427 protein-coding genes, 5 tRNA genes, 1 other RNA gene, 6 pseudogenes and 1 riboswitch (1 of these 440 running past the window's edge) are annotated in these 461373 nt (G+C 59.6%); of the genes and pseudogenes, 156 read left to right on the top strand and 283 right to left on the bottom strand.

All coding sequences use genetic code 11. From position 1 onward, the window contains the following. Both sthA and ACA049_RS10115 read right to left on the bottom strand, forming a co-directional pair. A protein-coding gene (gene sthA / locus ACA049_RS10120) for a Si-specific NAD(P)(+) transhydrogenase (protein WP_007907752.1) crosses the window boundary here: on the bottom strand, window positions 1-114 show its 5' portion. 1281 nt of this gene lie to the left of the window's left edge; the window shows 114 of its 1395 coding nt (coding positions 1-114); the start codon lies at window positions 112-114; the stop codon falls past the left edge of the window. 207 nt (window positions 115-321) lie between these two features. After that, a complete protein-coding gene (locus ACA049_RS10115) occupies window positions 322-1371 on the bottom strand; it encodes an FAD:protein FMN transferase (RefSeq protein WP_497335066.1) in 1050 nt (349 codons plus the stop codon). Between the two features lie 134 nt (window positions 1372-1505). On the opposite strand from ACA049_RS10115, the gene ACA049_RS10110 reads away from it, so the two are divergent. Continuing rightward, window positions 1506-2804 carry an MFS transporter gene (locus ACA049_RS10110; protein WP_497335064.1) on the top strand — a complete coding sequence of 433 codons (1299 nt, stop codon included), beginning with the start codon at window positions 1506-1508 and terminating at the stop codon, window positions 2802-2804. Window positions 2805-2989: 185 nt separating this feature from the next. Here ACA049_RS10110 and ACA049_RS10105 read toward each other — a convergent pair whose 3' ends face one another. Next, window positions 2990-4453 (bottom strand): glyceraldehyde-3-phosphate dehydrogenase, encoded by a 1464-nt coding sequence (locus ACA049_RS10105; RefSeq protein WP_497335062.1) that lies wholly within the window; start codon window positions 4451-4453, stop codon window positions 2990-2992. A 362-nt stretch (window positions 4454-4815) separates the two neighbouring features. Between ACA049_RS10105 and mfd the strand changes: the two genes are divergently transcribed. The 3 genes from mfd to ACA049_RS10090 are packed head-to-tail and all read left to right on the top strand — an operon-like array spanning window position 4816 to window position 11546. Then, complete coding sequence (gene mfd / locus ACA049_RS10100) at window positions 4816-8265, top strand: transcription-repair coupling factor (protein WP_497335060.1); 3450 nt, start codon at window positions 4816-4818, stop codon at window positions 8263-8265. Window positions 8266-8275: 10 nt separating this feature from the next. Further along, a complete protein-coding gene (locus tag ACA049_RS10095; protein WP_497335058.1) occupies window positions 8276-8842 on the top strand; it encodes a CsiV family protein in 567 nt (188 codons plus the stop codon). A 10-nt stretch (window positions 8843-8852) separates the two neighbouring features. Beyond that, a complete protein-coding gene (locus ACA049_RS10090) occupies window positions 8853-11546 on the top strand; it encodes an SNF2-related protein (protein ID WP_497335056.1) in 2694 nt (897 codons plus the stop codon). Window positions 11547-11663: 117 nt separating this feature from the next. Here the strand turns inward: ACA049_RS10090 and ACA049_RS10085 are convergent, their stop codons facing one another. The 3 genes from ACA049_RS10085 to ACA049_RS10075 all read right to left on the bottom strand — a co-directional run bounded on the left by ACA049_RS10085 (window position 11664) and on the right by ACA049_RS10075 (window position 14290). Further along, window positions 11664-12401, bottom strand: coding sequence for an S-methyl-5'-thioinosine phosphorylase (locus ACA049_RS10085; RefSeq protein ID WP_497335054.1), 738 nt, complete (start codon window positions 12399-12401; stop codon window positions 11664-11666). Between the two features lie 12 nt (window positions 12402-12413). Beyond that, window positions 12414-13412, bottom strand: coding sequence for a beta-N-acetylhexosaminidase (gene nagZ, locus ACA049_RS10080; protein ID WP_497336805.1), 999 nt, complete (start codon window positions 13410-13412; stop codon window positions 12414-12416). Window positions 13413-13582: 170 nt separating this feature from the next. Beyond that, window positions 13583-14290, bottom strand: coding sequence for a TetR/AcrR family transcriptional regulator (locus ACA049_RS10075; protein ID WP_497335052.1), 708 nt, complete (start codon window positions 14288-14290; stop codon window positions 13583-13585). Window positions 14291-14519: 229 nt separating this feature from the next. On the opposite strand from ACA049_RS10075, the gene lexA reads away from it, so the two are divergent. Together lexA and sulA are read left to right on the top strand one after the other, a co-directional pair. Further along, the gene (gene lexA, locus ACA049_RS10070) at window positions 14520-15128 is read left to right on the top strand and encodes a transcriptional repressor LexA (protein ID WP_046026989.1); all 609 of its coding nucleotides are present in this window, start codon (window positions 14520-14522) and stop codon (window positions 15126-15128) included. Window positions 15129-15138: 10 nt separating this feature from the next. Next, a complete protein-coding gene (sulA, locus tag ACA049_RS10065; protein ID WP_497335050.1) occupies window positions 15139-15612 on the top strand; it encodes an SOS-induced cell division inhibitor SulA in 474 nt (157 codons plus the stop codon). Window positions 15613-15705: 93 nt separating this feature from the next. Here the strand turns inward: sulA and ACA049_RS10060 are convergent, their stop codons facing one another. The 7 genes from ACA049_RS10060 to ACA049_RS10030 form a co-directional block, all read right to left on the bottom strand. Then, complete coding sequence (locus ACA049_RS10060) at window positions 15706-15939, bottom strand: hypothetical protein (RefSeq protein ID WP_010456352.1); 234 nt, start codon at window positions 15937-15939, stop codon at window positions 15706-15708. A 106-nt stretch (window positions 15940-16045) separates the two neighbouring features. Next, on the bottom strand, window positions 16046-16570 hold the full coding sequence (locus ACA049_RS10055) for a DUF6586 family protein (RefSeq protein WP_497335048.1): 525 nt from the start codon (window positions 16568-16570) through the stop codon (window positions 16046-16048). 143 nt (window positions 16571-16713) lie between these two features. After that, window positions 16714-19341, bottom strand: coding sequence for a type I DNA topoisomerase (gene topA / locus ACA049_RS10050; protein ID WP_497335046.1), 2628 nt, complete (start codon window positions 19339-19341; stop codon window positions 16714-16716). 114 nt (window positions 19342-19455) lie between these two features. Further along, a complete protein-coding gene (locus ACA049_RS10045) occupies window positions 19456-19692 on the bottom strand; it encodes a DUF1653 domain-containing protein (protein WP_046047845.1) in 237 nt (78 codons plus the stop codon). 100 nt (window positions 19693-19792) lie between these two features. Further along, window positions 19793-20968, bottom strand: a complete 1176-nt coding sequence (gene fadA / locus ACA049_RS10040; RefSeq protein WP_010456360.1) for an acetyl-CoA C-acyltransferase FadA — start codon at window positions 20966-20968, stop codon at window positions 19793-19795. A gap of 32 nt (window positions 20969-21000) precedes the next feature. Next, window positions 21001-23148, bottom strand: a complete 2148-nt coding sequence (gene fadB, locus ACA049_RS10035) for a fatty acid oxidation complex subunit alpha FadB (RefSeq protein ID WP_497335044.1) — start codon at window positions 23146-23148, stop codon at window positions 21001-21003. Window positions 23149-23688: 540 nt separating this feature from the next. Beyond that, a complete protein-coding gene (locus tag ACA049_RS10030) occupies window positions 23689-24126 on the bottom strand; it encodes a hypothetical protein (RefSeq protein ID WP_219096429.1) in 438 nt (145 codons plus the stop codon). Between the two features lie 104 nt (window positions 24127-24230). On the opposite strand from ACA049_RS10030, the gene ACA049_RS10025 reads away from it, so the two are divergent. Further along, on the top strand, window positions 24231-24668 hold the full coding sequence (locus ACA049_RS10025) for a universal stress protein (RefSeq protein WP_008151425.1): 438 nt from the start codon (window positions 24231-24233) through the stop codon (window positions 24666-24668). Between the two features lie 191 nt (window positions 24669-24859). Here ACA049_RS10025 and ACA049_RS10020 read toward each other — a convergent pair whose 3' ends face one another. After that, window positions 24860-26779, bottom strand: a complete 1920-nt coding sequence (locus ACA049_RS10020; protein WP_497335042.1) for an ATP-binding cassette domain-containing protein — start codon at window positions 26777-26779, stop codon at window positions 24860-24862. A gap of 213 nt (window positions 26780-26992) precedes the next feature. Here ACA049_RS10020 and ACA049_RS10015 point away from each other — a divergent pair, with 213 nt between their 5' ends. Next, window positions 26993-28921 carry a transglycosylase SLT domain-containing protein gene (locus tag ACA049_RS10015; protein WP_497335040.1) on the top strand — a complete coding sequence of 643 codons (1929 nt, stop codon included), beginning with the start codon at window positions 26993-26995 and terminating at the stop codon, window positions 28919-28921. A 73-nt stretch (window positions 28922-28994) separates the two neighbouring features. Here the strand turns inward: ACA049_RS10015 and ACA049_RS10010 are convergent, their stop codons facing one another. Together ACA049_RS10010 and ACA049_RS10005 are read right to left on the bottom strand one after the other, a co-directional pair. Continuing rightward, on the bottom strand, window positions 28995-30029 hold the full coding sequence (locus tag ACA049_RS10010; protein ID WP_497335038.1) for a Fic family protein: 1035 nt from the start codon (window positions 30027-30029) through the stop codon (window positions 28995-28997). 68 nt (window positions 30030-30097) lie between these two features. Next, on the bottom strand, window positions 30098-31864 hold the full coding sequence (locus tag ACA049_RS10005) for an ABC transporter transmembrane domain-containing protein (RefSeq protein ID WP_497335036.1): 1767 nt from the start codon (window positions 31862-31864) through the stop codon (window positions 30098-30100). 257 nt (window positions 31865-32121) lie between these two features. On the opposite strand from ACA049_RS10005, the gene ACA049_RS10000 reads away from it, so the two are divergent. Further along, window positions 32122-32301, top strand: coding sequence for a PA1571 family protein (locus tag ACA049_RS10000; protein ID WP_497335034.1), 180 nt, complete (start codon window positions 32122-32124; stop codon window positions 32299-32301). Window positions 32302-32485: 184 nt separating this feature from the next. Here the strand turns inward: ACA049_RS10000 and pdxB are convergent, their stop codons facing one another. Continuing rightward, window positions 32486-33628 carry a 4-phosphoerythronate dehydrogenase PdxB gene (pdxB, locus tag ACA049_RS09995; protein ID WP_497335032.1) on the bottom strand — a complete coding sequence of 381 codons (1143 nt, stop codon included), beginning with the start codon at window positions 33626-33628 and terminating at the stop codon, window positions 32486-32488. Window positions 33629-33925: 297 nt separating this feature from the next. On the opposite strand from pdxB, the gene ACA049_RS09990 reads away from it, so the two are divergent. Next, window positions 33926-35329, top strand: a complete 1404-nt coding sequence (locus ACA049_RS09990) for an MATE family efflux transporter (RefSeq protein WP_497335030.1) — start codon at window positions 33926-33928, stop codon at window positions 35327-35329. A 107-nt stretch (window positions 35330-35436) separates the two neighbouring features. Here ACA049_RS09990 and tusA read toward each other — a convergent pair whose 3' ends face one another. Both tusA and rlmM read right to left on the bottom strand, forming a co-directional pair. Then, complete coding sequence (tusA, locus tag ACA049_RS09985; protein ID WP_095052036.1) at window positions 35437-35688, bottom strand: sulfurtransferase TusA; 252 nt, start codon at window positions 35686-35688, stop codon at window positions 35437-35439. Between the two features lie 99 nt (window positions 35689-35787). Beyond that, window positions 35788-36861 (bottom strand): 23S rRNA (cytidine(2498)-2'-O)-methyltransferase RlmM, encoded by a 1074-nt coding sequence (rlmM, locus tag ACA049_RS09980; RefSeq protein WP_497335028.1) that lies wholly within the window; start codon window positions 36859-36861, stop codon window positions 35788-35790. Between the two features lie 222 nt (window positions 36862-37083). Here rlmM and acnA point away from each other — a divergent pair, with 222 nt between their 5' ends. The 4 genes from acnA (at window position 37084) to ACA049_RS09960 (ending at window position 43783) form a co-directional block, all read left to right on the top strand. Continuing rightward, complete coding sequence (acnA, locus tag ACA049_RS09975) at window positions 37084-39825, top strand: aconitate hydratase AcnA (RefSeq protein WP_497335026.1); 2742 nt, start codon at window positions 37084-37086, stop codon at window positions 39823-39825. A 234-nt stretch (window positions 39826-40059) separates the two neighbouring features. After that, on the top strand, window positions 40060-40851 hold the full coding sequence (locus ACA049_RS09970) for a CPBP family glutamic-type intramembrane protease (RefSeq protein ID WP_497335024.1): 792 nt from the start codon (window positions 40060-40062) through the stop codon (window positions 40849-40851). 103 nt (window positions 40852-40954) lie between these two features. Further along, window positions 40955-42520 carry a methyl-accepting chemotaxis protein gene (locus ACA049_RS09965; RefSeq protein WP_497335023.1) on the top strand — a complete coding sequence of 522 codons (1566 nt, stop codon included), beginning with the start codon at window positions 40955-40957 and terminating at the stop codon, window positions 42518-42520. Between the two features lie 729 nt (window positions 42521-43249). Beyond that, complete coding sequence (locus ACA049_RS09960) at window positions 43250-43783, top strand: hypothetical protein (RefSeq protein WP_497335022.1); 534 nt, start codon at window positions 43250-43252, stop codon at window positions 43781-43783. Between the two features lie 117 nt (window positions 43784-43900). On the opposite strand, the gene ACA049_RS09955 is transcribed toward ACA049_RS09960, so the two are convergent. Beyond that, a complete protein-coding gene (locus tag ACA049_RS09955) occupies window positions 43901-44578 on the bottom strand; it encodes an alpha/beta family hydrolase (RefSeq protein ID WP_497335020.1) in 678 nt (225 codons plus the stop codon). A gap of 99 nt (window positions 44579-44677) precedes the next feature. Here ACA049_RS09955 and ccoN (ACA049_RS09950) point away from each other — a divergent pair, with 99 nt between their 5' ends. The 8 genes from ccoN (ACA049_RS09950) (at window position 44678) to ccoP (ACA049_RS09915) (ending at window position 51580) form a co-directional block, all read left to right on the top strand. Continuing rightward, window positions 44678-46102 carry a cytochrome-c oxidase, cbb3-type subunit I gene (gene ccoN / locus ACA049_RS09950; protein WP_497335018.1) on the top strand — a complete coding sequence of 475 codons (1425 nt, stop codon included), beginning with the start codon at window positions 44678-44680 and terminating at the stop codon, window positions 46100-46102. A gap of 10 nt (window positions 46103-46112) precedes the next feature. After that, on the top strand, window positions 46113-46721 hold the full coding sequence (gene ccoO, locus ACA049_RS09945; protein WP_109628942.1) for a cytochrome-c oxidase, cbb3-type subunit II: 609 nt from the start codon (window positions 46113-46115) through the stop codon (window positions 46719-46721). Window positions 46722-46724: 3 nt separating this feature from the next. Beyond that, the gene (locus ACA049_RS09940; RefSeq protein WP_497335016.1) at window positions 46725-46925 is read left to right on the top strand and encodes a cbb3-type cytochrome oxidase subunit 3; all 201 of its coding nucleotides are present in this window, start codon (window positions 46725-46727) and stop codon (window positions 46923-46925) included. After that, entirely contained in the window at window positions 46922-47875 is a 954-nt protein-coding gene (ccoP, locus tag ACA049_RS09935; protein WP_497335014.1) for a cytochrome-c oxidase, cbb3-type subunit III, read from the top strand. The genes ACA049_RS09940 and ccoP (ACA049_RS09935) overlap by 4 nt, the downstream gene beginning before the upstream one ends. Before the next feature lie 483 nt (window positions 47876-48358). Then, complete coding sequence (gene ccoN / locus ACA049_RS09930; protein ID WP_109628938.1) at window positions 48359-49801, top strand: cytochrome-c oxidase, cbb3-type subunit I; 1443 nt, start codon at window positions 48359-48361, stop codon at window positions 49799-49801. Beyond that, complete coding sequence (gene ccoO / locus ACA049_RS09925; RefSeq protein ID WP_010456412.1) at window positions 49801-50409, top strand: cytochrome-c oxidase, cbb3-type subunit II; 609 nt, start codon at window positions 49801-49803, stop codon at window positions 50407-50409. Before ccoN (ACA049_RS09930) ends, ccoO (ACA049_RS09925) begins: the two co-directional genes overlap by 1 nt. Before the next feature lie 5 nt (window positions 50410-50414). Beyond that, window positions 50415-50600 (top strand): CcoQ/FixQ family Cbb3-type cytochrome c oxidase assembly chaperone, encoded by a 186-nt coding sequence (locus ACA049_RS09920; protein WP_003175465.1) that lies wholly within the window; start codon window positions 50415-50417, stop codon window positions 50598-50600. After that, on the top strand, window positions 50597-51580 hold the full coding sequence (ccoP, locus tag ACA049_RS09915; protein WP_497335012.1) for a cytochrome-c oxidase, cbb3-type subunit III: 984 nt from the start codon (window positions 50597-50599) through the stop codon (window positions 51578-51580). The genes ACA049_RS09920 and ccoP (ACA049_RS09915) overlap by 4 nt, the downstream gene beginning before the upstream one ends. An 82-nt stretch (window positions 51581-51662) precedes the next feature. On the opposite strand, the gene ACA049_RS09910 is transcribed toward ccoP (ACA049_RS09915), so the two are convergent. Continuing rightward, a complete protein-coding gene (locus tag ACA049_RS09910; RefSeq protein WP_497335010.1) occupies window positions 51663-52652 on the bottom strand; it encodes a metallophosphoesterase family protein in 990 nt (329 codons plus the stop codon). 455 nt (window positions 52653-53107) lie between these two features. Here ACA049_RS09910 and ccoG point away from each other — a divergent pair, with 455 nt between their 5' ends. The 8 genes from ccoG to ACA049_RS09870 all read left to right on the top strand — a co-directional run bounded on the left by ccoG (window position 53108) and on the right by ACA049_RS09870 (window position 61619). Further along, complete coding sequence (gene ccoG, locus ACA049_RS09905) at window positions 53108-54523, top strand: cytochrome c oxidase accessory protein CcoG (protein ID WP_497335008.1); 1416 nt, start codon at window positions 53108-53110, stop codon at window positions 54521-54523. 11 nt (window positions 54524-54534) lie between these two features. Continuing rightward, on the top strand, window positions 54535-55074 hold the full coding sequence (locus tag ACA049_RS09900; RefSeq protein WP_149417176.1) for a FixH family protein: 540 nt from the start codon (window positions 54535-54537) through the stop codon (window positions 55072-55074). Window positions 55075-55197: 123 nt separating this feature from the next. Then, window positions 55198-57648 (top strand): heavy metal translocating P-type ATPase, encoded by a 2451-nt coding sequence (locus tag ACA049_RS09895; protein WP_497335006.1) that lies wholly within the window; start codon window positions 55198-55200, stop codon window positions 57646-57648. Between the two features lie 22 nt (window positions 57649-57670). Further along, window positions 57671-57889 carry a cbb3-type cytochrome oxidase assembly protein CcoS gene (ccoS, locus tag ACA049_RS09890; RefSeq protein WP_497335004.1) on the top strand — a complete coding sequence of 73 codons (219 nt, stop codon included), beginning with the start codon at window positions 57671-57673 and terminating at the stop codon, window positions 57887-57889. Then, window positions 57882-58565 carry a sulfite exporter TauE/SafE family protein gene (locus ACA049_RS09885; RefSeq protein WP_497335002.1) on the top strand — a complete coding sequence of 228 codons (684 nt, stop codon included), beginning with the start codon at window positions 57882-57884 and terminating at the stop codon, window positions 58563-58565. The genes ccoS and ACA049_RS09885 overlap by 8 nt, the downstream gene beginning before the upstream one ends. Before the next feature lie 190 nt (window positions 58566-58755). Next, complete coding sequence (hemN, locus tag ACA049_RS09880) at window positions 58756-60138, top strand: oxygen-independent coproporphyrinogen III oxidase (RefSeq protein ID WP_497336803.1); 1383 nt, start codon at window positions 58756-58758, stop codon at window positions 60136-60138. Window positions 60139-60256: 118 nt separating this feature from the next. Next, on the top strand, window positions 60257-60991 hold the full coding sequence (fnr, locus tag ACA049_RS09875; RefSeq protein ID WP_109628922.1) for a fumarate/nitrate reduction transcriptional regulator Fnr: 735 nt from the start codon (window positions 60257-60259) through the stop codon (window positions 60989-60991). 79 nt (window positions 60992-61070) lie between these two features. Beyond that, window positions 61071-61619 (top strand): adenine phosphoribosyltransferase, encoded by a 549-nt coding sequence (locus ACA049_RS09870; RefSeq protein WP_497335000.1) that lies wholly within the window; start codon window positions 61071-61073, stop codon window positions 61617-61619. Window positions 61620-61747: 128 nt separating this feature from the next. Here ACA049_RS09870 and ACA049_RS09865 read toward each other — a convergent pair whose 3' ends face one another. The 5 genes from ACA049_RS09865 to dnaX form a co-directional block, all read right to left on the bottom strand. Next, window positions 61748-62896 (bottom strand): acyl-CoA dehydrogenase family protein, encoded by a 1149-nt coding sequence (locus tag ACA049_RS09865; protein ID WP_497334998.1) that lies wholly within the window; start codon window positions 62894-62896, stop codon window positions 61748-61750. Between the two features lie 174 nt (window positions 62897-63070). After that, window positions 63071-63673: a recombination mediator RecR gene (gene recR, locus ACA049_RS09860; protein ID WP_497334996.1), complete on the bottom strand. Its 603-nt coding sequence runs from the start codon at window positions 63671-63673 to the stop codon at window positions 63071-63073. A 65-nt stretch (window positions 63674-63738) separates the two neighbouring features. After that, a complete protein-coding gene (gene curA, locus ACA049_RS09855; RefSeq protein WP_497334994.1) occupies window positions 63739-64773 on the bottom strand; it encodes an NADPH-dependent curcumin/dihydrocurcumin reductase in 1035 nt (344 codons plus the stop codon). 265 nt (window positions 64774-65038) lie between these two features. Then, entirely contained in the window at window positions 65039-65377 is a 339-nt protein-coding gene (locus tag ACA049_RS09850) for a YbaB/EbfC family nucleoid-associated protein (RefSeq protein ID WP_109628912.1), read from the bottom strand. A gap of 65 nt (window positions 65378-65442) precedes the next feature. After that, complete coding sequence (gene dnaX / locus ACA049_RS09845; protein ID WP_497334992.1) at window positions 65443-67524, bottom strand: DNA polymerase III subunit gamma/tau; 2082 nt, start codon at window positions 67522-67524, stop codon at window positions 65443-65445. Between the two features lie 144 nt (window positions 67525-67668). On the opposite strand from dnaX, the gene ACA049_RS09840 reads away from it, so the two are divergent. After that, the gene (locus ACA049_RS09840; RefSeq protein ID WP_497334990.1) at window positions 67669-68418 is read left to right on the top strand and encodes a substrate-binding periplasmic protein; all 750 of its coding nucleotides are present in this window, start codon (window positions 67669-67671) and stop codon (window positions 68416-68418) included. Window positions 68419-68561: 143 nt separating this feature from the next. On the opposite strand, the gene ACA049_RS09835 is transcribed toward ACA049_RS09840, so the two are convergent. After that, entirely contained in the window at window positions 68562-70262 is a 1701-nt protein-coding gene (locus tag ACA049_RS09835; RefSeq protein ID WP_497334988.1) for a putative bifunctional diguanylate cyclase/phosphodiesterase, read from the bottom strand. A 303-nt stretch (window positions 70263-70565) separates the two neighbouring features. Here ACA049_RS09835 and ACA049_RS09830 point away from each other — a divergent pair, with 303 nt between their 5' ends. After that, window positions 70566-70880: a helix-turn-helix domain-containing protein gene (locus ACA049_RS09830; RefSeq protein WP_497334986.1), complete on the top strand. Its 315-nt coding sequence runs from the start codon at window positions 70566-70568 to the stop codon at window positions 70878-70880. Between the two features lie 179 nt (window positions 70881-71059). On the opposite strand, the gene ffs is transcribed toward ACA049_RS09830, so the two are convergent. The 6 genes from ffs to ACA049_RS09800 form a co-directional block, all read right to left on the bottom strand. Next, an RNA gene (gene ffs, locus ACA049_RS09825) (signal recognition particle sRNA small type) lies at window positions 71060-71156 on the bottom strand. A gap of 289 nt (window positions 71157-71445) precedes the next feature. Then, on the bottom strand, window positions 71446-72612 hold the full coding sequence (locus ACA049_RS09820) for a zinc-binding metallopeptidase family protein (RefSeq protein WP_497334984.1): 1167 nt from the start codon (window positions 72610-72612) through the stop codon (window positions 71446-71448). Window positions 72613-72788: 176 nt separating this feature from the next. Further along, the gene (ligA, locus tag ACA049_RS09815; protein WP_497334982.1) at window positions 72789-75146 is read right to left on the bottom strand and encodes an NAD-dependent DNA ligase LigA; all 2358 of its coding nucleotides are present in this window, start codon (window positions 75144-75146) and stop codon (window positions 72789-72791) included. 128 nt (window positions 75147-75274) lie between these two features. After that, window positions 75275-76129 (bottom strand): cell division protein ZipA, encoded by an 855-nt coding sequence (gene zipA / locus ACA049_RS09810; protein ID WP_497334980.1) that lies wholly within the window; start codon window positions 76127-76129, stop codon window positions 75275-75277. 258 nt (window positions 76130-76387) lie between these two features. Continuing rightward, the gene (gene smc / locus ACA049_RS09805) at window positions 76388-79876 is read right to left on the bottom strand and encodes a chromosome segregation protein SMC (RefSeq protein ID WP_497334978.1); all 3489 of its coding nucleotides are present in this window, start codon (window positions 79874-79876) and stop codon (window positions 76388-76390) included. 2 nt (window positions 79877-79878) lie between these two features. Continuing rightward, window positions 79879-80538, bottom strand: coding sequence for a GntR family transcriptional regulator (locus tag ACA049_RS09800; RefSeq protein WP_461957980.1), 660 nt, complete (start codon window positions 80536-80538; stop codon window positions 79879-79881). 266 nt (window positions 80539-80804) lie between these two features. Between ACA049_RS09800 and xdhA the strand changes: the two genes are divergently transcribed. From xdhA to guaD, 4 genes are all read left to right on the top strand, one after another. After that, a complete protein-coding gene (xdhA, locus tag ACA049_RS09795; RefSeq protein WP_497334976.1) occupies window positions 80805-82259 on the top strand; it encodes a xanthine dehydrogenase small subunit in 1455 nt (484 codons plus the stop codon). Then, a complete protein-coding gene (xdhB, locus tag ACA049_RS09790; RefSeq protein WP_497334974.1) occupies window positions 82252-84651 on the top strand; it encodes a xanthine dehydrogenase molybdopterin binding subunit in 2400 nt (799 codons plus the stop codon). The genes xdhA and xdhB overlap by 8 nt, the downstream gene beginning before the upstream one ends. A gap of 134 nt (window positions 84652-84785) precedes the next feature. Beyond that, complete coding sequence (gene xdhC / locus ACA049_RS09785; protein ID WP_497334972.1) at window positions 84786-85631, top strand: xanthine dehydrogenase accessory protein XdhC; 846 nt, start codon at window positions 84786-84788, stop codon at window positions 85629-85631. An 8-nt stretch (window positions 85632-85639) separates the two neighbouring features. Further along, window positions 85640-86944, top strand: coding sequence for a guanine deaminase (gene guaD, locus ACA049_RS09780; RefSeq protein WP_497334970.1), 1305 nt, complete (start codon window positions 85640-85642; stop codon window positions 86942-86944). 181 nt (window positions 86945-87125) lie between these two features. Here the strand turns inward: guaD and ACA049_RS09775 are convergent, their stop codons facing one another. Beyond that, window positions 87126-87890 carry a GntR family transcriptional regulator gene (locus ACA049_RS09775; protein ID WP_010456474.1) on the bottom strand — a complete coding sequence of 255 codons (765 nt, stop codon included), beginning with the start codon at window positions 87888-87890 and terminating at the stop codon, window positions 87126-87128. Window positions 87891-88247: 357 nt separating this feature from the next. Here ACA049_RS09775 and ACA049_RS09770 point away from each other — a divergent pair, with 357 nt between their 5' ends. Next, entirely contained in the window at window positions 88248-89438 is a 1191-nt protein-coding gene (locus ACA049_RS09770) for a benzoate/H(+) symporter BenE family transporter (protein ID WP_109628864.1), read from the top strand. 144 nt (window positions 89439-89582) lie between these two features. Here the strand turns inward: ACA049_RS09770 and ACA049_RS09765 are convergent, their stop codons facing one another. Beyond that, window positions 89583-89927: a YggL family protein gene (locus ACA049_RS09765; protein ID WP_007896965.1), complete on the bottom strand. Its 345-nt coding sequence runs from the start codon at window positions 89925-89927 to the stop codon at window positions 89583-89585. A 234-nt stretch (window positions 89928-90161) separates the two neighbouring features. Here ACA049_RS09765 and dacB point away from each other — a divergent pair, with 234 nt between their 5' ends. After that, window positions 90162-91622 carry a D-alanyl-D-alanine carboxypeptidase/D-alanyl-D-alanine endopeptidase gene (gene dacB, locus ACA049_RS09760; RefSeq protein ID WP_497334968.1) on the top strand — a complete coding sequence of 487 codons (1461 nt, stop codon included), beginning with the start codon at window positions 90162-90164 and terminating at the stop codon, window positions 91620-91622. 137 nt (window positions 91623-91759) lie between these two features. On the opposite strand, the gene ACA049_RS09755 is transcribed toward dacB, so the two are convergent. Then, complete coding sequence (locus tag ACA049_RS09755; protein ID WP_497334966.1) at window positions 91760-94162, bottom strand: sensor domain-containing diguanylate cyclase; 2403 nt, start codon at window positions 94160-94162, stop codon at window positions 91760-91762. 141 nt (window positions 94163-94303) lie between these two features. Beyond that, complete coding sequence (gene rlmKL / locus ACA049_RS09750; RefSeq protein WP_497334964.1) at window positions 94304-96574, bottom strand: bifunctional 23S rRNA (guanine(2069)-N(7))-methyltransferase RlmK/23S rRNA (guanine(2445)-N(2))-methyltransferase RlmL; 2271 nt, start codon at window positions 96572-96574, stop codon at window positions 94304-94306. A 532-nt stretch (window positions 96575-97106) separates the two neighbouring features. Here rlmKL and rmf point away from each other — a divergent pair. Then, complete coding sequence (rmf, locus tag ACA049_RS09745) at window positions 97107-97322, top strand: ribosome modulation factor (protein ID WP_003223300.1); 216 nt, start codon at window positions 97107-97109, stop codon at window positions 97320-97322. A 264-nt stretch (window positions 97323-97586) separates the two neighbouring features. On the opposite strand, the gene ACA049_RS09740 is transcribed toward rmf, so the two are convergent. Continuing rightward, a complete protein-coding gene (locus ACA049_RS09740) occupies window positions 97587-98606 on the bottom strand; it encodes a quinone-dependent dihydroorotate dehydrogenase (RefSeq protein ID WP_497334962.1) in 1020 nt (339 codons plus the stop codon). Between the two features lie 231 nt (window positions 98607-98837). Here ACA049_RS09740 and ACA049_RS09735 point away from each other — a divergent pair, with 231 nt between their 5' ends. The 7 genes and pseudogenes from ACA049_RS09735 to cobA all read left to right on the top strand — a co-directional run bounded on the left by ACA049_RS09735 (window position 98838) and on the right by cobA (window position 109069). Then, complete coding sequence (locus tag ACA049_RS09735; protein ID WP_497334960.1) at window positions 98838-100049, top strand: CmpA/NrtA family ABC transporter substrate-binding protein; 1212 nt, start codon at window positions 98838-98840, stop codon at window positions 100047-100049. A 15-nt stretch (window positions 100050-100064) separates the two neighbouring features. Then, window positions 100065-100640: an ANTAR domain-containing response regulator gene (locus ACA049_RS09730; protein WP_008146285.1), complete on the top strand. Its 576-nt coding sequence runs from the start codon at window positions 100065-100067 to the stop codon at window positions 100638-100640. Between the two features lie 357 nt (window positions 100641-100997). Continuing rightward, window positions 100998-102209, top strand: a complete 1212-nt coding sequence (locus ACA049_RS09725) for a nitrate/nitrite transporter (protein ID WP_403100710.1) — start codon at window positions 100998-101000, stop codon at window positions 102207-102209. 7 nt (window positions 102210-102216) lie between these two features. Then, the gene (locus ACA049_RS09720; RefSeq protein ID WP_497334958.1) at window positions 102217-103887 is read left to right on the top strand and encodes a bifunctional protein-serine/threonine kinase/phosphatase; all 1671 of its coding nucleotides are present in this window, start codon (window positions 102217-102219) and stop codon (window positions 103885-103887) included. A 418-nt stretch (window positions 103888-104305) separates the two neighbouring features. Beyond that, a pseudogene (locus ACA049_RS09715) lies at window positions 104306-105562 on the top strand (NAD(P)/FAD-dependent oxidoreductase); the annotation flags it as partial. A gap of 2 nt (window positions 105563-105564) precedes the next feature. Next, window positions 105565-108279, top strand: coding sequence for a nitrate reductase (locus tag ACA049_RS09710; protein WP_497334956.1), 2715 nt, complete (start codon window positions 105565-105567; stop codon window positions 108277-108279). 10 nt (window positions 108280-108289) lie between these two features. Next, on the top strand, window positions 108290-109069 hold the full coding sequence (gene cobA / locus ACA049_RS09705) for a uroporphyrinogen-III C-methyltransferase (RefSeq protein ID WP_497334954.1): 780 nt from the start codon (window positions 108290-108292) through the stop codon (window positions 109067-109069). A gap of 114 nt (window positions 109070-109183) precedes the next feature. Here cobA and ACA049_RS09700 read toward each other — a convergent pair whose 3' ends face one another. The 8 genes from ACA049_RS09700 to ppsA form a co-directional block, all read right to left on the bottom strand. Beyond that, a complete protein-coding gene (locus ACA049_RS09700) occupies window positions 109184-110218 on the bottom strand; it encodes an OmpA family protein (RefSeq protein ID WP_497334952.1) in 1035 nt (344 codons plus the stop codon). Window positions 110219-110325: 107 nt separating this feature from the next. After that, entirely contained in the window at window positions 110326-110916 is a 591-nt protein-coding gene (gene sigX, locus ACA049_RS09695; RefSeq protein ID WP_131062998.1) for an RNA polymerase sigma factor SigX, read from the bottom strand. 87 nt (window positions 110917-111003) lie between these two features. Next, window positions 111004-111828 carry a mechanosensitive ion channel family protein gene (locus ACA049_RS09690; RefSeq protein WP_008027407.1) on the bottom strand — a complete coding sequence of 275 codons (825 nt, stop codon included), beginning with the start codon at window positions 111826-111828 and terminating at the stop codon, window positions 111004-111006. A 2-nt stretch (window positions 111829-111830) separates the two neighbouring features. Next, window positions 111831-112079, bottom strand: a complete 249-nt coding sequence (locus ACA049_RS09685; protein ID WP_007944521.1) for a hypothetical protein — start codon at window positions 112077-112079, stop codon at window positions 111831-111833. Window positions 112080-112142: 63 nt separating this feature from the next. Next, window positions 112143-113138, bottom strand: coding sequence for a divalent cation transporter CmaX (gene cmaX, locus ACA049_RS09680; RefSeq protein WP_497334950.1), 996 nt, complete (start codon window positions 113136-113138; stop codon window positions 112143-112145). A 26-nt stretch (window positions 113139-113164) separates the two neighbouring features. Beyond that, window positions 113165-113656, bottom strand: a complete 492-nt coding sequence (rraA, locus tag ACA049_RS09675; protein WP_027922555.1) for a ribonuclease E activity regulator RraA — start codon at window positions 113654-113656, stop codon at window positions 113165-113167. Window positions 113657-113777: 121 nt separating this feature from the next. Then, entirely contained in the window at window positions 113778-114767 is a 990-nt protein-coding gene (locus ACA049_RS09670) for an alpha/beta fold hydrolase (RefSeq protein ID WP_497334948.1), read from the bottom strand. A gap of 91 nt (window positions 114768-114858) precedes the next feature. Further along, window positions 114859-117234 (bottom strand): phosphoenolpyruvate synthase, encoded by a 2376-nt coding sequence (gene ppsA, locus ACA049_RS09665; protein ID WP_497334946.1) that lies wholly within the window; start codon window positions 117232-117234, stop codon window positions 114859-114861. A 174-nt stretch (window positions 117235-117408) separates the two neighbouring features. On the opposite strand from ppsA, the gene ppsR reads away from it, so the two are divergent. Continuing rightward, window positions 117409-118227, top strand: a complete 819-nt coding sequence (gene ppsR / locus ACA049_RS09660; protein WP_090181892.1) for a posphoenolpyruvate synthetase regulatory kinase/phosphorylase PpsR — start codon at window positions 117409-117411, stop codon at window positions 118225-118227. 112 nt (window positions 118228-118339) lie between these two features. Here the strand turns inward: ppsR and ACA049_RS09655 are convergent, their stop codons facing one another. Then, window positions 118340-119749 carry an aminotransferase-like domain-containing protein gene (locus tag ACA049_RS09655; RefSeq protein WP_497334944.1) on the bottom strand — a complete coding sequence of 470 codons (1410 nt, stop codon included), beginning with the start codon at window positions 119747-119749 and terminating at the stop codon, window positions 118340-118342. A gap of 91 nt (window positions 119750-119840) precedes the next feature. Here ACA049_RS09655 and ACA049_RS09650 point away from each other — a divergent pair, with 91 nt between their 5' ends. Continuing rightward, window positions 119841-120773 (top strand): DMT family transporter, encoded by a 933-nt coding sequence (locus tag ACA049_RS09650; protein WP_497334942.1) that lies wholly within the window; start codon window positions 119841-119843, stop codon window positions 120771-120773. A gap of 139 nt (window positions 120774-120912) precedes the next feature. Here ACA049_RS09650 and prpD read toward each other — a convergent pair whose 3' ends face one another. From prpD to ACA049_RS09620, 6 genes are all read right to left on the bottom strand, one after another. After that, the gene (gene prpD / locus ACA049_RS09645) at window positions 120913-122397 is read right to left on the bottom strand and encodes a 2-methylcitrate dehydratase (protein ID WP_497334940.1); all 1485 of its coding nucleotides are present in this window, start codon (window positions 122395-122397) and stop codon (window positions 120913-120915) included. Window positions 122398-122568: 171 nt separating this feature from the next. Continuing rightward, window positions 122569-123759, bottom strand: a complete 1191-nt coding sequence (prpF, locus tag ACA049_RS09640) for a 2-methylaconitate cis-trans isomerase PrpF (protein ID WP_497334938.1) — start codon at window positions 123757-123759, stop codon at window positions 122569-122571. 52 nt (window positions 123760-123811) lie between these two features. After that, the gene (acnD, locus tag ACA049_RS09635; RefSeq protein WP_497334936.1) at window positions 123812-126406 is read right to left on the bottom strand and encodes a Fe/S-dependent 2-methylisocitrate dehydratase AcnD; all 2595 of its coding nucleotides are present in this window, start codon (window positions 126404-126406) and stop codon (window positions 123812-123814) included. A gap of 203 nt (window positions 126407-126609) precedes the next feature. Continuing rightward, window positions 126610-127737, bottom strand: a complete 1128-nt coding sequence (gene prpC / locus ACA049_RS09630; RefSeq protein ID WP_497334934.1) for a bifunctional 2-methylcitrate synthase/citrate synthase — start codon at window positions 127735-127737, stop codon at window positions 126610-126612. A gap of 139 nt (window positions 127738-127876) precedes the next feature. After that, complete coding sequence (prpB, locus tag ACA049_RS09625) at window positions 127877-128767, bottom strand: methylisocitrate lyase (RefSeq protein ID WP_008146328.1); 891 nt, start codon at window positions 128765-128767, stop codon at window positions 127877-127879. After that, window positions 128764-129483, bottom strand: coding sequence for a GntR family transcriptional regulator (locus ACA049_RS09620; RefSeq protein ID WP_178082343.1), 720 nt, complete (start codon window positions 129481-129483; stop codon window positions 128764-128766). The genes prpB and ACA049_RS09620 overlap by 4 nt, the downstream gene beginning before the upstream one ends. 302 nt (window positions 129484-129785) lie before the next feature. Between ACA049_RS09620 and rloA the strand changes: the two genes are divergently transcribed. From rloA to pabB, 4 genes are all read left to right on the top strand, one after another. Continuing rightward, entirely contained in the window at window positions 129786-130322 is a 537-nt protein-coding gene (rloA, locus tag ACA049_RS09615) for a retropepsin-like aspartic peptidase RloA (protein ID WP_438660844.1), read from the top strand. A gap of 5 nt (window positions 130323-130327) precedes the next feature. Beyond that, window positions 130328-131863, top strand: coding sequence for an osmotic stress tolerance membrane protein RloB (rloB, locus tag ACA049_RS09610; protein ID WP_497334932.1), 1536 nt, complete (start codon window positions 130328-130330; stop codon window positions 131861-131863). After that, complete coding sequence (locus ACA049_RS09605; protein WP_497334930.1) at window positions 131863-132849, top strand: alpha-L-glutamate ligase-like protein; 987 nt, start codon at window positions 131863-131865, stop codon at window positions 132847-132849. Before rloB ends, ACA049_RS09605 begins: the two co-directional genes overlap by 1 nt. Window positions 132850-133088: 239 nt before the next feature. Further along, on the top strand, window positions 133089-134426 hold the full coding sequence (pabB, locus tag ACA049_RS09600) for an aminodeoxychorismate synthase component I (RefSeq protein ID WP_497334928.1): 1338 nt from the start codon (window positions 133089-133091) through the stop codon (window positions 134424-134426). A gap of 113 nt (window positions 134427-134539) precedes the next feature. Here pabB and thrH read toward each other — a convergent pair whose 3' ends face one another. Further along, window positions 134540-135157 carry a bifunctional phosphoserine phosphatase/homoserine phosphotransferase ThrH gene (thrH, locus tag ACA049_RS09595; protein WP_033055708.1) on the bottom strand — a complete coding sequence of 206 codons (618 nt, stop codon included), beginning with the start codon at window positions 135155-135157 and terminating at the stop codon, window positions 134540-134542. Window positions 135158-135330: 173 nt separating this feature from the next. Between thrH and ACA049_RS09590 the strand changes: the two genes are divergently transcribed. The 3 genes from ACA049_RS09590 to ACA049_RS09580 all read left to right on the top strand — a co-directional run bounded on the left by ACA049_RS09590 (window position 135331) and on the right by ACA049_RS09580 (window position 138964). Further along, a complete protein-coding gene (locus ACA049_RS09590) occupies window positions 135331-136071 on the top strand; it encodes a phosphoadenylyl-sulfate reductase (RefSeq protein ID WP_010456562.1) in 741 nt (246 codons plus the stop codon). Between the two features lie 571 nt (window positions 136072-136642). Beyond that, window positions 136643-138178, top strand: a complete 1536-nt coding sequence (locus ACA049_RS09585) for an NCS1 family nucleobase:cation symporter-1 (protein ID WP_497334927.1) — start codon at window positions 136643-136645, stop codon at window positions 138176-138178. A 57-nt stretch (window positions 138179-138235) separates the two neighbouring features. Continuing rightward, entirely contained in the window at window positions 138236-138964 is a 729-nt protein-coding gene (locus tag ACA049_RS09580) for an aspartate/glutamate racemase family protein (RefSeq protein ID WP_497334925.1), read from the top strand. Window positions 138965-139094: 130 nt separating this feature from the next. Here ACA049_RS09580 and ACA049_RS09575 read toward each other — a convergent pair whose 3' ends face one another. After that, on the bottom strand, window positions 139095-140018 hold the full coding sequence (locus tag ACA049_RS09575) for a LysR family transcriptional regulator (RefSeq protein ID WP_497334923.1): 924 nt from the start codon (window positions 140016-140018) through the stop codon (window positions 139095-139097). Between the two features lie 126 nt (window positions 140019-140144). Here ACA049_RS09575 and ACA049_RS09570 point away from each other — a divergent pair, with 126 nt between their 5' ends. Further along, window positions 140145-140891, top strand: coding sequence for a 3-oxoacyl-ACP reductase family protein (locus ACA049_RS09570; RefSeq protein ID WP_497334921.1), 747 nt, complete (start codon window positions 140145-140147; stop codon window positions 140889-140891). Window positions 140892-141016: 125 nt separating this feature from the next. Here the strand turns inward: ACA049_RS09570 and ACA049_RS09565 are convergent, their stop codons facing one another. Then, the gene (locus ACA049_RS09565) at window positions 141017-141712 is read right to left on the bottom strand and encodes an HAD-IA family hydrolase (protein WP_497334919.1); all 696 of its coding nucleotides are present in this window, start codon (window positions 141710-141712) and stop codon (window positions 141017-141019) included. Window positions 141713-141963: 251 nt separating this feature from the next. On the opposite strand from ACA049_RS09565, the gene ACA049_RS09560 reads away from it, so the two are divergent. The 3 genes from ACA049_RS09560 (at window position 141964) to ACA049_RS09550 (ending at window position 147879) form a co-directional block, all read left to right on the top strand. Further along, on the top strand, window positions 141964-146820 hold the full coding sequence (locus tag ACA049_RS09560; protein WP_497334917.1) for an RHS repeat-associated core domain-containing protein: 4857 nt from the start codon (window positions 141964-141966) through the stop codon (window positions 146818-146820). Window positions 146821-146822: 2 nt separating this feature from the next. Further along, on the top strand, window positions 146823-147218 hold the full coding sequence (locus tag ACA049_RS09555) for a hypothetical protein (RefSeq protein WP_497334915.1): 396 nt from the start codon (window positions 146823-146825) through the stop codon (window positions 147216-147218). A 358-nt stretch (window positions 147219-147576) separates the two neighbouring features. After that, window positions 147577-147879, top strand: coding sequence for a hypothetical protein (locus ACA049_RS09550; RefSeq protein ID WP_497334913.1), 303 nt, complete (start codon window positions 147577-147579; stop codon window positions 147877-147879). Window positions 147880-148452: 573 nt separating this feature from the next. Here ACA049_RS09550 and ACA049_RS09545 read toward each other — a convergent pair. The 9 genes from ACA049_RS09545 to ACA049_RS09505 all read right to left on the bottom strand — a co-directional run bounded on the left by ACA049_RS09545 (window position 148453) and on the right by ACA049_RS09505 (window position 153644). After that, complete coding sequence (locus tag ACA049_RS09545; protein WP_109628803.1) at window positions 148453-148665, bottom strand: hypothetical protein; 213 nt, start codon at window positions 148663-148665, stop codon at window positions 148453-148455. Between the two features lie 106 nt (window positions 148666-148771). Then, on the bottom strand, window positions 148772-148954 hold the full coding sequence (locus ACA049_RS09540; protein WP_438660683.1) for a hypothetical protein: 183 nt from the start codon (window positions 148952-148954) through the stop codon (window positions 148772-148774). A 126-nt stretch (window positions 148955-149080) separates the two neighbouring features. Then, window positions 149081-149509 carry a glycine zipper domain-containing protein gene (locus tag ACA049_RS09535; RefSeq protein WP_497334911.1) on the bottom strand — a complete coding sequence of 143 codons (429 nt, stop codon included), beginning with the start codon at window positions 149507-149509 and terminating at the stop codon, window positions 149081-149083. A 192-nt stretch (window positions 149510-149701) separates the two neighbouring features. Next, on the bottom strand, window positions 149702-150073 hold the full coding sequence (locus ACA049_RS09530) for a bacteriocin (protein ID WP_497334909.1): 372 nt from the start codon (window positions 150071-150073) through the stop codon (window positions 149702-149704). Window positions 150074-150409: 336 nt separating this feature from the next. Further along, entirely contained in the window at window positions 150410-150595 is a 186-nt protein-coding gene (locus tag ACA049_RS09525) for a hypothetical protein (RefSeq protein ID WP_497334907.1), read from the bottom strand. 187 nt (window positions 150596-150782) lie between these two features. Continuing rightward, complete coding sequence (locus ACA049_RS09520; protein WP_497334905.1) at window positions 150783-151103, bottom strand: YbjQ family protein; 321 nt, start codon at window positions 151101-151103, stop codon at window positions 150783-150785. A 126-nt stretch (window positions 151104-151229) separates the two neighbouring features. Then, complete coding sequence (locus tag ACA049_RS09515; protein ID WP_497334903.1) at window positions 151230-151412, bottom strand: hypothetical protein; 183 nt, start codon at window positions 151410-151412, stop codon at window positions 151230-151232. Window positions 151413-151742: 330 nt separating this feature from the next. After that, window positions 151743-151832 (bottom strand) — tRNA-Ser (locus ACA049_RS09510). Between the two features lie 459 nt (window positions 151833-152291). Then, complete coding sequence (locus ACA049_RS09505; protein WP_497334901.1) at window positions 152292-153644, bottom strand: hypothetical protein; 1353 nt, start codon at window positions 153642-153644, stop codon at window positions 152292-152294. Window positions 153645-154192: 548 nt separating this feature from the next. Between ACA049_RS09505 and ACA049_RS09500 the strand changes: the two genes are divergently transcribed. The 4 genes from ACA049_RS09500 (at window position 154193) to ACA049_RS09485 (ending at window position 156819) form a co-directional block, all read left to right on the top strand. Beyond that, complete coding sequence (locus ACA049_RS09500) at window positions 154193-154444, top strand: hypothetical protein (protein WP_497334899.1); 252 nt, start codon at window positions 154193-154195, stop codon at window positions 154442-154444. Between the two features lie 9 nt (window positions 154445-154453). After that, complete coding sequence (locus ACA049_RS09495) at window positions 154454-154750, top strand: hypothetical protein (RefSeq protein WP_497334897.1); 297 nt, start codon at window positions 154454-154456, stop codon at window positions 154748-154750. A gap of 62 nt (window positions 154751-154812) precedes the next feature. After that, on the top strand, window positions 154813-155619 hold the full coding sequence (locus ACA049_RS09490) for a hypothetical protein (RefSeq protein ID WP_497334895.1): 807 nt from the start codon (window positions 154813-154815) through the stop codon (window positions 155617-155619). A gap of 42 nt (window positions 155620-155661) precedes the next feature. Next, complete coding sequence (locus ACA049_RS09485; RefSeq protein ID WP_497334893.1) at window positions 155662-156819, top strand: HEPN/Toprim-associated domain-containing protein; 1158 nt, start codon at window positions 155662-155664, stop codon at window positions 156817-156819. Between the two features lie 142 nt (window positions 156820-156961). Here ACA049_RS09485 and ACA049_RS09480 read toward each other — a convergent pair whose 3' ends face one another. The 28 genes from ACA049_RS09480 to ACA049_RS09345 form a co-directional block, all read right to left on the bottom strand. Further along, window positions 156962-157885: a chromosome segregation ATPase gene (locus ACA049_RS09480; RefSeq protein ID WP_497334891.1), complete on the bottom strand. Its 924-nt coding sequence runs from the start codon at window positions 157883-157885 to the stop codon at window positions 156962-156964. Between the two features lie 175 nt (window positions 157886-158060). After that, complete coding sequence (locus ACA049_RS09475) at window positions 158061-158270, bottom strand: hypothetical protein (RefSeq protein WP_497334889.1); 210 nt, start codon at window positions 158268-158270, stop codon at window positions 158061-158063. 107 nt (window positions 158271-158377) lie between these two features. Next, the gene (locus tag ACA049_RS09470) at window positions 158378-159103 is read right to left on the bottom strand and encodes a hypothetical protein (protein WP_497334887.1); all 726 of its coding nucleotides are present in this window, start codon (window positions 159101-159103) and stop codon (window positions 158378-158380) included. Window positions 159104-159122: 19 nt separating this feature from the next. Next, on the bottom strand, window positions 159123-161027 hold the full coding sequence (locus ACA049_RS09465) for an SGNH/GDSL hydrolase family protein (RefSeq protein WP_497334885.1): 1905 nt from the start codon (window positions 161025-161027) through the stop codon (window positions 159123-159125). A gap of 1 nt (window position 161028) precedes the next feature. Beyond that, complete coding sequence (locus ACA049_RS09460) at window positions 161029-161979, bottom strand: hypothetical protein (protein WP_497334883.1); 951 nt, start codon at window positions 161977-161979, stop codon at window positions 161029-161031. After that, window positions 161952-162662 carry a hypothetical protein gene (locus ACA049_RS09455; RefSeq protein ID WP_497334881.1) on the bottom strand — a complete coding sequence of 237 codons (711 nt, stop codon included), beginning with the start codon at window positions 162660-162662 and terminating at the stop codon, window positions 161952-161954. The genes ACA049_RS09460 and ACA049_RS09455 overlap by 28 nt, the downstream gene beginning before the upstream one ends. Continuing rightward, entirely contained in the window at window positions 162659-163201 is a 543-nt protein-coding gene (locus ACA049_RS09450; RefSeq protein WP_497334879.1) for a baseplate complex protein, read from the bottom strand. The genes ACA049_RS09455 and ACA049_RS09450 overlap by 4 nt, the downstream gene beginning before the upstream one ends. After that, window positions 163198-164118, bottom strand: a complete 921-nt coding sequence (locus ACA049_RS09445; RefSeq protein ID WP_497334877.1) for a hypothetical protein — start codon at window positions 164116-164118, stop codon at window positions 163198-163200. The genes ACA049_RS09450 and ACA049_RS09445 overlap by 4 nt, the downstream gene beginning before the upstream one ends. Beyond that, window positions 164115-164825, bottom strand: a complete 711-nt coding sequence (locus ACA049_RS09440) for a phage tail protein (RefSeq protein WP_497334875.1) — start codon at window positions 164823-164825, stop codon at window positions 164115-164117. Before ACA049_RS09440 ends, ACA049_RS09445 begins: the two co-directional genes overlap by 4 nt. Window positions 164826-164833: 8 nt before the next feature. Then, the gene (locus ACA049_RS09435; protein WP_497334873.1) at window positions 164834-166435 is read right to left on the bottom strand and encodes a phage tail-collar fiber domain-containing protein; all 1602 of its coding nucleotides are present in this window, start codon (window positions 166433-166435) and stop codon (window positions 164834-164836) included. Beyond that, a complete protein-coding gene (locus ACA049_RS09430) occupies window positions 166425-167036 on the bottom strand; it encodes a phage tail protein (RefSeq protein ID WP_497316701.1) in 612 nt (203 codons plus the stop codon). Before ACA049_RS09430 ends, ACA049_RS09435 begins: the two co-directional genes overlap by 11 nt. Beyond that, on the bottom strand, window positions 167029-168204 hold the full coding sequence (locus ACA049_RS09425; protein ID WP_497334871.1) for a baseplate J/gp47 family protein: 1176 nt from the start codon (window positions 168202-168204) through the stop codon (window positions 167029-167031). The genes ACA049_RS09430 and ACA049_RS09425 overlap by 8 nt, the downstream gene beginning before the upstream one ends. Continuing rightward, entirely contained in the window at window positions 168201-168518 is a 318-nt protein-coding gene (locus tag ACA049_RS09420; protein ID WP_497334869.1) for a DUF2590 family protein, read from the bottom strand. The genes ACA049_RS09425 and ACA049_RS09420 overlap by 4 nt, the downstream gene beginning before the upstream one ends. Beyond that, window positions 168515-170497, bottom strand: coding sequence for a phage tail tape measure protein (locus ACA049_RS09415; RefSeq protein WP_497334867.1), 1983 nt, complete (start codon window positions 170495-170497; stop codon window positions 168515-168517). The genes ACA049_RS09420 and ACA049_RS09415 overlap by 4 nt, the downstream gene beginning before the upstream one ends. A gap of 6 nt (window positions 170498-170503) precedes the next feature. Continuing rightward, window positions 170504-170644 (bottom strand): DUF6890 family protein, encoded by a 141-nt coding sequence (locus ACA049_RS09410; protein ID WP_185045103.1) that lies wholly within the window; start codon window positions 170642-170644, stop codon window positions 170504-170506. Window positions 170645-170667: 23 nt separating this feature from the next. Next, window positions 170668-170955 (bottom strand): putative phage tail assembly chaperone, encoded by a 288-nt coding sequence (locus tag ACA049_RS09405; protein WP_497316696.1) that lies wholly within the window; start codon window positions 170953-170955, stop codon window positions 170668-170670. Window positions 170956-170987: 32 nt separating this feature from the next. Then, window positions 170988-171455, bottom strand: a complete 468-nt coding sequence (locus ACA049_RS09400; protein ID WP_497334865.1) for a lysis system i-spanin subunit Rz — start codon at window positions 171453-171455, stop codon at window positions 170988-170990. Further along, the gene (locus tag ACA049_RS09395) at window positions 171452-171979 is read right to left on the bottom strand and encodes a lysozyme (RefSeq protein WP_497334863.1); all 528 of its coding nucleotides are present in this window, start codon (window positions 171977-171979) and stop codon (window positions 171452-171454) included. Before ACA049_RS09395 ends, ACA049_RS09400 begins: the two co-directional genes overlap by 4 nt. Next, entirely contained in the window at window positions 171976-172182 is a 207-nt protein-coding gene (locus ACA049_RS09390) for a hypothetical protein (RefSeq protein WP_497334861.1), read from the bottom strand. Before ACA049_RS09390 ends, ACA049_RS09395 begins: the two co-directional genes overlap by 4 nt. Continuing rightward, window positions 172179-172391 (bottom strand): TraR/DksA C4-type zinc finger protein, encoded by a 213-nt coding sequence (locus ACA049_RS09385; protein ID WP_497334859.1) that lies wholly within the window; start codon window positions 172389-172391, stop codon window positions 172179-172181. Before ACA049_RS09385 ends, ACA049_RS09390 begins: the two co-directional genes overlap by 4 nt. Continuing rightward, complete coding sequence (locus ACA049_RS09380) at window positions 172391-172840, bottom strand: phage protein (RefSeq protein WP_221106928.1); 450 nt, start codon at window positions 172838-172840, stop codon at window positions 172391-172393. Before ACA049_RS09380 ends, ACA049_RS09385 begins: the two co-directional genes overlap by 1 nt. Window positions 172841-172845: 5 nt before the next feature. Beyond that, complete coding sequence (locus tag ACA049_RS09375) at window positions 172846-173961, bottom strand: DUF2586 domain-containing protein (protein ID WP_497334857.1); 1116 nt, start codon at window positions 173959-173961, stop codon at window positions 172846-172848. Window positions 173962-173972: 11 nt separating this feature from the next. Continuing rightward, on the bottom strand, window positions 173973-174653 hold the full coding sequence (locus ACA049_RS09370) for a virion morphogenesis protein (protein WP_497334855.1): 681 nt from the start codon (window positions 174651-174653) through the stop codon (window positions 173973-173975). Next, entirely contained in the window at window positions 174643-175086 is a 444-nt protein-coding gene (locus tag ACA049_RS09365; RefSeq protein ID WP_497334853.1) for a phage tail protein, read from the bottom strand. The genes ACA049_RS09370 and ACA049_RS09365 overlap by 11 nt, the downstream gene beginning before the upstream one ends. Next, window positions 175083-175544: a head completion/stabilization protein gene (locus ACA049_RS09360; RefSeq protein WP_497334851.1), complete on the bottom strand. Its 462-nt coding sequence runs from the start codon at window positions 175542-175544 to the stop codon at window positions 175083-175085. The genes ACA049_RS09365 and ACA049_RS09360 overlap by 4 nt, the downstream gene beginning before the upstream one ends. A gap of 98 nt (window positions 175545-175642) precedes the next feature. Beyond that, window positions 175643-176356: a phage terminase small subunit gene (gene gpM / locus ACA049_RS09355; RefSeq protein WP_497334849.1), complete on the bottom strand. Its 714-nt coding sequence runs from the start codon at window positions 176354-176356 to the stop codon at window positions 175643-175645. Then, window positions 176356-177372, bottom strand: a complete 1017-nt coding sequence (locus ACA049_RS09350) for a phage major capsid protein, P2 family (RefSeq protein ID WP_221106935.1) — start codon at window positions 177370-177372, stop codon at window positions 176356-176358. The genes gpM and ACA049_RS09350 overlap by 1 nt, the downstream gene beginning before the upstream one ends. A gap of 1 nt (window position 177373) precedes the next feature. Next, window positions 177374-178276, bottom strand: coding sequence for a GPO family capsid scaffolding protein (locus tag ACA049_RS09345; RefSeq protein WP_497334847.1), 903 nt, complete (start codon window positions 178274-178276; stop codon window positions 177374-177376). 162 nt (window positions 178277-178438) lie between these two features. On the opposite strand from ACA049_RS09345, the gene ACA049_RS09340 reads away from it, so the two are divergent. From ACA049_RS09340 to ACA049_RS09330, 3 genes are all read left to right on the top strand, one after another. After that, window positions 178439-180502, top strand: coding sequence for a terminase large subunit domain-containing protein (locus tag ACA049_RS09340; RefSeq protein WP_497334845.1), 2064 nt, complete (start codon window positions 178439-178441; stop codon window positions 180500-180502). Beyond that, window positions 180414-181280: a phage portal protein gene (locus tag ACA049_RS09335; RefSeq protein WP_497336801.1), complete on the top strand. Its 867-nt coding sequence runs from the start codon at window positions 180414-180416 to the stop codon at window positions 181278-181280. The genes ACA049_RS09340 and ACA049_RS09335 overlap by 89 nt, the downstream gene beginning before the upstream one ends. An 80-nt stretch (window positions 181281-181360) precedes the next feature. Then, entirely contained in the window at window positions 181361-181621 is a 261-nt protein-coding gene (locus ACA049_RS09330) for an ogr/Delta-like zinc finger family protein (RefSeq protein WP_497334843.1), read from the top strand. Here ACA049_RS09330 and ACA049_RS09325 read toward each other — a convergent pair. The 7 genes from ACA049_RS09325 to ACA049_RS09295 form a co-directional block, all read right to left on the bottom strand. Beyond that, window positions 181606-181809, bottom strand: a complete 204-nt coding sequence (locus ACA049_RS09325) for a hypothetical protein (RefSeq protein ID WP_221106939.1) — start codon at window positions 181807-181809, stop codon at window positions 181606-181608. The genes ACA049_RS09330 and ACA049_RS09325 overlap by 16 nt on opposite strands. A gap of 516 nt (window positions 181810-182325) precedes the next feature. Beyond that, window positions 182326-182559: a hypothetical protein gene (locus ACA049_RS09320; RefSeq protein WP_497334841.1), complete on the bottom strand. Its 234-nt coding sequence runs from the start codon at window positions 182557-182559 to the stop codon at window positions 182326-182328. Beyond that, window positions 182553-182831: a hypothetical protein gene (locus ACA049_RS09315; protein ID WP_497334839.1), complete on the bottom strand. Its 279-nt coding sequence runs from the start codon at window positions 182829-182831 to the stop codon at window positions 182553-182555. The genes ACA049_RS09320 and ACA049_RS09315 overlap by 7 nt, the downstream gene beginning before the upstream one ends. A 62-nt stretch (window positions 182832-182893) precedes the next feature. Then, window positions 182894-183145 (bottom strand): hypothetical protein, encoded by a 252-nt coding sequence (locus tag ACA049_RS09310; protein ID WP_497316665.1) that lies wholly within the window; start codon window positions 183143-183145, stop codon window positions 182894-182896. Window positions 183146-183159: 14 nt separating this feature from the next. Continuing rightward, complete coding sequence (locus tag ACA049_RS09305) at window positions 183160-183453, bottom strand: hypothetical protein (protein WP_497334837.1); 294 nt, start codon at window positions 183451-183453, stop codon at window positions 183160-183162. Window positions 183454-183923: 470 nt separating this feature from the next. Beyond that, window positions 183924-186575: a toprim domain-containing protein gene (locus tag ACA049_RS09300; protein ID WP_497334835.1), complete on the bottom strand. Its 2652-nt coding sequence runs from the start codon at window positions 186573-186575 to the stop codon at window positions 183924-183926. A gap of 11 nt (window positions 186576-186586) precedes the next feature. Then, window positions 186587-186826, bottom strand: a complete 240-nt coding sequence (locus tag ACA049_RS09295) for a hypothetical protein (RefSeq protein WP_497334833.1) — start codon at window positions 186824-186826, stop codon at window positions 186587-186589. Window positions 186827-186891: 65 nt separating this feature from the next. Here ACA049_RS09295 and ACA049_RS09290 point away from each other — a divergent pair, with 65 nt between their 5' ends. The 5 genes from ACA049_RS09290 to ACA049_RS09270 all read left to right on the top strand — a co-directional run bounded on the left by ACA049_RS09290 (window position 186892) and on the right by ACA049_RS09270 (window position 191106). Next, window positions 186892-187152: a helix-turn-helix domain-containing protein gene (locus ACA049_RS09290; RefSeq protein WP_245006776.1), complete on the top strand. Its 261-nt coding sequence runs from the start codon at window positions 186892-186894 to the stop codon at window positions 187150-187152. 55 nt (window positions 187153-187207) lie between these two features. Next, on the top strand, window positions 187208-188320 hold the full coding sequence (locus ACA049_RS09285; RefSeq protein WP_497334831.1) for a phage integrase: 1113 nt from the start codon (window positions 187208-187210) through the stop codon (window positions 188318-188320). A gap of 41 nt (window positions 188321-188361) precedes the next feature. Further along, window positions 188362-189051, top strand: coding sequence for a crotonase/enoyl-CoA hydratase family protein (locus ACA049_RS09280; RefSeq protein ID WP_497334829.1), 690 nt, complete (start codon window positions 188362-188364; stop codon window positions 189049-189051). 214 nt (window positions 189052-189265) lie between these two features. Further along, a complete protein-coding gene (locus ACA049_RS09275) occupies window positions 189266-189988 on the top strand; it encodes a lysophospholipid acyltransferase family protein (RefSeq protein ID WP_497334827.1) in 723 nt (240 codons plus the stop codon). A 146-nt stretch (window positions 189989-190134) separates the two neighbouring features. Continuing rightward, window positions 190135-191106 carry a magnesium and cobalt transport protein CorA gene (locus ACA049_RS09270; RefSeq protein ID WP_497334825.1) on the top strand — a complete coding sequence of 324 codons (972 nt, stop codon included), beginning with the start codon at window positions 190135-190137 and terminating at the stop codon, window positions 191104-191106. Between the two features lie 99 nt (window positions 191107-191205). On the opposite strand, the gene ACA049_RS09265 is transcribed toward ACA049_RS09270, so the two are convergent. From ACA049_RS09265 to ACA049_RS09255, 3 genes are all read right to left on the bottom strand, one after another. Continuing rightward, window positions 191206-191928, bottom strand: coding sequence for an amidotransferase (locus tag ACA049_RS09265; RefSeq protein ID WP_497334823.1), 723 nt, complete (start codon window positions 191926-191928; stop codon window positions 191206-191208). Between the two features lie 95 nt (window positions 191929-192023). Then, window positions 192024-194168 carry a 3-hydroxyacyl-CoA dehydrogenase NAD-binding domain-containing protein gene (locus ACA049_RS09260; protein ID WP_497334821.1) on the bottom strand — a complete coding sequence of 715 codons (2145 nt, stop codon included), beginning with the start codon at window positions 194166-194168 and terminating at the stop codon, window positions 192024-192026. A gap of 25 nt (window positions 194169-194193) precedes the next feature. After that, complete coding sequence (locus ACA049_RS09255; RefSeq protein ID WP_497334819.1) at window positions 194194-195399, bottom strand: acetyl-CoA C-acetyltransferase; 1206 nt, start codon at window positions 195397-195399, stop codon at window positions 194194-194196. A 592-nt stretch (window positions 195400-195991) separates the two neighbouring features. On the opposite strand from ACA049_RS09255, the gene ACA049_RS09250 reads away from it, so the two are divergent. Beyond that, window positions 195992-196813, top strand: a complete 822-nt coding sequence (locus ACA049_RS09250; RefSeq protein WP_497336799.1) for a c-type cytochrome — start codon at window positions 195992-195994, stop codon at window positions 196811-196813. 117 nt (window positions 196814-196930) lie between these two features. Here the strand turns inward: ACA049_RS09250 and ACA049_RS09245 are convergent, their stop codons facing one another. The 10 genes from ACA049_RS09245 to ACA049_RS09200 all read right to left on the bottom strand — a co-directional run bounded on the left by ACA049_RS09245 (window position 196931) and on the right by ACA049_RS09200 (window position 206122). After that, complete coding sequence (locus ACA049_RS09245) at window positions 196931-197746, bottom strand: transglutaminase family protein (protein ID WP_219095559.1); 816 nt, start codon at window positions 197744-197746, stop codon at window positions 196931-196933. Beyond that, complete coding sequence (locus ACA049_RS09240; protein WP_010456611.1) at window positions 197743-198693, bottom strand: alpha-E domain-containing protein; 951 nt, start codon at window positions 198691-198693, stop codon at window positions 197743-197745. The genes ACA049_RS09245 and ACA049_RS09240 overlap by 4 nt, the downstream gene beginning before the upstream one ends. Before the next feature lie 12 nt (window positions 198694-198705). After that, the gene (locus ACA049_RS09235) at window positions 198706-200115 is read right to left on the bottom strand and encodes a circularly permuted type 2 ATP-grasp protein (RefSeq protein ID WP_017337349.1); all 1410 of its coding nucleotides are present in this window, start codon (window positions 200113-200115) and stop codon (window positions 198706-198708) included. A gap of 465 nt (window positions 200116-200580) precedes the next feature. Continuing rightward, complete coding sequence (locus ACA049_RS09230) at window positions 200581-200922, bottom strand: ribonuclease E inhibitor RraB (RefSeq protein ID WP_497334817.1); 342 nt, start codon at window positions 200920-200922, stop codon at window positions 200581-200583. Between the two features lie 214 nt (window positions 200923-201136). Next, window positions 201137-201370, bottom strand: coding sequence for a hypothetical protein (locus tag ACA049_RS09225; protein WP_497334815.1), 234 nt, complete (start codon window positions 201368-201370; stop codon window positions 201137-201139). Between the two features lie 220 nt (window positions 201371-201590). Further along, window positions 201591-202466, bottom strand: a complete 876-nt coding sequence (speE, locus tag ACA049_RS09220) for a polyamine aminopropyltransferase (protein WP_497334813.1) — start codon at window positions 202464-202466, stop codon at window positions 201591-201593. 246 nt (window positions 202467-202712) lie between these two features. After that, window positions 202713-202904 (bottom strand): PLDc N-terminal domain-containing protein, encoded by a 192-nt coding sequence (locus tag ACA049_RS09215; protein ID WP_008148797.1) that lies wholly within the window; start codon window positions 202902-202904, stop codon window positions 202713-202715. Window positions 202905-202968: 64 nt separating this feature from the next. After that, window positions 202969-203499, bottom strand: a complete 531-nt coding sequence (locus ACA049_RS09210; RefSeq protein ID WP_497334811.1) for a hypothetical protein — start codon at window positions 203497-203499, stop codon at window positions 202969-202971. Window positions 203500-203665: 166 nt separating this feature from the next. Next, window positions 203666-204184, bottom strand: a complete 519-nt coding sequence (locus tag ACA049_RS09205) for an ankyrin repeat domain-containing protein (protein WP_403100834.1) — start codon at window positions 204182-204184, stop codon at window positions 203666-203668. A 111-nt stretch (window positions 204185-204295) separates the two neighbouring features. Then, entirely contained in the window at window positions 204296-206122 is a 1827-nt protein-coding gene (locus ACA049_RS09200; protein WP_497334809.1) for a long-chain-acyl-CoA synthetase, read from the bottom strand. Between the two features lie 344 nt (window positions 206123-206466). Between ACA049_RS09200 and ACA049_RS09195 the strand changes: the two genes are divergently transcribed. Then, entirely contained in the window at window positions 206467-206745 is a 279-nt protein-coding gene (locus ACA049_RS09195; protein WP_497334807.1) for a DUF3509 domain-containing protein, read from the top strand. A gap of 204 nt (window positions 206746-206949) precedes the next feature. On the opposite strand, the gene mtnC is transcribed toward ACA049_RS09195, so the two are convergent. From mtnC to aroC, 5 genes are read right to left on the bottom strand one after another with little or no spacing between them, the layout of a single operon-like run. Next, window positions 206950-207633 (bottom strand): acireductone synthase, encoded by a 684-nt coding sequence (mtnC, locus tag ACA049_RS09190; RefSeq protein WP_497334805.1) that lies wholly within the window; start codon window positions 207631-207633, stop codon window positions 206950-206952. A 4-nt stretch (window positions 207634-207637) separates the two neighbouring features. After that, entirely contained in the window at window positions 207638-208183 is a 546-nt protein-coding gene (locus ACA049_RS09185) for a 1,2-dihydroxy-3-keto-5-methylthiopentene dioxygenase (protein WP_497334803.1), read from the bottom strand. Between the two features lie 20 nt (window positions 208184-208203). After that, entirely contained in the window at window positions 208204-208830 is a 627-nt protein-coding gene (locus ACA049_RS09180; RefSeq protein WP_497334801.1) for a methylthioribulose 1-phosphate dehydratase, read from the bottom strand. Next, entirely contained in the window at window positions 208827-209993 is a 1167-nt protein-coding gene (locus tag ACA049_RS09175) for an MFS transporter (RefSeq protein ID WP_497334799.1), read from the bottom strand. Before ACA049_RS09175 ends, ACA049_RS09180 begins: the two co-directional genes overlap by 4 nt. A 12-nt stretch (window positions 209994-210005) precedes the next feature. Continuing rightward, complete coding sequence (gene aroC, locus ACA049_RS09170; RefSeq protein ID WP_497334797.1) at window positions 210006-211097, bottom strand: chorismate synthase; 1092 nt, start codon at window positions 211095-211097, stop codon at window positions 210006-210008. An 83-nt stretch (window positions 211098-211180) separates the two neighbouring features. On the opposite strand from aroC, the pseudogene ACA049_RS09165 reads away from it, so the two are divergent. Both ACA049_RS09165 and ACA049_RS09160 read left to right on the top strand, forming a co-directional pair. After that, window positions 211181-212180 (top strand): annotated as a pseudogene (locus ACA049_RS09165) (alpha/beta hydrolase). A gap of 99 nt (window positions 212181-212279) precedes the next feature. After that, window positions 212280-213071, top strand: coding sequence for a hypothetical protein (locus ACA049_RS09160; RefSeq protein WP_497334795.1), 792 nt, complete (start codon window positions 212280-212282; stop codon window positions 213069-213071). A 107-nt stretch (window positions 213072-213178) separates the two neighbouring features. Here ACA049_RS09160 and prmB read toward each other — a convergent pair whose 3' ends face one another. Next, window positions 213179-214087 carry a 50S ribosomal protein L3 N(5)-glutamine methyltransferase gene (gene prmB / locus ACA049_RS09155; protein WP_219095565.1) on the bottom strand — a complete coding sequence of 303 codons (909 nt, stop codon included), beginning with the start codon at window positions 214085-214087 and terminating at the stop codon, window positions 213179-213181. 238 nt (window positions 214088-214325) lie between these two features. On the opposite strand from prmB, the gene ACA049_RS09150 reads away from it, so the two are divergent. From ACA049_RS09150 to ACA049_RS09120, 7 genes are all read left to right on the top strand, one after another. After that, window positions 214326-214916 carry a cysteine hydrolase family protein gene (locus tag ACA049_RS09150; protein WP_497334793.1) on the top strand — a complete coding sequence of 197 codons (591 nt, stop codon included), beginning with the start codon at window positions 214326-214328 and terminating at the stop codon, window positions 214914-214916. A 130-nt stretch (window positions 214917-215046) separates the two neighbouring features. Beyond that, a complete protein-coding gene (locus ACA049_RS09145) occupies window positions 215047-215367 on the top strand; it encodes a hypothetical protein (RefSeq protein WP_010456650.1) in 321 nt (106 codons plus the stop codon). Window positions 215368-215454: 87 nt separating this feature from the next. Next, window positions 215455-216012 (top strand): Smr/MutS family protein, encoded by a 558-nt coding sequence (locus tag ACA049_RS09140; RefSeq protein ID WP_131062440.1) that lies wholly within the window; start codon window positions 215455-215457, stop codon window positions 216010-216012. A gap of 77 nt (window positions 216013-216089) precedes the next feature. Then, window positions 216090-216635 carry a GTP cyclohydrolase I FolE gene (gene folE, locus ACA049_RS09135; RefSeq protein WP_003204506.1) on the top strand — a complete coding sequence of 182 codons (546 nt, stop codon included), beginning with the start codon at window positions 216090-216092 and terminating at the stop codon, window positions 216633-216635. A 101-nt stretch (window positions 216636-216736) separates the two neighbouring features. Further along, window positions 216737-217108 (top strand): glutathione S-transferase N-terminal domain-containing protein, encoded by a 372-nt coding sequence (locus tag ACA049_RS09130; RefSeq protein WP_497334791.1) that lies wholly within the window; start codon window positions 216737-216739, stop codon window positions 217106-217108. A 407-nt stretch (window positions 217109-217515) separates the two neighbouring features. After that, window positions 217516-218865, top strand: coding sequence for an NCS2 family permease (locus ACA049_RS09125; RefSeq protein ID WP_109628747.1), 1350 nt, complete (start codon window positions 217516-217518; stop codon window positions 218863-218865). A gap of 79 nt (window positions 218866-218944) precedes the next feature. Next, on the top strand, window positions 218945-219571 hold the full coding sequence (locus tag ACA049_RS09120; RefSeq protein ID WP_497334789.1) for a LysE family translocator: 627 nt from the start codon (window positions 218945-218947) through the stop codon (window positions 219569-219571). Between the two features lie 198 nt (window positions 219572-219769). Here the strand turns inward: ACA049_RS09120 and uraH are convergent, their stop codons facing one another. Then, the gene (gene uraH, locus ACA049_RS09115) at window positions 219770-220123 is read right to left on the bottom strand and encodes a hydroxyisourate hydrolase (protein WP_010456673.1); all 354 of its coding nucleotides are present in this window, start codon (window positions 220121-220123) and stop codon (window positions 219770-219772) included. A 420-nt stretch (window positions 220124-220543) separates the two neighbouring features. Here uraH and puuE point away from each other — a divergent pair, with 420 nt between their 5' ends. The 8 genes from puuE to ACA049_RS09075 all read left to right on the top strand — a co-directional run bounded on the left by puuE (window position 220544) and on the right by ACA049_RS09075 (window position 228655). Continuing rightward, a complete protein-coding gene (gene puuE, locus ACA049_RS09110) occupies window positions 220544-221470 on the top strand; it encodes an allantoinase PuuE (protein WP_059404690.1) in 927 nt (308 codons plus the stop codon). After that, window positions 221467-221982, top strand: a complete 516-nt coding sequence (uraD, locus tag ACA049_RS09105; RefSeq protein ID WP_497334787.1) for a 2-oxo-4-hydroxy-4-carboxy-5-ureidoimidazoline decarboxylase — start codon at window positions 221467-221469, stop codon at window positions 221980-221982. The genes puuE and uraD overlap by 4 nt, the downstream gene beginning before the upstream one ends. An 86-nt stretch (window positions 221983-222068) precedes the next feature. Continuing rightward, complete coding sequence (alc, locus tag ACA049_RS09100) at window positions 222069-223064, top strand: allantoicase (protein WP_497334785.1); 996 nt, start codon at window positions 222069-222071, stop codon at window positions 223062-223064. A 118-nt stretch (window positions 223065-223182) separates the two neighbouring features. Beyond that, window positions 223183-223686, top strand: coding sequence for an ureidoglycolate lyase (locus ACA049_RS09095; protein ID WP_150702853.1), 504 nt, complete (start codon window positions 223183-223185; stop codon window positions 223684-223686). A gap of 50 nt (window positions 223687-223736) precedes the next feature. Further along, on the top strand, window positions 223737-225029 hold the full coding sequence (locus tag ACA049_RS09090) for a urate hydroxylase PuuD (RefSeq protein ID WP_219095573.1): 1293 nt from the start codon (window positions 223737-223739) through the stop codon (window positions 225027-225029). Between the two features lie 165 nt (window positions 225030-225194). After that, the gene (locus ACA049_RS09085) at window positions 225195-226547 is read left to right on the top strand and encodes a nucleobase:cation symporter-2 family protein (RefSeq protein WP_497334782.1); all 1353 of its coding nucleotides are present in this window, start codon (window positions 225195-225197) and stop codon (window positions 226545-226547) included. A 161-nt stretch (window positions 226548-226708) separates the two neighbouring features. Continuing rightward, on the top strand, window positions 226709-227494 hold the full coding sequence (locus ACA049_RS09080) for an outer membrane protein OmpK (RefSeq protein ID WP_497334780.1): 786 nt from the start codon (window positions 226709-226711) through the stop codon (window positions 227492-227494). 375 nt (window positions 227495-227869) lie between these two features. Then, window positions 227870-228655, top strand: coding sequence for an outer membrane protein OmpK (locus tag ACA049_RS09075; RefSeq protein ID WP_497334778.1), 786 nt, complete (start codon window positions 227870-227872; stop codon window positions 228653-228655). Between the two features lie 131 nt (window positions 228656-228786). Here the strand turns inward: ACA049_RS09075 and ACA049_RS09070 are convergent, their stop codons facing one another. Beyond that, window positions 228787-229959, bottom strand: a complete 1173-nt coding sequence (locus ACA049_RS09070) for a patatin-like phospholipase family protein (protein ID WP_497334776.1) — start codon at window positions 229957-229959, stop codon at window positions 228787-228789. Window positions 229960-229994: 35 nt separating this feature from the next. Continuing rightward, window positions 229995-230927: a lipid A biosynthesis lauroyl acyltransferase gene (locus ACA049_RS09065; protein ID WP_497334774.1), complete on the bottom strand. Its 933-nt coding sequence runs from the start codon at window positions 230925-230927 to the stop codon at window positions 229995-229997. Between the two features lie 118 nt (window positions 230928-231045). Between ACA049_RS09065 and minC the strand changes: the two genes are divergently transcribed. The 8 genes from minC to ACA049_RS09025 all read left to right on the top strand — a co-directional run bounded on the left by minC (window position 231046) and on the right by ACA049_RS09025 (window position 239000). Next, a complete protein-coding gene (gene minC, locus ACA049_RS09060; protein WP_497334772.1) occupies window positions 231046-231783 on the top strand; it encodes a septum site-determining protein MinC in 738 nt (245 codons plus the stop codon). A gap of 191 nt (window positions 231784-231974) precedes the next feature. Then, complete coding sequence (gene minD / locus ACA049_RS09055) at window positions 231975-232787, top strand: septum site-determining protein MinD (protein WP_219095579.1); 813 nt, start codon at window positions 231975-231977, stop codon at window positions 232785-232787. Beyond that, window positions 232787-233041, top strand: coding sequence for a cell division topological specificity factor MinE (gene minE, locus ACA049_RS09050; protein WP_007898843.1), 255 nt, complete (start codon window positions 232787-232789; stop codon window positions 233039-233041). The genes minD and minE overlap by 1 nt, the downstream gene beginning before the upstream one ends. Window positions 233042-233220: 179 nt before the next feature. Further along, complete coding sequence (locus tag ACA049_RS09045; RefSeq protein WP_030131660.1) at window positions 233221-233856, top strand: RluA family pseudouridine synthase; 636 nt, start codon at window positions 233221-233223, stop codon at window positions 233854-233856. A gap of 50 nt (window positions 233857-233906) precedes the next feature. Then, on the top strand, window positions 233907-235013 hold the full coding sequence (locus tag ACA049_RS09040; RefSeq protein ID WP_497334770.1) for a hypothetical protein: 1107 nt from the start codon (window positions 233907-233909) through the stop codon (window positions 235011-235013). A gap of 76 nt (window positions 235014-235089) precedes the next feature. Further along, window positions 235090-236379: a M18 family aminopeptidase gene (locus ACA049_RS09035; RefSeq protein ID WP_497316603.1), complete on the top strand. Its 1290-nt coding sequence runs from the start codon at window positions 235090-235092 to the stop codon at window positions 236377-236379. Between the two features lie 197 nt (window positions 236380-236576). After that, window positions 236577-236753: a hypothetical protein gene (locus ACA049_RS09030; protein ID WP_178082289.1), complete on the top strand. Its 177-nt coding sequence runs from the start codon at window positions 236577-236579 to the stop codon at window positions 236751-236753. A gap of 78 nt (window positions 236754-236831) precedes the next feature. After that, a complete protein-coding gene (locus ACA049_RS09025; RefSeq protein ID WP_497334768.1) occupies window positions 236832-239000 on the top strand; it encodes a mechanosensitive ion channel family protein in 2169 nt (722 codons plus the stop codon). 124 nt (window positions 239001-239124) lie between these two features. On the opposite strand, the gene ACA049_RS09020 is transcribed toward ACA049_RS09025, so the two are convergent. Beyond that, window positions 239125-239838 (bottom strand): UTRA domain-containing protein, encoded by a 714-nt coding sequence (locus ACA049_RS09020; protein ID WP_008030372.1) that lies wholly within the window; start codon window positions 239836-239838, stop codon window positions 239125-239127. A gap of 350 nt (window positions 239839-240188) precedes the next feature. On the opposite strand from ACA049_RS09020, the gene ACA049_RS09015 reads away from it, so the two are divergent. The 6 genes from ACA049_RS09015 (at window position 240189) to ACA049_RS08990 (ending at window position 245504) form a co-directional block, all read left to right on the top strand. After that, window positions 240189-241253, top strand: coding sequence for an ABC transporter substrate-binding protein (locus tag ACA049_RS09015; protein ID WP_497334766.1), 1065 nt, complete (start codon window positions 240189-240191; stop codon window positions 241251-241253). 141 nt (window positions 241254-241394) lie between these two features. Further along, on the top strand, window positions 241395-242201 hold the full coding sequence (locus ACA049_RS09010) for an alkaline phosphatase family protein (protein ID WP_497334764.1): 807 nt from the start codon (window positions 241395-241397) through the stop codon (window positions 242199-242201). Between the two features lie 5 nt (window positions 242202-242206). Further along, on the top strand, window positions 242207-243043 hold the full coding sequence (locus tag ACA049_RS09005; RefSeq protein WP_497336797.1) for an ABC transporter permease: 837 nt from the start codon (window positions 242207-242209) through the stop codon (window positions 243041-243043). Further along, window positions 243030-243830, top strand: a complete 801-nt coding sequence (locus ACA049_RS09000) for an ABC transporter permease (RefSeq protein ID WP_497334762.1) — start codon at window positions 243030-243032, stop codon at window positions 243828-243830. Before ACA049_RS09005 ends, ACA049_RS09000 begins: the two co-directional genes overlap by 14 nt. Then, window positions 243827-244816 carry an ABC transporter ATP-binding protein gene (locus ACA049_RS08995; RefSeq protein WP_497334760.1) on the top strand — a complete coding sequence of 330 codons (990 nt, stop codon included), beginning with the start codon at window positions 243827-243829 and terminating at the stop codon, window positions 244814-244816. Before ACA049_RS09000 ends, ACA049_RS08995 begins: the two co-directional genes overlap by 4 nt. Window positions 244817-244850: 34 nt before the next feature. Beyond that, window positions 244851-245504, top strand: coding sequence for an HAD family hydrolase (locus ACA049_RS08990; RefSeq protein ID WP_497334758.1), 654 nt, complete (start codon window positions 244851-244853; stop codon window positions 245502-245504). A 122-nt stretch (window positions 245505-245626) separates the two neighbouring features. Here ACA049_RS08990 and ACA049_RS08985 read toward each other — a convergent pair whose 3' ends face one another. Next, window positions 245627-246589, bottom strand: coding sequence for a zinc-binding dehydrogenase (locus ACA049_RS08985; protein WP_497334756.1), 963 nt, complete (start codon window positions 246587-246589; stop codon window positions 245627-245629). A gap of 139 nt (window positions 246590-246728) precedes the next feature. Between ACA049_RS08985 and ACA049_RS08980 the strand changes: the two genes are divergently transcribed. Together ACA049_RS08980 and ACA049_RS08975 are read left to right on the top strand one after the other, a co-directional pair. Beyond that, complete coding sequence (locus tag ACA049_RS08980) at window positions 246729-248810, top strand: carboxy terminal-processing peptidase (RefSeq protein ID WP_497334754.1); 2082 nt, start codon at window positions 246729-246731, stop codon at window positions 248808-248810. Window positions 248811-248944: 134 nt separating this feature from the next. Next, entirely contained in the window at window positions 248945-250735 is a 1791-nt protein-coding gene (locus ACA049_RS08975; RefSeq protein ID WP_497334752.1) for a bifunctional diguanylate cyclase/phosphodiesterase, read from the top strand. A 137-nt stretch (window positions 250736-250872) separates the two neighbouring features. On the opposite strand, the gene ACA049_RS08970 is transcribed toward ACA049_RS08975, so the two are convergent. The 7 genes from ACA049_RS08970 to bamJ form a co-directional block, all read right to left on the bottom strand. Then, on the bottom strand, window positions 250873-251199 hold the full coding sequence (locus ACA049_RS08970; protein ID WP_497334750.1) for a hypothetical protein: 327 nt from the start codon (window positions 251197-251199) through the stop codon (window positions 250873-250875). 863 nt (window positions 251200-252062) lie between these two features. Then, complete coding sequence (locus tag ACA049_RS08965) at window positions 252063-252389, bottom strand: hypothetical protein (RefSeq protein ID WP_131062168.1); 327 nt, start codon at window positions 252387-252389, stop codon at window positions 252063-252065. Between the two features lie 497 nt (window positions 252390-252886). Further along, window positions 252887-253294, bottom strand: coding sequence for an SEL1-like repeat protein (locus ACA049_RS08960; protein WP_497334748.1), 408 nt, complete (start codon window positions 253292-253294; stop codon window positions 252887-252889). Further along, window positions 253295-253666: a hypothetical protein gene (locus tag ACA049_RS08955; RefSeq protein ID WP_003223109.1), complete on the bottom strand. Its 372-nt coding sequence runs from the start codon at window positions 253664-253666 to the stop codon at window positions 253295-253297. It abuts the gene before it with no gap. Further along, a complete protein-coding gene (locus ACA049_RS08950; RefSeq protein ID WP_497334746.1) occupies window positions 253663-254004 on the bottom strand; it encodes a helix-turn-helix domain-containing protein in 342 nt (113 codons plus the stop codon). The genes ACA049_RS08955 and ACA049_RS08950 overlap by 4 nt, the downstream gene beginning before the upstream one ends. 114 nt (window positions 254005-254118) lie before the next feature. After that, a complete protein-coding gene (locus ACA049_RS08945; protein ID WP_497334744.1) occupies window positions 254119-254574 on the bottom strand; it encodes a YkvA family protein in 456 nt (151 codons plus the stop codon). A gap of 293 nt (window positions 254575-254867) precedes the next feature. Further along, the gene (gene bamJ / locus ACA049_RS08940; RefSeq protein ID WP_497334742.1) at window positions 254868-255581 is read right to left on the bottom strand and encodes a BamJ family beta-barrel-assembly machinery protein; all 714 of its coding nucleotides are present in this window, start codon (window positions 255579-255581) and stop codon (window positions 254868-254870) included. A 269-nt stretch (window positions 255582-255850) separates the two neighbouring features. Here bamJ and ACA049_RS08935 point away from each other — a divergent pair, with 269 nt between their 5' ends. Beyond that, entirely contained in the window at window positions 255851-257662 is a 1812-nt protein-coding gene (locus tag ACA049_RS08935) for a di-heme-cytochrome C peroxidase (RefSeq protein WP_497334740.1), read from the top strand. Further along, entirely contained in the window at window positions 257659-258792 is a 1134-nt protein-coding gene (locus tag ACA049_RS08930; RefSeq protein ID WP_497334738.1) for a catalase family protein, read from the top strand. The genes ACA049_RS08935 and ACA049_RS08930 overlap by 4 nt, the downstream gene beginning before the upstream one ends. Before the next feature lie 85 nt (window positions 258793-258877). On the opposite strand, the gene ACA049_RS08925 is transcribed toward ACA049_RS08930, so the two are convergent. From ACA049_RS08925 to ACA049_RS08910, 4 genes are all read right to left on the bottom strand, one after another. Further along, a tRNA-Asp gene (locus ACA049_RS08925) sits at window positions 258878-258954 on the bottom strand. A 19-nt stretch (window positions 258955-258973) separates the two neighbouring features. Beyond that, window positions 258974-259049 (bottom strand) — tRNA-Val (locus tag ACA049_RS08920). 199 nt (window positions 259050-259248) lie between these two features. Beyond that, a tRNA-Asp gene (locus ACA049_RS08915) sits at window positions 259249-259325 on the bottom strand. An 18-nt stretch (window positions 259326-259343) separates the two neighbouring features. Continuing rightward, a tRNA-Val gene (locus tag ACA049_RS08910) sits at window positions 259344-259419 on the bottom strand. 160 nt (window positions 259420-259579) lie between these two features. On the opposite strand from ACA049_RS08910, the gene rdgC reads away from it, so the two are divergent. From rdgC to sugE, 3 genes are all read left to right on the top strand, one after another. Beyond that, window positions 259580-260500 (top strand): recombination-associated protein RdgC, encoded by a 921-nt coding sequence (gene rdgC, locus ACA049_RS08905; RefSeq protein WP_017340046.1) that lies wholly within the window; start codon window positions 259580-259582, stop codon window positions 260498-260500. A 143-nt stretch (window positions 260501-260643) separates the two neighbouring features. After that, window positions 260644-261609, top strand: coding sequence for a bile acid:sodium symporter family protein (locus ACA049_RS08900; RefSeq protein ID WP_497334736.1), 966 nt, complete (start codon window positions 260644-260646; stop codon window positions 261607-261609). A 119-nt stretch (window positions 261610-261728) separates the two neighbouring features. After that, window positions 261729-262043, top strand: coding sequence for a quaternary ammonium compound efflux SMR transporter SugE (gene sugE / locus ACA049_RS08895; protein ID WP_208671936.1), 315 nt, complete (start codon window positions 261729-261731; stop codon window positions 262041-262043). A gap of 110 nt (window positions 262044-262153) precedes the next feature. Here the strand turns inward: sugE and ACA049_RS08890 are convergent, their stop codons facing one another. From ACA049_RS08890 to ACA049_RS08875, 4 genes are all read right to left on the bottom strand, one after another. Further along, entirely contained in the window at window positions 262154-264028 is a 1875-nt protein-coding gene (locus ACA049_RS08890; RefSeq protein WP_497334734.1) for an MFS transporter, read from the bottom strand. A 99-nt stretch (window positions 264029-264127) separates the two neighbouring features. After that, window positions 264128-265279: a TDT family transporter gene (locus ACA049_RS08885; protein WP_497334732.1), complete on the bottom strand. Its 1152-nt coding sequence runs from the start codon at window positions 265277-265279 to the stop codon at window positions 264128-264130. A gap of 105 nt (window positions 265280-265384) precedes the next feature. Next, a complete protein-coding gene (locus ACA049_RS08880) occupies window positions 265385-265696 on the bottom strand; it encodes a cupin domain-containing protein (protein ID WP_497334730.1) in 312 nt (103 codons plus the stop codon). A gap of 42 nt (window positions 265697-265738) precedes the next feature. Then, the gene (locus tag ACA049_RS08875) at window positions 265739-266932 is read right to left on the bottom strand and encodes an MFS transporter (protein WP_497334728.1); all 1194 of its coding nucleotides are present in this window, start codon (window positions 266930-266932) and stop codon (window positions 265739-265741) included. Between the two features lie 91 nt (window positions 266933-267023). Between ACA049_RS08875 and ACA049_RS08870 the strand changes: the two genes are divergently transcribed. Together ACA049_RS08870 and ACA049_RS08865 are read left to right on the top strand one after the other, a co-directional pair. Beyond that, the gene (locus ACA049_RS08870; RefSeq protein ID WP_497334726.1) at window positions 267024-267563 is read left to right on the top strand and encodes a TetR/AcrR family transcriptional regulator; all 540 of its coding nucleotides are present in this window, start codon (window positions 267024-267026) and stop codon (window positions 267561-267563) included. Window positions 267564-267810: 247 nt separating this feature from the next. Continuing rightward, the gene (locus ACA049_RS08865) at window positions 267811-271281 is read left to right on the top strand and encodes a hybrid sensor histidine kinase/response regulator (protein ID WP_497334724.1); all 3471 of its coding nucleotides are present in this window, start codon (window positions 267811-267813) and stop codon (window positions 271279-271281) included. Window positions 271282-271883: 602 nt separating this feature from the next. On the opposite strand, the gene ACA049_RS08860 is transcribed toward ACA049_RS08865, so the two are convergent. Both ACA049_RS08860 and ACA049_RS08855 read right to left on the bottom strand, forming a co-directional pair. Further along, a complete protein-coding gene (locus ACA049_RS08860) occupies window positions 271884-273248 on the bottom strand; it encodes a DNA recombination protein RmuC (RefSeq protein WP_497336795.1) in 1365 nt (454 codons plus the stop codon). Window positions 273249-273423: 175 nt separating this feature from the next. Next, window positions 273424-273747, bottom strand: coding sequence for a sel1 repeat family protein (locus ACA049_RS08855; RefSeq protein WP_497334722.1), 324 nt, complete (start codon window positions 273745-273747; stop codon window positions 273424-273426). A gap of 940 nt (window positions 273748-274687) precedes the next feature. Here ACA049_RS08855 and ACA049_RS08850 point away from each other — a divergent pair. From ACA049_RS08850 to ACA049_RS08840, 3 genes are all read left to right on the top strand, one after another. Beyond that, complete coding sequence (locus ACA049_RS08850) at window positions 274688-274912, top strand: hypothetical protein (protein WP_008031832.1); 225 nt, start codon at window positions 274688-274690, stop codon at window positions 274910-274912. A 277-nt stretch (window positions 274913-275189) separates the two neighbouring features. Beyond that, a complete protein-coding gene (locus tag ACA049_RS08845) occupies window positions 275190-275672 on the top strand; it encodes a hypothetical protein (RefSeq protein ID WP_140670565.1) in 483 nt (160 codons plus the stop codon). Window positions 275673-275818: 146 nt separating this feature from the next. After that, window positions 275819-277090 carry an OmpP1/FadL family transporter gene (locus ACA049_RS08840; RefSeq protein ID WP_497334720.1) on the top strand — a complete coding sequence of 424 codons (1272 nt, stop codon included), beginning with the start codon at window positions 275819-275821 and terminating at the stop codon, window positions 277088-277090. 89 nt (window positions 277091-277179) lie between these two features. Here ACA049_RS08840 and ACA049_RS08835 read toward each other — a convergent pair whose 3' ends face one another. From ACA049_RS08835 to cobO, 14 genes are all read right to left on the bottom strand, one after another. Continuing rightward, window positions 277180-277731, bottom strand: coding sequence for a glutathione peroxidase (locus ACA049_RS08835; RefSeq protein WP_497334718.1), 552 nt, complete (start codon window positions 277729-277731; stop codon window positions 277180-277182). Between the two features lie 55 nt (window positions 277732-277786). Continuing rightward, on the bottom strand, window positions 277787-277909 hold the full coding sequence (locus ACA049_RS08830) for a hypothetical protein (RefSeq protein WP_497334716.1): 123 nt from the start codon (window positions 277907-277909) through the stop codon (window positions 277787-277789). Then, window positions 277906-279114: an MFS transporter gene (locus tag ACA049_RS08825; RefSeq protein ID WP_497334714.1), complete on the bottom strand. Its 1209-nt coding sequence runs from the start codon at window positions 279112-279114 to the stop codon at window positions 277906-277908. The genes ACA049_RS08830 and ACA049_RS08825 overlap by 4 nt, the downstream gene beginning before the upstream one ends. Before the next feature lie 52 nt (window positions 279115-279166). After that, the gene (locus ACA049_RS08820) at window positions 279167-279571 is read right to left on the bottom strand and encodes a MarR family winged helix-turn-helix transcriptional regulator (protein ID WP_497334712.1); all 405 of its coding nucleotides are present in this window, start codon (window positions 279569-279571) and stop codon (window positions 279167-279169) included. A 138-nt stretch (window positions 279572-279709) separates the two neighbouring features. Then, window positions 279710-280444 carry an adenosylcobinamide-GDP ribazoletransferase gene (locus ACA049_RS08815; protein WP_497334710.1) on the bottom strand — a complete coding sequence of 245 codons (735 nt, stop codon included), beginning with the start codon at window positions 280442-280444 and terminating at the stop codon, window positions 279710-279712. 2 nt (window positions 280445-280446) lie between these two features. After that, window positions 280447-281022: an alpha-ribazole phosphatase family protein gene (gene cobC / locus ACA049_RS08810; protein WP_497334708.1), complete on the bottom strand. Its 576-nt coding sequence runs from the start codon at window positions 281020-281022 to the stop codon at window positions 280447-280449. Further along, a complete protein-coding gene (gene cobT / locus ACA049_RS08805) occupies window positions 281019-282074 on the bottom strand; it encodes a nicotinate-nucleotide--dimethylbenzimidazole phosphoribosyltransferase (RefSeq protein ID WP_497334706.1) in 1056 nt (351 codons plus the stop codon). The genes cobC and cobT overlap by 4 nt, the downstream gene beginning before the upstream one ends. Continuing rightward, window positions 282071-282592: a bifunctional adenosylcobinamide kinase/adenosylcobinamide-phosphate guanylyltransferase gene (cobU, locus tag ACA049_RS08800; protein WP_497334704.1), complete on the bottom strand. Its 522-nt coding sequence runs from the start codon at window positions 282590-282592 to the stop codon at window positions 282071-282073. The genes cobT and cobU overlap by 4 nt, the downstream gene beginning before the upstream one ends. Window positions 282593-282710: 118 nt before the next feature. Further along, window positions 282711-284162, bottom strand: a complete 1452-nt coding sequence (locus ACA049_RS08795) for a cobyric acid synthase (RefSeq protein WP_497334702.1) — start codon at window positions 284160-284162, stop codon at window positions 282711-282713. After that, window positions 284159-285151 carry a threonine-phosphate decarboxylase CobD gene (cobD, locus tag ACA049_RS08790; protein ID WP_497334700.1) on the bottom strand — a complete coding sequence of 331 codons (993 nt, stop codon included), beginning with the start codon at window positions 285149-285151 and terminating at the stop codon, window positions 284159-284161. Before cobD ends, ACA049_RS08795 begins: the two co-directional genes overlap by 4 nt. Further along, window positions 285144-286052, bottom strand: coding sequence for an adenosylcobinamide-phosphate synthase CbiB (gene cbiB / locus ACA049_RS08785; RefSeq protein WP_497334698.1), 909 nt, complete (start codon window positions 286050-286052; stop codon window positions 285144-285146). Before cbiB ends, cobD begins: the two co-directional genes overlap by 8 nt. Then, window positions 286049-286699: a 5,6-dimethylbenzimidazole synthase gene (gene bluB, locus ACA049_RS08780; RefSeq protein WP_497334696.1), complete on the bottom strand. Its 651-nt coding sequence runs from the start codon at window positions 286697-286699 to the stop codon at window positions 286049-286051. Before bluB ends, cbiB begins: the two co-directional genes overlap by 4 nt. Further along, window positions 286696-288078 (bottom strand): cobyrinic acid a,c-diamide synthase CobB, encoded by a 1383-nt coding sequence (locus tag ACA049_RS08775; protein WP_497334693.1) that lies wholly within the window; start codon window positions 288076-288078, stop codon window positions 286696-286698. The genes bluB and ACA049_RS08775 overlap by 4 nt, the downstream gene beginning before the upstream one ends. Window positions 288079-288088: 10 nt before the next feature. Then, a complete protein-coding gene (cobO, locus tag ACA049_RS08770) occupies window positions 288089-288700 on the bottom strand; it encodes a cob(I)yrinic acid a,c-diamide adenosyltransferase (protein WP_497334691.1) in 612 nt (203 codons plus the stop codon). 81 nt (window positions 288701-288781) lie between these two features. Beyond that, a riboswitch (cobalamin riboswitch) is annotated at window positions 288782-289014 on the bottom strand. A gap of 155 nt (window positions 289015-289169) precedes the next feature. Here cobO and ACA049_RS08765 point away from each other — a divergent pair. Beyond that, entirely contained in the window at window positions 289170-289754 is a 585-nt protein-coding gene (locus ACA049_RS08765; RefSeq protein ID WP_497334689.1) for a hypothetical protein, read from the top strand. A 67-nt stretch (window positions 289755-289821) separates the two neighbouring features. Then, window positions 289822-291135: a PQQ-dependent sugar dehydrogenase gene (locus ACA049_RS08760; RefSeq protein WP_497334687.1), complete on the top strand. Its 1314-nt coding sequence runs from the start codon at window positions 289822-289824 to the stop codon at window positions 291133-291135. A gap of 102 nt (window positions 291136-291237) precedes the next feature. Here the strand turns inward: ACA049_RS08760 and ACA049_RS08755 are convergent, their stop codons facing one another. From ACA049_RS08755 to ACA049_RS08730, 6 genes are all read right to left on the bottom strand, one after another. Beyond that, window positions 291238-291891 carry an O-methyltransferase gene (locus tag ACA049_RS08755; protein ID WP_497334685.1) on the bottom strand — a complete coding sequence of 218 codons (654 nt, stop codon included), beginning with the start codon at window positions 291889-291891 and terminating at the stop codon, window positions 291238-291240. A 22-nt stretch (window positions 291892-291913) separates the two neighbouring features. Beyond that, window positions 291914-292450, bottom strand: a complete 537-nt coding sequence (locus ACA049_RS08750) for a C40 family peptidase (protein WP_109628654.1) — start codon at window positions 292448-292450, stop codon at window positions 291914-291916. Between the two features lie 221 nt (window positions 292451-292671). Next, complete coding sequence (locus ACA049_RS08745; RefSeq protein WP_497334683.1) at window positions 292672-293313, bottom strand: C40 family peptidase; 642 nt, start codon at window positions 293311-293313, stop codon at window positions 292672-292674. A gap of 226 nt (window positions 293314-293539) precedes the next feature. Next, window positions 293540-294244, bottom strand: coding sequence for a DnaA regulatory inactivator Hda (gene hda / locus ACA049_RS08740; RefSeq protein ID WP_010456804.1), 705 nt, complete (start codon window positions 294242-294244; stop codon window positions 293540-293542). A gap of 230 nt (window positions 294245-294474) precedes the next feature. Continuing rightward, complete coding sequence (locus ACA049_RS08735; protein WP_497334681.1) at window positions 294475-295548, bottom strand: AI-2E family transporter; 1074 nt, start codon at window positions 295546-295548, stop codon at window positions 294475-294477. A 38-nt stretch (window positions 295549-295586) separates the two neighbouring features. Beyond that, the gene (locus tag ACA049_RS08730; RefSeq protein WP_497334679.1) at window positions 295587-296648 is read right to left on the bottom strand and encodes a DUF2066 domain-containing protein; all 1062 of its coding nucleotides are present in this window, start codon (window positions 296646-296648) and stop codon (window positions 295587-295589) included. A gap of 383 nt (window positions 296649-297031) precedes the next feature. Between ACA049_RS08730 and purM the strand changes: the two genes are divergently transcribed. Genes purM through ACA049_RS08715 form a run of 3 tightly spaced genes read left to right on the top strand, consistent with a single transcriptional unit; the run spans window position 297032 to window position 299462 of the window. Then, complete coding sequence (gene purM, locus ACA049_RS08725; protein ID WP_497334677.1) at window positions 297032-298090, top strand: phosphoribosylformylglycinamidine cyclo-ligase; 1059 nt, start codon at window positions 297032-297034, stop codon at window positions 298088-298090. Continuing rightward, window positions 298090-298740, top strand: a complete 651-nt coding sequence (gene purN, locus ACA049_RS08720) for a phosphoribosylglycinamide formyltransferase (RefSeq protein ID WP_077749781.1) — start codon at window positions 298090-298092, stop codon at window positions 298738-298740. Before purM ends, purN begins: the two co-directional genes overlap by 1 nt. A gap of 8 nt (window positions 298741-298748) precedes the next feature. Continuing rightward, window positions 298749-299462, top strand: coding sequence for a DUF3108 domain-containing protein (locus ACA049_RS08715; protein WP_497334675.1), 714 nt, complete (start codon window positions 298749-298751; stop codon window positions 299460-299462). 63 nt (window positions 299463-299525) lie between these two features. Here ACA049_RS08715 and ACA049_RS08710 read toward each other — a convergent pair whose 3' ends face one another. The 3 genes from ACA049_RS08710 to ACA049_RS08700 all read right to left on the bottom strand — a co-directional run bounded on the left by ACA049_RS08710 (window position 299526) and on the right by ACA049_RS08700 (window position 303238). Beyond that, the gene (locus tag ACA049_RS08710; RefSeq protein ID WP_438660779.1) at window positions 299526-300704 is read right to left on the bottom strand and encodes a trans-sulfuration enzyme family protein; all 1179 of its coding nucleotides are present in this window, start codon (window positions 300702-300704) and stop codon (window positions 299526-299528) included. Further along, window positions 300701-302077 (bottom strand): pyridoxal-phosphate dependent enzyme, encoded by a 1377-nt coding sequence (locus tag ACA049_RS08705; protein WP_497334673.1) that lies wholly within the window; start codon window positions 302075-302077, stop codon window positions 300701-300703. The genes ACA049_RS08710 and ACA049_RS08705 overlap by 4 nt, the downstream gene beginning before the upstream one ends. 147 nt (window positions 302078-302224) lie before the next feature. Then, window positions 302225-303238, bottom strand: a complete 1014-nt coding sequence (locus ACA049_RS08700) for an amidohydrolase family protein (protein WP_497334671.1) — start codon at window positions 303236-303238, stop codon at window positions 302225-302227. Between the two features lie 142 nt (window positions 303239-303380). Here ACA049_RS08700 and ACA049_RS08695 point away from each other — a divergent pair, with 142 nt between their 5' ends. Together ACA049_RS08695 and ACA049_RS08690 are read left to right on the top strand one after the other, a co-directional pair. Continuing rightward, on the top strand, window positions 303381-303797 hold the full coding sequence (locus tag ACA049_RS08695) for an OsmC family protein (RefSeq protein WP_219095619.1): 417 nt from the start codon (window positions 303381-303383) through the stop codon (window positions 303795-303797). A gap of 61 nt (window positions 303798-303858) precedes the next feature. Then, window positions 303859-304719, top strand: a complete 861-nt coding sequence (locus tag ACA049_RS08690) for a pirin family protein (RefSeq protein ID WP_497334669.1) — start codon at window positions 303859-303861, stop codon at window positions 304717-304719. 134 nt (window positions 304720-304853) lie between these two features. On the opposite strand, the gene ACA049_RS08685 is transcribed toward ACA049_RS08690, so the two are convergent. From ACA049_RS08685 to ACA049_RS08670, 4 genes are all read right to left on the bottom strand, one after another. Next, window positions 304854-305582 (bottom strand): dienelactone hydrolase family protein, encoded by a 729-nt coding sequence (locus ACA049_RS08685; RefSeq protein WP_497334667.1) that lies wholly within the window; start codon window positions 305580-305582, stop codon window positions 304854-304856. Window positions 305583-305648: 66 nt separating this feature from the next. Continuing rightward, window positions 305649-307553, bottom strand: coding sequence for a molecular chaperone HtpG (htpG, locus tag ACA049_RS08680; protein ID WP_497334665.1), 1905 nt, complete (start codon window positions 307551-307553; stop codon window positions 305649-305651). An 81-nt stretch (window positions 307554-307634) separates the two neighbouring features. After that, a complete protein-coding gene (locus ACA049_RS08675; RefSeq protein ID WP_497334663.1) occupies window positions 307635-308087 on the bottom strand; it encodes a PaaI family thioesterase in 453 nt (150 codons plus the stop codon). Next, window positions 308084-308560, bottom strand: coding sequence for a PaaI family thioesterase (locus ACA049_RS08670; RefSeq protein WP_497334661.1), 477 nt, complete (start codon window positions 308558-308560; stop codon window positions 308084-308086). The genes ACA049_RS08675 and ACA049_RS08670 overlap by 4 nt, the downstream gene beginning before the upstream one ends. 157 nt (window positions 308561-308717) lie before the next feature. Here ACA049_RS08670 and ACA049_RS08665 point away from each other — a divergent pair, with 157 nt between their 5' ends. Next, on the top strand, window positions 308718-308951 hold the full coding sequence (locus ACA049_RS08665; protein WP_064679026.1) for a hypothetical protein: 234 nt from the start codon (window positions 308718-308720) through the stop codon (window positions 308949-308951). 76 nt (window positions 308952-309027) lie between these two features. Here the strand turns inward: ACA049_RS08665 and ACA049_RS08660 are convergent, their stop codons facing one another. The 14 genes from ACA049_RS08660 to sdhC form a co-directional block, all read right to left on the bottom strand. After that, window positions 309028-309657, bottom strand: coding sequence for a hypothetical protein (locus tag ACA049_RS08660; RefSeq protein ID WP_497334659.1), 630 nt, complete (start codon window positions 309655-309657; stop codon window positions 309028-309030). Between the two features lie 35 nt (window positions 309658-309692). Next, window positions 309693-310565 (bottom strand): hypothetical protein, encoded by an 873-nt coding sequence (locus tag ACA049_RS08655; protein ID WP_497334657.1) that lies wholly within the window; start codon window positions 310563-310565, stop codon window positions 309693-309695. Between the two features lie 79 nt (window positions 310566-310644). Further along, window positions 310645-311046 (bottom strand): MAPEG family protein, encoded by a 402-nt coding sequence (locus ACA049_RS08650; protein ID WP_497334655.1) that lies wholly within the window; start codon window positions 311044-311046, stop codon window positions 310645-310647. Beyond that, window positions 311046-311783, bottom strand: a complete 738-nt coding sequence (locus ACA049_RS08645; RefSeq protein ID WP_461957848.1) for a DUF599 domain-containing protein — start codon at window positions 311781-311783, stop codon at window positions 311046-311048. The genes ACA049_RS08650 and ACA049_RS08645 overlap by 1 nt, the downstream gene beginning before the upstream one ends. A gap of 249 nt (window positions 311784-312032) precedes the next feature. Next, the gene (gene brnQ / locus ACA049_RS08640; RefSeq protein WP_008148607.1) at window positions 312033-313346 is read right to left on the bottom strand and encodes a branched-chain amino acid transport system II carrier protein; all 1314 of its coding nucleotides are present in this window, start codon (window positions 313344-313346) and stop codon (window positions 312033-312035) included. Between the two features lie 363 nt (window positions 313347-313709). Next, complete coding sequence (gene sucD / locus ACA049_RS08635) at window positions 313710-314591, bottom strand: succinate--CoA ligase subunit alpha (RefSeq protein ID WP_008148605.1); 882 nt, start codon at window positions 314589-314591, stop codon at window positions 313710-313712. Next, a complete protein-coding gene (gene sucC / locus ACA049_RS08630) occupies window positions 314591-315757 on the bottom strand; it encodes an ADP-forming succinate--CoA ligase subunit beta (RefSeq protein ID WP_008148602.1) in 1167 nt (388 codons plus the stop codon). Before sucC ends, sucD begins: the two co-directional genes overlap by 1 nt. Window positions 315758-315957: 200 nt before the next feature. Then, window positions 315958-317394 (bottom strand): dihydrolipoyl dehydrogenase, encoded by a 1437-nt coding sequence (gene lpdA, locus ACA049_RS08625; protein WP_497334653.1) that lies wholly within the window; start codon window positions 317392-317394, stop codon window positions 315958-315960. 110 nt (window positions 317395-317504) lie between these two features. Then, entirely contained in the window at window positions 317505-318725 is a 1221-nt protein-coding gene (gene odhB / locus ACA049_RS08620; RefSeq protein WP_010456848.1) for a 2-oxoglutarate dehydrogenase complex dihydrolipoyllysine-residue succinyltransferase, read from the bottom strand. Window positions 318726-318767: 42 nt separating this feature from the next. Then, window positions 318768-321599 (bottom strand): 2-oxoglutarate dehydrogenase E1 component, encoded by a 2832-nt coding sequence (locus ACA049_RS08615; protein WP_109628636.1) that lies wholly within the window; start codon window positions 321597-321599, stop codon window positions 318768-318770. 259 nt (window positions 321600-321858) lie between these two features. Continuing rightward, window positions 321859-322563: a succinate dehydrogenase iron-sulfur subunit gene (locus ACA049_RS08610; RefSeq protein ID WP_010456852.1), complete on the bottom strand. Its 705-nt coding sequence runs from the start codon at window positions 322561-322563 to the stop codon at window positions 321859-321861. Window positions 322564-322574: 11 nt separating this feature from the next. Beyond that, window positions 322575-324350, bottom strand: a complete 1776-nt coding sequence (sdhA, locus tag ACA049_RS08605) for a succinate dehydrogenase flavoprotein subunit (protein WP_008032662.1) — start codon at window positions 324348-324350, stop codon at window positions 322575-322577. Window positions 324351-324353: 3 nt separating this feature from the next. Then, window positions 324354-324722, bottom strand: coding sequence for a succinate dehydrogenase, hydrophobic membrane anchor protein (gene sdhD / locus ACA049_RS08600; RefSeq protein ID WP_007945134.1), 369 nt, complete (start codon window positions 324720-324722; stop codon window positions 324354-324356). Further along, on the bottom strand, window positions 324716-325090 hold the full coding sequence (sdhC, locus tag ACA049_RS08595) for a succinate dehydrogenase, cytochrome b556 subunit (RefSeq protein ID WP_082555868.1): 375 nt from the start codon (window positions 325088-325090) through the stop codon (window positions 324716-324718). The genes sdhD and sdhC overlap by 7 nt, the downstream gene beginning before the upstream one ends. Before the next feature lie 363 nt (window positions 325091-325453). On the opposite strand from sdhC, the gene gltA reads away from it, so the two are divergent. Next, window positions 325454-326743 carry a citrate synthase gene (gltA, locus tag ACA049_RS08590; protein ID WP_010456856.1) on the top strand — a complete coding sequence of 430 codons (1290 nt, stop codon included), beginning with the start codon at window positions 325454-325456 and terminating at the stop codon, window positions 326741-326743. A 1098-nt stretch (window positions 326744-327841) separates the two neighbouring features. Here the strand turns inward: gltA and ACA049_RS08585 are convergent. The 3 genes from ACA049_RS08585 to ACA049_RS08575 form a co-directional block, all read right to left on the bottom strand. After that, window positions 327842-329500 (bottom strand): cation acetate symporter, encoded by a 1659-nt coding sequence (locus tag ACA049_RS08585; RefSeq protein ID WP_497334650.1) that lies wholly within the window; start codon window positions 329498-329500, stop codon window positions 327842-327844. Then, complete coding sequence (locus ACA049_RS08580) at window positions 329497-329808, bottom strand: DUF485 domain-containing protein (RefSeq protein ID WP_017337238.1); 312 nt, start codon at window positions 329806-329808, stop codon at window positions 329497-329499. The genes ACA049_RS08585 and ACA049_RS08580 overlap by 4 nt, the downstream gene beginning before the upstream one ends. Before the next feature lie 270 nt (window positions 329809-330078). Beyond that, window positions 330079-330930, bottom strand: coding sequence for a glycine betaine ABC transporter substrate-binding protein (locus tag ACA049_RS08575; RefSeq protein WP_438662588.1), 852 nt, complete (start codon window positions 330928-330930; stop codon window positions 330079-330081). Window positions 330931-331229: 299 nt separating this feature from the next. Between ACA049_RS08575 and ACA049_RS08570 the strand changes: the two genes are divergently transcribed. Continuing rightward, window positions 331230-332825 (top strand): glycoside hydrolase family 17 protein, encoded by a 1596-nt coding sequence (locus ACA049_RS08570; protein ID WP_497334648.1) that lies wholly within the window; start codon window positions 331230-331232, stop codon window positions 332823-332825. 120 nt (window positions 332826-332945) lie between these two features. Here ACA049_RS08570 and ACA049_RS08565 read toward each other — a convergent pair whose 3' ends face one another. Continuing rightward, entirely contained in the window at window positions 332946-333314 is a 369-nt protein-coding gene (locus ACA049_RS08565) for a hypothetical protein (protein ID WP_497334646.1), read from the bottom strand. A 224-nt stretch (window positions 333315-333538) separates the two neighbouring features. Here ACA049_RS08565 and ACA049_RS08560 point away from each other — a divergent pair, with 224 nt between their 5' ends. Together ACA049_RS08560 and ACA049_RS08555 are read left to right on the top strand one after the other, a co-directional pair. Next, a complete protein-coding gene (locus ACA049_RS08560) occupies window positions 333539-334837 on the top strand; it encodes a serine protein kinase PrkA (protein WP_010456866.1) in 1299 nt (432 codons plus the stop codon). Next, complete coding sequence (locus tag ACA049_RS08555) at window positions 334830-335618, top strand: MlaA family lipoprotein (protein WP_497334644.1); 789 nt, start codon at window positions 334830-334832, stop codon at window positions 335616-335618. Before ACA049_RS08560 ends, ACA049_RS08555 begins: the two co-directional genes overlap by 8 nt. Before the next feature lie 190 nt (window positions 335619-335808). On the opposite strand, the gene ACA049_RS08550 is transcribed toward ACA049_RS08555, so the two are convergent. Beyond that, a complete protein-coding gene (locus ACA049_RS08550; RefSeq protein WP_497334642.1) occupies window positions 335809-336723 on the bottom strand; it encodes a DUF808 domain-containing protein in 915 nt (304 codons plus the stop codon). Window positions 336724-336857: 134 nt separating this feature from the next. Here ACA049_RS08550 and ACA049_RS08545 point away from each other — a divergent pair, with 134 nt between their 5' ends. Then, a complete protein-coding gene (locus ACA049_RS08545; protein ID WP_497334640.1) occupies window positions 336858-337466 on the top strand; it encodes a TetR/AcrR family transcriptional regulator in 609 nt (202 codons plus the stop codon). A 127-nt stretch (window positions 337467-337593) separates the two neighbouring features. Here the strand turns inward: ACA049_RS08545 and ACA049_RS08540 are convergent, their stop codons facing one another. Next, entirely contained in the window at window positions 337594-338052 is a 459-nt protein-coding gene (locus ACA049_RS08540) for an REP-associated tyrosine transposase (RefSeq protein WP_497334638.1), read from the bottom strand. Between the two features lie 217 nt (window positions 338053-338269). Further along, a complete protein-coding gene (locus ACA049_RS08535) occupies window positions 338270-338710 on the bottom strand; it encodes a GlcG/HbpS family heme-binding protein (protein ID WP_497334636.1) in 441 nt (146 codons plus the stop codon). Window positions 338711-338977: 267 nt separating this feature from the next. On the opposite strand from ACA049_RS08535, the gene gcl reads away from it, so the two are divergent. From gcl to ACA049_RS08495, 8 genes are all read left to right on the top strand, one after another. Continuing rightward, entirely contained in the window at window positions 338978-340753 is a 1776-nt protein-coding gene (gcl, locus tag ACA049_RS08530; protein ID WP_109628623.1) for a glyoxylate carboligase, read from the top strand. Window positions 340754-340893: 140 nt separating this feature from the next. Beyond that, window positions 340894-341676, top strand: a complete 783-nt coding sequence (hyi, locus tag ACA049_RS08525; protein ID WP_497334634.1) for a hydroxypyruvate isomerase — start codon at window positions 340894-340896, stop codon at window positions 341674-341676. A gap of 147 nt (window positions 341677-341823) precedes the next feature. Next, complete coding sequence (locus tag ACA049_RS08520; RefSeq protein WP_109628621.1) at window positions 341824-342714, top strand: 2-hydroxy-3-oxopropionate reductase; 891 nt, start codon at window positions 341824-341826, stop codon at window positions 342712-342714. 162 nt (window positions 342715-342876) lie between these two features. Then, window positions 342877-344157: a glycerate kinase type-2 family protein gene (locus tag ACA049_RS08515; protein WP_497334632.1), complete on the top strand. Its 1281-nt coding sequence runs from the start codon at window positions 342877-342879 to the stop codon at window positions 344155-344157. Further along, a complete protein-coding gene (gene pyk / locus ACA049_RS08510) occupies window positions 344147-345562 on the top strand; it encodes a pyruvate kinase (protein WP_497334630.1) in 1416 nt (471 codons plus the stop codon). Before ACA049_RS08515 ends, pyk begins: the two co-directional genes overlap by 11 nt. A 145-nt stretch (window positions 345563-345707) precedes the next feature. Beyond that, on the top strand, window positions 345708-346622 hold the full coding sequence (locus ACA049_RS08505; RefSeq protein WP_497334628.1) for an urea transporter: 915 nt from the start codon (window positions 345708-345710) through the stop codon (window positions 346620-346622). Window positions 346623-346643: 21 nt separating this feature from the next. Next, window positions 346644-347468, top strand: a complete 825-nt coding sequence (locus tag ACA049_RS08500; RefSeq protein WP_109628617.1) for an ion transporter — start codon at window positions 346644-346646, stop codon at window positions 347466-347468. Window positions 347469-347572: 104 nt separating this feature from the next. Then, a complete protein-coding gene (locus ACA049_RS08495; RefSeq protein WP_150702741.1) occupies window positions 347573-348571 on the top strand; it encodes a sulfate ABC transporter substrate-binding protein in 999 nt (332 codons plus the stop codon). Between the two features lie 183 nt (window positions 348572-348754). On the opposite strand, the gene ACA049_RS08490 is transcribed toward ACA049_RS08495, so the two are convergent. After that, a complete protein-coding gene (locus ACA049_RS08490; protein WP_497334626.1) occupies window positions 348755-349384 on the bottom strand; it encodes a hypothetical protein in 630 nt (209 codons plus the stop codon). 234 nt (window positions 349385-349618) lie between these two features. Between ACA049_RS08490 and ACA049_RS08485 the strand changes: the two genes are divergently transcribed. The 3 genes from ACA049_RS08485 (at window position 349619) to ACA049_RS08475 (ending at window position 352735) form a co-directional block, all read left to right on the top strand. Beyond that, window positions 349619-350824 (top strand): MFS transporter, encoded by a 1206-nt coding sequence (locus ACA049_RS08485; RefSeq protein ID WP_497334624.1) that lies wholly within the window; start codon window positions 349619-349621, stop codon window positions 350822-350824. A 171-nt stretch (window positions 350825-350995) separates the two neighbouring features. Then, entirely contained in the window at window positions 350996-351715 is a 720-nt protein-coding gene (locus ACA049_RS08480) for an SDR family oxidoreductase (protein ID WP_497334622.1), read from the top strand. Window positions 351716-351847: 132 nt separating this feature from the next. Then, on the top strand, window positions 351848-352735 hold the full coding sequence (locus ACA049_RS08475) for a LysR family transcriptional regulator (protein WP_497334620.1): 888 nt from the start codon (window positions 351848-351850) through the stop codon (window positions 352733-352735). Window positions 352736-352792: 57 nt separating this feature from the next. On the opposite strand, the gene phnP is transcribed toward ACA049_RS08475, so the two are convergent. From phnP to ccmA, 23 genes are all read right to left on the bottom strand, one after another. Continuing rightward, entirely contained in the window at window positions 352793-353542 is a 750-nt protein-coding gene (phnP, locus tag ACA049_RS08470; RefSeq protein ID WP_497334618.1) for a phosphonate metabolism protein PhnP, read from the bottom strand. Beyond that, window positions 353533-354102, bottom strand: coding sequence for a phosphonate metabolism protein/1,5-bisphosphokinase (PRPP-forming) PhnN (gene phnN, locus ACA049_RS08465; RefSeq protein WP_497334617.1), 570 nt, complete (start codon window positions 354100-354102; stop codon window positions 353533-353535). The genes phnP and phnN overlap by 10 nt, the downstream gene beginning before the upstream one ends. Further along, entirely contained in the window at window positions 354102-355247 is a 1146-nt protein-coding gene (locus ACA049_RS08460) for an alpha-D-ribose 1-methylphosphonate 5-triphosphate diphosphatase (RefSeq protein ID WP_497334615.1), read from the bottom strand. Before ACA049_RS08460 ends, phnN begins: the two co-directional genes overlap by 1 nt. After that, window positions 355237-355956, bottom strand: a complete 720-nt coding sequence (gene phnL, locus ACA049_RS08455; RefSeq protein WP_497334613.1) for a phosphonate C-P lyase system protein PhnL — start codon at window positions 355954-355956, stop codon at window positions 355237-355239. Before phnL ends, ACA049_RS08460 begins: the two co-directional genes overlap by 11 nt. Before the next feature lie 29 nt (window positions 355957-355985). Next, window positions 355986-356795 (bottom strand): phosphonate C-P lyase system protein PhnK, encoded by an 810-nt coding sequence (gene phnK, locus ACA049_RS08450; RefSeq protein WP_497334611.1) that lies wholly within the window; start codon window positions 356793-356795, stop codon window positions 355986-355988. Beyond that, on the bottom strand, window positions 356792-357664 hold the full coding sequence (locus ACA049_RS08445; protein ID WP_497334609.1) for an alpha-D-ribose 1-methylphosphonate 5-phosphate C-P-lyase PhnJ: 873 nt from the start codon (window positions 357662-357664) through the stop codon (window positions 356792-356794). Before ACA049_RS08445 ends, phnK begins: the two co-directional genes overlap by 4 nt. Next, complete coding sequence (locus ACA049_RS08440; protein WP_497334607.1) at window positions 357657-358733, bottom strand: carbon-phosphorus lyase complex subunit; 1077 nt, start codon at window positions 358731-358733, stop codon at window positions 357657-357659. Before ACA049_RS08440 ends, ACA049_RS08445 begins: the two co-directional genes overlap by 8 nt. After that, window positions 358733-359332: a phosphonate C-P lyase system protein PhnH gene (gene phnH, locus ACA049_RS08435; protein ID WP_497334605.1), complete on the bottom strand. Its 600-nt coding sequence runs from the start codon at window positions 359330-359332 to the stop codon at window positions 358733-358735. Before phnH ends, ACA049_RS08440 begins: the two co-directional genes overlap by 1 nt. Continuing rightward, a complete protein-coding gene (phnG, locus tag ACA049_RS08430) occupies window positions 359332-359778 on the bottom strand; it encodes a phosphonate C-P lyase system protein PhnG (protein ID WP_497334603.1) in 447 nt (148 codons plus the stop codon). Before phnG ends, phnH begins: the two co-directional genes overlap by 1 nt. A gap of 14 nt (window positions 359779-359792) precedes the next feature. Then, window positions 359793-360497, bottom strand: coding sequence for a phosphonate metabolism transcriptional regulator PhnF (phnF, locus tag ACA049_RS08425; protein WP_497334601.1), 705 nt, complete (start codon window positions 360495-360497; stop codon window positions 359793-359795). Window positions 360498-360533: 36 nt separating this feature from the next. Then, complete coding sequence (gene phnE / locus ACA049_RS08420; RefSeq protein ID WP_212626853.1) at window positions 360534-361316, bottom strand: phosphonate ABC transporter, permease protein PhnE; 783 nt, start codon at window positions 361314-361316, stop codon at window positions 360534-360536. Between the two features lie 126 nt (window positions 361317-361442). After that, window positions 361443-362459 carry a phosphonate ABC transporter substrate-binding protein gene (gene phnD, locus ACA049_RS08415; RefSeq protein ID WP_497334599.1) on the bottom strand — a complete coding sequence of 339 codons (1017 nt, stop codon included), beginning with the start codon at window positions 362457-362459 and terminating at the stop codon, window positions 361443-361445. A gap of 44 nt (window positions 362460-362503) precedes the next feature. Continuing rightward, window positions 362504-363337: a phosphonate ABC transporter ATP-binding protein gene (phnC, locus tag ACA049_RS08410; protein ID WP_497334597.1), complete on the bottom strand. Its 834-nt coding sequence runs from the start codon at window positions 363335-363337 to the stop codon at window positions 362504-362506. A 902-nt stretch (window positions 363338-364239) separates the two neighbouring features. Further along, window positions 364240-364647 (bottom strand): hypothetical protein, encoded by a 408-nt coding sequence (locus ACA049_RS08405; RefSeq protein WP_109628612.1) that lies wholly within the window; start codon window positions 364645-364647, stop codon window positions 364240-364242. 31 nt (window positions 364648-364678) lie between these two features. Beyond that, window positions 364679-365881, bottom strand: a complete 1203-nt coding sequence (ccmI, locus tag ACA049_RS08400; RefSeq protein ID WP_497334595.1) for a c-type cytochrome biogenesis protein CcmI — start codon at window positions 365879-365881, stop codon at window positions 364679-364681. Beyond that, window positions 365874-366347: a cytochrome c-type biogenesis protein gene (locus ACA049_RS08395; protein ID WP_497334593.1), complete on the bottom strand. Its 474-nt coding sequence runs from the start codon at window positions 366345-366347 to the stop codon at window positions 365874-365876. The genes ccmI and ACA049_RS08395 overlap by 8 nt, the downstream gene beginning before the upstream one ends. Continuing rightward, window positions 366344-366880: a DsbE family thiol:disulfide interchange protein gene (locus ACA049_RS08390; RefSeq protein ID WP_403099509.1), complete on the bottom strand. Its 537-nt coding sequence runs from the start codon at window positions 366878-366880 to the stop codon at window positions 366344-366346. The genes ACA049_RS08395 and ACA049_RS08390 overlap by 4 nt, the downstream gene beginning before the upstream one ends. After that, a complete protein-coding gene (locus ACA049_RS08385) occupies window positions 366877-368865 on the bottom strand; it encodes a heme lyase CcmF/NrfE family subunit (protein ID WP_497334591.1) in 1989 nt (662 codons plus the stop codon). The genes ACA049_RS08390 and ACA049_RS08385 overlap by 4 nt, the downstream gene beginning before the upstream one ends. 3 nt (window positions 368866-368868) lie before the next feature. Further along, complete coding sequence (gene ccmE, locus ACA049_RS08380) at window positions 368869-369324, bottom strand: cytochrome c maturation protein CcmE (RefSeq protein ID WP_497334589.1); 456 nt, start codon at window positions 369322-369324, stop codon at window positions 368869-368871. Next, window positions 369321-369497 (bottom strand): heme exporter protein CcmD, encoded by a 177-nt coding sequence (ccmD, locus tag ACA049_RS08375; RefSeq protein ID WP_008145547.1) that lies wholly within the window; start codon window positions 369495-369497, stop codon window positions 369321-369323. The genes ccmE and ccmD overlap by 4 nt, the downstream gene beginning before the upstream one ends. Continuing rightward, entirely contained in the window at window positions 369494-370249 is a 756-nt protein-coding gene (locus ACA049_RS08370; RefSeq protein ID WP_497334587.1) for a heme ABC transporter permease, read from the bottom strand. The genes ccmD and ACA049_RS08370 overlap by 4 nt, the downstream gene beginning before the upstream one ends. A gap of 76 nt (window positions 370250-370325) precedes the next feature. Next, entirely contained in the window at window positions 370326-370994 is a 669-nt protein-coding gene (gene ccmB, locus ACA049_RS08365; protein WP_090188533.1) for a heme exporter protein CcmB, read from the bottom strand. After that, window positions 370991-371626 carry a cytochrome c biogenesis heme-transporting ATPase CcmA gene (gene ccmA, locus ACA049_RS08360; RefSeq protein WP_497334585.1) on the bottom strand — a complete coding sequence of 212 codons (636 nt, stop codon included), beginning with the start codon at window positions 371624-371626 and terminating at the stop codon, window positions 370991-370993. The genes ccmB and ccmA overlap by 4 nt, the downstream gene beginning before the upstream one ends. Window positions 371627-371823: 197 nt before the next feature. Between ccmA and fliK the strand changes: the two genes are divergently transcribed. The 6 genes and pseudogenes from fliK to ACA049_RS08330 form a co-directional block, all read left to right on the top strand. Continuing rightward, complete coding sequence (gene fliK, locus ACA049_RS08355) at window positions 371824-373398, top strand: flagellar hook-length control protein FliK (protein ID WP_497334583.1); 1575 nt, start codon at window positions 371824-371826, stop codon at window positions 373396-373398. Then, a complete protein-coding gene (locus tag ACA049_RS08350) occupies window positions 373395-373724 on the top strand; it encodes an EscU/YscU/HrcU family type III secretion system export apparatus switch protein (protein ID WP_497334581.1) in 330 nt (109 codons plus the stop codon). Before fliK ends, ACA049_RS08350 begins: the two co-directional genes overlap by 4 nt. Before the next feature lie 90 nt (window positions 373725-373814). Next, window positions 373815-373931: pseudogene (locus tag ACA049_RS08345) on the top strand (EscU/YscU/HrcU family type III secretion system export apparatus switch protein); the annotation flags it as partial. Window positions 373932-374021: 90 nt separating this feature from the next. Next, window positions 374022-374138: pseudogene (locus ACA049_RS08340) on the top strand (EscU/YscU/HrcU family type III secretion system export apparatus switch protein); the annotation flags it as partial. Window positions 374139-374228: 90 nt separating this feature from the next. Continuing rightward, window positions 374229-374345: pseudogene (locus ACA049_RS08335) on the top strand (EscU/YscU/HrcU family type III secretion system export apparatus switch protein); the annotation flags it as partial. Between the two features lie 90 nt (window positions 374346-374435). Further along, window positions 374436-374552 (top strand): annotated as a pseudogene (locus ACA049_RS08330) (EscU/YscU/HrcU family type III secretion system export apparatus switch protein); the annotation flags it as partial. 114 nt (window positions 374553-374666) lie between these two features. On the opposite strand, the gene ACA049_RS08325 reads toward ACA049_RS08330, so the two are convergent. From ACA049_RS08325 to flhA, 14 genes are all read right to left on the bottom strand, one after another. Then, window positions 374667-375059 carry a DUF2802 domain-containing protein gene (locus ACA049_RS08325; protein WP_109628604.1) on the bottom strand — a complete coding sequence of 131 codons (393 nt, stop codon included), beginning with the start codon at window positions 375057-375059 and terminating at the stop codon, window positions 374667-374669. Then, window positions 375060-375545, bottom strand: a complete 486-nt coding sequence (locus tag ACA049_RS08320; protein ID WP_008155806.1) for a chemotaxis protein CheW — start codon at window positions 375543-375545, stop codon at window positions 375060-375062. 89 nt (window positions 375546-375634) lie between these two features. After that, window positions 375635-376540 (bottom strand): CheW domain-containing protein, encoded by a 906-nt coding sequence (locus tag ACA049_RS08315; RefSeq protein ID WP_497334579.1) that lies wholly within the window; start codon window positions 376538-376540, stop codon window positions 375635-375637. A gap of 120 nt (window positions 376541-376660) precedes the next feature. Then, the gene (locus tag ACA049_RS08310) at window positions 376661-377449 is read right to left on the bottom strand and encodes a ParA family protein (RefSeq protein ID WP_109628602.1); all 789 of its coding nucleotides are present in this window, start codon (window positions 377447-377449) and stop codon (window positions 376661-376663) included. Window positions 377450-377492: 43 nt separating this feature from the next. Then, the gene (gene motD, locus ACA049_RS08305; RefSeq protein ID WP_497334577.1) at window positions 377493-378383 is read right to left on the bottom strand and encodes a flagellar motor protein MotD; all 891 of its coding nucleotides are present in this window, start codon (window positions 378381-378383) and stop codon (window positions 377493-377495) included. 15 nt (window positions 378384-378398) lie between these two features. Continuing rightward, window positions 378399-379139 (bottom strand): flagellar motor protein, encoded by a 741-nt coding sequence (locus ACA049_RS08300; protein ID WP_438662303.1) that lies wholly within the window; start codon window positions 379137-379139, stop codon window positions 378399-378401. Beyond that, window positions 379139-380290, bottom strand: a complete 1152-nt coding sequence (locus tag ACA049_RS08295) for a protein-glutamate methylesterase/protein-glutamine glutaminase (protein ID WP_497334575.1) — start codon at window positions 380288-380290, stop codon at window positions 379139-379141. The genes ACA049_RS08300 and ACA049_RS08295 overlap by 1 nt, the downstream gene beginning before the upstream one ends. Window positions 380291-380340: 50 nt before the next feature. Next, a complete protein-coding gene (locus tag ACA049_RS08290) occupies window positions 380341-382572 on the bottom strand; it encodes a chemotaxis protein CheA (RefSeq protein ID WP_497334573.1) in 2232 nt (743 codons plus the stop codon). Window positions 382573-382626: 54 nt separating this feature from the next. Further along, window positions 382627-383415: a protein phosphatase CheZ gene (locus ACA049_RS08285; RefSeq protein ID WP_403099478.1), complete on the bottom strand. Its 789-nt coding sequence runs from the start codon at window positions 383413-383415 to the stop codon at window positions 382627-382629. A 22-nt stretch (window positions 383416-383437) separates the two neighbouring features. Next, on the bottom strand, window positions 383438-383809 hold the full coding sequence (locus ACA049_RS08280; protein WP_003183998.1) for a chemotaxis response regulator CheY: 372 nt from the start codon (window positions 383807-383809) through the stop codon (window positions 383438-383440). Between the two features lie 167 nt (window positions 383810-383976). Next, complete coding sequence (fliA, locus tag ACA049_RS08275) at window positions 383977-384717, bottom strand: RNA polymerase sigma factor FliA (RefSeq protein WP_007894214.1); 741 nt, start codon at window positions 384715-384717, stop codon at window positions 383977-383979. Then, complete coding sequence (gene fleN / locus ACA049_RS08270; RefSeq protein ID WP_003222917.1) at window positions 384714-385544, bottom strand: flagellar synthesis regulator FleN; 831 nt, start codon at window positions 385542-385544, stop codon at window positions 384714-384716. Before fleN ends, fliA begins: the two co-directional genes overlap by 4 nt. A gap of 116 nt (window positions 385545-385660) precedes the next feature. Beyond that, entirely contained in the window at window positions 385661-386995 is a 1335-nt protein-coding gene (flhF, locus tag ACA049_RS08265; protein ID WP_497334571.1) for a flagellar biosynthesis GTPase FlhF, read from the bottom strand. Window positions 386996-387006: 11 nt separating this feature from the next. Next, window positions 387007-389136 (bottom strand): flagellar biosynthesis protein FlhA, encoded by a 2130-nt coding sequence (flhA, locus tag ACA049_RS08260; protein WP_438662298.1) that lies wholly within the window; start codon window positions 389134-389136, stop codon window positions 387007-387009. A gap of 348 nt (window positions 389137-389484) precedes the next feature. On the opposite strand from flhA, the gene ACA049_RS08255 reads away from it, so the two are divergent. Continuing rightward, window positions 389485-390531 (top strand): YncE family protein, encoded by a 1047-nt coding sequence (locus tag ACA049_RS08255; protein WP_497334569.1) that lies wholly within the window; start codon window positions 389485-389487, stop codon window positions 390529-390531. Window positions 390532-390667: 136 nt separating this feature from the next. On the opposite strand, the gene ACA049_RS08250 is transcribed toward ACA049_RS08255, so the two are convergent. Further along, window positions 390668-391336: a hypothetical protein gene (locus ACA049_RS08250; protein ID WP_497334567.1), complete on the bottom strand. Its 669-nt coding sequence runs from the start codon at window positions 391334-391336 to the stop codon at window positions 390668-390670. Between the two features lie 263 nt (window positions 391337-391599). On the opposite strand from ACA049_RS08250, the gene ACA049_RS08245 reads away from it, so the two are divergent. Then, window positions 391600-392712 (top strand): hypothetical protein, encoded by a 1113-nt coding sequence (locus ACA049_RS08245; RefSeq protein ID WP_497334565.1) that lies wholly within the window; start codon window positions 391600-391602, stop codon window positions 392710-392712. A 35-nt stretch (window positions 392713-392747) separates the two neighbouring features. Here the strand turns inward: ACA049_RS08245 and flhB are convergent, their stop codons facing one another. From flhB to ACA049_RS07990, 51 genes are all read right to left on the bottom strand, one after another. Then, window positions 392748-393887, bottom strand: a complete 1140-nt coding sequence (gene flhB / locus ACA049_RS08240; RefSeq protein ID WP_497334563.1) for a flagellar biosynthesis protein FlhB — start codon at window positions 393885-393887, stop codon at window positions 392748-392750. A 3-nt stretch (window positions 393888-393890) separates the two neighbouring features. Next, window positions 393891-394676 (bottom strand): flagellar biosynthetic protein FliR, encoded by a 786-nt coding sequence (gene fliR, locus ACA049_RS08235; protein WP_497334561.1) that lies wholly within the window; start codon window positions 394674-394676, stop codon window positions 393891-393893. 3 nt (window positions 394677-394679) lie between these two features. After that, entirely contained in the window at window positions 394680-394949 is a 270-nt protein-coding gene (gene fliQ, locus ACA049_RS08230; protein ID WP_497334559.1) for a flagellar biosynthesis protein FliQ, read from the bottom strand. After that, window positions 394946-395704, bottom strand: a complete 759-nt coding sequence (gene fliP, locus ACA049_RS08225) for a flagellar type III secretion system pore protein FliP (protein ID WP_027922366.1) — start codon at window positions 395702-395704, stop codon at window positions 394946-394948. The genes fliQ and fliP overlap by 4 nt, the downstream gene beginning before the upstream one ends. Continuing rightward, window positions 395704-396153 carry a flagellar biosynthetic protein FliO gene (gene fliO, locus ACA049_RS08220; protein ID WP_094471240.1) on the bottom strand — a complete coding sequence of 150 codons (450 nt, stop codon included), beginning with the start codon at window positions 396151-396153 and terminating at the stop codon, window positions 395704-395706. Before fliO ends, fliP begins: the two co-directional genes overlap by 1 nt. Then, entirely contained in the window at window positions 396154-396612 is a 459-nt protein-coding gene (gene fliN / locus ACA049_RS08215) for a flagellar motor switch protein FliN (protein ID WP_411740787.1), read from the bottom strand. 64 nt (window positions 396613-396676) lie between these two features. Continuing rightward, window positions 396677-397645 carry a flagellar motor switch protein FliM gene (gene fliM, locus ACA049_RS08210; protein WP_219095679.1) on the bottom strand — a complete coding sequence of 323 codons (969 nt, stop codon included), beginning with the start codon at window positions 397643-397645 and terminating at the stop codon, window positions 396677-396679. A 9-nt stretch (window positions 397646-397654) separates the two neighbouring features. After that, window positions 397655-398152 (bottom strand): flagellar basal body-associated protein FliL, encoded by a 498-nt coding sequence (fliL, locus tag ACA049_RS08205; protein WP_497334556.1) that lies wholly within the window; start codon window positions 398150-398152, stop codon window positions 397655-397657. Window positions 398153-398363: 211 nt separating this feature from the next. Continuing rightward, window positions 398364-399752, bottom strand: a complete 1389-nt coding sequence (locus tag ACA049_RS08200) for a flagellar hook-length control protein FliK (protein WP_497334554.1) — start codon at window positions 399750-399752, stop codon at window positions 398364-398366. Window positions 399753-399857: 105 nt separating this feature from the next. Then, window positions 399858-400205, bottom strand: a complete 348-nt coding sequence (locus tag ACA049_RS08195; RefSeq protein ID WP_497334552.1) for an Hpt domain-containing protein — start codon at window positions 400203-400205, stop codon at window positions 399858-399860. 30 nt (window positions 400206-400235) lie between these two features. Next, window positions 400236-401939 carry an ATP-binding SpoIIE family protein phosphatase gene (locus ACA049_RS08190; protein ID WP_497336793.1) on the bottom strand — a complete coding sequence of 568 codons (1704 nt, stop codon included), beginning with the start codon at window positions 401937-401939 and terminating at the stop codon, window positions 400236-400238. Between the two features lie 5 nt (window positions 401940-401944). Continuing rightward, window positions 401945-402250, bottom strand: coding sequence for an STAS domain-containing protein (locus ACA049_RS08185; RefSeq protein WP_497334551.1), 306 nt, complete (start codon window positions 402248-402250; stop codon window positions 401945-401947). 216 nt (window positions 402251-402466) lie between these two features. Next, entirely contained in the window at window positions 402467-402916 is a 450-nt protein-coding gene (fliJ, locus tag ACA049_RS08180) for a flagellar export protein FliJ (protein WP_438662287.1), read from the bottom strand. A 6-nt stretch (window positions 402917-402922) separates the two neighbouring features. After that, window positions 402923-404281 (bottom strand): flagellar protein export ATPase FliI, encoded by a 1359-nt coding sequence (fliI, locus tag ACA049_RS08175; protein ID WP_497334550.1) that lies wholly within the window; start codon window positions 404279-404281, stop codon window positions 402923-402925. Beyond that, entirely contained in the window at window positions 404271-405071 is an 801-nt protein-coding gene (gene fliH, locus ACA049_RS08170) for a flagellar assembly protein FliH (protein WP_497334548.1), read from the bottom strand. Before fliH ends, fliI begins: the two co-directional genes overlap by 11 nt. A 7-nt stretch (window positions 405072-405078) precedes the next feature. Continuing rightward, complete coding sequence (gene fliG / locus ACA049_RS08165; RefSeq protein ID WP_007894195.1) at window positions 405079-406098, bottom strand: flagellar motor switch protein FliG; 1020 nt, start codon at window positions 406096-406098, stop codon at window positions 405079-405081. Then, complete coding sequence (fliF, locus tag ACA049_RS08160) at window positions 406091-407878, bottom strand: flagellar basal-body MS-ring/collar protein FliF (RefSeq protein WP_497334546.1); 1788 nt, start codon at window positions 407876-407878, stop codon at window positions 406091-406093. The genes fliG and fliF overlap by 8 nt, the downstream gene beginning before the upstream one ends. Before the next feature lie 14 nt (window positions 407879-407892). Next, window positions 407893-408222, bottom strand: coding sequence for a flagellar hook-basal body complex protein FliE (gene fliE / locus ACA049_RS08155; RefSeq protein WP_497334544.1), 330 nt, complete (start codon window positions 408220-408222; stop codon window positions 407893-407895). A 264-nt stretch (window positions 408223-408486) separates the two neighbouring features. Next, window positions 408487-409866: a sigma-54-dependent transcriptional regulator gene (locus tag ACA049_RS08150; protein WP_497334542.1), complete on the bottom strand. Its 1380-nt coding sequence runs from the start codon at window positions 409864-409866 to the stop codon at window positions 408487-408489. A 5-nt stretch (window positions 409867-409871) separates the two neighbouring features. After that, window positions 409872-411095, bottom strand: coding sequence for a sensor histidine kinase (locus ACA049_RS08145; RefSeq protein ID WP_497334540.1), 1224 nt, complete (start codon window positions 411093-411095; stop codon window positions 409872-409874). A 110-nt stretch (window positions 411096-411205) separates the two neighbouring features. Continuing rightward, window positions 411206-412681 carry a sigma-54 dependent transcriptional regulator gene (locus ACA049_RS08140; protein ID WP_131061623.1) on the bottom strand — a complete coding sequence of 492 codons (1476 nt, stop codon included), beginning with the start codon at window positions 412679-412681 and terminating at the stop codon, window positions 411206-411208. Between the two features lie 173 nt (window positions 412682-412854). After that, window positions 412855-413151: a flagellar protein FliT gene (gene fliT / locus ACA049_RS08135; protein WP_497334538.1), complete on the bottom strand. Its 297-nt coding sequence runs from the start codon at window positions 413149-413151 to the stop codon at window positions 412855-412857. Window positions 413152-413161: 10 nt separating this feature from the next. Then, complete coding sequence (fliS, locus tag ACA049_RS08130) at window positions 413162-413557, bottom strand: flagellar export chaperone FliS (RefSeq protein ID WP_094471224.1); 396 nt, start codon at window positions 413555-413557, stop codon at window positions 413162-413164. A gap of 128 nt (window positions 413558-413685) precedes the next feature. Further along, a complete protein-coding gene (gene fliD, locus ACA049_RS08125) occupies window positions 413686-415089 on the bottom strand; it encodes a flagellar filament capping protein FliD (protein ID WP_497334536.1) in 1404 nt (467 codons plus the stop codon). 82 nt (window positions 415090-415171) lie between these two features. After that, window positions 415172-415537, bottom strand: coding sequence for a flagellar protein FlaG (locus ACA049_RS08120; protein WP_497334534.1), 366 nt, complete (start codon window positions 415535-415537; stop codon window positions 415172-415174). A gap of 74 nt (window positions 415538-415611) precedes the next feature. Then, a complete protein-coding gene (locus tag ACA049_RS08115) occupies window positions 415612-416463 on the bottom strand; it encodes a flagellin domain-containing protein (protein WP_497334532.1) in 852 nt (283 codons plus the stop codon). Window positions 416464-416716: 253 nt separating this feature from the next. Further along, window positions 416717-416986: a hypothetical protein gene (locus ACA049_RS08110; RefSeq protein WP_497334530.1), complete on the bottom strand. Its 270-nt coding sequence runs from the start codon at window positions 416984-416986 to the stop codon at window positions 416717-416719. Then, window positions 416983-418275 carry a motility associated factor glycosyltransferase family protein gene (locus ACA049_RS08105; RefSeq protein WP_497334528.1) on the bottom strand — a complete coding sequence of 431 codons (1293 nt, stop codon included), beginning with the start codon at window positions 418273-418275 and terminating at the stop codon, window positions 416983-416985. The genes ACA049_RS08110 and ACA049_RS08105 overlap by 4 nt, the downstream gene beginning before the upstream one ends. A gap of 96 nt (window positions 418276-418371) precedes the next feature. Further along, window positions 418372-419298: a ketoacyl-ACP synthase III gene (locus ACA049_RS08100; RefSeq protein ID WP_497316424.1), complete on the bottom strand. Its 927-nt coding sequence runs from the start codon at window positions 419296-419298 to the stop codon at window positions 418372-418374. A 228-nt stretch (window positions 419299-419526) separates the two neighbouring features. After that, window positions 419527-420579, bottom strand: a complete 1053-nt coding sequence (pseI, locus tag ACA049_RS08095; protein WP_497334526.1) for a pseudaminic acid synthase — start codon at window positions 420577-420579, stop codon at window positions 419527-419529. Continuing rightward, the gene (gene pseG / locus ACA049_RS08090) at window positions 420572-422077 is read right to left on the bottom strand and encodes a UDP-2,4-diacetamido-2,4,6-trideoxy-beta-L-altropyranose hydrolase (protein WP_497334524.1); all 1506 of its coding nucleotides are present in this window, start codon (window positions 422075-422077) and stop codon (window positions 420572-420574) included. Before pseG ends, pseI begins: the two co-directional genes overlap by 8 nt. Next, entirely contained in the window at window positions 422074-422769 is a 696-nt protein-coding gene (pseF, locus tag ACA049_RS08085) for a pseudaminic acid cytidylyltransferase (protein WP_497334522.1), read from the bottom strand. The genes pseG and pseF overlap by 4 nt, the downstream gene beginning before the upstream one ends. A 6-nt stretch (window positions 422770-422775) precedes the next feature. Next, window positions 422776-423939, bottom strand: a complete 1164-nt coding sequence (gene pseC / locus ACA049_RS08080; RefSeq protein WP_497334520.1) for a UDP-4-amino-4,6-dideoxy-N-acetyl-beta-L-altrosamine transaminase — start codon at window positions 423937-423939, stop codon at window positions 422776-422778. Then, entirely contained in the window at window positions 423936-424937 is a 1002-nt protein-coding gene (pseB, locus tag ACA049_RS08075) for a UDP-N-acetylglucosamine 4,6-dehydratase (inverting) (RefSeq protein ID WP_497334518.1), read from the bottom strand. The genes pseC and pseB overlap by 4 nt, the downstream gene beginning before the upstream one ends. Before the next feature lie 29 nt (window positions 424938-424966). Next, window positions 424967-427900 (bottom strand): TIGR00180 family glycosyltransferase, encoded by a 2934-nt coding sequence (locus ACA049_RS08070; protein ID WP_497334516.1) that lies wholly within the window; start codon window positions 427898-427900, stop codon window positions 424967-424969. 51 nt (window positions 427901-427951) lie between these two features. Continuing rightward, on the bottom strand, window positions 427952-428689 hold the full coding sequence (locus tag ACA049_RS08065) for a cephalosporin hydroxylase family protein (protein ID WP_497334514.1): 738 nt from the start codon (window positions 428687-428689) through the stop codon (window positions 427952-427954). A gap of 17 nt (window positions 428690-428706) precedes the next feature. Continuing rightward, window positions 428707-429777 carry a class I SAM-dependent methyltransferase gene (locus ACA049_RS08060; RefSeq protein WP_497309166.1) on the bottom strand — a complete coding sequence of 357 codons (1071 nt, stop codon included), beginning with the start codon at window positions 429775-429777 and terminating at the stop codon, window positions 428707-428709. Then, the gene (locus ACA049_RS08055) at window positions 429767-430624 is read right to left on the bottom strand and encodes an NAD-dependent epimerase/dehydratase family protein (protein WP_497334512.1); all 858 of its coding nucleotides are present in this window, start codon (window positions 430622-430624) and stop codon (window positions 429767-429769) included. Before ACA049_RS08055 ends, ACA049_RS08060 begins: the two co-directional genes overlap by 11 nt. Continuing rightward, a complete protein-coding gene (locus ACA049_RS08050) occupies window positions 430621-431847 on the bottom strand; it encodes a methyltransferase domain-containing protein (RefSeq protein WP_497334510.1) in 1227 nt (408 codons plus the stop codon). The genes ACA049_RS08055 and ACA049_RS08050 overlap by 4 nt, the downstream gene beginning before the upstream one ends. Beyond that, window positions 431844-432404: a dTDP-4-dehydrorhamnose 3,5-epimerase family protein gene (locus tag ACA049_RS08045; RefSeq protein WP_497334508.1), complete on the bottom strand. Its 561-nt coding sequence runs from the start codon at window positions 432402-432404 to the stop codon at window positions 431844-431846. The genes ACA049_RS08050 and ACA049_RS08045 overlap by 4 nt, the downstream gene beginning before the upstream one ends. Further along, on the bottom strand, window positions 432401-433483 hold the full coding sequence (gene rfbG, locus ACA049_RS08040; protein WP_497334506.1) for a CDP-glucose 4,6-dehydratase: 1083 nt from the start codon (window positions 433481-433483) through the stop codon (window positions 432401-432403). Before rfbG ends, ACA049_RS08045 begins: the two co-directional genes overlap by 4 nt. Next, a complete protein-coding gene (gene rfbF / locus ACA049_RS08035) occupies window positions 433465-434238 on the bottom strand; it encodes a glucose-1-phosphate cytidylyltransferase (RefSeq protein WP_461957774.1) in 774 nt (257 codons plus the stop codon). The genes rfbG and rfbF overlap by 19 nt, the downstream gene beginning before the upstream one ends. A 2316-nt stretch (window positions 434239-436554) precedes the next feature. Continuing rightward, on the bottom strand, window positions 436555-440127 hold the full coding sequence (locus ACA049_RS08030) for a glycosyltransferase (protein ID WP_497334504.1): 3573 nt from the start codon (window positions 440125-440127) through the stop codon (window positions 436555-436557). Between the two features lie 93 nt (window positions 440128-440220). Then, window positions 440221-441786: a flagellar hook-associated protein 3 gene (locus ACA049_RS08025; protein WP_497334502.1), complete on the bottom strand. Its 1566-nt coding sequence runs from the start codon at window positions 441784-441786 to the stop codon at window positions 440221-440223. A 13-nt stretch (window positions 441787-441799) separates the two neighbouring features. Then, the gene (gene flgK, locus ACA049_RS08020; RefSeq protein WP_497334500.1) at window positions 441800-443866 is read right to left on the bottom strand and encodes a flagellar hook-associated protein FlgK; all 2067 of its coding nucleotides are present in this window, start codon (window positions 443864-443866) and stop codon (window positions 441800-441802) included. Between the two features lie 23 nt (window positions 443867-443889). Continuing rightward, window positions 443890-445188, bottom strand: a complete 1299-nt coding sequence (gene flgJ / locus ACA049_RS08015) for a flagellar assembly peptidoglycan hydrolase FlgJ (protein ID WP_497334498.1) — start codon at window positions 445186-445188, stop codon at window positions 443890-443892. A gap of 11 nt (window positions 445189-445199) precedes the next feature. After that, window positions 445200-446288 carry a flagellar basal body P-ring protein FlgI gene (locus ACA049_RS08010; RefSeq protein WP_438659492.1) on the bottom strand — a complete coding sequence of 363 codons (1089 nt, stop codon included), beginning with the start codon at window positions 446286-446288 and terminating at the stop codon, window positions 445200-445202. 27 nt (window positions 446289-446315) lie between these two features. Next, on the bottom strand, window positions 446316-447011 hold the full coding sequence (gene flgH, locus ACA049_RS08005; RefSeq protein WP_497334496.1) for a flagellar basal body L-ring protein FlgH: 696 nt from the start codon (window positions 447009-447011) through the stop codon (window positions 446316-446318). 51 nt (window positions 447012-447062) lie between these two features. Continuing rightward, on the bottom strand, window positions 447063-447848 hold the full coding sequence (flgG, locus tag ACA049_RS08000; protein ID WP_219097700.1) for a flagellar basal-body rod protein FlgG: 786 nt from the start codon (window positions 447846-447848) through the stop codon (window positions 447063-447065). Between the two features lie 45 nt (window positions 447849-447893). Beyond that, window positions 447894-448634 carry a flagellar basal body rod protein FlgF gene (locus ACA049_RS07995; RefSeq protein WP_010457018.1) on the bottom strand — a complete coding sequence of 247 codons (741 nt, stop codon included), beginning with the start codon at window positions 448632-448634 and terminating at the stop codon, window positions 447894-447896. Between the two features lie 257 nt (window positions 448635-448891). Further along, the gene (locus ACA049_RS07990) at window positions 448892-450454 is read right to left on the bottom strand and encodes a sigma-54-dependent transcriptional regulator (protein ID WP_497334494.1); all 1563 of its coding nucleotides are present in this window, start codon (window positions 450452-450454) and stop codon (window positions 448892-448894) included. A gap of 403 nt (window positions 450455-450857) precedes the next feature. Here ACA049_RS07990 and phhA point away from each other — a divergent pair, with 403 nt between their 5' ends. The 6 genes from phhA (at window position 450858) to ACA049_RS07960 (ending at window position 455303) form a co-directional block, all read left to right on the top strand. Then, window positions 450858-451646, top strand: coding sequence for a phenylalanine 4-monooxygenase (gene phhA / locus ACA049_RS07985; RefSeq protein WP_497334492.1), 789 nt, complete (start codon window positions 450858-450860; stop codon window positions 451644-451646). A 104-nt stretch (window positions 451647-451750) separates the two neighbouring features. Next, a complete protein-coding gene (locus tag ACA049_RS07980; protein ID WP_008030478.1) occupies window positions 451751-452107 on the top strand; it encodes a 4a-hydroxytetrahydrobiopterin dehydratase in 357 nt (118 codons plus the stop codon). Beyond that, complete coding sequence (locus ACA049_RS07975; protein ID WP_497334490.1) at window positions 452107-453300, top strand: amino acid aminotransferase; 1194 nt, start codon at window positions 452107-452109, stop codon at window positions 453298-453300. Before ACA049_RS07980 ends, ACA049_RS07975 begins: the two co-directional genes overlap by 1 nt. A 277-nt stretch (window positions 453301-453577) precedes the next feature. After that, a complete protein-coding gene (locus tag ACA049_RS07970; RefSeq protein WP_497334488.1) occupies window positions 453578-453709 on the top strand; it encodes a hypothetical protein in 132 nt (43 codons plus the stop codon). Window positions 453710-453786: 77 nt separating this feature from the next. Next, window positions 453787-453987: a hypothetical protein gene (locus ACA049_RS07965; protein WP_497334486.1), complete on the top strand. Its 201-nt coding sequence runs from the start codon at window positions 453787-453789 to the stop codon at window positions 453985-453987. Between the two features lie 101 nt (window positions 453988-454088). Continuing rightward, window positions 454089-455303: an MFS transporter gene (locus ACA049_RS07960; RefSeq protein ID WP_497334484.1), complete on the top strand. Its 1215-nt coding sequence runs from the start codon at window positions 454089-454091 to the stop codon at window positions 455301-455303. Here the strand turns inward: ACA049_RS07960 and arfB are convergent. Continuing rightward, complete coding sequence (gene arfB / locus ACA049_RS07955; protein ID WP_123409224.1) at window positions 455300-455713, bottom strand: alternative ribosome rescue aminoacyl-tRNA hydrolase ArfB; 414 nt, start codon at window positions 455711-455713, stop codon at window positions 455300-455302. The two genes, ACA049_RS07960 and arfB, sit on opposite strands and share 4 nt — an antisense overlap. Before the next feature lie 216 nt (window positions 455714-455929). Continuing rightward, a complete protein-coding gene (locus tag ACA049_RS07950; RefSeq protein WP_497334482.1) occupies window positions 455930-457345 on the bottom strand; it encodes an amino acid permease in 1416 nt (471 codons plus the stop codon). Between the two features lie 930 nt (window positions 457346-458275). Here ACA049_RS07950 and ACA049_RS07945 point away from each other — a divergent pair. Further along, window positions 458276-458413, top strand: coding sequence for a hypothetical protein (locus tag ACA049_RS07945; RefSeq protein ID WP_010461921.1), 138 nt, complete (start codon window positions 458276-458278; stop codon window positions 458411-458413). Between the two features lie 69 nt (window positions 458414-458482). Continuing rightward, the gene (locus tag ACA049_RS07940) at window positions 458483-459448 is read left to right on the top strand and encodes a M29 family metallopeptidase (RefSeq protein ID WP_497334480.1); all 966 of its coding nucleotides are present in this window, start codon (window positions 458483-458485) and stop codon (window positions 459446-459448) included. A 183-nt stretch (window positions 459449-459631) separates the two neighbouring features. On the opposite strand, the gene rluB is transcribed toward ACA049_RS07940, so the two are convergent. After that, window positions 459632-460924, bottom strand: coding sequence for a 23S rRNA pseudouridine(2605) synthase RluB (rluB, locus tag ACA049_RS07935; protein WP_497334478.1), 1293 nt, complete (start codon window positions 460922-460924; stop codon window positions 459632-459634). A 169-nt stretch (window positions 460925-461093) separates the two neighbouring features. After that, the gene (locus ACA049_RS07930; RefSeq protein ID WP_109628541.1) at window positions 461094-461285 is read right to left on the bottom strand and encodes a DUF1289 domain-containing protein; all 192 of its coding nucleotides are present in this window, start codon (window positions 461283-461285) and stop codon (window positions 461094-461096) included. Window positions 461286-461373 lie beyond the last annotated feature (88 nt).

Below are 461373 nucleotides of genomic sequence, written 5' to 3'. Positions count from 1 at the left end.
GCGACGGCTATCGACCATCGCCACCTTGCGCCCTGCTTTGGCGGCGTTCATTGCCGCGCCTTCTCCCGCTGGGCCGGAACCCAGTACCACCACGTCGTAGTTGTAGACAGCCATGCGTACTCCTCAGAACAGGCCGCGGCGCCCTCGGCACCTGCGGCTAAATCACGCCGATCTGCGGCGTGAAGGAACAATTTGGGGCCAGTACAGAACCCGGACACAGTCTATAGAAGCGTCAACGCCGGGCACATTAACCCTTGGTCGCGTCGTAGGCTAGTTTTGCCTGCACTACAACGCCAGTCTTCAATGCATGAATCGCCGTAATCATTCGGTTTTGCCGCCACTGAGGCGCTCAAAAGCCTGATTGGTTCGTGTGACGAAACCTGTATCGGCACGAATCACAAAAAATGCGCCGATATCGTGTTTTTCTGCGTAGTCCCAACCGCGCTCCGGGCCGAGAATCAGCAACAGCGTCGATAGGCCATCGGCCATTAACGCAGAAGGATTAATCACCGTGACTGACGCCAGGGTGTGTGCGACCGGCGCCCCGGTGCGGGCATCGAAAGTGTGGGAATAGCGCTTGCCGTCCTGCTGAAAATAATTGCGGTAGTCGCCGGAGGTGGACAGGCCGTAGCCATCGACCGCGATGATTCTTTGCGCCACTTGTTGGTCGTCACGGGGTTCTTCCAGCGCGATCTTCCAGGCTGAGCCATCGAGCTTTTTGCCCGCAGCCTTCAGCTCGCCGGTGACTTCGGCGAGGTAGTTGTGGATCCCCAGCGCTTCGAGTTTGTCGGCAATGGTGTCGACGGCGTAACCGGCGGCGATGCTGTTGAAGTCGACTTCGACGGCGGCGTCCTTGCACAACTGATCACGGTCGATGCGCAGGTGTTGGTAGCCGACCCGCTGCCTGACGTCGGCCAGCGCCCGAGCGGCGGGGACTTTTTCCTCACGGGACTGCGGGCCAAAACCCCACAGGTTGAGCAGCGGTTCGACGGTCAGGTCGTAGGAGCCTTCGCTTTGTTCCGAGAGTTGTTCACCGACGCGGACCAGTTTGAGGATCGACGCTGGCATTTTCTGACAGCGGTTGGCAGGCAAGTCGTTGAAGCGCTCGATGTCGGAGTCGCTGCGATAGGTCGACATTTGCTGATCGACGTCGGCGAGGATTTTTTCTACCTCGGCCTGCAGCGCTTTCGGCCCGGGCGAGGAGGAATGCCTTACGTATTGAATGGAATAACGACTGCCCATGGTCGGGCCGTCGAAGCGTTCCAGGCTGTCGCCGTTGCCACAACCAGACAAAACGCCGGCCAGCACCACAAGTCCACTCCACCGTCCAGTTAACAAATCTTCATCTCCCCTTAAAACCGCGCCCGCCATTATGGGCCTCAGAGCGCACGGGAGCGAGGTCTGCCAGTGCCCGTCAGCAAGACGCAAAACCTGTTGGGGCAAGTCGGTCTCACTCCTACAGGTCCAGCGTTTCAAACAAGATTTACCAGCGTGAGTACCTGAAAATGTCTTCCAATACGAGCAAAGGCAAAGCGATCTTTCGCGTTGTCAGCGGTAATTTTCTCGAAATGTTCGACTTTATGGTCTACGGCTTTTACGCCACGGCCATCGCCAAAACCTTCTTCCCTGCCGACAGCGCTTTCGCCTCCCTGATGTTATCGCTGGCCACGTTCGGTGCAGGCTTCCTGATGCGTCCTTTGGGGGCGATTTTCCTCGGCGCCTACATCGACCGTCATGGCCGCCGCAAAGGCTTGATCATTACCCTGGCGATGATGGCTGCCGGGACGGTGCTGATTGCCTGCGTGCCAGGTTATGCCACCCTCGGCGTCGCCGCGCCTTTGCTCGTGTTATTCGGCCGCCTGCTGCAAGGCTTCTCGGCCGGCGTGGAACTGGGCGGCGTGTCGGTGTATCTGGCGGAGATTTCCACGCCGGGTCGCAAGGGCTTCTTCGTCAGTTGGCAGTCCGCCAGCCAGCAAGCCGCGGTGGTATTCGCCGGTCTGCTCGGCGTTGGCTTGAACCATTGGCTCAGCCCGCAAGAGATGGGTGACTGGGGCTGGCGCGTGCCGTTCCTGATCGGCTGCATGATCGTGCCGGTGATTTTCGTGATTCGTCGTTCACTGGAAGAAACACCGGAATTCCAGGCGCGCAAGCACCGCCCTACCCTGCGGGACGTCGTCCGCTCGATCAGCCAGAACTTTGGCATCGTCATCGCCGGCATGGCGCTGGTGGTAATGACCACGGTGTCGTTCTACCTGATCACCGCCTACACCCCGACCTTCGGCAAAGCCGAACTGCACCTGTCGGATCTGGATGCGTTGCTGGTGACGGTGTGTATCGGACTGTCGAACTTCTTCTGGCTGCCGGTGATGGGTGCTGTGTCCGACAAGATCGGGCGTAAACCCCTACTGCTGGCGGCGACCATTCTGGCAATCCTCACCGCCTACCCTGCCCTGTCATGGCTGGTGGCGAACCCGAGCTTCAGCCATTTGCTGATCGTCGAACTGTGGCTGTCGTTCCTGTACGGCTCTTACAACGGTGCCATGGTCGTGGCGCTGACCGAGATCATGCCGGTGGAAGTTCGTACGACCGGTTTCTCATTGGCCTACAGCCTGGCGACTGCAACGTTCGGCGGGTTTACACCGGCGGCCTGCACGTACCTGATCCACGTACTGGACAACAAGGCTGCGCCGGGGATCTGGCTCAGTGGCGCGGCGGTGTTGGGGTTGATTGCGACGCTGGTGTTGTTCAAAGGCAATCGGCATGAGCTGCGCACGGCGCAGGCAGCGGTGGCTGGCGGCGACTGACAGATCGCTTTCGCGGGCAAGCCTCGCTCCTACAGGTTTTGTGCGATTTCAGAGTTGACGCATAACCTGTAGGAGCGAGGCTTGCCCGCGAAGAGGCCAGCACAAACAACACATCTCCAACTGACAACCGCCACAAACAAAAACGCCCCGACCTAAGTCGGGGCGTCTTCATGTGCAGCTAAGGCTTAGCGCGGGAATGCTGGCGGGTTTACACCGGCCATGTCTTCCATCACGCGAACCACCTGGCAGCTGTAACCGAACTCGTTGTCGTACCAAACGTACAGAACAACGCGGTTGTCTTGGCTGATGGTCGCTTCAGCGTCCACAACGCCTGCGTGGCGCGAGCCAACGAAGTCGGTGGAAACCACTTCCTGCGAATTGACGTAATCGATTTGCTTATGCAGATCGGAGTGCAACGCCATGTAGCGCAGGTAATCGTTCATCTCTTCACGGGTGGCGGCTTTCTCAAGGTTCAGGTTGAGAATGGCCATCGACACGTTTGGCGTCGGAACGCGGATCGCGTTACCGGTCAGCTTGCCGGCCAGCTCAGGCAGAGCCTTGGCAGCAGCGGTGGCGGCACCGGTCTCGGTGATAACCATGTTCAACGCGGCGCTACGGCCACGGCGATCGCCCTTGTGGAAGTTGTCGATCAGGTTCTGGTCGTTGGTGTACGAGTGAACCGTTTCAACGTGACCGTTGATGATGCCAAACTTGTCGTTGACAGCCTTCAACACCGGCACGATGGCGTTGGTGGTGCAGGAAGCGGCCGAAACGATCTTGTCATCAGCGGTGATTTCACCGTGGTTGATGCCGTGAACGATGTTCTTCAGCTTGCCTTTGCCCGGCGCGGTCAGAACAACGCGATCGATGCCAGGGCAAGCCAAATGCTGGCCCAGGCCGTCGGCGTCACGCCATACACCGGTGTTGTCCACCAGCAGCGCGTCTTTGATGCCGTACTGGGTGTAATCCACTTCAGTCGGGTTCTTCGCGTAGATAACCTGGATCAGGTTGCCGTTGGCGGTGATGGTGTTGTTGGCTTCATCAATGGTGATGGTGCCATCGAACGGACCATGAACCGAGTCACGACGCAGCAGGCTTGCACGCTTGACCAGATCGTTCTCGGCGCCCTTGCGGACAACGATGGCGCGCAGACGCAGGCCGTCGCCACCACCGGTTTTCTCGATCAGGATGCGCGCCAGCAGACGGCCGATACGACCGAAGCCGTAAAGGACAACGTCGGTGCCTTTGCGAGCGGAAACGTTTTGCTGACCAACGACGTCAGCCAGTTCTTCGCGGACGAACTGCTCGGCAGTGCGGCCATTGCCTTCGGCTTTGAACTTGACGGCAAGCTTGCCCAGGTCAACCGAAGCGGCGCCGAGCTTGAGCTCGCTCATCGCCTTGAGCAGCGGGAATGTTTCGTGGACGGACAATTCGCTGTCATCGGACTGACGATGACGAGCAAAGCGGTGAGCTTTGAGAATCGCAATGACTGAACGATTGATCAGGCTGCGGCCATAGATCGAGCTCACCACGTTGTTATTGCGGTAGAGCTGACCGATAAGCGGAATCATCGCTTCTGCGAGTGCTTCACGGTCGATCCATTCACCAAGACACTGGTCGGGCTTCTGAGTCACGGGAACCTTCCACATGTAGGGGCAGAAAAAAGGGGCTACATTATGCCGCCGAGTGCCTCCCGTAGCAATGCGCGCCTGTCGTGCGATCCGTAACAATTTCTTGTTCAAAAAAATCACGCACTGCCGCAGCCCAGCAAAACCGCGGCTTTCAGCGCAGTCAATTTTTTGGAGACACCGCTGTCTTATCCGTAACCCTCCGTAACACTCGATCGTTTTGCCACTACATAATCATCAATTTTCAGTAAAAAACCGGCGGATTTTGTCTTTACCACTACATTTCGCCAAACCGGCGTAATAGACATATCTGCAACTGACAGGCGGCACCCGGGGCCGCTACAATTACCGACTTTGTCGCAACGCTTGGAGCTCAACCTTCCGTGCCCGTTCTGCGTCTACCGCTTCTCCCTGCCGCGGCAGGTAAACAGCACTGGGGCAACCTGCCCGGTGCCGCCCTGAGCCTGGCCATCGCCGAGGCTGCCAGCGCTGCCAAGCGCTTTACCCTGCTGCTGACCGCCGACAGCCAAAGTGCCGAACGGCTGGAACAGGAGCTGAGTTTCTTCGCCCCGGATTTGCCCGTACTGCATTTCCCGGACTGGGAAACCCTGCCCTACGATCTGTTTTCGCCTCACCAGGACATCATTTCCCAGCGCATTGCGGCCTTATATAGACTGCCCGAGCTGAGTCATGGCGTGCTGGTCGTGCCGATCACCACCGCGCTGCATCGCCTGGCGCCGACCAAATTCCTGCTCGGCAGCAGCCTGGTGCTGGACGTCGGCCAGAAGCTCGATGTCGAGCAGATGCGCACCCGACTCGAAGCCAGCGGCTATCGCTACGTCGACACGGTGTACGAACACGGCGAATTCACCGTCCGCGGCTCGCTGATCGACCTGTTCCCGATGGGCAGCAAACTGCCCTTCCGTATCGACTTGTTCGACGACGAGATCGAGACGCTTCGTACCTTCGATCCAGAAAACCAGCGCTCCATCGATAAAGTCGACACCGTTCGCCTGCTGCCCGCGCGGGAGTTCCCGCTGCAGAAAGACGCGGTCACCCGCTTCAAGGCGCGCTTCCGCGAGCGTTTCGACGTCGACTTCCGCCGCTGCCCGATCTTCCAGGATCTGAGCAGCGGGATTACGCCGGCCGGTATCGAGTACTACCTGCCGCTGTTCTTCGACGAAACCTCGACGCTGTTCGATTACCTGCCCCAGGACACGCAAGTGTTTTCCCTGCCGGGCATCGAGCAGGCCGCGGAAAACTTCTGGAACGACGTGCGCAATCGCTATGAAGAACGCCGCGTCGATCCAGCCCGTCCTTTATTGCCACCGGCCGAGCTGTTCCTGCCGGTGGAAGACTGCTTTGCCCGCCTGAAGAACTGGCCGCGTGTGGTGGCCAGTCAACAGGACGTGGAAACCGGCGTCGGCCGCGAGCGCTTCCCGGCGCGCGAACTGCCGAACCTGGCCATCGAAGCCAAGGCCACCCAGCCATTGGCGGCGCTGGCCGGTTTCCTCGACGAGTTTCCCGGGCGCGTACTGTTTACCGCCGAGTCCGCTGGCCGTCGTGAAGTGCTGCTGGAATTGCTCGAACGCCTGAAGCTGCGACCGAAAACCGTAGACAGCTGGCCGGACTTCGTCGCGAGCAAGGAGCGCCTGGCGATCACCATCGCACCGCTCGACGAAGGTCTGGTACTCGATGACCCGGCCCTGGCCCTGGTGGCCGAAAGCCCGTTGTTCGGTCAGCGCGTGATGCAGCGTCGTCGCCGCGAAAAACGCGCCGACGCCAACAACGATGCGGTCATCAAGAACCTTACCGAGCTGCGTGAAGGTGCGCCGGTGGTGCACATCGATCACGGCGTCGGTCGCTACCTCGGGCTCGCGACCCTGGAAATCGACGATCAAGCTGCCGAGTTCCTCACGCTGCAATACGCCGAAGGCGCCAAACTTTACGTGCCGGTGGCCAACCTGCACCTGATCGCCCGTTACACCGGCAGCGACGATGCCTTGGCCCCGTTGCACCGTCTCGGCTCGGAAACCTGGCAGAAAGCCAAACGCAAAGCCGCCGAACAGGTGCGCGACGTCGCCGCCGAATTGCTCGACATCTATGCCCGTCGCGCCGCTCGCGAAGGTTATGCCTTCGAAGACCCGAAAGCCGATTACGCGACGTTCAGCGCCGGGTTCCCGTTCGAAGAAACCCCGGACCAGCAAACCACCATCGATGCCGTGCGCGCCGACATGCTCGCACCGAAGCCGATGGACCGCCTGGTCTGTGGCGATGTCGGTTTCGGCAAGACCGAAGTGGCCATGCGCGCGGCGTTCATCGCGGTGCACGGCGGTCGTCAGGTGGCGATTCTGGTGCCGACCACCCTGCTCGCCCAGCAGCATTACAACAGCTTCCGCGACCGCTTCGCCGACTGGCCGGTGAGCGTGGAAGTGATGAGCCGCTTCAAGTCGACCAAGGAAGTAAACGCCGCAGTCGCCGATCTCGCCGAAGGCAAGATCGACATCGTCATCGGCACGCACAAGCTTCTGCAGGACGACGTGAAGATCAAAAACCTCGGGTTGGTGATCATCGACGAAGAGCACCGATTTGGTGTCCGTCAGAAGGAACAGCTCAAGGCCCTGCGCAGTGAAGTCGACATCCTCACCCTGACCGCCACGCCGATTCCGCGCACGCTGAACATGGCGGTGTCGGGCATGCGCGACCTGTCGATCATCGCCACGCCGCCGGCCCGCCGCCTGTCGGTGCGGACCTTCGTCATGGAGCAGAACAAGAGCACGGTCAAAGAGGCCCTGCTGCGTGAGTTGCTCCGTGGCGGCCAGGTCTACTACCTGCACAACGATGTGAAGACCATCGAGAAATGCGCCGCCGACCTCGCCGAACTGGTGCCGGAAGCGCGGATCGGCATCGGCCACGGGCAGATGCGTGAACGCGATCTCGAACAGGTGATGAGCGACTTCTACCACAAGCGCTTCAACGTGCTGATCGCCTCGACCATCATCGAGACCGGCATCGACGTGCCGAGCGCCAACACCATCATCATCGAGCGTGCCGACAAATTCGGCCTGGCGCAGTTGCATCAGTTGCGCGGCCGCGTCGGTCGCAGTCACCACCAGGCGTACGCGTACCTGCTGACGCCGCCGCGCCAGCAAATCACTCCGGATGCGGAAAAGCGTCTGGAAGCGATCGCCAACACCCAGGACCTCGGCGCGGGCTTCGTGCTCGCGACCAACGACCTGGAAATCCGTGGTGCCGGCGAATTGCTGGGCGACGGGCAGAGCGGGCAGATCCAGGCCGTCGGCTTCACTCTGTATATGGAGATGCTCGAACGCGCGGTGAAGTCGATCCGCAAGGGCGAACAACCGAACCTCGATCAGCCGCTGGGCGGTGGTCCGGAAGTCAATCTGCGCGTCCCGGCGCTGATTCCCGAAGACTACTTGCCGGACGTTCACGCCCGACTGATTCTCTACAAACGCATTGCCTCGGCCACCGATGAGGAAGGCCTCAAGGACCTGCAAGTGGAGATGATCGACCGTTTCGGCCTGCTGCCGGAGCCGACCAAGAACCTGATGCGCATCACGGCGTTGAAGCTGCAAGCCGAACTGCTGGGCATCAAGAAAGTCGACGGTGGCCCGCAAGGCGGCCGGATCGAGTTCGCGGCGCAGACGCCGGTCGACCCGCTGACCCTGATCAAACTGATCCAGGGCCAGCCCAAACGCTACAAATTCGAAGGTGCCACGATGTTTAAATTCATGGTCCCGATGGAGCGCCCGGAAGAGCGCTTTAATACTGTAGAGGCGCTGCTTGAGTGCCTCATTCCAAAAACTGCTTGAAGGACGCCGCATGCGCCTGTTTCGTTTACTGACTTTGCTGACCACCCTGGTCGCCCCAACGGCGTTTGCCGATGACCTGTATCAGATTGAAATGATTCTGGTCCGCCAGAACGCCGTGCCCGCCATTGTCAGCAGAGCGGCCCCGGAAGACTGGGCTGCCGGTGCCCAGCCGATCAGCCCCGACAGCCTGCGCACGCCGAGCCTCAATGGCGAAGTGGAAAAACTGACGGCCAGCAACGAATACACGGTGTTGCTGCACAAAGCCTGGCAGCAGACCCTCGGTGAAGAAGCCACCAAAGTTGCGATCAGCGAAGGCACCGAACAATTTGGCCAGTTCCCGATCGAGGGCACGTTGAGTTTGAAACTGGGGCGCTTCACCGACGTCGACGCCGACTTCTGGGTCAACCAGATCGACGCCAACGGCATGGTCACCGCCAGCGAACGCATGAAGCAGGAAAGCCACACCAAAAACGGTCAGCTGAACTTCCTCGACAACGGCCATTTGGGCATGTTGATCAAGATCACCTCGCTGACCGCCCCGGCACCTCGGCCAGTCCCCGATGAAATTCCGGACTGATTGAGTCCTTATGTCAGCGACCCTGAGCAAACCCCTGGCACCTTCCTGGGTCAGCCGATTCAAGGAACAGAGCCTGGAGCGTGGCCGTCGCTACGCGCTGGAGAACCGCGTCAGGATCGTCGAGGCCGGCGACTCTACAATCATTGCCGCTTGCGAAGGCTCTGGCGGCAACGTTTACCGTCAGACCATTCGCCTGCGTGAGTCAGCCAAAGCGACCTTGCTGATGGTCGACGCCACGTGCACCTGCCCGGTTCACGCCAACTGCAAACATTGCGCGGCGGTGCTGCTGAAGGTGCAGGAAACCCTCGCCTACCCCGCCGCCGCCCAAGACGCCGAACTGCTGGAAAAACTTCAAGCCGTGCTGGAAAATCGCAGTCCGAAGGCGCCACCCCAAGTGCTTGTGGATAACGTGCAACCGGTGCCGCGCCTGTGGCTGGCGAGCATCGAATTCAGCGCCTTCGAACCGCGTAACGGCAAGATGCAGCGCTACATCCAGCACCGTGCGGCGCTGTCTTTCAGTTACCTCGATGAATACGTATCCGGGCAGAAGAACGCCGACGTGCTGATTCGGCAGGAAACCCAGACGCTGCGGATAAAACGTCACCCGGAAGTCGAACAGGCCTACAGGGAACAGCTGCGAATCCTCGGTTTCAAAGTTGCCACCCGCCAAAGCAAAGCCTTGCCGGAAAGTGCCGGCGAACTCTATGAAATGGTCAACGACAGCGCCTGGCTGACCTTCACCCTCAACGAATTGCCGAAGTTGCGCACCCAAGGCTGGGAACTGCAGATCGATGAGGATTTCGGTTTCGACCTGACCGCCGTGGACGATTGGTACGCCACCGTCGAGCAGGCGCCGGAGCGCGATTGGTTTGATCTGGAACTGGGGATCATCGTCAACGGCGAGCGCCTGAGTTTGCTGCCGATCCTGTTGAACCTGATGCGCTCCCACACCGAAATCCTCAATCCGGAACGCCTCGCCCGCCGGCGCGACGACGAACTGATTCTGGTGAACATCCCCAACCGCCCGAATTCCGAGTACGGCCCCTTGCAGGTCGCCCTGCCCTTCGGCCGATTGAAACCGGTGCTGGCGACCCTGGGCGAGTTCTACCTGCAAGAGCCTGGCGAAACCACACTGCGCCTGAGTAAAGCCGACGCCATACGCCTGAATCCACTGGAAGGCATGCCGCTGCTGTGGGAAGGCGGAGAACAGATCCGCACGTTTGCCCAGCGCCTGCGGGACATCAAGGATTACACCGCGACGGCCCCCGAAGGCTTGAACGCAACCTTGCGCCCGTATCAGCTGGAAGGCTTGAGCTGGATGCAGTCGTTGCGGCAACTGGAAGTCGGCGGAATTCTCGCGGACGACATGGGCCTGGGTAAAACCCTACAGACGCTGGCGCATATTCTCAGCGAGAAAATCGCCGGGCGCCTCGACCGGCCGTGCATGGTGGTGATGCCCACCAGCCTGATCCCGAACTGGCTCGACGAGGCCGCGCACTTTACGCCGCAGCTCAAAGTGCTGGCGCTGTATGGCGCCAGTCGCAAAAAGCACTTTGATCACCTGGCCGATTACGACCTGATCCTCACCACCTATGCGCTACTGCCCAAAGACGTCGAACGTCTGGCGGCGCAGCCTCTGCATGTGCTGGTGCTGGACGAAGCGCAATACATCAAGAACCCCAACAGCAAGGCGGCCCAGGCGGCGCGCGAGCTGAATGCGCGTCAGCGTCTGTGCCTGAGTGGCACGCCGCTGGAAAACCACTTGGGCGAACTGTGGTCGCTGTTTCATTTCCTGCTGCCCGGCTGGCTCGGCGACGTTAAAAGTTTCAACCGCGATTACCGCGTGCCGATCGAAAAGCGCGCCAGCGAAGTCAGACTTCAGCACCTTAACGGTCGGATCAAACCGTTCCTGCTGCGCAGGACCAAGGAACAGGTCGCAACGGAATTGCCACCCAAGACCGAAATCATCCATTGGGTCGAACTCAACGAAGCCCAACGCGATGTGTATGAAACCATGCGCCTGGCGATGGACAAGAAAGTCCGCGACGAGATCACTCGCAAAGGCGTGGCGCGCAGCCAGATCATCATTCTTGAAGCGCTGCTGAAGCTGCGCCAGGTGTGCTGCGACCTGCGCCTGGTCAACGATGCCGTGCTGCCGACTCGCGGCAGTACTTCGGGCAAGCTCGACAGCCTGATGGAAATGCTGGATGAGTTGTTCGAGGAAGGTCGGCGGATTCTGCTGTTTTCGCAGTTCACCTCAATGCTGGCGCTGATCGAGGTCGAACTGAAGAAACGCGGCGTTGAATATGCGTTGCTGACGGGACAGACCCGCGACCGACGGGCACCGGTGAAGGACTTCCAGAGCGGCAAGCGTCAGATCTTTCTGATCAGCTTGAAGGCCGGCGGTGTCGGCTTGAACCTGACCGAGGCGGATACGGTGATCCACTACGATCCGTGGTGGAACCCGGCCACGGAAAACCAGGCCACTGACCGGGCATATCGCATCGGCCAGGAGAAACCGGTGTTCGTCTACAAGATGATTGCCCGCGGCACGGTGGAAGAGAAAATTCAGCACCTGCAGAAGGAAAAATCCGACCTGGCGGCCGGCGTGCTGGATGGGCGCAAGACCGGGGACTGGAAGTTGCAGAGTGATGATATTGAAGCGTTGTTTGCGCCGTTGCCGGATAAGTTGGAGAAGCGCTGAGATCTTCTGCCCCTGGTAGACCGTCTTCGCGGGCGAGCCTCGCTCCTACAGGGTGATCACTGTACCTGTGGGAGCGTGGCTTGCCCGCGATGGGGTCAACTCGGTACAGCGCCTGGCTCAGCCCTTGAGTACCCGCGCCAACGTCGACTTAACCTTGCCTATCCCGTCATGCAACGCCTGCTCGATCTCGGCCATGGTGATCACCGCCGCGGACTTGCCCGCAGCCGGGTTCACCACCAGTGCCAGACACGCATACTCCAGTTCCAGCTCACGGGCCAACGCCGCTTCCGGCATGCCGGTCATACCGACGATGTCGCAACCGTCACGCTCCAGCTTCGCGATTTCAGCGACGGTTTCCAGACGCGGGCCCTGGGTGCAGGCGTACACGCCTTGGCTGCTGTAATCGACGCCTTCAGCTGCCAGCGCCGCAATTAATTGCTGACGCAGTGGCTCGCTGTAGGGATAGCTGAAGTCGATGTGGGTGACGTGCTCCAGGTTATCGGCGAAATAGGTGTGTTCGCGACCGCTGGTGTAGTCGATCAGTTGATGCGGCACGCAGAAATGTCCGGTGCCCATGGCGGCATGGATTCCGCCCACGGCGTTGACCGCAAGGATCGCTTCGGCGCCGGCCTGTTTCAGCGCCCAGAGGTTGGCGCGGTAGTTCACCTGATGCGGCGGAAAACGGTGCGGGTGACCGTGACGCGCGAGGAACAGCACTTCCTTGCCGGCGTATTCACCGATCTGCACGTCAGCCGAAGGCGCGCCATAGGGCGTATCCACCGCCAGTGACTGACGAATGTTCAGGCCTTCGAGTTGAGTCAGGCCGGTGCCACCGATAATCGCGTAAACCGTCATAACGAAAAGTCCTTATTCAATCAGTTGAGCTTCTTTGAGCGCGCCGATGGCGGTCAGCCAGCGCGGGTTCTGACGGTATTCAGTGTTGGCGTACGACTGGCCACGCATCCGCGCAATGCGCTCGGACGGTGTGACCTTCAAACGCTGAGCGGCGCTCAACGCCAGCTCCGCAGCAGCGCGGTCGTTGCACACCAGGCCCATGTCGCAACCGGCGGTCAGCGCAGCTTCGATACGGCTGGCGGCATCGCCAACCACGTGGGCGCCGGCCATGGACAGGTCGTCGCTGAAGATCACGCCATCGAATTGCAGCTCGCCACGCAGGATGTCCTGCAACCAGCGGCGTGAGAAGCCTGCGGGCTGGGAATCGACTTGTGGATAAATAACGTGGGCCGGCATGATGGCGGCCAGTTGTTTGCTCAACTTGGCGAAAGGCACCAGGTCGTTGGCGCGGATTTCGTCGAGGCTGCGTTCGTCGTTCGGGATCGCAACGTGGGAATCTGCCTCGGCCCAGCCGTGACCGGGGAAATGCTTGCCGGTGGCAGCCATGCCGGCGCTGTTCATGCCGCGGATGAATGCACCCGCGAGCAAGGCTGCGCGTTCTGGATCACCCTCGAACGAGCGGGTGCCGACGACGGCGCTGCGCTGGTAATCCAGGTCCAGCACCGGGGCGAAGCTCAGGTCGAGGCCGACGGCCAGCACTTCGGTGGCCATGATCCAGCCGCATTGTTCGGCCAGGTACTCGGCGTTGGGGTTGTCGGCGATGGCGCGCATGGCCGGCAGTCGCACGAAGCCCTGGCGCAGACGCTGAACACGACCGCCTTCCTGATCTACCGCCAGCAGCAGGTCGGGACGAATGGCGCGGATCGCAGCGCTGAGCTCGCGCACCTGGCGCGGGCTTTCGATGTTGCGGGCGAAAATGATCAGGCCGCCCACTTCGGGCTGACGCAACAATTGGCGATCTTCGGCCGTCAGCCAGGTACCGGCGACGTCCACCATCAACGAGCCTTGCAGGCCAGCAGTCATAGAGATTCCTTGAGAACGAAAAACCCGGCTCGCGCGAATACGCCGCCTTGGGCGATGCCCGGCAGGTCGGCGATATCATTGGGGAGCGGGTTCAGAACGAGAGTCGGCATGGGCGGCTAGCTTAGCGGATGTCAGCCGCCGCGCCCACCCGTGCGGCGTTAAACCTTGGCGGCGGCCGGGGCCGATTTGCTGCGCGGACGCAATTGCGCGGTGGCCATGGCCGCGTCGGTGACGCCGCTTTCGGCGCGCATGCCTGCAGCCAGAAACGGCACCATCAGGCGCATCACCTGCTCAATGGAGGTGTTGACGCCGAAATCGGTCTCGGCAATCGCCCGCAACGCCTTGATACCCGACATGCTGAACGCCGCGGCACCCAGCATGAAGTGCACGCGCCAGAACAGTTCGATCGGCGGAATGCGCGGCGCGGCTTCGTTAACCAGCATCATGTAGCGGCGGAACACCTTGCCGTACATGTCTTCCAGATAACGACGCAGGTGGCCCTGGCTCTGACTGAAAGCCAGCCCCAGCAAACGCATGAAGATAGACAGATCGTTGCCGCTACGCGGCTGCACGACGAGGGCTTGCTCAACGAGAATCTCGAGCAGCTCTTCGAGTGTCGGCTTGTTTTCAGGCTTGGACTGACGCCGTTCCAGCTCTTTATCAAGACTCAGGCAAAACGGCCCGAGAAAGCGCGAGAAGACCGCCTGGATCAGCGCTTTTTTCGAACCGAAATGATAGTTGACCGCCGCCAGATTGACACCGGCCTTGCTGGTGATCAGACGCAACGAGGTTTCGGCGAAACCTTTTTCCGCGAACAACTGCTCGGCAGCATCAAGAATGCGTTCAACGGTTTCCGACTGGGCCATGGCTACTCCGCCTGACAAACACTTGTTTGAAACATACGTTTCAGCCTGTGCGTTGTCAAGCCTGCCGGTTCGTTTTGGGAATGGTCGGTCAGCTATTTAACCATACAAAGGCGAGGCTTCAATCAGCCGGTGGACTGACCGTCCAGCGGCCAGCAAAAAAAGGGGCATTGCCAAGACCGTTTCACTGTATATAATCCCAGTCACTGTATAAAAAGACAGAGCGATCAATATGCTAAAGCTGACGCCACGCCAAGCAGAGATTCTGGCCTTCATCAAACGCTGCCTCGAAGACAACGGCTACCCGCCGACCCGTGCGGAAATCGCTCAGGAACTGGGTTTCAAGTCGCCCAACGCGGCGGAAGAGCACCTCAAGGCGCTGGCCCGCAAGGGTGCGATCGAGATGACCCCGGGCGCTTCCCGCGGCATTCGCATTCCGGGCTTCGAAGCCAAGGCCGACGACTCCACCCTGCCGATCATTGGCCGAGTGGCTGCCGGTGCGCCGATTCTGGCCCAGCAGCACATCGAAGAGTCCTGCAACATCAACCCTGCCTTCTTCCATCCGCGCGCTGATTATCTGTTGCGCGTTCATGGCATGAGCATGAAGGACGTCGGCATTTTCGATGGCGACCTGTTGGCCGTCCACACCACCCGGGAAGCTCGCAATGGCCAGATCGTCGTGGCGCGGATCGGTGACGAAGTGACCGTCAAGCGCTTCAAGCGCGATGGCAGCAAGGTCTGGTTGATTGCCGAAAACCCTGAATTTGCCCCAATCGAAGTCAACCTGAAAGATCAGGAACTGGTGATCGAAGGCTTGAGTGTCGGCGTCATTCGCCGCTAAAGGAGGCTTTATGCAGTTCCCACACACATCACAGCAAGCCCAACTGCCGTTGTTCGAGGCATTCATGGTGCAACCGTTAGCGCCAATCCTGAAAGACGTGGTCGAATCGCCCTGGAGCGCCGAACCCGAAGTTTTCAGCGAGCTTTCACTGCGTGGTGCGGCCGGGAACTGCCTGAACCTTTTGGCGCCGATCCTCCGGGAATTGAGCCAGGATCAGGACGCGCGGTGGCTGACACTGATCGCCCCACCCGCCAGCCTGACCCAGGCGTGGCTGCGGGACGCCGGCCTTAACCGCGAACGCATCCTGCTGCTGCAACCTCGCGGCACCCAGAGCGCCCAGCAGTTGACCTGCGAAGCCTTGCGCCTGGGCCGCAGCCACACCGTTGTCAGCTGGCTAAACCCGTTGAACACTAATTCACGGCAACAGTTGATCAGCGCAGCCCGAACCGGGGATGCGCAGAGCCTGAATATTCGCTTGGGTTAACGTGTAAACAATGCGCGCAATGAATGGCGCAGGGCTTCTCAAAGGATAGAGAAGCCGGTTCGTAGCCGTATCAGCAAAAAGCGACGAATGGGATCAATGGAGGACCCGCGAACTCTCATCCGTATTGAATTCGCCTTCAACCAGACGTCCTGCCATCTGAACACCGACGCTCAACATCGCCTTGGCGACTTCCACGTGCTGGCCCTGCAGGAATGCTTTGGCATCCTCGGAGAAATCCAAAGTAACCAGAGAACCCTCGTCCTCAGCCCTGCGCAGCTCGATTCGGCCGTCTGGTAACTCGACAATTTCTAGAAAGGACGTTGGCATAAAGGTCTGTTCTCCACGAAAGGCGGGGATTATATAGGCATCGGTCAGGATTCGCTCGGTAACTTGACCAGCAGCGCTTTTAATCGCGCCGCCGGCTCTCAGTCGATCAGCACTCGTTCAAGCCTTCGCGAAACCGGATCGCCAACCCTTTCAGGTTCTGGCGCCAACTCTCCAATTCCTCACGACTCAACGCCTCAGGTGCCTCTTCTTCATCCAGGTTAACGGCCAGGATGAGCGGTTGGGTCACGTCACCCTTAGGCTTGTGCGGAGCGCGCGGTGGTTGGAACATCGCCGCGTGAGCTGCCAGTAGCTTGGCCAGCCAGGTTTCCGGATTCTGAGCCAGCTCAACCATCTCAGCCATTTCGGGAATGGCGATGGATTCCAGCACTTCGCGAGTCAGCAACATTTCTGCCCGAGGTGCGCTGGCCTGAGGCAAGCGATAGAAGCCGGCAATTTCATGGCACAGCCCCAACAACGCTCCGTACAGGTGAAACAACGCCGACTCGCGCCCTGCCTGAATCAGCGCCAGGGAATTCATCGCCCGCCCCTCTTCGGCTCTGGCGAGCGCTTCCAGCGACAGGCCGGCGAAATAAATCTTCTGGTTGGTACGGGTATAGAGTTCGTGGGCCATGACGGCAGCCTCCACAACGAAATAATTGCTTCACGCAGGTCAGACAGTGTCGTGGATCAGCCGATCTGACCGCAAGCACAAAACAAAAAGGCCGCATGAAAACCCGAGGGTTGTCATGCGGCCTTTTGTGTACAGCCTGTTTTTTACGCTTTGGCTGCCGGACGCTTGTCTTCAACCGTCCATTTGCCGCCGTCGTAGTACGCCTTCCAGCCAGTCGGCTTACCGTCGACTTCAGTCTGCACGTACTGCTCTTTGGTCTTGCGGCTGTAACGGATCACCGCAGGCAGGCCGTCCGGATCTTTCTTCGGTGCTTCGCAGAGGAAGTGGTACTTCGGATCGATCTCATCCTTGTGCGGCACAATTTCGATAACCAGCGGAGCGCGCGTCTCGCGGTTTTTCGGGAATTGGCTGGCCGCCAGGAACAGGCCGGAAGCACCGTCACGCAGGATGTAGGTGTCGTTGACCTTTTCGCATTTCAGCTCAGGCATCTTCACCGGGTCCATCTTCGGCGGCGCTGCATCACCGCTTTTCAGCAGCTTGCGGGTGTTCTTGCACGTTGCATTGGTGCAACCGAAGAACTTGCCGAAACGGCCGGTCTTGAGCTGCATCTCGCTGCCACACTTGTCGCATTCCAGGCTCGGACCTTCATAGCCCTTGATGCGATAGGTGCCCTCTTCGATTTCGTAGCCCGAGCAATCCGGGTTGTTACCGCAGATGTGCAGCTTGCGCTTCTCATCCAGCAGGTAAGCATCCATCGCCGTGCTGCAGATCGGGCAGCGGTGCTTGCCACGCAGCACCAGCGATTCCGATTCACCCTCGTCGTCCGCCGCGATTTCATCGCCCGGCACCAGGTTGACGGTGGCCTTGCAGCGTTCTTTCGGCGGCAGGCTGTAACCCGAGCAACCGAGGAACACACCGGTCGACGCGGTACGAATCTGCATTGGACGTCCGCACAGCACGCACGGAATATCAGTCATGACCGGCTGGTTGGCACGCATGCCACCTTCGGCGCTTTCAGCTACTTCGAGCTTCTTCTTGAAGTCGCCGTAGAACTCATCGAGCACGTTTTTCCAGTCGCGTTCGCCCTGAGCCACGTCATCGAGGTTCTCTTCCATGCCGGCGGTGAAGCCGTAGTCCATGAGATTGGAGAAGCTCTCGGCCAGACGCTCGGTGACGATGTCGCCCATCTTTTCCGAGTAGAAACGACGGTTGTGCAGCGCAACGTAGCCACGATCCTGAATGGTCGAGATGATTGCTGCGTAGGTCGAAGGACGACCGATGCCGCGTTTTTCCATCTCTTTTACCAGGCTCGCTTCCGAGTAACGCGCCGGCGGTTTGGTGAAGTGCTGGGTCGGATCAAGCTTGATCAGCTTCATCGCGTCGCCCTGGGCCATGTCCGGCAACACATCGTCATCGCCCGGCTTGGCAATTTGCGGCATTACGCGGGTATAGCCGTCGAATTTCAGGATGCGGCCTTTGGCGCGCAGCTCGAAATCACCGGCACCGACGGTGACCGTGGTCGACAGGTATTGGGCCGGCAGCATCTGGCAAGCGAGGAACTGGCGCCAGATCAGCTCGTAGAGCCGCTCTGCATCACGCTCCATGCCCGACAGCTTGCTTGGCTCGGTGTTGGCGTCAGACGGACGAATCGCTTCGTGAGCCTCTTGTGCGCCTTCCTTGCTGCTGTAGACGTTCGGGGTTTCCGGCAGGTACTTCTTGCCGAACTCGCCTTCAATATAGGTGCGCGCCATCGTCACGGCATCGGCCGAGAGGTTGGTGGAGTCGGTACGCATATACGTGATGTAGCCGGCTTCGTACAAACGCTGGGCCATCATCATGGTTTTCTTCACGCCGAAGCCCAGGCGGTTACTCGCGGCCTGTTGCAGGGTGGACGTGATGAACGGAGCCGACGGCTTGCTGCTGGTAGGCTTGTCTTCGCGCTTGACGATGCTGTAGCTGGAAGCCTTGAGCTTCTCCAGCGCGGCCATGGCCTGGGCTTCGTTGAGCGGCTTGAAGGCCTCGCCTTTTTCGCGAGCCACGTCAAAGCGCACGGTCGCGCCCTTGGCGGTGCCGAGGTCGGCGTGGACTTCCCAGTACTCTTCAGGGTTGAACGCGCGGATTTCACGCTCACGCTCAACGACCAGTTTTACCGCAACCGACTGCACGCGACCGGCGGACAGGCCACGGGCAACCTTGGCCCACAGCAGCGGCGAAACCATGTATCCCACCACGCGATCGAGGAAACGACGCGCCTGCTGGGCATTTACACGATCGATGTCCAGCTCGCCCGGTTTGGAGAAGGCTTCCTGGATCGCTTTCTTGGTGATTTCGTTGAACACCACGCGCTTGTAGCGGCTGTCATCACCACCGATGGCTTCGCGCAGGTGCCAGGCAATGGCTTCCCCCTCGCGATCCAAGTCGGTTGCGAGATAGATGGTGTCAGCATCTTTGGCGAGCCGGCGCAGCTCTTCGATGACCTTTTCCTTGCCCGGGAGGATCTCGTACTTGGCTTTCCAGCCATGATCGGGATCGACACCCATGCGCGAGACCAGCTGCTTGCGCGCTTTCTCTTTCGGCGTGAGCACCGGACCTTCACCCGCGGCGGCCTTGCCGCGCTTGGCGGCTGGCTCTTTGCTGGCGCTAGCCGAACCGCTGGTGGGCAGGTCTCGGATATGGCCGATACTCGACTTCACCACGTATTGGTTACCCAGATACTTGTTGATGGTCTTGGCCTTAGCCGGGGATTCCACAATGACCAGCGATTTGCCCATGGATCAGAAAATTCCTGAATTCTAGAAGTGAAAGGCGGTTGGCGCCTGACGCGGCACCGCTATATATAGTGGCTACAAGGTGAGGTCAAGCGCAGGGTCTTGCGCGCACTCAGCTTATGGCTTGGAAAAAAGGCTCGGTTCGGCTTGCACCAAAGCAAAGCGTGGCACCTGTTCGCCGTCAACCTCGACCGACTCCAGGAACATGCTCAAGGGACGTACCCAAAAGCCGTAATCGCCATACAGGGCTTGGTAGAAGACCACTTCTTCTTCGGTTTCCGAATGCCGCGCGATGCTGAATACGCGGTACTGCGGACCTTTGTAATGCTGGTAGAGCCCAGGTTGTATCGGCATGGTTTGGCCCTCACTCAAATCTTTTAAAAATAAAAACAAAAAATAAATTCAGAAAAACAAAAACCGGGGCACTTGGCCCCGGCTTCCATCAACGAGACGCTTAAACGCGTTCGAAGACGGTGGAGATGCCTTGGCCGAGACCAATGCACATGGTGGCTACCCCGAAGGTGCCGCCATTCTGCTTCATCACGTTCAACAGGGTGCCGGAGATACGGGCACCGGAGCAACCGAACGGGTGACCCAGGGCGATCGCGCCGCCGTGCAGGTTAACCTTCTCGTTCATCTTGTCGAGAACTTTCAGATCTTTCAGCACTGGCAGGGCCTGTGCAGCGAAAGCTTCGTTGAGCTCGAAGAAGTCGATATCGTTAATGCCGAGGCCCGCACGCTTCAGTGCTTTTTGAGTGGCCGGTACTGGACCATAGCCCATGATTGCCGGATCCACACCTGCCACTGCCATCGAGCGGATAACCGCCAGCGGCTGGATGCCCAGGTCCTGAGCACGCTGCGCCGACATCACGATCATGCACGAGGCACCATCGGTGATCTGCGACGAAGTACCGGCTGTCACGGTGCCGCCCTTCGGGTTAAACGCTGGCTTCAGAGCGGCCAGGCTTTCCAGGGTGGTTTCCGGACGAATGGTTTCGTCGTAGTCGAACAGTTTCAGGAAACCGTTCTCGTCGTAGCCCTGCATCGGGATGATTTCGTCTTTGAACTTGCCTTCCAGGGTCGCCTTGTGAGCGAGCTGGTGGGAGCGCACGCCGAAAGCGTCCTGTTGTTCGCGAGTGATGCCGTGCATTTTGCCCAGCATTTCAGCGGTCAGGCCCATCATGCCCGAGGCTTTCGCCGCGTACAGCGACATGTGCGGGTTCGGATCGACACCGTGCATCATGCTCACGTGGCCCATGTGCTCGACGCCGCCGACGACGAACACGTCACCGTTGCCGGTCATGATCGCTTGTGCGGCAGTGTGCAGCGCGCTCATCGACGAACCACACAGACGGCTGACGGTCTGGCCGGCGGCAGTGTGCGGGATCTGTGTCATCAGCGACGCCATGCGAGCGATGTTCCAGCCCTGCTCCAGGGTCTGGTTTACACAGCCCCAGATCACGTCTTCGACTTCGTTCGGATCAACCTTGACGTTGCGTTCCAGCAATTTGCTGATCAGGTGCGCCGACATGTCTTCGGCGCGGGTGTTGCGGTGCATGCCGCCCTTGGAGCGGCCCATCGGAGTACGACCGAAGTCGACAATCACGACGTCTCTTGGATTCAAGCTCATAAAATTTCACTCTCGCTCAAAAGTTGGGACGCTTAACCGAAGAACCGTTGGCCGGTTTTGGCCATTTCACGCAGTTTTGCGGTCGGGTGGTACAGCGCGCCCAAATCAGCGTACTGGTCAGCCAGGGCAACGAACTCGGCAACACCGATCGAATCGATGTAGCGCAGCGCACCGCCACGGAATGGAGGGAAACCAATACCGTAGACCAGACCCATGTCGGCTTCGGCGGCGGTTTCGACAATGCCGTCTTCCAGGCAACGCACGGTTTCCAGGCACAGCGGGATCATCATCCAGTTGATGATGTCTTCGTCAGTGACTTCGCGCTGCTCGTAAACGATCGGCTTGAGCACTTCCAGCACCGACGGATCGGCCACTTTCTTCTGCTTGCCGCGCTTGTCGGTCTCGTAAGCGTAGAAACCCTTGCCATTCTTCTGGCCCAGGCGCTTGGCTTCGTAGAGCACGTCGATGGCCGAACGGCGATCATCTTTCATGCGGTCCGGGAAGCCTTCAGCCATGACGTCACGACCGTGGTGGCCGGTGTCGATGCCGACCACGTCCATCAGGTATGCCGGGCCCATCGGCCAGCCGAATTTTTCCATTACCTTGTCGATGCGAACGAAGTCCACACCGGCGCTGACCAGCTTGGCGAAACCGCCGAAGTACGGGAACAGGACGCGGTTGACCAGGAAGCCCGGGCAGTCATTGACGACGATCGGGTTCTTGCCCATTTTCTTGGCGTAGGCAACGGTGGTGGCAACAGCCAGTTCGCTGGACTTCTCACCACGGATCACTTCAACCAGCGGCATCATGTGCACCGGGTTGAAGAAGTGCATGCCGACGAAGTTTTCCGGACGCTTGAGGGCTTTGGCCAGCAAGGTGATGGAGATTGTCGAGGTGTTGGACGCGAGGATGGTGTCCTCTTTGACCTTGTCTTCGACTTCGGCCAGAACGGCTTGCTTGACCTTCGGGTTCTCGACGACCGCTTCGACAACCAGATCCACGTGACCGAAATCACCGTAGGACAGGGTCGGTCGAATGCCGTTAAGCACTTCGGCCATCTTCGCCGGGGTCATGCGACCTTTATCAACGCGGCCGACCAGCAGCTTGGCGGCTTCAGCCAGGCCTTGCTCGATACCGTGCTCGTTGATGTCCTTCATCAGGATCGGCGTGCCTTTGGAAGCCGACTGATAAGCGATACCGCCACCCATGATGCCGGCGCCCAATACGGCAGCCTGCTTCACGTCTTTGGCGATTTCGTCGTAGGCCTTGGCCTTTTTCTTCAGCTCCTGATCGTTCAGGAACAGACCGATCAAGCTCTGCGCGGCAGAGGTCTTGGCCAGTTTGACGAAACCGGCGGCTTCGATTTCCAGCGCCTTGTCACGACCGAAGTTCGCGGCTTTCTGGATGGTCTTGATCGCTTCAACCGGCGCCGGGTAGTTCGGGCCGGCTTGACCTGCCACGAAACCTTTGGCGGTTTCGAAAGCCATCATTTGTTCGATGGCGTTCAGTTTCAGCTTTTCCAGCTTCGGCTGACGCTTGGCCTTGTAGTCAAACTCGCCGGAGATGGCGCGTTTGATCAGTTCCAGGGCCGCTTCCTGCAGTTTCTCAGGGGCAACCACGGCATCGACGGCGCCGACTTTCAGCGCGTCTTCAGGACGGTTTTCCTTGCCGGCGGCAATCCACTCGATGGCGTTGTCGGCACCGATCAGGCGCGGCAGACGCACGGTACCGCCGAAGCCCGGGTAGATGCCCAGCTTGACTTCCGGCAGACCGATCTTGGCCTTGGTGGACATGACGCGGTAGTCCGCCGCCAGGCACATTTCCAGACCGCCGCCCAGCGCGATGCCGTTGATCGCGGCGACAGTCGGGACGTTAAGGTCTTCGAAATCGCTGAAAATCTTGTTGGCTTCGAGGTTGCCAGCGACAAGCTCTGCATCAGGCAGCTTGAAGTTCTCGACAAATTCGGTGATGTCGGCGCCGACGATGAAGACGTCCTTGCCACTGCTGACGATCACACCCTTGATCGAAGCATCTGCCTTGATAGTGTCTACGGCCTGACGCAGTTCGTTCAGGGTTAGACGGTTGAACTTGTTGACGGACTCACCCTTGAGGTCGAATTTCAATTCGACGATGCCACTTTCAAGAGCCTTAACCGTGATGGCTTTACCTTCGTAAATCATCAACTGATCTCCACGATATGGAAGCTGAACAGTACACGTCGGACGCAGGCGAATGGCTCGGCAGGACGCTTATCGTCGATGCTAACGCCAATCCACCCGGCACACCCGCCAACGCGATAGTCGGGATTCTGTAGGAGCGGTCTGAAATACAAACGCTCAATTCATACGCCCGTTTGATTTGGGTACGCCACCTTCACGGAATTTCCGGCAATTGTCAATCGCCCAAAATACTGGTTGAAACGCGACTTTGCGGTCACTTCCGTACTGCGAAGATCTTCAACACGCCTCTGCATGTGAAGCCATTCATAGGATCAATAGTTAGAAAAGTCGCCCTAATTCGCTGCAGCCTTTGTTTAACAGGCTACGCTGGCGGGACCTCGAGAAAAAAATGTGAACACTTTTGGCGAGCGCCAAGCGTAAGATCAGCCGCACAAAGAATTACCGGCCTGCCTGGCCAACCCCAGCCCGATGATGATGTCGGGCTTTTTATTGCCTGTCTGTCAGACATCGCGCGCCATTGCAGCGCGAAATGTCCACGAGTCATGCCAGCGCTTTCAGCACTGCATCGATGTCCTGCAAAACCGTCGCCTCGCCCTTCTCGCCCCAATACAGGGTGATCATCTGTTTGTCCGCCTCGACCTTGTAGACGTTGGCCGGCAATTTTTCGAAATGATTGAGCAGCGCTTGATCTTCGCAGACCTCCTGCCACTGGTTCACCCACACACCCGGCGACTTTTGCCAGTAACTCCAGCACGCCGGCTGATTGCCACGGCGCGGCCGATGGTACTGGGCGCAGGGGCTTGGTGGCTCCTGGCTCAGCCAGTGCGGCCACTCCTGGGGCGCAAGCTGCATGGCCAGGCCAATGCGCCGCGCCTCCATGCGCAGGGCCATGCGCCCGCTCTGACCGCGGGACGGTCGCAACCATGCCAGCGGACTCAGGACCACCAGCAGGATTGACACCACTATCCAGACCGTCATATCTGTACTCCCGATTCTTGATGAGCGCTTTGAGTCACTTTGGAACCATTGCGCTTGAAACCAGCCATACTTACCAATATTGCAATCCTCAGGAGGAGCACCTCATGCCCTACAACCACATTCTGGTCGCTGTAGATCTAACCGAAGAGTGCGACCCTGTAATCCACCGTGCTCGCGAGCTGTCGGTGAGCAACGGCGCGAAATTGTCCCTGGTCCACATCGTCGAACCGATGGCCATGGCCTTTGGCGGTGACGTCCCCATGGACCTGTCACAACTGCAACAACAGCAGTTCGACCAGGCCAAGGAACGCCTGGACCGACTGATCGTGAAATATCCGGAACTCTCCAAAGAATACAGCCACCTGACCTACGGCCAGCCACGCCAGGAGATTCACCACCTGGCCAAGGAACAGACCTGCGACCTGATCGTGGTAGGCAGCCATGGCCGACACGGCCTGGCATTGCTGCTGGGCTCGACGGCGAATGACGTGCTGCACGGTGCGCCATGCGATGTACTCGCGGTGCGCCTGATCAAAAGCTGAAAACACAAAACCAATGTGGGAGCGGGCTTGCTCACGAAGGCGGACATTCAGTCGACATCGATGTTGAATGTAAGTCCCTCTTCGCGAGCAAGCCCGCTCCCACAGGGATTTGCGTCAATCTGTAGACCGCATTTCATACGAAAAGCCCGGCGCTCATCACTGAGCGCCGGGCTTTTTTATTGCAGGATCAATCAGGCATCCAGCTCGGCCCAACGCTCGACCATTACGTCGAGCTCAGCCTGCAACTGCTCAAGCTGAGCAATCACGGCAGCGGTCTCGGCCGCAGGACGCTGATAGAAACCGGCATCAGCCATTTGCGCCTCAACGGCTGCGATCTGCTGTTCCATGGCTTCGATCTGCGCCGGCAACATTTCCAGCTCACGCTGCAACTTGTAGCTGAGCTTCTTCTTCGCCACCGGCGCTTCGACTGCCACAGCAATCGGTGCCGCTTCCGCCGTCACGACCGCTGAGGTCAGGTCAGCCTTGCCGGACTTGCTCTCGGTCACGCCCAACAGACGCGGCGAGCCGCCCTGACGCAGCCAGTCCTGATAACCACCGACGTATTCGCGAACCTTGCCTTCACCTTCGAAGACCAGGGTGCTGGTGACCACGTTGTCGAGGAATGCCCGGTCGTGACTGACCATCAGCACGGTGCCGTTGAAGGTCAGCAAGACCTCTTCCAGCAACTCGAGGGTTTCGACGTCGAGGTCGTTGGTCGGTTCGTCGAGGACCAGCAGGTTCGCCGGCTTGCTGAACAGTTTCGCCAGCAACAGACGCGCACGCTCACCACCCGACAGCGCCTTGACCGGCGTGCGGGCACGCTGCGGGCTGAACAGGAAGTCGCCGAGGTAGCTCAGCACGTGGCGGCTTTGACCATCGATATCGATGAAGTCGCGACCTTCGGCCACGTTGTCGATCACGGTCTTTTCCAGGTCCAGCTGATGGCGCAACTGGTCGAAGTAGGCCACGTCGATGCGCGTCCCCTCTTCCACTGTGCCGCTGGTTGGCTGCAGACCGCTGAGCATCAGCTTCAGCAGCGTGGTCTTGCCGGTACCGTTGGCGCCCAGCAGACCGATACGGTCGCCGCGCGTCAGGACCATCGAGAAATCCTTGATCAGGAACGGGCCGCCCGGGTGAGCAAAGCTCACGTTCTCGAGCACCATCACCTGCTTGCCGGACTTGTCGGCGGTGTCCAGCTGAATGTTGGCCTTGCCGGTGCGCTCACGACGCTCGCTACGCTCGACGCGCAAGGCTTTCAATGCGCGCACGCGGCCTTCGTTACGGGTGCGACGGGCCTTGATGCCCTGGCGGATCCAGACTTCTTCCTGGGCCAGCTTTTTGTCGAACAGCGCGTTGGCGGTTTCTTCAGCAGCCAGCGAGGCTTCCTTGTGCACCAGGAAGCTGGCGTAGTCGCCGTTCCAGTCGATCAGGCCGCCGCGATCCAGTTCGAGAATGCGGGTCGCCAGGTTCTGCAGGAATGAACGGTCGTGCGTGATGAACAGCACGGCGCCCTGGAAATCCTTCAGCGCTTCTTCGAGCCAGGCAATTGCACCGATGTCCAGGTGGTTGGTCGGTTCGTCGAGCAGCAGCAGGTCCGGTTCGGAAACCAGGGCCTGGGCCAGCAGGACGCGACGACGCCAGCCGCCCGACAACTCGGCGAGGGTCTTGTCGGCCGGCAACTGCAGACGGCTCAAGGTGCTGTCGACCAGTTGCTGCAAACGCCAGCCATCGCGGGCTTCGAGGTCGTGCTGGACGTGCATCAGCTTGTCCAGGTCGGCGTCGGTGACGATGTTCTGACTCAGGTGGTGATACTGCGCGAGCAGCTCGCCGACACCGTCCAAGCCTTCGGCCACTACGTCGAACACGGTCCGCTCGTCGGCTACCGGCAATTCTTGCGGCAATTCGCCAATCTTGAGGCCGGGGGCGCGCCAAACGGAGCCTTCGTCAGGCTTCTGGTCGCCCTTGACGAGCTTCATCATGCTGGACTTGCCAGTGCCGTTGCGGCCGATGATGCACACCCGCTCACCACGGGCGATCTGCCAGGACACCTTGTCCAACAACGGCATAGCGCCGAAAGCAAGGGACACATCGCTGAATTTGAGCAGGGTCATGAGCTTCTCCAAAAACCGGGCGCGCATTCTACCTGACTTGAGGCTTCAGAAGGCCGGCAATTTCAATGTCGAAGCACTCTGCATGACAATTGTTGCGAACTTGTGCAGAGAGGCCGGCAAAGCTTTCGCCCGTTGCTGGCAAAAGGCTAAGCTACAGACAATTCAGTGCAGGTTAAGCCTGCACTTGTCGTGATTTCTCTGCCCGGACGTCTCATGCGCAGTCGCCTTTTCAGTCTTTTATCTTGCTTGCTTCTTTCTGCCACTGCCGTTCAAACCGCCCAGGCGGTGGACCTGTCCACCCAGCGCCAATATTACGATGAGGCCAAACGCGCCCTGGCCAAGGGCGATACCGGGCCTTATTTCCGTTACAGCCAGGCCCTCAGCGATTATCCGCTGGAGCCGTACCTGGCTTACGACGAGCTGACTGCGCGGCTGAAATCCGCCAGCAATGCCGAAATCGAAAAATTCCTCGCCGAACACGGTGACCTGCCCCAGGCCAACTGGATGAAGCTGCGCTGGTTGCGCTGGCTGGCGGAGCGCGGCGACTGGGCGACCTTCGTCAAGTACTACGACCCCAAGCTGAATTTCACCGAGCTGGACTGCCTGAACGCGCAGTACCAGATCGGTCACAACCAGAAAACCGAAGGCTACGCCAACGCCAACAAACTCTGGCTGACCGGCAAATCCCAACCCGCCGCTTGCGACGCGCTGTTTGGACAGTGGGCCGCCGAAGGTCAACTGACCGAACAAAAACGCTGGGAACGCGTCAAGCTCGCTGCCCAGGCGCGCAACTATCCGCTGGCCAACAGCCTCGTGAACGGCCTGACCACCCTCGCCCCTCGCGGTCGCTTGCTGGTGGATGTGGCGCAGAAACCTGAACTGCTGAACCAGCCATCCCGCTTCACCCCGGCCGACGAACCGATGTCCGACGTGGTCAGCCTCGGCCTGCGCCGCCTGGCCCGCCAGGACCCCGACAAGGCGATGGACCTGCTCGACGGCTATGCCAGCAGCATGCACTTCTCCCGCGATGAAAAAGTGGCGATCGCCCGTGAAATCGGACTGACCCTCGCCAAACGCTTCGATCCTCGCGCACTGGACATGATGACCAGGTACGACCCGGAGCTGCGCGACAACACCGTGTCCGAATGGCGTATGCGCCTGCTGTTGCGTCTGGCCCGCTGGGACGACGCCTATCAGCTGACTCGCCGCCTGCCGCAGGATCTGGCGACCACCAACCGCTGGCGCTACTGGCAGGCCCGCAGCCTGGAGCTGGCGCAGCCGCAGAATCCGGAAGCGCAGACGCTGTACAAGAACCTTGCCCGTGAGCGCGACTTCTATGGGTTCCTCGCCGCCGATCGTTCGCAGTCGCCGTATTCGCTGGTCAACAAACCGCTGGTGCTGAGCCAGGCGTTGATCAACAAGGTGCGCAATACGCCGGGGGTGCGTCGCGCCCTGGAATTCCACGCCCGCGGGCAGATCGTTGACGGTCGTCGCGAGTGGTACCACGTCAGCCGTCACTTCAATCGCGACGAAATGGTCGCCCAGGCGAAACTGGCCTACGACCTGAAATGGTATTTCCCGGCAATCCGCACCATCAGCCAGGCGCAATACTGGGACGATCTGGACATCCGCTTCCCGATGGCCCACCGCGAAACCCTGGTGCGTGAAGCCAAGGTCCGTGGCCTGCACTCGAGCTGGGTGTTCGCCATCACCCGCCAGGAAAGCGCCTTCATGGACGACGCCCGCTCCGGCGTCGGCGCCAGCGGCCTGATGCAGCTGATGCCCGGCACCGCCAAGGAAACCGCGCGCAAGTTCAGCATCCCGCTGGCTTCGCCACAGCAAGTGCTCGACCCGGACAAGAACATCCAGCTCGGCGCCGCGTACCTGAGCCAGGTCCACAGCCAGTTCAACGGCAACCGCGTCCTCGCCTCCGCCGCCTACAACGCCGGCCCCGGCCGTGTGCGCCAATGGCTACGCGGTGCGGACCACCTGAGCTTCGACGTGTGGGTGGAAAGCATCCCGTTCGACGAAACCCGCCAGTATGTGCAGAACGTGCTGTCGTACTCGGTGATCTACGGCCAGAAACTCAACTCCCCGCAGCCGCTGGTGGATTGGCATGAGCGGTACTTCGACGATCAATGATCCTGATGTGAAGTGAGAATAAAAAATGCCCGCATCGATTGATGCGGGCATTTTTTTTGGCGCATCCAGAGCACTATGCAGATTTGAACCGTGCGGCAGTCTGTTTGCCATGCTGGGTCAGACGATATTTTTGAGCCGGACTGCTTGGCGTTTCGGGATGGGTCATTTCAATAAAATCGGCAGCCAATGCGGGCCTGAGGTAGTTAGCCCGAAAGGTCGCCTTGTGAGCCAAACCGACCTCAGCCATCAAGTCGCTGATTTTGAGCGGACCATTAACATGGAGCGCTGAAAGCAATTTCCCTACTGGGTCGGTTACTGGGTCGGTTACTGGGTCGGTTGCTGATTCAGTATCGCCAGCCTCCTCAAGTGCAACGCTCAACGCTTGCAGCATGAACTCAACAAAAGGCGTCGACTCAGCCAACTGATCGGCTGCTGACAACGCAGCGTAATAAGCGTCCTGCTGCTCTCGAATCACCGCTTCGACAGGCAGATAAGCCAACACTGGCCGCCACTGACTGAGTATCAAGGTTTGCCAGAGCCGCCCCATCCGCCCATTTCCATCGGCGAACGGATGGATAAACTCGAACTCGTAGTGGAAGACACAGCTGACGATCAATGGATGCCAATCCGAATTGCCGAGCCACGCCAGCAAATCGTCCATCAAATGCGCAACACGACTCGGAGGCGGCGCCATGTGGACCAGCTTCTCGCCACGATAAATGCCCACACCGGCCCGGCGAAACTGCCCACAGTCGTCAATCAATCCGCCCATCAGTAACTCATGCGCCCGTAGCAGGTCAGCCCGGCTGCTCGAACACCATTCAGGCATGGCTTCATAAGCCGCAAAAGCATTACGCACTTCCTGGATTTCTCGCGGCAGGCCAAGAACCCGTCGCCCAGCCAGAACAGCGGCCACCTGCTCAACACTGAGGGTATTGTTCTCGATTGCCAACGAAGCCTGAATCGTACGAATTCGATTACTGCGACGCAGTTGAGGCGTCTGCAGACGTTCGTCCACAGCCGACAGTTGACCGATTTGTTCGCTGATTCCTGCGATCAACGCCAGCATTCTTGTGGTCAGGGTCAACGGTGGTTGATAACGGCTCATATCCTCATCCAGGCTAGCAACTGAGGCCGACATAATGCCCGAACCTCGCAGCATTCAGCAGCTCTCATTCATGCCGCTTCGTGCCCATCACTAAACTGCAACGCCGCCAACCGCGCATACAGCGCATTGCTCGCAATCAACTCCTGATGTGTGCCGATGGCCACCAGTTTCCCTTGATCCATCACCGCGATCCGGTCGGCGTTTTTCACCGTGGCCAAGCGGTGGGCGATGACCAGTGTGGTGCGGTTTTTCATCAGGCTCGGCAGGGCTTGCTGGATCAGGTGTTCGCTTTGTGCGTCGAGGGCGCTGGTGGCTTCGTCCAGCAGCAGGATCGGTGCGTCCACCAGCAACGCCCGTGCGATGGCCAGGCGCTGGCGCTGGCCGCCGGATAAACCAAGACCGCCATCGCCGAGGTGAGTCTGGTAGCCGTTGGGCATTTGTTCGATGAAGTCGTGTGCGTAGGCGATTTTTGCCGCGTCTTGAACCTGGGCCAGGGTCGCCGTCGGGTTGCCGTAGCGGATGTTCTCTTCGATGCTGCCGAAGAACAGTGCCGGGTTTTGCGAGACCAGAGCGAAGCAGCGGCGCAGGTCGAGCGGATCGAGCTGGGTCAACGGCACGTCATCGAGCAGGATCTGTCCTGAGGCGGGATCGTAAAAACGCAGCAGCAGGTCATACACGGTGGACTTGCCGGCACCGGACGGGCCGACCAAAGCGAGGGTTTCGCCCGCATTGATGGTCAGGTTCAAGCCATCGACGGCGTAGCTTTCCGGACGTGACGGGTAGGAAAAGCGCACGTCTTGCAGCACCAGATTACCCTTCACCCGATCAGGCAAGGTCACCAGACCTGAGGTCGGTGGCTGGATAATGTTTTCCGAGCGCAGCAACTCGGCAATCCGCTCGGCCGCGCCCGCCGCTCGCTGCAATTCGCCGATCACTTCGCTCAACGTGCCAAAGGCGCTGCCGACGATCAGGCTGTAAAAGACGAAGGCCGCCAGCTCACCTGCCGAGATCCGCCCGGCGATCACGTCCATGCCGCCGACCCACAGCATCACGCCCACCGCGCCCAGCACCAGCACGATCACCAGCGTGATCAGCCAGGCCCGTTGGAAGATGCGTTTGCGCGCCGTGTTGAATGCCTCTTCCACGGTCACGGCAAAGCGCTGCTCGTCCTGGATCTGGTGGTTGTAGGCCTGCACGGTTTTGATCTGGCCGAGGGTTTCGGACACATAGCTGCCGATGTCGGCAATCCGGTCCTGACTCAGGCGCGACAAGCTGCGTACCCGACGGCCGAAAATCAGGATCGGCGCGATCACCAGTGGCAACGCCACGACCACGATGCTGGTGAGTTTGGGGTTGGTGATGAACAGCAGGACGATCCCGCCGATCACCATCAGCAAATTGCGCAGGAACAGAGACAGCGAAGAGCCGATCACCGATTGCAGCAACGTGGTGTCCGCAGTCAGTCGTGACTGGATCTCGGAGCTGCGATTGTCTTCATAGAAACCGGGATGCAGATAAACCAGGTGGTTGAACACTTGCTTGCGGATGTCCGCGACCACGCGCTCGCCAATCCACGACACCAGATAGAAGCGCGCAAAAGTGCCAATCGCCAGCCCGACCACCAGCACCATGAACAGACCAATCGTCTGGTTGAGCAGATGCGCCGATTGAGTCATGAAGCCCTGATCCACCAACAAGCGAATGCCCTGCCCCATCGACAAGGTGATGCCGGCGGTGATGATCAGGGCGAGCAAGGCGCCGAAGGCCGGCCAGCGATAAGGTGCAAGAAAGCGACTGGTCAGGCGAATCGCGCGGCGGTGACGGGCAGAGAGCATCGGGTTATCCAGTACGCAAGTGATGGGGCCAGCCTATACCGCTTAAGTGGGGTGGAACTCTGTAAATCACAATGAGTCAGGTTAATTATGACCACACCGACTAGCACCTAGACGCTATTGGTCTAAAGTCCGGGTGGCAACACTGCGGTATTTCTGGTGGACTGATATTGCCGCTCTGGATTGATCGCAGGGAGTTGTCACAGCCCGGTCACCTGGCGGTTTTAAAGTGGGTACACAACCTGATGAGGAGACAGGCCATGTCCTTGCAAAACAGCAGCGAAGACAAAATTGAAGTGATCCGCACGCAGCCAAACCAGTCTCTGGGTTGCTCGATTATCGATGAGGAAGGGCGCGAAGTACCGATCACTGAAGACATGATCCAGCAAGCCTGCAGCGAACTGGATAAGCGATTGGTCAAGCCTGCCGAACAAGAGTGATATAGCCACCGTCTTCTTGACCCGGCCCTGATGGCCGGGTTTTTTATGGGTGATTATCCGGAAATTGCGGCGCGGCCATTCGCGGGCAAGCCTCGCTCCTACAGGTTTTGGGTCGTTCGCTAAATATGTGTACGACTCAAAACCTGTGGGAGCGAGGCTTGCCCGCGAATGGGCCAACTCGGTCTCAGACAGCCATTGCGCCCAATGCCACCACAATCTTCAGCAACTCAGGCGAATTCCCCTCAATCCGCACCGTCAACCCATCAATCTCCCGACGCTGCGGGTAATGCTTGCGCAACGCATCAAACGCCGCACGCTGCTCGCTCACATTGCCTACAAGGCTACGACGGAAATCCGCATCGTCACGGCGCGGGTCGTACACGCCTCGGCACAACATCGCCAGCGCCCAGGCCGGATCGCTCTCAGCGTGCAGGGTCACGTGCGACAACCACGGCGCCGGCAGCAGATCGCTCAAGTTGACCTGGGCCGGCTGCCCGATAAATTCGCAATACGCCTGATAGATCTGCGCCGTCCCCCGCTGCTTACCATCGAGGCTGTAACCGGCAATGTGCGGTGTCGCCAGCACGCAGAGTTCGGCTAGCGCCACATCGACTTCAGGTTCGCCTTCCCACACGTCGAGCACCGCTTGCAGGTCTTCGCGCTGCAACAACACCTGGCGCAGGGCGGCGTTGTCCACCACCGGGCCTCGACTGGCGTTGATCAACCAGGTGCCGGGCTTGAGCTGATTCAGGCGATTTCTATCAAACAGGTGCCAGGTCGACTGGGAGCCGTGTTTCTTCAAAGGGGTGTGCAGGCTGATGACATCGCATTGCTCGATGATCTGTTCGAGGCTGACGAAATCGCCTCCTTCAGCGGCTTGCCGCGGCGGATCACACACCAGCACGTTCCAGCCCAGACCTTGCAGCACCTTGACCAGGCGACCGCCGACTTCACCGGCACCGACCACGCCGTAAGTGCGCTGAGTCAGGTCGGCGCCTTCGATCTCGGCCAGGGTCAGCAGGCTGCCGAGCACGTAATCGACCACGCCCCGGGCGTTGCAGCCGGGCGCACTGGACCAGGTAATGCCGGCCTGCTGAAAATAATCCAGATCCAGGTGATCGGTGCCGATGGTGCAGGTGCCGACAAAGCGCACCTTGCTGCCTTCGAGCAATGCACGATTGACGTTGGTCACGGAACGCACCAGCAGCACATCGGCCTGCTCGACGGTGGCGCGGTCGATGGAGCGTCCCGGCACCCGGCGGATTTCGCCGAAACCTTCGAAGAAGGCATCGAGCAGCGGAATATTTTCGTCGGCAACAATCAGCATGGCAGGCTCCTTTGGCGGGTTGGCAGTGTAGGCGTAGATGACCGGTCACGCCTAGCATGCATCCCCAGCATCCCCCTGTAGGAGCTGTCGAGTGAAACGAGGCTGCGATCTTTTGACTTTAGTTTTTTAAAAGCAAGATCAAAAGATCGCAGCCTCGTTTCACTCGACAGCTCCTACAGGGGACCGTGTGCCAGGGGGGAAAGGATTACAAATCCCTAACACAGGACTTTTCCTGACCACTGCGTCAAGGCGTAGAATGCGCCGCCTCGTGCATCAAAATCTTTGGACGTTTCGCCCTTGAATTCCGTGACTGACCGCCCCGCCGCTATTTCCCTCACCCGCCCGGCCCGGGTTCGCCTGGAGCTGAAAAACCTGCTCGCCCTGGCGTTGCCGATCATGGTCGCGCAACTGGCGACCACTGCCATGGGCTTCGTCGATGCGGTGATGGCGGGTCGGGTCGGCCCGCGCGATCTGGCGGCTGTGGCACTCGGCAACTCGATCTGGGTGCCGGTGTTTCTGTTGATGACCGGCACCTTGCTGGCCACCACCCCGAAAGTCGCCCAGCGTTTCGGCGCCGGCACCCACAGCGAGATCGGCCCGATTGTGCGTCAGGCGTTATGGCTGGCCTTGGTGGTGGGCTTGATGGCGACCGGCATGCTGTTCAGCGCCGAACCGATCCTGCACCTGATGAAGGTCGATCCCGAACTCATCGGCCCGTGCATGCAGTACCTGCACGGCATCGCCAGCGGCCTGCCCGCCGTCGCCCTCTACCATGTGTTGCGTTGTTTCAGTGATGGCCTGGGCCGTACGCGTCCGGCGATGGTCCTCGGCCTGTGCGGGTTGGCGCTGAACATTCCGCTGAACTACATCTTCATTTATGGCCACTTCGGTGTGCCGGCCATGGGCGGCGTCGGTTGCGGCTGGGCCACGGCGATCGTGATGTGGGTGATGGCGCTGGGCATGGCCGGCTGGGAGCGCTGGGCACCGGCGTATCAGTCGAGTCAGTTGTTCAGCCGTTTCGACTGGCCGAAATGGTCAGTGATCAAACGCCTGCTGGGCATCGGCCTGCCGATCGGCATCGCGGTGTTCGCCGAGTCGAGCATCTTCGCGGTGATTGCGCTGCTGATCGGCAGTCTCGGCGCCACCGTGGTCGCAGGCCATCAGATCGCCCTGAACTTCAGCTCGCTGGTGTTCATGATCCCCTACTCCCTCGGCATGGCCGTGACCGTGCGGGTCGGCCAGGCGCTCGGTCGTCAGGAACCGCGTGAAGCGCGCTTCGCCGCCGGCGTCGGCATGGGCACGGCGCTGGCCTATGCGTGTATTTCGGCGAGCATGATGCTGTTGCTGCGTGAGCACATCGCAACGATCTACACGGCTGATCCGACGGTAATCCGCGTGGCGGCAATGCTGATTGTGTATTCGGCGCTGTTCCAGTTTTCCGATGCGATCCAGGTCACGGCGGCCGGTGCACTGCGCGGTTATCAGGACACGCGGGTGACGATGATCCTGACCCTGTTCGCCTACTGGGGGATTGGTTTGCCGGTGGGCTACGCGCTGGGCCTGACCGACTGGTTCGGCACCCCGAGCGGCCCGAGCGGGCTGTGGCAGGGTTTGATCGTGGGCTTGAGTTGCGCGGCGCTGATGCTGTCGATCCGCCTGACGCGCAGTGCACGCAAGCGGATCCGCAACGGGCTGAGTTGACCCTGTGGGAACCAGCCTGCTGGCGATGGCTGATTCAAACTCAACATCATTGTTGACTGAATCACCGCAATCGCCAGCAGGCTGGCTCCCACAGTAGTTTTTGTGGGTTAAGCGAGTTTCTTGCGGATCCAGTAGAGGTAGGTGCCTGCCTCTTCGTGCTGCGCGACCAGTTCGTGGTCGAGAAACACGCAAAACTTGGGAATGTCGCGACGGGTCGACGGGTCGGTTGCGATCACCTTGAGCAGGCCGCCGGGCGCCAGGTCACGGATGTGCTGGTGCAGCATCATTACCGGCTCAGGGCAGTTGAGGCCGGTGGCGTCGAGGGTGCCGTCTACCGGCGTATCAATCATTTCACTCATGATTCACTCCTGAAACTGGCCGGCATTGTCGCGCATTGCCGGGTTAAACGTCATCTATGGCGTCACGCCGCCCCCTGTAGGACTGTAGGGGCCAATCTGCTATCGGGACTTGGGTTTTTTCGTGTCCAGTCGGCGCAGGTGGCAGGTCACTTCTTCGCGATCGTGATACAGCTGCTTGCAGCCAATCTCAACCCGAATACCACGCTCCTTGAAGCCGTCGGCAATCCGTTCCAGCAAGCGTTTCACTTCGGCGTAACGCTGTTTCATCGGCAGTTTCAGGTTGACCACCGCTTCACGGCAATGCCCCTCGCCAATCCATTCTTCCAGCATCGCGGCGTTGCGCGCCGGTTTCTCGACGATGTCGCAGACCATCCAGTCCACCGGTTGCCGCGGCTTGAAGGTGAAACCGTCGGCCATCAAATGCTGCACCAGACCGGTGTCCATCAGGCTTTCAGCCATCGGGCCGTTGTCGATCGCGGTCACCAGCATGCCGCGGTTGACCAGTTGCCAGGTCCAGCCGCCGGGTGCGGCACCGAGGTCAACACCGGTCATGTCGCTGTGTAGACGTTCATCCCACTGATCGCGAGGGATGAAGTGGTGCCACGCCTCTTCCAGCTTCAGCGTCGAACGGCTTGGCGCTTCACGCGGGAACTTCAGGCGTGGAATGCCCATCGGCCACATCGCCGAGTTGTTGGATTCGGCCAGGCCCATGAACACTTCGCGGCCGCTTTTGAAGGTCAGCAGCAGACGCGGCTTGTGCTCGTCTTCCACCAACTTGCCGGCGGCCATCAGGGCTTTACGCAGGTGGACTTCGAACTTTTTGCAGAAGTTCGACAGTTCCTTGCCATCGTTGGTGTCGACCATTTCCAGCCACAGGCTGCCGCACAGCGGGAAGTCCGCCATGTGCGCGAGGATCACGCTGATGCGGTCGGTTTCCGGCAGATCGATGAAGATCCCGCGCGCCCATTGGCGCGGGAAGATCAGTTCGGCGAAACGCTGGCCGCGCATCAGGCGCTCGGCGCCGTCTTCTTCGGTGCAGATGAATTCGGCGCAGGCGCTGGCGGTCTTGGCCTTGGCATAACCGGCCACGTTCAGCCGTGCGGCGTGTTCGGAAATCTCGGAACAGACTTCGCCTTCGAAGCCCGGCCGGCAGTGCATAAAGAGGGTGTTCATTCTTACTCCTGGGCAGTTGGCGAAGAATTCAGCCACTGCGCGATGCCCAGGCTTGCGTTGAAGCAAAGCCTGTCACGAAAACCGGCGCATGATAGCCGAGTTCGGAACCTCGGACTTGTCGATAGAGTCCAGTTATTAGCCAGCTACTTAAAACAGGGCTAGTTTTAATGCTCTGTCCGTCCCCTCAGTCCGTAGCCGTGCGGACTCAAAGGAGTGATCGCAATGCCGTCCCTCGATAGCCTGAACACCCTTAAAACCCTGCAAGTCGACGACAAGACCTACCATTATTTCAGTCTGCCCGACGCTGCCAAGAGTCTCGGTGACCTCGACAAGCTCCCCATGTCGTTGAAAGTGCTGCTGGAAAACCTGCTGCGCTGGGAAGATGAAAAAACTGTCACCGGCGCCGACCTTCGGGCGATTGCCGCCTGGCTCAAGGAGCGTCGCTCCGACCGCGAAATCCAGTACCGCCCTGCCCGCGTCTTGATGCAAGACTTTACCGGCGTGCCTGCCGTGGTCGACCTGGCCGCCATGCGCGCCGCCATGGCCAAGGCCGGCGGTGACCCGCAGCGGATCAATCCGCTCTCCCCCGTGGACTTGGTGATCGACCACTCGGTGATGGTCGACAAGTTCGGCAGTTCCAGCGCCTTCGAACAGAACGTCGACATCGAAATGCAGCGCAACGGTGAGCGTTATGCGTTCCTGCGCTGGGGCCAGAGCGCCTTCGACAACTTCAGCGTGGTGCCGCCGGGCACCGGTATTTGCCACCAGGTCAATCTGGAATACCTCGGTCGCACGGTCTGGACCAAGGAAGAGGACGGCCGCACCTACGCCTTCCCCGACACCCTGGTCGGCACTGACTCCCACACCACCATGATCAACGGCCTCGGCGTGCTCGGCTGGGGCGTCGGCGGGATTGAAGCGGAAGCAGCGATGCTCGGCCAACCCGTATCGATGCTGATTCCGGAAGTGATCGGCTTCAAACTCACCGGCAAGCTCAAGGAAGGCATCACCGCCACTGACCTGGTGCTAACCGTCACGCAGATGCTGCGCAAGAAAGGCGTGGTCGGCAAATTCGTCGAATTCTACGGTGATGGCCTCGCCGATCTGCCGCTGGCCGACCGCGCGACCATTGCCAACATGGCACCTGAATATGGCGCCACCTGCGGGTTTTTCCCGGTGGACGACATCACGCTGGAATACCTGCGCCTGTCCGGTCGCCCGCTGGCAACCGTGAAACTGGTCGAGGCCTACAGCAAAGCCCAGGGCCTGTGGCGCCTGCCGGGCCAGGAACCGGTGTTCACCGACACCCTGGCGCTGGACATGGCCAGCGTCGAAGCCAGCCTGGCCGGGCCGAAACGCCCACAGGACCGGGTCTCGCTGCCGAATGTCGCGCAAGCGTTCAGTGATTTCATCGACCTGCAATTCAAACCCACCAGCAAGGAAGTCGGTCGCCTCGAAAGCGAAGGCGGCGGAGGCGTGGCGGTGGGCAATGCCGATATGACCGGTGAAGCCGACTACGAATACGACGGTCAGACCTATCGGTTGAAAAACGGCGCGGTGGTGATCGCCGCGATCACCTCCTGCACCAACACCTCCAACCCGAGCGTGATGATGGCCGCCGGGCTGGTGGCGAAAAAAGCCGTGGAGAAAGGCCTCAAGCGCAAACCGTGGGTCAAGAGTTCGCTGGCCCCGGGCTCGAAAGTGGTCACCGACTACTACAAGGCTGCCGGCCTGACTCAATACCTGGATGAACTGGGTTTTGATTTGGTCGGCTACGGCTGCACCACCTGCATCGGCAACTCCGGCCCCTTGCCGGAACCGATCGAGAAGGCCATCCAGGCCGCCGACCTGACCGTCGCCTCGGTACTCTCGGGCAACCGTAACTTTGAAGGTCGCGTGCATCCGCTGGTGAAAACCAACTGGCTGGCGTCTCCGCCACTGGTCGTGGCCTATGCGTTGGCCGGTACGGTGCGCACCGACATCAGCAGCGAACCGTTGGGCAACGACAAGGACGGCAATCCGGTGTACCTGCGGGACATCTGGCCGAGCACCAAAGAGATTGCCGACGCCGTGAATCAGGTCAACACCGCCATGTTCCACAAGGAATACGCCGAAGTGTTTGCCGGCGATGAGCAATGGCAAGCGATTGAAGTGCCGCAAGCGGCGACCTATGTGTGGCAGGACGATTCGACGTACATCCAGCATCCGCCGTTCTTCGATGACATCGGCGGGCCGCCGCCGGTGGTCAAGGACGTCGCCGGGGCCAGGGTTCTTGCGCTGTTGGGTGACTCGGTGACCACCGACCACATCTCCCCCGCCGGCAACATCAAGGCCGACAGCCCGGCCGGCCATTACCTGCGCGAGAAAGGCGTGGAGCCACGAGACTTCAACTCCTATGGTTCCCGTCGCGGCAACCACGAAGTGATGATGCGCGGCACTTTCGCCAATATCCGCATTCGCAACGAAATGCTCAGCGGCGAAGAAGGCGGCAACACGATTTACATCCCGACCGGGGAAAGGATGCCGATCTACGACGCGGCCATGCGCTATCAAGCGTCGGGCACGCCGCTGGTGGTGATCGCCGGGCAAGAATACGGCACCGGCTCGAGCCGCGACTGGGCGGCCAAGGGCACCAATCTGCTGGGTGTGAAAGCAGTCATCGCCGAGAGCTTCGAGCGGATTCACCGTTCCAACCTGGTGGGCATGGGCGTGCTGCCGTTGCAGTTCAAACTGGATCAGAACCGCAAGAGCCTGAACCTGACCGGCAAGGAAACTGTGGATATCCTCGGTTTGACCGGCGTCGAGTTGACGCCGCGGATGAACCTGACACTGATCATCACCCGTGAAGACGGCAGCCGCGAGAAGATCGAGGTGCTGTGCCGGATCGATACGCTCAATGAAGTGGAATACTTCAAGTCAGGGGGGATTTTGCATTACGTGTTGCGGCAGTTGATTGCGTCGTAACCACCTGCTGACAAAAACACCGCCTTCGGGCGGTGTTTTTATTTGTGTCGCATACGTCCCTATACTCCTGCGCCCAAAGTGCAAACAACGCCGATCAAAATGTGGGAGCGGGCTTGCTCGCGAAAGCGGTTTAGCTGTCGACGATGATGGTGAATGTTATGGCCTCTTCGCGAGCAAGCCCGCTCCCACAGTGGATCGAGTCAAACCGAAAAATTTCGGACACAAGGATTTTCAATGATTGCCCTGCCATGGACTTACCTGGCCCTTCTCTCCCTCGGCTACGCCCTCGCCCTGACCTACGGCCAACTCGGCTGGCTCGCCAGCATCTCCGTCGCGTTGCTGCTCGTGGCCGGTTTCGCAGTCCGTCAGCAAAAAATCCCTGTCGCTCGTTACCTCGGTCACGCCCTGTTCATCTTCATGGCCCTGGCGCTGGCGATGCACTGGCTCCCCGGTTTCTACAACGGTCGCGGCATCGCCCCACAACGCTTCACCGTCGATGCCGTGCCGTTTTCCATGTACCTGAATCAGGACAAACCCCTGATCGGCTTCTGGCTGTTGCTGGTGTGTCCGTGGATTATCGGCCGCCGTTCGCTGCGCCTTTCCCTCTATGCCACCGCTATGGCGCTAACCCTGAGCGCCTTGCTGGCCTTGGGTGGTGCGCTCTTGCTGGGGGTGATCAGTTGGGCACCGAAGTGGCCGGACGAAGCCGGCCTGTGGGTGCTGAACAATCTGTTGCTGGTAACGCTAGTGGAGGAAGCGCTGTTTCGCGGGTACGTCCAGGGCGGTCTCAGCCGTTTCTTCAAACACCTGCCCTACGGTGAAAACCTGGCGTTGCTGCTCGCCTCGCTGTTATTCGGTCTGGTGCATGTGGGTGCGGGTTGGCACTGGGTGCTGCTGGCAGGACTGGCAGGTGTCGGCTATGGTCTGGCCTACCGTTTTGGCGGTTTGGGGGCGGCCATCGCCACCCATTTCGGCTTGAACCTGCTGCATTTCGCCCTGTTCACCTACCCGATGCTCGCCGGCTGAGGCAATCTCCGTTTTGCGACGTGCTGCCGATTATTGAAAAATAATTTCAATAAAATCCTGACGCCGCCGACAACCTCTCAAAGCCTTGCGGATTGAAAAAGCCATGCGTAACAACCAGCCCACCACACAACGCGAACGGACCTTCCCGGCTCAGCAACGGTTGATTTCCACCACCGATGCCAAGGGCGTGATCACCTACTGCAACGACGCCTTCGTCGAAATCAGCGGGTTTTCTCGTGAGGAGCTGATCCGTGCGCCGCATAACCTGGTCCGTCACCCCGACGTCCCGGCCGCGGTGTTCGCGCACATGTGGGCCACGCTGAAACAAGGCTTGCCATGGATGGGCATTGTCAAGAATCGCTGCAAGACCGGTGATCACTACTGGGTTAACGCCTATGTCACGCCGGTGTTCGAAGGCAATCAGGTGGTCGGCTACGAATCGGTGCGGGTCAAACCCACCGCCGAGCAGATCCGCCGTGCCGAAGCGCTCTACCAACGCATCAACCAGGGCAAGTCGGCCATTCCTTCGACAGACAAATGGTTGCCGGTGCTTCAGGACTGGCTGCCGTTCATTCTGGTCAGCCAACTGAGCTTCATGATCGGTGCCACGCTGACGTCCCAGTGGGGCTTCGCCCTCGCCGCCGGACTTTCGGTGCCGCTGGGCCTGTTGGGCTTGAGCTGGCAACAGCGTGGCCTCAAGCGCTTGCTGCGCCTGGCCGAGCAGACCACCTCCGACCCGCTGATCGCGCAGATGTACACCGACAGTCGTGGCGCCCAGGCGCGTCTGGAGATGTCGATCCTCAGCCAGGAAGCGCGTCTGAAAACCTGCCTGACCCGTTTGCAGGACACCGCCGAGCACCTGACCGAGCAAGCCAAGCAGTCCGACGCCCTGGCCCACAACAGCTCCACTGGCCTGGAACGTCAACGCGTCGAAACCGAGCAAGTGGCCACCGCCGTCAATCAGATGGCCGCCACCACGCAGGAAGTCGCCAGCCACGTACAGCGCACCGCTGACGCCACTCAGGAAGCCAATCGCTTGACCGGTCGCGGCCGCGACATCGCAGGCGAAACCCGTGAAGCCATCCAGCGCCTGTCGGTGGTGGTCGGTGAAACAGGGGCGACCGTCACCCAACTGGCCAAGGACAGCGACGAAATCGGCGGCGTGGTCGATGTGATCAAAGGCATCGCCGACCAGACCAATCTGCTGGCGCTGAACGCTGCCATTGAAGCAGCACGTGCCGGCGAGATGGGCCGTGGTTTTGCGGTGGTGGCTGACGAAGTGCGTCAACTGGCGCAACGCACCAGCGAATCCACCGGGCAGATCCACGCGCTGATCGCCAAACTGCAGCAAACCGCCAGCACTGCGGTGCAAACCATGGAAGCCGGGCATCGCCAGGCGGAAGAAGGCGTGGCGCGGGTACTGGAAGCGGATCAGGCACTGGTGGGCATCAGCGAAGCGGTGGCCAACATCACCGACATGACCACCCAGATTGCGGCGGCGACTGAAGAGCAAAGTGCAGTGGCTGAGGAAATCAGCCGCAACATCAGCAACATCTCGCAATTGGCGGATCAGACGTCGGAACAGGCGCAACACTCGGCGTTGTTGAGTGAAGAGCTGACGAAGACTGCCAACACGCAGTACTCGTTGGTGGAGCGGTTTAATCGCTGATTGGATTGGTGATTCAAAAAACCCGGATAGCGAGAGCTTCCGGGTTTTTTATTGTGGCTCACCGCGTGACTACACATAGGAGCGCCATGCCCTACAAGCACGCCAGAATCCGCTGACTGGTGCACTTTTTGGGTCGGTTCTATCGTTTGCCGGTAGAAACCCAATCCCTTAAGCTGGTCAGTATGAATACATCTCCTTTGGAGGCTCCGATGGCCACCACCAGAAAGATCGACAAGCCGGTCAAAAAGTCATTCGCGATGAACTGACTTTTCTTGATGTCCGGCAAGCCGCGCGTGATGGGCAGAAAGCGTTCGATAAATATGTGATCACTGGCAAGCTACCCATAACAAAGTAGCCATAGATGCCAGCAGTCAAAATCTCTGCGCTTTTCGAACAAATCAAAAACTGGAGTAACTTCGCCGCTCATTTTTATAACTACAAAGTGTGCGGTGAACTGCCCGCTATTTTCGGGTTGGTGGAGCGGTTTAGCCGCTGATCTCTACAAGCTGTGCAAAAACCCGGAAGGTGATGCTTCCAGGCTTTTTATTGCCTCATGGAAAGCAATACCGGGATGCACGATTGGCCGCTAGCCAGTGCACCCACATTTGAAATCCGGCGTCTAGCTGTCAGGTCTGACAGTAGACGCACCCGTACGGGCGGGATATCAATTGAGTGCCGGTATAGCCCGTCGGCATTTACTTCATACCCATTCCAGAGAAGGATTTCGCAATGACCACTAAAGATTTTTTCATCCCTAAGGAAAATACTATTCAGGTGCCGGGAGACGAATTTAACTGGAACTTCGAAGGTAAACCGATTCATGCAAAAGACACCTCTTTTTACCGAAGCCTATTCGAACCTACCGGCGAAGAAAGCTGGGTTTTCGCCGGCTCGATCGGATCAGGCGATGAAGAGAACTACTTCAGCTTTCTTCTTATGGTGCCTTACATCGATGACAACCAGTTGGAACAGACCTACAAGCTTGGGGACGGGCAGGATCTGCATGTGTCACACACCCACTCGATTCCCGCCCCTCCAGGGTTCAACGGCTTTAGGGTTGTCTACGCAGATGATGCCGAACTGACAATCACACTAGATCCGGTCAAGGGAACTGTAAAAGGTGACTACAACGCCAAATTCAAAACCTATCGTTTGAGTCCCAACGGCACTTTCAATCTGAAAAGAGACAATCAAAAAGCTAAAACAAAAACACTTGATGTACTTTCGTTGTTTATTACCAGATCGTTGATCAATGGCGCCTGACTGATCGCCTTCGCGGGCAAGCCTCGCTCCTACCGGGGTTATCGGTGGCCGTTCAATAGCATACGACCTGTAGGAGCGAGGCTTGCCCGCGAAGGGCCTTGAGCAGCACCACAAAAATCACTGAGGGAATGAGGCCACTTTCATCGCCGCAGCCGCCAGATGCTGCTCATGGGTAAACCCCGAAGCCTTCAACGGCTTCAAATCATGATCTCCCGCCACCAGCCAGAACATTTCGATACTCGGCGATAGCGCGTACCCCTCGACCGTCTCCCGATTACCCAGAGCATCGCGCTCGCCCTGCACGATCAACGTCGGCGTCTTGAGCCCGGCCAAATGCTCGACCCGAGGCCTCCCTGGTTTGCCCACCGCATAAAACGGATAACCGAGGCACACCAAGGCATCCGCACCAAACTCATCCGCCAACAGACTGGCCATCCGCCCGCCCATGGACTTGCCGCCAATGGCCAGGCGCCCAGTGACATGGCGTCGCACCTCGGCATACACCTCACGCCAGCATTCCAGCAGTTTCGGTGCCGGATTCGGTGGACGCTTGCCCCCGTCAACACGCCGTTGCGCCATGTACGGAAACTCGAAGCGCAACACGTTAACGCCTTGATCGGCGAGGCGTGCAGCCATGTCGTTCATCCAGCCGCTGTCCATTGGCGCGCCTGCGCCGTGGGCGAGGATCAGCGTCGTCGATGCAGGTCCTGAGGCGGCATTCCACAACCATCCATGATCGCGCGCACACTGCGCCCATTGATCCCCGTCAATACTGGCCTTGTGCTGTTTGTCCATGCTTGCCTCGCTTTTAGTCTGCCTATAACTCCAGGCGAAGGACGCGCTGCCTTTTTGTCGCAAGCGCGCTCACTTCGGCTGAACCGTGGATGGGGAACCATGAACACTTCTATCAGTACCGCCTACAACTACAAGGTGGTCCGCCAATTCGCCATTATGACGGTGGTGTGGGGCATCGTCGGCATGGGGCTCGGGGTTTTTCTCGCGGCCCAATTGGTCTGGCCTCAACTCAACTTCGATTTGCCGTGGACCAGTTTCGGCCGGTTGCGCCCGCTGCACACCAACGCAGTGATCTTCGCCTTCGGCGGTTGCGCCCTGTTCGCCAGTTCGTTCTATTCGGTGCAACGCACCTGCCAGACACAATTGTTTGCGCCAAAAATCGCCGCGTTCTGCTTCTGGGGCTGGCAAGTGGTGATCCTGCTGGCGGCGATCAGCCTGCCGCTGGGTTACACCAGTTCCAAGGAATACGCCGAGCTGGAATGGCCGATCGACATTCTGATCACCATCGTCTGGGTTGCCTACGCCATCGTGTTCTTCGGCACATTGGCAAAGCGCAAGACCAAGCACATCTACGTCGGCAACTGGTTCTTCGGTGCGTTCATCATCACCGTGGCGATTCTGCATATCGTCAACAACGTTGAGTTGCCGGTGAGTTTCACCAAGTCCTACTCGGTGTATGCCGGTGCGACCGATGCCATGGTGCAATGGTGGTACGGCCACAACGCCGTAGGCTTTTTCCTCACCGCCGGTTTCCTCGGGATGATGTACTACTTCGTGCCGAAACAGGCCGAGCGTCCGGTGTATTCCTATCGCTTGTCCATCGTGCACTTCTGGGCGCTGATCACCCTGTACATCTGGGCCGGTCCGCACCACTTGCACTACACCGCGCTGCCGGACTGGGTGCAGTCGCTGGGCATGGTGATGTCGCTGATCCTGCTGGCACCGAGCTGGGGCGGCATGATCAACGGGATGATGACCCTGTCGGGCGCCTGGCATAAGTTGCGCAGCGACCCGATCCTGCGCTTCCTCGTGGTCTCGCTGGCGTTCTACGGCATGTCGACCTTCGAAGGGCCGATGATGGCGATCAAGACGGTCAACGCCCTCTCCCACTACACCGACTGGACCATCGGCCACGTTCACGCCGGGGCACTCGGCTGGGTGGCGATGATTTCCATCGGCGCGCTGTACCACATGATCCCGAAAATCTTCGGTCGAGCGCAGATGCACAGCATCGGCCTGATCAACGCGCACTTCTGGCTCGCCACCATCGGCACCGTGCTCTACATCGCGTCCATGTGGGTCAACGGCATCGCCCAGGGCCTCATGTGGCGCGCAGTCAACGAAGACGGCACGCTGACCTACTCCTTCGTCGAAACCCTGGTGGCCAGCCACCCAGGCTTCGTCGTGCGACTGGTGGGCGGTGCGATCTTCCTCAGCGGCATGTTCCTGATGGCTTACAACACCTGGCGCACCGTGCGGGCCTCGCAGCCTGCCGAAGTCGCCGCTGCCGCGCAGATGGCCTGAGGAGTCCGCCATGAAACACGAAACAATCGAGAAAAACGTCGGCCTGCTGATGCTGCTGATGGTCCTGGCCGTGAGCATCGGCGGTCTGACCCAGATCGTCCCGCTGTTCTTCCAGGACGTGACCAATAAACCGGTGGAAGGCATGAAGCCCTATACCGCGCTGCAACTGGAAGGTCGCGACATCTACATCCGCGAAGGTTGCGTCGGCTGCCATTCGCAGATGATCCGGCCGTTTCGCGCCGAAACCGAACGTTACGGGCACTATTCGGTGGCCGGTGAAAGCGTCTGGGATCACCCGTTCCTCTGGGGCTCGAAACGCACCGGTCCGGACCTGGCCCGGGTCGGCGCGCGTTACTCGGATGACTGGCACCGCGCGCACTTGTACAACCCGCGCAACGTCGTACCCGAGTCGAAGATGCCGGCCTACCCATGGCTGGTCACGCAAGCGGTCGACAGCAGCCACACCGAAACCAAGATCCGCACGATGCGCACCCTCGGTGTGCCGTACAGCGATGACGACATCAGCGGCGCGGTCGCCAGCCTCAAGGGCAAGACCGAAATGGACGCACTCGTTTCTTACCTGCAAGTGCTCGGCACTGCCATCAAGAGCAAGAGGTGAGCCATGGTCATTGAAATGAGCACAGGCCTGATCCGTGGCCTCGGCACGGTTGTGGTGTTCGTGGCCTTCGTCGGCCTGACGCTGTGGGTGTTCAACAGCAAGCGCAGTCCGGAATTCGCCGAAGCGCGCTTGCTGCCGTTCGCCGACGAACCACAACCCGACAGCACCCAAGAACCTGCAACAACAAGGAGTACCCGGCCATGACCACCTTCTGGAGTACGTGGATCTGCGTACTGACCATCGGCAGCCTGATCGGCCTGACCTGGCTGCTGATCGGCACCCGCAAGGGCGAAACCAAGGGCAGCGTCGACCAGACCATGGGCCACAGCTTCGACGGCATCGAGGAGTACGACAATCCGCTGCCGCAGTGGTGGTTCATGCTGTTCGCCGGCACGCTGGTGTTTGCCGTGGGCTACCTGATTCTTTATCCCGGCCTGGGCAACTGGAAAGGCATCCTGCCGGGTTACGAGGACGGCTGGACCGGCGTCCACGAATGGGAAAAGGAGATGAACAAGGCGGACGCCAGGTTCGGGCCGATCTTCGCCAAGTTCGCCGCCATGCCGGTGGAAGAAGTGGCCAACGACCCGCAAGCGCTGAAAATGGGCGGTCGCCTGTTCGCCTCGAACTGCTCCGTATGCCACGGCTCGGATGCCAAGGGCGCTTTCGGCTTCCCGAACCTGGCCGACAGCAACTGGCGCTGGGGCGGCGATGCCGAGATGATCAAGACCACGATCATGGGCGGTCGCATGGCGGCCATGCCAGCCTGGGGTGAAATCCTCGGCGAGGCCGGCGTGAAGAACGTGGCCGCGTATGTGCGTCACGAACTGGCCGGCCTGCCATTGCCGGCTGACGACACCGCCGATCTGCACGCCGGACAGCAAGCGTTCAGCACTACGTGCGTAGCCTGTCATGGGGCAACCGGCAAAGGCACTGAAGCTATGGGCGCGCCGAACCTGACGCAACCGGCCGGATTCATCTACGGCACCAGCCTGGCACAACTGCAACAGACCATTCGCCATGGCCGCCAGGGCCATATGCCGGCGCAGAACGAACTGCTCGGCAACGACAAGGTGCAATTGCTGGCTGCTTACGTGTACAGCCTGTCCCACGGCTTGAACACCGAGCGTTTGCAAGCCGAAGGCAAACGCGAATAAATCTCGACCGCTCTACTGCCGCATTCTCCCGGATGCGGCAGTTCCCTGCCTCTTTGCGACCAAGTGTCGCACCCCTCCGTTGGTCCTCCTTTCGGTTCACCTGATTCGGGTCTAAGCTTGCTCCGATGCGAACTGGCATGAGCCGGTTCCAGGTCGACTCAACCCGATGTGTTCGACGAATCTGCTCGATGACAGGCCGCAAAGGCTGGTAGATACCGGCTGTCGTGCCAATTGCCATCGGTCACCCGATCGTTGTGTTTGAACACACCCCGTAACAACTGACCTGACCCCCTCATCATTTTCGTTTGCTGCGACATTTTGTCCGAGGTCGATTTTGTCCTTACGCGGCGCATGGAAAGGCCGCAGAATCAGCTTTTGAAAGCATTGACCCAGGTCATGGCGCGTTGCAATGACCCCCCGCTTTCTACATACTTGCGGCCGATTTTTACTCCTAATAAAACACCCAAACCGTGGAACCTTAGAATGAGCACAGCAATCAGTCCGACTGCTTATAACTATAAGGTAGTCCGCCAGTTCGCCATCATGACGGTGGTCTGGGGGATCCTTGGCATGGGGCTTGGTGTCTTCATCGCCTCACAGCTTGTATGGCCGGAATTGAACTTCGGTCTGCCGTGGACGACTTTTGGACGCTTACGCCCGTTGCACACCAACCTGGTGATTTTCGCCTTCGGTGGTTGTGCTCTGTTTGCCACTTCTTATTACGTCGTGCAGCGAACCTGCCAAACGCGACTGATTTCCGACAGCCTCGCAGCCTTCACCTTCTGGGGTTGGCAAGCGGTGATCGTCGGCGCGATCATTACCTTGCCGCTGGGTTACACCACCACCAAGGAATACGCGGAACTGGAATGGCCCCTGGCTATTCTGCTGGCCATCGTCTGGGTGTCCTACGGTCTGGTGTTCTTCGGCACCATCACCAAGCGCAACACCAAGCACATCTATGTGGGTAACTGGTTCTACGGTGCCTTCATCGTCGTGACGGCGATGTTGCACATCGTTAACCACGCCTCCCTGCCGGTCAGCTTCTTCAAGTCCTACTCGGCCTACGCCGGTGCGACTGACGCGATGATCCAGTGGTGGTACGGCCACAACGCGGTGGGTTTCTTCCTGACCACCGGCTTCCTGGGGATGATGTATTACTTCGTTCCGAAGCAGGCCGAGCGTCCGATCTACTCCTATCGCCTGTCGATCGTGCACTTCTGGGCGCTGATCACCCTGTACATCTGGGCCGGTCCGCACCACCTGCACTACACCGCTCTGCCGGACTGGGCTCAGTCCCTGGGCATGGCGATGTCGATCATCCTGCTGGCTCCGAGCTGGGGCGGCATGATCAACGGCATGATGACCCTGTCGGGCGCCTGGCATAAGCTGCGCACCGACCCGATCCTGCGCTTCCTGGTGGTGTCGCTGGCCTTCTACGGCATGTCGACCTTTGAAGGCCCGATGATGGCCATCAAGACCGTGAACTCGCTGTCGCACTACACCGACTGGACCATCGGCCACGTACACGCCGGTGCCTTGGGCTGGGTAGCGATGATCTCGATCGGCGCCATCTACCACATGATCCCGAAACTGTTCGGTCGCGCCCAGATGCACAGTATCGGCCTGATCAACGCGCACTTCTGGCTCGCGACCATCGGCACCGTTCTATACATCGCTTCGATGTGGGTCAACGGCATCACCCAGGGTCTGATGTGGCGTGCAATCAACGACGACGGCACCCTCACCTACTCGTTCGTCGAAGCGCTGCAAGCCAGCCACCCCGGTTTCATCGTTCGCGCCCTGGGCGGTGCGTTCTTTGCCAGCGGCATGCTGTTCATGGCCTACAACGTATGGCGGACCGTACGTGCCTCGAACCCGGCTGAAGCCGAAGCCGCCGCTCAGATTGCTGTAGTTGGAGCTCACTGATGAAGCATGAAGCAGTCGAGAAGAATATTGGCCTGCTGGCCTTCTTCATGGTTATCGCCGTCAGCGTCGGCGGCCTGACCCAGATCGTTCCGCTGTTTTTCCAGGACGTCACCAACAAGCCGGTCGAAGGCATGAAGCCTCGCACCGCCCTTGAACTGGAAGGCCGCGACATTTACATCGCCAACGGTTGTGTCGGCTGCCACTCGCAGATGATTCGCCCGTTCCGTGCTGAAACCGAACGTTACGGCCACTACTCGGTCGCCGGTGAAAGCGTCTGGGACCACCCGTTCCTGTGGGGTTCCAAGCGTACCGGTCCGGACCTGGCCCGTGTCGGCGGCCGTTACTCCGATGACTGGCAGCGTGCGCATTTGTACAACCCGCGCAACGTAGTGCCCGAGTCGAAAATGCCGGCCTACCCGTTCCTCGTGGAAAACAAGCTCGACGGCAAAGACACCGCCAAGAAAATGGAAGTCTTGCGCACGCTCGGCGTCCCTTACACCGATGAAGACATCGCCGGTGCCAAGGATGCTGTGAAGGGCAAAACCGAAATGGACGCGCTGGTGGCCTATCTGCAAGGCCTGGGCACCATCATCAAAAGCAAACGGTGATTTAGATGGATATCGGGATGATTCGTGGCCTGGGCACCGTTGTTGTGATGGTGGCCTTCATCGGTCTGGCGTTGTGGGTGTTCAGCCCCAAGCGCAAGTCGGAGTTTGAAGACGCGACCTTGCTGCCTTTCGCGGATGATCCCGAAGCCATCAAGCACGTCGAGCAAGCTTCTAGGAGTAACAAAGAATGACTACGTTCTGGAGTCTGTACGTCACAGTCCTCAGTCTCGGCACCATCTTCGCCCTGACCTGGCTGCTGCTGTCCACCCGCAAGGGCCAGCGCAGCGAAGCCACCGAAGAGACGGTTGGCCACTCCTTCGACGGGATCGAGGAGTACGACAACCCACTGCCGAAATGGTGGTTCATGCTGTTCGTGGGCACCATCATCTTCGCCCTGGGCTATCTGGTGCTGTACCCGGGCCTGGGCAACTGGAAAGGCCTGCTGCCGGGTTACAACTACCTGGATAACGAGAAGCAGACCGCGTTCGCCAACGGCCAGACCGGCTGGACCGGCGTTCACGAGTGGGAAAAGGAAATGGCCAAGTCGGACGCCAAGTTCGGTCCGATCTTCGCCAAGTTCGCTTCCATGCCGATTGAAGAAGTCGCCAAGGACCCGCAAGCCCTGAAGATGGGTGGCCGCCTGTTCGCCTCCAACTGCTCGGTCTGCCACGGCTCCGACGCCAAGGGCGCTTATGGCTTCCCGAACCTGACCGACGCCGACTGGCGCTGGGGCGGCGAAGCGGAAACCATCAAGACCACCATCATGGGTGGCCGTCACGCGGTCATGCCGGCGTGGGCCGAGGTGATCGGCGAGCAAGGCGTTGCGGACGTTGCTTCGTTCGTACTGACCAACCTCGATGGCCGCAAGCTGCCGGAAGGCACCAAGGCTGATCCGGTTGCCGGCCAGAAGCTGTTCGCCGCCAATTGCGCGGTATGCCACGGTCCGGAAGGCAAAGGTACGCCAGCGATGGGCGCACCTAACCTGACTCACCCGGCCGCGTTCATCTACGGTTCGAGCTTCGCTCAACTGCAGCAGACCATCCGTTACGGCCGTCAGGGCCAGATGCCTGCGCAAGAACAGCTGCAAGGCAACGACAAGGTTCACCTGCTGGCCGCTTACGTCTACAGCCTCTCTCACGGTGAGAAAGCGCCGGTGGCGGACACCCAGTAAGGCAAACGCTTGATGTAACAAAAAACGGCCCCGCCAATGTGAATTGGCGGGGCCGTTTTGGTTGACGGTAGACAGCGAAGGTTTACCTGACTGGAATCGTTTTCAAGAAGGTACGGCTCGGCCAGTGGTTGCCTTTGACAAGGTCAACGGTCACGGATTTCCGGTCTTTCGAAATGCGGGCAATCAAGTACGTCTGTTGTGAAGCTGCGCCGCTAAGGAACAAGGGCACATCGCCAAAATAGTATCCACCCCGATAGGCCCCGGCGTCCTGGTGTATATGACCTGCGAAGACAGCGGTGACCTTATAGTCTGCGATCATCTTGCGGAATCTGTCGACCTGCTCCGAACTGCCTTTCCAATGACCGGGTTTATGCATATTAAGAAGGATGATCTGACCTTTGGCATATGCTGCTTTCAAATCCTTTTCCAACCAATCCAGCGAGTCCGTGATTTCGAACGTAGTCGGGTTCAGGGAATGGGAAATTCGATCCGAGTACGTCGGCTCGTTGTTCAACTGAACAAAATGCACATCTCCAACATCTCTGGACCAGGCGAGACTTCCGGAATACAGCTTATTATAGAAAGGACCACTGATCTTTAAATCGAAATTCCCGACTTTATCGCGATGATGCTCCTCGAAGTCTGTAATACTGCCCGCCGCGCAATTAGCGGAAAAACAATCGAGGTTTTCAAAATCATGATTACCCAGCCCGTATACAAATTCACTACCGAAATACTTCTTCTGCACCGAGCGTATATAAGAACGCTGCCAGCCATGACCATATGCCGTGATATCACCGTTGATCATGACAGGAACTTCCATCTCCGGACGGCTCTTCCTGAAGTGAGCAATATCGGAGTACTGACTTTCGATTAGTGTTCGGGATCGGGCTTCCTTTTCAGAACTCGACTCCTCTACACCCGCGTCCGTTTTATCTGTCCAGGGGTATTGCGGATCAGATGTAAATATCGCGAACTCAGGATTGTTCGTGCTCGGCACATACGCCGCATAACTGACTACCGAGATCATTGCGAAACCAACAAACAAAAAACTTTTTGCTAACAACTTCATAGAATTCCATTTCCATTAAAACCAAATAATAGCGGCGAATAATCGCCGAAAGCAAACTTATGCTAAAACATTGAAAAATAAAATACGCCACTACCATCCAATTAATTAATAGTGTTTCAATCAATGGAAGTTCTCACGCCATTAAAGTCGCCTGTTTTTATAGCCAAACAGCTAAGCGGGAGCCAAGACAATGAGAGCGAAACGTTTGCTCTCCCTTCCCTCGCATGAAATCGGGCCTTGCTCACCCAAAATTCGTCCATACTTCACAAGTCAATTGATCTGCATCACGATTTGTTACATTTGCTACACCATTCGGGTTTTTTCCCCAACGCGACCAAAGGTCGCACCCTTGACCTAGAGCGACAGGCGTATCATTACGCCACTGCAACACCTCTTTTTGACCGCGGTCGGCACGTACTGACCGGGGCATTTTTCCACTGCCGTGGGATGCAATGATGAGTAACCAGATTCCGGTACACGACGTCACACCGCCAGCCAAGAACGCGAACAACAGCGTCGACCTCTACGCCTCTCGAGAAAAAATCTACACTCGTGCCTTCACCGGTCTGTTCCGCAACCTGCGGATGATGGGCGGTGCCGGGTTGTTTCTGCTGTATTTCGGTACGGTCTGGCTGAGCTGGGGTGGCCATCAGGCCGTCTGGTGGAACCTGCCGGAACGCAAGTTCTTCATCTTTGGTGCAACCTTCTGGCCTCAGGACTTCATCCTGCTCTCGGGGATCCTGATCGTCAGCGCCTTCGGCCTGTTCTTCATTACCGTGTACGCCGGGCGGGTCTGGTGCGGCTATACCTGCCCGCAGAGTGTCTGGACCTGGATTTTCATGTGGTGCGAGAAGGTCACCGAAGGCGACCGCAACCAGCGCATCAAGCTCGACAAAGCGCCCATGAGCGCCAACAAATTCCTGCGCAAATTCAGCAAACACTCGATGTGGCTGTTGATCGGCTTCGTGACCGGCATGACCTTCGTCGGTTACTTCTCGCCGATCCGCGAACTGACCATCGACTTCTTCACCGGCGAAGCCGATGGCTGGTCGTATTTCTGGGTCGGCTTCTTCACCCTCGCCACCTACGGCAATGCCGGCTGGTTGCGCGAGCAGGTGTGCATTTACATGTGCCCGTACGCGCGCTTCCAGAGCGTGATGTTCGACAAAGACACCCTGATCGTTTCCTACGACCCGCGCCGTGGTGAAAGCCGCGGCCCGCGCAAGAAAGGCGTCGACTACAAGGCCGTGGGCCTGGGCGACTGCATCGACTGCACCATGTGTGTCCAGGTCTGCCCGACCGGTATCGACATCCGCGACGGCCTGCAAGTCGAATGCATCGGCTGTGCGGCCTGCATCGATGCCTGCGACAGCATCATGGACAAGATGGATTACCCGCGCGGCCTGATCAGCTACACCACCGAGCACAACCTGTCCGGGCAAAAAACCAATAAACTGCGCCCGCGCCTGATCGGCTACGCCACGGTGCTGCTGGCGATGATCGCCTTGCTGATGACCGCGTTCTTCATGCGTTCGCTGGTCGGTTTCGACGTCAGCAAGGACCGCGTGCTGTACCGCGAGAACGCCGAAGGCCGGATCGAAAACGTCTACAGCCTGAAGATCATGAACAAGGATCAGCGCGACCACACCTACGTGCTCGAAGCCGCTGGCCTGCCGGACCTCAAGCTGCAAGGCAAGCGCGAGATCAAGGTCGCCGCCGGGGAGATTTTCAGCCAGCCGGTCGAACTGTCCAGCGCACCGGAGAAACTGCCATCGAGCACCAACGAGGTGAAATTCATCCTCAAGGATGCCGATGACGACAGTGTCCACATTGAAGCCAAGAGCCGGTTCATCGGCCCACAAGTTCGTTGAGAGAAGTGATCATGCCCGCAGCAAATGCCGCAAGTCCCTGGTACAAGCACCTTTGGCCGTGGATCATCATCGCCATCCTGGCGTGTTCCGTGACCCTGACCTTGTCCATGGTGACGATCGCAGTGAACAACCCGGACAACCTGGTCAACGACAACTATTACGAGGCCGGCAAAGGCATCAACCGCTCCCTCGACCGTGAGTTGCTGGCGCAGACCCTGCTGCTGCGTGCCAGCGTTCATCTGGACGACGTGACCGGTGAAGTCGACCTGCGCCTGAGCGGCAACAGCCAACCGAAAACCCTGGAGCTGAACCTGATCTCGCCGACCCAGCCGGAGAAAGATCGCAAGATCACCCTGGCACGCAGCGAAACCGAACAGGGCCGTTACATTGGCCAGTTGAGCGACAAGGTCGACGGTCGCCGCTTTGTAGAACTGCTGGGCGTACAGGACGACAAGACCTGGCGCATGTTCGAAGAAGAACAGGTCAGCCATGACAAGGATCTGCTGCTCGGTGATGAACCGCTGCAAGGCGCCGAAGACCTGAAGAAGTAAAAGCCAGCGCTTCGCGCATCGCGAGCAAGCTCGCTCCCACAGGGTTTTGTGAACGCCACAAATCCAATGTGGGAGCGAGCTTGCTCGCGATGAGGCCCTTCCGGACGATATAGACTTCACCTCATGACCACTCCACTCCCCTGCTACCACTGCGCCCTGCCCGTCCCGGCCGGCAGCCGCTTCACCGCCGCCGTCCTCGGTGAAACCCGTGAGTTCTGCTGCCCGGGTTGCCAGGCCGTGGCTGAGGCGATTGTGGCCGGTGGTCTGGAAAGCTATTACCAGCATCGCAGCGAATCATCGGCCAACCCCGAAGCCTTGCCGGTGCAGTTGGTGGATGAGTTGGCGCTCTACGACCGTGCCGACGTGCAAAAGCCCTTCGTACGCCACGACGGCGAGCTCGCCGAAACCACCCTGTTGATGGAAGGCATCAGCTGCGCCGCTTGCGGCTGGCTGATCGAGAAGCACCTGCGCGCCTTGCCGGCGGTGGCCGAGGCGCGACTGAACCTGTCCAACCATCGCCTTCACGTACGCTGGGCCGACGCGCAATTGCCGTTGAGCCAGGTACTGAGCGAATTGCGGCATATTGGCTACGCCGCGCACCCCTATCAAGTCGACCGCGCCAGCGAACAATTGGCCAGCGAAAACCGCCTGGCCTTGCGCCAACTTGGCGTCGCCGGGCTGCTGTGGTTCCAGGCGATGATGGCGACCATGGCCACCTGGCCGGAATTCAACATCGACTTGAGCCCCGAGCTGCACACCATCCTGCGCTGGGTCGCGCTGTTCCTGACCACGCCAATCGTGTTCTACAGCTGTGCGCCGTTCTTCAAAGGGGCGATGCGCGATTTGCGCACCCGCCACCTGACCATGGATGTGTCGGTGTCATTGGCGATCGGCAGTGCCTACATCGCCGGGATCTGGACCTCGATCACCGGCGTCGGCGAGCTGTACTTCGATGCGGTGGGGATGTTCGCGCTGTTCCTGCTGGCCGGGCGTTATCTGGAACGTCGCGCCCGGGAACGCACCGCCGCCGCCACCGCACAGCTTGTAAACCTGTTGCCCGCCTCGTGCCTGCGCCTGAGTGCCGATGGCCAGAGCGAACGAATCCTGCTCAGCGAACTGCGCGTCGGCGATCAAGTGCTGGTGCACCCGGGCGCGATCCTCCCGGCCGACGGCAAGATCCTCGAAGGCCAGTCGAGCATCGACGAATCCCTGCTCACCGGCGAATACCTGCCGCAACCGCGCACCCAGGGCGATGCGGTCACCGCCGGCACCCTGAACGTCGAAGGCGCGTTGACCGTGGAAGTGCTGGCGCTGGGCCAGGACACGCGGCTGTCAGCCATCGTCCGCCTGCTGGACCGCGCCCAGGCCGAAAAGCCGCGACTGGCGGAAATCGCCGACCGCGCCGCGCAATGGTTCCTGTTGCTGTCATTGATCGCAGCAGCGGCGATCGGCCTGTTGTGGTGGGAACTGGATTCGTCGCGAGCCTTCTGGATTGTCCTGGCGATGCTCGTTGCAACGTGCCCGTGCGCCTTGTCGCTGGCCACGCCGACCGCCCTCACCGCCGCCACCGGCACCCTGCACAAGCTTGGTCTTTTGTTGACACGCGGTCATGTGCTGGAAGGTCTGAACCAGATCGACACAGTGATTTTCGACAAGACCGGCACGTTGACCGAAGGTCGCCTGGCGTTGCGCTCGATCCGCCCGCTCGGCGCGCTCGACAGCGATCAATGCCTGAGTCTCGCCGCCGCCCTGGAAAACCGTTCCGAACACCCGATCGCCCGCGCATTTGGCCGGGCACCGCTGGCAGCCGAGGAAGTCCTCAGCACGCCGGGGCTTGGCCTCGAGGGCCTGGTCGGCACGCAACGCTTGCGCATCGGCCAGCCGGGTTTTGTCTGCGAACTCAGCGGCGCTGTCGTGCCGGAGATGCCCGACGAAGCCGGCCAGTGGCTGCTACTCGGCGACAGCCAAGGGCCACTGGCGTGGTTTGTCCTCGATGACCGTTTACGCGCCGATGCCCCAGCGCTAGTGGAAGCCTGCAGGGCCCGTGGCTGGCGCACATTGCTGCTGTCGGGCGATACCTCACCGATGGTCGCCAGCGTCGCCGCGGAACTGGGCATCGACGAAGCCCGGGGCGGTTTGCGCCCCGATGACAAATTGCAGGTCCTGCAACAGCTGCACAAGGAAGGCCGCAAGGTGTTGATGCTCGGTGACGGGGTCAATGATGTGCCGGTGCTGGCCGCTGCCGACATCAGCGTGGCCATGGGTTCGGCCACCGACCTGGCGAAAACCAGTGCCGATGCCGTGTTGCTGTCCAACCGTCTCGATGCGCTGGTGCAAGCCTTCAGCCTGGCGCGGCGCACCCGCCGGGTAATCATCGAGAACCTGCTGTGGGCCGGGCTGTACAATGGCCTCATGTTGCCGTTCGCCGCCCTCGGCTGGATCACCCCGGTATGGGCTGCGGTCGGCATGTCCATCAGTTCGTTGACCGTGGTGCTGAACGCCCTGCGCCTGACTCGCCTGCCGAGCGCGCCTGCCGCCCGCACCACGCCAGAAACCCGCCCGCTGCCGGCCTGAGCCGCGCGGGCATGGAGTCCAGATGCCAGCTCTCTACGTGATGATCCCGGCCGCGCTGCTGATCGTGGCCATCGCTATTTATATCTTCTTCTGGGCGGTCGACAGCGGTCAGTACGACGACCTCGACGGCCCGGCCCACAGCATTCTGTTCGACGATCAGGACCCGAATCACAAGGCAGCCGTCGACGAAGCCAGCGGTCATCCGGTCAAACCGGACGAAAAGGCACCGCCTCATGCTTGAGTTGGCGCCACTGCTGGTGTCTGCGGTGATTCTCGGCCTTCTCGGCGGCGGGCATTGCCTGGGCATGTGCGGCGGCCTGATGGGCGCGTTGACCCTGGCGATTCCCAAGGAGCAGCGCAGCCGCCGCTTTCGACTGTTGCTGGCGTACAACCTGGGGCGAATTCTCAGCTATGCCACGGCCGGTCTTTTGATCGGCTTGGCGGGTTGGGCGGTGGCCAACAGCCCGGCCGCCATGTTTATGCGTGTAATCGCCGGATTGCTGTTGATCGCCATGGGCCTGTACCTCGCCGGTTGGTGGAGCGGCCTGACCCGGATCGAAAGCCTCGGACGCGGCCTGTGGCGGCATATCCAGCCGGCTGCCAACAAACTGCTGCCAGTGTCGAGCCTGCCCCGCGCTTTGCTGCTGGGCGCGCTGTGGGGCTGGTTGCCGTGCGGGCTGGTTTACAGCACGTTGCTGTGGGCGGCGAGCCAGGGTAATGCGCTGGACAGTGCATTGCTGATGCTCGCATTCGGCCTCGGCACCTGGCCGGTGCTGCTGGCCACCGGGCTGGCGGCGGAGCGGGTTACGGCGTTGTTGCGCAAACGCAGTGTGCGCATGGCGGGTGGGTTGCTGGTGATGCTGTTCGGGATATGGACGTTGCCGGGGCCGCATCAGCATTGGTTGATGGGGCATTAAGATCAAAAGATCGCAGCCTCGTTTCACTCGACAGCTCCTACATTGACCGCGTGTCTCTTGTAGGAGCTGTCGAGTGAAACGAGGCTGCGATCTTTTGATCTAGACACCCGTTGATGCAAATCAAGATGCCTCACCGCCCCACCCCATAGACTCGCTGACACTGCCAGCCTATCCGGGGAATGCCCGCATGATGCTCGACGCCATTCGTTGGGACACCGATCTGATCCGCCGTTACGACCTGGCGGGGCCGCGCTACACCTCTTACCCCACCGCCGTGCAATTCGACGGACAGGTCGGCACCTTCGACCTGTTCCACGCCCTGCGCGACAGCCGCAAAGCCCTGCGCCCATTGTCGCTGTACGTGCACGTGCCGTTCTGCGCGAACATTTGCTACTACTGCGCCTGCAACAAAGTCATCACCAAGGACCGTGGCCGCGCCCTGCCCTACTTGCAGCGCCTTGAGCAGGAAATCCAACTGATCGCCTGCCACCTCGACCCGGCACAGAAAGTCGAGCAACTGCACTTCGGCGGCGGCACCCCGACTTTTCTCAGCCACGACGAACTGCGCCAGTTGATGGCTCATCTGCGCAAGCACTTCAACCTGCTGGACGACGATTCCGGCGACTACGGCATCGAGATCGACCCGCGCGAAGCCGATTGGTCGACCATGGGCCTGCTCCGGGAACTGGGCTTCAACCGGGTCAGCATTGGCCTGCAAGACCTCGACCCGGCGGTGCAGCGGGCGGTCAATCGCCTGCAAAGCCTGGAAGAAACCCGCGCCGTGATCGACGCCGCCCGGACCCTGCAATTTCGTTCGATCAACATCGACCTGATCTACGGCTTGCCGAAGCAGACACCGGACAACTTCGCCCGCACGGTCGACGAAGTCATCGCGCTGCAACCGGATCGGCTCTCGGTGTTCAACTACGCGCACCTGCCGGAACGCTTCATGCCGCAACGGCGGATCAACAGCAACGAGCTGCCGACGCCGGCGCAGAAGCTGGAAATGCTCCAGCGCACCATCGAACAACTGACTGCTGCCGGTTACCGCTACATCGGCATGGACCACTTCGCCCTGCCCGACGATGAACTGGCGATCGCCCAGGAAGAATCGACCTTGCAGCGCAACTTTCAGGGCTACACCACTCACGGTCATTGCGATCTGATCGGTTTAGGGGTGTCGGCCATCAGCCAGATCGGCGACCTCTACTGCCAGAACAACAGCGATTTGAACCAGTATCAGAACACGCTGGCCTCCGCCCAACTGGCAACCAGCCGTGGTCTGCTGTGCAACGCCGATGACCGCGTGCGGCGTGCGGTGATTCAGCAGTTGATCTGTACGTTCAACCTGGAGTTTGCAGACATCGAACAGGCGTTCAACATCGATTTTCGCGGTTACTTCGGTGACCTGTGGCCTCAGCTACAGACCATGGCCGACGACGGCTTGATCAGCCTCGACAATGAGCGAATCAACGTACTGCCCGCCGGTCGCTTGCTGGTGCGATCGGTGTGCATGGTCTTCGATGCCTATCTGCAACAACACAATCACCAGCGGTTTTCGCGAGTGATCTAGCTTGCCGGATAGCAAAATGCTGGCTTTACGACCCTGCGGCAAAATCGCCGCGTGCCTGAATGTCCTCCCGTGAGTTACCCTTACGGCTTATGTGTGTTTTCCCACAAGGATTGAAGAAATGTCCGAGCCAGTAAAACTGCGCGCTCACAGCCAGGCCCATTGCAAGGACTGCAGCCTGGCCCCCCTCTGCTTGCCACTTTCTCTGAATCTGGAAGACATGGAAGCGCTGGACGAGATCGTCAAACGGGGCCGCCCGCTGAAAAAAGGCGAGTTCCTGTTCCGCCAGGGCGACACCTTCGATTCCGTTTATGCAGTACGCTCCGGGGCGCTCAAGACCTTCAGCCTGAGCGACGGCGGTGAAGAACAGCTCACCGGTTTCCACTTGCCGAGCGAACTGGTCGGCCTGTCCGGCATGGACACTGAAAAACACCCGGTTTCGGCGCAAGCCCTGGAAACCACGTCGGTGTGCGAAATCCCCTTCGAACGCCTCGACGAACTGGCCCTGCAACTGCCGCAACTGCGTCGTCAGCTGATGCGGGTCATGAGCCGCGAGATTCGTGACGATCAACAAATGATGTTGCTGCTGTCGAAGAAAACCGCCGACGAGCGTATCGCCACGTTCCTAGTCAACCTCTCGGCACGCTTCCGCGCTCGCGGTTTCTCGGCCAACCAGTTCCGCCTGAGCATGTCGCGCAACGAAATCGGCAATTACCTGGGCCTGGCGGTGGAAACCGTGTCCCGGGTGTTCACGCGCTTCCAGCAAAACGAACTGATCGCCGCCGAGGGCAAGGAAATCCACATCCTCGACCCGATCCAGCTCTGCGCCCTGGCCGGTGGCTCGCTCGAAGGCTGATGGCAACAATTGCGGCTGAGCGAAACGGTTCAGCCGCCGTTATACTGCGACGTTTGCAGCCTGCCAGGACACCTTGACGATGGTCTTCGACTCCTTCGACATCAAATCCCTGATCCGCCCCGTGATCGACTTCCCCAAGCCGGGCGTGATCTTTCGCGACATCACGCCGTTGTTCCAGTCGCCCACGGCCCTGCGCTTTGTGATGGACAGCTTCGCGCATCGTTATGTCGAGGCGGACTTCACGCATATCGGCGCCATGGATGCCCGTGGTTTCCTGATCGGCTCGGTGCTGGCCTATCAGTTGAACAAGCCGTTGGTGCTGTTCCGCAAGCAAGGCAAACTGCCGGCCGACGTGTTGGCCGAAGGTTACGCCACCGAGTACGGTGAAGCCTTTCTCGAAGTGCACGCCGACAGCTTGTGCGAAGGCGACTCGGTGGTGATGTTTGATGATTTGATCGCCACCGGCGGCACGCTGATCGCAGCGGCGAACCTGATTCGGCGCATGGGCGCGCGGGTTCATGAAGCGGCGGCGATTATTGATTTGCCGGAACTGGGTGGGTCGCAGCGGCTGGAAGAGATGGGGATTCCCACGTTCTGCCTGACGCAGTTTTCGTTGAGCGAGAAGTAAGGAGGCGCCTTCAAGGGCCTCTTCGCGAGCAAGCCCGCTCCCACAATTGATCGAGTTGTCCAAGCGGACGCGGTCTAAATGTGGGAGCGGGCTTGCTCGCGAAAGCGCCCTCTGCAACACCGCAGGACTCAAAGCCCCATCTGCTTGCTGATGATCTCGTTCATCACTTCCCGCGTCCCGCCGCCGATCGACAGAATCCGGTTATCCCGGTACAGCCGCTCCACCAGGCTTTCCCGCATGTAACCCAAGCCACCCAACATCTGCACCGCATCCGTGGTAATCCGGTCAGCCGTGTCGGTCGCGAAGTTCTTGGCCATGGAAATCTCCTTGATCACGCTCTGCCCCGCCGCCATCTTCGCTGCCTGACGGTAAGTGAACTCCCGTGACACCTCCAATGCCGTGGCCATTTCCGCGAGCCGATGTTTGAGCACCTGGAATTTGCCGATGGGTTTGCCAAAGGCTTCACGCTGACGCGCCCACTTCAGGCTTTCCTCCAGCGCCAGCTGCGCCGTCATGTTGGCCATCAATGCCAACGCCAGGCGTTCACTCTGGAAGTTGCCCATGATGCAGGCGAAGCCCATGTTTTCGGCGCCGATCAGATTTCCTACAGGCACCCGGCAATCATCGAAGAACAATTCGGCCGTGTCCGACGCCCACCAGCCCATTTTCTTCAACTGCCGGCCGACAGTGAAACCCGGCGTGCCCTTTTCGATCAGCAGCAGACTGATGCCGCCGAAACCCGGCTCACCGGTACGCACCGCAACGGTATAGAAATCGGCGCGAACGCCACTGGTGATAAAGGTTTTACTGCCGCTGACCCGGTAGACGTCGCCGTCACGCATGGCGCGGGTTTGCAGGTTGGCGACGTCGGAGCCACCGCTGGGTTCGGTGACGGCCAGTGCGCTGATCTTCTCGCCGGCCAGCACGGGCGGCACGACGCGGTCACGGACTTCAGGCCTGGCCCACTTGAGAATCGGTGGCAGGCCGATGTCCAGCGAACCGAGGCCGGCCACCAGACCGCCAGAGCCGCAACGCATCAGTTCTTCGCTGGCCGCGACCTTGGCAAACAGATCACCTTCATGGCTGCCGCCCAGAGATTCGGGATAACCGATCCCCAGGATCCCCGCCGCACCGGCCTTGAGGTAGAGCTCGCGGGGAAAGCTTTCAGCTTCTTCCCACTGGTCGATGTCCGGAAGGATCTCGCGTTCGACGAAACGTCTGACGCTGTCACGGACCAATTGGTGGCTGGGATCGAAGTATTCCTGAAAGGCAGGCATCGGCGAACTCCACTGAAGGTTCAGCGAAGTTAACCGAGCGCTTGCTTGGTTTTCAACAGGATTGTGTGAATCAGATGGACCGAGTTGCGCCCTTCGCGGGCAAGCCTCGCTCCTACAGGGTCACCGGCACCTCTGTAGGAGCGAGGCTTGCCCGCGATGGCGCCAGTTCAAGCACTACAAGGCAATCGGCTTACGCCCCGCAAACGAATGCGCCAACGTCCCGCCATCCACCAGTTCCAGCTCGCCACCCAGCGGCACACCGTGGGCAATACGCGAGGCAATCAAACCTTTGTTGCTCAGCAACTGCGCGATGTAATGCGCCGTCGCCTCACCTTCCACGGTCGGGTTGGTGGCCAGGATGACCTCGGCAAACGTGCCCGCCTCTTCAATCCGCGCAAGCAGCTGCGGAATACCGATGGCCTCCGGCCCCAGCCCGTCAAGCGGCGAGAGATGGCCCTTGAGTACAAAGTAGCGACCACGGAAACCAGTCTGCTCCACGGCGTAGACGTCCATCGGACCTTCCACCACGCAGAGCAAGGTGTCGTCACGGCGCGTGTCAAAACATTGCGGGCAGAGGTCGTCTTCGGTCAGCGTGCGGCACAACCGGCAATGCCCCACCCCTTCCATGGCCTGGCTCAGCGCCGACGCCAGTCGCGAACCACCGCTGCGATCACGCTCCAGCAGTTGCAGCGCCATGCGCTGGGCGGTTTTCTGACCGACACCCGGCAAAATTCGCAGGGCGTCGATCAGTTGGCGAATCAAAGGGCTGAAGCTCATGGGGAAACGTCCGACAAATCAACGAGACGCGGTTTATACCCGCGCCTCTGTATAGCGTCAATTATTCAGTCCTGCGCGACCCGCACCACCAGTTTGCCGAAGTTGCGTCCTTCCAGCAGACCGATGAAGGCCTCGGGGGCATTCTCAAGGCCATCGACCACGTCTTCGCGGAACTTGACCTTGCCGTCCCGCACCCACGGCGCCATGGCACTGACGAACTCTGGCTGACGATCACCGTAGTCGTCGAACACGATAAAACCCTGGATGCGCACGCGCTTGGTCAGCAACGTGCGTTGCAATTGCGGCAGGCGATCCGGGCCGGTCGGTGCTTCGTGGGAGTTGTAGGAAGCGATGAGGCCGCACAGTGGAATCCGCGCCTTGGCATTCAGCAGCGGCACCACCGCGTCGAACACCTTGCCGCCGACGTTCTCGTAGTAGATATCGATCCCTTCGGGGCAGGCCTGAGCCAGTTCCTCGGCGAAGTTCGGGCTCTTGTGGTCGACACAGGCATCAAAGCCCAATTCCTCCACCACGTAGCGGCATTTTTCTGCACCACCCGCCACGCCCACGACGCGCAGGCCTTTGATCTTCGCCACCTGGCCGACCACCGAACCCACCGCGCCCGACGCGGCCGCGACCACCAGGGTTTCGCCGGCGTTGGGCTGGCCGATGTCCATCAGGCCCATGTACGCGGTCATGCCCGGCATGCCCAGCACACCCAAGGCCATCGACGGGCTCGGCAACCCGGACGGCACCGGAATGATATTGCGGCCATCGCTGATGCTGTGGCTTTGCCAACCGGTGGCGCCCACCACCAGGTCGCCTTCGTGGAATTTCGGATTCAGCGAACGCTCGACGCGACTGACAGCGCCACCGGTCATCACCTCGCCGATTTCCACCGGAGCGGCGTAGGACGGCGCGTCACTCATGCGACCACGCATGTAGGGATCCAGCGACAGGTATTGCGTCTTGAGCAGGATCTGACCGTCGGTCAGGTCCGGCAGTGCTTCCCGTTCCAGGCGGAAATTCTCCGGCGTCGGTGCGCCGACGGGGCGGGACGCCAGGACGATACGTTGGTTGAGGGTCAATGCGTCTGGCATGTGAGCGTCTCCTGTGATCGATGAATTCGGCGGTATAGGGGAGCAGACCTTTGTGATGGTGTGGCGTTCGATGTTTCGTCAGTTGTACCGAAGTGAATTCTTCGCGGGCAAGCCTCGCTCCTACAGGTTCACCTGCGCTTCTGTAGGAGCGAGGCTTGCCCGCGAAGGCTGCCTTACAGGCACTACATTTCCAACTGACAGAAACAAAAATGCCAGGCGCACTGCCTGGCATTTTTTTGTAGCTCATCCGACGCGCTTTGGCGAATCAGAACGGCAGTTTCATACCCGGTGGCAGTTGCATGCCAGCGGTCATGTTGCCCATTTTGTCTTGGCTGTTGGCTTCGATCTTGCGCACGGCGTCGTTGACGGCGGCGGCGAACACGGCCTCCAGCATTTCCTTGTCGTCTTCGCTCAGGCCTTCAACCAGGCTTGGGTCGATGGTCACGCGCTTGACGTCGTGACGACCGGTCATCACCACGGTGACCATATCGCCGCCGGCTTTGCCGGTGACTTCGGCGTTGGCCAGTTCTTCCTGCATCTTGGCCATTTTTTCCTGCATCTGCTGCGCCTGCTTCATCAGGCCGGCCATGCCACCTTTCATCATGGGAATCACCTCAAAAGTACTTGGATTAAACAGCGCCCGGCCCTTGGGCCAAACGCCTTCAGTTATTAGCCCTGACTGACCAGGGCTTCGACAGGTTCAATAGTATCGTTGCGGACCACCGCACCGAACTGCTGCATCATTTGCTGGATGAACGGATCACCGTGGATCGACTCCTCGGCCTCGCGCTGACGGTTCGCACGACGACGGGACGCAGCCTGGGCCGGGGTTTCCTGCTCAGGCTTGATCAGCTCCATGTTCAGGGTCAGCGTACGCCCGTGAAACTGGTTCAACGCATCGTTGAGACGGCGTTGCTGGGTCGCGTTGAACAAGGCGCTGTGGGCCGGGTCCAGGTGCATCAGCCAGTTGTCGCCATCGACCGCGATCAGGGTGCAGTTGGCGGCGATGCTGCCGGTCATGCCGGAGATCGGCAGTTTCGGAAACAACTCCAGCCATTGCAGGGCCAGACCGGTAGCGGGCATGGCGGCCGGCTCGGGCTCGGGTTCCGGCACGGGTTCGGCGGTGTGTTCGCTGGCCAGTTCATCGAGGTAGCTGTAGGCCGAATCCATGTCTGGCTCGATGTAGTCTTCGTCCAGCGGCGGCTCGTCATCCAGGTCCACGCCCGGAGTAGCGGCGTCGACGTCGGCCACCGAGGGTTCCGGGATCGGCGCAGCGGCCCACTCCGGCGCGTCCGGCACCACGCTGTCAGGCGTCGGCAACGGCATCGGCGGCAGATCGGGCTGTTCGCTGGCGGTTTCCAGGACCGGCTCGACGGCGGGTTGCTGGACGGGCTCCGGTTCGACCGGGTCATTCCACGGCAAGTCGACCACTGCTTCGACCGCGACGGGCTCAACCACAGGCTCGGCCACGACAACGGGTGCAACCGGTTCAGGCGCTGGAGCAGCAACCACCGCAGCAACGGGTTCAGGCACAGGCGCAACGGGTGCAACTGCCGCAGCGACTACCGGCGCCACAACCGGCGCGGCAGCCACTGAATTTGCGGAATCAACTGTGGCCTGGCTGATCCCCACTGGCTTTAGCGGTTGCCTCGGGGCGTCGGCCGTGTCCGCCGGTCGGAACGCGAGCATTCGCAACAGGACCATCTCGAAGCCACCACGCGGGTCCGGCGCCAGCGGCAAATCGCGGCGGCCGATAAGGCCCATCTGGTAATAGAACTGCACGTCTTCGGCCGGCAAGGCTTGAGCCAGCGCCAACACTCGATCACGGTCGCCGTGGCCATTGTCGACGCCTTCAGGCAAGGCCTGGGCGATAGCGACACGGTGCAGCACGTTGAGAATTTCCGAGAGCACGCCGTTCCAGTCCGGGCCTTGTTCAGCCAAATGGCGGACGGCTTCGAGCAGCGCCTTGGCGTCGCCTTCGATCAACGAATGCAGAACATCGTAGACCTGACCGTGATCGAGCGTGCCGAGCATGGCCCGCACGTCGGCGGCCATGACCTTGCCTTCACCGAAGGCGATGGCCTGGTCGGTCAGGCTCATGGCGTCACGCATCGAGCCGTCAGCGGCACGACCCAGCAGCCACAGTGCGTCGTCTTCGAACGGCACGTTCTCGACGCCCAGCACATGGGTCAAATGCTCGACCACGCGCTCCGGCGTCATGTTCTTCAGGGAGAACTGCAGGCAGCGCGAGAGAATGGTTGCAGGAAGTTTCTGCGGGTCAGTCGTCGCCAGGATGAACTTGACGTAGGGCGGCGGCTCTTCAAGGGTTTTCAACAGCGCATTGAAGGAATGGCTGGAGAGCATGTGCACTTCGTCGATCAGGTAGACCTTGAAGCGCCCGCGGCTCGGCGCGTACTGCACGTTGTCGAGCAGTTCGCGGGTATCTTCGACCTTGGTCCGGCTCGCGGCGTCGATCTCGATCAGGTCGACAAAGCGGCCTTCATCGATTTCGCGGCACACCGAACACTCGCCGCAAGGCGTCGAAGTGATACCTGTTTCACAATTCAGGCATTTGGCGATGATGCGCGCGATGGTGGTCTTGCCGACCCCGCGTGTACCGGTGAACAGGTAGGCGTGGTGCAGCCGCTGGCTGTCCAAGGCATTGATCAGAGCCTTGAGCACATGGGTCTGGCCGACCATTTCGCGGAACGAGCGCGGACGCCATTTACGTGCAAGAACCTGATAACTCATCGAAAACCGTCGCAACGAAGGAACAGAAGCGGCTAATGCTAGCGGAGCAAGGCCAAAATTGCATCCGGTGCGCTCGTCTAATCTGGCTAAGATGCACTTTGGGGGGCTTTTATCGGCTCAGGTTTGCGACGTACCGGAGCGTTTATGCGTTTTGCCTTGGGGGCACTGCTGTGGATAAGCCTGAACGTCGCCGCCGCCGAGGCGCCGCTGCGTTTCGTAGTGCCCGACAGTTGGGCGATGCCGATGGTGCACCTGGAACGCGGGCAAGTGACCCAGGGCATCCTGTTTGACGTGATGCTCAGCCTCGCGACCCAGGTCGGCGTGCCGGCCGAAATTCATGTGCTGCCGCGGGCGCGGGTGCAAAGCGCCATGGAACACGGCGAGGTCGACGTGCGCTGCTATGCCGCGCAGTCCTGGCTGCCGAATCAGTCCGGCGACTACATCTGGAGCATTCCACTGTGGTTTCAACGCGACATGCTGATCAGCCGGCAAGATCCGCTACCCTCGGTTGTGCCGGCGAACTTGTCGCGACAAGCCATCGGCACCGTACTCGGCTACAGTTACCCGACGTTGCAACCCTTTTTCGATGCCGACCGACTGCACCGCGAAGACGCGCGAAACCAGGAACAGGTGCTGGAAAAACTCCACGCCGGGCGCTATCGCTATGCCGTGAGCAATCAATGGACGCTGGACTGGTTCAATCAACGCCTGCTGCCCGACCGACAACTCAAAGGCGTGGCAGTGCTGCAGGAACAGAGCGTCGGCTGCTACGTGCGTAACGACCCCAAGGTGCCGGTGCAACGTATATTGCGCACGCTGCTGCGGATGAAAATGTCGGGGGAGATTGATGACATTATTCGGCTTTATATAGGCTCGGAACCCGGTACACCGTAAGCGATCTTTCTGAAAGACAGTGGACCATTGTGGGAGCGGGCTTGCTCGCGAAAACAGTGTGTCATTCAACATTGGTGTCGACTGATACACCGCTTTCGCGAGCAAGCCCGCTCCCACAGGGGTTCAGCGGTGGTCGAAAAAGTTCAGCCCACCTGATCCAGCGCCTGCCATTGCGGCGGCGCGACAAACCCGGCGACCCACGCCGGCACATCGGCAGGCGGCATTGGCCGGGCAATGAAATAGCCTTGAGCCACTTCACACCCCAGTCGCAACAGCAACTCCCCGTGCTCGATACTTTCCAGCCCTTCGGCAATCACCTGTCGGCCAAACGCCCGGGCCAGACCGATCACCGCGGTGGTCAGCGCCAGGTCATCGCGATCATCCAGAATGTCGCGCACAAACGATTTATCAATCTTGATGGTTTGGGTGCGCAAACGCTTGAGGTAACTGAGCGACGAATAGCCGGTGCCGAAATCGCCCAGAGAAAACTGCACCCCCAATGCCTGACAGGCCTGCAAGCAGGCGCTGACGTGCTGGATATTCTCGATCGCGACTGACTCGACGATCTCCAGGTCGAGCATCTGCGGCGCAACGTTGGCATGCCGGGCGAGGACGTGCTTGAGCCGGTCGACGAAATCGGCGCGCTGAAAATGCCGTGCCGCGATATTAATGCTGATCGGCCAGCCCTGCCCCGCCTGCTGCCAGCGGTGCAACTGCGTCAGCACCTGATCCATCACCCATTCACCGATGTCGACAATAAGGTCGGTCTCTTCCACCAGTGGCAAAAACTCCCGGGCCGGCACCATGCCGTTCTGCGGATGTTCCCAGCGCAACAGCGCCTCGAAGCCGACCACCACACCCAGGCGCATATTGACCTTGGGCTGGAAATGCAGTCGCAACTCATCGGCAGCCAGCGCCTGGCGCACGCGCTCGACCGTCTGGTGAGTGGCCTTGACCTCCTGATCCCGGGACACATCGAACAGATGGAATCGGTTGCGCCCGCGCTGCTTGGCCACGTACATGGCCTGATCGGCGTGACGCAACAGGGTTTCGGCATCTTCTTTGTCGAAGGGAAACAGCGTGACGCCGATGCTGGCGTATACATTGATGTCCTTGCCATGCAAGGTGTACGGCGCCGAAATTGCCCCCAGCACCCGGTTCAGCGCCGCGCGCAATTCCGGCAGGTCCCGCACGTAACGCAACACCAGAACGAACTCGTCGCCGGCCAACCGCGCCACCACATCTTCGCCACGCACGATCTGGCGCAAGCGCTTGGCCACTTCTACCAGCAATTGATCGCCACTGGCGTGACCGTAGCCGTCGTTGACCGCTTTGAAGCCGTCGAGGTCGAGCATGCACACGGCGAGCGGGATGTTTTCCTGCCGGGAAAACTCCAGCGCCTGGTCCAGCAGATCCGAGAGGAACGCACGATTGGGCAGCCCGGTCAGCACGTCGTGCCCGACCCGCCATTGCAGTGAGTGCAACAACTGGCGTTTTTCGCTGACGTCGAAACGAATCGACAAGTATCGATCAACCCGTCCAGTGGCGTCGTCGAGTACCGGCACCATGGTGCTTTCGACCCAGTACAGGCTGCCGTCCTTGGCGCGATTGCAGATATCGCCCTTCCAGACCTCGCCCAGCGCGATGGTGCGCCACATGCCGGCGAAGAACTCCGTGGTGTGCACGCCGGAATTGAGGAGACGATGGTTTTGCCCGAGCAATTCGTCGCGGCTATAGCCGGACACGGCGCAGAACTGATCATTGACGTGGGTGATCCGGCCGCTCAGGTCGGTCTCGGAAAAAATGGCGGCGGCATCCACGGCCCTGCGGTATTTCTCATCCATGAATCAGGCTCGCTGTCGCTAGCGGTGGGACTGCGCAAACACGTTTTCACTCCATGACCCGCATTTGATGACCGCGCAGAACCGAAGATCAGCTAGTCTCAAAAACCTCGTGCAAGGCTGGCAAAGGAGCGCAATGCTGGCGGATTTACATCGCCCATTTTCGGGAAACAGGTCACCAAACACCCCTTATTGGCGGCGATTCTACGAAACGCATCACATTTTGCAAAGCAAGGTGATGGATCATGCAGTTGTCTAATGCAAAAATCTATCGTTAAGTTCTTGATTCTAAATGGGAATTGAGCGATGCAAATTTCAAGTTTGGGTCCAGCCATCCGACGCTACCGCAAGGTCGCGGGGCTTACTCAGGCTGAACTCGGCGAAAAAACCGGTTTTGACCCCAAAACCATCAGCCGCTTTGAAACCGGAACCTATACCCCCAGCGTTGAAGCCTTGTTCCTGCTTGCCGACGTGCTGGACGTAAAGCTGAAAGCCTTTTTCGCGGATTCAGGCGATGAAGATGAACAGCGGGCGTATCTGTTCGGTGTCATCCACAAAGCCACCCCGAAGGATCTGGGAAAGCTGATCGCAGCGGTTGACCAGGCCTTGTCCAAGCCTTAGTGGCGGAAATGAAAAAGGAGGCCGATGTGTCTGATACGACACATCGGCCTCCTTTTTCGCGTGCATTCTGTAAATCGGAAACAACAAAAAACCGCCCGGAACGAACGCCGTGGCAGCACAACAACAGTCTTTTGGAATAGATAACGCGAGAGAGGATTCGCGGTGCGTTATGGAGGCAACCCCACCAGCCACACCCCGGCACACAATGTTCCCGCTGTGGCTGCTTCCTTCCGGATCTGACCAGGTTCACGGGTAATCGTTGCGGGGGGACCGATGGGGTCACCATAACGACGCTCACCTGACGGCGAGCCGCGCCATTGTACCTATCTGAGACGAAGTTACAACCGTTCGGGGGGATTAAAAAATATGTGCTGCTTCAATGACATGCAAATTCTGCACAACACCGTAGCTATGTAGCAGCTGTCGAGCCTGCGAGGCTGCGTTCGGCTGCGAAGCAGTCGCAAAATCAGACGACGCGGTTTTGCAGGTAAAACTGCGTGTGCCGGATTGACGACTGCTGCGCAGCCTCGCAGGCTCGACAGCTGCTACAAGCGGACGGAGTTGGCTAGAGGTCTTGCAGCACTTCATCCGCCCGGCCGCCCTCTTGCTGGATGACCAGGTGGATGAAGTGCAGCTTGGCAATCACTGCCGGCGGCAGCACGAAGGGGTAGAAATCCGGCTGCCCCATGCTGCGTGATAGTTCATTGAGCATGCCGGCCAGCTCGATCCACGCGTTGACGAACGACAGGAACGCCGCGCCGCCGGGATGTTGCGGATCGTAGAGCGTGTCTGACGGAAACGGCTGGTAGTCGAAATCCATCTCGCGCGCGCTCATGCCAAACCCCAGCGCCGTGTCCACCGCGTCCATCATGTGCAGGTAATGCGCCCAGGTTTCCGCCCAGTCTTCCCACGGATGCATGGTGGCGTAGGCGCTGACGCACTGTTGCTGCCAGTCGAGCGGCGCGCCTTGCTGATAATGGCGTTCGAGGGCATCGGCGTAACTGGAACGCTCATCGCCGAACAGGCTGCGGAACGGTTCCAGCCAGTGACTGTTGGCGATCAGCCGGTCCCAGTAATAGTGCCCGACCTCATGACGAAAATGCCCGAGCAACGTGCGATAAGGCTCGTGCATTTGCACCCGGAGCTTTTCGCGGTGGGCGTCGTCGGCTTCCTTGATATCGAGGGTAACCAGGCCGTTGGCGTGACCCGTGGTCGGCGGCTTGCCTTCAAGGTCGACACCTATAAAGTCGAAGGCCAGACCGGTTTGCTCATCGACGGTTTTGGGGATCACCTGCAACCCCAAGCTGATTAACTGGGCGACCAGGCGACGCTTGGCGGTCTCGACCTTGCGCCAGCGTTCGTGGTTTTCGCCAATCGACAGGTCGGGGATGGTGCGATTCAGGCTACAGGCGATGCACAACGCATCATGGTCATTGGCTGGCAGCAGCCAATTGCACGCGGCAGGGGAATCGAGATTGGCGCAGCGCCGGAACAGACCGGCTTCGGGGTCGACGTCGAGCAACCAGGTATCCGCTTGCAAGCCGGGTTGCAGCGACGACAAGCGACTCTGCTCCGGCTGATACCCCAACGCCGCCGAACAGGCCAGGCACTGGCTGTTGCGAAAGAACAGCGACTGCCCGCAGCGGCAATGCCAGACCTTGCTGTTGCGCGAACTTTCACCCACAAAGGGCGCGGCGATGCGTGAACTGAGCTGTTCGAAGTAGCGGTACATGACAATCTCTCCCTGGGGCTTGCCAAGACTAGATCATTCCCGCCCTGAGATCGTTCCCGCGTTTTTCGTGGGTGAAATCAAAAGATCGCAGCCTCGTTTTACTCGACAGCCCTACATGGAATCGTATTCCCCCTGTAGGAGCTGTCGAGTGAAACGAGGCTGCGATCTTGGCAATCTTAAACGTCGATACCGTGCTTCTTCAGAAACTCGACAAACGCCTCTTCATCAAGCACTTTCAACCCCAGTTCATTGGCCTTGGCCAACTTCGAACCGGCACCCGGCCCGGCCACCACGCAATGGGTCTTGGCCGACACCGAACCCGCCACCTTGGCCCCGAGGCTTTCGAGTTTGTCCTTGGCGACATCACGGCTCATCAACTCCAGCGAACCGGTCAGCACCCAGGTCTGCCCCGCCAGCGGCAAGCCTTCGACAACTTTCTTCTCGCTCTGCCAGTGCATGCCGAACTCGCGCAACTGCTTTTCAGCGGCCTCAGCTATCTGGCGGTTTTCTGCCACTGCAAAAAACTCGCGAACCGAATTCGCCTGCTTCTCCGGCAAGGCCTGACGCATGTCCAGCCAGTCAGCGCTCATGACCGATTCCAGCGAACCAAACTTGTCCGCCAACTTCTGCGCCCCGCCCGGCCCGACCGACGGAATGTGCAGCTTGTCGAGGAAACCGCCCAGCGTGGTACTGGCAGCAAACTCGGCACCCAACTCGCCCTGATCCTGAATCTGCAGGCCGTGCTTGAGCAGCTCCTTAATGACCTGCTGGTTATGCGCATCTTCAAAGAAGCTGTGAATCTCGTGAGCCACTTCCAGGCCGACATCCGGCAAGTACGTCAGCACTTGCGGCAACGCCCGCTGAACCCGCTCCAGCGAGCCAAGAGAGCGCGCCAGTACCTTGGCCGTCTCTTCGCCGACATCCGGAATGCCGAGGGCGTAGATGAACCGCGCCAGGCTCGGTGTCTTGCTGTCTTGGATCGCGGCGAGCAGTTTGTTGCTCGACAGTTCGGCAAAGCCTTCCAGATCGACAATGTCATCGAACTTCAGCGCATACAGATCGGCCGGCGAACTCACCAGGCCTTCATCGACTAACTGCTCGACGCTCTTGTCACCCAGGCCTTCAATGTCCATCGCGCGACGGGAGACGAAGTGAATGATCGCCTGCTTGAGTTGCGCACCGCAGGCCAGACGACCGACGCAGCGATACACCGCGCCCTCGCTGACGGTCTCGCGCCCCTTGCTGCGCTTGACCAGTTGCGTGCGCTCGACATGCGAGCCGCAGACCGGGCACTTCTCGGGAATCTGCACCGGACGCGCATCATCCGGACGACGCTCCATGACCACTTGCACCACCTGCGGAATCACGTCGCCCGCGCGGCGAATGATCACGGTGTCGCCGATCATCAGGCCCAGACGCGCCACTTCGTCCATGTTATGCAACGTCGCATTGGCCACGGTGACACCGGCGACCTTGACCGGTTTCAGGCGCGCCACAGGCGTCACGGCGCCGGTGCGGCCGACCTGAAATTCGACGTCGAGCAGCTCGGTGAGCTCTTCCATGGCCGGGAATTTGTGGGCAATCGCCCAGCGCGGTTCGCGAGCGCGGAAACCCAGCTCACGCTGGGATGCGATGCTGTTGACCTTGAACACCACGCCGTCGATTTCATAGGCCAGCCCGTTACGGCGCTCACCGATGTCGCGGTAGTAATCCAGGCACTCATCGATGCCGTGCGCCAGTTTCAGCTCGCGACTGATCGGCATGCCCCACGCCTGGAGCTGTTTCAGATTGCCGATGTGGGTGTCGGCAATGTCTGCCGAAATCTGGCCGATCCCGTAGCAGCAGAATTCCAGCGGACGGTTGGCGGTGATCTTTGAATCGAGCTGGCGCAAGCTGCCGGCCGCCGCGTTACGCGGGTTGGCGAAGGTCTTGCCGCCGACTTCCAGTTGCGTGGCGTTCAGGCGTTCGAAACCGGCCTTGGACATGAACACTTCGCCGCGCACTTCCAGGGTCGCTGGCCAGCCCGTGCCTTGCAGCTTCAACGGAATATTGCGCACGGTGCGCACGTTGACGCTGATGTCTTCGCCAGTGGTGCCATCGCCGCGCGTTGCGCCGCGCACCAACACGCCGTCCTGATAAAGCAGGCTGACCGCCAGGCCATCGAGCTTCGGTTCGCAGCTGTATTCCACCGCCGCGCCGCCGCCAAACAAGTCACCGGCCGGCAGGTCCAGGCCTTCAGTCACCCGGCGATCGAACTCGCGCATGTCGGTTTCTTCGAAGGCGTTGCCGAGGCTGAGCATCGGCACTTCGTGGCGCACCTGAGTGAACGCCGACAACGCCGCGCTGCCGACACGCTGGGTCGGCGAGTCGCTGGTGATCAGGTCGGGGTTGGCCGCTTCAAGGGCCTTGAGCTCGTGGAACAACCGGTCGTACTCGACATCCGGAATGCTCGGCTCGTCGAGTACGTGATAACGGTAGTTGTGCTGATCCAGCTCAGCGCGCAGCTCTAGAATGCGGGTTTTGGCGGCGGTCATGGGTGTTCTCTCATAAAGCAAAAGAGCAGCCGAGGCTGCTCAATCTGTAGATTTTTTTTGTAGGAGCCAGGCTTGCCGGCGAAGGCGTACTTGAGATCGCCTTCGCCGGCAAGCCTGGCTCCTACAGATCAGCGCTTCTGGGTCAGGGCGCGACGTTCGAATTCAACGATGCGCTGACGGTAATGCTCAATCGTCTGGGCGGTCAGCACGCTGCGCTGGTCGTCTTTCAGTTCGCCATTCAGCTCCTGGGACAGTTTGCGCGCCGCAGCCACCATCACGTCGAAGGCTTGCTTCGGATGACGCGGGCCTGGCAGACCGAGGAAGAAGCTCACCGCCGGGGTGCTGAAGTGGTCGATGTCGTCCAGATCGAAGATGCCCGGCTTGACCGCATTGGCCATGGAGAACAGGACTTCACCGTTGCCGGCCATGCTTTCGTGGCGGTGGAAAATATCCATCTCGCCAAAACGCAGACCGCTTTCCAGAATGTTCTGCAACAGCGCCGGGCCCTTGAAGCCGGCAGCGTCGCGGCAGATCACGCTGATCACCAGCACTTCTTCGGCTTGCGGTTGCTCCTTGTCGCTGACCGAAGGCGAGGACTTGGTGTCATCCGGGAAATCGTCGTCACGGCTGCTGAAGCTCGGGCCGCCGTCCAGGTCCAGGCTGAGGTTCATGTCGCCCTGGGAAGGCTCGCCATGGCTACGCTTGCCGCGCTTGGAACCCGATTCACGCGGTTCACGGGCAGGCATGCTCACCGACGGCAGATCGTGCTCGTCCAGTTGCGGTTCTTTATGCGTGTCCAGTACGCGGGGCGGGCCCAACAGCTCGGCGCTGGTGTCCTCGTCCGGCAGATTGGACAAACTTCGGTCAAGACGGAATTTCAGTTTTCCCTTGCCGCCGCGCATGCGACGCCAGCCATCGAAAAGAATACCGGCAATGACAATAATGCCGATGACGATCAGCCACTCGCGCAGACCGATTTCCATGTAATCCCGTGCCTCTATAAAAAATGCTGAAAAATAAGGGGTTTACAACTCGCAAACCGCTTTAAAACGTGGCGCCAACTCTATGTTCTGACAGGCGTTTTGCCCACGTATACGAAAAATTGACATTAAACTAGCACGACCAAAGGCAACTTTACACCGTCTGTCACAATGGCTTGCGCGAATATGTCGATTGGCCAGCAAGTCGAGACAGGTAAAAAAGTCCTACAGACCAAAAATACTTGCCTTACACGCGCCGACTCAGGCCTCCACCATCGCCATCGCCTCCTCGACATCCACTGCCACCAGACGCGAGCAACCCGGTTCGTGCATCGTCACACCCATCAGTTGATCGGCCATTTCCATGGCGATCTTGTTGTGGGTGATGTAGATGAACTGCACCGTCTGCGACATCTCTTTGACCAACCGTGCGTAGCGTCCAACGTTAGCGTCATCCAGCGGTGCATCCACTTCATCGAGCATGCAGAACGGTGCCGGATTCAACTTGAAGATCGCAAAAACCAGGGCCAATGCGGTCAGGGCTTTTTCGCCACCGGAGAGCAAATGGATGGTGCTGTTCTTCTTTCCGGGCGGCTGCGCCATGATCGTTACCCCTGTATCGAGTAGATCTTCGCCCGTCAGTTCCAAATAGGCGCGTCCTCCACCGAAAACTTTTGGGAAAAGCGCCTGTAAACCGCCATTGATCTGATCAAAGGTATCCTTGAAGCGGTTTCGGGTTTCCTTGTCGATCTTGCGAATCACGTTCTCAAGCGTGTCCAGTGCTTCCACCAGATCGTCGTTCTGCGCATCCAGATAACGTTTACGCTCGGATTGTTGCGTGTATTCGTCGATGGCCGCCAGGTTGATCGCACCGAGACGCTGAATACGCGTGGCAATGCGTTCGAGTTCTTCTTCGGCGTCCTTCTCGCTGGCCTCGGCAGTCAGCGTGGCAAGCACGCCGTGCAGGTCGTAGCCGTCTTCCAGCAACTGATCTTCCAGCGTCTTGCGGCGCACGGTCAGGGCTTGCCATTCCATGCGCTGGGTTTCCATCTGGCCGCGAATCAACTGCGATTGCTGCTCGGCCTGGTTGCGACGTTTTTCTGCATCGCGCAATTCACGGTCAGCGTCTTCCAGAGCGATTTGCGCGGTCTTGAGTTCTTCGTCGACGGTCATGCGCTTGTCGAGCAACTCTTCGAGTTTCAGACGCAATTCTTCCAGCGGCGCCTCGCCCTCCTCCAGATTGAGGCTCAGCTGTTCGCGCTTCTCGGTCAGGCGCTCGGACTGCATTTCCAGGCGTTCCAGCGCCTGACGTGTCGAGTCATGTTGCGCCTTGAGCGAACCCAGACGCACCGCCAATTGATGCGCGTGATCCTTGTGCTGCCGGGCTTCCTGACGCACCCGGTCAAGTCGCTCGCGCAGGCTGTCGCGCTGGGCCAGCAGCAACTCACGCTGCTCGGTGTCCAGCGCCATGGCGTCGAGGGCTTCTTGCAATTGCAGACGCGCTTCGCCGATGTTTTCGTGCTCAAGCGCCCGCTGTTCGGCCAGTTCGGTGAGTTCTTCATCGAGGCGCGTACGACGCAACGTCAGTTGTTCAACCTTGGCTTTGCCGGCAGACAACTGGGCTTTCAATTCGCCTTGCTGACGCGCTTCGTCTTGCAGCAATCGACGCAGATGTTCGCGACCGTTTTCCTGTTGACGCTGTTGCGCCCGCAGGTTTTGTAATTGGGTTTCCAGGGTTTCGACCGTGGCTTCGCGCTCTTCACGTTCAAGGCCCAGACGCTGGATTTCCTGGCCGCGGGCGAGCACACCGCTTTCCGCTTCGCTTGCCCGGCGTACGCGCAAGAAATGCCGACCGACCCAGTAACCATCGCGACTGATCAGGCTTTCGCCGGCCGCCAGTTGACCGCGCAGGGCTAATGCCTCTTCGAGACTTTCGACCGGTTTGACCTGCCCCAACCACGGCGACAGATCGATCTGCGCTTCGACTTTATCGAGCAGGCTTCCGGGCACGCGCACGCCATCACTGGCGGGGCTGAGCAAACGCAAATCGCCCTGGGCAAACCCGGCCAGATCGAAATCACCGAAATCATCCACCAGCACCGCTTGCAGGTCGGCGCCGAGCACGGTTTCCACCGCCAGCTCCCAACCCGCTTCAACTTTCAAACCTTCGGCCAGACGCGGACGGTCTGCCAGATGCTGTTCGCGCAGCCATTCGGCGGTGCCGGTGCCCGGATCGAGCGCGGCTTGCTGCAAGGCTTCGAGGGACGCGAGTCGACCGTTAAGGCGCTGCAAATCGCCCTGGGCTTGCTGTTGCGCGGTCAGCGCGTGCTGCAATTCCTGACGCAGTTGCTCAAGCTTTTCGACCTGAGCTTGTTCACTGGTCTGCAAATCCTCAAGCGTCGCTTCGGATTCAGCGAGCTGCTCGCTGAGTTCCATGATCGCGGCGTCTTCCGGGTCAGCCGAGAGCAACGCGCGCTCTTCACCGAGGCGCTTCTGCCGGTCGGCCAGACGCTCCATGCTGGTTTCGAGTTGCTGAATCCGCGATTGCTGAACCTCGGACTGGCGACGCGGCTCGGCGGCCGTGAGGTTGAACGTGTCCCACTGCTCCTGCCAGGCGTGCATGGTGGTTTCGGAGTCTTCCAGCGCGGCAGCGGCCTCTTCGGCGGCGGCGCTGGTGACTTCCTGTTCCGGCGTGTGCATGTCCAGCTCTTCGCCGAGGGTCAGCAGCAAGGTACGGTCGTGGCCCAGGTGCGATTCGGTTTCCAGACGAGCGCGCTCGGCTTCTTTCAGATCGTCCTGCAACTGGCGCAAGCGCTGCTGACCGTGCTGGATGCTCTGCTCGACCCGGGCGATGTCGCCACCGACCGAATAGAAGCGCCCCTGCACCAGATTGAAGCGCTCTGACAGGTCATGGTGCCCGTCACGGAAGCGTTCGATAGCCGCATCGGCATTGCGCTGTTCGGCGACCAACGCTTCGAAGGTGACTTCCTGATTGCCGATGATCGCTTCGCGCTGCCCGACCTGTTCGTTCAGCGCCTGCCAGCGCAGGGCCGACAGCTGAGCCTTGAGTTGACGTTCCTCGCCTTTGTATTCCTGATACTTCTTGGCAGCCTCGGCCTGGCGGTGCAAACGTTCCAGCTGCCGCTCAAGCTCTTCGCGAAGGTCGGTCAGGCGCGCAAGGTTTTCGTGGGTGCGGCGGATGCGGTTTTCGGTCTCGCGCCGGCGTTCCTTGTACTTGGAGATGCCCGCCGCTTCTTCGATAAAGTTGCGCAGGTCTTCGGGCTTGGACTCGATCAGCTTGGAGATCATCCCCTGCTCGATGATCGAGTAGCTGCGCGGGCCGAGGCCGGTGCCGAGGAAGATGTCGGTGATGTCGCGACGACGGCATTTGGTGCCGTTGAGGTAATAGGTGGTCTGGCTGTCGCGGGTCACTTTGCGGCGAATGGAAATTTCCGCGTAGGCGGCGTACTCGCCGAGCAGGGTGCCGTCGGAGTTATCGAACACCAGTTCGATACTCGCCTGGCTCACCGGTTTACGACTGGTCGAACCGTTGAAGATGACGTCGGTCATCGACTCGCCGCGAAGGTTCTTCGCCGAACTTTCGCCCATCACCCAGCGAACGGCGTCGATGATGTTCGACTTGCCGCAGCCATTGGGCCCGACTACCGCCGCCATGTTGCTGGGGAAGTTCACCGTGGTCGGGTCGACGAAGGATTTGAACCCTGCCAGTTTTATGCACTTGAGCCGCACGCTTAAGCGTCCGTCAGGGCAGAAACCACCAGATCGCAGCTGCGCTGGGCGTAGGCCGTCAGCACTTCGCGGATCTGCGGAAAGTCACGGGCCAGCACGGCCGCGAGCAAGCGTTCGAACAGTTCGAGGAACTCGCTCATCGACGCCTTGCGTTGGTCCAGGGCGAGGAAATACGCGCGGCTCATGGCCGGCTGCAGGTTCTCGACGGTTTCCTGCAAGTACGGATTGTTGGCAAACGGGTACGCGGCGCGCATCACGTTGAAGCTGTCGTCGACGAAGGTGCGGATGTCCTGACGTTCGTAGCTGGCGGCCAGGCGCTGCTGGATCTGCACGAACGGCGCCATGTCGGCCTGGACCTGCCAGCCCTTGGCCACGGCATTGCCCAACAGAATATAGAGCTCGCTCATCAGTGTGCACAGGCTCTGCACCTTGTGGGCGGTGAGCTCGGTGACGTGGGCACCGCGTCGCGGCAGGATCGCGATCAGGTGGCGGCGCTCGAGAATCAGCAAAGCCTCGCGGACCGATCCGCGGCTGACATTGAGGGCCAGCGTGACCTTCTGTTCCTGGATGCGCTCCCCGGGCTTCATTTCGCCACGAATGATGCGTTCGGCGAGGTGGTGAGCAATTTGCTCGGCGAGGCTGTCCGGCGCCTTGAACGTCATGGTTGTCCTTCAAACTCTTCGATCTGCACAAGCGGCGCAGTGTAGCGCACATGAAGGGTCATGGCGGAGTGCCCACTCAGCGGTTTTTGGCACGAATCACGCAAAAAGCAGGCTATCCCGTGAGGGTCAATAATGAAGGAACGAGTCGTTGATCGACAAAATGCTGTTTCCTGACCTTTAAGTCAGAAAATCATTGACCGCAAAGTCAGACCTGATAAATTCGGTCCAAGTCGGTTAACAACAATAATGAGTCTGCGAGGCCTTCCGTGATCCAGTTTTTACTTAACCAGGAACTCCGTAGCGAGCACGCCCTGGACCCAAACCTGACCGTGCTCAATTATCTGCGCGACCATGTGGGCAAACCCGGCACCAAAGAAGGCTGCGCCAGCGGTGACTGCGGCGCCTGCACCGTGGTGGTCGGCGAGCTGCAAACGGATGACGATGGCCGCGAACACATTCGCTATCGCAGCCTCAACTCGTGCCTGACGTTCGTTTCGTCATTGCACGGCAAACAACTGATCAGTGTCGAAGACCTCAAGCACCAGGGCGAACTGCACAGCGTGCAGAAAGCCATGGTCGAGTGCCACGGCTCGCAATGCGGCTTCTGCACCCCGGGCTTCGTAATGTCGCTGTTCGCGCTGCAAAAGAACAGCGACGAACCGGACGCCCACAAAGCTCACGAAGCACTGGCCGGCAATCTCTGCCGCTGCACCGGCTATCGGCCGATTCTCGCCGCCGCCGAACAATCCTGCTGCGGCAAGCAAACGGACCAGTTCGATGCGCGCGAAGCCGACACCATCGCCCGCTTGAAAGCCATCGCCCCCACCGACATCGGCGAACTCAACAGTGGCGACAAGCGCTGTCTGGTGCCGCTGACCGTGGCCGATCTGGCCGACCTCTACGACGCTTATCCACAGGCCCGGCTGCTGGCCGGCGGTACGGATCTGGCGCTGGAAGTCACCCAGTTCCACCGCGCATTGCCGGTGATGATCTACGTCGGCAACGTCGCAGAAATGAAACGCATCGAACGCTTCGACGATCGCCTGGAGATCGGCGCCGCGACTGCGCTCTCAGATTGCTACGAAGCCTTGAAAGCCGAATACCCGGACTTCGGCGAATTGCTGCAACGCTTCGCTTCATTGCAGATCCGCAACCAAGGCACCCTCGGCGGCAACATCGGCAACGCCTCGCCGATTGGTGACTCGCCTCCCCTGCTGATCGCGTTGGGCGCGCAGATCGTTTTGTGCAAAGGCGAAACCCGTCGCACCCTGGCGCTGGAAGATTACTTCATCGATTACCGGGTCACCGCGCGCCAGGAAAGCGAGTTCATCGAAAAGATCATCGTGCCGCGTGCCAGCGCCGAACAACTGTTCCGTGCGTACAAGGTTTCCAAACGCCTTGACGATGATATTTCCGCCGTCTGCGCCGCGTTTAACCTGCGCATCGACAACGGCGTGATCGCCGACGCCCGCGTGGCGTTCGGCGGCATGGCCGCGATTCCGAAACGTGCGAACAACTGCGAAACCGTGTTGCTCGGCGCGCCGTTCAACCACGCCACCGTCGAACGCGCCTGCGCCGCACTTGCCGAAGATTTCACGCCGCTCTCGGACTTCCGCGCCAGCAAGGAATATCGCCTGCTCAGCGCGCAAAACCTGCTGCGCAAATACTTCATCGAACTGCAAACGCCGCACATCGAGACTCGGGTGACCGCTTATGTCTAACCATCACGCCGTAGAGAAGACCCAGGCCGAACTGGCTGAACTGTTCGCCAAGGACCTGACCACCGGTGTCGGCCGCAGCGTCAAGCACGACAGCGCCGCCAAGCATGTGTCGGGTGAAGCGCAGTACATCGACGACCGGCTGGAGTTTCCCAATCAGCTGCACCTTTACGCACGCCTGTCAGACCGTGCCCACGCGAAAATCATCAGCATCGACACCAAGCCTTGCTACGCCTTTGAAGGCGTACGCATCGTCATCACCCACGAAGACGTGCCGGGCCTGAAAGACATCGGGCCATTGCTGCCGGGCGATCCATTGTTGGCGATTGATGACGTGCAATTCGTCGGTCAACCGGTGCTGGCCGTTGCTGCAAAAGACCTGGAAACCGCACGCAAAGCCGCGATGGCCGCGATCATCGAATACGAAGATCTCGAGCCGGTGCTGGACGTGGTTGAAGCATTGCGCAAACGCCACTTCGTGCTCGACAGCCACACCCATCAGCGCGGTGATTCGGCCGGCGCATTGGCGACTGCCGAACATCGCATCCAGGGCACGCTGCACATCGGCGGCCAGGAGCATTTCTACCTCGAAACCCAGATCTCTTCGGTGATGCCGACTGAAGACGGCGGGATGATCGTCTACTGCTCGACCCAGAACCCCACCGAAGTGCAGAAACTGGTGGCCGAAGTGCTGGACGTGTCGATGAACAAAATCGTCGTCGACATGCGCCGCATGGGCGGTGGTTTTGGTGGCAAGGAAACCCAGGCCGCGAGCCCGGCATGCCTGTGCGCAGTGGTCGCCCATCTCACCGGCCAGCCGACCAAGATGCGCCTTCCGCGCGTCGAAGACATGCTGATGACCGGCAAGCGTCACCCGTTTTACGTCGAGTATGACGTCGGCTTCGACAGCACCGGTCGCCTGCACGGCATAGCCCTGGAACTGGCCGGCAACTGCGGTTGCTCGCCGGACCTGTCGGCGTCGATTGTCGACCGCGCGATGTTCCACGCCGACAACTCGTACTACCTGGGCGATGCGACCATCAACGGTCACCGCTGCAAGACCAACACCGCGTCGAACACCGCTTACCGTGGTTTCGGCGGCCCGCAAGGGATGGTCGCCATCGAGGAAGTGATGGACGCGATCGCCCGTCACCTGGCCCTCGATCCACTTGCCGTGCGCAAGGCCAACTACTACGGCAAGACCGAGCGCAACGTCACCCATTACTACCAGACCGTCGAGCACAACATGCTCGAGGAAATGACCGCCGAACTGGAAGAAAGCAGCCAGTACGCCGAGCGTCGTGAAGCGATCCGTCGCTACAACGCCAACAGCCCGATCCTGAAAAAGGGCCTGGCGCTAACCCCGGTGAAATTCGGTATTTCCTTCACAGCCAGCTTCCTCAACCAGGCCGGTGCGCTGATCCACGTCTACACCGACGGCAGCATCCACCTGAACCATGGCGGCACGGAAATGGGTCAGGGTTTGAACACCAAGGTTGCGCAGGTGGTGGCCGAAGTGTTCCAGGTGGAAATGGACCGCGTGCAGATCACCGCGACCAACACCGACAAGGTGCCAAACACCTCGCCGACCGCAGCGTCCAGCGGCGCCGACCTCAACGGTAAAGCGGCACAGAACGCGGCTGAAATCATCAAGAAACGCCTCGTGGAATTCGCTGCGCGCCAGTACAAGGTCAGCGAAGAAGACGTGGAATTCCACAACGGCCACGTACGGGTTCGCGATCACATCCTGACGTTCGAAGCGCTGATCCAGCAGGCGTATTTTGCCCAGGTGTCGCTGTCGAGCACTGGCTTCTACAAGACCCCGAAAATCTTCTACGACCGCAGTCAGGCGCGCGGTCGGCCGTTCTACTACTACGCGTTCGGGGCAGCGTGCTGCGAGGTCATCATCGACACCCTGACCGGCGAGTACAAAATGCTCCGTACCGACATCCTCCACGACGTCGGCGACTCGCTGAACCCGGCCATCGACATCGGCCAGGTCGAGGGCGGTTTCATCCAGGGGATGGGTTGGCTGACCATGGAAGAACTGGTGTGGAACAACAAAGGCAAACTGATGACCAACGGCCCGGCCAGCTACAAGATCCCGGCCGTTGCCGACATGCCGCTGGACCTGCGGGTGAAGCTGGTGGAAAACCGCAAGAACCCGGAAGACACGGTGTTCCATTCCAAGGCCGTGGGTGAGCCGCCGTTCATGCTCGGCATCGCGTCGTGGTGTGCGATTAAGGATGCCGTGGCGAGCCTCGGTGACTACAAGCATCAACCGAAGATCGATGCGCCGGCGACCCCGGAGCGGGTGTTGTGGGGGTGTGAGCAGATGCGGCAGTTGAAGGCGGCGAAGGCCGTTGAGGCGGAGGCCGAGTTGGCTTCGCTCTAGACCGCGGCGCGCCCTTTGCGGGCAAGCCTCGCTCCTACAGGATTGATAGCGGTCAAACGATCACCGCCAACATGTAGGAGCGAGGCTTGCCCGCAAAGAGGCCCGAACAGACAACAGAAATGTTGAGGTGAAACATGTACAACTGGATCGACGCCCTCGCCGACCTGCAATCCCAGGGTGAACCCTGCGTGTTGGTGACCATCATCGAAGAGCTCGGCTCGACGCCGCGCAATGCCGGTTCGAAAATGGTCATCAGCGCTAACCAGACCTTCGACACCATCGGTGGCGGGCACCTGGAATACAAAGCCATGCAGATCGGCCGCGAGATGCTCGCCAGCGGCAAGCAGGACACGCACCTGGAGCGCTTCAGCCTCGGCGCCAGCCTGGGCCAGTGTTGCGGCGGCGTGACCGTGTTGCTGTTCGAACCGATGGGCCAGGTCCAGGCGCAGATCGCCGTGTTCGGCGCCGGCCATGTCGGCCGGGCGCTGGTGCCGCTGCTCGCCAGCCTGCCCTGCCGGGTGCGCTGGATCGATTCGCGGGAAGCCGAATTCCCCGAACAGATCCCCCACGGCGTGCGAAAAATTGTCGCCGAAGAACCGGCGGATGAAATCGACAACCTGCCCGCCGGCAGCTACTGCATCGTCATGACCCACAACCACCAGCTCGACCTCGAACTCACCGCCGCGATCCTCAAGCGCAACGACTTCGCCTACTTCGGCCTGATCGGTTCGAAGACCAAACGCGTGAAGTTCGAACACCGCTTGCGTGACCGTGGTTTCGACAGCGCCGTGCTGCAACGCATGCGCTGCCCGATGGGCATCGGCGAAGTCAAAGGCAAATTGCCTGTGGAAATCGCCATCTCCATCGCCGGCGAAATCATCGCCACCTATAACGCCAGTTTCGGCCAGCAAACTGCCAGCGCCGGATCATCGATCGCCAAACTGCTGCCTGCTTCACGCCGCAGCCAAGCCACCAGTTGAGAAATCACATGCCTTTGACTCGCAAAGCCTACCGCGCCGCCATTCTGCACAGCATCGCCGACCCTGCCGAAGTGGGTATCGAAGCCTCGTACGAGTATTTCGAAGACGGCCTGCTGGTGGTCGATAACGGCCAGATCAGCGCCCTCGGTCACGCCAGCGAATTGCTGCCTACCCTGCCGGCCGACATCGAGATCACGCATTATCAGGACGCGTTGATTACCCCCGGTTTCATCGACACCCACATTCACCTGCCGCAAACCGGCATGGTCGGCGCCTACGGCGAGCAATTGTTGGACTGGCTCAACACCTACACCTTCCCGTGCGAAAGCCAGTTCGCCGACAAAACTCACGCTGATGAAGTCGCGGACATTTTCATCAAGGAACTGCTGCGCAACGGCACCACCACCGCGCTGGTGTTCGGCAGCGTGCACCCGCAATCGGTGAACTCGTTCTTCGAGGCCGCCGAGCAGCTGGACCTGCGAATGATCGCCGGCAAGGTGATGATGGACCGCAACGCGCCGGACTACCTGACCGACACCGCCGAATCCAGCTACGTCGAAAGCAAGGCGCTGATTGAGCGCTGGCACGGCAAGGGCCGCCTGCACTACGCGGTCACCCCGCGCTTCGCCCCGACCAGCACCCCGGAACAACTGACCCTCGCCGGCCAGCTGCTCAGCGAATATCCGGACCTGTACATGCAGACCCACATCAGTGAAAACCTGAAGGAAGTCGAGTGGGTCAAGGAGCTGTTCCCGGAGCGCAAGGGCTACCTGGACGTTTACGATCATTACCAATTGCTGGGCGAGCGCTCGGTGTTCGCCCACGGCGTGCACCTGTGCGACGACGAATGCGCGAGGCTGGCGGAAACCGGTTCGGCGATTGCGTTCTGCCCGACTTCCAACTTCTTCCTCGGCAGCGGCCTGTTCAACCTGCCGATGGCCGAGAAGCACAAACTCAATGTCGGGCTGGGCACGGACGTGGGCGGCGGCACCAGTTTCTCGCTGCTGCAAACGTTGAACGAGGCGTACAAGGTCATGCAACTGCAAGGTGCGCGCCTGAGTCCGTTCAAATCGCTGTACCTGGCGACCCTCGGCGGTGCGCGTGCGCTGCGTCTTGAAGACAAGATCGGCACCCTGCAACCGGGCACTGACGCCGACTTCCTGGTGCTGGATTACAACGCCACGCCGTTGCTGAGCTATCGCTTGAAGCAGGCGAACAACATTGCCGAGACGTTGTTTGTGTTGATGACGCTGGGGGATGACCGGGCTGTTCTGCAGACGTATGCGGCGGGGAATCAGGTGCATCAGCGTTAAGGTTTTTCGAGCATAAAAAAATCCCCCGTTGCTTTATCGCACCGGGGGATTTTTGTTGGCTGTCAGAAAGATCAAAAGATCGCAGCCTCGTTGCACTCGACAGCTCCTACACGGGTACGCGTTCCAATGTAGGAGCTGTCGAGTGCAACGAGGCTGCGATCTTTTCAGCAACAACTGACAATCAGAGCTTGACCGCTGGCCGCCCTGGCTTCTTGGTCTGCAACAAATGCGAGAACACCGCATGCAAATCATCCGACGCACTTTCTTCGTCGAGGTTGAGTTTGCTGTCGATATGATCCATGTGATGCATCATCAAATTCACCGCCAACTCACCGTTACGCGCTTCGATGGCGTCGATCAGTTGGGTGTGTTCGTCATAGGAACAGTGGGAACGGTTGCCGCTTTCGTACTGGGCGATGATCAGCGACGTCTGGGACACCAGGCTGCGCTGGAAGCTGATCAGCGGTGCGTTCTTCGCCGCTTCGGCCAGTTTCAGGTGGAACTCGCCCGACAAACGGATACCGGCACCGCGATCGCCACGGGAGAAGCTGTCGCGTTCGTCGTTGACCATCTGCCGCAACTCGGCAATCTGCTCGGCAGTGGCGTGCTGAACTGCAAGTTCAGTGATTGCGCGCTCTACCAGACGCCGCGCCAGGAACACCTGACGGGCCTCTTCAACACTTGGGCTGGCGACGACAGCACCGCGATTCGGACGCAGCAGCACGACGCCTTCATGGGCCAGGCGCGACAGCGCGCGGCGAATGATGGTGCGACTGACCCCAAAAATTTCCCCCAGCGCTTCTTCGCTCAACTTGGTGCCGGGCGCCAGACGCTGTTCGAGGATGGCCTCGAAGATATGCGCGTAGACAATATCGTCCTGGGTACCGCTGCGGCCGGCTTTGCCTGCTCGCGGTTGTTTCTTGAGGGGCTGCAACTGTTCGTTCATGGGCACTCGAGTCGGGAGAACTGCGGCGAATTGACCGTGACTGTAATACGGCACAGTGGGTCGCTGGCAAGTATCGCGTAAAAAACACCGCGATTGTACACAATGGATGGTGGCAACACGACTGTACGGCTGTTTGTCGCTTCTGCTGTATCGCAACGGTTGGTTACTTTTGAGTTTAGGCTTGATCGCAGAATCCGCTGCCTGAACACGATACCTGTAGGAGCGAGGCTTGCCCGCGAAGGCGTGGTGTCAGTCAACATTGATATCGACTGATACGACGCCTTCGCGGGCAAGCCTCGCTCCTACAGGGTTCAGCGTTGATCCGATGTCTTTAACCGAACAAGGAACACCGCTGTCATGAACGACGCCACGCACACGCAGCTCCGCCCTCTGGCCGATACGTCACCGTCGGCGATCGTTGCCGGCTTCATCGCGATGATGACCGGTTACACCAGCTCCCTGGTCCTGATGTTTCAGGCCGGACAAGCGGCGGGCCTGACCAGCGGGCAGATTTCGTCGTGGATCTGGGCGATCTCGATTGGCATGGCGGTGTGCTCGATCGGCCTGTCCCTGCGTTACCGCACGCCAATCACCATCGCCTGGTCGACGCCCGGCGCGGCGTTGTTGATCACCAGCCTGGGCGGCGTGAGCTACGGCGAAGCCATCGGTGCCTACATCACTTGCGCAGTGCTGGTGACCATTTGCGGCCTGACCGGTAGCTTCGAACGACTGGTGAAAAAGATTCCGGCGTCATTGGCCGCAGCGTTGCTGGCGGGGATTCTGTTCAAAATCGGCAGTGAAATCTTCGTCGCTGCGCAACATCGCACCGGGCTGGTGCTGGGGATGTTCTTCACTTATTTGCTGGTCAAACGCCTGTCGCCGCGTTACGCGGTGCTCGCGGCATTGCTGATCGGCACGGCGTTGTCCGGGTTCATGGGGTTGCTGGACTTCAGCGGTTTCCATCTGGAAGTGGCGACGCCGGTCTGGACCACGCCGCACTTCTCCCTGGCCGCGACCATCAGCATCGGTATTCCGTTGTTTGTGGTGGCGATGACCTCGCAGAACATGCCCGGCATCGCCGTATTGCGCGCCGACGGCTACACCGTGCCCGCCTCGCCGCTGATCACCACCACCGGCATCGCCTCGCTGCTGCTGGCGCCATTTGGCTCCCACGGGATCAACCTGGCGGCCATCAGCGCGGCAATCTGCACCGGGCCGCATGCCCATGAGGATCGCAACAAGCGCTACACGGCGGCGGTCTGGTGCGGGATTTTCTACGGGATTGCCGGGGTGTTCGGCGCAACGCTGGCGGCGTTGTTCGCGGCGCTGCCTAAAGAGCTGGTGCTGTCGATTGCGGCGCTGGCGCTGTTCGGCTCGATCATCAATGGCCTGAGTATTGCCATGACCGAAGTGAAGGAACGCGAGGCGGCGTTGATTACCTTTATGGTCACGGCGTCGGGGCTGACGCTGTTTTCCATTGGTTCGGCATTTTGGGGGATTGTGGCGGGGGTGTTGACGCTGGTGATTCTGAATTGGCGTAAAGCCTGAAAAGCAAAAGATCGCAGCCTCGTTGCACTCGACAGCTCCTACAGGGAAAGCGCATTCCAATGTAGGAGCTGTCGAGTGCAACGAGGCTGCGATCTTTTGCTCTTAAAAAAAACGGCGACCCTTGGGTCGCCGTTTCTTATGACATCAAGCTACCGGATTGATCGGCTTTTCCGGGTACCAGACGTCGATCAGCGGGCTGACGGTTGCTTCGGTCAGTTCGCTGCGGCCTTTGAGCCAGGCTTCAACAGCAGCGCGCTGCTCTTCGGATACCGAGCCACGTTTCTGCAGGCAAACCAGACCGAAGTCGTCGCCGCCAACATAGCCCAGACCGTTGGCTTCCATGGCTTCTTTCAGGAACGCGTCGAGGAAAGCATCAATGGCTTCATCAGCCAAATCTTCTTTGAAATCCAGGTTCAGTTCGAAACCCAGCTCTTGAAATTCATCGACGCACAGTTTTTTGCGCAGACGCTGGGAACGGTTAGTCGCCATTGGAACAATCCTCATAAGTAATAACGGGCGGCACTTTAGCAGTTTAAGCCGCTAATTGCCCGACTCTCTGGGGCGCGTCGCTGACCGTCGGTAAAAAAATTGCGGATTAGAAGGCCACGGCAAGGCACAAGCCGTTACACCTTGGGGCATAATGCCGACACTTTCATGACCACTGAGGGAATTTATCTTCATGCCCTCGTCTTTTTTCCCCTCGAATGTAGGGTTTTATTTCACATGATCAAATCTTTGCGTCCATTGTTGCTGGCCGGTTTTATTCTTCCTCTGGCCTTCTCCGTTTCCGCCGCCCCTATCAACACCGGTCTGTCACCCAACGTCGAAAAAGCCCTCAAAGCCAGCAAGCTTCCGGACAACGCCCTGTCGCTGGTGATGATTCCGTTGAACGGCCCGGGCACCCCGACCATTTACAACGCTGACGTGTCGGTCAACCCGGCCTCGACCATGAAACTGGTGACCACCTATGCCGCGCTGGAAATGCTCGGCCCGAATCACCAGTGGAAAACCGAGTTCTACACCGACGGCACCCTCAGCGGCGGCATCCTCAACGGCAACCTCTACCTCAAGGGTGGCGGCGATCCGAAACTGAACATGGAAAAGCTCTGGCTGCTGATGCGTGACCTGCGCGCCAACGGCGTGACGCAAATCACCGGTGACCTGGTGCTGGACCGCGGTTTCTTCGTGCAACCGCAACTGCCCGAATTCAACGATGACGGCAATGACGACAACAAGCCGTTCCTGGTCAAGCCAGACTCGCTGATGGTCAACCTCAAGGCCCTGCGCTTCGTGGCGCGCAACGACAACGGCCGGGTCCTGGTGTCGGTGGAACCGCCGATTGCCAGCATCAACATCGAGAATCAGGTCAAAGCAGTCAACTCCAAGCAATGCACCGGTGGCGTGCGCTACAACCCGGTGACCCAGCCCGATGGCAGCGTGACCGTGACGGTCGGCGGTCAATTGGGCGATGGCTGCAGCTCGCAGACGTATCTGTCGCTGCTTGACCACGCGACCTACACCGCCGGTGCCGTGCGCGCGATCTGGAAGGAACTGGGCGGCAGCATCCAAGGCAAGGATCGTCTGGCGCCGACGCCGAGCAACGCCAAAGTGCTGGCCCGTGCCTACTCGCCGGATCTGGCGGAAATCATTCGCGACATCAACAAATACAGTAACAACACCATGGCTCAGCAGCTGTTCCTGAGCCTGGGCCAGAAATTCCGCACCGACGCCGACGGTGACGACGCCAAGGCTGCCCAGCGCGTGGTGCGTCAGTGGCTGGCGAAAAAAGGCATCACCGCGCCGCACCTGGTGATGGAAAACGGCTCCGGCCTGTCCCGTGCCGAACGCGTGAGCGCCCGTGAAATGGCGGCGATGCTGCAAGCCGCATGGCGCAGCCCTTATTCCGCCGAGTTCATCAGTTCGATGCCGATTGCCGGCACCGACGGCACCATGCGCAAACGCCTGAAAACCACGGCGATGCGCGGCGAAGCCCACGTCAAGACCGGCACCTTGAACACCGTACGCGCAATCTCCGGTTTCAGCCGTGACGTCAACGGCAACACCTGGGCGGTGGTGGCGATCCTCAATGACAAGGCCCCGTTTGGCGCATCGTCGGTGCTGGATCAGGTGCTGCTGGACCTGTATCGCCAGCCGAAAGTGCCGGAAACGGCTTCGGTGCTCTAACCCCGTTCCTCAAAACACCACAGATCCAAATGTGGGAGCGGGCTTGCTCGCGAATACGGAGTATCAGTCGACATTGATGCTGACTGACACACCGCATTCGCGAGCAAGCCCGTCCCACAGGGGTTTTGCATGCACCTTTAGCTGGTTTGCGGCTCGACCCGATCCCGTCCCGCCTGCTTCGCCGCGTAAACCCCCGAATCCGCCCGCAGCAACAGCGCGTCCGCGCCCTCCCCGACTCGCCAACTGGCAATCCCGAAACTCGCGGTCACGGTCCCCACGCCTTCGATCGGTGAGCTGCGCAATCCTTGCCACAGCTGCAAGGCCAGCACCTGCGCCTGTTCGCCGTCGATGTCCGGGCACAGCACCATGAATTCCTCGCCACCCAGGCGACAGAACACGTCGGTACGTCGCAGACGATGGCCGATGCGCTCGCACACGGCTTGCAACACCCGATCGCCCACGGCGTGTCCATGCAGGTCATTGATGCGTTTGAAGTGGTCGATGTCGAGCATGATCACCGACAACTCGCCGCCACCGCGCTCGACCCGGGCCATTTCGGTGGTCAGGCGTTCCTGGAAATAGCGGCGGTTGTGGATCCCGGTCAGCGAGTCGGTGATCGACAGCGCCCGCAGCTCTTCTTCCACCCGCTTCAGGTCGGAAATGTCCGAGATGTAGCCATGCCAAAGCACTCCGCCGCCCGGCAATTCCTCCGGAGTCGCCTCGCCGCGCACCCAGCGCAGGCCACGCTGCGGCAGTTGCACACGGTATTCCTCACGCCACGGGCTGAGCGTGTCCGCCGAGGCGCGGATCGAGGCGCGTACGCGGGTGGTGTCCTGTGGATGAATCCGCGTGAAAATCGCTTCCGCGTTGAGCAGCAGCACATCCGGTTCGAGCTCGTAGATTTCGCGAATCCCGTCGCTGGCGTAGATCACACTGAAACGACCGTCGAATTCCATCTTGAATTGATAAATGCCACCGGGCACATGGGCGCTGAGCTTTTTCAGCAACAGATCCCGTGCGGCCAAAGCCTCGTGAACGCGTTTACGTTCGGTGATGTCGATGCAAACCGCCAGATGCCCGACCCACAAGCCTTGCTCGTCGAGTACCGGGGTCGCGAGCATGTTCACGGTCAAATGGCTGCCGTCCTGACGGACCAGCGTCCACTCCCGCGCTTCGTGACCGCCCTCTTCTCCGCCTTCGACCAACATCGCCTGACAGGTCGGGATCGGCTTGCCATAGCGCGCGCTCAACTCCGCCGAGCGAGCCACCAGCTCCCGGGGAAAGTGCAGATTTTCCAGGGTCATGTGCCCCACCACGTCAGCGCTGGAGTAACCGAGCATTTGTTCGGCCCCGGCATTGAAGGTGCTGATGACGCCACGCAGGTCGGTGGCAATGATCGCCACTTGCGTCGCGGCATCCAGCACGCCGCGCAACTGGCCGTGAGTGCCGCGCAATTCCTGCTCGCGGGCGTGCAATTCCTGGGTGCGCTGCTCGACCATTTTCAACGCGCGCTGACGCTGGCTGACCAGCACGTAGAGCAACGCACTGAGCAGCACGCTGAGCAAGCCACCGAGCACCACCAGGCTGCTCACCGAGGAATGGTTGGCCTTCAGAAAGGCTTCGCTGGGCAGGATGTCGACTTGATAGTCGTGGTCGGCCATGCGCAACAGGCGTGTCGCGGACAATTCACTCGGCGCAGGCGGGTTATAGGACTCGTAAAGCACTTCGTGCTGATCGTCGGTGGACAGGTCAAGGATGCGTACCGAAAGATAGTCATAACTGGCCTCCGGCAACCCGTCCGCCAGCAACTGGCGCATGCTGATCACCGCCATGACATAACCGTAGGGTTTGGCGCTCGGCGTTGCCGCATCACTCTGACGCTTCACCGGCGCCACCAGCAGCACCCCCCGCGCATAGGCCGGCTCGATGCTGACCAGATGCATCGGCTGCGACACCGCCATGCTGCCCGATTTGTCGGCCCGATCCAGGGTGGCGCGGCGCAACGGCTGGGCAAACAAGTCGTATCCGAGCGGCGAGCCGAGGCGGCTTCGGGTCTGGCTGTAGAGCACCGCCACGTATTCATCCCGTTCGGCCGCCAATTGCAGTTGGCCCTCGGCATTGAGCTCACGCAGGGTGAAGTTGCTCAAACCTTCTTCTTCGCGCACTTTGCGCTCGAACTCTGCCCGCTCGGCACGGGTGACCCGCGCCGCGAATGAATACGCCTGAGTGCGGTGCAGCAAGGGTTGGGTGTAGCCGTCGAACTCCTCGCGGGAGACCGACTCGGAATTGGAGAAGAACCGGCGCAGGCCGTCGAGACGCTGCTCCTGATCTTCGAAACGTTCTTCGATACGGCTGTAACGTTCGCTGGCGAGCAGCTGGAAACGTTGCCGCAATTGATGGTGATACAGATTCAGCGTCGACCAGGCCAGCAATCCGGTAAGAATCCCGCCGACGAGCAATACCAGCAGCGCGACCAGCCAGGCCGAGACATCTTCACTGATAAAACCCAGGATCTTGGGACGCACGGCGTGCAACGACATAGACGCAACTCAAAACGCCAGGTGCGGGAAAGCCCATTGGCCATGAGTTGAGTTATAGCTATTAGCCACTAATTTGACCAGCACAGAAAGAACCAAAGAGCCTTTAAAAATCAAGGCTCTGTGGATCCAATCACTTTTCTGTCAACGGGCCGTGATTTTCCAGGCACGGTGGATCTTGCCGTTACGGGCGAAATCCGGATCGATGGTCTGGGCGGTGATTTCTTCAACGGCATAACGCGCGGCGAGGTTTTCCTCGAGCGTGAACTTGCGGAAGTTGTTGGAGAAATACAACACGCCGCCCGGCGCCAGGCGCGCCATGGCCAGGTCGATCAATTGCACCTGATCGCGCTGCACGTCGAAGATCCCTTCCATGCGCTTGGAGTTGGAGAATGTCGGCGGGTCGATGAAGATCAAGTCGTACTCGTCACGGCTGGCGTCGAGCCAGGCCATCACGTCACCCTGCTCCAGACGGTTCTTGTCAGAGAAACCGTTCAGCGACAGGTTGCGACGCGCCCAGTCCAGGTAGGTTTTCGACAGGTCGACGCTGGTGGTGCTGCGCGCGCCGCCCTTGGCCGCGTGAACGCTGGCGGTCGCGGTGTAGCAATACAGGTTGAGGAAGCGCTTGCCGGCGGCCTCTTTCTGGATGCGCATACGCATTGGGCGGTGATCGAGGAACAGCCCGGTGTCGAGGTAATCGGTGAGGTTGACCAGCAGCTTCACGCCGCCTTCGCTGACCTCGACGAACTTGCCCTGCGCCGCTTGGCGTTCGTATTGCTTGGTGCCGCTCTGACGCTCGCGACGCTTGACCACCACGCGGCTCTTGTCGATGTTCAAGGCCTGCGGAATCGCCGCCAGGGCATCAAACATGCGCGCCGAGGCTTTTTCCGGGTCGATGGACTTCGGTGCAGCGTATTCCTGGACGTGGACCCAATCCTGATACAGGTCGATGGCCATGGAATATTCCGGCATGTCGGCATCGTAGACGCGGTAGCAATCAATGCCTTCACGCTTGACCCACTTGCCCAACGCCTTGAGGTTCTTTTGCAGACGGTTGGCAAACATCTGCCCGCCTTCGCTCAAGCGCGGTTGCTCGATCACCACCGGGGCCGGTTTGATCGGGTTGCCGTTCTTGTTGTACTTCTCGTACTTGCCGGGTGCTACGTCGTTGTCGGCGACTTCGACTTCAGCCTGCTCACGCTCGACCTGACGCTGCTCCGGAGTGCGACGTTCACCGGTGACGAACTGGTCCGGAGTGACTTTGATCAGCAGCAGTTTGCACGGCAAGGCGCCGTTCCAGAACGAATACTGTTTGTGGCTGCGGATGCCCATGCGCTTGCCCAGGTCCGGCGCGCCGGTGAATACGGCCGCTTCCCAATTCAGGCAAGCCTGACGCAGACGCTCGCCGAGGTTCTGGTAGAGATAAAGCAAGCTTGCTTCGTCGCCCAGACGCTCGCCGTAAGGAGGGTTGCAGATCACCAGGCCTTTCTGGTTCTGGTCCGGGCGCGGCTCGAAGGTGCCGACTTCACCCTGGTAGATTTTGATCCACTCGCTCAGACCGGCGCGTTCAACGTTGTTGCGGCCCGGTTGAATCAGGCGCGGGTCGGCTTCGTAACCGCGAATCCACAGCGGTGGCTTGGCCAGACCGGCCGCGGCGCGTTCGGTGGCTTCTTCGTGGAGCTTTTTCCACAGCGCCGGCACGTGACCAAGCCAGGCAGTGAAACCCCACTGCTCGCGACGCAGGTTCGGCGCCATGTCGGCAGCGATCATGGCCGCTTCGACGAGGAACGTACCGACACCGCACATCGGGTCAGCCAGTGCGCCGCCCTCGGCGGCGATGCGCGGCCAGCCGGAACGGATCAGGATCGCGGCCGCGAGGTTTTCCTTCAGAGGCGCCGCGCCCTGCTGCAAGCGATATCCGCGCTGGTGCAGGCTGTGGCCGGAGAGGTCAAGGGACAGGATCGCTTCGCCACGGTCCAGGCGCAGGTGAATGCGCAGGTCCGGGTTGAGCTTGTCGATGGACGGGCGGTCGCCTTGCGGGGTGCGCAGTTTGTCGACGATGGCGTCTTTGACTTTCAGGGCGCCGAAGTGGGTGTTGTCGATGCCCGAGCCGTGACCGCTGAACTCGACGGCCAGGGTGCCGTCGTTGAGCATGTGGTCTTGCCACTCGATGTCGAGCACGCCGTGGTACAGGTCTTCGGCGTCTTTCATCGGGAACCGCTTGAGCACCAGCAGCACCCGGTTCGCCAGACGCGACCACAGGCACAGGCGATATGCGGTTTCCATGGTAGCCATGCCGCGCACAGCCGAGGTGTGCTCACGCGCTTCTTCAAGGCCAAGCCCGACGGCTTCCTCGATAAGCAGGCCTTCAAGGCCTTTTGGGCAAGTGAGGAAGAGTTCGAAACGATCGGACATGGTAATTCCAGAGCCTTTAGCTAAGTGAACCGGCAACGCATTGCCGGCCCGGTTTTCAATCAGGCGCTTTTCTAAAAGAGCGCCCGCGTGGCACGAAGGTGTGCCGTCCCACCCGTGCTGCTCAGGTTAGAAGAGCTTAGATGCACAGGCAGATAAAAAAGTTGATGCAACAAAATGTCATAAGCCGACCCTTCGTCGAATAGTCGTCCTGCTCAACAGGAGCCATTCTCACTAAAGGATTAACCCCATCATCCTGCGGGGGGCCGATCATACAGGGCTTTGACCAATAAACACGGGACAAACATCGTGTTACTTATGGCCTTAGCATCTTTATGGTTACGTTCTTATGACAAAACGATCATTCCCTCGATGTGACGCATTGGTTAGAACTCAATACAGGTTGACGCCGCAACGACGTCAACACCTTGGCTCGCGACGCCGGCAGCGAGCCCCAACGGCAGGAGTTTTTTTCTGCCAGACCTCAATTGAGGTCGACGCGATAAATACAGTCAACAAGTGAGGGCAACACCCTATGAGAAGACTTAAGCGTGATCCGTTGGAAAGAGCATTTTTGCGCGGATATCAATATGGCGTTGGTGGCAAATCCCGTGAGCTTTGCCCATTTACTCTACCGTCGGTACGCCAAGCCTGGATTAACGGCTGGCGAGAAGGACGCGGCGACAACTGGGACGGTATGACCGGCACTGCGGGAATCCACAGACTCAACGAACTTCACGCCGTCGGCTAACACAGGGCACAACACTCCGACACGACAATCTGATTACGTAACGACTTACCACGCACGCCCCATCCGGGCGGCGGGCTCCGGCCCAGGGGCACCTTCGAGGTGCCCTTTTTTATGCCTGTTCTTCCAGTACCCACACATCCCTTGTAGGAGCTGTCGAGTGAAACGAGGCTGCGATCTTTTGATCTTGATCTTTTTAAAAGCAAGATCAAAAGATCGCAGCCTCGTTTCACTCGACAGCTCCTACACAGCTCCTACATTGACCGGTCAGCGCAGGGCGGCGATGGCGTCCACTGATTCACGAATCAACGCCGGGCCTTTGTAGATGAAGCCGGAGTAGATCTGCACCAGGCTCGCGCCTGCGGCGATTTTCTCGGCCGCGTGCTTGCCTTCGGTGATGCCGCCCACGGCGATGATCGGCAAGCGACCGGCCAATTCCGCCGCCAGCACCTTCACGGTGTGGGTGCTCTTCTCGCGAACCGGTGCGCCGGACAGACCGCCCGCCTCGTCACCGTGTTCCATGCCTTCGACGCCCACGCGGCTAAGGGTGGTGTTGGTGGCAATCACCGCGTCCATCCCGGTTTCGATCAACGCCTGCGCAACCTGCGCGGTTTCTTCGTCGGTCATGTCCGGCGCGATCTTGATCGCCAGCGGTACATGTTTGCCGTGGCGCAGGGCCAGTTCGGCGCGACGGGTCGCCAGATCAGCCAGCAATTGCTTGAGCGAATCGCCGAATTGCAGGCTGCGCAGGCCCGGGGTGTTCGGCGAGCTGACGTTGACCGTCACGTAGCTGGCGTGGGCGTAGACCTTGTCCAGGCAGATCAGGTAGTCGTCGACGGCGCGCTCAACCGGTGTATCGAAGTTCTTGCCGATGTTGATGCCCAGCACGCCCTTGTACTTGGCCGCCGCCACGCGGGCCAGCAGGTGATCGACACCGAGGTTGTTGAAACCCATGCGGTTGATGATCGCCTCGGCATCCGGCAGACGGAAAATCCGTGGTTTCGGGTTGCCCGGCTGAGGGCGTGGCGTAATGGTGCCGATTTCGACAAAGCCAAAACCGAGTTGGGCAAAACCGTCGATGGCCGCGCCGTTCTTGTCCAGACCGGCCGCCAGACCCACCGGGTTCGGGAATTCCAGGCCCATGACGTTCACCGGCATTTTCGCCGGCGCCTTGCACAGCAAACCGTTGAGGCCCAAACGTCCGCCCGCGCCGATCAGGTCCAGGGACAGATCGTGGGAGGTTTCCGGGGAAAGTTTGAACAACAGCTGACGGGCCAGGGTGTACATGGGCGGTTTTGACTCGAATGGCGGCGAAATGAGGCGGCGATTATAGCCGGGCATCGGGGTTGCAAGCGAGGCGCGCAACAAAATCAGCGGGCGATGGCATATGCCTTGCACCGACAAAGACATCAGCACTCATGCCAACGGCGGGATGAGTCGAAAGACAAAGGCGTCGTCACCTGGCCTTGCCCCGGCAAGCAGCCCGGTACGGCGCTTTTTTTTGGAAGGTGTTTAGCCATGAATGAAACCACAGCGGGCCCATTGGCCTGGGTCAATGGCAGCGATGCCCCGGAAAAGACTGAAATCAACCTCGGCTTTATGGCCCTGAGCGACTGCGCCTCGGTAGTGGTCGCGGCCACGCAGGGTTTCGCCCAGCCTTACGGCCTGACGCTGAACCTCAAGCGTCAGTCGTCCTGGGCCAACCTGCGGGACAAACTGGTCAGCGGCGAACTCGACGCCGCCCACAGCCTGTACGGACTGATTTACGCCGTGCACCTGGGCATCGGCGGCGTGGCGCCGACCGACATGGCGGTGCTCATGGGCCTGAACCAGAACGGCCAGAGCATTAATCTCTCTCACGGCTTGCAGGCCTTGGGGGTGACCAGTCCTGAAGCACTCGACCGGCACGTGCACCAAAGTCGCCCAAAACTGACTTTCGCCCAGACATTTCCCACGGGCACCCACGCCATGTGGCTGTATTACTGGCTCGCGAGTCAGGGCATTCATCCGTTGCAGGACGTCGACAGCGTGGTGGTGCCGCCGCCGCAAATGGTCGCGCACCTGCAAGCCGGGCGTATCGATGGCTTCTGCGTCGGCGAGCCGTGGTCCGCCAGCGCGGTGAAACAGAATCTGGGGTTCACCATGGCGACGAGCCAGACCATCTGGCCCGACCACCCGGAAAAAGTCCTCGGCTGCACCCGCGCCTTTGTCGAGCAGTACCCCAACACCGCTCGGGCGCTGGTGATGGCGATCCTCGAAGCCAGTCGCTTCATCGAAGACAGCAGCGAAAACCGCCGCAGCACCGCGAAGCTGTTGAGCGCGCCGGAATACCTTGATGCGCCGCTCGATTGCATCGAACCGCGCTTGCTCGGCGACTACGCCGATGGCCTCGGCAATCGCTGGCAAGACCCGCACGCGCTGCGCTTCCATGCGAGCGGCGAGGTCAACGTGCCGTACTTGTCCGACGGTATGTGGTTCATGACCCAGTTCCGTCGCTGGGGCTTGTTGCGCGACGACCCGGATTACCTCGGCGTGGCCCGCCAGGTCCAGCAACTAGACTTGTACCGTGAGGCCGCCAGCGCAGTCAGTGTTGCCGCCGGGAGTCAGGAGATGCGCAGCAGCCAGTTGATCGACGGCAAAATCTGGGACGGCTCCGACCCGACCGGCTATGCCCGCAGTTTCAAGCTGCACGCCATGAGCGACAGCTCGCCCCTCATCGCCAGCCGCTGACAGGAGACTGCGAATATGTTGCGTATCCTGCTGATCAACGACACGGCGAAGAAAGTCGGTCGCCTGAAAGCGGCGCTGACCGAGGCCGGGTTCGAGGTTATCGACGAATCGGGCCTGACCATCGACCTGCCCGCGCGCGTCGAAACGGTGCGTCCGGACGTGATCCTGATCGATACCGAGTCACCGAGCCGCGATGTGATGGAGCAAGTGGTGCTGGTTTCCCGCGATCAGCCGCGGCCGATTGTGATGTTTACCGATGAACACGATCCCGATGTGATGCGTCAGGCGATCAAGTCCGGCGTCAGCGCCTACATCGTCGAAGGCATTCACGCACAACGCTTGCAGCCGATTCTCGACGTGGCCATGGCCCGCTTTGAAAGCGACCAGGCCCTGCGCGCCCAACTCAATGCCCGCGACCAGCAACTGGCTGAGCGCAAGCGCATCGAGCTGGCCAAGGGGTTGCTGATGAAAATGAAGGACTGCAACGAGGAAGAGGCCTACACCCTGATGCGCCGCCAGGCCATGAGCCGGCAGCAGAAGCTGATTCAGGTGGCGGAGCAGATTATTGCCATGAGTGAGTTGTTGGGCTGAGGCCTTGCGCAGCCTGTGAAGACGCCTTCGCGGGCAAGCCTCGCTCCTACAGGTTTTGTGTCGCCCACAACATCTGATCCCACCACAAAACTCGTAGGAGCGAGGCTTGCCCGCGAATGGCCGCAACTCGGTATCAAGGTGTTGGCACAGATCTCGCTAAGTAATCCATACAGGTAACCAACGGCGGTTGCCCCACCTACGACAAAGACGTCGCTCACCTCATTTGCCCATGGCGAATCGGGTGGCGGCGTTTTTTCGTTTTGGCCCCAGAGATCGGGGCCGGTGGTGCGGCCGAGGCGGCGCCCCACCTGCAAGCTCCTGACTCCTTCTCGAGACTCCCTACAGCTGAGGTGCGCGATGAATTCAAGCTTCTGGAAATCCGGTCATACGCCGACATTGTTCGCAGCGTTCCTCTATTTCGACCTGAGCTTCATGGTCTGGTACCTGCTCGGCCCCTTGGCGGTGCAAATCGCCGCCGACCTGCACCTGACCACCCAACAGCGCGGGCTCGTAGTCGCCACGCCGATTCTGGCCGGCGCCGTGCTGCGCTTTGTGATGGGCTTGCTGGCTGATCGACTGTCGCCAAAAACTGCCGGGCTGATCGGCCAGGTAATCGTTATCTGTGCGTTGTTCGGTGCCTGGAAACTCGGCATCCACAGCTACGAGCAGGCGCTGGTGCTGGGCCTGTTCCTCGGTATGGCCGGTGCGTCGTTCGCCGTCGCGCTGCCGCTCGCCTCGCAATGGTATCCGCCGCAACATCAAGGCAAGGCCTTGGGCATCGCCGGTGCCGGCAACTCGGGCACCGTGCTCGCCGCATTGATCGCCCCGGTGCTGGCGGCCGCCTTCGGCTGGAGCAACGTGTTCGGTTTCGCCCTGATCCCGCTGATCCTGACCATCATCGTGTTCGCCTGGCTGGCCAAAAACGCCCCTGAGCGGCCGAAAGCCAAGTCCATGTCCGACTATTTGAAAGCACTGGGCGACCGCGACAGTTGGTGGTTCATGTTCTTCTACAGCGTGACCTTCGGCGGCTTCATCGGCCTGGCCAGCGCCCTGCCCGGCTACTTCAACGACCAATACGGCCTGAGCCCTGTGACCGCCGGCTACTACACCGCGGCCTGCGTGTTCGGTGGCAGCCTGATGCGTCCATTGGGCGGCGCACTGGCTGACCGTTTTGGTGGTATCCGCACGTTGCTGGGCATGTACACGGTCGCAGCGGTCTGCATCGCGGCGGTGGGTTTCAACCTGCCGAGTTCCTACGCGGCACTGGCGCTTTTCGTCTGCACCATGCTCGGTCTGGGTGCGGGTAACGGCGCGGTTTTCCAATTGGTGCCGCAGCGTTTTCGTCGGGAGATCGGCGTGATGACCGGTTTGATCGGCATGGCCGGCGGCATCGGCGGTTTCGCCCTGGCGGCGGGCATGGGTGCGATCAAGCAAAGCACCGGCAGCTATCAACTGGCCTTGTGGTTGTTCGCCAGCCTCGGCGTACTCGCCTGGTTCGGTCTGCACGGGGTGAAACGTCGCTGGAGAACCACTTGGGGTTCGGCCGCTGTGACCGCTGCCCGGGTCTGAGACCGCAATGAGCCTGCAACTGAGTTTTGCCGAAGCGAGCGCCATCGGCCCTCGCGAGGAAAATCAGGACGCCCTGCGCCTGGTCACTCCGGCCCCGGCGCTGGCGGCGAGCAAGGGTTACCTGTTCGCCATCGCCGACGGGGTCAGCCAGTGCGCCGACGGCGGGCTCGCCGCCCGTTCGACCTTGCAGGCCCTGGCGCTGGACTATTACGCCACCCCGGAAACCTGGGGTGTCGCGCAAGCGCTGGACCGCCTGCTGCTGGCGCAAAATCGCTGGCTGCAGGCCAATGGCGGTGGGCAACCGCTGCTCACCACGGTCAGTGCCTTGGTCATGCGCGGCAGGCGTTTTACCTTGGCGCATGTGGGCGATTGCCGGGTTTATCGCTGGCACGCCGACACCTTGCAACGGGTCAGCGAGGATCACGTCTGGGATCAACCGGGCATGCAGCATGTGCTCAAGCGTGCGCTGGGGCTCGATCAGCATCTGGTCCTGGATTTTCTCGACGGTGAATTGCGCCTCGATGAGAGCTTTGTGCTGCTCAGCGATGGCATCTGGGCGGTGCTGGGCGACACGGCTATTGCGGCGATTCTGCGCGATCAACCGGACTTGCACAGCGCTGCGCAAACCTTGGTCAGCGCTGCGCATCTGGCTGGCAGCCAGGACAATGCCAGCGCCCTGTTGGTGCGGGTCGATGCCCTCGGTGAAACGAGCATCGGCGACGCGCTGATTCATTTGCAGCAATGGCCGCTGCCTCCCGCGCTGAAACCGGGTCAGACGTTCGAGGGTTGGCAGGTCGAAGGGATTCTCGGCCAGAGCCAGCAATCGTTGCTCTATCGGGTTCGCGACAGCCAACAACAACCCTGGCTGCTGAAAACCTTGCCCGCTGCGCTGCGCGACGATCACTTGGCCGGGCAGGCATTGCTGTCGGAGGAATGGTTTCTCAAACGCGTGGCCGGACGGCATTTTCCTGAAGTCCATGCCGCCAGTCAGCGTCAGCATTTGTACTACGTGATGCGCGAATATTCCGGATCAACCCTGGCGGAGTTGCACGAACGTGTTGCAGCGCTGCCGCTGGCGCAATGGCAGGATCTGGCCGAACGCCTGCTGAAGGCCGTCGGCATGCTGCATCGCCGACAGATTCTTCATCGTGATATCAAACCGGAGAACCTGTTGCTGGGCGACGACGGTGAGTTGCGCCTGCTGGATTTCGGCCTCGCCTACTGCCCAGGTTTGTCCGAAGATCAGCCCTCTGCCCTGCCGGGAACCCCCAGCTACATAGCACCGGAAGCCTTTGGCGGTGAGGCTCCGACACCGCAACAGGATTTGTACGCCGTCGGTGTGACCCTGTATTTACTGCTGACCGGGCATTATCCCTACGGTGAAATTGAGGCCTTCCAGCGTCCACGGTTTGGCGTGCCTGTCAGCGCCAGCCGCTACCGCCCCGACCTGCCGGACTGGATCGCGCAAAGCCTGGAGCGCGCGGTGGCGGCGGATCCGGGTCAGCGCTTTGAAACGGCGGAAGAATGGTTGCTGCTATTGGAACAGGGCGAGCGGCGCAGTTTGAGTGTGCGGCCCAGACCGTTGCTGGAGCGTGAGCCGTTGAAGGTCTGGCGGACGTTGGCGCTGGTGTCGTTGGTGGTGAATCTGGTGCTGTTGGTTTTCGTGTTTCATGGTTGATACCCAGTCGCGCCCTTCGCGAGCAAGCCCGCTCCCACAAGGTGAGCGCATTGCCAATGTGGGAGCGGGCTTGCTCGCGAAGGCGCAATTACGGACACGAAAATCTAAATAAAGGCCGCTCCATTAATGGGCGACGCGCTTTGATTCGGTGCAATAAGTCGGACGCTTTGACTCAAAACTGTTATTTCCCTCTTTAAATACGGGTTCTGGCAACTTGGCACAACCACTGCATTACCTCTCCCAACAGACATAAAGCCCAGCCTTCAACGACGAAGGATGCGCTCCCCGAGAGAACGGGACCAGGACAAAGGCGTCCTCGCTAGGTAACTAGCGGGACGCCTTTTTTTGTTTGCGCAAAATTTGTCGAGCAAGACCCGAAAGCCCTGTTGAGGCGGGTCCGAGCTCCCCGGAGAACCTGATGAAAAAACTAAAACTGGTGATGATCGGCAACGGCATGGCCGGGGTCCGCACCCTGGAAGAGCTGCTCAAGCTGAGCAATGAGCTGTACGACATCACGGTCTTCGGCGCCGAACCCCATACCAATTACAACCGCATCCTGCTGTCGCCGGTGCTGGCTGGCGAACAGACCTTTGAAGAGATCGTGCTCAACGAGCTCGACTGGTACCTGGACAACAACATCAAGTTACTGCTCAACCGCAAAGTGGTGGAGATCGACCGGATCAAACGTCGCGTGATCGCCGATGACGGCACCGAAGCCGAATACGATCGCCTGCTGATCGCCACCGGCTCGACCCCGTTCATCCTGCCGATTCCCGGCAATACCTTGCAGGGCGTGATCGGCTACCGCGACATCGCCGACACCCAGGCCATGATCGACACCGCGAAAACCCACAAGCACGCCGTGGTGATCGGTGGCGGCCTGCTCGGCCTGGAAGCCGCCAATGGCCTCATGCTGCGCGGCATGCACGTCACGGTGGTGCACATCGGCGAATGGCTGCTGGAGCGGCAACTGGATAAAACCAGCGGTGAACTGTTGCAAACTGCGCTTGAAGCCCGCGGCCTGCATTTTCGCCTGCGCGAACAAACCCAGGCCCTGCACGATGCCGGTAACGGCCGGGTCGGGTCGGTTGAATTCAAGAACGGCGACATCATCCCCGCCGACCTGGTGGTGATGGCTGCCGGCATCCGCCCCAGCACCGAACTGGCGGAAAAATCCGGCATCCCCTGCAACCGCGGGATTCTGGTCAATGACACGATGCAAACCTACGACCCACGGATCTACGCGATTGGCGAGTGTGCCAGCCACCGTGGCACCGCCTACGGCCTGGTCGCGCCGCTGTTCGAGCAAGCCAAGGTCTGCGCCAACCACCTCGCGCAGCTGGGCTTCGCCACCTACAAGGGCTCGGTCACCTCGACCAAACTGAAAGTCACCGGCATCGACCTGTTTTCCGCCGGCGACTTCATGGGTGGCGAAGGCACCGAGACCATCACCCTCTCCGACCCGATTGGCGGCATCTACAAAAAACTGGTGATCAAGGACGACGTACTGGTCGGCGCCTGTCTGTACGGCGATACGGAAGATGGCGGTTGGTATTTCCGGCAGATCCGTGAGAATCACGCCATCGACGAGATCCGCGATCACCTGATGTTTGGCAGCTCTTCGTTTCTGGGGCTGGCCCTCGGCGACGCAAAACACCCTGGTCGGGAAGCAAGCTGATGAACCAGATCACCGCTTCCACCTGCTGCTACTGCGGGGTCGGCTGCGGCGTGCTGATCGAGCATGACGGCGAGCAAATCCTCGGCGTCAGCGGCGATCCGAGCCACCCGGCCAACTTCGGCAAATTGTGCAGCAAGGGTTCGACCCTGCACCTGACCGGCGACCTGACGGCGCGAGCGCTGTACCCCGAATTGCGCCTGGGCAAAGGCCTGGCCCGCAGCCGCACCGACTGGGACACCGCCCTCGATCACGCGGCCAATGTCTTCGCCCAGACCATCACCGAACACGGCCCGGACAGCGTAGCGTTCTACATTTCCGGGCAGTTGCTGACCGAAGACTATTACGCCTTCAACAAACTGGCGCGAGCGCTGGTGGGAACCAACAACATCGACAGCAATTCGCGGTTGTGCATGTCGTCGGCGGTGGTCGGTTACAAGCGCAGCCTGGGCGCCGATGCGCCGCCGTGCAGCTACGAAGACCTGGAGTTGAGCGACTGCGTGATGATCGTCGGCAGCAACATGGCCTACGCCCACCCGGTGCTGTTTCGTCGCCTCGAAGAAGCCAGATCCCGTCGTCCGCAGATGAAAGTCATCGTCATCGACCCTCGTCGTACCGACACCTGCGATTTGGCTGACCTGCACCTGGCGATTCTTCCCGGGACCGATGTCGCCTTGTTCCATGGGATTTTGCACCTGTTGCTGTGGGAAGACTGGATCGACCGCGACTTCATCCAGGCTCACACCGAAGGTTTGGCCGAGCTGAAGAACCTGGTGCGCGATTACACGCCACCGATGGTGTCGCAGCTGTGCGGGATCAGCGTCGAGCAATTGCAGGAATGCGCCGAATGGGTCGGCACCTCCAAAACGTTTCTGTCGCTGTGGTGCATGGGGCTGAACCAGTCCACCGCCGGCAGCGCCAAAAACAGTGCGCTGATCAATCTGCACCTGGCCACCGGGCAAATCGGCCGTCCCGGCGCAGGACCTTTCTCCCTGACGGGTCAGCCAAACGCCATGGGCGGACGGGAAACCGGCAGTCTGTCGAATTTGCTGCCAGGCCACCGCGAAGCGGCCAATGCCGAACATCGCGCGGAAGTGGCGGCTTACTGGGGCGTTGATCAACTGCCGGAAAACACCGGGCTCACTGCGATCGAGCTGTTTGAGCAGGTTCGCAGCGGAAAAATCAAAGCCCTGTGGATCGCCTGCACCAACCCCGCCCAATCGCTGCCGGACCAGACCGCTGTGCGCGCCGCCCTGGAAGCCTGCCCGTTTGTGGTATTGCAGGAAGCCTTTCGCACCACCGAAACCGCGGCATTTGCCGACCTGCTGTTGCCCGCTGCCAGTTGGGGCGAAAAGGACGGCACGGTGACCAACTCCGAGCGGCGTATTTCCCACGTTCGCCAGGCCATCGTCGCACCGGGTGAAGCGCGTTCCGACTGGGCAATCACCGTGGATTTCGCACAACGCCTGGAACACCATCTACGCCCCGGCCAAGACAGCCTGTTTACCTTTGAAACGCCGGCGCAGGTCTTCGACGAATACAAACACCTGACCCACGGGCGCGATCTGGACTTGTCCGGCATCAGTCATGAGCTGATCGACCGCCTCGGCCCACAGCAATGGCCCTTCCCCGCTGGCGCCAGCATCGGCACTGCCCGCCTGTACCTCGACGGCATATTCCCGACCGCCAACGGACGCGCCCGGTTTGTGGCCGATCCGTATTGCGCCGCCAAGGAACAGCGCGACACACACTTCCCGCTGACGTTGATGACCGGTCGCTTGCGCGATCAATGGCACGGCATGAGCCGCACCGGCACCGCTGCGCAGCTGTTCGGACATGTCAGCGAAGCCGTGTTGAGCCTGCACCCGGATGAACTGATCCGGCATCGCTTGCAACCCGGCGATCTGATCAACCTGGAAAGTCGGCGTGGCGCGGTGATCGTGCCGGTCGCCAGCGACGACTGCGTGCGCCCCGGCCAGGCGTTTCTACCAATGCATTTTGGTGACCGTTTTCTCAAGGGCGGCGTGAATACGCTCACCCTGCCCGCCTTCGATCCGCTGTCGAAACAGCCAGAACTCAAACACAGCGGCGTGCGACTTGAGCCTGTTGAGTTGCCGTGGCGGCTATTCGCCCTGATCGAAGGCAATGTTCAACAGCATTTTGAGACGCTACGACCGCTCTGTGAGGCGTTTTCCTACGCGAGCCTCAGCCTAATCGGTCGCGAACGCCCCGCGCTGCTGATACGCGCTGCCAGCGCCATCGCGCCTGATCCGCAACTTTTGCGTGATATTGACCAACACCTGGCGCTCAACGACGGTCCGGTACTGGCCTATGACGACCCACGGCGTTCCATTGGCAAACGCGTGCGGATCGAGAACGGCCGGATCACCGCGATTCGCCTGGCCGGTGAAACCCTCGCCCAACACTGGCTGCAAAACCTTTGGCTTGAGGGCCGCGCCGACCAACAACTACGGCGCTTGCTGCTGGCACCGCTGAGCGCGCCTCCGGGCAACGCCGAAACAGCGGCAGTCGGCACAAAAACCCTGTGCAACTGCAAAAACGTCAGCCAACGCGCGGTCTGTGCCGGCATCAGCCGTGGCCTGGACTTGCAGGGCTTGAAACAGGAATTGGGCTGCGGCACGCAATGCGGTTCCTGCGTCCCGGAAATCAAGCGTTTGCTGGCTGCCGCTGCGCAGCCGATCGCCGTCATCTCGTGAGGAAAATACGATGAGCGCAAAAGTCTGGCTGGTGGGTGCGGGTCCCGGCGACCCTGAATTGCTGACCCTCAAGGCTGTTCGGGCGTTGAGAGAAGCGCATGTGGTGCTGATCGACGATCTGGTCAATGACGCGGTGCTGGAGCATTGTCCCGGCGCGCGGATCATTCCCGTGGGCAAGCGCGGCGGCTGTCGCTCTACCCCTCAAGCCTTCATTCATCGCCTGATGCTGCGTTATGTCCGCCATGGCAAATGCGTGGTGCGGCTCAAGGGCGGCGATCCGTGCATCTTCGGTCGCGGCGGTGAAGAAGCGCAGTGGCTGCGCGAGCGCGGGGTTGAGGTCGAACTGGTCAACGGCATCACGGCCGGGCTGGCGGGTGCCACGCAATGCGATATTCCGCTGACCCTGCGGGGCGTTGCCCGCGGCGTAACGCTGGTCACCGCCCACACTCAGGATGGCAGCAGTCTGAATTGGCAGGCCCTGGCGCAAGGCGGCACGACGTTGGTGGTTTATATGGGTGTGGCGAAGCTGAGCGAGATTCGCGAGCAACTGCTGGCTGGGGGGATGGCGGCGGATACGCCGGTGGCAATGATAGAAAACGCTTCCCTGCCGCACCAACGGGAATGTTGGAGCGATCTGACGGCCATGGAAGAAGATGCCCACAGCTTCGAACTCAAAAGCCCGGCGATCCTGGTGATCGGCGCTGTAGCGGCCAGTGATGAGATCAAAAGATCGCAGCCTCGTTGCACTCGACAGCTCCTACAGGAAGATGCGCTCCAATGCAGGAGCTGACGAGAGCAACGAGGCTGCGATCTTTTCGGAATACCGCCCGAACTCGCAGAAACCCAAATCGCAGACAAAGAAAAGCCCGGCCTAAGCCGGGCTTTTCTCAGAGCTGCGGGCTAATTACTTAGCTTGAGCTTCAACCTGCGCTTCTACGCGACGGTTTACAGCGCGGCCAGCTTCAGTTTTGTTGTCAGCAACTGGGCGGGATTCGCCGTAGCCAACAGACTGAACGCGGGACGATTCAACACCGTACTGGTTGGTCAGAACTTGCTTAACGGCGTTTGCACGACGCTCGGACAGTTTCTGGTTGTAAGCGTCAGGACCGACGGAGTCAGTGTGACCTTCAACAGTGGTGCTGGTGGATGGGTACTGTTTCATGAAATCAGCGAGGTTTTTGATGTCGCCGTAGCTGTTAGGCTTGACTACCGACTTGTCGAAGTCGAATTTCACGTCCAGCTCAACACGAACAACTTCAGCAACTGCTGGGCAGCCATCAGCGTCAACAGTTACGTTGGCTGGGGTGTCCGGGCACTTGTCAACGTTGTCGCACACGCCATCGTTGTCGCTGTCGGAGCAGACTTCAGCTGGTGCTGGAACTGGAGCAGCAGCAGGCTTGGAGCCGCCACCGAAGTTCACACCGATACCGACGCTTGGAGCCCACTCGGTGTCGCCTTGGTCGATGTTGTACTGAGCTTCAACGCCGGCACGAGCGTAGAAGTTTTCGGTGAAGTACAGTTTTGCACCGCCGCCAACGTTGGCGAAGGTGGAACGGTTACGACCGTTGCTGCCGTTCTGACCGATGCTCTGATCAGAGAAACCAGCCGATACGTACGGACGCAGCATGTCACCTGGGTTGTTGAAGTGGTACAGAGCGTCCAGAGCGGTGTTGGCGCCCTTGATGTTCTTGCCGTCGTCGGAACGAACGTTGTGCACTTCGTCGTAGCCCAGACGCAGTTCTACGTCGTCGGTCAGGAAGTAACCAACGGAACCGCCGAAGAGGTTGCCGTTGTTCTTGAAGTTACGAGCGCTGTCGAATTGTTCTTTCTTTGCGAAGCCTTCGATTTCAACTGCGCCTTGGCCTTGTGCCAGAGCGCCGAAAGAAGTGGCGGCAATCAAAGAACCAATGGCCAAGCCCAAGGTGTTTTTCAGTTTCATCCGTTAAATCCCCATCTGGTGATTGTGAAGCAGTCCCGCAAACCGGGGGACAACTCGGCGGCAAGTCTATCAGAACTTGCCTACACGTAAGAGATATTTGCGCCGAACTAAGTTTCAGCAATGCCTGCAAATTTCTCACGCAATTTATCTAGAGCACGTTTGTACCGCATTTTTGTCGCACTCAAGCCCATATGCATGATGTCTGCGATCTCCTGAAACTCCAGCTCTGCGACAAATCGTAGCACCAGAATTTCACGGTCAATCGGGTTCACATACACCAGCCAGCGATCAAGTCCACCCTTATCCTCGGGTTTCGGCATCTTTTCTTCAGATGCTTCCTCGAGGGGGTCCAGACTCAAAGCGTCCATCAAGCGACGCTTTCGCCGTTCTTTCCGATACTGTGTGATGCATTCGTTGTACGTGATGCTGTACAGCCACGTCTTGAACTTCGATTTCCCCTCGAAGTTCTTCAGGCCATACAGCACCTTCAACATCACTTCCTGACAGACATCGTCCGCGTCGCGATCGTTCCCCAGATATCGTGCGCAGACGTTAAATAATGTTCGTTGGTAACGCCGCATCAGTTCTTCATAGGCGCGCGTTACGTGAAACAGCTCGGTATGCGAGCGCGCGACCAACTCCTCATCAGAGAGCTCGCGGGGGTCGTAGCGCGTGGAGAGCGATTGAGCTTTATTCAAAACAAGTCGGGCCGACAGTCAGGTCAATGTCCGCCGCAGCCCTTACAGGGCACTTTGCGGCGGCATACATTAGCAGGGTTTGCCGGATTAGCGGCTACTCACATGCTGTTCCAGCAGGATCCGATTGGAGAGAGAGACTAGCTCACCCTCATCGGTCAGCAATGTGGTTTTAACCGTGCCGATCTCTTCGATCTGACCTTCGACCTCGCCAACACGCACTTGTTGCCCAACCTGATACAACTCACGCACATAGATTCCCGCAAGAATCTGACCGGCAATTTCCCGGCTTCCCAACCCCATGGCCAGCGCAACTGCCAGACCAACGGTAATCAAAACGATCACAATCACGTGGTTGAGCAGGTCAGTCTTGACCTCCAACTGGCTGATCGCGACCGAAATACTGATGATGATCACCAGGCCCTGGGCAATACGCCCCAGACCTGCGGCGTAATCCAGCCCCACGCCCTCTGCTGCTCCACGCACCAGCCCATTGGCCAGTTGCGCCAGCAAAACACCCACCAGCAGCACCAGCGCGGCGCCAAATACTTTCGGCAAATACAGCGCAAGCATGTCCAGCGTAGCCGAAACTCGCTCAAGTCCAAGGGATTCTGCGGCAGAAACCAGAAAAATCAGCAGAACGAACCAATAGACAATCTTGCCAATCAAGGTCGAGATCGGCACCTGGAGGCCGGCCCGGGACAGTAATTTAGTCAGACCGGTGCCACCCATCAGGCGATCAAGGCCCAGCTTGGCGAGCAACTTGGACAACAAAGTGTCCAAAAGTTTCGCAACGACGAAACCCAACAGCAGCACAACCAGTGCGCCGAACAGGTTCGGAATGAAATTTGCCACCTTTGTCCATAACGCAGTCATTGCAGTGACGAGGCTCTGAGTCCAGAGGTCGAGTTCCATATTCAATCAGCCTTATCAGCGGTGCGAACGGTAGGTTTACGGTGACGGGATACCGGCGAGACGTGGGCCGAGCCGTTATTGAGGGCAATCATCAGCGCGGGCAGCCAGCGGCCCAGCAGGCTGAACAGATCACCGGCGCCGACCTGGCGGTTGGCGGTTTTCAGGACACGCCCAAGGCACGCATCGTCGTCTCGGGTGGACGGCGAAGCGTTCAGCATGTCGCGCAAAGACTGTTCAAACGGATCGTGCATACGCACCTCTCGTGATGTCTGTGAAAGACGCGGTCAAATTTGCCCGGGTCACATGAGTCATCGTCACACCCAGCGCAAACGTCGAAATAACCACCACTGCCCGAGCGCCACCGAGACCATCATCAGGCACGCGATCAGGAAGCCATAAGGGCTCGCCGAGAACGGAATGCCACCGACGTTGATACCCAGAAGTCCGGTCAGAAAACTCATCGGCAAAAAGATTCCGGTGATGATCCCGAAGCGGTACATCGTGCGGTTCATGCGCACGCTCAAACGCCTGTCTTCGGCCTCGAGGACCAGCCCCACCCGCTCCCGGGTCAATTCCAGCTCCTCGAGATAACGGGTCAGGCTGTTGTTCAATTCGTTCCAGTAATCGCCATCGTCTTCGACAAACCACGGCAGTTTGATCCGCGTCAGCTGTCCAAAAATTTCCCGCTGCGGAGCAAGGAAACGCTTCAGTGCAGCAGCCCGGCGACGGATCTGCAAAATGGATCCGTGCTCGGGTGTATACCGTTCGTCGGCATCCAGTTTTTCTTCTTCCTCATCGACGACTTCCGAGAGGCAACTGACCAGATCCTGCACCTTGTTGGTGAGGTACTGAGCCATATAAAGGATGAGTTCGGAGGCGGTTTTCGGCCCTTTGCCTTCGCCGAGCTGCACCAGCAACTCATCGGTGGCGCGCAATGGACGCAAACGCAGGGAAATGACCCGTTGGGCGGAGGCGAAAATGCGCACCGAGACCATGTCTTCCGGTTCTGCGCCCGGGTTCAGGTTGACCCCACGCAGAAACAGCAGCAGTTCGGAGTCCGGCAGCGGCAGAAGACGCGGCCGGGTGTTCTCTTCAAGCAGCAGGTCACAGCTGAATTCACTCAAACCGCTGGATTTACGCAGCCAGGTCTGGGTTTGCGGGTGACTGCGATCCCAGTGCAGCCACAGGCTTTCATGGGCCTGCAGCTGCAAGTCATCGAGTTCAGTCCGGGCTATCGAACGCGCACCGCCTTTACCATCCAGCACCAGGGCATGCACCAGCCCCCACTGCGCGTTGTCTTCCTCGAACATCCTCACCCCTTTGTTGATTCGCGACTTTATTCAGGCATCTTCAGCGGGCTTGGCGAGATGATCACGCCGTTGTTGTCCGCATAGATGTAATGGCCCGGATGGAAGGTCACGCCTGCAAAGGTCACCGCCACGTTGAGATCGCCGATTCCGCGCTTGTCGGTCTTCATCGGGTGGCTGGCCAGGGCCTGAACCCCCAGGTCGGTCTGCGCGATGACGTCGACGTCACGGATGCAACCATAGATCACCAGCCCTTCCCAACCGTTCTTCGCGGCTTTCTCGGCGATCATGTCGCCCAGCAGCGCACGACGCAGGGAACCGCCACCATCGACCACCAGCACCTTGCCATTGCCCTTGAGCTCGGCTTGTTCCTTGACCAGCGAGTTGTCTTCGAAACACTTGATGGTCACGATTTCGCCGCCGAATGAGTCACGGCCGCCGAAATTGCTGAACATCGGTTCCAGCACCTGCACCAGCTCCGGATAGGCGTCGCACAGGTCGGGCGTGAGGTAATGGTTCATCGAGAAACTCCTGTAAAGAGGAAGACAATCGAGTGTGTCGCAAAGTGACCGGAACAGCACAATGCGTCATATCTTAGCCTCAAGCCGAACAGAGCGAAATGCCCTTGTCAGAGCATCAGGCTCAGATTGCCGCGGCCAAATCCGGCTTTTCTCCCAGCAAAGGCGTTTGCTGATCCACCAGCCAACGCGCCACCAACGGCCAGACTTCGGCTTGAGCGGCTTTGCTGACGAGCATTTCCACGTGGCCAAAATTATCGCCAAAGCCCTGCTCGCGGCCAAGGTTGATGAATTGCTTGTGTTCGGAGCCGACCTGATCGAACAGCTTGCGGCACGCCCACGCCGGATCCTGATGATCGCCGGCGGCACTCACGGCCAGCACCGGCAATTGAACCCCGGCCAAGCCCGCCCACCAATCCTTGTCGGCATCGCCGAAACGCCCGAACAGGCCATACCAGCGCATGCTTTCCAGGGCCAGGCCAATCGGCTCGTCCTCCGGACCGCGCTTGAGCCGTGAACCGGACAGCTGGGCAAAACGCTTGAGAATGAAGCGCCCGCTCCACTCCACCGGTGGAATCTTCAACGGCCAGTAGGTGCGACTGACTTGCGTACCGAAGAACGCCGCAGACGCAACGACAGGCTCGCCGATGTATTCCCCACCCAGTGCCGCCGCCAGCGTGATGCCACCCAGCGAGTGACCGATCCAGTGCGGGACCTGGCCGCTCTGCTCACGCACGAATGCGCCAATGGCCGGCAGATCGTAACGGGCATAGTCGCTGACGCGGTTCTTGCGGTAGTCCTGGTTGCGCTGGGACAGGCCGTGGCCACGCATCTCCGGAATCCAGACATCGAAGCCCAGGCGCGTCAGGTAGGCGCCCAGCCCCAGCCCTTTCGGCGAGAACCAGAACCGGCGATTGGAAAAGCTGCCGTGCAACAGGATCACCGGCACGCCACCGTGCGCGGGCTCGTCCGCCATGCCCAAACGGGTCACAGCCAACTCCACAGTGCCATCAGGACTGTTGCCGGGTTTCAAACGATAGACATCTTCGCTCAGATCGCCGCGCCGCTCGGCGCTGATCAGGGCGACAGGAAATAGGTTGCTGCTGCTTTGCATAATGCTCTTGCACAAAAAAGGGCGGCTTCCAGAGGAGCCCGCCCTACTTGAATCTTAAAGCCTCGGCCACATGACCGAGGCTTCATTCACATCAAGCCGATGCTTGACCTTCAGCCAGGAAGAACCAGGTTTCCAGTACGGAATCGGGGTTCAGCGAAACGCTTTCGATGCCCTGCTCCATCAGCCATTTGGCCAGGTCCGGGTGGTCCGAAGGGCCCTGACCGCAAATGCCGATGTATTTGCCGGCCTTGTTGCACGCGGCAATGGCGTTGGCCAGCAGCTTCTTGACCGCCGGATTACGCTCGTCGAACAGGTGAGCGATGATCCCGGAGTCACGGTCCAGGCCCAGCGTCAGCTGAGTCAGGTCGTTGGAGCCGATGGAGAAGCCGTCGAAGAACTCGAGGAACTCTTCAGCGAGGATCGCGTTGGACGGCAGTTCGCACATCATGATGATGCGCAGACCGTTCTCGCCGCGGGCCAGGCCATTTTCGGCCAACAGATCGATCACCTGGCTCGCTTCGCCAAGGGTACGGACGAACGGCACCATGATTTCAACGTTGGTCAGGCCCATCTCGTTGCGCACGCGTTTGATCGCGCGGCATTCGAGTTCGAAGCAGTCACGGAACGCTTCGCTGATGTAACGCGAGGCGCCGCGGAAGCCCAGCATCGGGTTTTCTTCTTCCGGTTCGTAGAGTTTGCCGCCGATCAGGTTCGCGTATTCGTTGGACTTGAAGTCCGACAGACGCACGATGACCTTTTTCGGGGTGAACGCAGCGGCCAGGGTGCTGATGCCTTCGACCAGCTTCTCGACATAGAAACCGACCGGATCGTTGTAACCGGCGATGCGCTTGTCGACGCTGTCCTTGATGTCCTGCGGCAGGCCGTCGTAGTTCAACAGCGCTTTGGGGTGAACACCGATCATGCGGTTGATGATGAATTCCAGACGGGCCAGGCCCACACCGGCGTTCGGCAGTTGCGCGAAGTCGAAGGCGCGGTCCGGGTTGCCGACGTTCATCATGATCTTGAACGGCAGATCAGGCATGGCGTCCACGGAGTTTTTCTTGATGTCGAAGCCCAGTTCGCCTTCGAAGATGTAGCCGGTGTCGCCTTCAGCGCAGGAAACAGTCACGCCCTGGCCATCTTTCAACAGCTGGGTGGCGTTGCCGCAACCGACCACGGCCGGGATACCCAGTTCGCGAGCGATGATCGCCGCGTGGCAGGTACGACCGCCACGGTTGGTGACGATGGCGCTGGCGCGTTTCATGACCGGTTCCCAGTCCGGGTCGGTCATGTCGGAGACCAGTACGTCGCCTGGCTGGACCTTGTCCATCTCGGACACGTCCTTGATGATGCGGACCTTGCCGGCGCCGATGCGCTGGCCGATGGCGCGACCTTCAACCAGCACGGTGCCGGTTTCTTTCAACAGGTAGCGTTCCATGACGTTGGCCGAGGTGCGGCTCTTCACGGTTTCAGGGCGGGCCTGAACGATGTAGAGCTTGCCGTCGTCGCCGTCTTTGGCCCATTCGATGTCCATCGGGCACTTGTAGTGCTTCTCGATGATCATCGCTTGCTTGGCCAGCTCGCTGACTTCGGCGTCGGTCAGGCAGAAACGGGCGCGATCAGCCTTGTCGACGTCGATGGTCTTGACCGATTTACCGGCCGTGGCGACTTCGCCGTAGATCATCTTGATGGCCTTGCTGCCCAGGTTGCGACGCAGGATGGCCGGACGACCGGCAGCCAGCGTGCCTTTGTGGACATAGAACTCATCCGGGTTCACCGCGCCTTGTACGACGGTTTCACCCAGGCCGTAGGCGCCGGTGATAAACACCACGTCACGGAAGCCCGATTCGGTATCGAGGGTGAACATCACGCCGGCGGTGCCGGTTTCGGAGCGGACCATGCGTTGCACGCCAGCCGACAGGGCCACCAGCTTGTGGTCGAAGCCCTGGTGGACGCGGTAGGAAATCGCGCGGTCGTTGAACAGGGAGGCGAACACCTCTTTGGCGGCGCGAATGACGTTTTCGACACCACGGATGTTCAGGAAAGTTTCTTGCTGACCGGCGAAGGAAGCGTCCGGCAGGTCTTCGGCGGTAGCGGAAGAGCGCACGGCCACGGCCATGTCAGGGTTGCCGGCCGACAGCGTGGCGAACGCGGTGCGGATCTCGGCGTTGAGCTTCTCGGGGAATTCGGCTTCCATGATCCATTGACGGATCTGGGCGCCGGTCTTGGCCAGGGCGTTGACATCGTCGACGTCCAGGGCGTCGAGGGCGGCATGGATCTGATCGTTCAGGCCGCTCAGTTCCAGAAAATCACGATAAGCCTGAGCTGTCGTGGCGAAGCCACCGGGCACCGATACACCGGCACCTGCGAGGTTACTGATCATCTCGCCCAGGGATGCGTTCTTGCCCCCTACGTGCTCTACATCATGGACGCCGAGCTTATCGAGGGAAACTACGTACTCTACCAAGGTGATCTCTCCACTAACTGTGTTGGAAAAGCTCAGAAGCCGGCGGCTCGGGGGAGCGTTTACCGGCTGTATGGCCTGGACCTGGAAAATAAGTGAGAATGCGGGCCACTGGCGGCCGGCAAATCGCGCCTATCATATCCAGAAATCTTCACTAGCTTAAGGCCCAAGGTGCAAATGAAACGATCTGCTTTCTTTATTTCCGACGGCACCGGCATCACAGCCGAAACCCTCGGCCAAAGCCTCCTGGCGCAGTTCGAAAACATTACCTTCAGCAAATTCACGCGTCCGTACATCGACAACGTGGATAAAGCGCGGGCCATGGTACAACAAATCAACAAAGCCGCCGAAACCGACGGCTTCCGGCCGATCATCTTTGACACCATCGTCAATCAGGACATCCGTGAGATCCTCGCTACGTCCAATGGTTTCATGATCGACATTTTCTCGACCTTCCTGGCGCCGCTTGAACAGGAACTGACCGAGCATTCTTCCTACACCGTCGGCAAGTCCCACTCCATTGGCACCAACTCCAATTACATGGAGCGCATCGAGGCGGTGAACTTCGCCCTCGACAACGACGACGGTGCGCGCACGCATTATTACGACAAGGCGGACCTGATCCTAGTGGGCGTGTCGCGTTGTGGTAAGACGCCGACGTGCCTGTACATGGCCATGCAATTCGGCATCCGCGCGGCCAACTACCCGCTGACCGAAGACGACATGGAACGCCTGCAACTGCCCGCCGCCCTGCGCGCCCATCAGCACAAGCTGTTCGGCCTGACCATCGACCCGGACCGCCTCACCGCGATCCGCAACGAGCGCAAGCCCAACAGCCGCTATTCGAGCTACGCCCAATGCGAGTTCGAGGTGCGCGAGGTGGAGAACCTGTTCCGCCGGGAGAACATCCCGAACATCAATTCCACGCATTTTTCGGTGGAAGAGATTTCGGCGAAGATCCTTGTGGAGAAAGGGGTTGAGCGGCGGTTCAAGTAGTTATTGCGCGATAGTTACACCGCCTTCGCGAGCAAGCCCGCTCCCACATTCGACCGAGTCGTGACAGAGGAACACGGTCAAATGTGGGAGCGGGCTTGCTCGCGAAGAACGATCACGCGGTCTCCCTCAACGCCCCCACCAACGCTTCAAACCCTTCCATCAACAACCGATCATCCCCCGCCGAATTACACACACTCGCCCGAATGAACTGCGGCACCGCCCCATGCCCGACCGCAAACGCCTCCGCGGTGGCCACCAGATAATTATTCTGCTTGAGCTCCGCCGCAATTTGCGACGCTCGCCACGGCTCGGGCACTTCGATCCAGAAGTGTGGGCTATGGGGATGAGTCTTGTATCCGACCTCTTCTAACACTGCGCTGACCAACTGCTTGCGGCGGCTGATTTCGACAATCTGCTGCCCCAGCAACTGCTCGGCGATACCGTTTTCGATCCACGCCGTCGCCAGCTCCATCGACAGCGGACTCGCCATCCAGCACGTCCCGCGAACCGCGGCGCTCAAACGTCCGATCAACGGTTGCGGTGCATGCAGATAACCCGCCCGCAAGCCTGCCGAGACCGCTTTGCTCAAGCTGCCGATCAACACCGAGCGCTCCGGGGCAAAGTGGCTCAAGGGTAACGGACGCTGCTGAGCCAGCACGGCATGGGCTTCGTCCTCGATGATCAGCAGATTGTGCTGGCGACAGACCTCGGCGACGGCCTCGCGCCGTGGGACCGACATCACCGCCGCCGTAGGATTCTGGATGGTCGGCGTGCAATACACCGCTGACACCCGATGATGCTGGCAAACGTCCGACAGCGCGTCGGGCAGCAATCCTTCGTCATCCATCCCGACGCCGATCAGCTTTATGCCGAGCATGCGGGCGACGCTGATCAGCCCGGGGTAAGTCAACTGCTCCGTCACCAGTGTGTCGCCGGGCCTGAGCAGCGCCATCAACACGCAGAGCAAGCCGTGCTGGCCGCCATTGACGCAAATGACCTGCTCGGCGCTCGGCACGAATGCCTGATGCCGCAGCCAATGGGCGCCTGCCGCACGGTGGCGCGGTAATCCGCCATCGGTCGTATAACCGCTGATGGTCTGCAAGGTGTGAGGGTCACTGGCCAAGGCCTGCAGGCTCTGACTCAGAAAAGCGGCTTCCTGCCCCGGAATCGGCTGATTCCGACTCATATCGAAGAACGGCTGTGGCTCGTCGCTGACATTGCGAAAGCCGGAATCGCGCGGTCGTTCCATCCCGCGCTGACGCACATAGGTGCCATCTCCTACACGAGCCACGACCAACCCTACCCGCTCCAGTTCTCCATACGCACGGCTGATGGTGCCGATGGTCACGCCCAGGCTGTCCGCCAATAAACGATGGGGCGGCAGCTTGCTGCCGGGCTCGATCAAGCCTTCGCCGATGCTTTTTTCCAGCGCCTCGGCCAGACGTTTGTACTTCACGCCGCGCCCATGACTCAGGCCCTCGCGCAGGATTGACACCGTGGCAATACTTACTTTGACAGTCATTTACATCCCGAATAGCGTGCTTAAAACAGGTTCAATCAGGGATAGACCTATTTCTTAATCAGGTCAATTTCGACGGCGAAGGAGCACGATCATGTCAACGGCCCTCAGCGCCTCTTCACGCATCCGAAAGCCCTGGCTCGCCGGACTGGTCACCAGCGTGCTGTTCCTGATCGTGTGCCTGAGTTGGGGCACCACGTGGCTGGGGATCAAGATCGCCGTCGAAAGCGTGCCGCCGCTGACCGCCGCAGGGCTGCGTTTTCTGATCGCCTTTCCGCTGTTTTTAAGCTTCGCCCTGCTGCGCCGCGAGCCGCTGCTGTTTCCACGACAAAGTCGCTGGTTTTTCGTGTTCGTCACGTTGTCGTATTTCAGCCTGCCGTATTACTTGCTCAACTACGGCGAGATGCACGTCTCATCTGGCCTGACTGCACTGCTGTTCAGTTGCATGCCGGTGTTCATCCTGATGTTTTCCGCCGTGTTTCTGCGGGAGAAAATTCACCCCTCGCAAGTGATCGGAATCGCCATCGGTTTTGGCAGTCTGTTCATGATTATCCGCAGCCAGGGTCTACACCTGGATCAGGCCGAATTCTTCGGAGTGCTGGCGATTCTGGCGGCGGCGCTCATGCATGCGCTGTGTTACGTGATCACCAAGAAGCAAGGCAGTGCAATCAGCGTGATTACCTACAACACGCTGCCCATCGGCCTGGCCGGTTTGATGCTGTTTGTGGCGGGGTTGAGCGTTGAAACCCCGGTGTTCGATGACATCACTGCCCGTTCTTGGGGAGCCTTGCTGTATCTGGGATGGGTGGCTTCGGTGGGTGGATTTATCGTTTACTTTTTGCTCCTCAAACGCCTGAGCCCGATCATTTTGTCGTTCGTGTTTATTATTTTTCCGGTGTTCGCGGTGGTGATTGGTGCGTGGTACGAAGGGCAAGCCTTGTCCCGAGAACTGGTGATGTATTCGGCGATTTTGCTGACGGGTTTTGCCATCACCAAACTACCCGTCGAGAAATGGATCAAGGGCTGAACACGCTCTTGTAGGAGCTGTCGAGTGAAACGAGGCTGCGATCTTTTGATCTTGCTTGTAAAAAACAAAGTCAAAAGATCGCAGCCTCGTTTCACTCGACAGCTCCTACAGGGTTTGCATGTCCAATCGGGTGTGCCGGTCAGATCACGAACAGGTCGACGAAGCGGTTGACGGGCGTTGCTTCCAGCGCAGCCTGATCCTTGCACAGCTCAAAAATCTCGGCGCTGCGCTGCGCGGTGAAGCGCGTTGCCAGGTTGGCCTTGAACTTGTCTTCCAGCAGCGGAATGCCATCGACACGGCGACGACGGTGGCCGATCGGGTACTCGACCACCACGTTCTCGGTGCTGGAGCCGTCCTTGAAAAACACCTGGATCGCGTTGGCGATGGAGCGCTTGTCGGCTTCCAGGTATTCGCGGGTGAAGCGCGGCTCTTCGACGATGACCATTTTTTCCCGCAGCACGTCGATGATCGGGTGCGCCGCATGGAAGTCGTCTTCGTATTGTTCGGCCACCAGGTTGCCGAACGCCAGCGGCACGGCGGTCATGTACTGAATGCAATGATCGCGATCTGCAGCATTGGCCAACGGGCCGACTTTGGAAATGATGCGGATTGCCGATTCGTGAGTGGTGATGACGATTTTGTCGATCTCATGCAGACGATTCCTGACCTGTGGATGCAGGGTCACTGCCGCTTCACAGGCGGTTTGCGCGTGGAATTCGGCGGGAAAGCTGATTTTGAACAGCACGTTTTCCATCACATACGTGCCGTAGGTGCGAGAGAAGCTGAACGCGCGCCTGTCTTCCGGCTTGAGCGCCAGATCGTTGTTGGTGTGGCTGAACAACACGTCGTAGAAGCCCCACTGCTTGGCCGTCAGCACGCCGGGGATGCCCATCTCGCCGCGCATCGCAATGTCCGCCAGGCGCACGCCACGGCTGGACGCATCGCCGGCTGCCCAGGACTTGCGCGACCCGGCATTTGGCGCATGCCGATACGTGCGCAGCGCCTGACCGTCGGCGAAGGCGTGGGATAGCGCTGACAGCAGTTGCTCGCGATTGGCGCCCATGAGTTTGGCGGTGACGGCGGTCGAGGCGACTTTCACCAGAATGACGTGATCAAGGCCTACACGGTTGAAGGAGTTTTCCAGCGCGATCACGCCTTGAATCTCGTGGGCCATGATCATCGCTTCGAGCACTGTGCGAACGGTCAGCGGCGCATCGCCATTGGCCAGGCGCTTTTGCGACAGGTGGTCGGCCACCGCGAGAATCCCGCCGAGGTTATCGGACGGATGGCCCCATTCGGCGGCGAGCCAGGTGTCGTTGTAATCGAGCCAGCGCACGATGCAGCCGATGTCCCAGGCCGCTTTGACGGGATCGAGACGGAAACTGGTGCCGGGAACCCGCGCGCCGAACGGAACGACGGTGCCTTCGACGATGGGACCGAGGTGTTTGGTGCATTCGGGAAAGCGCAGGGCCAGCAGGCCGCAGCCGAGTGTGTCGATCAGGCAGTTGCGGGCGGTGTCCAGCGCTTCTTTGGAGTCGATTGTGAAGTCGAGGACGTAATCGGCAATGTCCTGCAGGACGGTGTCGTAGTCGGGGCGGTTGTTAAGGTCGACGTTGGCGCTCATGTTCGATTCACTCTTGAAGTGGTTCGTTGATGGGACCTCGGTTCAGGGCAATCTCAGTGGGTTACAGATTCTTATTGTTGAAATAGGTCCTGTAGGAGCCAGGCTTGCCGGCGAAGGCGATCTTGAGGTCGCCTTCGCCGGCAGCCTGGCTCCTACAGGGGATAGGTGTCGTTAGAAAGAATCACCCGGCACGCGGACGTAACCCTCCATCAACACCCGCGCACTGCGGCTCATGATGGCTTTGTTCACGGTCCACTCACCGTTCACCTGGCTGGCCTCGGCGCCCACGCGCAACGTGCCGGACGGGTGTCCGAAGCGCACGGCGTTGCGTTCGATACCGCCCGCCGCGAGGTTGACCAACGTCCCGGAAATCGCTGCGGCAGTGCCGATGGCAACCGCCGCCGTGCCCATCATCGCGTGGTGCAATTTGCCCATCGACAGCGCGCGTACCAGCAGGTCGACATCGCCCGCCGCGACGGTTTTTCCGCTGGACGACACGTAGTCCGCCGGCTTGGCCACGAAGGCTACCTTCGGCGTGTGCTGACGCTTGGCCGCTTCGTCCAGGTCCTTGATCAAACCCATGCGCAACGCGCCATACGCGCGGATGGTCTCGAACATCAGCAAGGCTTTCGGGTCGCCATTGATCGCGCCCTGCAACTCGGTGCCGGTGTAACCGATGTCTTCGGCATTGACGAAAATCGTCGGGATGCCGGCATTGATCATGGTCGCCTTGAAGGTGCCGACGCCGGGCACTTCAAGTTCATCCACCAGATTGCCGGTGGGGAACATCGAACCACCACCGCCCTCTTCTTCCGCCGCCGGGTCCATGAATTCGACCTGCACTTCGGCAGCCGGAAAGGTCACACCGTCGAGTTCGAAATCACCGGTCTCTTGCACTTCACCGTTGGTGATCGGCACGTGGGCGATGATGGTTTTGCCGATGTTGGCCTGCCATACGCGCACCACGGCGATGCCGTTCTGCGGAATGCGGCTGGCGTCCACCAGACCGTTGCTGATGGCGAACGAACCGACGGCGGCCGACAGGTTGCCGCAGTTGCCGCTCCAGTCCACGAATGGCTTGTCGATGGAGACCTGACCGAACAGGTAGTCGACGTCGTGATCGGCCTTGATGCTTTTCGACAGGATCACGGTTTTGCTGGTGCTGGACGTCGCGCCGCCCATGCCGTCGATTTGCTTGTCGTACGGGTCGGGGCTGCCGATCACGCGCAGCAACAAGGCATCGCGTGCGGGGCCGGGAATCTGTGCCGCTTCGGGCAGGTCTTTCAGGCTGAAGAACACGCCTTTGCTGGTGCCGCCGCGCATGTAGGTGGCGGGGATTTTGATTTGAGGTACGTGAGCCATGTCATTCCTCTATGGGCCACAGGGGATTGGAAATCCCCTGTGGCCTTGCGTGTTAAACGGCGACGGCCGATTCCAGGAAGTCCTGCGCGAAGCGCTGCAACACGCCACCGGCCTCGTAGATCGACACTTCTTCGGCGGTGTCGAGGCGGCAAGTCACCGGCACTTCGACGCGTTCGCCGTTCTTGCGGTTGATCACCAGCGTCAGCTCGGCGCGCGGCGTACGCTCACCGATCACGTCATAGGTTTCGCTGCCGTCGATGGCCAATGTGTGACGATCAGTGCCCGGCAGGAACTCCAGCGGCAACACGCCCATGCCCACCAGGTTGGTGCGGTGGATACGCTCGAAACCTTCCGCGGCAATCGCTTCCACACCCGCCAGACGCACACCCTTGGCCGCCCAGTCGCGGGACGAACCCTGACCATAGTCGGCGCCGGCAATGATGATCAGCGGCTGCTTGCGTTCCATGTAGGTTTCGATGGCTTCCCACATACGCATGACCTGGCCTTCCGGCTCGACGCGAGCCAGCGAACCCTGTTTGACCTTGCCGTTTTCCTGGACCATTTCGTTGAACAGTTTCGGGTTGGCAAAGGTGGCGCGCTGGGCGGTCAAGTGGTCACCGCGATGGGTCGCGTAAGAGTTGAAGTCCTCTTCCGGCAGACCCATTTTCGCCAGGTATTCGCCGGCGGCGCTGTCGAGCATGATCGCGTTCGACGGCGACAGGTGATCGGTGGTGATGTTGTCCGGCAGCACCGCCAGCGGGCGCATGCCCTTGAGCGGACGGGCGCCGGCCAGTGCGCCTTCCCAGTACGGCGGACGGCGGATGTAGGTGCTCATCTCGCGCCAGTCGTACAGCGGCGTGACTTTCGGGCCGGTGTCTTCGTGGATGGCGAACATCGGAATGTAGACCTGACGGAACTGCTCCGGCTTGACCGACGCTTTAACCACTGCGTCGATTTCTTCGTCGCTCGGCCAGATGTCTTTGAGGCGGATTTCCTTGCCGTCGGCATCGAGGCCCAGCACGTCTTTCTCGATGTCAAAACGGATGGTCCCGGCGATGGCGTAAGCGACCACCAGTGGCGGCGAAGCCAGGAATGCGTTTTTGGCGTACGGGTGAATCCGGCCGTCGAAGTTGCGGTTACCGGAGAGCACGGCGGTGGCGTACAGGTCGCGGTCGATGATCTCTTGCTGGATCACCGGGTCCAGCGCGCCGGACATGCCGTTGCAGGTTGTGCAGGCAAAGGCCACGACGCCGAATCCGAGTTGCTCGAGTTCGTCGGTCAGGCCCGCTTCGTCAAGGTACAGCGCCACGGTTTTCGAACCCGGAGCCAGGGACGATTTGACCCACGGCTTGCGGGTCAACCCGAGCTTGTTGGCGTTGCGCGCCAGCAGGCCGGCGGCGATCACGTTGCGCGGGTTGCTGGTGTTGGTGCAGCTGGTGATAGCGGCGATGATCACCGCGCCATCCGGCATCTGGCCTGGAACGTCGTCCCACTGCCCGGAGATGCCTTTGGCGGCTAGGTCCGATACCGCCACACGGGCGTGCGGGTTGCTCGGGCCGGCCATGTTGCGCACCACCGAAGACAGGTTGAAGGTCAAGCCGCGCTCGTATTGCGCATTCTTCAGGCTGTCAGCCCAGAGGCCGGTGGTCTTGGCATAGTTCTCGACCAACTGCACTTGCTCGTCTTCACGGCCGGTGAGTTTGAGGTAGTCGATGGTCTGCTGGTCGATGTAGAACATCGCGGCAGTGGCGCCGTATTCCGGGGCCATGTTGGAGATGGTGGCGCGGTCGCCGAGGGTCAGCGCGGCAGCGCCTTCGCCGAAGAACTCCAGCCATGCGCCGACGACTTTTTGCTGACGCAGGAACTCGGTCAGCGCCAGCACCATGTCGGTGGCGGTGATGCCCGGTTGCAGCTTGCCGGTCAGTTCAACACCGACGCTTTCCGGCAGACGCATCCACGACGCGCGGCCAAGCATCACGCTTTCAGCTTCCAGGCCACCGACACCGATGGCGATCACGCCCAGCGCATCGACGTGCGGGGTGTGGCTGTCGGTGCCGACGCAGGTGTCGGGGAACGCCACGCCGTCGCGCACCTGGATCACCGGAGACATTTTCTCCAGGTTGATCTGGTGCATGATCCCGTTGCCCGGTGGAATCACATCAACGTTCTTGAAGGCTTTTTTGGTCCAGTTGATGAAGTGGAAACGGTCTTCGTTACGACGGTCTTCGATGGCGCGGTTCTTCTCGAACGCTTCCGGATCGAAGCCACCGCGCTCGACGGCCAGGGAGTGGTCGACGATCAATTGCGTCGGCACTACCGGGTTCACTTGCGCCGGGTCACCACCTTGCAGGGCGATGGCGTCACGCAGGCCGGCGAGGTCGACCAAAGCGGTCTGGCCGAGGATGTCGTGGCAGACAACGCGGGCCGGGAACCACGGAAAATCGAGGTCGCGCTTGCGCTCGATGAATTGCTTCAGGGATTCAGTGAGCGTGGCCGGGTCGCAGCGACGCACCAGGTTTTCCGCCAGCACGCGGGAGGTGTACGGCAGAGTGTCGTAGGCGCCAGGCTGGATGGCTTCGACAGCCGCACGGACGTCGAAGTAATCCAGATGGCTGCCGGGCAGCGGTTTGCGGAATTCAGTGTTCATCGTCAGGACTCGGTCACGGTGATTTCAAAGGGTGGGGCCTGTCGCCGATGCTGAAATGAACTCGGTCAAATGTGGGAGCGGGCTTGCTCGCGAATGCGGTGTATCAGTCGACATCAATGTTGAATGTCAGTCCGTCTTCGCGAGCAAGCCCGCTCCCACAGTGGTTCTCGGTTCATTCAGCAACCGGTGACGGTGCCCACCGGTCAGCGTTGTTCGATTGGCACGAACTTGCGCTGTTCGACGCCGACGTACTCGGCGCTCGGGCGGATGATGCGGTTGTTGGCACGTTGTTCGAACACGTGCGCTGCCCAGCCGGTCAGGCGCGAGCAGACGAAGATCGGTGTGAACAACTTGGTCGGAATGCCCATGAAGTGGTACGTCGACGCATGGTAGAAGTCGGCGTTCGGGAACAGTTTTTTCTGCTCCCACATGGTCTTGTCGATGGCTTCGGAAACCGGGAACAACACGGTGTCGCCCACTTCGTCAGCGAGTTTTTTCGACCAGCCCTTGATCACTTCATTGCGCGGATCGTTGTCCTTATAGATCGCGTGGCCGAAGCCCATGATCTTGTCCTTGCGCTCGAGCATGCCGAGGGTGCCTTTGATCGCCTCTTCCGGCGAGCTGAAGCGCTCGATCATTTCCATCGCCGCTTCGTTGGCGCCACCGTGCAGCGGACCGCGCAACGAACCGATGGCCGCCGTCACGCAGGAATACATATCCGACAGTGTCGAGGCGCAAACGCGTGCGGTGAAGGTCGAAGCGTTGAACTCGTGTTCCGCGTAGAGGATCAGCGACACGTTCATCACTTTGACGTGCAGCTCGCTTGGCTTCTTGCCGTGCAGCAGGTGCAGGAAGTGGCCACCGATGGATTGCTCGTCGCTCACGCATTCGATGCGCTTGCCCTCGTGGCTGAAGCGATACCAGTAGGTCATGATCGCCGGGAACGCGGCCAGCAGGCGGTCGGTCACGTCGTGCTGTTCGGAGAAGTCTTTCTCCGGTTCGATGTTGCCCAGGAACGAGCAACCGGTGCGCATCACGTCCATCGGATGGGCGTCGGCGGGGATGCGTTCCAACACTTCTTTGAGTGCTTGCGGCAGGTCGCGCAGCTTGCCCAGTTTGCTGATGTAAGCGGCGAGTTGCGCCTTGGTCGGAAGTTCGCCGTAAAGCAGCAGGTAAGCGACTTCTTCGAATTGCGCGTCAGCCGCCAGTTCGCGAACGTCGTAGCCGCGATAGGTCAGGCCTGCGCCCGACTGGCCCACGGTGGACAGAGCGGTTTGCCCGGCAACCTGGCCACGGAGCCCGGCGCCACTGAGTACTTTTGCTTCGGCCATTGCTGTCTCCAGTTTTTCTTGAATTTGTCAGGGAAACTTGTAGGAGCGATGCTTGCTCGCGAAGACGGACTGACATTCAACGTTAATGTCATCTGATACACCGCTTTCGCGAGCAAGCTTCGCTCCTACAGGGCTTTCGTTACTTCTTCGCGGCAAACAACGCATCGAGCTTCTGCTCGAAGGTGTGGTAGTCGATGCGATCGTAAAGCTCCATGCGGGTTTGCATGGTGTCGATGACGTTCTGTTGCGTGCCGTCGCGGCGGATTGCGGTGTAGACGTTTTCCGCGGCCTTGTTCATGGCGCGGAAGGCCGACAGCGGATACAGCACCAGCGACACGTCGGCAGCGGCGAGTTGCTCGGTGGTGTACAGCGGGGTCGCGCCGAATTCAGTGATGTTGGCCAGGATCGGCGCTTTCACGCGGCTGGCGAACAGCTTGTACATGTCCAGTTCAGTGATGGCTTCCGGGAAAATCATGTCGGCGCCGGCCTCGATGCACGCCGCGGCGCGATCCAGTGCGGATTCCAGACCTTCCACCGCCAGCGCATCGGTGCGGGCCATGATCACGAAGCTGTCATCGGTGCGCGCATCGACGGCCGCCTTGATCCGGTCGACCATTTCCTGCAGCGACACGATCTCTTTATTCGGACGGTGACCGCAGCGCTTGGCGCCAACCTGGTCTTCGATGTGAATCGCCGCCGCGCCGAACTTGATCATCGACTTGACGGTGCGCGCGACGTTGAACGCCGACGAACCAAAACCGGTGTCCACGTCCACCAGCAGCGGCAGGTCGCACACGTCGGTGATGCGACGCACGTCAGTCAGCACGTCATCCAGGCCGGTGATGCCCAGGTCCGGCACACCGAGGGAGCCGGCAGCCACGCCGCCACCCGACAGGTAAATAGCCTTGAAGCCGGCGCGTTTGGCCAGCAGCGCGTGGTTGGCGTTGATCGCGCCGACCACCTGCAAAGGATGCTCGCTGGCGACCGCGTCGCGGAAACGCTGGCCTGGAGTGCTCTTGTTGGAACTCATGACTCACCTCGTTCAGTGGCTGTCTGGTTAGCGCCGTCCTGGTAGTGACGGGCGATATTGCGTTTGGAGGCGCCGATGTGACGGCGCATCAACAACTCGGCTAGCTCACCGTCACGGTCGGCGATGGCGTCGAGAATTCGGTGGTGCTCGGCAAAGGCCTGGTGCGGGCGATTGGGTGTGGTGGAAAACTGGATGCGGTACATGCGCACCAGTTGATAGAGCTCGCCGCAGAGCATTTGCGTGAGGGTGCGGTTGCCGCTGCCCTGGATGATCCGGTAATGGAAGTCGAAATCGCCTTCCTGCTGGTAGTAGCCAACGCCTGCCTGAAACGCCTCATCGCGCTCGTGGGTTTCGAGGACCCGGCGCAGTTCGTCGATTTCTTCGACGGTCATGCGCTCGGCTGCCAGGCGACAGGCCATGCCTTCAAGGGATTCGCGAATCTCGTAGAGTTCCAGCAGCTCGGCATGGCTCAGGGAAACCACTCGCGCCCCGACGTGCGGCACACGAACCAGCAGACGCTGGCCTTCCAGACGGTGGATCGCCTCGCGCAGCGGTCCGCGGCTGATGCCATAGGTGCGCGCCAGTTCCGGCTCGGAAATCTTGCTGCCCGGGGCGATCTCGCCTTTGACGATGGCCGCCTGAATACGGCGGAAGACGTTTTCGGACAGTGTCTCCGAATCGTCTTGCGTGATCACCGGGGGATCGAGTTGATCCAGCATATTGTCGACACCTTGAAAGCCAATGCCGCAAAAACTAGCGAAAACAGGCGCAACAGTCAAAGGATAAATAGGTATTGTCGACAATCGTCTAATAACCGGCTGCACCACAACGAAGCAGCCCCTCTGTTTATAGCCGCCCGCCAGCGGTGGCGCCATAAACCCACCGTGCTAGAATGCCGCCCGCATTTGTTTGTGACATCTGCACGGCTTGTCATAAATAGTTGATAGGCATACGAGGGAGCTTGCGCAGCGATGCCAGGGCCTTGAATCGAAGTACGGACCGCTGCGCACCAGGATTTATGAGACTCAAGCCCTTCCCCACCTTCCTTTATCTTCTTTGCCTGCCCGGTTTCGCCGCGGCGGGGGAAAAGACCGTGTACGGCCTCAACGAGTACGCTTCCCTGAATGGCATCGACCTCGAAGTCGCCGCCAAACTCGACACCGGGGCGAAAACAGCGTCCTTGAGTGCCCGCGACATCAAACGCTTCAAACGCAATGGCGAATCCTGGGTGCGCTTCTATCTGGCCATCGACGCCGCCCATTCGCACCCTATCGAACGGCCACTGGCCCGCGTCAGCAAGATCAAGCGTCGTGCCGGTGACTACGACCCGGATGAAGGCAAGAAGTACACCGCCCGTCCGGTGATCGAGCTGGACATCTGCATGGGTTCGGCTTTACGCAGCATCGAAGTGAACTTGACTGACCGAAGTGCCTTCCAATATCCGCTCTTGATCGGCTCCGAAGCACTGAAACGCTTCGACGCGCTGGTCGACCCCAGTCTTAAATACGCTGCTGGCAAACCCGCCTGCGCCACCGACGCACATACCGCAGAGTAATTCCAATGCGCTCTCTTACCCTCCATCTGAAACTGCTGATCGCCATCCTGGTGGTGCTGGGCATTTCAGTTACGGCCTATCAGATTTTCGTGCTCGGCATTCCCGTGACCGAAGACGCCACCGACGACTTGTGGAACATCGACGCCAAGGTCGAGTTCGTCGCCAGTGCCAAAGACCCGGTCAAGATCCAGATGTTCGTGCCGCCGCTGAGCCGCGATTACGTCAGCCTCAACGAGAGTTTCATTTCCAATAACTACGGCGTGGCCGTGAACCGCGTCGACGGCAACCGCAAGGTTACCTGGTCGGCGCGTCGGGCCAAGGGCAATCAGACCCTTTATTACCGTCTGGTGTTGACCAAGCGCTACACCGGCGAAAAATCCAAGGTCAAGGGCCCGACCTTCCGCGACAGCATCGCCGTCGAAGGCGCGGAAAAAGTCGCCGCCGAAGCCCTGCTCGCGCCGATCCGCCAACACTCGGCCGACGTTGAAACCTTCATCGGCGAAGCCATCAAGCGTGTCAACAATCTCAACGACGACAACGTGAAGCTGTTGCTGGGCGGCGATCCATCCCCTGGGCACAAGGCAAAAATCGTCGAACTGGTGCTGTCCATCGCCCACGTACCGGTGGAAAAGGTCCACACCATCCGCCTGGTGGCCGACCAACCGCAGATTCCTGAACTGTGGCTGCGCAGCTTCAACGGCACCGACTGGCTGTACTTCAACCCGGAAACCGGCGAACAGGGCCTGCCGACCGACCGCCTGCTGTGGTGGACCGGCGACGAAAACCTGATCACCGTCGACGGCGGCAAGAAAGCCAACGTGACGTTCAGCCTGAACAACAGCGAAATGAACGCGATTCGCCTGGCCAAGCTGACCGACGAAAATACCGACGCCAACTTCCTCGAATACTCGCTGTACGGTTTGCCGCTGCAAACCCAGCAGACCTTCATGATCATGGTGATGATCCCGATCGGCGTGCTGGTGATCCTGATCCTGCGCAACCTGATCGGCTTGCAGACCCTCGGCACCTTTACCCCGGTGCTGATCGCCCTCGCCTTCCGCGAAACCCAACTCGGCTTCGGCATCGTGCTGTTTACGATCATCACGGCGCTGGGGCTGTCGCTGCGCTCCTACCTTGAACACTTGAAGTTGCAGATGCTGCCGAGGCTGTCGGTGGTGCTGACCTTTGTGGTGGTGCTGATCGCAGCGATCAGCCTGTTCAGCCATAAACTCGGGCTGGAACGCGGGCTGTCGGTGGCGCTGTTCCCGATGGTGATTCTGACCATGACCATCGAACGCCTGTCGATCACCTGGGAAGAACGCGGTTCCGGGCACGCCATGAAAGTGGCCATCGGCACACTCTTCGCCGCCTCCCTGGCGCACCTGATCATGAGCGTGCCGGAGCTGGTGTACTTCGTGTTCACCTTCCCGGCGATCCTGCTGATCCTGGTGGGCTTCATGCTGGCGATGGGTCGTTATCGCGGTTACCGCCTGACCGAACTGGTGCGCTTCAAGGCTTTCCTGAAGAAGGCTGACGCCTGATGTTCGGCTTCTGGAAGACCTGGAAGGCCCTGGAAGCCCGGGGCATCATGGGGATCAATCGGCGTAACGCCGACTACGTGCTCAAGTACAACAAGCGCAGCCTGTACCCGATTGTCGATGACAAGATCATCACCAAGGAACGCGCGATTGCCGCCGGCATTCATGTGCCGGAACTGTACGGGGTGATCTCCACCGAAAAGGAAATCGATAACCTCGACAAGATCATCGGCGGGCGCACCGACTTCGTGATCAAACCGGCCCAGGGCGCGGGCGGCGACGGCATCATTGTGGTGGCCGACCGTTTCGAGGGCCGCTATCGCACGGTGTCCGGCAAGATCATCAGCCATGAGGAAATCGAGCACCATGTCTCCAGCATCCTCACCGGCCTGTATTCCCTGGGGGGTCACCGCGACCGCGCGTTGATCGAATACCGCGTGATCCCGGACCAGATCTTCAAAAGCATCAGCTACGAAGGCGTCCCGGACATTCGCATCATCGTGTTGATGGGCTACCCGGTGATGGCGATGCTGCGCTTGCCGACGCGTCAGTCCGGCGGCAAGGCCAACCTGCACCAGGGCGCCATCGGCGTCGGCGTCGACCTCGCGACCGGGCAGACATTGCGCGGCACCTGGCTGAACAACATCATCACCAAACACCCGGACACCACCAACGCGGTGGACGGCGTGCAACTGCCCTACTGGGACGGTTTCATGAAACTCGCTGCCGGCTGTTATGAGCTCTGTGGCCTGGGCTACATCGGTGTCGACATGGTGCTCGACCAGGAAAAGGGCCCGCTGATCCTTGAACTCAATGCCCGGCCTGGTTTGAATATCCAGATTGCCAACGATTGCGGCCTGACGCTGCGCACCCATGCGGTTGAAGCGCGGCTGGAAGAATTGAAGGCTCGCGGGATTGTTGAGACGGTTCAGGAGCGGGTTGAGTTTGTTCAGGAGATGTTTGGGCATATTCCTGCGGTTGAGGGCTGATCTGGAACCGAGTCGCTGCCTTCGCGGGCAAGCCTCGCTCCTACAGATTTAGCGTCGTTCACATTTTCGGCGAACGGCACAAACCCGTAGGAGCGAGGCTTGCCCGCGAAGACTGACTAATAGTCACCAAACCTCGCAACCCTGTCCCCAATCTACCAATCCCCGACATCCCCTCTAGGAGCAAATCCTGCAGAGGACTACAATCGCCACCCCGCCTCGATGGCTGATCTGCCCCGCCCATGTTGACCTGTTCCGTACACCCGCTGCCCTATCGCGCCAACCCCGCCGAGTACTTCGCGGCGATTCGTCATGCCCCCGGCGCCGTGCTGCTCGACAGCGGCCGGCCCACTGCTGATCGCGGGCGTTATGACCTGCTCAGCGCCTGGCCGCTGGAGCAATTGGCGGTGTTGCCGGACGAGAGCGGTAGCCATTTCCTGCAGCGCCTTCGCGACAATCTGAAACGACTTGGTAAAGCGGCCGTTCCCGATGAGCTGCCGTTCGCCGGTGGCCTGATCGGTTATCTGAGTTATGACTTCGGCCGGCATCTGGAGCAGCTGCCGAGCCAGGCGCAGGACGATCTGCAATTACCCGATGCACGTTTCGGCCTGTATGACTGGGCATTGATCAGCGACCACCACTTGGCAACCAGTCAACTGGTGTTCCACCCGACACTGATCGACAGCGAGCGCCAACGCTTGATCGCCTTGTTCAGTCAGCCCGCAGTTGAACCGATCGAGTCGTTCAAACTGAAAGCGCCGATGAAGGCCGACCTGAGCGCAGATGAATATCGCCACGCCCTGGAACGTATTCAGCAATACATTCAGGCCGGCGACTGCTACCAGGTCAACTTCGCCCAGCGTTTCCGCGCTCAGTGCCACGGCGATCCGTGGGCCGCCTACGTCGCGCTGCGTGCTGCGTGCCCGACACCGTTTTCCGGTTTCCAGAACCTGCCCGACGGCGGTGCTGTGTTGAGCCTGTCGCCTGAGCGTTTCGTCAAAGTCAGCGAACGTCATGTGGAAACCCGCCCGATCAAAGGCACCCGCCCCCGCGGCCTGACCGCTGCCGAAGACGCCGCGAACGCCGCCGAGCTGCTGGCCAGCCCCAAGGACCGCGCGGAAAACCTGATGATCGTTGATCTGCTGCGCAACGACCTGGGCCGCACCTGCCGCATCGGCTCCGTACGAGTGCCGGAGTTGTTCAGCCTGGAAAGCTATCCGAATGTGCATCACCTGGTGAGCAGCGTGACCGGCGAGCTGGCGGATGACCGCGATGCGCTGGACCTGATCGCCGGCAGTTTCCCGGGTGGCTCGATTACCGGCGCACCAAAGATTCGGGCCATGCAGATTATTGATGAGCTGGAACCGACCCGGCGTGGGCTGTATTGCGGTTCGTTGCTGTACCTGGATGTGCGCGGTGAGATGGACAGCTCCATCGCCATTCGCAGCTTGCTGGTCAAGGATGGGCAGGTGTGTTGCTGGGGTGGTGGCGGGATTGTTGCGGACTCGGAGTGGCAGGCCGAGTATCAGGAGTCGATTACCAAGGTGAAGGTCCTGCTCGATACGTTGCAGAACCTTTAAGAGCTTCGCGGGCAAGCCTCGCTCCTACGGTTTTTTGGGTGTTCGCCGAGAATGTAAACGCCGCAACAACCTGTAGGAGCGAGGCTTGCCCGCGAAGGCGTCCTCAAGAACGACTACAAACTCAAAGCGCGGTTGGAGGCTTTGATGAACTCCTGCTTCAAATCCTCAAAGGTGTGTACCGCAGGGAACTGGGGAAACTCGCGAATCACGTTATCCGGCGCATGAAACAGAATCCCCGCGTCCGCCTCACCCAGCATCGTGGTGTCGTTGTAGGAATCCCCCGCCGCAATCACTCGGTAGTACAGACTCTTGAACGCCAGCACCGACTGCCGCTTCGGATCTTTCTGACGCAACTGATAGCTCGTCACCCGCCCCGAGTCATCGGTAATCAGGCGATGGCACAGCAACGTCGGGAAACCCAGCTGACGCATCAGCGGCTGGGAAAACTCGTAGAACGTGTCTGACAGAATCACCACCTGAAAGCGCTCACGCAGCCAGTTGACGAACTCGATGGCGCCGTCCAGCGGCTTCAGCGTGGCGATCACTTCCTGAATGTCGGTGAGTTTCAGGCCGTGTTCGTCGAGGATCCGCAGGCGCTGTTTCATCAGCACGTCGTAGTCGGGAATGTCCCGGGTGGTCGCCCTGAGGGATTCAATACCGGTTTTTTCAGCGAACGCGATCCAGATTTCCGGGACCAGTACACCTTCGAGATCCAGACAGGCAATTTCCACAAGACACTCCCATTTGTATTGATTATTGAGTCGAGCGAGTAAAAGGACTGCCGAACTCTAGCGACTCGGGCGGCCCCGCGCAACGCAGAGGGCGCGCCCGCCGCCGCAGGATTTTGTTACCATCAGCCCTATATAGAGCGCCCAGCGCCACCGACCTGTAGGAAGCCGCCCTGATGAGCCCATCGTTCGATGTCGTGGAACTCGCCACGACCTATGCCAACAAATCCGCCCAGGACATCCTGAAACTCGCGTTTGCCGAGTTTGGCGATGACCTGTGGATATCTTTCAGCGGCGCCGAGGATGTGGTGCTGGTGGACATGGCCTGGAAGCTGAACAAGAACGTCAAGGTGTTCAGCCTCGACACCGGCCGTCTGCATCCGGAGACCTACCGCTTCATCGATCAGGTGCGCGAGCACTACAAGATCGACATCGAACTGGTGTCGCCGGACTACACCAAACTTGAACCGTTCGTGAAGGAAAAAGGCCTGTTCAGTTTCTACAAGGACGGCCATGGCGAGTGCTGCGGCATCCGCAAGATCGAGCCGCTGCGCCGCAAGCTGTCGGGCGTGAGCGCCTGGGCCACCGGCCAGCGCCGGGACCAGAGCCCGGGCACCCGCAGCGCCGTCGCGGTGATGGAAATCGACACCGCCTTCTCCACCCCGGAACGCACACTCTACAAGTTCAACCCGCTGGCGCAGATGACCAGCGAAGAGATCTGGGGTTACATCCGCATGCTCGAACTGCCGTACAACAGCCTGCACGAGCGCGGCTTCATCAGCATTGGCTGCGAACCGTGCACACGCCCGGTGTTGCCGAACCAGCATGAGCGCGAAGGCCGCTGGTGGTGGGAAGAAGCGACGCAGAAAGAATGCGGATTGCATGCGGGGAATATCATCAGCAAGTCGAAGGCATAACCTCCAGCCTTGTGGAGATCCAAATGTGGGAGCGGGCTTGCTCGCGAATAGGGCGTTTCAGTCGACATCAACGTTGGCTGACCCACCGCTTTCGCGAGCAAGCCCGCTCCCACAGGTTCTGTGACCTGACTCAAAAATGTGTACACACGAATGTCACCATAGGTGCCATTTATGTGTGCACTTTTCGTTTCAGCGCCCCAAAAAGTTACATCCTCCTGTCCTGACTTCCCCAGTCGAGCTTTCCCACAATCTCCGCCGAAAAATAAATACCTGTTCAACCGGTCAATTTATATCGCCTTTTTTTCAGACACTTACTGCGCGCTGCCAACAAAAAGAAATTAGAACCGAATTTCATAGATCCGTCGCTGGCATGGATCTGGCTTAAGTGCATGCATGTTTTGTATACAATCAACTCAAAACATACACACACTTAGATCCGCAAGCCTGAAGCGCCCTATCCCGTACAGGCTGCAGATGCCCCGTAACCAATGATGCTTTTGCCCGCGACGAAGATTTGTCGAGCCACCGCTCATGCACAGTCATCGCGACGCCAAGCTCGGAGCCTGCCGGAATGCGTACTAGCCTCTCCAATAACAACATCGCGCTGGATCTGCCCTCCTTTCCACCCACCGCTCACGATCAAACCTTTCAAGAACCCGTGGTACTCAGCCCGCGCCTGCACAACAAGGACTTGGCGCCGACCAAAGCCGAAGGTCGACGCTGGGGCCGCTACAGCATCTTCGCCCTGTGGACCAACGACGTTCACAACATCGCCAACTATTCCTTCGCCATCGGCCTGTATGCGTTGGGTTTGGGTGGCTGGCAGATTCTGTTGTCGCTGGGGATCGGCGCGGCGCTGGTGTATTGCTTCATGAACCTCTCCGGCTACATGGGGCAAAAGACCGGCGTACCGTTTCCCGTCATCAGCCGGATCAGTTTCGGCATCCACGGGGCGCAGATTCCTGCATTGATCCGTGCCGTTATCGCCATCGCCTGGTTCGGCATTCAGACGTACCTGGCGTCCGTAGTGTTTCGCGTGTTGCTGACGGCGGTGCACCCCGGATTCGCCGATTACGATCACAACTCGATCCTTGGCCTGTCGAGCCTGGGCTGGGTGTGTTTCGTGGCAATCTGGCTGGTGCAACTGGGCATCCTCGCCTACGGCATGGAAATGGTTCGGCGCTATGAAGCATTTGCCGGCCCGGTGATTCTGGTGACCGTCGCCGCCCTCGCCGCCTGGATGTACACCCAAGCCAACGCGACCATTGCCTGGTCGATCCGCGAACCGCTGACCGGTGGCGAGATGTGGCGCAACATCTTTGCCGGCGGTGCGTTGTGGCTGGCGATCTACGGCACGTTGATCCTCAACTTCTGCGACTTCGCCCGCTCTTCACCGTGCCGCAAAACCATCAAGGTCGGAAATTTCTGGGGCCTGCCGGTAAATATTCTGGTGTTCGCGGCCATCACCGTCCTGCTCTGCGGTGCGCAATTTCAGATCAACGGACGGATCATCGAAAGCCCGACCGAGATCATCGCCTCGATCCCCAACACCTTCTTCCTGGTGCTCGGCTGTCTGGCGTTCCTGATTGTCACCGTGGCGGTGAACATCATGGCCAACTTCGTCGCCCCGGCATTCGTACTCAGCAACCTGGCGCCGAAATACCTGACGTTCCGCCGCGCCGGGCTGATCAGCGCGACCATCGCGGTGCTGATCCTGCCGTGGAACCTCTACAACAGCCCGCTGGTGATCGTGTATTTCCTGTCCGGCCTCGGCGCCCTGCTCGGGCCGTTGTACGGCGTGATCATGGTCGACTACTGGCTCGTACGAAAAGGCCAGATCAACGTGCCGCAGTTGTACAGCGAAGACCCCAACGGCGCTTATTACTACAGTCGCGGAGTCAATTTACGCGCCGTTGCGGCGTTCATTCCTGCCGCATTGATCGCCATCGTGCTGGCGCTAATGCCGGGTTTCCACAGCGTCTCGCCCTTCTCCTGGCTGATTGGTGCGGGCATTGCCGGGATGCTCTACCTGATCATCGCCAAGCGGCAGCCTCACTACGCCGACGTCAGCGGTGAAAGCATCGCGGTCGACAACGTCAGCCACTAATCCACTGGCGGCCCGGCAACATCGGGCCGCAGAACCACCGCGCAATAAGGACTTCTCATGCGAATTCTCGTGGTCAACGTCAACACCACCGAATCCATCACCCAGGCCATCGCCCGTTCCGCACAAGCCGTGGCCGCGCCCGGAACGGAAATCATCGGCCTGACGCCCTACTTCGGCGCCGACTCGATCGAAGGCAACTTCGAAAGCTACCTGGCCGCCATTGCGGTAATGGACCGGGTGATGGCCTACGATCAGCCCTTCGACGCCGTGATCCAGGCCGGTTATGGCGAGCACGGTCGCGAAGGTTTGCAGGAATTGCTCAACGTACCCGTGGTGGACATCACCGATGCGGCGGCCAGCACGGCGATGTTCCTTGGCCATGCCTACTCGGTCGTCACCACGCTGGATCGCACCGTGCCGCTGATCGAGGATCGACTGAAACTGTCCGGGCTCTGGGACCGCTGCGCGTCGGTGCGGGCCAGTGGCCTGGCGGTGCTGGAACTGGAGTCCGATCCGCCGCGGGCGCTGGAAGCGATTGTGCGTCAGGCGGAACTCGCGGTATTGGAGGACAAGGCCGAAGTGATTTGCCTGGGCTGCGGCGGGATGGCCGGGCTGGATGAACAGATTCGCCAGCGCACCGGGGTTCCGGTGGTGGATGGGGTGACGGCGGCAGTGACGATTGCCGAGTCGTTGGTGCGGTTGGGGTTGTCCACGTCCAAGGTGCGGACGTATGCGACGCCGCGGCCCAAGACCATTATTGGTTGGCCGGGGCGGTTCGGGCGTTGAGTTTACAAAGGTAAACCGAGTCGACCCATTCGCGAGCAAGCCCGCTCCCACAGGGGATTTGTGGACCACATAGATCAACTGTGGGAGCGGGCTTGCTCGCGAATGGCAACACTTCGGTCCAAAGCCAGGCTCAAACCGCACTAAACCGCTGCCCCAACCCCCGCTCCGCAAACTGCTCAATAATGAAATCCACAAACGCCCGGGTCTTGCCCGGCAGCAGTTTGTGTTCGGCGTAATAGATAGAAATGTTGCCATCGTCGACATACCAGTCCGGCAACACCCGCTGCAACGTCCCGGCCTCCAGATACCCCGCAGCAAACGGCATGCTCACCAAGGCAATGCCCAACCCCTGCGCCGCCGTCGCGCACGCCGCTTCAGAATCGCTCATGGTCATCCGCGCCTTGAGCATCAGCGGGTTGTGTTGCTGAGTGCGACTCGTCAATTGCCAGGAACGCACACGGCCAGTCTGCGGGGAGCGGATCAGGATGCCATCGTGGTCCTTGAGCTGATCGGGCTCGATGATCACAGGCCGCGCAGCCAGATAATCAGTTGACGCCACCAACACCCGATGCGCCGGGGTCAGCTTGCGCGCGACCACGCCTTGGGGCAGCTCGAATCCCCCGCCGATCGCCGCATCGAAACCCTGAGCGATCAGATCGACCTGACGGTTATCGAAATGCCAGTCCGGGTTGATCGCCGGAAAACGCCGCAAAAACTCGCCCAGCAAGGGCACGATATACAAACGCCCGAACACCGTGCCCATGCTGACCTTCAACGTTCCCGCCGGCCGCCCTTCGGCGCTGGCGAGGTTGGCCACCGCATTCTGAATCGTGTGCAGGCTGGAACTGACTTCACCGAGAAACAGATGACCGGCCTCAGTCAGCGTCAGGCTGCGCGTACTGCGCTGGAATAGCCGCACACCCAGCCGTGCCTCAAGTTTTGCGACACTTTTGCCCACCGCCGCCGGGGTCAGGCTCAAGCGTCGAGCGGCTTCGGCGAAGCTGCCAACTTCGGCGCTGCGCACAAAGCATTCGATACTGCTGAAGGTTTCCATAGGCGCCACTATAAACTTCTGGTTTACACAGACTATCGCAATTACCGGCTACTCAGCGTGCAATCCTGAATCAATACTAGGCTCCATCAACCGAGACAATCTCGCCTCGGGACTTCGGAGATCGACATGACTACTCAGAACCTCAGCGGCAAAGTGGCTTTGATTCAAGGCGGATCCCGTGGCATCGGCGCAGCCATTGTCCAACGCCTGGCCGCTGAAGGCGCGACCGTTGCCTTCACTTACGTCAGCTCCACGGCCAAAGCCGAAGCCTTGCAAGACAGCATCATCGGGAACGGCGGCAAAGCCCTCGCGATCAAGGCCGACAGCGCCGACGCCGAGGCCATTCGCAGCGCCGTGAACGCCACGGTAGAAGCCTTTGGCCGCCTGGACATTCTGGTCAACAACGCTGGCGTGCTGGCTGTTGCACCACTGGAAGATTTCAAACTCGAAGATTTCGACCAGACGCTGGCCATCAACGTGCGCAGCGTATTCATCGCCACCCAGGCCGCCGCCAAACACATGACTGAAGGCGGTCGCATCATCAACATCGGCAGCACCAACGCCGACCGCATGCCCTTCGCCGGTGGCGGCCCGTACGCCATGAGCAAATCGGCGCTCGTCGGCCTGACCAAAGGCCTGGCACGGGACCTCGGCCCACGCGGCATCACCATCAATAACGTGCAACCGGGCCCGGTCGACACCGACATGAACCCGGCCAGCGGTGACTTCGCCGACAGCCTGATCCCGCTGATGGCGGTGGGCCGTTACGGCAAAGCTGAAGAAATCGCCAGCTTCGTTGCCTACCTGGCAGGGCCGGAAGCCGGTTACATCACCGGGGCGAGCCTGACCATCGACGGTGGTTTTGGCGCCTGATACGGCCCGTCAACGCACATCTGAATGTGGGAGCGGGCTTGCTCGCGAAGGCGTTGTGTCAGTCGACATTAATGTTGTCTGACACTCCCTCTTCGCGGGCAAGCCCGCTCCCACATTTTCCGTCGTTAAGCCCATTCGAGCGCTGGCAAACCACAGGCACTCGGCTTGAATGCCTTCAACGTACGAAGAATCCCATCGGCATGTGCGTACTTTTCGTCAGCCATTGCCGCATCCGGGATCGCAATCGCCGTCATCCCCGCCGCTTTCGCCGCCGTAACCCCGAACGGCGAATCTTCGAACACCAGGCAATCCTCAGGTGCAACGCCCAGGCGTCGTGCTGCCGTAAGGAAGATATCCGGCGCCGGTTTGGCTGCGCCGACTTCAGGGTCATCGGCCGTCACAATAAAATCGAACAGCGCGAACCAGTCTCGGTGCAAGGTGGTTTTCTGGCCGAACGACTGACGCGAAGAACTGGTGCCGACGGCGATCGGGATGTTGTTGGCTTTCAAGTGCCGGACCAGTTCCTCGGCGCCGGGCATCGCCAGCGCTTGCGGAAAACGCTCGCGCATCAGCGGTTCGCGAATCACCAGGAACTCTTCGGCGGTGATCGGCAACTCCAGCGCCTCGACCACGTAACGCGCCAGATCACCCGCGCCACGGCCGATGATGTTCTGCTTGATGCTCCAGTCGAAAACCCGACCGTAGCGCGCAGCAATCATGGACGTGACCTCGGTATAGATGCCCTCGGTGTCCAGCAGCAAGCCGTCCATATCGAAAATCACGGCCTTGATCGGGCCGAATTCATTCAGCGGTGCATTCATCGCATCTGATCCGTTTTCTAATGACATCCCAGAGGCGGCTCAGGTGCGGCCGGGTCCGTGATCGATTAAAGGATTCAGCAGCATAACGAGCGCGGCGGCCATCGAGCAACGGGCAATCCCTCACGGATACAAAAGTGTTCGTCGTCATTTAGCGATTTTCCCTACATAAAACGCCTCTTTTCCCGACTTCTTTACCCGTTGATCCCAAGCAAAGTCTCGCGCTCAAACTTGATCTGCGCGAGGGACTGCGAATGTTCGTACCTGACAAGGTACTGGCCCTGAATAACGTCATCGGCCTGCTGGTGGTCGCCGCCATGGACCCCGAGCAGCCGGACGTCGAAGCGCTGCTCGACGACTTTCGGCTTTGCCTCAATGAATACGACGCCTGGGCTGAAAGTTTCTGGACCGGCAAGGCACTGGATATCGAGCAGGTGTTCAAGGTCGGCAACGAAGTCCGGCTGGTCGCGCCGAAGAACTCCACTACGCCCGTCAGTTCGACCGTCGCCGCGTGCCCGGCAGTTGGCCCCCTGACACTGGTGCACATGTTCGACGCAGCGCGGTTCGTGCCGATCGGCAACACGCCGGTGATGCTTGAGCCTTTGAACGCTGACGGCAGCTTTGGCGAGCCGGTCCATCACGAGATCGGCCCCAGCGGCATCCTCGAAATTCCCGAGTGCGAACGCAGCCTGCGTCACCGCATCACCTTCTTCCCGAACGTTTCTGCGGATCATGTCAAAGCGCTCTACGCCTCCTATCAAGGCGTTATCAGCGATCTGGAAGGCTGGCTGCGCGACGAGTGGGCGAACGAATTCAAACCTTCGTGGGGCGAGTTCGCCGAGGCTGGTTTCATCAAACGATACGGCCTGCTGCAACAGGCCGACTGGCGCGGTTTCGAGAATTCGCTGAACGGGTTGTGGGATGACGTGAAGCAGATCTACGGGCTGATCGCGGACCTGCAAGCCAACAGTGAAAAGCTCCTTGAGTACCTGACCGAAGCCGAACTTGAAACGCTGCTGGAGGCTTCAGCGGAATCCATCGCCAATCTGTTGCTGGTGTTGAGTGATGAGCCGTTGATGTTCATTCATCTGGCGGCGATCACCAGTTGGCTGAGGATGTTGCCGCCGCAGTTCATTGCCGAAGTCGTGGCGGAGATTCGTACGGGAATATTGATCGGCTTCCTGCTCGCGCGCTTCTCGGGTTTTGCCGGGTTGAAGCTTGGCATCAGCGCCAGGGTGCTGGACAAGGTCAAATCCGACCGCGCGCGCAACTGGCTGGCCGCCGCGAGCCAGAGGTTGGCCGGGATTGGCGCCAGTTCCGACCTGACAACCCACGCGGGCGTACTCAAACCCCTTGCGGTCAATGTCCGAAATGCTCCGCTGAACCCTGCGCCCGCCGTGCCGCTGCAGATCAGCACGGGCGCTACGCCGGTTTTGCTGGTGCAGAATCCGGTCGCCATTGCTCGCGACAAATCCGCCGCCATGACCCGATTGGGCCGGCAGGAACACCGTGATGATGTCCCCGACCAAGCGAAAAACCCCAACGGCGACAGCGCCGATTGCGGGCCACTGACCTGCACCAACGGTTGCCCGGTGTCGATGGTCACTGGCGAAGAATTACTGACTCTCGACGATGGATCGCTTAGCGGCTTGTTGTCTTTTGCGTTTACCCGGTTGTACCGAACCAGCGCCGTGGAATTGGATTGCGGGCTGGGTTGGGGCTGGAGTCACTCGTTGGCGCATCGGCTGGAACTGAACGCGGAACGCGTCGTCTGGACCGACCACGAAAACCGTCGTACGACGTTTCCGCTGCCCAGTCTTTCGCGTCCGGCGATTCATAACAGCCTGTCGCGGGCCGCGATTTACCTGGGAAACAAGCCTGAAGAATTGGTGCTCGCGCTGGCCGGTGCCGAGGCGCGGTTTTATCACTTTGTGAATGGTCGGCTGACGACCATCAGCGACGCCTACGACAACCGGTTGCACATCACCCGCGACCGCCAGGATCGCATTCAGCGCATCGACAACGGCGCGGGCCGTTCACTGCTGTTGCGTTACGAGCGCAGGCACATCGTGACGGTCGAGTATCAGTCGTTTCAGCCCGCCGAGGGCTTGGTGGATGCCTGGCATACAGAGCAAACGCTGATTGCCTACCGCTACGACGCCCGTCACCGCCTGATCGAAGCGACCAACGCCGCTGGCGAAAGCGAACGCTACGACTACGACGATCAGCACGTGATTCTCCAGCGGCAATTGGCCGGTGGGGCGAGTTTCTTCTGGGAGTGGGAAAAGTCCGGCAAGGCGGCCAGATGCGTCAGGCACTGGGCGACTTTTTCACAGATGGACACACGCTATGTCTGGGATGACGACGGCGGAGTGTTGGTCAAGAACGCCGATGGCAGCGAGGAAGTTTATGTCCATGACGACAAGGCGCGGTTGGTGCGTCGGGTCGAGCCGGATGGCGGCGAGTATCTAAAGGCGTACGACCACAAAGGCCAGTTGATTGCCGAGCAAGGGCCGCTGGGGGCGATTACTGAATACCGCTACGACGAGATTGGCCGGCTCATTGCGCTGATTCCTCCTGAAGAAGAACCAACGTCCTACGAATATCGCAACGGTTTCCTGCATGCGCGCTATCACGGCAAAGCGGTTTGGAAATATCTGCGTAATGCTCAGGGTGATGTCACAGAGGCCACCGATCCCGACGGTCACATCACGCACTACCACTACGATGCTCAAGGACGGTTGCTGTCTATCCGCTACCCGGATAACAGCCGTCATGTGTTCGTGTGGGATGCAATCGGGCAGTTGGTTGAAGAGACCTTGCCGGATGGCGGTCAGCGGCGTTTTTCCTACGATGTATTGGGTCGGCAGATTACCCGTCAGGACGAACACGGTGCTGTCACTCACTACCAATGGGACGCCGTTGGCCGACTGATTCAAACGATTCTTCCTACAGGCGCCAGCCGCGCGTTCAGCTACAACGCCTACGGCAAGATCACCGCTGAACGCGATGAATCGGGGCGCGTCACCCGTTTTGAATACAACGATGACCTGCACCTGGTCAGCCATCGGATCAACTCCGACGGCACGCAGCTTCGTTATCGCTACGACAACGCACGGCTGTTACTGACAGAAATCGAAAACGAATCCGGCGAACATTACCGGCTGGACTACACGCCCGGCGGATTGATCCGGCAGGAAACCGGCTTTGATGGCCGCCGCACGGCGTATGCCTACGACCTCAACGGCCATCTCCTGGAAAAAACCGAGTTCGGCGATGACGGCTCGCAGCTGTTCACGAGTTACCAACGGGACGCGGCCGGACGACTGCTGGTCAAAAACCTGCCCGATGGCGTCAACGTCGAGTATCGCTATGACAGCCTCGGCCGATTGGTCAGCGTCGATGACGGCCAAGACCATCCGTTGGAGTTCGAGTACGACAAACACAATCGCCTGATCACCGAGCATCAGGGTTGGGGCACGCTGCGCTACGCCTACGACGCCTGCGGCAAGCTCAACCATCTGCGTCTGCCGGACAACAGCAAACTCGACTATCACCACGCCAAGGGCGGTGTGCTAACAGCCATTGATCTTAACGGCACACGACTTACAAGCCACACGTATGAAGCCGGCCGCGAACTGCAGCGCCAGCAAGGCTTATTGTCGAGCCGGTACAACTACGATGAACAGGGTCGTCTGAAAGCCCACGCCGTCAGCCAACACCAGCAACCCCTGTATCGCCGCGACTATACCTACAGCGCCAACGGCAATCTTGAACACATCGCCGACACCCGTCATGGCCAACGCAGCTATCAATACGATCCACTTGACCGCCTGATCCGCGTCCGCCACTCCCGCGAACAACAACCCGAAAGCTTTGCCCACGACCCCGCCGGCAACCTGTTGATGCAGGACCGGCCCGGCCCGGCCACCCTCAAAGGCAATCGCCTGCTGATGCAAGGCGATCGCCATTTCGACTACGACGCCTTCGGCAACCTGATCCGCGAACGCCGCGGCACCGCACAAAAACTCGTCACCGAATACCGCTACGACTGCCAGCATCGATTAATCGGCGTCACTCTCCCGAACGGCATCACCGCCAGCTATCGCTACGACGCCTTCGGCCGCCGCATCAGCAAAACCGTCGACGGTCACACCACCGAGTTCTTCTGGCAGGGCGACAACCTCGTCGCCGAAAGTGGCCGCGAGCATTACCGCAGCTACGTCTACGAACCGGGCACCTTCCGCCCACTGGCCATGCTCGACAGCAAAGGCCCTCGCCTGGCCTGCCCGTTCTACTACCAACTCGACCACCTCGGGACACCGCAAGAACTCACCGACTACAGCGGCGACATTATCTGGGCCGCGCAATACACGGCCTATGGCCGCCTGACTCGACTCAATCGCGATACCCATCAGGTGCTGGACCAGCCGTTGAGGTTTCAGGGGCAGTATTACGATGCGGAGACGGGGCTGCATTACAACCGGCATCGGTATTACAACCCGGATGTGGGACGGTATCTGACGCCGGATCCGAGTGGGTTGGCAGGTGGGTTAAACGGGTATCAGTACACGCGCAATCCGACGGGGTGGGTTGATCCGCTGGGGTTGAGTGATTGTCCTGGAGGGGATGGGTGTAAGAGGCCTTCGTCTGGGGATGAGGATCCGGCGGGGAAGGCGAAGGTTGATGAGGGTGAGCCCAGTCCCCCGTCCCCTAAACCCAAAAATCGGTACCTATATCGCGGCGATTCACGGGAATCCTGGGAGATATTTGAGGCTGGCTTTGAGCCGTTGGGAGACAGCATGGACCTCTATTTACACGCGCTGGACAATCGAAGCCCTCCCAGCTTCTTTGTCAGCACTTCAACCTCAGAAAAGGCAGCTATAAAGTTTGCAACGGGTTACGGATATGAAGACGGCTTCGTCTACGTAATAAAAAATATTCGCGGGATAGATGTGAATAAAAAACTCGGCATAATTTCGCCACATAAAGGTGAGGCTGAGATAGCTATGCCTGGAGGAGTAGACACTCGATACATTCTTGGTGTTACCCCCGTCAACGCCGATGGCAGCTATAAGGGCTACTCAATTCCTAACCCTCGCAGGAAGTGATCATGAAAAAAACGATAGAAATCTCCATAAACACCTGCGGAGTTACTGAAAAAACCTCAATCGAATGCGACCGGAAAAATCTGACGTTAGCGTTCAAAATGAAAAGTGGCCTGAGTAAAACTTACACAGCTCAAGATCTTTACGAATGCTTTGGGCTATTACGAGCCGACTTTCCAGAGATAAATTTTCTATGCAAAGGTGCCAAACTCAATGTGCATCCATCACGCATGGCATCGCAAATGGCTGGAGGAATAGTTGCGTATGAACTTCATATGGGACAACCAACTGATACAGAAGACGTGGTTAATATCTTCGATTTCGAAGAGACAGATATCACAAATGACATACAAGAACAAAGGGATTTCTATAAGCGCTGGCTCGAATCATTAGCGCATTAGCATGGGGTGCTAGGGACCATAAAAACCAACCCGTACAAAAATAAAAGCCCGAGCGACAAATTAAAGGGCAGTTGAAGCTAGCCATACACCTTTACTGAAAAAGCCCAGTTAAAACTGGGCTAATCTTCCAATAACAAATTGGATTTACCCACCCGAACCACCAGGAGAGAGTTAAGGGGACAGATTTATTTAATACGTCGACTATCTCGACTAATGGAAAATCTTGGAAAATCAAAGAGTACGAGACCGACATAGGTGCTAGCGAAGGAAAACCCAGCCAATGGATTCGGATCGAGCTAAGTGCCAGAACGATTCATGGACATCCAATTTCAGAGATCGAATATAGGAGACTGACAAAGTGATTGACCTAACATTCATCACGGGAAAAATCACTTACGATGAGCTTTCCGTATTGAAAAATATCGATCTCTCAAATCAGACCGACTTACTGAAAGAAGACATGCTTCAGGTGGATTATCAAGGCACACACTTGCTAGATGTCGGCTGGTATCCCTCATTCGATGTAAACGGTTCTTTTCAAATCAGAGTTATCAAGGGTTACGACTGGGACGCGCCATTTGTGTACTCAAAGGCCGATACGATTCGATCACTTATCGAAGAGATAAATGGTGCTCAGAATTTGATCAACAAGGAACATTAGCCAACTTCACCCATCAATTTTTACAATCTGCTCGCCAATTCAACAAAAGCCCAGCTCGTTGCTGGGCTTTGATTATTGAATAACAACCTGGCTAACCACCCGAACCACCAGTCCCACCCCCAGCACTCCCCGTCCCTCCTCCCGCACTCCCCGAACTCCCACCGCTCCCTCCACCACTCATTCCTGAACCACCAGAACTACCGGATCCTCCAGACCCACCGCCAGAACCGCTCCCAGTCGAACTTCCACCGCTCATCGACCCGCTTCCCGCCCCCGGGCTTGTGCTACTCCCGTTCGCATCACCCGCATTCCCTCCGCCAATAGAGCCAGGCGGCAGCGCCTTCCCATCTCCCGAACCCGCATTCATTTCAGTAGACGGCGGCATCCCGCCCTTATCAACCGGCGCGCCGGAAGATTGAGCAAACGCCGCCATTGAACTGATCGACAACACGCCGCTCACCGTCAGGACCATCAATTTTGACCTGATCATGGTGCATCTCCTTAAAAAGGTGCGTACCTGATTTCTGGCAGCGTTGGCTTTTTAAAGGTGCCGCTCAACCGACAAATGGTTTTTCAGCTGGGTTCACCGGAGCCATCGTTACCAGCAATGTCCGGATCTTCGGGGATCGCCTCGACATCGCCGCGCTTCACATCATCAGTCGGCACTTGCTCCACCGCAGTGTCGTCGTCAGGCGGACGCTGATCGCGACTCAAGGAGTCGGTGGGCGAAGGCAGCGGGTATTCAGGGGTATCGTCGACATCGTCGACTTTCGGATCAGCGTTCATAAAGCACCTCTCGAGGGGCCTGAAAAGCAGGCCCTGAAATTTCGAGGGCTAGGCAATGCTCGCGTTCGATCAGAGGGACGATCGGTAGATTGCTCGACCACGCAGGTCAGTCTTCGTCTTCTTCCTCTTCTTCATATTCGAGGTTTCCCACATCGCCGGCGTCATCGGAATCGTTGAGCGGTACTGTCGCGTCATCCATCAAGGAACCCGGATCTTCATTGCCAGGGTCATTGATGAAAGGAAGCCCACTCGGGCCTTTTTCTTCTTTGCCTTCGGTTTCAGGAGTCATGGCAGTCCTCATAACGTTTGGGGTGTATGACGTTCGAGGCGGCCTGGGGCCAAACGTTCCGGAGCGCTGCAGTCAGATACGAAAAACCCGGCCTGGGCCGGGTTTCTGGAATCACTCTATTTCGAATCAGTGATTTTTATTTCTGTGTTTGTTTTTGTGTTTATGCTTGTGGCCGCCGCCGGAATGAGAGCCGCCGCTGTCGGTACCAAGATTGTTGCCCACTGCCCCGCCCGCTGCGCCACCGAGGCCTGCGCCAATAGTAGACCCGGTAGAACCGCCAAGGCTGTTGCCGATCACCGATCCGCCCGCCGAGCCTAATCCGCCGCCAACGGCCGCCGCTGTCCGGCTGCCCTTGGGCGCGCCGACTGCGCTACCTGCGGCGCCGCCGACACCAGCGCCGATCGCTGCGCCTGTGCTGCCGCCCATTTGCCGCCCAACTACGTCACCGAGTGCACCGCCAATACCACCGCCAACTGCCGCAGTGCCGTCACCGGCAGCCATTGCACCTTGAGCGACCAAAAGTCCGAGAAACAACGTGGACAATGTCAAACGCATGATATGAACCTCAAATTCCGCATCGGGGGTGAAAGTACGCCTTGCGGATGGGCGTGAGTCTAGCACCTGCACTCACTGAATCCGGCCAGCGATGAAGGTTGGACAGCTATAAATTCGAAGTCAGTGAAAAAGAAACATCCAGATACGAAAAGCCCGGCATTTAGCCGGGCTTTTCGGTCCGATCGATCGGGATCAGTGGCGCTTGTGACCTTTGGCCAGATTGCTGCCCACGCCGCCGCCCAATGCGCCGCCCAAGCCAGCGCCGATGGTCGAACCGGTCTTGCCGCCCAGGCTATTGCCGATTACCGAACCACCGGCCGCGCCGACACCGCCACCAATGGCCGCTTTGGTGCGGCTGCCTTTGCGTGCGGCTACCGCGCTGCCGGCTGCGCCCGCAACACCCGCGCCGATTGCCGCGCCAGTGCTGCCGCCCATGCTCTGGCCGACGACGTTACCCAACGCACCACCCAGACCACCACCGATCGCAGCAGTGCCATCACCGGCAGCCATCGCACCTTGAGTCACCAGAAGTCCCAGAGCCAGAGCAGGCAGTGTTAAACGCATGACGAAAAACCTCAAAAATAGGGAATACCGAAAAGCCGGGGATTGAATGCTTTCGAGGAGGAAACGTCCACACAAAATCGCCCCCCTTCTCGCAATTGGCGACGGTTGGACAGCTTTTATGGAAAAGGTTTTATGACAGGCAAAAAAAAGCCCGCTGGGGAACGGGCTAGGGTACTGCTTTCTAACGGATGAGCTGAGACTACGTAGGCGGGTGTGAAAACTTTGTGAAAAAACATCAACAGGAAAATTAACGTCGGTCTGTGGGCCATTTCCGAGTGTCGAGCCCCTCTAAAAATAAAAAACCCCACTCATTGGCGGGGTTCGTCCGGTTGATCGTTACTTCGTGGGTGGCACCACTTTGGGCCTGAATTTGGATTTGAACACTTTGGTCGCTGCGGATTTCACTTTGCTGGTCTCGAGCTGATCCTCACCAAAGCCCGCCACATACTCCGTCTGGCCGCACTGCACGCAATTGTTGATTGGAAATTCTGCCCCGTCGTCTTCGATATACGGATCAGCCATAGCTCTTCCCCTCTCAAAGCGGGATCGATACCGGCAACCCCGATTGCCTGAAAAATATCGACCACCAAGGCTTTTGAGACTAGCCGGTCATTACCGGACTTGTAATTCAGATTTCCGCATGCCCGACGAATGGACCACGCCGCTTCCTACATAACCCACTGGCGATTAAACAGACTTCAGGCCTCACTCACCTCAGCTTGACCGCCGTCCCGGTCACAAACACTACGACCATCCCGCCTTTGCCGGCCGGCATGCTGATCTCAAAATCGAGCCCGACCACCGCATCCGCCTGAAGCGCCCGTGCCCGCTCCTTGATCTCCTCGGTCGCCTGAATCCTTGCCTCCTTCAACGCCCGCTCCAGCGTCTGAGAACGCCCACCGAAAAAGTCCCGCATACCGGCGAACATGTCGCGGATCACGTTAACGCCCTGCACCGACTCGGCGCTGACGATGTCCAGGTAAGCGGTTATTTGGCGGCCTTCGATGGTGTGGGTGGTGGTCGTGATCATGGGGATTCCCTCTTCATTCAGGCGCGCATTATTCCTAGGCGGCCAATCGTTGAAAACAAAAAAACCCAGCAGTGGCGCTGGGCTTCGAAACTCATGTATCGCTAATCTTCAGGCGTATTGGCAGAGTCAAAGAAGCTTGATCAACACCGTCGTGATGGTTGCCACCGTGCCTATCAGTCCCGTCGCAACCGCCACTGGATACCAAAAGGTTTCAAGGGTCATCTTGCCGGCTTCAGCGTTCAGCTTTCGCTGCTCAGCCATCAGCTTGACGATTTCCACATGAACCTTTTCCAGCTCTGCCTGTTTCATGGTCATTTCCTGCATAACGTACGTCTGTCCATTCCGGATAGTGGGGGGCGCCATATGCGCTGCCCTTTGATTCATTTTGTACCCCATAGGTGCAAAACGAATGCCCCTTCCGAGATGGCTCATTTGTGGCGCTTGAACCTACAGAAGCCCCCATCCGCCTGGCGTTCCTGCATTACTTCCCACACGCCTCTCACTATTCCTACATCATTTTCAGAAGTGACTTCGCTCATTCGCTTGAGCCAACAACGGAGTCATGATTCAAATTCTAACGCCAAAAACCACAAAACCCCTGATTTCTCTCGAAATCAGGGGTTCTGGTTACATCGAATTTGGCGGTGAAGGAGAGATTCGAACTCTCGATACAATTTCTTGTATACACACTTTCCAGGCGTGCTCCTTAAGCCACTCGGACACTTCACCGTATCTCGTCAAACATGTTCTGTCTGTCGAGGCGCGCTAATGTAGTCGAAAGCTTTTCTGATGGCAAACTTTTTTTGCAGAATTTTCATGCGCTTAGCGTTTTAGTTGTTCCTGTCGATTCCGGGCGATGGCAAACCTGCCAATCTCCGGCTTCACGCCCTCTCCTATAAGGAGAAGAATGCACGGCGGGAGTGGCGGGTTACGCTTGCCCGGCGTGGAAACGGTGACTGGCGGGTCAGTCACGGCGCTTTACCTGGCTTGCGGCGGTGCGTAACGTCTGCCCAACTTTCATACAAGGAATAGCGTCATGAGTGAGTTGATTTCCTATCAACCCATAAACCCCACGGATGCGAGATACACCTCTCTAAATCAGTGCTTTCCGGGATATTCTCAATCATTTTCCGAATAAATGCCCGGCACCTGTGGACACAATGTGGACACTGCGTAGCCAGTGATAGCTCATGACTCGTCCTGAATAAGGCTACCGCACGTAGGGCATTTTTCTTTCGCTTTCGCTGGGGTGCCCTGCTCTCGGAGCAGTTCAAACCAATAGTCAGTTTGAATCTTAATCTGTGCCCTGGTTTGAAATCCGGCGGCAGCCAGACCCGCGACCTCGATCATTACCCAAGCAGCCCATTTGCTTACCGTAGCGACATCCCGCTCTGTCACATGGTTGTGTTTTGCGTCATGTACCGCACCACAACGAAGCTTGTACAGCTGATCGATTTCCTTACGCAAACGCGTCTTGTCTTTGGGATCGACGAGCCTGTACCCCCCTAGGATAAGCATCCCAGTCATTCCGTTTTTTATTGATTTTGTCGTCTCTACGCCCAGGAACGAAAAAATGCACTCTATGCAGCTCCAGAACTTAACCATCTGCATTTCAAGCGAGGTGTCCAGCTGAGCGTCAAAAAACCAGTAAATTCCGCGTCGGACTGCCTGCTCTACCTCAGACTGACCACCACCCTGAATTATTTGCGTCAAATTCTGGAACCAGTCCCTGTCTAAAAGATCGGCCGCTACAATGTTTTTGAGAGGCAAAACTTGGGCGCCTTTCCAAGAGGAACTGACGCACAGAACCTTGGAATTAGTGGGGAAAGAGAACCAGCTGGAGGTGCTGGGTCTAGCACGAGCTTCCATGCATGGAGTGAGCCGTATGCCATTGGCGCCCCAATCCGCGGCCATGGTGAACGACAGCGAAAGTAGCCCGCAGACAGATCTAACGCTTTCAAAAAAACGTCGCTCGCATTCTTCGCGGCTCCCCGTGATGTCCTCAGTTATCCATAGACCACGATCCACCCTTTTCCAGAGATGATCACGTGTCTCTGAGTGCGCTTCGCTCCCCTGAAGAATGGCCAAATCTGGCCTTTGTATTACCAGTCGACCTATCCTGAGCTCTGTGAAATCTTCGAATTCTAGACCGTCCAAGGTCGTGTAAAACCTATGTGTCTCAATGGTCACAGCGACGAGTTCCTCAACGGCAGAAATGAAGGACTCTACGTCTACTTTTCGATGGCCTTCCTCGCAAAGCTTGCCCAAGACGGCCTTGCACGCTCTGAAAACCTCTATGTCACTCACAAGATCTTTGCTGGGTAGGTATTCGTCTAACGCATCTACCAACCTTAAAAAACTCGTGTTAGCGGCGGCCGACAGGTACACCTTCCCACCACTTGGCTTCCTTACCTCCCTGTATAGCCGCTCCATGAACTCGAGCTCCTTCAACGCCTGAAGCTCTGTCATTTGCCCTTTAGGGTTCAGCGCAGTCGCTATATCGCATTCGATCGCCCTTCGCTTTTGCGCGTGTATTTCCATCGTGGGGTTCCTAAGTTTTCGCGCTGACGTGGTGTGCAATGGTCAAGATCGCCTGAAAGCCACGACCAGCTAGGCCTGTGCGCCGATTAGCAATTACCCCGACACATATCTGTAACGAGTCGGTGTGCGCTATTCAAAAAATTAAAACATCAAAAAACACCAGTTTTGAAAGCTACACCCTTTTAAACCAGGCCTTCAAAAATCCTATCTATACCTCCCGATCACACCCTTGCGATGCGACCTTTTTTCATTTTTTTGCAAAACCTTGCTCTCAATGAAATCTCCAATTACCCCATAGAGCCCATGGTAGGCATGGGCAGCAGTGACGTTTGCACTACTTTCGAAGTTGCACAAAAAAAAGACGCGAAGCCCGTCGGCGGGAGGGGGATAAGTGCTTTTTCAGCAGTTTTTTTCTTACCCTCTAAAATTTTCGATCCTCGGCTGACCCACCGTCCTGGTTGTCATTCATCGGAGGAAACTGGCCAATGGGAACATAGCGCTATACTGTCTATGCATACAGTACTATTACCTCACGCATGGTGCGACACATGAACAAAAAATCGGCCGAATCCTTGACCACCAAGTCGACAGCAATGGCGCACTGGAAAACCATGCTACGCGATGACGTAGCGCTACTGAGGATGCCCGGTGCCCACCACAAAATGCTGCTTAGGCAGGCCCATGTGATGCACCGGAGTCAGATTATTGATAACAACGATTTAAGCGATTTGCTGGAATTGGCGGATGGGGCATTGGCTTTTGCCGTGGAATCACTCCTTGATTTTGATCGCGAGGAATAGGGCCATCCCATGCACGTACTAATCACTCCGATGCGCCAATACGGCATTGCCCTCGATCCGAAAGCCAGGCGCCACTATCCTGCGATTAAGGGCAATGTGATGGTGAGTTCAACGGTCAGTAAGGAGCTGGGGCGTGCAACGAATATCGCCCGTGTGGAAGTGGGCATGCCCTTAGATCCGGATCCTTTGCCACCGTTGATGGACGCAACGCTTGCAGGAATGGCAGTAACCGGTTTCGTGCTAAGTGGCATTGAATACATTGATGGCTGCGCTTATGCGCAGTCTTGGTGGTGCCGACAGGGCTAAAAATGCTACGTTGTCACTACTTTGTTAAGTACATGTAGCAAAAGCCAAAAAGGACATAGTTGATGCTGTACGAGAAACCTAGTGCTATAAAAAGAAAACTAAACAAAACCAACATAATTATCGCAGTGTTCTGCTCAGTCTTAATAATAGAAATTGCATATATATTTTTTCCTTCGGAGTTCTGGGGGCCAATTAAGCTTATCGACGTTATCAATGCAATAGCACAATTCGCAACTGCCGGCGCATTCTATCTAGGCTTCCATCAATATCATAAGAACAAAACAACCGAGAGGCAAACAGTCTTAGTAAACGAAAGTAAAGCACTCATAGAAAAAATGCAAAAAACAATAGAGCAAGTAAAAACCGGTGACGAAACCGAAATTTCAAATCTATCAACATGCATAACAAAGCTAGCCAATACTGCAACCGACTTTAATGCAATATTCGAGGCCCTTAACGAAGACATTCACAAAGCAGTTGTAAGAATGCATTGGCAAGGAATGTACTTTAATAGCTTTTTGCACGTATTCAAGAACATCAACCTAGGAAACATACTTTGCAGCTGCGGAGTTTCCCCTCCCGACTATATTGGTAGTCTTGCGTATGCATCCGAAGTAACCGAGCGAGAGCCAAGGCAACTTTATCCCGAATATGCAATGATGAAGAAGATCATTGAAACTGAAGCGATTCATAACACCTTCAATCCAAAAGGCAAAATGGAAAGCACTTTTTTATTCCAGCACTATTTTTTCGACAACAACGGACTGAACGATCAATTATATGGCTGCATGAACATCATTGATATTCGCGCAAGAGCGCCCGCTTTAGCAATACTATTTGAAAAGCTAAAGCTAATTGGAGAAGTATAAGCAACGCCACGCAAAACGAAAACTCAGACACAAGGAGTATGTATGTCCAGTTGGTATAACGTAAAAATCGGAAACTACCAAGTCCACGAAAACTCCAGCCTCTGTTTCTCTGAGTGGTACTTCAAAAAATCAGATCGAGTTATAGTTCAGGATGCGGAATCTGAAAAAAAGAAGTATCTTTATATTACTTCCGCCGAAAACCTCAGAAGGAGGCTGGCCCTAAATGGGTGGGATCGAAATTCGCTAGAGCTTGAATTCCAGCAAGAGCTGCCGCTTGTTCTGGCTGATCTTGAATATGCAAAAGATTACTTCCCGAAAGAAGCAGAAGAACTAATTCGCATCGTAAACGATATGAGTCTTGACGACTGGATTGAAAAATTAAAACAGATAGAAAACAACAAACTAGATACATATCTTTATGATGGAGAGGACATATACGGCGACCCAATAATTGATTACCTTTTATGTGTTAACAAATGGTATTCCGACAGAAATCAAAGCTTTCCTTGTACTACGGACGAATGTTTGGCCGTTGCACTATTTCAATTCCTTCCTAATGACGTCCTCGCGGTTCAAGACTGTACCGATTTGGTAAGAGCTGGCAGCACCGATGTTTTTGTAGATCTGATTGAGCATCACCAAGAAAGAACCAACCTTTTCAACATATATCTTACTTCGACCTCTGAAACAGAAGACATCATCCATACAACACAAGAAAACCCGACGATTGCAAAGCTTCTATTTGCGGGCATTATCACAGCAATGGAAACCTATCTATCCGATACGTTAAAAAAGCTGATATCAAAAAATCCAACAATAAAAAGAAAATACGTAGAGCATGAAAAATTCTTCGAAGAAAAAATAAAAATACAAGACATCTTCAGAAAACTAGAACGACTAGACAAAGAAATTAACAACGCGATAGACCAAACAAGTTTTCACAATGTAGATATTGCAGTAAAAATTTACCAAGAAGTTTTATTAGTAAATTTCCCGGAAAACGACATACCCGAATTAAAGAAATCCGTTGCTGCCAGGCATGACATCGTGCACAGAAACGGTAAAACATTTTCGGGCAAGCAGCGCATCTTTACATTCGACGAAGTACTAGAACTTGCTCAATTAGTCACTCAAATACTTACAGAAGTCGATCTCCAAATAAAAGACGCCCTATTGATACCTGACGATGTTGACTTTTAGTTCGTATCGCTTGCGCCGTTTCGATCGAATGGTCGCTCTTGGCTGTGATTCAACCAGACGCCAAGGGCCGCTATCGAGCCGAAGCAGCCTTCACTAACGCGAACTTTACCATGTGGGAGCGTCTGGCACTGAAGAGTATTAATTAGGCAACACCTTGACCCACCCGTTGCAAAAAGTCTTTAAATACCCGCTTACCCTCCTCCATATTTGCATTAATAATATCCAGATAATCCTCACTCTCTATATTTAGGTCAAGTTCTCTTCTGATAGCCAAAACAGCTGGAGGGAGCAGCATAGAGATTTCAAAATATCTGTCCATACACTCTCTGGTGAACTCTATGTGCTCCTTACTCTGAATACTCCAATGCGCATCAAGCTCCGCTTGATGTTTGTCACGCTGCTCCCGCTCGAACTCTATACTGCTATTCACTGTAGCCCATAGAGATTGATCTGTACTCCCCTGCAAGTTTAGACTCTTCATAATCTCTACATATCTATCAATCTCCTGCTGCGCTCGATCTCGCAAAGACTCATATATATGGATTGAATTTTTTCTCAGCATCAATTCACTTCTTTTAAGCATCAAATCTAAAAAAGACTTTCCAATTCCAGCCATGAACTCGGTAACAGCTTTTACAGTTTCCTTGTCACCTACCACGTGAATTTTTGCTATTTTCCCCGCATCAACACTCATACTCGAGGTGATATCATCCTCATTAAAATTCAGATTGCAAAATCTAGTTATTAAATTTTGGCACCGCGTTATAGATTCGACCGCATCCATGTACACTTCTTTTTTGGTGTTTTTCTCACGTTCTATGGCCGCAAATTTCAATTGATAACTGCTTCTAATCTCCTCTAACAGGTGGGTGTAGTCCGACTTCACCGACTCAACTTTTTCTGTAATTAACTCTATATCTTCTTTCGATGCAAGATTCTTTGCTTTTTCAGACAAATATGAAGGGAGATAGGACTTAATGAGTAAATATATTATCCCTACGCCTAGCATAGCGCCAACACCGCCACCAAGAATGGAAGTCAATTTTTCAATCTCCGAGTAATCCATAGTATCGAATGTTCCTAAAAGCACAGTAGATGCAAGAGTCGGGAACCGGGCGAATCAGCGCGCAAGGCAACACCTACGTGCGTATCTTGCTAAATGGAAAAGCGTAACTCACCGTTTACGGCGGAAGCTCATACATGCGTTGTTCAGCTTCTACCCGATTGCTGCCCGCAAGTTCTCACTCCGGCACCATGAGTACAGCGAGGCTCATCTTGATGAATTCCTCATTCCTGTCGATCGTTTGCAGGGCCGCACGGACATTGCCGCCGACCTCGTCTGATCCGCGCTGCTCAACCCAAAGCGTCAGCTCCATGATGGCAGCCTCAAGAGCAAGCTGATTTTCGTTGATTTTGAATAGCAGAGAAGGGAGCAGGTCTGAGTTGGGCATAGCGGATCCTCCGTGGAGGCTTCAGCTTAGCAGTAGAAATATTGAGGCGTAACGGCGCCTGCTGTTACGAGTTAAAAGGCCCCGGCGATGCGGGGCCTGACGTGAGTTTAAGGAATCACGTAGGCTCGATGAAGCTCGATTGAGGCTGCTTCAATGTCCGAATTGTTCAGCGCTCGATCGTAAGTCCTGATAAAGGCGTATCCACCCACCAATCCCGCTGTGGCCAGCGCCGATCCTTGCCCGCCCAGAATATTTCGTCCGCTGAGAGACACACCGGTCGCGCCTTCGACGATGGGGCTGGTGCCGACTTTGATTTTGGACGTGGGTCCGTCGAACACGGCGAGGATGACCGTCCACTCTGTCGATTTATCACCGCTTTCCAGTCGACTGGCCGCCGAGATACTTTCATAAAAGCCATTCGCACCTGGTGCGAGGATCTGGGCGCCCGAAGCCATCAGACGCGCCTGATTCGCCGCAAAGACAGATGCCTTCACGACCATCGCATACGTCATCGACTGCGCGACTGCCACCGTGCCCGCGCCGTTTCCGATCTGCTGTGTCCCGTCAAATAAAACGGCAGGGTTACCCCCTGGCCCGCCGGTCAGCGAAAACGTCGGTTTCCCCCAGCCCGTGTACTGGAAGTTGAAGGTGCGGTTGACGATCGGTGCCGGCCCGTTTGCCAGCCAGGTGTCTACGGCGGCGCCGTCGGCCAGTGCGGCCAGGCTCGCTGCATCGAGCTCGTAGATGATGTTCGACTGCACATCAGGGATGGTCGGCGTATCGGGCAGCGGGTTGGACAACACACCAGGTGCGCTAATCACGAGAGAAAACATTTGATGCTCCTTACTGCGTTCAGCGCAGGGCGGTGTAGAAAAATTCAGAAATCACTGGGGCGCCCTTCGCCGGATCCGGATGGATCTTGTCATCACTGATCAGCGGGGTTTGGCCGGTGCTGGCGTACTTCGCGGGGTCGCCCATGGCGGCGTATTGCATGTCCATAAAGGCAATGCCCTGCGTCCAGCACCAAGCGGCGGCGAGCTTGGTGTAGGCACTCATGGGGTACTGACTGGATCGCGTGGTGTCCCAACGCATGGCGACGATGAAGGACGCCCCGGGATGGACTTCCAGGTGAGTCGCGACCACGCCCTGCAGGTTGGCGAGAAAGGTCGCCGGCGTAACCGATGCGCCCTGATCGTTGCCGCCCAGCATCACCAGCACGGCGTCAGCAGGAATGAAGCCCGTGGCGGTCTTCTGCTGCGTTAACCAGGTCGCATCGTTCTTGTACCAGTCACCCGATGCCGAACCGCTGGCCGCGCACTTGGAGACGACCACCCCCGACGCACTGTTTTCGGTGTAGATGCCAAACAGCGTCGGCGTGCCGGTGACGACTTCCATGCGGAACTTCCAATTGCTGCCGGCAGGCAACACCGGGAAGGCCAATTGCTGGGGACCCACCCCGGACAGCGACAGCGTGTTCCACTCCAGGGCATCACCCCAGCGATACCGCAGGGTTGAACTCGCGCCATCGCCCAGGAACAGCAGCTTCGCCAGCGTCGCGGCGGTCGAGATATCCGCGGTGTCGAAGGCGGTGATACTCACGTAATCACCGGCAGCCCCCGCCTTGATCGTCCTGTTATCGGGACTGGCCGCGCCCAATGGCGACAGCGTCCAGCTGCCGCCGAAGTAAGTAAGGCTGCCATTGGTGTACAAGAAGTTTTTCGTGCCCAGGGACGAGCCGTGGTTGAAGCCGATGTAACCCGAACCGCCAAAGCCAAAGTCTTTGGCTAAAAACCGGGTGAGGTCGTTCATGTAGAAGTTGTGGCTGGCGGAATAGGAGTCGCCGATGATTTTCAGGTACAGCTTTACCCCAGGCACACCGGCGCGAATCTGGCCTTGCTTCATTCGCAACTTAGGCAGGTTGGCAATGTTGTTGTAAGCAGTTTTGGGATGGCTGTCGTCACTACCGATCAGCGGTTTCAGCCGCTTTGCCCAACGAAAAATCACCCAGTCCGGCACCTGACCGTCAGTATCGCGGATCGACAAATCAGTCAGGCGCCCCAGGGCATCAGGAAACGCATACAGCAGGCCCGGGACATACGCCGGTTTGACGCCCAGGTACTTGTACAACATTTTCAGCGCCCAATTGCTCGGCCCGCCATCCCGGTTGTTGATGCCCATCCACGTTTCATGTCCAGCAGAGTCACGCACAGCAACCAATGTGTCATTGACGCTCTGAACTTTGAATTTGCTCTGTACAAAGCTATTGATCGTTTCGACGGCGGTCGAACTCGGGTACCGCGTTTGCTCAACCGCCACCCCCGCTTCATTTTTAAACAGAATCAGCGACTGGGCGTTCTCGGGTGAAACCACGGTGAAGAACATGCCGTCGGTCGTCGTGCGCAACCCTTCCGCCGTGCTGGCTTTCACGCCGGCGGCCAACTGGGCAGCGTCTCTTGCCGATTCTGCGCGTAACGCCGCGCCATTCGCTTCGGCCAGGGATTCGCTGACGTCCAAGAACTGGACAGGCAAACGGTAATCCCGTTTACCTTTGGTGATGCGCAGGTCATACAGCCCGTTCGGCGCGGCAAACTGCGCCAGTCCGTTTGCATCGGCCAGGAACGGGTTGAGCAACCCTAAGCCGTTGCTCTTACGCAAACCAAACACGATGTTCTCGGTACCGCGCTCGTACAGGTAGCAGGTCGCAGCGGGCAACGCGTTGCCCAGGTCATCCTGTGCAAAGAAACTCTTGAGTTCCAAATTAGGCTCCGGTGATGGGCTTGAGCTGCCCAGTAAGCTGTAGGCCGGTACCGGCGTTGGTAGTGAAGCTAGCAGCGTTGGCGGGAACTGGGCTCGGTCCGTGGACGTGGGCCGCCAGTTCGGTGTTCATCTGCGTGACCAGGTCGATCAGATCGCACAGCACCTGCAGTACGTTCACCGACTCAGAACCCAGCCAGGTCTTGGGGGCGATGCTGCGGCGGGCGCCTTCGATGCGCTCGAGCATCTCGCCTCCCACCGTCAGATTGAGTTTTTGGCCCACCACCTGATTGAGGTCGCGCCCGCTGGCCAGGTGCAGGTCATCCAGCGCGGCCAGGCTGACGGATCCGCCGGACAGCAGCTTGAGCGCGCCGATCGCTTCGATCGTCTTGATGCCCCCGACCGACTCAGTCGAATGGTTGTCCACCTCCACCGTGCTGCTCTGGTAGCGCTCGACGTTGCTCAGGCTCTCAACCTCGCGCTCGATCGACTTGTCCAAAATCCGGCCATCGGTCTGGCGCAGCCAGTTGCCGTCCGCATCGGCGCGCTGCTGGGCGGCTTCGCTGTGCTGCCACACCTGGTCACCTTTCGGCACCTTCGGCAGGCTCAGGCCGTGCGGCAGGATCGCCTGGATAAACGGCTTGCTTGGCAGGCCGTAGGCGAAAGACACGACGACCCGTGTACCTTCTTCAGGGAACGCGAAAAAGCCCATCTCATCGCCGCCCATGGGCATGGGCAGCGGCACGCCGGCCAGTACCGGCAAGTCCGGATCCGGCTCGTCGTCCTCACCCAACAGTTCGAGGTCCACCGCAAAGCGCGGACGGAAGTCGTCGCAGATCCCGGCGCCGGCGGGAGCATCGGCCACACCCACCACACGGGCGAAGCGCGGCAGGTGATAACCGCCAGTGAGTTCGGGAAATTGCCGCTCTACGCTACGGCGGATTGCGTCTTCCATCGGATCGCCATTTGGTTGCCGGTGAGTGTCACGTTGGTGATCCGCTCGCCTTGGTTGATGGATGCACCTGGTCGCAACCCGGGAAGGGCCGCGATCATCGCGCTCTGATTGTTTTGGTAGCCATTGAACAGTTCGACGGGCAGCTGCAGCGGCGATCGGGAACCGAAAAAACCGTCAGCCCAACTGCCCACAAACACTTCGCCGTCGCCTTGCTGTTGCCAGATAAAGTCGGGGATCCCGAACACCCGGGCCAGGCTGTCCATCGCCTGGTAGCCGGCGGCCAGGTTGTAGAAGAACGGGGCTTTGACTTTGGCGTAGGCCTTGTCCGGCACTCGAAAGCTCAACCCGGTTTTCTGGTTGATCTCGCCCAGCACAGTCGTCAGATCCGCATGGCGCAGGTTGAGCGGCAAAGGGTTGGCCAGGATCGCCGCCAGTTCACGACAGAACAGCACTTGCTCGATCACGTTGGACGGTGTGCAACGCTCGACATAGCCGATGAAGTGGCGCTGCAGCGGGCTGTCGTTGTAGCCGATATCCAGCGTCACCAGCCCCTTCACCGGCGCTGCCGCTTGAATCGTCAGCGTGGCGCGGCCGGGGGTGCGCAGTTCAAGGCGAACGTCATCGGCGATCAGGGGATAGACCACGCCACCGATGGTTAGCACCTTGTGCAGCTTCATGCTCATGCCCCACCGCCCAGGTAGTTATCCAACTTTTTCAGGGTGGCTTCGAAGCCGCTCAGCTCCTGTCCTGGTGCGCCGGTTTCAGCTGCACCTGGTGCAGTCACTGACTGCCCCGGGGCGCCTTGTTGCGTCACATCCTTGGACGCTCGACGCGTCTCGACCCGCTCGGGGTTGGAAAGCTTTTCCGACAGAGTGAATTGAACGAGCCAGGCGCGAAGCGAGTCGTCCTCCCGGGCGCTGACGCCATCGGAAAATTGCACCTGGCGCACGCCGAACGCCGACGCGGTGTCGTTGACCAGTCGATAGGTTTTAAGCTGGCCACCGGTGCCGGTCGCCTCGGCCAGGCGCATCAAGTTGCGCAGCTGCGACTCATCGACAAAGGGGATCAGCAACGTGACGGCCAGCGTCTTGGGCTTAAACCCTTTGTGGGCCGAGTCGGTGTTGCTGGTCTGTCCGGACAAATCGTCACTTTCGATTCGCAGGTTGGCGGTGACTTTGAGGTTTTTGCCGCGTACCTGTTCGCCATCGAGCAATAAGGTCATAGGCCCACCAGTTCCCGAACAAAGCCCAACCCTTTCAGGGAGCCGACCAGCAGCACGCCCGCCGACAATCCCCACTCGTGCCCCGGTGCATCGCCCTGCAGCAGCTGGTGCCGCAACTCGGCGGCATTCCCCGGACCGATCAGGCGGGCGCGCATGGTGTCGTCGGCAGTGCCGCCGGCGAACTGCGATTTGAGGTCGGCCATCTGCTGGGCCTGAGCCTGGGCCTGGCTGGCTTTACGAGTAGCCAGCCTCCCCAGATCGGCCATCGGCGAGCTGTCCGCGTAGCTTTCCAGTGCCGACAGCTGACTGTTCAAGGTTTGCGTGGCGGCCTTGGTCAGAGTGCAACGCTCAAGGGGCAGCGCCCCCCAGCGCGGCAGTGTTCCGGCGGTGGGCAGTTCCCACTTTTCAGCGTCCAGCGCGAACAGGTTTTTCGCTCGGCGTTCGGCGCGCTGCAGGTCGGGCATGGGCAGCACGGCATTGAAGCGGGACAAGGTCGCCGCGAACTTGTCGTAGCGCGTGCCCAGGAACATCACCGCCAAGGCGTATTGCGCCCCGGCAGGACGACCGTCGTCGCCGGTGTCTTCTAGCTTCTCGCCCAGCTGCTGCAGCAAGTTCGGCGCGGACAGATAACGCTGGTTACCGCGTCCCTGCCCCACCCCACTTTGAAAGGGCGTCACCACCAGGCAGGCCGGCACCTCGCCCAAGGCATCGCTGAGCCCGGCGCGACCAGCGGCCACAGCCGCTTCTGCAGCGGCGCCGACCGGCCCCGGTGAGGTGGTGGCCAAGTCGGCGAGACTTGCCAAGCGTTGCCCGGTGCTGGTCAGTTCGCTGTTCGCCAGATCCTTGGCCGCCTCGAGGTCGGCGAGCCACTGGGTGGACTGCTCTGGCCAGCGCATGGTGATGGGAGCCCAATTCATACCGGCGCGGACTCCCACACCACGGCGTTGAGTGCGTTTAGGTCCGACGTCGACCGCGCCGCGGCCAAGGCCTGCTTGAGGTCGTTAGCTTTGAGCAGACGCTGCAGTTTAAAGTCGGTGAACTCGTCGCCGATCTGGCGCAGTTGATCGCTGGTGTGTTCCAGAAAGGCCTTCACCCCGGCTTGATCTTGGCAGGGGTATACGCCACCAAAGCCGCGCAAAATCATGCTGGTCAGGTTCAACTGATCCTGAAGCTGGGTCTCGTAGAAAAAGCGATCGCCCAACACCGACGACCAGAACCCGCCGGTGATCTCCTGCAGACAAGCCGTGTTGACCGTCGACAGTTGGGCGACGTAGCGCAGCTCGATCACGGCCGGGATGTCGTCAACCCAGTGGCCATTGCCCCAGATCTGGCCCGGGCCTGGCACTTCCAGCGTGTAACCGGTCGGCAGCGAACCCGCCCGTTCGATGACCAGGGGCTCACGGGTCAGGATGTTGTAAGCCGTCAGTCCTTGATAAGAGTCAACCAACTGCCAGCGTCGACCATCCCAAAACGCCGCCTTTCTTTCCGGTACCGCCGGCGGCGCAACTTCGACACACCCGCCGGGAATCAACCAAACATCAGGTTCCAGCGGCGAGCGATCGGCCACGGTCTTGCCGGTGAAGATGCCCAGGTGATCGGTTTGAAAGACGGTTTTGGTATCCATGACGGGTCTCAGTACTTAATACAGGCAAGGAAAGCGATGTTTTGCGGGCGTGTTTCCGCGCCCCCGGAATAGCCGACGGTGATGACGTGGCTATGCGCGGCCACTGCGTTCACGCTGATGTTGTGGGCGTGTAAGCCATCGGCGGAGGTCGTCGAATAAGAGCCGGCCGCCTGTGTCACGTCATCACCTGAAGCCAAGATCTCGCCACCCGGCATGCTCGGGACCGCTGACCCTTCTTTCACCTGGTGGCTGTGGGAACCCTGAGCATCGCTTGATGCGGTGTGGTTGTGCGCGCCCGCTGCGCTGGCACTTCCCGTGTGGTTGTGGTTACGAACTTCGTCGGCTTGAGAGCTACCCAATACCCGGCCGGCGTCGATGCCGCGACCGTCATCCAGAACGCGAATGAACTTGCCGCGTGGGTCCGGCAGGTTGAACGTGTTGACGCCGTCACCGGCGCCGTAAATGGTGCCGATCTTGGCGAACAACGCGGCATACACCGTGCGCGAGACCGCCGCGCCATTGGCCCGAAACCATCCCGGCGGTGGGGTGGCCATCGCAAAGGTGCCGATACGACCGACCTCCGAATCAGCGATAACCTTGCGCAGGGCGTTGAGTGCCTTGGTGGTCGCCAGAATCTCGCTGCTGTCCGTGCCTGGGTCATCGCTTTTCGCGTTGGGCAGCTCGCCCAGGTCGACATCGTCTTTGGTCGTCGCCCGGGCGCGCAGGTTTTCGTAGTCGCCATTGCGTAACGCGAACTGCTTGACCAGGGCGCCGGTGATCGGCTCGCTTTGGCGCAGATCCGTGATGTCCTCGGACACAGACACCTGGGCCAGCTCCACCAGGTAATGCGCGGTGCCGTTGCTGTCGACGTAGTCCGTCTTCGCGGCACCGAACACCACCTTCCACGCGGCGACCGCGTCGCTGCCCTCACGGGCCAGCGCAACGTCGAGCCAGGCTTTGACGGGCAGCGCCGGCAGTTGCACCTGGACCGGCTCAGCCAGCTCGACGCGAATCCCCTCCACGTAGGCAATGCCCGCTTTCACCTGGTACAGGTCAAAACTGCGTTCCATCTGCAGGCTGTCGGCCAGGTAGCAGACACGACCGAAGACGTCGCGGTTGCTCAAGCGCTCGCGCAGATCGATGCCGTTCAGGCGAATCGTGAAGTCGTGCTGCCAGGTGCTGGCGTCGACGGTGATGCCCGTCAGTGCCTGGGCACCGTTGAACTCCACCAGGAAGTTGCGGGTGACGTTGTTGCCGATCTGCAGCGGCGGAATGTTCTTGCGCTTCTGCTGCACCGGCACGGTCGCGACCGCGAGCAACACGCCTTCCGATGCTTCCAGACCGATCCAGTTAAAGTCCCAGTCGCCCACGTCGGAGCCCACCATCAGGCTGTAGATCACCTGATTGGGGCTGACGTAGCCTTTGCGGTCGTAGGCTTTGGTGAAGACGATCTGCGACGCTGGCGGCTTGCCAGCGGCGCGATCAACCGGGGCGTTCGGGTCAAGGCCTGGCACAAGCGCCAGGACGAAGCGAGCAACCTCGAGCCTCTCCCCAGCGCCTTGCTTCTGGGCAATCAGACTCTCGCCGGCAAGGGTGATGCTAGCTCCCATGGGTGCTCCTAAACGGGTTGTTCAAAAAGGTGAGCAATGCGAGCTCGTTGATCACGACCAGGCGACTGGCGCTGTCGTCCAGGGTGGCAATCAGGGTTTGTTGGTCGTCGTTGAGATCGGCCACGCCGATGTTCAGCTTCACGGGGGTGATCGTGACGAAGTCATAACGCCGGCACGTGCGCCCGTATTGCTGCATCAGGACGCGCAGCAATACCGGGTTTTCGCTCAGCTGCGTGTCGGACAAGTGCAGCAGGACCACGTCCCAATCGAGGTGCGGCAGTCGCTCCTGGATTTCCACATAACCGACGCCCAGGCGTTCGAAAATACGGACCATGCCAGCGGTGCTGCCCGCGTCCACGGCATTGATAAAGGCGTACTTCACCCGCCGGCGATAGAGCTTTTCGGGCTCGCCGTGAAAGCGCTGGATGTCGCGCTGCCAGGCCAGCAGATCGAGCACGCTCAGGTGGCAGGTCTCGGCGTCCATCTGCAGCAACGGCCAGTGCAGCCAGTCTTCGACCTTGATCCACCAGGCTTGCGCGGCCGCTTTCAGCTTGGCCAGCTCCGGCCCGTCCAGCCAGAACGGGAGGCTCAACTTAAGCATTCAACATCACCTCAACCCCGGACAGGCGCGGGATGGTCAGCTTTGAAATGATGTCCGCGTTGTCAAAGTCCAGCGAATCAATGCCTGGGAATTGCTGGTGCAGTTCCTCGCCCAAGCGGCTAAAGGAAAAACGCGATTGGGGGTGAGTCAGGGTTGGCTGGTAGTCGCTGGCGGTGCTCTCACGAAACGCGGCACGGATGTACAGCTCGATGTCAGATTTCAGCGCAGGCCAGCGCTCGGCACCGACTTCGGCCTTGGGCCAGACCGTCAACCTCACGGTGTGCAGCGTGGCGGGCATCTCCAACACCAGCAGGTCGTCACCGTGGCCATGGTTGCCCTGGTCGCGGATGTAGTGGTTGATTTCAGCCAGGAAGGTATCCGCCGGCGAGTCGGCTTCGAACAGCACGAACGCGTTGGCACTGCCGGGGCCCCGGGGCGCGTTGTGCTCAAAGTAAACGCCGTCGGGCTGCACACCGGGGAACACGGCGATCATGGCGCGATACACGGCATCGGTGTGCCATTGGTTGACGGCTGAGAACTGGTTGCGCACGCGCAAACGCAGCTCGTCGTCAGGCTCAGTGTCGGCGCCGGGTTGGCTCAGCCAGCCGTCAGCGTTCACCACCTGGACCACCCCGGGCACCGGCTCCGGCAAAATGGAAAAGTAACCGGGTGCGAGATTGAATCCGCTGCCGGCCTGCTTGGCCCGGGCCAACACCCGGATCTGGGATTCGCCATCGGCAAAGCTGGCCGTTGCCACCGTCACCAGCTCGTACACGTTGCCGTTGATCGCGATCGACTGCACCCGAGTGCCGGCCGGCACTTCCAGCAACCCAGCCAGCGCGCTGCGGGTGAACAGCAGCAACCCTTCGGCCTTGGTCGCTGGCTTGCGGGTGACGTTCACCGCCCAGGCCAACATGTCCAACCAGGCGCCGGTGGCGGTCTTCACGAAGAAGTTCGGCAACACGGTGCCGGCGATAAAGTCGATCAGCCACATGACCGGCTTGGTCACCAGGGCAGTGATCACCCGCCAGAACGGTGACCAGGCACTGGTGTTGCTCAACTTGCTGCCCTGGGCGACGACTTCCAGTTCCCAGGCAGCGCGCAGCTTGGCCTCGGTCGTCGGAATACCGGCGTCACTCAACGCCTGTTTGAAATCTACGTCACTCACAGCACTACCTCGACAGATCCGAATTCAACGGTTTTGGCGGTAACCAGGTACCGGCCCTTCCCTTCTTCAAGGATCCGCACGGTGCCTGGTACCAGGCGCACGTCCGCCTCAACCAGCAGTTCCAGTTGCTGGATGCAGTCGGCTTGTCGGAAGCGATCGCGCTCGGCGACCTGCGTCACCAACAGCCCGCTTTCGCGAATCATGTGACCGATGTCCTGGGCGATGCTGGCCCGGTCGTCCACCAGCAGCGGCTGACTGGAGGGGTCAAGGGTCAGGTCGTTACCGGTGATCAGCAGATCGATGTAGAGACTCATCCGCCTACCCCCATCGCGACCATGTTTTCCAGCTCCAGCGGGGTCAGCGGCTTGGCGGTGTGGATGTTCACGTTTTCAACGTGGGTGCCCTTATTCTGGCTGCTGGTGTTCTGAATGCTGGTCAGCAACCCGCCCGGGGGCACAGCGGAGGCCCGCGACGGCGAAAGGCTGGGGATCGCCGCATTGATGGTCTGCTGGGTTTTCTGCGCGGTGCTGGCGGCGTTGGCTGCGCTCACCGCCGCATCGACTCCCGGCACTTCTGGCATGCCGCCAAAACGTGCTTCGATGTTCACGCCCGGGATGCTGTTGATCATCTCGATCAGGCTGTTGATGGCCTTGTAAAAGACGCCGACGATGCTGTCCCACGCGCCCTTGGCCATGCTCGACCAGCCGCCCATGGAGCCGAACCAGTCGGACAGCGTTTTGAACTGATCACTGACCCACTTGAACGCCTCGCTGTTGAGCAGCGCGGCAGTCCATTCGTCCCAGTAGTAGACGGCGGCGATGACCAGCGCGACCAGGGCAGCGATCCCCATCACCACGACGCCGATCGGGTTGGCGGTCAGGGCAAAGTTGACCAGCCAGATCGCGCCCTGCCACAGCAGCATGGCGCCCCGAATGACTGCCAGGCCGGCGCTCAGACCATAGATCACGGCGGTATAGGCCAAGATGGCCAGCTTTTGCAGGACGAAACCTGCAGCGGTGCGCAGGTTGAGCAGCTGCACCACTTTCCACACAGTGACCAACCCAAGCCAAGTGGTCCTGGCGATCCCGACCACAAGGGTGAGCAACGACATGCTGGCCACGATCCCCAAAATCGTCAGGGTGGTGATGCCGATCACGCGGGTGATGTTCGGAAAAATCTGCGTCCAGCGGCTAAGGGTTTTCCCGATGCCCACCAGCTTATCCATGAGTGGCGCCAGGATCGGAATCAGCACCTGGCCGAAGGCAATGCGCAACGCCTCGACGGCAGCGGCGAACTGTTGCCATGGATCGACCATGGCTTTGGCCATGTTCTCGGCGTTCTCCAGGCCTCGGACTTTGCCCAGTTGGTCCATGCCGTTGCGCAGGCGATCGGTGTCCTTGGTCAATGCGGTGATGACGCGGGCGCCCTCCCCGCCGAAGGCTTCGATCAGCTTGGTCCCGGTACTCGCGCTGTTCAGGTCGCCAAACTTGCCCTCGAGCTTGCCAAGGATGTCGAGCATCGGCAGCAACTTGCCGTTCTGGTCGACGAACTTCATTCCCAGCTTTTCCGAAGCACCGCCGATGTTCTCGAAAAATGATTTGTAGATGCCGCCAGCGTCCCCGCCTTCCATGGTGCTGCTGAGTGAGCCGATCACGGCGAACTGCTCGGCCAGGTCCACACCGGCGGTGGTGGCGATCGAGCCGACTTCCTTGAACGCGTCCTTCAACTGCGCGCCGTCAGTGCGAAACAGCTGCACCGCCAGCGCAGTTTGGCCGCCGAGTTTTTCCACCCATTCGCCCTTGCCCATGGCGTCGGCCTGGCCCTTGAACAGGTTGTACATGGTGCCCACGTAATGCCCCATCGTTTCGGCGTCGGTCCGGGTCGCCTTGGCCATCACGTCGGAAGCATTGGTGAACACCGCCAACTGGTTGCCGGTCAGCCCCTTGATGGCCCCCTCCACGGTGGTCGCCGAGGCAACAAAGTCCCGGGCGCTTTCGCCGTAGGTAACCGAGAACTCCAACGCCTTTTGATTGAGTGCGGACAACGCATCCTCTGCCACGCCCAACGAGCGGACCTCGCCGAGGGCGCGGTTCATCTCCAGTGCCGGCGCCAAAGATTCGGTAATGGCCACACCCGCACCGACCATGCCACCCAGCCCCAGGCCCATCGTCTTGATGTTTTTTTCGCTCTTTTCGGCAAGGTCGGAAAACCCCATTTTCACTTTGCCCAGGGGCGCGGTGACCTTGTCGGTCAGACTCAAGATGAAGGCCAGGCGAGCAGCGCGGTCAGCCATGTGTATTTATCCATTCAGTGCATGAGCGATGCCGTTAGCGACGGCGATTTCCATGCGTCTCCAGTGTTCGTCCTCCAACCACTTGGCCGCGCCCATCACCTCCGGTGTGGGCTCAGCGCCAGGCAGCCAGCGACTGGACAAGGTCATCAGTTGACCCAGTCCGTCCTCACTCAGGCGCTCAGCGTGCTCGAGTGCTTTTTTACGATGATTTCAACGTCCGGCGCGTACTCCTCGAGCAGCGCGCCGGAGATCTGCATCGTCATCACCGGATTGGCCAACAGCGTGCGCAGCTCGGTGCGTTGATCGGCCGCCACGGTGTTGCTGAGCAGGTTGTGCGATGGCGAGACCTTGTTGTTGGCGGTCATCGCGTTGAAGTACTTGGTCACGTCCTGCGGGGTCATGGAGAAGGTGAATTCTTTGTCGCCGACTTCCAGGGTGATATCGCGTTTCTCGGTCATGTCGTTGTTCCATTCAGGTTTAAAGGTGACAGTCAGCGCAGGCAGATCCGGCGCACGTGGTCCTGCAGGCCCAGGATCATTTGCCGACTGAGGGCAAGTTGATTTCTGAGGGTGAAATAATCCGATCGAGCGTCTGCTGTGAGTTCGGCGGTGCCTGCATCAGCCAGGCGGCCGGCGCCGGTTTGGGCGGGCGTTGCGGTGCTGCAGGTGGCGGCGATGCGCAGCCGCTGACGGCCATCGTCAACAGCGCGGCGCAGGTCATCGTTTTGATTGAGCGCATGGCTCAGCTCCTGGGTACGTTGAAGATCGATCGCATCGCGGTCGGCCAACATTTCACCGCTGACGCGGGCCGCTTCGCGCAGGCCTGTCACCTCAAGCTGCACGCCGTCGCGTTCGCGGCGAGCGGACTCGAGCTGATCGCGCAGCTGGTCAAACGCGATCCAGACCAGCAACCCGGACAGCAGAAGAAGAAGGACGAGACGCAACGGAGGGATGGTCATTGCGCGCACAGGCTCGATTCCGCCAGGCGCCGCGCATGCAGTCCGCGAACGAACTGTTTACGGCCCTGGGCGTCGGTAACGAAGGCCCACACCGGTGTCTTGCCATCCGGGGCCCAGGCCATCGCCTTGCAGCCGTCCGCAATGCGTCCGGCGTTGATCAGGCCGACCGCGCGACTGGCGCACGTCGTCGGCACGCCGAAGTTGTGCGCGTGGCTACTCAGCGCGTCGAAGGTGTTCTGCCCCACGTGCTGATTGGTGATGCAATCGGCCAGCTGCAGCTGCCCTTTCTCGATCACCAGCTGCTCCACCTGGTCACAGCGAGCGTCCGACCAGTAGTCGCCAATCACGACCGGGTAAGGGCTCGTGTGGCGGGTGATGCCTTTGCACACCGTCGGCAGTCCCCGGGCCAGTTGGTCGGCGTACACGACGTTCTGGCCCTCTCCTTCCCATTGGCCTAGAAAACCGAGCAAGGAAGCGCTGACCAGCGCAATGGCGCCGGTGGCGATCTTGGTGCGCAGGTTCATAACTTGCCCTTCCAGTCGCGCAGCATCTGACGGTACTTGGGGACCAGCAGCACGATCTGCAGCACCATGTAGAGCGCGGTCAGCATGTAGGCTACCGCTGACCAGTCGATGGCACCTGTCACACCGGTAGCGGCCACGCCGATTGCCGGTGACGCCTTGACGAATACAATGGCGGTGTCCTGAGCGGCCTGATTCGTGCTCATCGGCGAGCCTCTTTTTCAAAAGTTGACTGGCATGGCACGCAACGCAAGATCCCGCCAAGCGCCTGGCGCGCAGCTGGAATCTCGTTGTCGCAGTCATCACAATGGGACCGGCTCGGCCCCGATGGCCGCGGTTTGGCGAGCTGGGCAGCGATTGAACGCTCACGCTCCAGCTCCTCGATCGCTTTGGCGTTGTCGAGCCAGTCCCCCATCAGCGCAGCCCCTCGATCTCGGCGGCGGCCAGGTACGGCACACCGTTGATGCGGATGAAGTCCGGACTGGTGACGTCAAACGGCACCTTGTGCTTGGACTTTTCACCGCCTTTCGGGTCGATGCTCAGCAGGCTCGATACCTTCAACTTGCAACCGAACGCCTCGATACGCAGTTCCTCATCGCCGGCCTTGGCGAAGAAAATCGAGTCGAATGGCTCGAGCTCGCGAAAGCTGCCGGCCGTGCGAGCGGCTTCGATCAGCAGGTTGAAGTTGCTGGTGTCGAACTCCATTTCCCCACTGCCCGACACGTCGCCGTCGACGTGTCCGTTGGGTACCCCGCCGCTCTGCGCCACGGCGGTGTTGTCCGTGATATCCAAGGTGCAGCTTTCGACGTGAACCAGCAGATCGCCCAGGTTCACGTCGAAGTTCTTGCCGCCAATACGTGACATAGGGGTTACTCCGAATCGTCGGTGGAAAGGTCGAGGGCGATGTTGGCCGTCAGGTCTTTCGGGCAGTTGAGCGGCCGGATCTTGATGTAGATCTCAACCTTGGTTTTGCTGTGCCACACCAGGACGATGTCGCCATCCTTCGGCGCCTCGATCTCACCTGGGAACACCTGGCCGGCGAACGTGGCGGACTTGGCCATCTGGCGCAGTGGTTTCATGAACGCGCTGATCGCGGCGGCCATGCTGTTGGGGGTGTTGTTGAGGCGACGGTCACCCACGCGACGGATCAACAGTGGACGCACCTGGCGCGCTGCCTTGTCGGCCAGACGCAGGTACTCGATCACCAGGAAGTCACTCGCCGGCGCATCGAGCATGTTGCCGTCGCCCCAAAACACGCCCGGGTAATCCGGGTAGGTTTGCGTCACGGAGAAACGTGCCTTGTCCAACTCGGCACGGGTCGCCGATGGCAGCGGTACGCCTTCGACGTCAGCGGGCACAGGGCCCAAGCCCAGCACCGCACCGGACGCCACGCGCATTGGGCTGTCGGCAATGCTCACAGCGGCGTTGGCCAGACGGCCGGCCAGCACGCCCAGGTCATTGCCATGCAGCTGGGGTACGACCAGGACACGCGGCGCGGCCAGACCGGTGGTGATCGCCCGCTGCTCGACCAGGTATTGATCCCAGGTCTGCAGCACGGTGATGCCGGCACTCGCCGCCATCACGAAGGCCCGACGGCCGTAGGTGTTGTTCAGCGCTATGGCCGCGTCATGCATGGCCGACAGTTGGGCCGCCGTGGTCACCGGTTTGGTGATCACCACCGCCTCAACCGAATAGCCTTGTTGCTGGGCGTTTTCTAACGCTTCAGGCCAATCACCCTCGGCCGCTATCGGGGCCGCCAGACAGGCCCAGCGATCGCCGCCGTTCAGTCGAGCGGCAGTGATCTGGGTTTTCAGGTCACTGGCCGGAATGCCCAGGGCGCTGTCCAGGTCACTGTCGTTGTTGAGGGGGATCAGTTGGCCGATGCTTTTCGCGCCGGTGCCAATGAAAAGGAAATAGCGCTCGATCTCAGTCACGGCGCCTTGGCCCAAATTGAGATTGTTTACGCTGACTTTGCCGAGTGCCATGCAGTGCCTCGCTAGCGGGGAGAATTAAGGATTTGTTGGAGCACCTGGTTCAGCAGCAAGCCGGTGTCTCGCTCGGTGCTGACGCCGATGAACTGGCGTTTGGGCAAAGTGATTTCCCAGCTCTGCGCGCCACTGCTCTCGGCTTTTTCGTCATCCAGGATGCGGATCAGCAGGCCAGCTTTGGCGTAGTTCACATGCTCTTGAATCCACGCCACGGACGGGCGCGTGAGACTCTTTTTGCCTTGTTGGCGAACCTTGAAGCCCAGCCGACGCAGACGCTTGGCCTGCTTTTCGGTGGCGGCCAGGCCAACGGGAACGGTGTTCCACTTGCGCATTTGCGCGGCTGTGCGGCGCTCGCTGGCACCGTTGTGTTGCTGCGCCGCGACCCAACTGGTCAGCGCGTTACGCCATCCCAGTTCGGCTTCGTCGGCACTCACGCGGGTGACCTGCATCAGCTTGGCCAAGCCGGCTTCCATCTTCTTTTTGCCTTTGCCAGAACCCTTGCGTGCCTCAAACGGCGAACCGTCCAAGTTCTGCTGATCACGCACACGCTTACGGCTCATCGTCCGCACGCGCTTGGTGACGTTGTTCAGCAGGCGACGGCGCAGCTGTGGCGGGAGGCTGAGCAACGCCAGTTGCTCGCGCACACCCAGATAGCCCCGGGCATCGAGCTCGAAAGTGCTACGCCCCACCACTGCCTACCTCGCCGTGTTCGGCAACCCACAGGTCGAATGGGACAAACGCCCAGGACTTGCCGAAGGCCTCGATCTCACCGGCGGGATCCTCGGCCAGGTATTGCGGCTCGTTGAATTCCAGGGTGATGTCGACGTCGGCCAGATCGTTGTCGAGCATGGTGATGTCGAACTTCGCCGCCGGCAGGTCGTCACGGTCCAGGTCATTGCCCTCGAGCCAGCTGCCCACCAACGCCATCAGGCGCCCCGGATGATCGGCGAAACGCTCCAGTGCGATCGTGGCGCTGTAACGCATGTCACCCATGCGCAGGCCGTCGAGGTCCGGCTTCCAGATCAGCTCCAGGTTCACCTGGTCGGTCCAGCTGTCGAGCTGTTCCGGCTCTACAAGCCGGCGCTCAATCAGGTAGGTGGTCAGGGCACGGAGTTTGATCACAGCAACGCCGCCGTAATGCGGCCACGGCCCTGCAGCGAGCGGACGGCCTGCTGGCTGAATTCCAAAAAGGCTTCGCCACGCTCGGGCAGTTCTTTGCCGGTGTTTTCGGCACTTTCACGGCGGGTGACCGTAGCGAACTGGGTCAGCAGGCTGGCCTTGGCGCGGCAGTAAACGGCGCGTTTGTACGTCGCTACGTGAAATGTGCGCTCGGGCAGCACCGTGGTGTCCGCAGATTCCACGGTGGTGACGCCGACGTTCTGCCATTGGCTTTTGCGCTTGGCCAGATCGCGATTGACCTCGGTCATCGCCGTGGTCAGTTCAGCGGCCAGCATGTCTACCAGGTACTCCGCCGGCAGGCGGTAACCCTTCTGAAACTCGGCCACGGAGAGGTCCGGCCAGAAGCCGTCGTTCTCGATCGCCTGTTCCACAAAGGTCGTGGGTTTCCCGGAAAAGCTCATTGCTGGGCACTCGAATAGGGGCGGGAAAACTGTTTCAGTGGGTCAGGCCATAAATGGTTGGCTCACATCCACAGTTTCTCGCCGGGGGGGGTAGTCGGTTATTCGGCGGCTGTCACAGCCAGTTGTTTGGCCAAGGCCTTGCGAGCGCCTTCCAGGCGGGTGCCTACACCGACACCGGCGTGCAACTCAGTGGCGCGCTCAAAGTGAGTGATGGCCTTGGTCCACTCCTTGGCATCCAGGGCACGGATGCCCACCAACTTGTGGTACTTGGCCGGGATCTGTTCGGTGAGCTGCCATTCATCGTCGACACGCGGCAGCAGGTCGGACACATACGGCTCAGGACTGCGACCAGCTTTTTGCTCGGCCTCGGCCCACTCGATCACCGCATCCGCGACAAAGGTCTGCACGTTGCGTTTGAAGCGCTCGGGCATCGGCTGGCCTTGTTCCATGGCGAAGTCCGCCAGGTCCAGGCCCGCTTCGAACTGCTCGGTGTCGAACAGCCACACCAGGACCTGCATCACCACCGGGTTCGGGAAACTCAATCCGGAATCGCGATAGCGCTGCACGTAGTCCAGGTACTTGGGCACCAGCTCGTCACGCTTGAGTTGTTGGCGCAATCCGAGGTTATCGATCGCGCTCAGTCGTTCGAGGTCCTGCGCCAACGCGTCTTCCATCAGCTTCAAGTGTTTTTTGGCGTTGGCCGGGCTGGCCAGCGCGGTGGCAGCGGAATACACCACCGATACGGCACTGGCACCTTCAGCGGCGGGACCTTCGGCCTGAATGCGGCGCTTGTGCGCCAGGGCCAGGCTCATCAGATCAGCTCCACGTTTTCAGCGGCCGCGAATTTCTCCAGCTGCTCGATCACGTAGCCTTCGTTGCGGCCGTTGTAATCCTCGACGCGGGAGCGCTTCGGGTTCTCGATCAGGTGACGGCGCCAGCTGCTGTCCTGGAAGTAGATCGACAGGTTGTCCCAACTGGTGACGACCACGGCGTTAACCGGGAAGTGCGGCACGGTGAAGGTCGGCAGACCGCCATAGGTCGCGATGACCTGGGCACTTTCAATGCGTTCTTTCTCGGTGGGTTTGCCGGCCTGGTTCGAATACAACTTGGCCTTGTCGCTGGCCAGCAGGTCACTGCCGACAATGGCGATCAGGTCGCCGCCGTCGCGGAAAACGGAATCGATCATCTGCTTGGTGTCATGCACCAGGGCATCGAGGTTTTCATAATCGCCGCCGGCGCCGAGGGTGATTTTCCCGGCCGTTTTGCCTTCGTGTAGCACCTGCTCAGGAATCTGTTCACGGGCCAATTGCAGCCAACCCTTGTTCACGTCCTGCAGCATCGGGCTGGTGGCCAGATTGGTCTGAATGGCAGCGGTCAAACCGTGCCAGCCGATCATGATGCGATCCAGGGCGATCTGTTTCTGCACGGCCGCCGAGTAGCGATCGGCGAAGTCCGGGAACTTCGCCCAGCTGTCGATCTTGGCGAACGGCAGGCCGACATCCGACTCAGTGTGAAACAGTTCGTAGCCCAGGCCGTTCAGATCGGAAACGTCTTTGGCTTCGCGGTCGGTGGTCTTGGTGTTGGTGCGACTGGTCACGGGACCATTCACGCCAAACATGACCTTTTCGCCCTTGATCTCGGTCACCGGCACCACGTTGATGCGCTCGAGGAAATCCGCACGCTCGGTGATCTTGTCGTTCAGTTCCTGGGCAATGCTCGGCTCGACATTGAACTGGCGAGAGACGTCGACACTGTAGGTCTCGGCGATCGCTTCACGCAGCGCGGCGTATTGCTTCAGAGCGCGATTGCTCAAAGATTGCTGGCTCATGTCACAGCACCCGCTTTTTAGTGTCGGTGGAACCGGTGGTTTTCGGCAGCGGCAGACCGGTGGTGGTGTTGAAGGCTTTTTCCAGCAGCGCTTCGATACGATCGAGACGCTTGTTGTCGCCGCCCTGCTTGGCGAATTCACGATCCGTTTCGGCCTGGGTCACGATCGCGTCAACGGCTTCTTTGACGTCATCGACTTCAGTGGTAGCCGGGGCGGTGACCTCAACAGTCACGGGCTCGATCACGGCGGCGAGGCCGGTGACGACAAGGCCGAGTTGTTCGTTCAAGGCCTTCAACGCCTTGGCTGTAGCTTCATCCATTGGGGGTTTGCTCTCGGTGGGAGTGGTCGTTTCGGTGGCGGTGTCGTCAACAGCGAAGCGCTTGAACAGGCGGGCCAGCAGGCTGGTCAACTTGCCGATTTCGCCCTTCGGCTCCTCATCACCCAACTCGCCGAGAGGAACAGATGCGGCGTAATGCACGGGCTCGCCGGTCTTGCGGGAAAAGTAGAGTTCCTGGGTACCCAGGCTGGCCGGGGAATCGGTCACGGCGAGGCCGGACAGGTAGGCTTTGCCGCTGTTCGCGAAGTTCGGGGTAATTTCAATGCTGGTGAACAGCTTCTCGCCCTGGTCATTGAGGCAGAGCAACTTGTCATTAGGCTTGAGCTGGGCTTCCAAACCGACTTGACCCTGTTCCAGATCGTCCGCTTCTTCCACCAGACGTACTGCGAAGACGGTCCCGTAGGCACCGGGCCAGCGTTCGTGCTCACACCAGATCACCGCCGTGTATTTGGTTGGGCTGTAGGTCTCAGCGATATCGCGCAGTTCCTGGGGAAGGATTTCACGACCGTCAGCGGTGGTGCCGCTGGTGGCGACACGTTTCCAGAACGAAACAAGGGAACGGGGCATGGGCGATAACTGCGCTCAATCGGTGATTTGAGCCGCCACGATAGGCACCGGCCGACCACCAAACAAACGGTTCACTTTTGCGCTGGTCCTATTTCGCAGATATAGGACGAACACGGATTTTAACCCCGCGTTTCAAGCGTTTTCGCCGCATAGACTGCGGCCATGCAATACGCCCCCGAACTAAAAGAAGCCGCCAAACGCCTTTATTTGCGCCGCTGCAAGCCGCGTGAAATTCAGGCGCAATTGTCCCTGCCCAACATCCGGATCATTTACTACTGGATCCGCCAAGGTGAGTGGGACGACATGCTGTCGGATGAAGAACCGCTGACCGCGGTCGGACGCCGGATCACCCTCCTCCTGGATAAAGCCACGTCGCTGACCAAGGGCGACCTGGACGAACTCGATCGACTGACGACCATTCGCGATCGGCTGTTGAAGCAATCCGTAAAACCGGTACCGGCGCCGATCGGTGATCCGCCGGCGGACGATGGCCAGCGCCGTGAAGGGCAACGCAGCCAGCGCCGAGAGCGAGGCGATCGTTCCGACAAGGGCGGGAAAAAGCGTGAGAAGAAGGCTAAAAACGAAGTCGGCGAACTGACCGAAGTCGACTTTCTCGACAAGTTCATCAGCAAAATGTACGGCTACCAAAAGGAGCTATTTGCCGCCAAACAGAATCCGCTGACGAGTCGGATCCGCAACATCCTCAAAAGCCGTCAGGTGGGCCTGACCTACTACTTCGCCGGCGAAGCGTTCATGGACGCCGTGCTGACCGGCGACAACCAGATTTTCCTGTCGGCAAGCCGCGCCCAGTCCGAGATTTTCCGTAGCTACATCGTGTCGTTCGCCCAAGAGTGGTTCGGCCTGGAGCTGACCGGCAACCCGATCGTCTTGAGCAAAGACGGCAAGCCATGGGCCGAGCTGCGTTTCCTCAGCACCAATAGCAGCACCGCCCAGGGCCACCATGGCCACGTCTACGTTGACGAATATTTCTGGATCCGCGACTTCGAAAAACTGAACACCGTCGCCAGCGCCATGGCCACGCACAAGAAGTGGCGCAAGACCTACTTTTCCACGCCCAGCGCCGTGTCGCACCAGGCTTATCCGTTCTGGACCGGCGAGAAATTCCGCAACAGCAAACGCAAAAACGCCAAGGATCCGTGGCCCAGTGAGGCGCAAGCGGCGGCGGGTTCGCTGTGTCCGGACGGGCAATGGCGCAAGGTCATTACGATTCTCGACGCCATCACCGGTGGCTGTGATCTGTTCGACCTCGAGCAGCTGCAGCTGGAGTACGACGAAGACAAATTTCAGCAGCTGTTCATGTGCAAGTTCATCGACAGCACACAAAGCGCTTTTTCCCTGGCAGACCTGGAGCGTTGCTACTCCGACCAGTCGTTGTGGACCGACTACGACCCCGACGACCCGCGTCCGTTTGGCAACAGCCCCGTCTGGATCGGCTACGACCCGAGCCGCACCCGCGACGATGCCAGTTGCGTGGTCATCGCCCCACCGCTCGAGAACGGTGGCAAGTTCCGAATTCTGGAAAAGCACAGCTGGCGTGGGCAGTCGTTCAAGTACCAGGCCGAACAGGTCAAGAAACTCACCGAGCGCTTCAACGTGCAGCACATCGGCATCGACACCACCGGCATCGGTTACGGCGTGTTCGACCTTGTGCGCGACTTCTACCCGCGTGCGACCTCGATCCACTACAGCCTTGAAACCAAAAACACCCTGGTGCTCAAGGCACAGGACACGATCCAAGGCAGCCGCATCGAGTGGGACGCCGGCTGGAACGATATTGCGCAGGCCTTCCTGACGATCAAGCGCGGCACCACCGGCGGTGGTCAAGTGACCTACAGCGCATCGCGCACCGACGCCTCCGGCCACGCCGACATTGCCTGGGCGATCATGCACGCCCTCGCCCATGAACCCCTCAACACCAACAAACAGCGGCGCAGCCGCTACACATTTAGCGGATCAAGCACCCATGGGCAAACCAGCAAAAAATCAGCAGCAACCACCGGCAACCGGTCCGATGCGGGCCTTTTCATTCGGTGCGCCGGAACAGGTACTGAGCGAAAACATCGGACATTACCTGGGCGTGTTCGCCACCCACGACGGGCGAACCTACACCCCGCCGGTGTCACGCCAAGGCCTGGCCAAACTGCTGCGCGCCAATGCGCACCACGGCGCCATTCCGGGATTCAAACGCAACCTGTTGCTGCGTGAGTTCGTATCCTCCAAAGGCTGTTCGATCAAGACCATGAGCTGCGCAGCACTGGACTTTATGGTGTTCGGCGAGGCGTATTTCCGCCGCAACCGCAACGCTTTCGGCCAGGTGCTGGAGATGGATCACCTACCGGCGATCAACATGCGGGTAAAGGTGGGTGGCGGGTTTGTGATGCTGCAGAAAGACGGCAAAGAGCTGGAGTTCAGCGAAGACGAGGTTGAGCACGTCATGAACTATGACGTGGAACAAAACATCTATGGCGTCCCCGAGTACCTGGGCGGCATGCAGGCGCTGCTGCTCAATGAGGCCGCTACCCTCTTTCGCCGGCGCTACTACAGCAACGGGGCACACGCGGGCTACATCTTCTACACCAACGACCCGAACCTGACCGAGGAAGACGAAGTATCGCTGCGCGATCAGATCAGTGCGAGCAAGGGTGTGGGTAACTTTCGATCGCTGTTCGTGAACATCCCGGGCGGTACCGAGAAAGCGATTCAGATCATCCCGGTGGGGGACTTCCAGGCCAAGGACGAGCTGGAGAAGGTCAAGAACATCACGCGTAACGACGTGATCGCCGCGTGGCGGATGAACCCCGCGTTGGCGGGCATCATTCCGGAAAACAACGCAGGCTTTGGCGATATCGAAAAGATCGATCGCGTGTACACCAGCAATGAAATTCGCCCGATCTGCCAGTTATTCAATCAGCTCAACGACTCATTGAGACCAGATCGGTGGATTGGCTGGCGGGAGTCTCCAGCCGTTGAGGAGTCCCCTTGATATCAGGGACAGGAAATGAGTAAAGCACTACTTGCTGTGGCAAAATAGTGCCTTATATGGAACCTTGGGGAAGGGGCGTTATGCGGGTGTATTGCAAAGAGTGTGGCAGTAAAGGACGAATCGCTTCGCGAGATGATCTTTCGAAAGAGTTTGCCAAGCTTTACTGCCAATGTGGTGACGCGGTGTGCGGTCATACGTGGGTTGCTAACCTCACTTTTTCTCACACCTTGAGCCCTTCTGCCCAATCGTGTGATCGCCTGGTGTTTGATCGACTTCGCGACCTTACCCGCGCCCAACAACGCGAGCTATTCGATCAGCTTGGCACTCAACTCGCCCTATAGTTTTTTAACTTAATCTCAAATTCGCTGAAATTTTTTATAACATCAGCACTCATTTCTAAAAAGCCATTTCTAGCGCGCTCAGATAACTGAAGCTCTGAGGCTGACGCACCCATCAAAAATATGAACTTATTTCCGAGACTATGCGCCTCATCGATCAGCTCTGTTTTTTTTGGTCCGGCGTCCATCATTGTAAAACTTCCTGTTTGGCGGTTCTCGATGGGCCGAAGTTTAGTTAGTGGCTTTTTGAATCGTCAAGCGCTTTTTTTAATCCTTGTAAAACTTTCAAGATAGGTCATTTTATTTTTATGGGGGCCGCCGACATACGAAAATCAGTGACTTCACCCCGTGCCTGTTAGGGCTAGGGTGTATGCGGTTGTGCCTTTGAGGTTTCAAGAGAGTCAGTACAAAAGTACAAACTCCCACTTTTTAACTTATTCAAACACCCATAACCTTCAGAGGCACTTAACACAAAAACGTTAAAGCGCTAATACACTAAAACCGTAAGGCGCCATAACGCTAAGTATAATGATATTGCACAAAACCAGGCACACTGCAAATCCTGAAGAGCCGAACAGCACCTGCTGCAATATATAAATAAATCGACCTTTGAGTATTGACTCATCGGACTTGTAAAAAGGGCGCCTACAAGGCGCCCTTTACGTTCAGGATATGGGAGTGTTAACGGCTAAGTGTTTCGCACCTCATCACACCAAACCATCAATTTTGATCACGCCGTAGCGTCGGCGGCCATCAGCGGTTTCGAAAGCTGCAACGACGTGCCCACCAGGCAGCGGGATTTGCACTAGGCCATTGCCGGTTTCGTGTTGAAGCAATCGAGTCGCCTCGACTAAATGGAAGTCAGTCGGCAGTTCCAGTTGCTGGCGAGCCTTTTGCTCTTGGTCGTCCGAAACGGCAATGAATTGTCTGTCGATCAGCATAGGGATACATCCTGTGATTCCGAAGGTTTGGCGAGTAACTGCGCGACTACGGCGGCATCGCGATCAGATAATTCACCCGAGGCTTGCGCCATGTCTGCCAGGCTTTCTAGGCGCTCACGGGCTTCGGGGGTTTTGTGAATAAGGTAACCAATCAGCGCCGCACCGATCACGGCGACGGCCAACATTGGACGCGTTGTGTTAATGGTGCCGCGGCGTTGCTCTGGCTGTGTGATAGCCTTGTGGCTGCTGCTGCTCGGGTGCTGTGCTTGCATGGTGTTGCTCCTCTTGTAGTGGTTGGTGTCGGGGAGGTGCGAACTCCTCGACACCGTCTTTCTCACGCTTGCCGCAATCGGCTCGCCGTGAATACCGGGCGCTGTTCACAGCGCACTTCAAACAACCCCAAGTCATCACCGTCAACGTCCTGCATGTGCACGACGGTGATAAACGTCGGGGCGTCTTCTGGGTGATCCCTCCAATGTGCGGCGGCCGCCAGTTCGGCTAGGTCTTCGGCTGTGCGCTGCGCCACGTAATCGGACGGCAGCGGCAACTGGCCGGGCAAAGTGTTCGCGCGGTAGCGAAGAATCATTGCAACTTTCCCCCTCAGGCCTGGCGCACCAGGTGCACCACGAAATCAGATGGGATACCCGAGTGAATGCCCCGCGCTTTCAACTCCATAACGGCTTGGATCTGGAACCTGGTGCAGTCGTCTGCCAGAAATTGCTTGTTACCGGCCATGGCCTGATCGGCAATTCGAGTGATGAAGAACGGGGTTGTGCAGTGTTCGCCGACGATGATTGGCGCCTTGATCCCCTGGCCTTTCAATTCGGCTTGGATGGCTCGCAATCGCGTGGTTTTGCCGGTGCGCTGCTCACCGGTGATGACTTGTACCTGCATGGTGTTGCTTCCTTTTCTACTGGTTGAATCGGGCTCCTGGCCCAAAAAATACCGCGTGTGCCCGGGTGCCCCCCGGAACATCCAGAACGACTAAAAGTTGAAAATGGCAAACCCCCTGTTTACGGGGCTTTCAGGGTGATTACTGCTATCGACCCAGAGCCGGAACATCGCAGAACGGGATTTCTTAGAAATCTGCTGTAGGCCCTGATCTACAAGGGCTGGCGAGGTGTTCCGGCAAATGGCCTTGGCGGAACACTTACGGAACATGGATCGGAAAGATGTTCCGGTGTGATCCAGCGTGTTCCGGTCTTGATTGATGGGGCATGTTGTTTATCTATATGTTTTTTATAGATATTTTCCTTATAGATATTCATGTTCCAGATGTTCCGGCCATTGAGTGGCCACACTCGCATTCCTTCAAAAACACTGGTTTGCCCCCCCTACACGCCTTTTTATCCACAGGACCTTCATCAGGATTTACTCCCCTTCCGGAACAGCCAGCAGTTGAGCGAGCGCTTCTCAATGACCGAGCGAACTTTTCGAGTCTCTACAAAGGTGTGTGAGGTGCTGAGCGGCAGTGCGCGGTGCAGCTGTGTCGCGTGAATGACTTCTTGGCCCGCGAGGCGACAGGCGTTGTGGAAATGCTCGATGTTGATAGCAATCAGGTCTTTGTCAGCGCTGTGATTGAGCGTTTCCTGAATGACTTCACGATCGCCAGCTTCGTCGCTGATCGAAACCACTCTTTCATTGAGGTAGTGATAGATCTGCCAGAAGCGTCCGGCCGTTGGGTTCTCGGTACTGACGCGTTGTTGCCGATCGATGGCGCGGCGCTCAATGTGCTTGATGACCTGTTCCAAAGCGTCGTCACCCCAGTCGGGAAACAATCCCTGAGTGGCTTTCGCGGCAGCCATCATCTGCGCATGACAGAGAACAATCCGTTGATGCTGAATCACCGGGTTGGCCTGCAGACGTTGCTCATACATTGGGAACGCATCGAAATAGCGCTGCAGCCAGGCTGATTCCTGCCCGAGGCAATGCCCCAGGTAACCCGACAGCTGTTCGACAGGAAATCCGTTCAAGCGGGTGGCGAGCGCCTTCAACGCCGGGGTGTGGTGTGCCCGGGTTGCATGAAGGTGGCCGATCCGGGTCAGGATCGCTTCTGAGCCCTCAACACTGGCGTTTTGCGAAATGCACAACGCGGCCAGGAAGATCAAACTGTCGGTGTCATTGCTCGAGGACTTCACCCCCACCGTGCGAAGCGTGGCGTTGTGGTCAAACAGCGGTTTCCACTTTTCCCAGTTGTACTGGCTGATAACGGTGCGGCCCTGGGCGTCAACGCTCTGGCTGTCGGACTCAATCAATACCACCGGAAAGTTACTGACCTGGGACAGCGCACGGGTCAGGCCAATGGCACTGGCACCGTCGCTGTTGGGTTTGATGCCTTCATAGTTGGAGCGCCCGAGCAAGCGCCACAGGAAGCGCAGCAAGCTGGACTTGCCGGCACCGGCGTCCCCCGTCAGCTCCAGAAATAACCAGGACTCTTGTTTGCTGCGGATCTGCTGGACGAACAACGTCGCGGTCCACCACGACAACACGGCGAGCCCGTTCAAGTGATGCACTGCAAAGAAGTCAGAAAACCAACTCGGATCGAAATCAGAACCGCGCACGATGGCTAGGCTATTGAGCGAGGTTTTTAGGCCCGCTTTTCCAATCTCCAGGTAGCCGTGATTGTTGGCCATGTACTCACGCCCCTTGTGATACCCAAACTTCTGATAGCAGTAGGTCTTACTGGCTGCGTCGTAGCCGACGAAGGGCAGCGATCGGACGGTCAGTGCGTTATCCAGCCACTTGCTGCGCAGCATGGCCAAGACCTTTTCCCCGCCTTCGAAGTTGCCGCCTGGGGTGCGTTCCAGCAGCGATTTGGCGAAGCTCCGCGGATCACCGATAGAGTTCGGTGCCAACGGTTCCTTGCAGTTTTGCGCCGCGTTGGGGAAGTTGAATTGGAAGAAAAACTGCTGGTCACCGCTGATCGCATCACGCTGGATGTATTCGAACTGCGGCACGCAGTTGGCCACCTGCTTAATGTCGCAGTATTTGTAGAACAGCTGCTCGCGAGGGACCGCCTCTTCATCTTCCCGTGGCTTGTTCAGGTCTGAGTTCACCTTGGCGGAGTACAGCCGTTCGCCGAAGTCCAGCAGGAAGAAGTTGAGCGGTTTTTTCTTGTGCAGCAGGTAAGCCTTTTTTGCAGGACTCTCGGCAACAAAGATGCGCCCCTGGTAATTGGCCTCTTGCATAAATTGATCATTCAACTGACCGTCGCGATACACGTCGTCCCAATCGCGGTCGTTGCCGGCAAGGGCTACCCATGCCAGTTCATCACGGGCAAGCAACTGGCTGCGGTACTTCGGAATAACTGAGTGGCCGGCCGCGTCATCGTCCAAGGCGATGATCCAGCGCACCTTCAGACCTTTGTGTGCCTCGATGATGTCCCAGGGAAAGTTGTTGGCTGAGATAGACGCAACGGCCTTGTAGCCAGCCAGAAACAAAGCGATCGCATGGAAGATGCCCTCAACGACATAGACGGTATCCCCTTGCTCGATCGACATGCCTGGCGGAACCCAAGCGCCTCCCTTGTAGGACATCTTGTACTTGATGCCGGCTTTGTCCCCGCCATTGGCCGTGACCATCGTCGCGTCAATGATTCGTTCCCAATAGCCGTCGCAGAGCGGGAAACGGACTGTGTCCGCCCACTGATCATCCTTCATTTTGCGTCGGCTTTGCTCGTACCAGCCTTTCATCTTGCTGATATCGAAACCGCGATTACGCTGTAGGTAAGCGTCGGCTGTAGCGTTCGGATTTGTCTCGGTACGCGGAAACCGTTCACTGAGGTTTTCGAACAGATGGCTGTAGCGTTCGCGGGTCTTTTCTTCGAACTGGCACTGATTCAGGCGGTTGCACTTGAGTTGGTAGGGCTGCTTGCGGGCAATGTACAGCGTGCGTTCGCTACAACCTGGGCAGACTCCCTTTTGGAAGTAGGTACTGCCAATGTCCTTAAAATCCAGCTCGTGGTCATGTTCCAACGCGGCGACCACTTCCAGGCGATAGATGTCTTCGAATTGCATTCCCTGGCCCCTTACTGCTCGCCAGTCTTGCTCTTACTTTTCCCACCCCGAACACGCTCGGCCTGTTCCGTCGCCTCCATAGCCAGGTAGATCATGTTGATGAAGACCGTGCCTTTCTTTTGGCCTGGCTCTTTCTCCCTGACCAGAATCATCCCTTGGTCTATTTTGTGACGCACAGAGCGCTCCGAGAGCCCAGCACGACGCGCAAACTCATCTGGGGTCACGTATGGCGTGTCGATTACAACCTGCATTTGGTATTCTCCGTGGGTATATATTCTGAAAAAGTTCCAGATATGGAACTATCTTGGTTCCATGCATGGAACTTGTCAAGGGAGACATCGTGGAAATTCCAGCGAAGCTGAAGGCGATCAGGGCGAAGGAAGCGCTCACTCAAAATGAGTTCTGCGAGGTGATGGAAATCAGCATCAGCAGCTACAAAAAATACGAGGCAGGCATTGCTGAAATGGGCGCCCCACCCATTTTCAAGATCGTCAACCACCCGCGTTTCAAGAAATACACGCTTTGGTTAATGACCGGCGACGTAGCACCAGAATGCGGCCAGATCAGCCCTCTCTAACCTCTGACAAGGATTGTCCTGTGAGCCTTTTTTCCATCCGACTTGTGTGCGGCTTATGTCATTAAAAAAGCTTGAGTCTGGTGAATGGCTCGTGGACTGTCGGCCGGATGGCCGCGCAGGCGCACGTGTTAGGAAAAAGTTTCGAACCAAAAACGAAGCAATGGTTTACGAACGTCGCTTGATGGGGGACGGTGCCAAAGGCGAGTTTGAAAAGAAGCCAAAACAGGACGAACGCCGGCTTTCAGACCTCGTTTCTCTATGGTTCAGGCTCCACGGCTGCCACCTCAAGAGAGGTGAAAAATGCCTAGCCTTCCTTGAGCGCATGGTCAAAAACCTGAGCGATCCTCGGGCTACCGACTTCACCGCGAGTAGCTTTACCCAATACCGATCAGATCGGCTCGCCGGTAAATGGGGCCGCGCAAAAGTAGACGAAGATGGCAAACGGAACGGAGCCACGACGCCGATTACAGCGAACACGGCAAACCACGAACTGAGCTACTTGCGTGCTGTGTTCAATGAACTGGAGCGCTTGGGGGAGTGGTCAGGGGAAAACCCGTTATCCAAGGTCCGGGCCTTGAAGTTCGATCAAAGCGAGATGGCCTATCTGTCCAGCGATCAAATATCGCTGCTGCTGACGCGACTTGACGAAGACGAGTCAGACGTTAGCGCCATCGCACGCGTCTGCCTTTCAACTGGCGCACGGTGGGCAGAAGCGGCAAATCTGGAGCCAGGGCAAGTGAGGGACGGTCGCATTCACTTCACTCGAACGAAGTCAGCTAAAAACCGCACGGTTCCAATCTCGCCGGCGCTGGAGAAATTGCTTACAGAATCTATGCCGTTCAAGTCTTCCTACCGGGAAACCTGGTACACCTTTTCCGATGTCGTAAACGAATTAGACCTTGGCTTACCAAAGGGCCAGGTTACGCATGTCCTTCGTCATACCTTCGCCAGTCACTACATGATGAACGGCGGGGACATCCTCACATTGCAGCGGGTGCTTGGACATTCAACACTGGAAATGACTATCCGTTATGCCCACTTCAGCCCCGGCCACCTTGCGGAGGTTGTCAATTTGAACCCTCTCGCTGGCAGCCGTGGACACTTTGTGGACACCACACAAAGAAAAGCTGTACAGATCCAACCCAAAGAAATTAACCAAACCCTTTAAATAAAAGGGTTTCAGCCTATTAAAAACAAAAGGAACACAAGATGAGCGACCTGATTTCCTACCATCTCGAAGACGGTATCGCGACCCTGACCTTGAGCAATGGCAAGGTCAATGCCATCTCCCCGGACGTGATTGCTGCGTTTAATGCTGCGCTGGATCAGGCGGTGACTGATCGTGCGGTGGTGATCATTACCGGCACGCCGGGGATTCTGTCCGGCGGTTATGACTTGAAGGTGATGACCTCAGGCCCTAAAGAAGCGGTCGCGCTGGTGACGGCCGGTTCGACGCTGGCCCGTCGCCTGTTGTCGCACCCGTTCCCGGTGATTGTGGCGTGCCCTGGGCATGCGGTGGCCAAGGGTGCGTTCTTGCTGTTGTCGGCGGATTACCGCATCGGTGTCGACGGCCCGTTCAGCATCGGCCTGAACGAAGTGCAGATCGGCATGACCATGCACCACGCCGGTATCGAGATCGCACGTGATCGTCTGCGCAAGTCGGCGTTCCACCGCTCCGTCATCAACGGCGAGATGTTTAATCCGCAGAGTGCCGTGGATGCCGGTTTCCTCGATGTGGTGGTGTCGGCCGAAGAGCTGCAAGGTGCTGCGCTGGCGGCGGCGCGTCAATTGAAGAAGATCAACATGACCGCGCACAAGAACACCAAGCTGAAAGTGCGCAAGGCGCTGCTCGATACGCTGGACAACGCGATCATCCTGGATCAGGAACACATGGGTTAAGCCCAGACACGCTGCACCGAAAAGCCCGACCGTCGTGTCGGGCTTTTTCGTACGTTCGCTGTTGAAAATCCCACAACCGCTCTAGCACGCGTCTGACCCACAAGTCGGAAACATGCGCACAAACATCGCCTATCTCCACCCTCTATAGCGGCAATTGCCGAAAACAGTGCACATCCGTACACTGCGCCACCTTTTGTCCCGGTGGGGCCTGTAAATGCTGTTTGTGTTTCGTATGTTACTGATGGGCCTGCACTTTATTCTGGCCGGTGTGCTTGGGGTCATTCTGGGCCTGTGTCGCCCGTTCAACCCGGATAACAGCCGTCTGTGCGCACGCCTGTATGCGTGGCCGGCGATGTGTATTTTACGTTTGCGGGTGAAGGCCGATGTCGAGCCATTGATGAACAAGCCCGACAGCTGCGTGATCATCGCCAACCACCAGTCCAACTACGATCTGTTTGTGTTCGGCAACGTGGTGCCCCGCCGTACCGTGTGCATCGGCAAGAAGAGCCTGAAGTGGGTGCCGCTGTTCGGGCAGTTGTTCTGGCTGGCGGGCAATGTGTTGATCGATCGCGGCAATGCGCACAAGGCGCGTCAGTCGATGTTGACCACCACGCACACCTTGCAGCATGAAGACACATCGATCTGGGTCTTCCCCGAAGGCACGCGCAACCTCGGTGAAGAGTTGCTGCCGTTCAAGAAAGGCGCGTTCCAGATGGCGATCGCCGCGGGGGTGCCGATCGTGCCGGTGTGTGTCAGCAGTTACGTCAAGCACATGCGATTGAACCGCTGGCGCAGTGGGAAAATTCTGATCCGCTCGCTGCCAGCGATTCCTACGGCTGGATTGAGCCTGGACGACATGCCCCTGTTGATGGCCCAGTGCCGCGAGCAGATGCGCGAGTGCATCGAGTCAATGGATCGGCAGCTGCAAGCCGCTTAACAAAAAACCCGCCGAGTGCGGGTTTTTTTCGCCTGCGAGCTTCTGCCGGCGAACTCGACAGATTTCACTGACTCTCAAGCAGCAGACAAGGCTAAGCTGAGCACTGCCTGCCACTGCCACCTGCAAATAAGAAGTGAACCTGAATCATGGGTAGAGTTGTTGCTGCTGCGGTTTACAGCGCTGGTAAAAAAGTCACCAATATTACCCTCGACGAAGGCGCTGCCTGGGCTGCAAAGCCTGGCCACTTTGTCTGGATCGGCCTTGAAGAGCCGGACGCCCAAGAGCTGGCCAACCTGCAGCGTCAGTTCAACCTGCACGAACTGGCCATCGAAGACGCCCTGGAAAAGCACAGCCGACCGAAGCTCGAAACCTTCGGCGACGCCCTGTTTATCGTCACGTATTCGCCGATCCGGCACGAAGGCAAACTGGAGTTCATCGAGACTCATATCTTTGCCGGCAACGGTTACATCATTACCGCCCGCAACGGTCACTCGGCGTCCTACGCCCTGGTCCGCCAGCGCTGTGAGGCGCGTCCGATCCTGCTGGAGCACGGGGAAGATTTCGTCCTCTATGCCATCCTCGATTTTGTGATTGAAAACTACCAGCCGGTGGGCGAAGCGATCCATGCCGAGATCGATGAGCTGGAGCGCAACGTGCTGTGCAGCGCGCTGAATGAACACGACATCCAGAAGCTCCACGGCTTGCGCCGCGACGTCTTGCGCCTGCGTCGTTATGCGGCGCCGATGGTGGAGATTGGTGAGGAGCTGCAGAAGCTGAACTTTCCGTTTATCGACAAGAACATGCGCCCGTATTTCCGCGATGTGCAGATTCATGTCACGCGGCAGATGGAAGACCTGACGACCCTGGCGGATATTGCCAGCCAGACCATTGAGGTCGGGGTGTTGCTGGAAGCGTCACGCCAGAGCGTGGTACAGCGCAAGTTTGCGGCGTGGGCAGCGATTCTGGCGTTTCCGACGGCGGTGGCGGGGATTTACGGGATGAATTTCCAGAACATGCCGGAGCTGACCTGGCACTACGGGTATTTCGGGGTGTTGGGGTTTATTGCGGTGGGGTGTGTGAGTTTGTGGACGAGTTTCAAGAAGTCGGGGTGGTTGTAGTCGTTATCGCGGCGTCTGGTAAATTCGCGGGCAAGCCTCGCTCCTACAGATCACCAAAATCCTGTAGGAGCGAGGCTTGCCCGCGAAGCTTCTAAAGGTTTAAACAGCCTCTGGCTTGTGCGCCACAAAACGCATCATCCACTCCGCAACGGTCGTGCCGTGATGCTCCTGCTCAAGGCTCGCCACGCCTTTCGTATAAATCTGCTCGCCCAGCGCTTCCTGGCGAATCTCCAGCAGCGCTCGGGAATAATCGTGAATGAATTCCGGATGCCCCTGGAAGCACAGCACCTGATCGTTGATGTGGTACGCGGCGAACGGGCAGAAATCGCTGGAGGCGATGACCGTGGCGTTTTCCGGTAGCGATGTCACCTGATCCTGGTGGCTGATCAACAGTGTCAGCTCTTCGCGCACCGGACTCATCCACGGCGCCTTGGCGGCGAGCTTGTATTTGTGAGTGCCGACGCCCCAACCCTGGGTCGCCCGTTCACTCTTGCCACCCAACAACAGCGCCAGCAACTGGTGGCCGAAGCACACGCCCAGCAATTTTTCGCCGCGCTCATAGCGAGTCAGCAGATAAGCCCTGAGGGTTTCAATCCACGGATCGGTACCGAAGGAATCGGCCTTGCTGCCCGTGACGAGGTAAGCGTCGAACTTCAAATCATCACTCGGATACTCGCCCTGCATCACGTTGTACACGGTGAACTCGGCAGCGATCGGTTGCTGCGAAAACAGATGCTGGAACATCTGCCCGTAACCCTGATATTGATCGACCAGTTCCGGACGCAGGATGTCGGTTTCCAGAATGCAGATGCGTAACGACATAAAAAATACCTGACACGTGATGGGAATAATGCACACCCCAGAGCCTGCCTCGAAACACCGTGACAAGGCAAGCCCCGGAAGGCGTCATACGTCCCTTAGAAAGCCTCCTCTTTGGCGGCTTTCTCCAGCAATAACGCCGGCGGCGCAAAACGCTCGCCATATTGCTGGGCCAGGTATTGGGCGCGGGCGACGAAGTCTTTTACGCCGTACTGGTTGATGAACTGCAGCGCTCCGCCGGTCCAGGCCGCAAAGCCGATCCCGAAGATCGAGCCGACGTTGGCGTCCGCCGTTGAAGTCAGCACGCCCTCCTCCACGCAACGCACGGTTTCGATGGCTTGCACGAACAGCAGGCGATCGCGCACATCCTTTGGCGAAATCTGCCCGTCGACTTTCTCGAAACGGGTTTTGAGCTCGGGCCACAGATGTTTCTGGCCACCGGCCGGGTACTCGTAGAAACCGCCTCCTGCGGCTTTACCGGGCCGCTTGTATTCGTTGAGCAGCAAGTCAATCACGGCAAACGCCGGGTGCTCAATCAGCGGTTTCCCTTCGGCTTGCAGGTCTTTGGCGGTTTGCTGGCGGATATGGCTCATCAGGCTGAGGGAAACTTCGTCGGAGATCGCCAGAGGCCCGATCGGCATGCCGGCCTTGCGCGCTTCGGTTTCGATCATCGGCGCACTCACGCCCTCGCCGAGCATGGCGATGCCTTCGTTGGTGAAGGTGCCGAACACCCGTGAGGTAAAAAAGCCGCGACTGTCGTTGACCACAATCGGGGTTTTCTTGATTTGCAGGACGAAATCGAAGCCGCGTGCCAGGGTTTCGTCGCTGGTGTGGGCGCCCTTGATGATTTCCACCAGTGGCATTTTCTCCACCGGGCTGAAGAAATGCAGGCCGATGAACTTCGTTTGGTCCGGCACCGCAGTGGCCAGGCCGCTGATCGGCAAGGTTGAGGTGTTGGAGGCGATCACGGCGGTCGGGCCGACGACTTTTTGCGCCGCCGAGGAGACTTTGGCTTTCAGCTCGCGGTCTTCGAAAACCGCTTCAATGATCAGGTCGCAACCGGCCAGGTCGGCATCGCTTTCGCTGGTACGGATTCGCGCCAGAATCGCCTCTCGCTGTTCCGGGAGCATCTGGCCGCGCGCGACTTTCTTGTCCAGCAGCGCTGCCGAGTGGGCCTTGCCCTTCTCCGCCGCCGCGAGGTTGATGTCCTTGAGCACCACTTCGATGCCGGCCGAGGCGCTGACAAAGGCGATGCCGGCGCCCATCATCCCGGCACCAAGTACGCCGATTTTCTGTGTGACGTAAGGTGCAAACCCTTTGGGCCGCGAGCCGCCAGCGTTGATCTCGTTGAGCTGGAACCAGAAGGTGCCGATCAGGTTTTTCGAGATCTGGCCGGTGGTCAATTCCGTGAAGTAGCGGGTTTCGATCAGGTGAGCGGTGTCGAAATCCACTTGAGCGCCTTCGACAGCCGCGCAAAGAATCTTCTCCGGCGCAGGCATGCAGCCCTGGGTTTTGCTGCGCAGGATCGACGGCGCGATGGCGAGCATTTGCGCGACTTTCGGGTTCGACGGCGTACCACCGGGAATCTGATAACCCTTCACGTCCCAACGCTGCACGGCCGATGGATTGGCCACAATCCAGGCCCGCGCTTTGCTCAGCAATTCATCACGATCCGCTGCCAGCTCATCGATCAAACCTGCTTGCAACGCCTGTTGCGGCCGGACTTTTTTGCCTTCGAGCAGGTACGGCAAGGCTTTTTCAATGCCCAGCATCCGCACCATCCGCACCACCCCGCCGCCGCCCGGCAGCAAGCCGAGGGTCACTTCCGGCAGGCCGAGTTGTACGGATGGGTTGTCCAGCTCCACGCGGTGATGGCAGGCGAGGCAGATTTCCCAGCCACCGCCCAGCGCCGCGCCATTGATCGCGGCCACCACCGGTTTACCGAGGGTTTCCAGGGTGCGCAGCTGGCCTTTGAGCGTCAGGACCATGTCGTAAAAGGCCTTGGCCTCGGGTTTGCCCACCTTGATCAGTTCATTGAGGTCGCCGCCGGCAAAGAAGGTTTTCTTGCCCGAGGTGATGATCACGCCGGCAATGCTGTCCTTTTCGGCCACCAGACGGGTGACGCAGGCGGCCATGGCCTCGCGATAGACCGCGTTCATGGTGTTGGCGCTCTGGCCCGGCATGTCGATGGTCAGGACGACGATCTGGTCCTGACCTTTTTCGTAACGAATGGCTTCGGTCATGTCACTTGTTCCTTAAGGTCGGGGCTCAGAGGCGTTCGATGATGGTGGCAATGCCCATGCCGCCGCCGACACACAGGGTCGCGAGGCCATAGCGCAGGCGCCGGGTTTCCAATTCATCGAGCAGCGTGCCGAGGATCGCGCAGCCAGTGGCGCCCAGCGGGTGGCCCATGGCGATGGAGCCGCCGTTGACGTTGACCTTGTCCGGGTCGATGGCCATGTCCTTGATGAATTTCAGCACCACCGAAGCGAAAGCTTCATTGACCTCGAACAGGTCGATGTCTTCGACCCGCAGCCCGGCCTTGGCCAATGCCTTGCGGGTGGCCGGCGCCGGGCCGGTGAGCATGATGGTCGGATCGGTGCTAGTGACGGCGGTGGCGACAATTCGCGCCCTAGGCTGCAGACCCAGCGCCCGGCCCTTCGCCTCGGAGCCGATCAGCATCAGGGCGGCGCCATCGACGATACCGGAGCTGTTGCCCGGCGTGTGGACGTGATTGATCCGCTCCACCTGGCTGTAAACGCGCAACGCGGTGGCGTCGAAGCCCATTTGCCCCATCATCTCGAAGCTCGGCTTGAGCTTGCCCAGGCCTTCCAGGGTGGATTCGGCGCGGATGAATTCATCGTGATCGAGCAAGATGATGCCGTTCTGATCCTGCACCGGCACCAGCGATTTGTTGAACGAGCCGTTCGCCCGCGCTCGTGCTGCTTTTAGCTGGGAGTGCAGCGCGTAGGCATCGACGTCCTGGCGGCTGAAGCCTTCAATCGTGGCGATCAGGTCGGCGCCGACGCCTTGCGGGGTGAAATGGCTGTGCAGGTTGGTTTCCGGGTCCAGCGCCCAAGCGCCGCCATCGCTGCCCATCGGCACGCGGGACATGGACTCGACGCCGCCGACCACCACCAGGTCTTCGAAGCCGGAACGGACTTTCATCGCGCCGAGGTTCACGGCTTCAAGCCCCGAAGCGCAGAAGCGATTGATCTGCACGCCAGACACGCTGACGTCCCAATCGGCGACTTGTGCCGCGGTCTTGGCGATGTCCGAGCCCTGATCGCCGATCGGCGTGACGCAGCCAAGCACCACGTCATCGACCTGACTGGTGTCCAAAGATGTGCGCTGCTGCAACGCCGTGAGCAGCCCGGCCACCAGATTCACCGGTTTGACGCTGTGCAGGGCGCCATCGGCCTTGCCTTTGCCACGGGGCGTGCGTAACGCGTCGAAAATCAAAGCTTGGGTCATGACGTCCTCGAAACTGGGCGAAATACTGAGCTTCCACCTTAGGCCGAGCCGCCATGGATTCAATGACCGCAATGCTCACTGGCGTTGACGGACACGCTCAGACGGACGGTCGCCCACGGCCGGATTAACCGATTCACGTCACCAAGCTGTCTAGCAAACGGGCGCCCAAGAAGCTGGCAATAGGCCTCATGCTTTTTTAAAAGCTTTAAGTGCGCGAGCCATACGAAATGGATCTAAACCAAGCGTGACGCGGGCTCTAAGGTGAACATGTACGAAGTTGTCGTCGGGTTTTGCCGAGGCACTCGTCTTACAGGAAGTTCAGCGCTCTGCCGTCATGGAGATATGCAGGCAGGCATCAGGAAATAACAAAAAAGGCGGTCAAGCCATGTTCAAGCATTCGAAAGTACGTCAAGCCGGGCTCATTCTTTTCGCCACTACGCTGTTGTTGATTTTGCCGAACCTGACCAAGGTGATCGGCTAGTCGGACTTCAAATAATACGGCGCCAGGTTTTTACATCGCCCTCTTAAAAATGTGACTGGCTCGCTACCCGGGCCAGCGTGGGTGTGCCAACCTTTGCGGCACTTCCACGACATGGACGGCGATCATTTGAAAACGCTCATTCTGTTCGGGGCCTTGCTGCTCAGCACGCCCTTGTATGCCGCACAGCTGAACCTCGAGCTGGGCGCGAGCAGTCGCACCTGGCAGACCGAGGAGTTGCTCAAACACCCTCAGGCCCAGACCATCACCATCAGCGACGACGTTTCCTATAAGCGGGAGATGAGCTATCGCGCAGTCCCGCTGGCGGCATTGTTGACCGGCATTAAACCTGAAGACCATCTGCAAGCCGTGGCGCTCGACGGGTTTGCCGCAGAGCTGTCGGCGGCGCCGTTGCTGAATACCAAGGGTGCGCGCGCGTGGCTGGCGGTTGAAGACCCGGCCAAGCCGTGGCCTGCGTTATCTGAAGGCAAACCGGGCGCCGGGCCGTTCTATCTGGTTTGGGTCGATCCGCAAGCCGGCAACATCAGCCCCGAGCAATGGCCGTTTCAAGTGGCGAGTATCAAGCGCATGGCGCCGGTGGCCGAGCGCTTCCCTGCCCTGCTGCCTGATCCTGCGTTGAAGGCGGATGATCCGGTGAACAAAGGCTTTGCGCTGTTTCAGAAAAATTGCCTGGCCTGCCATCGATTGAACGGTGCCGGGGATGCGCAGTTCGGGCCGGATTTGAACATTCCATTTAGCCCGACCGAGTACTTTGGGGCGGAGTTTCTGAAGCGCTACATTCGAGATCCGCAGAGCTTGCGGCAGTGGCCTCAGGCGAAGATGCCGGGGTTTGCGCCGACGGTGTTGCCGGATGGCGATCTGGACATGTTGGTGGGGTATTTGAAGCATATGGCCGGGCGCAAGGTTAAGCCCTGAACCCATTCCCTGTAGGAGCGAGGCTTGCCCGCGAAGGCGTAGTGTCAGTCGCCATCAATGTGAATGACACTACGCCTTCGCGGGCAAGCCTCGCTCCTACAAGGGGTGGTGTTGCGGTTATTGCTGCTGGACGGAGATAACCGGCGCGGGCATCGGCGTCGGCGACACAAACACCTTCGCATGCATCTGCTCGCACCCACCGCCCCGGCGCATGCCACGCACCGGGCAGGCGTCCAGATAATCCAGGCCCACCGCCAGTTTCAAATGCCGCTCCGGCCGGGCCAGTTCGTTGGTCACATCGAAGCTGTACCAGGCGTCATCGAGCCAGGCTTCGGCCCAGGCGTGGCTGGCCAGGTGTTCGCTGTTCTCGCTGTACAAATACCCCGACACATAACGCGACGGAATGCCCAGGCTGCGGGCGCAGGCGAGAAACGCGTGCGTGTGATCCTGGCAGACGCCGGATCGGCCAGCGAAAGCCTGAGCGGCGCTGGTGTCGACTTCAGTGGAACCCGGCGTGTAGGTCATGTGCGAATTCAGGCCATGCATCAAGTCGATCAGCGCCGTACGATCCCGGCGTTTTTTGCATTCCTTCTCGGCGAATGCACGCAGCGCCTCGTCGGCTTCGGTCAGCCGGGTGAAGCGCAGGAACGGCAGCGCCGACTGGCTTTCATGTTCGGCTTCGCGCAGTTCGTCGATGTCCACCTGGCCACGGGCGCCGATGATGATCGCCTCGTGCGGCTCATCCATGGTCAGCACATGCAGGATGTTGCCGAACGGATCGAGTTGCGCACGCACCGGGCGCGGCAGGTCGAGTTGCCAGCTGAGTACGTGCTGACGCTCGCTGTCGTGGGGTGTCAGTCGCAGGTACTGGATGCTCGCCCGCACCTGATCTTCGTAGTGATAGGTGGTTTCGTGGCTAATGGAAAGTCTCATGCAGCCTCCAGGTAGGAACTGTGAATGGCGTTACCCAACTGGCGCACCAGCGGGATGAATTCGGTCAGCCAGGCGTGCAGCCCTTCGTCGAGAATTTCGTTGATGCCGGTGTAGCGCAGGCGCGCGTCCATTTCCGCCGCCAGACGCTGCGCGGGACGGCCATTGGCCCCCGGCAGTTGGGCGAGGATCTGGTCGATTTCTTCGGTGCAGGCCCTTAACGAACGGGGAACGTCAGCGCGCAGTAACAACAATTCGGCCACGTGCCGGGCGCCGGGTGCGTCGCGATAGATCTCGGTGTAGGCCTCGAAAGAGGACAACGCTCGCAGCAACGCGCTCCACTGGTAATAGGCGTGCGCCGTGCCATCGCTGACCGCTTCGGCCTGATCGCCGGCCATTTCGTAGCGGGCGTCGAGCAGGCGCAAGGTGTTGTCAGCCCGTTCGATAAACGTCCCCAGACGAATGAAACGGAACGCATCGTTGCGCATGATCGTGCCGTAGGACGCGCCACGGAACAGGTGGGAACGTTCCTTGATCCACTCGCAGAAACGGCTCATGCCGTAGCGACTCAAGCCTTGCTCGGCGATCCCGCGAATTTCCAGCCAGGTGGCGTTGATGTTTTCCCACATATCGGCGGTGATTCGCCCACGCACCGCATGGGCACTGGCCCGCGCCGCGCCGAGGCAACTGTAGATGCTCGCCGGGTTGGCCGCGTCCAGGGCAAAGAAATGCAGCAGCCGTTCGGCGTGCAAATCACCGTGGCGCTCAAGGTAATCGTCCAGGGTGCCGGTAATCAGCAGCGGCATGGCCAGTTCGTGCAGACCGTCACCGCGACCATCCTGCGGCATCAGCGACAGCGAATAACTGATGTCGAGCATCCGTGCGAGGTTTTCCGCCCGCTCCAGGTAACGCGACATCCAATACAAATCCGAGGCAGTTCTACTTAACATGGCAAGCTTCCTTCAATCCTCGACCACCCAGGTGTCCTTGGTGCCGCCGCCCTGGGAGGAATTCACCACCAGGGAGCCTTCACGCAGGGCAACACGGGTCAAACCACCGGGTACAACCCGGGTTTCGCGGCCAGACAATACAAACGGACGCAGGTCGATGTGGCGTGGCGCGATGCCGTTTTCGACAAAGGTCGGACAGGTCGACAGGGACAACGTCGGTTGCGCGATATACGCATGAGGCTTGGCTTTGATCCGCGCGCGGAACGACTCGATTTCCGCCGCCGTTGCCGCCGGCCCCACCAGCATTCCGTAACCGCCGGAGCCCTGGGTTTCCTTGACCACCAGGTCGGGAAGATTGGCCAGTACGTGGGAAAGTTCAGAAGGGTTGCGACACTGGAACGTCGGCACGTTTTTCAGGATCGGTTCTTCGTCCAGGTAGAAACGGATCATGTCCGTGACAAATGGATACACCGACTTGTCGTCCGCGACCCCGGTGCCGATGGCATTCGCCAGCACTACATTGCCGGAGCGATAGGACGACAGCAGCCCAGGAACGCCGAGCATCGAGTCCGGGTTGAACGCCAGCGGATCGAGGAATGCATCGTCGAGGCGACGGTAGATCACATCGACGGCTTTCGGCCCGTCCGTGGTGCGCATGAACACCTTGTCGTCACGTACGAACAGGTCCGCGCCCTCGACCAACTCGACGCCCATCTCACGCGCCAGGAAGGCATGCTCGAAAAACGCGCTGTTGAAGCGACCCGGCGTCAGCACCACCACGCTCGGGTTATCGATCGGGCTGGAGCTTTTCAGGGTGTCGAGCAGCAGGTTTGGATAATGGTCGATCGGTGCGATGCGCTGGGCCGAGAACAACTCGGGAAACAGCCGCATCATCATCTTGCGGTCTTCGAGCATGTAGCTCACGCCGCTGGGTGTACGAAGGTTGTCTTCGAGCACGTAGTACGTGCCGTCGCCATCGCGTACCAGGTCGACGCCGGAAATGTGCGAATAGATGTCGCGGTGCAGATCGAGCCCTTGCATCGCCAACTGGTATTGCTCGTTGGCCAGCACTTGCTCGGCCGGGATGATGCCGGCCTTGATGATGCGCTGCTCGTGATAGAGGTCGGCGAGGAACATGTTCAACGCCTTGACTCGCTGGATACAGCCGCGCTCGACAATCCGCCATTCACTGGCGGGGATGCTGCGCGGGATGGTGTCGAAAGGAATCAGGCGCTCTGTGCCCTGCTCATCGCCGTAGAGCGTGAAGGTAATCCCGGCGCGATGAAATAACAGATCGGCCTCGCGTCGCCGTTGTGCCAAGAGCTCGTCAGGCGTCTCGGCCAGCCAACGGGCAAACTCCCGATAATGCGGGCGGACCTGGCCGCCGGCATCGTACATCTCATCAAAATAGGTGCGGATCATGCCGTACTCCTTGTCACCCGGACATCTAGGCTTCGCAAGGCCCGTGCCATCGGCAGAAACGCTTTGTTATCAACCAGTTGGATAATCACGCCATTTGCACCGCACCAATCCTGTGCAGCAAACGCCCCAACCTGATCGCCCCCGCTTCATTGCAAGGCGACGTTGTCGCCTATCACCAGCATAGTCAGAGTTGATTTCACTGCCCGGCCGGCGCTGCGGATAATCCGCGCATCTGCTGTAAAAACGACCAAAACTTCCCTTTAGCCGCCTGCTCAGGCGGTTTTTTTTGCTTTCTTGAAATGTTATGAAGCAAAAACGGGATCAAAAGATCGCAGCCTCGTTGCACTGTAGAAGCTGTCGAGTGCAACGAGGCTGCGATCTTTTGATCTTGATCTTCAAAACCCACAAACGAAAACGGCCAACCCGAAGGTCAGCCGTTGCTGAGCGTTGTCACTGTTCATAAGGTTATGCGAGTAGCCCTCGTATCTCCTGCTTGACGCCCCACCCTTCGATGATGCCGCCCAGAGGCTCGACCACCGCCTCGAAACCCTGCTCGAAGTCGCCGATATCATCGTAGGTGGCATACATGACTTTGCTCAGTTCGAGCGCCCATGCGCCGTCATCGCGCACACTGATCTGCGCGTTCAAGGATTCACCCTTGTATTGCCCTGCCGCCCTGCGTGCCCGCTCCTCGTCCGGGAAAATGGCGTAGAACTCGATGGGATGGAACCGTGAAAAATCGAAACCGCCTTCTTTCATGCGGCGCAACACGCTGCTGCTGATGTCTTCTTGATAGGCTGTGCTCATGAAACGTCCCCCTCAATCATGATGGATAGACTTTCCGTATTCCCGGCACGCGCAACCGATTGGTGCGAGCGATGCGGCAACAACGTTGCCGGTGGGAAGCAAGCATGTAGCTGACAAGACCAGACCTTAGCGATCCGTTCGCTGATCTCGCTTGCAGAGTAGCCCCAAGACAGAGGCGCTGCCAAGGCCTGGATAAGAATGAGACAGGTGTTGTTCAGATTGGCGTGATGCCGAGGATTTGTATGCTGTTCTGGGTCTTGAGACTTTTGACGCTCGCGTCGTCGGTTCGCCCTTCCAGATCATTCAGATCCAGTTCGGCGGCGACAGGAAGGAGCCGGGCCTTGATGAGCTTGGCGGCTTGCTCGTTGTCCGGGCACTCGTCGCACTCAAAGACTTCATCGACTGTTTCACCGTGATCATCCACGAAAGTGATTTTCCACTTTTGCATCAGTGCCTCCTCGAACAAACCCGCAAATGGGCTTACAACCATCTGGACTTTTGGCCTGAGTGATCGTTCAAACGGATTACCGCACGCAGGTATGAAAAATTACTGAAACCTGTAGGAGCGAAGCTTGCTCGCGAAAGCGGTTTATCAGTCAACTTGTGTATTGCCTGATACACCGCTTTCGCGAGCAAGCTTCGCTCCTACAAGGGGTGGTGCGTACAGTTTAGTCGTTGCTTGGCTTGTTGATCGCTTGCAGCACGTATTGCGGCAAGGCGAAGGCGCCGATGTGGATTTCCGGGTTGTAGTAGCGGGTGATGATGCCGCTGCCGGCGAAACGCTGTTGCAGGGTTTCACGGGACAACTTGCGATAAGCCGTGTTGGTCGCGCCCCAGGCAAAGGTCATCGAGCCGCCGATGTAGGTCGGCACCGCGGCCTGATAGAAGTGCCAGTCCGGGAACAGGCTGCGCAAGCGACCGGCCGTGGTTTTGACTTCTTCGATCTGCATGAACGGCGTGCCGTTCTGGGTCACCAGGATGCCGCCTTCGTTCAGGCAGCGACGGCAGGCCTGGTAGAAGTTTTCCGAGAACAGCACTTCACCCGGACCGATCGGGTCGGTGGAGTCGGAAATGATCACGTCGAATTTTTCGGTGGTGGTGGCGACGAAACGCATGCCGTCGTCGATCACCAGGTTCAGGCGCGGATCATCGAACGCACCCTTGGAGTGGTTCGGCAGGAATTCCTTGCACATGTCGACCACGGTGCCGTCGATCTCGACCATGGTGATGTGCTCGATGCTGCGGTGCTTGGCCACTTCACGCAACATGCCGCCGTCGCCGCCACCGATGATCAGCACGCGCTTGGCGGAGCCATGGGCGATGATCGGCACGTGGGTGAGCATCTCGTGGTAGATGAATTCGTCGGCTTCGGTGGTCTGAATCACGCCGTCCAGCGCCATCACGCGGCCCATGCGCGGGTTCTCGAAAATCACCAGGTGCTGGTGTTCGGTGCGCACTTCGTGCAGCAGTTTTTCCATGCGAAAACGTTGGCCGTAGCCTTCGTAGAGGGTTTCCAGGTAGTCGCTGGGGGTGATGTTGCTCATGGGAAGTGCTCCGATGAATGCGGTGGCAACGGACGGTTACCCGCCCATGATGGCCAATCGATCGGCTCGATTAACCGGGAAAGGCGCGCATTCTACGTTGCGGAAGATGACAGGTCGAACCTTCTGACATGCAAGGACCTGTAGGAGCGAGGCTTGCCCGCGAAGAACGATAACGCGGTCTTTCTGTTAAACCGTGTGAACGTTCTTCGCGGGCAAGCCTCGCTCCTACAGGGATCGGTGTTGGGATCAGATCCGGACATTGCCCCGTGGCCCGGCGATGGCCCAGATGATCAGGCCCAGGACCGGCAGCAGCAGGATCAGCAGCACCCAGATGATTTTCATCCCTGTGTCGGCGCCACTTTTGAGTACGTTGATGATTGCCCAGATATCCAGGGCAAGAATGATCAGGCCAATCAGACCGTTGAACGTGGAACCCATGGTGTCGCTCCCTAAGAGTGATATGCACCCTTAGGATAGCCGGGCCTGACGAGGGTTCCGTTTTTTAAACGTGGACCGCGATTTTCAGCGCTTCGAGCGATGGCGCGGCGGTGATACCCACTTCGGCGCACAACTCGAGGACGCGCGGCACGTCGTTGCCAAAGACCAGCACCACTTGCAGTTCGTCGTCGAGCAACTGGCTGAAGTTCATCAGCGTGTAACCGCCGTTTTCCTTGTTCATGCTGCCCATCTGCACCTGAATGCGATTGAGCGCGGTCAGGGCCTCAGTCTTGGCCAGTTGCTTGGGTTTGATATTGAAATCAACACCGGGACCGAACGAAGCGACGATCTGGGCGAACAGGTCGACGTAGGTGTCAGCCTGGAACAGCACGGTTTCCGGCAGGCTGCCGACAACCACCCACTCACCCAGTGGAATCGGGAACGTTTCGTCGTAGTTGATATCCGGATTGGCCGTCAGAAAAGCCTCGGGATCGGCGTAGGCCTGGGCCGCTTCGTCAGCGACTTTGAGGATTTCGTCATCGCTCATGCACCCGGAGCTGATTTTAGTGATGAGTTCGACGAGTGCGGCTTTCATGGGGCGGATCCTGTAGCGAGTGAATTTTGAGGGCGCGAAGGATAGCGCAATAATCCCGATGTTTGCTTTTTGTAGGAGTGAGGGTAGCCCGCGAAGGCGTAGTGTCATTCACGTTGATGTCGACTGACACTGCGCCTTCGCGGGCTACCCTCACTCCTACAGGGCGTTACGCCAGCAATTTCTCTAACTGCGCGGTGGTGTCGACGGCGCCCAGGGTTTTGGCGGCGTCCAGCGCGGTGACGCCATTGGCATCCTTGGCTTTCGGGTCAGCGCCTTTGCTGATCAGGTAATCAACGATTTCAACGCGGTTGAACATCGCCGCCATCATCAGCGCCGTGCGGCCATCGAAGGACGAACCTTCCACCTGCGCGCCACCCTCGACCAACGCCTTGACCACTGCGAGGTCGCCCTTGAACGCGGCGCCGGCAATCGGGCTTTGGCCATTGTCGTTGCGGATTTCCGGATCGGCCTTGTGTTCCAGCAGCACTTTTACCGTCTCCACATGGCCGTGGTAGGCGGCGAGCATCAGCAAGGTGTCGCCCTTGTGGTTACGCAGGTTCGGCGGCAGGCCTTTGGTCAGCAGCGCAGCCATCATGGCCGCATCGCCCTCGCGCGCCTTGTTGAATACCTGTTCGGCGAATTCAGCGGCTTCTTCGGGGGTCATCTGGCGGCTTTGGTCTGACATCGGGGACTCCACTGTCTGTCATTTGGAAAGCCGACAGTTTCCCGAGCAGCCCCGAGGCTGTCACTTCTTTTTTCTCAAGAGCCGCCATAGCCACATTCAATAGCGCTGCTTTCAATAACGAAAAGCGCCGCCGTGAATATCCGCCAGCAACTGCGGAGTGACTTGCACGTAAGTCTGGGTGCCGGGCAGCCAGGCGTAGATTGGGTCATCGCCGGTTTTGCTGGGGTCGAAGGCTTCGTCCTTGAGTCGGGTCTTCTGGTATTTGAAGGTCCCGGTGGTTTCCATTTTCACTTTCACCCGCAGGAAAAGCGGCACCGCATACGCGGGCATTTGCTGACGGGCAAAGTCCAGCAGCTCGCTGAAATCCAGAGTCGCCAGGGATTCTGCCGGGGTGATGGCGGCCATGCCGGCACGTCCATTGGTGTTCTGGATTTCCACGCCATACGCCACGGCTTCTGAAATGTTCGGGTGTTGCAGCAGGATATTTTCGACCTCGGTGGTCGAGACGTTTTCACCCTTCCAGCGGTAGGTGTCGCCCAATCGATCCACAAACTGGGCATGACCAAAACCAATGTTGCGCAGCAGGTCGCCGGTGTTGAAGTAGCGGTCGCCCTGGGTGAACACGTCGTGCAGCACGACTTTTTCGGTCTTCTGCGGATCGGTGTAACCGTCCAGTGGCGCCTTGTCGTCGATTCTCGCCAACAACAGGCCCTGCTCGCCTTTGGCGACTTTACGCATGAAGCCTTTGGCATCCCGAATCGGCAGGCCGCTGTCGTGGTCGTAGGCCACCAGCTCCCAGGCCATCAGGGAAAAACCGATGGTGTTGTCGAAGTTGAGGATGTTGGTGAACCCGATATTGCCGTCGCTGGCGGCATACAGCTCACAGATGTGCTCAACGCCAAAGCGCGTCTTGAACTCGCGCCAGGCACCGGGGCGCAGGCCATTGCCGATCATCTTGGTGACGTGGTGTTTGTTGTCATCGGCGCTTGGCGGCTGATCCACCAAATAGCGGCACAATTCGCCGACGTAGCCGAGGGTGGTCGCCCGGTATTTACGCACGTCGTTCCAGAACTGGCTGGCGCTGAATTTGCGGCGGATGGCAAATCCTGCGGCGCCGCTGATCGCCGAGCCCCAGCACACACAGAGCCCGGTGGCGTGGTACAGCGGCAAGGTGCAATAGACGACATCCTCGGGCTGCATATTCAGGGCGATCTGGCCGAAACTCGCCGAGCTGCGCATCCAGCGACCGTGTTTGAACACGCCCGCCTTGGGCAATCCGGTGGTGCCTGAGGTGTAGATGTAGAAACAAGGATCGTCGAAAAAAACCTGCTGGCTGCTGGCCGGATTCTCGCTGGACGCCTGGGCGCTGGCGCTCATCAGATTGATAAAACCGTCGGGCGCATTGCCCGGATGACGGTAGGTATCTTGATCGGCGACAAACCAGGTGCGCGTCGGTGCGATCGACACCCGCTCGCGGACTGCACTGAAAGCCGGGACCAGTTCTTCGCCAACAATGATCGCCGCTGGCGCCACCAGGTTCAGGCTGTGGGCCAGGGTGTCGCGGGTTTGCGAGGTATTGAGCAAAGCACTGATCGCGCCGACCTTGGCCACCGCCAATATCGTCACCAGCAGTTCCGGGCGGTTCTCGAGAAAAACCGCCACCACATCGCCCTTTTGGATGCCTTGGGCAATCAAGTGATGGGCGATGCGATTGGCCCACTGGTTGACCTGTGCATAACTCAGCGTCACGTCGCCCTGCATTAACGCCGGCCCGTCGGGGTGGCGCAAAGTCGCCTGCTCGAAGGTCCAGCCGAGGCCACACGGTTGGGTCGGGTCCTTGACGTTGGCGACTTTCATGCCTCTCACCACGCGCGGAATGGCTTTGGCAATGGAAGGCAGCTTGCGGAGCATCATGCCCCAGGTAATCGTGTCGCTCATGCTTGCTCCCGTTCGATCTTTTTATTGTCGGGCGGCGGTCTATGAGTCCGAAAATACGTCAGCGGTTCTTGAGCTGTACACGCGGTTTTTGAAATGTTTTGTATCCGCGCCCCGTGCGTTCGAGATCGCGAACCTCAGCGCGAGTGATTGGTTCCATCGAATCATGGCCGACCACGCAAAATGCAGGATGCACGATGGCTATTCATGCAGTTTGCACGAAAGCAAAAAATCACCAAAAACATAAGCTATTGATTTATAACGACTTTAAAAATATCAGGTGCTGGCACAATCACTGCAACTACCTCTCCATGCTTGCCAATCAAGTGCTAACGGAGCTGATAGACATGAGCCTGATCCAAGAAAAATTTACCTCCCTGTTCTCCAACTTCGAAGTGAACACCCAGTCGCGTCCTGACGGCGGCATTCTGCTGACCCTGCGCAGCGCCGAAGGCAAAGTGTTCAAGCGTTCGATTTCGTACCAGCAATTGCACGCCGGCGATCAGCTGTCGTGGGTGATCAGTGCCATTCGCCGTGACCTGGCCGAACAGGCCAGTGAACTGCCGCAGATCTCCATGCTGCAAAGCCAGCAACGGTTTGCCCTGCCGACCTATCACTCGGCGTGAACCCTGCGGTTGTGTAAATAAATACGCTGCACACAAACAGGCCGTGAGAGCTTTCGCTCCACGGCCTGTTTTGATTTCTGACATAGCACGATTCCCTGTGGGAGCGGGCTTGCTCGCGAAAGCGGTGTGTCAGTCGACAGATGTATAACCTGACACACCGCTTTCGCGAGCAAGCCCGCTCCCACAGGGTATGGGCGTTGTGGCTTAGAACGTGGAAAGATCGATCCGCGCAAAACTGTCGACGGTCACATGCCCTGCCAGCTCTCCACCCTCTCGGGCCAGCCCGCACGTGCCCATGCCGGCCGCGCGCGCCGCGTCCAGTTCCTCGACGATATCGGACAGAAACACAATCTGTGCAGCTTCCACCCCGATGGCTTGAGTAATGCGTTCGTAAGATTGCGCTTCTCGCTTGGGCCCCGACGTGGTGTCGAAGTAGCCGCTGAACAGCGGCGACAAATCCCCCGCCTCCGAGCAGCCGAAGATCAGCTTTTGCGCCTGGATCGAGCCTGAGGAATAAACAAACAGTTTGAATCCGTCCTGATGCCAGCGCTTGAGCGCTTCAACGGCATCCGGGTAAACGTGGCCTTTCAACTGCCTGGCCTGATAGCCCTGCTCCCAGACCATGCCTTGCAACGCTTTCAGCGGTGTGGCTTTGCGGTCTTCGGCAATCCAGCCCAACAGGATGTCGATTGCCCGCTCAACGTCGGCGTCCGGCTCATTGCTGTCGCGGCGCACGGCGGCCAGTTGCTCGGCGACATCGGCGCGTTCGGCATGCTGGCGAACGAAGTCCGGCAGGTGTTTGGCGGCGTACGGAAACAGCACGTCGAACACAAAACTTACCGCGCTGGTGGTGCCTTCGATGTCGGTGAGAATCGCTTTGATCGGCATCGGCTCAGTCCTCAAGACGCGGGAAGCGGCTGGCGATGTCTTCGCCGGTGAAGTTGGCCACCCAGCCTTCAGGGTTGTTGAACAGTCGGATCGCGACGAAATGCGGATGTTCGCCCATGTCGAACCAGTGCGGCGTACCGGCCGGGACCGAGATCAGGTCGTTCTTCTCGCAGAGAACCGCGTAGACGTAATCGTCGATGTGCAGGGTGAACAGCCCACGGCCGGCGACGAAAAATCGTACTTCGTCTTCGCCATGCCGGTGTTCGTCGAGGAACTTGGCGCGCAGCTCGGCTTTTTGCGGGTGATCGCTGTTCAGGCTGATCACGTCGACGGTGAGGTAACCGCGCTCGGTCATCAGCTTGTCGATCTGTTCCTGGTACGCGGCGATCACTTCTTCCTGACTGGCGCCCGGCTGGATTTTCGCCGTGGCTTGCCAGCGATCGAAACGCACGCCCTGTTCGGCCAGGGTCGCGGCGATGTCTTCGAAATGGGTCAGCACCTTGTTCGGAAGGTCAGGGCTTGAGACGTGGTAAACGGACAGGCTGCTCATCAGGGCAACTCCTTAACGGTTCAGCTTTTATGGTTCAAGAGTGAGCGCATCTTCAACTCGCACTCGAACAGAAATTCAAACGCCTCGATCTGCCGCAGCGCGTCGCTCATGCGCGCGCCCCAGGTGTAGAGACCGTGGCCGCGAATCAGGTAGCCGACGCAATCGGGGTGAGCTTCGAGCCAAGGCTGCACCTTGGCGGCGAGACGCGCAATGTCCTGATCGTTGTCGAAAATCGGCACGCGCACCCGGGACTCATGAGTCGAGACGCCGCTGAAGGCTTTTTGCAGTTCGTAATCTTCGAACTCGATGAACGCTTCCGGCGTCAGGCGCGACAGCACCGTGGCGTTCACCGAATGGGTATGCAACACCGCGCCGATTTCCGGGCGCCAGCTGTAGAGCTGGGTGTGCAGCAGGGTTTCGGCGGACGGCTTTTTGCCCGGTTCCAGGCTGTTGCCCGACAAGTCAGTGGCCAGCACATCATCCGCACCCAACTGGCCTTTGTGCTTGCCGGACACAGTCAGCAGCGCTTCGGTTGCCGACAGGCGGGTCGAATAATTGCTGCTGGTGGCCGGCGACCAGCCGCGACCATACAGAAAACGCCCGGCATCGATGATTTCCTGGGCGAGGTGTTCACGGGTAAGGCTCATGGCCTGTCCTCTTGCATGCGTGTGGCAATGATAACGGCAGCGGCGAAGGCTGCGAGACTGGCAATACTAAAGGTGAACGTGGCGCCGAGGGCGTTCCAGCTGTAGCCGGAATACAACGCGCCCAATGCGCCACCGGTGCCGGCCAGCGCGGCATAAAGCGCCTGGCCCTGCCCTTGCTGGCGCGCACCGAAGCTACGTTGCACGAATTGGATGGCAGCGGCGTGAAAGCTGCCGAACGTTGCGGCGTGCAGTACCTGGGCGAACAACAAGACCCAGAGGAATTCGGCCAACGATCCCAGCAGCAACCAGCGCACGGCCGCCAACAGAAAGCTTACAAACAGGACCCGACGCACCGAAAAACGCGCGAGGATCTTGCTCATGGCCAGGAACATCAGGACTTCGGCGACCACGCCGACCGCCCAGAGCATGCCGATCACGCCTCGGCTGTAACCGAGCCGTTCAAGGTGCAGGGTCAAAAAGGTGTAATAAGGCCCGTGACTCACCTGCATCAGCGCCACGCAGCCGTAAAACGCCAGCACACCGGGATTGCGCAACTGCCGGAGAAATCCGTCTCCGGCAATTCGCTCGCCCTGAACCGGTTGCGCATTGGGCACCCACAGGCTGCTGATGACGATGCCGGCCATGATCAGCACCAGCGCCACCGGATAGATGTCGAGGCTCAGCCATTCGAACATGCGGCCGAGCGCGACCACGGTAATGATGAAACCGATGGAACCCCAGAGGCGGATCTGACTGTAGCGCGAGGTCTGCCCGTTCAAGTGAGCGAGGGTGATGACTTCGAACTGCGGCAACACCGCGTGCCAGAAGAACGCGTGCAGGGCCATGACCATCGCCAGCCAGGCGTAGGTCTTGCTGACGAAAATCAGCGAGAACGTCAGCAACGTGCAGACGGCGCCGAAGCGCACGATGGCCAGGCGTCGGCCGGTGTAGTCACCGAGCCAGCCCCAGATGTTCGGCGCCACGCAACGCATCAGCATCGGGATCGCCACCAGCTCGCCGATGCGCGCACTGGAAAAGCCCAGGTGATCGAAGTACAGCGCCAGAAACGGCGCTGTCGAACCGAGCAAGGCGAAATAGAACAGATAGAAACTGGAAAGCCGCCAGTACGGGAGCGCCGCCACGTCGTCAGACCGCAGCGGCATTAAGGTCAGCCATTAAAGCTGACCCAGCACCGGCGTGCTCACGCGCACGTCGGCATTCTGCCCGCGATGACGCAACAGGTGATCCATCAGCACGATGGCCATCATCGCTTCGGCGATCGGCGTGGCGCGGATGCCGACGCACGGGTCGTGACGGCCCTTGGTGATGACATCGACCGGGTTGCCATGAACGTCGATCGAGCGGCCCGGCGTAGTGATGCTCGAGGTTGGCTTGAGCGCCAGGTGCGCAACGATTGGCTGACCGGACGAGATGCCGCCCAAAATGCCGCCGGCGTTGTTGCTGAGGAAACCTTCCGGGGTCATTTCGTCGCGGTGTTCGGTGCCGCGCTGGGCGACGCTGGCGAAACCGGCGCCGATTTCCACGCCTTTGACCGCGTTGATGCTCATCAGCGCATGGGCCAGTTCAGCGTCGAGGCGGTCGAAGATCGGCTCGCCGAGGCCGGGCATCACGCCTTCGGCGACGACGGTGATCTTCGCACCGACCGAATCCTGATCACGGCGCAACTGGTCCATATAGGCTTCCAGTTCCGGGACCTTATCCGGGTCAGGGCTGAAGAATGCGTTCTCTTCCACCGAGTCCCAAGTCTTGAACGGGATTTCGATCGGGCCGAGCTGGCTCATGTAGCCGCGAATGACGATGCCCTGGGTGGCCAGGTATTTCTTGGCTATCGCGCCGGCCGCCACGCGCATGGCGGTTTCCCGCGCCGAGCTGCGACCGCCGCCGCGGTAATCGCGCTCGCCGTACTTGTGGTGGTAGGTGTAGTCGGCGTGGGCCGGGCGGAACAGGTCCTTGATCGCCGAGTAGTCCTTGGACTTCTGGTCGGTGTTGCGGATCAACAGGCCGATGGCGCACCCGGTGGTGCGACCTTCGAACACGCCGCTGAGGATTTCGACTTCGTCGGCTTCCTGGCGCTGGGTGGTGTGGCGGCTGGTGCCGGGCTTGCGGCGGTCCAGGTCGCGCTGCAAATCCTCAAGGGAGATCTCCAGCCCCGGCGGGCAGCCGTCGACAATGGCGACCAACGCCGGACCATGGCTTTCGCCCGCGGTGGTGACAGTGAACAGCTTGCCGTAGGTATTGCCGGACATGCAGGACGCTCCGTGAAATGAACCTGAATACGTAATGCGCGCCAGTATACGCAGGCTACCCAAGTAGTTCATCCTCGAACCTTATGGGTGCCCGCGAGTCCAACCGGCACCTTTGTGAATGATGGCGTGATGATGCTGCGAGTTCTAGCCTTGAGCCTTACCCTGTTTACCGGCTTTGCCCAGGCCACTGTCCTGCAACGCCCGATCACGCTGGATACCGGCACCGGAGAGCTTTTCGGCTCGCTGTTGCTGCCGAAATCCGAGACCCCGGTGCCGGTTGTCCTGATCATTTCCGGCTCCGGTCCTACGGATCGCGACGGCAACAACCCCGACGGCGGACGCAACGACAGCCTCAAGCGGCTGGCCTGGGTGCTGGCCAAACACAACATCGCCAGCGTGCGTTACGACAAGCGCGGCGTGGCGGCGAGCCTCGCGGCGACGCCGGACGAGCGCAATCTGTCGGTGGAGGCCTATGTGGCCGATGCCGAAGCCTGGGGCCGCAAGCTCAAAACCGATCCGCGCTTTGGCCAGCTGATTCTGCTGGGCCATAGCGAAGGCGCCTTGATTGCCAGCCTCGCCGCACCGAACGCCGATGCCGCAGCGGTTATCTCCATGTCCGGCAGCGCTCGCCCGATCGATGAGGTGTTGCGTCAGCAATTGAGCAATCGCCTGCCACCGCCGCTGATGCTGCGCAGCAATGAACTGCTCGACAGCCTCAAGGCCGGCAAAACCGACGACAACGTGCCACCGCAGTTGCAGGTGATCTTCCGCCCGAGCGTGCAGCCTTATCTGATTTCGCTGTTCCGCCAGGACCCGGCGGCGGCGTTCGGCAAATTGAAGATGCCGGCGCTGATCATTCAGGGCAGCAACGACATTCAGGTCGGCGTCGGTGACGCCCGGATGCTCAAGGCCGCCAAACCGGACGCCGAACTGGCGCTGATCGAAGGCATGAACCACGTCATGCGCATCGTGCCCAACGACGTGAAACGGCAAATGGCCTCTTACAAGGATCCACAATTGCCCCTGGCCGCCGAACTTGGCGCGCGCATCCTCGGGTTTATTGACGGACTTCGCGCCAGTTAAGAGGCTTTTACCCTCCAGTCCTGAAAAAAACGGCCGATAAGCCTTTGTCGCCAGCGCTATGACTGGCGACAAGCAGAGCTTGGACAGGATCTCGCCGTTATGACTGATACCCAGACTTCACCCGACACGACCGCTGAAAAAGACGCACCGCCAGCGGTCGAGCTGCCGTGGGCGGATGTCCATGTCGAGCACCACAAGATGCTCCGTCTGGCGCCGCTGCAGACCGACCGCAATACCGGTGGGCGGCCGCTGCGCTTTGTCGAATTCGGTTACGCCGACCGCAACAGCAAGGAACACAGCCTGATGCGCATGAGCATCAAGCTGCCCGGCCAGCGCGTGCGCAAAGAGCAGAATCACCTGGACGTGTGGGTCAATCACACCACCAAACGTGTGCATTTCGAGCCTGAAAGCGGCTTGCAGATTGAACCGATGAACCGCGGCATCGGCCGGTTCATGGCCGCTCAGGGCATCGCTTGGGCGAAGAAGCGCTGGCCCGGCTACACCGTCGACGGCACGGATCTGAACAATAAAGATGCGTTGAACGAAGACACCCGCCTGCGCCGTGATCACTTTCTCAAGGCCCATGGCTTTGAGGTGGTCTACGCCGACGCCCAGCATTTGAAGGGCAGCGTCAAAGAAGTAAAGGTCGAAGACCTGGTGGGTGACTGGAACACCGAAAAGCTGCAACTGGTGGAAATCCTTGAAGCGGCGCAGATGCTCCAGCAGGCCGAGCAGAATCTGGCCGAGCAGGAAGTGAAGCTGAAGAAACACGAAGAGAAGGTCAGCAAGTACAAGCGTGAAGACGCCGGGCTGCGCTTTACCATTACGTGCCTGGTGGCGTTTGCGGTGTTTCAGGCGGGGTTGTTGATCTGGATTGCGACACACCGTTAGATCAAAAGATCGCAGCCTCGTTGCACTCGACAGCTCCTACATTGGAATGCGTCCATCCTGTAGGAGCTGTCGAGTGCAACGAGGCTGCGATCTTTTGCTTTTAAGGGTCAGACGCGGGAAGCGAACAAAGCCTGATGATCGCGGCACTGCTCCGCGCTCAGCATGAACACACCGTGCCCGCCGCGCTCGAAATCGAGCCAGGCGAAGTCGACTTCCGGGTACAGCGCCTCGACGTGAACCTGGCTGTTGCCTACTTCAACAATCAACAAGCCCTTCTCGGTCAAATGATCCGCCGCCTCGGCGAGCATCCGTCGCACCAGGTTCAGACCATCATCACCGCAGGCCAGGCCCAGCTCAGGTTCATGCTGGTATTCATCCGGCATGTCAGCGAAATCTTCCGCATCGACGTAAGGCGGGTTCGACACGATCAGGTCGAAACGCTGACCCGGCAAGCCATCAAACCCATCGCCCTGAACGGTGTACACCCGCTCATCAACGCCGTGGCGCTCGATGTTCTGGTTGGCCACTTCCAGCGCTTCGAACGACAGATCGGCCAGCACCACTTCGGCGTTCTGGAACTCGTAGGCGCAGGCGATGCCGATGCAACCGGAACCGGTGCACAGGTCGAGAATCCGCGCAGGCTCGGCGCCCAACCACGGTTCAAAGCGTTTTTCGATCAGCTCGCCAATCGGTGAACGCGGGATCAGCACGCGCTCGTCGACGATGAATGACATGCCGCAAAACCACGCTTCGCCCAGCAGGTAAGCAGTGGGAATGCGTTCTTCGATGCGGCGCTTGAGCATGCGCTGCAAGTTGACCAACTCGTCCTCTTCCAGATTGCAGTCGAGGTAGCTGTCGGCGATTTCCCACGGCAAGTGCAAGGCACCCAACACCAATTGACGGGCTTCGTCCCAGGCGTTGTCGGTCCCATGGCCGAAAAACAGATCCTCCCCATGGAAGCGGCTGACGGCCCAACGGATATGGTCACGCAGGGTACGAAGGCGGGAAGTGATCACGGGGGTAAACTCCAGAAAAAACGACTGGCGATTCTAACAGCCAAAACGCGCCACGACGACGCGGGAAAACAGCGGATCAGATGTAGGACATATCCATTTTTGCTGTTGGCTATTGAACAAAACCTGCATCTTGACAAGGCTGCACGCCAGCAACGACGGCGCCTACGATAGTAGCGATTCACAGAACCGCTCAGCCAGAGGACAATGTCGCAAAAGCCCCACTCCAAGGAGCCCCAGAATGTCCGTTCCAAAAACGATGTTTCAACTCAGCGGCCGCGGTTACGCAGCAGCCAATCTGGGTCATGCGACCCTTGTCATCATCGATGCCCAGAAAGAATACCTCAGCGGCCCGCTGGCCCTGAGCGGCATGGATGCTGCCGTCGCGAACATCAAGCAACTGGTCGCCGCTGCCCGTGCAGCCGGCCGTCCGATCGTGCATGTGCGCCATCTCGGCACCGTCGGCGGGCTGTTCGATCCACAGGGCGAACGCGGTGAGTTCATCCCGGGCCTTGAGCCACAGGCGGACGAAACCATCATCGGCAAACTGCTGCCGAGTGCGTTTCATGGCACCGAATTGCTGGAACGCTTGCAGAACCTGGGTTCCCTGGACCTGATCGTATGCGGCTTCATGAGTCACTCCAGCGTCAGCACCACCGTGCGTGCAGCGAAGAACCTGGGCTTTCGCTGCACCTTGGTTGAAGACGCCTGCGCAACGCGCGATTTGCCCTACAAGGGTGGCGTACTCACGGCCGAGCATGTTCAACAGACTGAAATGGCGATCATGGCGGACAACTTCGCCACCCTCGCCCTCACTCACGAACTGATCTGATCGGCCACGAAGAGCGGTCAATACCGCCGCTCATCCGCAAAAGCCTCTCATTTGCTGCAATTGACTTAGCCTCAGGAACAACCCGGACAACTCCCGGTCGAAGGGCCGATACCCATTGAGGAAGGTCGGAATGAAGTTATCCGATGGTTTTGATGCACGCCGCTTGCGGCCCAAGGGCCAACGCAATTGGCGTTTTCGATTCGGCGCAGCCTTTGCTGCCTTGCTGGCGACGTGCGGTGTGTTGCTGGCAATGGCCGGTGCCGCCAGCCTGCTGGGTCGCCCCCCGGCCCTGGGCGAGTTGAATGCCAGCCCGCTGGGCTCGGCGATCATTCTGGCGGTTGGCCTGTTCGTGCTTTATATCGGGGTGTGGCTGTGGCGTCGCTGCCGTCGCCGCTCGCGCCAGTCGCGAGAGCTGAACATGTCCCCGCACCTGATGAAAAAACACGATTGAATCAAAGGCCCGGCGCTCAGGCGGGCCTCAATTGTTATGGATAGCGCCTCGACTTGGGTAAACTGGCCGCCCTTCGCGGAGGCTGACATGCAAGACGACGATTTTTCCCTGTTCAAAAGTGCGATCCAAGGCGTCAAGCCGATCAAGCACGATCGCGCCGAAACCGGCAAACCCAAGGCCGACCGCGCGCAAATCGCCAAGCTGCGCCAGGCCGCGACCGTTCGCACCGATGCCACCACCGTTGACGGTCTGTCCGATCAGTTCGTGATCGATGTCGGCCCGGAAGACGAGTTGATGTGGGCCCGTGACGGTGTTCAGGAAAGCCAGATGCGCAAGCTCAAGATCGGACAGATTCCGTTCGAAGGCAGCCTCGATCTGCATGGGATGACAGTGGAGAAAGCACGGGAGACCCTCTGGGCATTCCTCGCCGAAGCAACCAAATTTGAAATCCGCTGCGTGCGCGTCACCCACGGCAAGGCCGTGCGTCTGGACGGCAAGCGGCCGATGATCAAAAGCCACGTCAACACGTGGTTGCGTCAGCATTCCCAAGTACTCGGCTTCACCTCGTGCCAACCGAAACACGGCGGCGCCGGCGCGGTTTATGTGATGCTCAAACGGACCATGATGGAAGGTCGTGACGAGTAAAGCTGTCGCTTCACGCTTGCAGCGCCGTGTTTGCCACCGTACCCTTGCCCTTTGCGAAAATCCCCACAGGTAGTTTCATGTCCCTGGAACAGAATTACACCGCGATTCTCGGCCAATTGGGCGAGGACGTCTCCCGCGAGGGCCTGCTCGACACGCCAAAGCGTGCCGCCAAAGCCATGCAGTACCTTTGCCGCGGCTATGAACAGACACTGGAAGAAGTCACCAACGGTGCCTTGTTCAGCTCCGACAACAGCGAAATGGTGCTGGTCAAGGACATCGAGCTCTACTCGTTGTGCGAACACCACCTGCTGCCGTTTATCGGCAAGGCCCACGTCGCCTACATCCCGAGCGGCAAAGTGTTGGGCCTGTCGAAAGTCGCGCGGATCGTCGATATGTACGCCCGCCGCCTGCAGATCCAGGAAAACCTCAGCCGCCAGATCGCCGATGCGGTCCAGCAAGTCACCGGCGCCCTGGGCGTTGCGGTGGTGATCGAGGCCAAGCACATGTGCATGATGATGCGCGGTGTGGAGAAACAGAATTCGTCGATGATCACCTCGGTGATGCTGGGTGAGTTCCGCGAAAACGCGGCGACTCGCAGCGAGTTTCTCAGCCTGATCAAGTAATTTGTTACACGAAGAAAACCGGCATTCATCGCCGGTTTTTTTTCGCCTGAGAAAAATCAGGTAAGCTGCGCGCCTTCCGTTCGCCCTGTGAGGCTTATTCCGTGTTCGTAAAAGCGCTTCGTGTCGGCCTTGGCCAACTGATCATCTTCATCGACTTCATCACCCGCCCAAGCAAGAAGCAGCGCCCCGCCGCCGCTCAAGCCCAGGTCGAAACGGCCGCCAAGGACCTGACGCTGTATCAGTTTCATGCCTGCCCGTTCTGCGTGAAAACCCGCCGCACCCTGCGTCGCCTGAATGTGCCAGTGGCGTTGCGCGATGCGAAGAACAGCGAACTGGACCGCCAGACCCTGCTGGAGCAAGGCGGCAAGATCAAGGTGCCGTGCCTGCGTATTGAAGAGAATGGGCAGACCACTTGGATGTATGAGTCCAAGGTGATTATTGATTATCTGGACAAGCGATTTGCTACGGCCTGATGGTTTTGTGGTGGTTTGACTGACGCCATCGCGGGCAAGCCCGCTCCCACAGTGATCTGTGGTGCTTACAAAACCAGTGGGAGCGAGCTTGCTCGCGATGAGGCCCGCACCAACATTGCAAATCCCGAACAGAAAATAAACCGGCCGATCGCCGGTTTTTTTTCGCCCGCACACCGACGATAGACGGCTCGCGAAAGCATCCCTCCCGGCGATATATCCCTATTACCAATCTTTTCGTCTACAAAACCAAAAACATTATTTGCTTTATTTGTATACAAAAGCATAATCCACTTCGTGCGAGTTCCTGACCAACCGGTCAACAAATTCGCAAGTGCCTCAAAGGGCCGCTGCCACCCTCATGGGTCCGGCCCTGGAAATAAAAATAAAACTCTTGAGGAGTACTCGCTGTGGAAAGCCGCAAATCCGAAGCCCCGACGCTGGAACTCTCGCCGCCGTTACGCAATGGCTGGCTGGAGCGCATCTTCAAACTCAGCTTGCATGGCACCACGGTGAAGACCGAGCTGATTGCCGGTCTGACAACCTTCATTACCATGGCGTACATCATCTTCGTTAACCCCAACATCATGGCCGATGCCGGGATCGATCATGGCGCCGCGTTCGTCGCGACCTGCATCGCGGCTGCCCTGGGTTGCCTGTTGATGGGCCTCTACGCCAACTGGCCGGTCGGCCTGGCACCGGGCATGGGCTTGAACGCATTCTTCACCTACACCGTGGTCGGCACCATGGGCTACAACTGGGAAACCGCCCTCGGCGCGGTGTTTGTTTCCGGTGTGCTGTTCATGTTCCTGACCTTTTCCCGAATTCGCGAATGGCTGCTCAACAGCATTCCGGTGAGTTTGCGTTATGCCATGGGCGCCGGCGTAGGTCTGTTCCTGGGGTTGATCGGTCTGAAAACCGCCGGCATCGTCGTCGATAGCCCGGCCACCCTGATCAAGCTCGGCTCCCTGCGCGAACCCGGCCCGCTGCTGGCCGCCATCTGCTTCCTGATGATCGCCGTACTCAGCTACCACAAAGTGTTCGGCGCGATTCTCATCAGCATCATCACCGTGACCCTCGCGGGCTGGGGCCTGGGCCTCGTCCACTACGAAGGCATCATGTCTGCCCCGCCGAGCCTGGCGCCGACCTGGATGGCCATGAACGTCGCCGGCGTGTTCAACGTCAGCATGATCAGCGTGGTGCTGGCCTTCCTCTTCGTGCACATGTTCGACACCGCCGGCACCCTGATGGGTGTGGCCCAGCGCGCCAACCTGGTGAACGCTGACGGCCGTATCGAAAACCTCTCCCGCGCCATGAAAGCCGACAGTGCTTCCAGTGTGTTTGGTGCGGTGGTCGGTGTACCTCCCGTCACAAGTTATGTGGAAAGTGCCGCGGGTGTAGCGGCGGGTGGTCGGACTGGTCTTACCGCCGTGACCGTAGGTGTGCTATTTATTGCCGCAATGTTTTTCGCACCGCTGGCCGGCATGATTCCCGCTTACGCGACTGCCGGTGCGCTGATTTACGTGGCGATGTTGATGATGGGCGGTATGGCGCACATCGAATGGGACGAGGCGACCGACAGCATTCCGGCGATCGTCACCGCGATCATGATGCCGCTGACCTTCTCGGTCGCCGACGGTATTGCGCTGGGCTTCATCACTTACGTGGTGCTGAAGGCCTTCACTGGCAAGCACAAGGAAATTTCCGTCAGTCTGTGGGTACTCTGCGCGATCTTCATCGCCAAGTTCATTTTCTTGTAACCCGTATACGTTTCAAAAACAGTGTTTCAAAACAGCCTCACCCCGCCGGGTGGGGCTTTTGCACAAATGGAGGAAAGTGATGAGTCTGGAAACCTGGCTGCTGTTCAGCGGCGCTGCGCTGGTGGTGATCCTGATCCCGGGGCCCCTGTCGTTGCTGATGATCAGCAACAGTCTGAATTACGGTTTGCGCCGCTCATACCCGGCGTTTCTGGGTGGCGTGTTTGCTTCGATCTGCCTGTTGAGTGCTTCCGCGCTTGGCTTGGGTGCGTTGCTGCTGGCATCGGAACAGCTGTTCAGCGCGCTGAAAATCGTCGGTGCCCTGTACCTGTTCTACCTCGCCTGGCAGAGCTGGCAGCAATCACGCCAGCCATCGGTCGGCGCAGAAGTGCCCGAAGCCGCGCCGGTTCCGCGTTTTCGCGCACTCTTTGGACGCGCGTTTGTACTGGGCGCGAGCAATCCTAAGGACATTCTGTTCTTCGCCGCTTTCCTGCCTCAGTTCCTCAGCGCCGAACAGCCATTCCTGCCGCAGTTGCTGGTGATGATTGCGACGTGGACGGTGTTGGATCTGCTGTGCAAGTTGGCTTATGGGCTGGGTGCGCACGGCGCGGCGCGGTATTTGCGCAGCGGCAAGGGGCAGAGTTGGTTTAATCGGGTGAGTGCGGGGTTGTTCAGTGGGGCAGGCGCTGCATCGTTGTTGAGCCGCTAAGATCAAAAGATCGCAGCCTCGTTGCACTCGACAGCTCCTACAGGCGGAATGCGTTTCCATGTAGGAGTTGTCGAGTGCAACGAGGCTGCGATCTTTTGACTTTCCAGCCGGCAAAAAAAAGCCCGCAGTGTGAGCGGGCAAAAGACCAAAGAAGCTATATGCGCAGTCGCTTCCAGGTTGAGGCAGCTGCTTGGGGGATCAGCTGCCGCGGTACGTGGAATAGCTGTAGGGCGAAATCAGCAGTGGCACATGGTAGTGATCCTGTTCCGCAGAGATGCCAAATCGCAGCACCACCACGTCCAGGAACGCCGGCTCCGGCAGCTGAACGCCACGGGCGCGGTAGTAATCGCCCGCATGAAACTGAACCTGGTAGACCCCGGAACGGTAGTCATCGCCTTGCAGCAACGGTGCATCGACCCGGCCGTCGCTGTTGGTGATCGCGCTGGCGACCAATTCCAGCTGCGAGCCTTCAACGCGGTACAACTCGACCTTGATCGAGCTGCCCGGGCAACCGTGTGCAGCGTCCAAAACGTGTGTAGTCAAACGTCCCATTGATTCTGCGCGCCTGCCTGCGTGGAGCAGTCAGACCTCGCGCCTCCCGAAGTCAGTTGAAAAGGAGACCGCACCGTTTCGAAGCACGAAACGCTGCGGCGAGCGACTGATTAAGACACTTTTCAAAAAAATTGTACACAATAAAAACGACATTTTTAGCGTTACCCCCGCCATTCAGGGTTTAGCGGCGAATCCATCGCCAAACCTTACGCTCAAAGGACCTTCCACCCACAAGCTGACCAATCAGGCAGGTTTCTTGCAATAACATGAAAAGATGACAGCTCATCAAAAATGCAAAAAATCAGGCTTACAAAGTGAATATAAAGTTGTATACAATCAGCCCATCGCTGTGACGCCAGCCTGACTTCCCATCTGCAGGCACGCCACACAACCTGTCAACGAATAAGAAGGAAGACTGCAGTGAGCGCTGACTACCCACGCGACCTGATCGGTTACGGCAGTAACCCTCCTCACCCACACTGGCCGGGCAATGCCCGCATCGCCCTGTCGTTCGTGCTCAATTACGAAGAAGGCGGCGAGCGCAATATCCTGCACGGCGATAAAGAATCCGAAGCCTTCCTCTCGGAGATGGTCTCGGCGCAGCCGCTGCAAGGCGCGCGCAACATGAGCATGGAATCCCTTTACGAGTATGGCAGCCGTGCCGGCGTCTGGCGGATTCTGAAACTGTTCAAGGAATTCGACATTCCGCTGACCATCTTCGCCGTGGCCATGGCCGCCCAGCGTCACCCGGACGTGATCCGCGCGATGGTCGATGCCGGCCATGAAATCTGCAGCCACGGCTACCGCTGGATCGACTATCAGTACATGGATGAAGCGCAGGAGCGCGAGCACATGCTCGAAGCGATCCGCGTCCTCACCGAAATCACCGGCGAGCGTCCACTGGGCTGGTACACCGGCCGCACCGGCCCGAACACCCGTCGTCTGGTGATGGAAGAAGGCGGTTTCCTCTACGACTGCGACACTTACGACGACGACCTGCCCTACTGGGAACCGAACAACCCGACCGGCAAGCCGCACCTGGTGATCCCGTACACGCTGGACACCAACGACATGCGCTTCACCCAGGTCCAGGGTTTCAATAAGGGCGATGATTTCTTTGAATACCTCAAAGACGCATTCGACGTGCTGTATGCCGAAGGCGCCGAAGCACCGAAAATGCTCTCGATCGGCCTGCACTGCCGTTTGATCGGCCGTCCGGCGCGCCTGGCCTCGCTCAAGCGCTTTATCGAATACGCTAAAAGTCATGAACAGGTGTGGTTCAGCCGTCGCGTCGACATCGCTCGCCACTGGCACGAAACCCACCCGTACCAAGGGGCTGCCAAATGAGCACCTTTCAAACGCTGAAACCCTCGTCCTTGAACCGCGACGCGTTTGTCGCCGCTTTCGCCGACATCTACGAACATTCGCCATGGGTGGCCGAGAAGGCTTTCGACCTGGGCCAGGACGCTTCGATCGACGAGATCGAAACCCTGCACCAGCGCATGAGCGACATCCTGTTGAGCGCCGATCAGCAAAGCCAACTGGCCCTGATCAACGCTCACCCGGACCTGGCCGGCAAAGCCGCCGTCCAGGGCCAGTTGACCGAAGCCAGCACCAATGAGCAGGCTGGCGCCGGTATTCACCAATGCACGGCCGAAGAGTTTTCTCGCTTCACCGAGCTGAACGACGCCTACAAGGCCAAGTTCAAGTTTCCCTTCATCATGGCGGTAAAAGGCAGCAACCGGCATCAGATCCTCGCGGCGTTCGAAACGCGCATTCACAATTCGGCGGATACCGAATTCAAATGCGCGCTGGCGGAGATCAACAAGATCGCCCTGTTCCGTTTACTGACCCTATAGCGAGCCTTGCCCGAGTGTTTAAAGCGCGAAGACACCCAGGGCACTGCAAGCATCCCAAGCCAACTAATTAAAGGCAGACAAGAAGAATGAAAGCTTACGCCGTACCTTTCGAGAAGTTCGTCAACCTGGCCGACACCCGCCTGGGCACCAAAATCATCTCGGTCACCGATGACTGGTTCGCTGATGCCAACCGCCTGTTCCAGCCGACCCCGGCTGTGTGGAAAGAAGGCGTGTTCGATGACAACGGCAAGTGGATGGACGGCTGGGAGTCGCGCCGCAAGCGCTTCGAAGGCTACGACAGCGCCGTGATTCGCCTGGGCGTACCGGGTTCGATCAAAGGCGTGGACATCGACACTTCATTCTTCACCGGCAACTTCCCGCCGTCGGCCTCCCTGGAAGCCTGCTTCCTGGCCTCGGGCGAGCCGGACGACAACACCCAGTGGACTGAAGTGCTGTCGGCCGTAGAGCTGCAAGGCAACAGCCACCACTACCACGAAATCAGCAACGACCAGGCGTTCAGCCACCTGCGCTTCAACATCTATCCGGATGGTGGCGTAGCCCGTCTGCGTGTGTACGGTGTTCCGTTCCGCGACTGGTCCGCTGTCGGCGACAACGAGCAGGTCGACCTGGCTGCAGCCCTCAACGGTGGCCGCGCCCTCGCCTGCTCCGACGAACACTTCGGCCGCATGAGCAACATCCTCAACCCGGGCCGTGGCATCAACATGGGCGATGGCTGGGAAACCGCACGTCGTCGTACACCGGGCAATGACTGGGTCATCGTCGCGCTGGGTCATGCCGGCGAGATCGAAAAAGTCATCGTCGACACCCTGCACTTCAAGGGCAACTACCCGGACACCTGCTCGATCCAGGGCGCGTTCGTGAAGGGCGGCACCGACAGCCAGATCGAAACCCAATCGCTGTTCTGGCGCGAATTGCTGCCGGCGCAGAAACTGGAAATGCACGCCGAACACACCTTCGCCGAGCAGATCAAGGCGCTGGGCCCGATCACCCACATCCGCCTGAACGTGTTCCCGGATGGTGGTGTGAGCCGCCTGCGCGTTTTGGGCAAGGTCGCTAAATAAGCGGCGCGCCCTTCGCGGGCAAGCCTCGCTCCTACGGTCAGTGATACCTGTAGGAGCGAGGCTTGCCCGCGAAGGCGCCAGATCAAACAACACAGAACTCAACGAAAAGAAGACCAGCATGCGCACACTGACGATTGAACCGCTGACCAAAGAAGCCTTCGCCCCTTTCGGTGACGTGATCGAAACCGACGGCAGCGATCACTTCATGATCAACAACGGTTCGACCATGCGCTTCCACAAACTGGCGACGGTGGAAACCGCCAAGCCAGAGGACAACGCGATCATCAGCATCTTCCGCGCCGATGCGCAGGACATGCCGCTGACCGTCTGCATGCTGGAGCGTCACCCGCTGGGCAGCCAGGCTTTCATTCCGCTGCTCGGCAACCCCTTTCTGATCGTGGTCGCGCCACTTGGCGATGAACCTGTATCAGGCTTGGTCCGCGCCTTCGTCACCAACGGCAGGCAGGGCATTAATTACCATCGCGGCGTTTGGCACCATCCGGTGCTGACGATCGAAAAGCGGGATGACTTCCTGGTGGTTGATCGCAGTGGCACAGGCAATAACTGCGATGAGCATTTTTTCAAAGAGGATGAGCGTTTGATCCTTGCCCCCCACCAATAAGAGAAGGTCTGATCACTCGACAACAGAGTGACAGGCGAGAGGTAAAGACTGTGGAAGCACATCTGTTGGAATGGCTGAACCTGAGCGTGCGCTGGGTTCACATGATTACTGGCGTGGCCTGGATCGGTGCGTCGTTCTATTTCGTCTGGCTGGAAAACAACCTCAATCGGGTCAACCCGAAAAGCGGTCTGGCCGGCGATCTGTGGGCGATCCATGGCGGCGGTATCTACCACCTGGAAAAATACAAACTGGCTCCACCGACCATGCCGGACAACCTGCACTGGTTCAAATGGGAAGCCTATTTCACCTGGATGTCGGGGATCGCGCTGCTGTGCGTGGTGTTCTACTCCAACCCGACGTTGTACCTGCTGGCACCCGGCAGCAGCCTGACCGGCCCTGAAGGGGTCGCACTGGGCATTGCTTCGTTGTTCGTCGGCTGGTTCGTCTACTCCTTCCTCTGCGACTCGGCCCTGGGCAAACGCCCTGCCCTGCTCGGTTTCATCCTGTTCGTGCTGATCATTGGCGCCGCCTACGGCTTCAGCAAAGTGTTCAGTGGTCGCGGTGCGTACCTGCACGTCGGCGCGATCATCGGCACCATCATGGTCGGCAACGTGTTCCGCATCATCATGCCCGCCCAGCGTGCATTGGTTGCTGCAATTGCCGAGAACCGCACGCCGGATCCGGCGCTGCCTGCCAAAGGCTTGCTGCGCTCACGTCACAACAACTACTTCACCTTGCCAGTGCTGTTCATCATGATCAGCAACCACTTCCCGAGCACTTACGGCAGCCAGTACAACTGGCTGATCCTGGCCGGGATCGCGGTGCTGGCGGTGTTGGTGCGTCACTACTTCAACACCCGTCATGACAGCCACAAGTTCGCCTGGACTCTGCCCGTTGCGGCAGTGGGCATGATTTGCCTGGCTTACGTGACTGGCCCGGCGCAAATGCCGAGCGCACCTGAAGTGGCCAAGGCCCCTGGCACCATCGAGTACCAGCCGCTGCCGGAAACTGCCGTCGGCGGTGGTGCCAAACCTGCCGCTGCAAAACCTGCTGAAGCACCGGTCCAGGCGTCAAACGCCGGCCCGAGTTTCGACAAGGTGCACAGCGTGATCCAGGAACGTTGCTCGGTCTGCCATTCGGCCAAACCGACCAGCCCGCTGTTCAGCGCGGCACCCGCCGGTGTGATGTTCGACACCCCCGAGCAGATCCGCCAGAACGCCGCGCGGATCCAGGCGCAAGCGGTCACCAGCCAGATCATGCCACTGGGCAACATCACCCAGATGACCCAGCAGGAACGTGACCTGATCGGTGCGTGGATTGTTCAGGGAGCGCCCACCAACTAATCGTTGAAAAGCTTCGCGGGCAAGCCTCGCTCCTACAGATTTATGTCGTTCACACATGATGCGACCGACCCAATACCTGTAGGAGCGAGGCTTGCCCGCGAACGGCCGCGCCGCGGTCGCCCTGATGCACAAAATCACAAGAATAAAAAAGATCCGAGGTGTTGCATGTCCGAGCTATCCGAAGCGCGCATCCCCGACGCACCCGCTATTCAGCGTTTGCCCCTTTTGCAACTGATCCTTGTCGGTCTGCAACACGTTCTGCTGATGTACGGCGGAGCCATCGCGGTGCCGCTGATTATCGGACAGGCCGCCGGCCTGAGTCGTGAAGAAATCGCCTTCCTGATCAATGCCGACCTGCTGGTCGCAGGCATCGCCACCATCGTGCAATCGCTGGGCATCGGCCCGATGGGTATCCGCATGCCGGTCATGATGGGCGCCAGCTTCGCCGCCGTCGGCAGCATGGTCGCCATGGCCGGCATGCCGGGCATCGGTCTGCAAGGGATCTTCGGCGCAACCATCGCCGCCGGTTTTTTCGGCATGATCATCGCCCCGTTCATGTCCAAGGTCGTGCGCTTCTTCCCGCCGCTGGTGACCGGCACAGTCATCACCTCGATCGGTTTGTCGCTGTTCCCCGTCGCCGTCAACTGGGCCGGCGGCGGTGCTGGCGCCACGCAATTCGGTTCACCGATTTACCTGGCCATCGCCGCGCTGGTGCTGGCCACCATTCTGTTGGTCCACCGCTTCATGCGCGGGTTCTGGGTCAACATTTCCGTGCTGATCGGCATGTGCCTGGGCTACGTGATCTGCGGGGTGATCGGCATGGTCGACCTCAGCGGCATGGCGGATGCGCCCTGGCTGCAGATCGTCACCCCGCTGCATTTCGGCATGCCCAAGTTTGAACTCGCACCGATCCTGTCCATGTGCCTGGTGGTGGTGATCATCTTCGTCGAGTCCACCGGGATGTTCCTCGCGCTGGGCAAAATCACCGGCCAGGAAGTCTGCCCACGGATGCTGCGTCGCGGCTTGCTGTGTGATGCCGGCGCCTCGTTCTTCGCCGGTTTCTTCAACACCTTCACCCACTCTTCCTTCGCGCAGAACATCGGCCTGGTGCAGATGACCGGCGTGCGTTGCCGCTCGGTGACCATCGTTGCCGGTGGTTTGCTGGTGGTGCTCAGTCTGTTGCCGAAAGCGGCGTTCCTGGTGGCCTCGATTCCGCCGGCGGTACTGGGCGGCGCGGCGATTGCGATGTTCGGCATGGTCGCCGCCACCGGGATCAAGATTCTCCAGGAAGCCGACATCGGTGACCGTCGCAACCAGTTGCTGGTGGCGGTGAGCATCGGCATGGGGCTGATTCCGGTGGTCCGTCCGGAGTTCTTCGCTCACCTGCCGTTGTGGATGAGTCCGATCACCCACAGCGGCATTGCGATGGCGACGCTAAGTGCGCTGTCGCTGAACCTGCTGTTCAACATCCTCGGCGGCCGCGAACGCGCGACGATCAACGACTGCCACGCCCACTAACAGGTAACGACACAAAACCCTGTGGGAGCGGGTTTGCTCGCGAAGAGGTCGTCACATCCAACATCAATGTTGACTGGCAAACCGCTTTCGCAAGCAAGCCCGCTCCCACAGGGTTGGGGGTTGCCTGTGCCTCAAACAATAAAAACAAGAGGGAGCAACAGATGATTCGGACTCAAAAAAACCTGCTGTTGGCCAGCAGTCTCCTGGCTGCAAGCCAGGCCATGGCCGGCGATTTATTGCTGTGGCAGACCAACAGCCTGAGTTATTTGTACGGCAAGGATTTCGCGGTCAACCCGTCGATCCAGCAGACGATCACCTTTGAACATGCCGACCGCTGGAAGTACGGCGACAACTTCCTGTTCGTCGACAGCACTTACTACAACGGCGAGAAAGACCGGAACAAAGGCGTTCACGCCTATTACGGCGAGTTCAGCCCGCGCCTCTCCTTCGGCAAAATCCTCGACCGCCGTTTCGAATTCGGCCCGATCAAGGACGTGTTGCTGGCCATGACCTACGAGAATGGCGAAGACGACACCGAAGCCTATCTGATCGGCCCCGGTTTCGACCTCGCGGTACCGGGCTTCAATTTTTTCACCTTGAACTTCTACTATCGCCAGACCGAAGGCTCGCGCCCCGGCGACGATGTCTGGCAGATCACGCCGGCCTGGTCCTACACCCTGCCATTGGGCAACTCGAACCTGTTGCTCGACGGCTACATCGATTGGGTGGTGGATAACGACCAGAACTCACAGGGCACCTACCACGCCAACCTGCACGTCAATCCGCAGATCAAGTACGACCTGGGCAAGGCCCTGGGCTGGCGGGAGAAACAGGTGTACATCGGCGTCGAGTACAGCTATTGGAAAGACAAGTACGGCATCGAAAACAACGGCAACTTCGACACCAATGAAAACACCACCAGCCTGCTGGTGAAGGTGCACTTTTAAGATGGCCCGCAACCGTGCTCCAAACCTGTCGTCGGTGCGCTGTTGCGGGGCACTTGAGACCTGGCCAAGGAGTCAGTATTCTCCGCGGCCGCCTGAATCCGCTTTAAAAAAAAGCCCGGATTTAATTCCTGACCAGAAAGCCAACTTATCCCGGCTCTGGACGGTTCCAAGGCACTCCAACCCCCCTCTCAATCGACTGTTCTTGAGCAGCCGAGCGGGAGTTTTTTTGCTTTTTGAAAGCCTTGGCGCAGCTCTTGCTAACAGCACTGAAGCTGACCGAATGGATGATTTTTTACCGTTACAGAAAAAGGCGCCACACCAGAGCGTCGACCTTAGAAAAATAACGTGGAACCACTACTTTTTGGGAGCAACCGAATGAAACGCATGTGCACCAGCCTGATGCTCGCGGGATCGCTGCTGGCCGGGGGCCAGGCCATGGCCGGCGACTTGCTGCAATGGCAGAACAACAGCCTGACTTACTTGTATGGCAAGGACTTCCAGGTCAACCCGCGCATTCAGCAGACCGTGACCTTCGAACACGCCGATGGCTGGAAATACGGCGACAATTTCTTCTTCATCGACAAGATCTTCTACAACGGCAAGGAAGACGCCTTCGCCGGTGAGAACACCTACTACGGTGAGTTCAGCCCACGCTTGTCGTTCAACAAGATCTTCGACCAGAAATTCTCGTTTGGCCCGGTCAAAGACGTGCTGCTGGCCATGACGTATGAGTTCGGTGAAGACGATACCGAGTCCTACCTGATCGGTCCTGGTTTCGACCTGGCCATTCCAGGTTTCGACTACTTCCAGCTGAACTTCTACAACCGTCACACCGAAGGCGACCGTCCGGGTGACAATATCTGGCAGGTCACTCCGGTCTGGTCCTACACCATCCCGGTGGGCGATTCGAACATCCTGATTGACGGTTTCATGGACTGGGTGGTCGACAACGACGTCAACAAAAAAGGCGAATATCACGCCAACCTGCACTTCAATCCGCAGGTCAAATACGACCTGGGCAAGGCACTGAACCTGGGCGAAAAGCAGTTGTACGTCGGCGTCGAGTATGACTACTGGAAAAACAAGTACGGCATTGAAGACAGCCAGGGTTTCAAGACTGATCAGAGCGTGACCAGCTTCCTGGTCAAGGTTCACTTCTGATTCGGCGGCGTCTGTAAGGACGCCTTCGCGGGCAAGCCTCGCTCCTACAGGTTTTGTGTCGTTTGTTGATTATGTGAACGACACAACACCTGTAGGAGCGAGGCTTGCCCGCGAAGGCCGCACCGCCAATCTCAAGCCGGGACCACAGACTCCGACAACCCAAGAAACCGACACAACTCCCCCCGCTTGGCCAACGCATCCCGCCGTCCAAGATCAATCAATTCGCTGCAATACCCCGCCTCGAACAGCAGATAACTCAACACCCCCGCCCCGCTCGTCTTGGTCGCCCCCGGCCCACGCAGAAACAGACGCAATGCCGCTGGCAATTCCTGCCGATGCCGCGCCGCAATCTCATCGATCGGCTGACTCGGCGAAATCACCAGCACTTCCACCGGCGCCACGCCCAGCGCACGGGTCGGCGTGCCATCGGGCAGCAAGTGGCTGAACTGATTCAGACGCTGCAGCAACTCGATATCACTTTCCAGACTGTCAATGAACGTACTGTTGAGCATGTGCCCGCCGATCTGCGCCAAGGTCGGCTGCTGACCGGTGTAGGCGCGTTGCAGCGGCTGCTCCGGGTCGACGCCGCGCGGATTGCCGCTGACGCCCACCACCAGCACGCGGCTGGCGCCCAGGTGCAGGGCCGGGCTGATCGGCGCTGATTGGCGCACGGCGCCATCGCCGAAATACTCCTCGCCGATTTTCACCGGCGCGAACAACAGCGGAATGGCTGAACTGGCCAGCAAGTGGTCGACGGTCAATTGCGTGGGGACGCCGATCCGTCGATGGCGCAACCAGGCATCGATGGTGCCGCCGCCCTGATAGAACGTGACGGCCTGCCCGGATTCGTAACCGAACGCCGTCACCGCCACCGCCTGCAACTGCTTCTGGGCGATGGCTTCGGCGATGCCGTTCATGTGCAGTTTGTCGTTAAGCAACCCGCGCAGCGGCGAGCTGTTGAGCAACGCCACCGGCACCTGAGCACCGATGCCGAGCAAGCTGTGGCTGACGAAGCGGCTGGCCTGATGGATCACGCCCGGCCAGTCGCTGCGTAGAACCAAATGGCTGCGAAAGCCTTGCCAGAAGGCGGTTAGACGTTCGATGGCGCCGCGAAAATCCATCGCCCCACTGGCCAGGCTGACCGCGTTGATCGCCCCGGCCGAGGTGCCGACGATCACCGGGAACGGATTGTCTGCGCCCACCGGCAACAACTCGGCAATCGCCGCCAGCACGCCCACTTGATACGCCGCCCGAGCCCCGCCGCCGGAAAGAATCAACCCTGTAACCGGTTCAGCAGGACTCATCGCAACACTCCATGGTGCTTAAAGGGATGGGTGACTCAAGCGCGTTTCTTGTACAACTTCGGCTCGCCCGGTGGACGGCTCTTGAAGCGGCGATGGGCCCAGAGGTATTGCTCCGGACATTCGCGCAAGGCGCCTTCGACCCACTGATTAATGCGGATGCAATCGGCCTCTTCGGTCTCGCCTGGGAAACCCTCGAGCGGCGGGTGGATCATCAACCGATAACCGCTGCCGTCCGCCAGACGCTCCTGGGTGAACGGCACCACCAGCGCCTTGCCCAGACGCGCAAATTTGCTGGTGGCTGTGACTGTCGCCGCCTGAATGCCGAACAGCGGCACAAAAATACTCTGCTTGGCGCCGTAGTCCTGATCCGGTGCGTACCAGATTGCCCGACCGGCCCGCAGCAACTTGAGCATGCCGCGCACGTCATCGCGCTCCACCGCCAGCGAATCGAGGTTGTGGCGCTCGCGGCCCCGGCGCTGGATGTAGTCGAACAACGGATTTTTGTGCTCGCGGTACATGCCGTCGATGGTGTGCTGCTGCCCCAACAGCGCCGCGCCGATTTCCAGCGTGGTGAAATGCACCGCCATCAGGATCACGCCCTTGCCTTCACGCTGGGCCTTTTTCAGGTGCTCCAGGCCTTCGACATGGGCCAGCTTCGCCAGCCGCTGACGCGACCACCACCAGCTCATGGCCATTTCAAAGAAAGCGATGCCGGTGGAGGCGAAGTTTTCCTTGAGCAGGCGCTTGCGCTCGTCGGCGGACTTTTCAGGGAAACACAGTTCCAGATTGCGCTTGGCAATGCGCCGTCGGTCGCCGGCCAGCCGATACATCAGTGCGCCGAGCAGGCGACCGATAAACAGCAACGCCGGATACGGCAACTGAACAATCAGCCACAACAGCCCCAAGCCACACCACAACGGCCAGAAACGCGGCATAAGAAATGTTTTTCGAAAACGCGGGCGATCCATTAAAGGTTCCGGAAAGACAATGGCCGCGCATTCTACATCGTTCGACCCGGCTTGCGGCTTGCGGGCGTTCTCGTTATAAGTCTCGGCACTTTTAGTGACAAGCCGTTGTATGCCGACCATGAGCCAAACCGAACCGCAAGACCAGGATCCCGTGTTCCAGTTGAAGGGCAGCATGCTCGCCATTACGGTGCTGGAACTGGCCCGCAACGACCTCGAGAGCCTTGATCGGCAATTGGCCGCCAAGGTTGCCCAGGCGCCTAATTTCTTCAGCAACGCGCCGCTGGTGCTGGCCCTGGACAAACTCCCGGCCAGTGAAGGCGCCGTTGATCTGCCGGGCCTGATGCGCGTGTGCCGCCAGCATGGCCTGCGCACCCTGGCGATCCGAGCCAGCCGCATCGAAGACATCGCCGCCGCCATCGCGGTCGATTTGCCGGTGCTGCCGCCGTCCGGCGCCCGTGAGCGCCCTCTGGAACCGCTCGAAGGCGCCGTCAAGAAAAAACCGGAAAAACCGCCCGAGCCGACCATCAAACCGACGAAAATCATTACGTCGCCCGTACGCGGTGGCCAGCAGATTTATGCCCAGGGCTGCGATCTGGTGGTGATCTCCTCGGTCAGCCCGGGTGCGGAACTTCTCGCCGATGGGAACATCCATGTATACGGTCCGATGCGCGGTCGCGTGTTGGCCGGGGTCAAAGGCGATACGAAAGCCAGGATTTTCTGTCAGCAGATGAGCGCTGAACTGGTCTCCATCGCCGGCCACTACAAGGTTTCCGAGGATCTGCGCCGTGACCCTTTGTGGGGTGCGGGCGTGCAAGTCAGCCTGTCAGGCGACGTGTTGAACATCATTCGGCTTTAACGGATACTGCCGCATTTTCCAAGCATCTCTAAAACGTAGCGAAAACGGCTCAAACGAAGTAGGGAAAAGGCCAAACGCAGTGTTTATCGCTGTTCTGGACCGGATTCCAGCCAAGGCTGTCCGACTGCAGTAGTTTTACAAGAGATGTTTTTCAGGGGCTAAAAGTCCTTTTTCCTTAGGGGTGAAACACCTTGGCCAAGATTCTAGTGGTTACATCCGGCAAGGGTGGTGTGGGTAAGACCACCACCAGCGCCGCTATCGGTACCGGCCTCGCACTGCGCGGCCACAAAACAGTGATCGTCGACTTCGACGTCGGTTTGCGTAACCTCGACCTGATCATGGGTTGCGAGCGCCGCGTGGTGTATGACTTCGTCAACGTTGTGAACGGCGAAGCCAACCTGCAACAAGCCCTGATCAAAGACAAACGCCTGGAAAACCTCTACGTCCTGGCCGCCAGTCAGACCCGCGACAAAGACGCGCTGACTGTGGAAGGCGTGGAAAAAGTCCTGATGGCGTTGAAAGAAGACTTCGAATACGTAGTCTGCGACTCCCCGGCCGGCATCGAGAAAGGCGCCCACCTGGCGATGTACTTCGCTGATGAAGCGATCATCGTGACCAACCCGGAAGTGTCCTCGGTACGTGACTCGGACCGCATGCTGGGCCTGCTGGCCAGCAAATCCCGTCGCGCCGAAAACGGCGAAGACCCGATCAAGGAACACCTGCTGCTGACCCGCTACAACCCGCAGCGTGTGAGCGATGGCGAAATGCTGGGCGTCGAAGACGTCAAGGAAATCCTGGCGGTCGCCCTGTTGGGTGTCATTCCGGAATCCCAAGCGGTACTGAAAGCTTCCAACTCGGGCGTGCCCGTGATTCTCGACGACCAGAGCGACGCCGGTCAGGCGTACAGCGATGCGGTCGATCGTCTGCTGGGCAAAACCGTGGAACATCGTTTTCTCGATGTGACGAAGAAGGGCTTCTTCGAGCGCCTGTTTGGAGGTAGATAATGAATCTTTTTGACTTCTTTCGTGCCAGCAAAAAGGTCAGCACCGCGTCGGTAGCGAAAGAGCGTCTACAGATCATCGTGGCGCATGAACGCGGCCAGCGCAGTACGCCGGACTACTTGCCAGCCTTGCAGAAGGAACTGGTGGAAGTGATCCGCAAGTACGTCAATATCGGGTCCGACGACGTTCACGTTGCACTGGAAAACCAGGGCAGCTGCTCGATTCTGGAACTCAATATCACCCTGCCGGATCGCTAGTCGATCCAGCGGGAGCCACGGCGGCTCAGGCTCTTACGCTTCTGTAGGAGCGAAGCTTGCTCGCGAAGCAGGCAACCCGGTTTATCTGATAGACCGGGGTGATGCGTTCGCGAGCAAGCTTCGCTCCTACTGATGCGGGGGCCTGAGTCGCCGTTGGCGTTTGTTACGAGGCTGTTTTAATGCCGTTGTCCAACATCCGCATCATCCATCAGGACGCCGCCGTACTGGTGGTGGATAAACCGACCCTGCTGCTCTCTGTCCCTGGCCGGGCCGATGACAACAAGGACTGCCTGATCACCCGCCTGCAAGAAAACGGCTACCCGGAAGCGCGAATCGTCCATCGCCTGGATTGGGAAACGTCCGGCATCATTCTGTTGGCCCGTGACCCGGACACTCATCGCGAGTTGTCTCGGCAATTTCACGACCGCGAAACCGAAAAAGCCTACACCGCCCTGTGCTGGGGACAACCGGAACTGGACAGCGGCAGCATCGACCTGCCCTTGCGCTACGACCCGCCGACCAAGCCACGCCACGTGGTGGACCACGAGTTCGGCAAGCACGCCCTGACCTTCTGGCGAGTACTGGAACGTTGTGGCGACTGGTGCCGCGTCGAACTGACGCCAATCACCGGCCGCTCCCACCAGTTGCGCGTGCACATGCTCTCCATCGGCCACCCGCTGCTGGGTGACGGTCTCTACGCCCACGAGCAGGCCCTGGCCGCCTGGCCGCGTTTGTGCCTGCACGCCAGCATGCTCAGCTTCACCCATCCGCAAACCGGTGAACGCTTGCGCTTCGAATGCCCCGCACCGTTTTAAGCACTGCCTGACACGCAGTCGCCTGCTTTAGCAAAAGGATCCCCATCCCGATGAGTTGTACCGATTCCCTGGCAACACCCGTCAAGAAAACCCGCCACCAACTGCTTTACCTGATCTACGGCAACCAGGACGTTTACCGGCGCGAAGCCAAATTCAGTATTTTGACGGCGCTCTCCCATGCCAGGAACGGCAAGCTCCCGAGCATCCGAATCCTCACGGATCGCCCTCAGGATTACGCCGGCTGGCCGGTTGAAACCGTCACGCTGACCCAGGAAACCCTGACCCTGTGGCAAGGCGAAAACGGCTATCACCATCGCCGCAAGGCCTGCGCGATGGCTGCCGGTCTCACGCTGGCGGAAAAAACCCTGTTCGTCGATACCGACACGCTGTTCACCAGCGACCCGAACCTGATCTTCAACCAGATCCAGCCGCAGCACTACTTGATGGATCGTTTCGAGTACGACTGGCAGGACGTGTGTGAACGCCCCGACTACGTGAAGCTGGGCGGTTGCCTGCACGCTCACGGCGTCACTGCGCAGAACGGTTTCAAGCTGTACAACAGCGGATTGTGTGGCGTGACCGACCGCGACGCCGCGCTGTTCGAAGAATCGATCAAGCTCATCGACGAATGGACCCGGGACGGCTTCGATATCCATACCATCGAGCAGATCGCCCTGTCGTTCGCCATGCGCGACAAGCCGGTGCATGAAGCCCGAAAATACATCTATCACTACTTCGCGGAAAAACGCTTTTTCCATGCGATGCAGGCGTATTTCTTCTCTCAGCACGGCGAGAAGTTCAGCGCTGAGCTGGTCGAACTGTGCCGGGACGTGCCGCGGGTCAAACCCTTTCCTTCGGCGTGGCAGCGGCTGAAAATCAAATGGAAGCTGCGTCATCAGAGCGGCGCCCTGCGAAAAGTCGGCCGCGATCTGCTCTACGGCAGCGCGGCGCCCGATCACCCGTACTACACGGCCTGCCGTCACGAATGGTGGGAATGTGCCTCGCGGGAGATTCTTCGATGGGACCAGTCTCGTCAGAAAAAGCTGCTGGAGACTCATCAGAACGGCTGGCCCCGGCAATTGCCCAAGCCCGAAAAGCCTGAAGATGTGCGGATCATCATGAAGTACCTGAAAAAGCGGGTAGCGGCTGCCAACTGACGTGACCGGTTCACGTCATGCCCAAAGGCCCCAGCCAATACGTTAAACTCCCGCCCACTGCTGTCTGGAGCTTCTTATGCGCGAAGAGTTGAACCAAGGCCTGATCGACTTCCTCAAGGCCTCCCCTACCCCGTTCCATGCCACTGCCAGCCTTGTTCAGCGTCTGGAAGCGGCGGGTTTTGTGCGCCTTGACGAGCGCGAGCCCTGGACCACCGAAGCCAACGGTCGTTACTACGTCACCCGTAACGACTCGTCCATTGTCGCGGTCAAGATGGGACGTCACTCGCCGTTGCATGGCGGTATTCGCCTGGTCGGCGCCCACACCGACAGCCCGTGCCTGCGGGTCAAACCGCAGCCTGAATTGCAGCGCCAGGGTTTCTGGCAACTGGGCGTCGAAGTCTATGGCGGTGCGCTGCTGGCGCCGTGGTTTGACCGCGATTTGTCCCTGGCCGGCCGCGTGACGTTCCGCCGCGACGGCAAGGTCGAGAGCCAGCTGATCGACTTCAAGGCACCGATTGCCACCATCCCGAACCTGGCGATTCACCTCAATCGTGAAGCCAATATGGGTTGGGCCATCAACGCCCAGACCGAACTGCCGCCGATCCTCGCGCAATTTGCCGGCGACGAGCGCGTGGACTTCCGCGCCGTGCTCACCAATCAGCTGGCGCTGGAACATGGCTTGAATGCCGACGTGGTGCTCGACTACGAGCTGAGCTTCTACGACACGCAAAGCGCTGCGATCATCGGCCTGCACGGCGACTTCATTGCCGGCGCGCGTCTGGACAACCTGCTGTCGTGCTACGCCGGCCTGCAAGCCTTGCTGACCGCCGAAACCGACGAAACCTGCGTGCTGGTCTGCAACGACCACGAAGAAGTCGGCTCCTGCTCGGCTTGCGGTGCCGATGGCCCGATGCTTGAGCAAACCTTGCGTCGTTTGCTGCCTGAAGGTGACGAATTTGTACGGACCATTCAAAAGTCCCTGCTGGTCTCGGCCGACAACGCTCACGGCGTGCACCCCAACTATGCGGAAAAGCACGACGCCAACCACGGTCCGAAACTCAACGCCGGCCCGGTAATCAAGGTCAACAGCAACCAGCGCTACGCCACCAACAGCGAAACCGCCGGGTTCTTCCGCCATCTGTGCATGGCCGAAGAAGTGCCGGTGCAAAGCTTCGTGGTGCGCAGCGACATGGGCTGCGGCTCGACCATCGGCCCGATCACCGCCAGCCACCTGGGCGTGCGCACCGTGGACATCGGCCTGCCGACGTTCGCCATGCACTCGATCCGCGAGCTGTGCGGCAGCCATGACCTGGCCCACCTGGTCAAAGTACTGAGCGCGTTCTACGCCTGCCAGGAATTGCCGTAACCCTGCAGGAACCCTGTAGGAGCTGTCGAGTGAAACGAGGCTGCGATCTTTTGATCTTGATCTTGATCTTTTAAAAGCAAGATCAAAAGATCGCAGCCTCGTTTCACTCGACAGCTCCTACAGGCTCCTACACAACTCCTACACATCGCCTACCAGCTCCTACACTTCAAATATCCTTTCCGACAAGGCAGTCACCCATGATCTCGATGTCCTCCTTCCACGCCATGCTGATCCCCATTCTTGCCGGGATGATCATGCTGGCCATCGGCTTCAATTTTCGCGATAAAAACGCCGGCGTGTTCGCCATGTGGATCGGCATGCTGACGATCCTCGCCACCGTGGTGTTCAAGATCCTCGCCAAACTCAACGAATAAATCCTCCCCCTTGGCTCGCATTGATTTTGACGGGCTCGTACACTCGGCCGATCTGCTCATCCCGAGGTTGACCGCCTAGTGTTCGCTCGTCTTTTCGCCCTGCCATGTTTCCTCCTTGTCTGCCTGATGACGCTGCTGCCGATGGCGCCTGCCCAGGCGGTCGGTTTGCCGGGGCTGCTCGGCAGCTCGGCAAAAGCCCAGCCCGAGGCGCAAGAGCCGCTGGGGCAATCGCTGGATGAAGTCATCAAGTCGCTGGAGAACGATCAGCAGCGCACCAAACTGTTGGCGGATCTGAAAAAGCTGCGCGACGTCACCAAAAAAGCCCAACCGACCGCTGAACAAGGCGTACTCGGCCTGATCGGCGGCACGCTGGCCACCTTCGAAAAGCAGTTCTCGGGGGCTGGCAGTCCGCTCACGCGCTGGTCCGAGGAGTTTGATCTGGCCAAGGATGAACTCGCGGCACTGATGCTGCCGGCCAGCGAGTGGCTGCCGATCATCTTTGCCTTCGCGATGATTCTGATGGTCTGGAGCCTGCTGGCCGCTGCGCTGATCTGGGTCAGTCACCGGGTGCGCATGCGCTTCGGCCTGACCGAAGAATTGCCGCAACACCCCAAGGCCCTGGACATGTTGCGCTTCGCCCTGCGCAAACTCGGGCCGTGGCTGATTGCCTTGGTCATCACGGTCTACATGAGCTACGCCTTGCCTTCGTCACTGGGCAAAAGCCTGGCCATGGTGCTGGCCTATGCGCTGGTGGTCGGCACCTGTTTTTCGGCGATCTGCGTGATCGCGTTTTCCCTTCTCGACGGCCCCCATCGCCACCGCGCCTTGTACATCCTGCGCCATCAAGCCTTTCGGCCGCTGTGGCTGATCGGCAGTTTTGCCGCGTTCGGTGAGGCACTGAGCGATCCGCGCCTGGTCGCCAGCCTCGGCAGTCACCTGGCTCACACCGCTGCCACTGTCGCCAACGTGCTGGCGGCGCTGTCCACCGGGTTGTTCATCCTGCGCTTCCGTCGGCCGATCGCCCACCTGATCCGCAACCAGCCGCTGTCCCGACGCCTGACACGCCGCGCACTCAGCGACACCATCGATATCCTCGGCACCTTCTGGTACGTGCCAGCCCTGGTGTTGGTGGGCATCTCGCTGTTCGCCACGTTTGTTTCGGCCGGCGACACCAGCACCGCGCTGCGCCAGGCGTTGATCTGCACCGTGTTGCTGGTGTTGTGCATGGTCATCAACGGCCTGGTACGCCGCCATTCGCTGAAACCGCAACGGGGCGTGAAGCGTCATGCGCTGTATTCGGAACGCCTGAAAAGTTTCTTCTACACCCTCGCCCATCTCGTGGTCTGGCTGGTCTTCATCGAACTGGGCCTGCGGGTCTGGGGCATGTCGCTGATCGCCTTCACCGAGGGCGACGGCCATGAAGTCAGTGTCAAACTGTTCAGCCTCGCCGGCACGCTGATTTTTGCCTGGCTGATCTGGATCCTCAGCGACACCGCGGTGCATCACGCCCTGACCCGTTCGCGCAAAGGCCTGGCCAACGCCCGCGCGCAGACGATGATGCCGCTGATCCGCAACGTGCTGTTCGTGGCGATTTTCATCATTGCGCTGATCGTCGCGCTGGCGAACATGGGCATGAACGTCACGCCGCTGCTGGCAGGTGCCGGTGTGATCGGCCTGGCCATCGGTTTCGGTGCGCAGTCGCTGGTCGCGGACTTGATCACCGGCCTGTTCATCATCATCGAAGACTCCCTGGCCATCGACGACTACGTGGATGTCGGCGGTCACTTGGGCACCGTCGAAGGCCTGACCATTCGCACCGTGCGCCTGCGGGACATCGACGGCATCGTCCATACCATTCCGTTCAGCGAAATCAAAAGCATCAAGAACTACTCCCGGGAGTTCGGCTACGCGATCTTCCGGGTGGCGGTGCCCGCCAGCATGGACATCGACGAGGCGATCAAACTGATGCGCGAAGTCGGCCAGAAAATGCGCACCGACCCGCTGCAACGGCGCAACATCTGGTCGCCGCTGGAGATCCAGGGCGTCGAGAGTTTCGAGTCGGGCAATGCGATTCTGCGGGCGCGGTTCAAGACTGCACCGATCAAACAGTGGGAGGTTTCGCGGGCGTTCAATTTGTCGCTGAAGCGGCATCTGGACGAGGCCGGAATGGATCTGGCGACACCGCGGATGAGTGTGCAGGTGATTACGGCCGGTGGTGGGCCGCAGAAGGATGTGTCTGCTACTTGATTGATTGGGTGGCTGTCAGGGCCCCTTCGCGAGCAAGCCCGCTCCCACATTGGATCGCGGTCTAATGTGGGAGCGGGCTTGCTCGCGAAGGGGTCGACACGGTCATACAGACAAACCACGCCAGTCAGACCACATCAACGCCCACATGAATCGCATCATGCCGCCAAAACTCCAGGTCACAATCGATCAACCGCTCATGCTGATCGTAATTGACCCGGGCAATCCGCAACCCCGGGCTTCCCACCGACACCCGTAACGCCGCTGCCGCATCCACCGACAACGCCGTTGGCACGATCTCGAAACGCACCCGCCCGTAGTGCAAGTCGTAATGCCTGGCGTACAGCTCGGTGATCGACTGATTCAGGTCGAACTCCAGAATCCCCGGAAAGTATTGCGGATTCAGGTAGTGCTCCACATAAAGCACCAGCCGCTCATCAATGCGCCGTGCCCGGCAAATCTGGATCACGCTGGACAACGCCGGCAACTGCAACCACGCACACACCGCGGCCGACGCCGGTTGCAACCGTGCCGAAATCACCTCGGTCGAAGGCACCCGCCCTTGCGCACTGACCATCGCGTGAAAGTGACTGCGCTGCATCAGGTTGTAAGCCAGACGCGGTGGCGACACGAACCAGCCACGGCGTTCCTCCCGGTAAATCTGCCCTTGAGCTTCCAGTTGCAACAATGCTTCACGCACGGTAATGCGCGTGGTACCGAACAACTCACTGAGCTTGCGCTCGGCCGGCAGTTTGCTCCCGGGCGCCAACAGGCCATGGTCGAGCTGTTCCTGAAGAACCTGCCCGATGGCTGTCACCGCTTTAGTGGTCTCGATGCGCATCAACGTTACCTATCTGGACTAGACCAGCACTGTTTCGGGGCAGAACCGTGATTCAAAACCGGCTCCATCAACTCCCTGCAAGCCTAGGCACTGCGTGTGACTGGCAGATGACAAAGCCGCCGAACGGTTGAACCAGACGCCTGCAAAATTACGGCCAAGTCCTTTTGTATCAGCCCTTTAGCCATGGTCTACGCTTACTCCGAAGCCTGGGCATTACAGCGCAAAAAATATAGGCAGACCGCTCATCGACATCAAAATGTCATCAGCGACGCCTAAATTGGCTCAGGTATTGCTGACCTAGACCAACACAACCGCAATCGCAGCGTTGAAAACGCCCAAAGGAGCTTCGGATGAAAAAGCTTTTCCTGGCATCACTGTTAGGCTCGACCATTGCTATGTGCAGCGCCGCCATGGCCGCTGATGATTTGAAAACCCTGGAAGCCGCTGCGAAAGCGGAAGGCGCGGTCAATAGCGTCGGCATGCCCGATGACTGGGCCAACTGGAAAGGCACCTGGGAAGACCTGGCCAAGACGTACGGCCTGAAACACATCGACACCGACATGAGCTCGGCGCAGGAAATCGCCAAGTTCGCCGCCGAAAAAGACAACGCCAGTGCCGACATCGGTGACGTCGGCGCCGCTTTCGGCCCGATCGCGGTCAAACAAGGCGTGGTGCAACCTTACAAGCCAAGCACCTGGGATCAGGTCCCGGACTGGGCCAAAGACAAGGATGGCAACTGGGCGCTGGCGTACACCGGCACCATCGCGTTCATCGTCAACAAGAAGCTGTTGCACGGCTCCGAAGCCCCGACCAAATGGGCTGACCTGAAAACCGGCAAATACAAAGTCTCGATCGGTGACGTGAGCACCGCCGCCCAGGCTGCCAACGGTGTACTGGCCGCGGCACTGGCCAACGGTGGCGACGAGAAAAACCTGCAGCCAGCGCTGTTGCTGTTCGCAGATATTGCCAAACAGGGCCGCCTGTCCATGGCCAACCCGACCATCGCCACGATGGAAAAGGGTGAAATCGAAGTCGGCGTGGTCTGGGATTTCAACGGCCTGAGCTACAAGGCCAAGATGGCCAACCCGGATGACTACGTGGTGCTGATCCCTTCCGACGGCTCGGTGATTTCCGGCTACACCACCATCATCAACAAATACGCGAAGAACCCGAACGCCGCCAAGCTGACCCGCGAATACATCTTCAGCGATGCCGGTCAGATCAACCTGGCGAAAGGCAACGCCCGTCCGATCCGCGCCGAGCACATCAAGCTGCCGGCAGACGTGCAGGCCAAGTTGCTGCCTAACGAGCAGTACAAAAAGGTCACGCCGATCAAAGACGCGGATGCGTGGGAAAAGACTTCCAAGGCTTTGCCGCAGAAGTGGAACGAAGAAGTCCTCGTCGAAATGAAGTAATGCTTCATCTGTAGGAGCGAAGCTTGCTCGCGAAGGCGGACTGTCAGCCAACATCATTGTTGAATGCAAATCCCTCTTCGCGGGCAAGCCTCGCTCCTACAGGTTTTCACGATATCCAATGTTTCGCGGAGTTTTGCCCCTATGAAGCACAACGTCATCCTTGTCGTGCTCGACGGCCTCAACTTTGAGGTCGCGCGCCACGCCATGGGGCACCTGCAGGCTTACGTCGGCGCAGGACGCGCGGCACTCTACAAACTGGAGTGCGAACTGCCGGCCCTTTCCCGACCGCTTTACGAATGCATCCTCACCGGCGTGCCGCCGATCGAGAGCGGCATCGTCCACAACAACGTCTCGCGCCTGTCCAACCAGCGCAGCATTTATCACTACGCCACGGATGCCGGCCTGACCACCGCCGCCGCGGCCTATCACTGGGTCAGCGAGCTGTATAACCGCTCGCCCTTCGTGGCCGCCCGGGATCGTCACACTGACGACCCGAAACTGCCGATCCAGCACGGTCACTTCTACTGGAGCGATCACTACCCGGATGCGCACCTGTTCGCCGACGCCGAAAACCTGCGCCTGCGCCATGATCCGGCGTTTTTACTGATCCACCCCATGAACATCGACGACGCCGGGCACAAGCACGGCCTCGACACCCCGCAATACCGCAACAGTGCCCGCTCGGCCGACATCATCCTCGCCGACTACCTGCAAGGCTGGCTCGACAGCGGCTATCAGGTGCTGGTGACCGCCGACCACGGCATGAACAACGACCGCTCGCACAACGGCCTGCTGCCGGAAGAACGCGAAGTGCCGCTGTTCGTCCTCGGTGGCGCTTTCAGCCTCAACCCCGACGCCACGCCGAAACAGACTGAAATCTGCGGCACCGTCTGCGAACTGCTGGGCGTGGCCCACGACAAACCTGTCTGCCGGGAGCTGCTCAAGTGAACGCCATGACCCGCGGCAAATGGCTGGCAGCGTTATGCCTGGTGCCTTTCACCCTGTTCTTTATCGTGTTCGAGATCGCCCCGCTGGTCTGGGTGATGATCAACAGCCTGCAATCGGAAGAGTTCGGCTGGGGCCTGGCCAACTTCACCAAGATCTTCAATTCGAAGTTCTATCTACAGGCGATCCAGTACAGCCTCGAGATCAGTTTCTGGTCCAGCGTATTCGGCATCATCATCGCCGTGCTTGGCGCCTACTCCCTGCGCCGGGTCGATTCGAAACTGCGCAATTTCGTGAATGCTTTCGCCAACATGACCAGCAACTTCGCCGGCGTGCCCCTGGCCTTCGCGTTCATCATCCTGCTGGGCTTCAACGGCAGCTTCACCATCATGCTCAAGCAGGCCGGGATCATTCAGGACTTCAACCTCTACTCGAAAACCGGGTTGATCATTCTCTACACCTACTTCCAGATTCCATTGGGTGTGCTGCTGCTCTACCCGGCCTTCGACGCCTTGCGCGAAGACTGGCGTGAGTCCGCCGAATTGCTCGGTGCCAGTGGCTGGCAGTTCTGGCGGCACATCGGTTTGCCGGTGTTGACCCCTGCGTTGTTGGGCACTTTCGTGATCTTGCTGGCCAACGCCCTTGGCGCCTACGCCACGGTCTACGCGTTGACCACCGGCAACTTCAACGTACTGCCGATCCGTATCGCGGCGATGGTCTCCGGCGACATTTCCCTTGATCCGAACCTGGCCAGCGCCCTGGCCGTGGTGCTCGTGGCGTTGATGACCCTGGTGACCATCGTGCATCAGCTGCTGTTGAAGAGGAGCTACCATGTCTCGCGCTGAACTGGGCCCCGTCGGTGTCTATCACCGCGTCGTGGTGTATGTGCTGTTTGCCATTCTGTTGCTGCCGCTGGCCGGGACGTTGATCTACTCGATCGCCAGCAGTTGGTCGGCGACGATTCTGCCCAGCGGTTTTACCTTCAAGTGGTACATCCAGCTGTGGAGCGATCCGCGTTTTCTGCATGCCTTCGGGCAGTCGCTGCTGGTGTGCGTCGGCGCGCTGGTGCTGTCGGTGGTGCTGATCCTGCCGCTGCTGTTCGTGGTGCATTACCACTTCCCGAAACTTGATGCGCTGATGAACATCCTGATCCTGCTGCCCTTTGCGGTGCCGCCGGTGGTGTCGTCGGTGGGGCTGTTGCAGCTCTACGGTTCCGGACCGTTTGCGATGGTCGGGACGCCGTGGATTCTGATCGGCTGCTACTTCACCATCGCGCTGCCGTTCATGTACCGGGCGATCACCAACAACCTGCAAGCGATCAACCTGCGCGACCTGATGGACGCTGCGCAATTGCTCGGCGCCAGCACCTGGCAAGCGGCATTCCTGGTGGTGTTGCCGAACCTGCGCAAGGGCTTGATGGTGGCGTTGCTGCTGTCCTTCTCGTTCCTGTTCGGTGAGTTCGTGTTTGCCAACATTCTGGTCGGGACCCGCTACGAAACCCTGCAGGTCTACCTCAACAACATGCGTAACAGCAGCGGCCACTTCACCAGTGCGCTGGTGATTTCCTACTTCTTCTTTGTGCTGGTTCTGACCTGGGCGGCCAATATCTTGAACAAGGACAAAAGCGAATGAGCTATGTCAGCGTCCAACATCTGCAAAAAAGCTATGCCGGCACCACGGTATTCAGCGACATCGACTGCGAAATCCAGAAGGGCGAATTCGTCACCCTCCTCGGCCCGTCCGGTTGCGGCAAATCCACCCTGCTGCGTTGCATCGCCGGCCTGACGTCGGTGGATGGCGGCAAGATTCTGCTCGATGGCGTCGACATCGTGCCGTTGAGCCCGCAGAAACGCGGGATCGGCATGGTTTTCCAGAGCTATGCGCTGTTCCCGAACATGACCGTGGAGCAGAACGTCGCCTTCGGTTTGCGCATGCAGAAGGTCAACGCCGACGACAGCCAGAAGCGCGTCGCCGAAGTGCTGGGACTGGTGGAGCTCAAGGACTTCGCCGCGCGATATCCGCATCAACTGTCGGGCGGCCAGTGCCAGCGCGTGGCCCTCGCCCGCTCCTTGGTCACGCGGCCACGGCTGTTGTTGCTGGATGAACCGCTGTCGGCCCTCGATGCACGGATTCGCAAGCACCTGCGCGAACAGATCCGTCAGATCCAGCGCGAACTCGGCTTGACCACGATCTTCGTCACTCACGATCAGGAAGAAGCCCTGACGATGTCTGACCGGATTTTCCTGATGAATCAGGGAAAGATCGTACAAAGCGGCGACGCAGAAACCCTCTACACCGCGCCAGTGGATGTGTTTGCCGCCGGTTTTATCGGCAACTACAACCTGCTGGACCCCGAAAGCGCCTCGAAACTGCTGCAGCGGCCGATCAGCCATCGCATTGCGATTCGCCCGGAAGCCATCGAGCTGAGCCTCAATGGCGAACTCGATGCGCAAGTGCGCAGCCACAGCTTGTTGGGCAACGTGATTCGTTATCGGGTTGAAGCCCGGGGCGTGGAATTGGTGGTGGATGTGCTGAACCGCTCGGCGGCCGACCTGCATCCCGATGGTCAGCGCCTGGCACTTTCCATCGATCCGACGGCCCTGTGTGAGGTAGCCTGATGCCTTTGTTGATGTCGAAGAGAGAACTGCACTGATGGCCCTGGCAATTTTTGATCTGGACGAAACCCTGATCCACGGCGACTGCGCCACCCTCTGGAGCGAGCAAATGGGCCGCCTGGGCTGGGTCGATCCCGAGTCGTTCATGCGACAGAACAACGAACTGATGGACGCCTACAGCCACGGCAAGCTGCGGATGGAGGAGTACATGGACTTCAGCCTGGAGCCGATGATCGGGCGCACACCGGAAGAAGTCGACCATTTGGTCGGGCCTTGGGTGGAAGACTATATCGAGCCGATCATTTTCAGTGACGCCACCAAAGCCATCGCGGCCCACCGCAAGGCCGGCGACCGGATTCTGGTGATCTCGGCGTCGGGCACGCACCTGGTCAGGCCGATTGCCGACCGTTTGGGCATCGACGAGATTCTCGGCATCGAACTGGAAGTGGCGCATGGTGTTTATAGCGGCCACACCGTTGGAACCCTGACTTACCGCGAAGGCAAGATCGTCCGGTTGCTGGAGTGGCTGGATGCGGAAGAGGAAAACCTGGAAGGTGCGAGTTTCTATTCGGATTCGCGCAACGACTTGCCGCTGCTGTTAAAGGTGGATTTCCCACACGTAGTGAACCCGGATCCGGTGCTGCTCGAGCACGCCGAAAAAGCCGGCTGGCCGATCCATATCTGGAAATAACGCAGAACCTTGTAGGAGCGAGGCTTGCCCGCGAAAGCTGACTATCATTCAACGCATTAGTTGGCTGATACACCGCTTTCGCGAGCAAGCCCGCTCCCACAAGGATTTCATTTAGCCAGGGATCAAGTCAGGCTTGGATCGATCACCAGGACCAACTTCCCGGCCACCTTATTGCTCGCCAACTCCGCAAACGCCGCTTCGGCGTCCTTGATCGGGAATGTCTTGGCTAGCTGCGGGCTCAACCGCCCTTCAGCAAACAACGGCCACACATGCTGGCTCAGATCACTGAACAAATCCGCCTTGAACTGATCGTCGCGACTGCGCAAGGTCGACCCCAGCAGTTGCACGCGCTTGGCCAATACCTGCGCCAGATCCAGCTTCGCCTCACGACCGCCCATCAAACCGATCAGCACCCAACGGCCATCGAGTGCCAACAGTTTCAGGTTCAGTGCAGCGTAGTTGCCACCGACCGGGTCGAGAATCACGTCGAACGGGCCCAAATCCCTCAAGCTGTCCAGGTCAGTTGTGCGCACCGCACCGCCCTGCGCACCCAGCGCTTCGCAATACGCCAGACGCTCGGCGGAACCGACGCTGACCCAGCATGGGTTGCCAAAGGCCTTGCACAGCTGAATGGCGGCTGAACCAATTCCACTTGCTCCGGCGTGCAGAAGAACTTTCTCACCCGGTTTGAGCGCAGCCAATTGAAACAAATTCAGCCAAACGGTCGCGTACACTTCCGGCAACGCCGCCGCCTCGGCCAGGGACAAACCTTCGGGTACCGGCAGCACGTGCCGTCCGTCGACAACTACCTCCTCGGCCATCCCGCCCCCGGCCAGCAAGGCGCAAACCCGATCGCCGACCTGCCAGGACGACCCCGGACCGACCTCGCTGATCACCCCCGAACACTCAAGACCCAGCACCTGACTGGCTCCCGGGGGTGGCGGATAAAGCCCTGCTTTCTGTAACAAATCGGCGCGATTGAGGCCCGCTGCCGCCACTCGAATCCGAACTTGTCCTACATCGCATGTAGGACTGGGCTCTTCAACCCACTCCACTTGACCTTCCACGCCTTGCAATGCCTTCACAGTGCCTCCATAGTGAGTCTGGACTGAGCCCGTAGCTGTAGCGCCGGGCTTTCTTGCATTATGCGACCGGCTCTCGTAGATCCGGCGACTTCAAAGACGGCCTAATATGCGTGATCAATTGTCCCCGCGTCGAATCAGCATGAAGCATTTTTTACCCAGCACCGCCCTAGCCCTATTCATTGGTATCGGCCTGTTGCCGATGTCGAGCAATACATTCGCAGCCAATAGCTGGGACAAGCTTCAGCCTGATCGTGACGAAGTGATCGCCAGCCTGAACGTCGTCGAGTTGCTCAAGCGCCATCACTACAGCAAGCCGCCGCTCGATGACGCGCGCTCCGTGATCATCTATGACAGCTACCTCAAGCTGCTGGATCCGTCGCGCAGCTACTTCATGGCCAGCGACATTGCCGAATTCGACAAGTGGAAGACCCAGTTCGACGACTTCCTCAAAAGCGGCGACCTCAATGCCGGGTTCACCATCTACAAGCGCTACCTGGACCGCGTCAAAGCGCGTCTGGACTTTGCCCTTGCCGAGCTGAACAAAGGCGTCGACAAAATCGACTTCACCACCAAGGAAACCTTGCTGATCGATCGCAAGGACGCCCCTTGGCTCAAGTCCACCGCCGAACTCGACGACCTGTGGCGCAAACGCGTCAAGGACGAAGTCTTGCGGCAGAAGATCGCGGGCAAGGATTCCAAGCAGATTCAGGAAACCCTGACCAAGCGTTACAAGAACCAGTTGGCGCGCCTGGACCAGACCCGTGCGGAAGACATCTTCCAGGCGTACATCAACACCTTCGCCATGTCCTACGACCCGCACACCAACTATCTGTCGCCGGATAACGCGGAGAACTTCGACATCAACATGAGCCTGTCCCTCGAGGGCATCGGCGCCGTGTTGCAGAGCGATAACGACCAGGTAAAAGTCGTGCGTCTGGTGCCTGCGGGCCCGGCCGACAAGACCAAGCAGGTTGCACCGGCCGACAAGATCATCGGCGTTGCCCAGGGCAACAAAGAGATGGTCGACGTGGTCGGCTGGCGCCTGGACGAAGTGGTCAAGCTGATCCGTGGTCCGAAAGGCACCGTGGTGCGCCTGGAAGTGATTCCGGCCAGCAATGCGCCGAACGACCAGACCAGCAAGATCGTGCCGATCACCCGCGAAGCGGTGAAGCTTGAAGACCAGGCGGTGAAGAAGTCGGTCCTCAACCTGAAACAGGATGGCAAGGACTACAAGCTCGGCGTCATCGAGATTCCGGCCTTCTACCTCGACTTCAAGGCGTTCCGTGCGGGCGATCCGGACTACAAGAGCACCACTCGCGACGTCAAGAAACTGCTGACCGAGTTGCAGAAAGAGAAAGTCGACGGCGTGGTCATCGACCTTCGCAACAACGGCGGCGGCTCCTTGCAGGAAGCCACCGAGCTGACCAGCCTGTTCATCGACAAAGGTCCGACCGTACTGGTGCGTAACGCCGACGGCCGGGTTGATGTGCTGGAAGATGAAAACCCGGGCGCGTTCTACAAAGGCCCGATGGCACTGCTGGTCAACCGCTTGTCCGCCTCGGCTTCGGAGATTTTTGCCGGCGCCATGCAGGACTACCACCGCGCGCTGATCATCGGCGGCCAGACCTTCGGTAAAGGCACCGTGCAGACCATTCAGCCGCTGAACCATGGCGAACTGAAACTGACCCTGGCCAAGTTCTACCGGGTTTCCGGCCAGAGCACCCAGCATCAGGGCGTACTGCCGGACATCGATTACCCGTCGATCATCGACACCAAGGAAATCGGCGAAAGCGCCCTGCCGGAAGCCATGCCGTGGGACACCATCCGTGCGGCCATCAAGCCGGCGGTCGATCCGTTCAAACCGTACATCACGCAACTCAAGTCCGAGCATGACGTACGTTCGGCCAAGGACGCAGAGTTCGTGTTCATCCGCGACAAGCTGGCCCTGGCCCAGAAGTTGATGGCGGAAAAAACCGTCAGCCTCAATGAAGCCGATCGTCGTGCGCAACACGCCGATATCGAAGCCAAGCAACTGGTCATGGAAAACATCCGTCGCAAGGCCAAGGGCGAAGAGCCGCTCAAAGAACTGAAGAAAGAAGACGAAGATGCGATCGCGGCCGAGCCGGACAAGACCAAGCCGGAAGATGATGCCTATTTGAGCGAGACCGGGCGGATTCTGCTGGACTACTTGAAACTCAACACCGCGGTAGCCAAGCACTAAGTGGTTACCAGCAAGATGATGGCAAATTAATGCTGACGCTCTTCGGAGCGTCATCATACAGTCATCATTCTGTCGTGAAATAAAGGACTGGGAGCGCTTTGCTCCCAGTCCTTTTTTTATCGCCAGAGAACGCCATGACCACTACCGAACAGCTGAGTGCGTTGAGTTCAATACTGACTCAAAGCGGCTTGCACAGTCTGTTCCAGCCGATCATTTCCCTCTCCGAGCGACGCATTCTCGGCTACGAAGCCCTGACTCGTGGCCCCTCGAACAGTCCGCTGCACTCCCCCATCGCGTTGTTCGCGGTCGCCCGTCAGGCCGGCCGCTTGAGCGAGCTGGAAATCGCCTGCCGTGAAAGCGCTTGCCGACGTTTCAACGAACAACAGCTGCCCGGCAAACTGTTTCTCAACGTCTCTCCAGAATCCCTGCTCGAAGCCGCTCACCAACCGGGGCGCACCCTGCAATTGCTGCAGGATTTCGGCATTCCGCCGAGCCAGGTCGTAATCGAACTCACCGAACAGACCCCGACCGACGATTTCCAGTTACTGCAAAACGCCCTGCATCACTACCGGGCGATGGGGTTTTCCATTGCGCTGGATGATCTGGGCGCCGGTTATTCGAGTTTGCGGTTGTGGTCAGAACTGCGTCCGGACTATGTGAAGATTGATCGGCATTTCATCGACGGCATTCATCAGGATGCGCTCAAGCGTGAGTTCGTCGGCTCGATCCTGCAAATCGCCAAGGCCTCGCGGGCGCAGGTGATTGCCGAAGGTATCGAGCGGCCGGAAGAGCTCGCGGTGTTGACGGAGATGGGCGTGGATCTGGTCCAGGGTTACCTGCTCTGTCGCCCTCAGGAACATCCACCTCGTGATGCCAGGACCCTGATGCCCAAACGGGAAAGCACAGCGGTCGCCTTGAATGATGAAGTCAGTGACCTCAGCGCCTTGCTCAACGACCAACCGGCCGTGGCCCGGGACACACCGACGGCCACGGTGCTGGAAGCCTTCCGCCGCCAGGCCAACCTAAACTCACTGGCGGTACTCGACGAGCAAGGCCACCCCTGCGGCATCGTCCATCGTCATTCGCTCTCGGACGCACTGCTCAAGCCCTTTGCGACCGATCTGTTCGCACGCAAGCCGATCAGCCGGCTGATGAACGACGACTTCCTCGCCGTGGAGATGAGCCAGTCGCTGCAACAGGTCAGCCGCTTGATCACCAGCCGCGCACGGCAACGCATCGAGGAAGATTTCATCATCACCCTCAACGGTGGTTATCTGGGGCTGGGCCGGGTGATCGATGTGCTGAAGTTGATTACCGAACTGAAAATCCAGCAGGCCCGCTATGCCAACCCGCTGACTCTGTTGCCGGGCAACGTGCCCATCCAGCAATGCCTGACGCGGTTGCTGCAACAGGAGCGGGAATCGGTGATCTGCTACGTCGACATCGACAGTTTCAAACCCTTCAACGACATCTATGGCTACGGCCGTGGGGATGAAGTTTTGCTGTGTCTGGCGCAATGCCTGAACGATCGCGTCGACCCGGCCCGCGACTTCGTCGGCCATATCGGCGGCGATGACTTCCTGCTGGTGCTTGGCCCGGAAGACTGGCGCAAACGTTTGAACCAGCTGCTGGACGACTTCCAGAGCCAGTGCCGACGCTTCTACCGCAGCGAGCACCTGGAAGCCGGCTGCTTCATCGCACCGAATCGCCAGGGCGTGCGTCAGGAGTTTGCGCTGCTGTCATTGTCGATCGGCGTGGTGCATTTGCATCCACAGGCCTGTGGACAACTCGATGCGAGCCAGTTGGCGGAGATGGCATCGCAGGCCAAGCATCACGCGAAAAACGTGCAGGGGTACAGCGTGCATGTGATTGATAGTTTGGTGGTGCCGGTGCACAACGAGGACTTGCTCATTGGGCAGCGGTGATTGAACGGACGCTTTCGCGGGCAAGCCTCGCTCCTACAGGGGTTTGTGTCATCCGCAATGATTGTGAACAACACAACCCCTATAGGAGCGAGGCTTGCCCGCGAAGAGGCCCGACCAGACAACCAAAATCTGCGGATCTAATCAGCCGCTGACCGCGCCCCCAACCGCCGCCCGACCACATCCAGCACATCACAGCCATCGCGCAATGGAATCGCGCAGAGCAACGCGAAGTCGCTGAGAATCATGGAATCGCACTCAATCGAACCGCGCATGGACAGGTTTTCCAGCACTTGGGTGACGGCTCGGATTCGATAGCGGGCGGCGTCGGTCAGGATATCGAGCGGCGCGTGGGTGTCGACGAACAAGGTGGGCATGTCGCTGCAGTTGCTGGTCAGCGCCATGAAGCGGTTGTCAGGATGAGGCGTCAGAGGGGTGCAAGGCGGATCTGGCGTAAGCGTTTTCATTGTTTTACTTCCTAACGTATGGATTGGAGCCGCCAGAAATCACTTCCACGCGATAGGTGGCGGCTGAACGCGGGTGTGGAAGACCGAGACGTTAGGCACTCGGCGCACTCGAAAGCGCCCCGCGCACAGCCACCATAAAACACAGACGAAAAAACGCCGAACTGGTGGCGCTTGACGCGCCTAACGATAGAAGGGCTTCCACGCCCTGTCACTGAATTTGCAGTGACAGCCAGAAGACTATCGATGAGACACGTCGCGCACCAGTTCATGAAAGCCGCTAGAACTCGAAGGAAATCTCCGATGAATTTACACAGCAATAAACGCGCAGGACTTTGAGGGGGATCAATCAGGAAAGAAGTCAGGAACGGACGATGTTGGTGTAGGGCAATTCTCTAATACGTCGCCATAAAAAAACGAAACCTCAGAAACGCAAGCGTGGGGAGAGGTTTCCCTCACACCAAGCTTGTTCTTCGGACACCGATGGTTTACTTCGCAGCATCACGAGGCGCCAATACTTTCAGCTTTATCTCAAAAAAACGGTGCGGATATATTTTCTCGTGCATTTGCATCCACAGGCCTGTGGACAACTCGATGCGAGCCAATTGGCGGAGATGGCATCGCAGGCCAAGCATCACGCGAAAAACGTGCAGGGGTACAGCGTGCATGTGATTGATAGTTTGGTGGTGCCGGTGCACAACGAGGACTTGCTCATTGGGCAGCGGTGATTGAACGGACGCCTTCGCGGGCAAGCCTCGCTCCTACAGGGGTTTGTGTCATCCGCAATGATTGTGAACAACACAACCCCCTGTAGGAGCGAGGCTTGCCCGCGAAGAGGCCCGGCCAGACAACCAAAATCTGCGGATCTAATCAGCCGCTGACCGCGCCCCCAACCGCCGCCCAACCACATCCAGCACATCACAGCCATCACGCAACGGAATCGCGCAGAGCAACGCGAAGTCGCTGAGAATCATGGAATCGCACTCAATCGAACCGCGCATGGACAGGTTCTCCAGCACTTGGGTGACGGCTCGGATTCGGTAGCGGGCGGCGTCGGTCAGGATATCGAGCGGCGCGTGGGTGTCGACGAACAAGGTGGGCATGTCGCTGCAGTTGCTGGTCAGCGCCATGAAGCGGTTCTTGGGATGGGAAACCGGCTTTTCATAGGGTGGATCAGGATGAAGTGTTGGCATTTGAGACCTTCCGATGACAATGGGAGCTGCCAAAAGCCTTCCTACAGGCTTGGGTGGCAGCTATACGCGGGGTAGGAATACCGAGCATCGGAGACTCGACCACGCCGAAGCGTGCCCGCGCACAGCCGCCGCAACAGATCTTACGGACGCACATAGACGGCCGCAAATCAGGTTTCGACGCTTACGCAATACCGATGCTGAAAGGGTTCCTACACCCCACCACTGAGTTTTCAGTGACCATCAAAGGCTATCGGGTGAACTCCCTTCGCACCAGTTCATGAAAGCCGCTAGAACTCGAAGGAAATCTCCGATGAATTTACACAGCAATAAACGCGCAGGACTTTGAGGGGGATCAATCAGGAAAGAAGTCAGGAACGGACGATGTTGGTGTAGGGCGATTCTCTAATACGTCGCCACTTATTAACGAACGGTCAGAAACGCAAACGTGGCGAGAGGTTTCCCTCACGCCACGTTATGTCTTTCAGAAAACGCTGGGGCTACCTGGAAGCATCACCAGACGCCAACTCTTTCAGTTTCATCTCGGCCAGCGGGTGCCCCGCCTTCGCCGCCATCTCCCAGAACCTCGCCGCTTCAGCCGGATCCGGCGCCTTGCTCGGCGAACCCGCCAAACTGATCACCCCCACCTGATACGCCGCTTTGCCATCCCCCGCCAGCGCCGCAAGGCGCAGCAATCGAACACCTTCCTCACGAGCCCCAAGGCCGACGCCGCGGAAGGTCAGGATGTGGCCATAGAAGCTTTGCGCACCGACGTCACCCAGGTTGGCCATGCGCGCGAACTGGCCTTCGAGCCAGCTCCAGCCGCGCGGCTGTCGCACGAACCATGACCAGTGAAACAACCGGCGGGCCAGCCAGTAACCGGCCCGTGCCTTGAGCTTCAGAAACACTCAGGCCTCCGCCGATTCCGGGTACTCGTATTCGAACACGCGCACCACTTCCGAGGCGTGCCACGAGGCGGCGGCAACGCCATCGGATGGCCCGGAGAAACGCCCCAGACGTTCGACGCATTCGAAGAAACCGGTGCGGGGCAGGCGGCTGGCGCCCTGGCTGATCACCAGCGAGCTGCGTAGCGGCTGCTCGGCCTTGGCGTCCAGCGCGGCCAGATGCTCAAGCGCAGCGGTGAGGGTTTGCATGGCCGGCGTGGGCAACTGCAAACGTTCCAGCAAGGCTCGATAAGTCAGCAGATGGCGCTGACGGCGGGCCTGATCCAGCTCACCCAGCAACCCGTCCCAATGTTGACGACTGATGCGTACGCTCACGATTCATCCCTCCACCCTGGCACCGTCAGTTCCCAGGCCAGACTGCGGCGAATCGCAGCGTCGGGTTGACGCTCGCCACTTTCGATCAGGGCCAGATAAGACGGGCTGATGCCTACCGTGCGGGCGAGCGCCTCAATGGCGATGCCCTTCCCTTCGCGCAAACTGCGTAGTTGATCCAGACCCGGAAGAATCGGGTCTGGTGATGTTGCTTGACGCGCCGGCGTGTCGGGCGCCGGTTGTTGGTTGATGCCTGCTGCTTTCAGTAGAGCCTGGTACTGAGCCCACGGCAACACCGCGTATTCGGGCTCGCCTTCGCGTGTGATTATCTGAATATCCATGACTTCCCCGTAGGACAACGACACTTAGCGAGTCGGCACTTTTCCCTAGAAGTGTAATCCTAACAGCGGCCACGGTCGCGGGGGGTATGAATATAAGGACGAACCTCAATCAAATCAGGTTTTTTTCGGCCCCTGAAGCTGAAGTTGCTCCGGGGTATCGGGGAGACGCTCGACCACCGCAAGCTTCTCCGGCAACTGGCGTTTGCGCCAGGCACGGAAGGCATTGAGTTCGTCGTCGAGGACTTTCATCAACCAGGCCAGCACGGCGATGTCATCGAGCATGCCGAACATCGGGATGAAGTCCGGAATCGCATCCACCGGGCTCAGGAAATACATCAGGCCGGCCACCACCGAGATGATTGCCTTCGCGCTGATGGCGCGGTATTCGCCACGCCAGTAAGCCAGGCACAGTGCCTGCAACAGGCGCAAATCGTCCTTGAGCTTGCCCAGGCGGTTGCCTTGACTGGCACCTTTGCTGGCGACGGCGAACAGCAGGGTCGGCAAACGCCCACGAGCGAGCAGGCGTCCGGCGAGTGGCAGGAAACGAGCGAAATTCCAGGGTGCTTTCATCATTCCTCCCGCTGAAATGTTATCCACACAAATTGTGGATAACCTTGTGAACAGAGCTACATTTCACGGCTGAAAGCCCCGTTTCATAAGGGCTCAACTCAGATCGGGCGTTTTTTACTCACATAAAAAAACCCAAGATTTCATTGACTTGGCGCGCCGGCGCGGCTAGCACGGCGTCCTCAATGGCTATGACTGCAACGTATAGCGTCCGTTCGCTTTGTTTACCCTCGCTGAACGCCAGATGCAACAACGCCCCGCATAAAGCGAGGCGTTGTTTTTAAAGCAGACGCTGATTACTTGGCGGCGTCTTCTTTTGCTGGATCCTTGATCGCCAGCAGTTCCAGGTCGAATACCAGCACCGAGTTGGCTGGAATCGCCGGGCTTGGGCTTTGAGCGCCGTAGGCCAGCTCGCTAGGAATGAACAGTTTGTACTTCTCGCCAACGTGCATCAGTTGCAGGCCTTCGACCCAACCCGGAATCACGCCGCTGACTGGCAGATCGATCGGGCTGCCACGGTCGACGGAGCTGTCAAAGGTAGTGCCGTCGGTCAGCTTGCCGGTGTAGTGAACAGTCACTACGTCGGTCGGCTTAGGCTGTGCGCCATCGGCTTTCTTGACCACTTCGTATTGCAGGCCCGAAGCAGTGGTGGTGACACCGGCTTTCTTGGCGTTGTCTTCGAGGAATTTCTTGCCGGCGGCTGCCGACTCTACGCTCATTTTGGCCATACGCTCTTCAGCACGCTTCTGCAGTGCTGCGAAGGCTTCGACCAGTTCGTCATCCTTCAGCTTCTGTTCTTTCTTGCCGACGGCATCTTCGATGCCTTGTGCTACGGCTTTGGAGTCCAGGTCATCCATGCCTTCCTGAGCCAGGCTCTTGCCCATGTTCAGGCCAATCCCGTAGGAAGCTTTTTGCGCCGGGGTTTTCAGCTCTACGCTGGTCTGCGAATCACAACCCGCAAGTACCAGGCTAACCAGGGCCACCGCCGCCGCCAACCGATGCTGTTTCATGCTATTTCCTTGTTCATGCGCCTAAAGGGCAATCGAGTAAAGCCGCGAGCTTATCAGGCGGCCACGACCAATGGCTACCGGCATGAGAGCAGGAAACTTCTGATAAGTTCAGGTGTTTTAACGCATTTGGGGATTGGAATGATGAAGCTTCTGTCATCTTGGGCCTACAGAGAGGGATGCCGGATGACCCGGCATCTGGCGTAATGGCCACTTGCCGCACCTCAAGCGCTGAGGCATAAGAGAGCTACAAATCGACAAGGATGTTTATCTTGCGCCTCTTATTCCGCCTGCTGGTGTTGTTTGCTGTGCTGTTGGGGCTGGGCCTGGCCGTGGTGCTGTACTACGTCGCCAACCCGAAACTGCCGACTTGGTCGCCCGCGCAACAGGTGCATTACCTGGAACAGTGGAGCGCCGCCGACCGCCAGACTTATTACTTCACCCCTCAGGGCACGCAGGTCAAAGGCTTGCGCTATGACTGGTTCAAGAAACTCGAACTGCCCTTCTCGGAACAACGATTCGCCGCCCCCGAGCATCTCGCGCGCTTTGGTTTCCTGATCGACCGCGACCAGAAAAAAACGCCGAACAACAACCCTGGCAACTTGCCCGTGGGTTTTGCCCGCCATCAAAACCCCGGCAGCCAGGACGAGTTCCTCGACATCACCTGCGCCGCCTGCCACACCGGTGAATTGCGCTTCAACGGCCAGGCCGTGCGCATCGATGGCGGTTCGGCACAGCATGTCCTGCCTTCCAGTGTTCCTACACTGCGCGGTGGCAGTTTCGGACAAGCGCTGGTCGCCAGTCTGATCTCGACGTACTACAACCCGTGGAAATTCGAACGTTTCGCCCGCAACGTACTCGGCGAGGACTACGACAGCCGCCACGAACAACTGCGCAAAGACTTCAAAACCTCGCTCAACACCTTCGTAAAAGTGGCCTGGAACGACACCCATCGCGGCCTCTACCCGACCGAGGAAGGCCCCGGCCGCACCGACGCCTTCGGACGCATCGCCAACGCCAGCTTCGGCGATGCGATTTCAGCTGATAACTACCGCGTGGCCAATGCCCCGGTGGACTACCCGCAACTGTGGGACATGTGGACCTTTGACTGGGTGCAATGGAACGGTTCGGCGCAGCAACCGATGGCGCGCAATATCGGCGAGGCGCTGGGCGTCGGTGCAACCCTGAATTTCTTCGACGTCGATGGTCAACCACTCAAGGGTGAGGACCGCTATCCGTCCAGTGTCCGCTTGAACGACCTGCACCTGATCGAACAAACCCTGCAACGGCTCAAACCTCCCGCCTGGCCGGAAGACGTTCTTGGCGCTGTCGACAAGCCGCTGGCCGCCCAAGGTCGCGAATTGTTCAGTGAAAACTGCGCCGGTTGCCACGTACCTCGATCGGTCCAGACCAACGGGCGCTGGGTGCAACACCTGAAAATGCTGCCGGTGGACTACATCGGCACAGACCCGGGCGCCGCCAATAACATCTCCGACCATCGCTTCGACCTCAGCGCCTTGCAATGGGACCCGGCGGAGCTGGCGAAACTGGATGTGCAGTTGCAGCCGCCACCCACCGAACCGCTGGACCTGAGCAAACTCTCGTCAGCCAAAGGCTTGGCCTACGTCACCGCGTTCGTAGGAAACCGGGCTTACCGCGAGGCGAAAATCCCCGACGCCGAGCGCCCGGACATGGATGGCTTCGGCCTGCCGATTGGCGTGCGTGAATTGCGCGCCTACAAGGCTCGCCCGTTGACCGGCGTCTGGGCGACGGCGCCGTTTCTGCACAACGGCTCGGTGCCGAGCCTCTATCAATTGCTCTCACCTCAGGATGAACGCGCAACGACGTTCTACAAAGGCACGTTCGAGTACGACCCCAGGCACTTGGGCTATCGCACCGAGGTCTTCACCAATGGCTTCAAGTTCGACACGCGGATCACCGGCAATCACAACAGCGGCCACGAATTCCGGGCTGGCAAGCGCGGCAACGGCGTGATCGGTCGCCTGCTGCAACCTCAGGAGCGCTGGGCGCTGCTGGAATATCTGAAAGTGTTGGGCGGCCCGCTGGAGGCACAATTGCCATGAGCAGAATCTGGATGTGGTTAGGCGCCTTCCTCGGCAAATCCCTGTTGTGGTTACTGGGCCTGGGCGTACTCGGCTGGGCACTGGCCACGGCGTGGTTTGCCTGGCAGCACCGGGGACCGGTCTCGGCTGAAGAGCTGATCCCGGACGGCGAAGCGGCGATGACTCAGGACATCATCCAGACGGCCGTGCGCATCGTCGATCAGCACCGTGAAAGCACCCGCTACCTGCGCGATGCGCATGCCAAGGCGCACGGTTGCGTGAAGGCCGAAGTCCAGGTGCTGACGGATCTGGCGGATGGGCTGCGTCAGGGCGTGTTCAGCGAACCCGGCAAAACCTGGCAAGCGACGATGCGACTGTCAAACGGCAATGCCTACCCGCAGTTCGACAGTATTCGCGATGCCCGGGGCATGGCGATCAAGTTGCTCGACGTGCCTGGCAAACAATTGCTTGCCGATCAACACAGTCGTGGTGAACAGGACTTTGTGATGTTCAGCCACCCGAACTTCTTCGTCAGCGATGTCGCCGAGTACCGTCAGAATGTGAGCGCGCAGGCGGATGGCAAGAAACTGATGGCGTTTTTCCCCGGCTGGGACCCGCGTACGTGGCAGGTTCGTCATCTGTTTATTGCCTTGGCGACGCTCTCCCCTGCCCCGGAAAGCCCGACGCAGACGACGTACTTTTCGGTTTCGCCCTACAAGTTTGGTAATGCCAACGCGAAGTTTCGGGTGACGCCGGATCCCGACAGCTGCCCGGCCTACGCCTTGCCGGCGCAGAATCAGAAGCTGCCGAATTTTTTACGCAATGCGCTGAACCAGCAATTGTCGACGGATCGGGTGCCTGCGTGCTTCGTCTTGCAGATCCAGCGCCAGGATCCGGGCAAGTACATGCCGATCGAGGACACGAGTATCGAATGGAAGGAAAAGGATGCGCCGTTCGAAACCGTGGCCCGGATCAAACTGCCCGCCCAGGACTTCGACACACCGACGCTGAACGTGCAATGCGACAACCAATCGTTCAATCCGTGGTTCGGGCTTGAGGCCCACCGGCCAATTGGCGGCATCAACCGCCTGCGCAAAGCGGTGTATGAAGCCGTGAGTGACTACCGCCACAGCCGCAACGCCGAGCAATAAAGCCAAATCGCAGACAGCAAAAAGCCCGCATCAAGCGGGCTTTCTGTGTGGTGACCTGGCGTTCAGCGTTCCAGGTGACCAAATATGGCGCAGCGGACGGGACTCGAACCCGCGACCCCCGGCGTGACAGGCCGGTATTCTAACCGACTGAACTACCGCTGCGCGTAGCGTTGAAAGTAAGTGGTGGGTGATGACGGGATCGAACCGCCGACATTCTGCTTGTAAGGCAGACGCTCTCCCAGCTGAGCTAATCACCCTTTACCTTCGTTGCGGGGCGCATTGTGCCACAAATTTTCGTAAAGTGTTGATTTAATTGAATAATTTTTCAAAAAAATCCGAAAACCGGTGAAACGACACGACCTGCAGGAACAACGTACAAACTTTAGGCAGAAAAAAACCCGCGTTAGCGGGCTTTTCCGTGGTGACCTGGCGTTCAGCGTTCCAGGTGACCGAATATGGCGCAGCGGACGGGACTCGAACCCGCGACCCCCGGCGTGACAGGCCGGTATTCTAACCGACTGAACTACCGCTGCGCGTAACACTAAAGCGAATGGTGGGTGATGACGGGATCGAACCGCCGACATTCTGCTTGTAAGGCAGACGCTCTCCCAGCTGAGCTAATCACCCTTCACTTTCGGTGTGGCGCGCATTCTACGGAGCGCCCCCACCTCTGGCAAGCACTTTTTTAAATAATTTTTGCAGGCCTTCCAAAGGCTTAGAGAAGGGTTGGCCTATGGCTTCGCTAAGAGAATAATGCCCCCCTTTGTATAAAGGAGAGACTCGCCCCATGTGGTTCAAAAACCTGCTTATCTATCGCCTGACCCAAGATCTGCCTTTTGATGCCGAGGCGTTGGAAACTGCACTGGCCACCAAACTGGCGCGTCCATGTGCAAGCCAGGAGTTGACCACCTACGGTTTCGTCGCGCCCTTCGGCAAAGGCGAAGATGCACCCCTGGTGCACGTCAGCGGCGACTTCCTGCTGATCTCCGCCCGTAAAGAAGAACGCATCTTGCCGGGCAGCGTCGTGCGTGACGCCGTGAAGGAAAAGGTCGAAGAGATCGAAGCCGAACAAATGCGCAAGGTCTACAAAAAGGAACGCGACCAGATCAAGGATGAAATCATCCAGGCGTTCCTGCCGCGTGCCTTTATCCGTCGTTCGTCGACCTTCGCCGCCATCGCACCGAAACAGGGTCTGATCCTGGTCAACTCGGCCAGCCCGAAACGTGCCGAAGACCTGCTGTCCACGCTGCGTGAAGTGATCGGCACGCTGCCGGTACGCCCACTGACCGTGAAAATGTCGCCGACCGCGACCATGACTGAATGGGTCACCACCCAGAAAGCTGCGGACGACTTCTTTGTGCTGGACGAGTGCGAACTGCGCGACACCCACGAAGATGGCGGCATCGTGCGTTGCAAGCGTCAGGACCTGACCAGCGAAGAGATCCAGCTGCACTTGAGCACCGGCAAAGTGGTTACTCAATTGTCGCTGGCCTGGCAAGACAAGCTGTCTTTCGTCCTCGACGACAAGATGGTGGTCAAGCGTCTGAAGTTCGAAGACCTGCTGCAAGACCAGGCGGAACAGGACGGTGGCGAAGAAGCCCTCGGCCAGCTGGACGCCAGCTTCACCCTGATGATGCTGACCTTCGGCGACTTCCTGCCGGCACTGGTTGAAGCACTGGGCGGTGAAGAGACTCCGCAAGGGATCTAAATCGACGCGGTCTAAATGTGGGAGCGGGCTTGCTCGCGAAAGCGTCATAACATTCAACATCAATGTTGACTGTCAGTCCGTCTTCGCGAGCAAGCCCGCTCCCACATTGGTTTTGTGGTGTTACTTAAAATAAGGATCAGGCCATGCGCGCCCTCGCTGCATTGAGTCGTTTTGTCGGCAACACCTTCGCTTACTGGGTTCTGATTTTCGCCGTCGTGGCGTTTCTGCAGCCCGCGTGGTTCATCGGTCTGAAAGGCGCGATCGTGCCGCTGTTGGGCCTGGTGATGTTCGGCATGGGCCTGACCCTCAAACTCGAAGACTTCGCCGCAGTCGCTCGCCATCCGTGGCGCGTGGCGTTGGGCGTGGTTGCACATTTCGTGATCATGCCCGGTGTGGCGTGGTTGCTCTGCCAGGCGTTTCACCTGCCACCGGAAATCGCCGTCGGCGTGATTCTGGTCGGTTGCTGCCCAAGCGGCACCTCGTCGAACGTGATGACCTGGCTGGCGCGCGGCGACCTGGCGCTGTCGGTGGCCATCGCCGCCGTCACCACCCTCCTCGCTCCGCTGCTGACCCCGGCGCTGATTTGGCTTTTGGCCTCGGCGTGGCTGCCGGTGTCCTTCATGGAACTGTTCTGGTCGATCCTGCAAGTGGTGCTGTTGCCGATCGTGCTCGGCGTGGTTGCCCAGCGCCTGTTGGGTGATCGGGTGCGCCATGCGGTAGAAGTATTGCCGCTGATTTCGGTGGTGAGCATTGTGATCATCGTCACCGCCGTGGTGGCCGCCAGCCAGGCGAAGATTGCCGAGTCGGGCCTGCTGATCATGGCCGTGGTGATGCTGCACAACAGCTTCGGTTATCTGCTGGGCTACTTCACCGGGCGCCTGTTCAAGTTGCCGCTGGCCCAGCGCAAATCCCTGGCGCTGGAAGTCGGCATGCAGAACTCCGGTCTGGGCGCCGCGCTGGCCAGTGCGCACTTCTCGCCATTGGCGGCGGTGCCTAGCGCGTTGTTCAGCGTCTGGCACAACATTTCCGGGGCGTTACTCTCGACGTATTTCCGCCGCATGAGCGAGAAACAAGACCGGGAAACCGCGGCCCGGCAAGCGGCCGAGTGATCCGTAAACTTGATCCTCGGGTTAATGATGGGCACTCTATGGCGCAACGCGAGGACGACCTCGCGGCTCGATCGAGTCATTAATCTGGGGACGACCCCGTCAATCGATGGAGGTCTTTCATGTCCTGGATCATTCTGTTTTTCGCCGGCCTGTTCGAAGTGGGCTGGGCCGTCGGCCTGAAATACACCGACGGTTTCAGCCGCCCTCTCCCTACCGCATTGACCGTTGCCGCCATGGCGATCAGCCTTGGCTTGCTGGGCCTTGCCATGAAGGAATTGCCGCTGGGCACGGCCTATGCGATCTGGACCGGTGTGGGTGCGGTGGGCACGGTGATCGCCGGGATCATTCTGTTTGGCGAGTCCATGGCGCTGTTCCGGCTGGCCAGTGTGGCGTTGATTGTTGCCGGGTTGATTGGGCTCAAAGTCAGCGCCTGACCTTTAGATCGCCTTCGCGGGCAAGCCTCGCTCCTACAGGGTTTGCATGGACATGCCACAAACCCCGTAGGAGCGAGGCTTGCCCGCGAAAAGGCTCTCACAGCCACCGACTATCTAACTGTGCCGCGCAAATCCCCGACCATCGCCTGCAACGCCGCCGGCTCCGCCGCCTCAACCGCCACCGCCGGCCCTGCCACCAACGTCACCCGCGACCACAACCGACGAAACAACCCCTTGCCCGGATCGCGGCTGAAGAAACTCCCCCACAACCCTTGCAACGCTAGCGGAATCACCGGCACCGGTGTCTCTTCGAGAATCCGCACCAGCCCGCCCTTGAACTCGCTCATCTCGCCGTCAGCGGTCAACTTGCCTTCCGGGAAGATGCACACCAGTTCACCGTCCTTCAGGTATTGAGCAATCCGCGTGAAGGCTTTTTCGTAGATTTGAATGTCTTCCTGGCGCCCGGCGATCGGAATCGTCCCGGCCGTGCGAAAGATAAAGTTCAGCACCGGCAGGTTGTAGATTTTGTAGTACATGACAAAGCGAATCGGCCGACGCACCGCACCGCCAATCAGCAACGCATCCACAAAAGACACGTGATTGCAGACCAGCAACGCCGCGCCTTCATCCGGGATCAGATCAAGGTTGCGATGCTCCACGCGGTACATGGAATGGCTGAGCAGCCAGATCATGAAGCGCATGGTGAACTCGGGGACGATGCTGAAGATGTAGGCGTTGACGCCGATGTTGAGCAGCGACACCACCAGGAACAGCTGCGGGATCGACAGCTCGACCATGCTCAGCAGGACGATCGAGACAATCGCCGACACCACCATGAACAGCGCGTTGAGAATGTTGTTGGCGGCAATCACCCGCGCCCGCTCGTTCTCGGGGGTGCGCGACTGAATCAGCGCGTACAGCGGCACAATGTAGAAACCACCGAAAATCCCCAGCCCCAGAATGTCGATCAGCACCAGCCAGGTGTGGCCAAACCCAAGGATTTCGATCCAGCCATGGCCGTCAACGCTGTCTGGAATACCGCCGGAATGCCACCACAGCAGCAAACCGAACACCGTCAGGCCGAACGAGCCGAACGGCACCAGACCGATTTCGACTTTGCGTCCGGAGAGTTTTTCGCAAAGCATCGAACCGAGGGCGATGCCCACCGAGAACACCGTCAGAATCAGCGTCACCACGGTCTCGTCGCCGTGCATCCACTCCTTGGCATACGCCGGGATCTGCGTCAGATAAATCGCCCCGACAAACCAGAACCACGAGTTGCCGACGATGGAACGCGATACCGCAGGCGTCTGCCCCAGGCCCAGTTTCAAGGTGGCCCAGGATTGGCTGAAGATGTTCCAGTTCAGGCGCATTTGCGGTGACGAGGCCGCCGCCCGGGGAATGCTGCGACTGGCCAGGTAACCGAGCACGGCGACACCGATGATCGCGGTGGAAACGATGGGCGCGTAATGACTGGACGACATCATGACCCCGGCGCCGATGGTGCCGGCGAGGATCGCCAGGAACGTGCCCATTTCCACCAGCCCGTTGCCACCCACCAGTTCTTCTTCACGCAGGGCCTGGGGCAGGATCGAGTATTTCACCGGCCCGAACAGCGCCGAGTGCGTGCCCATGGCGAACAGCGCCACCAGCATCAGCGACAGGTGATCGAACAGGAACCCGACCGCGCCGACCGCCATGATGGCGATTTCCCCGAGCTTGATCAGCCGGATCAGCGCGTCCTTGGCGAACTTTTCCCCGAACTGGCCGGCCAGCGCCGAAAACAGAAAGAACGGCAGGATAAACAGCAGCGCGCACAGGTTGACCCAGATCGAGCGGTCACCTTCGATCGTAAGCTTGTACAGAATGGCGAGGATCAACGACTGCTTGAAGATGTTGTCGTTGAACGCCCCGAGGGACTGCGTGACAAAGAACGGCAGGAAGCGCCGGGTGCGAAGCAAGGTGAACTGTGAGGGGTGGCTCATCTTCCATGTGTCCCTGAGATTGGGTAGAGAGTGGCTTGGCGATTTGTTATTGGAATGTCGAACGTCGATCCAGGCCACACATTACCTAATCTTTGCCGGTTATTTCTTTAATCCTGCAATGCACGGCGAGACAAACAACTCGCCCCGCCAGGCGCCCTGCACCGTGCGTTTGGAGACGATCAGCCACATCACCGCCAGCATCGCCACCAGCACGCAGCCAAAGACACTGAAAAACGCCAGGTTCAAGGTGCTGCCCAGTTTCAACGTCGTTAGAGAATAGACGCCCAGCGGGAAGGTGAAACCCCACCAGCCAAGGTTGAACGGGATGCCGTCGCGCAGGTAACGCACGGTGATCAGCACCGCCATCAGCATCCACCAGAAGCCGAAGCCCCACAGCGTAATCCCGGCCACCAGGCCCAGCCCTTCAGCAATTTCACCGATGCCCGGCAGACCGTTGGCCGCAAAGATCGCCGGAGCATCGGCGCCCAGCAGCAACATGCCCAACGCCCCGGTGCCGATCGGCCCCAGCGCCAGCCAGCTGGAGGCGGCCATGTTTTCGTGAGGCAGTTTATGCAGCGCCATGCGCAGCAACAGAATCGTCAGAATGCTGAACGCTACCGGCAGGGAAAAGGCCCAGAGCACGTAGCTGGTCGTCAGCACCACCAGTTGCGAATGGGCATCGGCCAGGTGCGGTGCCAGCAGACCACCGCTGGCGGCGGCCACTTCCGCCGCGACCACCGGCAACAGCCAGACCGCAGTCATCTGGTCGATGCTGTGTTCCTGACGGGTGAACATCATGTAGGGAATCAGCACGCCGCAGGCCAGCGACATGGCCACATCGAGCCACCACAGCAATTCGGCGACATGAATCACCCCGTCGCCCCAGCGCGGCAAGCCGAACACCAGGAAGCCATTGATGATGGTCGCCAACCCCATGGGGATGGTGCCGAAAAACATCGAGACCGTGGAGTGACCGAAAATCCGCCGCGCCTCATCGAAGAACAGCACCCAGCGTGCCGCGTACGCCACGGTGAACAGTGCAAACAGGCAGATATTGAGCAGCCACAGACCTTCGGCTACCGCCTGCAGTCCGGGTATGGCCACGGGCAATTGCGCCAGCGCCAAGGCCAGCACGCCCGTGCCCATGGTCGCGGCGAACCAGTTGGGGGTGAATTGGCGAATGGCTTCTAGCGGGTGCTTTAAATGGCTGAGCGGTTTTAAACCGAGGGTGTTGCTGTTGGGGCAGGTCATGTTGAATTCCTCTCCTCTTGTGAGGTGGAATTCATGGTAGATCCGAATCGAATATCTATATAACGGGTAATATCTCTAACTGTTATCTGTTTTGCAGATATAGCGTCAGACACTGCCTTCCGTTTCGATCACCAGGATCCTCGCCGCCCCATGCGGATGGGCGACGTGCTCGGTGCCGATAGACGCATAGAAAATATCGCCCACGTCCAGCAGTGTTTCCTTTTCGACACCTTCTTCGCGGTAGCGCATCTGCACCTGGCCATCAAGCACGACGAACACTTCCTGACCGTCATTGACGTGCCATTTGTAGGGCTGATCGGTCCAGTGCAAACGCGTGGTGATGCCGTTCATGTTGGCGATATCCAGCGCGCCCCAGGCACGCTCAGCGGTGAAGGATTTGCTGCGGATGATCTTCATCAGGCGTTCCGTCGAAATAAGGGCCGGTGCCAAGGCTAGCGGTCATCGAACATCCGCGCCACAGACTTTGACGGGCTGCTGACGCATCAACGCGAGCAGAGCGCCGAGCGACAGGACAATCAGCACCGCGCCATAGCCATCGGTGGTGGCCACCAGACCAAAGGCCCGCGTCAGGTTCCCCGCCAGCAACGACGGCAGGCAGAACGCCAGGTAGCTGAGCACATAAAACGCCGACATCAATCCGGCCCGTTCGTGAGGCAGAGCCAGCGGCACGACGCTGCGCAACGCGCCGAGAAAACTGGCGCCAAAACCGCATCCGGCCACCAGCGTCCCGACGAAAAACAGCGGCAGGCTGGCGCTGTGGACCGCCAGTAAAATCAGCGCCACGCCCACGGGCAAAATGCTTGCGCCGATCCGCAGGACTTTGTCGGCCGGGCGGCTGCGCAAGGTGTAGATCATCAATACGCCAGTGACGGTCAGCGCAGCCACTGTCGCACCGCCAATCAGATTCGAAGTCGATCCGGTGGCCGTCCGCACTAGGGACGGCGCGAGGGAGGCAAAGAAACCACCGAGCGCCCACGCCGCGGTGTTAAGCGGCATCACCAGCCACAACACGCGCCGAGCCTGGACCGGCACATGCAGGGTCGGAAGCAGCGAAGCCAGCGCGCCCGGTTGTGGGCTGACGCTTTCCGGAAGACGCCAGACGTATAACGCCTGCAACCCGAAGAGTGCGAGCAGCACCCAAAAGGTCAATTGCAGCGGCAGCGGCGCAAACTCGGCCAACAAACCACAACCCATGGCTCCCGCCGCCATGCCCAGCAGCGGCGCGACGCTGTTGACCAGCGGACCTTGCTGGCGATCGGTGTCGAGCAGCGCGGCACCCAATGCGGCCGTGGCCATCCCGGTGGCAAAGCCCTGAAGCACCCGGGCGCTGATCAACCAGGCGACGCTGTCGGCATTGATGAACAGCAGCATGGCGAGCATGTTCAGCACCACAGCGGTGAAAATCACCGGTTTGCGTCCCAGGTAATCCGAGAGCGAACCAACGGTGAGCAGCGCGGCGAGCAAGCTGATGGCGTACACGCCGAAGATCAGGGTCAGGGTCGCCGCCGAGAACTGCAGGTGTTCCTGATACAAGTGGTACAGGGGCGTCGGCGCAGTGGAAGCGGCGAGAAAACTCAGTAAAGTAATCGCCAGAAACCACAGGCTGGAACGGTTTGATATCGAACTGGACATGCGCACACTCCGCAAAAGCTAATTTGTTGCTTTTGCGGAGTGTGCTACTGGCTAGCGCTTAAAGCAAATTCTTTGTGTTAAGGTCCGCCGTATGGCTATTAAAGAAGGTTTACGCCCCGGCGGTCGAAGCGCCCGGGTGCAAGAGTCGATTCATTCGGCTGTCCGCGATCTGCTTGAAGAACAGGATCGCTCGACCGTGACCGTCCCGCAGATTGCTGCGCGCGCGGGGGTGACGCCGTCGACGATCTATCGGCGCTGGGGCGATTTGTCGACGCTGCTGGCCGACGTCGCCCTCGCCCGCCTGCAACCCGAAACTGAACCGGCCAACACCGGCAGCCTGCGCAGTGACGTGCGGGCCTGGGCGGAACAGTATCTGGACGAGATGAGTTCCGAGCCCGGGCGAAACATGCTGCGCGACGTGCAATGCAGCATCACACCGGTTTACTGCGCGACGATCATAGGCGGGCAGTTGCAGACGATTCTGGATCGTTATCCGGACCAGCCAAAGCCGAGCGTCGATCGACTGATCAACCTGGTGGCAGCGCCGACGGTGTTTCGCATCCTGTTTTCGGCGGCGCCGTTGGAGGTTGGGGAATTGCATCAGTTGATTGAGATTGCGTTGAGTCAGTGAGGCCGTCTTCGCGGGCAAGCCTCGCTCCTACAGGGTTTTGTGTGTTCGCCGAATATGTGAACCACACAGAACCTGTAGGAGCGAGGCTTGCCCGCGAAGAGGCCAGCACAAACACTAAAAACCCAACAGACAAACTCCTGCGACACCCCACCACGCCAAGACCTTGGTCGACACTGACTAACCCCTGCCATCGTGCGAGACTGTCTGACCGGGCTGGAGTCCCGGGTGTCTTTTGTCGGGAGTTCCCATGTCGCTGTCCAGCGGGCTGATCGCCGCCGTCGCCCTGGCCTATATGGCCATCATGTTCGCCATCGCCTTTTACGGCGACCGTCGCAGCACACCGTTGCCGCCGCGAGTGCGCGCGTGGGTATACAGCCTGTCGCTGGCGGTCTATTGCACCAGCTGGACCTTCTTTGGCGCTGTCGGCCAGGCCGCCGAACAACTCTGGTCGTTCCTGCCGATCTACCTCGGGCCGATCCTGCTGCTGGTCTGCGCGCCGTGGGTCCTGCAGAAAATGGTGATGATCAGCAAGCAGGAGAACATCACCTCCATCGCCGACTTCATCGCCGCGCGCTACGGCAAATCCCAGTCGCTGGCGGTCGTCGTGGCGCTGATCTGCCTGGTGGGCGTGTTGCCCTACATCGCCCTGCAACTCAAGGGCATCGTCCTCGGGGTGAACCTGTTGATCGGCGCCGGTGCCGACGCCATGGGCACCCGCGCCCAGGACACGGCGCTGATCGTGTCGCTGGTGTTGGCGCTGTTCACCATTGTCTTCGGTACCCGCAACCTCGACGCCACGGAACACCACCGCGGCATGGTGCTGGCGATTGCCTTCGAATCGCTGGTCAAGCTGTTCGCGTTTCTCGCGGTCGGCGCGTTCGTCACCTACGGCCTGTACGATGGCTTCGACGACCTGTTCAACCAGGCCATGCTCGCCCCACGCCTGGAGGAATACTGGAAGGAAACCATCAACTGGCCGTCGATGGTGGTGCAGACCGGCGTGGCGATGATGGCAATCATCTGCCTGCCCCGGCAGTTCCACGTGACGGTGGTGGAAAACATTGATCCCCAGGATCTGCGCCTGGCCAAATGGGTGTTCCCGGCTTACCTGGCATTGGCGGCATTGTTTGTCGTACCGATCGCCCTCGCCGGTCAGATGTTGCTGCCAAGCTCGGTCCTGCCGGACTCTTTTGTCATCAGCCTGCCGCTGGCCCAATCCCATCCTGCGCTGGCGATGCTGGCCTTTATCGGTGGCGCCTCGGCGGCGACCGGCATGGTGATCGTCGCCAGCGTGGCGCTGTCGACCATGGTCTCCAACGACATGTTGCTGCCGTGGCTGCTGCGGCGGAACAACGCTGAGCGGCCGTTCGAAGTGTTCCGCCAGTGGATGCTCTCGGTGCGCCGCGTCAGCATCGTGGTGATTCTGTTGCTGGCCTACGTCAGCTATCGCCTGCTGGGCTCGACCGCGAGCCTGGCGACCATCGGCCAGATCGCCTTTGCCGCCGTCACCCAACTGGCCCCGGCCATGCTCGGTGCGCTGTACTGGAAGCAGGCCAACCGCCGGGGTGTTTTCGCCGGTCTCGCCGCCGGGACATTCCTCTGGTTCTACACCCTGATTCTGCCGATCGCCGCCCACAGCCTCGGTTTGTCGTTGAGCAGTTTCCCGGGATTGGCGTGGTTGCACAGTAACCCGCTGAACCTGCCGCTCACCCCGTTGACCCAAGGCGTGATGTTGTCGCTGGCGGCCAACTTCACGTTGTTCGCCTGGGTGTCGGTGCTGTCACGTACGAGGGTGTCGGAACACTGGCAAGCCGGTCGTTTCATCGGCCAGGAAATCAGCGCACGCCCCAGCGCACGCTCGATGCTGGCGGTGCAGATCAACGATCTGCTGCAACTGGCCGCCCGCTTCGTCGGTGAAGAACGGGCGCGACAGAGCTTCATCCGTTTTGCCTACCGCCAAGGCAAAGGCTTCAACCCGAACCAGAACGCCGACGGTGAATGGATCGCCCATACCGAACGCTTGCTGGCCGGTGTACTCGGCGCTTCTTCGACGCGTGCGGTGGTGAAAGCCGCCATCGAAGGTCGGGAAATGCAGCTGGAGGATGTCGTCCGTATCGCCGACGAAGCCTCGGAGGTGCTGCAATTCAACCGCGCCCTGTTGCAAGGCGCTATCGAAAACATCACCCAGGGCATCAGCGTGGTCGACCAGTCGCTGAAACTGGTGGCCTGGAACCGGCGCTATCTGGAGCTGTTCAATTACCCGGACGGGCTGATCAGGCTCGGCCGACCGATTGCCGACATCATTCGCTACAACGCCGAGCGCGGTCTGTGTGGCCCCGGTGAAGCCGAGGTGCATGTCGCCCGCCGCTTGCACTGGATGCGTCAGGGCCGTGCCCACACCTCTGAACGACTGTTCCCCAACGGGCGTGTCATCGAGCTGATCGGCAACCCGATGCCGGGCGGCGGTTTTGTCATGAGCTTCACCGACATCACCGCGTTCCGCGAAGCCGAGCAAGCGCTGACTGAAGCCAACGAAGGCCTGGAGCAGCGCGTCACTGCACGGACCCACGAGCTGTCACAACTCAACGTGGCCCTGACCGAAGCCAAGGGCACCGCGGAATCGGCCAACCAGTCGAAAACCCGCTTTCTGGCAGCGGTCAGCCATGACTTGATGCAACCGCTGAATGCCGCGCGCCTGTTCTCTGCCGCCCTCTCCCATCAAGACGATGGCCTGTCCAGCGAGGCGCAGAAACTGGTGCATCACCTGGACAGTTCACTGCGTTCGGCCGAGGACCTGATCAGTGATCTGCTGGACATTTCCCGCCTGGAAAACGGCAAGATCAACCCGGACCCCAAACCCTTCGCGCTCAACGAACTGTTCGATGCCCTCGGTGCCGAGTTCAAGGCACTGGCTCAGGAACAAGGGCTGAAATTCCGTGTTCGGGGCAGCACGCTGCGCATCGACAGCGACATCAAACTACTGCGACGAATCCTGCAGAACTTCCTGACCAACGCGTTCCGTTATGCCAAGGGGCCGGTGCTGCTCGGCGTCCGGCGGCGCAAGGGCGAGTTGTGCCTGGAAGTCTGGGACCGTGGACCGGGAATTCCGGAAGACAAACAACAGGTGATTTTCGAAGAGTTCAAACGCCTCGACAGCCACCAGACGCGCGCCGAGAAAGGCCTGGGCCTGGGGCTGGCGATTGCCGATGGGCTGTGTCGCGTGCTGGGTCACACCTTGCGCGTACGCTCCTGGCCGGGGCGTGGCAGCGTGTTCAGTGTCAGCGTGCCGCTGGCGCGGGCTCAGACTGTCGCGCCGACCAAGGTCAACGAGCTCAACGGCCATGTGTTGAGCGGCGCGCAGGTGCTGTGCATCGATAACGAAGACAGCATCCTGATCGGCATGAACAGCCTGCTGACACGCTGGGGTTGTCAGGTCTGGACCGCGCGCAACCGTGATGAATGCGCGGCGCTGCTGAAGGACGGTGTACGTCCGCAGTTGGCGCTGGTGGATTACCACCTGGACCATGGCGAGACCGGGACCGAGTTGATGGCGTGGTTGCGCACTCAACTGGGGGAACCGGTGCCGGGGGTGGTGATCAGTGCCGATGGCCGGCCGGAGACGGTGGCCCAAGTGCATGCGGCGGGCCTGGAGTACTTGGCCAAACCGGTGAAACCGGCGGCGTTGCGCGCGTTGTTGAGTCGGCATTTGCCGTTGTGATGGCAGGCTTGAGTTCTTTGACGGCAGTGCTGACGCCTTCGCGAGCAAGCCCGCTCCCACAGGGGATCGGAGTTGTTGCACACATCGATTGAACAACACAAAAACCCTGTGGGAGCGGGCTTGCTCGCGAAGCTTTTGACCTATTCAGGCAACTCAGCCAATCCATCAACATCGGTCATCGCCCGCTCCAGCAGATCCGCCGGCAAGCTCCCACAGGGGATCGGAGTTGTTGCACACATCGATTGAACAACACAAAAACCCTGTGGGAGCGGGCTTGCTCGCGAAGCTTTTGACTTATTCAGGCAACTCAGCCAATCCATCAACATCGGTCATCGCTCGCTCCAGCAGATCCGCCGGCAAGCTCCCACAGGGGATCGGAGTTGTTGCACACATCGATTGAACAACACAAAAACCCTGTGGGAGCGGGCTTGCTCACGAAGCTTTTGACCTATTCAGGCAACTCAGCCAATCCATCAACATCGGTCATCGCCCGCTCCAGCAGATCCGCCGGCAAGCTCCCACAGGGGATCGGAGTTGTTGCACACATCGATTGAACAACACAAAAACCCTGTGGGAGCGGGCTTGCTCGCGAAGCTTTTGACCTATTCAGGCAACTCAGCCAATCCATCAACATCGGTCATCGCCCGCTCCAGCAGATCCGCCGGCAAGCTCTTGCTGGCGCGTGCACCCAGCAACTTCAACTGCTCACTGCGACTGACCAGGTTACCGCGCCCTTCTGTCAGCTTGTTCCGTGCTGAGCTGTAGGCCTTGTCCAGTTGCTGCAAGCGATTGCCGACTTCGTCCAGGTCCTGGATGAACAACACGAACTTGTCGTACAGCCACCCGGCGCGCTCGGCGATTTCCCGGGCGTTCTGGCTCTGGCGCTCCTGCTTCCACAGGCTGTCGATGACCCGCAAGGTCGCCAGCAACGTGGTCGGGCTGACGATGACGATGTTGCGGTCGAAGGCTTCCTGAAACAGTGTCGGCTCAGCTTGCAAGGCAGCGGAAAACGCCGCTTCGATCGGCACGAAGAGCAAGACAAAATCCAGGCTGTGCAAGCCGTCGAGTCGTTTGTAATCCTTGCCCGACAGGCCTTTGACGTGATTGCGCAGTGAAAGTACGTGCTGCTTGAGGGCGATCTGGCCGATCGCATCGTCCTCGGCTGCCACATATTGCTGATAAGCCGTGAGGCTGACCTTGGAGTCGACCACCACCTGCTTGTCGCCCGGCAGATAAATGATCACGTCCGGCTGGAAACGCTCACCGTCCGGCCCTTTGAGCGTGACTTGGGTCTGGTACTCGCGGCCCTTCTCCAGCCCGGCATGTTCAAGCACGCGCTCAAGAATCAGCTCGCCCCAGTTGCCTTGGGTTTTCTGCCCTTTCAAGGCTCGGGTGAGGTTGGTGGCTTCGTCGCTCAGGCGCAGGTTCAGCTGCTGCAGGCGCTCCAGCTCCTTGGCCAGGGAAAACCGTTCGCGGGCTTCGGCCTGATAGCTTTCCTCAACGCGCTTTTCGAAAGACTGGATGCGCTCCTTCAAAGGATCGAGCAACTGGCCCAGGCGCTGCTGGCTGGTTTCGGCGAAACGCTGCTCGCGCTCGTCAAAAATTTTTCCCGCCAGCTCCGCGAACTGCGCTCGCAGCTCGTCTCGCGAGCCTTGCAGGTCGTTGAGGCGTTGTTGATGGCTGTCCTGCTGCTCACGCAGTTCGGCGGTGAGCGAGGCCGCCCGGGCGTCCAGGCGCCGCAGCTCGGCATCTTTGCCGGCGCGTTCGATGTTCCAGGCGTGAGACGCGTCGCGGGCGTCGTCGCGCTCGATTTGCAGCAGTTCAATTTCACGGCGCATGGCGGCCAGCTCCGCTTGCTTGGCGCCGTTGGCCTGACTCAGATCACCGATTTCATCGCGACAGGCTTCGAGCTGAGCGCTCAAACCGTCCTGCGCCAGTTGCGACATGGCCAGACGCTCTTCCAGCAAGGCCACCTCGGCTTGCCCCGCGCTCGCCCGGCGCTGGATTTGCCAGGCCAGCACCAGCAATGGCAGTGCAGCGCCCGCCAGACCAAGCAAAATGCTGGTCAAGTCCATAGCCATAGCGACTCCTGCCGATGAGATAAAGCTTGAAGGGTAACGAAGGCGTCAGAACTTGGACAGCTCAGTCTTCGACCAGGCCCAGTTCCTGGAGGGCGCGGCGATCCCCTGCTCGCGCGGCCTGGCGCAGCAGGTCATGACCAATCCGGCGATCTCGGGCATTGCCGCATTCACGGCACATCAGCTGGCCGAGACGACTTTGCGCGGCCACCACACCTTCACGAGCAGGCTGTTTGAGCAAACGCCCGGCGAAGTGTTTGACGTTGGTGTTGTCACCCAGGCGCGGGCTATCGAGCAACCACTCCGCCACGCGCATCGAAAAGCGTTTGGGAGGGGTAACACCGGGAGCTGTCGAGGTGGCAGAAACTGATACGGAGCGAAACTTCATAAAGCACTGTGGGGCAGATCGGAAGGCGCGCCACTCTACTCTTTTTTTCTTACAGGTAAAGCCTAAAAAAACCCGGCACGCCCGTCCTAGAGCAAGCGCTCGGGACAATCCACAGAAGCTGTGGATAACTCAGTGGACAACCGCCCTTGAACTCGCGCAAAGCCCTGTGGAATGGGGCTCGCAGTCAAACTGACGATTTTTTCACCAGTAAAAAAAAGCGATGTTTTTCATTGACTTAAATTTTCAATACAGGCACCCACTGTGGTCGGGGCGCGGATGACAGTGCGGTTACAGTCTGCGCAACTTATGTGCACAAGTACCTTCGCGGCAGTTATATCGATGCGCTTTTTCGGAGCGTTTTGTAGAGCGCTTCTGGGGATAACCTTGGCAAACCCTTGGCCCAGGCCTGTGCCGGACCGACGACCAGTAGTCGGAAATTGTCCTGTTACGGAGCAAGATTGCGCGGTGCTGGAATTATTTTGCCTTTGCGCTTCCCTTCGCAAACTCGATCCGTTACTATCCGCGGCGTTAGTACCAAGCTGAAAGTCAATTCTGGTCGAACAAATCCTCCCGGTCAGCCTTCCCAACGGAAGCCTCTACCGAACAAGCGGGATCGACCACCTCGATGGTTTCCAGGTAAACCTTGCGCCAACACAGCCTTTGAACGAAAGCAAAGGGTGTTGCGAAGCTCACTTACTCTGACCGAACCAGCCTGCAAATTGATCAGGATCTTCACCCCGGGCCCAGAACCTTTGCCCTTGATGTGTTGCCTGCCCTCCTAAGTACCTACCTGCCAGCCCAAGCGCGCCAATTATCAGCGCTTCAAACTGGCTGCTTTGTTCCAGTCGGGTTCTTCGTTCGACCAATGGTGGTCGTCGTCACTGGAACGTTTTAATTTTGCACGGCTCTTATCCGTGTCGCTTGTAGGAACACCCATTTAATGACTACTCAAATCCACACCCAGGACGCCATCCGCACCCTGACCAACGCTTTTGCACCAATGAACTGCCTGATCATGGCCGCTCGCAAAGGCTGCTTCAGCTTCACTCTGGTCAACGAACACGGCATCGCTCGTCACAGCGAACGCCTCTACCCCGATCAATACTCCAGCGCAGAACCGCTGCAGGCCGTGATCGAGCGTACCCGTCAGGCACTCGTTGCCTGATACGCCAGAAAGACTGAAAACCTCAAAAGCCCTGCTCAAAAAGCGGGGCTTTTTATTGCCCGATATTTCTCAGCGAACAGCCTGCCGCTAAGCACTAACCGATATAACGGTTATAACTCGAAGCCACAAATATTTTAAAAACAGACCTTTACAGCGCGAATATGACACTACACTTCAACTCAAGCGGCTTGAACCGCTTCCGGCGAGCCTGAGTCGATTCACCAGCTGCCAACGCTTACTTCAGGTATCGCCGCCCACTTCATGTTCCGAGGGCTTTATGGGTATCGCTGCCAGCGAACTGTGCCGTTATGTGATCCGTCCGACATTGATTTACCTCGGGCGCCATAGCGCAACCGCCGAATCCCTGCTGCTGGGCATTGCCGCCAGTCAGTCAGCCCTTGGTTCCGCCCTGCATGACCGCCGTGGACACGGCCTGTACCGAATCGCCGAACCCCGCCACCAGGCACTCTGGGATCATTACCTGGCCCTGGACCCGGAGCGTGCGAGTCTCGTGCGCGGTCTGGCCAGCCAGCATGCCTTCCTCAGCGGGCCGCACCTGGAATTGACCGTCAACCTGCGTTACGCCACAGCCATCGCCTGGCTGCTGGTAGAAGAACAGAACACCCCCCTCCCCGCTGCAGATGACTTGTTGGGAATGGCCCGAATCTGGCGCCAGACTTTTCAGCCTCAAGGTCGCCTGCGCGACTTCACCTACGCTTGGCAAACCTGTGTTTCACCGCTGAATCAGGTCGCCTGCTGACCCACCGGTTTCCAAAGATCCTGCATCGGGTCGTGATTCTGGTCGGATTGTCCTACAAAACCGCTCTAACTCAAGCCATACAGCCTATAGCGCTGGGACGAAAATGTTGGTAATTTTCGCCCCGGTGATCACCAGGAGTTCTAATAATGAAAAAAGTAATGCTCAAAACCACCATTAGCCTCGCCGTTGCCATGGCATCCACCCAGCTCTTCGCAAGTGGCTTTGCCCTCAACGAACAGAGCATCAGCGGGATGGGTACAGGTTTTGCCGGGCGATCTTCCTCTGCCGACGACGCATCCACCATTGCAGGCAACCCTGCCGGCATGTCTCGCCTCAAGCGCGAACAAGTGACCGGCGGTGTTGCATTCATCGACGCGCACACTGACATCAGTGGCGCCAGTTCCAGTCCGAATGGCGGTACCAACAAAGGTGACATGGTCCCTTTCATGGGCGTGCCGATGGGCTACTACGTCAAGCCAATCGATGACCATTGGGCCGTCGGTTTCGGCGTCTACGCTCCATTCGGCCTGGTGACCGACTACGAGAACGGCTTTGCCGGCCGTTACTTCGGCAGCAAGAGCGAAGTGAAGATCGTCACCCTGCAACCGACTGTCAGCTACGCGTTCAACGACAAGGTCTCCATCGGTTTCGGCCCGACCATCAACCGCATCGACGGCACCCTGGAATCGAACCTGTCGATCACCCAGGCCGCGCAGGACGGCAAGGTCAAGATCGAAGGTGACGACACTGCGCTGGGCTACAACATCGGCTTGCTGGTCCAGGCCACCGACAGCACCCGCGTCGGCCTGACCTACCACTCGAAAGTGAAGTACAAGCTCGAGGGCAACACCAAGGTCAACTACAACGTGCTGGGCCTGATCGGTCAGAACCCAAGCCAGAAGTACGACGCCTCGCTGGATCTGACCACGCCTGAATCGGTGGACTTCTCGGTCACTCATCAGCTGGACGACAAGTGGACCCTCTACGCAGGCAGCACCTGGACTCGCTGGAGCCGCCTGAAAGAAATCACCGTCGATAACAAAGGTGTTCCGGCGGTCCTGAACGGTCAGTTCGGCACCATCACCGAAGAACAGAACTGGCACGACACCTGGGCTCACGCCATCGGCGCGTCCTACCAGTTGAACAAGCAATGGGTATTGCGTACCGGTCTGTCCGTCGACCAGGCGCCGACCAACAACACCGACCGCTCCCCGCGCATTCCGACTGGCGATCGCAAGATTTTCAGCCTGGGTGCTGGCTGGAGCCCGACCGACGACCTGACCATCGACGTCGCGTACTCGTACCTGCGTGAAGAGTCGGTCAAAGTCGACAACAGCAACAACCGTGGCCAGAACTACAACGCCAAGTATGAAAACTATGCGAACGGTTTCGGTGTAGGCGCGACCTACCGCTTCTGATGATTCACGGCGAGCCTCAACCACTCGCCAGCTGAATCAAAAAAGCCCCGCTCTCTTGTACAGAGGCGGGGCTTTTCAGTGGGCGTCAATCAGGGTTGCGAGGCCAGGGCTTTTTCCACCGCCTCGATGAACTCAGGGTCGTCGGGCTTGGTCAGGCTGGAGAAATTGGCAATCACCTTGCCCTTGCGATCGACCACGTACTTGTAGAAATTCCATTTCGGCGCGCTGGACTGTTTGGCGAGGACCTTGAACAGGTGAGTCGCGTCGTCACCGCGGACTTTCTGCGGCTCGGTCATGGTGAACGTCACGCCGTAGTTCACGTAGCAGACCTTGGCGGTCTCAGCGCCGTCCTTGGATTCCTGCTTGAAGTCATTGGACGGAACGCCGATCACCTCCAGCCCCTGATCCTTGTAACGCTGATTCAGCGCCTCAAGGCTTTTGAACTGCGGGGCGAAACCACAGAAGCTTGCGGTATTGACCACCACCAGCGGCTTACCCTCAAACCGTTGGCACAGGTCGATGGATTCCTTGGCGCGCAGCTTGGGCAACGAGCCCTGCAACAACTCCGGGCACTCGGCCGCTTGGGCCAATCCGGTAAACGCCATCAGCAACGCGGGGACTGCAATCCAGCGCATCAGCATGTCGGTGCATCCTTGATCAATGGTCACAAACGAAGTTACTCGCCCTCGCCTGTTCCTAGCAAGCGCCCATGCCCAACTGCATCAGTGCCAGTCCGCCCTGATGCCAGCCCCACCAGGCCAGCGCCAGCAGCAAGGCGCCGCCAGCGGCAACCGCTATCTGCGGCCAGAAACTGTTCATATCGCACTCAACCGGGTTTGCAGACGCTCGACCGGCTGCTCACGCACCGGCCAGTTGAGGGCTGCGGCCAACAGACTCAAGAGAATCGCCACTTGCCAGATCAAGTCATAGCTCCCGGTTTTGTCATACACCACCCCGCCCAACCAGCCGCCGAGGAACGAACCGAGCTGGTGGAAGAGGAAAACAATCCCACCGAGCATGGACAGATTTCGCACACCGAACAAGGTCGCCACCGTGCCGTTGGTCAACGGCACGGTCGATAGCCACAGGAAGCCCATCGCCATGCCGAACAGGTAGGCGGTGGTCGTGGTGACCGGCGCCCACAGGAACAGCGTGATCACCACAGCACGCAGCAGATACAAACCGGTGAGCAAACGCGGTTTGGACATGCGTCCGCCGAGCCAGCCTGCGGTGTACGTGCCGAAGATATTGAACAGCCCGATCAGCGCCAGCACCGTGGTGCCCACCGTCGCCGGAAGGTGCTGATCCACCAGGTACGCCGGCAAATGCACACCGATGAACACCACCTGAAAACCGCAGACAAAAAAACCGAACGCCAGCAGCCAAAACCCCGAATGAGAGCAGGCTTCGCGCAGCGCTTCAGAGAGGGTTTGTTCATGGCCGAGCACCGGCAGCGGTTTGTCCTTGAGCATGCTCACCAGCGGAATAATCAGCGCCACCAGCAGGCCCAACACCAGCAATGCCGCGGACCAGCCCAGCCAGCCGATCAATCCCAGCGTCCCGGGCAACATGGCGAATTGACCGAAAGAACCGGCGGCGCTGGCGATACCCATGCCCATGCTGCGTTTCTCCGGCGGCACGGCGCGACCGACCACGCCGAGGATCACCGAGAACGAAGTGCCCGACAGGCCGATGCCGATCAACAGGCCCGCACTCAGGGACAACGTCACTGCCGAGTCGGACAAGCCCATGCACACCAGGCCCAAGGCGTACAGCACACCACCGACCAGCACCACTTTCGCCGCACCAAAGCGGTCAGCCAGCGCGCCGGTGAACGGCTGCGCCAGGCCCCAGATCAGGTTCTGCAAGGCAATGGCGAAGGCAAACGTCTCACGCCCCCAGCCGAACTCGGCACTCATGGGCGCCAGAAACAGCCCGAAGCCGTGTCTTACCCCCAAGGACAACGCGAGAATCAGCGCACTCCCCACCAACACCCAACCGCATGTACGCCACATCGATGTCATTCTTATTCTCCGGTAGCGGGTATATACCCGCTTAAGATCGAACAAACTGGCTTCAAGCCAGTTCGTCCAGCAATCGCAGCAAGGTTTCGCGTTTCTCGGCGCCCAAGCGGTCGATCAACCGCTGTTGCGCCGCCTCCCAGGCTGGCAAGGCAGCTGCCAGTCGTTCTGCACCTGCCTCGGTCAGCCGGACAATGCGGTTACGCATGTCCTCGCCCTCGACCAGCGCCACCAGGCCCTCACCTTCCAGCACCCGAAGATTGCGCCCCAAGGTGCTGCGGTCCAGGCCCATGGCTTCGGCCAGGGTGGAAATACTCGGTTCATTCAGGCGCTGCAAATTGCACAGCAAAGAATACTGGGCAACGTTGATCCCGAAGCCGTCGAGAGCGCCGTCGTAATGCCTGCTGACGCCACGGGCGGCGCGACGCAGGTTGATGCATAAACATTGAGAGTCGAGCATGGTGCGTGTATATACCCGCGGTTAAAGGAAAGCAAATTTTTGAAACATATTACCGTAGGAGCGAGGCTTGCCCGCGAAGGGCGCAATGAGGTTTGTCTGCCAAACCGCATTTCCGTTCTTCGCGGGCAAGCCTCGCTCCTACAGGATCAGGGCAACGCCCACCAACACCGCCATCTCCAGCAACTCCAGCATCGCCCCGGCCGTATCGCCCGTTGTCCCGCCCAATCGCCGCAGCATCACCTGCCGCAACCAGATGAACATCCCTCCCGCCAGCACCAGCGCCCAGACACCGCTGAACCCTGCGATCAGCACACATGCCAACGCACTGAGCGCCAACACCTGCTTGCCCGCCGAGCGCGGCAAATGATCAGCCAACGCCTGCCCCAACCCGCCAGCACGCACATACGGTGTGGTCAGGAACAAACCCAACATGGCGCTGCGGCCAATCAGCGGAACGATGATCAGCAAAACACTGTGCTGCTGCTCGATCAACGCCAGCAACGCGGCGAATTTCAGCAGCAACACCAGCACCAGCGTCACCACCGCAATCGGCCCACTGCGCGGGTCTTTCATGATGGTCAGCGTGCGCTCGCGATCGCCGAAACCACCCAGCCACGCATCGGAGCTATCGGCCAGACCGTCCAGGTGCAACCCGCCGCTGAGCAATACCCAAACCGTCAGCAGTAGCGCGGCGTGAAGCAACACAGGCGTGCCCAGCAACAGCCAGTTCAGTGCCCACAAAATGGCGCCGAACAGCAGCCCGACCAGCGGATAAAACAGCAGCGACCGACCCAGTTCCTGAGGTGCGGGCATGCCCGGCAGACGAATTGGCAAACTGCTGAGAAATTGCAGGGCGATCCAGAAGGGCAACATGGTCAATTCGCTTCCTTGAGAATGACGCCTGGCTCGACGCACAATGAAAACAGCGAACCGTGGCCGACCTCGACATTCAGCAACTGCTCTCGCGGCAAACCCCGCGCCTGAGCCAGTAACAAACGCATGACGCCGCCATGGCTGATCAACAGGATCCGTTCGCCCGCATACGCCGCGTGCAGACGCTCTACCGCCGCCAGTACCCGCGCGGAGAAATCCCCGACCGGCTCACCCTCAGGCGGCGTAAACGAATAGGGATCGGCCCAGAACAGCCCCAACCCTTCTGCGTCTGTCTCCATCAGCGCCGCCGCGCTCTGCCCTTCCCAGGCACCGAAGTGCAGTTCTTGAAGATCTTTGTCCAGATGCACGGGCAGACCCAGCTGCGCACCGAGTTCGTCAGCAAACCGCGCACAACGTTGCAACGGCGAACTGATCAACCGATCCCACGGCCCATGCTCGACTACCGCCGCGCGCATCTGCTCCCAGCCCTTGGCGGTCAGTGCATCGTCGAGGCTGCCGCGCAAACCGCCGCCGAGTTCGGTTTCACCGTGGCGCAGGAGATCCAGGCGCATCGTCATGCCGGACGGTCCGCCACTGCCGCTTCGGCGAAGGTTGCCATCTGCCCGTGAAGATCGCAGGCCAGACGCAGCAACGGCACGGCCAGCGCGGCGCCACTGCCTTCACCCAGGCGCAAGCCGAGGTCCAGCAGCGGCTCGGCGTTGAGGGTTTCCAGCACATGGCGATGACCCGGCTCGGCGCCGCGATGGCCAAACAACAACCATTCACGACATTCAGGGTTCAAGCGCACCGCCACCAATGCGGCGACGCTGCAGATAAAGCCGTCCACCAGCACTGCAACGCCTGCCTGGGCGCACGCCAGATACGCGCCGACCAGCGCCGCAATCTCAAAACCGCCGAGGTTGAACAGGGTTTGCAACGCATCGCCACGTTGAGCGCCGTGCAATGCCAAGGCACGTTCGATGACCTGGGCTTTGTGGCTGACGCCCGCCGCGTCGAGACCGGTGCCCGGCCCGGCCAGATGCACCACCGGGCAATCGAGCAAGGCGCAGGCCAGCGCGCTGGCCGCCGTGGTGTTGCCGATGCCCATCTCGCCACCGATGAACAGCTGCGCACCGGCGGCGACGGCACGCTGCACGCTGTCGCGACCGGCCTGCAAAGCGAGTTCGCCCTGGGCCTGCGTCATGGCCGGGCCTTCCACGAAGTTGGCCGTGCCCGCACCAATGTTGAGGTGACGCACGCCCGGCAGGTTCAACGACGGCGTTACGGTGCCGAGGTCGACCACTTCCAGGGAAGCTCCGAGCTGGCGCGCCAGCACGCTGATTGCCGCGCCACCGCTGACGAAGTTGTGCAGCATCTGCCCGGTGACTTCCTGAGGAAATGCCGACACACCCTCAGCAACAACGCCATGATCGCCCGCAAAAATGGCAATCCACAGCTGATCGAGACTCGGCTTGACCTGGCCCTGCAGCCCCGCCAATTGCACGGCCACCGCTTCGAGTCGGCCGAGGGAGCCGGCGGGTTTGGTCAGCTGCTGCTGACGTGCCTGCGCCTGCTCGACGGCTTGCGCGTCGATCGGCTTGCACGGGTTCAGCCACCAGGATTGGGTCATAACGCAGTTCCTTTCAAAGTCAGGGGCAGGCCGGCGACGGTCAGGACGACACGTTGGCAGCGCTCGGCCAGGGCTTGATGCAGCCAACCGGCTTCATCGACATAGCGGCGAGTCAATTCGCCCAGCGGCACGACACCCATTCCGGTCTCGTTGCTGACAAAAATGATTTCACCCGGCAGTGAGGCCAGGCAGTCCAACAGGGCTTCGCGTTCAGCGTTGAGGCGTTCGGCGTCGTCGAGCATCAGCAGATTGGTCATCCACAGGGTCAGGCAATCCACCAGCAGGCAACGCTCGGCGCTGGCGGTTTCGCGCAGTACGCGGGCGAGTTCGATCGGTTCTTCGATCAACGCCCACTCGGCCGGGCGACGGGCGCGGTGGTGGGCGACGCGTTCGTTCATTTCACCGTCGAGGGGTTGGCTGGTGGCGATGTAGGTGACTTGAAGCTGGCTGTCGGTCGCGAGTTTTTCAGCGAGGCGACTTTTGCCGGAGCGGGCGCCGCCGAGGATCAGTTGGAGCATGGCTCATTCCTTAAATATGCGGTGTAGCTACTGGCCTCTTCGCGGGCAAGCCTCGCTCCTACAGGTCTGCCCCGCTCTTGACCTTGTAGGAGCGAGGCTTGCCCGCGAAGGCGTCCTCTCAAATCCCGCAGAGTTCACGCAACAACGCGGTATCCAAATGCTTCTCCACCAGATCCGCCAACCGCTCGATATCCCGCTCGCGCAACCCGTGGTAATCCACTTCCTGCACATCCTGCAAACCCGCCCAACGCAGCAGCGCACTGCAGGCTGCCGGGGATTCAAACAGGCCATGCAGGTAGGTGCCAAAAATCTGCCCGTCAGCACTTTGCGCACCATCGCAGCGACCATCGTCCAGCTGCACGGCCGCGTTTTCCAGCGCCGGCCCGGTGGTGACACCAGCATGAATTTCGTAGCCGCTGACTTCAGCATTTTCCAGCACCAAATGCCCGCGCACATTACGCAATTGCTTCTCTTCTTCGAGCTGCGTTTCAAACGCCAGCAAACTCAGGCCGGCACTGGAACCCGGCGCGCCTTCGAGGCCCAGCGGATCGTGCACCTGCTCACCGAGCATTTGCAGACCGCCGCAAATCCCCAGCACCTTTCCGCCATAGCGCAGATGACGATTGATTGCTGTGTCCCAGCCACTCGCCCGCAGGTACGCGAGGTCACTGCGCACGCTTTTCGAGCCGGGAAGAATGATCAGGTCGGCCGGCGGAATCGCCTGGCCGGGGCCGATGAATTGCAGGTCCACTTGCGGATGCAGGCGCAGCGGATCGAAGTCAGTGTGGTTGCTGATGCGCGGCAGCACCGGCACCAGCACTTTCAGCACGCGCTCAGCCTTGTCGGTCTGGCGCTGATCGATGCCGTCCTCGGCTTCCAGGTGCAAGTCCATCACATACGGCAGCACGCCGATCACCGGTTTTTCGGTGCGCGCTTCCAGCCAGTCGAGGCCGGGTTGCAGCAAGGCGATGTCACCGCGAAAACGGTTGATGATGAAGCCTTTGACCCGCGCCTGTTCGGTCGGCGACAGCAGTTCCAGCGTGCCCACCAAATGGGCGAAAACCCCGCCACGATTGATGTCGGCGATCAACACCACCGGGCAATCCACCGCTTCGGCAAAGCCCATGTTGGCGATGTCGCCGGCACGCAGGTTGATCTCGGCCGGCGAACCCGCGCCTTCGACCATCACCACCGGATACGCCGCGCTCAATCGTTCATGGGAGGCCAGCACCGCTTGCATGGCGATGGCTTTGTAGTCGTGATAAGCGACCGCGTTCATCGTAGTGACCGCGCGACCATGAATAATCACTTGGGCGCCGGTGTCGCTGTTGGGTTTGAGCAGCACCGGATTCATGTCGGTGTGCGGCTCAAGGTTGGCTGCCTGGGCCTGCACGGCTTGGGCACGGCCGATTTCGCCACCGTCGGCGGTCACGGCACTGTTGAGTGCCATGTTCTGCGGCTTGAACGGCACGACGCGCACGCCCTGACGCGTGACCCAGCGACACAACGCCGTCACCAGGGTGCTTTTACCGGCGTCGGACGTGGTGCCTTGCACCATCAACGTAGTCATTGGGTTTCCTTGGTGAAGGCCTGAAGTGCTTGTTCGAGACGCTGCCAATCGGCCTCATCCGCAGGCAAGCCGAAACGCACGCTGCTGTTGTGTGCGAACAACCGCAACAAGATGCCGCGCCTTGCCATGAAGTCGTGAAGCAACTCGGCCTGCTCGGTAATCAGCCATTGAAACAAGGCGCAACCGCCCTGCGGCTGCAAACCATACTGCCCGAGCAACAACGCCAGACGCTCACTGGCCGCTTCGCTACGCGCTCGCTGTCTTACATGGCCTTCGGTGTCCAGCAAACAGGCTTGGCCCAATACGCGTGTCGGCCCACTGACCGCCCACGGCCCCACCTGTTCGGCGAGCAGTTTGAGCAGCTTGCGCTCAGCCAGCACAAAGCCCAGCCGCACACCGGCCAAGCCAAAAAACTTGCCGAAGGAACGCAGCACGATCAAGCCGACCAGATGGGCAAACGAAGCCAGGCTCAGGTGCGGCGTGTTGTCCATGAATGCTTCGTCCACCACCAACCAGCCACCGCGCGACGCCAGCCGGGCATGCCAGTCGAGCAGACGACTCGGGGTCATGCTCAGGCCCGTCGGGTTGTTCGGGTTGACCACCACCAACACGTCGAGGCTGTCGATATAGAAGTCGACTTCCTGTTCCAGCACTTCACGCACGACATAGCCATTGCGCCGCCAGGCTTGCGCGTGTTCGGCGTAACACGGCGACAGCACGCCGACCTTGCCGGCCCGACGCAGACGCGGCAGCAACTGAATGGCCATTTGCGAACCGGCGACCGGCAGCACCTGCGCGGCGCCGTAGTAATCGCAGGCTGCCTGTTCCAGACCGTCATCGGTTTCCGGCAAACGCGCCCAGGCTCGCAGCGGAATGTCCGGGACCGGGAATGGCCACGGCGCGAGGCCGCTGGACAGGTCCAGCCAATCGGCTTCGGCAATGCCGTATTCGAGCGCCGCCTTGCGCAAGCGGCCACCGTGCTCAAGCATAGAATTCAGCTCCCACGCAGAGAATCAGCAGCCATAACCATACCCCGCGCTGGACCAATTGCCAGCCACGGTCGATGGAGTCGGCATCCGCCGGCACACCTTCGCCCAGTTGCGGACGCTGATGCAGTTCACCGTGATAGATCGCCGCCCCGCCCAACTCGACGCCAAGCGCGCCGGCACCGGCCGCCATCACCGGCCCGGCGTTGGGGCTGTCCCAAGTCGGACCCTGAGTGCGCCAGCATTTCAAGGCCAGTCGGGTTTTGCCCAGCAGCGCGTAGGTCAACGCCACCAGACGCGCAGGAATGTAGTTAAGGACGTCGTCGATTTTCGCCGCCGCCCAGCCGAAACGCTCGAAGCGTTCGTTGCGATAACCCCACATGGCATCGAGGGTGTTGCTCAAGCGATAGAGCACCACGCCGGGCGCGCCGGCCACGGCAAACCAGAAAAGCGCGGCAAACACCGCATCACTGCCGTTCTCCAGGACCGATTCGGTGGCAGCGCGGGCGACTTCGGTTTTATCCAGTTCGCTGGTCTGACGGCTGACCAGATAGCCCACGCGTATGCGCGCTTCAATCAGATCGCCACTGCGCAGGGCCTTGGCCACCGGCTCGACGTGCTCACCGAGGCTGCGCATGCCGAGGGCGCAATAGAGCGCAAGAATCTCGACGATCCAGCCGACATAAGGCGCCCAGGAAAACGCCGTGGCCAGCAAGGTCAGCGGCAACACCGCAATCACCCAAGCGGTGACGCCGTGACTGCGCCAGCCGCGCCCTTCGCCATTGAAACGTTGCTCGATGCGGTCGGCAAAACGGCCGAACGCCACCAGCGGATGCCAGCGTTTGGGTTCACCCAGCAGCGCGTCCAGCGCAACCGCGGCGACACTCAATAACGCCACACTCATTGACTCACTCCCCAATAATTTTCATACAGCAACTCACTGAGCGGACGCGCCTGCGCCCACCCTTCGAGTACCAGCATCGGCGCCGGATAGAATTCCTTGACCGGGCCGAGACAAAGAACCGCCAACGGCTTGGCTCCGGCGGGTAAACCCAACAGGTCCGCCAGCGCTTGCGGCTCGAACAGCGACACCCAACCCATGCCCAGACCTTCGGCGCGGGAGGCCAGCCACAGGTTCTGGATCGCACAGGACAACGAAGCCATGTCCATTTCCGGCAAGGTGCGACGACCGAAGATGTGGCGCTCGCGATCGTCCATCAGCGCAGCGACCAATACTTCGGCACAGTCGTTGATGCCTTCGACCTTGAGCTTCATGAATTCGTCGGTGCGCTCGCCGAGGGCTTCGGCGGTGCGGATGCGTTCTTCTTCCACCAGTTGCCGGATCTTTCCGCGCAGGGCCCGGTCGCTGATGCGGATAAAGCGCCAGGGTTGCATCAGGCCGACGCTGGGGGCCTGGTGGGCGGCTTCGAGCAGGCGCCGTAACAACTCGGGCTCGACGGTGCCGCCGCTGAAGTGGCGCATGTCGCGGCGTTCAGCTATTGCCCGGTAGACCGCTTCGCGTTCGGCTTCGGAGAATGCGTTGTCGGTCATGGCCTCTTCGCGAGCAAGCCCGCTCCCACAGGGGTTAGGTGATCCATTGTGGGAGCGGGCTTGCTCGCGAAGGCGTCCTCACAGTTGGGCGCAAACAGTGCGGCAACCGCCGAAGGATTGGACGGAAAATAAAAATGCACATAAGAGGCCGTCATCCGCCCCTCACGATAAACCGCCTCCGCCCCACGCCCGCCATTCGGACTCAGGCCACGAGCAATCGGCTCAAGCTCGGTGCTGGTCAGCGAATGGTGATAGGTGTGCCCGCGCAGCGAACCTTCCGGCAACTCAACCGCTTGCAACGCAAGCGCCGCCAGACGCTTCTGCATCACCGCGTCACCGGCCAGCAAGCCGACCAGTTCGGCCCGGGTACCTTCGACATCGGTCAACGAATCGAGCAGGTACAACATCCCGCCGCACTCGGCCAGCAACGGTTTGCCGGCGGCATGATGGGCGCGGATCGCATTCAGCATCAAGGTGTTCTGTGACAGCGCCACATGGTGCAGTTCCGGATAACCGCCCGGTAGATAAAGGCTGTCCGCGTCTGGCAAATCCGCATCGCGGATCGGCGAGAAAAACAGCAATTCGGCGCCCATGGCCCGCAGCAAATCCAGGCTCGCGCCGTAGGTGAAAGCGAACGCTTCATCACGGGCGACGGCGATCCGCACACCGGCCAGCAGAGGCTCGGCGACGATCATTTCAGGGGCCGCGAATTCCACGGGCGGCGGCAGTGCTACGTCGCAACTGCTGGCCAGCGATTCGGCCGCTGCATCGAGGCGCAGATCGAGATCGTTCAACTCACTGGCCTGGACCAGGCCAAGGTGCCGGCTCGGCAATTCGATCCCGGTTTCCCGCGACAAGGCGCCGTACCAGCGCAAGCCTTCCGTCAGGCTGCCTTCGAGCAATTGCGCATGACGCAAGGTGCCCACGCGATTGGCCAGCACACCGGCAAACGGCAAGTCCGGCTGATACTTCGCCAGCCCCAGCGCCAAGGCACCAAAAGTCTGCGCCATCGCCGTGCCGTCGATCACACCGAGCACCGGCACACCGAAGTGCCGCGCCAGGTCGGCGCTGGACGGCGTGCCGTCGAACAGGCCCATGACGCCTTCGATGAGGATCAGGTCGGCCTCACCGGCCGCTTCCCACAACAGGCGACGACTTTCCTGCTCGCCGACCATCCACATGTCCAGTTGATACACCGGCGCACCGCTGGCGCGCTCGAGAATCATCGGGTCGAGAAAGTCCGGGCCGCATTTGAACACGCGAACCTTGCGCCCCTGATTGCGATGCAATCGGGCCAGCGCGGCGGTAACGGTGGTCTTGCCCTGACCGGAGGCCGGCGCGGCGATCAGTACTGCCGGGCAATGACGTATGTTTTTCATAAAATAGTATTCACAGCTCGACGCCTTTTTGCGCTTTGATCCCGGCCTGGAACGCGTGCTTGATCACGCCCATCTCGGTAACGGTGTCGGCCAGTTCAATCATCTCTGGCTTGGCGCCACGACCGGTGACCACAACGTGCTGCATCGGCGGACGCGCCTGCAGGTCAGTCAGCACTTGATCGAGGTCGAGGTAACCGTGCTTGAGCGCAATGTTCAACTCATCCAGCACCACCAGACCAATCGACGGATCGCGCAGCAATTCGCGGGACACCGCCCAGGCGGCTTCGGCGGCGGCGATGTCACGCTGGCGGTCCTGGGTTTCCCAGGTGAAGCCCTCGCCCATCACATGAAAACGCACCTGCTCCGGGAAGCGGCGGAAGAACAGCTCTTCGCCCGTGCTGTTACGGCCCTTGATGAACTGCACCACGCCGCACTGCATGCCGTGGCCCATGGACCGGGCGAGCATGCCGAAGGCCGAGCTGCTTTTGCCTTTGCCGTTGCCGGTCAGCACCAGCAGCAGGCCGCACTCGTTCGGCGAGTTGGCGATGCGTTCGTCGATCACGGCTTTTTTGCGCTGCATGCGCGCCAGATGGCGTTCGTCACGTTCAGGGGAATCAGTCATGGGGGAGCTCTCCGTTGAGGCTGGATAACGGCGGGCAGGCACAAGAATAGACGGCAAGAAGCCTGGCATCGCCCACCGTGATGCCGTTGGATGAATCAGGCCGGTCTCCGGGCTCATGAGCGGCATTCGCCGGACTGCGCGCCTTCCCATGTCGACAGTCGACACAGTGGCTCAAGGCGCAGTCTTCACTCATTTACCGTTGCGGGGGCAGCGCCGGGATCGTGACGTTTCGTCGCGTGAAGATAGTCACTCACCGGCTTCCCTGTTTCACTCTGTCGGCTTCGCCACAGAGCACCTGAAACAAGCGCGAAGGTTAGAGGGTTGGGGGTGGAGCGTCAATTGAAGACAAAGCCCGGGCGGGCGATATACTGCCGCCGGTCAATTTACTGACCCTCCCAACTTGCACCACACTGTCAGCAGTGATATCAAAGCGCCACAACCCAACATCACAATTACAAGGGTGAGCAACATGCAAGGCATGATCATCAGCAATCCGAGGCTGGAATTCCTGCGACCGGTGCTGGAACGCTGGTTTGACTGTATCGACCGCTACAACGCTGTGCGCGGCGATAACGACACGCCTTATTGGTACGACGAAAAAGCCAACCTTGGCTTGCTCTCCGCCGCGGCCTGGATGGCGGAAATGGTTACGTTGCAACAAACGCCGACCCGTAAACAGAACGAAGAAGGCGAACGCAACAGCCGCGCCGATCTGTTTATCGCCACCGCCGAAGAACGCGCCTACCTCCAGGCCACGCAACGCTGGCCGAAGGTCAACAGCCTGAATCTGAGCCAGGCACTGCAAGACATCACCAGCGACGCCAAACGCATCAGCTACACCAGCGACCTGAAACTCGGCTGCCTGTTCGTTGCGCCACAAAAGGCCCAGCAGAGCGCGACGCCGGAAGAACTCCAGGACATGGTCGACGACCTGCAAAAGGAGCACAGCTGCGCCGTGGCCTGGTATTTCCCGTACGCCTATCGCAAGTTGCGCAACGAAGCCGGCAACTATCACCCCGGTATCGCCGTGCTATTCAAGGAAGCCCGCGGCTGACCGGTTGAACCATCGCGCGTCTAATCTTCTCTATGATTAAGTCAATGCACTCATAGGGAAGACCAGCATGCGCAAGCCCCAGCTCGTTCTCGTCATCGCGCTCGCCGGAGGGCTCGCCGCTTGTGGTGAAACCTCCAGCTTGCAAGTCTCCGACGGCACCGGCCCGTCACCCAAGCTGCCCGAACCGAACAAGACTCTGATCCCGACGGTGAATATCGCCCCGGCGATCGGCTGGCCGCAGGGCGCAAAACCCACTGCTGCGGCAGGCACTCAGGTGGCGGCATTTGCCGAGGGGCTCGATCACCCGCGCTGGCTTTATGTGCTGCCCAACGGCGACGTGCTGGTGGCCGAAACCAACGCGCCACCGAAACCCGATGACGGCAAAGGCATTCGCGGCTGGGTCATGGGCAAAGTCATGGGCCGTGCCGGCGCCGGCGTCCCTAGCCCGAACCGCATCACACTGCTGCGAGACAAGGACCACGACGGCATTGCCGAAACCCGCACGGTGTTCCTGGAAAACCTCAACTCGCCCTTCGGCATGACCCTGGTCGGCAATGACCTGTACGTCGCCGACACCGACCGCTTGCTGCGCTTTCACTATGAAAATGGCGACACGGCGATCAAGTCACAGCCGATCAAGGTCGTCGATCTGCCGGGCGGCACGCTGAATCACCACTGGACCAAAAACGTCATCGCCAGCAAGGACGGGAGCAAGCTGTACGTCACGGTCGGCTCCAACAGCAACGTCGGCGAAAACGGCCTGGACCAGGAAGAAGGTCGCGCGGCGATCTGGGAAGTGGATCGCGCCACCGGCAATCACCGGATCTTCGCTTCGGGGATTCGCAATCCAAACGGCCTGGCCTGGGAACCTCAAACCGGTGCGCTGTGGACGGCGGTCAACGAGCGGGACGAAATCGGCAGCGATCTGGTCCCGGACTACATCACTTCGGTGAAGGACGGCGGGTTCTACGGCTGGCCCTTCAGCTATTACGGCCAGCACGTCGACATTCGCGTCGAGCCGCAAAACCCGGACCTGGTGGCCAAGGCCATTGCCCCGGACTACGCGGTGGGCCCGCATACCGCCTCGCTGGGCCTGTCGTTTGCCGAGGGCAACACGCTTCCAGCGCAGTTCAAGGAAGGCGCGTTCATTGGCCAACACGGCTCATGGAACCGCAAACCGCACAGTGGCTATAAAGTGATTTTCGTCCCGTTCGCGGGAGGCAAGCCGACCGGGCAACCGGTGGATGTGCTGACCGGTTTCCTCAACGCGGATGAGAAAGCCATGGGCCGGCCTGTAGGCGTGGTGATTGATCAGCAGGGAGATTTGCTGGTGGCCGATGATGTGGGGAACAAGGTGTGGCGGGTTTCGGCCGCTAAATAGCCGTCCTGTAGGAGCGAGGCTTGCCCGCGAAGGCGTCGGCACATCCAACATTGATGTTGCCCGATCTATAGCCTTCGCGGGCAAGCCTCGCTCCTACAGGGATCAGCGTTTACGACAAAGCGTGAGTCCATCCCCCAACGGCAACAACGACAGATCGACCCGCGAGTCATCCTTCAAGGCGCGATTGAGCGCCTGGATGGCCCGGGTGTCTGCACTCTCGGGATTCTCCTCAAGCACCCGCCCGCTCCACAGCGTGTTGTCGAACACCGCCAGCCCGCCGATGCGCAGCAAACGCAGCGCATGCTCCAGATAGCCTGGGTAGTTGGACTTGTCGGCATCAATGAAGATCAGGTCGAACTGCCCTGGCTGATCCAGTGTGGCGAGCGTTTCCAGCGCAGGCGCCAGGCGCAGGTCAATTCGCTCGGTGAGCCCCGCTTCCTGCCAGTAGCGGCGTGCGATTGCGTTGTAGTCGCCGGGGATATCACAGCAGATCAACGAACCGTCCTGCGGCAACGCAGCGGCCATGCACAAGGCGCTGTAACCGGTGAACGTGCCGACTTCCAGCAAGCGCTTCGCGCCAATGAGTTTGACCAGAAGCGCGAGGAACTGCCCCTGCTCCGGCGCCACCTGCCAGCGAGCCATCGGCAACGCCTGGGTTTCGTCGCGCAAACGCCTGAGCAGCGGCGTTTCCCTCAGGGAAACGTCGAGCAGGTATTGGTACAGGGAATCGTCAAGATTGAGCGTGCGAGCGGTCATGACAACCTCTTCGGACAGAACGCTACGGGTTACGCGCCAGGTGCTCAGGCTGCAGAACGCGCTTGGCGCTCAGATATGCCTTCTGCCAGTAAGCCTTGGACAGGCTGTCGAGCTTCACCGTGCCGCCAGTGGCCGGTGCATGGACGAAGCGACCTTCGCCGACGTAAATCCCCGCATGACTGACCTGGGAGCCGCCATTGGTGGCGAAGAAGATCAAGTCACCGGTTTGCAGCCCTTCCTTGCCGACGCTGGCCGCCTGCATGCTGATCATTTCGCGGGTGGTGCGCGGCAGGGAAATACCGGTGACATCACGGTAGACGTAACCGATCAGGCCGCTGCAATCGAAGCCCGAATCCGGCGTGTTGCCACCCCAACGATACGGCGTGCCCACAAGACCAAGCGCGCGGAACAGCACGTCTTCTGCCTCGGGGGAAAAGGGTTGCGGGTTGCCGAAAACAATGGGGGCGCGAACCACCGGCGCGGGCGGCGGTGTGCGACTGGCGCAGGCGCTGAGCAGGGCTGCGAAGAGCATGATGGTGAGGCGGGCCGACATCGTCATAAGCAGAACATCCTGATCTGGCTGCGGCTTTTCCTGCCGGAAAGGCAGAAAAGAAAACCGCCTGCGCAGGACGCAGGCGGTTTGCCATCAATAATAGATCTGGATTCTAGCGGCTATGGGCCAAACTTCAAGTAAGACTTTAAGTTCGCCTTACAAACTGTCCGCCTACTTCGTTGCGAAGAGGCGTTTTGTCGCCACTGACGTGGCGACAGGCTGAAGATTTACTTGCGTGCGGTGACCACGGTCGGGGCCATCGCGAGTGCGCGCTTGGCTTCGATGAAGGTCTTGCTCCAGTAGCTGTCGCCCAGGCTATCGACCCGGACACCACCGCTTTTGCGGCTGCTGGAGTGGATGAACTGGTTGTCACCCAGGTAGATCCCGGCGTGACTGACACGACCGCGACGACCATTGGTGGCGAAGAACAGCAGATCGCCCGGCTTCAGCGCGCTGCGAGCGACCAGCGGAGCATCCACGTTGATCATTTCGCGAGTGGAGCGCGGCAGGTTCATGCCGGCCTCTTCACGAAACAGATAACCGATGAAACCGCTGCAATCGAAGCCAGCCTCGGAGGTGCCGCCGAAACGGTAACGAGTACCGATCAGGGACATGCCACGTTCGAGGATGCTGTCGGCCAGAACCGGAAGCTGGTACGACTTGCCGTCGGCGAAGTTGGCCAGTTCTTTATCGGTGGCCACGCCGTCCTGGTAAAGATCTTCCTGGAAAAGAACGGAAGAGGACTGGGCGGTGACTGAATTTTTAACCTGTTGTTGTTGCTCTTGCTGAGTCACTGGAGAGTGGGCAGCGCAACCGAACAACAGGGTGACGAGTGCGAGAGGCACGAGGGGTGCGAAGCGCTTTAGCATGGGCACGACCGTGGCTGATAGTTCTAAAGAAGCCGAGACTATGCCCGCTATCATCCTCATTTGCAAATTCAATCGAACTTTATGTGACTTCCCGGTTCCGGGTTTACATCTAAGCGCTTAAGCCCGTTCTAAACGCCTGCGCTGCCTGCAACCTGTAGGAAAGCGGATTTTCTGGCGCCTGAAATATGCCAAAACCCGCGCCAGGCTTGGGTTTTATCAGACTTTTTTACCAGCCCAGCGTTTCTTTAAGGAAGGGAATCGTCAGCTTGCGCTGAGCTTGAAGGGAGGCCTGATCGAGACGTTCGAGCAATTCGAACAGCGCACTCATGCTGCGGGTACCGCGGGTCAAAATGAAATGCCCGACCTCATCGGTCAGGTGCAGGCCGCGACGGGAAGCACGCAGTTGCAAGGCGCGCAATTTGTCTTCGTCGGAGAGCGGACGCATCTGGAAGATCAGTGCCAGGGTCAGGCGCGATTTCAGGTCAGCCAGTTTCACCGGCAGCTCACGCGGCGAGGTCGATGCCGCAATCAGCAGACGCCGACCGCTGTCACGCAGACGGTTGAATAGATGGAACAGCGCCTCTTCCCAATCCGCCCGGCCGGCGACCGCCTGCAAATCATCAAGGCAGACCAGTTCGTATTGTTCGAGGTTATCGAGAATGGAGATGCCGCGGTCCAGCAGCTCGGCCAACGGCAGATACACCGCCGGCTCCCCCAGTTGCTCGAAGCGCAGGCAGGCGGCCTGCAACAAGTGCGTGCGCCCTACCCCGTCCTTGCCCCAGAGATAAATCAGGCTTTCGGTCCAGCCGGCGTCGGCTTCGCATAGCCGCTCGACATAGCCGAGTGCAGCGGCATTGGCGCCTGGGTAGTAATTGATAAAGGTAGCGTCATCACGCAGACGCACACCTAGGGGCAGCTGAATCGGTTTCATGCTGACTGAACAGTTCCAAAGGAACCGTTAGTGGCCTCTGTGTAAAGTTTGCGAAGTTTATACCCGTGAGGCGGGTCGCACAATGCGACAGACCACAAGCAAAATCAAAGGTTTGCGTTAACGCCCTGGTTTCATGACAGTTTCTTTGGCGGCGCATGTGACAGCAGCGCGGGGGATACGGGCCAACCTGGCATGACACCAGGCCGCCCGCCACAGGACTTCAACGACGCTTATAGCTCCGGCTCGTCGACACCGCTGTAGATATCCGAATCCTTATACAAATCATGCACATGGCGCACCAGCACCATGATCACCGCCGCCACCGGCAGCGCCAGCAATATGCCGGTAAAACCGAACAGCTCGCCCCCCGCCAGAATGGCGAAGATCACCGCCACCGGGTGCAGGCCGATACGATCGCCCACCAGCAATGGCGTCAGCACCATGCCTTCCAGGGCCTGCCCGACCATGAACACCGCGACGATGCCGATCATGGGATACAGATCGCCACCGAACTGGAACAGGCCGGCAACCAACGCCGCGCCGATGCCGATGACAAAGCCCATGTACGGCACAATGGCTGCCAGGCCTGCGATCAGACCGATCAACAACCCCAGTTCCAGACCCACGAGCATCAAGCCCGCCGCGTAGATCACGCCCAGCGCCAGCATCACCAGCAACTGCCCGCGCACAAATGCCCCGAGTACTTCATGGCATTCACCCGCCAGGGTCATGACGCGTTCTTCGCGATCACGGGGCAGCAGGCTGCGGATCTTGGCCATCATCAGGTCCCAGTCCCGCAGCAGGTAGAAACTGACGACCGGGATCAGCACCAGATTCGCCAGCCAGCCAATCAACGCCAACCCGGAAGCCGTCGCCTGGCTCAGTACCACACCAACGATGTCGGTGGTCTGGCCCATGTGCTCGCTGATCGCTGCCTTGAGCTTGTCGAACTTCCAGAAATTATCCGACAGTCCAAACTTCGACTGCGCCCACGGCAGTGCGGTGTGCTGCAGCCAGTCGAGCATCTGCGGCGCCAATTCATACAAGCGAAACAGCTGCTTGGCGAGCATCGGCACCAATACCAACAGCAATGTCGTGAAGATCAAGGTGAACAACGCGAACACCGCCACCACACCCCAGGTGCGCGACAGGCCGGCTTTCTCCAGCCGATCCACCAGCGGATCGAACAGATAGGCCAGCAGTAACGCGACCAGAAAGGGCGTCAGGATCGGATGCAATAACCAGACAAACACGCAGAGCAGAACCACCCCACCCAACCAGAACCAACGCCGCGTATCGGCCATGTACCACTCCATATGCATCTATATAAAGAAAGAAAACCTTACCAGCGGAATCTCAGCTGCGGCACAGGTGCCGGGGCTGGCGCTACGACGGGCGCCGAACCATCGGCCACCGGCGGCACAGGCGCCGTCGGTGCGGGTGCCTGACCGGCCGGAACCTCTTGCAACTTCGCCAGGGACAGTTGCGAGCGCAACTGCTCGGCGCTGCCATTGACCCGATAGAGAATGCGCTCGCCGTCGACCGTTTGCAGGCGCGCCCCAAAAGGCTCCAGCAAGCGCCCAAGGGTGGCGTAGCGTTCCAGGTTCATGCCCTGCACTTCCAACAATTGTTCGCCCGCAGTTCCCGGCTTGACGACAAACCGTGGTGCCAGACGCTCACTGACGGCCAACATCACTGCATCAGCCACAGCCGCCTGGTCCGCACCCTGTACGCTGCCCGCCTCCTTCTTGTCGCCCAGCCACAAATTCCACTTGGCCTGCCACTGGCCGCCCTCTTCCCGGGCATGCACCGCGAGCAAGCCGTCAGCGTTGTAACGATCCGAGGCACCGCGCAGTGGCGTGGCATCCGCCCCTTCAAGATTCGGTGCCGTAGCGACCAGTTGCTCACTCAGGTCTGCCAGGGGCAGACGCAACGGCAGACCACGGTGTTGTGCCGCGCGACGCAACGGCGCGGCGCTGGCCTGGCCATCCCCCACCAGACTCGAACCCTCGGCAGAATCATTCAACCACCAACTCAGGATCGACGGCCGATTCGCGCCCCACAGAGACAACCCGGCGCGACGCAAGGCCTGCTCGGCACTGGACGGGTCGAAATCGACCTTGAGCACTTCCGGCGGGCCGGCCTCAAAACCGTATTGACTGATGATCTGTTGCGGGTCTTTGCGCAACGCTGCCAACCCCGGGCTTTGTACAGCCTTGGGATCGCCGGTCAGGCGCAACACCAGCGTGTCCAGCGCGCGCTGGGTCGCCTGATCGCGCTCCTCGGCCGACTGACTGCTGACCGGCTCGCGCACTTGATACAGGCCTTTGACGGTTTCGGCATGACCCGCCAGGCTGACCAGTGACAAACAGCCTGCAAATAAAAATCTGGAAAAAAAACGCATGGAAGATTCCTGACGACGAGAGCGGCTGGAACAGACCGCATGAAGATGATCGAGCAAGGCTGTGACCACGTCCCTGCGCAAAACATTCACCACGATCTGACTAAGTTTTCGCACTGTCATAACGATAGACGGTTAATCGCGATACCTTATACAGCCATCACGGCCGCGACCAACACGGGCAATAACGGTTTTTTTCAGTCGATATGCCCCTGCCGTCGGCGTGAGGATGGCCGCTGCCCTTCAAGCCTGATAAAATCGCGCGCCTTCGCAGACCGGCAACAGCCGGGCACCCTGAAATTCGCGGACGGCACTCGCCTTCGTCTGTTTCGGCGGTCCCACTGGACTCGGTCGTTACCCCTGAATCCCCCCTAAAGGCCTGGATCATGAGCAAGCAACCCTCCCTGAGCTACAAGGACGCCGGTGTAGACATCGACGCCGGTGAAGCATTGGTCGAACGCATCAAGAGCGTCGCCAAGCGCACTGCGCGCCCGGAAGTCATGGGCGGCCTGGGCGGTTTCGGCGCCCTCTGCGAAATCCCGGCCGGCTACAAGCAGCCCGTACTGGTTTCCGGCACCGACGGCGTGGGCACCAAGCTGCGCCTGGCACTGAACCTGAACAAGCACGACAGCATCGGCATCGACCTGGTGGCCATGTGCGTGAACGACCTGGTGGTGTGCGGTGCCGAGCCGCTGTTCTTCCTCGACTACTACGCCACCGGCAAGCTCAATGTTGAAACCGCGACCCAGGTCGTGACCGGCATCGGCGCTGGCTGTGAATTGTCCGGCTGCTCCCTGGTCGGCGGCGAAACCGCTGAAATGCCAGGCATGTACGAAGGCGAAGACTACGACCTGGCCGGCTTCTGCGTCGGCGTCGTGGAAAAATCCGAAATCATCGACGGTTCGAAAGTCGCTGCCGGCGATGCCCTGCTCGCCCTGCCGTCTTCCGGCCCGCACTCCAACGGCTACTCGCTGATCCGCAAGATCATCGAAGTGTCCGGTGCCGACATCGAAAACATCCAGCTCGACGGCAAACCGCTGACCGACCTGCTGATGGCCCCGACCCGCATCTACGTGAAGCCGTTGCTCAAGCTGATCAAGGACACCGGCGCTGTCAAAGCCATGGCCCACATCACCGGTGGCGGCCTGCTGGACAACATTCCGCGCGTGCTGCCAAAAGGCGCTCAGGCCGTGGTTGACGTGGCGAGCTGGACCCGCCCTGCCGTGTTCGACTGGCTGCAAGAGAAAGGCAACGTCGACGAAAACGAAATGCACCGCGTGCTGAACTGCGGCGTCGGCATGGTCATCTGCGTCGCTCAAGAGTACGTCGAGACTGCGCTGAACGTGCTGCGTGAAGCCGGCGAGCAGCCTTGGGTCATCGGTCAGATCGCCACCGCTGCCGAAGGCGCAGCTCAGGTAGAACTGAAGAACCTCAAGGCTCATTGATGTCCCAGACCTGTGATGTGGTGGTGCTGTTGTCCGGCACCGGCAGTAACTTGCAGGCCTTGATCGACAGCACGCGGACCGGCGACAGCCCGGTCCGCATCGCCGCGGTGATTTCCAACCGCGCCGACGCTTACGGCCTGCAACGCGCCAGGGACGCGGGTATCGACACCCGCTCCCTGGATCACAAGGCCTTCGAAGGCCGCGAGGCCTTCGATGCCGCGCTGATCGAACTGATCGACGCCTTCAATCCCAAACTCGTGGTACTGGCCGGTTTCATGCGCATTCTCAGCGCTGACTTCGTGCGTCACTACGCGGGTCGCCTGCTCAACATCCATCCCTCGCTGCTGCCCAAATACAAAGGGTTACACACTCATCAGCGCGCGCTGGAAGCCGGCGACACGGAACACGGCTGCTCCGTGCACTTCGTCACCGAGGAACTCGATGGCGGACCACTGGTCGTACAGGCAGTAATACCGGTAGAGTTGCACGATTCGCCGCAGAGTCTGGCGCAGCGGGTCCACGTTCAGGAACACCTGATCTACCCGATGGCCGTACGCTGGTTTGCCGAGGGTCGTTTATCGCTCGGCGAGCAAGGTGCTTTACTGGATGGAAAGTTACTCGCGGCCAGCGGCCACTTGATTCGAAACTAGGAGATTTTATGCGTCGCGCCCTGCTCTTCGCTTGCGCTCTGCTCGCACTGCCTTTTGCGCAGGCTGCAGAACTTCAACCGTTCTCCGCCAGCTACACCGCCGACTGGAAGCAGCTGCCCATGAGTGGCACGGCTGAACGCAGCCTGACCAAGGGCGCCAACGGTGTGTGGAAGCTCAGCTTCAAGGCGTCGATGATGATCGCCAGCCTGACTGAAGAAAGCACCCTGACCCTGGACAAGGACACCTTGCTGCCACAGTCCTACCACTTCGAACGCGGTGGTCTGGGCAAAGCCAAGAAAGCCGACCTGGACTTCGACTGGACCAACAAAATGGTCACCGGCACCGATCGCGGTGACGCGGTCAAGATCCCGCTCAATCGCGGCATGGTCGACAAATCCACCTATCAACTGGCCCTGCAGCACGACGTAGCGGCTGGCAAGAAAAGCATGAGCTATCAGGTCGTCGATGATGGCGAAGTCGATACCTATGACTTCCGCGTGCTGGGTTCGGAGAAAGTCGACACCAAGGCCGGCCAGATCGATGCGATCAAGGTCGAGCGCGTGCGCGACCCGACACAAAGCAAGCGCATCACTGTTCTGTGGTTCGCCAAGGACTGGGACTACCTGCTGGTCCGCCTGCAACAGGTCGAAACCGACGGCAAGGAGTACAACATCATGCTCCTCGACGGCAAGGTCAACGGCAAGACTGTCAAAGGCAACTGATCCAGATCGACACAAGAATCCGGAATCCGACAAGGATTCCGGATTTTTTATGCCTGTTGAAAGCTAAATCCGCGCCAGCGCCTGGGCCAGGTCGGCGCGCAGGTCTTCGACATCCTCGACCCCCACGGACAAACGCACCAGCGCATCGCCGATCCCGAGTTGTGCGCGGGTGTCGGCCGGGATGGTGGCATGGGTCATGATCGCCGGGTGTTCGATCAGGCTTTCGACCCCGCCCAGGCTCTCGGCCAAGGCAAAGATCTGCACACTTTCAAGGAAGCGCCTGGCGCCGGCCAGGTCGCTGTTCAAGTCGAGGGAAATCATCCCGCCGAATCCGCGCATCTGCTGCCGTGCCAATTCGTGCTGCGGGTGCGACGGCAGGCCCGGATAGTAGACGCGCGCCACCTGCGGCTGACGCTCCAGCCATTGCGCCAGCTCCAGCGCGTTGCTGCAATGGCGCTCCATGCGCAGCGCCAGGGTCTTCACGCCACGCAGGGTGAGGAACGCGTCAAACGGCCCGGCGATGGCGCCCACCGCATTCTGCAAAAAGCCCAGACGCTCGGCCAGTTCGGCGTTCTGCCCGACCACCGCGATGCCGCCGATCACGTCGGAGTGGCCGTTCAGGTACTTGGTCGTCGAGTGCACCACGATATCGAAACCCAGCTCCAGCGGACGCTGTATCCACGGACTGGCAAAGGTGTTGTCGGCCACACAGAGGATGCCTCGCTCACGGCAGATGCGCGCAATGGCGGCGAGATCAGAGAGGCGCAGCAAGGGATTGCTCGGCGTCTCGACACAGACCATCCGCGTGTCGTCCTGCAACGCCGCTTCGAAGGCCGACAGATCGGTCAGGTCGACGTAGCTGAAACGGTGCCCGGCACTGCGCTGACGCACCTTGTCGAACAGCCGGAATGTTCCGCCGTACAGGTCGTTGCCGGAGACGATGTGCGCGTTGGCGTCGAGCAACTCCAATACGGTGGAAATCGCCGCCAGCCCGGAGGCGAAGGCGAACGCCCGGGTCCCGCCCTCGAGGTCCGCCACGCAACGCTCCAGCGCGAAACGCGTCGGGTTGTGCGAGCGCCCATAGTCGAGCCCCTTGTGTACGCCGGGGCTCTGCTGCAAGTAGGTGGAGTTGGCATAAATCGGCGGCATCAGCGCCCCGGTCGAAGGGTCCGGCGTCTGTCCGGCATGGATCACACGGGTGCCGAAGGCGCGTGGCGCGCCGGATTCATCGTGCTGACTCATGAAAGGGATCTCCGTAAGTGATTGAGCATGTCGACTCGCGTAATCAAGCCGTGGAAGCCCGAGGCATCGGCGATGATCGCCACCAGCCCACGATCGAGCTCCGCCTGCAGTTCCGCCAGACTGGCGGCCGCCGGCAGGGTTTGCAACTTGTCGGTCATTGCACTGGCCACAGGCATGCGCAAGTGCGAAGCGTCCTGGTGTACGCCCAGCAGAATATCGGACTCGTCGATCACCCCGATCAGCCGTTTTCCGTCCGCCAGCACCGGCAGTTGCGAGACATCCGCCAGGCGCATGCGCTGGAAGGCCGTGAGCAGCGTGTCGTCGGGGCCGACGCTGATCACGCGGCCATCCTCGAAGCGCCGCGCGATCAGGTCGCGCAGATCGCCGTAGCGTTTGTATTGCAGCAGGCCCTGATCGTTCATCCACTGGTCGTTGTAGACCTTCGACAGGTAACGAGTGCCGGTGTCGCAGACGAAGCTGACCACTCGCTTCGGCTCGGTTTGCTCGCGACAGTAGCGCAGCGCCGCCGCCAGCAACGTGCCGGTCGAGGAACCGCCGAGAATGCCTTCGGCGCGCAGCAACTGGCGGGCATGATCGAAGCTTTCCTCGTCGCTGATCGAATAGGCGTGGCGCACGCTGGAAAGGTCGGCAATCGACGGAATGAAATCCTCGCCAATACCCTCCACCGCCCAGGAACCGGCCTTGCCCAGGATGCCGCTGCGGCTGTACTCGGCCATCACCGAGCCGACCGGATCGGCCAGCACCATTTCCAGATTCGGCTGCACGCGCTGGAAGAAACGCGTCAACCCGGTCAGCGTACCGGCCGAACCGACACCGACCACAATGGCGTCCAGATCATGCTGGGTCTGCGCCCAGATTTCCGGCGCGGTGCTGCACTCGTGGGCCAGCGGGTTGGCCGGGTTGTTGAATTGATCGGCGAAGAAGGCATCGGGAATTTCCTGCGCCAGCCGCGCCGCCACGTCCTGATAGTAATCGGGATGGCCCTTGCCGACGTCGGAGCGGGTGATGTGCACCTCGGCGCCCATGGCCTTGAGGTGCAAGACCTTCTCGGTGGACATTTTGTCCGGCACCACCAGCACCACTCGATAGCCTTTGGCACGGCCGACCAGGGCCAGACCGAGGCCGGTATTGCCGGCGGTGGCCTCAACGATAGTGCCGCCGGGTTGCAGACGGCCATCGCGTTCGGCGGCGTCGATCATCGCCAGACCGATGCGATCCTTGATCGATCCGCCGGGGTTCTGTGATTCGAGTTTGAGAAACAGTGTGCACGGGCCGGTGTCGAAGCGGCTGACGCGCACCAGCGGCGTATTGCCGATCAGTTCAAGCACGGCAGGGCGGGAGTCGTTTGGCATGTCGTTACCTCGCTGCGAGAATCCGCACTGGATGGACAGCGACTTGCGGCGAGTCACCGCGTCAGTCGCCAGTAATGCCTCGCTTGGAACATAGGCAGGGATTGCACCATCCGCAACCGTGCGCAGCCAATCGGTCGCCCGGCCGCTTTAACGGTTACGCGGCAGAATCAACAGGAAATTGTCCCGCGCGACTTTCCTCGCCACCGGCTCAGGCAAGGCGTCTAGAAACGGATCGAAGCTGCGCATTTCCTGACCGAGCTTGTTGAAACGTCCCACCACATCAGAGCCGAGCATGAAGCGGTCCGGGAAGCGCTCCACCAGTGTCAGCCAGGCGTCTGAAGGCTTGCCCTGCTCATCCAGCAGGTAAGGCGTCAGCATGCTCCAGGACAGGTCGATGTACAGATTGGGGTAGGCCTCGAGCATGCGGGTCAGGGTCGGCAACAGAAAATCGAGTTGGGTCTGATGCCGATGGACCTCGGCGCTGGTGCCTGCGTGAGCCCAGATGAATCGCGTGTGCGGATGATTACGCAGCGGCTCCTCGACTTCCGACAGGTACAGCGGATTTTTCTCACGCTTGGAGGTGATGTTGGAGTGCAGCATCACCGGCAAGTCGTTCTCGGCCGCGAGGTGATAGATCCGCGTCATCGCTTCGTTGTTGGCCCGTGGCGTATCGCCGGAGGTCAGCGCGGTCAGGTCATCGTGCCGGGTAAACACTTCGCCGATCCCCTGCCACAGCCCCGGATTGAGATCGAGCATGCGCTGGATGTGCGTCGCGGAGTTTTTGTCGTTGGGGTTGAAACCGGCCAGGAACGGGTGAAAGCGCTGGCGCTGTGCAGGCGTCAGCTTGTTGACCGCCGCCGCGACAATCACATCCGTCGCGCTGTACCAATAGGCATCGGCGTCATCACCGGCGTAATAGCGTGGGCGTTTGGGTTCGTCTTCGTGCCATTTCTTTGCCACCGGGATACCGGAAATCATCACATGCTCAATGGCATTGTCGTCCATGGCCTTGAGTAGCTTCGGCATGCCCGCCGTTTCCTGGAAAAAATCCACGTAATGCAGGTGCGCGTCGCTGTAGGCGTATTCGCGTGCGTTGGCGTAAGCACTGGTGGTTAGCGCCAACAAACAGGCAAGGCTTAAACGGAACAAGGGCACGGGCATTCTCCGGGGGCAGGAGAAACGTAGACCTCCGCACACTCGAGGCGGTTCATCCTGTAAGAAAGTGGAACGCGCGTCAGTAGGAATGCTCTATACCTTCAAGGTCTTTTTTGATCGAATGACTTTTTAGCCTGGGAGGCTTCTCATGACCGTTACCGTCAATACCGTTTCCGCCGAAGGTTTTCGCCACAGCGTCCAGATCGATGACCACGAACTCTTTGCCGATGTGCCGACCACGTCTGGCGGCGAAGGCACGGCGCCTGAGCCGCACGATTACTTCGACGCTGCCCTGGGTGCCTGCAAGGCCCTGACGCTGAAGATGTACGCGAAGAAGAAAGACATTCCGCTGACCGGCGTCACGGTCGAAGTCAAACGTGACAACAGCGAAGAGCAGAAAGGCAAATATGCCCTGCACGTCAAACTGACTCTCAAGGGTGTGCTCACCGACGCCCAGCGCGACGAGTTGCACCGCGTGGCCGACCGTTGCCCGGTGCACAAGCTGATGACCAGCACGGAAGTCAGCATCGAAACCCATCTGTCCGAAGGTGCCTTCAGCCAATAGCGGCAAGGGCTGCGCAAGCGGGTTATGCTCCACGCGTCACCCGCTCAGCCTGGAATGCACCATGAACACTCCGCTCGTGATCCGCCCCCGCGCCGAAGATGTCGAGGGCCAGCCGATTCTGCGCCCGCTGCCATCAGCCAAATGCCGCAGCGTCGGGCCTTTCGTATTTTTCGACCACATGCTCGAAACCCGTTATCCGGCGGGAAAAGGCATGAACATCCGTCAGCATCCGCACATTGGCCTGTCCACCCTCACCTATTTGTTCGAAGGAAAAATCCAGCACAAGGACAGCCTGGGCTCCGATCAGGTGGTAGAGGCCGGCGATGTCAGCTGGATGACCGCAGGCAGTGCGATTGCTCACGTCGAGCGCACGCCCGAAGCGTTGAAAGACAGTGGCTTCACGATGCACGGCTTGCAGATCTGGCTGGCATCGCCCAAAGAGCATGAACAGGGCCCAGGCCACTACAGCCATCACCCGGCGGCGACATTGCCGGTCAGCGATAACCTTGGCGTGAAGATCCGGATGATTGCCGGGTCAGGCTTTTGCCTGGAATCGCCGGTGCCGGTGCTTTCTCCTACGTTGTATGCCGAATTGAACCTGCAAACCGCGACCACTTTGCTGATCCCGACCGAGCATGAAGAGCGGGCGTTGTATGTGTTGAGCGGCGAAGCGCAGCTGGATGGCGAGTTGCTGGAACCGCATGCGCTGGTGGTGCTGCCTGCTGGAGAGGAAATGACGTTGTTCGCCGAGAGTGACTGTCATGCGGTGCTGTTTGGCGGGGCCCCGCTGGACGGGCCGCGGCGGATCAACTGGAATTTTGTGGCGAGCGATCCGGCGGCGATCGATGAAGCGCGGCGCCGCTGGGCGGCTGGGGATTGGCCGACGGTGCCGGGGGAAGTTGAGCGAATCGAATTGCCTTAGTTTCTCTATCGCCTGTCAGGCCGCTTTCGCGGGCAAGCCCGCTCCCACAGGGGAATGCATTCCAAATGTGGGAGCGGGCTTGCTCGCGAAGAGGCCGGCACTGACAGCAAAAGTGTCAGCACCGAAAACAGCTATCAGCCGCTAAACACTTCATCCAGCAAGTTGTGCATCGAGGTAAACGCCCGCCCTGCCGTCTTCGCGTCATACATCATCTTGCCCGGAACGTTCGCATGCGGATCGGTGAACGAATGCACCGCGCCGCCGTAGCTCAGCAATTGCCAATCCACGCCCGCAGCATTCATTTCCGCTTCAAACGCCGGCAATTGCTCCTTCGGCACCAACGGATCGGATGCGCCGTGCAGCACCAGCACCGAACCCTGGATGTTTTTCGCATCATTGACGTTCGGCGTATCCAGCGTGCCATGGAAAGACACCGCCGCTTTTAACGGCGCGCCCGTGCGGGCCAGTTCCAGTGCGCAGCAACCGCCAAAACAGAATCCGAAAGTCGCCAGCTTCGAGGTATCAACCGCCGCCTCGCCCTGCCCTTGCAACTGTTCGAACGCTGCCTGCATGCGCTTGCGCAGCAATGCGCGGTCGTTCTTCAGCGGCATCATCGCTGCACCCGCCTCGTCGCCGTTCTGCGGACGTACCGCCTGACCGTACAAGTCCGCGATCAGCACCACATACCCCTTGGCCGCCACCGACTTGGCGATCGCCTCGGCACCGGCACTGACGCCCATCCAGTTCGGCGCCATCAACAGACCGGGGCGCGGGCCTTTCTGGTCGACATCGAACGCCAGTCGGCTTTCATACGACTGGCCATCAATCTGATAAGCGACGGAACGAACAGTGATTTGGCTCATGACTAACTCCCAGTAAAAGACACCAGAATGAAAAAACCCGCCGAAGCGGGTTTTTGTACAACTCAGTTAAACCGACAGTTCAACCAGCAGCTTGTTAAGGCGGCGCACATACGCGGCCGGGTCTTTCAAGCTGTCGCCGGCCGCCAGGGCCGCCTGATCGAAGAGGATGTGCGACAGGTCGCCGAAGCGCTCGTCGCTCTGCTCGTTGTCGAGTTTCTCGATCAGCGGGTGAGCCGGGTTGAATTCGAAGATCGGCTTCGAATCCGGCACCTTCTGACCGCTGGCTTCGAGGATCTGACGCATCTGCATGCCCAGGTCCTGCTCGCCGATGGCCAGAATCGCCGGGGAGTCGGTCAGACGGTGGGAAACACGCACTTCGGCAACGGAGTCGCCCAGCGCGGTTTTCAGACGCTCAACCAGACCTTCTTTGGACTTGGCGACTTCTTCCGCAGCTTTCTTGTCCTCTTCCGAGTCCAGGTTGCCCAGGTCCAGGTCACCGCGTGCCACGTCGACGAAGCTCTTGCCGTCGAAGTCGCTGAGGTAGCTCATCAGCCACTCGTCGATGCGGTCGGTCAGCAGCAGCACTTCGATGCCTTTCTTGCGGAAGACTTCCAGGTGCGGGCTGTTTTTGACTTGCGCGTAGGTTTCGCCGGTCAGGTAGTAAATCTTGTCCTGACCTTCCTTGGCGCGAGCCAGGTATTCAGCCAGACCCACGACTTGCTCGCCTTCTTCGCCCTGAGTAGAGGCGAAACGCAGCAGGCCAGCGATTTTCTCTTTGTTGGCGAAGTCTTCTGCCGGGCCTTCTTTCATGACCTGACCGAAGTTCTTCCAGAAGCCTTTGTATTGCTCAGGCTCGTTCTTCGCCAGTTTTTCCAGCATGTCCAGAACGCGCTTGGTCAGCGCCGACTTCATGGAATCGATAATCGGGTCTTTCTGCAGGATTTCCCGCGACACGTTCAGCGACAGGTCGTTGGAATCGACCACACCTTTGATAAAGCGCAGGTACAGCGGCAGGAACGACTCGGCCTGATCCATGACGAATACGCGCTGTACGTAGAGTTTCAGGCCTTTCGGCGCTTCACGCTGGTACAGGTCGAACGGAGCACGGGTCGGCACGTACAGCAGCGAGCTGTATTCGAGCTTGCCTTCGACCTTGTTGTGGCTCCAGCTCAGCGGATTCTCGAAATCGTGAGCGATGTGTTTGTAGAACTCCTGATATTCCTCGTCCTTGATCTCGGTGCGAGGACGGGTCCACAAGGCGCTGGCGCGGTTGACGGTTTCCCATTCAACGGCCGGCTTCTCTTCGCCTTCAACGGCTGCCACTTCTTTCGGCAGTTCGATCGGCAAAGCGATGTGGTCGGAGTACTTCTTGATGATGTTGCGCAGACGCCAGCCATCGGCGAATTCGTCTTCACCGGACTTCAGGTGCAGGACGATACGGGTGCCGCGCTCGGCTTTCTCGACGGTGGCAACTTCAAAATCGCCTTCACCTTTGGACGACCAATGCACGCCTTCGCTGGCGGCAGCACCGGCACGACGGCTGAACACGTCGACTTTGTCGGCGACGATGAAGGCCGAGTAGAAACCAACACCAAACTGACCGATCAGGTGCGAGTCTTTCTTCTGATCGCCAGACAGATGCTTCATGAAGTCGGCAGTGCCGGATTTGGCGATGGTGCCCAAGTGGGTGATCGCGTCTTCGCGGCTCATGCCGATGCCGTTGTCTTCGAGGGTGACGGTTTTCGCGTCCTTGTCGAAGCTCACACGGATTTTCAGTTCGGCGCCACCTTCCAGCAACTCAGGCTTGGACAGGGCTTCGAAACGTAATTTGTCGACAGCGTCAGAGGCGTTCGAGATCAATTCGCGAAGGAAAATTTCCTTGTTGGAATACAGCGAATGGATCATGAGGTGCAGCAGTTGCTTCACCTCGGTCTGGAAGCCCAGGGTTTCCTTTTGAGTTTCCACACTCATGGTCATCAAACTCCAATCAGATGGCAGTGGCCGCGACCTGAAGGGTCGGCGGCGGGTTGTCATCAGAGTTTGGGGCTGAGTTCAGGATTTCAAGGGCTCTTCAATTTTGAAATGGCCGCGGGCGGTGGCAATCGGTTCGGCTTCGGTGGTCTGCCAGGCCGTAATCGCCACGTTTGCCACGCGTCGGCCCTGGCGGCAGACCTGACATTTGGCCCAGGTATCACGAAACTGCCCGGCTCGCAGGTAATCGAGGGAGAAGTCGATAATCTTCGGCACACCGGGCGAACCGGTAAAAATCAGAAGATGCAGCGCTGCGGACAGCTCCATGAACCCGGCGATCACCCCACCATGTATGGCGGGCAGTAAAGGGTTACCAATGTTGTCCTTGTTGGCCGGCAGACGAAACAGCAGCTCATCCCCGACACGGGAACATTCAACACCGATCAGCTTGGCGTAGGGAAGCAGGTGCAGCAGCGAGGCGTAGTCTCCCTTCTCGTGGGCCTGCTGAAGTTGTTCCTTGAACGTGTCAGTCATTTCGCACCTCCGGCGATCGCGCCACCAAAGCCCTTGGTACCTTTGATGGCTTTGCCCATGCGCATGAACGTGCCAACGACATGAGCGATGGGCTGTTCGGGGTCGTCCTGGTAAGCAAAGCCTCGGGCGAAGATTACGTCGGTGGTCACCCGATAGCATTGGGCGAAACCGTAGACATCCTTGTGAGGCTCGGCGGCGTGCATGTAGTCGATGCGCAAATCGAGGGTCGGGCAGACTTCAAATTCAGGCAGGACACAGAGGGTCGACATGCCGCACGCGGTGTCCATCAAGGACGTCAGCGCCCCACCATGGATCACCCCGGTCTGTGGATTACCGACGATTTGCGGGCTGTACGGCAAGATGACCGTCAGTCCGTCGCTGCTGGCGCTGTGAACGCGCAAACCCAGTACCTGACAGTGCCTCAGCGCCGAAAGAAATCGCGTCGCGCGCTCAAAAACGGGGTTTTTGGACATGTGATAAACACTCTTCTTAGTATTCGGAGATCGTATTAGGCGTATTCGCAAAAGTTCCCGTGGGAATAATCTTATATATCTGAACGAATTGAGGAACTTAACCCTGATGGCTGCGCTCGAAAGGCCAGTAGATATTTTCCATAAGGAGATACACCCCATGCGTAAGACTTTAGCTATTGCCTTGATGTTGACCGCTTCCCTCGGTCTCGCTGCTTGCGATAAAAAATCCGAGGACAAAGCTCAAGATGCTAACCAACATGCTGAGCAAGCTCAGCAAGACATGAACAAAGCTCAGGATAAAGTGAACGACGCTGCGAAAGAAAACGCCGAAGCTGCCAAAGCTCAGGCTGAATCGAACGAAGCGGCAGCAAAAGAAGCACCTAAAAACTAAAACAGTTTTTAGCGTGATAAAGAAAACCCGCCTAGTGCGGGTTTTCTTTTGTCTGTGATTTACTGTTACAGCAACTTTATCCGCCGCTAGTTGGGGGCGGCTGAAAGGCACAATCTCCCGCATAGCCCGGCCGGCCATCACACACGGTCAAACAGCCCACCTCGTTTTTGAACTTGGCGCTGACGGATAATGGATAACCGTATTCCGGCGTTATCACCTTCAATGACGAGGTGCAGGACGTCTGCGTATTGAAGCGAAAGGTGATGGTTTCCCGCCGTTCACGACGCTGAAATAACAACGCGAAGGTGTGGCCGCTGTTCCACTTCGACTTGCTCGGAACCACGAAACGATAGCGTTGTTCGTCCAGCCGCTGGCCAAACACCTTGTACTCGCTACGCCCGGTATCGACCTTGGGCACCGGATAGGGAATCGGCAGTATATAGGGCAGCCCGGTCAGCCCCATGTCGACATCGAGGCCTTTCTGGTAATAAGGCACCTCGATATGAGGGAAGCCGCTGTAAGTAATACGGTCATCTGCATAAAACTGCCCTTGGGACGGCTTGTAATCGGGAGCCAGCGCGAACGCGACATCCAACGTCAGCAACGCCTGGCGCGCGTCCAGGTTTTCGGACAGGAATTCCCTGTTGGTGGCGCCATCCTGACTGACGCAGCCACCCAGCAACACGGCGATACCGATCAGCAGCAAGACGCCACGACCCATTAGTGAGTTTTTCAAAAGGCTTAGCGCTCGGAAAGGGGTAATGCGGGGCCGAGGCCACGACCGACCAACTCCCACGAGCCGTTTTTGGCCTGCCAGTGGAAGCGCGTTGCGAACCAGGCAATCGTCATGTCCTGGGCCAGACGGTTGTTATCTATGCTTGGCTTGCCGTCCTCGTGCGCCTTGACTGCCTGGGCGTATGCGGCCTTGGAAATGTCGTCCAACTCACCAACGTTGGCATCGGCCGGCAACTGATAGGCAGCGTCCAGGCCGTCCTCACGCCCGCCGACCAAAATTTGTCTGGACGTCAGGTACGCCGCCAGCCGATTGTCCGGGGACACCGACATCAGTGCGCCCCAAGGGCTGTAGACCTTGGCCTTGAACCGGGTGTCAAACCACAGCACTTCGCCGGTGCGGGTATCCAGCGCTCGGCCGGATTCCCTGAACAGCAAAACCTCCTCACGCCCTGGTTGCGGCACGCCCCAGTCGGGAGATTTCAGATCGTTGATTGGGCTTAACAGGCGCGACAAGGGCACACCATTTTGCACGCTAATGAGCAGCGTACCGACGCCGCTATAGCCCGAAGTGACCGCCAACAGCATGGGCTGACCTTCGCTCAGCGCCTTGATCGGCCGCACATCATTGACTTCCCAGGCACCGAGGGGCCAGTACTTCTGGGAACGAAAAGTAATAGACAACTGCGGTCCGTAGCCTGGAAGCCGTTCCCTGGATGTCAGCGGGACAACCATGAAATCGCCGAACCGCTTGGCTTCGGGCTTGGGCTCGACAGGCACCACGTATGGCGAGGCCTGCGCTAACGCATTGCCGGCCATCAGGGCCCACACCCACCAGCCGCGCCGGCGGCGTGGTGGCTGACACGTTTGAAATCCGTTCAAGAACTGCCTTCCATGAGAAACCGAAGCCGGACGTTACAACGCCATCACGCGGCTGCGCAATATGCCCCGGCCTTTCGCGCTAGAGCAAAATGGTCCTGAACGTCGGACTAATCATCAGCAGCAAACAACACACTAGTCCGACGACCCACACGAGACTGCGCTGCCAGGCAAGATCAGCCCAATAACACAGTAAATAAATGATTCGGGTAATCACGAAGATGATTGCCAACGAATCGATCAGCCACCCCGCCGTTTGCGTGGTGTGCGCCATCAACACCCCCACCGCAAATAATATGAAAGCCTCGAAGCAATTCTGGTGAGCCGCCACCGCACGGGCACCGAACCCGGTCAGTTGTGCCTGTTGCTGACGCGGCAGGTGATTGTTGTAACCGCCCTGCTCTTTCATCGCCTTGGCCACGGGCATGCGGGCTACGTAAATCAGCAAGGCGCTGATAAACACACACCAGAACGGAATACTCATCAAGCGGCCTCTTTATTGGCTTCGGGCAATGGCGCCTCTGTAGGGGTATAGACCATCACATCGAGAACGTCGGAATGAAACTCCCGGCGATACAGCACCAGCACCACGCCGGCACTCATCAACATGAACAGCCACGGGCTGACGAACCAGGCCAGCATGGTCATGCCGAAGTAGTACGAGCGCAGGCCAAAGTTGAACTGGTTGGCGGCCATGGAGATGACCCGGGCCGCGCGGGCCGCAAAGGCTTTTCGCTCTTGCTCGGACACGTGGCGCTCGCCGATCATTGGCGCCGAGCCAATCAAAATGGCGGCGAAGTTGTACTGGCGCATGCACCAGCTAAAGGTGAAGAACGCGTAGACAAACACCAGCGCCAGGCACAGCAATTTGATCTCGGACATGCCTTGCGACGCCTGTTGCACCATCGGAATATCCGCCAGCAACGACACAGCCCGCTCGGACGCGCCGAGTACGGTGAGAATGCCGGCCAGGATAATCAGCGTGCTGGAGGCGAAGAACGAGGCGTTGCGCTCCAGGTTGCCGACCACGCTGGCGTCGGCGATGCGGTTATCGCGCAGCAGCATTCGGCGCATCCAGTCTTCACGGTACAAGTGCAGCACACTGGCCAGACACGCGGTATCGCGACCCTTCCACGAGGCGTAACGGGTGTAGCCGCCCCAGCAGATGACAAACCAGACGGCGGCGAGGATGTGGATGATGTTGGCGTGGATGAACGACATGCAATTCCCTGTGAGACGTTGGCATTGACCTTGTAGGAGCGAGGCTTGCCCGCGAAGGCGGTGTGTCAGGCGATAAATTTCTCCTGTTACACCGCCTTCGCGGGCAAGCCTCGCTCCTACAGGGTACTGGTTCGACGTTAGCTCAAGGAAAAAGACACTGCACCGCGCGCATAAAAAATGCCCCGTATCGATTGATACGGGGCATTTCTGTTGATGCTCAAGACCCGCTTGTGACGGGCCTTTAGCCGCTTAAGCCAGCGCTTCTTCGCGCTTGCCCAGCAGACGGTCGCACACCACCGCGACCACCAGGGTCATCACCGACGGCACCAGCCATGCCAGGCCTTGCTCGCTCAGCGGCAAGTGGGACAGCTGAGTCGGCATCCAGTCCGCCAGACCCGCGCCCTTGAGCGCATCGATCAGGCCGAAAATGAACGACACCAGCATCACCGGGCCAACGATGCGGCCCTGTTCATGCCAGAAGTCTTTGCAGAAGCTCAGTGCTACCAGCGCGATGCACGGCGGGTAAATCGCGGTCAGCACCGGGATCGAGAACGCAATCAGCTTGGTGAGGCCCAGGTTGGACACAAACAGCGAGAACACGGCCAGGATGATCACCAGCGTCTTGTAGGACAGTGGCAGCACACGGCTGAAATATTCAGCGCAAGCGCAGGTCAGACCGACCGCCGTGACCAGACAGGCCAAGGAGATCAACACCGCAAGGAAACCGCTGCCCAACGAACCGAAGGTGTGCTGGACATAGGCGTGCAACACCGCCGCGCCGTTGGTTGCACCGGCCGCCACTTCATGGCTTCCGGAACCCAGACGGAACAGGCTGACGTACACCAGCGCCAGACCCACACCGGCAATCAGCCCGGCGATGATCGCGTAACGGGTGATCAATACCGGCGACTCGACACCACGGGAGCGGATCGCGTTGACGATGACGATGCCGAACACCAGTGCGCCCAAAGTATCCATGGTCAGGTAACCATTGATGAAACCCTGGGAGAACGGCGCCGCGACATACTCAGGCGTGGCCACGCCGATATCACCGGCCGGCAGTGCGAATGCGGCGATGCCGAGTGCGGCCAGGGCGATGATCTTCAGCGGTGCGAGGAAACGTCCTACGGTATCCAGCAAACGGCCCGGATACAGCGAAATGAAGAACACCAGCAGGAAGTACACCGAACTGTAGAGGAACAGCGCCAGCGGGCTCTCCCCGGTCAGCGGCGCCAGACCCACTTCGAACGACACGGTCGCGGTGCGCGGCGTGGCGAACAGCGGGCCCACGGCGAGGTAGCACGCGGCGGCCAGCAGACCACCTGCAACTTTACCGATCGGGCTGCTCAACGCATCCATCGCGCCGCCGACCTTGGCCAGTGCAACCACCGTGATGACCGGCAGACCGACCGCTGTGATCAAGAAGCCCAGCGCCGCCATCCAGACATTGGGCCCGGACTGCAAACCGACGATGGGCGGGAAGATGATGTTGCCGGCCCCGACAAACAGGGCAAACGTCATAAAACCAAGTGCCAGGATGTCCTGACCTTTCAAAACTTTCATTAAGGAAATACCACACTACTGAATCGGAATTTAGAGAGGGATTTCCCTTGTGGGTGAGGGAAATGCTGTCGGTCCGTATAGGACTGACCCTTTAGCGCGACGCTTCCTTGTGGGACGCAAACGCAAAAATGGCGGCTAGCCTAACGAATTTGCCCGACAAACGCACTGTTAAGGGGCGATCTATCCGATACGCGACATTTCTGTGTCGCGTTTACATATTTAAAGGTCAAAAGATCGCAACCTCGTTGCACTCTGTAGGAGCTGTCGAGTGCAACGAGGCTGCGATCTTTTGATCTTCTCAAAAACGACAAAGGCCACCCGAAGGTGGCCTTTGTTTGGTGAAGCGTCAGTTAAGCGCGAGGCTTACTTGATCGCCCAACCGGTCAGCTCGGACAAAGCCTTGCCGATGTCTGCCAGCGAACGCACGGTTTTAACGCCTGCGTCTTCCAGGGCAGCAAACTTCTCGTCTGCAGTGCCTTTGCCGCCAGAGATGATTGCGCCAGCATGGCCCATGCGCTTGCCCGCAGGGGCAGTCACACCAGCGATGTAGGAAACAACCGGCTTGGTCACGTGTGCCTTGATGTAGGCAGCCGCTTCTTCTTCAGCCGAACCGCCGATCTCACCGATCATTACGATCGCTTCGGTCTTCGGGTCTTCCTGGAACAGCTTCAGGATGTCGATGAAGTTCGAACCCGGGATCGGGTCACCGCCGATGCCGACGCAAGTCGACTGACCGAAACCGGCGTCAGTGGTCTGCTTCACAGCTTCGTAGGTCAGGGTGCCGGAACGGGAAACGATACCGACCTTGCCTGGCAAGTGAATGTGACCTGGCATGATGCCGATCTTGCATTCGCCTGGAGTGATCACGCCTGGGCAGTTAGGACCGATCAGGACTACGCCCAGCTCGTCGCACTTGACCTTGGCATCCAGCATGTCCAGGGTAGGAATGCCTTCGGTGATGCAAACGATCAGCTTGATGCCGCCGAACGCTGCTTCCAGGATGGAGTCCTTGCAGAAAGGAGCTGGAACGTAGATCACGCTGGCGGTGGCGCCAGTGGCAGCTACAGCGTCTTTCACGGTGTTGAACACTGGCAGACCCAGGTGCTCGGTGCCGCCTTTGCCCGGAGTTACGCCGCCAACCATCTTGGTGCCGTATTCGATGGCTTGCTGGGTGTGAAAACTACCTTGCGAACCGGTAATACCCTGGCAGATAACTTTGGTGTCTTTATTGATCAGGACGCTCATTATTTGCCCTCCGCAGCTTTAACGACTTGTTGAGCAGCGTCGGTCAGGCTGGTAGCAGCGATGATGTTCAAACCGCTTTCTGCCAGTACTTTAGCGCCCAGCTCAGCGTTGTTGCCTTCAAGGCGAACAACAACCGGGATTTTCACGCCGACTTCTTTCACAGCGCCGATGATGCCTTCGGCAATCATGTCGCAACGAACGATGCCGCCGAAGATGTTGACCAATACTGCTGCGACGTTAGTGTCGGACAGGATGATCTTGAACGCTTCGGTAACGCGTTCTTTGGTAGCACCGCCGCCCACGTCGAGGAAGTTGGCTGGTTTGCCGCCATGCAGGTTGACGATGTCCATGGTACCCATGGCCAGGCCAGCACCGTTGACCATGCAACCGATGTTGCCTTCCAGTGCTACGTAGTTCAGTTCGAACTTGGCAGCGTGCGCTTCGCGCGGATCGTCTTGCGACGGATCGTGGAAAGTCTTCAGCTTAGGCTGACGGTACATGGCGTTGGCGTCGATGTTGATCTTGGCGTCGAGGCAATGCAGATCGCCGTCAGCCTTGATCACCAGCGGGTTCACTTCCAGCAGAGCCAGGTCGTGATCCTTGAACAGCTTGGCCAGACCTACGAAGATCTTGGCGAACTGAGCAACTTGCTTGCCTTCCAGGCCCAGCTGGAATGCCAGCTCGCGACCCTGGAATGGCTGAGCGCCAACCAGTGGATCGATAGTGGCTTTCAGAATTTTTTCTGGAGTGTCGTGAGCGATTTTCTCGATGTCCACGCCACCTTCGGTGGAAGCCATGAACACGATGCGACGGCTCGAACGGTCAACGACAGCGCCCAGGTACAGCTCTTTAGCGATATCAGTGCACGATTCAACCAGGATCTTGGTGACTGGCTGGCCATTGGCGTCAGTCTGGTAAGTCACCAGACGCTTGCCCAGCCACTGCTGTGCGAAGGCCTTGGCGTCTTCTTTGCTGCGAACCAGCTTAACGCCGCCCGCTTTACCGCGACCACCTGCGTGAACCTGGGCTTTGACAACCCATTCGGTCCCGCCGATTTTGTCGCACGCTTCTGCTGCTGCTTCCGGGGTGTCTACGGCGAAACCCTGGGATACTGGCAGGCCGTATTCAGCGAACAGCTGCTTACCCTGATACTCGTGAAGATTCATGCTTATTACCGTCTTCGTTAGGTACTGCGCATTCGGTGCTGCACTTGTTCAAGTGCCGCACCACCTGTGACTGCTGCTTGCGTAGGTGTTCCGGATAACCGGTGAGACTACGCAAGGCTGCGTCCGGCGGACATTCCGCGGTGAGTCTTGCACGCAAGGCTCACGACGGGCCTTCCGCCGTGGTTTCTTATTGTCTTGTCTTAACGCTTCTTGCGGTTGGCAATGTGGATGGCGCCGCCATTCACAGCCAAAGCGGCTTCGTGCAAGGCTTCAGACAGGGTCGGATGGGAGAAAACCATCATGCCCAGGTCTTCAGCGCTAGTGCCGAATTCCATGCCGATCGCGCCCTGCTGAACCAGTTCTGCAGCGCTCGGGCCAATCACGTGGACGCCCAATACGCGGTCAGTCTTGGCATCGGCGATCACTTTGACGAAACCGCCGGTGTCGTTGGCTGCCATGGCACGGCCACTGGCTGCGAACGGGAAGGTGCCAACGTTAACTTCAACGCCTTCAGCCTTCAAGACCTGCTCGGTTTTGCCGACCCACGCGATTTCCGGGTGAGTATAAATAACAGACGGGATCAGGTCATAGTTGATTTGGGCTTTGTGGCCCTTGATGCGCTCAACCACCATGATGCCTTCTTCGGACGCCTTGTGCGCCAGCATCATGCCGCGAACCACGTCACCGATCGCGTAAACGCCCGGCACGCTGGTGGCGCACTGGTCGTCAACGAATACGAAACCGCGCTCGTCGATGTTCACACCGCTGTCGGCAGCCAACAGTTCGGTGGTCACTGGACGGCGACCAACGGCAACGATCAGCTTGTCGAAGGTGATGTTCTGTTCGCCGTTGGCATCGGTGTAGTTCACAACGACTTCGTCGCCGTTCACTTTGGAACCGGTGACGCGAGCGCCCAGCTTGATGTCCAGACCTTGTTTGGTCAGGGTCTTGAAGGCTTCTTTGGAAACGGCGTCGTCAGCGGCTGGCAGGAACTTCTCCAGCGCTTCCAGGACAACCACTTCCGAACCCAGACGCGACCATACCGAACCCAGTTCCAGACCGATGACGCCAGCGCCGATCACGCCCAGACGCTTAGGTACGGATTGGAATTCCAGTGCGCCGGTCGAATCGACGATCACGTTCTGGTCAACCGGAGCCGGTGGAATGTCGATCGGACGCGAGCCCGAAGCCAGAATCACGTTCTCGGCTTCGATGATTTCAACGGTGCCGTCCGGCTTGGTCAGTTCGACTTTCTTGCCGGCCAGCAGTTTGCCGTGGCCTTGCAGGGAAGTGACGCCGTTCGCCTTGAACAGGGTGGCAACGCCAGAGGTCAGGCCTTTGACGATGTTGGCTTTACGGCCAACCATTGCCGCCACGTCCATGGTCACGCCAGCGTGATTGATACCGTGGATGGCGAAGCCCTCTTTGGCTTCCTTGTATTTCCAGGAGCTGTCCAGCAGCGCCTTGGATGGAATGCAGCCGACGTTCAGGCAAGTACCGCCGAGGGCCAGTTTGCCTTCCTTGTCGGTGTATTTCTCGATGCAGGCAGTGGAGAGGCCCAGTTGCGCTGCTTTAATGGCAGCCACGTAACCGCCAGGGCCCGCGCCAATCACTACCACGTCGAATTTCTGAGTCATGTGTCATTCCTTCTCGAATCAAACCGGACAATCCCTTTTGGGGATTGTCGTGGGACGAAGCTGGTCATTACAGGAGGGCCGCCCATCACTGGCCGGCCCGTGCAACGAAATCAGATATCCAGCAGCAAACGAGCCGGGTCTTCCAGCAGGTTCTTGATGGTAACCAGGAAGGTCACAGCTTCTTTGCCATCGATCAGACGGTGATCGTAGGACAGAGCCAGGTACATCATCGGACGGATCACGACCTGACCGTTGATCGCCATAGGACGCTGCAGAATGTTGTGCATGCCCAGGATGGCCGCTTGTGGCGGGTTGACGATCGGGGTCGACATCATCGAACCGAAGGTACCACCGTTGGTGATGGTGAACGTACCGCCGGTCATTTCGTCCATCGACAGTTTGCCGTCGCGAGCCTTCTTGCCGAAGGTGGCGATGCCGCCTTCGATTTCAGCCAGGCTCATCAGTTCGGCGTTACGCAGAACCGGTACAACCAGGCCGCGGTCGCTGGAAACAGCCACACCGACGTCAGCGTAGCCGTGGTAAACGATGTCGGCACCGTCGATCGACGCGTTGACAGCCGGGAAGCGTTTCAGCGCTTCGGTGGCAGCCTTGACGAAGAACGACATGAAGCCCAGGCGTACGCCGTTGTGGGACTTCTCGAACAGGTCCTTGTACTTCGAACGCAGGGCCATGACTTCAGTCATGTCGACTTCGTTGAAAGTGGTCAGCATCGCCATGTTCGATTGGGCTTCTACCAGGCGCTTGGCCACGGTAGCGCGAACGCGGGTCATCGGAACGCGCTTCTCGATGCGGTCGCCAGCGGCGAACACAGGAGCAGCGGCAGCCGGAGCAGCAGCCTTGGCAGGCGCGGCAGCCGGAGCGGCTTTCTTGGCAGCAACGGCTGCAACCACGTCTTCCTTGGTCACACGACCGCCTTTGCCAGTGCCGGCAACGGAAGCGATGTTGATGCCGTTCTCTTCAGCCAGCTTGCGAGCAGCCGGTGCAGCAACAGGATCGTCTTCGCCTTCAGCGGCTGGAGCAGCAGCTTGTGCAGCGGCCGGAGCAGCGGCAGCGGCTGGAGCGGCAGCAGCGCCGCCCGCTTCGATGGAACCCAGCACTTCGTCGGACAGAACGGTGTCGCCTTCGTTCTTGACGATAGCGCCCAGCACGCCGTCAGCGGTGGCCAACACTTCCAGTACGACTTTGTCAGTTTCGATGTCGACGATCAGGTCGTCACGCTTGACGGCGTCGCCCGGTTTTTTGTGCCAGGTGGCAACGGTGCCATCGGCAACCGATTCCGGGAAAGTGGGGGCTTTGATTTCGATAGCCATTATCTGTGAGTCCTTAAATTCGGTTTCAGGTGCGCGAAGGCGTTAAACAGTAAAGGCGTCTTGCAGCAGTTTTTCCTGCTGCTCAGCGTGCATCGATGCATAACCACAAGCAGGTGCAGCAGAAGCATCACGGCCGGCGTACTCGAGTACGAGCGACTTGTTGTGATTGCCAACGATGCGGCGCATGTGATGCTGGCTGCAGTACCAGGCACCCTGGTTCATCGGCTCTTCCTGACACCAAACGATATGTTTGAGGTTGGTGTACGGAGCCAGGACTTCGTTCAAGTCGTCCTCAGGGAATGGGTACAGCTGCTCGATACGCACGATGGCGATGTCATCACGACCTTCGGCACGGCGTTTTTCCAGCAGGTCGTAGTAGACCTTGCCGCTACACAGAACAACGCGCTCGACCTTTTTCGGGTCCAGTGCATCGATTTCCGGGATAACGGTCTGGAACGAACCTTCGGCCAGATCTTCCAGGGTCGATACGGCCAGTTTGTGACGCAGCAACGACTTCGGAGTCAGAACGATCAACGGCTTGCGCAGCGGGCGAATCACCTGACGACGCAGCAAGTGGTAGATCTGAGCCGGGGTAGTCGGTACAGCCACCTGAATGTTGTGCTCGGCGCACAGCTGCAGGTAACGCTCCAGACGTGCCGACGAGTGCTCTGGCCCCTGACCTTCGTAACCGTGCGGCAGCAGCATGGTCAGACCGCAGAGACGGCCCCACTTGTGCTCGCCACTGGTGATGAACTGGTCGATAACCACCTGGGCACCGTTGGCGAAGTCGCCGAACTGGGCTTCCCAGATCACCAGCGCCTCAGGCGTGGTGGTCGAGTAACCGTATTCGAACGCCAGCACGGCTTCTTCGGACAGGAACGAATCGTACAGGTCGAAACGTGGCTGGCCTTTGTACAGGTTTTGCAACGGGACGTAGGTGCCCGCGTCTTTCTGGTTGTGCAAGACAGCGTGACGGTGCGAGAACGTACCGCGACCGATGTCCTGACCCGTCATGCGAATCGGGTGACCTTCGAACGCCAGGGTCGCGTACGCCATGGTTTCGGCGTAACCCCAGTTGATCGGCAGGCCGCCGGCTTGCATCTTCTGACGGTCTTCGTAGATTTTCGAGACCTGGCGCTGAACCACGAAGCCTTCCGGAATTTCCAGCAGCTTGGCGGACAGTTCCTGCAAGGTTTTCAGGTCGAAACGCGTGTCGTGACGCGCAGTCCAGGCGTGGCCCAGATACGGACGCCAGTCCACGAACAACTCTTTGTTCGGCTCTTTGACCAGGCTTTTTACAACATGCAGACCGTTGTCCAGCGCGTTGCGGTATTCGTCGACTTTCGCCTGAACACGCTCTGCGTCGAGTACACCGCCCTGGGTCAGACGATCGGCATACAGCTCACGGGTGGTGCGCTGCTTGGTGATCTGCTGATACATGATCGGCTGGGTGCCGCTTGGCTCGTCGGCCTCGTTGTGGCCGCGACGACGGTAGCAGACCAGGTCGATCACCACGTCACGCTTGAACTGCATGCGGTAGTCGATGGCCAGCTGGGTCACGAACAACACGGCTTCCGGATCATCGCCATTCACATGGAGGATCGGCGCCTGGATCATTTTCGCAACGTCGGTCGCGTACTCGGTGGAACGCGAGTCCAGCGGGTTGCTGATGGTGAAACCAACCTGGTTGTTGATCACGATGTGCACGGTGCCGCCGGTTTTGAAACCGCGGGTCTGCGACATCTGGAAGGTTTCCATCACCACGCCCTGACCGGCGAATGCCGCGTCACCGTGGATGGAGATCGGCAGAACCTTCTCGCCGGTAGGGTCGTTACGACGATCCTGACGGGCGCGAACCGAACCCTCGACCACTGGAGATACGATTTCCAGGTGGGACGGGTTGAACGCCATCGCGAGGTGAACTTCACCGCCGGTGGTCATGACGTTGGACGAGAAGCCCTGGTGATATTTAACGTCACCGGAACCCAGCTCGACCTTCTTCTTGCCTTCGAACTCGTCGAACAGCTCGCGCGGGTTCTTGCCGAAGGTGTTGACCAGCACGTTCAGACGGCCACGGTGGGCCATGCCGATGACGATTTCCTTGGTGCCGTAGGAACCGGAACGCTGGATCAGTTCGTCGAGCATCGGAATCAGGCTCTCGCCGCCTTCCAGACCGAAACGCTTGGTGCCCGGGTATTTGGTGCCCAGGTATTTTTCCAGGCCTTCACCCGCGGTGACACGCTCAAGCAAGTGGCTCTTGATGTCGGCGGAGTAGGTCGGACGACCACGCACGCTTTCCAGACGCTGCTGGAACCACTGGCGCTGCTCGGAATCGGTGATATGCGTAAATTCAGCGCCGATGGTGCGGCAATATGTCTGCTGCAACGCTTCGTGAATTTCGCGTAGGCTCGCCTCCTCTTTGCCGATGAACAGGTCGCCGGCACGGAAGGTCGTATCAAGATCGGCATTGGTCAAGCCGTAATGATTGATCGACAGGTCTGCAGGTGCAGGACGCTGCCACAGCCCCAGCGGGTCAAGCTGGGCTGCCTGGTGGCCACGCATACGGTAGGCCTGGATCAATCGCAGCACTTCAACTTGCTTCTTCTCGTGCTCACTGCTCACGCTCCCGGCGGAAACCGGTTGGGCGCGGCGCTGGTTCTTTGCCAGCAGCACGAAATGATCGCGAATTGTGGAGTGCGAAACATCGGTGGCAGAGTTGCCGTCAATAGGCAGCTTCTGAAAGTAGGTGCGCCACTCTTCTGGCACAGCGTTAGGGTCGTGCAGGTAGAGCTCATAAAGCTCTTCCACATAGGCAGCGTTTCCACCTGAAAGGTAGGCGCTGTTCCACATGCGCTGCATCACGCTTTCTTGCATGCTTGGTCACCCTCGGTTAGGGGAACACCACCGGCGTCGACACCGAGCAAACTTGCAGAAGTCCGAATGCAGCGACCAAAACAAGCCACTTAGGATCACGCTGATAGTCCGGGTACCAGCCCGGATGCCCCTGCTTGTCTCATTTCTTCAAAATAAGAGCCGCAGCCTTGTAAGCTGCTGCCCAGGTTAAAACTACGGCGCCGGTTGAAGCCTGCGCCGTAGCATCTACGGGTACAACGGTCCTGCCTTTACAGCTGAATCACACGCCGCTTTGCAGCAGCATGTTACGTACGTGACCGATGGCCTTAGTCGGGTTCAGGCCTTTCGGACAGACGTTGACGCAGTTCATGATCCCGCGGCAGCGGAATACGCTGAACGGGTCATCCAGCGAAGCCAGACGCTCGGCAGTCTTGGTGTCGCGGCTGTCTGCCAGGAAGCGGTACGCTTGCAGCAGGGCAGCTGGACCCAGGAACTTGTCCGGGTTCCACCAGAAGGACGGGCAAGAGGTCGAGCAGCAAGCGCACAGGATGCACTCGTACAGACCGTCGAGCTTTTCACGCTCTTCAGGGGTCTGCAGACGTTCGATGGCCGGAGCCGGCGTGTCGTTCTGCAGGTATGGCTTAACCTTCTCGTATTGCTTGTAGAAGATGCTCATATCGACGACCAGGTCACGGATAACCGGCAAACCTGGCAGCGGACGAACGATCAGCTTGTTACCTTTTACGACAGAAGACAGCGGCGTGACGCAGGCCAGGCCGTTTTTGCCGTTGATGTTCATGCCGTCGGAACCGCAAACGCCTTCACGGCAAGAGCGACGATAGGAGAAACCTTCATCCTGCTCTTTGATCAGGGCCAGCACGTCCAGCACCATCAGGTCTTTACCACCGGTATCGACCTGGAATTCCTGCATGAACGGCGCAGCGTCCTGATCAGGGTTGTAGCGATAAACACTGACTTGCAACATGGCGGCCACCCTTAATAAGTCCGAATCTTAGGTTCAAAAGTCGGAACAGTCTTCGGCGAGAAGTTCACAGCACGCTTGGTCACGCGCTTGTCACCCGGGAAGTACAGGGTGTGGCACAGCCAGTTTTCGTCGTCGCGATCTTCGTAGTCTTCACGGGCGTGAGCGCCGCGGGACTCTTTGCGGATCTCTGCAGCGATGGCGGTGGCTTCGGCCACTTCCAGCAGGTTCTGCAGTTCCAGGGCTTCGATTCGAGCGGTGTTGAACGCCTGGCTCTTGTCGTTGATCTTGACGTTGGCGATACGGCCACGCAGATCAGCCAGCTGGGCAATACCCTTCTGCATGTATTCGCCGGTACGGAATACACCGAAGTAGTTCTGCATGCAGCTTTGCAGTTCTTTACGCAGGGTGGCGACGTCTTCGCCTTCGGTACGCGAGTTCAGGCCATCGAGACGCGCCAAGGCAGCGTCGATGTCGGACTGGCGAGGACGGGCGTAATCAACGCCTTCTTTCAGGGTCTGCTCCAGGAACAGACCGGCCGCACGGCCGAATACCACCAGGTCGAGCAGCGAGTTGCCGCCCAGACGGTTGGCACCGTGAACAGATACGCACGCCACTTCGCCCACGGCGAACAGACCAGGAATGATCTGGTCGACGCCGTCGGCGTCCTGGGTGATTGCCTGGCCATGAATGTTGGTGGCAACGCCGCCCATCATATAGTGGCAGGTTGGAACGACCGGAATCGGCGCCACGGCTGGATCGACGTGAGCGAAGGTCTTGGACAGTTCCATGATGCCTGGCAGACGGCTGTGCAGAACTTCTTCACCGAGGTGATCGAGTTTCAGCATTACGTGGTCGCCATCCGGACCGCAACCGTTGCCGGCGATGATTTCTTTAACCATCGAACGGGCAACCACGTCACGACCAGCAAGGTCTTTCGCGTTCGGAGCATAACGTTCCATGAAACGCTCGCCGTGCTTGTTGATCAGGTAGCCGCCTTCACCGCGGCAGCCTTCTGTAACCAGTACACCGGCGCCGGCGATGCCGGTCGGGTGGAACTGCCACATTTCGATGTCTTGTACCGGCACGCCAGCACGCAGAGCCATGCCGACGCCGTCACCGGTGTTGATCAGGGCATTGGTGGTGGACGAGTAGATACGACCTGCACCGCCAGTCGCCAGTACGGTGGCGTTAGCGCGGACGTAGGAAGTTTCGCCAGTTTCGATGCAGATGACGATCATGCCGACAAAGGCACCGTCTTCGTTCTTCACCAGGTCGACGCCGTAGTATTCGTTGAGGAATACGGTGCCGGCCTTCAGGTTGGCCTGGTACAAGGTGTGCAGCAGAGCGTGACCGGTACGGTCGGCAGCGGCGCACGTACGTGCAGCCTGGCCACCTTTACCGAAGTCTTTCGACTGACCGCCGAACGGACGCTGATAGATGCGGCCCTGCTCGGTACGGGAGAACGGCAAACCCATGTGCTCGAGCTCGAAAACGGCTTCCGGGCCTACGGAACACATGTATTCGATAGCGTCCTGGTCACCGATGTAGTCGGAACCCTTGACGGTATCGTACATGTGCCAGCGCCAGTCATCGTTCGGATCTGCCGAGGCGATGGCGCAGGTGATGCCACCCTGGGCGGATACAGTGTGCGAACGAGTCGGGAAAACCTTGGTAACTACGGCAGTCTTGTGACCACCTTGTGCCAGCTGCAGCGCAGCGCGCATGCCAGCACCGCCGCCGCCAATGATGATGGCGTCGAACGAAAGCGTATTAACGGTAGTAGACATGAATCAGATACCCCAGAGAATCTGCACACCCCAGACGAAGTAAGCGAACATCGCAACGCCGCATACCGCCTGGAAAAGGAAACGTATTGCAGTCGCGGACTTGCCGAACGCCATTGGCGTCAGGTAGTCGGTCGCGATGGTCCACATGCCGACCCAGGCGTGAGCGCCGAGGGCAACGAGGGCCAGGAGACTGAAAATACGCATCCAGTTGCTTGCGAACAGTTCATGCCATTGGGCGTAGCCGATGCCAGGGTTGGCGACGACGTATCCGATCAGGAAAATGAAGTAAGCCGCGAGAACGACCGCAGACACACGTTGTGCCATCCAGTCATAGAGGCCCGAACGCGACAGGTTCGTGACGTTAGTTACCATATCCAGACTCCTGCCAGAACGATTACCACCACGGAAACGGCGATAACGATTTTCGAGCCCAGTTTGCCGCCTTCAAGCGACTCGCCGATGCCCATGTCCATCATCAAATGGCGCACACCGGCAACCAGGTGATACAGCAAGGCGGACAGGATGCCCCAAATCACTAGCTTGGCTAGCGGACTGGTCAGACACGCTTTCACCTGGCCGAAGCCTTCTTCCGAGTCGAGCGACTTGTCCAATGCATAAAGCATGATGGCCAGGCTGACAAAGAGAATGATTCCGGAGATTCGGTGAAGAATGGACGTGTAAGCAGTGACTGGGAGTTTGATGGTCCTTAGGTCTAGGTTTACAGGTCGTTGGCTATTCACGGCTTTTTTTCACACTGAAGAGCCCCTAACAATCAGGGCAAAGTTGTTGGGGAGTGCACTGGTCAGGTACCCACCACCCAGGGAGTGCGACCCCCAGTAAAGCAGGCCCAAAAGCCCCTGGCGGTCGGAGGCCGAGTATAGACAGTTAGGCTACTAATGACAACGCGTTCACCTTCCCCTAATAGCTCATTGCACAAGTTGGATAAAAGGCGTAAATGGCAGTCAATTTCGAGGAAAAAGTCCGGTTAAAGCCTTCTGGAGCAAGACTTTAGGCAAATTGACATTCGAATTTATCTCACTATAGTGGTGCGGGCCCTGCGTGGGGGGTCTGTCTGATGATTTCAAGCATAAATAGGAGGCCACATGGCTGACAAAAAAGCGCAGTTGATCATCGAGGGCGCAGCCCCCGTCGAGCTGCCCATTTTAACCGGCACCGTTGGTCCCGATGTAATCGATGTTCGGGGCCTGACGGCCACGGGCCGTTTCACCTTTGACCCTGGTTTCATGTCGACAGCTTCCTGCGAGTCGAAGATCACCTATATCGACGGCGACAACGGCATTCTGCTGCACCGCGGTTACCCGATCGAACAGCTGGCTGAAAAATCGGACTACCTGGAAACCTGCTATCTGCTGCTCAACGGCGAATTGCCGACCGCAGAACAGAAGGCCCAGTTTGTCAGCACCGTGAAGAACCACACGATGGTTCACGAGCAGCTGAAGACCTTCTTCAACGGCTTCCGTCGCGACGCCCACCCAATGGCCGTCATGTGCGGTGTAGTCGGCGCCCTCTCGGCCTTCTACCACGACTCCCTCGACATCAATAACCCGCAGCATCGCGAAATCTCCGCGATCCGCCTGGTTGCCAAGATGCCGACCCTGGCAGCGATGGTTTACAAGTACTCCATGGGCCAACCCATGATGTACCCGCGCAATGACCTGACGTACGCGGAAAACTTCCTGCACATGATGTTCAACACCCCGTGCGAGATCAAACCGATCAGCCCGGTACTCGCCAAGGCCATGGACCGGATTTTCATCCTCCATGCCGACCACGAGCAGAACGCATCGACTTCCACCGTACGCCTGGCCGGCTCTTCGGGTGCCAACCCGTTCGCCTGTATCGCCGCCGGCATCGCTGCACTGTGGGGCCCTGCCCACGGCGGCGCGAACGAAGCTGTTCTGACCATGCTCGATGAAATTGGCGATGTGTCGAACATCGACAAGTACATCGCCAAGGCCAAGGACAAGAACGATCCGTTCAAGCTGATGGGCTTCGGTCACCGGGTTTACAAGAACCGCGACCCACGCGCCACCGTGATGAAGCAGACCTGCGACGAAGTGTTGAAGGAACTGGGGATCAAGCACGACAAGCAACTCGAACTGGCCATGCGCCTGGAAGAGATTGCCCTGACCGACCCGTACTTCATCGAACGCTCGCTGTACCCGAACGTCGACTTCTACTCGGGGATCATCCTCAAGGCGATCGGCATTCCTACCAGCATGTTCACGGTAATCTTCGCTCTGGCGCGGACTGTCGGCTGGATCTCCCACTGGAAAGAAATGCTCTCCAGCCCGTACAAGATTGGCCGTCCGCGCCAGCTGTACACCGGCTACGAGTCGCGTGATATCACCAAGCTGGAAGACCGCAAATAAGACCTGTCTTGCGATAACGTCTTGAGTTGTACCGGGAACGGCCTCTATTTATATAGAGGCCGTTTTTGTTTGTGCGGTCTGTGCGGTCTCAGCGGCCTTAGGGCCGACTGGGTTTTTGGTTGTGTACATATCCGTTTTTTCGGTCACGGCGACTTAGGGTTCCGCTCTTACAGCGGGTCACTTGGAAGAGCCCCAAGTAACCAAGGGCTCTTGCCCCTTTCGTTGGGTGCCTCGCTGTGGCTCGGCATGCCCTCGCTCCGGTCCTGCTCCGTGGGCCCGCCGCCATCGGCCATCCATGGCCGGGGGCGGCTAACCCGGCATCCATGCCGGGTTGCCCACTGCGCAGAACCTCCACTCGGCCTCTCGAGGGGGCGGTGCATCAAGATCAAAAGCTGCAGGCGAGCTAACGCTCGGCCTGTTGAGTGGTGAACAGCGCGCGTACACCTCCTTACTGTAGGAGCTGTCGAGTGAAACGAGGCTGCGATCTTTTGATCTTGTTGTGGCTTTTGATCTGCTGAGGTCGAACGCACGCATTGCGTAGGTCGGGCAAAGCAACGGCAAGATCAAAAGATCGCAGCCTCGTTTCACTCGACAGCTCCTACAGGGGACGTGTGTGCGCTGGGTTTACGCGTGCACTTGAGCTCAGGTCGGCCGGTCGGCCGCCTTGATCTTGATCTTGCTTTTGATCTTGATCTGCCCCGTAGGGAGGCCGAGCGGAGGTTCTGCGCAGTGGGCACCGCGGCAAGGATGCCGCGGTAGCCGCCCCCGGCCATGGATGGCCGATGGCGGCGGGCCCACGGAGCAGGACCGGAGCGAGGGCATGCCGAGCCACAGCGAGGCACCGTACGTCAGGGGCGAAAAGCGCTTGGTTACTTGGCGCTCTTCCAAGTGACCCGCCGTAAGGGCGGAACCAATAGAAGCCGTTACCGCAGAAATGGATATGTACACCATCAAAAAACTCGTCACCTGACACACAGTCATCGCGAGCAGGCTCACTCCCACAGGAGTCCACGCAACACTCCCCCCAAAAAAAATGCCCCGATCTCTCGACCGGGGCATTTTTCGTTTAACGCAACTTACACAGACAAACGCGAAGCCTTAGTGAGAAACCGCCCCACTCGCCCCCAAACCGGTCTGCGAACGAACAAACTGCGGGAAGAACAGCGCCCGCTCATTAACGCCAGCCGTGGACTTGTCAGTGATCGAGAAGAACCAGATCCCGATGAACGCAATGGCCATGGAGAACAGCGCCGGGTACTCATACGGGAAGATAGCCTTCTCGTGATGCAGAATCTGCACCCAGATGGTTGGACCAAGCACCATCAAACCAACCGCACTCACCAGACCCAACCAGCCACCAATCATCGCACCGCGAGTGGTCAGCTTCTTCCAGTACATGGAAAGCAGCAGCACCGGGAAGTTACAGCTCGCCGCGATGGAGAACGCCAGGCCCACCATGAACGCGATGTTCTGGCTTTCGAACAGAATGCCCAGGCCGATCGCCAACACACCCAGACAAACGGTGGTGATTTTCGAGACGCGAATCTCATCCTTGTCGTTGGCCTTGCCCTTCTTGATCACACTGGCGTAAAGGTCGTGAGACACCGCCGTAGCACCAGCCAGGGTCAAACCCGCCACAACCGCCAGAATGGTCGCGAACGCCACCGCCGAGATGAAGCCCAGGAACACACTGCCACCGACCGCGTTGGCCAAGTGCACCGCCGCCATGTTGTTGCCGCCCAACAGCGCGCCAGCCGCATCTTTAAACGCAGGATTGGTGCTCACCAGCAAGATCGCGCCGAAGCCGATGATGAAGGTCAGGATGTAGAAGTAACCAATGAAGCCGGTTGCGTACAGCACGCTCTTGCGAGCTTCCTTCGCGTCACTCACGGTGAAGAAGCGCATCAGGATGTGTGGCAGGCCTGCGGTACCGAACATCAGCGCCAGACCAAGAGAGAACGCAGAGATCGGGTCTTTCACCAGACCGCCCGGGCTCATGATCGCTTCGCCTTTGGCGTGAACCTTGATCGCCTCGGAGAACAGCACGTTGAAGTCGAAGTTGACGTGCTTCATCACCATCAGTGCCATGAACGAGGCACCGGACAGCAGCAACACAGCCTTGATGATCTGCACCCAAGTGGTCGCCAGCATGCCGCCGAACAGCACGTACATGCACATCAGAATACCGACCAGGATCACCGCAACGTAGTAGTCGAGACCGAACAGCAGCTGGATCAGCTTGCCGGCACCCACCATTTGCGCGATCAGGTAGAACGCCACTACCACCAGCGAACCGCAAGCGGACAGCGTGCGGATCTGGGTTTGCCCGAGACGGTAGGACGCCACGTCGGCAAAGGTGTACTTGCCCAGGTTACGCAGGCGCTCGGCGATCAGGAACAGAATGATCGGCCAGCCCACCAGGAAGCCGATCGAGTAGATCAGGCCGTCGTAGCCGGAGGTGAACACCAGGGCGGAAATACCCAGGAAAGACGCCGCTGACATGTAGTCACCGGCAATGGCCAGGCCGTTCTGGAAACCGGTGATCTTGCCGCCCGCCGCATAGTAGTCGGCCGCCGAGTTGTTACGCTTGGAAGCCCAGTAAGTGATGCACAGGGTCAAACCGACAAACGCCACGAACATCAGGATCGCGGAAACGTTGAGCGGTTGTTTGTGCACTTCGCCAGTCAGGGCTTCAGCCGCCCAGGCGCCAGGTGCAAAGGCTGCGATGCTCAATAGAGCCATTAGACGCCGGATCATTGCTGAGCCTCCTTGAGAATCGCATTGTTCAGGTCGTCGAATTCGCCATTGGCGCGTCGTACGTAGATTGCAGTCAGGATAAAGGCCGAGAGAATCAGCCCGACACCAATCGGTATCCCCCAGGTAATCGAAGATTCAGGGCTGATTTTCGCCCCCAGAATATGCGGCCCGTAAGCAATCAAAAGGATGAATCCGGAGTAAAGCCCAAGCATGATCGCCGAAAGAATCCAGGCGAACCTTTCTCGCTTACTAACCAGCTCCTTGAAGCGCGGGCTGTTTTGAATCGAGAGGTAAATGCTGTCGTTCATTGTTTTTATCCTCGCAGCACAGATGAAGTTGGAACGTGATCCACTCTATGCGGCTGCGGGCCAGGTTCCAGACGACCTTAGTATTAGAACGACATGACAGAATCGCCATTTTCTGGTGTGACGCAACATTTGTAGGAGCCAGGCTTGCCGGCGAAGGCGTCCTCACGATCGCTTCGCCGGCAAGCCTGGCTCCTACAAGAAAAACAAAAGGCCCCTTGGCAGAACTGCCAAGGGGCCTTTAGAGGTGCTGAATAGAGCCTTCAGCTCAAATCACTTGGTCCAGTCTGCAACGCGCTCTGGGTGTTTCGCCACCCAATCCTTCGCAGCCGCTTCAGGCTTGGCGCCATCTTGAATCGCCAACATGACTTCGCCGATTTCGTCTTTCGACGCCCACTGGAAGTTCTTCAGGAACTTGGCAACTTCCGGTGCCTTGGTTGCCAGTTCTTTGCTACCGATGTTGTTTACGGTTTCAGCCGCGCCATAAACGCCTTTCGGGTCGTCCAGGAAACGCAGTTTCCACTTGGCGAACATCCAGTGCGGCACCCAACCGGTCACGGCAATGGATTCATTTTTCTTCTCGGCACGGGTCAACTCGGCAATCATGCCGGCGCCGGAACTGGCCTTGAGTTGATACCCGGTCAGGTCATAATCCTTGATCGCCTGCTCGGTTTTAAGCATCACGCCCGAACCGGCGTCGATGCCGACGATGCGTTTTTTGAAGGTGTCGTCCGTTTTCAGGTCGTCAATGGTTTTGGCCTTGACGTACTCCGGCACGATCAAGCCGATTTTTGCATCCTTGAAGTTCGGACCGTAATCGACGACTTGATCCTTGTTCTTGGTCCAGTATTCGCCGTGAGTCACCGGCAGCCAGGCGGACAACATGGCGTCGAGTTTGCCGGTGGCCACACCCTGCCACATGATCCCGGTGGCGACGGCTTGAAGTTTCACGTCATAACCCAGCTTCTGCTTGATCACTTCGGCGGCCACATGCGTGGTCGCGACGCTGTCGGACCAGCCGTCAACGTAACCGATGCTCAGGGTTTTGCTCTCGGCATTGGCCATCGTGGAGCCAATCGCAAGCACCAGAGCGGCACCGGCGCCTAAAAGTCGTCGCATCTTCATCGTTACTTCCCCGAAAGTGCTGCGCTCGACGGGTGCCGAGTCGCGTCAACGTATTGTTATGGTGCACAGCGCCCCCACCACGCCCACCGCAAACTCGTTCGAACATCAGCGTGATTTTCAATGAGAGCACTGATGCGTCGATCATCAACCTGACGACAACCGCGACCTGCTCTGTCAGCGACCTCAAGGCATCGAGAAACGACATCAGATCGCCATTAATCTAGTGCACAGAAAGCCCACCGGCCAATCCGCCCGAACTTTGCATGTCAAAATCATGCAAGGGCCCAAGCGCGGGGCAAATGCAGGTAACATGCGCGGCTTTGCTCCCAGACGGCCTGACCATGCCCGCGACATCCCGCTTTCCTTTTTTGGCTTATCTTTTCGCTTGCCTGCTGGGGCTGTTTGCCCTCAGCGGCTTCTGGTACGGCCTCGGCAAACCGGTGATTCTGCCGGACGTGGCCAGCGCGACGCATAAGCTGCAATGCGCCTCCTACACCCCTTTTGATAAAGACCAGTCGCCATTCGACGTGCCGTTCAAGTTGCGCCCCGAGCGCATGGACGCCGACCTCGCGCTGCTGGCCAAAAGCTTCGAGTGCATCCGCACCTATTCCATGACCGGCCTTGAGGCGCTGCCCGATTTGGCGCGCAAGCATGGTCTGAAACTGATGATCGGTGCCTGGGTCAACAGCAACCCGGTAGACACCGAGAAAGAAGTCGACCTGCTGATCGCCTCGGCCAACGCCAACGCGGACGTGGTGACGTCGGTGATCGTCGGCAACGAAACCCTGTTGCGCAAGGAAATCACCGGTGCGCAACTGGCGAAGCTGATCAATAAAGTCAAAAGCCAGGTCAAGCAGCCGGTCACTTACGCCGATGTCTGGGAGTTCTGGCTCAAGCACCCGGAAATCGCCCCGGCGGTGGATTTCCTGACCATCCATTTGCTGCCGTACTGGGAAGACGATCCCTCGAACATCGACGCGGCGCTGCAGCATGTGGCTGAAGTGCGTCAGGTGTTCGGCAACAAATTCGCGCCCAAGGACGTAATGATTGGCGAAACCGGCTGGCCGAGTGAAGGCCGTCAGCGCGAAACCGCCCTGCCGAGCCGGGTTAATGAAGCCAAGTTCATCCGTGGTTTTGTCATCATGGCCGAGCAGCAAGGCTGGCATTACAACTTGATCGAAGCTTTCGACCAGCCGTGGAAACGTGCCAGCGAAGGTGCCGTCGGTGGTTACTGGGGGCTGTTCGATGCTGATCGCCAGGACAAAGGCGTGCTGGCCGGTCCCGTGTCGAACGTGCCGTACTGGTCGCAGTGGCTGGCCGTTGGCGGGTTGATCTTCCTTGGCACGCTGATGCTCGGCGGGCGTGTACGCACCACGCGCTCGGCCTTGGTGCTACCGCTGCTCGGCGCACTGGCTGCTTGCTCGATTGGCGCCTGGGGCGATCTGGCGCGTGTGACGACGCGTTTTGCCAGTGAATGGTTGTGGGTGGCGTTGCTGACGGGTTTGAATCTGTTGGTGCTGGCACATGCCGCGCTGACCCTGAGCGCTCGTACTGGTTGGCGTGAGCGTGCGTTCAACGCGCTGGAGCGTCGAGCGGGCTGGCTGGTCGCTGCGGCAGGTTTTGCGGCGGCGGTGATGATGCTGGAGTTGGTGTTCGATCCGCGCTATCGCAGTTTTCCTAGCGTCGCATTTATCCTGCCGGCGCTGGTTTACCTGTGCCGTCCGGTGAGCGTGCCACGCCGTGAAATCGCCCTGCTGACCTTCATCATCGGCGCCGGCATTGCGCCGCAGTTGTTCGTTGAAGGCTTGCAGAACCAGCAGGCCTGGGGTTGGGCGCTGGTGAGTGTGTTGATGGTGGCGGCGTTGTGGCGTTGCTTGCGGGTTCGCAAGGGCTGATCTTCAGCGCAGCGGCTGGCCTCTTCGCGGGCAAGCCTCGCTCCTACGGTATTGAGTCGTTCGTCATTTTATGAACGAGCAGATTCTGTAGGAGCGAGGCTTGCCCGCGAAGACCGACTCTCAGGCGCTACGAGACGCCCGAACCAGGCGCAACCCCGCAATCACCACCGCAAAAACCGCCAAAGTTGTGTTGTACAACGCCAACGCCGGAAACCCGAACGCCAGCGCCAACACCGCCAGCCACCACCCGGCACGGCCCGGAACCACAAAACCGATGATCGCAGCGGCCAGTGCGGCAAAGCCCAATACCTTGAAGTGAATCATCAAGCCCAGGCTCGAACGGATCTGGCATTCCCAGCGGCTCGCCTCATCCACGCAGATGCCAACCCACTGCGCATCCTCCATAAAGCCATAACGCGCGCCATAACTGGCGGCCAGCCATAAAGGCAGCAAAACAAGCAGCAGAATCACAGGCAGACGGCGGGACATGAAGCACTCCAATCAACGAAAACGGCGGCCAGCTTAATCCTCCGACAGCGCGAAGCAAACGCGCGTAACAGATAACTGGTCACGAAATAGCTGCAAAGTGTATCGTCCAGCTACTATTGATCCGAAATACGTCCTGATTGGTGCCGCAGCATGGCACTTTGGCGCAAACCCCGTGGTCATAGCCTGCGAACTTCATTCGGCACCTTCCTCTAAGGGATCTAGTCATGCTCCGTTCCTTGCGCTTCGCCGCCCTGTTTGGCGGCCTTATTTTGAGTGCGTCCGCACTGGCGGTCGATATCGACGCCGCCAGTTATGGCTACCCCTTGACCAACCCGTTCGAGGCGACCATCGCCACGACTCCTCCGGACCTGCGTCCGGAGTTGCCGCTGGACGACGACATCGACCAACAGACACGCAGCGTGACGCTACGCCCGGAGCGTGCATTCGAATTGCCGGACAACTTCTGGCCGGTCAAAAAGCTGACCTACCGCATCGCCACGCAAGACAAGGCAGCGCCGTTGATCTTCCTGATCGCTGGCACTGGCGCGCGTTATGACAGCAGCCTCAACGAATACCTGAAAAAGCTCTACTACAAGGCCGGTTATCACGTGGTGCAACTGTCGTCGCCCACCAGCTTCGACTTCATGAGCGCGGCTTCACGCTTTGCCACACCCGGTATCACCAAGGAAGACGCCGAAGACATGTACCGGGTGATGCAGGCTGTGCGGGCGCAAAACCCGAACGTCGCCGTCACCGATTACTACCTGACCGGTTACAGCCTGGGCGCGCTGGACGCGGCTTTCGTCGCGCACCTGGACGAAACCCGTCGCAGCTTCAACTTCAAGAAAGTCTTGCTGCTCAATCCACCGGTCAACCTCTATACCTCGATCACCAACCTGGACAAGCTGGTCCAGACCGAGGTCAAGGGCATCAACAACAGCACCACCTTCTATGAACTGGTGCTGAACAAACTGACCCGCTACTTCCAGCAAAAAGGCTACATCGACCTCAACGATGCCCTGCTCTACGACTTCCAGCAGTCCAAGCAGCACCTGACCAACGAACAGATGGCCATGCTGATCGGCACTTCGTTCCGCTTTTCGGCGGCCGACATTGCCTTTACCTCGGACCTGATCAACCGTCGTGGCCTGATCACCCCGCCGAAATACCCGATCACCGAAGGCACCAGCCTCACGCCGTTCCTCAAGCGTGCGCTGCAATGCGACTTCGACTGCTACATCACCGAGCAGGTTATCCCGATGTGGCGTGCCCGCACCGATGGCGGCAGCCTGCTGCAACTGATCGACCAGGTCAGCCTGTATGCGCTCAAGGATTACCTGCACGACAGCCCGAAAATCGCCGTCATGCACAACGCCGACGACGTGATCCTCGGCCCTGGCGACCTCGGTTTCCTGCGCAAGACCTTCGGTGATCGTTTGACCGTTTATCCACTGGGCGGCCATTGCGGCAACCTTAATTACCGCGTCAACAGCGACGCTATGCTGGAGTTCTTCCGTGGCTAAATACCTCCTGCTTATCGCTGCGTTACTCTGTGCAGGCGTCGCCAATGCAGACAACAGCAAAGCCAACGCACCTGTCGTGGTCGACAGTGACGGTTTCAAGGAACCGTTGAGCAAACTCAAGTTCAACCCGGGGCTGGATCAGCGCGAGTTCGAACGCTCGACGCTCAACGCGCTGGCCGTCTACGACCCGCTGGAAGAGTGGAACCGCCGGGTTTATCACTTCAACTACCGCTTCGACCAATGGGTGTTCCTGCCGGTGGTCGACGGTTATCGCTACGTCACCCCGAGCTTTCTGCGCACGGGCGTGAGCAACTTCTTCAACAACCTCGGCGATGTGCCGAACCTGATGAACAGCCTGCTGCAATTCAAAGGCAAGCGTTCGATGGAAACCACCGCGCGCCTGCTGCTCAACACCACCATCGGCATCGCCGGCCTGTGGGACCCGGCCACCGCCATGGGCCTGCCGCGTCAGGCCGAAGACTTCGGTCAGACCCTGGGCTTCTACGGTGTACCGGGTGGCGCCTACTTCGTGTTGCCGATCCTCGGCCCATCGAACATCCGCGACACGGGCGGCCTGGTGGTGGACTTCAGCGCCGAATCGGCGATCAACTTCCTGAACGTCTCGGAAGTCAGCTCCAACCACCCTGAAGTCTGGGTCCTGCGCGGCGTCGACAAGCGCTACCAGAACAGCTTCCGCTACGGCCAGCTGAACTCGCCGTTCGAGTACGAGAAAGTGCGTTACGTGTATACCGAGTCACGCAAGTTGCAGATCGCCGAGTAAATCCATCGGCAACAAAAAAGGCCATTCGATGCAGATCGAATGGCCTTTTTAATGGGTATTTTTCAAACACTACAGAACCACTGTGGGAGCGGGCTTGCTCGCGAAAGCGGTGGGACATTTAGCATTGATGTAACTGACACACCGCCTTCGCGAGCAAGCCCGCTCCCGCATTTTTGGTCAGTGCCAGGTTTTAGCCTTTCAGCGCCTTGTAGAGTTTGCTGGCGACCATCACACCGGCCAACACCACCGCACCCGCCACAATCCCCGCCACCACATTCAGCAACGTCGGCACGATAAACCCGGCACCGCCAGCCCCTGCGCTGACGCTCTCAATCCAGTGATGAACCACCGGCACGCCGTGGGTGAGAATTCCGCCGCCCACCAGGAACATCGCCGCCGTGCCGATCACCGACAGGCTTTTCATCATGTACGGCGCCGCACGCAGAATCCCGCCGCCGATGCTTTTAGCCATCTGTCCAGGCTTCTGGGTCAGCCACAGGCCGAGGTCATCGAGCTTGACGATACCCGCGACCAGGCCATAAACACCGATGGTCATGACAATGGCGATGCCCGACAGCACGATGACCTGCTGGGTCAACGACGCATCCGCCACGGTGCCAAGGGTGATGGCGATGATTTCCGCCGACAGGATGAAGTCGGTGCGGATGGCGCCCTTGATCTTGTCTTTCTCGAACGCCACCAGATCCACCGCCGGATCGGCCACGGCCTCGACCAGCTCCGCATGCTCGGCCTGGTCTTCAACCTTGCTGTGCAGGAATTTGTGGGCGAGCTTCTCGAAACCCTCGAAGCACAGGTAGGCGCCACCGACCATCAACAGTGGCGTGACCAGCCACGGGATGAACACGCTGATCGCCAGCGCCGACGGCACCAGGATCAGTTTGTTGAGAAACGAGCCCTTGGCCACCGCCCAAACGACCGGTATTTCCCGTTCGGCGCGTACGCCGCTGACCTGCTGGGCATTGAGCGCCAGATCGTCGCCGAGCACGCCGGCGGTCTTCTTGGCGGCCATTTTGGTCATCAACGCCACATCGTCGAGAACGGCGGCGATGTCGTCGATCAGCACCAGCAAACTGCTTCCTGCCATGAATCAGGTTTCCTTCTTGAATGAATGCCGCGCAGCATAGCGCGACCGAGCGCCACACGGGGCATTCTTGAGCGCCGCGCGAGCCCGGTGCTACCATGCGCAACCGCCAGAACAGGCAAGGAACCCCCTGGTTTATGAGCACTATCCGCGAGCGCAACAAAGAACTGATCCTGCGTGCCGCCAGTGAAGAATTTGCGGACAAGGGCTTCGCTGCGACCAAAACCAGTGACATCGCAGCCAAGGCGGGACTGCCCAAGCCCAACGTCTATTACTACTTCAAATCCAAGGAAAACCTCTACCGCGAGGTCCTGGAAAGCATCATCGAGCCGATTTTGCAGGCCTCGACGCCGTTTAACGCCGACGGCGTGCCCAGCGAAGTGCTGAGCGGCTACATTCGCTCGAAAATCCGCATCTCTCGCGACCTGCCCTTTGCCTCGAAAGTGTTCGCTAGCGAGATCATGCACGGCGCCCCGCACCTGAGCGCCGACCTGGTCGAGCAACTCAACGGCCAGGCCAGGCACAACATCGACTGCATCCAGACCTGGATCGACCGCGGGCAAATCGCCCCGATCGACCCCAACCACCTGATGTTCAGCATCTGGGCCGCGACCCAGACCTATGCCGACTTTGACTGGCAGATCACGGCCATCACGGGCAAGGCCAAGCTGGATGAAGAGGACTATGAAGCGGCGGCGCAGACGATTATCCGGTTGGTGCTGAAGGGGTGTGAGCTGGACAGGTAGACCGCGGTGCTGCCATTCGCGAGCAAGCCCGCTCCCACAAGGGATCAAGGGTGTTCACAAACTTTGTGCCCAGGCTCAAACCCTGTGGGAGCGGGCTTGCTCGCGAAGGCGGCAACTCGGTTTCAGATCAAACCCAGATCGCATCCCACAACGGATAGTCGCCAAGCTTCTCCACCAACCCCGCCCGTAAAGGGTTAGCGACAACATATCGAACAAGCTTCACCAAATCCTCCTCACGCCTCAAAGCCCGATCATGAAAGCCCTGCTGCCACAGACTGCCCGCCCTGCCAGTTGCGGCATTGATTGTTCGAGTACTCAACGATTTGGTCTGGCACATCAATTGGCCCAGCGATCCTCTTTGTAGCTGAATCAACCAGTGGAAATGGTCTGGCATGACCACGAAGGCCAAGGAGTCGACAAACCCTTGCTCCTGCGCTTGCTTGAATTGGTGTACGACAAGTCTGCCCAAGGTGTAATCCTTGAAAACAGGCTGGCGTTTCAGGGTGTTGGCGGTCAGAAGATAGATGCGGTTTTGCTCGGCATAGCGACCGATGCGCAGGCGGTGTGACGATGAAAGCTCAGGCATTCCTTTGCCTCTCTCCTGGATCAATTCATCAGAAGGCTAGATCAGCGAACTGAAAACTGAGGGGCAAACTTTTGGCCGGATGTGTCAGAGATACCGCCTTCGCGAGCAAGCCCGCTCCCACAGGGGGACTTGTGGTGTTCAGACATTTTGTGTCCAGCACTAATCCACTGTGGGAGCGGGCTTGCTCGCGAAAGCGGTAGATCAATCAACAAAAATATTAGGCAGTAACCCCCGCATCCGCCCTCAACCCCACCGCCTCGATCGCACTGATCGCACACTGCTCATCAACATCAGAAAGATCGCCGCTGATCCCCACCGCCCCCAGCACGTTCCCGTCCTCATCCCGAACCAACACACCGCCCGGTGCCGGCACGACGCTGCCCTGCCCCAGGCTGTTCAGCGCGGCGAAGAAGGCCGGGCGTTGCTGGGCGTCCAGCGCCAGCAGGCGTGAGCCTTTGCCGAGGGCGATGGCCCCCCAGGCTTTGCCGATGGCGACCTGCGGGCGCAGCAGGCTGGCGCCGTCTTCGCGTTGCAGGGTAATCAAGTGCCCGCCGGCATCCAGTACCGCGATGGTCAGGGGGGCCGCGGAGATTGCACGCCCGGCGATGATGGCCTGATCGATCAGGTTGACTGCAACTTTCAAGGTTAAAGCGCTCATGGTGCCGTCCTCATTTTGTTATAGGGAAAGCCAGTGGCCTGCGCGTTTGTGCCGCAGCCCGACGCAACAAATAGAACACAATGAGTTATATTTTTGTATACAATAATTCTCGAAAAGCGCCACATGCGACGAAAAGCCACAGCAGAACGGGCTTCCGACGAATGAAACGGTCGCTTGAGAAAATGGATTGACCTGCGCCGTCCGCCGTGAATACACTCTGCGCAAAGCCACTTGTATACAATTACAAAACGTAAGAGGCACAAAACCATGAGCAAAATGAGAGCAATCGAAGCCGCCGTTCTGGTGATGCGCCGCGAAGGGGTTGATACCGCTTTTGGCATCCCGGGCGCCGCGATCAACCCGCTGTACTCCGCCTTGCAGAAGGTCGGTGGCATCGATCACGTCCTCGCGCGCCACGTTGAAGGCGCCTCGCACATGGCCGAGGGTTACACCCGCACCAAGGCCGGCAACATCGGCGTGTGCATCGGCACTTCGGGACCTGCCGGTACCGACATGGTCACCGGGCTCTACAGCGCCTCGGCCGACTCGATCCCGATTCTGTGCATCACCGGGCAAGCACCCCGCGCCCGTATGCACAAAGAAGACTTCCAGGCCGTCGACATCACCACCATCGTCAAGCCAGTGACCAAGTGGGCAACCACCGTCATGGAGCCGGGCCAGGTGCCGTATGCATTCCAGAAAGCCTTCTATGAAATGCGCTCCGGCCGTCCAGGCCCGGTGCTGATCGACCTGCCGTTCGACGTGCAGATGGCTGAAATCGAATTCGACATCGACGCCTACCAACCACTGCCGCTGGCCAAGCCAACCGCTAACCGCGTGCAAATCGAGAAAGCCCTGGCCATGCTCGACCAGGCCGAGCGTCCATTGCTGGTGGCGGGTGGCGGCATCATTAATGCCGATGCCAGCGAATTGCTGGTGGAGTTCGCCGAGCTGACCGGCATTCCGGTGATCCCGACCCTGATGGGCTGGGGCACGATTCCGGACGATCACCCGCTGATGGTCGGCATGGTGGGCTTGCAGACGTCGCACCGCTACGGCAACGCGACCCTGCTGAAGTCGGACGTGGTATTGGGCGTCGGTAACCGTTGGGCCAACCGTCACACCGGTTCGATCGACGTGTACACCGAAGGCCGCAAGTTCATCCACGTCGACATCGAGCCGACGCAAATCGGCCGCGTGTTCAACCCGGACCTGGGCATCGTTTCCGACGCCGCTGCCGCGCTGACCGTGTTCATCGAAGTCGCTCGCGAATGGCAAGCCGCCGGCAAGCTGAAAAACCGCAGCGCCTGGCTGCAAGACTGCCAGCAGCGCAAAGCCAGCCTGCAGCGCAAGACTCACTTCGACAACGTGCCGGTCAAGCCGCAACGGGTTTACGAAGAGATGAACCAGGTGTTCGGCAAGGACACCTGCTACGTCAGCACCATCGGTCTGTCGCAGATTGCCGGCGCGCAGTTCCTGCACGTCTACAAGCCGCGTCACTGGATCAACTGCGGTCAGGCGGGTCCATTGGGCTGGACCATTCCGGCAGCGCTGGGCGTGGTCAAGGCTGATCCGACCCGCAAGGTCGTGGCACTGTCGGGCGACTATGATTTCCAGTTCATGATCGAAGAGTTGGCGGTGGGCGCGCAGTTCAAGCTGCCGTACATCCACGTTGTGGTCAACAATTCGTACCTGGGGCTGATTCGTCAGGCCCAGCGCGGTTTCGACATGGACTACTGCGTGCAGCTGTCCTTCGATAACCTGAACGCTCCGGAGCTCAACGGTTACGGTGTCGACCACGTCGCGGTTGCCGAAGGCCTCGGCTGCAAGGCGCTGCGTGTGTTCGAACCGGGTCAGATCCAGCCTGCCCTGCGCAAGGCCCAGGAGCTGATCGAAGAGTTCAAGGTGCCGGTGATCGTCGAGATTATCCTGGAGCGCGTGACCAACATTTCCATGGGCACCGAGATCAACGCCGTCAACGAATTCGAAGACCTGGCGCTGGTCGGCAACGATGCGCCGACTGCGATTTCGTTGCTTGATTAACTGCTGACCGCTCTCCCTGTAGGAGCGAGGCTTGCCCGCGAAGACGTCGTACCATTCAACATTGAAGTCGACTGACACGACGCCTTCGCGGGCAAGCCTCGCTCCTACAGGGGGGGCCCGAACTTACACGGGAGACCACCATGCCGCGTTTCGCAGCCAACCTGTCCATGCTGTTCACTGAGCAGGATTTTCTTGCCCGTTTCGAAGCGGCCGCCAAGGCCGGCTTCAGTGGTGTCGAATACCTGTTCCCCTACGACTTCAGCTCCGCCGAGATCAAGGCCAAGCTCGACGCCAATGGCCTGACCCAGGTGTTGTTCAACCTGCCGGCCGGTGACTGGGCCAAGGGCGAGCGCGGTATCGCGTGCCTGCCGGACCGTGTCGAAGAGTTCCGCGCCGGTGTCGATCTGGCGATCGCTTATGCGCAAGTGCTGGGCAACACCCAGGTCAACTGCCTGGCCGGTATTCGTCCACAAGGCGTCGACGATGCCACCGTGGAAAAAACCTTCGTCGCCAACCTCAAGTACGCGGCCGACAGGCTGCAAGCGGCGGGTATCAAACTGGTGATGGAAGCGATCAACACTCGCGACATCCCGGGTTTCTACCTGAACAACACGGCGCAAGCCCTGTCGATTCGCGAGCAGGTCGGCAGCGCCAACCTGTTCCTGCAATACGACATCTACCACATGCAAATCATGGAGGGCGACCTGGCTCGCACCATGGCTGCACACCTTGGCGAGATCAACCATATCCAGTTGGCCGACAACCCGGGGCGCAACGAACCGGGCACCGGTGAAATCAACTACCGCTTCCTGTTCGAACACCTGGACCGCATCGGTTATCAGGGTTGGGTTGGCTGTGAATACAAGCCGCTGACCACCACGGAAGCGGGTCTGGGCTGGCTCAAAACCCATAACGCAATCTAATCGAACATGACGCCCCTGTAGGAGCTGTCGAGTGAAACGAGGCTGCGATCTTTTGATCTTGCCTTTGCAGATCAAGATCAAAAGATCGCAGCCTCGTTTCACTCGACAGCTCCAACAGGGGCCATACAAAAACAAGAGGAATTTCTCATGGCTAAAATCGGATTTATCGGCACCGGCATCATGGGCCACCCAATGGCGTTGAACCTGCAGAAAGCCGGTCACAGCCTGTTCCTGTCGGCGCACCACGACGCCGCGCCTGCCGACCTGGTTGCCGGTGGTGCCGTCGCCCTGGCGAACCCGAAAGAAGTCGCCCAGGAAGCTGAAGTCATCATCATCATGGTGCCCGATACCCCGCAGGTCGACGACGTGCTGTTCCGCGCCGACGGCGTTGCGGCCGGCGTGGGCAAAGGCAAAATCGTCATCGACATGAGCTCGATCTCGCCGACCGCCACCAAAGCCTTCGCGGCCAAGGTCAACGAGAAAGGCGCGCAATACCTCGACGCGCCCGTGTCCGGCGGTGAAGTCGGCGCCAAAGCTGCCAGCCTGAGCATCATGGTCGGCGGCGATGCCGATGCCTTCGAACGCGCACTGCCGCTGTTCCAGGCGATGGGCAAGAACATCACCCTCGTCGGCGGCAACGGCGACGGTCAAACCGCGAAAGTGGCGAACCAGATCATCGTTGCGCTGAACATCCAGGCCGTGGCCGAAGCGCTGCTGTTCGCCGCGAAAAACGGTGCTGATCCAGCCAAGGTGCGTGAAGCACTGATGGGCGGTTTCGCGTCGTCGAAGATCCTCGAAGTGCACGGCGAGCGCATGATCAAAGGCACCTTCGACCCGGGCTTCCGCATCAGCCTGCACCAGAAGGATTTGAACCTGGCCCTGCAAGGCGCCAAGGAGCTGAACATCAACCTGCCGAACACCGCCAACGCCCAGCAAGTGTTCAGCACCTGCGCAGCCATCGGCGGCAGCAACTGGGACCACTCGGCGCTGATCAAAGGTCTGGAACACATGGCGAATTTCTCGATTCGCGATAAGTAAGTCGCCCCCCCCCGCTCCCCTGTAGGAGCGAGGCTTGCCCGCGAAGGGATCGCCTCGGTGCAGCAGAAACACCGCAGTGTCCGGTTCGCGGGCAAGCCTCGCTCCTACAGAGGGCGATGCAAGGCTCGATATCCCCAATAACAAGAAATCCGGGAGTCCGCCATGTCGGTCAATCCGCAACAATTCCTGCGCGAGCTGTTTGCCACAGCCATCGACGCGGCCCATCCGCAGCAAGTCCTCGAAGCCCATTTGCCTAAAGATCGCAGCGGTCGGGTGATCGTCATTGGCGCCGGCAAAGCCGCAGCTGCCATGGCTCAGGTGGTCGAGCGTTGCTGGCAGGGTGAAGTCTCCGGTCTGGTGGTCACCCGTTACGGCCACGGCGCCCCGTGCGAAAAAATCGAAGTCGTCGAAGCCGCTCACCCGGTGCCCGACGCTGCCGGTCAAGCCGTCGCCAAGCGTGTGTTTGAACTGGTCAGCAACCTGACCGAAGACGACCGCGTGATCTTCCTGCTCTCGGGCGGGGGTTCTGCCCTGCTGGCCTTGCCGGCGGCCGGCATCACCCTCGCCGACAAACAATCGATCAACAAAGCCCTGCTTAAATCCGGCGCGACCATCGGCGAGATGAATTGCGTGCGCAAGCACCTCTCGGCGATCAAGGGCGGCCGCCTCGGCAAGGCCTGCTGGCCGGCCACTGTTTATACCTACGCGATTTCCGATGTACCGGGCGACCTCGCCACAGTCATCGCCTCCGGCCCCACCGTGGCCGACCCGAGCACCTCCGCCGAAGCGCTGGCGATCCTCAAGCGCTACGGCATTGACGTTCCGGCCTCGGTGCGCACCTGGCTGCAAAGCCCGGAATCGGAGACGGTCAAACCCGGTGATCCGAGCCTGGCGCGCAGCCATTTCCAATTGATCGCCCGTCCTCAGCAATCCCTTGAAGCGGCCGCGGTGAAAGCCCGTCAGGCCGGTTTCAGCCCGCTGATCCTCGGCGATCTGGAAGGCGAATCCCGGGAAGTGGCCAAGGTTCACGCCGGCATCGCCCGGCAAGTGGTTCTGCATGGCCAACCGTTGGCGGCGCCGTGCGTGATTTTGTCCGGCGGTGAAACCACCGTCACCGTGCGCGGCAATGGCCGAGGCGGACGCAACGCCGAATTCCTGCTGAGCCTGACCGAAAGCCTTAAAGGCCTGCCCGGTGTGTACGCCCTGGCCGGTGACACCGACGGCATCGACGGCTCCGAAGACAACGCCGGCGCGATCATGACCCCGGACAGCTACGCCCGCGCCGCCGCCCTCGGCTTGAGCGCCAGCGACGAGTTGGACAACAACAATGGCTACGGCTATTTCGAGGCGCTGGACGCACTGATCGTCACCGAACCGACCCGCACCAACGTCAACGACTTCCGCGCCATCCTGATCCTCGAGAGCCCTAAAAATGACGCCTGACAAGAAGGTTAAAATCCTCGCCACCCTCGGCCCTGCCACCGACGGGATCGATGACATCCGTGAATTGGTGCAGGCCGGGGTCAACATCTTTCGCCTGAACTTCAGCCACGGCGATCACGCCGACCACGCTCAGCGGTATCAGTGGATTCGTGAAGTCGAGCGCCAGCTGAATTACCCGCTGGGCATTCTGATGGACCTGCAAGGCCCGAAACTGCGGGTCGGCAAGTTCGCCGAGGGCAAGGTGCAACTGCATCGCGGCCAGGCCCTGCGCCTGGACCTCGACCCGACGCCGGGCGATCAGCGCCGGGTCAACCTGCCTCACCCGGAAATCATCGCCGCGCTGGAACCCGGCATGGACCTGCTGCTGGACGACGGCAAATTGCGTCTGCGCGTGGTCACCAAGTACGCCGACGCGATCGACACCACCGTGCTCAACGGCGGCGAACTCTCGGACCGCAAAGGCGTGAACGTACCGCAAGCGGTGCTGGAACTGAGCCCGCTGACCGCCAAGGATCGTCGTGACTTGAGCTTCGGTCTGGAGCTGGGCGTTGACTGGGTCGCGCTGTCGTTTGTGCAGCGTCCGGAAGACATCCGCGAAGCCCGCGAATTGATCGGCGACAAAGCGTTCTTGATGGCCAAGATCGAGAAGCCCTCGGCGGTGACTCAGCTGCGGGAAATCGCTGAATTGAGCGACGCGATCATGGTCGCTCGCGGTGATTTGGGCGTGGAAGTGCCGGCGGAAAGCGTGCCGCAGATTCAGAAAAACATCATCAGCATTTGCCGCCAGCTCGGCAAACCGGTGGTGGTGGCGACGCAGATGCTTGAGTCGATGCGCTTCTCCCCCGCCCCGACCCGCGCCGAAGTCACCGACGTGGCCAACGCTGTGGCCGAAGGGGCCGATGCCGTGATGCTGTCGGCCGAAACTGCGTCCGGCGAGTACCCGCTCGAGGCCGTACAGATGATGAGCAAGATCATTCGCCAAGTGGAAAACGGCCCGGATTATCAAGCGCAACTGGACGTCAGTCGGCCGAAGGCTGAAGCGACTGTTTCTGATGCGATCAGCTGTGCAATCCGCCGCATCAGCAATGTGCTGCCAGTGGCGGTGCTGGTGAATTACAGCGAGTCGGGGACGTCGAGCCTGCGTGCGGCGCGGGAACGGCCGACGGTGCCTATCCTCAACCTGACGCCGAACCTGCAGACCGCGCGCCGCTTGACGGTGGCGTGGGGCGTGCATTCGGTGGTCAATGATCGGCTGCGGCAGGTGGACGAGGTGTGCTCAACAGCGCTGGAGATTGCGCAGGCGCAGGGGATGGCGCAGCGCGGGGACACCTTGTTGATCACCGCGGGTGTGCCGTTTGGGCAGCCGGGGTCGACTAACTCACTGCGCATCGAGACGTTGATCTAGAGCGCCCATACCGGCCTCTTCGCGGGCAAGCCTCGCTCCTACAGATTTTGTGTCGGCCGTGATGATTGGGAACGACTCAAACCTGTAGGAGCGAGGCTTGCCCGCGAAGAACGATGACGCGATCCACCTGACAAACAAAAATAAAATGCCTGCCAACCACTTCAACACCCACTGCCCCGATTGGGCGACTGCCCTGCTCAACGGTTTCAGCCAGATCTTCCTCCAGCGCCATCCGCTGTGCGGTCTGCTGTGCCTGTTGGCGATTCTTTTCACCGCGCCCACCCTGCTCGGCGGCGCGCTGCTGGGCGGTGTCGCCGGGTTGCTCACTGCGCAACGTCGCGGCTATGCCAAGGCCGATCGCCAGGCTGGGCTGTTCAGTTACAACGGTGTCTTGCTCGGCCTGCTGCTGAGCCTGTATTTCCCCTGGTCCGCGCTGTTGCCACCGTTGATCATCGCTGCGGGCGGCCTGAGCGCGATGGTCACTCAACAATGGCTCAAACGCGTCCGGGTCAGCCACTACCTGCCGGCCTACACCGCGCCCTTCGTGGGGCTGGGCTGGTTGCTGCTGTGCTTCGCCACGCCTTCGACCAATGCGCACCTGATCGAAATCAATACGCTGAACCTGCTCACCGCCCCACTAAAAGGCCTCGGCCAGGTGATGTTCCTCGGTCATCCGCTGGCCGGTGCGATGATTGCCGTGGGGTTGCTGATCGCTGATCGCCGCGCATTTTGCTGGGCGTTGTTGGCGTCAGTCGCAGGCATGGGCTGGAGCCTGCTGCATCACGATTTCTATACTGCATTGATCGGCCTCGGTGGCTATAACGCCGTACTCGCCGCCCTCGCCTTCAGCTCGCAGCGTCAGAAACCTTGGCTGCCGCTGCTCGGTATTGCCTCAGCGCTGTTGCTGACGCCGGTGTTTGCCGCCATCGGTCTGCCAACGCTGACCGCACCGTTCATCCTCGCCTGCTGGCTGATCCGCACGGTTGTTCAACTGCTCGGCAAGCGCCCTGTCGCCCTTACGCCTTGCACTCTGGAGGAGAATCAACCTAGGCTTCGCTGATCATTGGTTCAGGCGGTATCCATGGACAGCAGCAAAAACTGGCGTGAAGAGCTTTACGTCATGGTTTTCCAGAGCGACACCAAGGCGGGGCGGCGCTTCGACGGCATATTGCTGTTGATCATCCTCGCCAGCATTGTGATTGTGATGCTCGACAGCATCGACACGGTCCACAAGAACTACGCCGACGTGCTGGCGTATATCGAGTGGGGCTTCACCGTGATTTTCGCCATCGAATATGGCTTGCGTCTGTACTGCTCACCCAAGCCGTTGCGCTACGCGTTCAGCTTTTACGGGCTGGTGGATTTGCTGGCGATCGTGCCCGGCATCCTGGCGCTGTATTACGCCGATGCGCAGTACCTGCTGATCATCCGGATCATTCGGATGCTGCGGATTTTCCGCGTGCTCAAGCTCAGCCCGTACCTCAAGCAAGCCAACTATTTAATGTCGGCGCTGCGCGGCAGCAAGCAGAAAATCGTGGTGTTCCTGGTCAGCGTCTGCACCCTGGTGACGGTGTTCGGCACGCTGATGTACGTGATCGAAGGCCCGGAACATGGTTTCACCAGCATTCCCAAAGGTATCTACTGGGCGATCGTCACGCTGACCACCGTGGGCTTTGGCGACATCGTGCCCAAGACGCCGTTGGGCCAGGTGATTTCGTCGCTGGTGATGATTACCGGTTACTCGATCATCGCCGTGCCCACCGGGATTTTCACCGCCGAACTGGCCAACGCCATGCGCGGCGAACAGCTGCAACACGACTGCCCGGTGTGCAAGAAGAACAGCCATGAACATGGCGCAGCATTTTGCTCCCGTTGCGGCAACGCTCTGTTTAAGAAACTGGAATAAGCAAAGTGCTTTTTAATCTTTAAAGGCCTATGCGAGCCCAGTTATAGTCGCTGGCAAATTGCCTCACCTTTAAACAAAAAACATCTACGAACAAGGAATGCGCAGTGAAAAAACTCTTTGGCGCCTCACTTCTGGCCGCTGGCCTGGCACTGACCAGCGTGGCTCAGGCCGCACCGACCCTGCTCAACGTTTCCTACGACGTGATGCGCGATTTCTACAAGGACTACAACACTGCGTTCCAGAAACACTGGCAAGCCGAGCACAACGAGAACATCACCCTGCAGATGTCCTTCGGTGGCTCCAGCAAACAGGCGCGTTCGGTGATCGATGGCCTGCCGGCTGACGTCATCACCATGAACATGGCCACCGACATCAACGCCCTGGCGGACAACGGCAAACTGGTCCCGGACAACTGGGTCACCCGCCTGCCGAACAACAGCGCGCCGTTCACCTCGGCCACCGTGTTCATCGTCCGCAAAGGCAACCCGAAAGCCCTGAAAGACTGGCCGGACCTGCTCAAGGACGGCGTGCAAGTGATCGTGCCGAACCCGAAAACTTCGGGTAACGGTCGCTACACCTACCTGTCCGCCTGGGGTTATGTGCTGAAAAACGGCGGTGACGAGAACAAGGCCAAAGACTTCGTCGGCAAGCTGTTCAAGCAAGCGCCGGTGCTGGATACCGGTGGCCGTGCCGCCACCACCACGTTCATGACCAACCAGATCGGTGACGTGCTGGTGACCTTCGAAAACGAAGCGGAAATGATTGCCCGCGAGTTTGGCCGTGATCAGTTCGAAGTGATCTACCCAAGCGTCTCCGCTGAAGCCGAGCCGCCGGTGTCGGTGGTCGATAAAACCGTCGACAAGAAAGGCACTCGTGCTGCAGCCGAGGAATACCTGAAGTACCTGTGGTCGCCTGAAGGTCAGGAAATTGCAGCGGCCAACTACCTGCGCCCGCGTGATCCGGCGGTGCTGGCCAAGTACACCGATCGCTTCCCGAAGGTGGACTTCTTGTCGGTGGAGAAGACCTTTGGTGACTGGCGCACGGTGCAGAAGACTCACTTCAATGATGGTGGAGTCTTTGATCAGATTTACAGCGGCCAGTAATTCCTGAGCCCAACGAAAAGGCGACCCGATGAGGTCGCCTTTTTTGTATGCGCTTTCTGCGACACCGCAGCCCCCCTGTGGGAGCGGGCTTGCTCGCGAAAGCGGTGTGTCATTCAACATTGATGTCGACTGACACACCGCTTTCGCGAGCAAGCCCGCTCCCACAGGGTTTGGGACAGGCCATTACATCGGTGGGGTGACGCCATCCTTGCCGGCCGAGATGGATTGCGCGGTCAGCGTCCCGTCAGCACTTTGGGTCACAAACGTCACGATCTTCACCCCCACCTTCAGCAAACTCCGATCCCCCGGCATCAGGTTCACGATCGGCACATCCTCCGGCACCAGGATCTTCTGCTGCCCGCCCTTGTAGTTGACGGTCAACACCCGGCCATTGCTGACCACCAGATCGCCCACGCTGCCGTTGGTCATGCTGCTGCCCTTGACCAGATCGAACGGTCGATGCCCGTCGCCGCTGCCCGCCAGTTCCGGTGGAAAGACGTGGACTTCCAGCGCCTTCAAGGTCCCATCGTCTTGTGGAATGGCCGCCGAGCCAATGTAGCTGCCGGGTTTGATGTCTTCGATATTGGCCAGGGTCACGGCGCGGACTTTGGTGTCTTGGGTCAGGTTGATCACCACGTTTTCACCGCTGTTGACGTGGACTTTCAAGACATCGGGGCTGACGCCGGTGATCTCGCCGCGCACACCGATGCGCATTCCCGGCGCGTCGGCGGCCTGGGCCAGACCCGCCGTGAACACGCCGATCAAGGTGACCACTGAAGCGCCGCGAATAAGGTGACGAAACATCGCATTCATGGAAGTGCCTTCCGGTTAGGAAACGAGAGAGAGAACATAAGCACGCTATCGAACAGGATGTAAGTGAATGTATCATCGGACCTGAAAATTTTGACGCAAGGTTCGTCGATGGACAGCACTGCCGTCCGTCACTCATTCCGCAAAGGAATGATTGCTATCACTCCAATCCCTCTTCTGCCGATTCCGATACCTCTTTAGCCTGCGCGCATTCCCTTCTGTTCAGCGAGACACGTTATGAACCCAGCGACCCAGGTGCCCCACGGCACCGCGACAATGACCAAAGGCATGGTGCTGCTGTTCGCCTTCTGCTGCGGCGCGATTGTGGCCAACATTTACTACGCCCAGCCGATCATCGGCCTGATCGCGCCGGACATCGGCCTGACCAGCACCATGGCCAGCCTGATCGTTTCGCTGACCCAGATCGGTTACGCGCTGGGGCTGTTCTTCCTGGTGCCACTGGGCGATCTGCTGGAAAACCGCCGGCTGATGATCATCACCACCGTGGTGGCGATCGCCAGTCTGTTGGGCGCGGCGTTCACCGACCAGCCGAACGTGTTTTTGCTGATCTCGTTGCTGGTGGGTTTCAGTTCGGTGTCGGTGCAGATCCTGATTCCGCTGGCGGCGCACCTCGCGCCGGAAGAGTCGCGCGGTCGGGTCGTCGGTGGAATCATGGGCGGTTTACTGCTTGGGATTCTGTTGGCGCGGCCGGTGTCCAGCGTCGTGGCGGATCACTTCGGCTGGCGCGCGATGTTTGTGATCGCGGCGGTGTTGATGGCGGCGATCAGCGTGGTGCTGGCATTGACCATTCCCAAGCGCCAGCCTGATCACAGCGCTTCTTATGGCCAGTTGCTGGGTTCCCTGTGGACGCTGTTGCGCCAGCAACCGGTGTTGCGTCAACGCGCGCTCTACCAGGGCTGCATGTTCGCCACGTTCAGCCTGTTCTGGACCGCCGTGCCGCTGGAACTGGCGCGCAATCATGGCCTGTCGCAAACCCAGATCGCGATATTCGCCCTGGTCGGTGCCATCGGTGCGATCGCCGCCCCTATCGCCGGTCGACTGGCCGACGCCGGCCACACCCGCATCGCCTCATTGCTGGCCCTGCTGTTCGCCAGCCTGAGCTTCCTGCCCGCGTTCATCCACCCGGTCTACAGCGTCATCGGCCTCGCGGTCACCGGCGTGGTGCTCGACTTCTGCGTGCAGATGAACATGGTCCTCGGCCAACGCGCGGTCTACGCCCTCGACGCCAAAAGCCGCAGCCGCTTGAACGCGTTGTACATGACCAGCATCTTCATCGGTGGCGCGTTTGGTTCGTCGGTGGCCAGTGCGGTGTATGAGCACGGCGGCTGGCTGTGGATTGTGATCGTGGGCAGCGCGTTTCCGCTGCTGGCGTTGTTGCGGTTCTTGAGTGTTTCGTCGAAGGCTTCGTTGGCGACTGCATAAAAGCGCCCAAAACATCGCGGACAAAAACTCGTCTCGACAGATCCTTGTAAGACCCGGGCCAAGCCGGATTACACTCAGCGTCCGGAGCCTGAAGCGATGCCGGATACAACTCACGGCTGACCCGTTCAACTGCCGCCTGCCCCGGCGGCATGTTCTTTCAAGGAGTTTGCAATGACCCGACGTACCTTTCTCATCACTGGCGCCAGCAAAGGCATTGGCCGGGCCGTGGCCGAGCATCTGGACCGCGCGGGGCATCGGGTGGTCGGGATTGCCCGAACGCCGGACCTGTCGTTCCCCGGCATTCTGTTTCCGCTGGATTTGAGTGACCGTGCGCTGACCCAGGAAGTGCTGGCGGATCTGGCCAGGACGTATGAATTTGATGGGCTGGTGAATAACGTCGGCCTGGTTCGCCCGCAGGTGCTGGGCGAAATCGACCTCGACACCTTCGACGACGTGATGCGGGTCAACCTGCATTCGGCGTTGCAGGCCACCCAGGCGCTGCTGCCGAACATGCGCGCCAAGGGCTGGGGCCGGGTGGTGAATATTTCCAGCTTGACCGTGCTTGGCATCACCCAGCGTACGGCGTACGCGGCGGCCAAAGCGGCGCTGATCAGCTTCACGCGTTCCTGGGCGCTGGAACTGGCGCAAACCGGCGTGACCGTGAACGCCGTGGCGCCGGGGCCGACGGAAACGGAACTGTTCCGCACCAACAATCCGCCGGGCAGCGAAGGCGAAGCGCGGTATCTGGCGGGTGTGCCGATGGGGCGTCTGGGCCAGCCGCATGAGATCGCGGCGGCGATTGCGTTTTTGTTGTCTGAGCAGAGCGGATTTATCACCGGGCAAACCTTGTTTGTCGATGGCGGTTCTTCAATCGGCAAAGCCGCGTTTTAACTGAATACACAGATCCCCTGTGGGAGCGGGCTTGCTCGCGAATGCGGTGTATCAGTCGACATTATTGGTGTATGTCAGTCCGTATTCGCGAGCAAGCCTGCTCCCACAGTTTGATCTTCACAAGGACTCGAGATGGACCGCCTCGGCGCAATGGAAACCTTCGTCTACGTGGTGGAAACCGGCTCGTTTTCCGCCGCCGCCCGGCGCCTGAATATCGGCCAGCCCGCCGTGTCGAAAACCATCGCGCAACTGGAGGCGCGCCTCGCCGTTCGACTGCTGCTGCGCTCCACTCGCGGCCTGACGCCCACCGAAGCCGGGCTGGCCTTCTTCGAACGCGCCAAGCGTGCCATCGAAGAAGCCGACGAGGCCGACAACGCAGCACGCGGCGCCGCCAGCGGGCTCTCCGGCAACCTGCGCATCTGCGCCGCCGTGACCTTCGGCCGACTGCACATCGTTCCGCACCTCGGGCCTTTCCTCGATCAAAACCCGGACCTGAACATCGACCTGATGCTCGACGACCGCAACGTCAATCTGGTCGAAGAAGGCGTCGACATCGCCCTGCGCCTGGGTACCCAGAGCGACTCCGGCCTCACCGCCCGCAAAATCGCCGAATGCCGGCGCATGGTGCTGGGCGCGCCCGCCTATTTCGAAAAACACGGCGAGCCCGCCTGCCCGGCAGACCTGAGCAAACACCAGGCCGTCGCCTACACCTTGGGCGGTGGTGCCCACTGGCAGTTCCGCAACGGCACAGATGAGCAGTCAGTCATCATCAGCGGCCGCCTGCGCGTCAACGCCGCCGAAGGTCTGCGTGCAGCCGTGCTTGCCCATCAAGGACTGACCTTGGCATCGGAATGGATGTTTGCACCGGAACTGGCCAGCGGTGCGGTCAGGGAAGTTATGAAGGATTGGACGTTGCCGAATCAGGACCTTTGGGCGGTGTTTCCAACGGGCAGAATGGCCAGTGCGAAGGCTCGGGTGTTTGTGGAGTATGTGCAGGGGTTGTTGGCAAAAACGGCCTGAGAAACGATTCAATCAAGATCGAAAGATCGAAAGCTTCGCCAGCTCCAACAACTATCGCTACACCTCATCCCCATCAAAACCCACCCTGACATTCCCGGGCAACTCCCTGCCATGCTCAAGCAACCACGCATCCAGCGTATGCCCCACATGCGTCAACACCGCCAACCCCGGTTGCAGGTCTTCAATGCATCGCAACGCGAGGTTCAGATCGTTGTGATTACGCGGCGCCTGCGGTTGCGGCGGTAGTGAGCAGTCGAGCACCAGCAGGTCCAGCGGTTCACGTTGCAGGCGGGCCGTGGTGGCGGGCGGCAGGCCGACGGTGTCGGTCAGGTAGGCGATCCGTCGTCCTTCTCCTTCGAACAGGTAACCCAAGGTGGGTTTTGAATGCAGCAGCGGTAACGCCGTGACGCTGAGCGTGCCGAACTGGCGGGTTTCGAAGTGGCCGAACGGCTGGCTGAAATCGAGGATGCCGGGGTGTTTGTAGAGGTCGGCCAGGCCTTCCGGGTCGTCCGGTCCATGCACTGGAATCACCAGGCCCTGGCCCCAGCGCAAATGCAGCAGCCCTTGGGCGTGATCGGCGTGGTAGTGGGTCTGGAAAATGCCGTTGAAACTGCGGGCAGGGAAGCGTTCGGTCAGGTCGGGCAGGCCGCTGTCGATCAGCCAGCGCTGATCGCCGCATTCGATCAGCGCGCTGCACGGGCGACGTCGGCGGCGTTCATCGTGACGGGCCAGGTCGCAGGCCGCGCAGTCGCAGCCGTAGACCGGGACCTGTCGGGCGTCGCCGGTGCCGAGTAAGGTCAGGCGCATACGGGTTGTCCGTCGATACAGGCCAGCATTTGTTCGACCGTGTGTTCCAGCGGCCCGGAGTTGTCGATGACATGCAACGCCGGATCGTGCTCGGCGAGCAGCCGTTCGCTGAAGCGCGCATTGCGTGCCAGCCGCTCGGCAATCTCGGCGACGGATTCACGCCCCCGTGCCAGCAAGCGCTGGTGCAGTGCAGCTTGATCGACCGTCAGCAACAGCACGAGCACGTTTGGATAGCGCAAACGGGTTTGCGCCAAATGACCGCGCGAGCCGTTGACCAGTACGTCCTGCCCCGCAGCCAGCCAATCGTCGATGTCCCGGGGGATGCCGTAGGCCAGGCCATTGGCGCGCCAGCTTAGGGCAAACCCGCCCTGAGCCTCAAGCGTTGCAAACTCATCGAGGCTCACACCTTGCGCCGCCTCCCCCACGGATTCCGCCGAGCGGGTGATGACTCTGCGCACGATGCGACAGCCGCGTTCGGCCAATCGCGCGCGTGCGGCATCCAGCAGGCTGTCCTTGCCCGAACCTGAAGGCCCGATGAGATAGATCAACCTGCCCGCCATCAAAACACCCTCTTCGCTTGTCGCCAGACCTGTTGGACCACCGGCAATCCGTCCTGGCTCCGGGCTTGCACCAGGTCCGCTCGCAAACCCGGCGCAATTTCGCCACGATCGCTCAACCCTGCGGCTCTGGCCGGGGCCAGGCTGACCATGCGTACCGCCTGGGCCAGGTCGCACGGGTTGTCCAGGGCCGCCAGTGCAAACGCAGCTTGCAGCAGACTGGCCGGATAGTAATCGCTGGACAGAATATCCAGCAGCCCTTCAGCGGCCAGGTCGGCGGCGGCCACGTTACCCGAGTGGGAACCGCCGCGCACAATGTTCGGCGCGCCCATCAACACCTTCATGCCGTTTTGCTGGCTGCCGCGCGCCGCCTCGACCGTGGTCGGGAATTCGGCGATGGTCATGCCGTAGCGCGAGGACTCTTCGACATGGGCCAGGGTCGCGTCGTCATGGCTGGCCACCGACAGACCACGGGCCAGGCAATGCTCGACAATCGCCTCGCGATAACGGGTGCTGTACTCGCGGGAGTTGGCCTTTTGCAGGACGATGAACTCGTCCATCTGCGTGGTCGTCAGGTGGTATTTGCCCATGTAGTACTCACGGTATTTGGCTTCCAGCACAAATTGGCGCTGGCCCGGCGAGTGGTCCATCACCGATACCAGTTGCACCAGCGGATGCTCCACCAGGTCACGGAATACGCTCAGCGTGTCCGGATGGCACAGCTCGCAACGCAGATGCAGACGGTGTTCGGCGCGGGTCAGCCCGGCGTCGGAGGCGCTGGAAATCGCCTCAAGCATCGCCGGCAATTTCTGCATGCGATTGCCTTTGGGGTTCACGTCGCCGATAGACACGGCGTCGAACACCGTGGTGATACCGGCAGCAATGATCTGCGCATCGTGGCTGAGCACCGCCGAGCGCGATGGCCAGTCCACGCCGGGGCGCGGGGTCATGTGGCGTTCCAGGTTGTCGGTGTGCAACTCCACCAGTCCCGGCAGCAGGTAATCACCGTTGAGGTCCTGGGCCTGGGGCAAGCGGCTTGGGCCTTCAGCGATGTCGGCGATCAAGCCGTCGCGAAGCAGCACGGTGCCGAGGAACACACGGTCAGCGGTGACCAGTCGGGCATTGCTGAGGATCTGTTCAACGGACATGGGCGTATTCCTCGTGGTTGGCAGCGGCCGGGGTCATGTCGAGATGGCGATCGGCGACCGCCTCGCGGGCAGTGCGGTCGTGGAAGATGCCGATCAGCGCGGCGCCCGCCGCTTTCGCTTCGTTCATCAGCTCCAGCACCACTTGGCGATTGGTGTCGTCCAGGGACGCTGTCGGTTCGTCGAGCAACATCACCGGCCACGCCACCATAAAACCCCGGGCGATGTTGACCCGCTGCTGCTCGCCACCGGAAAAAGTGCCCGGCGCCAATTGCCACAGGCGTTGTGGAATGTTCAAACGGCTGAGCAACAACTCGGCACGCGATTGCGCCAGGTGTCTTGACCAGCCACGGGCCAGCGCGGGTTCCATCACCACGTCCAGGCACGCCACGCGCGGGATCACCCGCAAGAACTGACTGACGTAACCCAGCGTTCGCTGGCGCACTTGAAGAATGTCCCGGGGCTCGGCACCCACCAGTTCCAGCCAGTGACCGTCGTGCTGCACGCGGATGCTGCCGCCCGCCGGCAGGTAGTTGCCATACAGCGTGCGCAGCAAGGTGCTTTTACCGGCGCCGGACTGGCCATGCAGCACCAGGCATTCTCCGCCCGCCACACTGAAATTCACCCCGCGCAGCACGTTCAGGACCACGCCGTGCTGCTGATGCAGAGTGAAGGTTTTCGAGAGGTCACGGACCTCGATCAACGTATTCATCGCTCGGATTTCCACAGAGGGGCGGGACGTCACGGCTGCAACACCGAAGACACCAACAGTTGCGAGTAAGGGTGCTGCGGGTCGTCGAGGATCTGGTCGGTCAACCCGGTTTCCACCACCCGCGAGCGCCGCATCACCATCAGCCGATCCGCCAGCAAACGCGCCACGGCCAGGTCATGGGTGACGATCACCACGGCCAGGTCCAGCTCACGCACCAACCCGCGCAGCAGATCGAGCAACCGCGCCTGCACCGACACATCGAGGCCACCGGTCGGTTCGTCCATGAACACCAGCCTCGGGCTCGACACCAGATTGCGGGCAATCTGCAGCCGCTGTTGCATGCCGCCGGAGAAGGTCCGCGGCAAGTCGTCGATGCGCAGAGGGTCGATTTCCACCTGGCTCAGCCAGTCGATCCCCGCCCCGCGCAGTTGCTGGTAATTGCGTACGCCTTGGGCCATGAGGCGCTCGCCGATGTTGGCACCGGCCGAAACGCCCATGCGCAAACCGTCGCGCGGGTTCTGTTCGACAAAACCCCACTCAGTGCGCAACAAGGTCCGGCGTTCGGCTTCGCTGGCGCTGTACAAGTCGATCCATTCGCCCTGCTTGTCGCGGTAACCGATTCTGCCGCGCTGGGGCGGCAGGCGGCCGCTGAGCAATGAGAGCAACGTCGATTTACCCGAGCCGGACTCGCCGACAATCCCCAGCACTTCGCCGGGATACAAATCGAAACTGACGCCCTGGCACCCCTTCTCGGGGCCGTACAGCAACGACAAATCGCGCACCTGCAGCAAAGGCTCGGCGTTGGCAGTAGACGGTTGGTTTTTCAGCGCCTGGTTCATTGGCCCTGCTCCTGCGGGCTGACGCGCTGGGCGCAGTAATAAGTGTCGGAACAGACGAAGCTCTGGGTCCCTGCATCGTCGAGGATCAGCTCGTCGAGGAACGACTCACGGCTGCCGCAAATGGCGCAGCACTCTTCCCATTTCTGCACTTCGAAGGGGTGGTCTTCGAAGTCCAGGCTGGTGACTTGCGTGTACGGCGGCACTGCGTACAAACGCTTTTCCCGGCCCGCGCCAAACAGCATCAGCGCCGGGCTCATGTCGAGTTTCGGGTTATCGAATTTGGGGATTGGCGACGGGTCCATCACGTAGCGCTCGTCGACCATCACCGGGTAGGCATAAGCGGTGGCGATGTGGCCGAAAGTGGCGATGTCCTCGTAGAGTTTGACGTGCATCACCCCGTAATCATTAAGCGCGTGCATGGTCCGGGTCTCGGTTTCCGACGGCTCGATAAAACGCAACGGCTCGGGAATCGGCACCTGATACACCATGATCTGATCGGCGTGCAGCGGCGTTTCCGGGATGCGGTGACGGGTCTGGATCACCGTCGCGTCCGGAGTGCTTTCGGTGGTCGCGACGCCTGCGGTGCGGGCGAAGAAGCGGCGGATCGATACGGCGTTGGTGGTGTCATCCGCGCCTTGGTCGATGACTTTAAGCACGTCGTCGGCACCGAGAATCGCTGCGGTCAATTGCATGCCGCCGGTGCCCCAGCCATAAGGCAACGGCATCTCGCGCCCACCGAACGGCACCTGATAACCGGGGATCGCCACGGCCTTGAGCAAGGCGCGGCGGATCATGCGTTTGGTCTGTTCGTCGAGGTAGGCGAAGTTGTACGCCGCGTCGCGAAGCGGTGCCTGACTCATATCATTCATGGCTGTGGCCCTCGGCCGGCTTGCGCAGTTTGCGGATCAGTTCCAGTTCGGCCTGGAAGTCCACGTAGTGCGGTAATTTGAGGTGCGAGACAAAACCGGCGGCCTCGACGTTGTCGCAGTGCATCAGCACGAATTCTTCCTGCTGCGCCGGGGACACGATCTCTTCGTTGAACTCCTCGGCCCGCAAGGCGCGGTCGACCAGCGCCATGCCCATGGCCTTGCGCTCGGCATGCCCGAACGCCAGGCCGTACCCACGAGTGAACTGCGCCAGCTCGGTGGCTGAGCCGACGAACTGGTTGACCATCTCGCACTCGGTCACTTCGATGCTGCCCAGACAGACGGGGAAACCCAGCTCTTCGGGATCGATCCAGACTTCCACATCACCGATGCGAATCTCCCCCGCGAACGGGTGATTGCGGCCATAACCGCGCTGGGTCGAATACCCCAACGCCAGCAGAAAACCCTCATCGCCACGGGCCAGAGCCTGCAAGCGTTGGGCGCGACTGGCGGGCAATTCCAGCGGATCGCGGGTGATGTCGGCGACGCTGTCACTGTTGTCGGACTCGTTCTTGATCAAGCCTTCCCTGGCCAGCAAACCGAGGACCCGTGGGCAGGGTTCGAGGCGGGTGTTCGGGGTGGTTTGCGGTCCCGGATATTCGCCTTCGGCGAGCAACGCAAAGTCGAGCAGACGGTGGGTGTAGTCGAAGGTCGGCCCCAGCAACTGGCCGCCAGGCACGTCCTTGAAGGTGGCGGACAGACGCCGGCTGAGCTGCATGTCCGAGGTGTCGATCGGCAGGCTCGGGCTGAAACGCGGCAAGGTGGTGCGATAGGCGCGCAGCAGGAAGATCGCCTCGACCAGATCCCCCGCCGCTTGCTTGATCGCCAGCGCGGCCAGTTCTTCGTCATACAGCGAGCCTTCGCTCATCACCCGCGCCACCGCCAACGGCAGTTGCTGACGGATCTGCTCGACGCCGAGTTCAGTGACCGAGGTGTCGCCCCGGCGCTTTTTCGCCAGCAGACGGTGGGCATTGTCGATGGCCTGTTCGCCACCTTTGACGGCTACGTACATCAGGCAAACTCCTCTGCGGTGCGAACGACCCGGGTGCTGCGCGGCAGGCCGATAAAGTCGTGACCGGCGGCGAAAAACAGATCCAGCCCCCGGGGAAATTCGTTGCGTTGTTCACGCTCGCGCCAGAAGCCCTCGGCCACCGGCAGATGGACCCGGTGCTCGGTCTGAATGCCCGGTCCGCGCCAGGCCAGACCTGCCCCAGCGGCGAGACTCGGCAGTTGAACCAGCAAGGTGCAGGACTGATCGGGGTAACGATCGTTGCCATGGTCGAAGCCGCTGAGGTCAAGCAGATCCTCGGCGCTGAGCAAGGCAAAACGTGCGGTTTCGCGATTCGCGGTCAGCGGGCAGCCGCAGTGGAAGGCCAGGTTGGCGCGGATCACCGGCGTGTCGAAGGACGGCGCCAGCCACAGCGGCGTGTCTCCATCGAGCAAGGCCAGGCACAAGGCGTAAGTGGCGGGCGCCAGTCCTTCCAGGCTTGGCGTGGCGTTCAAGGTCTGGATCAGGCCGGGACCGGCCAGCGCTTTGAGCGCGGCGCGAAAGCCGCGCTGAGCATCCAGCACCGGGTCGGTAAACGCCGGTTGCAGCAACGGTGCGCTCATCAGTTTTCTCCTCGCACGAGGGTGAAGAATTCCACTTTGGTGGCGGCGGTGTCCGCCTCTTTCTGCGCCCGACGGTGTGCCTGGGCATTGGCCAGCGGTGTGATCACCAGATCGAGCCAATGGCGCTGTTGCGTGCCCTGCAAGTGAGCATCGGCCAGGGCGGCCAACTCGGCGTGGGCCTTGTCGCGACCGGCCAGGTAGCTGTAACCGGTCCGGCCATCGGCGAGGCGCACCACGCAGCGGGTCACGCTCATTTCGCCGACGTTGAACGGCGCGCCGTTGCCGCCCATGCGGCCACGAACCAGGGTCATGCCGATTTCCGGCGCACGAATCAGTTGGTACTCGACGTCACGCAGCGCGGCTTCATGGGGCTGCAGTTCGCTGCGACGGGCGCGGGCCAGCACGCCGATCCAGTGCTGCCGCGCAGCGTTGGGAGCAGGGTTCATCGTTGAGTTCTCCATCAGGTGACGACCTGGTACTGGAAGCGATCCGAACGGCTGGTGGACTGGGCCAGCTCCACTGGGTGGCCGTCGCGATCGCGGGAAAGGGTGAACACACTCAGCGCCGGCAAATGCCGGGGCATCATCAGCAACGCGGCTTCTTCGCGGCTGGGCAACCGGGCGCCGATCAGGCTCAGGGTGCGGGTCAGCGGCATGTCCCGTTCGCTCAAGTACTGGCGCAGGGAACCGCCGGTGTAGTCCGCCAGCAACGGCGCATGGCTGGCGCAGTAGCGATGGCGGATGAGGCTGACCGGTTGGTGATCGAGCTTGCGCAAGGTCTGCAATTCGATCATCGGCGCCCTCTCGGCAAGCCCGAGGTGTTGCGCCTCTTCACGGCTGGCGAAGCAATAACGGCGCTTGAGCAACACCGCCTCGACGCCCAATCCCTGGGCCGACAACGACTGGCTGTAGGCACTGTCGGCGGCCATCGGATAAATCAGCGGCCGTTCCAGCACTTGCGTGCCCTTGCCCTGGCGGCGCAGCAGGCTGCCTTCGAACACCAGCTCATCAATGGCGCGGCGCAAGGTATGGCGGTTGACCCCGAAACGCTCGGCCAACTGCACCTCGGCCGGCAGGAAATCCCCGGCCTGATAATCGGCCAGCTCGCGACGCAGGATGTCGGCCAGTTCGCGGTACACCGGCTCATCTTGTCTAGACAACTGCATGCTTAAAAAAAGCGCCCACGGGCACCCCTCCGAAATTCAGATGAACTGCTTGCGCAGGCGTTGCGACAGGATGTCGATCAGGCTCACCACGACGATGATCACCAGCAAGACGGCGCACGTTTGAACAAACTGAAAGGCGCGGATGTTCTCCCACAGAATCACCCCGATCCCGCCGGCACCGACCATCCCCACCACCGTCGCCGAGCGCACATTGGCCTCGAAGCGGTACAGCGCGTAGGACACCCACAGCGGCATCACTTGCGGAATCACCCCGTAGATCACTTCTTGCAGAGCGCTGGCACCGGTGGCGCGAACCCCTTCAACCGGGCCCGGGTCGATGGCCTCGACCGCTTCGGCGAACAGCTTGGCAAGCACGCCGGTAGTGCTGATCCACAGCGCCAGCACCCCGGCAAACGGACCCAGACCGACCGCCACCACGAACAACATGGCGAACACCATTTCGTTGATCGAACGGAAGGCGTCCATCACCCGGCGCAGTGGCTGGTGGATCCACCAGGGAGTGATGTTTTCCGAGCAGAGAATGCCCAGCGGCACCGAGCAGACAATCGCCAGCACCGTGCCCCAGAGGGCGATCTGCACGGTGACGATCATTTCCTTGAGGTAGGAGCGCCATTCATGAAAATCCGGCGGGAAGAAATCAGCGGCGAAGGTCGCCATGTTTCCCGAGTCGCGGTACAGCGCCATCGGGTTCATCTCGGCGCCGTGCCAGGCCCAGGCCAACAAAACCAGGAACAGCCCCCAACCGGCGTACTGCGGCCAGGTGCGCTTGCCGACAGCTTCAGCGTGCAGAGTGGTCATAGGATTTCTCTAATTAATGCCAAGTGCAAAACCTGTGGGAGCGGGCTTGCTCGCGAAGACGGCGGCACATACACCATCGATGGCGACTGACACACCGCTTTCGCGAGCAAGCCCGCTCCCACAGGGTCAACCGGCGGTGGATGCCGTCTTTTTGTCGGCGCTCTTCTCGATCAAGGTCAGGCGCTCTTGCAGCTTCGCCAGCTCGGCATCGATCTCGGCCAAACGCTTGGCCTTGTCCGCCGCTTCAAGCTTGGTATCGGCGCTGATCGTGGTGCGCTGCTTGAACAGTTCCAGCTGACGGATCGGCAGCAACTGGTCGTCGCTGGACTTCAGGAACTTGCCCAGCTGCATGCCCTTGAGCACCGCTTTCTCGGAGTCGGTGTCGCCGTAGCTGAAAATGAAATCGCGGATCTTGGTCTTCTCGCTGTCGCTCAGGGCCTTGCTCCACACCAGCGGATCGGCCGGGATCAGCGGCGACTTCCAGATCACCTTGAGCAGTGCCGCCTTGTCCGGCTGGGTGACTTCCAGGCGATCCCAGCTTTCAGTGTTGAAGGTCGCCACATCCAGTTGCCCCTTGGCCACGCTCAAGGCGTTGACCTCATGGCTGGAATTGAGGGTGCGCTTGAACGCGGTGGCCGCATCGACGTGGTTCTTGGCGAACACGTAGTAGCCCGGCACCAGGTAGCCCGAGGTGGAGTTCGGGTCGCCGTTGCCGAAGGTCAGGTTCTTGGCGTTCTTGAGCATGTCGTCGACGGAGTTGATCGGGCTGTCCTTGCGCACGATCAGCACGCTCCAGTATCCGGCGGCACCGTTGGCGGCAGCGGTCTGGGCGAAAATCTCACCGTTGGAACGGTCCACCGCTTCCATCGCGGCCTTGTTGCCCAGCCATGCAACATCGACTTTGTTGAAGCGCATGCCCTGGATCAGGCCCGCGTAGTCGGAGGCGAAGGTGGCATTGATTTTCAGGCCGGTTTTCTTCTGCATGTCATCGAGAAACGGCTGCCAGATGCTCTTCAGGTTCTGCGAAGACTCGGTGGACATGATGCCGAAATTGATGGCTTTTTCTTCAGCCTGGGCGGTGCCCAGCACACAACTGGCGAGCAGTGCTGCGCCTGCAAAAACACGACCGATACGGTTCAACATGGAAAGGATTCCTGAGGGTGCGTAGTTGAGGAAGTGGAGGTTGTTCACACGCGAGCCAGCACCAGCCGTGGCGCGGGTTCGGTGCGGCGGGTCTGGTCGGAAAACATCAGGCTGGTGTCGATGTCGGCACCGTACAAATCGTTGAGGAACTGACTGCTCAGCTCTGCGGCGAGGCCGTCGAAATGAATGCGCCCGCCCTTGAGCGCCACGGCTCGGGGGCAGTAACGCGTGGCGTAGTCGACTTGGTGCAGGGTCACCACCACGGTCTTGCCGTCGCGGCGGTTGATGTCGGCGAGGATTTCCATGACCTTGCGCGCCGATTCCGGGTCCAGCGAGGCGATGGGTTCGTCGGCCAGAATCACTTCGGCACGCTGGGTCAGTGCACGGGCAATCGCCACGCGCTGCTGTTGTCCGCCGGACAAGGTGGACGCCCGCTGCGCCGCCAGATCGGCCAGGCCGACACGGTCCAGGGACTCCATGGCGAACTGTTTTTCCTGGGCATTGAACAGGCTCAAATTGCCGCGCCAGCGTGGCATGCGGCCCAGGCAACCGAGCAGCACGTTATCGAGCACGCTCAAGCGGTTGACCAGGTTGAACTGCTGGAAGATGTAGCCGATGTCGGCGCGCAGGCGACGAACCTTGCCATTCAAACGCCCGGACGCCTGCACTTCCCGCCCCAGTACCTTGACGCTGCCGCCGTTGCTGCGATCGCAACAGGCCAGGCCCGCGAGGTGCCGCAGCAAGGTGGACTTGCCGGAGCCGGAAGCGCCAATCAGCGCGACCATCTCACCGGTTGCGATGGTGAGTTCGAGGTCGACCAGTGCGGTCTTGCGCGCAAAGGTCTTGTTCAGATGATCGACATGGATAGCTGCGTTCATGGGCTTCTCTGTCTGGTTGAACAGCCGTCCCTGGCCGCTTTGAAGTTCAACCGACTTTAGGCACGGGCTGTGTCAGCCCTATGACTCGCACAAGTCGCTGGCTTAACCATTTGATGAAGGTTTTGTGAAAGGTTGAGCGGGTGGGGTTACTGCTGGACCTGTAGGACCGAGCCTGCTCTCGATGGCGGCCTTAGAGCCGACCTCAATTCTACGGATGCATCCGATCCCTGTGGGAGCTGGCTTGCCTGCGAAGGCGGCCTGATAGCCGACCATTCTCTATCAGGTGTACATATCCATTTTTGCGGTAGCGGCGGCTATTGGTTCCGCCCTTACGACGGGTCACTTGGAACAGCGCCAAGTAACCAAAGCGCTCTTGCCCCTGACGTTCGGTGCCTCGCCCTGGATCGGCATGCCCTCGCTCCGGCACACGTGTTCCTCTGTAGGAGCTGTCGAGTGAAACGAGGCTGCGATCTTTTGATTTTGATCTTTTCCAGAGGCTGAACGCAGGCGTTGCGTCGGTCGGGCAAAGCAACGGCAAGATCAAAAGATCGCAGCCTCGTTTCACTCGACAGCTCCTACAGGGGGACGCGTGTGCGTTGGGTTTACGCGTACGCCTGAGCCCAGGCCGGTCGGCCGCCTTGCTTTGGCTTTTGATTTTGATCTTGATCTTGATCTGCCCCGTCGTGAGGGCATGCCGAGCCACAGCGAGGCACCGTACGTCAGGGGCGAAAGCGTTTGGTTACTTGGCGGTCTTCCAAGTGACCCGCCGTAAGGGCGGAACCAATAGAAGCCGTAACCGCAGAAACGGATATGCACACCATCAAGCTCCCACAAGGTCCCATAGCGATCCCGTCGCCTTTACTGCGCCCACAAAAAAGGCGACTCGAAAGTCGCCTTTTGCGTTATTCCCCGAACTGCCGCCCCAACCCACCCGGCACGCCATGGATATTGGTCTCTTCCCATGGCCCGTTCGGGCTGATCGACCGGCTCCAGCCGTTGTTCCAGCGGTAGTAGGTGCGCTGGCGGTAGAAGGTATTGGGCTGATCATCCAGCACGTAAACGCCAAGCTTGGCATCCCAATGGCTGTTGCCGCCCGGTGGCGGCGCGAAGCTGGCAGAGGTGCGTGGCAGCGGCTTGGCGGGTTTGGCCGGGGTGGTCGGTTTGCTCGGTGCCGTCGACGGAGCTGGTTTAGTGCTCGGCTGCGACGGCGGGATCGGTGGCGGGGTTGGCTGCTCAGGGGGCCGTTGGACCGCACAAGCGCTTAACCCCAAAACCAGACTGAGCAGGGTGATACGAGCGATGGCGGTCATGGCGGTGGTTCCTGTTAATTATCCCGGGCTGTTATTTGTCCGGACTGTCGATGGTCAGTTTTTGCGCTGCGGTGGTGCTGCTGGCCAGGGGCTGGCTGCGACCGATCCATTCGCCGGCAGTCGGTTGGCCGGCGCGGGAGACGCGCGCAACCAGTTGGACTTCAGGGAAGTTCGACAGTTTCAACTGCGGCATCATTGCGTCGGCATCGCCCAGTTCAACGGTGGCCGGCAAGTCGGCAACGGTCAGGCGTTTGGCGGCCAGCGGTGCCGGTGGACCCGAGGTCGCACGGGCAAAAATGAACACGCTGTCGCCGGGCTGGACCTTGGCTTTGAGTTCAGGCGCCAGATCGACGGTGACTTTAAGCTTCGCTGCCGCTTTGGCCGCTGGGGCCTGGGCGACTTTGCCGCCGCTGGCTTCAAGCTTCTCGGTCGCCCGGGTGATCCCGCCTTGCAGCGCAGCTCGGGAACTGTCCTCCGGCGGCAACTGCGCCAGCAGGCGATTCCAGTAGTCGATGGCGTCCTGATAACGCTGGCTTTCAAACGCCGCGATGCCCAGCAAGCCAAGGCTGGTGACTTCTTTCGGATCGGCTTTCAGCGCTTCGTCCGTCAGTGCCTGAATCTTGTCCGACCACTTTTTGCCATCGGCGAAATACTGGGCCTGGGCCCATTGGCCGAGCAGTTCCGGCTGACGACCCGCCAGGTTCACCGTGCGTTCGAAGATCTTCGCGGCATCAGCGGGACGATCCTGAGCCATGTACGTGCGACCGAGGAAATACAAGCCTTCAGCGGAATCCGGCTGAGCCGCGACCGCGCGCTCCAGACGCTGGGTCATCTCTTCCATCGACTGCGGCGCCTGGGCGAATTCACGGGTCAGTTCGACCTTGTCGCTGGCGCCGAAATGCAGGTACAAGCCCAGCCCCAGGACCGGCACCAGAATCGCCGCCAGCAAGGGCAACGGTTTGCCCATGCGCGCCACGCGCGGTGCCTCGACGCCTTCGGTGTCGGCGAGCAACTCACGGGCCGCTTCGGCGCGACCGGTTTCCAGTTGCGCAGCGTTGAGCACGCCCTCTTCCTGTTCGGTTTGCAACTCAGCCACGCGCTCTTGATACAACGCGACGTTCAGGGCAGTACGATCCTCTTCAAGTTGTGCGCGACGGCCACGCAAAACGGGGATCAGCAGAAAACTCAGGGCAACCAGAAGTAGCAGACCTGCAGCGAGCCAGAAATCAATCATTCTTGGTTTTATCCAACAGGTGGTCGAGGCGCTCGCGCTCCTCGGCAGAAAGCTCGTCCTTGCTGTCCGTGCGTTGCACGCGACGACGGCGGACGATCACGGCGATGATCACAAAACCGCCCAGTAACAGGCCGGCGGGGCCGAACCAGAGCAAGGCGGTCTTGGCGTTCAGAGCGGGTTTGTAACGGACGAAATCACCGTAGCGATCAACCATGAAGTCGATGATCTGCTGGTTGTCCTTGCCCTCGCCGAGCATGCGAAAAATCTCTTTGCGCAGGTCGGCGGCAATCGGCGCGTTGGAATCGGCGATGTCCTGATTCTGGCACTTGGGGCAACGCAGTTCTTTGGTCAGCTCGCGAAAACGCTCGCGATCACCTTCTTTGGCGAATTCGTAGGTGTCGATGGCTGCGTGCGCGACGCCAGCCATGCTCAAACCCAGTACAACAGCGGCTATCCAGCGTTTCATGGCTTGGCCTCGTCGACCAGCGCCTGATACCTGGCCGCCAGTTTCTCGCGCCAGACCTGCTCGTCGATCACGCCGACGAACTTGTCGCGGATGATGCCTTTGGCGTCGATGAAGAAGGTTTCCGGTGCGCCGTAGACGCCGAGGTTCAGGCCCAGCGAGCCCTCCGCGTCACTGATGCCCAACTGGTAAGGGTTGTGGAACTCCACCAGCCACTTCTTCGCGTCGGCGTTGACGTCCTTGTAGTTGATGCCATAAATCGTCACGCCTTGCTGGGCCAGTTTGTTCAGCACCGGATGCTCGACCTTGCAGGCGATGCACCAGGTGGCCCACACATTGACCAGCGCCGGTTTACCGAGAATGTCAGCCTTGGTCAGGGTCTTGTCGCCCTCCACGGTCGGCAGGGAAAACGCCGGGAACGGTTTGCCGATCATCGCCGAAGGCAACTCGGCGGGGTCCAGGTACAACCCGCGATACAGGAAAACAGCCACCACCAGAAAAATCGCCAGCGGCAACAGCATCAACCAACGTCTCATGCAGTGGCTCCCGTCATGCCCAGTGCTTCACGCACACGGCTTTTCACCTTGACCCGATAACGGCGATCCAGCGCCGCCAGCAACCCGCCAAAACCTGTGAGCAGTCCGCCGAACCAGATCCAGCGCACGAACGGTTTGACGTGCACGCGCACGGCCCAGGCGCCATCGCCCAGCGGTTCGCCGAGTGCGACGTAAATGTCACGGGTGAAACCGGCGTCGATCCCGGCTTCGGTCATCACCGAGTTCTGCACGGTGTAGAGGCGTTTTTCCGGGTGCAGCACGCTGACTTCCTTGCCATCGCGGATCACTCGCACGGTGCCCTTGTCGGAGGTGAAGTTCGGGCCTTCGTAGTGCTTGGCGCCTTCGAACACGAAGTGATAACCGGCCAGGTCCATGGACTCGCCCGGTGCCAGGCGCAAATCACGCTCGGCACTGTTCTGGCTCGACAGCACGACGCCGAGGGCACAGACGGCGATGCCGAGGTGAGCGACCTGCATGCCCCAGTAGCTGCGGGTCAGGGTCGGCAGGCCTTTGATCAGGCCTTTGTGGCGGGTCTTGTCGAGGATGTCGCGCACACCGGCCAGCAACACCCACGCGGCGAGCATGAACGTGGCGATCACCGCCCAGTTGAAATCGCCGTAAGCAACACCGGCCACCACGGCCAACGCGGCACTGCCGAGCAACACCGGCGTGAGCATGCTCATCAGCCATTTGACCGGTGTGTCTTTCCAGCGCACCAGCATGCCGACGGCCATCACCATCATCAGCAACGCCATCAACGGAATGAACAGCGCGTTGAAGTACGGCGGGCCGACCGACAGCTTGGCGCCGGTCATCGCATCGAGAATCAGCGGGTACAAGGTGCCCAGCAGGATCATCGACGCCGCCACCACCAGCACCAGGTTGTTGCCCAGCAGCAGGGTTTCCCGGGACCAGAGGTTGAAGCCAACATGACTCTTCACCACCGGCGCGCGCAGGGCGAACAGCGTCAGCGAACCGCCGACCACAAACAGCAGGAAAATCAGAATGAACACGCCGCGCTCAGGATCGGACGCGAAGGCGTGAACCGAGGTCAGTACACCGGAACGCACAAGGAACGTGCCTAGCAGGCTCAACGAGAACGCAGCGATGGCCAGCAACACGGTCCAGCTCTTGAACACGCCACGTTTTTCCGTGACCGCCAACGAGTGAATCAGCGCCGTACCCACCAGCCAAGGCATGAACGAGGCGTTTTCCACCGGGTCCCAGAACCACCAGCCGCCCCAGCCGAGTTCGTAGTAAGCCCACCACGAACCGAGGGTGATGCCGATGCCGAGGAAGGCCCAGGCGACGATGGTCCACGGACGCGACCAGCGCGCCCACGCCGCATCGAGACGACCGCCCATCAGCGCGGCAATGGCGAAAGCGAATGCCACCGAGAAACCGACGTAACCCATGTACAGCATCGGCGGGTGAACGATCAGACCGATGTCTTGCAGGAGCGGATTGAGGTCCGCGCCATCGCTGGGCACTTGCGGCAGGATGCGCTTGAACGGGTTCGACGTAAGGATCAGGAACAGCAGGAAACCGGTGCTGATCATGCCCATCACGGCCAGCACGCGGGCCAGCATTACTTGCGGCAACTGCCGGGAGAACACCGACACCGCGAAAGTCCAGCCACCGAGGATCAGTGCCCACAGCAGCAACGAGCCTTCGTGGGCGCCCCACACCGCGCTGAACTTGTAATACCACGGCAAGGCGCTGTTGGAGTTGCTGGCCACATAGGCGACGGAGAAGTCGTCAGCCATGAACGCGTAGGTCAGGCAACCGAAGGCGAACAGCAAAAAGGTGAACTGGCCCCAGGCGGCCGGTTGGGCCAGGCTCATCCACAAACGGTCACCGCGCCAGGCGCCGAGCAACGGCACGATGGCCTGAACCAGCGCGAAACACAGCGCCAGGATCATGGCCAGGTGGCCGAGTTCAGGAATAAACAGTCCAGATGTCATCGATCAACCCTCCTTCGCGGGCGTTGGAGCAGATTGACCGCTGTCTTTCAAAGCCTTGGTCACTTCCGGCGGCATGTACTTTTCATCGTGCTTGGCCAGCACTTCGTCGGCCACCACCACGCCGTCGGCGTTCAGTTTGCCCAGGGCCACGATGCCCTGCCCTTCGCGGAACAGGTCCGGGAGGATGCCGCGATAGCTGATGGTCACGGACTTGTTGAAGTCGGTGACGATGAATTTCACGTCCAGCGAGTCGCCGGAACGTTGCAGCGAACCTTGCTCGACCATGCCGCCGGCGCGAATGCGCGTATCTTGCGGGGCTTCGCCGTTGGCGATCTGGGTCGGGGTGTAAAACAGATTGATGTTCTGCTGCAGGGCGCTCAGGGCCAGGCCGACGGCTGCGCCGACACCCACCAGGATCGCGAGAATGATGATAAGACGCTTTTTGCGCAGCGGATTCACTTGCCGTTCTCCCGGCGCAAACGACGCGCCTCTTGTTGCAGATACCGCTTGCGGGCCAGGATCGGCGCCGCCACGTTGAGGGCCAGCACCGCCAGGCAGATGCCATAGGCTGACCAGACATACAGGGCGTGATGGCCCATGGCGAGGAAGTCGCCGAATGAAGCAAAACTCATCGAACGGCCTCCAGACTGTTCTGCACTTCCGCTTTCACCCAGCTCGCCCGGGCTTCGCGCTTGAGCACTTCAAGGCGCATGCGCAGCAACAGCACCGCGCCGAAGAAACAGTAGAAACCCAGCACCGTCAGCAACAGTGGCAGCCACATCTCGGCAGGCATTGCCGGTTTTTCGGTGAGGGTGAAGGTCGCGCCCTGGTGCAGGGTGTTCCACCACTCCACCGAGTATTTGATGATCGGGATGTTGATCACGCCGACAATCGCCAGGACCGCGCAGGCTTTGGCCGCGCTGTCACGATTGCTGATCGCGTTGCCCAGCGCAATGAGACCGAAGTACAGGAACAGCAGAATAAGCATGGACGTAAGTCGCGCATCCCAGACCCACCACGAGCCCCAGGTCGGCTTGCCCCAGATCGCGCCGGTGACCAGCGCCACGGCGGTCATCCAGGCACCGATGGGCGCCGCGCATTGCAGGGCGACGTCGGCCAGTTTCATTTTCCAGATCAGCCCGACGATGCCGCACACCGCCAGCATCACGTAGACGGACTGCGCCAGCATGGCGGCGGGAACGTGGATATAGATGATGCGAAAGCTGTTGCCTTGCTGGTAGTCAGGCGGCGCGAAAGCCAGGCCCCAAACGACACCGATGCCGATCAGCAACAACGCGGCGATACTCAGCCACGGCAGCAGTTTGCCACTGATGCCGTAAAACCATTTGGGCGAGCCGAGCTTATGAAACCAGGTCCAGTTCATTACTGTTTCCATCACGGTTGCTCTTCGCTTTGAAGAGCCAAAGGGTCTTTACTGGTTAAAATTTAACCAGACCTCATTATTCGCCGACGCTGATCTTCAGGCCAGCAGCTATTGCAAACGGTGTCAGGGTTATCGCCAAGGCGGTCAGGCTACCAAGCCACAAGAGATAACCGGTCGCCGGCATGCCCTGCAACGCCGCCTGCAAGGCGCCGCTGCCAAGAATCAACACCGGGATGTACAGCGGCAGAATCAGCAGCGCCAGCAACAGGCCGCCACGCTTCAATCCCACCGTCAGGGCTGCGCCCACCGCACCGAGCAGGCTCAGCACCGGTGTACCCAGCAATAAAGAAAGCAGCAACACCGGCAGACAGGCGGTTGGCAAACCGAGCATCAATGCCAGCAGTGGAGCGAGCAAAACCAGTGCCAGGCCAGAGAAGGCCCAGTGTGCCAGTACCTTGGCCAAAACCAGAAGAGGCAGGGGGTGCGACGAAAGGACCCACTGTTCAAGCGATCCGTCTTCGAAATCACTGCGGAAGAGCCCGTCCAGCGAGAGTAGGACCGATAAAAGGGCCGCGACCCAGACCAGTCCCGGAGACAAGGTTTGCAACAATTGAGACTCGGGTCCGACCGCCAAAGGGAACAGCGAAACGACGATCGCGAAAAATACCAGCGGATTGGCCAGTTCAGCCGGACGGCGGAACAGCAAACGGGCCTCACGGGCGACCAACAGGCCGAAAACACTCATACGGCCCACTTCCCTAGATCGATATCGCGATAGCTGGTCGGCATCCGGCTCAGCGTGTGGTGAGTGGTCAGCACCACCATGCCACCGCGCTCACAGTGCGCGGCCAGGTGTTCTTCGAGTTGCGCCACGCCTTGCTTGTCGAGCGCGGTGAACGGTTCGTCGAGGATCCACAGCGGTGGGCTGTCCAGGTACAACCGCGCCAACGCCACGCGGCGTTTCTGCCCGGCGGACAACGTGTGGCAGGGAACATCCTCGAAACCGCGCAGTCCGACATCGGCCAGCGCTCGCCAGATCGCCTCGTGTGAGGCCGGTTGGTGCAGAGCGCAGAGCCAGGTCAGGTTCTCCTCCGGCGTCAGCAGGTCCTTGATCCCGGCGGCATGGCCGATCCACAGCAGGTTGCGCGCCAGTTCCAGGCGCTGATCGTTCAGCGGCTGGCCATTGAGCAGCACTTGACCGGCGGTCGGCTGCATCAGGCCGGATAGCAGACGCAGCAGGCTGGTCTTGCCACTGCCGTTGGGGCCGCTGATTTGCACCATTTCGCCACTGGCCAGTCTCAATTCGAGATTTTCGAAGAGCAGCCGAAGGTCTCGCTCACAAGCGAGGGCAACGGTTTGCAGGACAGGACTGGTCAAGAGATCACGGGCCTTTTGCGGTTCAAGTCGGCGGCGGAGCGGCCGCTAAAGAGATGCAGCATAGATGCATTGGCGGCTTGTTCTAGAGAGCTGCGTCAAACAAATGCAATGTTTTCGCCACTCCCCGAAAGACGGGCGGCATTATACATGCCGTGCCCTACTCTAAAGAGTGCATTTTCCTCAGGTTGTGACCGCGTATGACAGGCGAAATGAACATCCTCCCGCTACCGCAGACCACCCCCGCGACTTCGCGGCCACTGGTGGTGAGTGGCGATCTGCTGCAGCTGCTGAAGCCGATGGAGGGCCTGATCACACCCGGCCAGACCGCCAACGCTGAAGTGCTGTCGCTGAAGCAGGCGGATCAGACCTTTCAACTGTTGCTCAAAGTCACCCTCGAGAGCGGCCGCCAGACCACGGTCCAGGCCACCAGCACCCAGCCGCTGCCCCAAGGCACCACCCTGGCGATCACCCAGCCGTCAGCCAGCAACCTGGCGATTACGGTGCAACAGGCCATTGCCTCCAGCATCGCCACCCTCACCCGCATCGACACCGCGCAATTGCCGGTCGGGACGCTGTTGCAGGGCAAAGTACTGACCTCGCAGGTGTTGCCGCAGGTGCCGGGACAGCCGACGGTGTTTCGTTCGATGGTGAGCCTGCTCAACACCGCGTTGAGCGGCAGCACCTTGAGCATCGAGAGCCCGACGCCGCTACGTATCGGTACGTTGCTGAGCGCCCTGGTGCAGGATACGCAAACTCTGAAGTTCGTGCCGCTGAGCAATCGTCAGGAGCAGTTGGCGGTCACCCAGCAATTGGTCAGTCAGCAGAGCCGCCAAGGTTCGCTGGATGGCTTGATCAAAGTCCTGCAAAACCTGCCACCGTCGGATCAGACATCCAGCGACCTGCGGGTTGCCGTGGAAAAACTGCTGGCCGGTTTGCCGGATGTTCAACAACTGAGTTCACCAAAAGGCCTCGCTCAAGCGCTGGCCAATAGCGGTGTGTTCCTCGAAGCGAAGCTGCTCATCGGGCAGAACCCGACACTGGCGCCGGACATGAAAGGCGATCTGCTCAAGCTGATCGCGCAACTGACGCCAGGATTGCCGGCCAGCACCAATCTCAACGCGATCATTGCGGCCAACACGCTGGTCCAGTCCATGCCGAGCTTCGTGCGCAGCGCCCTCGGCATGCTCGGCCAGGTCAGCGCCAAACCGCTGCCGACCAGTTTCCCGCTGCCCGAACGGCTGCTGCAAAGCCACGACGGTGAAAACGATCTGGAGCATTTGCTGCGCCTGGCCGCGGCGGCCGTTTCGCGCCTGCAAAGTCATCAATTATCAAGTCTCGAGCAAACCGGCGTCACTGACGATGGTCGACTGCTCAGCACCTGGCAGCTGGAAATCCCGATGCGCAACCTGCAGGACATCGTGCCGTTGCAGGTCAAGTTCCAGCGCGAAGAAGCGCCGGAGAAAGAACAACCGCACGAACGCCGGGACGAACGCGAGCCGAAGCAGCAACTGTGGCGCGTGGACCTGGCGTTCGACATGGAACCGCTGGGCCCGTTGCAGATTCAGGCGCAGCTGATCAGGGGCAGCCTGTCCAGCCAGCTGTGGGCCGAACGGCCGTACACCGCGAGCCTGATCGAAAGCAATCTGGCTGCGCTGCGCCAGCGTCTGCTGGATTCCGGGCTGAACGTCGGCGATCTCGACTGCCACCTCGGCACGCCGCCGCAAGGCCCGCAAACCCGCCTCGAACAACGCTGGGTCGACGAAACCGCATGAGAAACCCCAACACCCCACGCCAGGCCATTGCCCTCAAATACGACGGCACCCACGCCCCTACCCTCACGGCCAAGGGTGACGAAGCACTGGCCGAAGCCATTCTGAAACTTGCCCGCGATTATGAAGTGCCGATCTATGAAAACGCCGAGCTGGTAAAGCTGCTGGCGCGGATGGAATTGGGGGAGAGTATTCCGGAGGAGTTGTACCGCACGATTGCCGAGATTATTGCGTTTGCGTGGAACCTGAAGGGCAAGTTTCCGGCGGGGCATGATCCGCAAGCGGGGATGGTGGAGAAGGACGTAACCGATCGCGGGGATGATTATTGATGTTGGGGTAAATGCAAAAGATCGCAGCCTCGTTTCACTCGACAGCTCCTACATTGGGATGGCGTACACCCTATGAAACGCCGAGCTGCCACGATTGCCGAGATTATTGCGTTTGCGTGGAACCTGAAGGGCAAGTTTCCGGCGGGGCATGATCTGGAGGCGGCGATGGTGGAGAAGGACGTCACCGATCGCGGGGATGATTACTGATTTTGGAGGGAATGCAAAAGATCGCAGCCTCGTTTCACTCGACAGCTCCTACATTGGGATCGCGTACACCCTAAGAAACGCCGAGCTGCCACGATTGCCGAGATTATTGCGTTTGCGTGGAACCTGAAGGGCAAGTTTCCGGCGGGGCATGATCTGGAGGCGGCGATGGTGGAGAAGGACGTCACCGATCGCGGGGATGATTACTGATTTTGGAGGGAATGCAAAAGATCGCAGCCTCGTTTCACTCGACAGCTCCTACATTGGGATGGCGTACACCCTATGAAACGCCGAGCTGCCACGATTGCCGAGATTGTTGCGTTTGCGTGGAATTTGAAGGGCAAGTTTCCGGCGGGGCATGATCTGGAGGCGGCGATGGTGGAGAAGGACGTCACCGATCGCGGGGATGATTATTGATGTTGGGGTGAATGCAAAAGATCGCAGTCTCGTTTCACTCGACAGCTCCTACATTGGGATCGCGTACACCCTATGAAACGCCGAGCTGCCACGATTGCCGAGATTGTTGCGTTTGCGTGGAATTTGAAGGGCAAGTTTCCGGCGGGGCATGATCTGGAGGCGGCGATGGTGGAGAAGGACGTCACCGATCGCGGGGATGATTATTGATGTTGGGGTGAATGCAAAAGATCGCAGCCTCGTTTCACTCGACAGCTCCTACAGGGATACGCGTTCCCAATGTAGGAGCTGTCGAGTGAAACGAGGCTGCGATCTTTTGATCTTCTAGTTCCGGTGAAGCTTGCGCATCAACTCCGCTTCAGCCTGGGTCAACCCGCAAGACTGGGTCAGCTCGTCAACGGTAGCCCCCATGCCCACCAATCGTGCCGCCTGGGCAAACGACAGGCTCGACGGATCGCGCTGTTCCAGCTGAGCCAGTTTGTCCGGCAGGGGACCGACGACGGCGCGCAGTTCGTGCAGGTCTTCACCCATGCGCACGTTGCCGCTCTGATAGTCGTCGACGCGCTTGGCCAGGTCCTTGATGCGCTGATCGCGCAGAGCATCACCCTGGGCCTGTTGCGCGGCGATTTGCCGTTGAGCGCGAATGTACGCCAGGAACATTGCCAGCGTGCCTGCCCAGAAAAGGAACAGGACAATGACCGCTACCTCAAGAATCAATCAGATGTTCTCCAGGTCCGACCATTCTTCTTCGCTCATCATCTTGTCCAGTTCGACCAGGATCAGCAGTTCGTTGTTCTTGTTGCACACGCCTTGAATGAACTTGGCGGACTCTTCGTTACCGACGTTTGGTGCGGTTTCGATTTCCGACTGACGCAGGTAAACCACTTCGGCCACGCTGTCGACCATGATCCCGACCACTTGCTTGTCGGCTTCGATGATGACGATACGGGTGTTGTCGCTGATCTCGGCATTCATCAGGCCGAAGCGCTGACGGGTGTCGATCACGGTAACCACGTTACCGCGCAGGTTGATGATGCCCAGCACGTAACTCGGGGCACCCGGGACCGGGGCGATTTCGGTGTAACGCAGGACTTCCTGAACGCGCATCACGTTGATGCCGTAGGTTTCATTGTCCAGTTTGAAGGTTACCCATTGCAGGATCGGATCTTCAGAACCTTTTGCATTCGTCGCTTGATTACTCATACCCTGACCCCTCGAAAAACCGCTTCTGGCGGCGTGTGTTCTGTGTGGCGGCATTCAACAATGCCGTCGCATGATTGTTATGTCGGCTGTTATGTCGATTTGTGAAGCGGCTTGCTGCCGCCCATGTGCTTTGCCCCGCCGCTGGCGATCAACTCGGCCAATGCGGAGACGTCCAGCAATGCACACATGTGCTCAATCACCGTGCCGGCGAGCCATGGCCGCTGACCTCGGTGACTTCTCCATTTGATTTCGTTCGGGTCAAGGCGCAACGAGCGGCTGACCTGATGCACCGCCAGCCCCCATTCGTAGCCCTGAACCGAAATAACGTATTGCAGGCCCTGGCGGAAGTCGTCGCGGTAGCGGTCGGGCATGACCCAGCGCGCGGTGTCCAGGACTTTCAGGTTGCCGGCCTGACTCGGCAGGATCCCGAGGAACCATTCCGGCTGACCGAACAGCGGCGTCAGCTCGTGACCGGCCAGCGAGTAAATCGAGCCCAGGCACACCAGCGGCACCGCAAGCGTCAACCCGGCGACATCGAACAACAGGCACTCGAACGGCTCGGCGGCCCACGACGGCCGACCGTCGGTTTCCACCGGTGGCGGCGTATTGCTCGGTGGCAGATGGACTTCGACCAGCGGCGGCACCAGGGTTTGCAGCAACGGTGCGAGGGTCGAGACCGGCGCAAGGATCGGTGCCGACGCTTCTTCGATCACCACAGGCGCTTTTGCAACCAGAGCAACCGGAGCAACCACGGGCGCCTCGACAGGCGCGGCAGCGACAACCGACTTCTGCGCATCACGCGCCTGCTCTTCAAGCACTGCTGCCTGGAATTCGTCCAGCGCCGCTTCGACCTCGACCGTTTCAACGACCTCAATGACTTCAGCCACCGCTTCGACTTCCAGCGGCAACTCTTCAGTTGCCTCCATCAGCAAGCTATCCAGATAAGACTGGAGCGCCAGTTGCGGACGCGAGGTAATTTTCACCGGCCGATTCATGAAAGACGCGCCCCTGTAGGAGCGAGGCTTGCCCGCGAAAAACGATGACGCGATTCAACTGTGCAGACCGTGGCGTCTGCTTCGCGGGCAAGCCTCGCTCCTACAAGGGCTAGGTTCATCTCAGGCCACCTGTGGGACAAGTTGTGCTGCCAGCAAATGCTTGAGCAGTGCGCGGTACGCCAGAACGCCGCGGCTCTTGCCGTCGAATTGCGAAGGCGTCAGCCCGGCCCGGCTCGCATCCCGCAGGCGCGTGTCGATCGGGATGTAGCCTTGCCAGATTTCTTCCGGGTATTTGTCGCGCAACACGCGAAGGGTGCCGAGGGACGCCTGGGTGCGGCGGTCGAACAGGGTCGGAATGATGGTGAACGGCAACGCTACTTTGCGTGAGCGATTGATCATCGCCAAGGTGTTGACCATGCGCTCCAGGCCTTTGACGGCCAGGTGTTCGGTCTGCACCGGGATCACCAATTGCTGGCTCGCCGCCAAGGCATTGACCATCAGCACGCCGAGCAATGGCGGGCTGTCGATGACCGCGTAATCGAAGTCCTGCCACAGTTGCGCCAGGCTCTTGGCGATCACCAGGCCCAGGCCACTCTGGCCCGGCGACTGACGTTCAAGCGTGGCCAGCGCGGTGCTCGACGGCAACAGCGAAATACGTTCGTCACTGGTCGGCAACAGCAATTGGCCGGGCAAGCCTTGCGGCACGCTGCCCTTGTGCAGGAACAGGTCGTAGCTGCTGTGTTCCAGGCTGTCGGGGTCGTAGCCAAAGTAGCTGGTCATCGAGCCGTGCGGATCGAGATCGACCACGACCACGCGCTTGCCCGCCTCGGCCAGTAACCCGGCTAAAGCGATAGAGGAAGTGGTTTTACCAACACCACCCTTTTGATTGGCAACGGCCCAGACTCTCATTCGGATTGTTCCTCTCGGTCAACAAGGTGGACCGAGAAATAGCTCAACGTGTTAATGCAGGCGACGGAGAATTGACGGCGCTCTCTCGTACCGGCGACTTGACCGGGGTCGGTGCAGTTTGTGTGCCAGCACGCTTCAACGCGGCATCCGGTTGCGCATGGGCGGTTCCGGTACCGGTGAGGCTGCGGCGTACATCGAGATTGCGTGACACGACCAGCACTACGCGACGGTTGCGTGCCCGGCCTTCGGCGGTGGCGTTGTTGGCCACCGGCTGGAATTCGCCGTAACCCACCGATGCCAGACGGCCAGGGTTAACACCCTGCATCGCCAGCATGCGCACGATGCTCGCCGAACGGGCCGAGGACAGTTCCCAGTTGGTCGGGTATTGCGCGGTGCGGATCGGTTGATCGTCGGTAAAACCTTCGACGTGGATCGGGTTGTCGAACGGTTTCAGAATGCCGGCAACCTTGTCGATGATGTTGAACGCCATGTCGCTGGGCATGGCGTCACCGCTGCCGAACAACAGGCTGGAATTGAGTTCGATCTCGACCCACAACTCATTGCCGCGCACAGTCATCTGGTTGGACTTGATCAGGTCGCCGAACGCCGCGCTGATGTCATCGGCGATGCTCTTGAGCGGATCGCTGGAACCGGCGACACCGGCGTCGACCTGCTCGCTGTCCTTGACCAGCGGCTTGGCCGGGGTCACGGTCTGCGGCCGTTCTTCACCAATGGGAATAGGCTTGAGCGAACGATCGGCATCGGTAAAGACCCCGATCAACGCTTGCGAGATGACCTTGTACTTGCCTTCGTTGATCGAAGAAATCGAGTACATGACCACGAAAAACGCAAACAGCAACGTGATGAAGTCGGCGTAAGAAACGAGCCAGCGTTCGTGATTGACGTGTTCTTCAGGTTGCCGACGACGTGCCATGATCCATATCCCCCATCAATCCATGAAGCCCTGAAGCTTCAACTCAATAGAGCGAGGGTTTTCACCTTCGGCGATCGACAGGATCCCTTCGAGCAACATTTCGCGGTAACGCGACTGGCGCAAGGCAACGGACTTGAGCTTGGCGGCAATCGGCAACAACACCAGGTTGGCACTGGCCACGCCGTAGATGGTGGCGACGAAGGCGACGGCGATGCCGCTGCCCAGTTGCGTCGGATCGGCCAGGTTGCCCATGACATGGATCAGGCCCATCACCGCACCGATGATGCCGATGGTCGGCGCGTAGCCGCCCATGCTTTCAAAGACTTTGGCCGCTTCGATGTCACGGGCTTCCTGGGTGTAGAAATCCACTTCCAGAATGCTGCGAATCGCTTCCGGCTCGGCGCCGTCCACCAACAATTGCAGGCCTTTGCGCGAGTAGCTGTCAGGTTCGGCATCGGCCACCCCTTCCAGACCGAGCAGACCTTCCTTGCGCGCGGTGAGGCTCCAGTTGACGACGCGGTCGATGCCGCCGGCCAGGTCAACGCGCGGCGGAAACAGAATCCAGCCGATGATTTGCATGGCGCGCTTGAAAGCGCTCATCGGCGATTGCAGCAACGCTGCGCCGATGGTCCCACCGAGTACGATCAGCGCCGCCGGGCCGTTAGCCAATGCGCCGAGGTGACCGCCTTCAAGGTAGTTGCCGCCAATGATGGCGACAAACGCCATGATGATCCCGATTAGGCTTAAAACATCCATCAGATACACGCCTCGACCAAGTGCTTGCCAATATCGTCCAGACCGTAGATCGCGTCGGCGAGGTCGGCTTTGACGATGGCCATCGGCATGCCGTAGATCACGCAGCTGGCTTCATCCTGAGCCCAGATCGCACTGCCGCCCTGTTTGAGCAGGCGCGCGCCTTCACGACCGTCGGCGCCCATGCCGGTCAGTACGACCGCCAGAACTTTGTCGCCGTATGACTTGGCGGCGGAACCGAAGGTGATGTCCACGCACGGTTTGTAATTCAGACGCTCGTCGCCCGGCAGGATTTTCACCGCGCCACGGCCATCGATCATCATTTGCTTGCCACCCGGTGCCAGCAGCGCCAGGCCTGGACGCAGGATGTCGCCATCCTCGGCTTCCTTGACGCTGATGCGGCAGAGCTTGTCGAGACGTTCTGCGAAAGCCTTGGTGAACGCGGCCGGCATGTGCTGGATCAACACGATCGGCGCCGGGAAGTTGGCCGGCAGCTGAGTCAAGACTCGCTGCAGGGCAACCGGACCGCCCGTGGACGTACCAATGGCCACCAGTTTGTAGGCTTTGCGTTTTGGCGCGGGCGACGACGGGCCGGACGATGCCGGGGCCGATGTCGGGGCGTAGCTACGCGCCGGAATCGGTGCCGCTGCCGGACGCGCAGGCGTGCTGCTGCCGTAACTGCTGACGCTCGAAGGCGCAGGCGTCGGGGCGGGTGCAGGAACGTGTGCCGGTGCGCTGTAGGTGGCGGCGCGACGGTTACTGCGCGAGATGCTGAGAATCTTCTCGCACAGCAGTTGCTTGACCTTCTCCGGGTTACGGGAGATGTCTTCGAAATTCTTCGGCAGGAAATCCACTGCGCCAGCATCCAGCGCATCGAGGGTGACCCGGGCGCCTTCATGGGTCAGCGAGGAGAACATCAACACCGGGGTCGGGCAGCGCTGCATGATGTGCCGCACCGCCGTGATGCCATCCATCATCGGCATCTCGTAGTCCATGGTGATCACGTCTGGCTTGAGGGCCAGCGCCTGATCGATCGCCTCTTTTCCGTTGGTCGCCGTACCGACGACCTGGATATTCGGATCCGCTGAAAGAATTTCCGAGACGCGGCGGCGGAAAAACCCCGAATCGTCCACCACCAGGACTTTGACTGCCATAAACACTCCGTTAGGACGGAGCGAGGCTCAGTCGCCCCGCTCCACCAGAATCAAATACGCCGTGCGGCGTAACGCTTGAGCATGCTCGGAACATCGAGAATCAGCGCAATGCGACCGTCACCGGTGATGGTGGCGCCCGACATGCCCGGGGTTCCCTGGAGCATTTTGCCCAATGGCTTGATGACCACTTCTTCCTGGCCCACCAGCTGGTCGACGACGAAGCCGATCCGCTGAGTGCCCACCGAAAGGATCACCACATGGCCCTCGCGCTGCTCTTCGTGAGCGGCGGAGCTGACCAGCCAGCGCTTGAGGTAGAACAATGGCAGTGCCTTGTCCCGCACGATCACCACTTCCTGGCCGTCCACCACGTTGGTGCGCGACAGGTCGAGGTGGAAGATCTCGTTGACGTTCACCAGCGGGAACGCGAACGCCTGGTTGCCGAGCATGACCATCAGCGTCGGCATGATCGCCAGGGTCAACGGGACCTTGATGACGATCTTCGAGCCCTTGCCCTTGGTCGAATAGATATTGATGGTGCCGTTGAGCTGGGCGATTTTGGTTTTCACCACGTCCATGCCCACGCCGCGTCCGGAGACATCGGAAATTTCGGTCTTGGTCGAGAAACCCGGCGCGAAGATCAGGTTGAAGCAATCGGACTCGCTGAGGCGATCGGCTGCATCCTTGTCCATCAAGCCTTTCTTCACGGCGATGCCGCGCAGAACATCAGCGTCCATGCCTTTGCCGTCATCGGAGATGGACAGCAGGATGTGGTCGCCTTCCTGTTCAGCGGACAGGATCACCTTGCCGCTGCGAGGCTTGCCCATCGCTTCGCGTTCGGCCGGTTCTTCAATACCGTGGTCGACCGAGTTGCGCACCAAGTGGACCAGCGGGTCGGCCAGGGCCTCGACGAGGTTCTTGTCGAGGTCGGTTTCTTCGCCGACCAACTCCAGGTTGATCTCTTTCTTGAGCTGGCGAGCCAGGTCGCGAACCAGACGCGGGAAGCGCCCGAAAACTTTCTTGATCGGTTGCATCCGGGTCTTCATGACCGCGGTTTGCAAGTCAGCCGTGACCACGTCGAGGTTCGACACAGCCTTGGACATGGCTTCGTCGCCGCTGTTGAGGCCCAGACGGACCAAGCGGTTACGCACCAGAACCAGTTCGCCGACCATGTTCATGATTTCGTCGAGACGCGCGGTATCAACCCGCACGGTGGTCTCGGCTTCACTGGCCGGTTTTTCCGGTGGTGGAGCAGACGGAGCGCGAGCTGGAGCCGGTGCAGCAGCCGCCGCTGGCTTCGGCGCTTCCGCCTTAGGCTCGGGCGCTTTGGCAACCGGTTTCGGCGCAGCTGCCTTGGCGGCTGGAGCAGTCACCACAGCGCCTGTGCCCACTTCAGTGAACTTGCCTTTGCCGTGCAATTCGTCGAGCAGCGATTCGAACTCGTGATCGGAGATCAGATCGCCACCGGCCGCTTTAGCGGTGGGCGCAGCCGAAGCAGGTACGGCAGCAATGGCCGATTCCAGCGCATCCACCGCAAAGTTGCCTTTGCCGTGCAACTGGTCGAGCAGTGCTTCGAATTCGTCGTCGGTGATGTCGGAGCTGTCGCCTGCTGCTTTCGGGGCAGCCGGTGCAGCGGGCGCTGCCACCGCGTCGACGGCGAACTGGCCTTTGCCGTGCAGTTGATCGAGCAACGACTCGAACTCGGCATCGGTGATTTCGTCGCTGGCCGCGGAATCGGCGGCAGCCACTGGAGCAACGGCTGGCGCTTCGGCTTGAGCCTTGACGGCGTTCAGCGAGTCCAGCAATTGTTCGAATTCGTTATCGGTGATGTCGCCCGATTCTTCGGCGGCAGGTGCTTCGACCACTTCAGCGACCGGTGCAGCTTCATCAGCCGTTTGCGGCTCGGCCAGACGGGCCAGTGCCGCGAGCAATTCAGGCGTGGCAGCCGTAATCGGACTGCGTTCGCGCACTTCGGTGAACATGCTGTTCACCGCGTCCAAAGCTTCGAGAACCACGTCCATCAGTTCCGAGTCGACGCGACGTTCACCCTTGCGCAGGATGTCGAACACGTTCTCGGCGATGTGACAGCACTCCACCAGCTCGTTGAGCTGGAGGAAGCCGGCGCCCCCTTTTACAGTGTGAAAACCGCGAAAAATTGCATTGAGCAAATCCGCATCATCCGGTCGGCTTTCCAGCTCGACCAGCTGTTCGGACAGTTGCTCTAGAATCTCGCCGGCCTCAACCAGGAAATCCTGAAGGATCTCTTCATCGGCGCCGAAGCTCATTAAGGGGGTGCTCCTACAGGTCTAAAAACCTAAAAAACCTAAAATGCTAAAACTCTAAAATCCTAGGCTGGATAACAAATCGTCCACATCGTCCTGACCGGACACAACGTCTTCTCTTTTATCGGCATGAATCTGCGGACCTTCACCCTGAGAGAGATGTTTTTGCGGATCTTTTTCAGCAAGCATCGCATCACGGTCATGTTCGATACCCGCAAAGCGGTCTACCTGACTGGCCATGAGCACGAGCTTGAGCAGGTTGCTTTCAACTTCGGTGACCAATTGGGTCACGCGCTTGATCACCTGACCGGTGAGGTCCTGGTAATCCTGGGCCAGCAGAATGTCGTTGAGGTTGCTCGACACCGTGCGATTGTCTTCGCTGCTGCGTGTCAGGAAACCGTCGACCCGCCGGGCCAGTTCGCGGAACTCTTCAGCCCCGACTTCACGACGCATGAACCGCCCCCAATCCGTGCTCAACGCCTGGGCTTCTTCGCTCAGGCTGTTGACCAGCGGCGTGGCGTTTTCCACCAGGTCCATGGTGCGGTTGGCGGCGGCTTCGGTCAGCTTGACCACATACCCCAGGCGCTCGGTGGCGTCCGTGATCTGCGACACTTCCTCGGCTTGCGGCATGTTCGGGTCAATCTGGAAATTGACGATCGCGCTATGCAGCTCGCGAGTGAGCTTGCCCACTTCCTGATACAGGCCGCGGTCACGGGTCTGATTGAGCTCATGGATCAGTTGCACCGCGTCGCCGAACCTGCCTTTTTCAAGGCTTTCGACCAGTTCGACCGCGTGTTTTTTCAGGGTCGATTCAAAATCGCCCAGTGAAGATTCTTTATGCTCCATAGCTCCCCCGTGGCGCAGTGGATCAACCGATGCGTTCGAAAATCTTCTCGATTTTTTCTTTCAACGCCTGGGCCGTGAAGGGTTTGACCACATAGCCGTTAACACCGGCCTGGGCCGCTTCGATAATCTGCTCGCGCTTGGCTTCTGCAGTCACCATCAGCACTGGCAGGTGCTTGAGCTTTTCATCGGCGCGTACGTGGCGCAGCAGATCGATACCGGTCATGCCAGGCATGTTCCAGTCCGTTACCAGAAAGTCGATGCTCCCGCTGTTGAGAACCGGAATGGCGGTAGTGCCATCGTCAGCCTCGACCGTGTTGGTGAACCCAAGGTCACGCAACAGGTTTTTTATGATCCGCCGCATCGTTGAGAAGTCATCAACGATGAGGATTTTCATGTTCTTGTCCAATTCGACCTCCAAGCAGTCTTAAACGCGCCCAGCACCTGGACGCGCCATTTCAATCAATCCGGCAATGCATTCGATGACTGTCTGGAGCACAACAGATCGCGACCGGTGCAGTTCAACACCCCACCGGTCTCGTTCGCAGTGTCCCCACACTGCCTTCAGCGCGCTCGCCACTCCCCCAAACGCCCCCGCAAACGGGCCGCGCACTGGCTATGTAACTGGCTGACCCGCGATTCGCTGACCCCCAGGACCTCACCGATTTCCTTGAGGTTCAGCTCTTCGTCGTAGTACAGCGCCAACACCAGTCGCTCACGCTCCGGCAAATTGGCAATCGCGTCCGCCAGCGCAGCCTGGAAGCGTTCATCTTCCAGATCGCGTGACGGCTCAAGATGTGCACTCGCGCCATCCTCATGCAGCCCTTCGTGTTCGCCGTCCTGCAACAGATCGTCGAAACTGAATAACCGGCTGCCCAGGGTGTCGTTCAAAATCCCGTAATAATCGTCGAGACTCAATTGGAGTTCGGCCGCAACCTCATGATCTTTAGCGTCACGACCGGTTTTAGCTTCAATCGAGCGAATTGCGTCGCTGACCATGCGGGTATTGCGGTGGACCGAACGTGGAGCCCAGTCCCCCTTGCGCACTTCATCGAGCATCGCGCCGCGGATTCGAATGCCCGCGTACGTCTCGAAACTCGCGCCTTTGCTGGCGTCATATTTGGTCGATACTTCAAGCAGGCCGATCATCCCGGCCTGGATCAGGTCTTCAACCTGAACACTGGCCGGCAGACGGGCCAGCAAGTGGTAAGCAATGCGTTTGACCAGTGGCGCGTAACGCTCGATCAGCTCGTACTGCGCGTCACGTGCCGACTTCTTGTAGAGGTTGTAGCCACTGGCTGTCATAGGACGGGTCCTGCAGTCTGTTGCACGAGGCGCTCGACGAAAAACTCCAGGTGCCCACGCGGGTTGGCAGGCAACGGCCAGGTGTCGACCTTCTGCGCGATCGCCTTGAACGCCAGGGCACACTTGGAACGCGGGAAGGCTTCGTAGACGGCACGCTGCTTCTGCACGGCCTTGCGCACGCTTTCGTCGTAAGGCACCGCGCCGACGTATTGCAGGGCGACGTCGAGGAAGCGATCCGTGACCTTGGTCAACTTGGCGAATAGGTTGCGACCTTCCTGCGGGCTCTGGGCCATGTTGGCCAGGACGCGGAAGCGGTTCATGCCGTAATCGCGGTTCAGCAGTTTGATCAGCGCGTAGGCATCGGTAATCGAGGTCGGCTCGTCGCAGACCACCAGCAAGACTTCTTGCGCGGCGCGAACAAAACTGACTACCGAGTCACCAATACCCGCAGCGGTGTCGATCACCAGGACGTCGAGGTTGTCGCCGATATCGCTGAAAGCCTGGATCAGGCCGGCGTGCTGGGCCGGGCTCAGATGAACCATGCTCTGCGTGCCGGACGCGGCCGGAACGATGCGAATACCGCCGGGGCCTTGCAACAGAACGTCGCGCAGCTCACAGCGGCCTTCGATCACGTCGGCCAGGGTACGTTTGGGTGTCAGCCCCAGCAGGACGTCGACGTTCGCCAGCCCCAGATCGGCGTCCAGCAGCATGACGCGCCGGCCGAGCTCAGCTAGAGCCAGGGACAAGTTCACTGACACGTTAGTCTTCCCGACGCCACCTTTGCCGCCGGTCACCGCGATCACCTGTACGGGATGCATGCTGCCCATGTTATTTCTTTACCTTGTCTTGCATAGACGGAGGCCACATTACTGGCTGCGCGTTCATAAACTGAACAATGCATGGCAGACCATCGATGTAGGTACAAAAACTGTTCATTAGTACCTCAGCCAACCTGCTTGGTCGGGCTGTGGTAAATATCAGCGAACATGTCAGCCATGGCTTCTTCGCTGGGTTCTTCTTGCATTTGCACGCTTACGGCGCGACTGACCAACTGATGACGACGCGGAAGATGCAAATCATCCGGAATACGCGGGCCATCGGTCAGGTAGGCCACCGGCAATTCATGACTGATCGCCAGGCTCAACACCTCGCCCAGACTTGCCGTTTCATCCAGTTTAGTCAGGATGCAGCCAGCGAGCCCGCAGCGCTTGTAACTGTGATAAGCGGCAGTTAGAACCTGTTTCTGGCTGGTGGTTGCCAAAACCAGATAATTTTTTGACTTGATGCCACGTCCGGCCAGGCTTTCGAGCTGCATGCGCAGTGCCGGATCGCTGGCCTGAAGGCCCGCGGTATCGATCAGCACCACGCGTTTGCGCAGTAATGGTTCCAGCGCCTGCACCAGCGATTGCCCCGGATCGACGTGGGTTACCGACACGTTGAGAATCCGGCCCAGGGTCTTCAATTGTTCCTGAGCACCGATACGGTAGCTGTCCATGCTCACCAGCGCGATGTTTTGCGCGCCGTATTTGAGAACATAGCGGGCCGCGAGCTTGGCCAGGGTGGTGGTCTTGCCCATGCCGGCAGGGCCGACCATGGCAATCACGCCGCCCTCTTCCAGCGGCTCGACTTCCGGCGTGGCAATCATCCGCGCCAGGTGCGCCAGCAACATGCGCCAGGCCTGACGGGGTTCGTCAATGTCGGTAATCATCGCCAGCAAGTCGCGGGACAACGGGCCGGACAGGCCTATACGTTGCAGGCGACGCCAGAGATTGGCCTGGGCCGGACGGCTGCCTTGCAGCTGATTCCAGGCCAGGGAGCCGAGTTGCACTTCCATCAGTTCGCGCAGGCTGTTGAGCTCGAAACGCATCGAGTCGAACGCCCGTGGATCAACGCCGCCAGCAGCAGGTGCCGGAGCTGGAGCGGAGCGACGAGGCTCGGCATACGTCGGTTCGATCAGCGGCTCGGCGGCGGTCAACGGCAGGCCGGCGAACAACTGGCGATTGGTGGTCTTGTCGCCTTCGGTTTCGCCTTCGCCACGCAGGCTCAATTCAGCCTGGGCAGTCACGATCCGCGACTGGGTCTTGCGCAGCTCGTCCTCGAGTTCCATGTTCGGAACACGTGGGGCCAGCGCCGACAATTTGTAATCCAGGGCAGCCGTCAGCTCGACACCACCGGCGATCCGGCGATTGCCAATAATGGCGGCATCAGCGCCCAGCTCATCACGAACCAGTTTCATGGCCTGACGCATATCGGCGGCGAAAAAACGCTTAACTTGCATAAACCACTACCTCAGCCGTTGGGCCCTACTGTCGCAACGATGGTCACTTGCTTGTTGTCAGGAATTTCCTGGTAAGCCAACACATGCAAACCCGGGACTGCCAGTCGGCCGAATCGCGAAAGCATCGCGCGAACCGGACCGGCTACCAGCAGAATCACCGGTTGACCTTGCATTTCCTGACGCTGCGCCGCATCGATCAACGAGCGTTGCAGTTTCTCAGCCATGCTTGGCTCCAGCAGAACACCCTCTTCCGAGCCTTGTCCTGCCTTCTGAAGACTATTGAGCAATATCTGTTCCAACCTTGGCTCCAGCGTGATAACTGGTAGCTCGGAGTCAGTCCCTACAATGCTTTGGACGATTGCGCGGGAAACGCCGACGCGCACCGCAGCCACCAAAGCGGCGGTATCTTGACTCTTGGCGGCATTGTTGGCGATGGCCTCGGCGATGCTGCGAATGTCTCGCACGGGCACCTGTTCGGCCAACAACGCTTGAAGCACTTTGAGCAGTTGCGACAGCGACACCACGCCCGGCACCAGCTCTTCAGCCAGCTTCGGCGAGCTTTTGGCCAGCAATTGCATGAGTTGCTGGACTTCTTCGTGACCGATCAGTTCGCTGGAGTGCTTGTACAGAATCTGGTTCAAGTGCGTCGCCACGACCGTGCTGGCGTCCACCACGGTGTAACCCAGCGATTGAGCCTGGGCACGCTGGCTGATTTCGATCCACACCGCCTCCAGGCCAAAAGCCGGATCTTTGGCGGTTATGCCGTTGAGCGTGCCGTAGACCTGCCCCGGGTTGATCGCCAGTTCGCGATCCGGGTAAATCTCGGCTTCGGCCAGGATCACGCCCATCAGGGTCAGGCGGTAAGCACTCGGCGCCAGGTCGAGGTTGTCACGAATGTGCACAGTCGGCATGAGGAAACCCAGGTCCTGGGACAGCTTCTTGCGCACACCCTTGATCCGCGCCAGCAACTGACCACCCTGGTTGCGATCCACCAGCGGAATCAGGCGATAGCCGACTTCGAGGCCGATCATGTCGATCGGCGTCACGTCGTCCCAGCCCAGCTCCTTGGTTTCCATGGCGCGGGCCGGTGATGGCAGCAACTCTTGCTGACGCTTGACCTCTTGCAAAGCCTGAACCTTGACCACGTTCTGCTTCTTCCAGAACAGGTAGGCACCACCGGCCGCCAATGCGGCCATGGTCAGAAAGGAGAAGTGCGGCATGCCGGGCACCAGGCCCATCACCGCCATCAAACCCGCCGCCACGGCCAACGCTTTCGGCGAGGCGAACATCTGGCGGTTGATCTGCTTGCCCATGTCTTCCGAACCGGAAGCACGGGTCACCATGATCGCTGCAGCTGTCGATAACAGCAGTGATGGCAATTGCGCCACCAAACCGTCACCGATGGTCAGCAAGGCGTACACCCGGCCGGCGTCGCCGAAGGTCATACCGTGCTGGAAGATACCGACCGCCATGCCGCCGATCAGGTTGATGAACAGAATCAGCAGACCGGCGATGGCGTCACCGCGTACGAACTTGCTGGCACCGTCCATGGAACCGTAGAACTCGGCTTCCTGAGCCACTTCCATCCGGCGCAGTTTGGCCTGGTTCTGGTCGATCAGGCCGGCGTTCAAATCGGCGTCGATCGCCATTTGTTTGCCGGGCATCGCATCGAGGGTGAAACGCGCACTCACCTCGGAAATCCGCCCGGCACCCTTGGTCACTACGACGAAGTTGATGATCATCAAAATCGCGAACACCACGATACCGACCACGTAGTTTCCGCCAATCACCACCTCACCGAAGGCCTGGATCACCTTACCGGCGGCGGCATGGCCGTCCTGACCGTGGAGCATCACCACCCGCGTGGAGGCCACGTTCAGCGCCAGTCGCAACAACGTCGCCACCAGCAGGATGGTCGGGAACACCGCGAAATCCAGCGGCCGCAACGCGTACACGCACACCAGCAGCACGACGATGGACAGCGCAATGTTGAACGTGAAAAACACGTCCAGCAGAAACGGCGGCACCGGCAGCATCATCATGGCCAGCATGACCAGCAGCAACAACGGCACACCCAGGTTGCCCCGACTCAAGTCGGCAACGTTTGTGCGGGCAGTGTTGAATAACTGAGAGCGATCCACCGGTTTTCCCCGTTTCTTTAAAGCAAACTTTTGACGCCCACAGCAGGCGCAGGGCGGCTACTGCAAGAAGCCTTCCAACTTTTTCGGTGGCGAAAAATAGAATTGCGCCTGGGCCAGCTGACGAGGTTAAGAGATGGCTTTGCCGCATGGCAGCTCAGGCCATGCCCGCGCACGAATTTGCAGACAAGGAAAGCGGTTCTTTATCGATTCAACAGACATTTTTCGACTTTCCAATCAATGCCAACCGCCCGTCAGAATTGATCTCACACCTGTAATTTATGACAGTAGACGGGCAGTCACGCAGCTGGCCCACTTTCGACTCCAACTGCCCAACCCTGGAGTCATGTCATGAGCCCCACCGGACGAACTACACACGCTTCCGAAATTCTCGCCATCCTGGCCAAGCGCTCAACATCTTTGGAGCACATCAAATTAGGCGGCAAACTTGAAGATATTCTTGGGAAAGCCCCATCGATAACCGACCAAACCGGCCTGAACGACAAGGTAGAGACCTTAAAAGCGACCACACCGGCCAACACGAAAATCACACTTATCCAAGGCATACATGTGGCCTGCAACCGCAAAGCCACCCATCTGTATGTCACCAAAACCGGAAACACCATCAGCGAACTGGACATTGAAACGCTAAGCACCAGCCAGACGTACGAAGTGGCAGTGGGTGCCCCATCCCCACAAGCGTTCAGCCCTGATGACAAACAGCTTTATATCAACGATATCCGCTCCACCAATGTGTGGCTGATCGACACTGTCGCGCAAAAGGTCATTCAAGGCGCTAACGTGGGATCAGGGAGCATGGATCTAACCATGACGCCTGACGGCAAACATCTTCTGAACTGCGGCGGATTGGCCAATGGTTATTTGCAGGTCATCGATGCATCAAACCAGCAGTTGATTACCACCATTCCAACCGACACATATCCATTTGCGGTGACCACCCGTCCTGACGGCTCATACGCGTACGTTGCCTGCTGGGTAGACAACGACGGCATGTCACTTTCCACGATCCAAGCGTTTGACACAACGACATGGCGCCTGGAAAACAGCATCACACTGAGAAATGCCGTATTTGCGATGGAGGCCAACCCGTTCAACAACCACCTTTATCTAGTCAATTTCACAGGTGATGAACTCACTGTTATAGACACGAAGTCATATGAAGTCGTAAAGCGAATAATTGTCGCGAATCAGCCGGAGAGCCTGTGCGTCAGCCCTGACGGAAAATACGTTTACATCGCAAGTTTCAGTTCGATTGTTACTGTGATCGATACCGAGTCGCTACAAAAGGTAGAAGAAATCAATACTCAGAAAAACCGTTTGAGATCCATAGCGGTCAGCCCGAAAACGGGCGATGTCTTTGTGACTTACCAAGACTGACAATAAGGGGAACTCGAATAGCAGGGCAGCCTCATTTAACGGCGGCGTAAATTTTGCGCGGGTAAAAAAATCGCAGCCTTCGGCAGCTCTTACATGGATTGGTGCCGGAGGCTGCGATCTTTTGTTTTAAGCACTGTTACTGAGCGATCAAAATCTGCTTCGGCGCGGTATTGCCGAAGCTGAGTTTCTTGCCATTGATGTACTGCGTGCCTCGGTGCATTTGCCGGCCTTCGACTTCAACGAAGTCCTCATCCATGTACATGAGCACGACCTTGGTCTGTGGCGCACTGACCTCTGGAATCGTCAGCTCACCTTGCAGCAGGTTGAGCGCCCAATGAAACTGGATGATCGGCAAATCACCGATCTCAATCTGGCGCGCGCCATCCAGCAATCGGAAATCTCTGCGCGCAGTAATACGCAGCTTGCGCCCGACGATCTCATACACCGGTTTGCCATAACGCACCTCCAGACCAAGAGAGAACGCCCACTGATCCATGTAATACCCTGGCGAGGTGAAGAGTTCGAACAACGCCTGGTTGTCGCGAATGTTCCCCGCGGCATCAAACAGGTAGTTGTAGGAGTAGTGGCTAGCCAGGCCATCCAGCTCGGGCCTGATGGCGTTGACCGGACTGTCCAGATATCCCGGGATATAGACGCTGGCCATTTGCACAAAGTGAGTGAAGTCCAGGTTCATGTCGAAGCTGACCGTGTAACGGATGGCCCGCTCCTTTGGATTCTCCTCCAGCCGTCCTGAAACATATTCCAGCGTCATGCCTTCCAGCTTTCTGTAGATGCGCTCTGCCATGATGGTACTCGCCAAGTTTAGGAAAATTTCCGAAACTCATCTCATCGCCATCAAAGGCCGATGTCTACTGTAAGAGTTGACAGGTACGCAGCCTTCCCCGACCAATGACCTCTCGACAGTTTTCCGCGAGGCGAGAGATTAAACAGAAGCTACCGCTCATCGAAAATGCTGACTGACCTGTCAGATCTGACAGTGGTGTCGAATCACGATTCCTGCAACAAATGGTGCCTTCCAAAGCAACTATTTGAAGGCAGGACACACCCATGAACTCAATTACTGCAGTCTCGGATCCAGCGGCGCCAAAAGTACTTGAGGCTCATGGCTCTGCTGGCGATCAACTCGACTTCGATCATGTTTATTTCGCCAACTTCGTCACCGCTATAGTCGCGCATTACACCGGCATGGCTCGCGGCCACACGGTTCGCATCACCTGGGAAAGTCCTCGGCACACCTGGCATTCAGGGGTGGTGACGGTCGGTACACCGGGACCTATCAATATTCCAATCCCACGCATTGAAGTGGTGGATGCCATCGGTCATACGGTGAAAGTCTACTACACAGTGCGTACCGCACCGGGCACCGCTCTGATTCCTTCCAGGCCTCTCCTGCTGCATATCGCCCCCTACGGGTTCGATTTACTGGCACCGACCCTGTCGACAGATCAGAAAACCCTGAGCGTCAGATACGCGGGCATGGTGCCGGGCTACACCGTTCGCATACGCGCCACCGGCAAAACCACATGGGACAGCGATGAGCGCGAAGTGCAGACCGGCTTTACGCCGACCTTCACACTCCCTTCGAACTGGATGGAAGTAAATCGAGGCATCAAGTGCCTGTTCAATTACAGCGTTTACAGATCTGGAAGTGGGCAGCGGTTGATGTTTTCGAAGGTGTTGAGGGTGCTGATAGGTGAGGCGATACCTGAGCCGATACTCTTCGAGAATTTTGATGGGCAACCCCACAGCAATATTGTCGCGGGCCAAAGCGTCACGATCCCGAGCATGACCATAACGCTCACATCTGGAGCGAATACTACCGGCATTCAAACTTACGGTTATCCCGTAGCAGATATGCTCACAGGCCCAGCCATCGTGACAAACGCAGGCGTCGAATCGCCGATGGGTCAGCAACTTATAACTCTAAGCCTCAAATCACCCTATTCTCGGGTCAGATTTGCATATACCTATCAACGTATAGCGGCGGAAATCTATTTTTCCGACAGCGCCGGCAATGCAGGTCAGAGGAACCTTCCCGCCGACACCTCTAACGGCCATAAATGGGTTGATTTTTCTGCACCCACAGGCAGGAAAATCACTTCGATACAAATTGTATCGAGAGACTGGTCATACTTGGATTACTTCCAATTTTGGGTTTGAAACCAGCTAGGCTGAAACCAGGACTTCCGGATAAATCAAGAATCGCGGCGCAAATCCGGCGGAATCGGCAAATCATCCTTCAGCGGATCCGGACGCTTGCCCATGCCCGCGCGGTATTGGCGGATCTGATAGACGTAGGCCAGTACCTGGGCGACCGCCAGGTACAACCCACCAGGGATTTCCTGCTCCAGTTCCGTGGAGTAGTAGATCGAACGCGCCAGGGCCGGCGATTCGAGCAGCAGCACATTGTTGGCCACGGCGATTTCACGAATCTTCAACGCCAGGAAGTCACTGCCTTTTGCCAGCAACACTGGCGCACTGCCCTTGTCGGGATCGTACTTGAGGGCCACGGCGTAGTGCGTCGGGTTGGTGATGACCACGTCGGCCTCAGGGATCGCCGCCATCATCCGCCGCTGCGACATCTCGCGCTGCAACTGGCGAATGCGCTGCTTGACCTCTGGGCGCCCTTCCTGATCCTTGTGTTCGTCGCGCACTTCCTGCTTGGTCATCAGCAGTTTCTTGTGGCTTTCCCACAGCTGCACCGGCACGTCGACAGCGGCGATGATGATCAGCCCGCAGGCCATCCACAAGGTGCTCCAGCCGACCACTTGCAGGCTGTGAATGATCGCCATGTCCAACGGTTCGTGGGCGATGCGCATCAGGTCGTCGATGTCCGAGGACAACACTGCCAGCGCCACGAACAGCACGATGAAAAACTTCGCCAGCGCCTTGAGCAGTTCAACCAGCGCCTTGGCCGAGAACATTCGCTTGAGCCCCGCCCCGGGGTTCATGCGACTGAATTTCGGCGCCATCGAGCCCGCCGCGAACAGCCAGCCACCGAGGGAAATCGGGCCGATCAACGCGGCCAGCAGCAAGGTGATCATCACCGGTTGAATCGACACCAGGGCGATCTGCCCAGAGTGCAGGAGAAAGGTGCCCATGCTGCGCTGATCCAGAATCACTTCCCGCGACAGCGTGAAGTTCATCCGCATCAACTCCATCAGGTCCTGCGCCAACGCGCCGCCGAAAATCAACAGCGCCCCTGCGCCGGCGAGCATGACCGCCAGAGTGTTGAGCTCTTTGGAGCGCGCAATCTCACCCTTGTCCCTGGAGTCCTTTTTACGTTTCTCCGTGGGGTCTTCTGTTTTGTCCTGACCGCTTTCGCTCTCAGCCATGACTCAGCGCGCCCGTGCCAGTTCGCGTAACAACTGCAAGGCCTCGGAGGCCAGCGGTTGATACTGATTGATGATGTCCGCCAGCCCGACCCAGACAATGAACAGCCCGAGTACCAGGGTCAGCGGGAAGCCGATGGAAAAGATGTTCAGCTGCGGCGCGGCCCGGGTCATCACGCCAAACGCAATATTGACCACCAGCAATGCCGTGACCGCCGGCAACACCAGCAACAACGCAGCACCGAGAACCCAGCCCAGCTTGCCGGCCAGTTCCCAGAAATGATTGACCATCAAACCACTGCCCACCGGCATCGTGGTGAAGCTTTCGGTCAGGACTTCGAAGACCACCAGATGGCCATTCATGGACAGGAACAACAGCGTCACGAGCATGGTGAAGAACTGCCCGATCACCGCCACCGAGACGCCGTTAGTAGGGTCGACCATCGACGCGAAGCCCATGCCCATCTGAATGGAGACGATCTGCCCCGCCACCACGAAGGCCTGGAAGAATAACTGCAGTGAGAAGCCCAGCAGCGCGCCGATGAGGATCTGCTCCGCGATCAGCAGCAGCGCGCTCAAATCCAGCGCATTGATCGGCGGCATCGGCGGCAGGCCCGGCGCAATCACCACCGTGAACGCCAGGGCGAAGTACAGGCGCACGCGAGTGGGCACCAGGGACGTGCCAAAGACCGGCATGACCATCAGCAACGCGCCAATGCGAAACAGCGGCAACATGAACGTCGCGACCCAGGTACTGATCTGGGTATCGGTCAGTTGCAGCAGCGTCGGCATGGTTTAGCCGATGACCTGAGGAATGCTGCCGTACAGCTGCAGGATGTATTCCATGAACGTCTGCACCATCCACGGGCCGGCGACGATCAGCGATACCAGCATGACCAGCAGGCGCGGCAGGAAGCTCAGGGTCTGTTCGTTGATCTGCGTGGCGGCCTGGAACATCGCCACCAGCAGGCCCACCAGCAGGCTCGGAATCACCAGCACGGCAACCATCATGGTGGTCAGCCACAGCGCTTCGCGAAAGATGTCTACCGCCACTTCCGGCGTCATGGCGAAACACCGCCGAAGCTGCTCGCCAGGGTGCCGATAATCAACGCCCAGCCATCCACCAGCACGAACAGCATGATCTTGAACGGCAGGGAAATGATCAGCGGCGAGAGCATCATCATACCCATGGCCATCAGCACACTGGCCACGACCAGGTCGATGATCAGGAACGGAATGAAGATCATGAAGCCGATCTGGAACGCGGTTTTCAGCTCCGAGGTCACGAAGGCCGGCACCAGAATGGTCAGCGGTGCCTGATCCGGCGAGGCAATGTCGGTGCGCTTGGAAAGACGCATGAACAGTTCAAGGTCGCTGCTGCGCGTCTGTGCCAGCATGAAATCCTTGATCGGCACTTGGGCCTTGGCCACGGCATCCTGAGCGGTGAGTTTTTCTGCCAGGTACGGCTGCAAGGCGTCCTGATTCACCCGATCGAATACCGGCGCCATGATGAACAGCGTCAGGAACAGCGCCATGCCCGTGAGGATCTGGTTCGACGGTGTCTGCTGCAGGCCCAGGGCCTGGCGCAGGATCGAGAACACAATGATGATCCGGGTGAAACTGGTCATCAGCATGACGAACGCCGGGATGAAACTCAGCGCGGTCATGATCAGCAGGATTTGCAGGCTGACCGAGTATTCCTGAGCGCCATTGGCGTTGGTGCCCAGGGTGATCGCCGGGATCGACAACGGATCGGCGGCGAACGCCAGCGGCGCGGCCAGCATCAGGGCCAGCGTCAAGACGATGCGTAACGCACCCATTACTTCTTATCCTTCTGATCCTTGCCGAGCATCCTCAACAGATGCTGGGCAAACTCCGGAGTCGCGCTCTCGGTCGTGGTCGGCACTTCAATCGGCTCTTTAAGCACATGCAGCGCGGTGATGGTGCCGGGGCTGAGGCCGAGCAGGATCTGCTCGTTGCCGACCTGCACCAGCATCAAACGATCGCGTGGCCCCAAGGCGCGGGAACCGACGATCTCGATCACCTGCCCCTTGCCGGCCGGCCCCGCCTGCTGGACCCGGCGCAACAGCCAGGCGAGGAAGAAGATCAACCCCAGCACCAGCAGCAAGCCGAACACCAACTGCGTCAATTGCCCGGCCACACCGCTACTGACTGCCGGCGCAGCAGCAGCCGTTGCAGCCGTGGCCACAGGTTCGGCGGCCAGCACACTGAACGGCAACGCAAGCAGAAGCCCTAGAACCTTTTTCACTTAGCGCAGCTTCTTGATACGTTCGCTTGGGCTGATCACGTCGGTCAGGCGGATGCCGAACTTCTCGTTGACCACAACCACTTCGCCGTGAGCGATCAGGGTGCCGTTGACCAGCACGTCCAGCGGCTCACCGGCCAGGCGGTCGAGCTCGATCACCGAACCCTGGTTGAGTTGCAGCAGGTTGCGGATGTTGATGTCGGTGCTGCCCACTTCCATGGAAATCGACACCGGGATGTCGAGGATCACGTCGAGGTTCGGACCGTCCAGGGTCACCGGATCGTTGTTCTTCGGCACGCTGCCGAACTCTTCCATAGGCAGACGGTTGGACGGCGAGCTGGCGGCGTCGGCAGCGAGCAAGGCGTCGATATCGTCCTGGCCGGCATCACCGGTTTCTTCCAGGGCGGCAGCCCATTCATCAGCCAGTGCCTGGTCGTCCTGGGCGTTCATATCGTCGTTCATCATGTGTCCTCGGCGAGCAGCTGCTCAATCAAGAGCAGCAATTAATAGGGGGTTGGAGCGCCGGTCAGCGGCGCTCGATCGGCTCGATCACCTGCAACGCGAGGTTGCCTTTGTGCGAGCCCATCTTGACCTTGAAGGCCGGCACGCCGTTGGCGCGCATGATCATCTCTTCCGGCATCTCGACCGGGATCACATCCCCGGGCTGCATGTGCAGGATGTCGCGAAGACGCAACTGGCGACGGGCAACCGTGGCACCAATCGGCACGTCGACGTCGAGCACGTCCTGGCGCAGGGCGTTGACCCAACGTTCGTCCTGATCGTCCAGGTCCGACTGGAAGCCGGCGTCGAGCATTTCGCGCACCGGTTCGATCATCGAGTACGGCATGGTCACGTGCAGGTCGCCGCCACCGCCATCGAGTTCGATGTGGAAGGTGGACACGACAACCGCTTCGCTCGGGCCGACGATGTTGGCCATGGCCGGGTTCACTTCCGAGTTGATGTACTCGAAGTTCACTTCCATGATCGCCTGCCAGGCTTCCTTCAAATCGATGAAGGCCTGCTCCAGCACCATGCGCACCACGCGCAGCTCGGTAGGCGTGAATTCACGCCCTTCGATCTTGGCGTGACGGCCGTCGCCGCCGAAGAAGTTGTCCACCAGCTTGAACACCAGTTTGGCGTCGAGGATGAACAGCGCGGTGCCACGCAACGGCTTGATCTTGACCAGGTTGAGACTGGTCGGCACGTACAGCGAGTGCACGTATTCGCCGAACTTCATCACCTGCACACCACCGACGGCAACGTCCGCCGAGCGGCGCAGCATGTTGAACATGCTGATGCGGGTGTAGCGGGCGAAACGCTCGTTGATCATTTCCAGGGTCGGCATGCGTCCGCGGACGATGCGATCCTGGCTGGTCAGGTCGTAGCTTTTGACGCTGCCGGGTTCAGCAACGTTATCGGTCTGTACCAGACCATCGTCGACGCCATGCAACAGCGCATCGATCTCATCCTGGGACAGCAGGTCCTGCACGGCCATGTCGTGTTCCTACTGCAGTACGAAATTAGTGAAAAGCAGCTGTTCGATAACCACTTTGCCGAGTTCTTTCTGCGCCACTTCCTGGACGCCGGCCGTGGCCTTCTGACGCAACATCTCCTGGCCGACCGGGGTCGCCAGCGTGGCGAAATCCTGGCCGGAGAACAGCATGACCAGGTTATTGCGGATCACCGGCATGTGCACTTTGAGCGCTTCCAGATCCGCCTGATTACGCCCTAGCATGGTGATGCTCACCTGCATGTAGCGCTGGCGACCGTTCACGTTGTAGTTGGCCACGAACGCCGGGGCCATGGGCTCGAAAATCGCTGGCTGCTTGCCGACCACTGCGGTTTCAGCGGCAGCAGGCTTGCTCTGGGCGTTGTGCATGAAGAACCAGGTCGCCCCCACGGACATGCAGATCGCAAGCAGCAGGGCCACCACGATCACAATGATCAGCTTGATCTTGCCTTTGGTTGCGGGGTCTTTTACTACTGCGTCGCTCTTCGCCATGCCAATAATCCGTCACTATTCTAGTTTTCACAGTCGCACGGCAAGGCAAGAGCAAGTGTTATGCCAGAAGTGTCGGGAGGTAGGGGAGACAGCGAATGGCGATCAATTGCAGGAGCGAGGCTTGCCCGCGAAACAGGCGCCGCGGTTTATCAGCCAGACCGCGTTATCGTTCTTCGCGGGCAAGCCTCGCTCCTACAGGGAACGTGTGGGATCAGGCGTAGTAGTCGACGGCGCTGGAGCCGATCACGCTGGTCGCGGTGGCCGCCACTTCGGCGGCGGTCGGTGCGATCTCCTCATCCATGCCGTCGAGGCGTCCGCCGCTGGCGCTGGTGCGACCGCCCTGCCCTTGTTGAGCCTGATCCTGGCCCTGACCTTGCCAGCCACGAGACTGGTCGGACACATTGACGTCGACCTGGCCCATGCCCTGTTGCGTGAACATGTCACGCAGGCGATGGATCTGGCTGTCCAGCGCTTCACGCACACTTGGATGGGCGCTCATGAAGGTGACCTGGGTCTGCTGGTCCGGAACCATGTTGACCCGGATATCCAGACGCCCCAGCTCGGCCGGTTGCAACTGGATGTCGGCTGCCTTGAGGTTGGCGCTCGAGAGGTACATGACGCGGTTGACCACTTCCTCGGTCCAGCCGCTCTGATGCATGGCGATCGGCTGATTCACCGGCAAGGCATTGGCGGTTTTCGGAGTGGCTGCCTGGGTCAGTGCCGCCAGACGGTTGGCGAAGTCATCGACACGGGTATCGCTGCTGGCGGACGTCAAATCCTTGAGGCCGCTATCGATCAGACCGCTGAAGGCTTTCTCGCCGCCCTGGCTGGTGCTGTCCTTGTCGGCTTGCACATCGAGCATGCTGGCCATGCCGGCGGCGAAGTTCTGCGCCGCCGTCAGTTCACCGTCAGCCTGGGCCTGGGCAGAACCGGCTTTTGGCTGGGCCTGGCTGCTGGCGGAGACGTGACCGCTCTGCTCCATGGCCATGCGCACAGCCGGCAGCGCGTCGAGCGGATCAGCTTCAGGATCGAAATCGCTATCGATGACAGGCGCCACTTGCGCGGTCGTGGACGCGGTTGCGGTACCGACGGCGGCGGCAACTGGCGTTTCAGCCTGTGGCTGTGCGTTCGTGACAACTGGCGCAGCGGCTTGCACGACCGGCACGGTTACCAACGGCTGCACCGCCTGCATCAAAGCAGGATCAAGGGCCGGGTCGAGGCTCGGATCAACCGGCGCCGTATCAACCACTGGCGTTTCAGTGGTCTCGGCCTGCTCGTCGCTGGCCGTTGAGTCATCGGTCGGCGCCGGTTTCTCGGCGGGCAAGGAATTGCCGCTATCGGCAACCGCAGGTTCCGCGGCGGCAGGCTTGTCACTGCTGACATCCGGTTTGCCGGTGCCCTGCAAGGCATTGTCGGTAGCAGGCTTGGTCGGTTTATCAGCGGCCGCAGAAGGCTTGTTCTGGGCTTGATTGGCGTAAACATCAGCGAAGCTGGACGCCTTGTCCCCTGGCTCAGAGCCTTGCGCCGGGGTATTGGCGGAGGCAACTTGAGTCTTGGCCGTCGCGACGGCCTGCAGAAGCGAATTGGGGGTAACGGGCATAAAACGGTCTCCGCTGCACTGGGATCGTAGGTACAGTTGAGTGAGATAGCTGCAAAGGTCGAGCCATGTTGGCTCGACAGCGGCTAAAAGCGCCGGACGGCAACTTTATTCAGTGAGGGAGCGCTGTCGCTCAGCCTCATATAGAGGTCGGACGATGGCGAATTCGCCGTCGATTTCGCCAACCAGTTTCTCGATGCCCGCGAGGCTTTTTTGCTTGGCGCGCTGTTCCAGCTCATTGCACAGTTCGGCGAGGCGAATGGCGCCCATGTTACTGCTGCTGCCCTTGAAACTGTGGGCAGCATTCATGAGTTGCGCAGCATCTTCTGCCTTTCGCAACACGCGCAGACGCTCTTCGGAGTCGGCAATGAAGGTATCCAGCAACGTCGGATACTCCGCCTCCATGACTTCCTGCAACGCGCTCAGCACGTCGCGGTCCAGATGTGTGTCAGCCACTTGCTCACTCCTTGATCAAGAATGGGTGAATTATGCCAGAGCCTCCCAGAAAAACTCCACGCGGGCACTACGACCATCGTCGGACCAGCTCGCGCTACGGCTCAATTGGCGGATCAGACTGACACCGCGTCCCGACAGACGGCCACCGTCAACGGGACGCTCCATCACCCGCGCCACATCAAAGCCCTTGCCACTGTCTTCGACCCGCACAATAAGGCTGCCGCCCTTGCCTGTCGGCTCGACCTGCAAATACACCCGCACATAGCCGTCGCGCAATGCCTCCAGGCGCTCACTGCGCGCTTGATAATAGCGCGCGAACCCCGAAGCATCGCGCTTGAGACTTGAATCCAGACCGAGCACGCCGTGCTCCAGGGCATTGGAATAAAGCTCTGCCAACACGCTGTAGAGCGCGCCACTCTGAGCCCGCAGGCCATGGACCTCAAGCAGCAATTGCAAAAGGAAGGGAAGCGGATTGAAACGCTTGAGGGTCGCGGCGCGAAATTCGAAACTCACCGACCAGTCCAGCGGGCAGGACTGGCCGCTGTCGGAATACACCGGCGCTGGGGGGATCAGTTGCGCAGCCTCCAGCAGACTGACCTCGACCATGCTCACGTCATCGCGCGCCTCGCCACGGAAGTCCCGTAGCGCCTGCTCGATCTCTTCAAATAACGCGTCTGGCTGGCGATTGGCCGCAAACACCCGCTGCAACCGTTCCACACCAAACAACTGTTCGTTGGCATCGCAGGTATCGATGACCCCGTCGGACAGCAGGAAGACCCGATCGCCAACGGCCATCGGAAACACTTCGGTGCGGTCATTGAAGGTTTGCGGACTCAGCACCCCCAGCGGCAAGTGCCGCGCCGGCAACGGCGTGCGCTCACCCGTGGCGATGCTGTGCAAGTAACCGTCCGGCATTCCGCCGTTCCAGACTTCCACCGAACGCCGCTGAAAGCTCAGAGACAGCAAGGTGGCGCAGCAGAACATGTCCACCGGCAGGATGCGTTTGAGCTTGGCATTCATCTCGCGCAGGGTTTCGGCCAGGCCGTAGCCTTTGGCAGTCATGCCATAGAAGACTTCCGCCAGGGGCATGGCGCCCACGGCGGCCGGCAAACCGTGACCGGTGAAATCGCCCAGCAACACGTGCATGTCGCCGGCCGGGGTAAACGCCGCGAGCAGCAGGTCGCCGTTGAATAGCGCATAAGGGGATTGCAGGTAGCGGATATTCGGCGCACTCAGGCAGCCCGAATGCGCGACCTTGTCGAACACAGCCTTGGCCACCCGCTGCTCGTTGAGCAAGTAGTCGTGGTGTTTGGCGATCAGGTCCCGCTGCTGCAGCACCGTGGCCTGCAACCGGCGCAAGCGATCCATGGCCTTGATCTTGGCGGCGAGAATCACCTGGTTGTAGGGCTTTGCCAGAAAATCGTCGCCACCGGCCTCCAGACAACGGGCCAGGGCCTCGCTCTCAGTCAGCGACGTCAGGAAGATGATCGGCACCAGGGTTTCCCCGGCCAGCGCCTTGATCTGTCGTGCCGCCTCGAAACCGTCCATCACCGGCATCATGGCGTCCATCAATACCAGATGCGGGCGCTGCTCACGAAACGCTTCGACCGCCTCGGCACCGTTGGCGGCCGTGAGCACCAAATGGCCCTGGCGACGGACGATGCTCGACAACAGCATACGATCGGCCGCGCTGTCTTCGGCAATAAGGATTGTCAGCGGTTCGACTGGCTGCATGGCGGTCATGCAACGTCGAAGATTTGTTCGAAATTGGAAATGGCGAGAATCTTGCGCACATCGGCGTTGGCGTTGGTCAACGTGATTTCGGCACTCTCGCCACCGGCGTGATCACGCAATAGCAGGAGCATGCCGAGCGCGGAGCTGTCGAGATAGGTGGCGTCCTTCAAATCCACTTCGAAGGACTGGGGTTTTGGCATCAGGTTTTCGTAGGATTCGCGAAATTCCTGATGCTTGGCGAAATCGAATCGTCCCTTGATCGAGATCGTCAGCTTTTTCCCTTCCTGGGATGTTTCTGTATGGACTGACATTTTTTAACGGCTTCCTTGTCATGGGGGAACGTACGTGTACAAGGTTTAGCACTTGGCGGGGGCGGGAGCAAGGCGGGAAATTGTGGCGCATGTCAGGCCGCCTTCGCGGGCAAGCCTCGCTCCTACAGGTTTTGTGTCGTCCACAATATTAGGAACAACACAACACCTGTGGGAGCGAGGCTTGCCCGCGAAGAACGATAACGCGGTCCGGCTGATTCAGTACGGATCATGCCGCGGCAACCGCTGGGACAACTCATCCAGCAGTTTCTGTTCGCGCTTGTCTTCGAGCTTGCGCGCCTCGTCCATGTAGCGTTGTACAAGTTTTCGCAGGCCTTCAACCCGGGCAAACGCCTGCTGCCAGGACTCGCGCGCCTTGTTCAGGTTGTTCTGGTGCCAGTTCAGGCTTTGGCGCTGCTGATCGATGGCGGTGCCCAGTTGCGCAAGAAAGCCTTGATAGCCGAGCAGCCACTGGCCGGAGACGCCCGTGCTGCCGCGCACGATCCATTGCTCCTGGTATTCGAGGCGGAAGTTTTCGAGGTCGGCGAGTTTGCTTTCCGCGACACGAACCTGGCCCTGGAAGTGCCCAAGGCGCATGACCGCGGTTTTTTCGGCCTTTTCAGCCATTTCCACCACGGGTGCCAGGCGTGCCGCGCGGCTCTGGGCCATGGCCGGTTAGCCGCCCGCTGCCGGGGCGAAGATGGTGGCGAGATGGTGTTCGCTGGCGCCCATGCCGATGTTGTCGTTCAAGCCTTGACGCAGATAAGTGGTCATGGCCGGCTGCAGGGAAATCGCGATGTCGGTTTCTCGATCGCCGCCCGGCACATAGGCGCCGACGCTGATCAAGTCGCGACTCTGCTGATAACGCGACCAGTACTGCTTGAACATCTGCGCACGCGCCATGTGCTCGGGGCTGACCACCGACGGCATGACCCGGCTGATGGACGCTTCGATATCGATGGCCGGGTAATGCCCTTCTTCGGCCAGGCGCCGGGACAGCACGATGTGCCCGTCGAGTACGCCTCGCGCCGAGTCGGCAATCGGGTCCTGCTGGTCATCGCCTTCGGACAAGACGGTATAGAACGCAGTGATCGAACCGCCGCCCTTCTCGGCGTTACCGGCCCGTTCCACCAGTTTCGGCAACTTGGCGAAGACCGACGGCGGATAGCCTTTGGTCGCCGGCGGTTCGCCGATGGCCAGGGCGATTTCCCGCTGGGCCTGGGCGAAACGGGTCAGCGAGTCCATAAGCAACAGGACGTTCTTGCCCTTGTCGCGGAAATATTCGGCGATGCGCGTGCAGTACATCGCGGCGCGCAGACGCATCAGCGGCGCATCATCCGCCGGCGAAGCGACGACCACCGACCGCTTGAGCCCTTCCTCACCGAGGATGTGTTCGATGAATTCTTTAACTTCACGACCCCGCTCACCGATCAGCCCGACCACGATAATGTCGGCCTCGGTGAAGCGGGTCATCATGCCCAGCAGCACGGATTTACCCACGCCGGTACCGGCGAACAGACCGAGACGCTGACCGCGACCCACCGTCAACAAACCGTTGATGGTGCGGATGCCCACGTCCAGCGGTTCGCTGATCGGTTCACGCTTGAGCGGGTTGATGGTCGGGCCGTCCATCGGCACCCAGTCTTCGGCTTTCATGCCGCCCTTGCCATCCAGCGCACGGCCGGCGCCGTCCAGCACCCGCCCGAGCATGCTCATGCCCATCGGCAAGCGGCCAGTGTCCGCCATAGGAACCACGCGGGCACCGGGCGCAATGCCAGCGACGCTGCCGACCGGCATCAGGAACACCTTGCTGCCGGAGAAGCCCATGACTTCGGCTTCGACCTGCACCGGGTGATAACTGTCGTCGTTGATGACCATGCAGCGGCTGCCCATGGCGGCGCGCAAGCCTTCGGCTTCGAGGGTCAGGCCGACCATGCGCAGCAGGCGGCCTTCAAGAATCGGCGCACCCGCCAGCGTAGTGACCTCGGCATAGCTGCCCAGGCGCTTGGCGAAGCTGGTGCGATCAAGGCGCATCGGGGTCGTCCAGTGTCGGCTCGACCGCAGGCTTCTCGTCGACTGGCAGTTCCAGGCTCAAATCCGGCGCGGCCGGGTGCAAGGCCTGATCGTGCAACTGATCGAACAGCTTGGCCATGACCTGGGCAACGCGGGTTTCAACGGTGGCGTCGATGCGGCTGTGTTCGGTCTCGACCCGGCAACCGCCGGGCAGCAGGGACTCGTCCTCGACGATGCGCCAGGTTTCTTCATGGCGCTCGCGCAGGGCTTTGACCTGTTCGAAATCCTGCGGATTGATGTACAGCCGCACATTGCCCACGCCCAACGGCAAGAGCTTGAGGGCTTCGCGCATGACGTGTTCGATTTGCGTCGAGTCGATGGCCAGTTCGCGCTGAATCACCTGCTTGGTGATGTGCTGCACAAGGTCGACCAGCGACTTTTCGATCTGGGTGTCTTGCTCGGCGATAGGCTCGAACAGGTTGGCCATCAGCTGTTCAAGGCCGGCGATCTTCGGCGTCAGCGCCGCTTCAGCTTCCTGACGGACCTTGAGCGTGGTGCTGTGAAAACCCTCTTTCTCGCCCACGGCGAAGCCTTCGTTGTAGGCTTCCTGGCGGATCGCTTCGAGTTCTTCGAGGGTCAGTGGCTGGACTTCGTCCAGCGGCACCTCTTCCATTTCCGGCGGTTCGGGCTCGGGTTCCGGCTCGGGCTCCGGCACAAACGGATCGAAACTGGGCAACGCCCAGACGTCGAAACCGGCGACGGCCTTGCCTCGGATCAGGTCGGTCTGGGACTCATCATGTTTGGACGACATAGTGACCTTAGATCATCTCTTCGCCGCCCTTCCCGCCGAGAACGATTTCTCCGGCTTCGGCCATACGGCGGGCAATGGTGAGGATTTCTTTCTGCGCGGTTTCCACGTCGCTGACACGCACCGGGCCTTTGGCCTCGAGGTCGTCGCGCAACAGTTCGGCCGCTCGTTTGGACATGTTCTTGAAGATCTTTTCCTTGACGCCTTCGTCCGAACCCTTGAGGGCCAGCACCAATACGTCGGAAGACACTTCGCGCAGCAACGCCTGAATTCCGCGGTCGTCGACATCGGACAGGTTGTTGAACACGAACATGAGGTCTTCGATCTGACCGGACAGGTCTTCGTCGACTTCGCGGATCGAGTCCATCAACTGGCCTTCGATCGAGCTGTCGAGGAAGTTCATGATGTCGGCCGCACGCTTGATGCCACCCAGGGTGGTGCGCGAGGCATTCGAGTTGCCGGAGAACTGCTTCTCGAGAATCTGGTTCAGTTCTTTCAATGCTGCCGGTTGCACAGTGTTCAGCGAGGAAACCCGCAGAATGATGTCCAGACGCACCTTGTGGTCGAAGTTGCCCAGCACTTCACCAGCCTGATCCGGATCGAGGTACGCCACCACGATCGCCTGGATCTGCGGGTGCTCGTAACGGATCACGTCGGCGACGGCGCGTGGTTCCATCCACTTCAGGCTGTCGAGGCCGCTGGTGTTGCCGCCCAGCAGGATGCGGTCGATCAGGCCGTTGGCCTTGTCTTCGCCCAGCGCCTGGGTGAGCATTTTGCGCACGTAGTCGTCAGAGCCGACGCCCAGGCTGGTCTGGTCGCCGACGATGTCGACGAACTCGCTCATGACCTGCTCGACCTGCTCGCGGTGCACGTTGCCCATCTGGGCCATCGCCACACCCACACGCTGGACCTCTTTAGGCCCCATGTGGCGCAACACTTGCGCAGCATCAGTCGAACCCAGGGACAGCAGCAGAATCGCGGCTTTATCGACCTTGGTCAGTTTGGCGGCAACGGCTCGGTTATCACTCATCTGCGTTAATCCACTCTTTCACGACCTGGGCCACGCGACCCGGATCTTCTGCCACCAGACTCTTGATTGCATTCAACTGTGCGTCATAGCCTTCGCTCGGGCTCGGCAGCAGGATGCTTTGCGGGCCACCGAGGCTGACGCGGTCGTTGGCCAGTTCGCCGTCCAGGCCGCCCATGCCACCGAGTTCCACGTCGCTGCCGATGCCGGCCAACTGCTTGCCTTTGCCGCCACCGGTGATGTTGTTGAGCACCGGACGCAGCACACCGAACACCAGCACCAGGATGAACAACACACCCAGCACTTGCTTGACGATGTCCCAGAACCACGGCTGGGAGTAGAACGGAATATCGGCAATCACTTCACCGCGCTCGGCGGAGAACGGCATGTTGATCACGCTGACGCTGTCACCACGGCTGGCGTCGAAACCGACGGCGTCCTGCACCAGACGCGTGAAGCGCGCCAATTCATCGGCGCTCCACGGCGCACGAGTGGTTTCGCCGTTGGCGGCGTTGACCTTGACCTGATCGTCCACGACGACCGACACCGACAGGCGATTCAGACGACCCTGCTGTTGCTTGGTGTGGCTGATCGAACGATCGAGCTCGAAGTTCTTGGTGGATTGTTGACGCTTGTCCGCCGGATACGGCGCCAGCATCGGCTGACCGGTGGCCGGGTCCATGATTTGCTGACCGTTGGCATCGATCAACGGCTGGCCTGGCTGCACCATGCCGGCTGCGGCGGTGCTGCCACCGGTGGTTTGCGGCGCGGAGGCTGGCGATGGCGGCTGGTTGCTCAAGGCCCCCGGCACACCTTGCGGGCCATTGCTGGCGGTGCGTTGTTCGTTGACCGACTGCTCGCTGCGCAGCGCCGGCTGATCCGGGTTGAACTGCTCGGAGGTCGACTCGACGGCACTGAAGTCCACATCGGCCGAGACTTCGGCTTTATAGCGGTCGTTACCCAACACTGGCTGCAGAATGTTGTGCACACGCTGGGTCAGCATGGTTTCCATGCGACGGCTGTAATCGAATTGCTTGCCGGCCATGGTCAGTTCGGAATTCTCCGCCTGATCCGACAGCAAGTTGCCCTTCTGGTCGACCACGGTGATCTGGGATTTGCTGAGTTCGGGAACGCTGGTCGCGACCAGGTTGATGATTGCCACCACCTGACCCGGCTCCAGCGAACGACCGGAATACAGCTCAACCAGCACCGAAGCGCTTGGTTTGCGTTCGTCACGCACGAACACCGAACTCTTCGGAATCGCCAGGTGCACGCGGGCACCCTTGACGTTGTTCAGGCTGGAAATGGTGCGAGCCAGTTCGCCTTCAAGGCCGCGACGATAACGGGTCGCTTCCATGAACTGGCTGGTCCCCAGGCCTTGGTCCTTATCGAGGATTTCAAAACCGATGTTGCCATCGCTGGGAGTGACACCAGCGCCCGCGAGCTTGAGCCGCGCACGGGACAGGTCTTCGGCCTTGACCAGCAAGGCACCGGAGTTGGGTTCCACGGTGTAGGGAATATCGGCGGCGGCCAGGGTATCCATGACCTGTTTGGCGTCCATACCGGCAAGACTGCCGTACAGAGGCCGGTAGTCCGGCTGCTGAGACCACAGCACCACGGCAAAACCAATCGCCACGCTCGCAGCCAGGCCGACCAACAGGCCTACCTGACGCAACATGGTCATCTCGGAGAGGTTTTCCAGGAAGGACAACCCGAACAGCGGCGGTTTGCCGTCTATTGGGGTGGCCTTGGCCGGAACGTTATCGGCGACTGCTTCTGCCATGACTCAATTCGTCCTTAAACCGGCATCTGCATGATGTCTTGGTATGCCTGAACCAGCTTGTTGCGCACTTGGGTCAACGCTTGAAAAGACACGCTGGCCTTCTGCGAGGAAACCATCACGTCCGTCAGGTCGACGCCACTTTTGCCGATCTCGAAGGCACTGGCCAACTGACTGGACGCCTGCTGGGTGTCGTTCACTTTATTGACAGCCTGACCGAGCATGTCGGAAAAGCTGCTGCCACCCAGTTCAGGGACTGCGGCAGTCGATTTAGGCGCAGACATGGCATCCATTTGCATGGAGCGCATATCCAGCATCAATCGATTAAATTCAATACCTTGGCTCATGATCTACTCTCATTGGCGACCCGCAATTTTTTGACACTCACTCGGCGGGTAGTGAGGTGTTAGCAACAAGGGTGCCAGCTCCGTGGCCACTCTGAACAAAAGGCCATCCCGGGCCATGCTCAGCTGTGAATCACCGCAAGAACTAATGTGGGAGCGGGCTTGCTCGCGAATACGGTTTTCCATTCAATAGAGATGCTGGCTGGACTACAGCTTTCGCGAGCAAGCCCGCTCCCACATATGGATCAGTGTTACGCGCGTCAACTTTCAGGTGGCAAACAAATAAGCTTCCACATCCATGCCGGCATCGCGCATCTGCGCCAGCTTGTAGCGCAAGGTGCGCGGGCTGATGCCCAGTCGCTCGGCGGCTTCCTTGCGGCGGCCACGTTCGGTGCGCAAGGTGTCGATGATCATCTGGAATTCACGGCGGCGCAGGTCATCGCCCAACGCCCCGGCCGATTCAGTATCGACCTCCACGACCCGCGCCGGCGCCAATGTCGGCAGCGGCGCACACGCCACCGGCCCGGACAGGCAGAAATCCTGAGGCTGGATCAAACCACCCTGTTGCAGAATCAGGGCGCGCTGGATCGCGTTATCCAGCTCACGCACGTTGCCCGGCCACGGATAACCGATCAGGCACGCCTGCGCCTCGGGCGACAGTTTCGCCGCAGCATGCTTCATTTTATTGACGTGTTTAGCCAGCAGGCGCTCGGCCAGCGGCAGGATGTCGGCGGTGCGCTCGCGCAATGGACGCCAGGCCAGTGGAAACACCGACAAGCGATAGAAGAGGTCCTCACGGAAACGCCCCGCCGCCACTTCACCGGACAGGTCACGGTTGGTGGTCGCCACGACCCGGATGTCCAGGGTGATCGGCTTGCGCGCACCGACCCGCTCGACTTCGCGCTCCTGCAACACGCGCAGCAACTTGGCCTGGAGCCCGAGGGGCATTTCAGAAATTTCGTCGAGCAGGATCGTCCCGCCATCGGCCTGTTCGAACTTGCCGGCCTGCGCCGCGATGGCGCCGGTGAACGAACCTTTTTCGTGACCGAACAACGTGGCTTCGAGCATGTTGTCGGGGATTGCCGCGCAGTTGATCGCAATGAACGGCTGACTGGCGCGGTGGGAATGCTGATGGATGTAGCGCGCCAGGACTTCTTTACCGGTCCCGGACTCACCGGAGATCAACACGGTCGAATCGCTGCGTGCGACCCGTGCGGCAAGATCCAGCAATTGCACGCTGGCCGGCTCGAAGGCGATCGGCCCTTCGCTCTCGGTCGCGCCGAGCGTGCCCAATGCGTGCCGCGCCACCAGGTCGAGCAATGCCTTGGGCTCGAACGGCTTGACCAGATAATCCGCCGCGCCCTGGCGCATCGCATCGACGGCCCGCTCGACAGCGCCGTGAGCAGTCATCAGCAACACCGGCAACTGTGGCTGGCGCGCTCGCAGCAAACCGAGCAGTTGATGGCCGTCCATACCCGGCATATTGACGTCACTGATGACCAGGCTGAACGCCTCATTGCCGACTGTCGCCAGCGCTTCTTCCGCCGAACCGACCGCCGTGTAATCGTGCCCCGCAAGCAACAGCGTATCGGCCAGTGCTTCGCGTAGCGCGCGGTCGTCCTCGACCAGCAGAACCTTGATTGCCATGTCCTTCACTCCGCTCCCTGAGCGTTGGGCTGTTCACCGGAAAAAAGCGGCAGGATGACCTGCGCACAGGTGCCGCGACCTGGCCGCGAGCGCAACTGCAATTCTCCCTGATGAGCACGGGCCACTGCCTTGACCACGGTCAGGCCCAGGCCGGTCCCGGTGGTTTTGGTGGTGAAAAACGGCTCGCCCAGACGCGCCAGGACTTTGCCGTCGATGCCGCTGCCGCTGTCACTGACGCACACGCGCAGGGTGTTTTCACGGGCATAGAAATGCACTTTCAAGCGGACTTCACCGGCACTGGCCTGAATGGCGTTCTCGATCAGGTTGAGAATCGCCCCGACCAGGGTGTCGCGGTTGCACAGCAACTCGCCAACGTGACTGTCGCACTGCCAGCGAATCGGCAGATCCTGCACATGGGTCAGCGCTGCCGATTGCAGCGACTGCATCAATTGCCTGGGCGTGACACGGTCAGTCAGCGGCAACTCGCCGCGGGCGAACACCAGCATGTCGCGAACCTGATGTTCCAGCTCATGCAGACGCTCTTTAAGGCGCCCGGCGAAACGCTGTTGGGTGGCGACCGGCAATTCCTGCTCAGTCAAATGACTGGCATAGAGCAAGGCGGCGGACAACGGCGTACGAATTTGATGGGCCAACGAAGCGACCATTCGCCCAAGGGACGACAGGCGTTCGTGACGGGCCAGTTGATCTTGCAGATGACGGGTTTCAGTCAGGTCGTTGAGCAACACCAACTGCCCGGGCTCGGCATCCAGCGAGCGAGTGGCGATCGACAGGCGCCGACCGTCCTTGAGAGAGATTTCGTGACCGTCGTCTTCGCGGGGCGCAAAGCAGCGGGCAATGACATGACGCCAGAGCTCGCCTTCGAGGGGCAGGCCGAGCAACTCGCAGGCCGCCGGGTTGGCTTCGCGCACGATGCCCTGGGCATCGATGACGATGACGCCGCCAGGCAACAGATCGAGGAGGTTTTGCAGACGGTTGGCCAGGCGTTCTTTTTCCGCCAGCTCTTGCATGCGTTGAGCGCTGACCACCGCCAGTTCACCCTTGAGCTCGGTGACCCGGGCCTCAAGCATGCTGTAGGAATCAGTCAACTGGCTCGACATCTGATTGAACAGAGAGAACGCCTGCTCAAGGCCAAGCCGGCTTGCCTGCTCTACGGACGACGGTTGCCCCGAAGTGTCAGGGACAGGAGACATCTGGGCGGCTTGGGGCATCGTGCTCTCTCGCTTGGCTGACCGTCAGTTAAACGGAACGTTGCGAGGGATGTAGCAATACCCGTGCCTAAAAAAAACCGCCTACAAATGAACGACTTGAAAAACAGGCGTCAATCATCCGCCTGTTCGTCACCGTCGCGACGGCTCATGCCGTACTTGCGCATCTTTTCCACCAGGGTGGTGCGACGAATACGCAGGCGTTCTGCAGCGCGTGCCACGATGCCATTGGCATCATCCAGTGCCTGCTGAATCAACCCCTGCTCCAGACCACCGAGGTAGTCTTTCAAGTCGAGGCCTTCCGGCGGCAGCAGGGCGTTGGCGGTGAAGTCCGGGGTATGGCCGTTGATGGCCACTCGTTCTTCCAGATCGCTGCGCAGGCTGTCGACCAGTTGCTCGTCTTCGTCATCGACGTAACGGAATTTCTTCGGCAGTTCGACCACGCCGATCACTCCGTACGGATGCATGATCGCCATGCGCTCCACCAGGTTGGCGAGTTCGCGGACGTTGCCCGGCCAGCCGTGACGGCACAGCGACATGATCGCCGCCGAGTTGAAGCGGATCGAACCGCGCTTCTCGTGTTCCATGCGCGAGATCAACTCGTTCATCAGCAACGGGATGTCTTCGACACGCTCGCGCAGCGGCGCCATCTCGATCGGGAACACGTTCAGGCGGTAGTACAAGTCTTCGCGGAAGGTGCCGATCTCGATCATGCTTTCGAGATTCTTGTGGGTCGCCGCGATGATGCGCACGTCGACGCTCTGGGTCTTGTTGCTGCCCACGCGCTCGAAGGTGCGCTCCTGCAACACGCGCAGCAACTTGACCTGCATCGGCAACGGCATGTCGCCGATTTCGTCGAGGAACAGGGTGCCGCCGTTGGCCAGTTCGAAACGTCCGGCTCGGCTGGTAATCGCCCCCGTGAAGGCGCCCTTCTCGTGGCCGAACAATTCGCTCTCCAGCAACTCGGCCGGGATCGCCCCGCAGTTGACCGGAACGAACGGCGCGTCACGACGCTTGGAGTGGTAATGCAGGTTGCGCGCAACCACTTCCTTGCCGGTGCCGGACTCGCCGAGGATCAGCACACTGGCGTCGGTGTCTGCCACTTGCTGCATCATCTGACGGACGTGCTGGATCGCCCGGCTGGTGCCGACGAGGCTGCGGAAAAGATTGGGTTCGCGATGACGACCGCGCTCGCGGGCCTGGTCATACATCTCGCGATAGACCTGGGCACGGTGCAGCGAATCGAGCAATTTGCTGTAGCTGGGTGGCATTTCGAGGGTCGAAAGCACTCGGCGACGCTGATCTTCAGGCAAGTCAACGGAAGAATTATCGCCCATTAACAAAACCGGAAGGAACTCATCCCAGGTTGCGAGTGTCTTTAACAAGCCCGGAAGTGCGCCAGGAGCATTGACCGTCCCGATGAGGACACAGATCACTTCACGACTTGATGACAAAGAGCCGACAGCCTGCTGCCAGTCATGGCTGCCGCAGGGCAAATTTTCTTCACCGAGAAAATTTAAAATCACCGCCAAATCGCGGCGGCGGACGCTATCGTCATCAATCAGCAGAATTTTGGTTTCACGCCACATGCAATAGCAACTTCCCTAGTCAACTCAATGCCCAAAATGATGGGGCAAGCTAGACGCTTGCAGACACGTTATGCCTGTAGACGCCTGAAATCTGGAACCAGCCACTAGTTAAGTCAAAAAACCGTGCACAGTCAAATTTATGGCGCACTATGTTTGGATTAACTGAGGGTTAATTAACCAAACAGATGGTAAACCTTTGCCGCGCTCTGCGCTTGATGGATCTGCGACATCTCGTCGACTATCGCTTGCCTCTCCCCCGTCGCCGCCTCCAGAAGCTGCTTGTACACCCCCAGCAACTCTTCAAGATTATCGCGCAGGGCAGCCTCGTCCACCGAAGCTTCACTCAAGACGTCTTCCATGCAGGTACGGCACGCCAGGTCCAACTCACCGATGGCCTCCCAATTACGCTCGGCCAATGCACCGACCAGGGCTTCGCGGGTGTGTTCGATTCGCTGCAATACAAGACTCATGGTGATCTCCTTAAAACTGCGGACCCGGTGCGGCAATCGCATCCCAACCGTCTTTGACTGTTCGAAGCAAATCTGCGACTTCGTCGAGAATTGCCGGATCAGTCTTGATGTTGGCCTCGGCCAGACGCTTCATCATGTAGGTGTACAGGTTATCCAGCTCACCGACGGTCTCAACAGAGTTCTCAAGGTCCAGACCTTCACGCAAACCACCGATGATGCCGATGGCCTTGCCGATCAGAACACCCTTGTTCGGAATGTCTTTGCGCTCCATCGCGCCCTTGGCCTGGGCGATACGGTCCAGCCCGCCTTCCATCAACATCTGCACCAGACGATGCGGGCTGGCTTCGGAAGTTTGCGCCTGAGCGCCAATCTTCTTGTATTGGCGAAGGGCTAACATTGGATTCATGTTGTACCTCATCAAAATGCTGTAGTTCGTATAACCAGTGTATCGACGACGCGTCAAAAAACTTTAGATTCAAATGCAAAAAGCCCGGAGCGCTCTAAAACGCTGCCGGGCTTTTGGCGTTATGCGTGTTACGAGTTCTTCTGCTGCGCGGCCATCGCATCAAACATCGAGGTGATGTTGCTGGCTGTCGCCTTCAACTTACCAACGAGTGTATCCATGTCGTTGTACTTTTTGGTCAGCACAGCGGTCAGGGTCTCGATCCGGCGGTCCAGTGCACCCTGGTCGGCGGTCAGCTTGGTTTTGGTGACATTCAGGCTGGTGGTGCGAGTATCCAGAATACCGCCGGTATCGGTGTAAGGCTTGATCACATTGTTCATGCGCTCAAGCAGACCGTTGGTTCCGGTGAACAGGGTTTGAACTTCGCCGCCGAGCTTCTTGTCATTCATCGCCGCGGTGAACTTGACGGAGTCGAAGTTCAGCGCACCGGTTTTCTGATCGGTGGTGATGCCCAACTGCGAAAGCACGGTCAGTTTGTCGCCAGCACCGGTCGTGGACAATGGGCCACGCATGCCAGACAAAATCGAACGCGGCAACGAGTCACCGGTCAGTGCGGCAGGAATGGTTGGCTTGCCATCGTCGTCCAGGGACGGCTTGGTCAAGGAGGTCACTGCGTTGGCGACAGCGTTGTAGGCGTCGACAAACTTCTGGATCGACGCCTTCAGGCCATCATTGTTGCCTGCAACGGTAACAGTGGTGGTGTCCTTGGACAGCAAGGTCATCGACAACCCGGAAACGTTGCTCACGGTGTTGGAAGGACTGCTCATGGCCAAGCCATCAACGCTGTAGAGCGCATCCACAGGCAATTCGCCGATGGCGCCCGAAGAAGTCGCAGTCGGCGTTGCCGCCATTTTCACCGTACCGTCCATGTCCAGACCGGCAATACCGCTGACCTTGAGTTCGGACCCGGCACCCGTGGTGCTGGAACCCAGCACCAGGCGCGAACCGAAACTGTCGGTCACGATGTTGGCGCTGAGGCCACTGGACTGATACTGAGTGTTGATAGAGTCGCGAACCGATTGCAGGGTGGCGCCCGCCGCAACGTTAACGGTGTAGGACTTGCTGCCCTGGTTGATCGTCAGGGTGCCTGACGCGATCGGGCTGGTTGCACCCCCGGCGAAGGCGGCACTGGCCACTTTCGAGCTGGTTGCCAATTGGCTGACAGCGACAGTGTAAGTGCCGGCGACCGCTGCGTTGTTAGCGGTGGCGGTGACAACTTTGGCGTTGCCGGTGGTCGCCGCAAAACCGGTGAACTGAGGGGTCGTCGTGCTGCCCAGATCCTTGAGCGCGGTCTGGAACGTGGCCAGCAGCGATTTCAAGGTGCCGATCCCGGAAATGCTCGCCGAGTTGGTAGCGGTCCCACGATCGATCTGACCTTGCTTGGCCGCTTTATCGGCGTTTACCAAGGCTTTGACGATAGCACCGGTATCAAGGCCGGAGCCTAAACCTGTGCCCGGTAAAATTGGACTTGCCATGTAGAACTCCCTTCAGTGTGTCGCCGGTCTTTTGACCACTACAACGCCCAAAAGAACATAACAACAAAATTCGTGCCAGCTGTCAGGCTTTAGCGCTGAACAACAAGCTGCTTGCATCATTCAAACTATTGGCCAGTTTCAGGACTTCTTCGTTGGGGATCTGACGAACCACCTCACCCGACTCACTGGCAATGACTTTCACAACGACCTGGCCTGAAGGCTCATCAATCGAGAACTCCAGGTTGCGCTTGACCGACTGAACGAACTTTTCAATTTCTTGAACAGCCATTTTCAGTTTGTCCTGCTCGGCTTGTGCGCTCTTGCGCACCTCCTTGACGTCGACCACTTTCGCGGGCTCCGCTCGAGGCTTTTCCGCAGGCTTTTCAGCAACCGTGGTCGCATGCTTCGCCGTCGGATAAGACAAGTTCAGCTTCACGCTCATATCCATGTCCATCACCTCTAAAATTAAAAAAGCGAGAGGGCACGACCAGCGCGCACCCCTCGCCAAAACTCAATCAGCTATTACTGAAGCAGTTTCAGTACAGCGGATGGCAGTTGGTTGGCCTGAGCCAGAACTGCGGTGGAAGCTTGTTGCAGAGTTTGTTGCTTGGTCAGCTGTGCAGTTTCAGCAGCGAAGTCGGTATCTTGTACGCGACCACGAGCAGCTTCAGCGTTTTCGTTGATGTTCTGCAGGTTGGAGATGGTGCTGGTCAGACGGTTTTGTGCAGCACCGAGGTCAGCACGCGCGCTGTTGATGGTTTGCAGAGCGGCGTCGATACGGGTGATGGCAGCCGAGAACGAAGCTTGAGCGGTAGCCGAGCTGTTACCAGTGATCTGAGTGGTAGCCGAGTCAACCGACAGGGTTGCAGCGCCGAAGCCGGAAGCCAGGGTCAGAGTGATCTGGTTAGCCGAACCGGTGTTGGAACCAACCTGGAAGGTCATGGTACCAGCGGTACCGTCCATCAGGTTCTTGCCGTTCAGGTTGGTGGAGTTGGCGATACGAGTGATCTCGTCCGACATTGCCGCGAATTCTTTGTTCAAAGCAACGCGGTCTTGAGTACCGTTCGAGTCGTTTCGAGCTTGTACAGCCAGTTCACGCATACGCTGCAGAATGTTGGTGGTTTCCTGCATCGCGCCTTCAGCGGTCTGAGCGATCGAGATACCGTCGTTGGCGTTTTTGATTGCCATGGTCTGACCGCGGATTTGCGAGGTCATACGGGTAGCGATCTGCAGGCCGGCGGCGTCGTCTTTAGCGCTGTTGATTTTCAGGCCGGAAGACAGGCGAGTCATCGAAGTCGACAGGGAGTCGGAAGCGCGGTTCAGGTTCTTTTGAACGCTCAACGACGTGACGTTGGTGTTTACTGTTAAAGCCATGACGAATTCCTCGTTGGTTGGGTACTGCGGCTTCCGGCCCTGGCAACCGCCGGGTATGGCCTAGAGAACCTTCGTAATAGTTATCGTCGCCAATGCAACTTGCTTTAGGGGATTTTCAAAATTATTTGCCATCACGTTGCCACCCCCCGTAAATCAAGGGGTTGGCGACGGTCCGACAGCGAAAAAATGACGTCAGGGAAATGTCGGCGAGAGGTTGGCGAGGGCTCGCCGGCACCGACAGAAGGGAAATGGCTTAAACAGACAGGCTTTCGGTCAACAGCTCGACCAGTTCGTATTCCAGGTAATCAGCCAGTGCGAGCCAGTTCTGCGCCTCTTGGCACTCAAACATTCGACCGAGCACAAACGCCCACTGCTGCTGAGCCTCCTGCGGCTTCGAATCGAACGCCGGGTGAACCGCACCGGCCAACTCGATCATCGCCAGCCCGGCTTCGACATCTCGCCCCAGACGGAACAAGGCTGCACAATGCTGTGCATCGGCAACGAAGGTTTCAAGCGCACTCATGACGCAAACTCCGGATGAAAAACCGTGCCGGCGATCATCGCCCCTGCCCGACTGCTGTTATAGAAACGCACCTTTGGATGGCCCGCGATAAAACGCTCCAGCTCACACAGGTAGCTGCGGAAGTTGAGCTGAGTCTTGATGCGCTGACCGTGACCGTCCAACACCCAATGCCTGGCAGCGCCCAGTTGCGGCCCCAAATCACCATCGCCCCATCCCGCGTGGGTCTTGTCGCCCGGGAAGGCGAAGTCGGCGCCGAACAGCGTGATCTGCGCCGCGCCCATCTTCACCGCCAGGTCCGCCGCCGGATGAATCACGCTACCGCCGACATACAACTCACCCCGGGGCAATTGCTGACGCAGTTGCTGGTAGATCGGGCTCGCGGAGTAACCGGCGTAACGGGTCCCTTGCCAAGCCTCAATCACCGCCGGATCAAGCATGGGCATGTACACCAGCGTGATGTCGGCCGTGCCTTCAGCCGGCAGGTGCCGGTCCGAAATGCGCTGGTCGATGCTGACGACAATGTCGGGCCGAATGCCATGCTTGAGCAGCGGACGATAGGCCGTATCGACGCAGATGAACAACGGCCGCTCAGTCTCATTGCGAATCGCGCGCAAGGTCGCGAAGTGCTGTTCCAGGCTCGGGCCGGTGGCGATCACAAACACCTCCCGCCCCGGCTGTGAACCGAACAACTCGGCGACGTCGCGATCGTCCTGCACCCATTTGAGACTGGCCTCCAAGCGCTCGATAATCTCAAGCGCCTGCGGGTCGAACTCGCGATTGTTGAAGGTCAGATGAGTTTCACTGATCAGGCGATCGCGGATCTTCGCGTTGAAATCGTCGGCCAGCACCAGCTCGGAGGGCAGGGCAAAAAACGGCAGCTGGATTTCACCCAGGTCACCGGCATACAACAGTTCGACCCGCGGATCGCTGAGCCACGGCTGTTGATCAAGCAGTTGCAACACCAGGGCAAACACGGCGCCGTTGAGGATGTGCACGTATAACCGTTGAACACCGGCACGTTGCAGCAGTTCCATTTGCAGATCGCCGAGCCCGGTGCCGTAGACATGCGCCACCGGACTGTCGAACGGCAAACTGTCGGCCTGAAGCACGGCCTCGCGACTGCGGTCATGGCGGCTGGTCAGCTGAATGCCATTGATGCTCAGCGTCGAGCCAAGGCCTTCCACCAGATCAGCCTGTAACAGGCTCGTGTCTTCGACCAGCAAGCGCACAGCCAATGCCGGCCAGCGTTGCTGGATGACGTCGACGTTGTGCTCAAAGAACTCGCTCATGGCGCCTCGCATTGTGTTCGGGCAAAAAAATAGCGCTCAAGATTACACCTTGAGCGCTTTTTTTGTGTCTGGCTTTCTTTGACTAAAGCACTGGGTTCAAGGGCGATAGAGGATCGCCGAACCCCAGGACAGGCCAACGCCGAAACCGCTGAGCGCAACACGCTTCCAGTCGGAGTCCAGCACGTGTTTTTCCAACAGCAGCGGAATGCTCGACGACACGGTGTTGCCGGTCTCGACCATGTCCTTGATGAACTTCTCCGGCTCGCCTTCGAAGCGGCGCGCCACGGCATCGACAATCGCGGCGCTGCCCTGGTGGATGCAGAAGGCGTCGATATCGTCAGCGGTCAGCTGCGAGTCGGCCAGCAGTTCATGCAAGTGCGCCGGCACTTTGAGCAGCGCGAAGTTGAACACCTGTCGACCGTTCATGTAGAACACGCCGTCGGTGACTTTCAGGTGCGGTGCACCGGAACCGTCGGTGCCGAACTTGGCTTTGCCCAGCTGCCAGGGTGCGTTTTCACCCATCCAGGTCGCGGTGGCGGCGTCGCCGAAGAGCATGGTGGTGTTGCGGTCTTCCGGGTCGACGATCTTCGAATACGGGTCGGCGGTGATCAGCAAGCCATTCTTCAGGCCGGCGGCCTCCATGAAGCCCTTGATCGCGTAGATGCCATAGACGTAGCCGGAGCAGCCCAGGGAAATATCGAACGCGGCCACGGTGGTCGGCAGGCCCAATTTGTCCTGAACGATGGCAGCCGTGTGTGGCAAGCCTTCTTCGTCGCCGTTCTGGGTGACGACGATCAGCACATCGATGGATTCACGTTTCAGATCGGGGTTGTTGGCGAACAGCGCATTGGCTGCTTCGACACACAGGTCCGAAGTTTCCTGCCCGGCGTCTTTGCGCGGCAGGAAGGCCGAACCGATTTTGCCCAGGATGAATTCTTCATCCTTTTCGAATTTTGCACCTTGTGCGTAATTGTCCACGCCGGCTACAGGAACGTAGCTCGCAATGCTTTTTATGCCAATCATTACGGCTTCCCAATAATAAACAGCCCAATACCACCGCTCGTAATGATTCGAGGGGCGCCGACAAACAGAGAAAAACGTCGCCCCTTCGAGGCGACAGCGGGAAGAATAAAAGGCTATCACCGGGCTAAAAACAGACCAGGCGCCACCTCCCCGATTAATACAATACAGTGAAGATGCGCGTTTTGACTCGCAGGTCACCATATTTTGCCTAAACAGACCCGCAAGGCGTTATTCGACCAACGACCAGTCCAGCGGGGTTCCACGTTTGATGGCGTGGCGGGCGCGTCGACCCAGAAGGGTTTCAGCGTGTTTGGGCGCCAGCCCCAGGCCAGGACGGATGGCTCGCAGATTGGCGATGGTAAACGGCTCGCCGGCCGCCATGTCTTGCGTGACATAGAGCGAGCGTCGGTACACCAGTGACTTGCGCTCGGCTTCGGTGACCCCGTAATGCACCTGGCCCATGGCCTGCCAGGCTCGCTCGGTTTCGATCACCAGGCTTTCGAGTTCGGCCGGTTCCAGGGAGAAACTGGCGTCCACACCACCGGCCGAACGGTCGAGGGTGAAGTGTTTTTCCACCACCGTCGCCCCCAGTGCCACCGCTGCCACGGACACGCCGACACCCATGGAGTGATCGGACAGACCGACCTGGCAGCCAAACAATTCGCGCAGATGTGGAATCGTGCGCACATTGCTGTTGGCCGGGGTTGCCGGGTAGGTGCTGGTGCATTTGAGCAACACCAGGTCCTTGCAACCCGCCTCACGGGCCGCGCGTACGGTTTCGTCGAGCTCGGCGATGCTGGCCATGCCGGTGGAGATAATCAATGGTTTGCCGGTGGCCGCGACCCGGCGAATCAGCGGCAGGTCAGTGTTTTCGAAACTGGCGATCTTGTAGGCCGGCACGTCGAGGCTTTCGAGGAAGTCGACAGCGCTGTCATCGAACGGCGTGGAGAACGCCAGCATGCCCAGCGCTTTGGCCCGGGCGAAAATCGGCGCATGCCACTCCCACGGCGTATGCGCTTTCTCGTACAACGCGTACAACGAGGTCCCGGCCCACAGACTGTTGGGGTCCTTGATGAAGAACTCGCCTTCGGACAGGTCCAGGGTCATGGTGTCGGCGGTGTAGGTTTGCAGCTTCAAGGCATGCGCGCCGGCCCTGGCCGCGGCTTCGACGATTTGCAAAGCCATGTCCAGCGACTGGTTATGGTTGCCGCTCATTTCGGCGATGATGAACGGCGGTGCGTCGGCACCAATCAAGCGGTCGCCAATTTTGAAGCTAGTCATTGCTGTCATCCTTCAATACGCGCGTGAACGCGCAAGCACTCTGAGTGAAACCGGCTTCGCGAAAGACCTTCAGCGACGGCTGGTTGGCCGGCAACACCTGGGCGGTGATGACGGTCAGTTGCGGCCAGTGGGCCGTGACGAACGCCTCGCCGCGGGCGAGCAGCGCCCTGCCCCAGCCCAGGCCGATACGATCTTCGAACAGATAAATCGAGATTTCGGCTTCAACGCCGCGCAAGTCATAACGCAACACGCCCACCGGACCGTCATCGGCCTCGGCAATCAACAGCAAGCGCTGTGCATTGTTCAAACTGGCGGTCAGCCAGTTTTGATGCGATGACCATTCAATCGCTCCGGTCTCCAGCGACCAGCGCCGTACCGCTTCAGCATTGCGTCCGTCGAACAGCAGCTGCGCATCGTCTGCGGTTGCGGGACGGATCTGCAACACCGCACCGGCCAAGGCGGCCGCCACCCGTTGCGCCCCCCGACCATCGACCAACTGTCGCGAACGTTCGGCCAGGCTCCGGCGCAGGCCCTGATTGTCCGCGACAAAACCGATCGCCCGGCGCAGTTGTTCGACGCTCACCTGCTCTCGCTCGCCCAGGTAAACATGGGCACCCGAGGCGGCCATGACCTCGCCGTTGGCCTGCTGATTGTTCGAGACCGCAATGCAAATCGTCGGCAGCCCCATGGCCGCCCGCTCCCAACTGGTGCCGCCACCGGCGCCGACAAACAGGTCGGCCTCGGTCATCAGCCGGTAGAAGTCGCTGACAAAACTGTGCAGACGCCAGTTCGGACGATTCGCGGCCATAGCCTGCATCGTGTCCCAGGCCGGGTTGTCGGCACCGGCCACGAAATCGACTTCCAGCGCGTCGAAATCCGCCATCGCCAGCATCGCGTGATGAGTCTGCATCGCCGCATCGAAGCCGCCGAAATTCACCAGCACCCGCTTCGCCCGGGGTTTGATCGGGATCGCAGGGCAGCGAAACTCATCACGCAACATCGCAAATCGTGGACCGAACAATGTCTGACAGCCGGGCGGGAGCAACGAGGCATAACCTTCCCGCGTGCCAGACAAGTTCTGGTTGAGCAGCAGATCGACGGCGTACTGGCGAGTGGCAAGGTCATCCACCGCAGCGATCCGTGGCGCCCAGCGCCGGGCTGCCGTCTGCCAGTGATGGTCGAGGCCATAGTGGTCGACGATGATCCAGTCGAACGCCGGATGGTTTCCCAACGCCTGCGCCAGCGCGTCGATGTCCGCCTGCCACGGCAGCATGGATTCGATGGCTTGCTGCGGGTCTTCATCGGGATAACGTTGCGGTAGCGCGAAGGTTTCGAAACCTTCGGCCGCCAGTGCGTCCAGACGATGTCCCGGCAGCAGCCGACAGGCAAAGGCAACGTGCGAGCCCTGCTTGCGCAAGGTTCTGGCCAGGGGCAACAAGCGAGCGATATGCCCGCTGCCAATGGTCGGCGACGCGTCGGAACGAATCAGCACTCTCATTGCAATTCACCACCGGCCTTCAGCGCAGCGTACAGGTATTCGGCGCGTTTCCAGTCTTCGGGGGTGTCGATGTCTTGCACCAGATGCCGCGGCAGGATCACCGGCAGGCTTGCCGGGGAGAACAACACATCGCCGCGCAACCAGGCCTCGTGGCGCCCCCAGTAGAACTGACCGGCGTCTTGAAAGGCTTCGGCCAGGTCCTGCGAGCGGGTGTTACGAAATTCCGGGTACAGCGACGTCAGCGCGCCCTGCTCATCGAGGGTCAGGGCACGCTGCACCGGAAAGCCGAAACTGGCCACGGAAAACGCGAAGGATTTATCCGGATGCTGCTCCAGCAATTCAAATCCCTGACGCAGGAACCGAGCCTGTAACAGCGGCGCGGTGGCGTAGATACAGCAGGCATAGTCGAACGCCGGAAGCTCATTCAAAGCATGAACCATCACAGCCGCCGTGCCAGTGAAATCGTCGGCCAGCGACGCCGGACGCATGAACGGCACCTGAGCGCCGTGCGCCCGCGCGACCTCGGCGATTTCTTCATCGTCGGTGCTGACGATCACTTGATCGAACAGATTTGAATCCAGCGCCGTACGGATCGAACGAACGATCATCGGCACGCCGTCGAACGGCTTGAGGTTCTTGCGCGGTATGCGCTTGCTGCCGCCCCGGGCCGGAATGATGGCGATGCAACTCAACAGTCACTACTCCTCTAGAACCAGCCGCCGCAGTTGCTCGACCACATAATCCTGTTGCTCATCGGTCAACAAGGGAAACAGCGGCAGGCTGATCGCCTCGGCGTAATAACGCTCGGCTTGCGGGAAATCACCTTCGGCAAAACCCAGGTCGCGATAGTACGGCTGCAGGTGCACCGGAATGTAGTGCAGGTTCACACCGACACCCGCTGCTCGCAAGCGTTCGAACACTTGCCGATGGCTGAGGTTGATCCGCTCGACCTGCAACCGCACCACATACAGGTGCCACGCTGACTCCGCCTCGGGTTGCGCACTGGGCAGCATCAGCGGCAAGTAGGCCAACAACCGCTCGTAACGCGCCGCCAGTTCACGACGGCGCTCAATGAAATCGTCGAGCTTGTTCAGCTGTGACAACCCGAGCGCCGCTTGCAGGTCTGTTATCCGGTAATTGAAGCCGAGTTCGACTTGCTGGTAGTACCAGGGACCGTGGCTGGGCTCGGTCATCTGCTGCGGATCGCGGGTCATGCCGTGGCTGCGCAAGCGCTGCAAGCGCTCAGCCAGGTCTGCACGATTGGTCAGGACCATGCCGCCCTCGGCGCTGGTGATGATCTTCACCGGATGAAAACTGAATACCGTCATTGCCGCGAATTCGCCGCACCCCACAGGGCGTCCGGCATAGGAGGCACCCACCGCGTGGGAGGCATCTTCGATGACCGTGAAGCCATAACGCTCGGCCAGTTCGGCAATCTTGCGCATGTCGCAGCTTTGGCCCGAAAACGCCACGGCCACCACTACCTTTGGCAGCGTCCCGTCACATTCGGCGGCTTCAAGTTTTGATTCCAGCGCGTAGGCATCGAGGTTCCAGGTCAGCGGATCGATGTCGACGAAATCCACCTCGGCGCCGCAGTAGCGACCGCAATTGGCGGAGGCCAGAAAGGTGTTCGGCGTGGTCCACAAGCGGTCGCCCGGTCCAAGTCCCGCGGCCAGGCAAGCGATGTGCAGCGCAGCCGTGGCGTTGCACACCGCCACCGCGAAATGGGCCTGGCAACGCTCCGCCATGGCCTGTTCAAAACGCTCGATGGTCGGCCCTTGGGTCAACCAGTCGGACTGCAACACGGCAACCACCGCATCGATGTCTGCCTGATCGAGGCTTTGCCGACCGTAAGGAATCATGCCGGCAACCCTGCGTGCAGGTCGGCGATCTGGCCCACTGACAAGAAGTGCGGGTTGGTGTCGGAGCGGTACTCGAAGTCTTCACCCACAGGCCGGCCCTGCTCGCCCAGGTTATCAACGGCAAAATCCACGTCGACGCTGGTGAAGCGAATCGACGGCTGAATGGTGTAGTGATCGGCGAACTCCAGGGTCATGCGCGCATCGTCCAGCGGCACCATCAGCTCATGGAGTTTTTCGCCAGGACGAATGCCGACGTTCTTGTGCGGCAAGTGTTCAGCCATGCCCAGCGCCAGATCGACAATGCGGATCGATGGAATCTTCGGCACGAATACTTCGCCACCGTGCATGCGAGCGAAGCTGTCGAGTACGAACTGCACGCCGTGATCGAGGGTGATCCAGAAGCGCGTCATGCGCTCATCGGTGATCGGCAATTCTGTTGCGCCTTCGTTGATCAACTTGCTGAAGAACGGCACGACAGAGCCGCGTGAACCCGCCACGTTGCCGTAGCGGACCACGGCAAATCGCGTTTGCTGTTCGCCGGCAATGTTGTTGGCAGCCACGAACAGTTTGTCCGACAACAGCTTGGTGGCGCCGTACAGGTTGATCGGGCTGGCCGCTTTGTCGGTGGACAACGCGACGACTTTTTTCACGCCGTTATCGATCGCCGCTGCAATGATATTTTCCGCGCCGTTGACGTTGGTGCGGATGCATTCAGTCGGGTTGTACTCAGCCGCCGGTACTTGTTTCAGAGCAGCGGCATGCACCACGTAATCGATGCCGCGCATGGCCTGACGCAAACGATCGGCATCACGCACATCGCCCAGGAAGTAGCGCATGCACGGCGCGTTGAACGTCTGCTGCATCTCGTACTGCTTGAGTTCGTCGCGCGAGAACACCACCACCCGTTTAGGCTGGTATTGCTCCAGCAGGCGGCGGATGAAATTGCGCCCGAAGGAACCGGTACCGCCGGAGATGAAAATCGATTTACCGTTGAACATGCCTTGAGTCCTTTTACCTGTCAGCAGGCTTAAGCAAGCAACTGCGCCCAGTTCACACTGGAAGCGTCGCCGAGGGTAAAGCCCTTGCCGGTCAAGGCCAGGTTCTGGTTGTAAGCCGAATCTTGGGTGAAACGCGCTTGCCACTTGTCTTGCAGGGCCGCTGCGGTCTGCGGCGCATCAGGCAACAGGCCCGGGTGCAGCATTTGCGCTTGAGGGCACCAGACGATCAGGTAACCGGCGTCGGCGACTTTCAGGCACAGGTCGATGTCTGCGAAGGCTTCGTCGAAATGCTCTTCGTCCAGACCACCGACCGCTTCATACAGGTCTTTGCGAACCATCATGCAAGCCCCGGACAGCGCCGAGTAGTTCTGCTCCACCTGGTGACTGTTCATGTAGCCTTTGGCATCTTTGCGCTCACCGATAAACACCGAGCCCAGCACACCGTTGAGGCCCAGTACCAGGCCGGCTTGCGTGGTGACACCACGGAAGTCCATCAGCTTGGCGCCGACAATCCCGACTTCCGGACGCTGGGCCTGGTTGAGCAGGCTGTCGAGCCAGTTGGAGTTGACCACTTCGACCTCGGCCGACATCAGCACCACGTAAGCACCCTTGGCCTCGCGCACGGCAAAGTTATGCAACGTCGAGGCGCTCAGACGCTCGCCGGTACGCAGGATGCGCAGGCGATCGCTCTTGCCTTCCAGGCTGGCCAGCCAGGTGGCGAGTTCTTCGGACTGGCTGTGGTTATCGGTAATCAGGATTTCGTGCTGCTGATAACGGGTGCGTTGCAGCACGCTGACCACGGCGCGTTGCAGCGACTTCAGATTGTCCTGGCTGTGCAGGATGATCGAGACCTTTGGCCGCGCGGCGTGCTGGTAGTCGATCTGCCAGGTTTGCGGCAGCTCGGAGCTGACCTGGCCGCGATAACCGCGGGCCGTCAGGGAACGGGTCAGGGTCTGGCGTTCGTGAGGATTTTCCTCGGCGGACGGTGCGTTACAGATCAGCAGCGGCTCGGCCAGATGTGCAAGGCCACCCAAGCCGCCGTCTTCGATCAGACGCAACACCAGATCGAACTCCAGTGCCGACGCGTATTCAGTCGAATAACCACCCGCCTCGACCCATACGTCACGCTGGATCAACCAGTGACGGGCCATCATCGACGGCACGGTTTGCAGCAGATCAAGGTTGACGCCCGGACGGAACACATCGCTCAGGGAACCGTTTTCCTGACGCTGGATTTCGTCCATGGCCACCGCTCGCACGCCTTCGGCGCCGAGCAATTCGAGGCTGGCACGCAGCAAGCCGCTGGCGGTGAATTGATCGCCCGCTTCGGCCAGCACCAGCCAATCGACGGTGGACTGAGCGACGCTCTGATTGATGCGTTCGATGTAGTTGGTGGCGGTGACTTTGACGAAGTGCACGGTGTCACGCGGCGTGGTGGTCGCCGGCAAATCGCCGGTGGTGAACACCACCAGTTTGAACGCCTTGCAGTGACCACTGACCAGGCTGTCGAAGGTGGTCTGCAACTTGACCATGTCGGCGTCCAGGTCCAGCAGCAGGATGCCGAATTGTGGACCGCCGTTGTGTTTGGCCAGGTGCGCCGCAATCGACTTGAGCTGTTTTTCCTCAGGATTGCGCGCTTCGATCCAGTTCAGCAGGCGACCGGACGGCATGTTCTCGAACAACGATTGTTCGTCCTGCTTCGGCACCGACGCCAGACGCTTGGCCCAGGCTTGCAGCTTGACGCCCTCTTCCTCATCTTCGGTGCCCTGCAACGACTCCGCCAGACGCGTAACCACGGTGCGGTTGAACGCATAGAGGCTAAGCGCTTCCCACAAACGGGCACGCAGAGTGCGGTCGTTGTCGTTGGGATGAACGCGCATCAGCTCATGCTGCTTGAGCAAGATGCCTTCCAGTTCCTGGAGCTGCAATTTGCCGGCGGGCATGGTGTGCAGGAGGAATTCGAATTCGGTCAGCAGGTCGAACACCGGCTGGTTGTAGAACGGCATTTCGACAAACTGCTCGGTGTTGAACGTACGCACCGGCTCTTTGCCGGACTCCAGCCACGCCGAGGTGAAAATCAGCGTGCCTTTCAACGAACGCATGTTGTTCAGGCAGTCGGCCATGGTGGCGAAACTGTCCAGCGCCACTTGCTTGCCCTCGGCCAGGGTCTTGTGGCTCATGCCGGTCGGCAACGAGGCCAGAAACTCGGCGAAGCGCTCGCGGTCGGCTACGGTTTTCGCGTCCTTGAGCGTCAACACCGTCAGCACGTTGGTGTTGTGCTCCGAGGCCCCGTAAGGGATTTCCCGCACGGCGAACGGGATCGGCAAGATCCGCGCCTTGGCCCGAGCGAGCATGTAATAGGCGTGGCCGATTTCCTGCCATTCGAAGCTGGTGCCCGGCAGCAGCGCGTTGTGCCAGTCTTGCAGCAGCTCGGTGCGGCTGACCGCGTAGAACGGCGGCAGGAAGTGCCCCATGAATTGCGTCAGGCGCTCCTCGGCTTTATCGGAGCAATAATCTTCAGGTCCCTTGCGATCACGACGGAAGTAATTCACTTCCGTGGCGCGTGCCAGGTACATGATTCCGTAGCCGTGGGCCATGCCGTAGTCGGCGTTGTCTTCGAGGAATTCCAGCGACTCGGTGACCGCATCGTGAATCAGGAAATCGTCATCGGCCGCCAGCACCATGTACGGCGTGGTCACCTGGTTCACGCCATAGGCGAGTTTTTCCTGCAGCCCGGTGTAAGTGAACTGCGGCAGGTGCCGGTAATCGACCATCGGGTAATCGCGGGTGATGTCGTCGTCGCTTTTCAGCGAAGAGTCCAGGACCAGGATCGTGCAGGGATAGCTGCTGTAATACTGCAAGGTGCGTCGCAGGTAGGCGTTGCGGTTGTGGGAAATCACCACCACCGTCAACCGTTCTTTCAGCGATGCCACATCGTTACGAGCAGTGTTTTTAACGCGCATATCTCTATCCCCACAACCGGCCAAGCGCCGAGAACCCAGATTCAATAATGATTAACGAACGCGACGCAGATAGCCGTCCGGCGCCACGGTGATCAGCAGCTTGTTCTGCAACTGACGGTCGATCTCGAAGTCAGCGTTTTCTTCCAGGTATTTCCACACGGCAGTCTTCGGGTTGTCGCCCGGGCCCCATGGACGGTCCGGGAAGAAATCGGCCGGCATGTCTTCAACCACGGTGTCCATCACCACGCAGTAGCTGTCGACCGACACCAGCGGGGCGTAAAGGCGCAGCTCTTCCAGCACGTGGTCGTGGGTGTGGTTCGAATCCAGCACCAGAATGACTTTTTTGCCTTCGGCCGCAGCGCGCACTTGTGCAGCGATGGCGGCGTCGATGCTCGACCCTTCGATCATTTTGATGCGCTTGCTCATCGGGTGGCTTTCGATGGCTTCGCGGTTGTGCGGGCGAATGTCGAGGTCGATGCCCAGCACTTCACCGTGGCCTTGCAGCTCCAGCAAGGATGCGTAGTAGATGATCGAACCGCCGTGGGCGATGCCGCATTCGATCACCAGGTCAGGTTTGACCTGCCAGATGATTTCCTGCATCGCCATCATGTCTTGCGGCAACTGAATGATCGGACGGCCCATCCACGAGAAGTGGTAGCTGTACTTGTGCTTCGCCGACTGGTTGAAGAAATCCTGGGCCAGACCGGTGAGTTTCTGGTCGTCACCCTGGGCTGCGATTTCTGCCTGGCATTCGGCTTCGAAGGCTGTATTGATGGTGTTGTCAGTCATTTTTCTAATCTCAATAGTCACTGGAACGAAGCGCTGTCGACGGCGTGATAGACGTAGCGTCCATCGGTCATCCGCTTGATTTCTTCGAGGTAGTTGGAGTTCATCACAAACAGGTTGGCGCCTTCGGGCAACGCATCCATGGCCTCTTGCGGCGAGGACACACGCACGCCGCTAAGCGGTAGATATCGGCCCTGTTTGGCCGGGTTGATATCCACCACGCGATCCACCGCCACGCCGGCCCGTTGCAGGAACAGCGAATAGATCACGCCTTTGGACGACGCGCCCCAGATCGCCGAACCCTGCTCGGGGGCTGCTTGAATGATCTGCACCGCGCGCTCGAGGCTGCTGGTGAAACCTTGCGGCAACTCAAGGCGCGGCACCGGTTGTTCGGGGGTCAGGCGCAAGGTCGCCAGGTCCGCCACGATGTACAGGTATTGGCCACCGAACAGATGACCGGCCTCGTGCACCGTGCCGAACATCCGGCGCAGGTCATCGAGGCGGAAGTAATTGACGTGCTCGTAGAACAGGTCGAACCATGCGCGGTGCTCCAGGATCCAGTCGAAGCACGGCACTTCGATGTAGATCTGCCCGCCCTGATTGGCGTCGGCCATTTCGGCGAGGAAACTCACCGGGTCCTGAATGTGTTCCAGCACATGGCGCAGCACAATGGCGTCCGCCGCCAGGCCGAGGCCGCGGGTGAACGGCGCCTTGATCACATCGGCGTTGTTGCCTTCGTAGGCCGGGTCGATGCCGGTGATGGCATAGCCCAGGCTTTTCAGCAGCTCCAGGAAATAGCCTTTGCCGCAACCGACTTCGATCAGTTCCTGACCCTTGAAGTGACGGGCAATGATGCCTTCGACATCGCTCAGGTGCTTCTGGAACTGACCCGAGTGCGCCTGCTCGTTCTGGTAGTCAGCGTCGTAGCTGAGCTTGTCGGCATCGAAGGCCTGGTTGAAGATCAACCCGCTCTTTTCGTCCTGCACCAGGACCATGTCGGCGCACGCCGACGCTTTCGCCGACGCAGGGTCGGCAAAGGTGCGGTTCTGCAACACCGGCAGGTCGGCGACCCGATACAACTCATGCCTCATGCTCTGCTCCCAGTAGCTGTTGCAAACGGTCCGCCACGCCCCAGAACGCCATTGGCTCGTGGGTCGGGTATGGGTAGTGACCGAGGTTCAGACGGATTGCAGCGCCACGTTCGCGCAGTCGCTGCTCGACCAGCGCCCGCACCGAAACCGGTTGGCCGCTGGAACAATTGATCACGCCGTCGAAATCACGCTGTTGCACGATGGCGGCGAGGTAACCGGCGGCCGTCTCGATCGCCAGGTAATCGCGCAGCTGTTCACCGGCCGACATGTTGAAACGGTCGTCGCCGGCATCGATGGCCCTGTCCAGTGCCGCCAGCAAACTGTTCGGGTTTTGCCCCTCGCCGTGCAGGTAGAACAACCGCGCCCATTGCAGGGTGAACGGCTGAACCCGCTGCAGGTTTTCGAGGAACAGGCGCAGGGAGTTCTTTGCCAGGCCATAAGGATTGCTCGGCTGTGGCGCGGTCTGTTCGCTGAGCGGTCCGCTCTGCAAGCCGTATTCAAAACAGGTCCCGGTGACCAGCACTTGCGCAACGCCCGCCTCGACCGCGCCCTTGATGAACCGGTAATCGGCCATCAGGTTATGCTCGAAGTGAAACAGCGCCTGATAGTTCGGCAACCCTGGCCAAGCCAGGTGCGCCAAGATGTCGATGCCATCGGTCAGCGCGGCGATGTTCACATCGGCGGCGTGAATATCCGCCGCGATGAACTCCACGGCATTGATCCACGGCATGTTCGCCGCTGTCTCGGCGTTGCGTGCCACGGCGCGGACTTCACAGCCACGGGCGAGCAAAGCAGCGACCAGATGGCGACCGACGAACCCGGTCGCCCCGGTGACCAGGACCTTCACAGGACGGTCAACTCAGGCACGGCGATGACAAAGCGGCCGTCCCACTCGCGCACCCGGGCCAGTTGCTGACTGACTTCGTGCAACAGGTTCCATGGCAGCACCAGGACGTAATCGGGTTTTTCCAGATCGATCTGCGCCGGCGACACAATCGGGATGCGACTGCCCGGCAGGTACTTGCCCTGCTTGTGCGGATTCGCGTCAGCCACCCAGGCCAGCAGGTCCGGTTTGACGCCTGCGTAGTTGAGCAAAGTGTTGCCCTTGGCCGCAGCGCCGTAACCGACCACGCGCTTGCCGTCAGCTTTCGCCTGCAACAGGAAACGCAGCAACTCGTGCTTGATGCACTCGGCGGCGGGCGCGAGGGTCGCGTAGTACTCGGGGGTTTTCACCCCGGCGGCGAGTTCGGCTCGCAGCTGCTGGGCAACGGCTGGCTGCACCTCGCGACGCACACCGTCGGCACGCTGGACGAAGACCCGCAGCGATCCGCCGTGAGTCGACAGCTGACTGACGTCGAACACTTCCAGACCGTTGCGCTCGCACAACGTCTGCACCGCGGTCAGCGACAGGTAGGAATAGTGCTCGTGATACAGCGTGTCGAACTGCTGCCCGGCCATCAGCGTCAGCAATTGCGGAAACTCGAACGTCGCCACGCCGGTCGGCTTCAGCAATGTCGCGAAACCACCGAGGAAATCATTGATGTCCGGCACGTGGGCCAACACGTTATTGGCCGCCATGAGGTCGGCGGACCAACCGTCAGCAATCAACTGCGAAGCCGTGTCGCGACCGAAGAACAGCTCACGGATCTCCAGGCCTTTTTCCCGCGCCGCTTGCGCGGTGCTGCGGGTCGGCTCGACGCCCAGGCAAGGAATGCCGCGCCCGGCCACGTACTGCAACAGGTAACCGTCGTTGGCGGCGATTTCCACCACGCGGCTGTCGGCGGTCAGGCCGAAGCGCTCGACCATCTCGGCCACATACTGATCGGCATGGGCCAGCCAGGTGCTGGAGAACGAACTGAAATACGCGTACTCGGCATCGAACAGGCTGTCGGCGCTGGTGTAATCCTCGGTCTGCACCAGCCAGCACTGCTGACACACCGCCACTTTAAGCGGCACCCATTGCTCGGCCTGCTCCAGCTGATCGGCGCGCACATAAGCGTTGGACGGCGGCGAGGTGCCCAGATCGATCAGCGGCAAGGCCAGAGAAGTCCCGCAACCACGGCAGTTCATACACGTACTCCAGCGAAGCGTTCATCGAGCAAGGGATGGCTGGAATCCCGTGCCGACAGATTATTGACAGGCAACGGCCAGGCAATCGCCAGCCGTGGATCATTTACACTCAAACCACCCTCGTGCGCAGGCGTGTAGTCGGCGCTGTGCAGGTAGAGCAATTCGGCGTCGTCGGTCAGGGTCTGGAAGCCATGGGCAAAACCGGCCGGGATCAACAGGCTGCGACCGTCGCCGGCGCGCAGGTGTTCGGCGTGCCAGTGCAGGAAGGTCTCGGAGTCGGGGCGCAAATCCACCGCCACATCCCAGACTTCACCGCGCAGGCAGGTGATCAACTTGGCTTCCGGCGCACTGGCGTTCTGGTAATGCAGACCGCGCACACTGCCGCGTTCGCGGGTGCAGGAATGGTTGATCTGGCGGATATGGAACGGCTCGCCGAAGGCACTGAGGCTGCCTTCACAGAACAGCCGCGCAAAGTGCCCGCGCTCATCTTCGAAGCGTTTGTGCTGCACGCTGAACAACCCGGCGAGCGGCAATGCTTTCAACAGAAACTCGCTCACAGCGCGCCTCGGTACAGGTTCAACTGGCCCAGGGTGATGGCGCGCATGTCGTCGCCGTTTTGCCAGGCCAGGTGCCAGTCGAGGGTCTGGGTCAGGCACTGCTGCAACGACCATCGCGGTTGCCAGGCCAACAGTTGACGGGCGCGGCTGCTGTCCAGACGCAGCAGACCGGCCTCATGCAAATCACTCGGCTCGATGCGTAAACCGCGCGCTTGTGGCCAGCGGCTGGCAAGCAATTCGACGACTTCGCCGACGCTGCACATGTCCGCTTCGCTCGGGCCGAAGTTCCACGCACCGGCAAACTCCGGACCTTGTTCATAGAGGCCGGCGGCCAGTTGCAGGTAACCGGCCAGCGGCTCCAGCGCGTGCTGCCAAGGGCGTACGGCTTGCGGGTAGCGCAAGGTCACGGGTTCGTCGGCGGACCAGGCTTTGAGTACATCTGGAATCAAGCGCTCTGGTGCAAAGTCCCCTCCGCCCAACACGTTGCCGGCACGCGCCGTGGCCAGGGCCAGACCGTGTTCGGCATGCTTGTCGGCCGGAAAGAACGAAGCGGCGTAAGACTGCGCCAGCAACTCGCAGCAGGCTTTGCTGCTGCTGTAAGGATCGTGTCCGCCGAGGGCTTCGTTTTCACGGTACGGCCACAGCCATTCCTGGTTGGCGTAGACCTTGTCGGTGGTCACCAGCACGCAGGCGCGCACGCCGCCGATCTGGCGGATCGCTTCGAGCAGGTTGAGGGTGCCCATGACGTTGCTGGAGTAAGTCCCCAGCGGGTCGCGATAACCTTCGCGCACCAGCGGCTGGGCCGCCAGGTGCAGGACGATTTCCGGCTGGGTCTCGGCGATCAGCTCCAGCAACGCGCCGAGGTCACGCAGGTCACCACGCTGATCGTTAATGCCTTCGTGCACGCGCGCCAGTTCGAACAGGCTCGGCTCGGTAGAAGGGTCCAGCGAAAAACCGCTGACTTCGGCGCCGAGGCTTTGCAGCCACAACGTCAGCCAGCTGCCTTTGAAGCCGGTATGGCCGGTCAGCAGAACCCGCTTGCCGCGCCAGAACTCCGGGCTCAGTCCCATTGTTTCCATGGGGCCTCCCCGCTCAGCCACAACTGCTCAAGGTGGTTTTTGTCGCGCAGGGTGTCCATCGGATGCCAGAAACCGTCGTGCTGGAAGGCTTGCAGTTGCTGTTCGCTGGCCAGCGCGGCCAGTGGCTCGGCTTCCCAGGAGGTTTGATCGTCGGCGATGTAGGGCAGCACTTTGGGCGAGAGCACGAAGAACCCGCCATTGATCCAGCCGCCGTCACCGCGTGGTTTTTCAATGAAGCCTTTGACGCTGTCACCGTCGCGCTCCAGGGCGCCGTAGCGGCCCGGTGGTTGCACGGCGGTCACGGTTGCGAGCTTGCCGTGGGTCAGGTGGAAGTCCACCAACGCGCCAATGTTGAGGTCCGAGACGCCGTCGCCGTAGGTGAAGCAGAACGCTTCTTCGCCTTCCAGGTAACGGGCGGCGCGACGCAGGCGGCCACCGGTCATGGTGTCTTCGCCTGTGTCGATCAGGGTCACGCGCCACGGTTCGCTGTAGTTCTGGTGAACGTCCATGCGGTTGTTGCACATGTCGAAGGTGACGTCGGAAGTATGCAGGAAGTAGTTGGCGAAGAAATCCTTGATCGCGTAGCCCTTGTAGCCAAGGCAGATCACGAAGTCATGAATCCCATGGGCGGAGTACTGTTTCATAATGTGCCAAAGAATTGGCTTGCCGCCGATTTCGATCATTGGCTTGGGCTTGAGGTGCGACTCTTCGCTGATCCGCGTACCGAGACCACCTGCCAGAATTACTGCCTTCATCGCTGTCCTCTTGCTCTTCGCGCGGCCCTGCCACCCCCGCGAGGGTTGGCGAACCGTCAGATGCACATCATTTACCCGCAGCCACTGGGGCCTTCACGCGTTTTGAGGTGAAGGTTTTATGGCGATATGCGGGGGACTTGCAGGAAGTGAGCCAATTGTCTGAGGTCGGCGACTGGTGGGGTTTGGAGAGTTTTTAGGGGCGGGGGTTAACCCGGGGTCTGTGTGTATATCCGTTTTCTCGGTAACGGCCACTTAGGGTTCCGCTCTTACAGCGGGTCACTTGGAAAAGCCCCAAGTAACCAAGGGCTCTTGCCCCTGACGTTCGGTGCCTCGCTGTGGCTCGGCATGCCCTCGCTCCGGTCCTGCTCCGTGGGCCCGCCGCCATCGGCCATCCATGGCCGGGGGCGGCTAACCCGGCATCCATGCCGGGTTGCCCACTCCGCAGAACCTCCACTCGGCCTCTCGAGGCGGCGACTACCGCCACAGCACCGCGAGGCGGCCTACCGGCCGGCCTGGCTCAGCGCACGTATTCACTCCAATGCACGTGTTCCTCTGTAGGAGCTGTCGAGTGAAACGAGGCTGCGATCTTTTGATCTTGCCTTTGCTTTCGCGGTTTCCGCATTCAGCTATCGACACAAGGCTTAAGTCTTGCGCGTTGGCGACGTGGAACCTGGGAGCGATTGAAGGCAATAGAAAGATCAAAAGATCGCAGCCTCGTTTCACTCGACAGCTCCTACAGGAAGGGGGTGTACGCGCGCTGTTTACCACTCAAGAGGCCGAGCGTTAGCTCGCCTGCAGCTTTTGATTTTGATCCGGCCCAGGCGCACGTGTTCCTCTGTAGGAGCTGTCGAGTGAAACGAGGCTGCGATCTTTTGATCTTGCCTCTGCTTTAGCGGTTTTCGCGTCCAGCTATCGACACAAGGCTTGAGTCTTGCGCGTTGGCGACGTGGAGCCAGGGAGCGATTGAAGGCAACGGCAAGATCAAAAGATCGCAGCCTCGTTTTACTCGACAGCTCCTACAGGAAGGGGGTGTACGCGCGCTGATTACCACTCAACAGGCCGAGCGTTAGCTCGCCTGCAGCTTTTGATTTTGATCCGGCCCAGGCGCACGTGTTCCTCTGTAGGAGCTGTCGAGTGAAACGAGGCTGCGATCTTTTGACGTTGCCTCTGTTTCAGCGGTTTTCGCGTCCAGCTATCGACACAAGGCTTAAGTCTTGCGCGTTGGCGACGTGGAGCCTGGGAGCGATTGAAGGCAACGGCAAGATCAAAAGATCGCAGCCTCGTTTTACTCGACAGCTCCTACAGGAAGGGGGTGTACGCGTGCTGCTCACCACTCATCAGGCCGAGCGTTAGCTCGCCTGCAGCTTTTGATTTTGATCCGGCCCAGGCGCACGTGTTCCTCTGTAGGAGCTGTCGAGTGAAACGAGGCTGCGATCTTTTGATCTTGCCTCTGCTTTAGCGGTTTTCGCGTCCAGCTATCGACACAAGGCTTAAGTCTTGCGCGCTGGCGACGTGGAACCTGGGAGCGATTGAAGGCAACGGCAAGATCAAAAGATCGCAGCCTCGTTTCACTCGACAGCTCCTACAGGAAGGGGGTGTACGCGTGCTGTTTACCACTCAAGAGGCCGAGCGTTAGCTCGCCTGCAGCTTTTGATTTTGATCCGGCCCGGGCGCACGTGCTCCTCTGTAGGAGCTGTCGAGTGAAACGAGGCTGCGATCTTTTGATCTTGTATTTGCTTTCGCGGTTTCCGCGTCCAGCTATCGACAAAAGGCTTGAGTCTTGCGCGCTGGCGACGCGGAGCCTGGGAGCGATTGAAGGCAACGGCAAGATCAAAAGATCGCAGCCTCGTTTCACTCGACAGCTCCTACAGGGAGGGGGTGTACGCGTGCTGCTCACCACTCATCAGGCCGAGCGTTAGCTCGCCTGCAGCTTTTGATTTTGATCCGGCCCAGGCGCACGTGTTCCAGGGGTGTACGCGCGCTGTTCACCACTCAACAGGCCGAGCGTTAGCTCGCCTGCAGCTCTTGATCTTGATCTGCCCCGTCGGGAGGCCGAGTGGAGGTTCTGCGCAGTGGGCACCGCGGCAAGGATGCCGCGGTAGCCGCCCCCGGCCATGGATGGCCGATGGCGGCGGGCCCACGGAGCAGGACCGGAGCGAGGGCATGCCGAGCCTGGGCGAGGCACCGTACGTCAGGGGCGAAAGCGTTGGGTTACTTTGCGCTTTTCAAAGTGACCCGCCGTAAGGGCGGAACCCATTGCAGCCGTTACCGCAGAAACGGATATGTACACGAAGGATATGCACACAGACCAAAAAATCAGTCCGGCAACCACCCCCAAAGCCAATGCTGCAAATTATCCCCGCGCAACATAAAGTCCCGATGCACCGCCTCCCGCAACTGATCCCCCATGCGATAACTGGCATCCGGATCAGCCAAATGCATACGAATCGCCTGCAACCACTCCTCAGTGCTGTTACTCAACACCTTGGTGCACGGCAGGAACCCGTCATACGCCCGGGTATCAGTACAAATCACCGGATACCCGCAAGCCCCATATTCCAGCAACCGCAAATTGCTCTTGCAGTCGTTGAAGATATGAAACTCCAACGGCGCCAACGCCAGGTCAAGATTCAGGCTCGCCAACTTGTACGGATAACTCTGCAAATCAATCGTGCCATGGAACTCATGAATGTACGGACGCAAGGCATCCGGACACATACCGAAGAACACCCAATCCACCTCATTGGCCAACTCGCGAACCACATCGGCAATGATCTCCAGGTCACCGGTATGGCTGGTACCGCCCCCCCAGCCAACACGCGGCTTTTTCGAAGTGCGGCGCTGACTGCTCAGCGTCAACCAAGGTTGCGGCGGCAACATGTTGGGTACCACGCGAATTTCGCTGTGCATACTCGACAACACATCAGCCAACGCCTGAGTGGTCACCACCACCCGGTCGCACAGGGCAATGCCGTCACGCAACATCTGCTCGGTGTTGGTCGGCTTGTTCCGCGCATGGCTGTTCTTTTTCGGCGTGCTGACAATGTAATCGTCCAGCTCGAAAATCCGCAGGGCATTAGAGTACTTCTTCATGCGCAGAATGTCGGCCGCCGAACCCTCGCTATAACGCCCCTGCAAGATAATGGTGTCCGGCGACAGACGCTCGATTTCCACAGACGACGGCGACTCGTAGGCCACCCGCGAAATGACCCGCCCAGCAGCCTCAAGCTCCGCCAGCGGCGCGGTCACACGGTAATGCCCGATCGCCGACTCATTGACCGGCAAGCCGAGAATCAATGGCAGGTCGCGATGGCGGAACGGATTCCAGTTATTGCGCAGCGAAGGCTCCAGGCTGAAACTCGCCACACCGAGTGTCAGCGCCGGGTTGTAGGCCGGGTCTCGGGAAATGGTCGGCAGCCACTTTTTATAGAAAGTCTCCTGCTCAAGCACCTGCTCCTGCACAGTGGCCGGCGAGGCTGCCGGCGACAGGTCTTCGCCCATCATCACCGTGGCAAACGGCGTCCAGACCACCAGGTAACCGTTTTGACCCGCCTTGAGGCACAGATCAACGCCGCTGAGACCAAGGTTGAATGCCTCATCATCGCGCTGACCCAGGCTGTCGAACACCTCTTTGCGCACCATCAGGCAATCGCTGCTGACCGCGCTCCAGTTCTGCGCCACCTGCAGACGCTGCATGTAACCCCGGGCACTGACATGCTCGCCGAGGAATGGCGAACTGGCCGGTCCGGCCAGCCCCAGAATCAAACCGGCGGAGACGATCGCATTGTTGGGACCGAGCAACCGCGCCCCCACCACGCCGACTTCCGGGCGTTGAGCGTGGTTGAGCAGTTCGGCGAGCCAGTCGCCCGCGCAAATCACACTGCGCGGGCTAAGCGTCAACAGGTATTCACCCCGGGCATGCTCGGCAGCAAAGTTGACCAGGGTCGCTTCACCGCCAGTGCCGGCATAACGCAGCACCCGCAGCATGGCCACGCCCATCTGAGCCATGGCGTCCAGCCAATCGGCCATCGCCTGATCGCCGCGACCGTCATCGACAATCAGGATTTCGTATTCGGTGTACGTGGTGGTTTCGATCAGGCTTTCGGTGCAGCGCTGCAACGCGCCCAGCGAAGTGCCCGCGCCGATGATGATCGAGACCAGCGGCCGCTGACCGTGGAGGTAATCGATGCGATTGAGCAGCGGCAATTCTTCATGGCGAATCCGGTGTTCCAGGCCGATGCGGGTCAGGTGCGCACTGACCAATGCCTCACTGCCCTCGATCACCTCCGGCAACGACATCCAGTCCGGGAAGGTCTGGGTCGACTCCACCTGAATCTCGGCGATGTGCTCGATGGTGTGCAACCCGGCCTCTTCCACCAGGCGCCAGAGCAAATCCTGCGGCGCCAATTCGCCGTGCGTCGAATCAAAGCCACCCGACGCCAGAAAGCGCTGGCGCTCGAACGCCAGGGTCCGGCCGACGTAAGGGTAGGAACGCATCAGGTCGAGGTTGAAGTCAGGCTTGAACACCGGGTCGACGGACTCACCCTCGACCAGCGCGCCTTCATCGCTATAGGCACACAACATGCCCGGCGTGCTGGCAATGCGTTCGGCCAGGACCAGCAGCGTCGACTCGCGCAGCGTGTCACCCGCCCGCAGCAGGTAAAACCAATGCGTACCTTCCAGCTGCGGCACCACGGCATTGAGCTGTTGCGACCAGTTCGCCTCAAGCGGCAACTGCAGCACTTTATCGTCGCCATCGCAGTCGGCGTTGGACAACACCACCACCGCTTGCGGTGCGTATAGCTGAGTGGCGATGCTGGCCAGCGTGGCTTTCAGCCCGGCACTGTCAGATTCGGTGTCGATGACGATCGGCACCAGGTTCGGACGCATGGCCCAGCGGCTGATGCGCTCCGGCATGTGCCGCGCTTCCGCCGCGTTGAAGGTGCGGACCGACAGCCACTCGCGGTAGAAATCGGCATAGCTGTCAGCGTTCCCGCCCACTCGGCCGTTGACCACGGTGTTGCGGTTACCCAGCACGCGCACCACGCACAACTCTTCCCACTTGCGCGGTTCTTCAAAAGCCTTGCTCAGTTCGACGCTGCGCACCCAACCGGAGGCCGGTGCCGACTCGCCACCGCGTGCGGTCAGCATTTGCGTAAGCCATTCCCATTCCTGCACGGCGGCCCGCGTCATTTCAAGGGTCTTGCTCAGGCGCTCCGGGTATTGACGCTCGGTGCTCAGTACGGTGTTCAGCGCCGCCAGGTTACCGCGACGCAACAGGCACACGAACAAGGCGAAATCGAGCATCGCGACAAAGCCGGAGCCCTCCTGGATCAACGCCGGCAACAGCTCGAGCACATCGGCACGGCGCATCAGCGTCGAGCTGAAGTTGCCGATGAAGTTCTTCGGCGTAGCCTCGAAAATCGCCAGCATGTCATCGCCCTTGAGCAACGAATCAATGGGCGAAAAACGGCAGTTGTCGATCCGTGGCGGCAGGATGAAGTTGTTGGTATCGCTCATCATGCGCAGGGCGCAAACGAGGGTGGCTTCGGGATGATCGATCAACACCTGGGCTTGCATCGCGATGCACGGCGCGAACAGACGGTCGTCGTCGCACAGCACTTTGATGAATTCGCCACGCGCGGCTTCGACACATCGCAGCAGGTTCTTTTGCAGGCCGAGACGCTTCGGGTTACGCAGGTATCGAACGGTGTGCACAGGGTTGGCAAACGACTCGACGATGTCGCGAATCTCGTCGCCGGAGGAATCGTCGCAGATGACGATTTCGATGTTCTCGTACGTTTGCGCGAGCGAACTTTCCAGCGCCTGGCTGAAGAAGCGCGGGTTGAAGGCGGGGATGACGATGCTGACTAGAGGGTGTTGATTCACGGCGAAACTCTCGAGCGGCGAGCCCCTGCCCTTTCAGGCAGAGGCTTCAGAACCGCTTAGGAAAAGACGGTTGGCAGCTCGACAGGCACAGACTCAGATCTTGTTGAACAAGCCCAGCTGAGCAATCTTGCTGAAGGCCAGTTGCGACGCCTGCAACATGGTTTGCTGCAAGGTCAGACGAGTCATCACAGAAGCCGGATCGGAATCGCGGATCGCCGATTGGGTCTGGGTGTTGGCCAGGACCAGGCTCTGGTTGGTGTCGGCCTGGGTATCCAGGGCCGAACCGCGACCGCCCACCGAACTCAGTGCGCTGGACAACTGATCGTTGCCGCTCTTCAGGTTGCCGATGCCCGAAGCCAGCGACGCTTGCAGCTTCTGGGTCAGGATCGGATCGCCGTTGGTTGGCGTGTTCAGCGCCGTTTTCAACTGGCTCACGGTGTCCAGGATGTTCTGGGTTTCGTGAGTGTTGACGGCCACGCTGAACTGATCGCCAGCCGCCGGTGTGCCGGCCAGGTTGAAGCTCACGCCCGAAGCCGTCGCAACGCCCGCTACCACGGTGCCGGAAGACACAGGCTTGCTATCAGCGGTCAGCGGTGCCGCGTACAGATCGAATGCGGTGGCGCTGGTGAATTTCATCACCGCCGAACCGGTCGGGAAACTGGCGTGGTAAGCCGCCGGGTTGGTGATGCTGCTGCCGGTCACTTGAGTCGCTGACGGGTTGCCCGGGCTGCGGGTTGCGGTGAACGTGTCAGGCTTGGCCGCCAGGGTGAAACTGTGGCCCGGCAACACGGTAGCTGCGGTGTCACCGGCTGCCAGATTGATGTTAAGGGTTAGCTCGACACCGCGGAAAGACACACCCTGGCCGGCTTTGGCGGCCGGGTCGAACGTACCGCCCTGGCTGGCTTCGGCAGTCACGTCGTTACCGCCCGAGTCGGTGATTTTCAACTGGGTGCCGCTGATGAAGTCAACGGTGTACGGCTCGCCCGCACGGAATTTGCTGTTGTAGGTCACGCTCGACGAAACCTGCCCATTGGACAGGACAACGCGACCGTCATCCACGGCCGGTGCCGTCATGGTGACCTGGCTACGGCTGGTGTTGATCGCCTGCTGGAACACTTCCCAACCAGTGCTGTTGGTCGCCATCGACATGGTGTCGCCGATCGCCAGATCGAGGGTCACCTGGTCACCGTTGTAGCTGTAGGTGCCATCGTCATTGCGCGAGAACGGCGCGGTGTCGCCCTTGGAACCGGCGAAGATGTACTTGCCGTTCTCGTCCTTGCTGTTCATCAGGCTCAGCAACTGCTCTTCGATCTGACCCAGCTCTTTGGCGTTGGCCTGACGGTCGGCATCAGTGTAGCCACCGTTGCCGGCACCCAAGGCCAGCTCCTGAGCACGCTGCAGCACGTTGTTGATGCTGGTCATCACCGCTTCGGTCTGACCCAGGGTCGCCTTGAGGGTGTTGGTGTTGGCCTTGTACTGATCGAGCATCGACGCCTGTTGGCCCAATTGCAGCAGGCGCGAAGCACCAACCGGATCATCGGCGGCGGTGTTGACGCGAATCAGGCTGCTGGCCTCTTCGCTGCTTTTGACCACGTTGGCGAAGTTCTTCTGATAGTTCGCAGCAGAGGACTCGTAAAACTGGGCGGTAGAAATGCGCATGGGCTACGACTCCTTAAAGACTGTTGATCAGTGTGCTGAAGATTTCCTGCGCAGCCTTGATGATCTGCGAAGAGGCGGTGTAGTACTGCTGATATTTGACCAGGTTGCCGGTTTCCTCATCGAGGTCGACACCGGACAACGAGTCGCGAGCGCCTTTGGCGTTGGCCAGGATGGCGCCGGTGGCGGCACTGTCGAGCTTGCCCTGAGCGGCTTTGGCGCCCACGCCTTCGACCAGTTTGCCGTAGGCGTCGGTCAGGGAAATGCCTTTGCTGGCGCTCCCGGTGTCCACGACCTGCTTGGTTTGCAAGCCGGCCAGGGCGGTGCCGTTACGGTTGTCCATGGTGCCTGGTTGCGCAACGTTGATGTCGATCGCGCTGCCGGTGCCCGGCGAGCCGGCCACGGTCATGTCGAAGTTCGCGGTACGCTGCACGGCCGGCGGGCCCGGATCCATGATCGGCACACCGGCGGAATCCTTGAGAGGGATGCTCAGGCTCAGGGTGTTGTTCTGGTTTGGCTTGATGGTGCCGGTGCTGATCTGCACGCCTTTGGCATCCAGCAACTGGTAAGTCTGGCTGGTGCCGTCGGCAGACGGCGCACCGAATACCACTTTGACTGGCGTCGAATTCTTGATGCCGTTCTGGATTGCCGTGGTGGTGGCGGCATCGTAAATATCAAACTTCGTGGTCAGGGTCGGTTGACCGCTGGCCGGGATCGTCAGGGTGCCGCTGCCGCCCGGCGTGATGGCCGCGCTCAACGGTGCTGCGATGGCCAGACGCTTGCTGTCGGTCATCTCGGTCTTGATGTTCTCCGCCGCGTTGCGGGTCGGAGTGATCTTGAACGTGTCGCCCGCCGCGGCGGTGCCGCCGGAAAGCTTCAGCGAGAAACCGTCGATCACCGGCGGTGGCGTGGTCAGGGTGCTGAAAGCGCCCATGGACGTGCCATCCGGCAGACGCGACACGGTGTAGTTGGTGCCGCTGGTGAAGGTGACCTTGTAATCGTTGATGGTCAGCTTGCCGCTGTCCGCGATGGTCACATCAAAGTTGCCTGAACCGGCGCTGTTGCCGACGGTAGCGACACTGCGGCTGGCCATCTGCGCGGCACTGTTGATGCTGTTGAACAGGTTCGAACCAAACGCACCGTTCTTGTCGATGCCCTGGGCCTGGAGGCTGTTCATCTGATCGGCGACCACCAGGGCCACGCGGCCCAGTTCGTTCATGGCCGGGTCCAGCACGGTGCTGCGATAACGCAGCAGACCGCCCATTTCACCCCCGGTCATGACCGAGGTGATGTCGACGGTGGTGCCGTTGCGATTGAGCTGAATGCCCATGCGCGAAGGATCGTTCAGGCTCGGCGCCACGGACAGGGAGCTGGCGGTGCCGCCGATGACCAGAGGCTGGCCGCTGCCCAGGTAAACGTCGAGGTTACCCTCGCGCTCGATGACCTGTGCACCGGTGAAGGTGGAGAGCTGACGCACGGTTTCATTACGCGCATCGAGCAGCTCGTTCGGCATGCCGCCGGCCTTGGAAACTTCGGAAATCTTCTGGTTCAACTGCGCCACAGTGGCGGCGAGTTTGTTGACCTGATCGGCCATGTTCGACAGGTTGCCGTTGATGCTCGCGTTCTGCTGCGTCAACTGGCTGGACACTGAGTTGAAACGATTGCTCAAGGCCTGGGCATCGCTGAGCAGCAGCTGACGCGACGCGTCATCACCCGGCTTGGCGTTGACGTTCTGCACCGAGGCGAAGAACTTGGTCAGGGCGCCATTGAGGCCGGTGCCGCTGTCCGAGAGCAAGGCGTCGAGCGGACTGATCTGCCCGGCATACGCGGCCGCATCGCTGTTGAGCGAGGTGGTGGTCTGCAGTTGCGCATCGAGGTAGCTGTTGTAGACGCGGCGCACATCGGCCAGGGTGGTACCGGTGCCGATGTAGACATTGCCGAACTGATTCGAGGCCTTGGTACTCTGCACGGTTTGCTGGCGTGAGTAACCGGCGGTGTCGGCGTTGGCAATGTTATTGCCGGTAGTCATCAACGAGGATTGGCCAGCGGCCAGACCCGACATCCCGATATTGAGCAAACTCATGGTTCAGACCTTATGCCTTGTGCCTATAGAGGCGTAGTGGAAGCGCCCGCCGCAGCGTAGTTTTGGTAACTCGTCATCTGCTTGGCTATCTGCGAAATCTTGCTTGCGTAGGCCGGGTCAGTTGCATAACCGGCTTTCTGCAGCTCGCGTACAAACTGTTCTGGGTTATCGGCAGACTTCAGAACATCTTGATAGCGATTATTGGATTGCAGCAAAGTCACCAGGTCATGGAAGCTGTCTTTGTACGAGTCGTAGGAACGGAACTCCGCCGTCTCCTTGACCATCTCGCCGTTCCTGAATTCGCTGGTGATCGCGCGCGCCGATTCACCCTTCCAACTGCTGCTGGCCTTGATGCCGAACAGGTTGTGGCTGCTGCTGCCATCCTGGGCGCGCATGACCGATTTGCCCCAACCGGTTTCCAGGGCCGCCTGGGCCACCAGGTAACGCGGATCGACGCCGATCCGGTCGGCGGCTTCCTTGGCCATCGGAAGCATGGTGTTGACGAATTCGTCGGCGGAGCTGAAGGCTTTCTTCGGCGGCGCCAGTGGAATCTGCGCCATCGCACGGCCGTAAACCTGCAAGCGTCCGCTCGATTTGTTATCAGTTGGCGAAGGCAGCCAGTCGCCATTGAACAGCGGCCCGGCACCGGTCACTACCGGCGTCGCGGCGCGTTCAGGCAGCAAGGTTTTGTTCGCAGTTGTCGCCGCGGTCGTCGTGGCCGAAGGCACCAGACCGGCGAGCAAGCGATCAGCCAGTTTCGGCGGCAAGGCCAGACGGCGCTGATTGATCAGCTCCATGTCATTGCGATGGGTGCCCTCGCCTGTCGGCGCTTTTACCGAACGCGAGGCCCACAACGGACGCTGGCCATTGAGCCGTGACAGCGGACCGTCGGTGGCCACGGTGCCTGCGGCAACTGGCGTTGGCACCGCGGCTTTCGCCGCTTCCTGCTTGGCGGCAGACAAGGCCGCAGCCTCACCCGGCGCCAGCGGTTTGTTCTTCGACATCTGGCGCATCAGCACGTCCGCCAGACCAATACCGCCGCCCTCGCGGGACATGGAAACGGCCAACTGCTGGTCGTACATTTCCTGGTATTGCTTGGCGGCCGGAGTGTTGAGCGGGTTGTCCTTGCCCAGCGCTTCGGTGGCCGAGCGCATCGACTTGAGCATTTCACCGAGGAACAGTGACTCGAATTCCTGCGCAACCTTGCGCATGTTCGCGTCACTGTCCTTGTCGCCGACCTTGAGCTGGTTCAAACGATTCAAGTCCGAATAGGAACCCGAATCGTTGCTGCTGACACCCAGGCCGCCCTTGCGCATATCCATGGTCGCTGTCCTCAGATCACGATCAGGTCGGCTTGCAACGCGCCGGCCTGTTTGAGTGCTTCAAGGATCGCCATCAAGTCACCCGGTGCTGCGCCGACCTGGTTCACCGCCCGCACGATTTCGTCGAGGGTGGTGCCCGGGCCGAACTTGAACATCGGCTTGGCTTCTTGCTGAGCGTTGACCCGCGAGCGCGGCACGACGGCGGTCTGGCCATTGGACAGAGGGCCGGGCTGGCTGACGATCGGGTCTTCGGTGATGGTCACCGTCAGGCTGCCGTGAGTCACGGCGGCCGGCGAAACCTTGACGTTCTGGCCGATCACGATGGTGCCGGTGCGCGAGTTGATGATGACTTTCGCCACCGCCTGACCCGGGTCGACTTCAAGGTTCTCGAGGATCGACAGATAGTCGACGCGCTGACTTGGATCGAGCGGCGCGCTGACACGGATCGAACCGCCGTCGATGGCTTGAGCCACGCCAGGGCCGAGCATGTCGTTGATCTTGTCGACGATGCGCTTGGCGGTGGTGAAGTCCGAACGGTTGAGGTTCAGGGTCAGGCTGTTGCCCTGGTTGAAACCGCTCGGCACCGAACGCTCCACCGAAGCACCGCCCGGAATACGACCGGCCGACGGAACGTTGACGGTGATCTTCGAACCGTCGCGACCTTCCGCATCAAAACCGCCGACGACCAGGTTGCCCTGGGCGATCGCGTAGACGTTGCCGTCGATACCCTTGAGTGGCGTCAGCAGCAAGGTGCCGCCACGCAGGCTCTTGGAGTTACCGATGGACGATACGGTGATGTCGACCTGTTGACCCGGCTTGGCGAACGCCGGCAGATCAGCACTGATCGACACGGCGGCGACGTTCTTCAGCTGCACGTTGCCCGAACCCGGCGGCACCTTGATGCCGAACTGCGAGAGCATGTTGTTGAAGGTCTGCAGGGTGAACGGGGTTTGCGTCGTCTGGTCGCCCGTGCCGTTAAGCCCGACCACCAGGCCGTAGCCGATCAATTGGTTGGAACGCACGCCGGAAATACTGGCGATGTCCTTCAGCCGCTCGGCTTGCGCGTTGAACGCAGCCGAGAGCATCAGGGCGGCCACCATCAAATGCTTGAAATTCAACGTAGCCACCTAGAAAGGGAACAGCGGGCTGAGGAAGAAACGGTCGAACCAGCCTGGCTGACTCGCATCGGCAAACGCACCGGTGCCCGAGTAGGTGATGCGTGCATCGGCGACACGAGTCGACGACACGGTGTTGTCGGTGGCGATGTCATCAGCGCGCACCATGCCGGCAATCCGCACCAGCTCATCACCGGTGTTGAGGGTCAGCCACTTCTCGCCACGCACGGCGATGATGCCGTTGGGCAGCACATCAGCAACGGTCACGGTGATCGAGCCGGTCAGGCTGTTGCTCTGCCCGGACTTGCTGTCACCCTTGGTCGCACGGTCGCCGCTGTAGCCGACATCCAGGCTCAGATCACCACTGCCGATCGGATCGTTGGTGCTCAAGCCGCCGCCGAAGAACGAGCTCAAACCGATGTCGGTCTTGCTGTTCTTGCCGATTTGCGAGTTGGCATTCTTGCTGGCCTGGGTCCGCTCGTTCAGGGTGATGGTGATGATGTCACCAACCCGGAACGCCTTGCGGTCGCTGTACAAGTTCTGTTCGAAACCGGCCTGGTAGATCGAGCCGTTATTGGCGGCAGCCGGCAGCGGCGTGCGCGGCAACACCGGGGCGTAGTAAGGGTCATTGGGCTTGGGCGGCGGAGCGACGCAGCCCGCGAGCACGACGACCCCACTCAGTGCCAGAACAGATACAAAGCGATTCATGACCCTACCTCACGGTGTTGCAGGCGACCTCATGGTCGCCTCATAGACTGATTACAGATTCTGCGTTACGAACGAGAGCATCTGGTCGGCGGTGGAGATCACCTTGGAGTTCATCTCGTAGGCGCGCTGAGTGGTGATCATGTTGACCATCTCTTCAACGGTGCTGACGTTGGATGTTTCCAGGGTGTTCTGCAGCGTGGTACCGAAACCGTTGAGGCCCGGGGTGCCGATTTGCGGCGCGCCGCTGGCAGCGGTTTCCAGGAACAGGTTGTTACCCACGGCTTGCAGGCCGGCCGGGTTGATGAAGTCGGCGGTTTGCAGGTTGCCGATCACCTGGTTGGCCGGGTTACCCGGAACGGTGATGGACACAGTGCCGTCGCGACCGACCGTAAAGGTCTGCGCGTCGTTCGGAATGACAATGGCCGGTTCCAGGGCGAAGCCGCTGGCATTGACGATCTGGCCATTGGAGTCGAGGTGGAACGTGCCGTCACGGGTGTAGGACGTGGTGCCGTCCGGCTGCAGGATCTGGAAGAAACCGCGACCGTCGACCGCCAGGTCAAGTGGCTGCTCGGTGGTTTGCAGACTGCCGGCGGTGAAGTTTTTCTGGGTGCCGACGATGCGCACACCGGTACCCACTTGCAGACCCGACGGCAGTTCGCTGTCCTGGGTCGACTGGGCGCCTGGCTGGCGTTTGATCTGATAGAGCAAGTCCTGGAACTCGGCGCGGTCACGTTTGAAACCCGTGGTCGACACGTTGGCCAGGTTGTTGGAAATGGTCGTCAGGTTGGTGTCTTGGGCGGACAGACCTGTTTTGGCAACCCATAGAGCCGGAAGCATTCGATTCTCCTCGTGCGCCTGTTTTACGGCGCGACGTTCTGATAATTAGCTGATCTGCAAGACCCGAGCCATGGCCTGGTCATCGTCTTTGGCGGTGTTCATCATCTTGATGTGCAGCTCGAACTGCTTCGACAAGGCCAGCACCGAGGTCATCTCTTCCACGGCGTTGACGTTGCTCGACTCAAGGAACCCGGACACCAGTTTGACGCCCGCATCGGCTTGCGCCGGCTTGCCGTCTTTGGTGTGGATCGAACCGTCCAGGCCCTTGGTCATGTTCTTCAGGTCAGGGTTGACCAGTTTGATGCGGTCGACTTCAGCCATCACGCGCGGGCCTTCGCCCATGGCACGGATGCTGATGGTGCCGTCTTCGCCAACTTCGATCTGCTGCTCGGGCGGCACGGCAATCGGTCCGCCATTGCCCATCACCGGCATACCGTTGCCGGCCCGCAGCACGCCAAGGGCGTCCACGTTGAGGCTGCCGGTGCGCACGTAGCTTTCAGCGCCATCGGGGGTCTGCACGGCGATCCAGCCATTGCCTTGCACGGCAACGTCGAGGTCGCGACCGGTTTCAACCAGCGAACCTGGAGAGAAGTCGGTGGCCGGACGCTCGGTCATGGCAAACGCACGCGCCGGAAAGCTGTCACCAAACACTGGCATCGAACGGGCCTGTTCCAGGTCCTTCTGAAAACCGTTGGTGGAAATGTTTGCCAGGTTGTTGGCATGAGCCTTCTGCGCCAGTGCATTCTGGCTGGCGCCGGTCATTGCCACATAAAGGTACTTGTCCACACTCTTTCCTCTGCATGCCGGACGTTTGCCGCCCACCGCTGTACTGATGAGCGATAAGCAATTTGCAGACCAACTTTCTTTTGACGGCGCGAGGCCCGGCAAACAAAGGACTTGAGGGGTTTTGCAGGGATTGGGGGGAATGTATCGGAGACGAAAAACCGGCGGTGTTATGCCGCTTCGCGGCAACAGGTCAAAAGATCGCAGCCTCGTTGCACTGTAGGAGCTGTCGAGTGCAACGAGGCTGCGATCTTTTGATCTTAAATGCCGTTGTCCTTGCCCACTTCATACTCGCGCAACTTGTTGGCAATGGTCGTATGCGAAACCCCCAACCGCTTGCCCAGCTGCCGACTACTCGGGTGCTCGGAATACAAGCGCTCCAGCACCGCCTTCTCAAACCGCCCGACAATCGCATCCAGCCCGCCCTCGAGGGAGAAATCGCCAAGCGGCTGACGCACGCCGTAATCCGGCAAGCGAATGTGCTCGGCCTTCACCGTCCCGCCTTCGCACAACGAGACGGCCTGGAACAGCACGTTCTCCAACTGCCGGACATTGCCTGGCCAATGGTAATGACTCAACCGCTCCATCGCCGCCGGTGCCAGTTTCGGCAGCGGGCAACCGATCTGCCGACTGGCCTGATCAAGGAAGTGCTCCACCAGCGGCGTCAAACCGTCGAGGCATTCACGCAGCGGCGGGATGTGCAGCGACAGCACGTTCAAGCGGTGATAAAGATCCTGGCGAAACTCACCGCGCGCGCACAACTCGGACAAGTCCACCTGCGTCGCGCAGATCACCCGCACATCCAGATAAACCTCTTCATCACTGCCGACACGACGAAAGCATCCGTCCTGCAGGAAACGCAGCAATTTCACCTGCAAGCGCGGGCTCATTTCCCCGACGCCATCGAGAAACAGCGTACCGCCCGCCGTCAGCTCCAACAGGCCGAGCTTGCCTTCGGCCCGCGCCCCTTCGAAAGCGCCGGGGCCGTAACCGAATAACTCGGTCTCAGCCATCGATTCCGGCAGGCCGGCGCAGTTGAGCGCCATCAACGGCGACTGGCCGCGCGGACTCGCCAGGTGACAGGCACGCGCCAACAATTCCTTACCAGTGCCGGTTTCGCCTTCTATCAAGAGCGGCGCATCCAGCGGCGCCATACGCCTTGCTTCGCGCACCACCGCCGCCATGACCTTCGAGCTCTGAAAGATACTGTCGAACCCGCGCAACTCCTGCTTGCGCACGTTATAGATGCGCTCACCGACCCGATCAGCCCGGTGCAACGTCAACACCGCGCCCGCCATGGCTTCGCTGTCGTCATGCTCCGATTGCAGCGGCGCGATGTCGGCGAGAAACACGTCGCCCTTGACCTTGACCCGCAGCCCGTTGATCCGCGACTTGTTGGCGCGCACCAGTTCCGGCAAGTCGAAATCCTCGGCGTACCGCGACAGCGGAATGCCCGGCACCTCATCCACTCGCACACCGAGCAATTGCGCCGCCGCACGGTTGGCTGCAACGATGGAGCCGCCCATGTCGATCGACAGCACCGGAAATTCCAATGCGCCGAGCAAGGCATTGAGTTCCATGTGCCGACGCTCGCTGGGCATCAGCCCTACGCGCTTGACGCCAAACACCCCGGCAATCGACTCGAATTTCGGACGCAATGCCTGGAACTGAATGTTGATCAGGTTCGGACAGTGCAGGTAGATCGCGTTGCCATGCTCACCGCCGACCTCGCCGCGAGCAACGTTGATCCCGTACTCGACCAGCAAGTTGAGAATGTCGCGCAGGATGCCGATGCGGTTCTGGCAGTGGACTTTGATACGCATATAAAAGGCCTGATAAACGATAAATGAGTTTTTGATGCTGGACGCATAACCTGTGGGAGCGGGCTTGCTCGCGAAAGCGGTCTTTCTGTTACATCAGTGTCGGATGTGCTGACACTTTCGCGAGCAAGCCCGCTCCCACAGGGTTTCGTGCAGTGCCTCGGCTCTAATTATCTGCCGAGGCACGCAGATAGTCGTCAAGATTATGTGACACCTGTGCGCCGTTTCAAACCCGGAAATATCAATAGCTGCGCCATAGGCGCCAAACCGTAACGAATACTTTACGAAAAACGGCGATTTTTCCTACGCATGCCAGCGATCACCTGCTGCAACACCGAACGCCTTGGGGTATTTCTAAGTCCATAGCAGCACATAACAAGAACGAATCCCCTAGCAGGAGAGCAGCATGAAGCAGACGCAATACGTGGCTCGCGAGCCCGATGCGCAAGGTTTTATCGACTACCCCGCTGAAGAACACGCGGTGTGGAACACGCTGATTACTCGTCAACTGAAAGTGATCGAGGGGCGTGCGTGCCAGGAATACCTGGACGGTATCGAAAAACTCGGTCTGCCCCACGACCGCATTCCTCAACTCGGCGAGATCAACAAAATCCTCGGTGAAACCACCGGCTGGCAAGTTGCCCGCGTCCCGGCGCTGATCCCCTTCCAGACCTTTTTCGAATTGCTGGCCAACAAGCAGTTTCCGGTGGCGACGTTTATTCGTACCCGCGAAGAGCTGGATTACCTGCAAGAACCGGACATTTTCCACGAGATCTTTGGCCACTGCCCGCTGCTGACCAACCCCTGGTTCGCGGAATTTACCCACACCTACGGCAAACTCGGCCTACAGGCCACCAAGGAAGAGCGCGTGTACCTCGCGCGTCTGTACTGGATGACCATCGAGTTTGGCCTGGTCGATACGCCAGAAGGCCTGCGCATCTACGGCGGCGGCATTCTCTCCTCGCCGAAAGAAACCGTTTACTGCCTGTCGGACGAACCTGAGCATCAGACGTTCGATCCGCTGGAATGCATGCGTACGCCGTACCGCATCGACATCCTGCAACCGCTGTACTTTGTCCTGCCGAACCTCAAGCGTCTGTTTGATGTGGCCCATGAAGACATCATGGCCATGGTCAAGCAAGGCATGCAGCTGGGTTTGCACGCGCCTAAATTTCCGCCAAAAAAAGCGGCGTGATCCGCAGCTTTTAGAATCAAGTGAGCCTGTCAGGAACCGACGCTTTGGTTTAGCGTGGTGAAACTGACGGCCGATTTCCAATAATTCGATTTCAGGAATCCATCATGTCCACATTGAACCAAGCCCATTGCGAAGCCTGCCGCGCCGATGCTCCTCAGGTCAGCGACGAAGAACTGCCGGTCCTGATCAAGCAGATCCCGGACTGGAACATCGAAGTACGCGACAGCGTGATGCAGCTGGAAAAAGTATTCCTGTTCAAGAATTTCAAGCACGCGCTGGCATTCACCAACGCGGTCGGCGAAATCTCCGAGGCCGAAGGTCACCACCCAGGCCTGCTGACCGAGTGGGGCAAAGTCACCGTGACCTGGTGGAGCCACTCCATCAAGGGTCTGCACCGCAACGATTTCATCATGGCCGCCCGCACTGACGAAGTGGCCAAGGACGCCGAGGGCCGCAAATAATGCATTTCGACGCCATAGGTCGAGTTCCCGGCGACCCGATTCTCGGCCTGATGGAGGCCTACGCGCAGGACCCGAACCCGCGCAAATTCGACCTTGGCGTGGGCGTCTATAAAGATGCCCAGGGCCTGACGCCGATTCCCCAGTCCGTGAAGCTCGCCGAGCAGCGCCTGGTGGACCGCCAGACCACCAAGACCTACATCGGTGGTCACGGCGAACCGGCGTTCGGCAAGGCGATCAGTGAGCTGGTGCTCGGCGCCGACTCCCCGCTGATCGCCGAACAACGGGCCGGCGCGACCCAGACCCCGGGCGGCACCGGCGCGTTGCGCCTGAGCGCGGATTTCATCGCCCATTGCCTGCCGGGCCGTGGCGTGTGGCTGAGCAACCCGACCTGGCCTATCCACGAAAGCATTTTCGCGGCGGCCGGGGTCAAGGTCAGTCATTACCCCTACGTCGGCAGCGATAACCGCCTCGATGTCGAAGCCATGCTCGCCGTCCTCAAGGAAGCGCCGAAGGGCGATGTGGTTTTGTTGCACGCCTGCTGCCATAACCCGACCGGTTTCGATCTGTCCCATGACGATTGGCGCCGAGTGCTGGACGTGGTGCGCAGTCGCGACCTGGTGCCGCTGATCGACTTCGCCTATCAGGGCTTCGGCGATGGCCTGGAACAGGATGCCTGGTCGACACGGCTGTTCGCTGCCGAGTTGCCGGAAGTGCTGATCACCAGTTCCTGCTCGAAGAATTTCGGTTTGTACCGCGATCGCACCGGCGCGCTGATTGTCTGTGCGAAAACCGCTGAGAAGCTGGTGGATATCCGCAGTCAACTGGCGAACATCGCCCGTAACCTGTGGTCGACGCCACCGGATCACGGCGCTGCCGTAGTGGCGACGATTCTGGGTGATCCGGAGCTGAAAAGCCTCTGGGCCGACGAGGTAGAAGCCATGCGTTTGCGCATCGCTCAACTGCGCAGCGGCCTGGTGGAAGCACTCGAACCCCATGGTCTGCGTGAACGTTTTGCGCACATTGGTGTGCAACGCGGGATGTTTTCTTACACCGGTTTGTCGCCGGAGCAGGTTAAACAACTGCGCGATCACCACAGCGTCTACATGGTCGGCACCGGCCGGGCGAATGTCGCCGGGATCGATGCAACGCGCCTGGATCTGCTGGCCGAGGCGATTGCCGAAGTCTGCAAATAACCTCAAGCCCTGCACATTTCCTTTGTGGGAGCGGGCTTGCTCGCGAAGACGGAGTGTCAGTCGATATCTTTTTCGCCTGACACTCCGCTTTCGCGAGCAAGCCCGCTCCCACATTTGCTTTGTGTTGCCCTCTTCCAGACCTGTCTAGACAACTCCATCCGTCGAAACAAATGGATATAAAAGTCTATTTGTCATTTCTCCTGCTGTATCCTGCCCAAGCTTTTTAAAAGCGCGGATCTACCAGATCTATCAACAGACTTTGCGAGGAGCGCGAAACATGCACGAGATCCCTAATCTCCCCTTCCCAAGCCTGCACGAAACTGAGCAGACAACCACGCAACAAGCCGGAGCCCAACAGCCCCAGCCGAAAGAAGCCACTGAACGCCGCCAGGCTGACAGCGAAGACTGAAACACCTGCAATGCCAGACCGTGTGGAAAGCGCTAACATGCGCTTTCCACACCGCCTGAACCCTTGAGCTGCCCACCATGACCGACGACTTCACGCCTCCTATTGATGAAGAGCTGCAGGCCAGCGTCCTGATCGGCACCGCCGAGAAGATGATCGAGATCTGGAATCGCCTCTCTCCCGAGAAACAAGCCGCGTTGCTCGCCCGCTTCGGCACCGAAGAAAACGCCCTGGCCGCCCTGGTCACGACGCAACTGGTTGCCCCGCAAAAACCTGAATAACCCCCCGCCCGGCAAATAGTTTTACTTTTCCACGACCCACGGCCGTTCGCGCCGCTATCATAAGCAGCCTATCTATCCTGCTTTCCCGTGGACCTTTACCCATGTCTGAAAACCAGCGCCCCCTGGCGGTCACGCTGCAAGTCGTTTCCATCGTTCTCTTTACCTTCATCGGCTACTTGAACATCGGCATTCCCCTCGCCGTATTGCCCGGCTACGTCCACAGCGACCTCGGCTTTGGCGCCGTGATCGCCGGGCTGGTGATCAGCGTGCAATACCTGGCCACCCTGCTCAGCCGGCCGTACGCCGGGAAAATCATCGACAACAAGGGCAGCAAACTGGCGGTGATGTATGGCCTCGCCGGCTGCGGTTTGAGCGGCGTGTTCATGCTGATTTCGGCCTGGACCCAGAGCCTGCCGATGCTGAGCCTGATCAGTCTGTTGATTGGCCGACTGGTGCTTGGCAGCGCGGAAAGCCTGGTCGGCTCCGGTTCGATTGGCTGGGGGATTGGCCGGGTCGGTGCGGCGAACACCGCGAAGGTCATTTCCTGGAACGGCATCGCCAGTTACGGTGCATTAGCCGTTGGCGCGCCGCTGGGCGTGTTGCTGGTCAGCCAATTGGGTTTGTGGAGCATGGGTGTGAGCATCGTGCTGCTGGCCGTCCTCGGCCTGGCGCTGGCCTGGCCGAAAACCGCCGCACCGATTGTGGTCGGTGAACGGCTGCCGTTCATGCATGTGCTGGGACGGGTGCTGCCCCATGGTTGCGGCCTGGCCTTGGGCTCGATCGGCTTCGGCACCATCGCCACCTTCATCACCCTGTATTACGCCACGCAACACTGGGACAACGCGGTGCTGTGCCTGAGTTTGTTCGGCGCCAGCTTCATCGGCGCGCGGCTGCTGTTCGGCAACCTGATCAACCGCCTCGGCGGCTTTCGCGTGGCGATTGCCTGCCTGTCGGTGGAAACCCTGGGGCTGTTATTGCTGTGGCTGGCGCCGGATGCACATTGGGCACTGGCCGGCGCAGCGCTGAGCGGGTTCGGGTTTTCGCTGGTGTTTCCGGCGTTGGGCGTGGAAGCGGTCAACCTGGTGCCGGCTTCCAGTCGTGGCGCGGCGGTCGGGGCTTATTCGCTGTTCATCGATTTGTCGCTGGGGATTACCGGGCCGCTGGCTGGTGCGATTGCCGCCGGGTTTGGTTTTGCCTCGATTTTCCTGTTCGCCGCTATCGCTGCATTGAGCGGTTTGGCGCTGAGCGTTTATCTGTACCGGCAGGCGCCCAGGCACCTAAATGAAAAGTACCGCGAAGAACGCGGCGCCCGCTAGAAATCGATCTTGCCGCGTCCAGCCTTGATGCTGCCACGCTTGGTCTTGGACTCCAGCCGACGCTTCTTCGAACCCAGGGTCGGCTTGGTCGGACGGCGTTTCTTCTCGACCTTGGTCGCGCTGAGAATCAACTCGACCAGCCGCTCCAGCGCATCCGCTCGATTGGCTTCCTGCGTGCGGTATTGCTGGGCCTTGATGATCAACACCCCTTCGCTGGTGATGCGACTGTCACGCAGCGCCAGCAGCCGCTCCTTGTAGAACTCGGGCAAGGACGAAGCCGGAATGTCGAAGCGCAAGTGCATGGCGCTGGAGACCTTGTTGACGTTCTGCCCACCTGCGCCTTGCGCGCGAATGGCCGTCAATTCGATCTCGGCATCCGGCAGATGCACGTTGTTGGAAATCACCAGCATGGAAAAAGCGTCCGTATTTAGAACGCGCAGGATACCTTGAATGAACTGAAAAAATGCGGCCCCTGTAGGAGCGAGGCTTGCCCGCGAAGAACGATTACGCGGTTTGCGATGAACCGCGGAGTCTGCTTCGCGGGCAAGCCTCGCTCCTACAGAGTTTTGCGGCGCGCACAAAAAACCCGGCACATTGGCCGGGTTTGTTGTTTCTGCAGACTGCGCTTACTTCGCGCTTGCCGCGTGCAACGCCTGCTGAGCACTGCGCTTGTTCTTGATGCCGTAGCAAACCCACATGAATGCAACCCACACCGGAATCGCATACACCGAGATCTGGATGCCCGGAATCAGCAGCATCACGCCGAGGATGAACACCACGAACGCCAGGCAGATGAAGTTCCCGTACGGGTACCACAGGGCCTTGAACAGCGGCGTCTGTTGGGTCTTGTCCATGTGCTGGCGGAACTTGAAGTGCGAGAAGCTGATCATCGCCCAGTTGATCACGAGGGTGGCAACCACCAGCGACATCAACAGTTCCAGCGCGTTTTGCGGGATCAGGTAGTTCAGCAACACCGCGATCAACGTCACCGCCGCCGACGCGAGGATCGAGCGCACCGGCACGCCGCGCTTGTCGATCTTCGCCAGGGCTTTCGGCGCATCGCCCTGCTCGGCCATGCCCAGCAGCATACGGCTGTTGCAGTAGGTGCCGCTGTTGTACACCGACAGCGCCGCAGTCAGGACCACGAAGTTGAGGATGTGCGCGGCGGTGTCGCTGCCAAGCATCGAGAACACTTGCACGAACGGGCTGCCGCTGTAGGAATCACCCGACGCGTTCAGGGTCGCCAACAGGGCGTCCCATGGCGTCAGCGACAGCAAAATGACCAGTGCGCCGATGTAGAAAATCAGGATCCGGTAGATCACCTGGTTGATGGCTTTCGGGATCACGGTTTTCGGCTTGTCGGCTTCGGCTGCGGTGAAACCGAGCATTTCCAGGCCACCGAAGGAAAACATGATGATCGCCATGGCCATCACCAGACCACTGACACCGTTGGGGAAAAAGCCGCCGTGGGCCCACAGGTTGGTCACCGAAGCTTGCGGGCCGCCATGGCCGCTGACCAGCAGGTAACTGCCGAGCGCGATCATGCCGACAATCGCCACGACCTTGATGATCGCGAACCAGAACTCGGCTTCACCGAAGACTTTGACGTTGGCCAGGTTGATCAGGTTGATCAGCACGAAGAAGCCGGCGGCCGAGACCCAGGTCGGGATGTGCGGCGCCCAGTAGTGGATGTATTTGCCGACCGCGGTCAGCTCCGACATGCCCACCAGAATGTACAGGATCCAGCAGTTCCAGCCCGACAGGAAACCGGCGAAACCGCCCCAGTATTTGTGCGCAAAGTGACTGAAGGAACCGGCCACCGGCTCTTCGACGATCATTTCGCCGAGCTGGCGCATGATCATGAACGCAATGAAGCCGCAGATGGCGTAGCCGAGGATCATCGACGGGCCGGCGGATTTCAGTACGCCGGCCGAGCCCAGGAACAGCCCGGTACCGATCGCGCCACCGAGGGCGATCAGTTGAATATGGCGATTTTTCAGGCCGCGTTTCAGCTCGCCTGAATGCGAGTTTTGTCCACTCATGAAAAGGGTCTCACGCAAGGTTTGATGATGTTCGTTAGACGTTGCTGCTCGGTTGCGATTTCAAGCAGCGCCGATCAAACCCCAGCGAAGGCAAAAGGAGTTCAGCGTTTTTACAACGGTCATGCGTCACCTGTTTGTTTTTATCTGTGACGAAATCGAACCCGACACGCTTGTGGCGCGGCGGAGTGAACAAGGCGGATAGCCTTGAGGTTTGCGCAGATGCGCAGGAGGTCACAGTTAAAACGCGGCGCATTGTACACCTGTAACCCCCTGCTGCCAGACACCGCTGGATCAGCGCGTCGTTTGCCGGGATTGCCTGTGTCCGCCCCGAGGGTCTCGGGCGGCTGCAAAAATAGGGTCAGACCTTTGCGGGTCTTCGATAAGGGCGACGGAAAAATCGCCCCTTGGGGAGAAGTGGAAATGAGTCACGGCGTTCATTGCGCCTCCTTCTTGTTATGCACCTGCACGACAGGCATGGAGGGCATCTCACCCTTCCAGCGCCGCTGAAACAAGCGGGCCAGAGCCTTGCAGGATCAGCGACTGATCCGTTTACGGAAGGTTTTCCTTACACCCCTTCCGCAAGCGTCAATCCAAGGGCTTTGAGGAGTGAATCCGTCAGCTTTTCTTTACAAGCTGTAACGCATATTTTCCAAATCAGATCAATCCGTAGGACGACTGCAAATTGACGGTAGGAAGCTTCCTAAGGAAAAGGTCGAGTTAGTTTTCTGTTTTTTATCGATAAAGGTCTCGCCAAAAAACAGAATAAAAAGTTCAACTAAATCTAATTTGATTATTTTTTTGCAATTTAAAAACCTCTGGACTAGGTTTTCAGCGACTTGCCGAGACGCATCAACCGGCAAGTTGGCGGGTTGTTCAATGACTGAAAAACACGCCGCTGCACTTACCGAAAAGTCATCTAGGAGATTCACAATGCAAGCACTTGAAAAAGACTTGGAAACTGAACTGCAACTGGACGATTGGTTTGAAGCACCGACCCATGAAGCCGCCGTTGAAATGATGCAAGCCGATGCGGTCGTTCCGTTCGGCACGGCGATGTGGCCGCTGTAAGACACTCCGGCAGGTACGATCCGGCCGGTTGTGCCTGCCACTTTTTCTCGGTTTGTCAGGGAGGACTACATGGATAAGCAACGCGCCATTTCGCATTTCCTTTACTACCTCGAACACCACCCTGCCCTTGCCGGCATCAACCCGGCGAAGGTCTTGCTCGGCCACACCGCTGATTACGAGGCACTGACCGGCGCCATCGCCGAACAGGCCGGAGACAGCCAGCCATTCCGCTTCAGCGCCATGCGCCTGGACCTCGAACCGACAGAGAGGCTGGCGCAGGCGATTGCCGACAGCGATCTGTACATTTTCTTCTACGACTCTTCCACCCTGCCCAACCCTCGCCCCGACGGCCCGGAATTTGTCCGCGCGCTGCAAGGTGTGATGGCCGAGAACTGGAAGAAGTCGCTGCTGTTCAAGGATTACGGCGATTACTTCTACGACACTTTCAGTGTCACTCCGCAGCGTATAGCGGGGCTGAACAGCCATTTGATCCAGCGCATGTCTCACGCGACGACGTTAAGTTTCAAAGATGATCACGGCTCGTGGTTTGAAACGCCGATGCATAGCATCAAGAAGTGGACCGATATCAACGGTGTCGGCAACTTTGACCTGGCGCCCGGTGAAATTGCGACGCACAGCGAATCGATTAATGGCCAGGTGAAGTTCATGGGGACGTTCCTCAGTACGATTCCGTTCGCCCGCAAGTACGGGGTGCTGGAGGCACCGCTGGAGTTGTGGATCGAGAACTCGACCATCCGCAAGATCGCCACGGATGTGCCCGGTCTGGAACATGACTTCAACAAGTACTTGGAAGCCAATCCGTCGAACCGGCGCATTGAGGAGTTGGGGATTGGCACCAATGAAGGCGTGAAGAGTTTGTATGCCCGAAATGCCGGGTTTGAAGAGCGCCATTGCGGGCTGCATCTGGGGTTGGGTGGCGGGGCCAAGGGCAGCCATCATTTGGACCTGATTTTCTCCAGCGGCGTGTTGGCGCTGGATGATGAGCCGGTGTTTGATGGGCGGTTTGTGTTTTGAGCGAGATTGATAGTGTTTTTGCCGACGCCTTCGCGGGCAAGCCTCGCTCCTACAGGTACGGCGGCGCCTTTGTAGGAGCGAGGCTTGCCCGCGAAGGCGTCCGAACAATTACCACATAGCGAAAGGCAGACCAAAAAAAAACGCCAACCCGAAGGTTGGCGTTTTTTATGCGGCGCTTACCGATTATTCAGGCTTGCGACGACCAAAGCCCGGACGCTGGCCCGAACCGGCTGGCGCACCACGGCGTTTGCCCGATGGCGCGTCCTTGTCGACCAGAACGATGCCTGGACGCTTCTTCGCCGGGGCCTTGGCCGGGCGCTTGGTGTCGGAAGGACGGTCTGCCACTGGCGTGCCGCGACTCGAATCACCACGAGCCTCACCACGAGGAGCACCACGATCGCTACGACCGCCGCTTGGCGCACCGCGGCCTTCGCCGCGCTCGGTGCGACCGTTGGCCGGACGCGGAGTGCGTGGACCGCGCTCGCCATCAGCGCGTGGCGCTGCTGGTTTGCGGGCTGGACGCTCGCCTTCGATTTGCGGTTCACGGGAGTCACGCGGCGTGGCAGCGGTCTGGTTACCGATGGCTGGACGCAACGAACGCACGCGCTCGGTCTTGCCCATCGGACGCGACGATTTACGCTGCATGCGGTCGAGCTTGTCTTTGCTCTTGGCGTTCATCTGCGGCATGGCCACAGGCGTCAGGCCGACTTCAGCACTGAGAATGTCGACTTCGTACTGGCTCATTTCGCGCCAGCGGCCCATCGGCAGGTCGGAGTTGAGGAACACCGGACCGAAACGCACGCGCTTCAGACGGCTGACCACCAGGCCCTGGGATTCCCACAGACGACGGACTTCGCGGTTGCGACCTTCCATCACAACGCAGTGATACCAGTGGTTGAAGCCTTCGCCACCTGGGGCTTGCTTGATGTCGGTGAACTTGGCCGGGCCGTCTTCGAGGACGACGCCTGCTTTCAGACGCTCGATCATCTCGTCATCGACTTCACCACGCACACGCACCGCGTATTCACGGTCCATTTCGTAGGAAGGGTGCATCAGGCGGTTGGCCAGCTCACCGTCGGTGGTGAACATCAGCAGACCGGTGGTGTTGATGTCCAGACGACCGATGTTGATCCAGCGACCTTCTTTTGGTTTCGGCATCTTGTCGAAAACGGTCGGACGGCCTTCCGGATCAAGGCGGGTGCAGATTTCGCCGTCGGGCTTGTTGTACATGATCACGCGGCGTACCGACTCGGCGGCTTCTTCGCGCTTGATCACCTTGCCATCAATGGTGATGGCGTCGTGCATGTCGACGCGCTGCCCGAGGGTGGCGTCTTTGCCGTTGACCTTGATGCGGCCGTGGCTGATCCAGGCTTCCACGTCACGGCGCGAGCCGACGCCGATACGGGCGAGGACTTTCTGCAGTTTTTCGCCTGCTGGGCCGATTTCCTGGTCGTCTTTCTGGTCGTTGATACTCATCTGGGCACCTCCCGGTGTGGTCTGTTCAGGCGGCCCATGATTGAGCGTCCTGAAGCGATGTAAAACTGTTACTTTTTTGAAGAGCTTGGGCGAGGGGATCGCCGAAGGGTCGCGAATCATACGCTCATGGGAGCGTTTGCGCATCAGAGACTAGCTGATGATTGCCTGCTTATTTGCTTTTGCGCCGAACGGCGCCGCCGAGTTTGATCAACCTGAGCGCCGACTCCGCGAGCACCGTGCGCTTGTCAGCCTTGTCGAGTTTCTTCCAGGCCTTGATCTCACGCTTGCTGCGGCCGCAGCCGAGGCAGATGTCGTCGGTGAATTTGCAGACGCTGATGCACGGGTCTTTGGTAGAGCTCATCAAATACTCCAGAAAACACAACCCCCCTGTGGGAGCGGGCTTGCTCGCGAATGCGGTGGGTCAGTCGACATCTTTGTTGCCTGACCCA

The sequence above is a fragment of the Pseudomonas sp. LBUM1662 genome, assembly GCF_059695915.1.
The sequence above is the reverse complement of the archived record's forward strand: the minus strand, read 5'-3'. Positions and strand labels throughout refer to the sequence as shown.

Coding starts and splice junctions, on each gene's coding strand:
- ACA049_RS10115 (WP_497335066.1), bottom strand. CDS start 1,371: ATGGCGGGCGCGGTTTTAAGGGGAGATGAAGATTTGTTAACTGGACGG.
- ACA049_RS10110 (WP_497335064.1), top strand. CDS start 1,506: ATGTCTTCCAATACGAGCAAAGGCAAAGCGATCTTTCGCGTTGTCAGC.
- ACA049_RS10105 (WP_497335062.1), bottom strand. CDS start 4,453: ATGTGGAAGGTTCCCGTGACTCAGAAGCCCGACCAGTGTCTTGGTGAA.
- ACA049_RS10095 (WP_497335058.1), top strand. CDS start 8,276: ATGCGCCTGTTTCGTTTACTGACTTTGCTGACCACCCTGGTCGCCCCA.
- ACA049_RS10090 (WP_497335056.1), top strand. CDS start 8,853: ATGTCAGCGACCCTGAGCAAACCCCTGGCACCTTCCTGGGTCAGCCGA.
- ACA049_RS10085 (WP_497335054.1), bottom strand. CDS start 12,401: ATGACGGTTTACGCGATTATCGGTGGCACCGGCCTGACTCAACTCGAA.
- ACA049_RS10075 (WP_497335052.1), bottom strand. CDS start 14,290: ATGGCCCAGTCGGAAACCGTTGAACGCATTCTTGATGCTGCCGAGCAG.
- lexA (WP_046026989.1), top strand. CDS start 14,520: ATGCTAAAGCTGACGCCACGCCAAGCAGAGATTCTGGCCTTCATCAAA.
- sulA (WP_497335050.1), top strand. CDS start 15,139: ATGCAGTTCCCACACACATCACAGCAAGCCCAACTGCCGTTGTTCGAG.
- ACA049_RS10060 (WP_010456352.1), bottom strand. CDS start 15,939: ATGCCAACGTCCTTTCTAGAAATTGTCGAGTTACCAGACGGCCGAATC.
- ACA049_RS10055 (WP_497335048.1), bottom strand. CDS start 16,570: ATGGCCCACGAACTCTATACCCGTACCAACCAGAAGATTTATTTCGCC.
- topA (WP_497335046.1), bottom strand. CDS start 19,341: ATGGGCAAATCGCTGGTCATTGTGGAATCCCCGGCTAAGGCCAAGACC.
- ACA049_RS10045 (WP_046047845.1), bottom strand. CDS start 19,692: ATGCCGATACAACCTGGGCTCTACCAGCATTACAAAGGTCCGCAGTAC.
- fadA (WP_010456360.1), bottom strand. CDS start 20,968: ATGAGCTTGAATCCAAGAGACGTCGTGATTGTCGACTTCGGTCGTACT.
- fadB (WP_497335044.1), bottom strand. CDS start 23,148: ATGATTTACGAAGGTAAAGCCATCACGGTTAAGGCTCTTGAAAGTGGC.
- ACA049_RS10030 (WP_219096429.1), bottom strand. CDS start 24,126: ATGACGGTCTGGATAGTGGTGTCAATCCTGCTGGTGGTCCTGAGTCCG.
- ACA049_RS10025 (WP_008151425.1), top strand. CDS start 24,231: ATGCCCTACAACCACATTCTGGTCGCTGTAGATCTAACCGAAGAGTGC.
- ACA049_RS10020 (WP_497335042.1), bottom strand. CDS start 26,779: ATGACCCTGCTCAAATTCAGCGATGTGTCCCTTGCTTTCGGCGCTATG.
- ACA049_RS10015 (WP_497335040.1), top strand. CDS start 26,993: ATGCGCAGTCGCCTTTTCAGTCTTTTATCTTGCTTGCTTCTTTCTGCC.
- ACA049_RS10010 (WP_497335038.1), bottom strand. CDS start 30,029: ATGAGCCGTTATCAACCACCGTTGACCCTGACCACAAGAATGCTGGCG.
- ACA049_RS10005 (WP_497335036.1), bottom strand. CDS start 31,864: ATGCTCTCTGCCCGTCACCGCCGCGCGATTCGCCTGACCAGTCGCTTT.
- ACA049_RS10000 (WP_497335034.1), top strand. CDS start 32,122: ATGTCCTTGCAAAACAGCAGCGAAGACAAAATTGAAGTGATCCGCACG.
- pdxB (WP_497335032.1), bottom strand. CDS start 33,628: ATGCTGATTGTTGCCGACGAAAATATTCCGCTGCTCGATGCCTTCTTC.
- tusA (WP_095052036.1), bottom strand. CDS start 35,688: ATGAGTGAAATGATTGATACGCCGGTAGACGGCACCCTCGACGCCACC.
- rlmM (WP_497335028.1), bottom strand. CDS start 36,861: ATGAACACCCTCTTTATGCACTGCCGGCCGGGCTTCGAAGGCGAAGTC.
- acnA (WP_497335026.1), top strand. CDS start 37,084: ATGCCGTCCCTCGATAGCCTGAACACCCTTAAAACCCTGCAAGTCGAC.
- ACA049_RS09970 (WP_497335024.1), top strand. CDS start 40,060: ATGATTGCCCTGCCATGGACTTACCTGGCCCTTCTCTCCCTCGGCTAC.
- ACA049_RS09965 (WP_497335023.1), top strand. CDS start 40,955: ATGCGTAACAACCAGCCCACCACACAACGCGAACGGACCTTCCCGGCT.
- ACA049_RS09960 (WP_497335022.1), top strand. CDS start 43,250: ATGACCACTAAAGATTTTTTCATCCCTAAGGAAAATACTATTCAGGTG.
- ACA049_RS09955 (WP_497335020.1), bottom strand. CDS start 44,578: ATGGACAAACAGCACAAGGCCAGTATTGACGGGGATCAATGGGCGCAG.
- ccoN (WP_497335018.1), top strand. CDS start 44,678: ATGAACACTTCTATCAGTACCGCCTACAACTACAAGGTGGTCCGCCAA.
- ccoO (WP_109628942.1), top strand. CDS start 46,113: ATGAAACACGAAACAATCGAGAAAAACGTCGGCCTGCTGATGCTGCTG.
- ACA049_RS09940 (WP_497335016.1), top strand. CDS start 46,725: ATGGTCATTGAAATGAGCACAGGCCTGATCCGTGGCCTCGGCACGGTT.
- ccoP (WP_497335014.1), top strand. CDS start 46,922: ATGACCACCTTCTGGAGTACGTGGATCTGCGTACTGACCATCGGCAGC.
- ccoN (WP_109628938.1), top strand. CDS start 48,359: ATGAGCACAGCAATCAGTCCGACTGCTTATAACTATAAGGTAGTCCGC.
- ccoO (WP_010456412.1), top strand. CDS start 49,801: ATGAAGCATGAAGCAGTCGAGAAGAATATTGGCCTGCTGGCCTTCTTC.
- ACA049_RS09920 (WP_003175465.1), top strand. CDS start 50,415: ATGGATATCGGGATGATTCGTGGCCTGGGCACCGTTGTTGTGATGGTG.
- ccoP (WP_497335012.1), top strand. CDS start 50,597: ATGACTACGTTCTGGAGTCTGTACGTCACAGTCCTCAGTCTCGGCACC.
- ACA049_RS09910 (WP_497335010.1), bottom strand. CDS start 52,652: ATGAAGTTGTTAGCAAAAAGTTTTTTGTTTGTTGGTTTCGCAATGATC.
- ccoG (WP_497335008.1), top strand. CDS start 53,108: ATGAGTAACCAGATTCCGGTACACGACGTCACACCGCCAGCCAAGAAC.
- ACA049_RS09900 (WP_149417176.1), top strand. CDS start 54,535: ATGCCCGCAGCAAATGCCGCAAGTCCCTGGTACAAGCACCTTTGGCCG.
- ACA049_RS09895 (WP_497335006.1), top strand. CDS start 55,198: ATGACCACTCCACTCCCCTGCTACCACTGCGCCCTGCCCGTCCCGGCC.
- ccoS (WP_497335004.1), top strand. CDS start 57,671: ATGCCAGCTCTCTACGTGATGATCCCGGCCGCGCTGCTGATCGTGGCC.
- ACA049_RS09885 (WP_497335002.1), top strand. CDS start 57,882: ATGCTTGAGTTGGCGCCACTGCTGGTGTCTGCGGTGATTCTCGGCCTT.
- hemN (WP_497336803.1), top strand. CDS start 58,756: ATGCTCGACGCCATTCGTTGGGACACCGATCTGATCCGCCGTTACGAC.
- fnr (WP_109628922.1), top strand. CDS start 60,257: ATGTCCGAGCCAGTAAAACTGCGCGCTCACAGCCAGGCCCATTGCAAG.
- ACA049_RS09870 (WP_497335000.1), top strand. CDS start 61,071: ATGGTCTTCGACTCCTTCGACATCAAATCCCTGATCCGCCCCGTGATC.
- ACA049_RS09865 (WP_497334998.1), bottom strand. CDS start 62,896: ATGCCTGCCTTTCAGGAATACTTCGATCCCAGCCACCAATTGGTCCGT.
- recR (WP_497334996.1), bottom strand. CDS start 63,673: ATGAGCTTCAGCCCTTTGATTCGCCAACTGATCGACGCCCTGCGAATT.
- curA (WP_497334994.1), bottom strand. CDS start 64,773: ATGCCAGACGCATTGACCCTCAACCAACGTATCGTCCTGGCGTCCCGC.
- ACA049_RS09850 (WP_109628912.1), bottom strand. CDS start 65,377: ATGATGAAAGGTGGCATGGCCGGCCTGATGAAGCAGGCGCAGCAGATG.
- dnaX (WP_497334992.1), bottom strand. CDS start 67,524: ATGAGTTATCAGGTTCTTGCACGTAAATGGCGTCCGCGCTCGTTCCGC.
- ACA049_RS09840 (WP_497334990.1), top strand. CDS start 67,669: ATGCGTTTTGCCTTGGGGGCACTGCTGTGGATAAGCCTGAACGTCGCC.
- ACA049_RS09835 (WP_497334988.1), bottom strand. CDS start 70,262: ATGGATGAGAAATACCGCAGGGCCGTGGATGCCGCCGCCATTTTTTCC.
- ACA049_RS09830 (WP_497334986.1), top strand. CDS start 70,566: ATGCAAATTTCAAGTTTGGGTCCAGCCATCCGACGCTACCGCAAGGTC.
- ACA049_RS09820 (WP_497334984.1), bottom strand. CDS start 72,612: ATGTACCGCTACTTCGAACAGCTCAGTTCACGCATCGCCGCGCCCTTT.
- ligA (WP_497334982.1), bottom strand. CDS start 75,146: ATGACCGCCGCCAAAACCCGCATTCTAGAGCTGCGCGCTGAGCTGGAT.
- zipA (WP_497334980.1), bottom strand. CDS start 76,129: ATGGAAATCGGTCTGCGCGAGTGGCTGATCGTCATCGGCATTATTGTC.
- ACA049_RS09800 (WP_461957980.1), bottom strand. CDS start 80,538: ATGACGTTCAAGGCGCCGGACAGCCTCGCCGAGCAAATTGCTCACCAC.
- xdhB (WP_497334974.1), top strand. CDS start 82,252: ATGTCTAACCATCACGCCGTAGAGAAGACCCAGGCCGAACTGGCTGAA.
- xdhC (WP_497334972.1), top strand. CDS start 84,786: ATGTACAACTGGATCGACGCCCTCGCCGACCTGCAATCCCAGGGTGAA.
- guaD (WP_497334970.1), top strand. CDS start 85,640: ATGCCTTTGACTCGCAAAGCCTACCGCGCCGCCATTCTGCACAGCATC.
- ACA049_RS09775 (WP_010456474.1), bottom strand. CDS start 87,890: ATGAACGAACAGTTGCAGCCCCTCAAGAAACAACCGCGAGCAGGCAAA.
- ACA049_RS09770 (WP_109628864.1), top strand. CDS start 88,248: ATGAACGACGCCACGCACACGCAGCTCCGCCCTCTGGCCGATACGTCA.
- ACA049_RS09765 (WP_007896965.1), bottom strand. CDS start 89,927: ATGGCGACTAACCGTTCCCAGCGTCTGCGCAAAAAACTGTGCGTCGAT.
- dacB (WP_497334968.1), top strand. CDS start 90,162: ATGATCAAATCTTTGCGTCCATTGTTGCTGGCCGGTTTTATTCTTCCT.
- ACA049_RS09755 (WP_497334966.1), bottom strand. CDS start 94,162: ATGTCGTTGCACGCCGTGCGTCCCAAGATCCTGGGTTTTATCAGTGAA.
- rlmKL (WP_497334964.1), bottom strand. CDS start 96,574: ATGTCCGATCGTTTCGAACTCTTCCTCACTTGCCCAAAAGGCCTTGAA.
- rmf (WP_003223300.1), top strand. CDS start 97,107: ATGAGAAGACTTAAGCGTGATCCGTTGGAAAGAGCATTTTTGCGCGGA.
- ACA049_RS09740 (WP_497334962.1), bottom strand. CDS start 98,606: ATGTACACCCTGGCCCGTCAGCTGTTGTTCAAACTTTCCCCGGAAACC.
- ACA049_RS09735 (WP_497334960.1), top strand. CDS start 98,838: ATGAATGAAACCACAGCGGGCCCATTGGCCTGGGTCAATGGCAGCGAT.
- ACA049_RS09730 (WP_008146285.1), top strand. CDS start 100,065: ATGTTGCGTATCCTGCTGATCAACGACACGGCGAAGAAAGTCGGTCGC.
- ACA049_RS09725 (WP_403100710.1), top strand. CDS start 100,998: ATGAATTCAAGCTTCTGGAAATCCGGTCATACGCCGACATTGTTCGCA.
- ACA049_RS09720 (WP_497334958.1), top strand. CDS start 102,217: ATGAGCCTGCAACTGAGTTTTGCCGAAGCGAGCGCCATCGGCCCTCGC.
- ACA049_RS09710 (WP_497334956.1), top strand. CDS start 105,565: ATGAACCAGATCACCGCTTCCACCTGCTGCTACTGCGGGGTCGGCTGC.
- cobA (WP_497334954.1), top strand. CDS start 108,290: ATGAGCGCAAAAGTCTGGCTGGTGGGTGCGGGTCCCGGCGACCCTGAA.
- ACA049_RS09700 (WP_497334952.1), bottom strand. CDS start 110,218: ATGAAACTGAAAAACACCTTGGGCTTGGCCATTGGTTCTTTGATTGCC.
- ACA049_RS09690 (WP_008027407.1), bottom strand. CDS start 111,828: ATGGAACTCGACCTCTGGACTCAGAGCCTCGTCACTGCAATGACTGCG.
- ACA049_RS09685 (WP_007944521.1), bottom strand. CDS start 112,079: ATGCACGATCCGTTTGAACAGTCTTTGCGCGACATGCTGAACGCTTCG.
- cmaX (WP_497334950.1), bottom strand. CDS start 113,138: ATGTTCGAGGAAGACAACGCGCAGTGGGGGCTGGTGCATGCCCTGGTG.
- rraA (WP_027922555.1), bottom strand. CDS start 113,656: ATGAACCATTACCTCACGCCCGACCTGTGCGACGCCTATCCGGAGCTG.
- ACA049_RS09670 (WP_497334948.1), bottom strand. CDS start 114,767: ATGCAAAGCAGCAGCAACCTATTTCCTGTCGCCCTGATCAGCGCCGAG.
- ppsR (WP_090181892.1), top strand. CDS start 117,409: ATGAAACGATCTGCTTTCTTTATTTCCGACGGCACCGGCATCACAGCC.
- ACA049_RS09655 (WP_497334944.1), bottom strand. CDS start 119,749: ATGACTGTCAAAGTAAGTATTGCCACGGTGTCAATCCTGCGCGAGGGC.
- ACA049_RS09650 (WP_497334942.1), top strand. CDS start 119,841: ATGTCAACGGCCCTCAGCGCCTCTTCACGCATCCGAAAGCCCTGGCTC.
- prpD (WP_497334940.1), bottom strand. CDS start 122,397: ATGAGCGCCAACGTCGACCTTAACAACCGCCCCGACTACGACACCGTC.
- prpF (WP_497334938.1), bottom strand. CDS start 123,759: ATGGCTCACGTACCTCAAATCAAAATCCCCGCCACCTACATGCGCGGC.
- acnD (WP_497334936.1), bottom strand. CDS start 126,406: ATGAACACTGAATTCCGCAAACCGCTGCCCGGCAGCCATCTGGATTAC.
- prpC (WP_497334934.1), bottom strand. CDS start 127,737: ATGGCCGAAGCAAAAGTACTCAGTGGCGCCGGGCTCCGTGGCCAGGTT.
- prpB (WP_008146328.1), bottom strand. CDS start 128,767: ATGAGTTCCAACAAGAGCACTCCAGGCCAGCGTTTCCGCGACGCGGTC.
- rloA (WP_438660844.1), top strand. CDS start 129,786: ATGAGACTCAAGCCCTTCCCCACCTTCCTTTATCTTCTTTGCCTGCCC.
- rloB (WP_497334932.1), top strand. CDS start 130,328: ATGCGCTCTCTTACCCTCCATCTGAAACTGCTGATCGCCATCCTGGTG.
- ACA049_RS09605 (WP_497334930.1), top strand. CDS start 131,863: ATGTTCGGCTTCTGGAAGACCTGGAAGGCCCTGGAAGCCCGGGGCATC.
- pabB (WP_497334928.1), top strand. CDS start 133,089: ATGTTGACCTGTTCCGTACACCCGCTGCCCTATCGCGCCAACCCCGCC.
- ACA049_RS09590 (WP_010456562.1), top strand. CDS start 135,331: ATGAGCCCATCGTTCGATGTCGTGGAACTCGCCACGACCTATGCCAAC.
- ACA049_RS09585 (WP_497334927.1), top strand. CDS start 136,643: ATGCGTACTAGCCTCTCCAATAACAACATCGCGCTGGATCTGCCCTCC.
- ACA049_RS09580 (WP_497334925.1), top strand. CDS start 138,236: ATGCGAATTCTCGTGGTCAACGTCAACACCACCGAATCCATCACCCAG.
- ACA049_RS09575 (WP_497334923.1), bottom strand. CDS start 140,018: ATGGAAACCTTCAGCAGTATCGAATGCTTTGTGCGCAGCGCCGAAGTT.
- ACA049_RS09570 (WP_497334921.1), top strand. CDS start 140,145: ATGACTACTCAGAACCTCAGCGGCAAAGTGGCTTTGATTCAAGGCGGA.
- ACA049_RS09565 (WP_497334919.1), bottom strand. CDS start 141,712: ATGAATGCACCGCTGAATGAATTCGGCCCGATCAAGGCCGTGATTTTC.
- ACA049_RS09560 (WP_497334917.1), top strand. CDS start 141,964: ATGTTCGTACCTGACAAGGTACTGGCCCTGAATAACGTCATCGGCCTG.
- ACA049_RS09555 (WP_497334915.1), top strand. CDS start 146,823: ATGAAAAAAACGATAGAAATCTCCATAAACACCTGCGGAGTTACTGAA.
- ACA049_RS09545 (WP_109628803.1), bottom strand. CDS start 148,665: ATGAACGCTGATCCGAAAGTCGACGATGTCGACGATACCCCTGAATAC.
- ACA049_RS09540 (WP_438660683.1), bottom strand. CDS start 148,954: ATGACTCCTGAAACCGAAGGCAAAGAAGAAAAAGGCCCGAGTGGGCTT.
- ACA049_RS09535 (WP_497334911.1), bottom strand. CDS start 149,509: ATGCGTTTGACATTGTCCACGTTGTTTCTCGGACTTTTGGTCGCTCAA.
- ACA049_RS09530 (WP_497334909.1), bottom strand. CDS start 150,073: ATGCGTTTAACACTGCCTGCTCTGGCTCTGGGACTTCTGGTGACTCAA.
- ACA049_RS09525 (WP_497334907.1), bottom strand. CDS start 150,595: ATGGCTGATCCGTATATCGAAGACGACGGGGCAGAATTTCCAATCAAC.
- ACA049_RS09520 (WP_497334905.1), bottom strand. CDS start 151,103: ATGATCACGACCACCACCCACACCATCGAAGGCCGCCAAATAACCGCT.
- ACA049_RS09515 (WP_497334903.1), bottom strand. CDS start 151,412: ATGAAACAGGCAGAGCTGGAAAAGGTTCATGTGGAAATCGTCAAGCTG.
- ACA049_RS09505 (WP_497334901.1), bottom strand. CDS start 153,644: ATGGAAATACACGCGCAAAAGCGAAGGGCGATCGAATGCGATATAGCG.
- ACA049_RS09500 (WP_497334899.1), top strand. CDS start 154,193: ATGAACAAAAAATCGGCCGAATCCTTGACCACCAAGTCGACAGCAATG.
- ACA049_RS09495 (WP_497334897.1), top strand. CDS start 154,454: ATGCACGTACTAATCACTCCGATGCGCCAATACGGCATTGCCCTCGAT.
- ACA049_RS09490 (WP_497334895.1), top strand. CDS start 154,813: ATGCTGTACGAGAAACCTAGTGCTATAAAAAGAAAACTAAACAAAACC.
- ACA049_RS09485 (WP_497334893.1), top strand. CDS start 155,662: ATGTCCAGTTGGTATAACGTAAAAATCGGAAACTACCAAGTCCACGAA.
- ACA049_RS09480 (WP_497334891.1), bottom strand. CDS start 157,885: ATGGATTACTCGGAGATTGAAAAATTGACTTCCATTCTTGGTGGCGGT.
- ACA049_RS09475 (WP_497334889.1), bottom strand. CDS start 158,270: ATGCCCAACTCAGACCTGCTCCCTTCTCTGCTATTCAAAATCAACGAA.
- ACA049_RS09470 (WP_497334887.1), bottom strand. CDS start 159,103: ATGTTTTCTCTCGTGATTAGCGCACCTGGTGTGTTGTCCAACCCGCTG.
- ACA049_RS09460 (WP_497334883.1), bottom strand. CDS start 161,979: ATGGAAGACGCAATCCGCCGTAGCGTAGAGCGGCAATTTCCCGAACTC.
- ACA049_RS09455 (WP_497334881.1), bottom strand. CDS start 162,662: ATGAGCATGAAGCTGCACAAGGTGCTAACCATCGGTGGCGTGGTCTAT.
- ACA049_RS09450 (WP_497334879.1), bottom strand. CDS start 163,201: ATGACCTTATTGCTCGATGGCGAACAGGTACGCGGCAAAAACCTCAAA.
- ACA049_RS09445 (WP_497334877.1), bottom strand. CDS start 164,118: ATGAATTGGGCTCCCATCACCATGCGCTGGCCAGAGCAGTCCACCCAG.
- ACA049_RS09440 (WP_497334875.1), bottom strand. CDS start 164,825: ATGGATACCAAAACCGTCTTTCAAACCGATCACCTGGGCATCTTCACC.
- ACA049_RS09435 (WP_497334873.1), bottom strand. CDS start 166,435: ATGGGAGCTAGCATCACCCTTGCCGGCGAGAGTCTGATTGCCCAGAAG.
- ACA049_RS09430 (WP_497316701.1), bottom strand. CDS start 167,036: ATGCTTAAGTTGAGCCTCCCGTTCTGGCTGGACGGGCCGGAGCTGGCC.
- ACA049_RS09420 (WP_497334869.1), bottom strand. CDS start 168,518: ATGAGTCTCTACATCGATCTGCTGATCACCGGTAACGACCTGACCCTT.
- ACA049_RS09415 (WP_497334867.1), bottom strand. CDS start 170,497: ATGGCTGACCGCGCTGCTCGCCTGGCCTTCATCTTGAGTCTGACCGAC.
- ACA049_RS09410 (WP_185045103.1), bottom strand. CDS start 170,644: ATGACCTTGTCCAGTCGCTGGCTGCCTGGCGCTGAGCCCACACCGGAG.
- ACA049_RS09405 (WP_497316696.1), bottom strand. CDS start 170,955: ATGACCGAGAAACGCGATATCACCCTGGAAGTCGGCGACAAAGAATTC.
- ACA049_RS09400 (WP_497334865.1), bottom strand. CDS start 171,455: ATGACCATCCCTCCGTTGCGTCTCGTCCTTCTTCTTCTGCTGTCCGGG.
- ACA049_RS09395 (WP_497334863.1), bottom strand. CDS start 171,979: ATGAACCTGCGCACCAAGATCGCCACCGGCGCCATTGCGCTGGTCAGC.
- ACA049_RS09390 (WP_497334861.1), bottom strand. CDS start 172,182: ATGAGCACGAATCAGGCCGCTCAGGACACCGCCATTGTATTCGTCAAG.
- ACA049_RS09385 (WP_497334859.1), bottom strand. CDS start 172,391: ATGGGGGACTGGCTCGACAACGCCAAAGCGATCGAGGAGCTGGAGCGT.
- ACA049_RS09380 (WP_221106928.1), bottom strand. CDS start 172,840: ATGTCACGTATTGGCGGCAAGAACTTCGACGTGAACCTGGGCGATCTG.
- ACA049_RS09375 (WP_497334857.1), bottom strand. CDS start 173,961: ATGGCACTCGGCAAAGTCAGCGTAAACAATCTCAATTTGGGCCAAGGC.
- ACA049_RS09360 (WP_497334851.1), bottom strand. CDS start 175,544: ATGAGCTTTTCCGGGAAACCCACGACCTTTGTGGAACAGGCGATCGAG.
- gpM (WP_497334849.1), bottom strand. CDS start 176,356: ATGAGCCTGGCCCTGGCGCACAAGCGCCGCATTCAGGCCGAAGGTCCC.
- ACA049_RS09350 (WP_221106935.1), bottom strand. CDS start 177,372: ATGAGCCAGCAATCTTTGAGCAATCGCGCTCTGAAGCAATACGCCGCG.
- ACA049_RS09345 (WP_497334847.1), bottom strand. CDS start 178,276: ATGCCCCGTTCCCTTGTTTCGTTCTGGAAACGTGTCGCCACCAGCGGC.
- ACA049_RS09340 (WP_497334845.1), top strand. CDS start 178,439: ATGCAATACGCCCCCGAACTAAAAGAAGCCGCCAAACGCCTTTATTTG.
- ACA049_RS09330 (WP_497334843.1), top strand. CDS start 181,361: ATGCGGGTGTATTGCAAAGAGTGTGGCAGTAAAGGACGAATCGCTTCG.
- ACA049_RS09325 (WP_221106939.1), bottom strand. CDS start 181,809: ATGATGGACGCCGGACCAAAAAAAACAGAGCTGATCGATGAGGCGCAT.
- ACA049_RS09320 (WP_497334841.1), bottom strand. CDS start 182,559: ATGCTGATCGACAGACAATTCATTGCCGTTTCGGACGACCAAGAGCAA.
- ACA049_RS09315 (WP_497334839.1), bottom strand. CDS start 182,831: ATGCAAGCACAGCACCCGAGCAGCAGCAGCCACAAGGCTATCACACAG.
- ACA049_RS09310 (WP_497316665.1), bottom strand. CDS start 183,145: ATGATTCTTCGCTACCGCGCGAACACTTTGCCCGGCCAGTTGCCGCTG.
- ACA049_RS09305 (WP_497334837.1), bottom strand. CDS start 183,453: ATGCAGGTACAAGTCATCACCGGTGAGCAGCGCACCGGCAAAACCACG.
- ACA049_RS09300 (WP_497334835.1), bottom strand. CDS start 186,575: ATGCAATTCGAAGACATCTATCGCCTGGAAGTGGTCGCCGCGTTGGAA.
- ACA049_RS09295 (WP_497334833.1), bottom strand. CDS start 186,826: ATGCAGGTTGTAATCGACACGCCATACGTGACCCCAGATGAGTTTGCG.
- ACA049_RS09290 (WP_245006776.1), top strand. CDS start 186,892: ATGGAACTTGTCAAGGGAGACATCGTGGAAATTCCAGCGAAGCTGAAG.
- ACA049_RS09285 (WP_497334831.1), top strand. CDS start 187,208: ATGTCATTAAAAAAGCTTGAGTCTGGTGAATGGCTCGTGGACTGTCGG.
- ACA049_RS09280 (WP_497334829.1), top strand. CDS start 188,362: ATGAGCGACCTGATTTCCTACCATCTCGAAGACGGTATCGCGACCCTG.
- ACA049_RS09275 (WP_497334827.1), top strand. CDS start 189,266: ATGCTGTTTGTGTTTCGTATGTTACTGATGGGCCTGCACTTTATTCTG.
- ACA049_RS09270 (WP_497334825.1), top strand. CDS start 190,135: ATGGGTAGAGTTGTTGCTGCTGCGGTTTACAGCGCTGGTAAAAAAGTC.
- ACA049_RS09265 (WP_497334823.1), bottom strand. CDS start 191,928: ATGTCGTTACGCATCTGCATTCTGGAAACCGACATCCTGCGTCCGGAA.
- ACA049_RS09260 (WP_497334821.1), bottom strand. CDS start 194,168: ATGACCGAAGCCATTCGTTACGAAAAAGGTCAGGACCAGATCGTCGTC.
- ACA049_RS09255 (WP_497334819.1), bottom strand. CDS start 195,399: ATGACCCAAGCTTTGATTTTCGACGCGTTACGCACGCCCCGTGGCAAA.
- ACA049_RS09250 (WP_497336799.1), top strand. CDS start 195,992: ATGGACGGCGATCATTTGAAAACGCTCATTCTGTTCGGGGCCTTGCTG.
- ACA049_RS09245 (WP_219095559.1), bottom strand. CDS start 197,746: ATGAGACTTTCCATTAGCCACGAAACCACCTATCACTACGAAGATCAG.
- ACA049_RS09240 (WP_010456611.1), bottom strand. CDS start 198,693: ATGTTAAGTAGAACTGCCTCGGATTTGTATTGGATGTCGCGTTACCTG.
- ACA049_RS09235 (WP_017337349.1), bottom strand. CDS start 200,115: ATGATCCGCACCTATTTTGATGAGATGTACGATGCCGGCGGCCAGGTC.
- ACA049_RS09230 (WP_497334817.1), bottom strand. CDS start 200,922: ATGAGCACAGCCTATCAAGAAGACATCAGCAGCAGCGTGTTGCGCCGC.
- ACA049_RS09225 (WP_497334815.1), bottom strand. CDS start 201,370: ATGCAAAAGTGGAAAATCACTTTCGTGGATGATCACGGTGAAACAGTC.
- speE (WP_497334813.1), bottom strand. CDS start 202,466: ATGAGCAACATCACCCCCAGCGACTACCTGGAAACCCTCTACGAAGGC.
- ACA049_RS09215 (WP_008148797.1), bottom strand. CDS start 202,904: ATGGGTTCCACGTTCAACGGTCTGATTGGCCTGATCATTCTTGCCCTG.
- ACA049_RS09210 (WP_497334811.1), bottom strand. CDS start 203,499: ATGAAAGCCGCACTCGTCGAACTCATCACTAAAATCAGCTCCGGGTGC.
- ACA049_RS09205 (WP_403100834.1), bottom strand. CDS start 204,184: ATGTCAGACCAAAGCCGCCAGATGACCCCCGAAGAAGCCGCTGAATTC.
- ACA049_RS09200 (WP_497334809.1), bottom strand. CDS start 206,122: ATGAGCGACACGATTACCTGGGGCATGATGCTCCGCAAGCTGCCTTCC.
- ACA049_RS09195 (WP_497334807.1), top strand. CDS start 206,467: ATGAGCCTGATCCAAGAAAAATTTACCTCCCTGTTCTCCAACTTCGAA.
- mtnC (WP_497334805.1), bottom strand. CDS start 207,633: ATGCCGATCAAAGCGATTCTCACCGACATCGAAGGCACCACCAGCGCG.
- ACA049_RS09185 (WP_497334803.1), bottom strand. CDS start 208,183: ATGAGCAGCCTGTCCGTTTACCACGTCTCAAGCCCTGACCTTCCGAAC.
- ACA049_RS09180 (WP_497334801.1), bottom strand. CDS start 208,830: ATGAGCCTTACCCGTGAACACCTCGCCCAGGAAATCATCGATGCCGGG.
- ACA049_RS09175 (WP_497334799.1), bottom strand. CDS start 209,993: ATGCCGCTGCGGTCTGACGACGTGGCGGCGCTCCCGTACTGGCGGCTT.
- aroC (WP_497334797.1), bottom strand. CDS start 211,097: ATGTCCGGCAATACCTACGGCAAGCTGTTCACTGTCACCACCGCGGGC.
- ACA049_RS09160 (WP_497334795.1), top strand. CDS start 212,280: ATGACTGATACCCAGACTTCACCCGACACGACCGCTGAAAAAGACGCA.
- ACA049_RS09150 (WP_497334793.1), top strand. CDS start 214,326: ATGTCCGTTCCAAAAACGATGTTTCAACTCAGCGGCCGCGGTTACGCA.
- ACA049_RS09145 (WP_010456650.1), top strand. CDS start 215,047: ATGAAGTTATCCGATGGTTTTGATGCACGCCGCTTGCGGCCCAAGGGC.
- ACA049_RS09140 (WP_131062440.1), top strand. CDS start 215,455: ATGCAAGACGACGATTTTTCCCTGTTCAAAAGTGCGATCCAAGGCGTC.
- folE (WP_003204506.1), top strand. CDS start 216,090: ATGTCCCTGGAACAGAATTACACCGCGATTCTCGGCCAATTGGGCGAG.
- ACA049_RS09120 (WP_497334789.1), top strand. CDS start 218,945: ATGAGTCTGGAAACCTGGCTGCTGTTCAGCGGCGCTGCGCTGGTGGTG.
- uraH (WP_010456673.1), bottom strand. CDS start 220,123: ATGGGACGTTTGACTACACACGTTTTGGACGCTGCACACGGTTGCCCG.
- uraD (WP_497334787.1), top strand. CDS start 221,467: ATGAGCACCTTTCAAACGCTGAAACCCTCGTCCTTGAACCGCGACGCG.
- alc (WP_497334785.1), top strand. CDS start 222,069: ATGAAAGCTTACGCCGTACCTTTCGAGAAGTTCGTCAACCTGGCCGAC.
- ACA049_RS09095 (WP_150702853.1), top strand. CDS start 223,183: ATGCGCACACTGACGATTGAACCGCTGACCAAAGAAGCCTTCGCCCCT.
- ACA049_RS09085 (WP_497334782.1), top strand. CDS start 225,195: ATGTCCGAGCTATCCGAAGCGCGCATCCCCGACGCACCCGCTATTCAG.
- ACA049_RS09080 (WP_497334780.1), top strand. CDS start 226,709: ATGATTCGGACTCAAAAAAACCTGCTGTTGGCCAGCAGTCTCCTGGCT.
- ACA049_RS09075 (WP_497334778.1), top strand. CDS start 227,870: ATGAAACGCATGTGCACCAGCCTGATGCTCGCGGGATCGCTGCTGGCC.
- ACA049_RS09070 (WP_497334776.1), bottom strand. CDS start 229,959: ATGAGTCCTGCTGAACCGGTTACAGGGTTGATTCTTTCCGGCGGCGGG.
- ACA049_RS09065 (WP_497334774.1), bottom strand. CDS start 230,927: ATGGATCGCCCGCGTTTTCGAAAAACATTTCTTATGCCGCGTTTCTGG.
- minC (WP_497334772.1), top strand. CDS start 231,046: ATGAGCCAAACCGAACCGCAAGACCAGGATCCCGTGTTCCAGTTGAAG.
- minE (WP_007898843.1), top strand. CDS start 232,787: ATGAATCTTTTTGACTTCTTTCGTGCCAGCAAAAAGGTCAGCACCGCG.
- ACA049_RS09045 (WP_030131660.1), top strand. CDS start 233,221: ATGCCGTTGTCCAACATCCGCATCATCCATCAGGACGCCGCCGTACTG.
- ACA049_RS09040 (WP_497334770.1), top strand. CDS start 233,907: ATGAGTTGTACCGATTCCCTGGCAACACCCGTCAAGAAAACCCGCCAC.
- ACA049_RS09035 (WP_497316603.1), top strand. CDS start 235,090: ATGCGCGAAGAGTTGAACCAAGGCCTGATCGACTTCCTCAAGGCCTCC.
- ACA049_RS09030 (WP_178082289.1), top strand. CDS start 236,577: ATGATCTCGATGTCCTCCTTCCACGCCATGCTGATCCCCATTCTTGCC.
- ACA049_RS09020 (WP_008030372.1), bottom strand. CDS start 239,838: ATGCGCATCGAGACCACTAAAGCGGTGACAGCCATCGGGCAGGTTCTT.
- ACA049_RS09015 (WP_497334766.1), top strand. CDS start 240,189: ATGAAAAAGCTTTTCCTGGCATCACTGTTAGGCTCGACCATTGCTATG.
- ACA049_RS09010 (WP_497334764.1), top strand. CDS start 241,395: ATGAAGCACAACGTCATCCTTGTCGTGCTCGACGGCCTCAACTTTGAG.
- ACA049_RS09005 (WP_497336797.1), top strand. CDS start 242,207: ATGACCCGCGGCAAATGGCTGGCAGCGTTATGCCTGGTGCCTTTCACC.
- ACA049_RS09000 (WP_497334762.1), top strand. CDS start 243,030: ATGTCTCGCGCTGAACTGGGCCCCGTCGGTGTCTATCACCGCGTCGTG.
- ACA049_RS08995 (WP_497334760.1), top strand. CDS start 243,827: ATGAGCTATGTCAGCGTCCAACATCTGCAAAAAAGCTATGCCGGCACC.
- ACA049_RS08990 (WP_497334758.1), top strand. CDS start 244,851: ATGGCCCTGGCAATTTTTGATCTGGACGAAACCCTGATCCACGGCGAC.
- ACA049_RS08980 (WP_497334754.1), top strand. CDS start 246,729: ATGAAGCATTTTTTACCCAGCACCGCCCTAGCCCTATTCATTGGTATC.
- ACA049_RS08975 (WP_497334752.1), top strand. CDS start 248,945: ATGACCACTACCGAACAGCTGAGTGCGTTGAGTTCAATACTGACTCAA.
- ACA049_RS08970 (WP_497334750.1), bottom strand. CDS start 251,199: ATGAAAACGCTTACGCCAGATCCGCCTTGCACCCCTCTGACGCCTCAT.
- ACA049_RS08965 (WP_131062168.1), bottom strand. CDS start 252,389: ATGCCAACACTTCATCCTGATCCACCCTATGAAAAGCCGGTTTCCCAT.
- ACA049_RS08950 (WP_497334746.1), bottom strand. CDS start 254,004: ATGGATATTCAGATAATCACACGCGAAGGCGAGCCCGAATACGCGGTG.
- ACA049_RS08945 (WP_497334744.1), bottom strand. CDS start 254,574: ATGAAAGCACCCTGGAATTTCGCTCGTTTCCTGCCACTCGCCGGACGC.
- bamJ (WP_497334742.1), bottom strand. CDS start 255,581: ATGAAACAGCATCGGTTGGCGGCGGCGGTGGCCCTGGTTAGCCTGGTA.
- ACA049_RS08930 (WP_497334738.1), top strand. CDS start 257,659: ATGAGCAGAATCTGGATGTGGTTAGGCGCCTTCCTCGGCAAATCCCTG.
- rdgC (WP_017340046.1), top strand. CDS start 259,580: ATGTGGTTCAAAAACCTGCTTATCTATCGCCTGACCCAAGATCTGCCT.
- ACA049_RS08900 (WP_497334736.1), top strand. CDS start 260,644: ATGCGCGCCCTCGCTGCATTGAGTCGTTTTGTCGGCAACACCTTCGCT.
- sugE (WP_208671936.1), top strand. CDS start 261,729: ATGTCCTGGATCATTCTGTTTTTCGCCGGCCTGTTCGAAGTGGGCTGG.
- ACA049_RS08890 (WP_497334734.1), bottom strand. CDS start 264,028: ATGAGCCACCCCTCACAGTTCACCTTGCTTCGCACCCGGCGCTTCCTG.
- ACA049_RS08885 (WP_497334732.1), bottom strand. CDS start 265,279: ATGACCTGCCCCAACAGCAACACCCTCGGTTTAAAACCGCTCAGCCAT.
- ACA049_RS08880 (WP_497334730.1), bottom strand. CDS start 265,696: ATGAAGATCATCCGCAGCAAATCCTTCACCGCTGAGCGTGCCTGGGGC.
- ACA049_RS08875 (WP_497334728.1), bottom strand. CDS start 266,932: ATGTCCAGTTCGATATCAAACCGTTCCAGCCTGTGGTTTCTGGCGATT.
- ACA049_RS08870 (WP_497334726.1), top strand. CDS start 267,024: ATGGCTATTAAAGAAGGTTTACGCCCCGGCGGTCGAAGCGCCCGGGTG.
- ACA049_RS08865 (WP_497334724.1), top strand. CDS start 267,811: ATGTCGCTGTCCAGCGGGCTGATCGCCGCCGTCGCCCTGGCCTATATG.
- ACA049_RS08855 (WP_497334722.1), bottom strand. CDS start 273,747: ATGAAGTTTCGCTCCGTATCAGTTTCTGCCACCTCGACAGCTCCCGGT.
- ACA049_RS08850 (WP_008031832.1), top strand. CDS start 274,688: ATGACTACTCAAATCCACACCCAGGACGCCATCCGCACCCTGACCAAC.
- ACA049_RS08845 (WP_140670565.1), top strand. CDS start 275,190: ATGGGTATCGCTGCCAGCGAACTGTGCCGTTATGTGATCCGTCCGACA.
- ACA049_RS08840 (WP_497334720.1), top strand. CDS start 275,819: ATGAAAAAAGTAATGCTCAAAACCACCATTAGCCTCGCCGTTGCCATG.
- ACA049_RS08835 (WP_497334718.1), bottom strand. CDS start 277,731: ATGCTGATGCGCTGGATTGCAGTCCCCGCGTTGCTGATGGCGTTTACC.
- ACA049_RS08830 (WP_497334716.1), bottom strand. CDS start 277,909: ATGAACAGTTTCTGGCCGCAGATAGCGGTTGCCGCTGGCGGCGCCTTG.
- ACA049_RS08825 (WP_497334714.1), bottom strand. CDS start 279,114: ATGACATCGATGTGGCGTACATGCGGTTGGGTGTTGGTGGGGAGTGCG.
- ACA049_RS08820 (WP_497334712.1), bottom strand. CDS start 279,571: ATGCTCGACTCTCAATGTTTATGCATCAACCTGCGTCGCGCCGCCCGT.
- ACA049_RS08815 (WP_497334710.1), bottom strand. CDS start 280,444: ATGTTGCCCTTCTGGATCGCCCTGCAATTTCTCAGCAGTTTGCCAATT.
- cobC (WP_497334708.1), bottom strand. CDS start 281,022: ATGACGATGCGCCTGGATCTCCTGCGCCACGGTGAAACCGAACTCGGC.
- cobT (WP_497334706.1), bottom strand. CDS start 282,074: ATGACCCAATCCTGGTGGCTGAACCCGTGCAAGCCGATCGACGCGCAA.
- cobU (WP_497334704.1), bottom strand. CDS start 282,592: ATGCTCCAACTGATCCTCGGCGGCGCCCGCTCCGGCAAAAGTCGCCTC.
- ACA049_RS08795 (WP_497334702.1), bottom strand. CDS start 284,162: ATGACTACGTTGATGGTGCAAGGCACCACGTCCGACGCCGGTAAAAGC.
- cobD (WP_497334700.1), bottom strand. CDS start 285,151: ATGCTTGAGCACGGTGGCCGCTTGCGCAAGGCGGCGCTCGAATACGGC.
- cbiB (WP_497334698.1), bottom strand. CDS start 286,052: ATGAGTGTGGCGTTATTGAGTGTCGCCGCGGTTGCGCTGGACGCGCTG.
- bluB (WP_497334696.1), bottom strand. CDS start 286,699: ATGACCGACAACGCATTCTCCGAAGCCGAACGCGAAGCGGTCTACCGG.
- ACA049_RS08775 (WP_497334693.1), bottom strand. CDS start 288,078: ATGAAAAACATACGTCATTGCCCGGCAGTACTGATCGCCGCGCCGGCC.
- cobO (WP_497334691.1), bottom strand. CDS start 288,700: ATGACTGATTCCCCTGAACGTGACGAACGCCATCTGGCGCGCATGCAG.
- ACA049_RS08765 (WP_497334689.1), top strand. CDS start 289,170: ATGCAAGGCATGATCATCAGCAATCCGAGGCTGGAATTCCTGCGACCG.
- ACA049_RS08760 (WP_497334687.1), top strand. CDS start 289,822: ATGCGCAAGCCCCAGCTCGTTCTCGTCATCGCGCTCGCCGGAGGGCTC.
- ACA049_RS08755 (WP_497334685.1), bottom strand. CDS start 291,891: ATGACCGCTCGCACGCTCAATCTTGACGATTCCCTGTACCAATACCTG.
- ACA049_RS08750 (WP_109628654.1), bottom strand. CDS start 292,450: ATGACGATGTCGGCCCGCCTCACCATCATGCTCTTCGCAGCCCTGCTC.
- ACA049_RS08745 (WP_497334683.1), bottom strand. CDS start 293,313: ATGCTAAAGCGCTTCGCACCCCTCGTGCCTCTCGCACTCGTCACCCTG.
- hda (WP_010456804.1), bottom strand. CDS start 294,244: ATGAAACCGATTCAGCTGCCCCTAGGTGTGCGTCTGCGTGATGACGCT.
- ACA049_RS08735 (WP_497334681.1), bottom strand. CDS start 295,548: ATGGCCGATACGCGGCGTTGGTTCTGGTTGGGTGGGGTGGTTCTGCTC.
- ACA049_RS08730 (WP_497334679.1), bottom strand. CDS start 296,648: ATGCGTTTTTTTTCCAGATTTTTATTTGCAGGCTGTTTGTCACTGGTC.
- purM (WP_497334677.1), top strand. CDS start 297,032: ATGAGCAAGCAACCCTCCCTGAGCTACAAGGACGCCGGTGTAGACATC.
- purN (WP_077749781.1), top strand. CDS start 298,090: ATGTCCCAGACCTGTGATGTGGTGGTGCTGTTGTCCGGCACCGGCAGT.
- ACA049_RS08715 (WP_497334675.1), top strand. CDS start 298,749: ATGCGTCGCGCCCTGCTCTTCGCTTGCGCTCTGCTCGCACTGCCTTTT.
- ACA049_RS08710 (WP_438660779.1), bottom strand. CDS start 300,704: ATGAGTCAGCACGATGAATCCGGCGCGCCACGCGCCTTCGGCACCCGT.
- ACA049_RS08705 (WP_497334673.1), bottom strand. CDS start 302,077: ATGCCAAACGACTCCCGCCCTGCCGTGCTTGAACTGATCGGCAATACG.
- ACA049_RS08700 (WP_497334671.1), bottom strand. CDS start 303,238: ATGCCCGTGCCCTTGTTCCGTTTAAGCCTTGCCTGTTTGTTGGCGCTA.
- ACA049_RS08695 (WP_219095619.1), top strand. CDS start 303,381: ATGACCGTTACCGTCAATACCGTTTCCGCCGAAGGTTTTCGCCACAGC.
- ACA049_RS08690 (WP_497334669.1), top strand. CDS start 303,859: ATGAACACTCCGCTCGTGATCCGCCCCCGCGCCGAAGATGTCGAGGGC.
- ACA049_RS08685 (WP_497334667.1), bottom strand. CDS start 305,582: ATGAGCCAAATCACTGTTCGTTCCGTCGCTTATCAGATTGATGGCCAG.
- htpG (WP_497334665.1), bottom strand. CDS start 307,553: ATGAGTGTGGAAACTCAAAAGGAAACCCTGGGCTTCCAGACCGAGGTG.
- ACA049_RS08675 (WP_497334663.1), bottom strand. CDS start 308,087: ATGACTGACACGTTCAAGGAACAACTTCAGCAGGCCCACGAGAAGGGA.
- ACA049_RS08670 (WP_497334661.1), bottom strand. CDS start 308,560: ATGTCCAAAAACCCCGTTTTTGAGCGCGCGACGCGATTTCTTTCGGCG.
- ACA049_RS08665 (WP_064679026.1), top strand. CDS start 308,718: ATGCGTAAGACTTTAGCTATTGCCTTGATGTTGACCGCTTCCCTCGGT.
- ACA049_RS08650 (WP_497334655.1), bottom strand. CDS start 311,046: ATGAGTATTCCGTTCTGGTGTGTGTTTATCAGCGCCTTGCTGATTTAC.
- ACA049_RS08645 (WP_461957848.1), bottom strand. CDS start 311,783: ATGTCGTTCATCCACGCCAACATCATCCACATCCTCGCCGCCGTCTGG.
- brnQ (WP_008148607.1), bottom strand. CDS start 313,346: ATGAAAGTTTTGAAAGGTCAGGACATCCTGGCACTTGGTTTTATGACG.
- sucD (WP_008148605.1), bottom strand. CDS start 314,591: ATGAGCGTCCTGATCAATAAAGACACCAAAGTTATCTGCCAGGGTATT.
- sucC (WP_008148602.1), bottom strand. CDS start 315,757: ATGAATCTTCACGAGTATCAGGGTAAGCAGCTGTTCGCTGAATACGGC.
- lpdA (WP_497334653.1), bottom strand. CDS start 317,394: ATGACTCAGAAATTCGACGTGGTAGTGATTGGCGCGGGCCCTGGCGGT.
- odhB (WP_010456848.1), bottom strand. CDS start 318,725: ATGGCTATCGAAATCAAAGCCCCCACTTTCCCGGAATCGGTTGCCGAT.
- ACA049_RS08615 (WP_109628636.1), bottom strand. CDS start 321,599: ATGCAAGAAAGCGTGATGCAGCGCATGTGGAACAGCGCCTACCTTTCA.
- ACA049_RS08610 (WP_010456852.1), bottom strand. CDS start 322,563: ATGTTGCAAGTCAGTGTTTATCGCTACAACCCTGATCAGGACGCTGCG.
- sdhA (WP_008032662.1), bottom strand. CDS start 324,350: ATGTCTACTACCGTTAATACGCTTTCGTTCGACGCCATCATCATTGGC.
- sdhD (WP_007945134.1), bottom strand. CDS start 324,722: ATGGTAACTAACGTCACGAACCTGTCGCGTTCGGGCCTCTATGACTGG.
- gltA (WP_010456856.1), top strand. CDS start 325,454: ATGGCTGACAAAAAAGCGCAGTTGATCATCGAGGGCGCAGCCCCCGTC.
- ACA049_RS08585 (WP_497334650.1), bottom strand. CDS start 329,500: ATGATCCGGCGTCTAATGGCTCTATTGAGCATCGCAGCCTTTGCACCT.
- ACA049_RS08580 (WP_017337238.1), bottom strand. CDS start 329,808: ATGAACGACAGCATTTACCTCTCGATTCAAAACAGCCCGCGCTTCAAG.
- ACA049_RS08575 (WP_438662588.1), bottom strand. CDS start 330,930: ATGAAGATGCGACGACTTTTAGGCGCCGGTGCCGCTCTGGTGCTTGCG.
- ACA049_RS08570 (WP_497334648.1), top strand. CDS start 331,230: ATGCAGGTAACATGCGCGGCTTTGCTCCCAGACGGCCTGACCATGCCC.
- ACA049_RS08565 (WP_497334646.1), bottom strand. CDS start 333,314: ATGTCCCGCCGTCTGCCTGTGATTCTGCTGCTTGTTTTGCTGCCTTTA.
- ACA049_RS08560 (WP_010456866.1), top strand. CDS start 333,539: ATGCTCCGTTCCTTGCGCTTCGCCGCCCTGTTTGGCGGCCTTATTTTG.
- ACA049_RS08550 (WP_497334642.1), bottom strand. CDS start 336,723: ATGGCAGGAAGCAGTTTGCTGGTGCTGATCGACGACATCGCCGCCGTT.
- ACA049_RS08545 (WP_497334640.1), top strand. CDS start 336,858: ATGAGCACTATCCGCGAGCGCAACAAAGAACTGATCCTGCGTGCCGCC.
- ACA049_RS08540 (WP_497334638.1), bottom strand. CDS start 338,052: ATGCCTGAGCTTTCATCGTCACACCGCCTGCGCATCGGTCGCTATGCC.
- ACA049_RS08535 (WP_497334636.1), bottom strand. CDS start 338,710: ATGAGCGCTTTAACCTTGAAAGTTGCAGTCAACCTGATCGATCAGGCC.
- gcl (WP_109628623.1), top strand. CDS start 338,978: ATGAGCAAAATGAGAGCAATCGAAGCCGCCGTTCTGGTGATGCGCCGC.
- hyi (WP_497334634.1), top strand. CDS start 340,894: ATGCCGCGTTTCGCAGCCAACCTGTCCATGCTGTTCACTGAGCAGGAT.
- ACA049_RS08520 (WP_109628621.1), top strand. CDS start 341,824: ATGGCTAAAATCGGATTTATCGGCACCGGCATCATGGGCCACCCAATG.
- ACA049_RS08515 (WP_497334632.1), top strand. CDS start 342,877: ATGTCGGTCAATCCGCAACAATTCCTGCGCGAGCTGTTTGCCACAGCC.
- pyk (WP_497334630.1), top strand. CDS start 344,147: ATGACGCCTGACAAGAAGGTTAAAATCCTCGCCACCCTCGGCCCTGCC.
- ACA049_RS08505 (WP_497334628.1), top strand. CDS start 345,708: ATGCCTGCCAACCACTTCAACACCCACTGCCCCGATTGGGCGACTGCC.
- ACA049_RS08500 (WP_109628617.1), top strand. CDS start 346,644: ATGGACAGCAGCAAAAACTGGCGTGAAGAGCTTTACGTCATGGTTTTC.
- ACA049_RS08490 (WP_497334626.1), bottom strand. CDS start 349,384: ATGAATGCGATGTTTCGTCACCTTATTCGCGGCGCTTCAGTGGTCACC.
- ACA049_RS08485 (WP_497334624.1), top strand. CDS start 349,619: ATGAACCCAGCGACCCAGGTGCCCCACGGCACCGCGACAATGACCAAA.
- ACA049_RS08480 (WP_497334622.1), top strand. CDS start 350,996: ATGACCCGACGTACCTTTCTCATCACTGGCGCCAGCAAAGGCATTGGC.
- ACA049_RS08475 (WP_497334620.1), top strand. CDS start 351,848: ATGGACCGCCTCGGCGCAATGGAAACCTTCGTCTACGTGGTGGAAACC.
- phnP (WP_497334618.1), bottom strand. CDS start 353,542: ATGCGCCTGACCTTACTCGGCACCGGCGACGCCCGACAGGTCCCGGTC.
- phnN (WP_497334617.1), bottom strand. CDS start 354,102: ATGGCGGGCAGGTTGATCTATCTCATCGGGCCTTCAGGTTCGGGCAAG.
- ACA049_RS08460 (WP_497334615.1), bottom strand. CDS start 355,247: ATGTCCGTTGAACAGATCCTCAGCAATGCCCGACTGGTCACCGCTGAC.
- phnL (WP_497334613.1), bottom strand. CDS start 355,956: ATGAATACGTTGATCGAGGTCCGTGACCTCTCGAAAACCTTCACTCTG.
- phnK (WP_497334611.1), bottom strand. CDS start 356,795: ATGAACCAGGCGCTGAAAAACCAACCGTCTACTGCCAACGCCGAGCCT.
- ACA049_RS08445 (WP_497334609.1), bottom strand. CDS start 357,664: ATGAATGATATGAGTCAGGCACCGCTTCGCGACGCGGCGTACAACTTC.
- ACA049_RS08440 (WP_497334607.1), bottom strand. CDS start 358,733: ATGTACGTAGCCGTCAAAGGTGGCGAACAGGCCATCGACAATGCCCAC.
- phnH (WP_497334605.1), bottom strand. CDS start 359,332: ATGAGCGCACCGTTGCTGCAACCGGCGTTTACCGACCCGGTGCTGGAT.
- phnG (WP_497334603.1), bottom strand. CDS start 359,778: ATGAACCCTGCTCCCAACGCTGCGCGGCAGCACTGGATCGGCGTGCTG.
- phnF (WP_497334601.1), bottom strand. CDS start 360,497: ATGCAGTTGTCTAGACAAGATGAGCCGGTGTACCGCGAACTGGCCGAC.
- phnE (WP_212626853.1), bottom strand. CDS start 361,316: ATGACCACTCTGCACGCTGAAGCTGTCGGCAAGCGCACCTGGCCGCAG.
- phnD (WP_497334599.1), bottom strand. CDS start 362,459: ATGTTGAACCGTATCGGTCGTGTTTTTGCAGGCGCAGCACTGCTCGCC.
- phnC (WP_497334597.1), bottom strand. CDS start 363,337: ATGAACGCAGCTATCCATGTCGATCATCTGAACAAGACCTTTGCGCGC.
- ACA049_RS08405 (WP_109628612.1), bottom strand. CDS start 364,647: ATGACCGCCATCGCTCGTATCACCCTGCTCAGTCTGGTTTTGGGGTTA.
- ccmI (WP_497334595.1), bottom strand. CDS start 365,881: ATGATTGATTTCTGGCTCGCTGCAGGTCTGCTACTTCTGGTTGCCCTG.
- ACA049_RS08395 (WP_497334593.1), bottom strand. CDS start 366,347: ATGAAACGCTGGATAGCCGCTGTTGTACTGGGTTTGAGCATGGCTGGC.
- ACA049_RS08390 (WP_403099509.1), bottom strand. CDS start 366,880: ATGAGACGTTGGTTGATGCTGTTGCCGCTGGCGATTTTTCTGGTGGTG.
- ACA049_RS08385 (WP_497334591.1), bottom strand. CDS start 368,865: ATGACATCTGGACTGTTTATTCCTGAACTCGGCCACCTGGCCATGATC.
- ccmD (WP_008145547.1), bottom strand. CDS start 369,497: ATGAGTTTTGCTTCATTCGGCGACTTCCTCGCCATGGGCCATCACGCC.
- ACA049_RS08370 (WP_497334587.1), bottom strand. CDS start 370,249: ATGAACTGGACCTGGTTTCATAAGCTCGGCTCGCCCAAATGGTTTTAC.
- ccmB (WP_090188533.1), bottom strand. CDS start 370,994: ATGAGTGTTTTCGGCCTGTTGGTCGCCCGTGAGGCCCGTTTGCTGTTC.
- fliK (WP_497334583.1), top strand. CDS start 371,824: ATGACAGGCGAAATGAACATCCTCCCGCTACCGCAGACCACCCCCGCG.
- ACA049_RS08350 (WP_497334581.1), top strand. CDS start 373,395: ATGAGAAACCCCAACACCCCACGCCAGGCCATTGCCCTCAAATACGAC.
- ACA049_RS08320 (WP_008155806.1), bottom strand. CDS start 375,545: ATGAGTAATCAAGCGACGAATGCAAAAGGTTCTGAAGATCCGATCCTG.
- ACA049_RS08315 (WP_497334579.1), bottom strand. CDS start 376,540: ATGAATCGGCCGGTGAAAATTACCTCGCGTCCGCAACTGGCGCTCCAG.
- ACA049_RS08310 (WP_109628602.1), bottom strand. CDS start 377,449: ATGAGAGTCTGGGCCGTTGCCAATCAAAAGGGTGGTGTTGGTAAAACC.
- motD (WP_497334577.1), bottom strand. CDS start 378,383: ATGGCACGTCGTCGGCAACCTGAAGAACACGTCAATCACGAACGCTGG.
- ACA049_RS08300 (WP_438662303.1), bottom strand. CDS start 379,139: ATGGATGTTTTAAGCCTAATCGGGATCATCATGGCGTTTGTCGCCATC.
- ACA049_RS08295 (WP_497334575.1), bottom strand. CDS start 380,290: ATGGCAGTCAAAGTCCTGGTGGTGGACGATTCGGGGTTTTTCCGCCGC.
- ACA049_RS08290 (WP_497334573.1), bottom strand. CDS start 382,572: ATGAGCTTCGGCGCCGATGAAGAGATCCTTCAGGATTTCCTGGTTGAG.
- ACA049_RS08285 (WP_403099478.1), bottom strand. CDS start 383,415: ATGGAGCATAAAGAATCTTCACTGGGCGATTTTGAATCGACCCTGAAA.
- ACA049_RS08280 (WP_003183998.1), bottom strand. CDS start 383,809: ATGAAAATCCTCATCGTTGATGACTTCTCAACGATGCGGCGGATCATA.
- fliA (WP_007894214.1), bottom strand. CDS start 384,717: ATGACAGCCAGTGGCTACAACCTCTACAAGAAGTCGGCACGTGACGCG.
- fleN (WP_003222917.1), bottom strand. CDS start 385,544: ATGGGCAGCATGCATCCCGTACAGGTGATCGCGGTGACCGGCGGCAAA.
- flhF (WP_497334571.1), bottom strand. CDS start 386,995: ATGCAAGTTAAGCGTTTTTTCGCCGCCGATATGCGTCAGGCCATGAAA.
- ACA049_RS08255 (WP_497334569.1), top strand. CDS start 389,485: ATGAGCCCCACCGGACGAACTACACACGCTTCCGAAATTCTCGCCATC.
- ACA049_RS08250 (WP_497334567.1), bottom strand. CDS start 391,336: ATGGCAGAGCGCATCTACAGAAAGCTGGAAGGCATGACGCTGGAATAT.
- ACA049_RS08245 (WP_497334565.1), top strand. CDS start 391,600: ATGAACTCAATTACTGCAGTCTCGGATCCAGCGGCGCCAAAAGTACTT.
- flhB (WP_497334563.1), bottom strand. CDS start 393,887: ATGGCTGAGAGCGAAAGCGGTCAGGACAAAACAGAAGACCCCACGGAG.
- fliR (WP_497334561.1), bottom strand. CDS start 394,676: ATGCCGACGCTGCTGCAACTGACCGATACCCAGATCAGTACCTGGGTC.
- fliQ (WP_497334559.1), bottom strand. CDS start 394,949: ATGACGCCGGAAGTGGCGGTAGACATCTTTCGCGAAGCGCTGTGGCTG.
- fliP (WP_027922366.1), bottom strand. CDS start 395,704: ATGGGTGCGTTACGCATCGTCTTGACGCTGGCCCTGATGCTGGCCGCG.
- fliN (WP_411740787.1), bottom strand. CDS start 396,612: ATGAACGACGATATGAACGCCCAGGACGACCAGGCACTGGCTGATGAA.
- fliM (WP_219095679.1), bottom strand. CDS start 397,645: ATGGCCGTGCAGGACCTGCTGTCCCAGGATGAGATCGATGCGCTGTTG.
- fliL (WP_497334556.1), bottom strand. CDS start 398,152: ATGGCGAAGAGCGACGCAGTAGTAAAAGACCCCGCAACCAAAGGCAAG.
- ACA049_RS08200 (WP_497334554.1), bottom strand. CDS start 399,752: ATGCCCGTTACCCCCAATTCGCTTCTGCAGGCCGTCGCGACGGCCAAG.
- ACA049_RS08190 (WP_497336793.1), bottom strand. CDS start 401,939: ATGCAGCCAGTCGAACCGCTGACAATCCTTATTGCCGAAGACAGCGCG.
- ACA049_RS08185 (WP_497334551.1), bottom strand. CDS start 402,250: ATGTCAGTCCATACAGAAACATCCCAGGAAGGGAAAAAGCTGACGATC.
- fliJ (WP_438662287.1), bottom strand. CDS start 402,916: ATGGCCCAGAGCCGCGCGGCACGCCTGGCACCCGTGGTGGAAATGGCT.
- fliI (WP_497334550.1), bottom strand. CDS start 404,281: ATGCGCCTTGATCGCACCAGCTTCGCCAAGCGCCTGGGCAGCTATGCC.
- fliH (WP_497334548.1), bottom strand. CDS start 405,071: ATGTCGTCCAAACATGATGAGTCCCAGACCGACCTGATCCGAGGCAAG.
- fliG (WP_007894195.1), bottom strand. CDS start 406,098: ATGAGTGATAACCGAGCCGTTGCCGCCAAACTGACCAAGGTCGATAAA.
- fliF (WP_497334546.1), bottom strand. CDS start 407,878: ATGGCAGAAGCAGTCGCCGATAACGTTCCGGCCAAGGCCACCCCAATA.
- fliE (WP_497334544.1), bottom strand. CDS start 408,222: ATGAGCCAAGGTATTGAATTTAATCGATTGATGCTGGATATGCGCTCC.
- ACA049_RS08150 (WP_497334542.1), bottom strand. CDS start 409,866: ATGGCAATCAAGGTTCTGCTGGTCGAGGACGACCGCGCGCTACGCGAA.
- ACA049_RS08145 (WP_497334540.1), bottom strand. CDS start 411,095: ATGCCCCAAGCCGCCCAGATGTCTCCTGTCCCTGACACTTCGGGGCAA.
- ACA049_RS08140 (WP_131061623.1), bottom strand. CDS start 412,681: ATGTGGCGTGAAACCAAAATTCTGCTGATTGATGACGATAGCGTCCGC.
- fliT (WP_497334538.1), bottom strand. CDS start 413,151: ATGAGTCTTGTATTGCAGCGAATCGAACACACCCGCGAAGCCCTGGTC.
- fliS (WP_094471224.1), bottom strand. CDS start 413,557: ATGAATCCAATGTTAGCCCTTCGCCAATACAAGAAGATTGGCGCTCAG.
- fliD (WP_497334536.1), bottom strand. CDS start 415,089: ATGGCAAGTCCAATTTTACCGGGCACAGGTTTAGGCTCCGGCCTTGAT.
- ACA049_RS08120 (WP_497334534.1), bottom strand. CDS start 415,537: ATGGATATGAGCGTGAAGCTGAACTTGTCTTATCCGACGGCGAAGCAT.
- ACA049_RS08115 (WP_497334532.1), bottom strand. CDS start 416,463: ATGGCTTTAACAGTAAACACCAACGTCACGTCGTTGAGCGTTCAAAAG.
- ACA049_RS08110 (WP_497334530.1), bottom strand. CDS start 416,986: ATGAGTGCGCTTGAAACCTTCGTTGCCGATGCACAGCATTGTGCAGCC.
- ACA049_RS08105 (WP_497334528.1), bottom strand. CDS start 418,275: ATGAGCGAGTTCTTTGAGCACAACGTCGACGTCATCCAGCAACGCTGG.
- ACA049_RS08100 (WP_497316424.1), bottom strand. CDS start 419,298: ATGATTGGCATAAAAAGCATTGCGAGCTACGTTCCTGTAGCCGGCGTG.
- pseI (WP_497334526.1), bottom strand. CDS start 420,579: ATGACTAGCTTCAAAATTGGCGACCGCTTGATTGGTGCCGACGCACCG.
- pseG (WP_497334524.1), bottom strand. CDS start 422,077: ATGAGAGTGCTGATTCGTTCCGACGCGTCGCCGACCATTGGCAGCGGG.
- pseC (WP_497334520.1), bottom strand. CDS start 423,939: ATGATTCCTTACGGTCGGCAAAGCCTCGATCAGGCAGACATCGATGCG.
- pseB (WP_497334518.1), bottom strand. CDS start 424,937: ATGTTCAACGGTAAATCGATTTTCATCTCCGGCGGTACCGGTTCCTTC.
- ACA049_RS08070 (WP_497334516.1), bottom strand. CDS start 427,900: ATGCGCGTTAAAAACACTGCTCGTAACGATGTGGCATCGCTGAAAGAA.
- ACA049_RS08065 (WP_497334514.1), bottom strand. CDS start 428,689: ATGACTGACAACACCATCAATACAGCCTTCGAAGCCGAATGCCAGGCA.
- ACA049_RS08060 (WP_497309166.1), bottom strand. CDS start 429,777: ATGAGGCATGAGTTGTATCGGGTCGCCGACCTGCCGGTGTTGCAGAAC.
- ACA049_RS08050 (WP_497334510.1), bottom strand. CDS start 431,847: ATGAACTGCCGTGGTTGCGGGACTTCTCTGGCCTTGCCGCTGATCGAT.
- rfbG (WP_497334506.1), bottom strand. CDS start 433,483: ATGGAAACAATGGGACTGAGCCCGGAGTTCTGGCGCGGCAAGCGGGTT.
- rfbF (WP_461957774.1), bottom strand. CDS start 434,238: ATGAAGGCAGTAATTCTGGCAGGTGGTCTCGGTACGCGGATCAGCGAA.
- ACA049_RS08025 (WP_497334502.1), bottom strand. CDS start 441,786: ATGCGCATTTCTACCGCCCAGTTTTACGAGTCCTCTGCTGCGAACTAT.
- flgK (WP_497334500.1), bottom strand. CDS start 443,866: ATGAGTTTGCTCAATATCGGGATGTCGGGTCTGGCCGCTGGCCAATCC.
- flgJ (WP_497334498.1), bottom strand. CDS start 445,188: ATGGATATGCGCAAGGGCGGCCTGGGTGTCAGCAGCAACGATTCGGGT.
- ACA049_RS08010 (WP_438659492.1), bottom strand. CDS start 446,288: ATGGTGGCCGCCCTGATGCTCTCGGCTGCGTTCAACGCGCAAGCCGAG.
- flgH (WP_497334496.1), bottom strand. CDS start 447,011: ATGAATCGCTTTGTATCTGTTCTGGCACTGAGTGGGGTCGTCGTGCTC.
- flgG (WP_219097700.1), bottom strand. CDS start 447,848: ATGCTTCCGGCTCTATGGGTTGCCAAAACAGGTCTGTCCGCCCAAGAC.
- ACA049_RS07990 (WP_497334494.1), bottom strand. CDS start 450,454: ATGCGTATCAAAGTCCACTGCCAGAACCGCATCGGCATCCTGCGCGAC.
- phhA (WP_497334492.1), top strand. CDS start 450,858: ATGAAGCAGACGCAATACGTGGCTCGCGAGCCCGATGCGCAAGGTTTT.
- ACA049_RS07980 (WP_008030478.1), top strand. CDS start 451,751: ATGTCCACATTGAACCAAGCCCATTGCGAAGCCTGCCGCGCCGATGCT.
- ACA049_RS07975 (WP_497334490.1), top strand. CDS start 452,107: ATGCATTTCGACGCCATAGGTCGAGTTCCCGGCGACCCGATTCTCGGC.
- ACA049_RS07970 (WP_497334488.1), top strand. CDS start 453,578: ATGCACGAGATCCCTAATCTCCCCTTCCCAAGCCTGCACGAAACTGAG.
- ACA049_RS07965 (WP_497334486.1), top strand. CDS start 453,787: ATGACCGACGACTTCACGCCTCCTATTGATGAAGAGCTGCAGGCCAGC.
- ACA049_RS07960 (WP_497334484.1), top strand. CDS start 454,089: ATGTCTGAAAACCAGCGCCCCCTGGCGGTCACGCTGCAAGTCGTTTCC.
- arfB (WP_123409224.1), bottom strand. CDS start 455,713: ATGCTGGTGATTTCCAACAACGTGCATCTGCCGGATGCCGAGATCGAA.
- ACA049_RS07950 (WP_497334482.1), bottom strand. CDS start 457,345: ATGAGTGGACAAAACTCGCATTCAGGCGAGCTGAAACGCGGCCTGAAA.
- ACA049_RS07945 (WP_010461921.1), top strand. CDS start 458,276: ATGCAAGCACTTGAAAAAGACTTGGAAACTGAACTGCAACTGGACGAT.
- ACA049_RS07940 (WP_497334480.1), top strand. CDS start 458,483: ATGGATAAGCAACGCGCCATTTCGCATTTCCTTTACTACCTCGAACAC.
- rluB (WP_497334478.1), bottom strand. CDS start 460,924: ATGAGTATCAACGACCAGAAAGACGACCAGGAAATCGGCCCAGCAGGC.
- ACA049_RS07930 (WP_109628541.1), bottom strand. CDS start 461,285: ATGAGCTCTACCAAAGACCCGTGCATCAGCGTCTGCAAATTCACCGAC.